The organism is Aliiroseovarius sp. ABM4_368 (genome assembly GCF_056161205.1).
Window position 1 is genome coordinate 113,226 of the sequence record NZ_JBSWYR010000004.1, and the last position, 352,115, is coordinate 465,340.

The following is a 352,115-nucleotide window of genomic DNA, read 5'->3' on the forward strand; positions in this document are numbered from 1 at the left end:
ATGATCAGGGTGGCGGGGATGGCCAGAAGCTCGGACAGCCATTTTTGGCGTGCGCCTTTGGCCGTCGGGGCGAAACCTGCAAAGCAGAATCGGTCGGATGGCAGGCCCGATAGGCTGAGCGCGGTGATCGCGGCGGTAGCGCCCGGAAGCGCGGTGACAAAGCCGCCCTCTTGCGCCACATCCCGCGCCAAAGCAAAGCCGGGATCAGCCACCAACGGGCTGCCCGCTTCGCTGGCATAGGCCACGGATTTCCCCTGCCCGATCAGTTTCATGATCCCATCGCGTCCAGCCTGACCCGAGTGGTCGTGATAAGCAATGAGCTTTCGATCGCCCAACGCGATCCCATGGATTTCAAGCAGCTTACGGGTGGTCCGCGTGTCTTCGGCGGCGATCACATCGGCTGAAGCCAGCACGTCCAAGGCACGAAGGGTAATGTCGCGCGCGTTTCCGATGGGGGTCGCGACCAGATAAAGTCCGGGTTCAAGGGGAGTAATCAGGGGTTTCACACTGGACCTGTCTGTTCTGAGGGTTATTATGGCGCGGTCTGTCGGGGTGCGTTCTGCCTCGCCCGGGAAAGGATATTGTATGTTTGCCGTTTTCGCACGCACCCGCAAGGCGCTGGGTGCACTGACCGCCATTGTGTCGCTGTCCGCCCTTGCCGCCTGTAACGTCGCAGCCCCGCAAGTTGGCCAGAATATCAACACCTCGAAACCCGTGCCTGTTGCGCTTTTGGTGCCGTCAGGGTCGGGATCGGCCAATGACGCGAATCTGGCACAATCGCTGGAAAACGCGGCCCGTCTGGCGATGTCTGAACTGTCGGGTGTCCAGATCGACCTGCGTGTCTACAGCACCGCAGGCAACGCGAATCAGGCAGCGTCCATGGCCACGAAAGCTGTGAACGATGGTGCGAAGATCATTCTTGGGCCGGTCTTTGCCCAAAGCGCCAATGCGGCCGGTGTGGCTGTATCCCGTCGAAACGTGAACGTACTAAGCTTCTCGAACAATCCCAGCATCGCAGGCGGCAACGTTTTCATTCTGGGCAACACCTTCCAGAACACCGCCAACCGCCTGACCCGCTATGCCGCACGTCAGGGCAAAGGCCGTATCATGGTTCTGAACGGCAATGATCAGGCCGAAGCACAGGGACGCGCAGCCATTCAAGCCGCGATCCAAAACTCGGGCGCGACGCTGGCGGGTTCAGCCTCGTTCGAGCTGTCGCAAAACGGCATTGTCAACGCCCTGCCCGGCATCAGCGCGCAGGTGCGCAGCTCGGGTGCGCAGTCGGTCTTCCTGACCTCGGGCACCTCGGGTGCGCTGCCCTTCCTGGCGGGCCTGCTGCCTGAAAATGGCGTCGATCCCGCAAGTGTCCAATATATCGGCCTGCAGCGTTGGGATATCCCTTCGAACGCGCTGGCACTGCCCGGCCTGCAAGGCGGCTGGTTCGCCATCCCGGACCCAGCGCTGAGCAACCGTTTCGCAGGGCGCTACCAGGCCAAATACGGTGCGGCCCCGCACCCGATTGCAGGCCTTGCCTATGATGGCGTCGCTGCCATTGGCGCGCTGGTGAAAGCGGGCAAGGCCAATGCCTTGACCACCACCGCGCTGACCCAACCGCAAGGCTTCGTTGGCGTGAACGGCATATTCCGTCTGCGTGGCAACGGCACCAATGACCGCGGCTTGGCTGTCGCCCAGATCCAGAACGGTCAGGTCGTGATAATCGACCCCGCACCCAGAAGCTTCTCCGGTGCCGGTTTCTAAAGCAGACCGGACGGATCCGGACCAAATGGCGGGGCGGTTAATCTGCCCTGCCGAAGAGATTCTTGACGAAAATGCCCTGTGGCAACGGCTTGAACACGCGTTCGAGGACGCCAAGGGTGCGTCAGAAATTCGCAAGCTGACCGTCGAAGCCCTGCGCGCCAGCATGAAGGACGGTCGCGCCGCGATTGCCGAGGCGCTGTCAAAGACACCCTTGGATGCCTATGGCGCCACAGCGGCCTATAGCCACCTGACCGATTGCGTTGTGCGCTGCGTTCATCGTGTCGCGACCCAACGCCTGCATCCTCTGCCTCTGCCCACCACGTCAGAACGCATCGCGGTTATTGCCGTAGGCGGCTTTGGACGTGGAGAGATGGCGCCACAATCGGACGTGGATCTGCTGTTCCTGACGCCCTACAAAATCACCCCTTGGGCTGAGAGTGTCATTGAAAGCATGCTTTACATGCTGTGGGATCTGCGGCTGAAAGTCGGCCATGCCTCGCGTACGATCGATGATTGCCTGCGTTTGGGTCGCGAGGATTACACCATCCGCACGGCACTGCTGGAGCAACGCCCAATCTGTGGCGACGCCGAGCTCGCGCAGGATCTGGACGATCGTCTGTGGAAGGATCTGTTCAACGGCACCTTGGCCGAGTTCATCGAAGCCAAGCTGGCAGAACGCGACACGCGCCACGTCAAACAGGGGCAGCGGTATGTGGTCGAACCCAATGTGAAAGAGGGCAAGGGCGGGCTGCGCGACCTGCAAACGCTGTTTTGGGTCGCCAAATATCAGCACCGCGTGGCCCACCCGTCCGAACTGGTGTCAAAAGGCGTCTTCACCGAAGACGAGTTCGAGACCTTCCGCGAGGCTGAAAGTTTCCTGTGGGCAGTGCGCTGCCAGCTACACCTTCTGACCAATCGCCCCTCAGATCAGCTGACCTTTGACCTACAGGTCGAAGTGGCTGATCGCTTGGGCTTTAAGGACACCGGAGGCCGTCGCGCGGTCGAACACTTCATGCAGGTCTATTTCCGCCATGCCACACAGGTGGGCGACCTGACACGGATCGTGCTGACAGCTTTAGAGGCACAGCACCTTAAGAAAGAGCCGCGATTGATGCGGTTACTAAAACGGCGTCGCAAGTTGAAAGACGGCTTCGTTGAACGACAGGGGCGTCTGGATGTCGCGGACGACGACGCGTTCCTGTCCGACAAGGTAAACCTTCTGCGGATTTTCGAAGAAGGCTTGCGCACGGGGATGTTGATCCACCCGCACGCGATGCGGCTGGTCTCGCATAATCTGCATCTGATTGATGACGAGGTGCGGGGCAACAAAGAAGCCATCCGCATTTTCCTTGATCTGCTGTTGAAACATGGCAACCCCGAACGCGCGCTGCGCCGGATGAACGAGCTGGGTGTACTAGCCGCCTTCATCCCAGAATTCGAGCCCATCGTGGCGATGATGCAGTTCAACATGTATCACTCATATACGGTGGACGAGCACACGATTCAGGTGATTTCGAACTTTGCTCAGATCGAGCGGCACGAGCTGGAAGACGAACTGCCGATCAGTTCGGAAATCCTGGACAAGGGCGTCAATCGCAAGACCCTGATGGTGGCGATGCTGCTGCATGACATCGGCAAAGGTCGGCCGCAGGATCACTCGGTTCTGGGGGCCAAGATTGCACGCAAGGTAGCGCCCCGGCTGGGGTTAACGCCGAAGGAATGCGAAACCGTCGAATGGCTGGTGCGCTATCACCTGTTGATGTCCGATATGGCGCAGAAACGCGACATTGCCGACCCGCGCACGGTGCAGGATTTCGCCAAGGCGGTGCGGTCGGTCCGGCGGTTGGATCTGCTGACCGTGCTGACCGTTTGTGACATTCGCGGCGTCGGGCCGGACACGTGGAACAACTGGAAAGCTACGTTGATTCGCACGCTTTACAACCAAACGCGCCGGGTGTTGGAAGACGGGACCGAGGCTCTGAACCGCGAAAGCCGCGGGAACGAAAGCAAACGCGCGCTGCGCAAGGTTTTGGTCGATTGGAAGCCAAAGGATCTGAAAACCGAAACCGCGCGGCATTACCCAGCCTATTGGCAGGGGCTGCATGTGTCAGCGCACACGGTCTTTGCGCGTCTTCTGCGTGATATCCAAGACAACGAGGTTCGGATCGAGCTTGAGCCCGATCAGGATCGCGACGTCACCCGCGCCTATTTCGTGCTGGCCGATCACCCCGGCATCTTCTCGCGGCTTGCAGGGGCGTTGACGCTGGTCGGTGCCAATATCGTGGACGCGCGCACCTATACGTCAAAGGACGGCTATGCCACCGCGTGTTTCTGGGTGCAGGATGCCGATGGCAACCCGTTTGACACGGGCAAGTTGGGCCGGCTAACCCAGATGACGAACAAGATCCTGAAAGGCAAAGTTGTCGCCCGCGACGCCATCGCTGGCCGCGACAAAATCAAGAAACGCGAGCGCGCCTTCAAAGTGCCCACCACGATCACCTTCGACAATGATGGGTCCGAGATCTATACCATTATCGAAGTCGACACCCGCGACCGCCCCGGCTTGCTGTATGACCTGACCCGCACGCTTGCCGACGCGAATGTCTATATCGCCTCGGCAGTGATTGCGACCTATGGCGAACAGGTGGTGGACAGCTTCTATGTCAAAGACATGTTCGGCCTGAAATTCTATGCCGAACACAAACAGGACTTGCTGGCAGGCAAACTGCGCACGGCCATCGAAAAAGGCGTGGAAAGGGCGACCGCGTAATGGCGTCGCGTCTGACCAGAGGCTTTATGACCGTTGGAGGCTGGACCATGGCCAGCCGCATCTTGGGCTTTGTGCGCGATATCATGATCGGTGCGTTTCTAGGATCATCAGCGGTGGCCGAGGCCTTTCTGATTGCCTTTTCCCTGCCCAACATGTTCCGCCGCTTCTTTGCGGAAGGCACGCTGAACGTGGCCTTCGTGCCAATGTTCGCCAAAAAGCACGAGGGGGGAGAGGCGGAACACAAAGCCGCGCTTGAATTCGCCCGCGACGCATTTTCCGGGCTGGCTTTCATCTTGGTGATCTTCTCTGTCGTGGCGCAGATTTTCATGCCCGCGCTGGTCTATGCCATGGCGTCGGGCTTCACGGTCGACGACCGCTTTGATCTGGCCGTCACCTATGGGCGCATCGCCTTCCCCTATATCCTGTTCATCTCACTGGCGGCCCTTCTGTCTGGCGTTCTGAACGCCACCGGACGTTTCGTGGCTGCGGCTGCCGCGCCCGTGCTTCTGAACGTGATCTTCATCGCTGCCATGCTGGGCGCAGACCTTTTGGGGATAGACATTGGCACGGCGCTGGCGTGGACTGTGCCTTTTGCAGGCGTTGCCCAAGTCGTGCTTGTGTGGGTGGCTGCCAGCCGCGCCGGTTACCGCCTGATCCCACGCATGCCGCACATGACACCCGAGCTGAAACGGCTGGCGATCATTGCCGCCCCTGCGGCCCTCGCGGGCGGTGTCACTCAGATCAACCTGCTGATGGGCCGTCAGGTCGCCAGCTTTTTCGAAGGCGCGGTGGCGTGGCTTTACTATGCCGACCGCTTGTATCAATTGCCATTGGGCGTGGTGGGCATCGCCATCGGCATCGTGTTGCTGCCGGAACTGTCGCGCAACCTGCGTGCGGGCGACATGGCCGCCAGTCGCGAGGCCCTCAGCCGGGCCGGAGAAATGTCTTTGGCCCTGACCATCCCCGCCGCTGTGGCGCTGATCGTGGTCCCCACTCAACTGATCGAAGTGCTGTTTCAACGCGGAGCCTTCACGGCAGACGACACCGCCCGCACCGCGGTGGCCACTGCGGTCTATGGTATCGGCTTGCCCGCCTTCGTGCTGCAAAAGGTGCTTGCCTCGGTTTACTTCGCGCGCGAGAACACCCGCACACCCTTCCATTTCGCGCTAGTTGGCATGGTGGTCAACGCGGTACTGGCAATTGGACTAAGCTATTGGCTGGGCTTCATCGCGGCAGCGATCGCAACCACAATGGCGGCTTGGACCATCACCGGCCTGACCTGGATCGGTGCTGCCCGGATTGGCGAAGAAACCCGCTTTGACACGCGTTTCTGGTCCCGCTTCTGGCGCATTGTCACTGCCAGCTGGGCCATGGGCGCGGTTCTGTGGGTGATGCTGATGGTGATGGGGCCGATGTTCGGCACGCCGGGGCTGAAAGTCGTCGCGCTGACCATCCTCGTCTTCGGTGGCATCGCAGTCTACGGCCTCTTCGGCCACCTGCTTGGCGCGTTTCGCCTGTCTGAAATCAAGGCTGCTTTCCGCAGAGGTTAATTCAACTATGACAAAGAAACCTATTGGACTGTGATCAAGAATTGAAACCAATTATTGATGCAGAATTTGTGCTGCGTGAAACAGATCGCATTATCTCACTGTGCGAAAGCACAGGGAAATTTGATCCTAGCAAGTTTGGAAGCAGACGGTTTTTAGATGCAGGAGAAGCCCAACTCGCATTCAATGGAATCTACCGGTTTGTGGAAGGCAACCCTAAATTTCGAACAACAATGCCCAAGTCTTGCTCGCTGCTTTACGAGCTATACAAAGATGAAGAATACGGCCCGAGTCGCGTCAAAATTCACTACTGGAGCCATGACGACTGAGCAGACCAGTAAACTCGGCGCTCTCAATCCCGTCCCGAAAACCTTTGCTTACAATCATCGCTGACGCAACCGCTGCACCACACGCGACCAGCCGCCGGGGCTAACCAGAAAGCTCAGCCCAAAGCCCGCGACAAAGCCCGCAATTTCACTGACCCAATTCAGTCCAGCTCCAAACAGCAAACCGAAAACCAGTTGAATGCCCAGCAGGAAGGCGATCAGACGGAAGGCCGAGACCTGATTGGCCCCGCGCGCGCCTAGTTCAGCCCACAGGATGAACGTATAGGCTCCGATCAACCCATAAACCGACGGGTAGCCTCCGAACAACACCACACCCGTGTCCCACACCAGCCAATAGACCAGTGCGCCGACGATTGCTGAACCGAAGAACACCACCAGAAAAGCGAAGGTCGAAAAGACTTCGCCGACCATTTTGCCAAGGGCCAGAAGGAAGACGAGCACAAACAGAAGATGGGCAAAGCTAATATGAAGGAAGGGATAGGTGAAGAACCGTGCCATGTCCTTCAGGGGAAAGCGGCCATTCTCGACCATCCAAGAAAACAACGGCTCGCGAAATCCCCAGTTCTCAATCGCTGCTATGCGCCACCCTGCGGCTTCCGGCCCGCCGACCAGACCTTTGCTTCCGACCCAGAAGACCAGCTCGATCCCAACCAGAAAAACCGACAGGGCAATCACTACCGGCGGCAGGGGGTTAACAGGGCTTACATCATGTGGATGGGTCACGGGCTGCTCCTTCGCCCGCGTTTATCCGGGCTTTCCTTGACGGTCTCTGCCCAGCTAGGTAATCGACATGGGCATAGAATTCCAGACGGAGCAAACACATGACCAATCACACGCCACGCGTATTTTCGGGGATCAAACCCTCGGGCGGGCTGACGCTGGGCAACTATCTTGGCGCCATCAAGCGGTTCGTGGACATGCAGGCACAGGATATCGAGACCCTTTACTGTGTCGTCGACCTGCATGCCATCACCGTTTGGCAAGACCCTAACGAATTGACCGATGCAACCCGCGAAGTTGCTGCGGGCTTTTTGGCTTCGGGCATTGATCCCAGCCAGTCGATTCTGTTCAACCAAAGCCAAGTTCCTGCCCATACCCAGTTGGCATGGCTGTTCAACTGCGTCGCCCGTGTGGGATGGATGAACCGCATGACTCAGTTCAAGGAAAAGGCTGGAAAGAACGCAGAAAACGTATCACTTGGGCTTTATGCTTATCCGTCGCTGATGGCGGCAGATATCCTGATCTATCATGCAACCCACGTTCCGGTTGGCGAGGATCAGAAGCAGCATGTGGAACTGACGCGCGATATTGCGGCGAAGTTCAACCACGACTTCAAGGCCGAAGGCTTTTTCCCGCAGCCCGAGCCGATCATCGAAGGTCCGGCCACCCGCGTGATGAACCTGCGCGATGGCACCAAAAAGATGTCGAAGTCGGGCGAAAGCGATATGGAACGCATCAACATGACCGATGATGCAGATACGATTGCCAAGAAGTTCAAAAAGGCGAAGACCGATCCCGAGCCTCTGCCCGAGACGCTGGACGGCTTGAAAGAGCGCCCCGAGGCGAAAAACCTCGTAAGCATCTATGCGGGCTTGTCAGGGCTGACGAACGAGCAAGTAATCACAGAATACGCAGGCGCTGGCTGGGGCAAGTTCAAGCCTGCGCTGGCGGATCTGGCGGTTGAGAAACTGGCGCCAATCTCGGAAGAGATGTCGCGCCTGATGAACGACAAAGCCGAGATTGACCGCATTCTGGGTGAAGGCGCCGAAAAGGCCGAGGCGATTGCTCAGCCCATTCTGGACCGTGCCTATGACATCACGGGGTTCGTGCGCTCGCGCAAACGCTAGGCGGGTTTTGTGGCTCACTTCGTGAGCCTTAGGGGTTTTGCCTCTCGCCCCATCGGGGCTCACCCCAGGATGTTTATTACAAGAAAAAGCAAAGGCGTCCGGCGACGGGCGCCTTTTTTTCGTGATTTTGCGATTTTGGCGGGCTGAGCTAGGCTGAGGGAAGCGAGCCGAGGAGCCAGCCATGACACGTAAAGAGTATACAGGACAGGACATCACTGTCACCTTTGACCTTAAACGCTGCATTCACGCGCGGAATTGTTTTCTTCAATTGCCCGAGGTGTTTGACCCTGCCAATCGCCCATGGGTGCAGCCCGACAATGCCAGCGCCGAGGAAGTGGCGGCGATGATCCGCACCTGTCCGTCGGGGGCATTGGCATTTTACCGGAACGAGGGCATTGACGAGCGTGCGCCCAAGATCAATCGGCTGGCGGTGTTGGAAAACGGACCGTTGGTTCTGGCGGGTGATGCCTGCATCGAGGGTGGCGATCGCGAAACTCGCGTGGCGCTCTGCCGTTGTGGATTGTCCAAAAACAAACCCTATTGCGACTACAGTCATGTGGAAGGCGGGTTCGAAGCAACTGGCGAACCAAGCCCTGAAACCCCACCCGAGACCGACAAGGCAGGCGGGCCTGCCGATGTCTCACGCCGGCCGGACGGCCCTTTGGTGGTCGACGGAAATATCGAGTTGTGTTCAGGCACAGGCCGACGGATTGGCGCCGTTGGTAAGGCGTTTCTGTGTCGCTGCGGTGCCTCGAAAAACAAGCCCTTTTGTGATGGCAGCCACAAGGCTGCTGGGTTCAAAGACCCGGCAGAGGTTGCATCATGACTTGGTTCAGCGACGAGACCTTGTCGTTTCTAAGTGACCTGTCCCAAAACAACAGTCGTGATTGGTTTCAAACCAACAAGCCGCGCTATGAGGCCCATGTGAAAGACGCCGCCGCGCAGTTTTCGGATGCCCTGAACCAAAAGCTGGCGACCACCTATGAAGCCGTCGTGACCACGCGCATTTTTCGGATGCAGCGTGATCTTCGGTTCTCCAAAGATAAGACGCCCTATAACACGCATATCCATATCGGCTTTTCAGACAGCGCGACGGGGGCCAGTTGGATGGTGGGGTTGCAGACCGATCACCTTGTGGTCGGGTACGGTGTGTTTACCTTCGAACACGAAGCGTTGGACCACTGGCGCGAGACTGTGGCGGGGCCTCAGGGCGAAATCTTGATGGAACGGAACGCCAAAGCGGTCACTGCCGGGCTGCGCATCGCGGAACCCGAGTTGAAGCGCATCCCTTTGGCATGGGACGCTGACCACCCGCAAGGGGAGCTGTTGCGGCGCAAGGGGATCGTTTGGTGGAACGATCACGTCCCGCAATCCGAGATCATGGGACCCGATGCCCCTGACGCCATTGCAAGCGAGTTCAAGGCGATGGACCCGCTGCACGACTGGATGAAACTGGCGCTTGGGCCGACAGCTTAAAGCGTTTCGTCTTCCCCTGTGTCAGGTTAAAACCGAAACGCTTTAGTCTTTCAAACCCATCTTGCCGGTCAGGGCGGCAAGCGTTGCGCGCGTTTCCTCGTTCCAGTCCGCATTGCGCGACTTGAACAGGGTGGCTTGCGACTTGTGCACGGGTTTTCCGGCCAGAATTTTCAGGTGGTTCGCGCGCAAGGTTTCACCGGTCGAGGTGATGTCGGCCACGGCCTCGGCAGTTTCGTTCTTGACTGTGCCTTCGGTCGCGCCTTGGCTGTCGACCAGCTGATAGTCAGCAACCCCGTGATCGCGCAGGTGATCGCGGATCAGGCGGTGGAACTTGGTGGCAATCCGCAGGCGGAACCCGTGCCGCGCGCGGAAAGCGGCGGCGGCGGCGTCCAGATCATCCAGAGTGTTCACATCGACCCAGCATTTCGGGACCGCGATGATCAGGTCCGCGTGGCCAAAACCCATCAGGGCAAGCTCGGACACTTTATCTTGCCAGCTTCCCAGTTTTTCACGCACCAGATCCGATCCGGTGACGCCCAGGTGAATGCGCCCTGCGGCCAGTTCGCGGGGGATTTCACCTGCAGACAGCAAAACCAATTCGATCCCGTCAATGCCGTTGACCGAGGCCGCATATTCCCGGTCCGACCCGGTGCGGGTCAGTTCGACACCACGTGCGCCGAACCAGTCAAAGGTCTTTTCCATCAAGCGGCCCTTCGAAGGCACTCCAAGCTTCAGGGTCATGCTACGCCCCCTGCGGTCAGTTCCAAAACGATCTCGGGGCGGATGACTCCGCCGACGGCGGGGATTTCGTGACCCTTTGCGCGGCCCAGCACGCGGGTCAAAGCGTCATAGCGTCCGCCAGTGGCCACCGGGGGTAAATCGGGGCGCGTTTCGGCGTAGAAGCCAAAAACAAACCCGTCATAGTACTCCATCGAGGTGCGGCCATAGCTGCCTTCGAAATCCAACTTGGTGACGTCGACGCCACGCTTGTAAAGCGCTTCGGCCCGCGCTTCCAACCGGTCCACGGCGTCCGCGATCGCAGGCATATCAACCGCAATGTCGCGCAGATGTTCCAGAACATTCACAGTGGTTTCGCCCAGGGCCAGAAGATCGTCCAGAAGCTCGACCTCTTGCGCGGAAATCGGTGCGGCGGCGGCGTCCTCGCGCAAACCTGCGATGCGGTCAGCGATTTCAGCGGCCGAGCGCAACCCGATTTGAGGCCCGGCATCCTGCATAGGGTCATCTTTCGCCAACAGCGCCTCGCGGCCTTCCGGCAGCGGCGCTCGTCCGGCGAACCGATCCAAGAGCGCGCGGAAACGGCGGGGACGCCAGATATGGCGCAGAAGCGCTGCCTTGCGACGGTCGGTGGTTTTCAGCCCCCGCACAGCGGCCAGAAGCAAGCCCATATCGCCGGTGGCGGCACGCAGGGACAGGGGGGCAAGCGCGTCGCGGATCAGCGCGAAGACTTCGGCGTCAGCCTCGATGGGCGCGTCGCGGTCAAAGACCTCGTACCCGACCTGAAAGTTCTCGGCAGCGCGGTGGGCGGCTTCTTCTTGAGCACGGAAAACTTCGCCCATATAGGTGTAACGGGCAGGTTCGGCACCGTTTTCCATATGCATTTGAACGACAGGAACCGTGAAGTCGGGACGCAACATCGCTTCGCCCCGGTTCGGGTCTTGGGTCATGAAGGCGCGGCCGCGGATGTCTTCGCCATAGAGATCCAGAAGCGTTCCAGCGGGTTGCAAGATATCGGCCTCGACGGCAGTCGCGCCCTTGACTTCGAAGAACTCCATCAGACGGGCGGCTTCGGCCCGGATCTGTGCCTTATCAATCATCGGAACCCTCAATGATCTCGCGCACGCGGGCGACCATATCGGCGCGATCGCATTCGAACTGGCTGGGGCGTTCTTTCCATTCCTCAAGCGTAGCGCTTTCGGCGATTTTCGCGCCCAGCACCAGATCCTTGATTTGGACCTTGTCCGCGTCGAATTCGTCCGAGCCTGCAATTACGGCGACGGGCGAATTGCGCCTGTCGGCGTATTTCAACTGGTTGCCGAAATTCTTGGGGTTGCCCAAAAAGACCTCGGCCCGGATGCCTGCGTTGCGCAGGTCGGACACCATTGACTGGTAATCCGCCAGCCGCGACTTATCCATGACGGTGACGACGACGGGACCAACGGCCTTGCCACCCATCCGGCCCTTTGCACGCAGCGCTGCCAGCAAGCGGTCAACGCCGATGGAAACACCGGTGGCCGGAACAGCCTGCCCGGTGAAACGTTTAACCAGATCGTCATAGCGACCACCGCCAGCAACAGACCCGAATTGGCGTGGACGGCCCTTTTCGTCTTGGATTTCAAAGGTCAGCTCGGCCTCGAACACAGGGCCGGTGTAGTAGCCAAGGCCGCGCACGACCGAGGGGTCAACTACAATCTGCTCGGAAGTATACCCCTGCGCCTCAAGGAGACTGACAATCTCCTCTAGCTCATCAACACCTTCCATACCTGTCTCGGAGTAATCTATAATGCTCCGAAGGTTTGCGATTGTTTCCTTGTTTGAATTCCCACGCGAAAGCATGAACTCAACGATTCTACTTGCATCACGTTCAGAAAGCCCGACACCGTCAATGTATGCTCCTGACTGATCTAAACGCCCTCGGGTCAGTAGCTCCATCACACCGCTCGCGCCGACTTTGTCAAACTTATCAATTGTTCTTAGAACAGCATCCCGACTGACAAATTCCCATTTGTTCATTTCGGTTTTCATTGCTTCCTTAAAGTTCCGGGGCAATGCTTCGGTGTCATCGTTGTGGACGAGTACACCTTCAAGAATGCCATCCAAAACCTTGCGGTTATTGACCCGCACCAGATAGTCGCCGCGCGGAATGCCAACGGTTTCCAGCGTGTCAGCCAGCATGGCGCAAATCTCGGCATCTGCGGCCATGGACGCTGTGCCTACGGTGTCCGCATCGCATTGATAAAACTGGCGAAAACGTCCCGGGCCGGGTTTTTCATTGCGCCAGACCGGACCCATCGCATAGCGGCGATAGGGGGTCGGCAGATCGTTGCGATGCTGCGCATAGACACGAGCCAAAGGCGCGGTCAGGTCATAGCGGAGCGCCATCCAGTCGCCGCCGTTTTCCTTCGTGGCCTTCTCGTCAAACTCTTGCCACGCGAAGACACCTTCGTTGGGGCGATCCACGTCGGGCAGGAACTTGCCCAGCGCCTCGACCGTCTCAACAGCCGAGCTTTCCAGCGCATCAAAGCCATAGCGATGATACACCGCCGCAATTTGGTCGAGCATATGTTTACGCTCGTCCACTTCCGCTCCGAAATAGTCGCGAAATCCCTTGGGCGTGATTGCCTTGGGGCGGGGCTGTTTTTTCTGCTTGGCCATGTCTGGTCCCGGTTCACATTGGTGTCGCGGGCGGTCTAGCGGATGGGGGCGGTGGGGGCAAGGAAAGCCTGTGTTTCTTCACGATTTACCGCTGGGTGCAAAAACCGCTGGGCGATTGGTCCACGGCGCGGTATCACGCGGCCATGACCCAAGATCGCATCACCCAATTGGAAGAAACCGTCGCGCACCTGTCGCTGACAGTCGACGAGTTGAACGAGGTTGTTACAAAGCAAGACGCAGAGCTGGCGCGCCTGTCGCATCTTGTGCGCATCCTGACCGAGCGGGAAGCCGAGCGGGAACAGGGGAATTCCGGCGGGGTAATTTTGGGGGACGAGCGGCCGCCGCATTACTGATGCTCCCGCCCGCATCCCGCGTTTGGCGATGCGGGTTTCGGTTGAAGTTGGCCTCGCTTCGCTCGGCAGATTTGAGGCCTCCGGCGGCGGTATTTTCGACAAGAAAATGAGCAAACTTCTTATTTTCTTGTGCCAAATACCTTGGGGTGAGAGCCGCAGGCTCGAGGGGCAAAGCCCCTAAACCTCTTCCACATCAATCACGTCATTCAACGATTTCAGCGCGCCTTTGACCTGCGGGTTCAACGGGAAAGACTGCCCCAATGTCATTTCGACTTCACCGGGCAGGCTGGGATCCATCAGGCAGACCGAGACTTCGCCCGGACGGGCGTTGCGGGCTTTTTCAGCTGCATTTTGAAGGACGGACGCGACCTGCGGCAAAGCTGTGGCGCTTTCCAGATAAAGCTTCAGCGCCATGCCGCCCACATCCGACACCACATTGTCGATGGGCGAGATTGACCGGGCGAGGAGTTTTAGCTGGTCGGCCTCCATCGTCGCCTCGACCGTAACGACCACATTAGAGCCGGTGTCCAGATAATCGCGACATTTTTCCAGAACGTCCGAGAAAATCGTGACCTCGTACTGCCCGGTCGGGTCGGTCAACTGGGCGAAGGCAAACCGGTTGCCGCGGGCGGATTTGCGTTCTTGCCGCCCAGCGACAGTGCCGGCGATCTTGGCAACGGACGCCCCGCGCTCGGCTTTCTTTTCAAGCTCGGCCAGCGACATAACCTGCTTGCGTTTCAGCGCAGCCATGTAATCGTCCAGCGGGTGGCCGGACAGGTAGAAACCAATGGCCTTCTGCTCTTCCGCCAGCCGTTCGCTGGGCAGCCAGTCACCAACAGGGGATAGACGTGGTTCAGGCAGGTCGTCGCCTGCTTCGCCGAACAAAGACACTTGGTTCGAGGCGCGTTGCTCAAAGATTGCCGCAGAATAACTGACCAGACCGTCGAGGCTGTCGAAAATACGGCGGCGGTTTTTATCCAGTTGATCAAAGGCACCGGCGCGGGCCAGCATCTCCATCGGGCGCTTGCCAACGCGTTTCAGATCCACGCGGCGGGCGAAGTCAAAGAGCGTGGCAAAGGGCTTGTCGACCCCATCCACTTTGCGGCCCTCGACCACCAGCTTCATCGCTTCAATCCCGACGTTTTTCAGCGCGCCCAGACCGTAGACAACTTTGCCATCCTTCACGCTGAAAGTCTCAAGCGAGCGATTCACGCAAGGCGGTACGATCTCGATATCCATGCCGCGACGCACTTCGTTCGCATAAACAGACAACTTATCGGTCAGGTGGATATCGCAGTTCATCACGCCGGCCATGAACTCGACCGGGTGGTTCGCTTTCAGCCATGCGGTTTGATAGCTGACGACCGCATAGGCAGCGGCGTGGGATTTGTTGAAACCGTAGTTGGCGAACTTCTCAAGCAGGTCGAAAACTTCAGACGCTTTCTTGGCAGGTACACCGTTTTCGGCAGCACCTTTTTCGAACTTCGGACGCTCGGCGTCCATCGCTTCTTTGATCTTCTTACCCATCGCGCGGCGCAACAGGTCGGCGCCGCCAAGCGAATAGCCCGCCATGACCTGCGCGATCTGCATAACCTGCTCCTGATAAACGATAATGCCTTGAGTTTCCTCAAGAATATGGTCGATCAGCGGGTGAACAGATTCGATTTCTTTAAGGCCGTTTTTGACCTCGCAATAGGTGGGAATGTTCTCCATCGGGCCGGGACGGTACAGCGCTACCAGCGCCACGATATCCTCGATACAGGTGGGTTTCATACGCCGCAGCGCATCCATCATACCGGTACTTTCCACCTGGAACACGGCGACCGTTTTCGCGGCGGCGTAGAGTTTATACGTCGGCTCGTCATCCAGTGGGATGGCGTTGATTTCATTCACAGCGCCTTCGGGTGGGTCATAGAGTTGATCACCATTCGGCGCTGTATGGATGTCACGCCCCTGCCCCCGGATCAGATCCACGGCGTTCTGAATAACCGTCAGGGTTTTCAGCCCCAAGAAGTCGAACTTCACCAGCCCGGCTTGTTCGACCCATTTCATGTTGAACTGGGTCGCCGGCATGTCCGATCGCGGATCCTGATAGAGCGGCACCAGCGCGTCCAGCGGGCGATCCCCGATCACAACCCCCGCGGCGTGGGTCGAGGCATTCCGCAACAGGCCTTCGATCTGCTGGCCATAAGTCAAAAGGCGGTCGACAACCTCTTCCGCGCGGGCCTCTTCCCGCAGACGAGGTTCGTCTTTCAGGGCTTTCTCGATCGAGACGGGCTTTACGCCCTCGACCGGGATCATCTTGGACAGGCGATCCACCTGCCCGTAGGGCATTTGCAACACGCGCCCCACGTCACGCACGGCGGCTTTCGACAGAAGCGCACCGAAGGTGATGATCTGCCCGACTTTGTCGCGGCCGTATTTTTCCTGAACGTAGCGAATGACTTCCTCGCGCCGGTCCATGCAGAAGTCGATGTCGAAGTCCGGCATCGAGACACGTTCAGGGTTCAAGAAGCGTTCGAACAGCAGCGAATAGCGCAGGGGGTCAAGGTCGGTGATGGTCAGCGCATAGGCCACCAGACTGCCCGCCCCCGAGCCCCGACCCGGCCCTACAGGAATGCCCTGATCCTTGCCCCACTTGATAAAGTCAGCAACGATCAGAAAATAGCCGGGAAAGCCCATGCCTTCGATGATGTCGAGTTCGAAATCGAGGCGTTTTTGATATTCCTCGACGCTGACCGCATGTGGGATCACGGCCAGCCGGGCCTGAAGGCCCTCGTTCGCCTGACGGCGTAGCTCGACCACCTCGTCATCGGCAAATTTCGGCAAAATTGGATCGCGGCGATAGGCCATGAAGGCGCAGCGCTTGGAAATTTCCACCGTGTTTTCAATCGCCTCTGGCAGATCCGCGAACAGCGCGATCATTTCCTCGGGCGTTTTGAAATAATGCTGCGGGGTCAGACGGCGGCGGCCATCCTGCTGGTCCACATAGGCGCCTTCCTTGATGCAGATCAGCGCATCATGGGCCTCGTAAAGTTTTTGGGCCGGGAAATAGACGTCATTGGTCGCAACCAGCGGAATGCCCATCGCATAGGCTATTTCGACAAAGCCGTGCTCGGTCAGTCTTTCTGGTTCGGTGGGCTGTCCGCCCTCGCCCGGATGGCGTTGCAATTCGACATACAGGCGGTCCTTGAAAGCCGTCTGTAAACGGCGCATCAGGGCCTCGGCCTTGTCGTGCTGGCCGTTTTGCAAAAACTTGCCCACCGGTCCTTCCGCGCCGCCAGTCAGGCAAATCACACCCTCGGCATTGGCCTCCAGATCCTCGAGTGTGACCTGCGGCAACGCTCCGTGCTTATCCACGTACAGACAGGTGTTAAGGCGCATCAGACCCTCGTAGCCTTCCTCGGTCTGAGCCAACAAAACAACAGCAGCGGGAGCTTTCGGGGCCTCGCCCGGCGCGGAGGGATCAAAGCAGACGTCGACCTGACAACCGATAATCGGCTGCACCCCTTCGTCAGCCGCAGTCACGGAAAACTCCAACGCTGCGAACATGTTGTTGCTGTCCGTCACGGCGACAGCTGGCATGTCATGGGCTGCGCACAAACCGGGCAATTTCTTGACCGGAACCGCGCCTTCCAAAAGCGAATACTGCGTATGGGTGCGGAGGTGAATGAATCGGGGTTGGCTGCTCATTTCGGCAGGTTAGACCAGCGACCGATCAGACGGAAGAGAGCCGCGCTAAATCTGCGTCAGAAATTCGATCCGATTGCCGAACGGGTCGTCCGTATAGAACCTTTTGAACCCGGGCAAGGCATCGTCCCAGCGAACAGGATGGCCCGCGTCCTGAAGCCTTCGAGCAAGCTGGTCGATCTTAGGGCAGGTCAGCGCGGGATGAGCTTTGCGCGCCGGCTGAAATGGGGATTCGACACCTAGGTGGATTCTGATGTCGCCTTGCCTGAACCAAATGCCGCCCCGACTGGCCAAGGGCTCGGGTTTGGGGTCTTCTGCCAGCTCAAGAAGCCCACCATAGAAGGCGCGGGCCTTCTGCTCTTGCCCTTTGGGAATTGAAATCTGAACGTGGTGGAGAGATGTCAGCATATTGAATCCTCACAACTAATTCCGATACTATAGCATTGTATACATTTGAATACAAATCCATGGCATATTGCGCTCAACAACCCAAGACTTGACCCGCCCCCCATTTCCCGGCTTTGCTGTAAGACACAAAAACATACCCCCGCACGTTTTCTACGCCGCATCGAGGACGCGAAATTCGGGGCCACCAACAGGGTAAGGCGGCAGGACGATCCAATGAATATCACCTTTCTTCTGAACGGAGAGAGCGTGGCCCTGCGCGATGTTGATCCCACGCAATCCACGCTGAACTGGCTGCGCGATACACGCGGGCTGACGGGCACGAAAGAAGGCTGCAATGAAGGAGATTGCGGGGCGTGTACGGTCATGCTGCGTGATGCGGATGGGGCGCGGGCAGTGAACGCTTGCATCCTGTTTTTGGGGCAGTTGGACGGGAAATCTGTCACCACGGTCGAGGCATTGTCGGATGGCAACACTCTGCATCCGGTGCAAGAAGCACTGGTCGCGGAACACGGTTCACAATGCGGGTTTTGTACGCCCGGGATTGCTGTGTCTTTGGCCACGGCACAACTGAACGGAGACCAAGCGCATGACGACGTGCTGGCTGGGAACCTGTGCCGGTGCACGGGTTACGCGCCGATTGTGCGGGCGGCGGAACGCGCCTTTGTCGAACCGGTGCCCAAGGCGATTGCAGCCGCTCCCGATCTTCCGAAAACCGATGGGGACGTGATGCGCCCGCGCGTTGCCGACGGATTGGCGCAAGCGCTGATGGAGCATCCCCATGCAACACTGGTGGCCGGGGCGACGGATGTGGGGCTGTGGTCGACGAAATCCTTGCGCGACATCCGCCCGGCGATTTTTCTGAACGGCGTCGAGGATCTGAAACAAGTCCAAAATAGAGGCTCGCATCTCCATATCGGCGCGGGCGTCAGCATTGAGGCGCTGCGCCTTCTAATGTTGGACCACTACCCGCATTTCGCCGAGATGCTACGCCGGTTCGCCTCGCTTCAGGTGCGTAATGTGGCAACGATAGGCGGGAACATCGCCAACGGATCGCCCATTGGGGACGGGCCGCCGCCGCTGATCGCGCTGGACGCTGTGCTGCATTTGAGGCGGGGCGATGTGCGGCGGCAGATCACGCTCGAAGACTTCTTCATCGACTATGGCAAGCAGGACCGGCAGCCGGGCGAGTTTGTCGAGGCAATATCCATCCCGCGCTGGGCAGGCAATCTGCGAGTCTATAAACTGTCGAAACGGTTTGATCAGGATATTTCAGCCGTGCTGGGTGCGTTCAATATCGCGGTCGAGGACGACAAAGTTTTGACGGCTCGCATCGCATTTGGCGGCATGGCTGGCACGCCCAAACGGGCCAAACATGTTGAGGCGGCTTTGATTGGGCAAGCATGGAGCCTGCCGACCATCAAAGCCGCCCTACCCGCTTTCGCGAAAGACTTCACCCCCATGACGGATATGCGCGCCTCGGCGGCGTATCGGTTGAGAACGGCGCAAAACATGTTACTGCGATTCTGGCATGAGGATCAGGGCGCTGCGACATCCGTGCTCGAGGTGTCATCATGAGTGCTGGTCCCCCCCTTCCCCATGACGCCGCCCATCTGCACGTGACTGGGGCCGCGCGATACGTAGATGACATTCCAATGCCCGCGAATTGTCTGCATCTGGCGTTTGGGCTTAGCGACGTGGCGCGAGGTGTGATCACACAAGCGGATCTGTCGAAAGTGCGCGAAGCGGATGGTGTTGTTGCCGTTTTGACCGCCGCCGATTTACCGTTTGAAAACGATGTATCCCCGTCGATCCACGACGAACCTTTACTTGCACAGGGCGAGGTCTTCTATCACGGCCAACCGATCTTTCTGGTTGTCGCCACCAGCCATCTGGCCGCGCGCAAAGCCGCACGTCTTGGCCAGATCACCATCGACCCGCGCCCGGCGATCCTGACGATTGATGACGCTTTGGCCGCAAACAGCCGATTCGAGGACGGCCCCGTTGTGTGGTCGCGCGGCGACGCGAGTGCAGCGATGGACGACGCCCCCCACATTGTCGAAGGCCACTTCGAAATGGGCGGGCAAGAGCATTTCTATCTGGAAGGCCAAGCCGCGCTGGCCGTGCCGCAGGAAAATGGCGACATGCTGATCAACAGCTCGACCCAGCACCCGACGGAAATCCAGCACAAGGTGGCCCACGCGATTGGCGTGCCGATGCACGCTGTGCGGGTTGAAACACGCCGGATGGGCGGTGGCTTTGGCGGTAAGGAAAGCCAAGGCAATGCGCTGGCGGTGGCTTGCGCGATTGCCGCGCGCCAGACCGGACGGCCTTGCAAGATGCGATATGACCGCGATGACGATATGGTCATCACCGGAAAGCGGCACGACTTCCGTATCAGCTATCGCGCGGGTGTGGACGACGAGGGGCGGTTGATCGCGCTGGACGTCACGCAGCTGACGCGTTGTGGTTGGGCGCAGGATCTGTCGCTGCCCGTGGCGGATCGAGCGATGCTGCACGCGGACAACGCCTATTTCCTGCCGGATGTGCGGATCGAAAGCCACCGGCTGAAAACCCACACAGCCTCGGCCACCGCGTTTCGCGGGTTTGGCGGGCCGCAAGGCGTGTTCGGGATCGAGCGGATCATAGATCATATCGCACGGGAGCGCGGGCTGGATCCGATGGATTTGCGACGCGTCAATTACTATCGCGACGGGCAGACGACCCACTATGGGCAGGAAATCCGCGGGTTCCATATTCCAGCCATGACCGAGGCGTTGTTGGATAGCGCCGAGTACGCTCGGCGTCGCGACGAAGTGGTAGCGTTCAACGCAGAAAACCCGTTGCTGAAGAAGGGCCTGGCATTCTCTCCGGTAAAGTTCGGGATCAGCTTCACGCTGACCCATCTGAACCAAGCAGGCGCGCTGGTACATGTGTATCAGGACGGCTCGATCCAGATGAACCACGGCGGAACCGAGATGGGGCAAGGTCTGTTCCAGAAGGTCGCGCAAGTGGCCGCGCGCAGTTTTGGCGTGCCGCTGGATGCCGTGAAGATCACCGCGACCGATACCGGGAAAGTGCCCAACACATCGGCCACGGCGGCGTCGTCGGGATCTGATCTGAACGGGATGGCAGTGCAGTCCGCCTGCCTGACCATACGTGAGCGAATGGCCAAACATATGGCCCAGATTTGGCAATGTACCCCCGCCGAAATCGCCTTTGCCGATGGGCAGGTGCATGGCCCGGCGCAAAGTGCCTCGTTCCAAGAGGCCGCGAAATCCGCATACGAGGCGCGGGTCAGCCTGTCGGCAACGGGCTTCTATAAGACACCCGAAATCACGTGGGATCGGGTGCGCGGGCGCGGGCGACCCTTCTTTTACTTCGCCCATGGCGTTGCGCTAACCGAAGTGGTGATCGACACGCTGACCGGGGAAAACCGTGTGCTGCGGGCTGACATTTTGCATGATGCGGGGACCAGCCTGAACCCGGCGCTGGACATTGGGCAGGTCGAAGGCGGCTATGTACAGGGCGTCGGCTGGCTAACGACAGAAGAGCTAGTTTGGGACGACAAAGGCGTTCTGCGTACTCATGCGCCATCGACCTATAAAATCCCGGCCTGCTCAGACCGGCCGCGCGTGTTTAATGTCGACCTGTGGGATCAACCGAACGAGGAAGGGACGATTTTCCGATCCAAGGCAGTGGGCGAGCCGCCCTTTATGCTGGGGATTTCGGCATGGCTGGCGCTGGCAGATGCTGTGGCGGCCTGTGGCGATGGCTTCCACGACATGAACGCACCCGCAACAGCGGAAGAAGTTCTGACTGCCGTGGAAAGGGTGCGCGATGGCGATTAATCTGCGCGAACTGACCCGCGAGATCGCCGCACACGGCCCGGTGGCCCGCGTCGTCGTGGCCGAGACCGCGGGTTCGACCCCGCGCGAGGTCGGCACAGCGATGCTGGTCTGGGCGGACGGACAATCCGGCACAATAGGCGGCGGGGAACTGGAATTCCGTGCCGCGCGAGAAGCACGCGCGCAGCTTGAACGTGGGCTACCCGTCACAACCGTTCGCCTGCCGCTTGGGCCTGCGCTCGGCCAATGCTGCGGCGGGGCTGTAACGCTTGTGACGGAAATCTACGCGGCCGATGATGTCGAGCGTCTGGCGGTTAGCCCGATCCATGCCCGAAGCCTAACGGATGATACCGACCAGCCGCTCGCAGTAAGTCGCGCGCTGGCTTCCGCGCGCAACCAAGGCGTTCTCCCCGAGCCTGCTTTGATGCAAGGCTGGATGATCGAGCCCATCACACGCTCCCAAAACCCGGTTTGGATCTATGGCGCGGGCCATGTCGGGCGTGCGTTGGTGCGGACGCTGGCCCCTCTGCCTGATCTGGAGATTACATGGATCGACGTAGACCTGACACGCTTCCCGGACGACTTGCCCGAGGGCGTCACATGCCTGCCCGCCCCGGACCCGTCCAAGGCCGTCGCGCTGGCCCCCACCAATGCCCACCACCTTGTGCTGACCTATAGCCACGTGATGGATCTTGAGCTTTGCCATGCGATTCTATCTCACGACTTTGCCAGCGCAGGAGTGATCGGCTCTGCCACCAAATGGGCTCGTTTCGCAAAGCGACTGACCGCTTTGGGGCATAGCCGCACGGAAATTGATCAAATCAACTGCCCAATTGGTGATCCGACCTTGGGAAAACACCCGCAGGCCATTGCTCTGGGGGTTGCGACCGCGCTAGTTAAGAGCGTCGCACATAACAATAAACTCGACAGGGGAGTGTTCAGTGACAGGGGACATGCGCCAAGGTGATGCGCTGATGACGCTGGAGGGGCTGACCAAGGTCTATCCGGGTGTCGTCGCCAATGATCATGTTTCATTTTCGCTGTTGCCCGGCGAGGTGCACGCGCTGCTTGGTGAAAACGGCGCGGGGAAATCCACGCTTGTCAAAATGATCTATGGGTTGGTCAAACCGGATGCGGGTCAGATGACCTTAAACGGCGAGACCTTTACTCCGCTGAACCCCGCTGCCGCGCGCGCTGCCGGCGTTGCAATGGTCTTCCAGCATTTTAGTCTGTTTGACGCACTGTCGGTGGCCGAAAACATCGCCCTTGGCATGGACAACCCGCCGCGCCCGCGCGAGCTGGCCAGCCGTATCCGCGAGGTCAGCCACGCCTATGGACTGCCCTTGGACCCCGATCGTACCGTCGGCGATCTGTCCGCAGGTGAACGTCAACGGGTCGAGATTATTCGCTGCCTGCTTCAGAACCCCAAGCTGTTGATCATGGATGAACCGACCAGCGTTCTGACTCCGCAAGAAGTTGAAATCCTTTTTGAAACGCTGCGGAAACTGACGTCCGAGGGGACCTCGATCCTGTACATCTCGCACAAGCTGGAAGAAATCCGCGCTCTGTGTGAGCACGCGACGATCCTGCGTCACGGCGTGGTGGTCGACACCTGCGATCCGCGCGAAAAATCGGCGCGCGAGCTGGCCGAGCTGATGGTCGGCGACACGCTGCACGTGCCCACACGCGATCCAGCAGAGCCGGGCGCGGTGGCCTTGTCACTGTCCGGTGTCTCGATGTCATCACCCAGCGAATTTGGCACCGCATTGCGTAATATCTCGCTTGAGGTGCGCAAGGGCGAAGTGTTGGGTATTGGCGGTGTGGCTGGCAACGGACAAGACGAATTGTTGGCGGTACTTTCCGGCGAGGCACGGGCCGGTGAGGGCACGATCAACTTAGCCGGGGACGAGATCAGCACCCTCTCGCCCGGCGCACGGCGCGCGCGTGGTTTGCTGACCGCGCCCGAGGAACGTCTGGGCCATTCCGCAGCTCCCGAGATGAGCCTGACCGAGAACGCGCTTCTGACCGGATCCGTGCGCGAAAAGCTGGTGGATCGCGGGTTTCTACGCTGGAACAAGACCGAGAAATTCGCCCGCCGTATCATCGAGGCTTTCGACGTGCGCACCCCCGGTCCGGAAAACGCGGCGGGGTCTCTGTCAGGCGGTAATTTGCAGAAATTTGTTATTGGCCGCGAGGTGTTGCAAGACCCCGACGTGCTGGTGGTGAACCAGCCCACTTGGGGCGTGGACGCGGCGGCTGCGGCCTCGATCCGGCAGTCTTTGCTGGATCTGGCGCAGAAGGGCGCGGCGGTGATCGTGATCTCTCAGGATCTGGACGAGTTGATGGAGATCTCGGACCGGTTCACCGCGTTGAACGAAGGCCGCTTAGCCCGTCCGGTACCCATGCAAGGGCTGAGCGTCGAGGAAATCGGCCTGATGATGGGTGGCGCAGAAGGTGACGAGGTGGCCGCATGATCCGTTTGGAAAAACGTCCGCAGCCATCCCAGTTCTGGGCCGCTGTCACGCCGATTTTAGCGGTAATCGCCACGATGATCGCAGGCGGCATTCTGTTCTGGATGCTGGGCAAAGCGCCGCTTGAGGCCATTCGCACGATTTTTTGGGACCCGCTGTTTCACGAGACATTCGGGCCGTATTCGCGCCCGCAATTATTGGTGAAGGCCGGCCCCCTGATCCTGATCGCCATCGGCCTTTCACTGGGTTTTCGCGCGGGCATCTGGAACATCGGGGCCGAGGGTCAGTATATCATGGGCGCCATCTGTGGCGCGGCAGTGGGCCTTGCCTTCTACCCCTCTGAAAACGTACTGATTTTCCCGGCTATGGTTCTGGCAGGCGCGATTGGCGGCTGGGCGTGGGCGATGATCCCCGGCGTGTTAAAGGTAAAGTTCGGCACCAACGAAATTCTGGTTAGCCTGATGCTGGTCTACGTGGCGGAAAACATCCTTGCCTCGGTCAGTCAGGGGCTTTTGAAGAACCCCGACGGGATGGGCTTTCCCGGTTCGCGCAACTTCCGTGATTTCCCGGCGGCCTATAACTCCGATCTGATCGAGGGCACAGGCATGCATTGGGGTGTGGCGGCGGCCTTCATCGCAGTCATCTTCGCCTATATCCTGCTGACCCGTCATATGCTGGGCTTTCAGGTCCGCCTGACAGGAGAAGCCCCACGCGCGGCACGTTTCGCGGGCGTGAACCCGACGCGGCTGATCCTGTTCTGCCTTGGCACCTCGGGTGCGTTGGCAGGGCTTGCCGGGCTGTTCGAGGTCTCGGGCCCATCCGGCCAGATCTCGATCGACTTCAACGCGGGCTATGGCTTCACCGCGATCATCGTGGCCTTCCTTGGGCGTTTGCACCCCATCGGCATTCTGCTGGCTGGGCTGTTGATGGCGCTGACCTATATTGGCGGAGAACTGGCGCAGCTGATGCTGGGCTTGCCCGGTGCCGCGATCCAGATGTTCCAAGGGATGCTGATGTTCTTCTTATTGGCGATGGATGTGCTGTCACATTACCGCATTCGTTGGAAATCACCGGTGGCTGGGTAAGAAAGGGCGATAAGATGGACTTAGGACAGATCAACCCGCTTCTTCTTTTGGCCTCGCTCATGGTGGCTGCGACCCCAATCCTGCTGGCCGCAATCGGCGAAGCTGTGGTCGAAAAATCCGGCGTGCTGAACTTGGGCGTCGAAGGGATGATGATCACCGGCGCGGTCGTTGGCTTCGCCATTGGAGTGAACACCGGAACTCCTGCGATTGGCTTCGTTGCGGCGGCCTGCGCGGGCGCAGCACTTTCGATGCTTTTCGGCGTTTTGGTCCTGTATTTGAAGTCGAACCAAGTGGCGACGGGTCTGGGTTTGACGCTTTTTGGCTTGGGTCTGTCTGCCCTGATCGGCAAGCCTTACGAGGGCATCAAAGCGCCCACCATGGCAAAGTGGGAGATCCCGCTGCTGTCCGACATTCCCGTGTTGGGGCCAATCCTGTTTCGACACGACCCGATGGTCTATGTCAGCCTGATCATCGTGGCGCTGACTTGGTATGTACTGGCGCGCACCCGTGCAGGCCTGATCCTGCGCGGCGTCGGTGAAAACCACAACGCCGCCCACGCACTGGGGTACAAAGTTATCCGCGTGCGCCTGGTGGCGATTGCCTTCGGGGGAGCCTGCGCCGGGCTGGGCGGGGCCTATATCAGCCTTGTCCGCGTCCCCCAATGGGTCGAAGGCATGACGGCTGGCGCGGGCTGGATCGCGTTGGCCATCGTGGTCTTCGCCAGCTGGCGTCCGTGGCGTGTTCTGCTGGGCGCTTATCTTTTCGGCGGGATCTCGGTTTTGCAACTGAACCTTCAGGCTGCAGGCGTTGCCATCCCGGTCGAAATTCTGGCGATGAGTCCCTATCTGATCACCATTCTGGTGCTTGTCGTCATCTCGCCTCGTGGCAATCACGGAGCACCCGGATCGCTGGGGCGCGAATTCCATGCAACCCATTAAGGCAGCCAGATGACCAAAGCTGACATTCAGGACATTCTTGACGGGCACAAGCCGCATGGCGGTGTGAATGTTGCGCGTGTCATGGATGGGATGATCCTGATGTCGGCGATTACCATCGCGCTGGAAACCATGCCCGAACTGCCGGAAACCCTGCGCAGTCATTTATTCAAATTCGAGGTCCTATTGCTGGTGGTCTTCGCGGCCGAGTATGTGCTGCGACTTGTGACCTCGCCGCGCCCAATGCGCTATGCATTCAGTTTCTGGGGGCTTGTCGACCTCCTATCCGTCGCGCCCGCAATCGCATTGTTGACGCCACAATGGCAGGTCGTGCGCACCTTCCGCCTGCTGCGGCTTGTCCGACTGCTGAAATTGTTCCGGGGCAGCCACGCGATGGAGCGTCTGGTCATCGCCTTCCGCCAAGTGCGCGGAGAACTGGCAATCTTTGGCATTATCGCCGCCCTTATGCTGTATGTTTCCGCGGTCGGAATTTATATTTTCGAACATGAAGCACAGCCCGAGGTCTTTTCCTCTATCCCCAAAAGCCTGTGGTGGGCCGTCGCCAGTTTCACAACGGTTGGATATGGCGATATGTTCCCGATCACACCCGGGGGGCGGATTTTTACCACCGTGGTTCTGTTCATTGGGCTGGGCGTCATCGCCGTGCCCTCTGCCGTCATAACCACCGCGCTTTTGGAAAGCGAAACCAACATCCAGCGACGTCTGCGCAAAGCCCGCGAAGAAGCCGCTGATGCAACCGATAACTCTGCTCAAAACACCAAGGGAGACTAACATGCGTGTATTGAAATCACTTCTGGCAACGGCCGCTTTGGCAACCGGTCTGGCTGGGGCCGCTGTGGCCGAAGACCCAACCAAGGTTGGCTTTATCTATGTGGGCCCTGTCGGTGACGGCGGCTGGACTTATGAACATGATCAAGGCCGCAAAGCCGTGGAAGAAGCCTTCGGAGATAAGGTTGAAACCGTATATGTGGAAAGCGTATCGGAAGCGAACGCAGAAGGCCCGATCACTCAGATGGCCCTGTCCGGTGTTGACCTGATCTTCACCACCTCTTTCGGCTTCATGGACGCCACCGTTGCCGTGGCCGAGAAGTTCCCGGATGTGAAGTTCGAGCATGCCACAGGGTACAAACAAGCGGACAACGTGTCGGTGTATTCGGCCCGTTTCTATGAAGGCCGCGCCGTTCAGGGGCACATCGCAGGCAAGATGACCAAGTCGAACATCATTGGCTATATCGCGTCCTTCCCGATCCCCGAAGTTATCCGCGGCATCAACTCGGCCTATATCCACGCCAAGAAAGTGAACCCAGACATTCAATTCAAAATCATCTGGGCCTACACGTGGTTTGATCCGGCCAAAGAAGCTGATGCAGCCAAAGCTCTGATCGAGCAAGGCGCAGACGTGATCCTGCAGCACACCGATTCGACCGCTCCGCAAGCAGCCGCCAAAGAAGCTGGAAACGTTGTTACCTTTGGCCAAGCTTCGGACATGAGCGAATATGGACCCTTCCCGCGCGTCTCGTCGATCATCGACAACTGGGCACCTTACTATGTGGCCCGCACACAGGCCGTAATGGATGGCACTTGGGAAAGCGTATCGACCTGGGACGGCATTGGCGCTGGCATGGTCGGCATTGGCGACATCACCGACGCGGTTCCTGCTGACGTGAAAGCCGAAGCAGAAGCGCTGCGTGACGCACTTGCATCGGGTGAATACCACGCCTTCACTGGCCCGCTGAACAAGCAAGACGGCTCGGTCTGGCTGGCCGAGGGCGAAACCGCTGCCGACTATGGCGACAACGGCCTTGCCAGCATGAACTTCTATGTTGAAGGCATCGACAGCGAGATCCCGTCGAACTGATCGGCCCTAATCTGGATCTTTCGGACCTCGCCTTCGGGCGGGGTCTTTTTCTTTTCAAATAGGCGTGGCAGTGTCGCCCCATGTCCGATTTGATTTCCCTTGATGGCACCCCCGCCCTCCGCTTTGCCTTTGGCACCATGCAGTTTGGCGGCACGGCGGATGAAGCCGCGTCACGCGCCCTGTTTGACGCCTGTATTGATGCGGGCATCACGCATTTCGATACGGCGCACCTGTATACCGGAGGTGCGTCAGAAAAGATCTTGGGGCGGCTGATCGCGCCCCACCGCGCGCGACTGATCATTGCAACCAAAATCGGGTATGATGCGCCGGATTCTGTCGCGGCGCTGAGGTCGCAGTTCGAAACCTCTCGGCGTCGGCTGGGATTGGATGCGGTTGATATTCTCTATCTGCATCGCTTCAACCCGAACCTCGCGATGGAAGCGCAGATCGCGTTGCTGGCCGAGCTTCAGGCCGCCGGGCAGGCACGATATTTGGCGCTGTCCAACTTCGCCGCGTGGCAGGTGATGAAGGCGCTGGCGATTGCGCAGGGGCTGGGCACGCGGATTGACGTGATCCAGCCGATGTACAGCCTTGTGAAACGTCAAGCCGAGGTCGAACTGCTGCCCATGTGCGCGTCTGAAGACATTTTGGCCGCGACCTATTCCCCCTTGGGCGGCGGGCTTTTGACCGGGAAATATGCGGACGGAGGCACCGGGCGGTTGTCGGAAGACGACCGTTATGCCGCGCGCTATGGGTTGGATTGGATGCATGACGCGGCCAAAGCATTGCCTCAGATTGCGGGCGAATTGGGCGTCCATCCGGCCACTTTGGCGGTGGCTTGGGCAGGTAGCCACCCAGCCCGGCCTGCGCCCATTCTGTCGGCACGCGCGCTGGAACAATTGCGGCCGTCTTTGGATGCATTGTCTTTCCAGATGACTACCGAATTGCGCGCACGCATATCCGCGCTGACCCCTACCCCCGCCCCTGCAACAGACCGGATTGAAGAACATGGATGACTTTCTGATCATTGGCGGCGGCGTCGCCGGTACCTCGGCAGGCGCATGTCTGTCCAAGCTGGGCCGGGTGCGGCTTTTGGAGGCTGAAGATGCGCTGGCCTATCACGCTTCCGGCCGGTCGGCAGCACTGTTCGAGGAAAGCTATGGCACAGATGCGGTGGTCGCGTTGAATCACGCCTCGCGCAGCTATCACGAAGCGGAGGGGTACCTGTCGCCACGCGGGTTGATGGTGGTCGGGGCCAAGGGGCAAGACACGCAACTGGCCAGTGATCTGACCAAGATGAAGCTGGACGAGATCAGCGTGGACGAAGCGCACGCGCTTATGCCCATCCTGAACTCTGATGCGCTCTGTGGTGCGGGCTATCACGCAGATGCGTGGGACATCGACACGGATCGGCTGGTGCAGGGATACGCGCGCGAACTGCGTAAGAACGGAGAAGTCGTTACAGGCGCGAAGGTTACAGCCATCACACGACTGAGCAATGGCTGGCAGGTGGAAACGCCAAAAGGGGTGTTCACGGGGCGCAAACTGGTGAACGCCGCGGGCGCTTGGGTGGACGAGGTCGCCGCGATGGCGGGTGTGGCCCCCATAGGCATCCGTCCTCTACGACGATCCATGGCGCGCATCCCAGCGCCGGGTGGGCTGGATGTTTCCAGCTGGCCAATGGTCTTGAACGCGGGCGAAACGTGGTACTGCAAACCCGACGCGGGCGCGTTAATCGTGTCGCCAGCGGATGCGGAACTGACCACGCCCCAAGACGCGTGGGCCGATGACATGGTGCTGGCCGAGGGGTTGGCGCGGTATGAAGAAATGGTCACCGAATCTGTAACCCGCATGATCTCGAACTGGGCGGGGCTGCGCAGTTTTACGCCGGATGGAAACCTTGCGATTGGGCCAGCAGCGGATGAACCAAGCTTCGTCTGGTTTGCCGGGCAAGGTGGCTATGGAATGCAATCCAGCCCGGCGGCATCGCGATTGCTGGCAGATATTGTGGGGGGCATGGCGTCAGAACTGGATGCCAAGACCGTGACCAGCTTAATCGCCACCCGCTTTGCTTAGCCGTTCACCTCGCCAATCTACCGCATTTTCTTACCAGAAATGTCCTGGGGTGAGAGCCGTAGGCTCGAGGGGCAAAGCCCCTTATCCCAACAACACGTCTAAGTGCTTCACCACCGAGCGCGCCAGCACGTCGGGTTCATAGCCACCTTCCAGCATCGACACAATACGCCCCTCGGCAAACTCATCCGCCACAGATTTCAGCTCACGCGTGACCCACTCGTAATCCGCATCCGTCAGCTGCACGCTGGACATGTCGTCCGCCACATGGGCGTCGAAGCCGGCCGAAATAAAGACGAATTCCGGTTTGAAATCACGCAGGTGAGGGATCCAGTGGCCCGACACGGCCTCGCGAAACTCGGTGCTACCTGCCCCTGCCGACAGCGGAATATCAACCAGATTGTCGGTCTCTTTCTCGTGGCCAGTGAATGGATAGAACGGGTGCTGGAAGCTGGAGCAGAACAGCACGCGAGGCTCCCTTTTGAAGATCTCTTCCGTGCCATTGCCGTGGTGGACATCGAAGTCAATGATCGCCACCCGTTCCAAACCATGCGCCTCGAGCGCATGCGCTGCCGCGACGGCGATATTGTTAAACAGGCAAAACCCCATCGCCTTGTCGCTTTCGGCGTGGTGGCCGGGCGGGCGGACCATACAGAAAACCGGGTTGGCTTCTTTGGACATAACCAGATCGACACCCATGCAGCCCGACCCAGCCGAGCGTTCGGCAGCTTTTAAGGTTCCGGGGCTCATCACCGTGTCGCCGTCCACCTCGACGCTCTCCATTCCCTGCCCGGGCGCCAACGCATAGACGCGATCCAAATAATCGCTGTCATGCACGCGCTCGAGCTGCTCGCGACTGACAAGCGGGGCATCGTGATGACGCACTACATAATCCATGCCCGACATGATCAATTGGTTGTTGATCGCATCCAGCCGAGCCTTGCTTTCCGGGTGCAACGGGCCTGCGTCGTGTTCGCGGCATTCGTTGTGCGAAATGATGGATAGCATTTGGTCTCCTCCCCAAATTCCATGTCAAAGCCAGCGTTCGACAATGACCACGTCGCGGTCATCAGGGGCTGGTCTCTGGGTAAAGCCCAGCTCGTTCATCAGGCGCAGCATCGGTTCGTTCTTCTTCAGAACGGTCCCTTCAATCACGTCCAACCCATGATCTTGTGCCGCACTGAACAGCCCCTTCATCAGGCGCGTCCCAAGCCCCTGATGCTGGATCTGGTCCGACACGACGATGGCAAATTCACAGCTTGTCTGGTCCGGGTTGATCACGTATCGCGCGACGCCCACAAGTACGTCTTCCCCGTCGATCTGGGCCACCGCGCCAAGAGCCATTTCGCGGCGATAGTCTATGGTCGAGAACTGGGCCAGCATCTCGGGACTGAGTTCATTCACCGAGCCCATGAAGCGCATCTGCTTGGCCTTGGGCGATAGGTCGCGCGTGAAGGATTGCAGGTATTCGGCATCTTCTGGGCGGATTGGGCGGATCACTAGGGGCGTTCCGTCTGACAGGAACGTCTCGCGTGCAAGATGACGGGGGTAAGGATGGATGGCCATGTGGTCATAGAGGCCGTCCTTCGCCGGTGCCCGCTGGATCGAAATCCGCGCATCCACCGCCAGCGCCCCATCCGGACTGACGAAAAGAGGGTTGATGTCGAGCTCGGAGATCTCGGGCAGTTCGCTGACAATGATCGACACGCGTTTCAGCACATCCACCAATGCGTCGCGATCCACCGGGGCGGCATCACGAAATCCATCCAGCGCCTTGGACACACGGGTCTTGTTGATCAACCGCTCGGACAAAACCGCGTTCAGGGGTGGAAGCGCGACGGCGCTGTCTTTCAAGACCTCAACCATTGTGCCGCCCGCGCCGAACAGGACAGTGGGGCCGAAGACCGGGTCGCGGCTGGCGCCAATCACCAACTCGCGCGGGTCTTTCAAATCAGCCATCCGTTCGATGGTGACACCCGAAATCTGCGCATCAGGGCGCGCCGCTTTGGCAGATTTGACCAGCTCGTGAAACACCCGCGAAACCGAGGTCGCATGCGCCACGTTCACCCGCACGCCGCCCACGTTGGTCTTATGCGTGATGTCGGGCGAAGAAATCTTCATTGCCACCGGATAGCCAACGGTTTCCGCAGCAACCAAGGCTTGCGAGGGAGTCGTCGCCTCGATCGTCATGTTAACTGGTATGTTGAAAGCTCTCAGCAGTGCTTTGCTTTCCGTGTCAGACAGCATTTTGCGCCCTTCGGATAGGGCCGTGGCGATGATCAGCCGTGCCCCGTCCAGATCTAAGCCAATTTCAAACGCGCGAGCACGCGGGACTTCCAGCGCAAGTTTGCGGTTGCGGCGGTGTTGGACCAGATAGCTGAAGCCCTCGACCGCGCGTTCCGGGGTTTCGAAATCGGGTACACCTGCTTTGGACAGGATCGCACGACCTTCTTCAACGGACGGTTCGCCCAGCCAGCAGGCCAGCACAGGCTTCTTGCGCCGACGAGGTAGCGCACCCACCACGGCCTGCGCTGTCGCCACAGCATCAGTCATCGCTTGTGGCGTCAGCATCACCAGAACGCCGTCATTCTCGGTGTCCGAAATGGCCGCTTTCACCGCCGCGCCATAGGTCGCGGGGTCCGCATCACCCAGAATGTCGACGGGGTTTGCGTGGCTCCAATAGGCAGGCAGCACCTTGTCCAGCGCGGCTTTGGTCGTGTCGGACAGAGGGGGAAGTGAAATGCCAAGATCGCCCGCGCGGTCGGCGGCCAACACTCCAGCGCCGCCGCCATTGGTGATGATGCACAAACGGTCGCCATACACCTTGCGGGCGTTGGCCAGGACCTCGGCTGCTGCAAACAACTGACCCAGAGTTCCCACTCGCACGGCCCCTGCGCGTTCAAGCGCGGCGTCGAACACATCGTCTGACCCGATCAGCGCGCCCGTATGCGTATGTGCAGCTTGCGAGCTGGTCGCATGGCGACCCGATTTCAACACGATTACCGGTTTCAATCGCGAAGCCCGGCGCAGAGCCGACATGAAGTTCTGCGCGTCCTTGATCCCCTCGATATACAGCAATATGGCATCCGTTCGCGGATCCGTCGCCAGAAAATCCAGCACGTCTCCGAAGTCGATATTCGTCGAATTGCCTAGGCTGACCATGGCTGAAAAGCCCGAGTGATGCGGCCCGGCCCAATCTGCGATCGCTGACATCAATGCGCCGGATTGCGAGACAAACGCCAAACGGCCCTTTGGCGGGTTCGTGCGCAAGAAATTGGCATCTAGCCCAAGCCACGGGCGCACTAGACCAACACAGTTCGGCCCCATGAAACGAATGCTGCCTTTGCGCGCAGCGGCCACGACCTTAGCTTCCAAGTCTTTACCACGCCCGTCGCCCTCTCCGAATCCCGCCGACAGGATGATGGCGGACTTCACCCCAGCCTCGGCGCAGTCGCGCATGATGCCCGGCACGGTGCGGGCGGGGGTGGCAATCACGGCCAGGTCGATTTCGTCCGGCAGGTCAGTGATGCGGCGATAACAGGTCGCGTCACCGATTTTCTGGTGTTTGGGGTTGATCGGGGTAAGGGTGCCTTCAAACCCACCCGCCAGCAGGTTGCGCCACGCCATCGCGCCGACCGAATCCCCTGAAGGGCTTGCGCCGAACACAGCCACCGAAGCCGGATCGAAGAGCGGGGTCAGAGGGCTTTTATCCATCGATGACATCCTTGATGCGCGGCACAGAGAATCCAGCCGGGACTTTCGTTTAAGTAAACGCCAGAAGAGCGCTGCTGACTTTGACCTGCCTCAATCCTTTTGGGGCGATGTGGCCTCGATCCCCTTCAGGATTGGACAATCAGGCCGATTATCACCAGAACAGGCTTTCACAAGATGGGACAGCGTGTCGCGCATGGCAATCAGATCCGCGATTTTCGCTTCGATTTCGTCCAAATGAGTGCGGGCGATGCGTTTCACGTCAGCACTGGCGCGAGATTGATCTTCGTAAAGCGCCAATAGGGCGCGGCAATCTTCGATCGAGAAGCCCAGCGCGCGGGAGCGGGCAAGGAAGGTCAGTTTGTGAAGTTCGGTCTGCCCAAAAACGCGATAGCCGTTGGTGTCGCGATGGGGCGTAATCAGCCCGATATCTTCGTAATAGCGGATGGTTTTGGCAGGCAGGCCAGTGTGGACGGCGGCGTCTGAAATGTTCATGCGGGGTCCTCCAACGCGGGTTTGATGAACCGCAGCCGCAGGGCGTTGGTCAGTACCAGAACCGAGGACGCGGCCATCGCCCCTGCCCCCAACATCGGCGACAGAAGCACGCCCCATGCCGGATAGAGTATGCCCGCCGCGACAGGCACCAGCGCCACGTTATAGCCAAACGCCCAGAAAAGGTTCTGGCGGATGTTGGTCATGGTACGGCGGCTGATCTGGAACGCGTTCACCACGCCTGATAACGCGCCGGAAGATAAGACCACATCCGCGGCCTCGATCGCGACATCCGTACCGGTCCCGATGGCGATGCCGACATCTGCTTGGGCAAGAGCAGGCGCGTCGTTGATGCCGTCGCCGACGAAAGCGACTTTGCGGCCTTGGGCTTGCAGATCGGCAATGGTCTGAAGCTTTTCACCGGGGATGACGCCTGCAACCACGCGGTCGAGGTCTAGTTGGTCAGCAATGGCAGCTGCAGTCGCGGGGTCGTCGCCTGTGATCATCACAAGCTCTTTGCCAGAGACACGCAAGGCCTCGAGCGCTTTGGTCGTGTCAGGTTTCACCGGGTCGGCCACACCGATCAGCGCCGCAAGCTGTCCGTCATATGCCGCGAAAAATACGGTTTGGCCTGCGGCGCGCATAGGATCGGCGCGATCTACAAGATCGGTCAAAGGCACCCCTTCGCGTGCCATGTATTGCTGCGAGCCGATCAAAAGTCGCGTACCATCCACTTCGGCTGACAAGCCAAAGCCCGTTTCGGTTTGGACATTGCTAACCTTAGCGGGCGAAACGCCACGCGCCGCGGCTCCTGACAAGATGGCTTGCACCAAGGGGTGTTGGCTTTGCGCCTCGGCCCCGGCGATCATAGCAAGCAGCGCATCGGCATTTTGCCCCTCGGCCACCTCAAGCGCGACCATCTCGGGCCGTCCTTCCGTCAACGTACCGGTCTTGTCGAACGCCACCACATCTACCGATTGCAGCGCCTGAAGCGCGTCCCCACGGCGAAACAGCACACCCAGTTGCGCCGCACGTCCCGTCCCCACCATGATCGAGGTCGGCGTGGCCAAGCCCATGGCGCAAGGGCAGGCGATGATCAGGACCGAGACACCCGCGACCAGAGCCAAACCCAAGGCAGGGTCAGGGCCAATCAAAAGCCAGACCACGATGGTCAGCGCAGCGATACACATTACAACCGGCACGAAAACGGCAGTAATCCTGTCGACCAGCGCCTGAATGGGCAGCCGCGCGCCTTGGGCGTCTTCGACCATGCGCACGATTTGCGACAACATCGTGTCGGGACCGACGGCGGTCACACGCGCCTTTAGGGCGCCGGTGCCGTTGACCGTGCCTCCGGTCACCGTGCTGCCCGGCGATTTCGCGACGGGCACAGGTTCACCCGTGATCATGCTTTCATCGACAAGGCTTTCGCCTTCGGTCACTTCGGCGTCCAGCGGCACGCGTTCTCCGGGGCGGATCACAATGACCTCGTCGGTGATCACTTGCGTGACGGGGCGCGTGATCTGGCGTCCTTCGACCTCGACGGTTGCTTCATCAGGGGCCAGTTCGACCAGCGCGCGGATGGCTTCTCCGGTGTGCCCTTTGGCGCGGGCCTCCATCCAGCGACCGACAAGGATCAGGGTGACGATGACGGCGGCGGCTTCGAAATACACGTTGGCGGTACCTTGCGGCAGAACACCGGGGGCCAACACTGATACAATCGAATAGAGATACGCAGCCGAGGCCCCCAACGCGACCAGCGCGTTCATCTCGGGCGCGCCGCGCAGAAGGGCTGGGATGCCTTTGGCAAAGAACAGACGCCCCGGGCCGAACAGGACAATCGTGGTCAGGACCAGTTGGAGCCAATGCGACACCCCCTGCCCTATGTTGTGCATGACCCAGTGGTGGAACGGCGGGTACAAATGCCCTCCCATCTCGATTACGAAGACCGGCAAGGTCAGCGCAGCGGCGAGCAAGGCTTTGTGTTTCAACACCCGCGCCTCGTCAGACTTGTCGCGTGGGCCGGTGGTGGTGCTGTCAGCGCGTGGCGTGGTCGGGAAACCCGCCTTTGTGATCTTCGTTGACAGTACCTCAGGCGTAACCGCCCCTGTCAGGAAGGTGACAAAGGCATTTTCTGAGGCAAGGTTTACACGCGCATCCAACACGCCTGGCGCGGTTTTTAGCATCCGTTCAACACGCCCCACGCAAGCAGCGCAGGACATCGACTGGACGTCCAGAACCACCGTATCGCGCCGCGCTGGATAGCCTGCGCGGTCAAGCGCGGTGGCGAGGCTTTCGGTATTGGCAGGTGCGGCATAGGATACCCGTGCCGTTTCTGTGGCAAGGTTCACTGGGGCTGCTTCCACGCCCTTTACCGCGTCCAAGGCACGCTCGGCCCGCCCGACGCAAGACGCGCAGGACAGGTTTTCCAGCTCGATTGTAAGTGTTTTCAGGGCAGCCATCAGAATCTCCGCTATGACGGAGTATAGTTGGGGGTTCCAGTTACTGGAAGGTCAAGGGTTGCGCTGAGAGTTTGCCATATTGACCCGTGCCGGGGTCGCTGTATTCAGAAATCTGAGCATGACAGGAGCCACTATGACCACTTTCTACGTCCCCGATATGAGCTGCGGCCACTGCAAAGCCTCGATCACCGAAGCGCTGGAAGGGCTGGGTGACGTGACTTTGAGCTTCGACATGGATGTGCGTGAAATAAAGGTGGATGGACTGGAGCCCACCACCGTGATCGACGCATTGGGCGAGATAGGCGCTCCCGCCAACGCAAAATAAAAACCCCGGCATATAGCCGGGGTTCCCATCAGCGTTTGTGACAGGCCACTTGTTGACCATTCCCGCGATCCGTCAGTGGCGGCTTGGTTTCCGCGCATTCCGGCCCAGCAATCGGGCAACGGGTGCGGAACACGCAGCCCGACGGTGGATCCAAGGGCGAGGGTAGATCGGCGTCCAGGATCATTACCTCTTTCGAGGCTTCCGCATTCGGGTCCGGGATCGGCACAGCGGAAATCAGCGCTTCTGTGTACGGATGACCGGGTGAACGATAAAGCTGCTCGGCCTCGCTGATTTCGACAACATTACCCAGATAGAGCACCATCACACGGGTCGAGATGTGTTTCACAACGGATAGGTCATGCGCGATGAAGATCAGGCTCAGGCCCATCTCTTCCTGAATTTCCATCAGCAGGTTAATCACCTGCGCCTGGATGGACACGTCCAGCGCGGACACCGGCTCGTCACAGATGATAAGCTGAGGTTTCACGATCAGCGCGCGCGCAATCCCGATCCGCTGACACTGCCCGCCGGAAAACTCGTGCGGGTAGCGGTTGATCATGTTGGGCAGGATGCCAACGCGATCAAGCACTTCGCGCACCCGGTCCTTGACCTCTGAGGGCGACAGCCCCGGATGGTGCGTCTTCAGCGGCTCGGCCACGATCTGGCCGATGGTCATGCGCGGGTTCAGGGATGCCAGCGGATCCTGAAAAATCATCTGCATCTCTTTGCGATGCTCACGCATGTCGCGCTTGTTCAGTTGAAGCAGATCATCGCCCAGCCACAACACGGTGCCAGCCTCGGCGGGCACCATACGCATGATGGCGCGGGCCAGCGTGGACTTGCCACATCCGCTTTCGCCCACAATGCCCAGCGTTTCACCCGGCATCAGGTCAAAATCAATCCCATCGACGGCTTTCAACTTGTCGGCAGTTGTCCACGGCATCGCACCATGTGGTTTGATGTCGAACCAGACCTTCAGATCGCGCACGGAAAGTAGGGGGGATTGCACGTTCATGACAGCTCCTCCACGGTTTTCAGACAGGCCCGGCGGCGTACCTCGCGGCCCGGTACGCCCTGAAGCACGGGGCGTTCCACGGCGCAGCGTTCATCCGCAAAGTCACAGCGGGGCGAGAATGGACAGCCCTTGGGCATGTTCATCATGTTTGGTGGGCTACCGGGAATGGTGGCCAGCATATCGCTTTCGATGTCCAGACGCGGCACAGCTTTCAAAAGGCCCATCGTATAGGGATGGGTTGGCATTTCGAACAGGCCCTTGGTGGTGCCGTATTCCATCTGCTGCCCGCCATACATGACCAATGTCTCAAGGCACGATCCGGCGACAACGCCGAGGTCGTGCGTGATCAGGATGATCGACATGTTGAAGTCCTTTTGCAGGTCTTCAAGCAGGGTCATGATCTGCGCCTGAACAGTCACGTCCAAAGCGGTCGTGGGTTCATCCGCCACCAGAATGTCAGGCTTGCACAGAAGCGACATGGCGATCATCACGCGCTGACGCATCCCGCCAGAAAACTCGTGCGGGTACATGGTGACGCGCTTTTTCGCCTCGGGAATGCGGACAGCATCAAGCATCTGAACCGCTTGCTTCACCGCCTCGCGTTTCGAGATGCCTTTGTGATGAGTCAGCACCTCGGCCATCTGATCGGACACACGCAAGAAAGGGTTCAAGCAGGTCATCGGATCCTGAAAGATCATCGCAATACGCTCGGCACGGATTTTGTTCAGCTGTGCCAACGGCATGTTCAGGATCTCTTGCCCTTCCAGCTTCACCGATCCCGACGCCTTCCCGTTCTGGGCCAACAGCCCCATGATGGCAAAGACAGTCTGGCTTTTGCCGGATCCGCTTTCGCCCACCACGCCAAGGGTTTCCCCGGCTTCCAGATCAAAGCTGATCTTATCCACGGCGGTTACGGTGCCGTCAGGCGTGTCGAATTTGACGCTCAGATCACGGACTTCAAGTAGTGCCATAACTCACGCCCCCCTTAACGGTCTTTCGGGTCAAGCGCATCGCGCAGACCGTCACCGATGAAAAAGAAACAAAAGATGGTGACCACAAAAAAGAACAGCGGGAAGGCAAGATGCCAAAGCGTTCCGTAATTCATGGACTTGGTGCCTTCCGACAGAAGCGCACCCCAACTGGTGAAAGGTTCCTGAACGCCAAGGCCAAGGAACGAGATAAAGCTTTCCGTCAGGATCATCTGCGGCACCAGAAGTGTGGCATAGACCACTACAACGCCCAGAAGATTGGGCACGATGTGTCGGATGATGATGCGCCAAGTGGGCACGCCGATGGCGATGGCCGCTTCCACGAATTCGCGGTTCTTGATTGACAGGGTTTGGCCCCGCACAATGCGGCTCATGTCCAGCCATGCGGTTAGGCCGATGCCAACGAAGATCATAGTGATCGAACGTCCTGCGACGACCAGCAGCAGGATCAGCACGAACATATACGGTATCGACATGAAGATATCGACCAGACGCATCATGACGCTGTCCACGCGGCCTCCGATAAAGCCCGCCGTCGCGCCATAGATCGTACCGACGACCACCGCGACCAGCGCTCCGATCACGCCCACGGCCAGTGAAATCCGCGAGCCTTGGATGACGCGATTATAAAGGTCGCGCCCGTTTTCATCGAAACCGAAATAGTGGCCGTTCTCGATCGAGGGTTTCCCCGCAGTTGCCACATTCCCCAGCACGTCCCAGTCAATGGTCTCGATATCATAATCGCTGATCAACTGCCCAAAGAGCGAAAAGAGCACCACCAGCGTCAGGATCACCACCGACACCATAGCGGCGCGGTTGGCGACGAAACGGCGGCGCGCATCCGCCCACAGGGACCGACCCTTGACGTCTTCGGCCAAACGCTCAGCCATTTCGGCGGTTTTTGGTTGCTGGATGGGTTGTACAATTCTGTCTGTCATTGTCCTGCCCTCACAACCGGATCTTCGGGTCGATCCACGCATAGAGGATATCAACCACCATATTGAACAGGATCGTCATTGACCCCAGCAGGATTGTCAGCCCCATCATCACCGCATAGTCGCGGTTGAACGCGGCATTCACATAGAAATAGCCAATGCCCCCGGTGCCGAAAATCGCGTCGATGATAAAAGACCCCGTGACCATCCCCACAAACGCCGGCCCCAAATAGGATATGACGGGCAGCAGCGACGGCTTCAGCGCGTGTCGCCAAATGATGACGTTGTCCGGCAGACCCTTTGCGCGGGCGGTGCGGATGAAGTTCGACCGCAGCACTTCCAGCATCGAGGACCGCGTCAGGCGGGCAATCGACGCCATATAGCTGGTCGAAAGCGCGATGACCGGCATGATGATGTGCTGCCATTGGCCGCCATTCCAGCCGCCGCCGGGCAGCCAGCCCAGCCAAAGCGTAAAGACAAGGATCAGGATCGGGGCCATGACGAAGTTCGGCAGCACCTGCGCGCCGATGGTCACGCCAACCGCGAAGTAATCCAGCCAGCTGTTCTGACGGATCGCAGCCGAGATGCCCAACGCGCCGCCCACGATGATCGCCACAAGGAACGAGATGATCCCATAGGTCAGCGTCACCGGAAAGCCCTGCGCGATGATGTCATTCACCGAACGGTCTTTGTATTTATAGCTCGGGCCAAAGTCGAATTGGGTCACGATGCCCACAACATAGTCCCAAAGCTGTTTGTAGATAGGCTGATCCAGCCCGTATTTCGCCTCGATATTGGCGAGGACCTGCGCGGGCAAAGGACGTTCAGATGTGAACGGCCCACCGGGCGCGGTCTGCATCAGCCAAAACGATGCGACCAGAAGAATGATAAGCGTTGGGATCGCCACGGCGACCCTTCGTATGATGAAGTTAAGCATCTTTACCCCTGAAGATCTGGCGAATGCTGGATCCGGTGCGATATCGTTTCGATGTCCGGATGGCGTCGGATACGCGCCAAGCGCGGATTTAACAAGATACGCTTTTGGAGTGGATCAGTAACGCAGATGCGGCTGGGGCAACGCACACGCGATGCGATGCCCCTTGATTAAGATCCGAGTTACTTCGCGACCTTGTACAGGTCTTTCGAGTACCAGTTCTGCTCGACGTTCTCGATCGGCCAGCTGCCGATGATCGAAGGCTTCATCATATAGCTGCCCGCATAGTGATAGATCGGGATAAGCGGCAGGTCAGAGGCGATGATTTCCTCGATTTTGGTATAGTTCGGCTGAGGGTTATCCATCGTTTTGGCATCTGCCAACAGCTGGTCAACCTCTGGATTGTTATACTTGGAATCGTTGTATCCCGAGCCCGAGTGGACCAAGTCCAAGAAGGTCGATGCTTCGTTGTAATCACCACACCATGCGCCGCGTGCGATCTCGTAGTTTTGCTCGCTGCGGGTGTTCAGGAAGGTTTTCCATTCTTGATTTTCCAAGGTGACCTTCACACCCAAGGTTTGCTTCCACATCTGTGCCATCGCGATGGCGACTTTCTTGTGTGCTTCCGAGGTGTTGTAGATCATCGTAACTTCAAGCGGGTTCGACTTGTCGTAACCAGCTTCGGCCATCAGCTCGACTGCTTTGGCGTTACGCTCGTCCTGCGACCATGCCGCATAGTCAATGGAAGGAACTTCGAACTGAGCAGTTGCGCCCGGCGTGAAGTTATACGCCGCAGTTTGGCCGCCCTGAAGAACTTTCTCGACGATGATATCGCGATCAACCGCATAGGACAAAGCCGTGCGCACGCGTTCGTCTTTCAGGTACTCCGGGCCACCTTCGGACAGATTGAACATGTAGTAGTATGAACACAGACGCGGAAATGCGGTCGCTTCATCCGGGTTCGTTTCTTTCAACGATGGATACTGGCCTGCTGGGATCTCGGTACGGTCAAGTTCGCCAGCCTTGTAGCGGGTCAAAGCCACGTTTTCATCATTGATCACCAGCGCAACGGTCTTGTCGATGATGGTGTTTTCATTGTCCCAATACATCGGGTTGCGCTCGCGCACCAAACGTTCGTTGGCGACGTGCTCGGTCAAAGTATACGCGCCGTTCACAACAATGTTCTCGGGCTTGATCCAATCTGCCCCGTGGGCTTCGATTGCCCAGGCAGGGGTTGGGAAAGTCGAGGTGTGGGTGGTCGTCAGCGCAAAATAAGGTAGCGAGCTTTCCAAAGTTACTTCCAGCGTGTGATCATCAAGAGCCTTCACGCCCAGATCTTCAAGCGGAGCATCGCCCTTCATCACGCTTGATGCATTCTTAAGGTTCATCACTTCTACGTACCATTGGTACACCGAAGACGTTGCGGGATCGGCCAGACGACGCCAAGCATAAACGAAGTCGCCTGCGGTTACGGGCTTGCCGTCCGACCATTTGGCGTCATCGCGCAGTTTGAACGTATAGACGGTTTTATCTTCATTGGTGGTGTGGCTTACGGCAACACCGGGCACCAGCTCACCAGCGCGGTTCTGGTTATACAGACCCTCAAACAGGTCGCGCACAATTTCCGAGCCAGACACGTCTTCCACGATCTGCGGGTCGACCGAGGTGTGTTCGTCCAGAACGCGATAGGTGAAGGTTTGATCCTCGGCCAGCTTCTCGCCGGTTTTCGGGTGCATCTTGTCTGCAAGGGCCGGGCCAGCAAGCGCAATGGCCGAGCCCAGCAGGGCAGCTTTGATCGAGATATTCATGAATGTTCTCCCTAGTCAGTTTATAGGTGGGACAGGTGGGTTTTGATTGATTGCGGACCGAGAAAGACTCAGCCCCTGTTCTCCTGTCGATGGAGCATCCTAAGCGCAACGAGTTCCGGGAAACAACCATTTACGGTGCGACAAGACATCCACCCACGACCCCCGCCCATTCGACGCTTTTTGTGGTTTGTTTCGTCATTGCGACGGATACCTTCGTCACAATGACAGCTGTTTGCGTCATCACCCCTGACGTCACGGTGATTATTGCCATTCTCGGTTTTGCGTGCGACCCTTGGCAAAACCGTGAACACATCAATGCCCCAGGGGGTGAATTCCGTGAAAAGCGAACCGCAGACAACCTCGGACGAGGGGCTGAAAGCGTCGTCAGACCAACTGCCACAGCTGGCCGTGACACGCAATCCGGGGATGGACCTGGATATGAATTGGGTGCGGGCTGTGCAGGCCAACACATCCGCGATCGAACGCCGTGCCGCGACATTGGCCACGCGTCGCAGCGTGAAGAAAACCCATCAGGCCGCATGGCTGTTGAAGGCGATCACGATGATCGATCTGACCACCCTGTCCGGCGATGACACCGAAGGGCGCGTGCGTCGCCTGTGCGCCAAAGCCGCCCAGCCCGTCCGACCCGAGATCATGGCCGCCCTTGGGATGGATCCCATCACCACCGGGGCCGTCTGTGTCTATCACGATATGATCGAGACCGCTGTATCGTCATTGAAGTCGCTTGGCGTGACTATGCCGGTAGCTGCCGTATCGACGGGCTTCCCTGCGGGTCTTAGCCCCTATCACCTGCGGGTCGAGGAAATCCGCGAAAGCGTGCGCGCCGGGGCCGAGGAAATCGACATCGTGATCTCGCGCCGTCATGTGCTGACCGGCAATTGGCAGGCGCTTTATGACGAAATGCGCGACTTCCGCGAAGCCTGCGGCGAAGCACATGTCAAAGCCATTTTGGCGACCGGAGAGCTGGGCAGCCTGCGCAATGTCGCGCGCGCCTCGCTGGTGTGCATGATGGCGGGCGCTGACTTTATTAAAACCTCGACTGGCAAGGAAAGCGTGAACGCCACCCTGCCCGTCAGCCTTGTGATGATCCGTGCCATTCGCGATTACTATGAGGCGACCGGGTACAAGGTCGGCTACAAACCAGCTGGCGGGATCTCTAAAGCCAAAGACGCGATCACCTATCTGTCACTGATCAAGGAAGAGCTGGGCGATGACTGGCTGAACTCGCACCTGTTCCGCTTCGGCGCAAGCTCGCTTCTGGGCGACATTGAGCGCCAGTTGGAGCACCACGTGACAGACCATTACTCGGCCACCTACCGCCATCCGATGGGATAAGGACACAGACATGACCGTGAAAGAACAATTCGACAGCATGGATTATGGCCTTGCCCCCGAAAGCGCGGGCGAGGTGTTGGAATGGATCAGCGCACGGGACGGTGCGTTTGGGCTTTACATCAACGGGACCATGACCGCGTCGGGTGACCTGTTTGAAAGCCGCAACCCCGCAACCGGCGAGGTGTTGGCACAGGTGACGCAAGCCAGCGCTGATGACGTGGACGCAGCCGTATCGGCCGCCCGTAAGGCGCAGAAAAGTTGGGCGGCTCTGCCCGGTCACGGACGTGCAAAGTACCTTTATGCGCTGGCGCGTCTGGTGCAGAAACACGCGCGTCTTTTCGCCGTGCTGGAAAGCATGGATAACGGCAAACCGATCCGCGAGAGCCGCGACATAGACATCCCTCTGGTCGCGCGCCACTTCTATTACCACGCGGGCATGGCGCAGCTTCAAGACGCCGAACTGCCGGATCGAGAGGCCTTGGGAGTTTGCGGTCAAATCATCCCGTGGAACTTCCCGCTTCTGATGCTCGCTTGGAAAATCGCGCCTGCGATTGCGATGGGCAATACAGTGGTGCTGAAGCCTGCCGAGTACACCTCGCTGACCGCTCTTTTGTTCGCACAAATCTGTGACGAGGCTGGCCTGCCCAAAGGCGTTGTGAATATCGTGACTGGTGACGGTCAGGTGGGCGAGGCGATTGTAACGCATGAAGACGTCGACAAGATTGCCTTCACAGGCTCGACCAAGGTGGGCCGCCATATCCGCCGCGCGACCGCCGGGTCGGGCAAGTCGCTGACATTGGAGCTTGGCGGTAAGTCGCCTTACATCGTCTTTGACGACGCCGATCTTGATTCAGCTGTGGAAGGGCTGGTCGACGCGATTTGGTTCAATCAGGGGCAAGTGTGCTGTGCAGGCTCGCGCCTGATCGTGCAAGAAGGCATCGCGGATCGGTTTTATGCCAAGCTGAAGGCCCGCATGGGCAAGCTGCGCATCGGCGACCCCTTAGATAAATCCATCGACATCGGGGCCGTGGTCGACCCGATCCAGCACCAGCGGATCTCCGATATGGTGAACGCAGGCGCTGGCGAAGGCGAACTTTATCAAGCCCCCTGCCCGCTTCCCGATCATGGCTGCTTCTATCCGCCGACACTGATCACTGGGCTGTCCTCGGCATCGACCCTGATGCAGGAAGAAATCTTCGGCCCCGTGCTGGCGGCCACCACCTTCCGAACACCAGTTGAGGCGGTCGAGATTGCGAACAACACTCGATACGGTTTGGCGGCCTCGGTCTGGTCCGAGAATGTGAACCTGTCGCTGGACATCGCGCCGAAACTGGCCGCTGGGGTCGTTTGGGTAAACGGCACCAACATGTTCGATGCCGCCGCTGGGTTCGGCGGCGTGCGTGAAAGCGGCTTTGGGCGCGAAGGCGGCTGGGAAGGGCTGCAGGCCTATACCAAACCGCTCGTCAAAGCGACTGCATTGAAGCCCACAGCCCCTGTGGCCGCCCCGAAAGACGCCAAGGTGGATGCGCTTGACCGCACCGCCAAGTTCTATATTGCCGGGAAACAGGCACGCCCGGACGGAGGCTATAGCCAAGCCATCTGGTCGAAATCCGGCGCTCTGTTGGGCCATGTGGGCATCGCCAACCGCAAGGACATCCGCAACGCGGTCGAGGCAGCGACGGCGGCCAAAGGTTGGGCGAAAACCACCGGCCATGCCCGCGCGCAGATCCTGTACTACATCGGCGAAAACCTCTCGGCCCGTGCGGACGAATTCGCGGACCGGATCAACGCCATGACCGGCGGGCGCTCGGGCGCGAAAGAGGTCGATGCCGCCATCTCGCGCCTGTTCACCTATGCGGCTTGGGCAGACAAATATGACGGGGCGGCCAAGCCCGTCCCGATGCGCGGCGTAGCGCTGGCGATGAACGAACCGGTCGGCGTGATCGGCGGGTTCTGCCCGGACGAAGCGCCTCTGCTGGGGCTGGTATCTTTGATGGCCCCCGCCATCGCCATGGGGAACCGCGTGGTGCTTGCAGCCTCGCAACCCTTCCCGCTGGCGGCAACGGATTTCTATCAGGTGCTGGAAACCTCGGACGTGCCGAGCGGTGTGGTGAACATCGTTACCGGCGATCACGCCGAGCTTGCCGCCCCCTTGGCAGGCCATCTGGGCGTGGATGCGGTGTGGTCGCATTCGGGCGCAGACATCTCGACCATTGTCGAGCTGGAAAGCGCGGGCAACCTAAAGCGCAGCTGGGTGAACAACGCGCGCACGCGTGACTGGTTCGGAACCGAAGGCGAAGGACGCACGTTCCTGTCGAACGCAACTGAAGTTAAAACAGTCTGGGTACCATACGGCGAGTAGGCAAAACCCAATCTCCGCACATGTAGACTAATCACCGGAATGCAGACGCTTTCCGGTCAATACGCCTATAAATTCGATAAAATTGGTGTAGCCGCCCCTTTAATTTTTGGGGATTCCTTAATACTTTCTATATTAGACCATAAACGTGGCAAGATTAGTTGCCACTGAAGTTGTTACAGACAGTTTAACGAGTACGACGATGCCAACCACATTTAATGTCATTTCTCTGGGAAACTTCGCGTCTATCGACCCAACCGAGGGTAATACGCAGGCCGAGAATGCCAGCTCGCTTGTGGGATTGACCTTTGGCGGCGTAGGCGATGCACTGGCTGACGACTTTGCAAGTCTCAGCGCCGCTGGCTCGGGTTTCACCGGCGGCGTCGCAAGCGCCTATGACCAGAACAACAGCCTTTCAAATGACCAGTTTTCAATTGATGGCGGCCCAACCCAAACTTTCGACGCCGTCGCAGTCTATAACGCGACCATCACTTATATTGATGGAACAACCGCAACGGTCACTGCAGTGGTATTTCAGGACACGGCAGGGAATACATATCTAGCGCCCGAGTTCTCGCCAAACACCGACCAAGCCTCGTTTGAAGCTGCCGCCATCCGATCTGTTACGCTCAACAGTCTTGCCGGAAACAATTATTCAGGCCTGACAGGCACGCGCGAAACGTGGAATTTCATCACCTGTTTCGCAACAGGAACCGGCATTTTAACCCCGAATGGCGAGGTTACTGTTGAACAGCTTTCACCCGGTGACAAGGTTTGCACCTTGAACAACGGGGTCCAGACCGTTCGTTGGGTGGGGAAACGTCAGGTGCCTGCAGTGGGAAAACTGGCCCCTATTCGGATCAAAGCAGGCGCCTTGGGACAGGATCTGCCTGAACGGGATCTTTTGGTGTCACGGCAGCATCGCATGTTGTGTAAATCGCGGGTGGCTGCCCGGATGTTTGGCATGCCAGAAGTGCTGATCGCAGCCAATAAACTGACCCTCCTGTCGGGCGTGCACCAAGACGACGGCTTTGAGCACATCACCTATTGCCACCTCCTGTGTGAAAATCACGAAGTGGTTTTCGCGAATGGTGCACCTTCCGAAACGCTGTATCTCGGCGAACAGGCCAAATACAGCTTGTCGCCCGAGGCGCTTGAGGAAATCCGTATGATTTTCCCGGAACTGGTGGACGGATCTGGCCAACCCAAACCCGCCCATCACATGCCGGACAACGCCTCGCAGCGTGATCTGATCCACCGGATGAGAAAGAACCGACGCGCCTTTGTCGAAACGTTCTGAGTTACTTCCCGCGCCAGCTTCCCAACCAACGTGAGAACCGACCCTTTGCCTGATCCGCATGGGCGTCGACGGCGTCCCAAGCCTCGCTCGCGTCTTGCAAAGCCGGGTCGATCGAGCGCTCGCGGAACTGGCGCCATAGCGCACGCACAAAGCCGACAGCCGCGGCAAGGAATAGGAAGAAAGCGATATTGAACCACGGGATTACGGTCACGTCAGGCCCGGCCACGGGGCGAATACCCACGGCGTTGGGGAAAGTCGAAACCAGCTCATTCCGCCAACCGTAATGCGTGATAACCGCCCATTTGGGCTCTTCCGCGGTAGAGCGTAGATCGTCGACCTCGGTTTGTAAGCTAGCGGTATCGAACTTGAAATAGGGTGGCCATGACCAGCCGGTATCTTCGTTGCGGTAGACCATCACTTCGTCAGCATCCGTGCGGATGAAGCCCAGCAGATAGGTCTTCTTCTTCACCGTCTGAATAAATTGCACATCGCGGTTGATCAAACCCGCGGATTGGTCATCTGGCTTGGACCAGAAAATTCTGGTCCAGTCGTCCAGATCCTGCCTTTCCTGATAGGTGTTCACAACACGGACAACGTCATGTTGCGGCAACGTGTAATGCAGCACAGCAAACAGAATAAGCGCGATCAGGCTTCGAATAATGATACGGAAACGGCGCATATTGAACCTCAGTTAATAAGTATAATCGACAGCAGAACCAGCAAAGCAGGTACCACATAGACCAGTAAGACCAGTTTGGGGCGGAAGCTTTTCTGATACGCCTCCATCCCCTCGCGCAACCATACCTCACGGTCGCTTTCATTGCCGTTGGGATGCTCTTCGGCCCATTGCTCTTCCAGTTTCTCCATACGGACCGAGCGGGAATACAGGCTGACCAGCACATAGATGATGCTGAGCCCGATAAAGCCAAAAACGATCAGTCGAAGAAACCCCATCCCTATCTTCCTTTCACCGCGCCCCATGGGCCAACCATTTCAATCACTTGCTCACGAGTGCGCTTGCGCGTCGTGTTGGGCACTTTCAGCGCGTCCTTGCGTCCTCCGAACAGCTTATCACGCGCGCCGGCCTTATTTGCCATATAATCACGATGCAGGAATTCTGCCACAAACTCGCGCTTTTCGTCCGGCCATGTGGCGTAGGAAGCATAGAAAAGCTCTTTGTGGCAGATAAACAGCTGGCGGAAATCCATCGGGGCAAGCTCGGACAGAAGCCGGTTGATCAAGTCACGATCCGGGTGATCAGGCCGCGCGCGTAGGGTATAGAAATAGGCTGGATGACGGCTGTCGATCCGGGGCCACTGCCCACCCGCCTCGGCCCAGCGCACAAGTGCTGCCAGCCCGTGGAAAGCCTGCGGCAGATTGCGCCCCATCCGCTGCGCCACGTGACGCAAGGTGCGCGAGGACATGTCGCCAATATCCATCCCGGCCGAGGTCGCGGCGTCCACCAAAATGAACTCCATCTTCTGACGCAGAATGCGCGCGCCAGCCGCGCCCCGCGAGGACACCAAAGGCTCGACCAGATCGTTTTTGCGCAGGAAGCTGGCAATGCGATTGGGTTCGGTCGTGTCGATGAAGGGCAGAACCGGGAACCGCTCCATCCGGTCCTTGTCGCCCGAGACGACGACACAGGGATCCTCGACATCTCGGAAGATGTAAAGCCCGCCGAAATGCGCGGTCCAGAAATTGCCCTGTTCGTATTCCTGCACGCCCAGATCGACCGGAACCTTGGTCACGTCCCCGGTTTCGCGGGCCAGATCAATCATTTCGGCGATCAGATCATCGTCATACCACGCGTTTGGCGCGGTCTGGAAGTGGTCGATCTTTTCGGCCAGCTCGCGGGCGTTTTTCACGTGGCTTTGGGTCGTGTCGGCCTCGATCACGATCTTGCGGATGTCAAAGAGACGCGCGGGGTCCGAGATGTCATAGACCGAGTTCATCAACTCGCCCGCCACCGCGTCATGGGCGGTCAGTGCGAAAAGCTTCGACTCGTTATCCGCAATGAACCGCCGCAATATCCCGCGTGACGTCGAGAACATGGCATCGAGCAGCGGTGCCTTCTTCTGGTCCACCGTCAGAATGATGAACTGCCGGTTGCAACCATTGGGGTTGAGGTAGAGCGGATCGTTCAGTTCCTCGCCCACCTCGGGCGAGAAGCCGGAAATGTCGATGTGAAACTCGCTCAGCCCCGTGCGCTTGCCCGCAAGAGAGTGCAGCGCGCGGTTATACCGCTCGATCAGCGCCGGGCTGTCGACCCGGATCAAATTGCCAAACATGAGGCCGCGTTGGATGAGGCGTTTCATTGGTTGCCCCCGTTTCTTTCACAAAATGAGCGATGCGCCCGGCCCGAGGGTGGGTGCGGAACGCGCCCGCCCTGTGGGGCGGGTCGGGCGCGTCGCGGCGCTGCCGCGATATCGATTGAGGCCCAATTGGTCACTGCACAGTCCACCGTTTTCGAACCGCTACATGCGTAACCAAGTATAGCGGGAGCCAAAGCAAAGCAGAAAACGCCGTCATGATCGCGGTCCCTTTAAAGGTCGGCCCATTACCAGTTCCTTCTGGTGGATCCGGGTTGAGTTGCCACATCAGCGTGAACACTATGAAAGTGCACAACATGATCCCCAAGGAAGTTCCAAACGTTTCTGTAAACTGCGTAGACATTCTGGGCCGTAGATACTGATGGAAGAAAAATCCCGAAAGGATGCCTCCAACAATCGCGACAACGATCATAGCAGCGATTGCGAAGACGAAGCCCATATCCACTCACTTCCCCTCCAAATACCGCTTCTTCGCCTCTTCCTGACGGCCGAAGTCGCGCACCATCGCCTCGATGGCGACCTCATCGGATTTGTCGGCATAACGGAATTCGGAATCGGCATAGCGGTTGACCTCTTGGATCACCATGTCGGTGGTGATGGGCACGCGCAGTTCGGCGATCATGTCTTTCTTGGTGTCATAGTCTTTGACCAGGAACAGCTCGGGGTTTTCCATCCACTCATCAGGCAGTTCGAAGTCCATCGCGCGGACTTTCACCGCGTCGGTGATGTTCTTGATCGAGCGGCCCGTGAAGCGTTCGTCCGCCTCCTGAATACCTTTCAAATAGGTGCCGATCTTGGCGATATCGTCCAGTTCTCCGATCTGGTCATAGACCTTGTCGAACACGTTCATCAGCCCGGTTTCTTGCGGCTTGTTATGCGCCTCGAAGCTGCGGGCGACGGCGGATTTGATTTCCTGCGCGCCGTAAAGGTCATGCTGGCCCAGCGGGATGTCGTGGTTCTTACCCATCAGCAGATGCAGAATGTCGATATAATCCTCGCGCGTTTGGGGGCCGTCCACCAAGAAGCGCGCACCGGCGCGTTGGCGCAGGGCGTCGTCCACGTTCTCGGGATAGTTCGAGAACATGCCGAAGGTGCAATTCCCGCGCACCACGGTGTTGGCACCCGCAAAGCTTTCCATCAGGACGGCTGTGACCTCTTGCTGGCCCGCGCTGGACTGGCGATCCCCGCGTTTGCCCGCAATCTGGTCGATGTCATCCACGGTGCCGAAGCCAATCACATTCGGGTCGAGCACGTTGTTGATGAACGCCTTGGCGTTCTGCCCCGATTTACCCTGGTAGCTGTCGATATTGTCGATGCCGAAGTTCTGATAGCGGAACGGATAGCCCGCCACCGCGCAATAGTCGTTGATCAACCCGGCCATCATCTGGATCAGCGTGGTTTTTCCCGTACCCGGCTTGCCATCGCCCATGAAGGTGAAGATGAAACCGCCCAGCTCCGCAAACGGGTTCAGCTTGCGATCAAAATCATAGGCCATCAGCATTTTGCTGAGCTTCATAGCTTGGTATTTGGCGATGTGGTTGCCCACGACCTCGTTCGGCTTTTTGAAGGTCATCGTGATCTTCGACCCGCGATGCGCCCGCGACGGCGTGAAGCCGGAAATGGTCAGGTCATCCGCCTCGACGCGATAGTTGGCCGAGGTGAACGGGCCAAGGTGACTGGCGGTCTGGGCGCGCAGGGCGACCTTCTCCATCAGTTGTTCGACATAGGCCAAAACGGTCGGGACCAGCTTGTCTTCGGACGTCACGAAAGTCGCAAGCTCCTGATCCAGCTCCCACAGGGCGCCGTTCAGGGCCAAGGGGGCGTTGTCGGTCAGGATTTCCTCGACCGCGCCGACCTCGATCGGGGTTTCGCTGGCGTGGTCGGCCAGCAGGTACGACGTCGCGTTGCCGAAGACATAAAGGACGATCAGAGCCTCGGCGGTCAGGAGTTCGGAAAACGCGGCGGATTTGTCCGCACCCAGACGGCCTTCAAGGTTCGCGCGGCGCAGGGCAGCGAGTTCGGTCTGTTCAGCAAACCCCTCGCCCACGGCCAAAGCAATCGCGATGGCGCGGCGCAGCGTGTGCAGAACGGTCGCCTGAAGCGGAGACACCAGCGGATCGTCCCCGTCCGAGCCTTCGATCCGTTCGACCAAATGCACCCCTTCGGGCCGCGCGGTCGAGCGTGTCACCAGACCCGGCGTCGTGGACCGGAACCGCCGCGCGCGCCCAATGCCGGGGCTGCGTTCTGCTTTGGGCGCTTCCTTCGGCTTGGCAATCCGGGGCGTATGATCGAACCCATCCAGATGCCCCGCAGCAGCAGCGTAATGCGCGCGGATTTCTTCTTCGCGAAGCTCCATCAGATCAGCGGGTAAAGACATCAAATACTCCTAAATCAACGGTAAGACAGCACCCGGCCACCCGGGCTGACCACAAATTTTCGTACGTCGTGGAACCCGGCAGGGTTCTTTTCAGCCAGCACCTGAAACGGGCGCTCGGGCATGATGATGGCGCGTTCCATGCTGGTCGCGCCGATGTTCGGACCCGCACCCGCAAAAGGGTCGAGCGCAAAGACCTGACGTTCGACCCGGCCAAACCAGCCGGACTTCTCTTCCTTCACGGACGCGCTTTTAAGCTCTTCCACGGTCCAAGCCAGCGCCCAGTCTTCGCCGGGCGGGCTTTTCGCCTGCTCCAACACCTCGCGCAGGGGGCCGGTCTGGCGCGTGAAGGTGTGGCTGTACATCGGACCCACGTGGAAGCGGCGCAGACGTTTCGGATGCAGGTCGTCGAAATCCTTGTCGAACCCGGTGGCGATGGTCACCAGTTGCAGCCCAGCCATCGACTGCGCCATCAGATGCGACTGGACCTGAGGCCAGCGGCGTTCGTCCTTGGGCAGCGCGGTGCGTCCAGTGTCTTCCAGTTCCATCAGATAGATGGTGGGCAGGTTCACTTCGCTGTCATAGACCGCCCAATGGGCCAGATAGACGCGACGGGTGTCGCGCCCCTCGCCCTTGTTCATGCGCCAGATCACATCGGGATGCATCTGCGGCCAGAACAGATCACCGCGCTGAAGCTCTTCATAATAAAGCCGTTGTGACAGCGCATATTGCAGCTTTTTCGGCACGCTCAGATCGCCGACGATCTGGCTGACCATCTGGCTTTTCAGGTCTTCCGTCGACGCCATACCCTTCAAATGCGTGTCCGCTTGCGCGGCGTCTGAGGCCATCTGCAAAAGCTCCGCATGGATCGGAAACCCGCTGTCGCGCCGATCAAAGGTCAGGGTCTTGCCCCCCAGCCCATAGGCCGTTTCGGACATGTGATACTTGTTCGCCAGCGCCTTGAAGCTAAGGCCCAGCTTGATCAGATACCGGGCCAGCACGTCCACCTCGTCCCGAGCCAAGTTGCCCTCGACCTCCATCTGCCCGGCCACACGGGCCAGATGCGCGGTGATCTTCTCGAACTTCGAGAAATACCGCCGCGTGATCCGCGTATCCGTCAGCTCAGCATGATCCGGGCGGGCGAAGCCGGCGGACGCGCGCTCGGAGGTTTTGATGTCAGGCATTCGATTCTTCCTCGAAGTCACCGCAAATAAGTCGTTCGACAGCATTGGCTAAGAAACCATCGTTAGCAAAAAACCAGATCCGTTCACTTCGCAGGAAACGTCTGCTGGTAGCATCCTCTGCTAATCTCAGAACATCCAGAGACTTCCAAGCACCCAGTAACAACAGAGGCACGAGGTATCGAAAGCACAGCCTGAACACCAACAACAGAACGAACGGAATTACAGCGAAAATCGCGAACAAACGCGCAGCTCCCAGAATGTCTGGGGATCCGCTGTTTACCAAATGCGACCCAGAGTAACCAGCAGCCCCGACAAACCCACAAAAAAGGAATAAGGACAATACAACTTGCATTATCCAACTGCGTGCGTGCTTCCGGCGTTCACGAAACGAAGGGCTACGACTAAAGTACCACCGGCCTTCCCAAACTCTTCGATCAATTGCCGCAGCTTTTTCTCGTACTTCTGTTTCCCGGAGAGCTTCTTCCGAAACTGTCACCAGTCGATAGGCATAAACGGACTGGAAGCCCAAAAGCACCACCGTGCAGGCACCAGCTAATCCAACGCTGACGACACCAAGCATTAGTGGTCCTGCAATTAGTAGGCTGCCAAGCGCGAGATCAATCCACCAGTCACGCCAGATGGTTGGTGGCCTGTTCAATGGCAAGCGCACTTAGCTCACCCCCCATACAGGTTCTTGTCGTGCTTCTCGACAATCTCTTGGAACCGGCGGGCGAAGCGTTCGTCGGCTTTGGCCTTCTGCTCCAGCACGTCGCGGGCAAAGACCATCTGGTCTTCGTGGGCTTCCATCATGTCGGCCATGCGCTGGTTCGTCGCCGTGCCAATCGCGGCCATGGCGGCTTGGGCTTCCTTGTCGGTCTCAACGCCGATTTCGTTGATCCGGTGGGCAACGTCCTGCTGCTGCGCGGTTTTCAACGACTTGGTCAGCGCGTCATACAGCACCACGCGTTGCTTGGTGTCTGTCTGCAGCTTGTTGATCAGCACCATCTGCGTCGCGGCTTGGTTTTGCAGTGAATCGACCCAGGTTTTGCCCTTCTCGATATAACGCTCAAGCGTCTGGGACTGGGCAAGCTTCACTTGTTCTTCCTGCACCATCTCGTTGTATTTGCTGTTCAGATCGGCCAGCTCGGTTTCCAGCTGGGTCCGCGCGGCGGCGTCCTGTTCGTTGGCGATCTTGCCCTCAAGCTCGATGATCTTGGGGTCCATGCCAAGGATCTCGGCGCGCAGGCTTTCCAGCTCGCCCACGGTGACTTCGCGGTCATCCAGTGTGGTGGCAAGATTTTCGCCAACTTTCTCTTTCTGCTCGTTCAGCATGGCCAGCTGACCTTCCAGCAGGTTCACAATCGAATCTGACTGCGCAATCAGCTCTTGCAGTTTGTCGTCGATGGACGCTGTGCGCATCCGTTCCTGACGCAGGCTTTCGGATTTCGCTTTCGAGAAGATGCCAACAAAGCTTTCCCACCCGGTTTTCGACCGCATCTGGTCAAAGTCGGTTGAGAATCCCGAGGTCACATCATCCAGCCCCATGATCAGCTCGGCGATATTGGCGTTCATCGCTTCGGTATGGGAATGCACATCGTCCAGCGTCGCGTTTTCAATGTCGATCGAGATATCTTCGCCCGCTTCCGCCTTGGCGCGTGCGGTTTCAATCCGCGAGGTCAGTTCGGAAATCTTAGCCTGTGCTTCCTGCACCTGTGTTTGGCTTTCACGAATCTGCTTATCAAAACTGGACATATGTCCTCCTTCTATCCACCAAAGCCCCGTCAAATCTTGCCGCTTGCGCGGGGAAAGTTAATCACTGTTCTTTTCGATCTGCCCAGCGGCTTTAAAACCAAGGGGCTTCTAGATCAGATGAATTACACCATTACACCCTGGTGCAACCCCGTTTCACCGTTTTTTTCACTCCAGCCTTGGTGCAAAAGGCTCAAGAATTGTTTCCACTTGTGGAATGCCACATCACGGAGAGATAGTCAGACAAGAGTACCTTATTTTCCTACCATTTGTGGGACATTCCCATTGGTGATTGTTTTGTAAAGTTAATCACTGTTACATTGTCATCTAGGTTGAGTTTAGCGCGATTTAAAGACCCGTGACAGCGTTTTCGCTCTCGTTTCCCGTGAAATTCGCCGCGTATGAATTCCACCATTGAGATACGAACGCTTGCCGCCTAGGTTTTCATCATGACCGAGTTTACAGACCCGCTATTAGCCGAAATCTCGCGCCGTCAGGACGATTTGATTGCCCTGACCCAAGACCTGATCCGCATCCCGACGCTGAACCCTCCGGGGCGGGATTATCGGGTGATCTGCACCTATATCGCTGAACGCATGGGCGCGCAGGGGTGGGTTGTGGAATTGATCCGGGCCGAAGGCACGCCGGGTGACAGCGCGGACTACCCCCGCTGGAACGTGATTTGCCGCCACGAGGGCACGCAGCCCGGGGAATGTGTGCATTTCAACAGCCACCACGATGTGGTCGAGGTCGGACATGGCTGGTCCAAGGATCCGTTTGGGGGCGAGCTGGAGGACGGCAAGATATTCGGTCGCGGAGCATGCGACATGAAAGGTGGTCTGGCGGCGTCCATCATTGCGGCCGAGGCGTTCGTGGCGCTTTACCCCGACCATGCAGGTGCCGTGGAAATCAGCGCGACAGCAGATGAGGAGTCGGGGGGATATGGCGGCGTCGCCTATCTGGCCGAGAAAGGCTATTTCGATCCGGACCGCGTGCAGCATGTGATCATTCCAGAGCCGCTGAACAAAGACCGCATTTGTCTGGGTCATCGCGGTGTCTGGTGGGCTGAGATCAAGACGAAAGGGCGGATTGCCCATGGGTCCATGCCCTTCCTAGGCGACAGTGCCATTCGCCATATGGGCGCGGTGCTGGAAGAGATGGAGCGCCACCTGTTCCCACTTCTGGCCACCAAGCACACCGATATGCCCGTGGTGCCCGAAGGTGCGAAACAGTCGACGCTAAACATCAATTCCATCCACGGAGGCGAGCCAGAGCAGGAATCAGACTTCACCGGCCTGCCCGCCCCATGCGTGGCCGACCGGTGCCGCATCGTAATCGACCGGCGTTTTCTGATGGAAGAAGACATCGCCGAGGTGAAGGCCGAAGTCAGCCGGATGTTGGAAGCCATCCGTGCCGAGCGCCCCAATTTTGAGTACGAGATCCGCGACATGCACGAGGTCATTCCAACGATGACCGACAAGGACGCGCCGGTTGTGACCTCGACCGCTGCGGCGATCGAAAAGGTTCTGGGCGCGCAGCCATCCTATGTTGTCAGTCCCGGCACCTATGACCAGAAGCATATCGACCGGATTGGTAAGTTAAAGAACTGCATCGCCTACGGGCCGGGCATTTTAGACCTCGCGCACCAGCCGGACGAATGGGTAGGGGTTCAGGATATGATCGATAGTGCGGGCGTCATGGCGCTGGTGCTGAAGGAATTACTTGGCTAGGGCAATGGGGGCGCTGCCCCCGCCTGATCGGACAAGGTCCGCTCAGTCTCCCCCGAGGTATTTATGACAAGAAAATGAGTGGGTTACTCGCGGGCACGCAGCACCCGTGCCGGTTTCGAGGACAAGGGGCGGTAGGCGAAGAAGAGGCCCGCCAGAACGGTGGCGAAGACGCCTCCGGTCACGATGGCAAGGGCGTTTGGAAGGTCAAAGGCGAAGCTTTCTTCCATGATGTAGTGGGTCACTGCCCAACCAGCGACACCTCCTGCGAGCACGGCCACCACGCCTGCTGCGGCGCCCAGAACAGCCGAGCGGATGGCGAAATTCAATATGATACCCGCGCGGGTCGCACCAAGGGTTTTCAGGATCGCGGCCTCGTAGGTGCGGGCGCGTTCGCCTGCAGCAGCTGCCCCCATCTGGACCACGAAGCCCGTGACCAAGGTAGCCAGCGCCCCATAGGTGATCGCAGCGGCCACCTGCCCCATCAGACCTGTGATCTGAGTGATCGCGTCACGCACGGAAATCAGGGTGATATTCGGGTAAGCATTGCCAAGGCCGCGCAAGATTGCGGCCTCACCTTCCTGTTCGGAATAGATCGTGGCGATATAGCTGTGCGGCGCACCAGCCAGCGCCGAGGGGTTCATCGTCAAGATAAAGCCCATGCCGGCTTGGCTAAAGTCAACTTCGCGCAGGGATGTGATTTCACCGGTGATGTCGCGGCCAAGGATGTTGACGGTCAGGTGGTCGCCTATGCCGATGCCCATTTCGCGCGCTTCCTCGGCAGAAAAGCTGATCTGGGGTGGGCCTTGATAGTCTTCGTGCCACCATTCGCCCTCGACCACAGTCGTGCGGGTCGGGGTGGCGGAATAGGTCAGGCCGCGATCGCCACGAATGACCCAATGGCCGCCTGCCACTTCGCGCGACGGACGGTCGTTAATCTTTGTGATGATGCCGCGCAGCATGGGGGCAGTGTCGATGCGACTGACAAAAGGATCGCGGTCCAGACGGGTTTTCACCGCGTCGATCTGATCGGGTTGGATGTCCACGACGAAGAAGCTGGGGGCCACATCCGGCAGGTCGCGCGAAATTGCGCCGCGCAGGTTATTATCGATCTGCCCGACGGCGGCCAGTACGGCCAGCCCAAGGCCGAGGGACAGCACAACTGCGCCTGCCTCGCCCCCCGGACCTCCGACAGCGGTGAAGGCCATGCGCAGGGTCGGGACGCGACGCAGGATCTGGCGGTGACCCATCCAACGGGCCGCGTGTTTGACCGCGATGCCGGTTAGCACCAAGGTTGCAAAGGCGCCGCCAAGACCAAGGAAGCTCCACATGGCCAGCGCGGGCATCCCCGAGAACCGCGCGGCCACCCAGATCAGAAGCGCCAGAATGGCGATGCACAGCCCGATGAAAAACGGGCGCGGCAGGCGGTTCGACCCAAGGGCAGCGTCGCGAAACTGGTCGGCGGCTTTGACCTCTTCCGTGCGGGCAAGAGGCCAGAGGGTGAAAAGGAGCGCGGCGAGCGCGCCGTAAAGAGCAGCCTCGGCAAGTGGGCGAGGATAAAGCGTCAGCTCGGCTGAGATCGGCAGCGATTGTGCGATGACGGGAACCATCAGTGCGGGGATCAACGCGCCAAGCGCCACGCCCAGTGCGAGACCCAGCAAGGTCAGAATGCCGATTTGCAGGAAATATGTCAGAAAGATCACCTGACGGTCCGCTCCAAGGGCGCGCAAAATCGCAATTGTCCCGGTTTTTTCGTCTAAGTACGACCGGATCGCGGCCGAGATGCCGACACCTCCGACCGCAAGGCCTGCCAGCCCGACCAGCACCAGAAACGCGCCCAAACGGTCGATCAGACGCCGAATTCCAGGCGCGCCGTCGCGGGCGTCCTGCCAGCGCGCGCCATTGGGTTCGAGGTCGGGCATTAGCGCGGCATAGGCCGGACCAATGCCGCCTTCGGACAGGCGCATCCGATAGTGGCTGTCAAACAGCGTGCCTTCGGACAGAAGGCTAGAGCCCTCAAGCGCCGTACGACGCAGGATCGAGCGCGGGCCAAGGCTAAACCCGCCGGAGGCGTTGTCGGGTTCGCTGACCAGCTCGGCCATCAGGACGAACGGGATTTCACCGAGTGTCAGATTGTCTCCGATCTGAAGTCCTAGCCGCTCGATCAGCAGGTCATCCATAACGATGCCGGGCTGTCCGTTCACCCCGTCCAGCGCGGTCGCCATCGGTATGGGCGGGTCAAGTTTCACCTCGCCATAAATCGGATAGACGTCATCGACAGCCTTCACCTGCGTCAGGGCACGCTCGTCGCCAACCACAATCATAGACCGGAAATCGGCGATCACTGTCAGATCCTCGGCGACTTCAGAGATCACAGCCAGTTCGGCGTCATCGGCAAAGCGATAGGTGAAGGAAATCGAGGCATCGCCGCCCAGAAGCACCGCGCCTTGGCTGGCAAGCCCTGCGCGCAAGGCTTCACGCACAGACCCAACGGCCGCGATGGCGGCGACGCCCAGGATCAGGCAAGCAAGGAAAATGCGAAAGCCTTTGATCCCGCCGCGCAGCTCGCGACGGGTCAGACGCCAAGCCATCGCGAAATTCTGGGCAATATTCTGGATCATGCAAGCTGCCCGTCTTGGATCTGGACGACACGGTCGCAGCGCCCAGCCAATTCTGGGGCGTGGGTGACAAGGATCAGGGTCGATCCGTGCCGGTCGCGCAGGTCAAAAAGCAGGTCCATGATGGCCGCGCCTGTGGTGCCATCCAGATTGCCCGTTGGCTCATCCGCCAGCAGGATCTCAGGCCGGGGAGCTGCGGCACGGGCTAAGGCGACGCGCTGTTGCTCACCACCAGACATTTGGCTGGGATAATGGTGCAAACGATGGGACAGGCCAACCGCCTCAAGCTCGGCGGTGGCGCGGTCGAACGCGTCCGGAACACCGGCAAGCTCCAACGGGGTCGCCACGTTTTCCAGCGCGGTCATGGTCGGGATCAGATGGAACGATTGGAACACCACCCCCATATGATCACGCCTAAACCGCGCCAAACGATCTTCGTTCATCGCGCCAAGGTCTTGACCCAGCGCCTGAACGGCCCCACCTGTGGCTTGATCCAGCCCGCCCATCAGCATCAGAAGCGAGGATTTGCCCGATCCAGATGGCCCAGTCAGACCCAACGTCTCGCCGGCCATCACATTCAAATCAATGCCCTTGAGGATCTCGGTCCGGCCTGCATTATTGCCAAGTGTCAGGCGCACGTCGCGCAGGGAAAGAACCGGGGGCGTCATGGGGCGAACCTTCTTTAGGAGAATGGCATGATATCAGCTGCATATGGGGTTTTGACCCGTGGTCTCAAGGGGCTTTCCATGACAGTTTTCATGGCCTGCGCCGCGCAGGCGGAAACCACCACGATTTTGGCGTTGGGCGACAGTTTGACGGCCGGATATGGGCTACCTCAGGAACAGGGGTTCGTGCCGCAACTTGAGGCTGCCTTGATCGCTGAAGGGCTGGACGTGCGCGTGGTCAATGCCGGCGTGTCTGGCGATACCTCGGCGGGTGGAGCCGCGCGCCTTGGTTGGATCCTGACGGACGAGATCGACTTTGCGCTGGTCGCCCTTGGGGGCAATGACATGTTGCGCGGTATCTCGCCTGAGGAAACGCGGCGCAATCTGTCGGCCATCTTGACCGAGCTTGACAGCAAAGGCATTCCCGCGCTGTTAATCGGCGTGCTGGCGCCTTCGAATTTCGGCGACGGCTATCGCACGGAATTTGAAGCGGTTTTCACCGATCTTGCGCAGGAATTCGACGTCAATCTGTTCCCCAACTTTCTGGAAGGTATCGCTGCAGCGGGATCCTTCGCGGACGCGCAACGCCTGTATCTTCAGGCCGACGGGCTGCACCCCAACCCCGACGGCGTGGCCCTGATTGTGGACAAAATCACCCCTTTTGTGGTATCCTTAATGCGATAAAACCCAAGTTTCGCGCCCAAAAGGCGGGTGCCAAGCTGCGAGTTTACTGACGGGTGGCCCGCATAAAACCTATCCCTTGAGACACCTATGCGGGTTTTCATGGCTATGCCATTTTAGCCACCCGTTGTAGCAGGCCGGGCCAGAGCGTCCGATGCCAAGGTGCGGAGCGCCAGTTTGAAGATATTGATCGCCTCTGACGATCCTGCGCTACGGCGTAAGGCTCTTACCGCTGCAGACACTTGTGGCCTGCCGGGGCCTATTGGGTTCAACACGACGAAACAGGCGCTTGAGGCCCTTACAAATGGCACCGGTTTTGATTGCGCCCTGATCGACTATCGCCTGCCAGATCTCGGCGGCCTGAAAACCATCGAGAAACTGTGTCGTCGAAACAAGCAGTTAACGGTCGTGTTGCTGTTACCCGAGAAAGAGGTCGAAGCCGCGCGCCAAGCGCTGCGTACCGGCGCCAGTGTGGGCGCCCCGGTCGAGATTACGGACACGGCGCTGGCCAGCATTCTAACCCTGATCAGCGAAGATCTGGGATTGATGGTCTATCCCAGCACCCAGAAACCCAGCTTCAAGCGCGACAAAACAGGTCTGTCACGCCGCGAAATGCAGATTCTCGAGGGGCTGTGCGAAGGGCAGCAGAACAAGGAAATTGCGCATTTGTTCGGCATTCAGGAAGTGACCGTCAAAATGCATATGCGGTCGATCATCAACAAGCTGGGGGCAAAGAATCGAACCCATGCAGCCATGATTGCACTTAGGAACGGAATCGTCTGACCTGATCACTCTTCTGGCGGCCTGTCGTCCCAACGATCGCTTAGAATGCGGTGGCCATCCCCTTCGGGATCATCATATTGCTCGGACTTTAATGTCCAGAAGAACGCAGCCAGACCCAGCCCGCCCAACAGCAGCGAAATGGGGATCAGATAGACAAGGACGTTCATCGCATCAGCCTTTCTTCAAACGCAGCGCGTTCAGCGACACTGTCACCGACGAGGTCGACATGGCAAGGGCTGCGGCAAGTGGCGTGGCGAAACCCATCAGCGCGATTGGGATGGCGATGGCGTTATAGCCCGCGGCAATCGCAAAGTTTTCCTTGATCCGACGGGTCGCTGATTTCGAAAGGTCGATCGCGCCTGCCAGAGGCTCCATCGACTTGCCCAGAAGCACGATATCAGACACGACGCGTGCGGCTTCCAACGCGGATGCCGGCGAGATCGAGACATGCGCCGCTGCCAACGCCGCCGTGTCGTTCAGACCATCCCCAACCATCAGCACCTTACGGCCAGACTTGCCCAGACGGGCCACGAACTCGGCCTTGTCTTCGGGCAGCGTATCGGCTTGCCAATCCTCGATTCCCACGCGACCCGCAATGTCGGCCACGGCGGCAGGAACATCGCCCGAGATAAGTGTAATCCCCATGCCTTTGGCTTTTAAGGCGGTGATCGCCTCTTCCACGCCGGGGCGCAGTGCGTCAGTAAAGGTAAAGGCCAAGGGCTTCGCACCCGAGATCGCCAGATAGGTCGCGGTCTGTCCAACAGCATTGGCGCCCAGCCATTCTGCGCGGCCAAGGCGAACAGTTTTGCCGTTCCACTGCCCTTCGATGCCTTTGCCCGGCACCTCGGTGACTTGAGCGACCTCGGCGGGTTGGACACCGGCGGCGCGAACAGCTTGGGTCAGGGATTGCGCAAGCGGATGGCTTGATCCTTCGGCCAGCGCAAGGGCCACTTGCAAGTCGCGCTCCTTGTGTTGAGACAGCGCATCCAACGCGGGTTTGCCTTCGGTCAGGGTGCCGGTCTTATCGAACACGACGTGATCAACCTCGGCCAGACGCTCCATTGCGGTGGCTGATTTGAGCAACATCCCTTGCTTAAACAGACGACCCGATGCAGCGGTTGTCACCGCCGGCACAGCTAGGCCCAGCGCACAAGGGCAGGTGATGATCAGCGTGGCCACAGCGATGTTCATCGCCATGCGCCAGTCGCCGGAATACCAGAACCAGAAGATGAAGGCCGCGAAGGACAACAGGTGCACAACGGGCGCATAGACCGCCGCAGCCTTGTCCGCCAGCGACGTATAGCGGTTGCGCGCGGTTTCGGCGATAGCAACCAAATCCGCCATTCGGTGCAGCGAGCTGTCACGCCCAGCGGCGGTCACACGCACTGTAAGGGGACCGGTCAGGTTCACCTCACCTGCTGAAACAATGCTGTCTGGCGATGCGGCGACAGGAAGGCTTTCCCCCGTCAGAAGCGAGCGATCCAGCTCGCTTTCGCCGCCGGTGACGATGCCGTCCACTGGCAAGCGGGATCCCGGCACGACGCGGACGATCTGCCCGGGCAACAGCTCGGACACGGGCACCTGTTCATCGGCTTCCCCGTCAACGACAAGAAGCGCGCGGGGGACTTCCAACGCGGCCAATTCCTCGGCCGCCGAACGCGCGACAGCACGGGTGCGGTAATCAAGATAACGGCCTGCCAACAAAAAGAAGGTCAACGACAGGGCGGCGTCGAAGTAAGCGTGCTCGCCCGAGTGCATCGTCTCGTAGATCGACATGCCCAGCGCCAAAAGGATCGCCAGCGAGATCGGCACATCCATATTCAGGCGGCGCACTTTCAGGGCTGACCAAGCGGACCGGAAGAACACCTGGCTTGAGAACCCAACGGTTGGGATGGCTATGCCCGCACTGATCCAGTGGAACAGATCGCGCGTGGCGTCTGTGGCACCTGACCAGACTGCAACGCTCAGCAGCATCACATTCATCATGGCAAATCCCGACACGCCCAAGCGCATCAGAAGGTCTTTGCCCTGTTTGTCTGTTGCCGTGGCTTTCAACTGTCCCGGATCAAGTTCGTAGGCTTCAAACCCGATTCCGGTCAGGTAATCGGCCAGTGTCTGTGCCTCGACGTCCTGATCCACATCCACAACCGCGCGTTTCAGCGTCAGGTTTACACGCGCCGCACGCACGCCATCCTGCTTGGCCAGCCCACGTTCAACGCCCGAGATACAGGCCGCGCAATAGATCTGGGGAAGCGACAGCATGACCCGCTTCGCTTCCATCCCATTGCCGCGATAGCCCTTGCCCGCTTGCTCTTCCGCAAGAGGGGCGGCGTCACAGGCCGGACAGGCAGAGATCGGAGCAGCCATGGTATCTTCCTTGTTCGCGCGTCAGATGAAGACCTAGTTGGCCTTCAGATAGATCGGGATACGTTGTTGGAATGTGGTGCCGTCTTCCGCCACCGCGTTCATCCGCAGGTTCCAGTTGCCTTCGCCCAACTTGCCAACCTGCGCAATATACGCTCCAGTCGAACTTTGGTTGAAAGCCGGTTCCTGATCCTCATTCACATGGGTCGCCCGGCCCAGAAGACCGTATAGCGAAGTAACGGTCACGGGGTCGCCGTTCACGTCCTTGATATCCAGATACAGCGTCTCGCCCTCGATCCGCGCAGCGACGTCCCAGCCCAGCCCTTCCTGAGCTTCACGCTGGGCGTCAAACTTCTGGCTGGCAACGTACGAGTTCTTGGTTTCAAGGCCGGGGAATGTTCCCACAGCCGAGTAGGCCATGAAAAGATTTACACCGATGATGATCGAGAACGCAGTGACCACGATGACCAGCACGTGTTTGCCAGTCAGTTCGAATTCTTTCTTTTCGGACTTCTCAGCCATGGCTTAGCGCCCTCTTCCGTTAAAGATAGTATCAAGGTGAGCCCGGTCCCCGTTCACGCCATCCACGACCCAAATGCGAAGGTCAGTACGGTCCAGCTTGGCAGCTTCCGAACCCGGAGGTGCAACAACATAGACACGCTGTTTCGCCTCGGTATCAGGAGGAGCTACTAGCACAAGTTTGTCCGTTCCTTCCAGCTCGACCGTCAGGTTGCTGCCATCGACCAGGGTAAAGTAATAGGGCCATTCTTCGCCGTGGCGGTTGCGCACACCCACGTCATAGGTGTTACGGATCGAGCCATCCGACAGCGTCACATAGGTCGGGTTGCGCACCGGGCGAATGGTGACATCGACATTGGGCCGGGCAAAAACGGCCACGGTCAGCGCAACCCCAACGAGCGCCCAAAGCGAGGTGTAAAGGATGGTGCGCGGACGCAGCAGGTGCTTCATCACCGGGATTTTCACATTCCCGGCACGTTCGTGCTGTTCATCCTTCAGGGCCAGATAGTCGATCAACCCGCGTTCCTTGCCGACCTTCACCATCATCTCGTCACAGGCGTCGATGCACAGGCCGCAGGTGATACATTCCAACTGCTGGCCGTCACGAATGTCGATGCCCATCGGGCAAACCGCAACACAAGCGTTACAGTCAATGCAGTCGCCCAGATCGTCCCGTTTCTTGCCACGACCGCGCGGCTCGCCGCGCCAGTCACGATAGGCGATGGTGATGGTGTCTTCGTCCATCATCGCGGCCTGAATACGCGGCCAGGGACAGGCGTAAATACAGATCTGTTCCCGCGCGATGCCGCCGAAGAAGAAAGTCGTAAGCGTCAGCACCAGAATGGTGGAGTACGCCAAAGGGTGCGCTTGACCAGTCAGCAAATCCATCAAAAGCGTTGGCGCATCCGCAAAATAGAACACCCAAGCACCACCGGTCGCGACTGCGATCAGGATCCATGCCACGAACTTGAAGATACGCTTGCGGACCTTCTCGGCATCCCATTTCTGGCGGTGCAGACGGATCCGCGCGTTACGGTCGCCTTCGATCCAGCGTTCGACAAGGATCATCAGGTCGGTCCAGACGGTCTGCGGGCAGGCATAGCCACACCACACCCGCCCGGCAGCCGAGGTAAACAGGAACAGCCCAAGCCCCGCCATGATCAGCAAACCCGCGATGAAATAAAATTCATGCGGCCAGATCTCGATCCAGAAGAAGAAGAAACGGCGATTGGCCATGTCCACAAGGATCGCCTGATCGGGCAGGTTCGGCCCGCGATCCCATCGGATCCACGGGGCAAGATAGTAAACGCCAAGGGTAAGACCCATAATCCACCACTTGAGGCTTCGGAAGGTGCCCTTTACCCGTTTGGGGAAGACTGGCTCGCGCGGGGCGTATAGCTGTTCTGGGGCGTCAGACATGACTGGTTCTCGGATCCTGTGTTTCGCTTGGTATTCCAAGTAAGAATAATTCCAGATCATAGCCTTGATGTGGATCAAGGCATAATTCAGCTGATCTGCACGGCCTGCCTATATAACCCATTGAGAAAGGACGAGTTTGCACAGTGACGCAGTGCGAAAAGGTCGCAGGGGGAAGGTGCAGATTTCGTGTGGCATCTGCATATTGATTCCCGCTCACTCAGCAAAAAACCCGAGCGCCGAAGCACCCGGGTTTGAATTTGTCGGCACCGACCTCGGAGAAACGCGCGAACAGGATCAGAGGTCGGTGCCTTTGACCGGGGAGTGAGGCCCCGGATCTTGGTCCGTCCCAGCGCGGACGCTTGGACGAATGTCTTTGGCCAAGGCCGGTGGCTTACTCGCCGCCGCCCAACTGGTGGACGTAAGCCGACACAGCATTGATCTGGCTGTCGGTCAGCTTGCCGCTCCAGGCGGGCATAACGCCATAAGGGCCTTCCGAAACGATCGTGGTGATCGCCTCTTTATCCTCGCCGTAAAGCCAGATGGCGTCGGTTAGATTCGGGGCACCCTGGCTGCGGTCGCCCGTGCCGTCTTCCATGTGGCACGAAGAACAGTTATCCTCGAAAACCACGGCACCGTCCGCAACCAACGACATATCAACGGCGTCCTTGGTCACCGGCGACAGCGACATGGCATAGGCCACGACCTGCGCGATTTCCTCGTCGCTGAGATAGTCATCACCGAAGGCCGGCATCTCGGAATAGCGTGTATCTTCATTGTCTTCCGACCGGATGCCGTGACGTAGTGTGTATTGGATGTCTTCCAACGTGCCGCCCCACAGCCAGTCATTGTCCAGAAGGTTCGGGTAGCCAACGTTGCCAGCCGCACCCGAGCCGTGACACTGCGAACAGAAGGTCGCAAATGTCGCGCGGCCCGATTGGATCGCATAGTTGTGAAGGTCCGAACCGACGTCCAGCGCATTCAGATCCGCAGAGGCAAGCTTAGCCTCCAATTCGCTGTTCATGCCCTTGAAACGGTCAATCTCTTCGGCGACTTCAGCACGGGTCGAGAACCCAAGATAGCCAGCCGTAGCGCCTTTGATCATCGGCCATGCGGGATAGGCGATGGTGTACCAAATCCCCCAAACGATGGTGGCGTAGAACACCCAGACCCACCAACGTGGCAGCGGATTGTTAAACTCCTGAATGCCGTCCCATTCGTGGCCCGTTGTTTCGGGATCTTTCTTTTCAACAGGTTTTTTACTCATTGCCGCAACTCCTTTTGAGCTGAGCGCCCGGGATCTTAGTCCCGGTCACCGGCAGGTTTGTCTTCATGGCGGAAGGGGATGTTCGCGATGTCCTTGTGGACTTTGTTCGACCCTGGGCGGAACGTAAACAACGCTGCTCCGACGAAAAAGGCGAACATCACAATCAGAAACCAACTGTCAGCGAAGGCTCGCATAATTCCATAGGTATCCATCATCCCAGCTCCTTACCGGCTTGCGTCAGGTGTGAAGGTCGAGAAGTCGACCAATGTACCCAACATCTGCATATAGGCGATCAGAGCGTCCATTTCGGACACACCCGGCTTGCCATCGAAGTTGCGCGCTTGCGCTTTCGGATAACGTGCCAGCAGCGCGTCGACGTCCGAATTGTCGCCATCTGGATCAGCTTGGCTCAGCCAGTCTGCTTCCGCATTTGCGATCTGTTCGTCGGTGTAAGGCACACCTACGATCCGGTTCGTCTCCATTACATCCCGAATGTATTTCGGCTCGATCAGCTTATCCAAAAGGAAAGCGTATTTCGGCATCACCGATTCAGGCACAACCGACTGCGGATCCGCCAAGTGGTCCACATGCCATTCGTCCGAATAGCGGCCGCCGACGCGGGCAAGGTCAGGCCCTGTCCGCTTCGACCCCCACTGGAACGGGTGGTCGTACTGGCTTTCAGCCGCAAGGCTATAGTGGCCGTAACGCTCTACTTCGTCGCGCATTGGGCGGATCATCTGCGAGTGACAGACATAGCAGCCCTCGCGCACATAGATGTTCCGACCCTCAAGCTCGAGCGGCGAATAGGGCCGCACGCCTTCCACATCCTCGATTGTGTTTTCGAGGTAGAAAAGCGGTGCGATCTCTACGATACCCCCCACGGCGACAACCAGAAGGCTACCGACCAGAAGAAGCGTTGCGTTCTTTTCAATAACGCCGTGTTTGTCGAGAATTCCCATCAGTCATTCCCTCCTTATTCTGCCGGTGCCGCAGCAGCGTTGCCTGCTGCTTCAGCAGCCGGAGCGCGTTTCACGGTCATCCAAAGGTTGTAGCACATGATGACGGCACCACCGAGGAACAGAACCCCGCCAAGGCCGCGAACCACATACATCGGGAACTTCGCAGCAACGGTGTCAGCGAACGAGTTCACCAAGAAGCCCTGCGCATCAACTTCACGCCACATCAGGCCTTCCATGATACCGGTCACCCACATCGAGGCCGCGTAAAGCACGATGCCAATAGTCGCGAGCCAGAAGTGCCAGCTGACCAGTTTCAGGCTGTAAAGACCTGCGCGGTTCCAAAGTTTGGGGACCAGGAAGTACAGCATCCCGAAGGTGATCATGCCGTTCCAGCCAAGCGCGCCCGAGTGTACGTGACCGATGGTCCAGTCAGTATAGTGCGACAGCGAGTTCACGGCGCGGATCGACATCATCGGACCTTCAAAGGTCGACATGCCGTAGAAGCCGATGGACACAACCATCATACGGATCACCGGGTCGGTGCGCAGTTTGTCCCATGCGCCGGACAAGGTCATCAGACCGTTGATCATGCCGCCCCAGCTGGGCATCCACAATACGATCGAGAACACCATGCCAAGCGTCGAAGCCCAATCCGGCAGAGCGGTATAGTGCAGGTGGTGCGGACCAGCCCAGATGTACAGGAAGATCAGCGCCCAGAAGTGGATGATCGACAGTTTGTACGAAAAGACGGGGCGCTCGGCCTGTTTTGGCACAAAATAGTACATCATGCCCAGGAAGCCTGCGGTCAGGAAGAAGCCCACAGCGTTGTGGCCATACCACCACTGCGTCATCGCATCCTGAACACCAGCAAAGACTTGAACCGATTTCGAACCGAAAATCGAAACGGGCACCGACAAGTTGTTCACAACGTGCAGCATGGCGATGGTGACAATGAACGCCAGATAGAACCAGTTGGCCACATAAATGTGCGGTTCTTTCCGCTTTATCAGTGTTCCCATGAAGACCAGCAGGTAAGCAACCCAAACGATGGTCAGCCACAGGTCGGTGTACCATTCGGGTTCAGCATATTCTTTCGATTGGGTCGCGCCCAACAGATAACCGGTTGCGGCCAGAAGGATTACGATCTGATATCCCCAGAAAACGAACCAACCCAAGTTGCCGCCCCAAAGACGAGCCCCCGAGGTCCGCTGCACCACATAGAACGAGCTGGTGATCAAAGCCGTACCACCAAACGCAAAAATAACCGCTGATGTATGCAGCGGGCGCAGGCGACCAAAGTTCAGATAACCCTCGGCCCAAGCAAAGTTCAGGTTCGGGAAAGCCAGCTGGAACGCGATGAACGTCCCGACCAAGAAGCCCACAACGCCCCAAAAGGCAGTCAAAGCAACGCCTATGCGAATAGGCCCATCCATATATCCGGTTTCAACGACCTTTTCGTTCCCCACACCCCGAAGCGTGTAAACGAACAGGCCAGCCGCGATCAGAACCACCAGCAGCGCATGTACTTGGTAGGCTACGTCGCGGGCATAGCTTGCGGCGATTGCGGCCAATACTGTGATCAGCGCGAAAATCACCAATTTGAGGTAGTCCCACATTTTGCGTCCCTTCGTCATTGTCATATGCTCACGCGACCAAAAACAGTCTCGGAGCACCTTTCGACTTTCATGGGTTTGGACTTAACCCCCGCCCCTCGCCTTGATCCATGTCAAAACTTGACGCACCCGGGCAGTTTTCCGGTGCTTGACCCATGTCAAAGCGTCGCAGCCAAAGGTTTGGCACCATTTTGGCAACAGTCGCTGGAGGCCTAACATGGACTACAAAACGATCTCGACCATTATCACAGACAACGCGGTTTCCCGACCGGTTCTGGATACAGCACGCTGCCTTTCCGAACGTTTCGACGCGCATTTGGACGCCTTGTGCTTGGGTATAGACCCTTCACAGCAAGGGTTTTACTATGCCGGAGCTTCGGCGATGATGGTGCAGGACAATCTGGATCAGGTCCGCGCCGATACTGATACCTTGGAAAAGGAAGTCAGACAGATTCTGGCGGCAAACGTGCTGCCATGGTCGACCACGGCGGTGGCCACCCAGTCCGTCACACTGAACCACGTGGTGGCGCATCGCTGTCGATTCGCTGATCTGGTCATCCTGCCCCGCCCCTATGGCGAAGGCCGCGGCCACAATGCCGAAGCCATTATCGAGAGCGCCATGTTTGAGGGGGGTGTGCCCGTTCTGGTAATGCCGGATGAGGTATCGATGACGCAAGCCCCCACCAATGTGGTGATTGCCTGGAACGAAAGCCCCGAGTCGCTGCGCGCAATTCGCGCTGCCATGCCGTTCCTGAAAACAGCCAAATCAGTCTCGATCGCCGTGATTGATCCGCCGCAGCACGGCCCGGAACGATCGGATCCGGGCGGCGCACTCAGCCAAATGCTGGCACGCCATGGTGTGCGGTCCGAGGTCTCGGTCCTGGCGAAAACCATGCCGCGCGTGGCGGACATTCTGAACCGTCATGCCAGCGATAAGGACGCCGATCTGATCGTGATGGGGGCCTATGGCCACTCGCGCTTCCGCGAGAGCATTCTGGGCGGTGCCACCCGGCACATGCTTGAAATCGCTGCAGTTCCAGTGCTGATGGCACACTGATAGAAGAACAGTGGTGGCCTAGAAAATATGGCCGCCATCCACATCATCCCCGGTCTCGGACACCAGTCTTTGAAGGTCGGGGATATGCACTTGGCGCTTGCCTTGCAGTTCAATCACGCCCGCCTTTTTCAAGGCCGAGATCTGGCGGCTGACCGTTTCTAGCGTCAGGCCCAGATAGTCTGCCATCGCCTCGCGGGTTAGCGGCAGATCAAACTCCATCCCATCCTTGGGCAGACGCTTGTGCAGCGCTGCATCCCGGCGTGCGATGATCATCAGGAGACTGGCAATCTTCTCGCGCGCGGTTTTGCGGCCCAAAACCAGCATCCACTCCCGCGCGCTGTCCAATTCATCCAACGTCATTTGCAACAGCCGACCTTCAATAGCCGGGGTTGCGCCCATCAAATTCTCGAACGGCTTCTTTCGGAAGCAACACAGGGTCAAATCGGTAACTGCCACCACATCAAACGGTGCCTGTTCGCGCCCCGGTCGGCCAATAAAGTCCGACGGCAGCAGCAGGCCGACCATCTGGGTCCGCCCATCTTCCATCGTTTGGCTTAGGGTCGCGATGCCGGTGACCACGCTGGCCACAAACTCCATCGGATCGCCGGCCCAGATCACAGGCTGGCCAGCTTCATAGGTGCGATAGTATTTGATGTCGTCGAGATGCTCCAGCTCGTCCGGCTCGCACCGTGAACACACGGCGCGGTGACGAATCGGGCACGTCCCGCAATCCCTAGGGTTGAAACTGGTGTCATTCATGGCTTTGTGAACAAGAGAAGTATCTTGCTTTGATCCTGATCAAAGTATGCGGCGCATTTGGTGTTACAGCGTATTGGAATGCAGACACTTACGCAACTGAAACGCCTTGGTCTTTTTGACGCGCGCGTTCCCCGATACACCAGCTATCCAACCGCGCCGCATTTCAAGGCAGGTTTTGGACACGAAACTCTTGCCGGCTGGATCAGCGCGATCCCCGCGGGCCGCAAGGTTTCGCTTTACGTTCATATTCCGTTTTGTCGACGCCTGTGCTGGTTCTGTGCTTGTCGGACCCAAGGCACATCAACCGCCGAACCTGTGGCCGCCTATGTGGACAGTCTGAAATCCGAGCTTGCAACGATCAAGTCGCTGCTGGCCCCGGGGATCGAGATCGAGCACTTGCATTGGGGTGGTGGCACACCCACCCTGCTTGAGCCTGCAATGATTACCGATCTGACCGACGCCATCCTGAACACGATGCCGCTTGCCGAAGGCGCACAGTTCTCGGTTGAAATTGATCCGTCTGAAGTCGATGACGCTCGTCTGGACGCACTGGCCGCGGCCGGTATGAACCGCGCGTCGATTGGTGTGCAGGACTTCGACCCAATGATCCAAGAGGTGATCGGACGCCCACAAAGTTATGAAGTCACCAAAGATGTCGTGGATCGTCTGCGCGCACGTGGGATCGACAGCCTGAACATGGATATCCTCTATGGCCTGCCACACCAGAACATCGCGCGGGTGACGGATTCGGTTGAGAAGCTGATCAGCCTTGACCCCGACCGCGTGGCATTATTTGGCTATGCCCACGTGCCGTGGATGGCGCGTCGCCAAACACTGATCCCGACCGAAGCCCTGCCTTCGGCCGAGGAACGGCTTGATCTGTTCAACACAGCTCGCGACCAGTTCGTTGCAAACGGTTATGACGAAATCGGCATCGACCACTTTGCTCTGCCCTCGGATGGTTTGGCAAAAGCACACAAAGCGGGCACGATGAAGCGCAACTTCCAAGGCTACACGGAAGACGCCTCGGACGTGCTGATGGGCGTGGGCGCAAGCTCGATCGCGCGCTATCCGCAGGGCTATGTGCAGAACCAGCCCGCCACTGCCAAATATCAGGCCGCCGCGCGGGACGGGCAACTGACCGCCGCCAAGGGGCATGCGTACACCGGGGACGACATCGCTCGTGGCCGCGTGATTGAAGAACTTCTGTGCTATTTCCGCGCTGATCTGGCAGCGCTTGCGGACGAGCAATCCTTGCCGCTGGAAACCATACTTGGCTGGATCGACGGGCTTGAAGGTGCAATGCCGGGCACCACCGATCTGGTGGACAACGTCCTAAGCATCCGTGATGAATTCCGTCCGCTGGCACGTATCATTGCCCGTCACTTCGACGCCTACGAGATGAATGAAAGCGGGCATAGCCAGGCGGTTTAACCGCCGCCTGATCGCCTTTTCCAGTAGCGTCTAGCGATAGCCCGCTTCAACAGCGATGCGCTCCAGAACATCTGCCAGCGTCAACCCGTGCTCGAACACCCCGGTGCGCAGAAAGCTATCGACCTGCGCGATCACCAGCGGGTTCACCATCATGAAGGTGTGAGTCACGGGAAGGGTGATGTGATCCCCCATCCCCTCGATCCGGGTACTTTCGACCGAGACTTTGCCGTCATCCTCGCCGTCAATCACTGCCGAATAGATCGGGTTCAAGGACCGGTTCCCAGCGATCACGCCCAGCTCAAATTTGGGGCGACCCGTTTGATTGGGAACCGAGTCATCGCCTGTACCCAACTGAAGTCCGGCAGGGCCATTAATCCACTCAAACGGCTCAAGTTCGGCAAACTCATCCACCAGTTCGGAACCCTTGTTCGGGGGGGCCAGCATAACGACACGGCCAAGATTGGCGGGGCGATTATCCTCGAGCCAAACGCGCACAAGAATGCCACCCATCGAATGCGTAACGAAGTTCAGACGGTCATCACCGCATTCGGCTACGGCGGGTGGAATGGCCTCATTGGCCAGCTCTGGGATCGTGGCTTCGGTCGACGGATAGCCAAGGTTAATGACCTTATACCCCTCGGCCTCGAGCGCTTCTTCCATCACCCACATGGATGAAGCTGACCGCGCAAGCCCATGTAGCAAAACCACGCATTCCCCGCGCCCAGCGCCGTCCCCGCCCGTATCGCTGGCGGGGATGGAACAACTGGCGGTCAAAAGCGCGACAAGAAGCAGAAGTGGTCTCATGAGCTCAGGATACTCGTATCTACCGTCGGTTACGAACCGATTGCCACGAGGGCTTCAAATTGCGCGTGGTTCAGCGCAGTTCCGTATAGAAACCCGGCGCAAACCAACGGATGATCAGCGCCCCTGCCCCTGCAATGGCCACCGCCATTACGCCAATCCAGCCGATTACGGGGATCAATGCCAGCAGCGTCACAACGACAGCGCCAACCAGCCCTGCGATGGCGCGTTCAGACAGGGTTTCCGGCAACGGACGGTTCAGCGCGCCCATCACGCCGACACCCAGAATATAGGTGCCGATCACATAGCCCGCGACACCCAGCAACACAGCCAACACGATCGAGGCCGGGACCAGCAGGATGCCATAGCCGGTTAGGGTAAATAGAAACAAAGATCCAGCCAAAGCCGAGATCGACAAGAAGCCCATCCAGAATGCGCGAATGGGGGTTTCCAACGTGCGTTCGCGCAGGTTCATCAGGAAAGCAGGGGCCAACGCGGCAACAAGCGTCGCCATTGCGGTCAGGATCAAAATGGCGGTCACTTTGTTGCCCAACCACGACATCCAACCGCCACTGCTGGGTTCAACGGTCGCGCCGCCTTCAGGATCCGCGCCGGGGTCGAACGCGTCTGCGTCGTGGCGTTCAATCCGGTCAGCAGGCACCACATGGGCCGGAATCTCGATGGTATCGGGCTCGTCTGCATAGAGATACAGCGTGCCTTCGATCCGGGCATTTTCGCCAAAACTGATGGATTTGGTGGACAGGCTGGCATCACCCGCGATTACGTCTGTTAGAAGAATATGCTCGGCCGCGACCAGCGCGTCATCCCCCACGGACGCGGTTATTTCCGCACGCTGCGCCCCAAGGCGCAGATCGCCCCCGATGGGCGCGGCGACCAAAACGGTATCACCGAACAATTGTGCATCCCCCCCAATCGGGGCCGAGACATTGACGTTCATCCCCGCCGCATAAAGACTTTGCCCCACAGGCGCCGAGATCGAAACCGACCGCCCCCCTGCATGGGCAGAGCCCTCGACAGGTGCTGATATCACAACCGTATTGCCCGCAACGAAGGCATCATCCACGGCATCGCCTGACAGGGTAACATTGTCCCCGGCGATATAGGCGTCATCACCGAAGCGATAGACCTCGTCCGCAAATGTGGGAGTCGCGATCAGCGTGGCGCAGAGAAGAAAGAATGAACGAAACATGGCTGTCCCTTGCCAAATAGATTGATGTTATCCACCTTAACATAGGGGGTGTCGTCAGATTTGTAAGAGAGGATTGCAAGAAATCCAATCGCTTTCCTTGCGCCCCTATCCGCGCCAAGCCTGTTGCGGCAGGGACATCAGCCGATCACGCAACCAACTGCCAGCTGCGCCCAGCCCCCGTCGCTCGGTCCAAACAAGATCAACACCCGCAAGGTCATCGCTTTGCTGAAAGCTGATCGCCAGCTTGACCAAACCACCTTGCGCAGTGTGGTCCCGAACGACGGTGTAAGGAAGCTCGGCCCAGCCCAAGCCCGCCAATGCCAATTCAACAATCAAATTCGGGCTCTCCGCCTCCCACAACTGGGGGCTTTTCACCTCGCGATATGTGCCAGCCTTCCCTTTGGAACGGCTGTGCAACACAATCTGCCGGTGTTCGCGCAACGCACCCAGTCCAACGGGCTGCACCTGCACAAGGGGATGACCGGGCGCGCAGACGATCACATGAGCTGTGTGGCCAACGCCGCGAAACTGGAACCCCAAGGGATAGCTTTCCTGTTCGGTCATCAGTCCCAAATCAGTACGGCCCGAAATCAAAAGTTCGGGCGTATCGTTCATTCCCGGCGACAGCCGCTCAAGCTCGACCATCGGGAATTTCTGGGAAAATTCTTCAAGTGCTTCCAGCACCGGTGGTAAGCTGAGCCCCTGCTCGATGGCGACGCTTAGACGGTGCTCGATCCCATCAGACATAGAGCCAGCTTTGGCCATAAGATCTTTCTGACCCAGGGAAATTGCCTGCGCATAGGGCAGAAGCGCCCTTCCCTCGTCCGTCAGCACAGGCAAGCGTCCGGACCGGTCGAACAAAAGAACCCCAGTGTCGATTTCAAGATTCGCAATGGCAGTCGAAACCGCCGATTGCACTTTTCCCATTCGACGTGCGGCCGCCGAAAACGATCCGAGTTCTGCAGCCAGAAGGAAGGCTGTCAGCCCATCTTGTGACACCATGACCTATCTCATTATTAGATACATTCGAACTTTATTACCACGGTATAGCTGATAGATGAACGGGGAAAAGGAAAGGACACCAGATGGACGCCCCTATGCGCAATGGTCGTGATCGGCTTCGCTATGTGATCAGCTTCGAACTGCTTTTGCTGGCCATTATTGTGCCGGTTGGGGCGCTCTATTTTGACAAACCGCTGCATGATATCGGAGGTCTTGGGGCGATCCTGGCAGCAAAAGCGATGATCGTGAACTATCTGTACAACCTTGGCTTTGACCATCTGGACGCGCGCGCGGGGCGTATATCGTCCAACCGGTCGAAGTTTGGACGGGTGTTTCATGCGCTCGGACTTGAGATCACGCTGCTGATCACATCGCTGCCGCTTTACATGTGGTGGCTGGAACTTGGGCTGTTTCACGCGCTGGCGACAGACGTGACCGTCACAAGTTTCGTGGTCTTCTACACCTTTTTGTTCACACTGGGATATGACCGGTTGTTTCCGGTGCGCGTGGCCGCCTAGCCACCTTGAACGCAACAAAGGCGCCCCAAGGGACGCCTTTGCTTTTGGTCTTTAGGCTGTTTGGCTCTCGGTGATTTCTCTGACGAGAAATCACCTGTCGCAACTGAATTCCTGACGGAATTCAGTTTACATCATGCCGCCCATGCCGCCCATGCCGCCCATGTCGGGCATGCCGCCAGCAGCTGCGCCTTCTTTCGCAGGCTTATCAGCAACCATGGCTTCGGTGGTGATCAAGAGGCCAGCAACCGATGCCGCATCTTCCAGAGCGGTACGGGTTACTTTCGCCGGGTCGATCACGCCGAACGAGAACATGTCGCCATATTCTTCGGTCTGAGCGTTGAAGCCGAATGCGGTGTCGTCCGACTCGCGCACTTTGCCAGCAACTACAGCGCCGTCGACGCCTGCGTTTTCAGCAATCTGGCGCAGCGGAGCTTCGATGGCTTTGCGTACGATGACGATACCAGCGTTCTGATCCGAGTTCGCACCTTCCAGACCTTCCAGAGCCTTGCCAGCCTGAACCAGAGCAACACCACCACCAACGATGACGCCTTCCTGAACAGCAGCGCGGGTCGCGTTCAGAGCATCGTCCACACGGTCCTTACGCTCTTTCACTTCGACTTCGGTCATGCCACCAACGCGGATTACAGCAACACCACCTGCCAGTTTGGCAACGCGTTCTTGCAGCTTCTCACGGTCATAGTCCGAAGTGGTTTCTTCGGCCTGCGCACGGATCTGAGCAACGCGTGCTTCGATCTCAGCTTTCTCGCCAGCACCGTCGACGATGGTTGTTTCGTCTTTGGTGATTTCGATTTTCTTGGCCGAACCCAGCATGTCCATGGTGACCGATTCAAGCTTCATGCCCAGATCTTCCGAGATCACTTGACCACCGGTCAGGATCGCGATGTCTTGCAGCATGGCTTTACGACGATCGCCGAAGCCCGGAGCCTTAACAGCAGCAATTTTCAGACCGCCACGCAGTTTGTTAACAACCAGAGTTGCCAGCGCTTCGCCTTCAACGTCTTCAGCGATGATCAGCAGCGGTTTCTGCGACTGGATAACTTGCTCGAGTAGCGGAACCATCGGCTGCAGCGACGAGAGCTTCTTCTCGTGCAGCAGAACCAGACAGTCGTCCAGATCAGCGATCATTTTGTCGGGGTTGGTCACGAAGTAAGGCGACAGGTAACCGCGGTCGAACTGCATGCCTTCAACAACAGTGGTCTCGGTTTCCAGACCCTTGTTTTCTTCAACGGTGATAACGCCTTCGTTGCCAACCTTTTGCATCGCGTCAGCGATCTGCTGGCCGATTTCAGCTTCGCCGTTGGCCGAGATGGTGCCAACCTGCGCAACTTCGTCGCTGTCTGCAACGTCACGAGCCGAGGCTTTGATGCCTTCAACAACCTTGGCAGTTGCCAGGTCGATACCGCGCTTCAGGTCCATCGGGTTCAGGCCAGCTGCAACCTGCTTCAGACCTTCGCGAACAATCGCCTGGGCCAGAACAGTTGCAGTGGTGGTGCCATCGCCAGCTTCGTCATTGGTGCGCGAAGCCACTTCTTTGACCATCTGCGCGCCCATGTTTTCGAACTTGTCTTCCAGCTCGATCTCTTTGGCGACCGACACACCGTCTTTGGTGATGCGAGGTGCGCCGAACGACTTGTCCAGAACCACGTTACGGCCTTTCGGGCCCAGGGTCACTTTGACAGCGTCAGCAAGGATATTGACGCCACGCAGCATTGCATTGCGGGCATCGGTGTCGAACTTTACGTCCTTAGCAGCCATTTAGCTTACTCCAGTAAATTCGTGTAAATTAGATAGTTCAGTCAGCAGAGATCAGGACAGAATGCCCATGATGTCGCTTTCCTTCATGATCAGCAGCTCTTCACCGTCGATGGTGATTTCGGTGCCGGACCACTTGCCGAACAGGATCTTGTCGCCTTCTTTGACGTCCATGGAGATGCGGTCACCATCGTCGTCTTTGGCGCCAGCGCCCACGGCAACAACCAGACCTTCGGCTGGTTTTTCCTTAGCGCTTTCCGGAATGATCAGACCGCCAGCGGTTTTCTCGTCGCTCTCAACGCGGCGAACAAGCACGCGGTCATGCAGCGGGGTAAAAGCCATATTCTAAGCTCCCTAAGCTCAGTTAACGTTCCATTAGCACTCACCCGTTGCGAGTGCTAACGGCGCATAGTTAGGGGCGAGAAATGGGGGAGTCAACAAAGTCGCGGCAACTTTCGTCGCCGCACCGCAGCAAGTACACTAATCTTCCAGCAAATGCTCATAACGCTGGTCGGTCAGCGTTTTCATGAACGCAACTAAGGCATCGATCCGGCGGTCATCCAAGGCAGGCCCTTCGGTCAGCTCTTCAACAGACAGGTTTTGCGGGACTTCCGGCATCGCCCAAGGCTTGCCGGTTTCTGGGTTTATCTGTCGTTTCGGATTGGTCGTGTTGTATTTGTTATAGAACAAAACCACGGTGCGCAGATCTTCGAATAAGCCGTTGTGCATATAGGGGCCGGTCACTGCCACATTGCGCAGCGTGGGCACTTTAAAGCGACCCTCAGCGGCACTGGCGTCCACATCGGGGTTGGCAAGCAGCCCAGCATCCGGCCCGGTCTCGCCGCTTACCGCACGGGCCTTTGCATTCACCGGCACGCCGATATTGTGATATTCATAATTCGTGAACGTCTCGTCCGGCGCGATGGGCGAGGTTCGAAGCTGATGGCACAGGTTGCAGTTCGTGAATTGCTGCGAGGTAAACAGCACCCGACCGAGTTCTTCTTCGGGCGTCAATTCGACCTCGCCGCGCAGGAAACGATCATATTTGCTGTCGAACGGCGCGAAAAGCGGCGTGTTTTCAAACGCGGCAATGGCTTGCGTCATCGCATCATAGGCAGCATCATCGGACGCCCAGATGTCGTCGCCAAACAGCGCCTTGAAAGCCGCGACATAACCCGTATCCTCTTGCAAACGCACCACCACGGACGCCTTGTCCGGCATTCCCATTTCAATCGGGTTCAGGGGCGGTCCACCCGCCTGTCCTGCCAGCCCAGCAGCGCGGCCATCCCAGAACATGCCCCCGCGCCATGCGGCATCATCCAGTTGCTCAAAATCCGGCGTGAACATGGCATAGCCAGCCGTCAGTGCGCTTCGATCCCCAAGGCTTTCGCCATCATCACCCAGCGACACAGCCCGCCCAGCATCCGTTTCACGCGGATCCACAAAGGCAAACTCGGGATCATGGCAGGTCGCGCAAGATTGCGTGCGATTCTTGGACAGGTTCACATCAAAAAACAGCGCCTCGCCCAGCTCTTCCAACGTATCGAGCGCGAACGCCGGTGTAGCCAAGATGGCCAGAAGACTTGGTATCAGAAAAAGGCGCATGACATTGTCCTTAAGTTACCCTGCCCTTCTAACGCAGCAATCGGAAGGCGCAACTTGATCCTGATCAAAACCATCAGATTATGCTGCAATCCGCAGATCTCAACGACCTACCCTGAGCTCCGCGCCGCTGGCGTTAGGCCATAGACCCCACGTTCGACCCGCTCAAACCAACCATAATGATTGATCGCCATCATGTTGGTAGCCTTATCCACCCCAGTCGCCTTGGCCACCTCGACCCCACGGCTGGGGCCATGTTCAGCCAGATAGGCACGCAGTTTTTCGGCATCTTGACGATATGCCGTGACCAGTTTGCCATTGGTGCCGCCGGTGTTGGGATCCCCCTCACGTCGTGCGAATTCGGACAGCATACGTTGCTTTCTAACCTTGGACTTGCGCGGCTGAAACGGGCCGGGGTCAGCATGCACTTGCACAAATCCATCTTTCAGCCGGACCGAGACAACGCCCAACCCCAACCGCTTGCACAATCCGACATTTCCCTTGAACGCCCGCCAACCCGGTTTGCCTGTCCAACGCGGCACGGCCACATAGACCAGATCACTGATTGCTTGCCGTGCAACGGCCTGCTGCAACAGCGTCAGCGAGAATCCCGCCTTCAGCTCGACGATCACAGGTACGCCATCGCCCGCGCGCAGAGCGACGACATCCGCAGCGCCGACCTCGGCTTTAACCTCGTAACCAAGGGTTTCAAGCCAAGTTTTGACAGGCGCATACAGGTCGGTTTCTGCAGGTTTGCTCACAGGGGCACGCTTTCGAACAAGGGTTCCAACAGTTTCACCATGCGGCATAAGAACCGCAAGGGGGTTGCGTCATGCACATGACAGGTTTTCTGCAACCGCACAGATGTTGGCCCTATCAGGGATGACAAGGCGCATTCCCCTTTCTATAAGGCACGCAAACACGATCACACATAGACGGATGATGCATATGACTACCCTCGTTTTTGGCCACAAATCCCCCGACACCGACTCGACCGGCTCGCCCCTGATTTGGGCTTGGTACCTGAACGAAGTGAAAGGCGTTGACGCCAAGCCGGTTCTGCTGGGCCAGCCCAATACCGAAGCGGCCTTCATGCTGAAGCGCTGGGGCTTTGACATGCTGGACATCATCGAGGACGTGGCTGACGATCAGCCTTGCGTTATCGTCGACACCAACAACCCCGCCGAGTTGCCCGCCAACATCAATGGCGCAGACGTTCAGGCGATCATCGACCACCACAAGCTGGTTGGCGGTCTGGAAACCAAAGGCCCGATCGACATCACCATCCGTCCGCTGGCCTGCACCGCGACCATCATGTACGACCTGATGGGTGACGACGCCGCGAAGATGCCGGAAGCTATCAAAGGCGCGGCCCTGACCTGCATCCTGTCGGATACGCTGGAGTTCCGTTCGCCCACCACCACTGACCGCGACCGCGAAGTTGTGGCTGCTCTGGCCGCTGATCTGGGCGTGAACGTCACCGAATACGCGGCCGAGATGTTCGCCGCCAAGTCGGACGTGTCCGAGTTCTCGGACGCCGAACTGATCCGCATGGATTCAAAAGAATACGAAGTGTCGGGCACCAAGTTCCGCGTGTCGGTTCTGGAAACCACCGCGCCGGAAATCCCGCTGGGCCGCAAAGAAAGCCTGATCGAGACTTTCAAAACCGTCGCCGCCGAAGATGGCGTGGACGAGGTTCTGCTGTTCGTCGTGGACATCCTAAAAGAAGAAGCCACCCTGCTGATCCCGAACGACGTGGTCAAAGGCGTGGCCGAAAAGAGCTTTGGTGCTACAGTCGAAGGCGACGCCGTTGTCCTGCCCGGCATCATGAGCCGCAAAAAGCAGATCATTCCGAACCTGGCTGTTTAAGACAGTTTGGATACCTGAGATTAGAAAGCCCGCGCACTTGCGCGGGCTTTTTGTTTGCTCCAACACAGGACAACGCCTGACCGCGGGTGAGCGTGAAGCACCCGCTCAGTGGGGGCGGTCGGGCGCGGCCCGGCGATGCCGGGCAAACTGCCTATTCCTCGAGAGCAGACCTTTAACCCGACTCTCGTTCTCGCAACACGGAATTGAGGTTTTGAAGCGCTCCATTGCTTTCTTCAGATTGGGCGATCAAACAGGGATCCCATTCATTGTAGTAAATGAGTTCCCCACCCCCAAACTCCCAAAGCTCGCAAAGAACATGCTTTCGCATAACTGGCGTTCCGTATAGCGCCGTAATCGCCTCCACAACGATTGGGAGGTCGCTTTGATCGAACTCCAAGCTAACACTGCCATTCATCAACGTGATGAGCTTAAATGCCATGCAACTTACTCCTAGCTGCCCCCCCATTGAATGGAATCATCGCAAGCGCAGCATGATCCGGATGCGCATTCGGCACAACTCCCCCTAGCCACCCCTTCCCCTCTCTGCCATATCTCCCGTAACAAGGAGACCGCGCCATGACCCGTATCATCACCAGCCTGTCCGAGATTTCTGCGAACTACGACGCGCTGTTCGTCGACCTCTGGGGCTGTGTGCACAATGGCATCACCGCGTTTGACGAAGCTGTGGCCGCCCTTCAAGCCTACCGCGCGAATGGGGGTTATGTGGTTCTGGTCACGAACTCGCCCAAACCCCGCGCCGGTGTGATGGAGCAGTTGCCGGAGTTTGGCGTGCCCTCGGACTGCTATGACACCATCGCCACGTCGGGCGACAGCGCACGCGCCGCAATGTTCACGGGCGCAGTGGGCAACAAAGTCTATTTCATGGGCGAATGGGAACGAGACGAGGGCTTTTTCGAGCCGATGGAAGTGATCGACACTCCGGTCGAAATCACCCGTGTGCCTGTCGATCAGGCCGAGGGCATTGTCTGCTGTGGTCCCTTCGATCCGATGGCCGATTTGGAGGAGCTGCGGCCTGCCCTGATGATGGCCAAGCAGATGGGGCAGAAGCTGCTCTGCGCGAACCCCGACATCATTGTCGATCGGGGCGAAGCGCGCGAATGGTGTGCGGGCGCAGTGGCGCAGATGTATACGGAAATGGGTGGCGAAAGCCTCTATTTCGGCAAGCCGCATCCGCCGATCTATGACCTTGCAAGGCGTCGTATGACAGCGGACGGGCGGGCGACCCCGGACAACCGCATTCTGGCCATTGGCGACGGGATTGCGACCGACATCAAAGGCGCCTTGGGCGAGGATATCGATTCTCTCTTCATCACCGGTGGTCTTGCGCGGGAGGAAACAAAAACCCGCACGCAGCCCGATCCAGACGCGTTGGAACAGTATATCCAGTCACAAATGATCACCCCCACATATGCAATCGGCTATCTGCGCTGATATAAGCATCTGATTTATGGTCTTTATTTCGGCATCCCTTACCCGAAATCAATACGCTTACGCCTACGTGACGTAGGCGCCAAGTGGCTTTTCCACACAGATTACCCCTTGATTTTTTCTGCAACTGCAAAGTAATGTTATTGCCGATAGAGGCGAGAATTCGTCCATTTATTGCCCGGAGGACAAAATGTTGGACAACTTCCCACGCGGAACGATCTGCATTGAAGAGCTTGAAATCGGCATGTCGCGTCACATCGTGAAAGAGGTGACGGACCGCGACATCGAACTGTTTGCCGAGGTCTCGACCGACCGCAATCCGGTGCATCTGGATGACGACTTTGCGAAAGACACGATCTTTCAAGGGCGTATCGCCCACGGGATGCTCAGCGCCGGGCTGATCTCGGCCGTCATTGGTGAACAGCTGCCCGGACATGGCACCATCTATATGGGTCAGCAACTGACCTTCTTGGCCCCTGTTCGACCCGGTGACGTTGTGCGCGCCGAGGTAACGGTGATGGACATCGATCACGCCAAGCGCCGCGTCACGCTGAAGACCGAGTGTCTGGTTGATGGAAAGCCTGTCCTCAAGGGCGAAGCCAAGGTTCTGGCACCGTCCGCCAAGCTGGACTGACGGTTCAGGGGCTTTGCCCTCGAGCCTGCGGCTCTCACCCCAGGATATTTACAACAAGAAAAGAGCGCAAATTTTTCTTGTTACAAATATCCCCGCCGGAGGCCTTAAATCCACCGAGTAGTGCTCGGCTAAAGCGATGGTTCAGCAGTTTCACGAATCCCACTCGCATGTCGCCTTGGACTTGCACAGGCCTCGCTGGACCGCTAAGGCCAGCATATGCGGATCATTCGTGACTATCAGTATGTCGATTCATCTGACCCGGGCGCCACGGCCGTCATCGGCAACTTTGATGGCGTTCATCTGGGTCATCAATATGTGATCGACATTGCCCGCCAAAAGGCGGCCGAACTGGGCGCACCTTTGGGCGTGATGACGTTCGAGCCGCATCCGCGTGAATACTTCGCCCCGAAAGCCCCTCCGTTTCGCCTGATGAATGCCGACACACGCGCGCACCGGCTGGAAAAGCTGGGGATTGAAGCGCTGTTTGAGCTTAGCTTCAACGACACGCTTTCGGCCCTTACGCCAGAAGAATTCGCCCGTGACGTGATCGTCGAAGGGCTGGGTCTCACGCATGTTTTCGTCGGTGCGGATTTCCACTTTGGCAAGGACCGGGCCGGCACGCCCAAGGTGCTGGAAGCACTGGGCAAGGACCTTGGATTTGGCGTCACCGTCGCCCCCTTAATGTCGGATGACATGGGCGAGGTCAGCTCGACCGCAATCCGCAACGCCCTGTCCGAAGGCCGCCCACGCGACGCCGCCCGCATGCTGGGCCACTGGCACCGCATCGATGGCGAAGTGATCCGCGGCGACCAGCGTGGCCGCGATCTGGGCTATCCCACTGCCAATATGTCCATCGCGGGCCTGCACCCGCCGAAATTCGGCGTCTACGCCGTCGAGGTCGAAATCCTGACCGGCCCGCATCAAGGCGTCTATGGGGGTGCGGCCTCGATGGGTACGCGCCCAATGTTTGGGGAAAATCTGCCCAACATCGAAAGCTTCATTTTTGACTTCAAGGGCGACATCTATGGCGAACAGCTGTCCGTCGCCCTGATCGACTATCTGCGCCCGGAAGAGGTGTTCGATGGGCTTGAAGCCCTAATCGCCCAGATGGACGCCGACTGCGCCCGCGCGCGCGACATTCTTTCCAAACTTCCGAGCCGCCCATGATCCGACACATCGTTTTCTTCACCGCCAAACGCCCCGAGGACCGCGACCGCGTGCGCGAAGGGTTGGAGCTTTTGAAGGGCATTCCCGACTGCATCCGTCTTGAGATCGCGGAGAACCGCTTCGAGGATCCAATCCCCGGCCCCTCGCCCGACGTTGTCGTCTATGGCGAGTTCGAGGACGAAGCCCAGCTGGCCGCCTATAAAGCGCATCCGATCTATCAAGAATCGATTGCCCGCGTCCGCCCCCTGCGCGAGATGCGGATTGCCGCCGATTTTCTGGCTGACTGATGGGGGCGTCCCAGCGTAAGAAATTCTGGCAACGCCCGTTGGATCAGCTGACGCCTGCGGAATGGGAAGCCCTGTGCGATGGCTGCGGCAAGTGCTGCCTAAACAAATTGGAAGATGAGGACACCGGTGAGGTCGTCTTTACCCGCGTTGCTTGCCGCCTGCTGGATGGCGACACCTGCCAGTGCTCGCAATATGATATCCGCTTGCAATTCGTCCCCGAATGCATCCACCTGACGCCCGAAAACATCGGCGAAACCGCCTATTTCATGCCCGCATCTTGCGCTTATCGTCTGCGCCACGAAGGCAAGCCGCTTTATGACTGGCACCATTTGGTGTCAGGTGATCCCGACAGCGTGCACAAGGCTGGGCGCAGCGTGAAGGGCTGGACCGTGCCGGAATTTGAAGTCCCTGAAGACGAATGGGAAGACCACCTGATCGAGGAGCCGCATTAATGTTCTTTGCTTCTGACAATACGGGCCCCGCGCATCCCAAAGTGATGGATGCCGTTATGCGCGCCAATGACGGCTATCAGATGCCGTATGGCAACGATACGATCATGGCCGAGGTGCAGGACCGCATCCGCGACATCTTTGAGGCGCCCGAGGCGGCGGTGTATCTGGTGGCCACTGGAACGGCGGCGAATTCGATCGGCTTGGCAACGCTGGGGCAGCCGTGGCAAACCGTGTTCTGCACGCCCGAGGCGCATATCCATCAGGACGAATGCAATGCGCCCGAGTTCTTTTCCGGCGGCGCAAAGCTGACCTTGGTGCCTGCCGAAGATGCTAAGATGTCGCCTGACGCGCTGCGCGTCAGCATTGCGGGTGAAGAAAGCCGCGGTGTGCACGGCCCGCAGCGCGGCCCGGTGTCGATCACCAACGTGACCGAACGCGGCACGGTTTATTCCGTGGCCGAGATTAAAGCCCTGTGTGACGTGGCCAAATCCTTCGGCCTTCCCGTACATCTGGACGGCGCGCGCTTTGCCAACGCTCTGGTTTCGCTGGATTGCACACCCGCCGAGATGAGCTGGAAATCCGGCGTGGATGTGGTCAGCTTTGGCGGCACAAAGAACGGCTGTCTGGGAGTCGAGGCCGTTATCTTCTTCGACCCCAAGCACGCATGGGAATTCGAGCTGCGTCGTAAACGCGGGGCGCACCTGTTTTCGAAGCACCGCTATCTGTCGGCACAGATGTTGGCCTATCTGTCAGATGACCTTTGGCTCGACCTTGCCCGTCGGTCAAACGCGGCCAATGCGCGGCTTGCACGAGGCTTGAAGCAGATCGTAGGCGTCAGTTTCCTGCATGAACCGCAGGCCAATATCAGTTTTGCAGGCTGGTCCCGTGCGGGCCATCAGCGGCTGCACGATGCGGGTGCTGCTTATTATGTCTGGGACGACAATCTTGAAGGCGACGACCCGGACGAGGTCCTGACCGCCCGTATGGTCGCCGATTGGTCTATGTCGGACGATAATGTGGATCGCTTCGTCGAGCTTGTGCGCGGTTAGGCACAGGCCACTTACACGTTTGCGGTAGTGAACACGTGATCGCGGATACAAGTGGCGACCTCGGTCGGGTGACTGATCGGCCCCATATGCCCCGCCCCGGCGATCACCTTACGACTGACGGTCGGAAAGCGTGCCTGCATCCGATCATGCACCGCCCGTACCAGATCAGGCGAGCGATCACCTTCCATCAGAAGAACTGGGACCGACACGTTTTCGAGCGCACCGTCAGCCACCTGACCGTGCACATCTTCATGCGTCACGCTGCGCCCGGCAGGGATCAGGTGAATACGGTCCGCCAAGTCGTGTTTCAAACGTTCTGGCAGCGTTTCCCACCCAGCATCACTGCCCCACTGGCAGTTAAACAGACGCGCGGCCTCCATCCTGTCACCAGCACGCATCGCATCCGCAAATACACCATTCATATATTGGTAGTTCTCGGCATAGGCTGGATCTTCCTTGGCCGTGGTGAACAGTACCGGTTCATACATTGTCAAACTACGCACCCGATCTGGTGCAATCTGCGCCACCCGCAGTGCAATCGTACCGCCAAAGCTGTGACCGATCAGGTCAATCGCGGCCGGCGCATGGCGGGCCAGAAGCTCCAGCGCGATTTGGGTCGCTCTCTCCTGATAGTCGCCTTGCCCGTCCCAATCCGCACTGCGCCCATGGCCCGGAAGGTCATAAGCCAAAGACGTCAGGTCATCGCCCAATGCCACCCGCACCCCACGCCAAGCGCCGGAATGTGCCAGCGAGCAGTGTATAAACAGCGCCCGTCGCGAGCCGGAGCCCTGCTGATCCCAATAGGTCGGGCACCCGGCCAGTTCCTCGATCATGCTTAGCCCTGTTCGCTCAGATAGGCGTCCAGCAGGTCAAGGCGGTCTTGGCCCCAGAATTTCTCGCCATCGTCGCAAACATAGAAGGGCGATCCGAACACGCCCGCATTCACTGCATCGTCGGTGTTTTTGGCATAGGTCTCGGCCCCGGTCAGAAGGCCGCTATCGGCAAGCGCCGGATCAAACCCGGCCTCGGTCAGGCAGGCCTTTATCACCGCGTCCTCGGCAATGTCTTTTTCGTCCATCCAGATCGAACGCATCAGGGCATCAACCAACACGGCAACATCCCCTGTACCAGCATTCTGCGCGGCAATAATCGCATAGGACGCAGGCGCGCCATTGGTCGGCCAGTGCGCTGGGTTCAGATTGATCGGCATGTCCAGAGCTTTGGACCAGCGCTTCAGCTCTTGCATGCGGTACTCCATCCGCGACGGATGGCGGTCCTTTGGCAACTGACCACCTGTACGGGTGAAAATCTGCCCAATATCCATTGGCTTGAACGCGACCGACACGCCGTGTTTTTCCGCGATCTGCGCGAACCGTTTGCCGCCAAAAAATGCCCATGGCGAAAGCACTGTGAAATAATAGTCGATATGGTTCATTTTTCGGTCCCCTGTTGCGCCTATGCTGTTTCCCGAAATCTATCCCGGTGTTATTGGAAGTCAACGTCACGATTCTGTCATACAGAGCATATCTGGGGTCTGCTGCCATGCCTTCCATCACCGAACCGAAACTCATCTCGGGCAATGCAAACCGGCCGTTGGCCGAAGCTGTTGCCAAGCGTATGTCCATGCATCGCGGCGCCGCCGTCGGGCTGGTAGACGCACGCGTCGAACGCTTTAACGACCAAGAGGTGTTCGTCGAGATTTACGAGAACGTCCGCGGCGAGGATATGTTCATCATTCAGTCGACCTCGAACCCGGCGAATGACAACCTGATGGAACTTCTGATCATGGCTGACACGCTGCGCCGGTCCTCGGCCCGGTCTGCCACCGCTGTGATCCCGTATTTCGGCTATGCCCGTCAGGATCGCCGCACCAAGGCCCGCACGCCGATCTCGGCCAAGTTGGTCGCCAATCTAATAGCACAGTCGGGCATCGAGCGGGTTCTGACCATGGACCTGCACGCAGCCCAGATCCAAGGCTTCTTCGATATCCCGGTGGACAACCTTTATGCCAGCCCGATTTTTGCGCTGGACGTGAAGCATCACTTCAAGGATTGCCTGGACGAGGTAATGGTGATCTCGCCCGACGTCGGCGGCGTGGCCCGCGCCCGTGAACTGGCAAAGCGCATCGGCGCGCCGCTGGCCATTGTCGACAAACGCCGCGAGAAAGCTGGCGAAGTGGCCGAGATGACCGTGATCGGTAACGTCGAAGGCAAGCGCTGCATTATCGTGGACGACATTTGTGACACCGCTGGCACCCTGTGTAAGGCCGCCGAGGTTCTGATGGAAAACGGCGCGCAAGAAGTACACTCGTACATCACCCACGGCGTCATGTCCGGCCCGGCAGTCGAACGGGTCCAGAACTCGGTCATGAAATCGCTGGTGATCACGGACTCGATCGAGCCGACAAAGCCGGTATTGGACGCCGAGAACATCCGCGTGGTGCCGACCGCCCCCATGTTCGCGCAAGCCATTTTGAACATCTGGGGCGGCACTTCGGTCTCGTCGCTGTTCGATCACGACACGCTCGAACCGCTTTATGAGGGCATGTATTCCTGATCCCAGATCATGAAAACGCGAAAGGGCCCAGCAGGGCCTTTTTTTGTTGGTAGCGTGGGAATTTAGACGTCCCAGATCTCGTCATCTGAGACTTCACCAATCGCCAGCCAATCTGTCCGCACCCGCGCAACCCGCGTGTCGCCCCAAGTGCGAAACAAGATGTCAAAGCCTTCGGTCGTCACATTCTCGGCCAGAATATCGGCCCTTTGGTTGCTTTCGCCGGCGATATCCCACATGGACATCGAAACCGTCACCGTTGGTGGCGTCAGAAAAGGTTCCGAAAACTGTATCGGGCAACGCAACTTGCGCGGACCGCTTCCTGTCCACATCTCGCCATCATGTTCGAAGTCCGAAAACAGCACCTTGCTGCCACGGTCTACGCCCAACATATGCGGTCGAATTCGCTTCATACTTTAACACAATCTGTAAAACTCTGGCTTTTCATGCAAAAAAACTGTGACCAAAACAAGTTAAGGTTGCGGTTTCAAACGCAAAAAATAGGGTAACAGGAGCATGACGATCAATCCAGACAGCAAAAAAGGTGCGCCGGGCAAATAGATTGCGCCCTTGGCATCTGCGAAATACTGGAAAACTCCGGTCACGACCATTGGCGCGATCACGGCGGCAATGGACCCAAGGCTGGCGATAACGCCTTGAAGCAATCCCTGTCGATCCTCGGACACCATATTGGCCATCATAGCGGTCATTGTGGGCGGGGCCATATCGGCCAGCGCGGCGACGATGATGAAGGTGAACATCACCCAGACATTGCCTGTCAAACCGAACACGATGAAGGCCGCGATAGCGCAGATGATCGAAAAAACCAGAGTCTGATACTCGCCAATTCTGGGCAACAAAAAGCGCATTACGACGCCTTGGGTGAACGCGATGGCGATCCCATAGGCGGCCAGCGAGATGCCGATCAAAGCCGTGCCCCAGCCGAATACCTCACGCGACCAGAAAGCCCAGAGCGTCGGGTAAACCATGTTTGCGAACTCGAAGGCAAAGATCAGGATCAAGGGCAACATCAGGCCGGGAAGTCGGAACGCGTCTAGGATGGATCCGAAGGGATTCAAGTCGCGCTTGGTGAAGGCGCGGCGTTTCTCGGGCGCAAGGCTTTCAGGCAATAGGAACAGCCCAAACGCCACATTTGCAGCCGCCAAGACGGCTGCAAGCCAGAAAGGCGCGGTGATGTGATAGCTCGCCACAAGCCCGCCAATGGCAGGCCCCATGACAAAGCCGATCCCGAATGTAGCGCCGATGAGACCGAAATTCGCAGCCCGTTCCTCGGGCTTCGAGATGTCAGCAAGATAGGCTGTCGCGGTGATATAGGTTGCACCCGCTAACCCGGCCAGAACGCGCCCAATCAACAGCCACCAAAATGTGGTGGCCAAAGCCATGATCACATAGTCCACCGCCAATGTTACAAGTGCCAGAAGCAATACCGGCCGCCGCCCCAGACTGTCCGAGATTCCGCCGATTACCGGCGCGAACAGAAACTGCATCGCCGCATAGGACGCCATCAGAATACCGCCCCAGAATGCACCATCTGCGGTGTTGGCCGCACCGACACGCTCCATCAGATCGGGCATGATGGGAAACACGATGCCAATGCCCACCGCATCCAGAAGGATGGTGGCCAGAATGAACCAGATAGCTCCGCGCTTTTGCATCATATTCTCCTTAGGCCACATCTGTGACGCGAAGCTCGGAAAAGCGCAAATGCAAAAAGCCCCGCCGTTTCAGGCGGGGCTTTCAAGATAGTGATGTTCCCTGGGCTTAGCCCTTAACGGACAGACCCAGTTCACCTGCCATTGCAGCGATATCCACCGTGCGTTTGGCCAGTTCGTCCAAGTTCTCGGCGGTTGCGTTTGCCGAAGCGGCAGCCGCATCCGAAACGAACCCGTCCAAAACGTCCTGTGTCACTTCCGAAACAGGCAAGGCGCGTTCAGCCAGAACCGAGGTGCCGTTTGCGGTCACTTCAGCGAAACCGCCTGTGACTGCGAACTCGGCATTGCCTTCGGGGGACTCAACGCGAACGATACCCGGACGCAGCGTCGTGATCGTCGGTGCGTGGTTCGGCATCGCCGTCAGGTCACCGTCGGCACCCGGCAGCTGGACCGCAGTCGCCTGAAGCGAAGCAAGGCTCCGTTCGGGCGACACCAGGTCGAATTGCATCGTATCAGCCATCTCAGGCCCTCCTTCAGCGGTTCAGCTTAAGCAGCGTCTGCCGCCATTTTCTCGGCTTTGGCCAGCACTTCGTCGATGCCGCCAACCATATAGAAGGCGCCTTCGGGCAGGTGGTCGTATTCGCCAGCCACAACAGCCTTGAACGACTTGATGGTGTCTTCCAGCGGAACCTGAACGCCATCCGAGCCGGTGAACACTTTTGCCACGTCGAAGGGCTGCGACAGGAAGCGTTCGATCTTACGAGCGCGCGCAACAGTCAGCTTATCTTCTTCCGACAGTTCGTCCATGCCAAGGATGGCGATGATGTCCTGCAGCGACTTGTAGCGCTGAAGGATTTCCTGAACGTCGGTCGCAACTTTATAGTGCTCTTCACCGATGACCAGCGGGTCCAGCAGACGCGAGGTCGAACCAAGCGGGTCAACCGCCGGATAGATGCCTTTTTCCGAGATCGAACGATCCAGAACGGTGGTCGCATCAAGGTGAGCAAACGAGGTTGCAGGTGCGGGGTCGGTAAGGTCATCCGCGGGAACATACACGGCCTGAACCGAAGTAATCGAACCCGATTTGGTCGACGAAATACGTTCCTGCATGGCACCCATATCGGTGGCCAGCGTCGGCTGATAACCAACCGCCGAAGGAATACGACCCAAGAGAGCCGAAACTTCCGAACCAGCTTGGGTAAAGCGGAAGATGTTGTCGACGAAGAACAGAACGTCCGAACCGGTGTCGTCGCGGAACTGTTCCGCCAGGGTCAGACCCGACAGAGCAACACGCATACGTGCTCCGGGAGGCTCGTTCATCTGGCCGTAGACCAGCGCAATTTTCGATTCTTCCAGATTATCGGGAACGATAACGCCGGATTCGATCATCTCGTGGTAAAGGTCGTTTCCTTCACGGGTACGCTCACCAACACCAGCGAACACGGACACACCCGAGTGCACTTTTGCGATGTTGTTGATCAGTTCCATGATCAGAACGGTTTTACCAACGCCGGCGCCGCCGAACAGACCAATTTTACCACCCTTGGTGTAGGGGGCCAGCAGGTCGATAACCTTAATGCCGGTCGTCAGAATTTCGGTTTCGGTCGACTGGTCTTCGAATGCAGGTGCCTCACCGTGGATCGGGCGGCTGGCTTTCGATTTGACCGGGCCCTTTTCATCAACGGGCTCGCCGATGACGTTCAGGATGCGGCCCAGAGTTGCGTTGCCGATCGGCACCGAGATCGGTGCGCCCGTGTCGGTCACTTCTTGACCGCGGACCAGACCTTCGGATGCGTCCATAGCGATACAGCGGACGGTGTTTTCACCAAGGTGCTGTGCAACTTCCAAAACAAGTTTGTTGCCATTGTTGTCGGTGTTGAGCGCGTTCAGAATTTCGGGAAGGGCATCCTCGAATTGAACGTCCACAACGGCGCCAATCACCTGAGTGATCTTACCTTTAGCGTTAGCCATTGTTGTTTCTCCGGTTCCTTAGAGCGCCTCGGCGCCCGAAATGATTTCGATAAGTTCGTTGGTAATCACGGCCTGACGCGAACGGTTGAACTGAATGGTCAGTTTGTCGATCATGTCGCCTGCGTTGCGGGTTGCGTTGTCCATTGCGGACATCCGCGCGCCCTGCTCCGAGGCACCGTTTTCCAACAGCGCGGTGAAGACCTGCGTTGCCACGCCCGAAGGCAGCAGCGTTGCAAGGATGCCTTCTTCCGACGGCTCATAGTCATAAACGGTCGACACTTCTTCCGCACCCTCTGCAGGGGCATCGAAGCTGGCCGGGATGACCTGTTGTGCAGTCGGGATCTGGCTGATCACGCTTTCGAACTTGTTGTAGAAGATCGTCGCAACGTCGAACTCACCCTCGTTGAAACGATGGATAAGGTCGTTGGCGATTGCCTGAGCATTGTCATAGCCAACATTGCGCACACCCGACAGATCCACATGGTCGACCATGGTATCTTCGAAGTCGCGCTTCAGTTGCTCACGACCCTTCTTGCCAACAGTCAGCATCTTGACCGTTTTGCCCGAAGCGATCAGCTCTTCAGCTTTCGCACGCGCCATCTTGGCGATCGACGAGTTGAAGCCACCGCAAAGGCCGCGTTCGGCGGTCATGACCACAAGCATGTGGACCTGATCCGAACCCGTACCCGAAAGCAGTTTCGGAGCGCTGTCGCCCCCCGACGAAGCTGCCAGCCCACCCAGAACGGCGTTGAACCGTTCTGCATAGGGTCGACCTGCTTCGGCCGCTTCCTGTGCCCGCCGCAGTTTTGCGGCGGCCACCATCTGCATGGCCTTCGTGATCTTCCGCGTCGATTTGACGCTTTCGATCCGATTTTTGAGGTCCTTAAGGTTGGGCATCTGTCTGAGCCCCCTTAAGCGAAGTCAGCGGCGAACGCGTCCAGCGCTGCTTTGACCTTGTCCTCAAGCTCACCTTTAACCTTGCGGTCGTTGTCGGTGATGTCGGCAAGAAGATCGGCGTGTTTCTGACGCAGGTGGTTCAGAAGGCCAGCTTCGAAGCGGCCAACTTCCGATACGTCGATCTTGTCGAGGTAGCCGTTGGTACCAGCGTAGATCACGCAAACGATTTCTGCGTTGGTCAGCGGCGAGTACTGAGCCTGTTTCATCAGTTCTGTCAGGCGTGCACCACGGTTCAGCAGCTGCTGTGTCGAGGCGTCGAGATCAGAACCGAACTGAGCGAACGCAGCCATCTCGCGATACTGGGCCAGCGACAGTTTAACCGGGCCGGCAACCGACGACATTGCTTTCGTCTGAGCCGACGAACCAACACGCGAAACCGACAGACCGGTGTTCACAGCGGGGCGGATACCCTGATAGAACAGCTCGGTTTCCAGGAAGATCTGGCCGTCGGTGATCGAGATCACGTTGGTCGGAATAAAGGCCGACACGTCGCCACCCTGGGTTTCAATAACCGGCAGAGCGGTCAGCGAACCTGCGCCGTAATCTTCGTTCAGCTTGGCCGAACGCTCCAACAGGCGCGAGTGAAGATAGAAAACGTCACCCGGATAGGCTTCACGTCCGGGCGGGCGGCGCAGAAGCAGCGACATCTGACGATAGGACACAGCCTGTTTCGACAGGTCATCATAGATGATCAGGGCGTGGCGGCCATTGTCACGGAAGTGCTCGGCCATGGCGGTTGCAGCGTAAGGTGCCAGGAACTGCATCGGAGCGGGGTCCGAAGCGGTTGCAGCAACAACGATCGAGTATTCAATCGCGCCGGTTTCTTCCAGCTTCTTCACCAGCTGTGCAACGGTCGAACGCTTCTGACCAACGGCCACGTACACACAGTACAGCTTTTTCGTTTCATCGTCGCCAGCGGCGTCGTTATACGATTTTTGGTTCAGGATTGCGTCCAGAGCAACGGCAGTTTTACCGGTCTGACGGTCACCAATGATCAGCTCGCGCTGACCACGGCCAATTGGGATCATCGCGTCAACCGATTTCAGGCCGGTTGCCATCGGCTCGTGAACCGATTTACGCGGGATGATGCCCGGTGCTTTAACGTCAGCAACGTTGCGCTTTTTGGTTTTGATCGGACCTTTGCCGTCGATCGGGTTACCCAAACCATCAACAACACGACCCAGAAGCTCGTCACCGGCAGGCACGTCCACGATAGAGTTCGTGCGCTTTACAGTGTCACCTTCTTTAATGTCGCGGTCGGAACCGAAGATAACAACACCAACGTTGTCAGCTTCAAGGTTCAGAGCCATCCCGCGGATACCACCGGGGAATTCGACCATTTCACCAGCCTGAACATTGTCCAGACCGTATACACGAGCAATACCGTCACCGACCGACAGAACGCGGCCAACTTCGGCCACTTCGGCTTCCTGGCCGAAATTCTTGATCTGGTCCTTCAGGATCGCAGAAATTTCTGCTGCTTGGATACCCATTATCCGACCTCTTTCATGGAATTCTGAAGTGCATCGAGCTTGGCTTTGACCGACGTGTCGATCATTTGCGAGCCCACTTTCACGACCAGGCCACCGATGAGAGTTTCATCGACAGCCAGGTTGATGTTCACATCCTTGCCGATTGTGGCTTTCAAAGCCTTGGCAAGTTTGTCTTGTTGCGCCTTGGTCATGGCTTTGGCGGCGGTCACCTCTGCGGTAACCTCGCCTTTGTCCTCGGCGATCAGGGCGCGCATGGCGTCCAGAAGCTGAGGCAACACGAACAAACGACGTTTCTGAGCCATCAAGCCCAATGCGTTTGCGACCATTGGCGAAAGTTTCATTTTCTTGGCGACAGCTGCGATAACGCCAGCCTGTTCTTCGCGGGTGTGAACCGGCGAATTGATCAGGTCGACAAGATCAGAGCTATCGGCGAGAGCAGCGTCAAGAGCGGCAACATCCGCCTCAACTGCTTTCAGTTTCTTACCCTCTTTGGCCAACTCAAAGATGGCCGTGGCATAACGTTGGGCAATGCCAGTTGAGATCGAGACTGGTTCGGACACGTCCACCCTTCCGATGTACTAAGCCCCATTATGGTCTGCTGGACAAACCGGGGCGGCCTACAGAAGCCGCACTTTCGCACGCGCTATCTAAATCGTCGACGCATGTAACAGGGAAAACCCTACCTCGCAACAGGCTTGCGTGGGTTTATCGCCAACATTTCAGGCTTAGGTTTCGTTAGATTTCACCCCCAATCCGCGCATACCCCTTAACCCAAGGGACAAATTGCGAGTTCCGGGCCAAAACTTGGCCCCCTCAAACGGAATACATTTGCATACCAAAAGTCAATTTATCTGAGAATCGCTCGGCTCCCCGATGCTTCTCGGGCTCAATCTGCATTCTGAATGCAACTGATTCTGTGCCTAAACCTTGCCCTGCCGCGAGGTACTGGGCTCGGGTACGCCAAGCCCTTCCAGCACTTTCAGGGGGCGACGCACCGCCTGCGCCAAGCCCGGGCGCTTAGGAGCCGGCACTTGCTTGGTGACTTCGACCATCAAAACGCCGCCAGCAAGAATGACTGGAAGCTTGTGCCCCGCGCGCTCCCAAAATCTTCCGGTCTTGCGCCAGAACCGCTTGCCCGACGGCGGCTGATACAGGGAAGACAGGTGCCGTTCGACCTTGAAGCCATGTTCGCGCAGTTGGCCTTCCAATTGCCCCAAGGAATACGGCCGTCCGTACCCAAACGGCGTGGCATCCGACCGCGCCCACAACCCAGCCCGGTTCGGCGCAATGAACAAGGCCCGCCCGCCGGGGCCAAGCACGCGATAGCACTCTTCCAACAACTGGCTGGGGGTGTCTGAGGTCTCTAACCCGTGCATTACAACCAGCCGGTCCACAACACCCGTGTCCAAGGGCCACAACGTATCCTCGACCAAAACCGAGACATTGGGCATCCCCGCGGGCCATGGCATCACCCCTTGCGGCGCGGGCATCAGCCCGACCACGCGTCGGGCAGTCAAAAGGTAAGGGCGCAGCAGCGGCACCGCAAAGCCGTAGCCGGCGACGGTCTGCCCTTTGACCTGCGCTTCAGGCCACATGTTGACCACTTCATCGCGGATCGCCTTTTGCGCCGCGCGCCCCAGCATGCTGCGGTAATAGAAATTCCTAAGATCCTGCACATCAAGATGCATGAAACGTCAATCCGCCTTGGTCTGCCTCATGCGAAGACTAACCGATCACTTTGAAAATGGAATGCCCGATCTTCACGTCCCCACGCGGCGCAAGACAAGCGCCAGATTGTTGGCGGGCATCTCGATCAAATCAGCCTGACGTAGACCAGCGTCGGTGGACCATGCCTCGATTTTCTCAAGGTCTTTGTATCCGATCTGCGGGTCATGGGCTGTCAGGGACGCGTGGAATGCCTGATCGCCTTCGCTGCGAAATGCGCCACCTGTGCGGAAAGGACCATAAAGGAACCAACAAGCGCCCGGTGCCAAATTCCGCGCGACGCCCGCAATCACGGCCTGCGCGGTCGGCGTATCAATCAGATGCATCAGATTGACGGTCATAATCATCGACATCGGCCCGGTGCGCCACGACGGAGCGCTGGCGTCCAGAAATTGCGCCATGCGCATATTTCGAATGCCGCGCTCGGCCCGCCATGCATCAATGCTGTTCAGACGGTCCGGATCTATGTCCGTGGGTTGCCAAATGACATTCGGGAAGTTGCGCGCATATTCGACGATATGTTCACCCGTGCCCGAGGCAAGCTCAAGCGCCACCCCCTGCGCGGGGACATATTGCGCCATGGCATCAAGAATGGGCGGCAAGTTGCGTGCCGCAGATGGCGCAGACATACGACCATCTTCGCGCTCATGCGCAATTGAATGAGGCGTTTCTCCCACCATTTTTACCCCCTGGGCGCATTACCAGTATTGAGGCTCGGGATTGTTTGAGCAAGACTGTTTACCCAACACGGAGGACCATTATGCTCGAACTCGTCACAATTCCCTGCCTTTCGGATAATTATGCATTTTTACTGCATGACGCCAAGTCAGGGAAAACAGCGCTGATCGACGCCCCTGAAGCACTCCCTATCGAAACCGAGCTTGAGGCGCGCGGTTGGTCCTTGTCCGAGATCTGGCTAACCCATCATCACTGGGATCACATCGACGGCGTTGCAGATTTGGTTGCCGCCACCGGCGCCCGCGTAATCGGGGCCGAAGCCGACGCGCACCGCCTGCCGCAGCTGGATCAGGCGGTTGCTCCGGGTAAAAGTTTCACCTTTGCGGATAACGAGGTTCAGGTGCTTGACGTTCCGGGCCACACAGTTGGACATATCGCGTTTTATGTCGCAGCCGCCAATACCGCATTCACTGGCGATAGTTTGATGGCGATGGGCTGCGGCCGTCTGTTCGAAGGGCGCCCCGAACAGATGTGGGACAGTCTTCAGCGCCTTTCGCAACTGCCCAAGGACACGCTGATCTGCTCGGGCCATGAATATACGGCGAGCAATATCTCGTTCGCGATGACGATCGAGCCGCAAAACGATGCCCTGCGCGCGCGTCGGGAACGAGTCGAAACCGCCCGTGCCGACCGCCTTCCGACCGTCCCGTCCCTGCTGTCAGACGAGCTGGAAACCAATCCTTTTCTGCGCGCGCACTTGTCGTCGGTCAAAGCAGCCCTACATATGGAGACCGCCACCGACGCCGAGGTCTTTGCCGAGATCCGCGCCCGGAAAGATGATTTTTAAGTCAAAATCCGCGAAATTACGCTTGTGCGAGCAGAAATTGACCAGAAAGGTCTTGATAGCGACGCAAGGACAACCGAACCTTAACTATATGAGGCAACGGTAAATAGGCGAAGTAATCGCCAGCGATGTCCACCGCTGAACTTACGAGGAGTGCGCAACATGCCATCTTTTTCAAAACCCCTCGAAGAAGCCATCCATCAGGCATTGGCTTTGGCAAATGATCGCAAGCACGAGCTTGCAACGCTAGAGCATTTGCTGCTGGCACTTCTGGACGAACCAGATGCCGCTCGGGTTATGCAGGCCTGTTCCGTCGAATTAGACGTCCTGCGCAAGGTGCTGGTCGAATTTATTGATGAAGAGCTTGCGACCTTGATCACCGACATCGAAGGCAACGAAGCTGTGCCCACCGCGGCCTTCCAGCGCGTAATCCAACGCGCCGCGATCCATGTCCAAAGCTCAGGCCGGACCGAGGTGACAGGCGCAAACGTGCTGGTTGCCATCTTTGCCGAACGCGAATCGAATGCGGCGTTCTTCCTGCAAGAACAGGACATGACCCGCTATGACGCGGTGAACTATATCGCCCACGGCGTCGCGAAAGAGGCTGGATTTGGCGAAGCGCGTCCGATCTCGGGTTCGCCGGATTTCGATGACGAGGATGTGCAAGACGCCCAACCCGCCGAAGAAAGTGACAGCGCGCTTGGGAAGTATTGCGTCGATCTGAACGCCAAAGCGCGTGAGGGCGATATCGACCCGCTGATCGGCCGCGCGCATGAGGTTGAGCGCTGCATTCAGGTGCTCTGCCGTCGCCGCAAGAACAACCCGCTTCTGGTGGGTGATCCCGGCGTGGGCAAAACGGCCATCGCGGAAGGCTTGGCTACCAAGATCGTCGCAGGCGAAACTCCGGATATCCTGTCTGAAACCACGATCTACTCGCTCGACATGGGCGCGTTGTTGGCAGGCACCCGATATCGCGGTGATTTCGAAGAACGCCTGAAAGCGGTGATGAAAGAGCTTGAGGAACATCCCGATGCGGTGCTGTTCATCGACGAAATCCACACGGTGATTGGTGCCGGTGCGACGTCTGGCGGGGCTATGGATGCCTCGAACCTGCTGAAGCCTGCGCTTCAAGGCGGTAAGCTGCGTTGCATGGGCTCGACCACCTATAAGGAATTCCGCCAGCATTTCGAAAAGGATCGCGCCCTGTCGCGCCGTTTCCAGAAAATCGACGTGAACGAGCCGACTGTCGATGACGCGGTGAAGATCCTGCAAGGTCTGAAACCGTATTTCGAAGAGCATCACAGCGTGAAATACACCGCCGACGCGATCAAGTCCGCTGTTGAACTGTCGGACCGCTATGTCAACGATCGCAAGCTGCCGGACAAGGCCATCGACGTGATCGACGAAGCAGGCGCTGCGCAGCATCTGCTGATCGCCTCGAAGCGACGCAAGACCATTGGGACTAAGGAAATCGAAGCCGTAGTGGCCAAGATCGCCCGCATCCCACCGAAAAGCGTATCGAAAGATGACGCAGAAACCCTTCGTGATCTTGAGAAATCACTGAAGCGCGTTGTGTTCGGTCAGGACAATGCGATCGAGGCGCTGTCCTCGGCCATCAAACTGGCCCGCGCCGGCCTGCGCGAACCTGAAAAGCCCATCGGCAACTATCTGTTCGCCGGGCCGACTGGCGTGGGTAAGACTGAGGTTGCCAAGCAACTAGCCGACAATCTGGGCGTCGAGCTGCTGCGATTTGACATGTCCGAGTACATGGAGAAGCACGCGGTCAGCCGTCTGATTGGCGCACCTCCGGGTTACGTTGGATTTGATCAGGGCGGCCTTTTGACCGATGGCGTTGACCAGCACCCTCATTGCGTGCTGCTACTGGACGAGATCGAGAAAGCACACCCGGATGTCTACAACATCCTGCTTCAGGTGATGGACAATGGCGAGCTGACCGACCACAACGGGCGCACCGTCAGCTTCCGCAACGTGGTGTTGATCATGACCTCGAACGCTGGCGCAACGGAACAAGCCAAGGCTGCAATCGGTTTTGGGCGCGATCGTCGCGAAGGTGAAGACACCGCCGCAATCGAGCGCACCTTCACGCCGGAATTCCGCAACCGTCTGGATGCGGTGATCAGCTTCGCGCCGTTGGGCAAAGAGGTGATCCTGCAAGTGGTCGAGAAATTCGTGCTGCAGCTTGAAGCCCAGCTTATGGACCGCGGTGTGCATATCGAACTAACCCGCGCCGCCGCCGAATGGATTGCCGACAAGGGATATGACGACCGCATGGGCGCACGCCCCTTGGGCCGCGTGATCCAAGAGCACATCAAGAAACCGCTCGCCGAAGAACTTCTGTTCGGTAAGCTGGCGAAAGGTGGGCTTGTGCAGGTCGGCGTGAAAGCCGGCAAGCTGGATTTGCGGTTTGAAGAACCCAAGACCCCGCGCATTGGTCGCCGCAAGAAGCCTCCGCTTCTGCCCGCAGACTAATGCGCGCCCTCAGGGCTGCATTTCTGATCATCTGCGCTGCAACCCCGGTTGCAGCGCGTGATCCGGTCCTGAGTTTCCCCGTCGATTGTACGCTGGGCACAGACTGTTTCATCCAGAACTATGTAGATACAGATCCCAGCAAGGGCGCCACGGATTTCACCTGTGGCGCGCTGTCTTATGACACCCATACCGGAACGGACATCGCTCTGGCATCAGACGCAGCTGCGCAAGCTGGCATCACGGTCAGACCCGTCGCGCCTGGCATTGTCCGACGGCTTCGCGATGGGGTCGAGGACCACTTTTTCTCAGACAAAACAGTCTATCCCGAAGGACAGGACTGCGGCAATGGGGTGCTGATCGACCACGGTGGGGGCTGGGAAAGCCAATATTGCCATCTGCGCGAAGGCAGTATCACCGTTAAAGCGGGACAGCGCGTGGGACTGCAAACCCCACTTGGTCAGATCGGCATGTCCGGTCGGACCGAATTTCCACATCTGCACGTTGAACTTCGCAAAGACGGTCGTGCAATAGATCCGTTCAACGCCGACCCGTTGACCTATTGTGGCGATAACGACGCCCGCCCGCTTTGGGCTGACCAGATCGCCTATCGGCCCAGTGGCTTTGTGAATGCGGGTTTCAGCTTTGATGTGCCCGAATTTGATACGGTGAGATGGGGGCTCGCACATCACGGCCAGATAGACGCGGCAGCTGGAGCGCTGGTTTTCTGGGCGCAGATATTTGGCGCACAGACGGGCGACACGTTGCGACTTACCGTTCGCGGGCCGACTGGCATCTTCCATCAGCATGACGAGGTGCTGACAACCACTCAAGCCCGCGCCATGCGGGCGACGGGCCGGCGGCTTCACGACAAGAACACCCAGCCGGGAGAGTACCAAGGTGTTGCCACACTGATCCGTGATGGGCGCGAAGTTGACCGCATCACAAGCAGCGCGACGCTGAGCGCGCCTTAGCGTTCGGTCAGTTTCAACTCGATCCGGCGGTTCTGTGCGCGGGCTTCTGCTGTGTTGGCTGGGTTTACCGGTCGAAATTCGCCAAACCCTGTCGCGGCCAGCCGTTCGGGCGGAAAGCCCAATTCGTCGATCATATATTCGACCACCGACAAAGCCCGCGCCTGGCTGAGTTCCCAGTTGTTGCGGAACGCGCCCGAGCCGGACAAAGGCACGTTGTCGGTATGCCCGTCCACGCGAATCACCCAATCGACCTCGTCAGGGATTTCACTGGCCACGTCTGACAGCAAAGATGCCACGCGCGCAACTTGGGCCCGCCCCTCGGGTTGAAGCTCGGCCCGAGCGCTGGCAAACAGCACCTCGGACGAGAACACAAAGCGGTCGCCGACGATCTGCACGCCTTCGCGATTGCCTAGAACCTCGCGCAGTTTGCCGAAAAATTCGGACCGATAGGCAGATAGTTCTTTGGCTTCCGCTTCCAGCCGCTTGCGTTCGGCCTCTTCCAACTCGGCACGGCGGCGTTCTTCGGCTGCGACGCGCGCCAAAGCAGCATTCAACTCGGACCCGAGTTTCTGGATCTGGACCTGCGCCGCCTGATCACGGGCGGATCCTTCATCCAGAATGGCTTGAAGACTGCCCAGTTGCGTCCGAAGCGCAGCGACTTGTTCGTTCAGAAGCGCAATCTTGCGTTGGCTTTCGGCGCTTTCAGCTTCCTCCTCAGCCAGTGCCAGATTAGCCGCCGCCAGCAGGCGCGCGCGTTCTTCGGATTGGCTTAGTGTTTCCTCGGCTGCGCGCTCGGCTTCCAGACGCGCGGCCAGTTCGGCTTCAAGCCGATCACGCAGCGCCGCCGAATCCGATCCGTCTGCAGCCTGTTCTTCCAACTGCAACAAAGCCGCTGCCAGACGTTTATCCAAATCTACGCCCGCCGCCTTGGCAGCCGCCAGCAAGGTTAGCGTTTCTTCCGCGCGCTTGCGTTCCTCTTCCAGCGCCAAGGTCATTGCCGTCAGTTCTGTGTCTGCGTTTTGCAACCGTTCGCGCAGGGCTTCGGCGGCGGCAGCTTCCGCCAGCTTGCCTGCTTCTTCTTCACTGAGAGCCTCCTGCCCTTCAGCAACTTTCACCTCTAGATCAGCGACCAAAGCCTCGAGTGCTTCACGCTTAGCAGCAGCCAGACGCGCAGCTTCGGTGCCCGCGTCGATCTCATCCCGCGCTTTGGCCAAAGCCAGGTTCAAAGCCTCTTGGTCCGAAATCAACTTCGCGCGGGCAGATTCAAGCTCTTCGACCGTTGCCGACAATGCTTCGCCCTCGGCCAAAGCCCGATCCCGTTCGGATAAGAGCGTCGCGACCTGCGCTTCGAAACTGGTTATCTTCGCCGCCTGTGCAGCCAGTTCGGCAGCCTGATCTTCAGTCTGGGTAGTCAGTTGAGCAATCAAAGCAGCCTGCGCGTCGGAAATCGAGCGCGCCTCGCTAAGTGTGGCGCTCAACGTGCCAATCTCGCCTTGCAATGCCTCAGACCGATTGCGTTCCAACCCAAGCGCGTCGGCCAGTTCGGACACTTGCGCAGACAGCTCATCCAATTCATGCGCCTGCCCCGAGATCGTTTCGCGCAGGATGAATTGCACGATCATAAAGATCGTCAACACGAACATAAGAACCAACAAAAGCGCAGTCATGGCATCGACGAAGCCGGGCCAGATCGACCCGTTCACGCGATTGACTGATCGGCGGGTCAGCGCCATGGCTTATTCCTGTTCCTGACCCGAAGCGACACGAATCGCGTGGGTCAGAGTTGCCAGATCGCCACGCAGATCGGACAGGCTTTCCTGCCGCCCGGCCTGCATTTCTTCCAGAATGCGCAGAAGCTGCACATCGATCGAGCGCAACCGCATCCGGCTTTCGGCATCGACCTGCGTTTCTTCGTCGACAATGGCGTTGCTTTCAAGGATCTGGCGCACGGCTTCTTGGCTCTCGGCGATCTGCATCAAGGCCTGTGTCTGTCCATTATCCTGCGACAGTTGCGTGGTTAGTGCCTCGACATTGGTGGCAAGCGAGCGCAGGCGTTCATCCATCATCGCGCGCTGCGCATCGGTTTGGACAAACATGGTCTGCATGGTTTCGATCTGCTCGGCCAGAATGCCCAAATAGGCGCCGGCCTCGGACGCGTCTTCGCCGTCACCCGACGCATAGCTAAGCTTGGTGATGGTCGACAGCCATTCTTCAAGCTCGCGGTAAAAACGGTTCTGACCATGGCCAGCGAACAGCTCCATCAGCCCGACGACAAGCGATCCGGCAAGGCCTAAAAGCGAAGATGAAAACGCCGTGCCCATGCCGCCGAGCTGTTCTTCCAGCCCGGTCATCAGGCGATTGAATACCTCGACGCCACCCTCGCCTTCGCCGGGTGCAAGCGAGCGGATGGTCTCGACCACAGCAGGGACAGTGGTGGCAAGCCCGAAGAACGTGCCAAGAAGTCCCAAGAAAATCAGCAAGTTGACGATGTAACGCGTGATGTCACGTGCCTCGTCAATGCGGGTGGCAATACTGTCCAGGATCGAGCGGGATGACGACGCCCCGATTTGAAGCTGCGTCCCCCGGTTCGAGCGCATCAGCACCGCCAACGACGCAAGAAGGCGCGGGGCGCTGTCGGGGTCGTGGCTGTCGCGGTTCTGAACGAAACCCTCGATCCAGCCCACAGATGCGAAGACCTGCCAAACCTGCCAGAAACAGGCCAGCAGCCCGATGATGAAAACAAACAAGATGAACCCATTCAGATACAGGTTCGCCATGAACACCGGCAGCACATGCGGCAATGCAACAAACGTGCCAAAGCCCACAAGGCCCAAGGCTATCAGCATCAGAACGATCTGACGCACCGGGTGGGTGAAAGACGGCTCGATGCCTTTTCTTTTGGGCGCAGTCAGCGTCCCGCGATCCGGGTGATCCATGCGGGGTAAGTCCTTGTCGCCATTGTTATTGGCCTCAAGATAGGCAGGTTTTTATTTTCTGCCAAGCTTTCTATCTGCAGTTTTCAACCAGCCGTCAATGTGCGGACTTTGCGCGACAACCACGACAGATCCTCATCCTCGATGCCAAGATCGGTCAGGTGACTCGCAGTGTTATAGAGGTATTCGGTGTTTGGGCCCCTACCCCCGACAGCAGTCGAGATAATCTGCGCCTGCTCGGCCAGTTCGATCTGGCAATACTGCACGTGATCCGGGTCGATCACATAGGTCACAGCCTCGACCCGGCGGCCGTCGCGCAAATCGATCTTCAGCCGCTTTTCCAGATAGGCCGAGGACACAAGCTCGCGTTCGCGCAGGTCTGCCATGGTCTGGTCATAGGTGCCCGGGCGCGCACGGAACGCCAGCCCCTGACAATGTGCACCAGCCATTTCATCCAGCGCCAGCACCAGCCCCGGATGATCCTCGGTTCCGCGGTGGTGGATCGAACGCATACAGAAGCTGCGGTGATAGTCGGGCAGCGTGGCAACCAGCGCTTCGTCATGGTCAAAGCCCGGGTTCCACATCAGCGACCCATACCCAAACACCCACAAATCGCCGTTGCTCATTTCACTCGCCCTTCCGTCATTAGCACAGTAAACACGCCTATAGCATGTGTCGCGCAAAAGGGAATTGAAGATGCGTAAGCTGGTTGTGATTGCAGTGGTTCTGGCGGGGCTTTGGGCTGGGTATTGGTTCGTCGGAGCCAAAGGCGCTGAAAGCGCGTTCAAAACCTGGATCGAAGATCGGCGCAATGATGGCTGGGTGTCGCAGGCTGAAGATATCTCGACCCGGGGCTTCCCCAGTCGATTCGACACGATTTTTACTGGGCTAGAACTGGCCGACCCGGACACGGGGCTTGCGTGGCGCGCGGATGAGTTTCAGATCCTTGCCTTGTCCTATCAGCCCAATCACGTGATTGCGGTCTGGCCGGGGGAACAAGTGGTCTCGTCGCCGCTGCAAAACATCTCGTTCAAAGCAGATACGTTCAAAGGATCTCTTGTCTTTGATGCAAACTCAGCCTTGCCCTTGGATCGAAGCTCGATCGTGATCGAGAACCTAACGATGAGTTCAAATGCAGGTTGGACAGCCGGGCTTGAAGCTGGGCAGCTCGCGACCCGCAAATCCTCGGCCGCGGCCAACCGCCATGACATCCATTTCGAAGCAACCAACCTACTGCCCGCCTCGTCGTTCGTTCAAAGTTTTGCGGGCGGTGATCTGCTTCCGCCGGTTTTCGAAAGCGCGCTTCTTGAGGCCAGCGTCGATTTCACCGGCCCGTGGGACCGCCACGCGGTCGAGGACGCCCGCCCGCAAATCACCCGGATTGAGCTGAGCGAGTTGGATGCAACATGGGGCGAGTTGGGATTGAAAGCCGTCGGCACGGTCGACGTAGACCCCCGCGGCATCCCAACCGGAGAGGTCGCCATCAAAGCCAAGAACTGGCGCAAGATGATCGAGATCGCCGAGGCCACGGGCGCCATCGCGCCGGAATTGGTCAGTGCCGTGACCGGCGCGCTTCAATTTGTGGCGGGGTTGTCGGGCAATACGGAAACCTTGGATGTCACGCTGCGCATGTCGGGCGGGGCAGTGTTCCTTGGGCCAATTCCCATTGGTTCGGCCCCGATCATCAAGATACGTTAAAGGCTCAGCGGCAATAAGATCCGCTGCGATAGCGGGCGGTGTCAAAATGGAAATGATCCTGATGATACCGGTTCGCGTTTGGGCCAAGCACAGTACCAAATGGGCCACAAGCAGCTTTGTGCATCTTTTTCAAAGCCTTACCCTGCACGGGGTCGCGCCAGCCGCGCAACACGGACAGCTCGGTCCCGTTGTTCAACCGGATTCCGGCAATATCGATCGCGCGGCCCTTACCATGTTCGCTGATTTTCGCTCCGCGTTGGTTGTTACGGGTCCGGCAGGCGTAATGCGCGACGACACGCAGCGATGACGGACCGCCGCCCATGCGCCCTACCGACGGGAACAACCCATCGCGCACCCAGTTATTCAACGCCTTGGCAGTGGTACAATCCATCACTGCTGCCTGGCTAAGCTTGACGCCCGACACTTCTGTCACACGCACCGGAGACGATACCCCGCAGCCGTTTATCTTTCCAGCGATGGGAGCGATGGCCTGCCCTTTGATCTCGTTCACGCCACAAATACGACCACGACGGCCCGAGGTTGCAGGTTTGGGTGTCGAAGATGCGATCTTGCGGGCGAACCCTTTTGGGCGGGCCATGGGACGAAGCGATTTCACGACTGCCAGCTTGGTGGGACCCGAAGCGGCAACTGGTTTTGCCACAGTGCGAGATTCTGGGCGCGGTTCAGGACGCGTATTGGCTTCAACCGGGCTCGCACTCCATAGCGCTGCCAGAACAAACGCTCCGACCCGCCCGATTATTTTGCCCCAAACAACGCGCATACTCGTACCCTTGTAACGTTTCAGTCGTGCTTTGCCGAACGCCCAAAATCTGGCGCATCGGTATCTTGTCCGGCTTCAATAATACCACGACGGATCGCACGGGTACGAGTGAAATAGTCATGCAGGTGATCGCCATCACCCGTTCGGATCGCACGTTGCAGGGCAAACAGCTCTTCCGTGAAGCGACCAAGGATCTCTAACGTCGCGTCTTTATTGGTCAAAAACACGTCGCGCCACATCGTCGGGTCTGACGCAGCAATGCGCGTAAAGTCGCGGAAACCCGCCGCTGAATAGTTGATGACCTCGGTATCGGTCACGCGCCCTAGGTCATCGGCGACGCCAACCATCGTATAGGCGATCAAGTGCGGGGCGTGGCTGGTGACAGCCAAAACCAGATCGTGGTGGTCGGGGTCCATCATTTCAACATTTGCGCCCATGCCGTGCCACAGGTCGCTTAGGCGCTGGGTCGCGGCTTCGTCTGCGCCGTTGGGAACCAATATGCACCAGCGGTTGTCGTAAAGCTCGGCAAAGCCTGAGCGCGGACCGCTGTGTTCGGTCCCGGCAAGCGGGTGGCCGGGGATGAAATGCACCCCTTCAGGCAGATGAGGCGACACGGCTTCGATCACCGCGCCCTTGACCGATCCGACGTCGGTAACAGTCGCGCCGTCCTTCAGAACCGAACCAATTTCCTGCGCCACGGCACCCATCGCGCCGACCGGCACGGCCAGCACCACAAGGTCCGCGCCTTCAGCGGCTTCGGCAGCGGTGTCCACGACGCGATCGCAGAAACCCAGCTCTTTCGCCGTTTCGCGGGTCTCGGCTGAACGTGCGGTTCCGACAATCTCGCCCGCCAGTCCACCGCGGCGCATCGCATGCGCCATGGACGAGGCGATCAGACCTAGACCGATCAGGGCGACGCGTTGGTATATCACACTCATGATGCGCCCCGTTCCGACTTCCCGTCTTCCGACGCTGGGGTCACACCTTTGAACCGTCCGATCATATGCGCGACGCGGCGGCAGGATGCTTCGTCGCCGATAGTAATGCGCAAACAGTTGGGCAACGCATAGCCCGCCACACGACGCACGATGATCCCTTCACTTTGCAGAAAATCATCGCAGGCATTTGCTTCGTCAGCGTCGGCAAAACGCGCGAGGATGAAGTTCGCACACGAGGTATCCGAGGGCACACCCAGTTCGGCCAACCCCTCGGCCAGCCATGCACGTAGACGGGTGTTTTCGCACAGGCACCGCTCGACGTGTTCGCGGTCACGCAGCGCGGCTTCAGCAGCATCAAGCTGCGGCATGGACAGATTGAAAGGCCCGCGCACACGGTTCAGAACGCTGATCACCTCGGACGAGGCATAGCCCCATCCGATACGCAGCCCACCCAGCCCGTACATTTTCGAAAACGTGCGCGTCATGACCACATTCGGAAACTTCTCGACCAGCGATGCGCCACCGTCGAACCCTTCGACATATTCGGCATATGCACCATCGATGACCATCAGCACATCGTCAGGAAGCGCCGTTGCAAGACGCGACAGATCGGCACGACTGACCATCGTACCCGTCGGATTCCCGGGATTGGTCACAAACACAAGCGACGTTCTGGGCGTTACCGCCTTCAGGATCTCGTCAACATCCACCATGCGTTCACGTTCTGGCACCATCACCGGTACCGCCCCGGCAGCCAGCGCCGATATTTTGTACATAGAGAACCCGTGCTCGGTGTAAATCACCTCGGTCTCGGGGCCGCTATAGCATTGACACAGAAAGGTAATGATCTCGTCCGAGCCAACGCCACAGATGATCCGCTCGGGATCCAGCCCATGCAGATCTCCAATGGCCGCACGCAGACTGGCGTGGTCTGTGTTCGGATAGCGATGCAGCGCATGACCTGCCTTTTGAAATGCCTCGACAGCAAGCGGGCTTGGCCCGAACGGATTTTCGTTCGAGCTGAGCTTGATCACATTCGACATCCCATCGATGCCCGAGGCACCACCCACATAGGGCTTGATCTGCATGATCCCCGGCTGGGGTACAGGTTTGGTCATGACTTTGCCTTTCCTTCTCAAGCGGGTTTTAGACCCAGTCCAAATTCAAGACCAGTGATGTTTGGGACAAGGGGACATTTTAAAGCAGGATTGCAAAATGGACGCATATTGGCGTCCAAACGAAAAAAGGGCCGCGACTGGCGCGGCCCTTTCGAATTCTTCTGGTGCGGCGAAGATTAGTTCTTCGCGTAGAATTCAACCACGAGGTTGGGTTCCATCATCACCGGATACGGCACGTCCGACAGACCGGGAGTGCGGGTGAAGGTGGCGGTCATCTTCGAATGGTCGGCTTCGATATAGTCCGGCACATCACGTTCAGCCAGCGCAACGGCTTCCAGAACAAGGGCCATCTGCTTGGACTTGTCACGCACTTCGATTACGTCGCCTTCTTTGACGCGGTACGAAGGAATGTTAACCTTCTGGCCGTTCACTTTCACGTGGCCGTGGTTCACGAACTGACGTGCAGCGAAAACGGTCGGAACGAACTTGGCGCGGTACACAACAGCGTCCAGACGACGCTCCAGCAGACCGATCAGGTTTTCACCGGTATCGCCTTTAACACGCTCGGCTTCACCATAGATGCGGCGGAACTGTTTCTCGGTCAGGTCGCCATAGTAGCCTTTCAGCTTCTGCTTGGCGCGCAGCTGCAGACCGAAGTCCGACAGTTTACCCTTGCGGCGCTGGCCGTGCTGGCCGGGGCCGTATTCGCGGCGGTTTACCGGCGACTTCGGACGTCCCCAGATGTTCTCGCCCATACGGCGGTCAATTTTGTACTTGGCAGCGGTGCGTTTGGTCACGGCTGATCTCCTTCATAAAGTTTCGAAGGGCGTTGTCCTCTGGCTTGCGCCTGACAGGGATCCCCTTGCGGGGGCCACCAACACCAATGAAAACCGGCCCCTCGCGGGACCGGATTTGGGGCTTATAGCGCCCGGGGCGTCAGAGTCAACGCCTAGGCGACGCCAATATGTGCGGAATTTTCGCGGATCACTCTGCGGCCATAGGCTGCGCGCGTTGCCATGTCATCAAGCTGCGGGAACAGGCTTTGCAGACGTGCGCGATGCTCGGCTTTCGTGTTGTCCAGATCGGAAAAGACAGGATGCTGGCTTTCGACAGGAAGGCCGTTGGCCCAGACCACCTCGTGCCGGCCCAGAAGAACCTGATAGAACGACATCTCGGACGCCATCCGGTCAGTCGAAATCAGGCTTCCATCCACCAGATCTGCGGCGCTGGCCAATACCTCGTTCTGGCCAATCAGTTTCTTTGCCCGCGCACCGGACACAAGGATCTGTTGGTGCGGAGAGACCAGCAAATCCGCGTCCGGCTGACCCGAGCGAATGGCCCCGGCCCGCAGGCGGACCGGCTTGGTGCTGGGGTCTGCCATCATGCGTGCAGCCGACAGTTGCCTTTGACCGACCCAAAGAACGGGCTGGCCGCCGTGTTCGCGGGTCAAAACGATGCTGCCTTCACGCAGCTCTTCGACCGCACATTCGCCTGACGGTGTACGCACGCGCGCCCCTTCGGCCAAGTTAACGACACCCGAGGGCTGTTCCGTCAATGGATCCTCTTCGGTGGCAATCATATTGGCCCGGACGACGCGCAACGGCGTTTCCGCGCGCGGCATCGATCCTGCGAACACCAACAGCGGACAGCCGCCATTGGGGGAAACCACCAAGGACACGCGGTGGCTTTCATAGCCATCGGTGACTTCGAACCCGACATTCAATCGGCTGTCATTCTCGTTCAGCATATCAAGGCCAGCGGCGCCAACAGTGGCCGCCCCTGCCAGATGGTGAACAAAGATCGCGGCGCGACGGCGTTTGTCCGTCTGGTCGCCTACATTTTGCAACAGTTCCAGCTCGCGCGAGCTGTCGACGCGCACTGCCTCGCCGCTCCACTGCCAGTCTGATCCTGTAGTAAGTGCTGCCAAAGGCGCATTGACGGTCAAATCGACCGTTGTTTGCGCCCATGAAATTACGAAAGTTCCTTCGTAGCCCGTATTCATGGTTATACCTGCCATTATATTTGTTTTTTGCAAGCGTAGCACGGGCGAATCACCCTGATAAGAGTCTTTGTCGCCTGCCGAATGACTTGTCGCAGATCGGTAACAGATCGGTGGGTGACGACGCTGAAAAGACGGCAGAAACCAGCAGTTGCGCACAACCATCATAATTGGTAATAAAATCTTACCAATTTTTCCGAACGCGCCCAGGAGCACCCCATGCCCGTCATCACCGAGATCGAAGATCTGCGCCGTATCTATAAGCGTCGCGTGCCGAAGATGTTCTATGATTATGCCGAAAGCGGCAGCTGGACAGAACAGACCTTTCGCGAGAACACCTCGGATTTCGACAAGATCTATTTCCGCCAGCGCGTCGCGGTGGACATGGACAACCGCTCGACCCGCACCACCATGCTGGGGCAAGACGTGGCGATGCCGGTCGCCTTGGCCCCTGTTGGGCTGACCGGGATGCAACACGCCGATGGCGAGATCAAAGCCGCCAAGGCAGCCGAGGATTTCGGAGTGCCGTTCACTCTGTCCACGATGTCGATCTGCTCGATCGAAGATGTGGCCGAGAACACCAATGCGCCCTTCTGGTTTCAGGTTTACACTCTGAAAGACGATAATTTCATGCGCCGCTTGTTCGACCGCGCGCGGGCCGCGAACTGCCCTGCGATTGTTGTGACCGTGGATCTGCAGGTGCTGGGGCAACGTCACAAAGATCTGAAGAACGGCCTGTCCGCACCGCCCAAGCTGACCGTAAAATCCGTTGCTGATATGATGACCAAGATGCAGTGGGGTCTGGGTATGCTGGGCACCAAGCGCCGGTTCTTTGGCAATATTGTCGGTCACGCCGAAGGGGTCGAGGATCCGTCATCCCTGCACACTTGGACCTCACAAGCCTTTGATCCTTCGCTGGATTGGGAGCGCATCAAGCAGTTCAAAAAGATGTGGGACGGCCCGATGATCGTCAAAGGGATCATGGAACCTGAAGATGCCATCGCTGCTGTGAATGCCGGGGCAGATGCGATCATCGTATCCAACCACGGAGGGCGGCAGTTGGACGGCGCACTCAGCTCGATCCGGGCGCTGCCCGCCATTCTGGACGCGGTGGGCGACAAGGTTGAAGTGCATCTGGACAGCGGCATCCGCACGGGTCAGGACGTATTGAAGGCCATCGCGATGGGCGCAAAGGGCACCTATATCGGCCGTGCCTTCACCTATGGACTAGGAGCAATGGGGCAAGAGGGCGTAACCCGCGCGCTGGAAGTTCTGCACAAGGAAATGGATATCTCGATGGCCTTTTGCGGCCATACGGACATCACCAAAGTAGACCGGAACATCTTGCGCATCCCCAAAGGGTTCTCGGGCGATTGGGAAGAGTGATCCCAGTTTAAAGTTTTCAGGCTGGCCGACTTGGATGTCGGCCAGCCGCTAGAAATAGCTGCGCACCAGAGCCCCCGAGATCAACGTCCAGCCGTCGGCGACGACAAAAAACGCCAATTTAAAGGGCAGCGAAACGATTGCCGGTGGCACCATCATCATCCCCATCGACATTAGGATGGCGGCGACCACCAAGTCGATGATCAGAAACGGCAAAAAGACTAGAAAGCCGATCTGAAAGGCGCGTTCGACCTCGGACAGCAGGAAGGACGGCACCAAAAGGGACAAAGGCGAGCCATCGCCCAGATCTACATTCGCCGTTTCCTCGCGCAGGGTGGCCAGATGGGTGAAGTTGTCGGGGTCTATGCGGTTGGCCATGAAGATGCGGAAGGGCTCGATCGCAGCGGTGAAGGCTGGCTCCAACTCCATTGCTCCTTCGGAAAAGGGCTGCGCGCCGCTGACCCATGCTTCCATAAACACCGGTTCCATGATGAAATAGGTTAGAAACAGCGCAAGGCTGATAATCAGCATGTTAGGCGGAGATTGTTGTAATCCGATGGCCTGCCTTAGGATCGACAGCACCGTCACGATGAACGGAAAACAAGTGATCATGATCGCCAGTCCGGGCACAAGGCTCAGCACCGTGACCAGCACGAAAATCTGAATCGTACGCGTCGCCAGAAACCCGTCATCCCCAAGCGAGATCGAGATATCCTGCGCCATTCCCGCCGATCCGGACGCAATCCAGATCGCCATGGGCAGAAGCCAGCACAGCCCTGTCGTCCTTCTGCACATGTGACTTACAGCCCCGACTTCAAATCGACCAGTTTGGTCAAACGTACGGCGATTTGTCCATTTGGGTCGCCCTCGACCTCTTCCAGTTCACCTTGGGCAATCAGGCGGTCGCCCACATACAGATCCACCGGATCCTCGAAACGTTTGTCCAACGCCAGAATGTCATCCTGCTTCAGGTGCAGCAGCTCTTTCACCGTCGGACGGGCCACGCCGACCGAGATTGTGACTTCAATCGGGACGCGCGCAAAGGGGCTTGCGTCGGTTCCCAGCTCAGAGTTAGGGGTGAGGTCAGCCATGATCGAATGCCTTTTCTTTCACGTGATACAATGCGTTTATTGCTTGGGTGATGCGCTCGACGGCGCTCGTAAGGTCCACACTGCATTCGCTTTCGTGCGAACGCAGATAGATCTGCCCATCCGGCAACGTATCTTTTTCAACAATTTCAAAGGGGACAGCGCCAGCGCCTGCTAGAAACGCCTCTAACGCCGGACGGCTTCCCGGAGATACAAGAACGTCGATCGGCGTATCCGCCATTTCGGCAGCCAGGGGCATCATGGTTTCGGATACGATTGGGCCAATCGCTTCGTCCAACGCCTTGGGCAAAACAGTCTGAAGCACCTGCGTCAGAAGCGGTTCAAGGGACGACAGGACGTGGCTGCGCGCTTCCTGATAGGTGAACCCCAGATCTTCGAGATTGCGGGCGAACTCGGATTTTACACGCGCGTTATCTTCGTCCATGGACTTGGCGGCGTCATTCCAACCGGACTGATACCCAGCCTCGTATCCTTCAAGCTTTCGCGCTTCGAGCTGCACCTCAAGATCTGCGCGGCTGAGCGTGATCTGGGCATCTGCTTGTGCCTGTCCAACCAAGCTCAGCGTGTCGCCAAAATCTTCCAAGGCGTACCGAATGCTCATCCTGCAACCTCCTCGTCCTCTTCCATCCAACCGCGTAAAATTTCGACCGTTTCAGATTGCCTTTCGGAAATTAGATCGCGCAAACGCTGGACGGGATCAGCTTCTGGTTCGATCAATGCAGGGACGTCGGGCGAAACGACGGCAGGCATAGGCTCTGCCCCCTCTGCGGGACGTTGTGCATCAGCCAACGCATTCGCGGCACCTGCCCCCTTAGCCGGTGCCATGCTGGCTTCGGGCGCCCCAATTGCAGGAACGTCATTTGGCGCTTCAACCGCCGGTGCCACCGCTTGCGCTGTCAGCATGGGGCGAAGGACAAACAGGCCCAATCCAAGTGTAACAATCGCAAGAATTACCAACTTAATCAGAGACATGACATCGATGGCCAAATCGCTCAACAAACCCGAGGCAGGATCGCTGCCAGCGGCTGCAATCGGCTCGAACTCCATGGTTTTCAGGGTGATGACGTCCCCGCGCGTTTCGTCAAATCCGACCGCGCCAGCGACCAACTCGCGAAGGCTCTCCAACTCGGCTTCGGGGCGCGGGGTCCATTCGATGCTTCCATCTTCCGACGTGGTTCGAATACCGTCGACCAGCACCGCCACCGTCAGACGTTTAACCGCGCCCGGGGATTTTAAAATTTCGCGCGTGGTCTCGGACACTTCATAGTTAACACGCTCGCGCGTTTCCGAATTGTTCGATGACGACGAACCGGCGCCAGCGGCCCCGTCTCCATCGGGCAGGTTCGACGCGACGCTCACGCCTCCTGCGTCACTGTCATTGGCCGCGTTCGAGCTTTCGGATGTGTCGGTCGACACAGCCACACGCCCTTCGGGATCAAACCTACGCTCTCGGATTTGTTCCTGATCGGTCGCCGTTTCCAAATTCAACTCGACGACTGCGTTGCCAAAGCCGACTCTCGCTTCCAGAAGGCGTTCGACGTTCTGTTTCAAGCGTTCCGCGCGGTCCTGTGCTGCTACAGCCCCCCCCGTCGCGAGATCTTCTGCACCCATAAGCCCTGCACGACTGTCGATCACCGAAACCTTGTCCGGCGACAATCCTGGTACAGCTGATGCAACAAGAAACTTAAACGCCTTGATCTGCTGCGTTGGCAGCGTGCCGTTGGCTGTCGTCAGTGTGACTGAAGCTGTCGGATCATTCCGCTGGCGAAACTGTTTGGACGATGCATTCGCAATATGAACACGCGCATTGCGAACCATGGGACTGGCCACGATCGTGCGCGCAAGCTTGCCCTCTTTCGCGCGCCAATAGGCCGCGTCAAACATCTGCGACGTCGTCCCAAACCCGCTAAGCCCGTCCAACAGCTCATAGCCTTTACCCGAATTTGCAGGCAAGCCTTCGCTGGCCAATGTCATACGAAGCGCATCACGGCGCGTTGTATCGACGAAAATCGAGTTGCCGCGAATTTCGTACGCGACATTACGGCCCTCAAGTGCCTGCACGACTTCGCCCGCGGCACTGCTTTCAAGACCCGCGTAAAGCAATGACATCTGAGTGCTCGTGGCCATACGAGACAGGCCGATGATGGCCAGAAACATAGCCAATGTCGCGGTGATTACGATGATCCGTTTCCTAAGATCCATCGCCCCCCAAACCGATATCAACTGCTGCAAGACGTAACTCCTTTTCCGAGCGGGCTTCTACCCCCGTCATGTCAATCGTTTTCCCCGATCGGCCTTAATAATTGGTTAGTGCCCATCGGTTTATATCGATGCAGTGAAATTGGATTCGAGGAACACATGTCGGGCACTGACATCGCTGCAGAAGTCGAAGAAGACGAGGCTTCATCCAAAAAAGGTCTGGTATTCGGGCTTATCGGCGCGTTGCTGCTGGGCGGCGGTGGATTCTATGCGACCTATGCCGGATTGATCGGTGGAAAATCGGAAGCAGAGGCCGTTAAGGAACCCGCTGTCGAGGTCCAGGACCTGCCCCATGTTGGTTTTGTCGAGCTTGATCCACTCGTGGTTTCGCTCGGGCCAAATGCGCACAGCCGCCACTTGCGCTTCCGCGCGTCGCTTGAGGTCGAGCCCGCTTATGAAGAGGACGTGGTTAAGCTGAAGCCACGCATTGTGGACGTCCTTAATTCTTACTTACGCGCAGTGGATACGGCGATGCTTGAAGACCCTCATTTACTGGTAAAACTGCGCGCTCAGATGCTGCGCCGGATCCAACTTGTCTCGGGCGAAGGGCGCGTGCGCAATCTTTTGATCCTCGAATTCGTACTTAACTAAGGAGTAAGGATATGGACCTGATCGCAGACATCATCCTTGGACTGGGGGCCTTTGGCGCCGCCCTTTATTGCTTGGTCCTGTCACGCCGCTTGAAGCGGTTCAACAATCTTCGGGACGGTATGGGCGGGGCAGTTGCGGTGCTAAGCGCGCAGGTCGATGACATGACGAGAACGCTCGATCAGGCACAATCCGCCGCCAGTCAAAGCGCAACTGCTTTGACCGAGTTGACCGAACGGGCCGAGGCGTCTGCACGCAAGCTGGAGCTGATGATGGCCAGTCTTCATGACCTGCCCGAACCCTTGCCACAAGCACCTGTTGCCCCTCCTCAGACTGAAGCCCAGCGCGACGGTTTCACTTCAACGCGGCACGCTGATGCGGGAGACAATCCCGAACTACCGGTTTTCTTGCGACATGGGTTCTTGGAGGCCGCGGAATGAGCCAATCACAAACGAAAAAGCCCAAGATGCGAGCTCGGCTGCGCGCCCGCGGAATCCTTTTGGTTTTCGCCATGATCCTGGCAGCTTCCGGCGTTTTGCGCCTTGGCCCAGCGACGCCAGCCTTCGCAGAAGACATCTCCGAGCTTTTGTCTGGCACTTCGGCCGATCACAAGCCCGAGGTATCGGCGCCTAAGCCGCAAGATATCGCGGTTGTATTGGCGGCGCTGCAAGAACGCGAAGCCATACTGGAGGATCGCGAGACGAAGCTCGCCCAGCGCTTTGCGGCACTCAACTTGGCCGAAGAGCGTGTTTCCTTGAAGTTGGATGAACTGAAAAAAGCGGAAGAAACACTTGCAGCGACTATGGCGATCGCCAAAACGGCGGCAGCGGATGACCTGTCCAGACTGACGACACTTTATGAAAACATGAAGCCGAAGCAGGCGATCCCGCTGTTTGAAGCCATGGATCCAGACTTCGCTGCCGGCTTCATCGCCCAAATGAAACCAGCAACAGCCGCCCAGATCATGGCCGGTCTCGATCCGCAGATCTCCTATGCGATCAGCGTGGTGCTTGCAGGACGGAATTCGGCGGCCCCGACCCAATAGGCCAATAATCAGAAATTAACCCGCCCGTGCGATGACGTGTACGTACAGATTAAACAAGTAAAGGTGCATCATGATTGGCTTCGTTGGCATCGCCCTGATCTTTGTCATGGTATTCGGCGGCTATCTTGCTGCTGGCGGCAAGATGGGGATCATTCTGAAATCGCTCCCGTTCGAACTCACCATGATCGGCGGGGCGGCCGCAGGCGCATTTGTGATCTCGAATGACATGGCCTCAATCAAGCATACCATCAAGGATGTGAAGAAGGTCTTCAAGGGACCGAAATGGAAGCCGGATGACTACCGCGATCTGCTGTGTTTGTTGTTCGAGTTGATCCGGCAGGCGCGCCAGAATGCTGTTGCGCTGGAAGAGCATATCGAGGCCCCGGAAGACAGCCCCATCTTCCAAAAGTATCCCAATATCCTTGCTGACAAAGAGGCAATCGAACTGATCTGCGACACCTTGCGATCCGCGTCAATGAACTATGACGATCCACATCAGGTGGAAGAAGTGCTGGAAAAGCGGATGGAGGCAAATTTGCATCACGCACTCCATTCCAGCCACGCCTTGCAATCCATGGCAGACGGCCTGCCAGCGCTTGGCATTGTTGCAGCGGTTCTGGGCGTGATTAAAACGATGGGATCTATCGACCAGCCGCCTGAAATTTTGGGAAAAATGATTGGTGGAGCGTTGGTCGGAACGTTTCTTGGCGTTTTTCTGGCCTATGGTCTGGTTGGTCCGTTTTCGGCCAAAGTCAAATCCGTGACCGAGGAAGAAGCTCACTTCTATCAGCTCATTCGCGAGGTACTGGTCGCCAATCTCTACAACCACTCCGTCAACATCTGCATTGAGGTAGGGCGCCAGAACACGCCCGGCACCCACCGGCCCAGCTTCACGGATCTTGAAGAAGCATTGAAAGACGTCAAGAAAGCCGCGGCATGAGAAAGTGGGCCGTCCTTCTTGCAATGATCTTCCTGATGGCTGCCCCAGCGGCAGCCCGTGATATTGTTGTACGCTCGGGGGATCACAACGGCTTCACACGCCTGGTGTTTTATACCAAGCCCAACGATGGCTATGATGTCACAAGAACAGCCACGGGATACCTTCTGTCTCTAATCTCGGACATTGACGGTTATGATCTGTCACGTGCGTTCGAACTGATCGCACGGACACGAGTTAAAACGCTAGAACCTTCGGGCACCGGTCAGCTTGCCATTGTTCAAAACTGCGACTGCCATATCAAAGAGTTTCGGCTTCCCTCTGGTGAGTTGGTGATTGATATCATCGACGGTCAAGATCCGAATACCCCCCCGGTCGCAGGTCCAAGCGCGCTTTATCCAACAGATAACGTCAACATCACGACGCAACGGGCAAGCTTACCATTGCTCAGCACCAACACGGATCATACAACGAGAGTTTCTGATCAGGGCGTTCAGGCTGAGGACTCAGTCCAGCAGATCTTACAACCGACACCCGCACCACAGACGTTCGACAAACTGGAACTCTTAGCCGAACTTTCCCAAGCTGCATCTGAGGGGCTGATTGATGCGAATGTAACACCGCCAGATCTGTCTGCCATTACCGCTTCCCCGGAACCGGACGAACCAGCCCCCGTTCCTCTGCCACACTCGGCGTCACCACAAAAACAAGTACGCCTGCAAACCGCCATCGACCAAGCGCGCATCGATCGCCAAGGCGACCGCCTGACCATAGATACCGATCAGGCCTGCTTGCCGGACGAGCAGTTCGAGATCGCCAGTTGGGGAAAATATGCGCCCGGCAGTAACGCGCCAATCTTTGATGCTGCAAATTACTTGGGTGAATTTGATCACCCAGATAACGACCTTCTGGCGGCGCATATCCGTCAGACGATCTACCTGACCTTCGGTTTAGAAGCACAGCAATTGATAAAAAACTACGGCACGCATTTGGCAGATGGAGAAATCTTGCGTATGATGGCTGAGGTTATGGAGCGTGGAGAGGCGGCGTCGCACCAGTTGTGGGTTCCGCAACTCACCTGTAACACCCGTAGTGCAATGTGGGCCGCTTTGGCGCAACCAAGTCTGCCCGAACGTATCAATGCCAAAGCAATCCTCCGAAGCTTTTCAGAGATGCCGCCCCACTTACGCAAACATCTTGCCCCCATACTGGCACGGAAATTCTTGAATGCTGGTCGCATCGAGACCGCCGTTGAGGTTCGCAATACGGTGGTTCGTTCGGCATCGGCAACACCGCTAGATACCGCGCTGCTTGAAGTAGAAATCAAACTGGCAACAGGAAACACTGACGACGCCACAACGATTCTGTCGGAAACGATCCGAACAGATATGTCGAAGACGCTGCCTGCCATCATAACCCTTGTCGAAGGTAAGTTGGATCAGGACCGGGGCATCTCGGACAGCGAGCTATCTCTGCTGGCAACAGTTGTTTTCGAACACAAGACTGGCAAACGTGGTCCGGAACTAGAAAGACTGTACATTCGCGCGTTGCTGCACATGGGGCGATTTCCCACAGCATTTCTGCACATTGACAGCCTACTGCAATCAAGCCCTGAACAGGAGAATTCGCAAATTCTCGATGATGCCGGCCGCGCACTTCTTGCGCTCGCATCAGACGCCGAGTTCTTGGCCTTCAGCCTAACACGGTCTGATTGGAGGCAAATCGATCCGCACACCAAACTTTTGATGGCCAAACGACTTGAAAGCCTGGGCTTCTTGGAACAATCCCGCAATTTTGTCTTGGCAGGAGGCAACATTCCTGATCGAAACACGCGCGAGTTCTTAGCCGAGATTGCTGTGAAACAAGGCAAACCAGAGGTCGCGCTCGGGTATCTCGCAGGCCTTGACAGCAACGCAGCAAAAGCACTTCGCAGGGAGGCGCTGCACGCTAAGTCTATCAAATCCGCAGGCTCGAAAGACAGCGGTCACGGCGAGTTAAGAGCCGACCCTACAGCTTTGATCGCCTCGATTCCCGAAGACCTACGGGATGCCCTCGAACCACATGAGGCATCACCTGGGACGAATGCCCGAACCGATTTACAAGCTTATCAGACCATCCTTGACAGCAGCAGTGAAACGCGTGCCGCACTAGCCGAACTGCTGCATCACTTCCCCGCCGTCACAAGCGGCCAGTAACCGATCATTAAGTGTAATCTTCTAGGCTGACCGGGAAACCCTATGCAGCAAGAAATGCGCGATAATGACAGCACGTTTAACAACCAAATTCCTCGTAGCCTCGGCGATTACTGTTCGGCTCCATCACAACGGACATCGCGGGGGGCAGCAACGTCATGAAAGCTCGCGTTGTTCTTGGTCTGCGGCTCGATAAAAGACATGCGAAGCGCAAAAAACATTTTCCGCCCCACCATCCTGTTGGCACTGGCTCTGATGGCCATCCTCGTGATGATGATCTTGCCTATGCCCGCATGGGTGCTAGATCTTGGCCTTGCGGCGTCCTTTGCGTTGGCTATTCTGATGTTCACAGTCACACTGTTCATCGAGCGTCCACTTGATTTCTCGGCCTTCCCGACGGTGTTGCTTGCCTCGTTGATGCTCAGGCTTTCACTGAACGTATCTTCCACCAAACTGATCATTGGAAACGGGCACACTGGCACCTCGGCGGCTGGAAGCGTGATCGAAGGGTTTGCCAGTTTCGTCATGGGTGGCAGCATCCTTTTGGGGTTGGTCGTCTTCTGTGTGCTTTTGATTGTCAACTTTATCGTCATCACCAAAGGTGCCACTCGCATGGCAGAAGTTGGCGCACGGTTCGCGCTTGACGGTATGCCAGGCAAACAGCTCGCTATTGACAGCGACATGTCTGCGGGGGCGATCGATCATGCCGAAGCAAAAGCGCGACGCGAACAGGAACAGGCTGAAACCACCTTTTTCGGCTCACTCGATGGTGCATCAAAATTCGTGAAAGGTGATGCTGTTGCAGGGCTTCTGATCACCTTTCTGAACCTCGTCATGGGGCTGATCATCGGCGTCGTCATTCACGGAATGGACCTGTCATCCGCCTTTCAAACCTACGCGATTTTGACCGTAGGTGACGGGTTGGTCACGCAGATCCCAGCCGTCATCATTTCGATCGCTTCGGCACTTCTGTTGGCACGGGGCGGCACTTCGGGCTCAACCGATCTGGCCCTGTTTTCGCAGTTCGGAAAGCACCCTTCTGCACTTGCGACGGTCGCTTTCTTGATGGCGCTTTTCGGGTTGGTACCCGGCCTGCCCTTCATCCCATTCATTCTGGGTGCTGCAGTTCTTGGGTCGGCGGCATGGTGGGCTGCAAAGCAGCAGGAAACCGTAGCGCAAGCCGAAGCGCTGGACATACCAGATGGCGTGACTGAAACTCCCGAAGAAAGCATTGGTGACATTCTGGATTTGGATGATATCCACGTCGAATTTGCCGCCGATCTTGTCGCAATGGTTCTGGATCCTGCGACTGGTCTGGACGCCCGCATTTCCAGTATTCGGAACCACACCGCAAGCGCCTTCGGCCTGATCCTGCCAGAGATCCGACTGACTGATAATGGATCACTTCCAGCCGGGACCTACACGATCAAGATCCAGGGGGTCGAACAAGCGCGTAACCGCTTGGTCCCCGACAAAGCGCTGATCATCCTCAGCGGTGAAGACGCCCTGCTGCCCGAGGGCGAAGACGTACTAGAACCCGTTTACCAAGCCCCCGCGCGTTGGATTGCGGAAAGCGATCAGGAAGAGGCCGCACTGGCCGGCTGCGCCGTTGTGTCATCAACCGAAGTGCTGGCCACACACCTTCTGGAGGTGATGAAGCAGAACTTCCCACGGCTTTTGGGTTTGAAAGCACTGCGGCGTTTGCTGGATGAGTTTGTAAATCTGTCTGACCCTGCCCGAGCCGAGGCCAACCGCCGACTTCTGGACGAACTTGTCCCGGACAAGGTCCCACTTGATTTGCTGCATTCTGTCCTGCGCCTGCTGCTGGAGGAACGGGTCTCTATCCGCAACCTTCCTGTCATTCTGGAAAGCGTGGCCGAGGCCCGGCCCGTATTCGGCACGCCCGAGGCCATCTGCGATCATGTCCGACAACGGTTGAATTTCCAGCTTTTGGCCGAATTAAAGCGCGACGATGGTACCATCCCTCTGGTGCAACTGGCCCCGGAATGGGAGGCGTGTTTTCAATCTCACCAGCTAGACCCAGAACGGGGCGAGGTTGCCCTCCCCCCGGAGGAGTTCAACCGGTTGGCCAACGCGGTGGCGGACAAGATCGCGCGGGCGGGCGAAACCGGGATCTATCCTGCCGTCGTAACCTCGTCCCGGCGTCGTCGTTTCCTGCGCACCGTCCTGTCAGCTAAGGGCATCGCCAACCCGGTCCTATCTTTCGAAGAAATCGGGACCGAGGCGCGACCATCGTTGGTCGGGTTGGTGCCTGCATGAACGAACAACTTGCACAGATCATGGCGCAATCGCAGACATTTTTCATGCTGGGATTTGTCGTGTTTCTGCGTGTCGGCGCGGCGATGGCATTGCTGCCCGCATTCGGGGAATCCATGGTTCCCGCGCGCATCCGCTTGTTCCTTGGATTGGCCTTCACAGTCATCGTGGCACCAGCAGTGGCCGCAAACGTGAACGCATCGCTCGACGCTCTGCCCTCGCCAATCTATTTGATGAGCGAACCGATCATCGGGCTGGGCTTCGGGATCGCCCTGCGCTTGGCCATCATGGCCCTGCAAATCGCAGGAAGTATTGCCGCGCAGTCCACATCTCTGGCGCAGCTGATGGGGGGCAATAACTCGGACCCGCAACCTGCCATCGGACATGTTTTGACGATTTCGGGGCTGGCTTTGGCCGTGATGCTGGGGCTGCACGTCAAGATAACCGAGGGGTTTATTCTGTCCTATCAAGCCTTTCCCATCGGCAACCTGCCCGATCCCCAGGGCTTTTCGGATTGGGGCATCGCGCATATCGCCCGCAGCTTCGGCTTTGCGTTCACGCTGGCCGCACCGTTTATCATTGTGTCTCTGCTTTACAATGTGGCCCTTGGCGTCATCAACCGCGCCATGCCGCAGTTGATGGTGGCATTCGTTGGCGCGCCCGCCATCACAGCAGGCGGATTGATCCTGCTGGCACTGACCACTCCTGTGTTGTTACCCATCTGGCAACGCGCCTTGGAAGCCTTGTTGCTTGATCCGTTCAGGGGGTGGTGATGGCCGGCGAAGACGACGATAGCAAGCAACACGAGCCAACCCAGAAGAAACTGGATGATGCCAGAAAACGGGGCGAGGTCGCCCGATCCTCGGACCTAAACACGGCCATGTCCTATATGGTTCTGTTGTTGCTCGCGACGGCAATCGGTGCGTCCACTTTGACCGGGCTTGGAAGCGTTCTTGCCTCGCTAATCGAACGCTCGGATCAGCTTGCTGAAAACGCCTTTCAAGGTCGCGGAGCGCCGGTTCTGGCGAATGCTGTCACCTCGATTACGTGGCACCTAACCCCTTGGCTTGTGATGCCCATGGTGGCGGTGCTTGGGCTTACCGTGGTGACGCGCAGCTTCGTGGTTTCGCCTGAAAAGCTGATGCCAAAACTCAACCGAATTTCGCCGCTATCGAATACGAAGAACAAATTCGGCCGTTCGGGCCTGTTCGAGTTCTTCAAAAGCTTCGTAAAGCTGTCGATCTATGGCGTCATTCTGGGCTTTTTCATCTGGATCAACCTGCCTGAAATGCTGGCCGCACTAGCTTTGAATCCCGGCATGGTCTCGGTCCTGTTGTTGGATCTATCGGTCGAGTTCTTTGCCATCGTTCTTTTGGTCGCCATGGTCATCGGCGGGGTTGATTACATGTGGCAGCACCAAGAGCATCTGCGCAAAAATCGTATGTCGCACAAAGAGCTGATGGACGAGATCAAGCAAAACGAAGGTGATCCCCATATGAAGGAGCAACGGCGGCAGCGGGCCTATGACATTGCCACGAACCAGATGTTGCAAGATGTGCCCGATGCCGACGTGATTGTCGTGAACCCAACCCATTATGCGGTGGCTCTGAAGTGGTCGCGTCTGCTAGGCGAAGCCCCCATATGCGTCGCCAAAGGCGTGGACGAAATCGCTGCGCGCATTCGCGAGGTCGCCTCGGAACATGGTGTGCCGATCCATCGCGACCCTCCAACGGCACGCGCCTTGCACGCCACGGTCGAGATTGGCAACGAAGTCCCGCCCGATCAGTATCAAGCCGTGGCAGCTGCTATCCGTTTTGCCGAAGACATGCGCAAACGCGCCAAGACATCAGTAAGGAGCCAGAATGGCTGACCCGCTTTCCCAACTTGCCGACCTGACCGCGTTGGCACTTGACCGCGCCATGGCTGAGCTTTCGATCACCTCGGCCAATATTGCCGAGCTGGAAGAGCAGATCGCAGATCTTCGAATGCGGCTGACCCAACTGCCCGGGCTGGACGCGGACACCGGCCAAAATCCCGCGCTGTCCAGCGGGCATTTCGATCAATGGCAAAAGCAGGCTCAGACCCGTTTGCGACAGCTAAATATCATGCTGGCACAAGCCCGATCCGAGCACGAAGAGCGTATGGTCGACACGCGGCTTGCCTTCGGCCGGAACACGGCCATCAAGACTATGCGGGCGAAACGGGCGCAATTGGATAAAGACATGCGGCGCAGACGCGCGGAACACCAATAAAACCACGCACATCCGGCGATTCCCCCCTTTTCAACTGCCCCAATCCGGTCTATAGGCACGGCTTCACAGCGGGGCTTACACCCTTGGAGGATCCCCGCACCTATTAGATATGGAGAAAACCAATGGCACGTGAGATTCCGAATCTTGAAGCCACGGTACGCACGGGGACAGGCAAGGGGGCCGCTCGTCAAGCTCGCCGCGAAGGCCAGGTACCGGGTATCGTATATGGTGGTGGCGCTGACCCGCTGGCCATCAACATCCCCTTCAACGAGCTGTTCAAAAAGCTGAAGGCCGGTCGTTTCTTGTCGACCCTGTGGAACCTGAAGATCGACGGTCAGGAAGACGTCCGCGTGATCTGCCGCAACGTACAACGTGACGTTGTCAAAGATCTGCCGACCCACCTGGACCTAATGCGCCTGCGCCGCACCAGCCGGATCAGCCTGTTCATCCACGTTGAGTTCGAGAACGAAGAAGAAGCCCCCGGTCTGAAGCGCGGTGGCGTTCTGACCATCGTCCGTCCGGAAGTCGAACTGAACGTTCTGGCTGGCGAAATCCCCGAAAAGATCGTCGTTGATCTGACCGGTAAGGACGTCGGCGACGTGATCCACATCTCGGACGTTGCTCTGCCGGAAGGCGCCAAGACCACTGTTGACCGTGACTTCGTCATTGCCAACATCTCGGCCCCCAGCTCGTTGCGTTCGTCGGATGATGAAGGTGATGACGCCGAAGAAGCTGTGGAAGAAGAAGCCGCAGCAGCCGAAGAATAAGCATAGCCTGAAAAGGTGTTGCGAAACGGGATCCTTCGGGGTCCCGTTTTTTTGTGTCAGCTTAGCTGGGCGGCGCGTCCAGACGTTCAAACACCATGACGCTACCGCGCGTACCCCAAGGCATCGGACCAAAACCGTTGGCGAACATATCCATCACCAGCTGTCGCAATGCACGCAGGCCATAGCTGTTGGGGTGGACCTCCATAATCACGATACGCACCTCGGGTCGCCATGCACCACGTGCAAGGGCAAGCTCGGCGCCCTCGATGTCCATCGTAACAACGGTCGGCAAAGCCGCATCTTGCAAGTCAGAGAATTTCAGCGCGGGCACGGTCATAAGCTTGGACGCTTTCTTTTTCTGCTCGCCATCAACCGACACGAACGAGGCCCAGAACCCCGGCAGCATTTCGAATGTAATGGTATCCTCGGGGTGATCATCCGACACCACGGCCCCATGCAAAACGCGCAGCGTTTCACACCCGTTCATTTCCGCGTTGTCGCCGATTGCTTTGAACATGGCGGGGCTGGCTTCGACCGTTGTCACGTTGGCGGCACCCGCCAGCCGGGCGGCTTGTAGTGCGACATAGCCAGCGCCCCCGCCCAGGTCCAAAACACGGTCCTTTGATGTGACGTGCTTCCTTACGGCGGTTGTCTCGTTTGCTTCGTACTGACCTTGCTGGATGACGTTTCGAATCCCATCGGTCATGCATTTCTGCGGAATCTTCAGCTTCAGGCCATCCAGTTTGAATTGCGGCATCGTGCTCTCCTTGGATGGCCGATCACATGGCAGTAATTGCAACGCGGGATCAAGCCAAGTAGATTACTGGGAATGATAATTTCGGGTTCCGATCCCGATGTCCAGAAGGAAAAACGGCATATGAAACTGTTCGTTGGGCTTGGCAATCCGGGTGCGAAATACGCAGGGAACCGGCATAATATCGGCTTCATGGCGGTCGAACGCATTGCCGAGGATCATGGCTTCGCACCGTGGCGCGGCAAGTTTCAAGGCAGTGTCAGCGAAGGCAAACTAGGGTCCGAGAAAGTGATCCTGCTGCGCCCCGAGACCTTCATGAACCTGTCCGGTCAATCGGTGGGCGAGGCGATGCGCTTTTACAAACTAACACCGGACGACGTGATTGTGTTCCACGACGAGCTGGATTTGGCCCCTGGAAAATGCCGGGTTAAGATGGGCGGCGGACACGCGGGCCATAACGGGCTGCGCTCGATCCATGCTCATATCGGGGCCGAGTATCAGCGCGTGCGCATGGGGATCGGCCATCCGGGAAACAAGGCAGCGGTGGCATCTTTCGTGCTGCGCGATTTCGCCAAGGCGGATCAGGAATGGTTGGACGATGTGCTACGCGGGTGCTCGGACGGGGCGGCCGATCTGGCGGCTGGCGACAGCGGCAAGTTTATGAATGCGGTCGGGCGGCGCGTTAACCCTCCCCGCTCGTCGGGCGGGTCCGCGCCAGAGGCAACGCCACAGTCCAAGAAAAAAGCCCCCCCTCAGCCTCGCCCTAAAGCGACACCTGCGGCGGAATCCGAGGACAATCGCAGCCCGATTCAAAAGCTCATGGATAAGTTTTCATGAACCTGAGAAATGCGTTTTCTTATCAGGCGGAGAGCAACCGACAGCTCGAGTCACCCTTCACCGCGCGAATTTTGGATTTGCTTGCAGAGCATCTGCAACCGGGAACGCCGTTGACGGACCGCATGTTTGGCTGGGACGGCAATCTTGGACCTAGCGGCCAATCCCTGCCTCTTCGCTTTCTGGCGGGACTTCACGCGTTGGTGCTGACCGGTGAATGCCAACAGCTTGCAGCCATCTATCCGCCCAATCCTGCGCCAAGCGACGCTCAGATCAAGGCCGCGATTGATGTCGCGCTTGCTAATCATGCAGAAACTCTGGACCGCTGGCTTGATCTCCCTCCGCAAACGAACGAGGTCCGTCGCGCCGCGGTGATGATCGCCGCAGGGCATTGGCTGGCGGCGCGATACGATATGCCCATTGAGGTCTATGAAATGGGGGCCAGCGCGGGGCTGAACCTGATGTGGGATCAGTTTGCGTTGCAGGCTGGCATAGTTCGGCTGGGGCCCGCAGATGCCTTGGTTCAATTGACACCCGATTGGCGCGGGGATCTGCCCACTGGCACAACGCCGACTGTGGTATCTCGGCGTGGTGTCGACCTGATGCCCATGGATATTACGAAGGCAGATGACCTGCTGCGCATGTCATCCTATCTGTGGGCAGATCAACCCGAGCGGCTGGAACGCAGCCGGGCGGCGGCCTCGATCTTTGAGGCGCACGTGGATCAGGGCGATGCCGCTGCTTGGCTGGAAGATCAGCTTCAGAACATCACCCCAGATCACCTGACCCTTATATATCACACCATCGCGTGGCAGTATTTTCCTGAAGACACCCAAACCCGCTGCTTGGCAGCCATCGAAACCGCCGCACAGCGCGGGCCCATCGCTCATCTGTCGATGGAGGCGGATGATACGGACGCACCGGGGGCGGCCATCACCCTGACGCTCTGGCCCGAGGGCCAAAAGTTGACGCTTGGTCGCGTAGATTTTCATGGACGTTGGATGGATTGGACGGCACCCTAAACTCCGAACATCGGAGATTTCATGCGTACCGTTTTTAGATACCTTTTTCGCACTGCTTGTGTCTTTATCGTGCTTCTGGTCCTTGTCGGGCTTTGGCAACGCGAGCGGATTACCCGTCTTCTGGCCGTGAACTCCCTGTTTTCGGAAGGCAAGATCGTCGAGAACTTCTCAAACATGGAGAGTGCCTTTCTGACGCAGACCATGTCGCGCGGGAACGGCCCGGTTTCCCCGCTGCCCCAAGGTGTAAACTGGTCGCCGGATGAAGCGGTCGATGATTGGATCAAGACCCGTGCCGTCACCGGGCTGGTGGTTTTGAAAGACGGTCAGTTGCGCCATGAAAGCTATTACCTTGGCACCGGCTTGACGGATCAGCGGATCAGTTGGTCGATGGCGAAAAGCTATCTTTCAGCGCTTGTTGGGATCGTGATCGAGCAAGGGACCATTACATCACTAGACGATCCTGTCGTGCAATACGCGCCGGAACTGCGGGGCAGCGCCTATGACGGGGCAAGCATTCGCAACGTGCTGAACATGGCCTCGGGCGTCGTGTTTAACGAGGATTATTTGGACTTCCATTCCGACATCAACCGCATGGGCCGCGTTTTGGCGTTGGGGCAGTCGATGGACCAATTCGCGGCGGGGCTTCAGGACCGCTTCGCGCCTGCAGGCGAGACTTGGCAATATGTGTCCATCGATACGCATGTTATTGGCATGGTGGTGCGCGGCGCGACCGGACGCAACATTCCTGACCTGCTTCAAGAACACATCATCACGCCGATGGGTCTTGAGGCCGATCCTTATTACCTGACAGACGGGTACGGCGTGGCGTTCGTTTTGGGTGGGCTGAACCTGACCACGCGCGACTATGCACGCTTTGGCGAGATGTACCGGCAAGATGGCCGCTGGAATGGGCAGCAGATCGTGCCCGCCAACTGGGTTGCCGCGTCAACGCGTCCTTCGGCGCCGACCGCAGCAGGCAACGAGCAATATGGATATCAATGGTGGATGGCCCCCGACGCAACCGACGGCGAGTATTACGCCCGCGGCATTTATGGCCAGTACATCTATATCGACACGGCGCGCGGCGTGGTGATCGCGCTGAACAGCGCGGATCGCGGGTTCCGAGGTGAAGGTGTGAACGATGGGAACATCAGCATGTTCCGCCGCATCGCGGCAGCGATGGACGCCTCATAGCCCTTGACCTTCCCGCTTGGAATTCGCTTTATGCCGACGCCAGCTTGGGCTTCTTCGTCCCTTCGCCAGCATGAATAACACTCTGCTGAAAGGACCAGCCATGAGCTTTATCGCCATGAACCGTTTCCGCGTGCATCCCGGCCGCGAAGAGGAATTTCTAGAGATCTGGCGCACCCGCGAAAGCCGCCTGAAAGAGCTGAAGGGATTCAAGGAATTCCGTATGCTTCAAGGACCAACCACAGATGAGCACACCCTGTTTTCCAGCCATGTGATCTGGGACAGCCGCGAAGACTTTGAAGCCTGGACCAAGTCGGAACAATTCCGAGCGTCGCATTCGGGGGAAAGCAAGCGCAAGAAAACGGGCACCAGCCCCATCATGGGTCACCCGAACTTTGAAGGGTTCGACGTGGTCATGTACGAGAGCTAATCGACGTCACACCATGAAAACGCCCGAGCAATTGCCCGGGCGTTTCCGTCTTTTTCAGGCAAGGCGATCAGTCGCGCAAACGCACAAGATCCCCCATCAAGCCTTCGGTCCCGTTGTGAACCGTCAGGCGCTCGACCTTTCCGGCGATGCTTTCAACGGCCTCAAGCTCTTTCAAGCGCATCATCACCGGGTTTTCCGCCATCACCTTGGCCGTGTTGAGCAGCGAGCGGGTCGCGTTGGTCTCTTCACGGCGCCGGATCACGTTGGCCTCGGCCTCTTTCTGGGCTTCGACCACGCGGTTCAGGATCTCGCGCATTTCGCCGGGCAGGACGACGTCTTTCAACGCAATCTCGCGCAGCTCGATGCCGATAGCCGCCATTTCCTTGCGCACCGTGTCCGCAGGACCTGCCCCGATCACCTCGCGATCGACAAGCAAAGCGTCCAGCGTCACCGCCCCAAGCGCTTTGCGGAACGCAAGCGCCAGCGACAAACGAAGGGTTTCTTCGAAGTCGCGCACACGGGTCGTGGCCAGTTCGGGATCCACTACGCGCATTTCTGCGGCAATGTTCACGCGAATGGTCACACGGTCACGGGTCAGAACCTCGTGCCCGGTCACCTCGAACCCGCGCCAACGGGTATCGATTTGCTTGACCGCAATCACGTGGCCTGCGCGCCAGAAGCGGTGATGCCCCGGCTTAAGCAACCCATGGCGGGTGCCGTTCACAGTCAACACGCCCACATGGCCTTCGGCCACAGGCAGCGTGTTCACGAGACCCGCAAACTGGGTGCGCTCCAGACGCGCAGCCAATGCTGCGTCGATCCAAGGCTCATCGGCCAATTCATGGCGCGAGACTTCGAACGGGCCGAGATCTTTCCAGAACACGGCACGCGCACCGGGCGACAGGACATGCACGATCGCACCTTTGCGGGTTACGACGACCATCTCAGCCTCGCCGGCTTCGACCTCAAGCAAATGCGGCTCGGCCAGCGCAGGGGCTGCACGGAACAGTGCGTCGTCCTGCAAGCTGTTAAACAGATCCGAGTTCAGCACATGGCGTTCCAGTTGCGTATCCCGACGGATGATCCAGTGCTCACCCGCGCCCAGAATCGCGGTAAATTTACCCTTACGCGTCACAAGCATCCGCTCGTTTTCGCCCAGAACCACACGGGTGTGGCCGGTCAGGGTTTTCAAAATGTTCTCAAACAACGCCATGATATTTACTCCTATGTTTAACGTCGTCGTCGCAAATGCGATCTCCTTTTTGATGGGAAGGTTGGGGCGGGATTGCCCACAGTTGTGATCCCCAAAACGGGGGGAAGGGTAAGGACCGCGCCGGGCCAAAGCCCAAGGCGGGACATCGGACGAGAGGGCCGCAGGCCAAGCAGGCATGCGCCCGAACGGGCGTCATGGCTGCGAGTACAGCAAAACCATCATCAGACCTCCGGCCAAGCGCCAGAGCAGAGGGGAACCTAAGGCGCAAGCGCCCGTCAGCACGCCCCCTGCAGGAACGCCCCTGACCCCTGTTAAATAGACCTCGTGTGAGGGCTGGCGTGATAGGCCAGTGCCGATTTAACGACTTTAGATGAGGCGGGAGTCGAACCCGCGTCCGATCGATTCGGAACCGATTGCTCTACCAGACTGAGCTACTCAACGATTTTGGCAGGGATCGAACCTGCAATGACAGAACCTAAATCTGTTGCCGTACCATTTTGGCTACAAAATCCCCGATCGTTTCAGGCACTCTTGGCATACGGGCTGGCAGGGCCGCCCGCACCAGGGGAGTGATCACCTCCGCCCGTTAAGATGTGCACCGTCTGGACCGGACGCCCCTTATAGGAACCGGCGATTTTGCTTTCAAAAGTTTTCGGAAGGCGCATTCTTGATCGTGGCGTGCGCGCAACAATATTTCACACTTGGGTAATTTTTGGAAAGCCTGAACGCGAAATGCAAAGCCGCCGCGCCCGACGAAGGCGCAGCGGCTTTGCAAAAGTTTCAATTTTTAGCAGAGCTTAATCTACGTCGCGGCCTTCGGTGTCCGACATGTCAAAACCCAGATACTTGGCGACGGTGAAGATGTCCTTGTCGCCGCGTCCACACATGTTCATGCAAATGATGTGATCCTTCGGCAGCTTCGGCGCGATCTTGGTCACATGGGCCAATGCGTGACAGGGCTCCAACGCAGGGATAATCCCCTCGGTCGAGCAACACAGCTGAAACGCATCTAGCGCTTCCTTGTCGGTGATCGCTACATACTCGGCGCGGCCAATTTCGTGCAGCCAGCTGTGCTCTGGCCCGATGCCCGGATAGTCCAGACCAGCTGAGATCGAGTAGCCGTCCAAAATTTGTCCATCATCATCCTGCAACAGGAAGGTGCGGTTGCCATGCAGAACACCGGGGCGACCACCAGTTAACGACGCACAATGCTCCATATCGTCATTTACGCCTTTGCCACCAGCTTCGACGCCGATGATGTTTACGTTTTTGTCGTCAAGGAAAGGGTAGAACAGGCCGATCGCGTTCGACCCGCCGCCAATCGCTGCGATGATCGTATCGGGCAAGCGCCCTTCGGCCTTCTGCATCTGCTCTTTGGTTTCCTTGCCGATGATTGACTGGAAGTCACGGACCATCGCGGGATAGGGATGCGGACCCGCTGCCGTGCCGATGCAATAGAACGTGTCCGCTACGTTCGTCACCCAGTCGCGCAGCGCGTCGTTCATCGCGTCTTTCAGAGTGCCACGACCGCTTTCAACGGCAATCACCTCGGCCCCCAACAGACGCATGCGGAACACGTTCGGGGCCTGACGCTGGACGTCATGCGCCCCCATATAGACGATGCATTTCAGGCCGAACTTGGCGCAGACAGTGGCTGTTGCCACGCCGTGTTGGCCAGCTCCGGTTTCCGCAATGATACGGGTCTTGCCCATGCGACGTGCCAGCAGGATCTGCCCAAGCACGTTGTTAATCTTGTGCGCACCGGTGTGATTCAACTCATCCCGCTTCATATAGACCTTAGCACCGCCAAGATGCTTGGTCAGGCCCTCAGCGAAATAGAGCGGGCTGGGGCGGCCGACATAGTGGGTCCACAGATCGTTCATCTCGGCCCAGAAACTGTCGTCGGTCTTGGCTTTCTCGTATTCGGCCTCAAGATCGAGGATCAACGGCATCAATGTCTCGGACACGAAGCGCCCGCCGAAATCGCCAAAACGGCCCTTTTCATCAGGACCGTTCATGAAGCTGTTAAAAAGATCGTTGGCCATGGTGCCCCCCGCCTTTGCGTATTTCACACCTGCATAGATTGGGGGGGCCGGGTTTTCCAGCGGTTTTTGGGCTGCGAGAGCTTCCTTTGCGTCGCGCGCGTAGGGCTAGTCCTTGGCAGCCTGCGCGTTGGAAATAAACGCCCGAACCATGTCCGGGTCTTTCACACCCGGCGCGCTTTCCACGCCCGAAGACACGTCCACCTGCTTGGCACCCGTAAGACGGATTGCTTCGGCGACGTTGTCCGGGGTCAGACCGCCAGCCAGCATCCACGGGCACGGCCAGTATTTGCGCTGCACAAGCGTCCAGTCGAAGGGCACGCCATTGCCGCCGGGCAGATCCGCGCCTTTGGGGGCTTTGGCGTCGATCAAAAGCTGATCGGCAGCTCCGGCATAGCGCTCGATTTGCGCTGTATCTTCGGGTCCGGCGATGCCGATGGCCTTGATTACAGGCAGGCCAAAGCGCGCCTTAACTTCAGCCACACGTTCTGGGCTTTCCGAGCCATGCAACTGGATCATGTCGGCGGTTGTTCCGTTCACGATCTCTTCGATCCCAGCATCGTCCATATTCACCACAAGCGCGACCTTGGCCACGCCTATAGGAACGTCCAGCATCAAAGCAGCCGCCTGCTCGACAGTCACGGACCGCGGGCTTTTGGGGAAAAAGTTGAACCCGATATAGCGCGCGCCAGCCTCGATGGCAGCCGTAAGCTGGGCGGGGTCTTTCAGCCCGCAGATCTTAACTGCAATGCTCATCTTTTTCAGCCGGTCTTGTCCAGAAGCGCTAGAACGTCATCGCCGGTACGCGCTTTGGGTTCACGCAGGGTTTTCACCTCGCGTGCCAGCTGGTCACGTTCCCGACGATTACGCGCACCTTCAGCACGCAGTTTGTGTTCACGCAGCCATTCCCAAACAAAGCCGATCAGTATCCCAGCCACAACGCCGCCAAAAATGACGACGAACAGGGGCAGCGTGATGGACCAGCTCCATCCAAGGAAACCCGACAATTCGCTGGGCAGAATATTCAATGTCACGCTGCCGCGATTGGCCAGCGCAACCGTAATCAACACAACACCAAGTGCCGCCAGAAAGGCGTAACGGATGTACCGCATTTGAACCTCTTATTTGCCGTTCAGTCGATCCCGCAACAGCTTGCCGGTCTTGAAAAACGGAACATGTTTTTCTTCGACTTGGACCGACTCGCCCGTGCGCGGGTTGCGCCCGATACGAGCATCTCTTTTCTTCACCGAAAATGCGCCAAAGCCGCGCAGTTCGACCCGATCGCCACGGGCCATGGCTTCAATAATCTCTTCAAAAATGGCGTTCACAATGCGTTCAACGTCACGCTGATAGAGGTGCGGATTTTCGTCCGCGATCTTCTGGATCAGTTCAGACCGGATCATTCTGGTCCCCCCAAATTGGTCTATCTAATGGATTTTGCATCCTTATTCTGTCGAAGTATAGGAGCAAACCAAAGCCGTGCATACAAGTCTTAGGTAATTTCTTGGGGGAAATTAGACGGATTTCAGCCGTTTTCAGCGCGAAATTTCGATTGCTGCAAACGCACAGCGTTTCCGATCTGGAAACTGTCGCAACGCCGAAAAGCGTGATTCGGCCCGGCCAAAAACAGAACGGCCCCACGCATCGCGCAGGGCCGTTCCGGAATTTATAGCGTTTGGACTTAGTCCTGCTTCAGAGCAGCACCCAGGATATCACCCAGCGATGCACCCGAATCCGACGAACCATACTGTTCTACGGCTTCTTTCTCTTCCGCGATTTCGCGCGCTTTGATCGACAGACCCAGACGACGCGATTTCGAATCCACGTTGGTCACGCGAACGTCGACTTTGTCGCCGACGCCGAAACGCTCAGGGCGCTGCTCGGCACGGTCACGCGACAGGTCCGAACGACGGATGAACGACTTCATGCCTTCGTACTCGACCTCAACGCCGCCATCTTCGATTGCAGTCACTTCAACAGTGATGATCGAGCCACGCTTCACGCCGCCAACGGCTTCTGCGAAGGGGTCACCGTCCAGAGCTTTGATCGACAGCGAGATACGCTCTTTGTCGGTGTCAACTTCCGAAACGACAGCTTTGACAATGTCGCCCTTCTTGAAGTTCTGGATGGCTTCTTCGCCACGCTCGTCCCACGAGATGTCCGACAGGTGAACCATGCCGTCGATTTCGCCGTCGAGGCCAATGAACAGACCGAATTCGGTGATGTTCTTGACTTCGCCTTCGACTTCGGTGCCCTCGGGGTGCGTTTCTGCAAACACTTCCCACGGGTTGCGCATGGTCTGCTTCAGACCCAGAGATACGCGACGCTTGGCGCCGTCGATTTCCAGCACCATGACTTCGACTTCTTGGCTTGTCGAAACGATCTTGCCGGGGTGTACGTTCTTCTTGGTCCACGACATTTCGGAAACGTGTACCAGACCTTCAACACCAGGCTCCAGCTCGACGAATGCACCGTAGTCGGTGATGTTGGTCACGCGGCCAGTGTGCACCGATTCCAGCGGGTACTTGGCAGCAACCAGATCCCACGGATCGTCTTGCAACTGCTTCATGCCCAGGCTGATGCGGTGGGTTTCTTTGTTGATCTTGATGACCTGAACCTTGATGGTTTCGCCGATCGTCAGGATCTCGGACGGGTGGTTAACACGGCGCCATGCCATGTCGGTGACGTGCAGCAGACCGTCAACGCCGCCCAAATCAACGAACGCACCGTATTCGGTGATGTTCTTGACCACGCCGTCAACTGCATCGCCTTCTGCCAGCTTGCCGATAACTTCAGCACGCTGTTCGGCACGTGACTCTTCCAAGATGGCGCGACGCGACACAACGATGTTGCCACGGCGACGGTCCATTTTCAGGATCTGGAAGGGCTGCTTCAGACCCATCAGCGGGCCAGCGTCACGTACGGGGCGCACGTCAACCTGCGAGCCGGGCAGGAACGCAACAGCGCCGCCCAGATCGACGGTGAAGCCGCCTTTGACGCGACCGAAGATCGCGCCTTCGACGCGTGCATCGTCGGCGTATGCTTTCTCCAGGCGGTCCCATGCTTCTTCACGGCGGGCCATCTCGCGCGAGATGACGGCTTCGCCGCGGGCGTTTTCAGCCGCGCGCAGGTAGACTTCCACTTCGTCGCCAACGGCGATTTCAGGGGCTTCACCCGGGTTTGCGAATTCTTTCAGATCAACGCGGCCTTCCATTTTATAGCCGACGTCGATGATGGCTTGGCCAGCTTCAACAGCGATGACTTTACCTTTGACAACCGAACCCTCGTCCGGGGTGTCCATTTCGAAGCTTTCATTAAGGAGGGCTTCGAATTCCTCCATGGTTGCGTTAGCCATGTGGCGTTTCATTCCTTTACAGTCATTTTCACGGGCCGAGCGGTTGTCTCCGCCGGTCTTGGATTTCCCAATTTGGTCAACAGGTTAGACGCAAAACAAAGAGGGCCGATGCATCGGCCCTGCTCGTTCTTTCCTGTGTCGCGGCAATTGCACCTTGTCGACAGGGCGGGATTTACGGGGATTCTACCAGTAAATCAAGGGGGATTGCGCAAATCCCCCTTGGCGCAAAATGCCCGTCCAGCAGCGCGATCAGTCGATCCGGCGTAGTAATTTTTCGTCAGGCTTGCGAACCTTCTTCATCGGAAGCAGCCAATCTCCGCTTTCGTCGCGGTATCCCAGCGGCAGTAAAACAACCGAGCGCAAACCTTGCTCACGCAACCCAAGGATTTCGTCCACTTTCGCTGGATCAAATCCTTCCATCGGTGTGCTGTCCACTTCTACTTCAGCGGCCGCTGCAAGGGCAAAACCTAGAGCGATGTAAGCCTGACGCGCCGCATGTTCAAAATTCACCTGCGCGTCGCGCGGCAGATAAGTGGCTTTCAGATTGTCATAATACTGGGTGAGCATCGGGTTCTCACCGCCACGTTCTTCGGCCATTTGGGTTGTCACGGCGTCAATGCGATCGGCGGTATAGTTATCCCACGCAGCAAACACCAACAGGTGTGACCCTTCGGTGATTTGCGCTTGGTCCCATGCAACAGGGCGAATTTTCTGACGGATTTCGTCGTTTGTAATAACCAGAACCTCGAAAGGCTGGGTGCCCGATGATGTTGGCGCAAGGCGGATGGCATCCAGAATTTGGTTCAGCTTTTCTTCCGGAACCTTTTTCGAGGGGTCCATCTTCTTGGTGGCATAGCGCCAGTTCAGTTTATCAAGCATATCTTACCTTTAAGTCGTTAGCCGGAACCATCCCGGTGAACAGATCAGATATGAATGCTTGACGCGCGCGGCAACCTGATCGGGCGCATGACAGCTATGAATTATCGGCATGCCTCGATTGCGATCACGGCATTTGTGACTGCAGCTTCAATCGATAATTCTGACGTGTCGATGATCACTGCATCTGTGGCGGGTTTCAAGGGCGCCTCTTCCCGTTCGCTGTCGCGTTTGTCGCGGACGATCACGTCGGCCAGCACTTGCGCGCGGGTCACGTCGTGGTCTTTGGCGGAAAGCTCCAAGAAGCGGCGTTCGGCACGTACTTCTGCGCTGGCGGTGACGAACAGCTTCACATCCGCGTCAGGGCAAATCACCGTGCCAATATCGCGCCCGTCCAGCACCGCGCCACCGTCACGGGCGGCGAAGTTGCGCTGGAAGTCGATCAGGGCTGCGCGGACTTCGGCGATCACAGCAACCTTTGACGCTGCCTGCGCCACTTCGGGCGTGCGCAGGTCACCTTGCATGTCGGAAGATGTCAAAGATTGTGCGGCCAGAATCGGGTCGGCCCCTGTCAGCGTCTTCGCGCCAACGGCACGATACAACAGCCCCGTATCCAGATGCGCAAAGCCGAAATGCGCGGCCACGGCCTTCGAGATCGTGCCTTTTCCAGCCGCGGCCGGGCCATCGATGGCAACGGTAAAGCTGCTCATGAATTGCTGCGTACGATTTGCGCGCCAAGTCCTGACATCAGCGGCTCGAACACTGGGAAGCTGGTGGCTATGGGGCCGCCGTCGTCCAAGTTAACCGGCTTTTGAGCGGCGAAGCCGAGGCAGGCAAAACTCATCGCGATACGGTGGTCCAGAACCGTGGCGACGGTGCAACCGCCGGGCACTCCATCGGGGCCAAGGCCCTCGACGCTCCACCAATCCTCGCCTTCGTCCACGGTGACACCCGCGGCACGCAGACCTTTGGCCATCGCATCGATCCGGTCGCTTTCCTTCACGCGCAGTTCGTGCACGCCGGGCATCTCGGTCTTGCCGGTGGCGAAGGATGCCACGACGGACAAAATGGGGTATTCGTCAATCATGCTGGCGGCACGCTCGGGCGGCACCACAATGCCCTTCATGTTAGGCGAATACTTCGCACGCAGATCGGCAACTGGCTCGCCGCCTTCTGTGCGCTCGTTTTCAAAAGTTAGATCCGCGCCCATGTCTTGCAGGGTGTAGAACAGCCCTGCGCGGGTCGGGTTCAGGCCGATATTTGGCACCAGCACGTCAGACCCCGGGACGATCAGCGCCGCACAAACTGGGAAGGCCGCCGAGCTGGGGTCACGCGGGACAACGATGGTTTGCGGTTTCAACTCGGGCTGGCCGGTCAGGGTGATCTTGTGGCCCTCGTCGGTGTCCTCGACGGTGATTTCGGCCCCGAACCCTGCCAGCATCCGTTCGGTATGGTCGCGGGTGGCTTCTTTCTCGATCACCACGGTTGTGCCGGGGACGTTCAGGCCAGCCAGAAGTACCGCAGATTTCACCTGCGCCGAGGCCATTGGCGTGGTGTAGGTCACCGCAACCGGTTCACGCGCGCCGACGATGGTCATCGGGATGCGGCCACCGTCACGGCCATAGCTTTGTGCGCCAAAAAGCGCGATGGGATCCGTTACGCGGCCCATCGGACGCGAGCGCAGCGAGGCGTCGCCGGTAAACGTTGCGGTGATCGGAGAGGTCGCCATCGCCCCCATGATCAGCCGCACTCCGGTACCCGCGTTGCCACAGTCGATCACGTCCTCGGGTTCAGCAAAGCCACCGACGCCAACGCCATTCACGCGCCATTCGCCGTCGCCGAGACGTTCAACATCTGCCCCAAAAGCGCGCATGGCGTCGGCCGTACCCAGCACGTCTTCGCCTTCCAGAAGGCCGGTGATGTGGGTCTCGCCGACCGCCATCGCGCCCAAGATCAGCGAGCGGTGACTGATCGATTTATCGCCGGGCACATTGGCCTCGCCCTTCAACGGGCCAGATTTGCGGGCGGTCATGGGGATGGCGGGGCCGTGGCCGGACATGGGCGTTCTCCTGTAATCTTAAAACGCTGATAGCGCAGACATTCCAACGAAGCCAGAGCGAATGGGCAAGGCGATCAACCTAGCAAGATCAGATCCGGCGGAAAGTCAGATAGTGCGGAGTTCGGCCTTCGCGCAGCGCTTTTTGCTCATAGCGCGTCGAGATCCAGTCATCCCACGGCGTGCGCCAATCGTCGGCGCGCTCGCCCAGCCATTCAAAGCCCGCACGCGGGACTTCTTCCAGCGTTTGGCGGACATAATCCGGGATGTCGGTGGCGACGCGGAACTCAGCGCCGGGTTTCAGAACCTTGTAGAAGGGCTCGAGATACTCGGGGGTCACAAAGCGGCGACGGTGATGTCGTTTCTTAGGCCACGGATCAGGATAGAGCAGGAAGGCCTTGTCGATACTTTCCGGCGGCAGTACGTCAAACAGGTCGCGCACATCGCCCGGATGCACCGCGACGTTCTCGCATCCCGCATCGCGGATCTTTCCCAAAAGCATGGCGACGCCGTTGATGTAAGGCTCACAGCCGATTATGCCGATCTCGGGATAGGTCGCTGCCTGATGAACCATATGCTCGCCACCGCCAAAGCCGGTTTCCAGCCAGACGGGTTTATCGCCAAAGAGCGCCTTCAGATCCAGCGGTGTGCGGTCGGGATTTTCTTCCCAGCCGACAGCGCCGGGGCTGAGCGCGGCCAAGTCCTCGTCCAGATAGGTCTGTTGGCTGTCGCGCAGCCCTTTGCCTTTCAGACGGCCATAGAAATTGCGCCACGGCGCGCCCGAGCGGTGTTTGTTTTGCGATGCATCATCTTGGGTCATGGCCGGGCCTATGCAATGCAAAGGGCGGGCGCGTCAAGTGACGGCCCGCCCTTTTGTGTCAAAGCGATCAGGATCAGACAGCCTTCTTCAGCGCGTCGACCAGATCGGTTTTTTCCCAGCTAAAGCCGCCATCCGCTTCCGGGGCGCGGCCAAAGTGACCGTAAGCGGCAGTGCGCTGGAAGATCGGTTTGTTCAGGCCCAGATGATCGCGGATGCCGCGTGGGGTCAGGTCCATGACCTGAGCAACGGCGCGTTCGATGCCGGCCTCGTCCACTTCGCCCGTGCCGTGGGTGTCGACATAGATCGACAGAGGTTTGGCTACGCCAATGGCATAGGACAGCTGCAAGGTGCAGCGTTCGGCCATACCGGCCGCTACGATGTTCTTCGCCAGATAACGCGCAGCATAGGCAGCCGAGCGGTCCACTTTCGTTGGATCCTTACCCGAGAACGCACCGCCGCCATGCGGGGCAGCGCCGCCATAGGTGTCCACGATGATCTTGCGGCCGGTCAGGCCCGCGTCACCATCCGGTCCGCCAATGACGAACTTGCCGGTTGGGTTCACGTGCCATTCGGTGCCGCCGTTGATCCAGTCGGTCGGAACGACCTCGCGGATGTAAGGCTCGACCACGGCACGCACATCGTCGCTGGTCATGGTTTCGTCAAGGTGCTGGGTCGACAGCACGATCGAGGTGACCTCGACCGGTTTGCCATCTTCATAGCGCAGCGACAGCTGCGACTTCGCGTCCGGGCCCAGCGTCGGCTCGGTTCCGTTTTTGCGCACTTCGGCCAGTCGTTTCAGGATCGCTTGTGAATACTGGATCGGGGCGGGCATTAGCTCGGGCGTTTCGTTCACCGCATAACCGAACATAATCCCTTGGTCACCCGCGCCATCGCGGTCTACGCCTTGGGCGATATGAGCGGATTGCTCATGCAAGAAGTTCATGACACGGCAGGTGTTCCAATGGAACTGTTCCTGCTCGTACCCGATGTCGCGGATACAATCGCGGGCGATCTGACTGATCGAGCCCATCATTACTTTCAAGCGCTCGGAATCGGACAGGCCGACCTCGCCTCCGATAACGACCATGCCGCTGGTGGCAAAGGTCTCGCACGCGACGCGGGCTTGGGGCTCTTCGGCAAGGAAGGCATCTAGCACCGCATCTGAAATCCGGTCGCAAACTTTATCGGGGTGGCCTTCGGATACACTTTCCGAAGTGAAGGTATAATTCTGTCGTGACATGAAACATGCTCCATTTAAATCTGCCCGCCACGCCAGGAAGCCGTTGTGACGGTGGACTTGATTGGTATCTGGACTAATTGCGCAAAGGTCAACGTTAAAAGCGTCTGCGCCGCAAAATGGTCACGAGAGCGACACAGATCAACAAAAATCCAAGCGGCCAGTCCCCCAAACGGGCGTAAACCGTCGCGGATCTAGCCTCGGGAAGGCGTACATCCAGATACCCCGCCTGCCCAAGTGGAAGAGACCTGACCACACGTCCATGCGCATCAATCTCTGCACTGATTCCGGTATTGGCGACGCGGATCACAGGCAGACCGAATTCAATTGCGCGAAAGCGGGCTTGCACCAAGTGTTGTTGCGGTCCGGAAAAGTCACCGAACCAAGCGTCATTCGTCACTTGCAAAATCCAGTCGGGGCGCGTGGGCGCGTTGCGAATGTCACGCGGGAACACGGCCTCGTAGCAGATCAGGGGCAGCACCTTGCCCAGCGCGCCCATATCCAACACTTGCGGCCCCGCCCCCGCCGAATAACCCTGCCCGTATTGCGAGGCAAAGGCACGGATGCCGATGCGGGCCATGGCATTGCCAAGCGGCACGTATTCGCCAAAGGGCACAAGGTGGTGCTTGTCATAGACCGGCTGTGCGACGCCATCTGCATTCACCTGCACCAGACTGTTGAAATATCGCGGCCCCTCGCCACGTTGAATGCCCAGAAGCACGGGCGGGCCGTTAGCGGCTTCGGCCACCAGCGGGAACAGAAGTTGGGCGTGGTCGAGCAGATAGGGCACCGAGGTTTCGGGCCAGATGATCAGGTTCGGACGCGCGCCTTCGGACGGAGTTTCGGTCAGTTCTAACTGACGACGGACGAAGCCCTCGGCATAATCGGGATCCCATTTCTGGTGCTGCGGCGCATTGGGTTGGATCAGGCGGAGTGTGTGGGGAGTGTCCTCGAGCTGGGGCGCGCGCGCCAGAAAAGCCACCAAACCAACTGCCAGCGACAGAGCTGCAACCGCGGGAAAGCCTTTGCCGGTGCGGCCAATAAAAGCGCCTGCTATCACGGCGACCCAAAGCGCAGACAGGAACGTCAGGCCCGTCACGCCAACCAAACTTGCCAACTGCGCCAATGGCGTGTCTATCCAAGCCAATCCCGGCCCGCCCCATGGAAAGCCCGTGAAGAGCGACCCACGCAGCAGTTCCGCAGCGCTGATGCCAGAGGGCCAAGCGATCCAACCCAGCCGAGCATCTGCCCCCGAGGCCCAGCGTGCCAGTCCCCAGCCCAGCGCCCAGAGAAGCGCCAGTCCCCCGGCCATGCCCAGAAGCGCAAAAGGGGCCATCCATGCGTGACGTTCAGGTTCGACAAGGAACGGGTTGACCAGCCAGCTCATGGTGACGGTGAAATAGCCTAGACCAAACAACCAGCCCTGAAGCGCGGCAGCGCGTGGGGTTGGGCTGTGCCGCCAAAGCAGAAATGCAGCCAGCAGCCCTGCAAGCGTCGCCAGCCAAATTAGAAACGGTGCCTGCCCAAGTGCGGCAATAGCACCCGCCACAAGCAGAAGAATGCTCCGCGCCCGAGAGCGCCAAGCCAACCGTGCCACATAGGCGTCTATGTCAGGCATTCTTCGCAGCCGCACCATCCGCGCTGGCTTCGGCAACTGTGTGGGCGGCAGGCATCGGGCCCGGTACACGCAGGCGCAGGCGCTTGATGCGGCGGGGATCAGCGTCAACGACCTCGATCTCGACCCCACCGGGATGGGCAATCACTTCGCCGCGCGCGGGTACTTGGCCACACAGGACGAAAACCAACCCGCCGAGGGTTTCGATCTCGTCATCATCGGCCTCTTCGTGCTGAAGACGCACGCCGGTTGCGGCCTCAAACTCGTCCAAGGGGGTCTTGGCCTCGACCAGATAGCAGCCGGGTTTTTCCTCGACCCACAGCGCACCTTCTTCAAGGTCGTGTTCATCCTCGATCTCGCCAATAACTTGCTCGATCAGGTCTTCGATGGTCACAAGCCCATCCACGCCGCCATATTCATCAATGACCAACGCCATGTGAATCCGTTCGGTCTGCATCTTTTGCAATAGCACCCCAATCGGCATCGAGGGCGGCACAAACAGCAGTGGTCGGATCAGCTTGCGCAACACAAAGCGGGCGGATTTAGTGCCGGATTTCCCATTGAACCCATGGTTCAAAGCCAAGTCTTTCAGGTGAACCATGCCGATCGGGCTGTCCAACGTGCCGTCAAACACTGGCAGTCGAGACAAACCGCTTTCACGGAACTGATCAACCAACTCGTCTTTCAGGATATCGACTGGCGCGGATACGATCTCGGATTTCGGGATCATCACGTCTTCGACACGCATCCGGCGCAGGTTGACCATGCCCGGGGTGGCGACAGGTGCGGTCCCGGTACCAACGAGCACTTCGCCATTTGGCGCGACCTTATCCCGTACGCTGGCACTGCGCGCACCAAAAATGCGGCTGAAAAACCCCGGCCTGTGATGTTGTGTTTCATCCTGCAGCGCGCTTTGCGCCGCCTTAGAAGATCCGTCTGCGGTGTCGCCCATTGGTCCTTTTCCAAATTCGCGCGAAATGCGCCTTACTCTTCATATGGGTTGGAAATGTTCATCTTGCCAAGGATTTCAACCTCTAACCCTTCCATAAGTGCTGCATCTTTGTCGTCAATGTGATCATAACCCAACAGATGCAGCACGCCATGCACCAAAAGATGGCTAACATGGGTGGAAAATTCCTTAGCCTGTTCATCCGCTTCGCGGGCGCAGGTTTCAAAGGCAATGGCAATGTCGCCCAATTCGGGATCTTCTGGCGGCACAGGATCGCCACCCGCAATGTCGCCCGCCCTTTCTTCCGAGGGCCAGGACAACACGTTGGTCGGCGTGGGCTTGTCGCGGAAGTCGCGGTTCAAGTCAGCAATACGGGCATCATCGCACGCCAGCACACTGATTTCGAACCCGTCGCCCAGCGGGGGCTCTAGCTCAAGGTGGTTGATGACCGCCTTCGCCGCAGCATCCGCCAAACCCGACAGACCCGCGGTTTCCCACCGAGGATCCTCGTAAACAACATCTACCAGCATTTATTTGTCGCGCGCCTGCTTCACTGCGCGCGCCATCGCCTTTTGCGAGGCCTCGTCATACGCTTCGATGATCTTCGCGACCAGCGGGTGACGCACCACGTCTTTCGAGGTGAAATAGTTAAAGCTGATCTGGTCAATTCCCTTGAGCAGACCTTCGGCATCGCGCAGACCGCTGTCCACACCACGCGGCAAGTCGACCTGAGACCGGTCACCCGTGATCACCATCCGCGAGCCTTCGCCCAGACGGGTCAGGAACATCTTCATCTGCATCGTGGTGGCGTTCTGCGCTTCATCCAGCACGACAAACGCATTCGCCAACGTCCGTCCACGCATAAAGGCCAGCGGCGCAATCTCGATCTTTTTCTCTTCGATCAGCTTGGTGACCTGCTTCGAGGGCAGGAAATCATTCAGTGCGTCGTAAAGCGGCTGCATATACGGATCGACCTTGTCCTTCATGTCACCGGGCAAATAACCCAGCTTTTCCCCTGCCTCGACAGCAGGACGCGACAGGATCATGCGGTCCACATGACCGCCAAGGAACATGTTCACTCCGACAGCAACCGCCAAATAGGTCTTGCCGGTGCCCGCAGGGCCAATCCCGAAGGCCAGTTCGTTATTGAACAAGCTCTGAACATAGGCTTTCTGGGCTTCCGTGCGCGGTTCAATGGTCTTTTTGCGGGTCTTGATCTCGACATCGCTGCCCTTGAACATCTCCATCTGATCGCCGTCGCGGGTGCCGGTGCCTTCCTGCGTTCCGCCCATGCGAATCTCGGCATCAATGTCACCGGGTTCGACCGCTTTGCCTGTTTCAAGCCGCTCGTAAAGCGCTTGCAGCACCTCGCCGGCTTTTTCGCGTGCCGAGCTTTCGCCCATCACGACAAGCTGATTGCCGCGCCGGATGATCTGCACGCCCAGATGGCTTTCGATGTGAGTCAGGTTGCGATCAAACTCGCCGCACAGATCAATAAGCAGGCGGTTGTCTGGAAATTCCAGCAGCACTTCGGGGTTCACTGGGGTCTCGGGCGCTGCGGTCAGGTCTGCTATTCCCAAATGGGGTCTCCTGTCAGGTCTATACCCTGATGGTGCCAAGAGCGGACGGCGCGCGCAAGCCCCATCCGCAAATTGTCATGCGATTGTCATGTGAGCGCTTGCGCATGCGGCACTCTGCTTAATCCACAAGCGTCCCGGCAAGCGAGTTCGGACCGCTGTCTGTGATACGTACGCGGCGCAGATCGCCGACGGCTGCGTCACATTCCACATGCACCGCATGCAGGTGATCTGATTTGCCCACCATCTGCCCCTTAAGACGGCCTTTCTTTTCAAACAGAACACCAACTTCCTTGCCGACCATGCTGTTCTGAATGGCGCGTTGCTGTTCGGTGATCAGCGCTTGCAGGCGATGAAGACGGTCAGTGGCAACCGCATCATCCACCAAAGCACGTTCAGCAGCTGGGGTGCCGGGACGGGTCGAGTATTTGAAGCTGAAGGCTTGCCCATAGTTCACTTCGCGGATCAAGCTCATCGTGTCTTCGAAATCCTGATCGTCTTCCTCGGGGAAGCCCACGATGAAGTCACCCGAGATCAGAATGTCAGGACGCGCTTCGCGAATCCGTTCGATCAGGCGCAGATAGCTTTCTGCCGTGTGGCTACGGTTCATCCGCTTCAGGATCTTGTCCGAGCCAGACTGAACCGGCAAGTGCAGATAGGGCATAAGCTTAGCGCAGGTGCCATGTGCCTCGATCAGATCATCGCTCATGTCATTGGGGTGCGAGGTGGTGAATCGGATACGCTCCAACCCATCAATTTCATCGAGCGCCCAAATCAGCTTGGCCAGCGACCAGTCGCCATTCGGCCCAGCGCCGTGATAGGCGTTGACGTTCTGACCCAGCAGAGTGATCTCGCGCACGCCACGTTCCACCAGCTCGCGTGCTTCGCGCAGGATGCGCTCGACCGGGCGGCTAACTTCAGCGCCGCGGGTATAAGGCACGACACAGAAGGCACAGAACTTGTCGCAGCCTTCTTGAACCGTCAGAAATGCCGCCGGAGCGCGCTTGGCCTTAGTGCCGCGCAGCTTGGGCAGGTGTTCGAACTTGTCTTCTTCGGGGAAATCAGTGTCCAGCGCCTTTTCGCCCTTGGCGACCTGCTCCATCATCGCGGGCAGGCGGTGATAGGTTTGCGGCCCGACTACAAGGTCCACCAGCGGCTGGCGGCGCATAATCTCTTCGCCTTCGGCCTGCGCGACACAGCCAGCCACGCCGATCTTCAGATCAGGCTTCTCGGCTTTCAGGCCTTTGAAACGCCCCAGCTCGGAATAGACCTTTTCAGCCGCCTTTTCACGGATGTGACAGGTGTTCAGCAGGATCATGTCCGCATCATCGGGCGTCTCGGTCTGCACATACCCATCCGCGCCAAGCGCTTCGGCCATGCGTTCACTGTCATAGACATTCATCTGACAACCGTAGGTGCGGATGAAGAGTTTTTTCTTGTCGGACATGGCGCGTTTCCCAAGGTTTTTGCAGCACAAGCTCAAGTTCCCGCCTGTTACAGCAAAGGGATCAGGCCCGCAACGCTTGCAAATCGGGTTGGTTTCATGAAATTTCTGTGAGCAATCGGCTGCTCGCCACCAAACATCGGACCCCACCATGCGCCACGACAGCCTGTCCCAGTTCCTTAACTCTTCGGCCAAACTGTTGGCAAAGGGCCCCGTCGCGATGATCTTCGTTGAAGATCTGGTCGAAGTCGAAAGCACCATCCGCCATCATCAGAACGCCGGATTTCGAGCGCTTTTGGTCTTTGCCCCGGACGCATTGACCCTGCCGGACGAGTTGGAAGGCTCGCTGCATCGTATTACGTTCAACAGCTTGGCCCCTAATGCGGTCGTGGACGCGGTCAATCAGGTGATCGAAGCCGCCCCTGGTACGTGGCTCTATTACTGTTTCAACGCCGAATACCTGTTCCACCCGTTTTGCGAATCTCGCACCGTGGGCGAACTGTTGACTTTCCAGACCGAGGAGCGCCGCGACGCGGTGCTGAGCTATGTGGTGGATCTGTACGCCGACGATCTGGGCCAGTTTCCGAATGCAGTGTCGCTGGATCACGCCTGTCTGGACAAGTCGGGGTACTACGCGCACGGCCGCAAAGGCCCGGACGGAGATCCTCTGGATCGGCAACTGGACTTCTTTGGCGGGCTACGCTGGCGATTCGAAGAACATGTTCCCGCGAATCGCCACAAGATCGACCGTGTGTCGTTGTTCAAAGCCAAGCCAGGTCTGAAACTGCGTGAGAACCACACCTTCAACGACGAGGAATACAATACCTATTCCTGTCCATGGCACCACAATATCACCGTCGCCATCGCCAGCTTCCGCACCGCCAAGGCGCTGAAAACAAACGCGGGATCGCGACATGACATTCACAGCCTGAATTGGCACAACACAACGAAATTTCAGTGGAACTCCCAACAATTGCTGGATCTGGGACTGATGGAGCCGGGGCAGTGGTTCTAACACCCGTTCCATTCGCGCCCTGCGTCCTGTAAACACCTGTCACGCAAACGAGCACCCGCCGCGTTGTCGCTTCGGCCTCGTCCATTCATTTCCTGACATAGCGAGGCTCTCATGACCGAAGTCACCCAAGGCGCGAAGGTGCGCATTCACTATACCGGCACTCTGGAAGACGGCAGCGTTTTTGACAGCTCGGAAGGCCGCGATCCGCTAGAGTTCGAAGTGGGATCGGGCATGATCATTCCCGGCCTTGATAAAGCACTGCCCGGCATGAAGGTTGGCGACAAGAAAAAGGTCAGCATTGCCCCGGAAGAGGCCTATGGCCCCAGCCATGATGAAGCCATTCTGGAAGTCCCGCGCGGCGACATTCCCGCCGAGATTCCGCTGGAAGTTGGCATTCAGCTGCAGATGAGCGGCCCTCAGGGGCAGCCTGTCCCGGTCACCGTCACCAACCTGACCGACGACACCGTCACGCTGGACGCCAACCACGCGCTGGCTGGCAAGACCCTGATCTTTGATTTCGAAGTTGTCAGCATCGGCTAAAACTGTCGCAAAACAAAAGGGCCGCGCTTTGATGCGCGGCCTTTTTAGGGGCTTTACCCCTCGCGCCAAAGGCGCTCACCCTAGGACATTCTCAGTTAGAAAATATGAGCGTGTTTTCTTCGCTCGGATCAACTGCGGCGCAAACGGATCACCACATCGACTTTGGAAATTTCGGCCCCTGCGGGCGCTTCCGGCAGCTGCGCGATCTTCAGATCTTTGTCCGGCGCGTCCATCAGTTCTTCGGTGTCTTCCCAGAAGAAATGCGGGTGATTGCTGACGTTGGTGTCAAAATAGCTGCGCGCGCCGTTCACAGTGATCTCGCGCAGAAGGCCCGCCTCCGAAAACACACGCAGCGTGTTATAGACCGTCGCAAGCGACACTTTATCCGCGCCATCGCGGGTCGCCTCGTAAAGACTTTCGGCAGTGACATGGCGGTGTTGCCCGTCGCCGATCAGAAGATGCGCCAACGCCAGACGTTGCCGCGTCGGGCGCAGTCCAGCACTGGACAACCAATCGGCTTCGATCTGTCGAGTTTCCTGCATGATGATCCGGCTCTTCTGAAGTCCTATGGGCGTTTCTAGATGAATATAGAGGTTCTGGGCCGCAAGTACCAATAAAAACTAGCCTTTGCGCCGCAGATTACCTTGCAGCCCGTCACCCGCCCTTGCGTCGGGCTTTCCCCGGGTGCTAGAGGGTGATGGACTGAAAGACACAAGATATGGGGCGAAGATGGCGGACTATCCGACGAGCTTTGGCAAGGAAGACCTTTTGAAATGCGCAGCGGGCGAGCTTTTTGGCCCCGGCAATGCGCAACTTCCGGCCCCGCCGATGCTGATGATGGACCGTATCACAGAAATCTCGGGCGATGGTGGTGCCCACGGAAAAGGCCACGTGCTGGCCGAGTTCGACATCACCCCCGACCTGTGGTTCTTCGACTGCCACTTCCCTGGCAACCCGATCATGCCCGGCTGTCTCGGCCTTGATGGTCTGTGGCAATTGACTGGCTTTAACCTTGGCTGGCGCGGCTGGTTGGGGCGTGGCTATGCGCTGGGCGTGGGCGAAGTAAAGCTGACCGGCATGGTCCGCCCGGATCGCAAGATGCTGACCTATAAGATCGACTTCACCAAAGCGATCCAAACCCGCCGCCTGACCATGGGTGTGGCTGACGGGATCGTCGAGGCGGACGGCGAGGTGATCTATCAGGTGAAAGACATGAAGGTCGCGCTGAGCGAGAGTTAAGCTCTCTCCATGTCTTTGTTGACCGCCCTTCTGATACTGGCAGCCCTTGGCTTTGGGCTGCTGGTCTGGTTTCGCACCAAGCGGAACGTCATACGGCAGGCCAATGTGACGACCGCGCTGCTTGAAGGCGTGTTCAAAGGCTGCTTCGCTGACTTCGCGCATGCACTTCAACTGCCCCATCATAAGAATACCTCTGAAGATGACATCATCTCGGGCGCTGAACGCTCCGACGCTGATATGCATCAGGCAGGCAGGCTCATCATGGGGTACCTTGCTCACAACCCGGAAGAAGCAGCGCGTTTCCTGAAGTCTTTCAAGGACAATGGGTTTGGCCTCGAAGATGGAGTGGATGCTCTAGTTGACATTCTCAATATGGAACGGTTTGACGGAAATCCAAACTATGGGCCGCTCCGGCTGGTATGCTTTCGGGCTGTCGAAGCGCTGATGACCAACAACACCCTGCCCTGCTTCAAAAGTGTCGACCTTGCGCGCCTGTCTGAAATGGTCGCCGAGATGACGCGAATGCGGAACGAAACCGGATAAGCCCTCGACGGCCAAGCTTTCAAGTCCCTGCCACCTTGCGTTTTACCTGCCCAATGCCCTAGTAAGAATTGAACGTTTTCAAGGGGAGGCCACGCATGCGTCGTGTCGTCGTTACCGGTCTGGGGATTGTCTCGGCCATCGGGAACAACAAGGACGAGGTTCTGGCCTCGCTCAAGGCTGGCAAGTCCGGCATCACCGCCAATGAAGATATGGCCGAACACGGCTTCCGCAGCCAGATTGCCGGAAAACCGGATATCGACATTGCGGCCCACGTGGACAAACGCACGCTCCGCTTCATGGGACCGGGTGCGGCCTATGCGCATATCGCCATGCAGCAGGCGATCGAAGACGCCGGCCTGACCGAAGACGACGTGGTGAACCCGCGCACCGGCCTTGTTGCCGGATCGGGTGGTCCGTCGACCAGCGCAATGCTGGCGGCACATCAGACAGTTCTGAAGACCGGCGCAACCAAGCGCATCGGACCGTTTGCGGTACCGAAGACCATGTGCTCGACCGTGTCCGCCAACCTGTCGACCGCCTTCAAGATCAAGGGCATCAACTATTCCATCACCTCAGCTTGCTCGACGTCGCTGCACTGTATCGGCAACGCGGCCGAGCAGATTATGATGGGCAAGCAGGATGTGATGTTCGCCGGTGGCGGCGAGGAACTTGATTGGACGCTGTCCTGCCTCTTTGACGCGATGGGGGCCATGTCGTCCAAATATAACGACACACCCGAGAAAGCCTCGCGCGCGTTTGACGCGGACCGCGATGGGTTCGTGATCGGCGGCGGTGGCGGCATGGTGGTGCTCGAAGACCTTGAACACGCGAAAGCACGCGGTGCCAAAATTTACGCCGAGGTCACCGGATACGGTGCCACATCGGATGGCGCAGACATGGTGGCGCCGTCTGGCGAAGGCGGTGAGCGTGCGATGCGTTTGGCCCTTTCGACCTTGGCTGAAGATCGCAAAGTTGGCTATATTAACGCCCACGGCACGTCGACCCCGGTTGGCGATGTAGGCGAAGTGGAAGCCGTGCGCCGCGTATTCGGCGAAGGCTCGACACCCCTGATCAGCTCGACCAAGTCGATGACCGGCCATAGCCAAGGTGCAACTGGCGCGCAGGAAGCGATCTATTGCTTGCTCATGCTGGAAAACGATTTCATCGCCCCGTCGATCAACGTCGAGAACCTGGACCCGGGCATCAACGAAGGCGAGATCGCAACCACCTTGGTCGAAAACGCCGGACTGGACAGCGTGATGACCAATAGCTTCGGCTTTGGCGGCACCAATGGCTCGATGATCCTGAGCAAATACCAAGAGTGAGGAACTGACATGGCAGGGCTTATGCAAGGCAAACGCGGCCTCATCATGGGGGTTGCAAACCAACGATCTATCGCATGGGGCATCGCGCAGGCGATGGCGAATGAGGGCGCAGAACTGGCGTTTTCCTATCAGGGCGAGGCCTTCGGTGGGCGTGTGGCCCCGCTGGCAGAATCGGTTGGTTCCGACATTCTGGTCGACATGGACGTGACGGACGATGCAGCTCTGGATAAAGGGTTTGATGACCTTTGGTCCAAGTGGGATTCGATCGACTTTCTTGTCCACGCGATTGCCTATTCCGACAAGAACGAGCTGACCGGCCGTTTCGTCGAGACCTCGCGCGCGAACTTCAAACACTCGATGGATATCAGCTGCTATTCCCTGATCGAGGTTGCCCGCCGTGTCGCCCCGAAAATGACCGATGGCGGCACGATTCTGACGCTGACTTATGGCGGCTCGAACCGTGTGACGCCGTTTTATAACGTGATGGGCGTTGCCAAGGCGGCGCTCGAGGCATCCGTTCGCTATCTTGCCAACGACCTCGGCCCCGACGGCATCCGCGTGAACGCAATCTCGCCCGGCCCAATGAAAACGCTGGCCGGCGCAGCCATCGGCGGCGCGCGCAAAACCTTCCGCCACACGGAACAAAATGCACCGCTTCGCCAGAACGCCACGCTAGAGGCCGTGGGCGGCACCGCCGTCTATCTGGCCTCGGACTATGGCAACTGCACCACGGGCGAGATCATCACCGTGGACAGCGGTTTCCATGTTTTGGGAATGCCCCAACCGGATAATCTGTGATCTGGCAGACACCTAATTCCTGAAAGGCTCCCAAAACGGGGGCCTTTTTTTCTGCGCGCGCTCCCTTCTTTTTCTTGTCAAAAATACCTCGGGGTGAGTGGCAACGCCGCGAGGGGCAGCGCCCCTTCCTCTGGACCCTCGTGACGATCTGGTGCTTACTGCATCCAACATCGCCTAGGGGACACGACCATGCAGACATTCACCGCCAATGACGGGTTGGAAATTGCTTATCGGGAAGAAGGCGAAGGCCTGCCAGTTCTGGCCCTGTCTGGCCTGACCCGCAACTCCGACGACTTCAATTTCGTCGCTCCTCACCTAAAGGGCATCCGACTGATCCGCATGGATTATCGCGGACGCGGGCAATCGGATTGGGGCGATCACAAAACCTATACCGTGCCCCAAGAAGGGCTGGATGCGCTGTTTCTGATGAACCATCTGGGGATCGACAAAGCCGCCATCCTTGGCACATCGCGCGGGGGATTGATCGCGATGGGCTTGGCCGCCACGGTGAAGGACAAGCTTCTGGGCGTTTGCATGAACGATATCGGCCCGGTGCTGGCGTCCGACGGATTGGGCTACATCATGGGCTATCTGGGGCGTAAACCCGCCGCCAAAACCATCGAGCAAGCCGCCGAAGCCCGCGCGAAAGCGATGGCACAGGTCGGCTTTGAGGGCGTCCCAATGGAACGCTGGGTTGAAGAATGCCATCACCTGTTTGAACAAGACAACAAAGGGCTGACCAACCGCTATGATCCTGCCCTGCGCGAGGCGGTCGAGGCTGCGGGCGCGCAACCTGCCCCGGATCTTTGGCCTTTCTTTGATGCGATGGAGGGGCTGCCATTGGCGCTGATCCACGGGGAAAACTCGGACCTTCTGTCCGGCGATACGGTGGCCGAGATGCAAAAACGCCGCCCAGATATGGGCTATGCAAAAGTGCCCGGACGCGGTCACGTGCCGTTTCTTGATGAACCCGAGGCACTGACCACCATCAATGCTTGGTTGGAGAAAATGCGTTGAACATCAACGAGATTCGCAACGCCGCCCGCCGCAACGCCGGCCACGTACGGCGCACTCCCCTGCTGAGTTCGCCCTTTCTGGACGAGATCGCGGGGCGGCAGGTCTTTGTGAAACCGGAATGCCTGCAACATACGGGCAGCTTCAAATATCGTGGGGCGCATAATGCGATTGCCCAGCTGTCCGCCGACCAGCGCGAGTTGGGCGTGATCGCCTTTTCATCCGGCAACCATGCGCAGGGCATTGCGCTGGCCGCGCGCCAGAACCAAACGCCGTCTACGATTGTGATGCCCTCGGACGCGCCTCAGCTGAAGATCGACAACACCCGTGCGCTGGGGGCGAAGGTGGTTTTGTATGATCGCGCGACCGAAAACCGCGACGAGATCGGCGCGCGTTTGGCACAGGAAAACGACCTGACCCTGATCAAACCATTTGACAACGAAGCAGTGATTGCGGGCCAAGGCACCGTCGGGCTTGAGATCGCCAACCAAGCTCGTGAAGAGGGCATTCGCAATGCGCAAGTTCTTGTTCCTTGTGGCGGCGGCGGCTTGACGGCTGGTGTCGCCTTGGCGCTAGAACACGAGGCACCAGATATGACAGTCCGCCCCGTTGAACCCAAGGGGTTTGACGACGTCGCGCGATCACTGGAAATAGGAGCGATCCGCCGCAACGCGCAGCTTTCCGGGTCAATCTGCGACGCAATCCTCACCCCTGCGCCGGGCAATCTGACTTTCCCGATTCTGAACCGCCTGTGCGGTGCTGGACTGACCGTCAACGACGAAGACTGCCTGCGCGCGATGGCGCTGGCCTTCACCCGCCTGAAGCTGGTGATCGAACCGGGCGGCGCGATTGCACTGGCCGCAGCCTTGTTTCAACCGCTGGAAATCAAAGGCGACGCAGTTATTGTGGTGGCGTCGGGGGGCAATGTGGACGCGCCCCTTTTCGCCGACGCTCTAAACCGCTTCGCCTGACCCCGCCACCTGACCGGAGACCCAAATGACCGATTTCACGATGGCCTCGTTCAACGTCAAAAACCTGATTGGCGCGGACCAGGAATATTACCAGTTTCAACGCTATACGCCCGAAGAATACGCGTGGAAGCGTGATTGGATGGCGGATCAAATGATGTCGCTGGATGCCGATATCATCGGCTTTCAAGAGATCTTTGAAGAAGACGCCCTTCTGGATGTGATCGGCGAAGCGAACACCCGTGCCCACGATCTGAACGCGGCGACAATTCCAGACGAAACCAAACGCTATCACCGCAAGGCGATTTTTCGCAAGCTTGCGGTCAAACCGTGGCCCAAAGACGGTTTAGCCTTCGCGCCGAACTCGGCCGACGGAGATCCCGGCCACCGGCGTCCGGGCGTAGCTGTGCTGTCTCGGTTTGGCTTTGTGGGCGACCCCGAGGTTATTCAGGATCTGCCTGAACCACTGACCATCCCCTTCCCGGCTCTGCGGGGCGATGACGGGGATGCCGGGCACTATACCCTAACCCGCCTGTCCCGCCCGATCCTGAAGGTTCGTGTTCCGGTCGGCGATCAGGTGATAACCATCTTCAACTGCCACCTGAAATCCAAACTGGGCGAGTTCATCCGTCCCGAGGGCGCCGCCTTCGCCCCCGAGGTGGATCTAACCGCCTATGATCCTGTGGGTCGCGCCCTCGGCTCTGCCCGTTCCGCCATGCGCCGGATGGCCGAAGCCTGGGTGCTGCGGACGCTTGTCGTCAAAGAACTGAACGCTGGCCACCCCGTCGCCGTCATGGGCGATTTCAACGACGGCGAACACGCCGTCAGTTCCGAGATCATCGCGGGCGAAGTGCCGTTCAAGAATTACGCTTGGATGCTGCGCCATGACGCAAAGACCGACCGTGACCGGTATTCACGCGAAGAAAGTGCACAGATCACCCGCGACATCGAAGCTGTGCGCCTGCATTCCGCTGAAAAGCTGTTCGTACGGAAATCCCTGCGCGACATGGTCTATACCTCGGCGTTCGGGGGCGTATTTGAGAGCATCGACCAGATTTTCCTCAGCCGCCATTTCCACCCGGACAATGCGGATCGGATCGCCGACATGACCTATTTCAGCGTCTTGAACGACCACATCACCGATGGTTCGCACCCAGAAGCGCCTTATAACAAGCTCGCCTCGGATCACGGGCAAATCATGGCGCATTTGACCTTGCTGGATGACTAAATGTTCATAATCCCCGATGCGAATGGCATCACACTTCACTCCGTTGAAACCGGCCCCAAAGATGGCCCGCCCGTGGTCTTTGCCCATGCGCTTGGGTCCGACCTGACCATGTGGGACGCGGTGATCGACGCCCTGCCCAATCACTTGCGCCTGATCCGAATGGATATGCGCGGCCATGGTCAAAGCCCCTGCCCAGATGGCCCCTATCCGATGGGCGATCTGGTCGGCGATGCGGGCGCGACCTTGGACAGTCTGCGCGTGAAAGCCTGCGTCTTTGTCGGGTTGTCTATCGGCGGCATCATCGCGCAGGGGTTGGCGGCCGAGCGGTTGGATCTGGTGCGTGGGCTGGTGATCTCGAACAGCGCGGCGAAGATCGGCACACCTTGGCAATGGGCCGACCGCATCAAAGCGGTGCGCGAAGGCGGCATCGACGCCGTTACGGAAGCCAACATAGAGCGCTGGTTTTCCCGCGCGACCCGCCGGGATCATCCAGAGCTTTGCGATCAAGCCCGTGCACGAATGCGCGCCACGCCGCTTCAGGGCTATCTGGGCTGTATGGAGGCCATCGCCGACACCGACCTTTACGAAAGCACGGCGGCTTTGCGTCTGCCTACGCTGGCGATTGCGGGCAGCGAAGACGGCTCGACCCCCGCTGACATGGTGCGCGAAACCGCCGGGCTGATCCCCGGATCGCGGTTCGAGCTGATCCGCGGCACCGGCCATATGCCCCCGATCGAAAGGCCTGATGAATATGCCGCGCTTCTGACGGACTTTCTGCGCTCAATCGGGCATTATTAAGAAACGCCACGTCGCTTTCCGCTCTTCCTGTCGCAGACTTGTTGGCAATCCCTGGTTTTCCGCGCAAGCTTTCTGGAAAACAGATACCGACAGGAGCCGCCATGGACCGGATCAAAGCCGCCGTTTGCCACGAGTTTGGGAAACCTCTGGTTATCGAAGACATCGCCATCCGCCCGCCAGAAGGCAGCGAGGTCGAGGTTACACTGGATGCCGTCGCCATTTGCCACAGCGACATATCCTATCTGGACGGCGCTTGGGGTGGATCGTTGCCCGCCGTTTACGGGCACGAAGCTGCCGGTCGCATTACCAAAATGGGCGATCATGTAAAGGGGCTGTCGGTGGGTGACCCTGTTGTGGTGACATTGATCCGCGCGTGTCAAACCTGTCCAAGCTGCGCGTCGGGGTCTCCTGTCACTTGTGAAACCTCGTATGACGGTGATCACGGGCCGATCAAGACCTCGGATGGTGGTAAGCTGCATCAGGCGATGGCAACCGGAGGGTTCGCCGAACGCGTTGTCGTTGAACAAAGCCAAGTTGTGAAACTGCCCGAAGATATGGCGATGGACGTCGCATCCCTGTTGGCCTGTGGCGTAATCACCGGGGTCGGCGCAGCGGTCAATGCGGGCAAAGTGCGCGCGGGGGACGTAGTGGTTGTGATCGGTGCGGGCGGCGTCGGCCTGAACGCCATCCAAGGCGCGCGCATCGCCGGGGCCTCGCGCATCATCGCGGTAGACATGACCGAGGAAAAACTGGCAGCAGCGATGGAGTTCGGGGCGACCGACGGTGTCCTCGCCTCCGACCCCAAGCCGTGGAAAGCCACCATTCAGGCCGCTGGGCGCGGGGCGGATGCGGTGCTGGTCACAGTCGGCGCAATCCCCGCCTATGACACCGCCCCGCGATACCTTGCGCCAGGTGGCAAGGTGGTGATGGTCGGAATGCCCCATTCCGGCGACATGTCCAGCTATGAACCTGTGATACTAGCGGCTCTTGGGCAGGGCATGGTCGGGTCCAAGATGGGCGACGTGGTGATCCAGCGCGACATTCCATGGATGATCGACCTCTACCAGCAGGGGCGGTTGAAACTGGACGAATTGATTTCGGGCCGCTGGTCGCTGGATCAGATAAACGAGGCGATTGCCGACACCAAAACAGGCGCGGCGCGGCGCAACGTCATCTTGTTTGATAAGGCCTGAGTGCATGAAGCTTAAAGATCTCGACATCATCGTTACCGCACCACCTGCCCCCGGCTGGGGTGGTCGCTATTGGATCTTCGTGAAGGTGACGACCGATGACGGGATCACTGGCTGGGGCGAGGTTTATGCCAGCGCCGTTGGCCCCGACGCCATGCGTGCTGTGATCGAGGACGTATTCGCCCGCCACATGCAGGGTGAAAATCCCGAAAACATCGAATTGATGTTACGCCGCGCCTATTCGGCTGGGTTCACACAACGCCCTGATCCCACGGTGATGGGTGCGTTTTCGGGGCTGGAAATTGCCTGCTGGGACATCCTTGGAAAAGCGCGGGGTCGTCCGGTGTGGGCGTTATTAGGCGGCAAGGTGAATGAACGCTTGCGCTCCTACACTTACCTTTACCCAAACCCAGACCACCCCCTACCCGCCTTCTGGACTTCACCCGAGATGGCCGCCGAGGCTGCTCTTACCCGCGTCGAACAGGGTTTTACCGCGCTTAAATTTGACCCCGCTGGGCCATACACGATCCGGTCCGGGCATATGCCCTCGATGAAGGACATTTCCCGGTCCGAGGCCTTCTGCAAAGCCATCCGCGAGGCAGTAGGCGACCGTGCCGACCTACTGTTCGGCACCCACGGTCAGTTCACCACCAGCGGCGCGATCCGCATGGCAGAAGCTATCGCCCCCTATCAACCGCTTTGGTTCGAAGAACCCATCCCGCCAGACAACATCACAGAAATGGCTAAGGTCGCCCGCGCCAGCTCTGTCCCCGTTGCGACTGGAGAACGCCTGTCCACCAAGGCCGAGTTTGCGGAAGTGCTGCGCCAAGGGGCAGCATCAATCCTGCAACCCGCGCTTGGCCGCGCAGGCGGCATTTGGGAGGCCAAGAAGATCGCCGCCATCGCTGAGGTCCACAATGCACTGATCGCCCCGCATCTTTACGCAGGTCCGATTGAATGGGCCGCGAACCTGCATCTGGGCGCTTCGATCCCGAACCTTTTGATGGTCGAGACTATTGAACAGGGTGGCGACTTTCACCTTGCCTTAATCGGTCACACGATCCGTTGGGAAGATGGCTTTGTGATCCCGCCCGACGCGCCGGGGTTGGGTATCGAACCCGATGAAGCCCTGATGCGTTCGCATCCCTATACGGGCGACGGATTGCATCTGGAAATGCAGGAAGCCCCGTGCAGCTATACCGAGGAAAACTGCTTTGAAGGCGGTGCGCCCGCCCCCGTCGACAACGGCTGATCAGTCACTCGACAAAAGCGGCTTTTGGTTCTTCAGATGCCGCGCCACCAGCTGTTTCTGGCGTTTACCAGTGGTGAGAACGCGGCGAATAGTCCCTTTCCGCCAGTTCCGGGAACAGCGTCAAAACCTCGTCCCGTGCCTCATCACTGATGGCCTTCAACGCCTCAGGACCGGTATAAAGGCTTTCGCTTGGGGCGCCTTCTGCGAACACGATCTGATGGTCGTCAAACAGCATGTGGTAATACGTTACGTCCGTCATTGACTGGTCAACAAAGATCCCCGGAAGCTGCGTCAGCTTGATCGCATGGACCAACACGTCCGTGGTCCCGAACATCCGCTGTGCAATCGGAGAGCGGACCAGCATCCGATGCTGACGCGACACCAGCAGATCACGCTTGGGCAATCCATCGCCCAGCGCGCCGGCGACAATACGGATTGGGAACAGCTTGGGATTGTGCAGCAACTTATCCAGTTCGACAGGGCTTTTGCCGATCCATCGAACCGCTTTCAGACCCTCTGCTGTAAGAACTCTGTCGCCTACTTGAACGTTCTCAATTGGAACGGGTCCAAGCTCGGTTTCAATCAAAGCGCCTGACGTAAAACAGGTCACATCCGCCCACGCAAACCCCGTCGTGTATTCCTGCCAACCTCCCAATGACGTGACAGTCGAACCGTTGTCGAATGCCGATCCGGGGGCAGGCACAAAGATATAGTTGCTACCCGTGCTCCAAAGATAGAAGTCTTCGGTGTGAGTTGTGCCGCCAGAATCTGTGAATGTCAGCTCATATGTCCCACCTTGTGGGTTGGTGTATGTCGTCCCACCAATTGTGATTTCCTCAGAGGGATCACTGGTGAAATAGGGTGACATGTTGGGATCATCGTCTTCGATGACCACCGGTAGCAGCGTGATGGGAGTTCCCGTACCGGACCAAATCCAGCCTTGGACGTTATAGGTGGGAATAGCTCAACTCCCTCCTAATGAGCGGACAATAAAGCGCCGCACAATACAATGGGCATGCCGACCAAAATGTCGCCAATTTCCATCTAAAGTCATATGGGTCGTAAGTCTTGGTCGTAGCTCTCTCCATCTTGGCATCACCCCATTTCGGGCGGTGATGTTGGATATGGTAAAGCAAACACGCCACTCCCTCAAAGAGGGAAATTTACTACAGCACTCACCTTAAGATGTATTGCTCCGACAGTGGGGCAATATCCCTTACTTCAGCGCCCAGATTCTCGGCGTCGGACAAATTTCTGGATTTTGGATACATTTTGCGCATAGATGATGGAAACGCCATCCAAGCAACCAGACTGCAAAGGAAACCTTATGCCCAAGACCGTATTCTCTGGCACGATGCCCGCCCTGATGACTCCTTGCAAAGATGACCGCACTCCGGATTACGATGCGCTGGTACGCAAAGGTCAGGAAATGATCGCAGCTGGCATGTCTGCTGTCGTCTATTGCGGATCCATGGGCGATTGGCCGCTTCTGACGGATGAAGAGCGAATGACCGGAGTTGAGCGTCTGGTTCAGGCTGGCATTCCAGTCGTGGTGGGTACCGGTGCGATTAATTCGAAATCGGCAGTGGCCCATGCCGCCCACGCGCAAAAGGTTGGCGCCGTTGGTCTGATGGTGATCCCGCGCGTATTGTCGCGCGGGTCATCGATGGCAGCGCAGAAAAACCACTTCAAAGCCATTCTGTCAGCCGCCCCGGACGTGCCTGCCATCATCTATAACAGTCCAGTTTATGGTTTCGCCACCAAAGCGGATCTGTTCTTTGCCCTGCGCGCCGAACACCCCAACTTGATCGGGTTCAAGGAATTCGGCGGAAAAGATGATCTGCGCTATGCTGCGGAACATATCACCAGCCAAGACGACAGCGTGACACTGATGGTCGGCGTCGATACCGAGGTTTATCATGGTTTCGTCAATTGCGGCGCAACCGGATCCATCACCGGGATCGGCACCGCCCTTCCGAAAGAAGCCCTGCTGCTGGCCGCTCTGTCCCAGAAAGCCGCCGAAGGCCATGCCGAAGCCCGCAAGCGCGCGCAGGAACTAGAAGACGCCTTTGGCGTACTGGCCAGCTTTGATGAAGGCACGGATCTGGTGCTGTATTACAAGCATCTTCTGGTGTTGAACGGCGAGGATGAATACCGCCTGCATTTCAACGAAACCGACGCGCTGTCGGACGCGCAGCGCAACTATTGCGAACAGCAATATAAGCTGTTCCAGACATGGTTTGCCGATTGGTCGAAACAAGGTAGTGTCATCACCGAGTGCATGTAAGTTGGCGAGGGACGAAGGGACCAGATGCGCAGCAGCAAAATCATCCATGTGGTCTCTGCCAATGCAGGGGGCGAAATCGGAGACGCCATCGCCGCCCCGCCCCCTTGCGCATCCCGTTCTTGCATTCCAAAATGCCCGCTAAACACGAACCGGGACGCCCTATGACTGCCAAACGCAAGATCGCTCGACAAAGCCTGCCGGATGTCATCGCAAATGACCTGCGCGAGCGGATACTCAACGGAGAATTGCCCGAAGGCACGGTGATCCGGCAGGAAGCTTTGGCCGATGAATATGACGTATCACGGATGCCGATCCGCGAAGCGCTGAAGCGGTTGGATTCCGAGGGCCTAGTACATCTGACAAACAATCGCGGCGCGTCGGTGGTTAAACACTCGATCGCCGAAATTGCCGAGATGTTTGATCTGCGCATCCTGATCGAAGTCGATCTGTTCAAGCGTGCCATCCCCTTGATGACGCAGGCTGATTTCGATCGATGCGAGGCGGTCCTTGAGGCAATGGAGACCTCGTATGATGCAGATGACGTAGCCCATTGGGGCGCGCTGAACTTTGACTATCACTCGGCGCTATATGCCGCTGCTGGGCGGGGTTTGACCAACGAACTGCTGCACCGTGTAGACTTGCAATCCGACCGTTATGTGCGCCTGCATCTCAGCGTCGCCGGACAACGCGAGGCCGCCAAGGGCGAGCATCGCAGTCTTCTAAACTTCGCCAAGGCCCGTGACGTTGACGCCGCTGCAGCGCTGCTGACCCACCACATCAGCAACACCAAGGACGAACTGGTTCAGATGATTGCCGAACTGCGCGAAGCCGAAGCCAACTGAGGCCCAGCGCCATCCCGCGCTTTAGAACAACACTAGATCATCAGCCAGATCGTTGATGTTGGTCACCCCCTCGAACACGATCCGTTCGCCTGCGATATCCAGCGCCGCATGGCCGTTCACCGTAGTCCCATAGGTGTTGATCACATCCGTGGCAGATAGGCTGGGGTTCAGGCCAAATTCGCTGGCCTTGATGCGAACAGTGTCCACGTCATCCTCGAAATCCTTCACGGTCCGGGTCGCACTGGCACCGGCGTTGCCCTTGAAAATGAACAGGTCTGCACCCGCCCCGCCGCTCAGTTCGTCCGTATAACCAAAGGCCGAGATCAGATTATCATCCCCCGCGCCGCCGAACATTTGAACGTCTATACCATTACCCATCAGCTTATCGTCGCCGCCGCGCCCGCGCAGGACATCACCGGACTGAATCCCGATCAGAAAATCGGTAATCAACAGCGATCCGCCCGCCACAAGGATGTTGTCGCCGCCATCCCCTTTCAGCGTGTCTGCTCCGTAATATGATCCGATCAAGTTCTCGACATTCGTCACCGTCCCTTGCGGGCCATTGCCAAAGGTAAACGTGCCAGCAGCCAAATCCGCGACCAGTGCTCCGGTTCCATTGAGAACGAAGTTCACGCCGAAGATCAAAGTGTCATTGCCACCCTTTCCGTTGATGACATCCGCACCGCCGTTGGGTGAAAAGATGTTGGCACCGTTGTCGCCGAACAAGCGGTCCGCATTCGCAGTCCCGTTCAGGTTCTCGACCCCGCGAATAACCTCGGTGTTGCCAGCCCCGTCGTCGATAACCTTTTCCTGGATAAGATTGACCTTGATACCGGAGTTCTGATTGGCTGCGACCGTCGCCCAATCATTGCCGCTGCCCCCAATATAGGTGTCTTTCCCGCGCCCGCCTTCCAGCACATCATCGCCGCTCTTGCCGTTCAGCAAATCCTTCTTGTTGCCGCCGATCAACACATTGGTACCAGCCTTGCCGATCAGATCATTCGCGCGGTTCGTGGCTCCGGTCACATGCTCGACACTGGTAACGGTTTCGGTCTTGCCAAAGCTGTCGTTCCAAATCTTGTTCTGCGATAGATTAATAATGAATTTCTGCGACCCTGTGTTCGCCTCGACCACAAACGTGTCTTGGCCATTGCCGCCGCGATAGATGTCCTGCCCACCACCATTCACCAGAATGTCGTGACCGCCCTGTCCGCGCACGTCATCCATCCCGTTGCCACCAGCCAAAACATCAGACCCTGCCCCGCCCAAAAGCGTGTCATGGCCCGCCCCGCCGTTCAACTGGTCGGGCGTTTGGATCAACCCGCCGACGGGGAAATACGTCCGTTCAACCGCGTGATAGCCAAGGAAAGCGCTGTAATCAAAGGTGTACGGCCCATAGAAGCTGTAGCTGCTCCCTCCGATCAGCGTGTCATCCCCGCCCAGCCCGTTAACGATATAGTCTGAACCCGTTGCGGTCAGGGTGTCATTTCCAGTCGTTCCATTCTGAGGCATTTCGGCTCCAAGTATCTGAAAGAGTTACAACAAATTCCCGCGATGGAACCGCAGACCCGACGTTGCGTCAAGTCAGGAAAACCAAACCTTTTGGATAGGATGCTAGGCGTGGCCAACCTGCTTGTATGCAACCAAGCATGCATGGCGACTGCGGTGCCAATTCCGCGCAATCCACGGCAACAAAACGGACAAGTAAACTGGCGATCCCTGAAGGACTCGAACCCTCAACCTGCTGATTAGAAGTCAGCTGCTCTATCCAGTTGAGCTAAGGGACCGCACGCAAGAGCATTACCCCCGCGCGCGGTGCAGTTTCAACCTGAAAACTCAGGCTCAGGCGTCGATCTGCTTTGCAATAAACCACGAGACCGGAAGACCGACGGCAAATCCGGCGGCTGCGGCCCAGATAATCGGCTGTGCGGTGTCCATTCCCATCGTCAAAGCGGCGACCATGAAGATACCTGCAAGGGATGTGCCGATGATGGCATATAGGATCAAAGCTAAGCGGAGCATCGTGAATTCCCCATATAAGATGCGATGTACCGTTTAGCCTTACGCACTTAACAAGAATGGCCGCATTGATCCGGATCAATCGCCCGACATCGCACGCGCGACATAGTAGCTCACCGGCAGGGCAATCACGAAACCCACCGCTGCCGCGCCCAGAAGCGGCCACAGACCCGACACGCCGTTCACCAACGCAATCACCACCAGCATCGACGCGATGGTCGAACCGATAATGCCGTAAAACGTGGCGACGATTTTCCAAAGTGGGGCGCGCATGACGGGTCTCCTTTCCGGGCGGCATAGCCCACGGGACCCGCGCTGGCTATTTCTTCTTCACGAACTGCGTCAGAATGACAATGCGCTGCCCTTCCACGCGGCCCTCGATATGCTCGGGATTGTCGGCGACAAGGCTGATCCCCCGAACCGCCGTTCCGCGCTTCGCCGTGAAGCCAGCACCCTTCACCGGCAGATCTTTGATCAACACCACGTTATCCCCGGCATTCAAGGTGACCCCGTTGCTGTCCTTGTGGTTCGAGGCCGCGGCCACATTATCAACCCACGCCTGCGTATCCTCGTACAGATAGACCTGATCCAGCAAGTCCCGCGCCCACGCGGCATCCAACCGCTTCAACATACGCACCGACAACACCTGAACCGCCGCATCCTCGGACCACATCGAGGACGCCAGCCCGCGCCAATGGCTTTCATCCGGCGTGCCGTCGATCTGAGCGGCACAGGTGGCGCAAATCACCGCCGAGGCGTCAGCGGGTCCGCCGGGAACGGGGAAAGAGGAAAGAGGCGCGTCTGCGGCGCAGAGGGGGCAAGGCATGGGGCAAGTTCCTAAGTTGCGATACTATGGTTACGACTGCTAATAACCGATATGGTTAGCAAGCCAATACGCCGTAATTCTGCTTGTGCACTTGCGTTTGGTTAATTGATTGAGCGTTAAATCGGGTTCGGCTGGGTATGGACGAAAAAACTAGACCAATCGTTGAAGACGAACTGCCGAGCCAATTTATCTACGATTTGGGACTGTATCTCCAGACTTGCGCGCACATCGAAACAAGCGTTTGTTCGCTAATTTGCACTATTGAAGGTCTTGTGGATGGCGATGAAGAGCATAGCCTTCGGTTTCACCAATTGCGAAAAATGGGCGTTAACGACCTAATTAAACAACTTAGGAAAAGCAGTAGAACGCTGGACCCAGAAAACAGTGAACTGCTTTTCACCTTGGCAAACTGGTTGGGGACTTATCAGACGAATCGACACATCGCGGCTCACGGTGCATTCTTCGTTGAACAAGGCAGTAACATTCTTAGAGTAATCTACTCTCATAAGAAAAAGTCGCATGGCAAGATCATATACGAATCCGAGAAAACGGTTGTTGATCGAGATTTGGCTCTTCAACTAATTGAGGACGCGGACCGAATACTAAGATCGGTTGTAGGCTTAGATACCGCAATTCAGAACGGAAAAGTTTTGTTGCGAAAAGGTCTGGATATGTAAGTGCAACAGCACTCTAAGCAATAACATTTAGGATGCTGATTGATTCTTCGAAGTAGGACATCGCCTGACCCTGGGTGGGCGGAACGCCCTCCCGTGGGGAGGGTCGGGCGTTGTCCGGTCTGTCGACCGGACGGGAAGGTGTTGGGATGAGGCGACGGGTTAGCGTTCCCTCTTGGAGCGCTAAGGGGAGTCTGGAAACGGATTCGACGGAGTTGCGAGGGGGTGCGCACGCGATTTGCTGCGCAATTCGCTTTCGCCCACTGTCTTTCATTAATGCTAAATGGACGACTGTTTAGTCGTCCATTTTCAACGCATTAATGAAAGCTTCTTGCGGGATATCCACCTTGCCGAACTGGCGCATCTTCTTCTTACCCGCCTTCTGCTTCTCCAGCAGTTTCTTCTTCCGGGTCGCGTCGCCGCCGTAACACTTGGCGGTCACGTCCTTACGCATGGCCGACAGCGTCTCGCGGGCGATGACTTTGCCGCCGATGGCCGCTTGGATCGGGATCTTGAACATGTGGCGCGGGATCAGGTCTTTCAGCTTCTCGCACATGGCGCGACCACGTTGTTGCGCGCGGTCGCGGTGCACCATGGTTGACAGGGCGTCCACCGGCTCGTCATTCACAAGGACGGACATTTTCACAAGGAAGTCCTCGCGATAGCCGATCATCTGGTAATCGAAGCTCGCGTAACCTTTTGTTACCGATTTCAGGCGATCATAGAAGTCGAACACTACTTCATTCAGCGGCAGGTCATAAACGACCATCGCACGTGAACCCGCATAGGTCAGGTCCATCTGGATACCGCGACGGTCCTGACACAGTTTCAGCACGTCGCCCAGATACTCGTCAGGCACAAGGATCGTCGCCTTGATGCGCGGCTCTTCCAAGTGGTCGACGACGGACAGGTCGGGCATGTCGGCGGGGTTGTGCAGCTCGATCATCGAGCCGTCTTTCAGATAGACGTGATAGATGACCGAGGGGGCGGTGGTAATCAGCTCGATGTTATATTCACGCTCGATCCGGTCGCGGATGACTTCGAGGTGCAGAAGGCCCAGGAAGCCACAGCGGAAGCCAAAGCCCAGCGCGGCCGAGGTCTCCATTTCGTAACTAAACGACGCGTCGTTCAGGGCCAGCTTTTCGATGGAATCGCGCAGGTCTTCGAACTCGGCTGAATCAACGGGGAACAGGCCACAGAACACAACGGGCTGTGCAGGCTTAAAGCCCGGCAGCGCGTCTTCCGTGCCTTTCTTCTCATGCGTGATCGTGTCGCCCACACGCGTGTCCCGCACCTGCTTGATCGAGGCCGTCAGGAAGCCGATTTCGCCGGGGCCAAGCACGTCGATGGGCTGCATTTCCGGCGTGAACACGCCCACGCGGTCCACCGGGTAAACAGCATCGGTCGAGAGCATGCGGATCCGCTCGCCCTTTTTCAGCTTGCCGTCGATCACGCGGATCAGAACGATCACGCCCAGATAAGCGTCGTACCAGCTGTCCACCAGCATGGCCTTCAGCGGCGCATCAGGGTCGCCGGTCGGGGCGGGCAATTCGTTGACGATGGCTTCCAGCGTCTCGCGGATGCCCTGCCCGGTTTTCGCAGACACCTGGATGGCGCCCGAGGCATCAATACCGATCACATCCTCGATCTGCTCGGCCACGCGGTCACAATCGCTGGCGGGCAAGTCGATCTTGTTCAGAACCGGCACAATCTCGTGGTCCGCATCGATGGCCTGATAGACATTGGCCAGCGTCTGCGCTTCCACACCTTGGGTCGAGTCCACAACCAAGAGCGAGCCTTCGACGGCTTTCATCGACCGGCTGACCTCATACGCGAAGTCTACGTGGCCGGGGGTGTCGATCAGGTTCAGGACATAGTCCTGCCCGTCATCGGCGGAATACTCGATCCGCACAGTGTTGGCCTTAATGGTAATCCCGCGCTCGCGCTCGATATCCATACTGTCGAGCATCTGCTCTTTCATGTCCCGGTCGGCAACGGTGTTCGTCTCTTGAATAAGACGATCAGCCAACGTGGATTTGCCGTGGTCAATATGCGCCACGATCGAGAAATTGCGGATGTGTTTCAGGTCGGTCATGGGCCGGATATGATGTGGTTTTAAAGGGCCGTCAAGGACTTCGATACATCCCCTACTCTACGGGCAGCACATTCCGCGTCACCATCGTCCGCAAGGTGAAGCTTGACCGCATCCGCGCGATGCCGTCGACGCGCATCAGTTTATCTTCCATGAAGCGGTCGAAAGCGGTCAGGTCGGCGACGACGACGCGCAGAAGGATGTCTCGGTTACCGCTCATCAAGTGGCACTCCATCACTTCGTCCATACGCGAAACGGCGCGTTCGAATTTGGTGACGGCCTCGCCCATTTGGCTTTCCAGTTCGACCGAGATGAAGACCGTCACGGGCAGGCCAAGCTTGGCTTGATCAACACGGGCGCCGTAGCCTGTGATGACGCCAGCCTCTTCCAGAGCGGTGATGCGGCGGGCGCAAGGGGTGGGGGACAGACCGACAGCGCTGGCAAGGTCACCGAGCTTCTGGCGGCCGTTTTCCTGCAGAGCGGCGATGATGCGGCGGTCGATGGCATCCATTAGATTTCTCTCGTCTCGGTGTCTTTCACATAAGATAATCTCTAACATTACCTGAGTCGACGCCTGAATTTGGTGAGTTTCCTCTGGGTCACGTCGTTAACCTGTTCGCAACAGGGAGGACATCATGAACATCACCGAAGTTGCATCACACACGCATGAAGGCGTTTACCGCGTTGAGGCATCCGAGTTTGGGCTGGTTGCTTTCATCGCCATCCACTCGACCACGCTTGGTCCGGCGGCGGGCGGTTTGCGCATGAAGCCCTATGGCTCGGAAGATGAGGCTCTGACAGACGCGCTGCGGTTATCCGAGGGGATGACGTATAAAAACGCAGCGGCGGGGCTGCCGTTAGGCGGCGGAAAATCGGTCATCATGGGTGACCCGAAAGTGCTGAAAACACCCGAACTGCTGCAAGCATTCGGTAAAGCTGTCGAGGCCTGCGAGGGGCGGTATTGGACGGCTGAAGACATGGGAATGACCCCGGCGGACATGGCTGAAGTCGCGAAGGAAACGCGGTTCGTGGCAGGACTGGCGGATGGGAAGTTTGCCTCGGGCGATCCGTCGCCGATCACCGCGCGCGGGATTTTCAATGCGATCCGTCAGGTGTCAGAGCACGCGCTTGGAGATGCCTCACTGAAGGGTCGTGTCGTTTCGGTTCAAGGTTTGGGGCATGTGGGGTGGCATCTGTGCCATCGCTTGAAGGCGGCTGGGGCCGAGTTGATCGTCACCGATATTGACCCGACCCGTGTGAAAACAGCGGTTACCACCTTGGGGGCAAAGCCAGTGTCGCTGGACGAGATATATGGGGTAGAGGCCGACATATTCGCCCCTTGTGCCATCGGCGGCATTTTGAATGCAGACACTATTCCGATGCTAAAGGTGAAGGCCGTGGCGGGCGGGGCCAACAACCAATTGGCCACGCCTCAAGATGCCGAGTTACTGCACGGACGAGGCATTCTGTATGCACCGGATTATGTCGCCAACGGAGGTGGCATCATCAACGCCGCGACCGAGATCCTTGCGATCGAAAATCAAATCGATTGGGTGGATGAAAAACTGCGCGCGCTGGACGAAACCATGGGGGACATTCTGAACAGTGCGAAGGCGGCTGGGGTTAGCCCTGCGATAGTTGCACAGGATGTGGTCCGCCGTTCAATGACATCACGCGCGGCGTGACGCGACAGGGGCGTTGAGGCGCTCCGGCACTCAACCCGGTCTCGGGCTGAAACGGCCCGAGACACATGACACCCCAACAGTCTGACATACTGACCATTACGCTGGGCACCGCACTGGGCATGTCGGCCAGCCTCGATGAGGTTCGGGCCGTAGCGCCCGTCGCAATGGATGGCTTTCGCGGTCTCGGACAGTGCCAATTGGCCGATATTCAGCATCTGCGCCCCGAGCTCGTAGTCGCCAAGATCTAAATGCCGCCATTGTGAAGCCAAGGAAATTGAAACCCTTTGTTAAGCACGATATGCTTCACTCACAATCGGGCATCAGACCCGAACAGGCGGATCTAAGGTGATGGAATGAAACGAGTGGTTCTTGCGGCGACCCTAACGGCAGCGATGTTGCCAGGGCAGTCGGCATTGGCGGGCGGCACGATCGAGCGTGCATGCCTGAAAGCGGATCGACCGAATGCGACGCGCAGCCTGTGTGGGTGCATTCAAAAAGTGGCCAATGCAACGTTGTCCGGTGGCGAGCGCACGAAGGTGGCCAAGTTCTTTAAAGACCCCCACCAAAGCCAGTCGACCCGCCAGTCCGACCGCAGATCGGACGAGGCGTTTTGGCAGAAATACAAGAAGTTCGGCACACTGGTGACAAAGCACTGCCGTTAAGACAGGTGCTTGATCAGCCCCAGTGAGGCCGCTTGGACCAGATCAAGCGTCTGGTCGAAATCGCGCGTGTAATAAGGGTCGGGCACGTGATCCATTCCGGTTTCCGGCGCGAAATCCGTAAAAATCTGGACCCGTGTTTGTGAGCCCTTGGGGCGCAGTCGTTCGATATTGTCCAGATTGCTGTCATCCATACCTATGATCAGGTCGAAATCCGCGAAATCCCGGACGGCGAACTGACGCGCGCGTAGATCGGACAGGTCAAACCCGCGCGCTTTGGCTGCGGTCTGCATGGGCGCATAGGGAGGGCCGCCCACGTGCCAATCCGAGGTGCCTGCACTGTCGGTCTGGACGTCCAACCCGGCTTGGGCTGCAAGGTCGCGAAACACGCCTTCGGCGCTAGGGGAGCGGCAGATATTGCCAAGACAGACGAAAAGTACGCGTGTGGTCATGAAGTGGTTGTAGCGGTGCGGGGATGGGCTGTCACCTACTCGCCCTTGCGCCAGAGCATTTTCATGTAAAGCCGTCCGCCCTTAAGCTCCTCGCACATCTGGTCGATACGTTTCTGTCGTGTCGCAGGCCGTTTGGCCCGGGCAATCCAGCCAAGATAATCGTTGCGTTGATAGGGCGGGCGGCTGTCATAGGCTGGGCGCAGACCCTCCGCATCTAGACGGGATGCGATGTCTACGGGCATCGGTTGGGGGCGGCGTTTCAGGGTCATGCGTCCATGCTACTTGGTATTGTCATGCCGGGACAACACGGGCGCGCGGGCGCTGTTTTGCTTACACCAACATTCTGCCCTTGCAGCCCTTACGACGCTGCGCCAAAAGGCGCGCATGTCGCGTGCTAAGCCATATTCCCTGAACTGTCCGATATCCCTTTCTCTTGACCTTCTGGGCAACCGCTGGGCGCTGCATGTTCTGCGCGAACTACATGCGGGCCCATCCGGTTTTGGCAAACTGCGCGACGGATTACCGGGGATCGCAACCAACATGCTGTCATCGCGTCTGGCCGAGTTGGTCGAGGAAGGTCTGGTGTCGAAAACCGGGCGCGTCTATGCGCTGACCGAACGCGGGCAGGCAACGCGCGGGATCCTATTCGAGCTGGCCCGATTTGGCCGCTACATTCCGGCTGGCGAAGACGCTGCGCCGACCGAGGCGCCGTCGTCGCGGGTCGCGGTTCTGGCTGGCGCGATCGAGCGCGCCGCGGGGCCTCTGGATGAATTACGTGCCGAGATCTGGCTGGACGAGGCACCGTTTTCGCTGACCGTCTCGCAAGGGCGCGCCGCGATGGTTGCGGGTGCGATGCCCTTGGCACCAGTACGATTGGGGTTTGCGTGGCAAGACCTCGAGGCCGTGGCTGCGGGCGATCAGCGTGTCGCAAACTTCGCCGCCCAAGGCGAGATCGCCGCACAAGACCCCTTGCAAGTGGCCGCGCTGCTTGATCTGTTGCAAAAGGCAATGGACATCTATGGCGGCTTCAAATGACACATATCCTGATCCTGACCGGCGCAGGCATTTCGGCTGAAAGCGGGTTGGGAACGTTTCGCGACGTGGACGGGCTGTGGACGAAATACGATCTTGAGGACGTGGCTACACCCGAGGGTTTTGCGCGCGATCCAGCGTTGGTGCATGCGTTTTACAACGCGCGGCGCGCCAACTGTCTGGACGCGGCACCCAATGCCGCACATCACGCCTTGGGCCGTTTGCAGTTGGAACACGCGGGCGGAGTAACGCTGGTGACGCAGAATGTCGATGATCTGCATGAACGCGGTGGCGCGACGAACGTGATCCACATGCATGGAGAACTGGCAGGCGCGCTTTGTGCCCAGTGCAATCATCGCTGGCCAGCCCCGCGCGAAATGTCACCGTCCCTACCCTGCCCCAGTTGCGGCGCACCTCGCACCCGACCGGATATCGTTTGGTTCGGTGAAATGCCTTATCAGATGGACGCGATTTATGCGGCCTTGGGAGAGGCAGATCTGTTCGTCGCCATCGGCACCTCGGGCACTGTTTATCCTGCCGCCGGGTTCGTGGGCGAGGCACGGGCGATGGGCATCCCGACGTTAGAGTTGAACTTAGAGCCGTCCGAAACCGCGGGCATTTTCGATGATGCGCGTTTTGGTCCGGCGAGTGAAATCGTACCTGTTTGGGTCGATGAAGTCTTGAGCTAACTGACTTCGGTGGCTCGCTTGGTGTGATTTGATGCCTGAATATCATACAGGTGCTGCATTCGCGTTCGAACATAAGAGAGAGGCCGCGAATGCTGTGCAATGCATCAATTCACACAAGCTTGAAGGGGCTTTGCCCCTCGCCCCCTTTAGGGGGGCTCACCCCAAGGTGTTTATGGCAAGAGGAAACAATAAAGGCCGCAGCGATACGCTACGGCCCTCTGGGGTTGACGAGACCCCTTTGTGGGGCACGGGGCTGGGGACGCATAATCGCCCCGCGCGCCCAGATCTAAAGGACAGATCTTAGTTCGCTTAGTGATCGTCATGGTCATGACTGTGGTCATGACTGTGATCGTGGTCGTGGCTCATGCCAGCCATCGCGGGCTTGCGCTTCAGATCGACGGGGATCTCGACGGTCATTTCGCCAGCTTTTTCAAAGACCAGCGTGACGGTCACGGTTTCACCATCAACAAAGGGGGCGTTCAGGCCCATGAACATCACGTGGTCTCCGCCGCGTTTCAGGTCATGGGTGCCGCCTGCAGCGATCGGGAAGCCTTCTTCGACTTCCATCATCTTCATAACGCCATCGCCCATTTCCTTGTGGGTGTGCAGCTCGACCCGCTTAGACGCATCAGAGGTTGCAGCGATCAGGCGGTCATCTTCGGCACCGTGGTTCATGATCTGGAAGAAAGCAGCGCCGGCCTTGGCGTTCATGCCCGAGGCACGCGCATAGGCGTCTTTGATCATGATATCACCGGCGAACGCGGGCATGGCGATAAGGGCGGCTGCACCGGCAGCCAGAACAGTTTTCATACGGAACATAGTCTTTTCCTTTGGTCTTTGGATTGGTCGTGAAAGAAAGGATCAGACCAGCGCCGGGGGACCACGGGCAGACGGGGACAGTTCATCGCGCCCGTTTGGCGGGCTGACCTGCGAAGGGACAATATGGGCCACAAGCCGTGAAACTGGCGTATCCATCGAAGGAAGCAAGAACGAGGCCGCAAAGATTGATGTGCCATCGGGGCAAAGGTGCACCGATTCGATGGGCTCTCCATCCGGGCCGAGTGTAATGGTCGTCATACCGGTGCCGGTACACAGCACCATATCAAACGCACCGTTCAAATCAGGGCTTTCACCACGGGCATCCGCCAGCGCAAAGCTGGTGATGGTCAGCGCAAAGGCCAGAACATATGCAAATACCACTCGGATCATGCCACCTAGCTATGCCTCTTTTTCAGAGGCGGCAAGTGACAAAATGTAACGGGAAAAACACACGCGAAAACCGCCCGCAGCCAAGGGCCGGGGCGGTTCATAATCTGGTCGATCCAGAAAGACGCAGGGCTTAGGCGGCTGCCAGAGCTTTCGCGATTTCTTTCTTGATCTTCAGGGCGTTGGCCGACAGCTCGTCGTTCTTGGCTTTTGCCAGGAACGCGTCCAGACCACCACGGTGGTCAACCGAACGCAGGGCAGCAGCCGAGATGCGCAGTTTGAACGCGCGACCCAGTGCTTCCGACTGAAGCGTCACGTCGTTCAGGTTCGGCAGAAACCGGCGGCGGGTTCTGTTTTTGGCGTGGCTGACATTGTTGCCAGTCATCGGGCCTTTTCCGGTCAGTTCGCAAACACGCGACATGGCTCTTATCCTTGCTCTCTCGGGCCAGATTGGTGAGAAGTTCAGCGCGCCCTCGCGCCGCTCACGTCCAGCCGGTCAATACAAACGGGCACTGCCACAGCAGCGCCCCGAATTCCGTCCGCGGTCAATAGACGCCTAATCGGGGGACGTCAAGTGAGTCGCGGCGCAGCGGGGCAGGAATTTTCCGCCCCGCTGCAATTGTTTACTCGTCGGCCAGAAAACCGCCGGATTGGCGATCCCAAAGCCCGGCATAGGTGCCCTTGGCGGCCAGAAGTTCGTCATGGCTGCCGTCTTCGATCACCCGGCCCTGATCCAGCACGACAATGCGGTCCATCTGGGCGATGGTCGACAGGCGGTGCGCGATGGCGATGACGGTTTTACCTTCCATCATACCATAGAGTGTTTTCTGGATCGCGGCCTCGACTTCACTGTCGAGCGCCGATGTCGCCTCGTCCAGCACCAGAATGGGCGCATTCTTCAGCATCACACGAGCGATGGCGATACGTTGGCGCTGACCCCCAGACAGTTTCACGCCGCGCTCGCCCACATGGGCATCATAGCCGGTGCGCCCTTTTGGGTCTTCCAGCGACTGGATGAAGGCGTGCGCCTCGGCGCGTTCGGCGGCGGCGATCATCTCGGCTTCAGTGGCCGAGGGACGGCCATAAAGAAGGTTGGCCCGTACGGATCGATGCAGCAGAGAACTGTCTTGCGTCACCATACCGATCTGAGCGCGCAGGCTGTCTTGGGTGACCCCTGCCACGTCCTGACCGTCAATCAGGATGCGCCCGCCCTCGGGATCGCGGAAACGCAGCAGCAGGTTCACAAGGCTCGACTTTCCAGCGCCGGAACGCCCAACCAGCCCGACCTTTTCGCCCGGATGCACCGACAGGGTAACATTGTCCAACCCGCCCGAGCCTTTGCCATAGTGATGGGTTAGCCCGTCAAACAGGATCTCGCCCTTGGTCAGGGACAGTGCGGGCGCGTTCGGGGCATCCGTCACCTCGTGCTCGACCGAAATCGAGCGCAGCCCTTCACGGATCACGCCCGCATGTTCAAACAGGCGCACTGTGACCCACATGATCCAGCCGGACATGCCGTTGAGGCGGATGGTCAGGGCCGAGGCCGCAGCAACCTCGCCCACCGTTACGACTCCACGGGTCCAGAACCAGATCGAGGTGCCGAGAACCCCGGTGATCAGCAACCCGTTCAGCACATTCAGGCCGAAGCTGAGTTCCGTCATCAGGCGCAGGAAACGCTGGAAGCGCAGGCGGTGGCGTTTGAGGGCCGACAGCACATAGCGTTCCTCGCTTTCGCCCTGACTGAACAGTTTAACGCTTTCGATATTGGCATAGGCATCCACGATCCGCCCCGATAGAAGCGACCGCGCATCGGACCATTTTTCCGATGCGGACGCCACTCGCAGCGCGACCCAGCGGGTGTAAATCACGTAAAGCACCAGCCAAATCAGCAGCGGTGCCGCCAGTCGCGGATCAATTTGGCTGAGGATTAGGGCCGCTGCGATCACATAGGTCAGCGCGTACCAGATGCCTTCAAAGGCCATATACGTACCATCCTCGACCGCGCCGCCCAGCTGCATAACGCGATTGGACAACCGCCCGGCAAAGTCGTTCTGGAAAAAGCCCATGCTTTGTCCCAGCAGGTGTTTGTGGGCACGCCAGCGGACCTGATCATGCAGGTTGCCGACGAGGGTTTGTTCCAGCAGCAGGTGGTTCAGGCCGATGGCCGCAGGGCGCAGGAACAAGATGAAAAGGGCGGCGAGCAGCAGCTCTATCCCGTGGGAGGCGAAAAAGCTTCCAGTGTCGCTGCCATCCATCAGGTCGATCACCCGGCCGGAATAGAAGATCAGACTGGTTTCGATCAAAGCGACGATTACGCCCGACACGGCCATAAACGACATAAGCTTTCCGAAACCGTCATACTGCGTTTTCAGATAGGCCCACAGCGTAGCAGGCGGCGTTTCATCCGGCGAGGGACGGAAAGGGTCGATAAGATTTTCGAACAACCGAAACATGATGCGCTCCATGCGCCAAAGGGAAATACAAAGGATAGTCGGGGCTGACGACAGCCCAACAGGACCAGCGTCTAGAGTCGCGGTGGGGTCCTGAACTGCTTCATCCTGCATTCTCCTGCATGTTTCGAGGTTACGCTAACCCAGCCGTTAGCGCCAATCAACCCCCGATGGCAGAGCAGTAGAATTCAGCTGTCAGATGCCAGTTTTAGAAAGGCCAGCATCTCGTCTGCAGCACGCGAGGCTGACAGTTCACCTGCCGCCACCTGCCCGCCCAGCGTGTCAATCCGCGCGCGCGCGTTGCCCGTTTCCAGTGCTGACAAAAGACCGATACGCAGGTCTTCTTCGAACCAGTGACGGGCCTGCGCGGCACGGCGCTTTTCCCAGTGCCCATGCTCGCGCCGCCATGCGACCAGCTCCTCCATCGTCTCCCACGCCTCGGGCAAACCGTCTTGAGTGACGGCGGACACCATTAGCGCCTTGGGGAACCCTTTGGGATCATAGACACGCTTGCGCAACAGCCGCAGCGCACCCGCATAATCCGCACAGGTGCGCATGGCGGTCTCTTTCAGCGGGCCGTCTGCTTTGTTCACAAGGATCAGGTCGGCGATCTCCATGATGCCGCGCTTCACGCCCTGCAACTCATCGCCACCGGCAGGGGCCAACAGCAGAAGGAACAGGTCGGACATTTCGGCGACCATGGTTTCGGACTGGCCGACGCCTACGGTTTCGATCAGTACGATGTCAAATCCAGCCGCTTCGCACAGCGCCACAGCCTCGCGGGTACGGCGGGCCACGCCGCCCATTTGTGCCTGCGAGGGCGAGGGGCGGATAAACGCATTTTTCTGACGGCTTAGGCTTTCCATGCGGGTCTTGTCGCCAAGGATGGACCCGCCGGAACGGGCCGAGCTGGGGTCGACGGCCAGTACCGCCACTTTCAGCCCCTTTTCGATCAGGAACATGCCGAAAGCTTCGATAAAGGTCGACTTGCCCACGCCGGGAGTGCCAGACAGCCCGATGCGCAGGGCTTGGCGTTTTTCAGGCGCGGTCGCTTCCAGAAGCTCAAGCGCCTGCGCGCGATGATCGGCGCGGCCGCTTTCGACCAGCGTAATGGCGCGCGCCAAGGCACGGCGTTCGCCGGCAATCACTCGTTTAGCCAGGTTCTGAATGTCCATGGTGCCTCCGTTATTCGGGTTAGTTCATGCCGCGCCGCTGCGCCCCTGTCCAGAGGTCAGCCGCATGTTAGCGCCCGCGCATGCGGTGATCCGGGCTGGACCCGGCGCGCGGGGCGTCGGATAAGGGCGGGATGACGGACCTGCTGCCCATCCATGACGCGATCCCCGATCTGCTGGCCGCTTTGCGCGAAGCGGGTCGCGCGGTGCTGATGGCGCCTCCGGGTGCAGGTAAGACCACGGTGGTGCCTCTGGAAATGCTCAAGGCCAGCGCGTTTGACGGGCGGCTGATCATGTTAGAGCCGCGCAGGCTGGCCGCACGCGGAGCCGCCGAACGCATGGCGCAGACTTTGGGCGAACGAGCGGGCGAAACAGTGGGCTATCGCATTCGCGGCGAGGCGAAAGTGTCGAAATCCACCCGGATCGAGGTCGTGACCGAGGGCATCCTGACGCGGATGCTGCAATCGGACCCCTCGCTTGAGGGTGTAGGCGCGGTGATTTTTGACGAATTTCACGAGCGATCTTTGAACGCGGACCTTGGGTTGGCCCTGACATGGGAAGCGATGGGCGCGCTGCGCGATGACTTGAAGTTGGTCGTCATGTCGGCGACGTTGGACGCGGATCCAGTCGCGCGTCTGTTGGACAATGCGCCTATTGTGCGGTCCGAGGGGCGGGCCTTTCCGGTTGAAACACGGCATCTTGACCGCCCCTTGGCGAAAGGCACGCGGCTGCCAGAAGCGACTGCCGATCTGGTGCTAACCGCGCTGGGTGAAACCGAGGGCGGCGTGCTGGTCTTCCTGCCCGGCGAGGGCGAAATCCGGCGTTGCGAGGGCGCACTGAAGGGTCGACTGCCCAGCGGCTGCCACCTGCACACGCTTTTCGGCGCGATGGATTTCGCCGCCCAGCGCGCGGCGATTCAGCCCGCGAAGGTTGGCCGCAAGATCGTGCTGGCGACCGCGATTGCCGAGACCTCGCTGACCATTCAGGACATCCGCGTGGTGGTGGATGCGGGACAGGCGCGGCGCGCTCGGTTCGATCCGGGGTCAGGCATGTCCCGATTGGTGACCGAACGCGTGTCTAAGGCCGAAGCCGAGCAGCGGCGGGGTCGTGCAGGGCGCGTCGCCCCCGGCACTTGTTACCGGCTGTGGACCAAAGGCGAAGACGGTGGAATGCCGCCCTTCGCGCCCGCCGAAATTGAAACCGCAGACCTTGCCCCCTTGGCGTTGGAGTTGGCCGGATGGGGCAGTCCGGATGGGGATGGGCTGGCTTTTCTAACGCCGCCTAATGCGGGTGTGCTGGCCGAAGCGCAGGCTCTGCTGCGTGGGCTTGGGGCGTTGGATGATGCCGGGCGGATCACAGAGCACGGGGCGAAACTAGCACGCCTGCCGTTGCATCCCCGTCTGGGTCACATGCTGCTGGCCTCGGGACCTGACGCTGCCGATCTGGCGGCGCTGTGGAGCGATCGGGATCCCCTGCCCCGTGGCACTGCGATGGATCTGACCTTGCGGCTTGAGGCAATCCGCGACCCAAAGGGCTTTGTCGCCAAACGGCGCATTCAGGCGAACCGAGGTGGCGTTGAACGTATCCGTACCGAGGCCAAACGTCTGCGCCGGATGGCGGGGAATGCGCGCCCGGATCTCAGCCCCGCGCAGATGGCGGCTTTGGCCTATCCCGACCGGGTGGCGCTTCGGCGTCCCGGTGACATCCCTCGCTTCGTGATGTCCGGCGGCAAAGGGGCAGTCATGGACGAGGGCGATGTGTTGGCCGGATCGCGTTTGCTGGTGATCACCGACACAGATGGGAACCCGCGCGAGGCGCGTGTGCGGCAGGCAATCCAAATCAGCGAAGGCGAGTTGCGCGAACTGTTTGAAGATCAGATCCGCTGGGTTGACAGTTGTGCGTGGTCCAAACGCGACGGGCGCGTGGTGGCGAGGCGGCAGGAATGTCTGGGCGCAGTGGTACTGGATGACCGGATCTGGAAAGATGCGCCTGCCGATGCGGTGGCAGCAGCCATGCTGGACGGGGTGCGCGACTTGGGGCTGCGACCCTCAGACGCGGCCAAGCGGTTCATCGCGCGGGTCGAGCTGGTGCGGGCGGGAGGGGACAGCTTGCCCGATATGACCGAGCCCTCCTTGATTGACACGCTAGACGACTGGCTGTTGCCGCATCTAACAGGCATCAAAACCACCGCAGACTGGAAAAAGTTTGATATCCTCGAAGCCTTGCTCGCCATGCTGAACTGGAACCAGATTTCGCGTCTGGATACCGAAGCACCTGCACATTTCATCACGCCACTTGGTCACAAGACCCCCATCGACTATTCCGGCGACACGCCCGAAATCAGCTTGCGCCTGCAAGAGATGTTCGGCGTCACCCGCCATCCGATGGTGGGAAAGACGCCCTTGCGCGTGACGCTTCTTTCGCCTGCCCGCCGTCCTGTGCAGACCACAACGGACATTCCGAACTTCTGGGCCACCAGCTACTCCGATGTGCGCAAGGATATGCGCGGGCGCTATCCCAAGCATCCGTGGCCCGAAGATCCGACCGTCGCGGACCCGACACTTCGCGCAAAACCACGTGGTAAATAGTAGCCAAAAAGGCGCGAAATCGACGTTTCACGACCCGTTTACTTGCATTCCAGGAAAATTTAATTATTTAACACTGTAATAAAAATGAGTTGAGCAAAACCGCACAGGCACATTATGTCATCGCTTTTGAAACAGGCTTGGAACGAAGTCCTATCCCCTATGCTGAAACGCCCCAGCCGTCCGCAGGTTGCGGCGCTGTGTTATCGTGGTCAGGGTGAAGACAAGGAAGTTCTGCTTGTGACATCGCGTGGGACGGGCCGTTGGATCCTGCCCAAGGGATGGCCAATGGAAGGCAAAAATGACGCCGAAGCCGCCGCACAGGAAGCGTGGGAAGAAGCCGGCGTCAAGAAGGGCCAGCTGGATCGCGCGCCGATTGGTGAATACAGCTATCCGAAAGAGTTAGACGGCGGTGGGTTGGCCCTCTGTTCTGCCTCGGTTTTTCCATTGAAGGTCGAAACGCTGAAAAGCGACTTCCCCGAAGCCGATCAACGCACCCGCAAATGGGTCTCGCCCGAGGAAGCTGCCGGGATGGTCGACGAAAAGGGCCTGCGTAAACTCTTGCGGGATTTCTAAACCCGTTCTCAACCTGTTCATCTGAAACACCCATCCGAAACACGCTGTCAGTGTGCTCGAATCTGTTGCAATCAAGGCTTAGACGCGATAGCGCGAGCGCTGATTTGTAACGGTTCGGTAAAAGCCGTGTAAAATGCAGCCTGCGAGGATAGGACATGAGCGGCGAGAACAGCGGCAACCAGTGGAAGACGCTGGATAAAGACCTGAACAAGATCACCCAAGTGGAATACGCCACGCAACTGGTGGCTCGTCCTCTGGTAGGGCTGGGTGTGGCATTGGCCTTCATCGTCATAGCAGCCTTAGGTGCGGCGGTGTTCTTCGGCCAAACTTCTACGTCTTTGGTTGTTGTGATTGCGGCTGCGTTTGGCGCGTATATGGCGCTGAACATCGGCGCAAATGACGTGGCCAACAACATGGGGCCTGCGGTGGGTGCGAACGCACTGACCATGGGGGGTGCCATCGTGATTGCCGCCTTGTTTGAAAGCGCGGGCGCTTTGCTGGCGGGGGGCGACGTGGTGTCGACCATCTCTAAGGGCATTATTGACCCATCGGGTTTTGAACACTCGCGCACGTTTGTCTGGGCAATGATGGCGGCGCTTATCTCATCCGCTTTGTGGGTGAACCTTGCGACATGGGTCGGCGCTCCGGTCTCGACCACGCACTCGGTCGTGGGGGGCGTCATGGGCGCGGGGATTGCGGCAGCTGGTTTCGCGGCTGTCAGCTGGCCCACAATGGGAAAAATCGCGGCCAGCTGGGTCATTTCGCCGGTTCTGGGCGGTGTGATTGCGGCCTGCTTCCTTGCCCTGATCAAATACAAAATCATCTATCAGGAAGATAAGATCGCTGCCGCCAAACGCTGGGTGCCGATCCTGATCGGGATCATGGCCGCCGCGTTCGGCGCCTACCTTTCGATCAAGGGCCTGAAGCGGATTGTGAAGATTGATCTGGGCACCGCGCTGTTGATCGGCGCTGGCGTAGGTGCTGTGGCCTATGTGGTTACGGCACCGCTGATTGCGCGTCAGGCAGAAGGGCTTGAGAATCGCACCAAATCTTTGAAAACGCTTTTTGCTTTGCCGCTGATCTTTTCAGCCGCTTTACTGTCTTTCGCACACGGAGCCAACGACGTAGCCAACGCTGTCGGTCCGCTGGCCGCCATCGTGCATGTGGAAAGCGTCGGAGACTTCGCGGCCAAAGTAACTATTCCCACATGGGTCATGGTGATCGGTGCGTTCGGCATCAGCTTTGGCCTGATGCTGTTCGGCCCAAAACTGATCCGTATGGTGGGCAGCCAGATCACCAAACTGAACCCGATGCGCGCCTATTGTGTGGCGCTGTCGGCAGCCATCACCGTGATCGTCGCCAGCTGGCTGGGCCTGCCCGTCAGCTCGACCCACATCGCCGTCGGTGGCGTCTTCGGCGTGGGCTTTTATCGCGAGTTCCACATGGAACGCCGCCTGCGCAAATCGCGCGCTGCCCGCCCCGAGGCCAAGCGCATCGCGCCCGAGGAACGCCGCCGCCGCAAACTGGTACGCCGCTCGCATTTCATGACCATCGTGGCCGCATGGGTAATCACCGTGCCCGCCGCCGCAATTATGTCGGCTGTGATCTTCTATCTGCTAAACGCGATTGTGGCGTAGTCAGGCGCACATAGAAACGAAAAAGGGCGCCCGTTGAGGCGCCCTTTTCTATTGCGTAGGATTGCTGCTTATTTCCCCAAGCACCAGCGCATCACGGCTTTCTGTGCATGAAGGCGGTTCTCGGCCTCGTCAAAGATCACTGATTGCGGACCATCCATAACCGAGTTCGTGACTTCCTCTTCCCGGTGGGCAGGCAGGCAATGCATGAACAACGCGTCGGGCTTGGCGTGCGCCATCAGTTCATCATTGATCTGATAGGGGCGCAGCAGGTTGTGGCGACGTTCGCGGGCAGACGGCGCATCATGCATTGAAACCCAAGTGTCGGCCACCAGAAGATCTGCGCCTTCGACGGCTTTCACCGGATCGCGCACGATCTCGACCTTCGAGCCCTTGGCGCGGGCCTCTTCAACGAATCCCATTTCCGGGTCCAGCGGCTCGGGACCGGTAAACGTCAGGTCAAAGCCGAACTGGCCAGCGGCATGCAGGAACGACGCGCAGACATTGTTGCCGTCGCCAGCCCAAACCACTTTCTTGCCTTCGATGGATCCGCGATGTTCCTCGTAGGTCAGGATGTCGGCCATGATTTGGCAAGGGTGCGAACGATTGGTCAGCCCGTTGATCACCGGCACGTCCGCGTATTCTGCCATCTCCATAAGCGTCGCCTCTTCGAATGTCCGGATCATGATCATGTCGACATAGCGCGACAGAACTTTGGCGGTATCCGCAACAGTTTCACCATGCCCAAGCTGCATTTCGGAGCCTGACAGAACCATCGTTTGCCCACCCATTTGGCGCACACCCACGTCGAAGCTGACGCGCGTCCGGGTCGAGGGCTTTTCAAAGATCAGCGCGACCATATGGCCGTCCAAGGGACGTTCGACGTCCAGCGCGCCCTTGGTCTTCCCGGCACGCGCGGTCTTGATCCGGTGTGCTTCCGAGATGATGGATTTTAGATCGCCGGTTTCAGTGGCGTTGATGTCAAGAAAATGTGTCATGCGCTTTGGCCCTCTACAGCTTTGGCGGCGGTTTCAAGGCGAGTGATCGCCTCGGTAATATCTTCGTCTTCGATGGTTAGTGCGGGCAGGATGCGCAGCACGTTGTCGCCAGCGGGAACGCAAAGAACGCCCGCGTCATAGCATTTCGCCAATACGTCCATGTTGGTTGCTTTACACTTCAGACCCAGCATCAGGCCGGATCCGCGCACGCTTTCAAAAACATCGGGATGTTCGGCAACAAGGCCTTCCAGCTTCTGACGGAACAGGCCCGCCTTGCGGCTGACCTCGGCCAGAAACTCGGGATCTGCAACAATCTCGGTCACTTTCGAGCCAACGGCACAGGCCAGCGGGTTGCCGCCATAGGTGGACCCGTGGGTGCCTGCGACCATACCGCTTGCCGCCGTTTCAGTTGCCAGCACAGCGCCCAGCGGGAAGCCCCCACCGATGCCTTTGGCAACCATCATAATGTCAGGCGTGACGCCCGAGAACTCGTGCGCGAACAGTTTCCCAGTCCGACCCATGCCGCATTGCACCTCGTCGAAGATCAGAAGCGCACCGGCGTCATCACAAGCGGCGCGGATGGCTTTCAACTCGTCATCCGGGACGGGGCGAATACCGCCCTCGCCTTGTACGGGTTCGATGATCACGGCGGCGACGTCACCTTCGGCAAGCTCGCTGGTTAGACCGTCAAGGTCGCCAAATGGCAGATGGGTGAAGCCGGGCAGAAGCGGGCCGAAACCTGCGGTCAGTTTCTCGCCCCCTGCGGCGGCGATGCCTGCGGACGAGCGCCCGTGGAACGAGCCGTCAAAGCCAATGATCTGCGCGCGGTCCTCGCCTTTGTCCGACCAGTATTTCCGCGCCATTTTCACCGCAAGCTCGCACGCCTCGGTGCCCGAGTTCGTGAAAAACACAGTGTCGGCGAAGGTCAGATCGACCAGTTGGTCGGCCAGTGTCTGCTGCTCGGGGATCGTATAGAGGTTCGACACATGCCACAGCTTGGCACCTTGTTCTGCCAACACCTCGACCAGCGCAGGATGGGCGTGGCCCAACGCGTTCACCGCGATGCCTGCGCCCAGATCCAAATATCGCTCGCCCCCATCCGTGACGAGCCAGCTGCCCTGGCCGCGCTCGAAAGCAAGGTCTACACGGTTATAGGTGGGAAGAAGCGACGGGATCATGTCGGTATCCTTTGTAAAAGAAGCCTTTGGGTGCCGTATGGGCGACGCCAAGTCAACAATTTCAGGTGTTTTTGAAGGGGTGTTGCGCCGATAGCGCAGGATCAAACGAACGGGACGTCAGGCGCGAGTGCGTCGGCGTCGGGTTTCAGCGATATGCAGGCGTTTGATCATGAGGGCGGGATAGGGGATCGCGCCCGTGCTGTCCAGCCTTTTAAATTGGGGGCGGCACGCGTAGAGGGAAGGGATGGAAACGCGCAACTCTCCCTTATCTGCTGTCGGTTTTATGCTGCTGGCCACTGTGTTCATCGCAGGCACAACCTTGATGGCGAAGCTGGCAGGGAAGGATCTGCTGGGCGACCCATTGCATCCTTTTCAGATCACCCACGGGCGATTCACCTTTGCGTTCCTAGCCATCGGAAGCTTTGCCCTAATCCAACAGCTGCGTATTAAGCGCCCCAATCTGAAGCTGCACGTCGCCCGTTCAGCAGCCGGTTTTGTCGGCGTCACCTTAATGTTTGCCGCCGCCACGCTGATACCTCTGGCGGATGCCACTGCGATCTCGTTCCTGAATCCAGTGTTCGCGATGCTGCTGGCGATCCCGCTGCTGGGCGAACGTGTTGGCCCATGGCGCTGGCTTTCAGTCGCGATGGCATTGACGGGTGCATTGATATTGATCCGCCCCGGGGCTTCAAGCTTTGATCCCGCCGCCCTGCTGGCGCTCGGCGCTGCGGCTCTTTTGGGTCTTGAGACGATTTTCATCAAACGCCTAACGGGGCGCGAGGCTCCGTTACAGATCCTTGTCATTAACAACGGCATCGGCTTGACTATCGCCTCTTGCGCGGTGCTGTTCGTGTGGCAAGCCCCCACGCCGGCGCAATGGGCGGTCCTGGCGGCGCTTGGCTTTATGATGGCGTCGGCGCAGGCATGTTACATCCAGGCCCTTCGGCGCGCGGATGCAAGCTTTATTGTTCCATTTTCCTATGCCACGCTGATCTTCGCAGCACTTTACGATTTCAGCCTGTTCGGCGTGGTTCCGGGCTGGATTAGCGCGGTTGGAGCAAGCGTCATCGTGGCAGGAGGCGCCATTCTGGCTTGGCGCGAAGGACGACAAGCCAAGTAAAGCGGCTTCTTGGCTTGTATCCGCCGCGCGGGTGATTAGTATAGGGGCTTGTGAATTCAAAGGGGGCTTGACCGGAACCGGTCACCCCCCAGCAGACGGGAAAAAAGCATGTCCTGGACCGACGAGCGCGTAGAAATCCTGAAAAAGATGTGGGGCGAGGGTCAATCGGCCTCGGTCATCGCGAAGGAACTGGGTGGTGTGACCCGCAATGCGGTCATCGGCAAGGTGCATCGTCTAGGCCTTTCCAACCGCTCGGCTGGTGGCAGCAAAGCCCCTGCAGCTGAAAAAGCCAAGGCAGCCGCCAAACCGAAGGCAGCGGCCAAACCGAAGGCAGCCCCGAAGAAAGCGGCAGAGCCTGCTACCAAACCCGCTGCAGCTCCCGCGGCCGAAGCCAAGCCTGCGACGCCTGCGCGCAAGGCGATCATTCCGGCAGGCCAACCCCTGCCCCCGCAGCCTTCGGCAAATGAAATCAGCCCCGAGGCTTTGGCCAAGGTCAGCGAAGTGGAAAAAGGCGCCAAGCGTCTGAACCTGATGGAACTGACCGAAAAGACCTGCAAATGGCCCGTGGGCGACCCGGCCACCGACGATTTCTGGTTCTGCGGTCTGCCCGTGCAGCAAGGCAAACCCTATTGCGAGGCCCATGTCGGCGTGGCGTTCCAGCCTATGTCCTCGCGTCGCGACCGCAAGCGGTAAACCCGCATTACATAGTTTGTCGAAAGCGCGTCCCACCGGGCGCGCTTTTTGCATTCCTGCCCCCTGCTCTTTCCATAGCCCACAGCTTTAGCTATACGGCCCGCCATGACCAATTCAGCCAATCCGCCAGATCTGCGTCCCGACCTTGCCCCAAAGGCCCGCTTTCAAGACCCCGTCCGCGACGGTCAGCCCACTGTGGGCATGGTCAGCCTTGGCTGCCCCAAGGCGCTGGTCGACAGCGAGCGCATTTTGACGCGCCTACGGGCCGAAGGCTATGCGATCAGCCCCGACTACTCCGGCGCAGATGCGGTGATCGTGAACACCTGCGGGTTTCTGGACAGCGCCAAGGCCGAAAGCCTTGAAGCCATCGGAGAGGCTCTGAACGAAAACGGCAAAGTGATCGTCACCGGCTGTCTGGGCGCGGAAGAGGACTATATCCGTGGCACTCATCCCAGCGTCCTGGCCGTGACCGGCCCGCATCAATACGAACAGGTTCTGGACGCCGTTCACGGTGCTGTGCCGCCCAGCCCCGATCCCTTTGTAGACCTGCTACCCGCCACCGGCGTCAGCTTGACCCCGCGCCATTACAGCTATCTGAAAATTTCGGAAGGCTGTAACCACAAATGCAAATTCTGCATCATCCCAGACATGCGCGGGAAACTGGCCAGCCGCCCAGCCCATGCGGTCATCCGCGAGGCTGGAAAGCTGGTGGACGCGGGCGTGAAAGAACTGTTGGTGATTTCACAGGACACCTCGGCCTATGGCATCGACATCAAACACGCGGAAGAGCGCGGGCATCGTGCCCATATCACCGATCTGGCGCGCGATCTTGGCGCGCTGGGTGCAGGCAAAGACCTGTGGGTCCGTTTGCACTATGTCTATCCCTATCCGCATGTGCGCAATCTGATCCCTCTGATGGCCGAAGGGCTGATCCTGCCCTATCTGGACATTCCGTTCCAGCATGCCCACCCCGATGTTCTGAAGCGCATGGCCCGTCCGGCAGCCGCATCCAAGACGCTGGACGAAATCGCCGCATGGCGCGCGACCTGCCCCGACATCACCCTGCGCTCGACCTTCATCGTTGGCTATCCCGGCGAGACCGAGGCAGAATTCCAGACCCTTCTGGACTGGATGGACGAGGCACAACTGGATCGCGTCGGCTGCTTCCAATACGAAAACGTCGATGGCGCACGGTCCAACGATCTGCCCGACCACGTTCCCGCCGAGATCAAACAGGACCGTTGGGATCGCTTCATGGAAAAGGCGCAGGCAATTTCCGAAGCCAAACTGGCCGCGAAAGTCGGACAAGTGATGGACGTTATCGTCGACGATATCGACGAAGACGGCATCGCCACCTGCCGCACGAAGGCCGACGCGCCCGAAATCGACGGCAACCTATTCATCGACGAAGGCACTGACGGGCTTTCGGTCGGGGATATCGTATCGGTCGAAGTGGACGAGGCGGGTGAATATGACCTGTGGGGGCAGCTCAAGCCGTGATCCTAGGACTTGAGATACTAAGACGCTTGGCTAAATTGGAGCCGGACAAACTCGGAGCAGTTCCCTAATGAAGTTACTTACCGGACTGGCACTTGCCCTGACCGTGGCGACGGTCGCTGGATGCAAATCGAACAACGACCTACAAAAGCAGTTTGTTTTGCGCACATCCTCGGCGGCAGGATGTGGTCCCGCAGCAGCGGCGCGGGTCGAGGTCGAGCTGGCAGCCGTGGAAACACTGCGCCGCGGCCATGAGCGGTTTGTCATTCGTGGTGCGTCGAAGGCCAATAGCACCAAGGCGACGGTTTTGAACCGCGCGGACGCGGACGCCTATGAGGCTGCCGACGTCTATGGCAACTCGGTCAACGGCAGCACCCTTGCCTATTTCGGAAATCAAAGGGTGCTTCTGTCAGGCGCACACGAGTCGCATATGTATGTCCATATGCTGACGCCGCGCGACCCCGGATACGACACCGCAATCCGTGCCAAAGAAGTGCTGGGCGAAAACTGGGAAGAGATTACCCGGACGGGTATCCGGTCCTGCAACTGACGCCTCTGGCGGTGACGGCTGGTTCGTAAACTGATCCGAAACGCATCCCATTCCGTAATCATCTTCATAAAGGAGGTGGTTCTATGAGGTTTCCCGCATCTTTTCTGCTGGGCTTGGCGCTGATGCTAACCCCTGCCGGCGCGCAGGATCAAAGCATCGAGGATGTGATCGCGTCCCAGATCGACGCGTTCGAGGCGCAAGATACAAGTCGCGCGTTCTCTTATGCTTCGCCCAACATTCAACAGCTTTTTGGCTCGCCCGAGGCGTTCGGCGCCATGGTGCAGAACGGCTATCCCATGGTGCAAAACCCGGCCGAGGTCGAATATGTCGATCAGATCATGAATGACGGCTACACGCTTCAGCGTCTGCGCATACAGGATCAGTCCGGACAAGATCATTGGTTCGCATACGAAATGATCGCGATTGATGGAGATTGGCGGATAAACGGCGTGTATCGGATCGAACCAATCGGGCTGAGCGCCTGAGCTTTGGTGCACACTCGCCAAACGAGAGTTCACAACATTCTCCAGAATTCTCTTGCTATGCTGCCCCAATGGTCTATCCGAGTTGCCTGACACCACGTAAGCAGGCCCATGACAGAGCATTCAAGTATTCCACTTCCGAACGATCAAGACCTTACAGCCCGCAATTGGGTCAGAACACTGGCCAAGTATCGCGAACCCAGCACTGGACGCAGCACGTTCGAACTGGTCGTCAGCGCGGTGCCGTTCCTGCTTCTTTGGGCGCTTGCGTGGTATTGTCTGTCGATCAACCCGTGGATTAGCCTTGCCATTGCGCTGTTCAACGCGGCCTTCCTGTTGCGCTTGTTCGCGATCCAGCATGATTGCGGCCATGGCTCGGTTTTTAAAAGCCGGACTGTCAGCGACTGGGTGGGCCGGGTTATCGGGGTTGTCACGCTGACGCCATATGACGTTTGGAAACGCACCCATTCGATCCACCATAACTCGGCCGGCAATCTGGGCAAGCGTGGGATCGGGGACATCATGACCCTGACTGTGACGGAATACAACGCGCTGTCACCGCTGCGAAAATTCCAGTACCGGATCTATCGCAACCCGATCACGTTATTTGGCTTTGCCCCCGGATATCTGTTCCTGCTGCAAAACCGCCTGCCCTTCGGGTTGATGAACGCTGCAAAGTACTGGGTCAGCGCCATGGGAACAAACGTGGTCATCATCGCCGCGCTTGTGTTGATCTGGTATTTTGGAGGGCTGATGCCCGTATTGCTGATCTTCCTACCGACCACCTTGCTGGCGGCCACGGCTGGTATGTGGTTGTTCTATATCCAGCACCAGTTCGAAGAGACACACTGGAATGTCGAGGAAGACTGGCAGCTGCATGATTCAGCACTGCATGGCAGCTCGCATTATGTGATGCCTGCCATCCTGCAATGGTTCAGTGCCAATATCGGGATCCACCACGTACATCACCTGCACAGCCGGATCCCGTTCTATCGCCTGACCGAAGTGCTGAAAGATCACGAGTATCTGTCGACCGTCAACCGGATGACGATCCGTGAAAGTCTAGCCAGCGTGCGGCTGCACCTGTGGGACGAGGAAAGCAGGAAGCTGCTGTCCTTCGCGCAAGCGCAGCGGCTTTACGGATAAAGCGCTTAAATCCCGCTTGGGACGCTGAACAGAACCCATCCGTCGATGCGCGCGACCTCGACGCCGCCGGTGTCGGCTTGGAACACACCCAGACCTTCATAGTCTTCCGGGCAGCCGACAAGATCAGCGGTGTGATCCAGATAATTCACTGTCAGCTCGTTCTCGCCCAGCTTCTCGCATTCATCCGCGGGATTGCGATAGCCACCCATCAGCGGCAGGTCGGTGACATTGGTCGTGGGTGTGGTGGTCGGGTTCGTCACCTCGCACCCAGCCAGAAGGCCAACCAAAGCGACAGGTACGATCATGGGGGCAAAGGGTTTCATCACTGCTCTCCTCCTATTTTTGGGAATTATAGCACAAGTGGCATGGATCGGGTGAGGTTTTCACCAGAACACGAAAAAAGGGCGCGGAAATGCCGCGCCCTTATCGATTTGTTTGCCAGCGTTTAGGCGTCTTGCAGTGGCTTCACCGTGATCTCGCGTTCGCCGCGGATTTTCATTGCGCGGGCAGCAGCGTGGCTGCCTGCCAGCGTGGTGAAATATGGGATCTTGTCCATCAGGGCGACATTTCGCATTTCGCGGCTGTCATTGACGGACTGCGTGCCCTCGGTCGTGTTCATGACCAGATGCACCTCGCCGTCTTTCATGATGTCGATGATCATACGGCCCGGTTCATAGGCCTTGGCAACCACATCAGCCTCGACCCCGTTTTCAGCCAAGAACTTGGCGGTGCCCGAGGTGGCGATGATACGGAAACCTTGTTCAGCCAGAAGCTGTGCAGTTTCGATCAACTGGTTGGTCTTGTCGCCATCCTTGATCGACAGGAACACGGTGCCTTCGGTGGGCAGCATAGTGCCAGCGCCCAGCTGTGCCTTCAGGAAGGCCATGGCAAAGTCCTTGTCAGCGCCCATAACCTCGCCGGTCGAACGCATTTCCGGGCCAAGGATTGTGTCCACACCCGGGAAACGGGCGAAGGGCAGAACAGCCTCTTTCACCGCGTAGGTGTCGATTTCCGGGTTGACCAGATCGAAGGCGTCCAGCTTCTCGCCCGCCATGACGCGCGCCGCAATGGATGCGATGGGTGATAGAACGGCCTTGGCCACGAAAGGTACCGTGCGCGAGGCGCGGGGGTTCACTTCGATCAGATAGATCTCACCGTCTTTTACGGCGAACTGGACGTTCATCAACCCGACCACGTTCAGGGCCAATGCCAACGCGTGCGATTGGCGGCGCAGCTCGGCGATGATCTCGTCCGACAGGCTGTAAGGCGGCAAGGAACAGCCCGAATCGCCCGAGTGAACGCCAGCTTCCTCAATGTGCTGCATGATGCCTGCAACGTGGACGGTTTCGCCGTCACACAGCGCGTCCACGTCAACCTCGATCGCGCCCGCCAGATAGCTGTCCAGCAGAACCGGGCTATCGCCCGAAACGACAACAGCTTCAGCGATATAGCGCTTCAACTGGCCCATATCGCGTACGATCTCCATCGCGCGGCCACCCAGAACGTAAGACGGGCGGATCACCAGCGGGAAACCGATCTCTTCTGCAATTTCAAGCGCTTGTTCGTCGGTCGAGGCGATGCCGTTTTTCGGCTGTTTCAGGCCCAGCTTGTTGACCAGATCCTGGAACCGCTCGCGGTCTTCGGCAAGGTCGATGGCGTCGGGCGTGGTGCCCAGGATCGGAATGCCCTCGGCCTCCAGCGCATTGGCCAGCTTCAGAGGCGTCTGCCCACCGAACTGAACGATAACGCCGTGCAGCGTGCCGTTTTCCAGCTCTTTCGACAGGATTTCCATCACGTGCTCGAAGGTCAGCGGCTCGAAATACAGACGGTCCGAGGTGTCATAGTCAGTCGACACAGTTTCGGGGTTACAGTTGACCATGATGGTCTCGTAACCCGCGTCCGTCAGCGCGAAACAGGCGTGGCAGCAGCAGTAATCAAACTCGATCCCCTGCCCGATCCGGTTCGGACCACCGCCCAGAATGACGACCTTTTTGCGATCCGAAGGACGCGCTTCGCATTCAACCTCGCCCATCATCGGGGCTTCATAGGTCGAATACATATAAGGCGTTTGCGCCTCGAACTCGGCGGCGCAGGTGTCGATCCGTTTGAACACGGCGTTCACGCCTGCATTCCGGCGCACGGCGCGCACGTCTTTTTCGGTGCGGCCCGACAGAGTCGCCAGACGGGCATCGGTAAAGCCCAGCATCTTCAGCTTGCGCAAACCGGCTTCGTCTTGCGGCAGACCGTTTTCACGAACCACGGCTTCGGCGTCCACGATCTCGCGGATGCGATCAAGGAACCACGGATCAAACGAGGTCACGCGCTGGATGTCCGCATTCGACATGCCAAAGCGCATGGCTTGCGCGATTTTCAGGATGCGGTCGGGGCGCTGTTCCGAGATGGCTTTGACGATGGCGGCCTCTTCCGGGGCGCCTTCGATCTCGATCTCGTCAAAACCGGTCAGGCCAGTTTCCATCGACGCCAAGGCCTTTTGCAGGCTTTCATGGATGGTGCGGCCGATCGACATGACCTCGCCCACCGATTTCATCGCGGTGGTCAGCTCGGGCTTGGCGCCGGGGAACTTTTCGAAGGCAAAGCGTGGGATCTTAGTGACGACATAGTCGATGGTCGGCTCGAAGCTGGCGGGCGTGACCTTGGTGATGTCGTTATCCAATTCGTCCAGCGTATAACCAACGGCCAGTTTCGCGGCGATCTTGGCGATCGGGAAACCGGTGGCTTTCGACGCCAGCGCGGACGAGCGCGACACGCGCGGGTTCATTTCGATGACCACCATCCGGCCATCTTCCGGATTCACGGCCCACTGTACGTTCGAGCCACCAGTTTCCACACCGATCTCACGCAGGACGTTGATCGAGTGCGTGCGCATCAGCTGGTATTCTTTGTCGGTCAGCGTCAGCGCGGGTGCGACGGTGATCGAGTCGCCCGTGTGCACGCCCATCGGGTCCACGTTTTCGATGGAGCAAACGATGATGGCATTGTCGGCAGTGTCGCGCACCACCTCCATCTCGTATTCCTTCCAGCCAAGCAGGCTTTCATCCACAAGGATCTGGTTCACCGGCGAGGCATCCATACCGGTGCGGCAGTAGTGTTCGTATTCCTCGCGGTTATACGCCACACCACCACCGGTGCCGCCCAAGGTAAAGGCAGGGCGGATAATCGCGGGCAAACCGATTTCATCCAGTGTTTCCAGCGCCATCTTTACACCAGCATCCAGATCAGCGTGACCCTTTTCGTTGGTCGGGGCTGTCACGATGGTCGCGCGGGGGTTTTCGATGCCCAGACGGTCCATCGCTTCGCGGAACAGTTTGCGGTCTTCAGCCATTTCAATGGCGTCGCGCTTGGCGCCGATCAGCTCGACGTTGAACTTATCCAGAACCCCCAGATCATCCAGTTCCAGTGCTGTGTTCAGACCGGTCTGACCGCCCATGGTGGGCAGAAGCGCATCGGGGCGCTCTTTTTCGATGATCTTGGCAACAACGTCGGCAGTGATCGGTTCGATATAGGTCGCATCGGCCAGACCCGGATCGGTCATGATCGTCGCCGGGTTCGAGTTCACCAGAATAACGCGGTAACCTTCTTCGCGCAGCGCCTTACAAGCTTGTGCACCGGAATAGTCAAATTCACAGGCCTGCCCAATGATAATGGGCCCCGCGCCGATGATCATGATCGAGTTGATATCGGTTCTTTTCGGCATGGTAACCCCCATCGGCAGACTGGACACGCGCGAGAATCCCAACCGCACGCAAATTGTCGTGGGTTATAGACACCAGAGGGGTTTCTGCAAGCCCTCATTGCGCGGAACCTGACTTTGTCGCGGGTTCAGGCTGGATTCTCTTGTATCACGCGTCGATGGCCGAGAAAACTGCACGTTGTAGGGGCTCTTTTGCGCCATTGGTGTTGCTGCGCCTTGACTTTGTCCGCCAAGGCAGGTGTATCGGCCCGAGATTATAGAACCGCTCGTGGGAGCCTGACATGCACGCCTATCGCAGCCACACTTGTGCTGAACTGAACAAATCCAATGTCGGTGAGACCGTCCGCCTTTCGGGCTGGGTCCATCGGGTCCGCGATCATGGCGGCATCCTGTTCATCGACCTGCGCGACCATTATGGCGTGACGCAGGTTCTGTGTGATCCCGACAGCCCGGTCTTTGCCGAGATGGAGAAGGTCCGCTCGGAATGGTGTATCCGCATCGACGGCAACGTCAAAGCGCGTGATGCCGAACTGGTGAACGACAAGATCCCGACCGGCGAGGTCGAGGTTTTCGTCCGCGATCTGGAAATTCTGGGCGACGCCGGCGAGCTGCCGCTGATCGTTTTCGGCGATCAGGAATACCCAGAAGAGACCCGCCTGAAGTACCGCTTCTTGGATCTGCGCCGTGAGGTGATGCAGGAAAACATGAAGCTGCGCTCGGACGTTGTGGCGTCGATGCGCAAGCGGATGTGGGACGCGGATTTCCGCGAATACCAAACACCGATCATCACAGCCTCGTCGCCTGAAGGTGCCCGTGACTTCCTGGTGCCGTCGCGTCTGCATCCGGGCAAGTTTTATGCTCTGCCTCAAGCCCCTCAGCAGTTCAAACAGCTGATGATGGTTGCTGGCTTCGACAAGTACTTCCAGATCGCACCGTGCTTCCGCGACGAAGATCCGCGCGCTGACCGCTCGCCCACTGATTTCTATCAGCTGGACATGGAGATGTCCTTTGTCGAGCAGCAAGACGTGTTCGACACGATCGAGCCGGTTTTGAAAGGTGTGTTCGAAGAATTTGGCGGTGGCCGCAAAGTTGATCAGGACTGGCCGCAGATTTCCTATAAAGACGCAGCGCTGTGGTACGGCACCGACAAGCCGGACCTGCGCAACCCGATCAAAATGCAGATCGTTTCGGATCACTTCCGCGGCTCGGGCTTTGCAATCTTTGCGAAACTGCTGGAAAACGAAGGCACCGAGATCCGTGCGATCCCGGCCCCGAAAGGCGGCTCGCGCAAGTTCTGTGACCGGATGAACAAATTCGCCCAGCAAGAAGGGCTGCCCGGCATGGGTTACATCTTCTGGCGCGAAAAGACCGCCGATGGTGTGGCGCAAGAGTTGGGCATCACCGTCAAAGAAGCCCAAGCCAAACTGAAATCCGGCGAGGTCGAAGGCGGTATGGAAGCCGCCGGTCCGCTAGCCAAGAACATTGGTCCCGAACGCACCGAAGCCATCCGCCAGCAACTGGGTCTGGGCGTGGGTGACGCCGCCTTCTTCCTAGGCGGCAAACCGAAAGCGTTCGAGGCCGTCGCAGGCCGTGCCCGCGCCGTCATCGGTGACGAACTAGGCCTGACCGACAAAGACCGCTTTGCGTTCGCTTGGATCGTGGATTTCCCGATCTATGAAGCCGACGAAGAAACCGGCAAGATCGACTTTGAACACAACCCGTTCTCGATGCCGCAAGGCGGGATGGAGGCGCTGTCGGGCGATCCTTTGGACGTTCTGGGCTATCAGTACGACTTGGCCTGTAACGGCTATGAACTGGTGTCGGGTGCGATCCGGAACCACAAGCCGGAAATCATGTTCAAGGCGTTTGAACTGGCGGGTTACGGCAAGGATGAGGTCGAGAAACGTTTCGGTGCCTTGGTCAACGCTTTCCAATATGGCGCACCGCCCCACGGTGGTTGTGCCGCTGGTGTCGACCGCATCGTGATGCTGCTGGCCGATCAGGAAAACATCCGCGAAGTGATGATGTTCCCGATGAACCAGCGCGCCGAAGACCTGATGATGAACGCGCCAAGCGAGCCAATGAACGAACAGCTGCGCGAACTGCACCTGCGGGTCATTCCGCAAGAGTGATTTGACCACTGTCATCGCATAACAATAATTCCCCTGGCATAAACTGACTTGCCCGCACATCTTTGACGGGCAAGTCTGGTGCCAGGAGAAATTTATGTCATTTGACTCAATCGTTGCACAAAACCGATTTGGCTTCGGGCCGCGGCCAGGTCTGCCTGCGCCGACATCCGTCGCGGAAATGCTGGGCAAGCTGCGCGGCCCGGATGTGCAAGCGGATCGCTTCCCCATAGCAAGCTTTCTGGACGTCTATGGCGACGTGCAAGAAATCCAACAGATGACCAAGGACGTGGTTAGAACGCGTCGAAAGGGTGGGCCAGAGTTCGACGTTGCGAAAGCCGCCCGCAAGGATAAATACCAGTATATGAACCGGCAACGCGATCGGTGGTTTCTGGCCGCAGTGAACCGCTGTGCCACTGCTGAAGACGCGTTTCGTGAACGGCTAGTGCGGTTCTGGACCGACCATTTCACCGTTGTCGGCAAAGGACCCAGCTTCAAAAGCCTCGCCTCGACCTTCCCCGAGGATGTCGTGCGCCCGCATGTAAACGGTCGCTTTGCCGATATGCTGCGCGCCAGCAGCACCCATCCGGTGATGCTGCACTATTTGGATCAGTTTGCCTCGGCCGGGGAAGGCAGCAAGCAAGCGATGCAGGGCAAACGCAGCCTGAACGAAAACCTCGCACGCGAGATCCTTGAACTGCACACATTAGGTGTAGACGGCGCTTACACTCAGGACGATGTGCGCGCCTTTGCAAACCTTTTGGCAGGTTTCTCGCTTGGGAAAGATGGTCGATATAATTTCCGCCCTGGGAAAGGCAATCCCGGGCCCGAAACGGTTTTGGGCAAACCCTATGGCCGACAAAAACCACGCGTCGAAGATATATTTGAAGCGCTGGACGACATCGCGCGCCACCCGGACACAGCGCGCTATATCGCAACGAAATTGGCCTCGCATTTTGTGTCGGACGCGCCTGACCCGGACTTGGTCGACGCGCTGGCGGTTAGCTTTACGGAAAGCGATGGCGATCTGATGGCCTTGTACGAGACCTTGCTGAACCATCCCGCCGCTTGGGTATCCGCACAGATGAAGGTGAAGCAACCGTTTGACTTCGTGGTCTCTGCGGTACGCGCGATGGGCATTCCAGCGGACACGCTAAGCGCCATGAAACGGAAAGAGCGTAATCTGCTGTTCTACGCGCCCCTGAAACTGATGGGCCAACCTTGGGAAAGCCCGGGCGGGCCAGATGGCTGGCCGGAAGACGCCGCGCATTGGATCACGCCGCAGGGCTTGGCGGCGCGCATTCAGTGGGCGGTCTCGGCCCCGTCATCCCTTGATGCCCCGCTGCCCGATCCTCGCGATCTGGTGCAAACGGCCTTGGACGGTCGCGCTACCGAGACAACCCAGTTTGCCGCCCGCGCGGCTGAAACGCGATGGGAAGGGGTCGGAATCATCCTGTCCTCGCCCGAGTTTCAACGTCGCTGAGAAGGAGAGACACCATGACAAAACACACATCCCTTTCCCGGCGCGGTTTTCTGAAGAACGCAGGCATTCTGGGCTGTTCGCTGGCTGCAAGCCCATTGGTTACACCGGTCAGCTTGGCCGCCACTCCTGGCGATCACCGGCTGGTGGTGATCGTGTTGCGCGGCGGCATGGACGGGCTGGACCTTGTGCGCCCGGTGGGTGATCCGCTGTTCGCAAGCCTTCGACCGGACCTGTCCACAGCCGAACCAAAGCTTCCGCTGAACGATTTTTACGCGCTGCACCCGGCGGCAGACAAGCTGCATGGTTTGTGGCGCGCCGGAGAGCTGGCCTTTGGGCAGGCCGTTTCCACCCCCTATCGCGACAAGCGCAGCCATTTTGACGGGCAGGATATCCTGGAAGCGGGCGTTGATATGGGCGGGGCCATCCGCGATGGCTGGCTGAACCGCTTGGTGCATACCATGCCTGATGCACAGTTGCGAACCGCCTTTGCGGTGGGACGCGAAGATCTTCTGATTCTCAGCGGGCGCGCAGAAACGTCGGGCTGGTCGCCAGATGTGACACTATCCTTGTCCGAGGCTACGCGCGTTCTGATGTCAAAGGTGCATGAGGGCGATCCGTTGTTCTCGTCCGCGTTGGACGAGGCGATTGATCTGGCTGATGTGCTGCGTCCGGACCTTCTGTTAGAGGCGGATGACACCGCAGGCGATCCCGCCAAGATGATGTCCGAGGCGATGGAAATGGCGAAAGAACACGGCAGCACGACCGGTATCGCATCCTTCACCGCCGATATGCTGAAACAGGACACGCGAATCGCGTCGTTTTCAATCGGCGGTTGGGATACGCATGTGGGGCAAGCGCGGAACTTCAAACAGGCGCTCATGAAGCTGCAAGACGCGATCATGACCTTGAAGACCGAGCTGGGGCCAGTCTGGGGCAAAACCACTGTGCTGGCCATGACCGAATTCGGGCGTACCGTGCGTCAGAACGGCAGCAAAGGCACCGATCACGGCACCGGCGGCACGGTCGTGATGGCCGGTGGCGCAGTGCGCGGCGGTGCGATCTATGGCGACTGGCCGGGTCTGGCGGAAGAGAATTTGTACAAACGCCGCGACCTGATGCCCACGGCCGACATCCGCCTTTATGCAGCTGCGGCAATGCAGGGCCTGTTCAGCGCTGCCCCGACCGATATTGAAAGTACTATCTTCCCAGGGTTGGACCTGTCACCGGGGATGCCGGGCATCATCGCCTGACAAAGGAATAGGGCGCGCTTTGAAAAGCGCGCCCGATACTCATAACAACAGAACGATACAATAGAGTTAGGGTTAACCTGCCAAGGGCTGCATTTCGATGACTGCACCCGCTGCATCGCTCACCGGTGCATTGGGTTCGACCACCGCAAGAACAACTGCTGTTACCATCATAACTGCGCCCGAAATTAGTACGGTCCAGTCAATCACGGCATTTCCCAGTTCTTCATCTGCAAACTTCTTGATCAGATCTTTCACGATATCAACCTCGCAAATTGATTGTTCTACCCTTCCTCAGTTTCCAATCTGCACCCGAAAGAAGGCGGAAATGAGGAACGCCAAAGTCCATTTCGTGCCGTGTGCTTTTAGAATAAGGCGCTAAAGGGGGCGGCGTTCCCTCAACCGGTCTTCAACCAAATGGGTGACATGGGCCATTTCGGTCCCCGTCGCGCGGCCTGCATCCCGCGATGCGGCAAGGCGTTTGGCGGCAGCTGCAAGGGGACCGTCATGCGCGGCCATCGCAAGCCCGCCAAGAAACTGAGCCACATAATCCTGCGTTGCCCCATCATCGCCATCGCGCATGATCTGCGCCAGATGGGACAGGTCATCCTGCAACGCCAATGCATCAGGTGCGACCATCTCATTCGGGAAAGGACGCGGGCTGACCGGCCCCTCTTGTGGTGGCAGGATCGTCAGAATGGTCTGCTGAAATTCGGCAAGGCTTTCGACGGGCTTTGCAAGGAATCCGTCTGCCCCGGCTTCCAGCGCGGCATCACGCGTTCCGGAATCGCCACTCATCCCCAGAATGACAGGCACACGGATGGCATCGCCCGACACCTCTTTAATCAGCTCTGCCCCAGATCCATCAGGCAGTCCCATGTCAATGATCAAAACCGTTGGCCGACACACCCGCAAATGCCGATGCGCCGCGGCAAGATTATCCGCCCGCCGTATCCGCGCGCCCGAGCGTAGGCACAAAAGGCGGATCGCCTCGGACGCGAAGCGGCTGTCTTCTACCACCAAAACGGTCATCCCGTTCAAGGGGCGATCGGGGGTTGGGGGCTGGGCTATCATGAAGTTTTCCAGATCATCGCTCATCTTCATGCTCCTTTCGCCTCCCACCTTTGCGCAAATCTGACTAACAACTGGTTAAGCGATGAAACGCAGCGGCAGTCCCGGCCTGTGGCACAGTGCCGCTTGCCCTGAAGGGAGCGCTTATGCATAAGCAGCACAGCATTTGAATTGGGAGAGACAAGATGATTGGACGCCTGAACCACGTAGCCATCGCCGTACCAGACCTGGAAGCCGCTGCCGCGCAGTACCGTGACACGCTGGGCGCAAAGGTTAACGCGCCGCAGGACGAGCCCGAACACGGTGTAACTGTCGTGTTCATCGAACTTCCCAACACCAAGATCGAGCTGCTTTACCCACTGGGTGATAACTCGCCCATTGCTGGGTTTCTGGAAAAGAACCCGTCGGGCGGCATTCACCACATTTGCTATGAAGTCGACGACATCCTTGCCGCGCGTGACCAGTTGCAGGCCTCAGGTGCACGCGTTCTGGGCACGGGCGAACCGAAGATCGGCGCGCACGGCAAGCCGGTTCTGTTTCTGCACCCGAAAGACTTCACCGGCACTCTGGTCGAGCTGGAACAAGTCTGATGTCCATCACAGCGGCAATCGTTCTTTATGTGGTGATCTGGTTCTTGACCATGTTCGTGGTCCTGCCAATCCGTTTGCGTACCCAAGGCGACGAGGGCGAGATCGTGCCCGGCACCCATGCGGGCGCGCCCGCTAACTTCAAACTGGGACGCACGCTGTTGATTGTGACCATCGCGGGCACGGTCGTCTGGGCGATCATCGCAGGGATCATCATCTCGGGCTGGATTGGAATCGAGGATATCGACTGGTTCAACAGGTATGACGATGTAAGTGGATAGGCCATAACCGCCTATCCCATAACCGTGATCGGACAAGATCGTCTTATGGTCAACGCGCGCGGTGTGGGTTCGCAACGCGTTGCAGCATTTTGCGCCGCTCGCTTTGGATCGACCAGCGGAATAAGCCAAACGACTTTCGCCGACTGTTGACAAACAGTCGATCCCAAGCCCCGTCGACCAAGTAAAGACGCTTTTGCCCGGATGCGTCATTGCCAACCACTAGATTATCAAGATGCAAATCATTGACCACAAAGTGGAAGGCCTCGACTTCGTCAAAGAACACGTGGATCATCCGCTTAAGTGCGTCGTTCAGGCCATTTTCCAACGCATAAGTTCGTAATGTGGGGGCAAGATCTTCCGTATCAGTGCGGATCTTTTCGGCCACAAAACCAAGCCCTTTGTTGCTACGCACCCAGCCATAAAACATGGGAAGAAATCCCGGATGCCCCTGATCGCGGCTCAGCGCAATAAAGGCGGCCTCGTATTCCAAGAACGTCTCGTACATGGGCCCATAACGGCGTTTATTTGGACGTAACCAGGCCAAGGCTTCTTTGATTGACGACCTTTCAGGCGAGGGCTTGACGATCTTCACCAGAAGGTTGTCAAAATCTGGATGCGCATAGACAAGACGAGACCTTCCCTCGGCAAGCAAATCCTCATCGGAGATGATCACATCAGCAGGATAGAGCATCGACTTTCCTTTCAGTGCCTCTTGACGATCAGCATTACCATAGAACACTTAGCAGTACAGTGACCTCCCACTACCGCCCCGCCAGCCTATGGAACATGTGCGTAAAGCTCGCAGCGCCCAAAATCGGGATCAAAAGGTTCACCAGCGGGATCGAAAGCGGCACCGCCATCAAGCATCCAGCAAACCAGATCTGTGCGTTATGCCGACGACGCAGTGCGTGGGCATCGGCGCGCGGCAATCGACGCATGGCGGCCAATGTGAAGTATTCGCGCCCCAGAAGATATCCGTTCACCGCATAGAACAGGATTGGGGCCAACGGGCCGACGAAGAAAAACAGGATCAGGGCGATTAGGTTCACGCCGACAATCACACCAAAAAAGCCAAGGCTTTCACGGATGTCCGTCAGAATCGAGGTTTCAGCGTTGGGCGGCAGGTGGGGATAGTGCTTTGCCTCGACCGCGTCGGCGACCTCGTCCAGAAACAGGCCGGTAAACGCGCCCGCGACGGGCACCATCAGGATGACCGACAGCACCAGCATCAACAGAACCGACGCCCAAAGCGCCAACCCGTTGACCCACGAGATCTCGCCCACGAATGGCAGCGACAGGGTGTCGGGGACCAGAAAGCCCACCAGCCACGTCATCGCGATGGTGATCGCTGCCAGAAGGCCGACGGTCAGGCCCAAGCCCTTCAAAAGGACGTTGCGAAAGCGCGGGTCGCTAAGTTGCGAAAGCGCGCGGAAGAAGTCGTCAAAGATCATTCGGAAATCCAAGTTGTGATGGCGTCCAGATCCGGACGCGGGCGTTCGGGCGGGGCAGTGGTTTCGGTTCCGATATGGATGATGCCCGCAACGCTTTCGTGACTGTCCACGCCGAAGGCTTCGCGGGTGAAGTCCGCGTCAAAGCTGGCCCAACCCGACAACCAGTTCGCTCCCCAGCCCGAGGCTAAGGCGGCATTCAGCAGCGCCAGACATGCCGCCCCGGCAGAGTAAGTTTGCTCGATCGCAGGTACCTTTTCGCTGTCAACAGGGCTTTCCAAGACGACAACGGCCAAGGGGCTGCGGCCATAGGCCAGCTGCTCTTTCTCGATCTTCGTGGGATCAAGACCCAGTGCCAAACCACGTTCCGCAACCAGCGCATGGGCGCGCGTCAGGGCAGGTTTTTCCAGCACGACAAAGCGCCAAGGCTCTAGCTTGCCGTGATCTGGCGTGCGGGCAGCAGCGGTCAGAATGGTGCTCAGTGTGTCGCGATCCGGTCCGGGGCTGGTCAGGGTTTTCGCCGGACGAGATCGGCGCGTCAAAAGGAAATCAAGGGCCGCTTGGTTACGTTCAGGCATGTGTTGTCCTTGGTAGAAGCAATGTCTTGCTTGGCCGCAAACCGCGGCTGGCTTGAAGGGTATGTCGGGGCTGATTGCCCGAAGGTCAAGATGTTAAGCTACTTTACATCAAAGAAAGCTGCCAGATCGGACAGTTGATCCGAAAAGAACGCCTGCGCTCGGGTGTTAGGCTGACGGATCGCAAACGCCTCGGCCAACGGATCGGGCGCGTGAATGTCGGTTCCCGACATCTCTTCCAGCACGGCGTGGCCGCAAAAGGGAACGTAGACCTCGGAATATCCGCCTTCATGCGCCATCATCACGCGCCCGTCGCAGATATCGTCGGCCAGCTCCATAACCATGCGGGTCATCTGGCGGAACGTGTCGGCAGTGGCGAGCATACAGGACAGCGGGTCGATCACAGCGGCATCATAGCCATTGGCCACCACGATCACCTCAGGTTCATGGGCGCGGATGGCGGGCAGGATGATACGTTCCATCGCTTCAATATAGGTCGCGTGCCCCGCACCGGGTGGCAGAGGCAGGTTCATATTGGCCCCAACCCCTTTGCCTTCCCCGCATACATCAGCGTCGCCCGTATCCAGCGGATAATTGCGTTCCTGATGGATCGAGATAGTCAGAACATCAGGATCCTCGATGAACACGGCCTCGGTCCCGTTGCCGTGATGCACGTCCCAATCCAGCACTACAAAGCGCTTGGCCAAGCCCTTGGCCTGCGCGTTCCTGATCGCGATGGCAAGGTTTGCCAACAAGCAGAACCCGTTCGGAAAGTCCGGCAGGCAGTGATGGCCAGGCGGACGGGACAGGGCATATGCGTTATCGAGCTCTCCGCGCAGGACCGCCTCCAACGCGGCAACGGACAGGCCCGTCGACAGGGCCGCAATCTCGTACCCGCCTTGACCGAAGGGGGTGCGCAGGCCCAGCTCTCCTCCGCCTGCGTCCGAAGCTTGCTTGAACTCGGATAAGAAGGATGCAGGGTGAACACGGGCAAGGGTTTCGACATCGGCTGCAGGTGCCGTGCGCAGATCAAGCGCGCCAGACAGGCCGGTCACATCCATCAGGTTCTTCAGCCGCCGTTTCGTCTCGGGGCTTTCCGGCAGGCCACCCGCGGCCAAGGGCTGTACCAGCCCGCCCACGGGCAAGGTGCCCGCATAGTTGCCACCCGAATGCCAAAAGCACTTCTCGTCCCAGAAAAACCCTGTCTTGCGCATGCCGCTCTCCTTATTTGCCAGCACAGTGACCCAGAGCCCTTGCGTCGTCCAGCCCTGCGCTGGGTTGAACCGTTGGAACCACCAAAAGAAATCGCACCTTGAACTAGTCCAAGGCGCGACATCAAAAAAATAAGGTGTTTCAGATCAACGAGTGATCAGTTGCCCGCGCGCGGGATCGACGAGGTGGCATAATCGCCATCATCGCCGTCATAGGGTGTATTGCCCAACGGGTCGTGCCCAAAACGGTTAGAACCGTCTGTTCCTTTCGATGCCCACCAAACGATCAGCACAATGATACCGATCAGCGGGACCAATATCAGCAGATACCACCAGCCACTGCGATCACAGTCATGCAGACGACGCACTGCCACAGCCAAGGCCGGCAAAAGTGTCGCCAGTGAGAACAAGCTGCTGAGAGGGGACAAGGTTTGAGACCCAAACAACATGACGTCAACGATCGTTAACCCAATCGAGGCGATGAGTAAAAAGAGGGAAAACCACCAAAACTCAGACCGCGAAGCGCGGCCAGAAAAGGTTACGTATTTCTGAAAGCAGGTTCTAACTGATGTTTGAAAATCCATCTGGACTATTCCTTGTTACGTTCGGGTTACTTGCGCCCAATTCGCGGCTCTTCGCCCGCTTTGATACGCGCGATGTTTGCGCGGTGACGGTGGAAAATCAAGGCTCCTAATGCAACCGAGATAAGAACAAGGCTGTTCCATCCGAAGGCAAGCGCAACAAACGGCGACAGTGCGGCCGCAACCAGAGCAGCAAGCGAGGACATACGGAAGACCAGCGCGGTAACCAGCCATGTCGCGCAAGCGGCCAGCCCCAGCGGGAAGGCCAGCGCCAGCATAGTCCCCAACCAAGTGGCAACACCTTTACCACCCTTGAAGCCCAGAAACACCGGGAAGCAATGGCCAAGGAATGCCATGAAGCCCGCCAGTTGTGCGGCGTCTTCAGCGAACAATGCACGGGCCAGTAAAACGGCGGCCCCGCCTTTGCCAGCGTCTCCGATCAAGGTCAGGAACGCGGCGACTTTGTTGCCGGTCCTCAAAACGTTGGTCGCCCCGATATTGCCCGAGCCGATCTGGCGCAAATCGCCCAGCCCAAACAGCCGCGCCATCACGATGCCAAAGGGGATCGAACCCAGCAAATAGCCTGCAACAGCTACAAGGATCAAAAGCGGGAATGAGGTCACCAAATCAGGCATCATCGCCTCCATACACGCGCTCGCCTGCAACCCATGTTCCCAGCACTTTGCCCTCCATCCGTGCGCCATCAAACGGCGTGTTTTTGGATTTCGAGTTCAGCTTGAAACGGTCCAACACGAAGGGTGCGTCCGGATCGAACAGGACCAGATCTGCAGGGGCCCCGACCGACAGCTCTCCGCCCGGCAGATTAAACCGGCGGGCGGGGTTTAGCGACAAAGCGCGCCAGAGCGTCGGCAGGTCGATTAGATCCGCATGAACCAAGCGCATGGCCGCGGGCAGCAGAGTTTCCAGAGCCACAGCGCCCGAGGCTGCCTCTTCAAATGGCAAGCGTTTGCTTTCCTCGTCCTGCGGCGTGTGCATCGAGGATATGATGTCGATCACGCCACGGGCCACCGCATCCACCATCGCCAGCCGATCGTCTTCACTGCGCAATGGCGGCTTCACCTTGAAGAAGGTGCGATAATCTCCAACGTCCAGTTCGTTCAGGGTCAGGTGGTGAATGTTCACCCCCGCGCTAACGTCTACGCCCGCGGCTTTGGCGCGTTCCAAGACCGGCAGAGATTTCGCGGTCGACAGGCTGTCGGCGTGATAGGCCACACCCGTCATCTCGGCCAATGCCAGATCGCGTTCCAGCCCCATCCGCTCGGCCTGTGGGCTGACGGCGGGCAAGCCACGCAAGGACGCAAACTTGCCCGAGGTCACAGCCGCGCCTTTCGACAGCTGCGGATCTTGCGGGTGGCCGATGATCAGCGCACGCAGCGAGCGAGCATAGGTCATGGCCCGGGAATAAACCTTGTTGTCGGTCACCACATGGTCGCAATCGGTGAAGGCCACGGCGCCCGCGTCCAGCATAAAGCCCATCTCGACCATCTCGCGGCCTTCGCGACCTTTGGTCAAAGCCCCCATCGAGTGAATGTTCACCGGAGCCACCTGCCCCGCGCGGCGGGTGACGAAAGCCAGAGTTTCGGGCGTGTCCACGGCAGGGGTTGTGTCGGGGCGGATGACCATGGTGGTGACCCCTCCTGCCGCCGCTGCACGCCCAGCAGTCTTGAAACTTTCCTTGTGACGCTCGCCCGGTTCACCAATCTTTACGCCGATATCGACGATACCGGGGGCAAGACATTTTCCGCCGCAATCGACGATCTCGCCAACCTCGCCAGCATTCACGCCAGTGATCAACCCACCCTCGATGGTCAGACTTCCAAGCGTATCCGTCTTGCTTTCCGGGTCGATCAGGCGGGCATTGGTGAAGGTTGTCATGGGTTCTCTCCTACCTGATTGCTGGTCTGGATATCGCGGATCATTCCGTACACGCGCGCGCCGTCTTCGATAAACAGAAAGCCATCTTGGTTCTGCATTCTTACATCCGTCGCAGATTGCCGCCGCCGATCCGTATCAAAATAGACCGAAGGTGCGGCTTCAAGTCCAAGTGTAAACGCCGTTGTGTTGTCAATCGGATAGCTTGCAAGCTTTCGCCGTTCAAACGGCATATTGGTCGCGACGAAAGCGCGCTGATTGGTCAACGTATAGTGCGTTCTGTATCTGCGGAGGGTTGGCCCCAAAAGGTTTTGATAGATCAGCTTCAAACCAAGCCCCGTGAAAATCAAACCAAACATCCAAATCAAACCACCAGATCTCGCTGCCACACTCATCCAACCCACCGAAAAAGCGACAAACGCAAATCCGAAAAGAACGGCAGAAAGCTTAACATCGGCCAAAACAAACTCGCGCCGAGGATGACCCTGCCAAATTATACGCTCACCTTCGATCAGGATGTCATCCCATGCCGAGGGGCCGCCATGCACTGTCATGCTCCACCCCGCGCCTGATTTATCGAGGCCTGCGTGGCTTTGGCGTCGGCCTGATATTTCAACATGTACTTATCGCCAGACAATGTGACCAACTGAGCAGCCGTGAAGATCACGTTTACCTTGTCGATCGAGGTCAACAGAATCGTGCGCCCATCTGGCCCAATCAAGCGGCGATTGGTCAGGTGCCATGTGAAGCCCAGCTGTTCCTTAGCGACATAAAGCCCGCGCACCCCGATGGCGGCGACCGATCCGACCACGCCAGTCCATGCATGCGGGTTGCCCATCGCAATCAGTGCGCCCGAGATCACGACCGCGCCCAGCGCGGCCAACATCAGATGCTCTTTCACATAAGTCGAAGAGTTGCCCGAGAAGCTCTCGATCAGCACCTCATTCGGCTCTAGATCAAGCGCTTGTTCAGACATACACGCCCTCGGTTCGGTTCTCGCGCTCCGCTTTCAGATTGCGGGCCAGAAGGTGCATTGCGGCCATGCGCACGGCAACGCCCATTTCGACCTGTTCCTGAATGACGGATCGGTTGATGTCGTCGGCAATGGTTCCGTCGATCTCGACCCCGCGGTTCATCGGGCCGGGGTGCATGACGATGGCGTCGTCTTTGGCATGGGCCAGTTTTTCAGCGTCCAAGCCATATCGGTGGTAATACTCGCGTTCGGACGGGATGAAGCCGCCATCCATACGTTCACGCTGAAGGCGCAGCATCATGACAACATCGGCGTCTTTCAGCCCTTCTTCCATGTCGTCAAAGACCTCGACCCCGAACTGGTCGATCTGGCTGGGCATCAGGGTCGGCGGTCCAACCAAGCGCACACGGTTCTCCATCTTGCCCAGAAGGATCAAGTTCGAGCGAGCCACACGACTATGCGCGATGTCGCCGCAGATCGCGATGGTCAGCCGGTGCAGGCGACCCTTTTCACGCCGGATGGTCAGCGCGTCCAAAAGCGCTTGCGTGGGGTGTTCGTGCTTGCCATCGCCCGCGTTCAAAACAGCGCAATTCACCTTTTCGGCCAGCAGGTTCACCGCGCCGGAATGCGGGTGACGCACGACCAGAAGATCCGGGTGCATCGCATTTAGCGTCAGCGCCGTATCAATCAGCGTTTCGCCTTTTTTGATCGACGACGCCTGCATCGCCATGTTCATCACATCCGCACCCAAACGCTTGCCGGCGATCTCGAAAGACGCCTGCGTGCGGGTGGAGTTCTCGAAGAACATGTTGATCTGGGTCAGCCCCGACAAAGCGTCGGAATGCTTAACAGACGAGCGGTTCATCTCGGCATAGCTGTCGGCAAGATCGAGAACGATTTTGATCTCTTCCGGGTGAAGCTGTTCGATCCCAAGAAGATGTCGTTGGCGGAATGTCATGCGGGCCTCCGTCCTGTGTTCCACGCGCTTATAGGGTTGAGGCGCGGTTTCGTCTATCCCTTGTGTTCGGACAAGGTCCAATCGTGAGGCGTTTACCTTCCCCTCGGCTGCACTTAGGCTGCGCACATGGAATCGGCACAAGACTGGCACAGCGCAAAGGCGCTTTTGGAATGGCAGATCGAGCTGGGCGCGGTGGATGCAATTTCCGACGCCCCGGTGGATCGCTATGCCTTGGCACCGTCCGAACCGAAACCCGCGCCCGAAGCCCGAAAATCCACGCCAGTCGAACTGCCGAAACGGACCGCTCCAACACCGCCGCCTGCTGAACCCAAGATCGACTATGTCGCGCTGGCCAAACAAGCCGCCGCAGGGGCGCAGGATCTGGACGGGCTAAAGGCCGCGATGAAAGCCTTTGATGGTTGCGAGCTGAAGAAAGGCGCGCGCAATACCGTGATCTCTGACGGGAACCCCGCCGCGCGTGTGATGATCATCGGCGAAGCGCCGGGCCGGGACGAGGATATCGAGGGGCGCCCCTTCGTAGGCCGCGCCGGGCAGCTTCTGGACAAAATGTTTGCAGCCATCGGCATGGGACGCGACGTGCCCCTGTCGAAAGACGCCGTTTACATCACCAACGTCATGCCGTGGCGACCGCCGCAAAACCGCGACCCAAGCCCCGAGGAAATGGCCATGATGGTCCCCTTCCTTGAGCGTCACGTGCAACTTGTCGCGCCCGAGCTGATCGTCTTGATGGGCAACACACCGTGTCAGGCCGTCCTTGGAAAGCGCGGCATCGCCCGGATGCGAGGCACATGGGGCAGTCAGTGGGGTAAGCCGATCATGCCCATGTTCCACCCCGAATATTTGCTGCGCAACCCCGCTGCAAAACGCGAGGCATGGGCGGACCTTCTGGAAATCCAAGCGAAACTGAACGAGGGCGCATAGCCCATTAAAACAGGCCCCACCATGTCCAAAGTCCCCGCAGACAACCAACGCGAATTTATCCCCGTCCGCATCGCGGTTCTGACCGTGTCAGACAGCCGATCAATGGATCAGGACCGCTCGGGCGATACACTGGTGAAACGACTGGAAGCGACAGGGCATCTGCTGGCTGACCGCAAGATCATCCGCGACGAACGCGGCGAGATTGCGGATCAACTGCGGGCGTGGTCCTTGGATCCCGAAATCGACGTCGTCATCTCGACGGGCGGCACGGGCCTGACAGGTCGCGATGTTACGGTTGAGGCGCATCGTGATGTCTATGAAAAGGAAATCGAGGCCTTTGCGACGGTCTTCACCATCGTCTCGATGAAGAAGATCGGCACCTCGGCGGTGCAAAGCCGCGCCACGGGCGGTGTCGCCAACGGCACCTATTTCTTTGCCCTGCCCGGCAGCCCCGGCGCGTGCAAGGACGCGTGGGATGAAATTCTGGTGCATCAACTGGATTATCGCCACCATCCTTGCAACTTTGTCGAAATTTTCCCGCGCTTGGACGAACATAAGCGACGGAAGTAACCGACTAACAGTTTTGATCCGTAAGGATCACTTGGGCCGCACCCTTCGAAACTGTGACCACACGCCGCTTGCCCCGGCTTGTGACGCGCGTCAGGATGGTAGCGGATGACACGGAGAGTTTTATGCGATTTCTGGGACGCAGCCTGATCGGGCTTTTCCTTCTGGCCGCCACAATCGGCCTGTTGGCGATGGCTGGATTGATGGTGCAATCGGCCTTTAAGGCGCGTGCGGAACGTGACAACGCCGCCCCATCCGGGCGCGAGCGGGTGTTTTCCGCCAATGTGGTCACGCTAAAGCCCGCGACGATCACCCCTGTCCTGTCATCCTTCGGGGAACTCGCCACGCGTCGTGGCTTGGACATCCGCGCCCGCGCTTCAGGCACAGTGGTCGAAATGTCAGACGCCTTCGTAAACGGCGGACAGGTCACGGAAGGTGCGCTTTTGTTGCGGATCGACCCGACCGATTACAAAGCCACGCTGGATTTAGCGGATACCGATTTGACCCAATCTGAAGCCGAGTTGCGCGACGCCAAAGCTGCACTGGATTTGGCGCGTGACGATCTAGAGAACGCTCGCCGGCAGGCGACCTTGCGTGACGCGGCTCTAGCCCGACAAAACGACCTTGTTGCCCGTGGTGTCGGCACCGAAGCCGCAGTCGAGAACGCCGCGCTGGCCGCATCCACAGCCGCACAAGCAGTGCTGGGTAAACGGCAATCCGTCATCACCGCCGAAGCCCGTGTCGCCACCGCCGAGGCCAGCCTGTCACGCAGCCGCATCGCCCGCGACGAAGCCCAACGCCGCTTGAACGAGACCGAGATTCGCGCCGAGTTTTCAGGAACTTTGACCGATGTGACCATCCTGCGTGGGGGCCTTGTTACCGCGAACGAGAAACTGGGGCGGCTCGTCGACCCAAACAAGCTCGAAGTCGGGTTTCGTGTTTCGACCGCGCAATATGCCCGACTACTGGCAGATAACGGTGCGCTGGCGGACTTGCCGGTCAATATTCGGCTGGAAGCTACAGGTGTCGATCTAACGGCAACGGGTCGGGTGGCCCGCGAAAGCGCGGATGTGGGTGAAGGTCAAACAGGCCGGATGCTGTTTGCCAATCTGGACGCGACGCCGGGCCTGCGTCCGGGGGATTTCGTAACCGTCGAATTGTCCGAGCCTCCGCTTGAGCAGGTGGTGCGACTGCCTGCAACCGCATTGGATGCCAGTGGCAACATCCTGCTTTTGAACGATGAGGACCGGTTGGAAAGTGCGCAGGTGACACTTTTGCGCCGGCAAGGGGACGACGTGCTGGTCCGCGCTTCAGGGCTTAACGGGCGCGAGGCAATAACCAAACGCAGCCCGGTTCTGGGCGAAGGCATTCGCGTGCGCCCAGTGCGTGACGGCAAGCTGGCCCCAGAGGCAAAACCTGAAATGGTTGCGTTGGACCCCGACCGCATCGCCCTTTTGAAGAACTTCGTGGAAAGCAACAATCGGATGCCAGAATCCGCCCGCGACCGCATTCTGCGCCAGTTGGAAGAAGGCCAACTGCCCGCTGACACGCTGTCGCGGCTTGAACAACGGATGGGGAACTGATCCATGACCCCTGCCAACGGTATCCTGTCCTATTTCACCCGCCACGCGACAGTCGCCAACCTGCTGTTGGTGATCTTGATGGCGCTTGGCATCGCCAGCTATCCGCAGATGCGGGCTCAGTTTTTTCCGGATGTGGTGGTCGAGACCGTATCCGTAAACACCACATGGCAGGGCGCAGGTGCCGAGGACGTGGACACAGCCATCGTGCAGGTGTTGGAGCCTTCGCTTCTGGCAGTGGATGGAGTGTCCAGCGTCAGTTCGCGTGCCTTCGAGGGGCGCGCCAGAATCACGATGGAGTTTGAACCCGGTTGGGATGTAAACCAAGCCGCCGATGACATTCAGGTCGCAGTAGATGAAGTTACGGACCTGCCCGAGGACGCCGACACCCCGACCGTTCGGCGCGGCGCGTGGCGTGACAGCGTGACGGATGTCGTGATCTCGGGACCTGTCGCCATCGAACAGCTGGGCCGTTTCGCTGATGAAATGGTGATCCGCCTGTTTGAACGCGGCGTGACACGCACCACGATCCGCGGTTTTGCAGCCCCGCAAACCGTGGTCGAAGTGACATCCCTTTCGTTGATCGAAAACGACGTAACCATGGCCCAGATATCCGAGGTCATCGCAGGTGCCGTCAGCACGAACCCGGCGGGCAATGTATCCTCGGGCGCTGCGCGAGTGCGCACCGGTGACCCCAAGCGAACGCCTGATGACATCGCCGCACTGGTCCTGCGCGCCAATCCGGACGGGTCGAACCTGACCATCGGGGATGTCGCGTTGGTCCGCGTCGAAGGGGTGGACCGCAACAGATCTTATTTCGTGGGTGACGATCCAGCGATGGCGCTGAACGTCTCGCGATCAGCCCAAGGGGACGCGATTGAGCTGCAAGAAATCGTGGAAGAGATCCGCGACGAGATGCTGAAAACCCTGCCTGAAGGGGTCGAGATCGAGCTGATGCGCACCCGATCTGCCGCGATCTCGGCACGCTTGAAAATCCTAATGGAAAACGGGTTACAGGGTCTTGGGCTAGTGCTGCTGCTCTTGTTTTTGTTCCTGAACGCTCGGACAGCGTTCTGGGTGGCGGCAGGGATCCCCGTGGCCATGACCACCGCTATCTTCCTAATGTATATGTCCGGGATCACGATCAACATGATCTCGCTTTTTGCACTGATCATCACCCTAGGGATTGTCGTGGACGACGCCATCGTGGTGGGCGAGCACGCGGATTTCCGGGCGCGGCGGTTGGGGGAAGGACCCTTTACCGCCTCAGAAAACGCAGCGCGGCGGATGTTCCCACCAGTCTTTTCTGCCACCTTAACCACGATCATCGCGTTCTTCGGACTGACCTCGATCGGCGGACGGTTCGGAGACCTGATCACTGACATTCCCTTCACCGTGATCGTTGTTTTGGCAGCATCGCTGATCGAGTGTTTCCTTATATTGCCACACCACATGGCGCACGCGCTGACACACACAGCGAAAGAGCACTGGTATGACTGGCCCTCGCGGCAGGTAAACAAGGGCTTTCGCTGGGTCCGCGACAAAGGGTTCCGTCCCTTCATGGTCTTGGTGATCAAGGCCCGCTATCCAGTGATTGCAGCAACCATCCTGATCTTGGCCAGCCAAGCATCGATCTTTATTCGCGGCGACCTGACCTTCCGCTTTTTTAACGCACCCGAGCGGTCCACGATCACCGCGAATTTTGCCATGGCCGAAGGCGCAACCCGCGCAGACACACGCGCCATGTTGGGCAACGTACAGCGCGCGGTGGAAAAGACTGCAGCACAGTTTGAAGATGAACATGGCACAAACCCCGTGGCGCATGCACTGGCGCAAATTGGCGGCAATGCTGGGCGTGGATTGTCTGGCGTGGACAATAAGGATGGCGATTTGCTTGGCTCAATCGTGGTCGAGATGATCGACGCCGACCTGCGCCCCTATACCACCTTCGAGGTCGTGTCCGCACTGCAAGACGAGATCGTGAACCACCCTCTGCTGGAAGTCCTGTCCTTCCGCGGAGGCCGGTTCGGACCCGGCGGAGACAGCTTGGACGTGGATCTGTTCGGCGCCACGTCTGAAACCCTGAAGGCCGCCGCCGAGGACTTCAAAACGCAGCTGATCCAGTATCCCGAGGTTTCGGCGCTGGAAGACAGCCTGAGCTATGACAAAGAAGAACTGGTTCTGGACCTGACCGCACAGGGCAAGGCTCTGGGATTTACCATTGACGGCCTCAGCCGCGTTTTGCGCAACCGACTGAACGGGATCGAGGCCGCGACCTATCCCGAAGGTACGCGGTCCGCTGAAATAAGGGTGGAGCTGCCAGACAGAGAACGCTCTGCAGATTTCCTTGAACGGTTACAAATGCGCACGCCCGCCGGCGCCTATGTCAGCTTGGCGGATCTGGTGTCTGTGCAAACGCGCACCGGCTTTGCCACGGTCCAGCGTGAAAATGGCATTCGGATGGTCAATGTCTCGGGCGAGGTGGCCGAAGACAACCCGGCCCGCGCCGAAGAAATCCAGCGCACCATCGAAACCGAGATCTTGCCCGCGCTGGCCGAGACCCACTCGATCGAATACCGGATTGGCGGCTTGGCCGAACAGCAAAAGGACTTCCTGTCGGATGCCCGCACGGGTCTGGTTCTGGTGCTTTTGGGGATTTTCCTGACACTGGCGTGGATTTTCTCAAGCTGGACGCGGCCCTTGGTGGTGATGTCGATCATTCCTTTCGGACTGGTGGGTGCGATCTATGGGCATGTTCAATGGGATGTGCCCCTATCCATGTTCTCGGTCGTGGGGCTGATCGGGATGACGGGGATTATCATCAACGATTCCATTGTGTTGGTGACGACCATCGACGAATACGCAAAGGAACGTGGTATCATACCGGCCATTATCGAAGGTGCCGCTGATCGCTTGCGCGCAGTTATGCTGACAACGATGACCACCGTACTGGGGCTGATGCCGCTGTTGTATGAGCAATCCCGTCAGGCGCAGTTCCTGAAGCCCACGGTGATCACGCTGGTCTATGGGCTTGGGTTCGGGATGTTTCTGGTGCTGCTGATCGTGCCGTCGTTGATCGCCATTCAGACGGATATCGGGAAGATGCTGGCAACGCTGCGACGCCTTTGGAAAGGACGCGGGCGTTCTGCTGCCAAACCTGCGGTCCGCGTAACCGGACTGGCTGCGGGCGCGATGCTGTTGGCATTCTTTGGATCGGTGGCCCTGTGGGGCGCCACAAACGGGGCGATCCTGCGGGCAGTGTTGCTTTGTGGTGTGATTGCGGTGATCAGCATGGCTGTGGCCTATGCCGGGCAGAGGCGCGCTGGGTGATTTTTCTGGGTAGGGGCTTTGCCCCTCTGCGCTGCGCGCATTCACCCCAGGATACTTGAGACAAGAAAAAGAGAGGGGGCTAGCCTCTCTCAAGCATACGCTTTTCCTTGTACGACCATCGGCGGCCCCACCTGTACCGCATCCTTAGAATCGCACGATTTAGTTAGGGAAGCGTTTCGCACTTTTTCTTGTCAAAAATATCCCCGCCGGAGGCACAAATCCTGCCGAGCGCAGCGAGGCTACCTCCAAAGGTGGGAGGGCTAGTCGAATGTCCCCGTCACTCGGCCCAACAGCATGAACGCGCGCGCAGAACGGGTGTCAGCCAACGCCGCCAGATCCGCATCCGAGGCATTCTTTTCGAACTGTGCGAAAGTCTGGTCGAAACGGCGCAAGAAGTGGTGCACGGTGTCGCGGAAGATCGGATCCTTACGCATCCGTCCAGCGGTCAACGCCAACGACGAGCGATCCCGTACACCACCCAATGCGGCGATTCCTTTGCCACGCTCACCGGCAGCAAATTTGCGCCATACCTCGGGGCGGGCGCGGTCGGGGCGCAGGTCATCCATGTAGATACCGTCCTGCGACATCAGCGTCAGGATGTCCTGAGCGGCTTGAATCAGCCCGGCAACTTGACGGTCTTCCAGCGCGCGACGAAGGGCGCGGAAACCCTCGGCGTCTTCGGCGTGCTCGGGGAAGTGCATCGCGCGGATGAAATCCTCGATCGACAGGGGTGGGATCATATCCTCGGCGGGCGTGCCAAGTTCCAGCTTCGTTTGATCTTCCGGTTCCTTCGGCGCATCCTCGGCTCCCATCGCAGGGGCAATCGGTGCCGGGTGCGGATTGGTCAGGCTGGGCATGCCGGGGCGGATCGACACGAAGGTCGCCAGTGCCGTTTCCGTACGGCGCGAGACCTTGGCGATTTCTTCCAGTTTCTGTTCAACTTTGGACGCTTGCGCACTGTTGCCGCCCACGCCTTGCTGCTGTTGCAAATACGCCGTGCGCATTCCGTCAATCGCAGCTTTCAAGCGTGTGCTTTCTTCACGCATGATCCGGGCCGAGCGCATTGCCGCCACGGCCACCCAGATCATTGCAACAGGCATGGAAATCGCCACAACGACCATGATGAACCGCAAGGGGTCAAAGCCACTGTCGGATGATCCCGTCCCCATCACGATGAAAAACATCGCGCAGGCCGCCAACCACACGAAAGACAGCACAAGGCCAATCATTTCGGCCGCGCTAAGCGATGGCACTTCAGACAACAGGCCAAGTGGCGCGGTCCCTCTGGGGATCGGTTTTGGTGTGTCAGTCTTCTGAGGCTTGTCTGCCACGATCAGATCCAGTCGATACTCAGAATTTCATAGGCCTTTTCGCCACCTGGTGTGCGGACCTCGACGCTGTCGCCTTCTTCCTTGCCGATCAGGGCACGGGCGAGCGGTGACTTGATATTCAGCTTGCCGCTTTCGATATCCGCCTCGGGTTCGCCGACGATCTGATAGGTTTTCTCTTCATCCGTATCTTCGTCAACGATTGTGACGGTGGCCGAGAACTTGACCGTCCCCGACATATTGGCTGGGTCGATCACCTCGGCCAGCGACAGGATACCTTCTAGTTCCTTGATGCGGCCCTCGATAAAGCCCTGTTTTTCGCGGGCCGAGTGGTATTCGGCGTTTTCTTTCAGGTCGCCAAGCTCGCGTGCGGTGGCAATCGCCTCGATGATCGCGGGGCGTTCCACAGTCTTCAGCTGTTTCAACTCGTCATTCAGCGCGGTGTGACCCGCGCGGGTCAAAGGTATCTTTTCCATCAAACCTGTTCATTTCTGGTCGCCCGGCAGGGATGCCTGACAGCGTGTTCTCGTTACGGCTCGGTCGGGACGAAAATCTAGCAATCCGACGCGATTTGCAACGCCCTTGTTTGCCTGCATGTTTGGATCCGGAATGGATGATTCCAAACCGAAGCTGCCAGAGTCAGCGCAAACAAAGCCGTGGTTAGGCAATTTTGTCGGAAACTCACCCTTGTAACGTCGTGTCCTGATTGACCCGCCTTGTGCGTCAAGCTAACGATCTTGCGAAACGGATCGACCGGGGAAAAGATTATGAGCGACATCGAACGCGAAAGCATGGAATACGACGTGGTTATCGTGGGCGCAGGCCCCGCTGGCCTGTCCGCCGCCATTCGTCTGAAACAGCAAGACCCAGACCTTGAGGTCGTGGTGCTTGAGAAGGGCTCGGAAGTGGGCGCGCACATCCTGTCGGGTGCGGTGCTGGACACTTGCGGCTTGGACAAGCTGATCCCGGACTGGAAGGAAAAAGGCGCACCGATCAAGACGGAAGTGAAGAAAGACAACTTCCTAGTGCTTGGACCGGCAGGGCACATTCGCGTTCCGAACTGGCCGATGCCGCCCCTGATGAACAACCACGGCAAGTATATCGTGTCGATGGCGAATGTTTGCCGATGGATGGCCGAGCAGGCTGAAGAGCTGGGCGTAGAAATCTTCCCCGGCATGGCCGCATCAGAACTGGTCTATGGCGACAATGGCGAAGTAAAGGGCGTCGTTGCAGGCGTCTTTGGTCTGGAAGCCGACGGTTCCTATGGCCCAAACACCGAGCCGGGAATGGAGCTGCACGGCAAATACGTCTTCATCTCGGAAGGCGTTCGTGGATCGCTGGCGAAAGAAATCATCGCGAAATACGACCTGCAAGCAGGCCGTGACGTGCAGAAATTCGGCGTCGGCATGAAAGAGATCTGGGAGATCGACCCCGCCAAGCACCGCGAAGGCACCGTCACCCACACGATGGGCTGGCCGCTGGGCAAGAACGCGGGTGGTGGCTCGTTCATCTATCACCTTGAAAACAATCAGGTGTTTGTCGGCTTCGTGGTTCACCTGAACTATAAAAACCCGCATCTGTATCCTTACATGGAATTCCAGCGCTTCAAGCATCATCCCGAGATTGCCAAGCTCTTGGAAGGCGGCAAACGCGTGGCTTACGGCGCGCGTGCGATTTCGGAAGGTGGCTATCAGTCAATGCCGAAGGCCTCGTTCCCCGGTGGCGCACTACTGGGCTGCTCGGTTGGTTTGGTGAACGTGCCGCGCATCAAGGGCAACCACAACGCCATGTTGTCAGGCATCGCAGCGGCTGATGCAGCTGTGAAGGCCCTGAAAGAAGGCCGCTCCAGCGACGAGTTGAACGATTACGAAGAAGAACTGCGCACCGGCGAGGTCGCGAAAGACCTGAAGAAGGTCCGCAACGTCAAGCCACTGTGGTCGAAATACGGCCTGACCGCATCCTTGATGCTGGGCGGTCTGGACATGTGGGTTCAGTCAATCTCCAAATTCTCGCCCTTCGGCACGGTCAAGCACGGCAAATCGGATGCGGAAGCCACCGGAAAGGCTAAGGATTACCCGGAAATCGAATATCCGAAGCCCGATGGCAAGATCAGCTTTGATCGCCTGACCAACGTGTCCTTCGCGGCAACAAACCACGAAGAAAGCCAGCCCTGCCACCTGAAACTGGCCAACCCGGATCTGCCGATCTCGGTCAACCTGCCCGAGTTTGCAGAGCCTGCGCAGCGATATTGCCCGGCAGGCGTCTATGAAGTGGTCGAGGAAGACGGAAAAGACCCGCGCTTTGTGGTGAACTTCCAAAACTGCGTGCACTGCAAAACCTGCGACATCAAGGATCCAAGCCAGAACATCACCTGGACGGTTCCACAGGGCGGCGACGGACCGAACTATCCCAACATGTGATCGCAGGTGATCAAAAAAGCGATAAAGAGGGGCGGCCATGTGCTGCCCCTCATTGTTTTCAACTTGCAGGCACATTAGGTTTCACTGCAACTGAATCTGCTGCGACTTAAGGAATATGCCTTTGTTCCGCCTGACATCTTCGGCTCTGCGCCGTCTTGCTTTCCCTGCCCTTCTGGCCGCGCATTGCGCCGTGGGAACACCCACATTGGCCGACAACGCGTCGGGTGCTTACCTTGCCGCGCGCCACGCCGATCTGACGCGCAGCTTCCCGGAAATGGTCGAATACGGCACCCGTGCCGTTGCCCAGGATCCAGACAATCTGGACGTGCTGGAAGGCCTGGTCGTCGCCCAGATCGCACTGGGGAAACTGGACGATGCGCTGCCCTATGCGCGCCGGTTGGCCTCGGTCACCGAAGATAACCAAATCGCGGCACTGGTTCTGTTAGGTGAAGCGCTGAAAAATAACGATTGGGACTCCGCAACCGGGCTGGTGGGGGCTAAGGTTTCCATTGCTCCTGTGGTCGATCAAATGATTCAAGCGTGGATCCGCATCGGGCAAGGGAAGATGTCGGACGCGCTGACCATCTTTGACACGCTAAGCAAAGACGCCGCCAGTCTTGGTTTTACGCTGTACCATAAGGCCCTGGCATTGGCCTATGTCGGCGATTTCGAAGGCGCGGCCAGCATTCTGGGCGGCGAAAACGGCGCGCTGCAACTTAACCGCTCGGGCCTGTTTGCCCATGTGCAGACACTTAGCCAAAGCGACCGTCAGGAAGATGCGCTTGAGCTGCTGAAAGCGGCCCAATCGGGCCTGACCGATCCCGAGGTCGATCAGATCATCGCAGACCTTGAGGCCGGTAAAACGTTGGAGTTCGACGTCATCCAGTCCCCGCAGGATGGCATTGCCGAGCTTCTGTTTGCCGTCGCCGAAACCGTAGGTCCCGAAGGTGATCAGACCGGCATTCTGCTTTACAATCGACTGGCCGAGCATCTGGCCCCGACCCATGCAGGCGTTCTGGTGCTGTCGGCTCAGTTGCTTGAAGAAATGGGTCACCACGATTTGGCGATTGAAACATATGGCCGCGTTCCGCAAGACAGTTTCGCCTATCAGCACGCCGCCCTTGGCCGCACGGATGTGCTGCGCCGCGCGGATCGGCTGGACGAAGCGACAGGAGAGCTGCGCACATTGGCCGACGCTTTCCCCGGCACAGTCCGTTTCCGCGTGGCGCTTGGGGACACGCTGATGCAGCAAGACCGCTTTGCCGAGGCCCGAGAGGCCTATGATCTGGCCATCGAGCGGTTCGAGGTCGACCTGCCCGCCCAATGGCCTACCTATTTCCAGCGCGCCATTTCCGCCCACAAGCTGGACGACTGGACCGCCGCCGAGGCCGATTTCCGCAAGGCGCTGGAGCTCAGCCCTGAGCAACCCACTGTCTTGAACTATCTGGGCTATTCTCTGGTCGAACGACGCGAAAAGCTGGACGAAGCCTTGGGCATGATCGAACGCGCGGTCGCTGCCCGACCGGATCGCGGCTATATCGTCGACAGTCTGGGCTGGGTATTCTATCGCTTGGGCCGCTATGACGAGGCCGTCGAACAGATGGAACGCGCGGTCGAACTGGAGCCGGTAGAACCCATCTTGAACGACCATCTGGGTGACACCTATTGGGCCGTGGGCCGCAAGCGTGAGGCCGAGTTCCAATGGAGCCGCGCCCTGAGCTTCATCACCGATGACACCGACTTGACCGAGTTGGACCCCGACCGCATTCGCCGAAAGCTCGAGGTCGGGCTGGATGTGGTGCTGGAAGAAGAAGGGGCTGATCCCCTGCACACTTCCGAATGACCATCACCAAGGTTTTTGCACCTGCCAAGGTGAACCTGACCCTGCATGTCACAGGGCAAAGGCGTGACGGTTATCACCTGCTGGATAGCCTTGTGGTCTTTGCCGATGTGGGAGACCGGATCACCGTGATGCCTGCCGAAGCGAACCGCCTTGAAGTGATCGGCCCGAAAGCGACTGGCGTCCCAACGGATGGCACAAACCTTGTCGCCCGCGCGGCAGATTTGTTTGGCGTGCCTGTCCACATCGTCTTGTCGAAACATTTGCCAGTCGCCGCTGGAATTGGCGGCGGAAGCGCGGATGCAGCGGCGACCATTCTGGCGCTGTCGGACCTGTTGGGCGACACCCGCCTGCCGGAAGGCGTGGCCGAGCTGGGCGCGGATGTGCGTGTCTGCCTGATGCGGCAGGCAGCCCGGATGAGTGGAATTGGCGATGACGTCGCCCCCTGCCCCGGCCTGCCGCCTTTGTTTGCAGTCTTGGCGAATCCCGATGTGGATGTGCCGACCCCAGAAGTCTTCAAAGCTTTGGAAAACAAACAAAACCCGCCGATGCCCAAACGGATCCCGCAGGGTCTGAACACAGGGGCATTCATCGACTGGTTGGCCACGCAGCGCAATGATCTGGAGGCCCCGGCGATTGCACGGTCTGGGGTCATTCAGGACGTGTTGGACGCGCTGAGGGATCTGCCCGGCGCACGGCTGTCGAGGATGTCTGGTTCTGGGGCAACATGTTTTGCGTTGTTTGAAACAGAGGACGCCGCGCAAGCGGGTGCTGCGGCGCTGGCAAAGGCGCAGTCTGACTGGTGGGTGGAAGCGGCGAAACTGTCCTAGGGCTTTCGGTGGCTCACTTCGTGAGCCTTGGGGGCTTTGCCCCCGCGCTGCGCGCTCCCCCAAGGTATTTAAAGCAAGCGGAAGAGTTTAGTTTAGGCGCGCAACCACATAGTCCGCGATGTCGTGCAACATGTGGCGGATCGGGGCGTCGGGCAGCGCGGTCAGGGCAGCTTTGGCTTTATCGGCCCAAGCGATGGCCTCGGCCCGTGTATCTTCCAATGCGCCGTGTTTATTCAAAAGCTCGAGGGCATGCTCAAGATCGCCCTCTTCCTGACGGCCTTTTTCGATTGTACGGGTCCAGAAGGCGCGTTCCTCGTCATTCGACTTGGCGACAGACTTGATCAGCGGCAGGGTCAATTTGCGTTCACGGAAATCGTCACCGATGTTTTTGCCCGTCGCATCGCCACCCCAGTAATCCAGCAGGTCGTCGACGATCTGAAAGGAAACCCCCAGCGCGTCGCCATAGTCGAAGAGCGCCTTAACCTGATCCGCTGGCGCGTCAGCAATTACGCCACCAACCTCGGTCGCGGCCGCGAAAAGCGCGGCGGTTTTGCCTCGGACAACCTGAAGATAGATATCTTCATCAGTCGACAGATCTTGGGCGGCGGTCAATTGCAGCACCTCGCCTTCGGCAATCGTAGCCGAGGCGTTGGACAAAATGCGCAAGACGTCAATCGACCCGGTATCGGTCATCAGTTGGAACGAGCGCGAGAACAGATAGTCGCCCACCAACACGCTGGATTTGTTGTCCCACAGCAAATTCGCCGTTGGACGGCCACGGCGTTGGGCGCTTTCATCCACCACATCATCATGCAGAAGGGTCGCAGTGTGAATGAACTCGACCGTGGCGGCCAGATGGATGTGATAGGGGCCGTCATAACCACACAGACGCGCGGCGGCCAAAGTCAGCATCGGGCGCAGGCGCTTACCACCCGCATCCACCAAATGCGCGGTCACTTCGGGGATACGCGGCGCGTGCTTCGATGCCATCCGCTCGCGAATCAGCGTATTCACGGCGTCCATATCGGCGGCCAAATGCTGGCCCAGACGCTCATGCGGTTTATGTGCAGCTTCGATCAGCATCTTCACCTTCCCGTCAACCGGCTCGACAATTGGGCGGGGATGCCCTTATGTCCAAAAGCATGAAAGAGCTTCTCAGAACCACGGATCCAACTATGATCCCCTTCGTCACCGCCCTTCTTACAGGCGAGGATATAGCCTGCTTTCCCATGGACGTCCATATGAGCGCACTTGAAGGAAGCATTGGCATTTTGCCGCGCCGGTTGATGGTGCGCGACGAAGATTTATTCATGGCGCAGGCGATTTTGCGCGATCACGACATCGCCTTTGAAAGCTGACGGCGCGCGATGACCCATGACGACCTGACACGCGATGATTTTCTTGGGGGGCAGTTGGTGCTGACCCAACCCAAGTCGGGCTATCGCGCTGGGGTCGATCCGGTGTTTCTGGCAAGCGCTGTACCCGCAACGGCGGGTCAGTCGGTGCTTGAACTGGGCTGTGGTGTTGGGGCCGCGTCGTTGTGCCTGGGACGGCGGGTATCTGGTCTGGAGTTGCACGGTATCGAGCGGCAAACAGATCACGCGGATTTGGCGCGCAAGAATGCGAAAGGTAACGGAATTTCCCTGACGGTGCATCAAGGCGATCTGGCGCGGATGCCAGAAGTGTTGCGCGCTCAAAACTTCGATCACGTGATTATGAACCCACCCTATTTCGACCGGGCACGGGGCAGCATGTCACCAGATGCGGCGCGCGAACAGGCGATGGGGGAAGAGACCCCATTGGGCGTCTGGATGGATCAAGCCACGCGGCGGCTGAAGCCTAAGGGGCTGCTGACGATGATCAACGCGGCCGAGCGGTTGCCGGACATCCTGTCAGCGCTAGATGATCGGTTGGGCTCGGTTGTCGTACAACCCCTATCCCCCCGAACAGGGCGCGCCGCAAAACTGCTGTTGTTGCAAGCGCGCAAGGGCGGACGCGCCGCGTTCCGGCTGGCGGCTCCGATTGTGCTGCACGAGGGCGACGCGCACACCACGGACCGCGAACACTATACCCCCACCATTCAGGCCATCCTGCGCGATGGGGCCGCACTAAGCTGGGGCTAAGCTACTTTCGGCGCAGATGCGTGGCCACTGCGACAATTATCAGCGAAAGATTTGCAACGATTCCGTGACAAGCTGGACATTTTGTGCTGCACTCGGTCCGTTCATAAACCAACAGGAGGATCGCCATGAGCATGAGTTCGCATCTTGAAGAGCTGCGCAGGAAACACGAGGTCCTCTCGGAAAAAGTCGAAGATCTCCAGCGCGCGCCCGGCAGTACAGATGCCGAGATATCCGAACTGAAAAAGCAAAAGCTCCAGCTCAAGGAAGAAATTGAACGACTGACGACGGCTACGGCCTGACGACTTTTGGCTCGGGTCAGGTCTGTTTTGTCGAACTGGCACTGGCCCGTGCCGCCATCAAGGCACCCACAGTGATCAACACCCCCGCGATCAGCAAAGATGGGTGTGGCTGGGCAACCCCTGCCAAAATCAAGACCAGCGTAGACAGCAAAGGCGCGCCATAGCTTGCGACGCCCAGAAGCTGAATGTCGCCGCGTTTGACCCCCACATCCCACACATAGAAAGCCAGCCCAACCGGCCCAAGACCAAGTCCCGCGACCGAGGCCCAGCCAAGCGCGCCGTTGGGCCAAATCGTGTCTTCAAACAGCAAATGTGCAGTGGTGGACAAGACTGCGGTGGCAAGGCAGAACACAACGACAGACGCGGTGGGCGTGTTTCCAAGACGTCGCGATAGGACCGAGTATCCCGACCACGTCAGCGCGCACAGGAAAGCCAGTACAAAGCCCGGAAGCGCAGTGGTGTCGAACCCGGTGGCACCACCCAGCACGATCAGCGCCGCGCCAGCAAAGGACACCAATGCCCCGATCACGTGCATGGGGCGCAGGCTTTCACCCGGCAGCAGGCCCGAGAACAGCACGATGAACAGAGGCCAGAGATAGGCGATCAGCCCGGCCTCGGCCGCGGGGGCCATGCGCAGGGCCGAGAAATACAGCGCGTGATATCCGAACAGGCCCAACGTGCCGAAGACGTAGACGCGCCAACTGATGGTGCGCAGAATTCCCAGACCTTCGGTCACACCAATCCAGATCACGCCCAGCGTTCCGCCGACCAAAAAGGTCATCGCGGCCAATTGGAAGGGCGGCACTGGGGCGGTGCCCACGGTGAAAAGCGCCAGAAGTGACCAGAGCAAAACAGCGATGAACCCAATGAAAGTGGCAGTTTTTCGTGTCACGATTAATCCTCGACCGCTACGATCTTCAAACCTTCTGTCACATGCGTGTTTTTTGCGATCTCTGCAATCACCCAATCGCGGAAGGCCACAATCGCTGGACGGTTCTCTTGCCCTTGGCGGCATAAAAAGCGAAACCGCGCTTTGGTAGACAATGCCAAGCCATAGGGTGCAACCAGACGCCCTTCGGCCAGATATTTCACCACAAAGGCGCGTCGCCCCAGAACCACACCCACGCCCGCCATTGCCGCATCCAACGCGTGATCAGGCTGCGAGAAGACCGATGCGATACGAGGCGTGCCTTCAACCCCAGCTGCGCGCAGCCACGCAGGCCAATCACATGGCGGGTTCAGAAAATCATCGGCTGTGTTGTGGATCAACGGAGCATCCAGAAGGTCTTTTGGCTCGGGATACTTCTCGGCCAGCGAGGGCAACATCACCGGGGTCAGCCACTCACTTGCAAGCGGATAAGAATAAAGACCATCATCCGGGCCATAACCAAATCGGATCGCGACATCGACCTCGTCCCGGTTTAGATCCACAAATTTCAGACCCGCCGCAAAGCGCAGCTCAATCTCGGGGTGGTCATGGGCGAAGGCGTAAAGCCGGGGAGCAAGCCATTTCGATGTAAAGGCCGGACCTGCTGTAACGGTCAAAGTGTTGCTGTCCAAACTGCGTCGTGCATTGCGCCAAGCGGCGGTCAACATCTCGAACCCATCCGCAGCACCGGGGGCCAAAAGACGGCCTGCTTCGGTCAGTTCGACGGCGCGATTCAGGCGGTGAAACAGGGGGGCGCCGAAATGCTCTTCAAGCGATTTGATCTGAAAGGACAAGGCCGCGGGGGTCACGTTCAGTTCAGCCGCAGCTTTCTGAAATGACATGTGACGGGCGGCAGCATCAAAAGCGCGCAGGGCGGTTAGGGGGGGCAGGCGATCACTCATTTCAGTTAAGTATCACTTATCCGAAAGCTTGGAAAGTCTCGTTTGTCGACAGAAATTCAAAGCCCCATATTGATTTCAAGCGAAGACGAGTTAAGAGGATTAATACCATGTTGGAAACTGCGACACCCCAGACCGAGTTTCAAGCCGCCTATCAGCGCGCGCATGAAGAACGTGTGCAGGCCTTTCATGCCGCTGGCCGTCTGATCCGTGCAGCCTTTGCCGTGACGCCCGCCCTTAAATCAAAAAGGGCCGGCCAAAGCGGCCAGCCCCTGAATTGTGATTGTCCTGCGTGATTAAAGTGTTTCCATTTATTGTTGGCTCACAACAAAAACCGGAAACACCCGCGAGCCACAAAACTGGACTTACGTTCCCGCATCATGCTTTTCAGCATAATGCAAAAACGTTTTAGACGAAGAACTGCGCACCATTGGCCGAGATGGTCGAGCCGTTGATGAAGCCCGCATCGTCAGAGGCCAAGAAGGCCACGCAGCGTGCAATCTCTTCCGGTTCACCCAGACGGCCTGCCGGGATTCCCGCAACAATCGAGTCGCGCACTTTTTCCGGGATCGCCATAACCATTTCGGTTGCGATATAGCCGGGGCAGATGGCGTTTGCAGTGATGCCCGCACGTGCGCCCTCTTGTGCCAGAGACTTCACGATGCCCAGATCACCTGCTTTGGTAGCTGCATAGTTCACCTGAGCAAACTGACCCTTCTGACCGTTGATCGAGCTGATTACGATGATACGGCCGAATTTACGTTCGCGCATGCCGGGCCATACCGGATGGACAGTGTTGAACACACCGGTCAGGTTGGTGTCGATGACTTCCTGCCACTGTTCCGGGGTCATCTTGTGGAACGGCGCGTCGCGGGTGATGCCTGCGTTGGCAACAACCACGTCGATCGGGCCAAGGTCAGCTTCGACCTGAGCGATACCGGCTTGGCTTTCCTCATAGCTGCCGACATTCCACTTGTAGGTCTTGATGCCAGTTTCTGCGGTGAAGGCTGCGGCTTTTTCTTCGTTGCCGGCGAAGGTCGCTGCGACCTCATAACCTTCTGCCTTCAACGCTTTTGAAATTGATGCGCCAATCCCGCGCGAACCTCCGGTGACAAGTGCAACTCGGGCCATGTATTCCTCCATCTCGAATCTTGGGTCTGAAACTCTGTTACATTTTCAATTTAACTTGCGCAATATTATTGCGCAAACATTTTGCCGCAATGCAGAGTTTATTTTGCATTTGCGACAAGAGCACAACAAAACACCTAACAAAAAAGGCGCCCGAAGGCGCCTTTTCCATCGTCTTAATTGACCTTACGGACGCTCAAGGCACATGGCAACGCCCATGCCGCCGCCGATGCAGAGCGTCGCCAGACCCTTCTTGGCGTCGCGGCGCTTCATTTCGAACAGAAGCGTGTTCAGGATACGGCAGCCCGAGGCGCCAATCGGGTGACCAATGGCGATGGCGCCTCCGTTCACGTTCACCACGTCCGGGTTCCAATCCATGTCCTTGTTCACGGCACAAGCCTGTGCGGCGAAAGCTTCGTTGGCTTCGACCAGATCCAGATCCTGAGCTTTCCAGCCAGCTTTATCCAGCGCTTTACCCGACGCATAGATCGGGCCAACGCCCATGATCGATGGGTCCAGACCGGCGGTCGCGTAAGAGGCAATGCGCGCCAAAGGCTCCAACCCACGCTTCTCGGCTTCATCAGCCGACATCAACAGCACAGCGGCCGCGCCGTCATTGATGCCCGAAGCATTGGCCGCGGTGACCGAGCCGTCTTTAGTGAAGGCCGGGCGCAGTTTCTGCATGGCTTCCATGGTTGCGCCGTGACGGATGTATTCATCCTGATCTACCACGATGTCGCCTTTGCGGGTCTTCACGGTGAAGGGCACGATCTCGTCCGCGAACTTGCCAGCCTTTTGGGCTGCTTCCGCTTTGTTTTGCGAGGCAACGGCGAATTCGTCCTGCATGTCGCGGGTGATCTGCCACTGCTCGGCCACATTTTCGGCGGTCTGGCCCATGTGATAGCCATTGAACGCATCCCACAGACCATCTTTGATCATGCAGTCGATGAATTTCATATCACCCATTTTGTGCCCGGCACGCAGGTGTGCGACATGGGGGCTGAGGGTCATGTTCTCTTGCCCGCCTGCAGCCACGATGGCAGCGTCACCCAGTTGCACGTGCTGTGCGCCCAGCGCAACTGTGCGCAGACCCGAGCCACAAACCTGGTTGATGCCCCAAGCGGAAGCCTCTTTCGCAAAGCCCGCGTTGATGTGCGCCTGACGCGCAGGGTTCTGACCCTGACCGGCCTGAAGCACTTGACCCAAAATGGTCTCGCTCACCTCGGACGGATCGATACCGGCACGGCTGACGATCTCGGCCAGAACTGCGGCGCCCAAATCATGGGCAGGGGTATTTGCAAACGAACCCGAGAAACTGCCGACGGCGGTACGCGCGGCCGATACGATTACGACATTGGTCATGATGCTTCCTTTTCCTCCAAACTTACGATCGGCGACCCGCCGCGTGTTTCAGAAATTTCCAAAACACACGCCATTCCGCACGATCATTGCTGGTCGCATCCTGTGCTGCATTGCAGAGAAAATCAAGCGGCGAGAGCGCTAGCATTTCCAACTCGCGTATCTAGGCCGCTTTACGCCAGTAAGGATCCAAGGTTGGCACCCCGAAGTAATAGCCCTGCATACAGTCGACTCCAATCTGGGTCAGAAAGGCCGCGTCTTCGGCCGTTTCGACGCTTTCGGCGACGGTGAACATATCGAAATGCCGCGCGACCGAAATCAACGCCTGCGTAAGGATCTGATTGTCGGGGTCGCTGTGGATCCCACGAATGTATTCGCCATCAATCTTGATGATGTCGAAAAAGAAATCCTTAAGGTATTTGAACGAGGTATAGCCCGCTCCAAAATCATCCAATGCGAAGCTGATGCCGTGATCCTGCATCTCGGCCATAAAGACCTGCACCAGTTCTGGCATGGTGATTGCGGTGCGTTCCGTAATCTCGAGGATAAGGCGTTCACCCAAATGCGGATCATCTTCCAACCCGCGCTTCAACACCTTCTTCCATCCCGGATACCCGATCGAGCGGGCAGACATATTAATGGACAACCGCAGGTTGGGTTCAGCCTGCAACGCCTCTAACCCCTTTTCCAAGGCCAGCGCATCCAGCTTGCGTCCCATTTCCTGATCCTCGACCGAGTCGATGAAATCCTTTGCGGGAATCACCCGTCCATTGCGATCCAACACGCGGATCAATCCCTCGAAGAACGCACGACGGTCCGGCTTGCTGGTTTGCACGACGGGCTGGAAGGCCAAACTGACCCGTTTTTTGCGCAGTGCCTCGCGCACCAAACTGATGGCGTCTTTGTCCCGCATCTCGATCGCTGTGCTAAGAGGATCCCCAACTGGTTCATCCATTGGGTCTTGCATCTGAGTGTATGGGGATGTCTTGTTTCGGAAGTTGAACATAGTGTCGCCTCTGCTGCCTTACCACCATGAGTGGCAATTCTATGCTAATGAGAGGTAAACCAGACAAGTTGTCTAAAATTTTAGCGGAACTGCCGTCATGACCGATCTTCTATCTCCAACCTCTGAACTTATCCGCTGTTCTTGGTGCGGATCCGAGCCCATTTATCAAGAATATCATGATCTTGAGTGGGGTGTGCCGGAATGGGATGGCCGCGCGCTTTGGGAAAAGCTGATCCTTGACGGTTTCCAAGCCGGTCTCAGCTGGATCACGATCCTTAAAAAGCGAGATAATTTTCGTGCTGCGTTTCGGGGATTCGATCCCGAACACATCGCAACTTGGGGAGAGGCCGAGGTTGACCGCCTACTGCAAGACAAAGGCATCATCCGCCACCGGGGTAAAATCGAAGCAACGATCACCAATGCTCAGGCCTATTTGGACTTGGGCGGGGCGGATGCGTTTCGCGATATGATGTGGGGCTATGTGGACGGCGCGCCTTTGAACGGGCGATATGAAACACTCGGCGATGTGCCGACCTCGTCACCGCTATCCACACAGATCTCGAAAGACCTGAAGAAAGCCGGGTTCAAGTTTTGCGGCCCGACGATTGTCTATGCGTGGATGGAGGCCTGCGGGCTTTTCAACAACCATTTGGTCAGCTGCCACCGCCACGATCAGGTCTAGCCCAGGCTGGCCAAAAGCTTGGCACTAGGGACACCTGTAACAGGCATCCCACGAGATTTCTGGTAGGCGCGAATGGCGGCGCGGCCTTTCTCGCCGATCACGCCATCGGGGCGGCCTGCATTGAAACCCAACCTGTTCAGACCTTCTTGAAGTGCTTGGCGTTCATTGGTGGTCATGCCCCAAGGTTTCTTGGGATAGCTGGCTTGGATCGCCCGACCTCCGGCAAGGCGGTCAGACAGGTGGCCCACACCGATCACATAACTGTCGGCATAGTTATAGGTCTTAAGCACGTGGAAATTCTGGAAGATCATGAAGATCGGGCCCGTGGGACCGGCAGGCAAAATCAGGGCGCCGCTGTCGTTTCCGGACAAGGCGCGCCCGTTGACATCAGTGACCCCCATTTTGCCCCAGTCACGCAAACGATGCGGATAGATACGACCGGTTAGGCCCAGATCGAAACCTTTGGGCAGGCGGACCTCGATCGCCCAAGGCTGGCCTTTCGTCCAACCCTTGGCACGCAGATAGGCCGCGGTGGACGCCAAAGCATCCGTCGGATCGTCTGACCAAATGTCACGCACGCCGTCACGGTTGAAGTCCTCGGCATGGGCCAGATACGAGCTGGGCATGAACTGCGTATGCCCCATCGCCCCAGCATACGATCCCTTCATGCGGGATGGCGATACGTCGCCCGAAGACAGGATTTGCAAGGCTGCCAGCAATTCGGCCTCGAACAAATCACGGCGACGGCCCTCATAAGCCAGGGTGGCAAGCGTCGACAGGACCGAGGCTGATCCACGCACAGCGCCAAAGCTGCTTTCCATGCCCCAGATCGCGACGATAACCTCTTTCGGGACGCCATACTTCTTCTCGATCTTTTTCAGAAGAGTTGGGTATTTGGCCAGCGCCCGCTGCCCGCCTTTGATCCGCTGAGCTGACACGGCTGACGCGATATAATCCTGCAGGCTGCGCGCGGTCTCGGCCGGGCGGCGGTCGGATTTGATGACCGATGGCAGGTACTCAGCGCGTTTCAGGGCCGACAGCGCCGTATTCCCGACACCTGCGGACCGGGCTTTCGACGAAAACCCGGACAGCCAGCCAGCAAATCCGCTATCTGCCAGAACGCGCCCCGGCATAATGGTCGCAGCGGTCAGGGTCGCTATCGCCAAACGGCGGTTCATCAGCGGGGTGGATGGGGGCATTGAAGATCCTGTTGGCAGCAGTTGTCCAACCACCTTAAGCGCAGTGCCTTGTGGCTCAAAGTCAATCCGGGCGGATCGGCAAAACCGTGCCGTGATCAATGGAGGTCACAGCAATTGCACACGCCCGCCTTGCCGCGTATAGCAGTGGCCAGCAGAAATATGTCCTGAAAGGCAGATCATGAGCGACGACACGAAATCCGCGAATGAAATGTGGGGCGGCCGGTTCTCGGCGGGGCCCGACGCGATCATGGAGGCGATCAACGCCTCGATCGGCTATGACCAGCGTATGGCACGACAGGACATCGAAGGCTCGCGCGCGCATGCCGCTATGTTGGCCGCAACCGGTGTGATCACCGACGACGACGCGAAAGTCATCCGCGAGGGTCTGTTGACCGTGTTGGCCGAGATCGAAGCAGGCAACTTCGCCTTCTCGACCGCGCTGGAAGACATCCACATGAATGTGGAAGCGCGACTGAAAGAAATCGTCGGCGAACCTGCTGGCCGTTTACACACGGCGCGTTCGCGCAACGACCAAGTTGCCACCGATTTCAAGCTCTGGGTTCGCGACCAAATGGACGCCGCTATTAATGGGCTAGAAGCCTTGATCCGCGCGCTGCTGGGTCAGGCCGACGCGGGCGCCGATTGGGTCATGCCCGGCTTCACCCACCTGCAAACCGCACAGCCCGTAACGTGGGGCCACCACATGATGGCCTATGTCGAGATGTTTGGCCGCGATATGTCCCGCTTCCGCGACGCCCGCGCCCGGATGAACGAAAGCCCACTTGGTTCGGCCGCGCTTGCCGGCACCTCGTTCCCCATCGACCGGCACATGACCGCCGAGGCACTGGGTTTTGACCGCCCAGCCGCAAACTCATTGGACGCTGTGGCGGATCGTGATTTCGCGCTGGAATTCCTGTCATCTGCAACCATCTGCGCCATGCACCTGTCGCGCTTTGCCGAAGAGCTGGTGATTTGGTCCTCGGCCCAATTCCGCTTTGTGCGCATGTCGGACAAATGGTCGACGGGCTCGTCAATCATGCCGCAAAAACGCAACCCGGATGCGGCCGAGCTGATCCGCGCCAAAATTGGTCGCATCATGGGCGCCAATATCGGGCTGATGACCGTGATGAAGGGACTGCCGCTGACCTATTCCAAGGACATGCAGGAAGACAAAGAGCAGGTGTTTGACGCCGCTGACAACTTGATGCTGGCGTTGGCGGCGATGACCGGGATGGTGTCGGACATGACCGCGAACACCGAAAGCCTCGAAGCCGCGGCGTCCTCGGGTTTCTCGACTGCGACCGATCTGGCCGACTGGTGCGTGCGCGCTCTGAATATGCCGTTCCGCGACGCCCACCACGTGACCGGATCGCTGGTCGCAATGGCCGAGGATCGCGGCTGCGACCTGCCCGACCTGTCGCTGGAAGACATGCAATCGGTCCACGCGGAAATCAACGACGAAGTGTTCGGCGTGTTGGGCGTCCACAACTCGGTCGCGTCGCGCACCAGCTATGGCGGCACTGCCCCCAGCGAAGTGCGTAAGCAGATTGCCCGTTGGAAAGAGCTTTTGGCATGATCCGCGCACTTCTGATCACCGCTCTTTTGGGGCTGGCGGCCTGTGGTGCAGATGGCGAACCCATTCGCCCGGGATCACCCGAGGACACACAAGCAAAGTAACATCAAACGCCGGCCCGATAGCCGGCGTTTTTACATTGTCATCAAGGCCGAGGGTTGAGCGCGCGGCGCTGTTCCGCTAGGGCAGTCATGAAGCGCAGACAGACGAGGGCCAAGATGGACCATTTTCTTTACAGCGATGGCGTATTGCACGCCGAAGACGTGCCGATTGCAGAAATCGCTGCTGAAGTTGGCACGCCCTTCTATGTCTATTCCGCGGCCACGCTGAAACGTCACATTGGACTGTTCAACGAGGCGCTGGAATGGGCCGATCATCTGGTCTGTTTCGCGGTGAAATCAAACTCGAACCTCGCCGTTTTGAAGCTGCTGGGTGAAATGGGCGCGGGAATGGATGTGGTGTCCGGCGGCGAATATCGCCGTGCGATTGCGGCTGGCGTACCGGGCGAGCGGATCGTCTTTTCCGGCGTTGGTAAAACCCGTGACGAAATGCGTCTGGCGCTGACCAATGGCATCCGCCAGTTCAACCTGGAAAGCGAACCCGAGATGCGTGTCCTGTCCGATGTCGCATCGGAACTGGGTGTCATCGCCCCCGTCACCGTGCGCGTGAACCCGGATGTCGATGCGAAAACCCACGCCAAAATCTCGACCGGAAAATCTGAGAACAAGTTCGGCATTCCGATTGCGCGTGCACGCGAGGTCTATGCCGAAATCGCGTCTCTGCCCGGTCTAAAGGCCGTGGGAATCGACGTTCATATTGGCTCGCAGCTGACCGAGTTACAGCCCTTCCGCGAAGCCTATGAGAAGGTGGCCGAGCTGACCGAAGACTTGCGCGCAGATGGGCACGACATCACGCGACTGGATCTCGGCGGCGGTCTGGGCATTCCTTACGAACGCTCGAACGACGCGCCACCATTGCCGATCGAATACGGGCAGATGGTGAAGGAAACCGTCGGGCATCTGGGTTGCGAGATCGAGATCGAGCCGGGTCGTTTGGTCTCGGGCAATGCCGGGATCATGGTGACGTCCGTGATCTATGTGAAAGAGGGCGAAGGTCAGGATTTCCTGATCGTAGACGCTGCGATGAACGACCTTGTGCGCCCCGCCATGTACGAGGCGCATCACGACATCATCCCCGTGATCGAAGCCACCCCGGGCGAGGAAAAGGCGCGCTATGACATCGTTGGACCGATTTGCGAAACCGGCGACACTTTCGCCAAAGGCCGCGATCTGGACAACCTGAAGCCGGAAGACCTGATCGCCTTCCGCTCGGCAGGCGCCTATGGCGCGGTGATGGCGTCCGAGTACAACTCGCGCCCCCTGATCCCGGAAGTGCTGGTGATGGGCGATCAATATGCCGTCATCCGCGCACGTCCTACCTATGAAGAAATGCTGGGACGCGATACCATTCCAGAATGGCTGTGATACTCCCACAGGTCCGGTGACCCGGCCCGACCTATCCCAAAAGGTGCAAAAGCGCCTTCGTTGGCCCTTGGCTTTGACAAGGGGCGGGATGGTTTTGGAAAGGCTTTGGCAGGTTGGCTGGCCGCTGGCGACAGCGGTTCTGGCCGCGATTGCTTTGGCGGGATTCGGTGGATTGCAGGGTTGGGTGATGCCCACACTACTGGGACTTTCTGCGCTGGCCTGCCTTGCTCTGGCCGCGCGCCGCTTTGTCTGGCCAACATCCGGGAATGCCCTAAGGCGGTTGGATGGCAGCCTGACCGGCCACCCGATTGCAACGCTTCAAGATGATCAGGCGACGGGCGCGGATGATGCGGCCTCGGCCCAGCTGTGGCAGGCCCATCAGGACCGGATGCTTACGCGTCTGGACGATGTGCAGGCCGTTGCACCTGACCTGCGGGTGGCGCGAAAAGATCCCTATGCTTTGCGCCTGATTGCAGCGACCGGCGCGGCGCTGGCCATCGGGTTTGGCCCGTGGAATACGGCTCCGCTTACTGGTAGAGACGGTGCTGCAGCGCAAGTTGCCGCCAGTTGGGAAGGTTGGATTGAGCCGCCATCCCATACCGGGCAGCCCAGCCTCTACCTTGATGACCAACCCGACGGTGCCCTGACCATCCCCAAGGACAGCCGTCTGACCCTGCGCCGATACGGAGACCCAGCGGCGCTGACCATCGCGGGCACGGTTCTGGATACCGATGCTGGACCAAGCCCCAGCATAACTCAGCGGATCACCCGCAGCGGCACCCTGACCATCGACGGCCCGAACACACGCGCCTGGACTCTGACCGCGCTTGAGGATGCACCACCCACCATTCGACCCAATGGCCCCCTGACGCGGCAGTTAAACGGAGAGTTCACCTTGGGCTTCGTCGCCACGGATGACTACGGCGTAACAGGCGGTGAAGTCATCCTGAACTTGGCCCTTGATCATGTGACGCGCCTGTACGGTCTGGCCACAGATCCAGAGCCCCGGCCCGAGGTCACGGTGGACCTGCCCCTGCCCTATCGCGGCGCACGGACCCTGATCGAAGCTGCCTTGCAAGAAAGCCTGATCGAGCATCCCTTCGCGGGCCTTCCGGTGACGCTGACCTTCATCGCCCGTGACGGCGCAGGACAGATCGGCGAAAGCGAGCCCTATCCGATGATCCTGCCTGCACGCCGCTTTCTGAACCCCTTCGCCAAGGCCTTGGTCGAACAGCGCCGCGATCTGTTGTGGAACCGCGCGAATGCCCGCCGAGTGTCTCAAGTGCTGCGCGCCACGCTGGTCTATCCCGAGGATCTGCATCTGCCCGAAGGCATCTATCTGCAACTGCGCGGCGCAATAAGGCGGCTCGAGGCCGGGTTGGCCTTTGCCAATGTCGCAGACGGCCTGCCAACTGAACTGCGCGACGAGATTGCGCAGGTCCTGTGGGACATCGCGGTCGAACTGGAAGACGGACAGCTGGACGATGCTCGCGCCCGCATGGAAGAGGCCCAACGCCGTTTGGAACAAGCCATGCGCGACGGGGCGACGCCCGAAGAACTGGCAGAACTGCTCGACGAGTTTCGGGATGCGATGCGAGACTATCTGAACCAGTTGGCACAGCAGGCGCCCGAGGCCGACCCGAACGCGCCGCAATCTGGCGACGCGATCGAACTCACGCAGGAAGACATGGACGCGATGATGGACCGGATCGAAGAGCTGATGCGCGAAGGCAAGACGGCAGAGGCGATGGAGATGCTCGACCAGATGCGTCGGATGATGGAAAACATGCAGGCCCAGCGTGGTGGCGAAGGCCAGCGCCCCGGCGAAAACGCCCGTGAAGGCCTGCGCGAAACCATGCGCCAGCAACAGGGTCTGTCAGACCGCGCATTCCGTGATCTTCAGGAACAGGGTCAGGGACAGGGATCGCAAGCCGGGGAAAGCGAAGACAACGAAGGGCGCGACGGTGGTCAGGGACGCGGGCAAAGCCATGATGGATCTGGCGGCGAACAGGGTCAGAACGGCGAAGGCGGGGGGCAGGAAGGCCCCGAAAGCCAAGGCGGCGGGAGCGACGACCCCGGCACCAACCTTGCCGACCGACAGCGCGCCTTGCAAGATCAGCTGGACGCCCAACGTCGCGACCTGCCGGGGGCAGGTGATCCCGCAGGCCAAGCCGCCCGCGACGCGCTGGACGAGGCCGGGCGCGCTATGGGGCAGGCCGCTGATGCGCTCGAACAGGGCGACATTCCCGAAGCGCTGAACCAACAGGCCGACGCGATGGAAGCCATGCGCGAGGGGTTGCGGCAGTTCGACGAAGCAATGGCAAACCAGCAGCAGCAGGAAGGTCAGCAGGGTGGAAATCCAGGCGATACCGACAGTGCCTCGACCCAAGATCCTTTGGGCCGTAGCCAAAACGGGCGGGGTGGGGCCAATCAGACCGATAACCCGTTGGGCGAAACGGACGAGACATATCGCCGTGCAGAAGAGTTGATGCAGGAATTGCGCAAGCGATCAGGCGAACCGGACCGTCCCGAGCTGGAGCGCGACTATCTTGAACGGCTGTTAGATCAGTTCTGATCCATGCCTTACATCCGTTTGCGCGCGGACAACGCAGCCGAGATTGTGCCCTCGTCCAGATAGTCCAGCTCACCCCCGATGGGGACGCCTTGAGCAAGGGATGACACCAGACAGCGGCCTTCCAATTCATCAGCAATGTAATGCGCGGTGGTCTGTCCATCGACCGTGGCATTCAGGGCGAGGATAACCTCGCTGATATTGTCATCCACGACTCGCTGAACCAAACGCGGGATGCCCAGATCTTCGGGCCCGACCGCATCCAATGCAGACAGCGTTCCGCCCAACACGTGATAACGTCCCTTGAACAGACCCGCGCGCTCCATCGCCCACAGGTCGGCCACGTCTTCGACCACGCAGATCTCGCCTGTGGCACGTTTTTCCGACAAGCAGATGTCACAGCGATCCGAGGTCGAGACATTACCGCAGGTCACGCATTCCCGCGCAGTCTCGGCTACCTCCTGCATCGCATCCGCCAAAGGCGTCAACACCAACGCACGTTTGCGGATCAGATACAGCACCGCCCGACGAGCCGAACGCGGACCCAGCCCCGGCAACTTCGCCATCAACTCGATCAGGTTTTCGATATCGCGCGGTGCTTCGGACATTTAGAACGGCAGGTTCATGTCTTTGGGCAGTCCCAATTCTTCGGTCAGACGCGACATTTCGCTTTCCGAGCGGGCCTGTGCTTTGGATTGCGCATCCTTGATCGCGGCAAGGATCAGATCCTCGACCACTTCCTTTTCATCCGGATTGAAAATAGTCGGATCGATATCAAGGCTCGTCAGCACACCCTTGGCCGTTGCAGTTGCCTTTACCAGCCCAGCGCCGCTTTCGCCAACCACGGTCATGGTCTCGAGGCTTTCTTGCATCTCGGCCATCTTGGTCTGCATTTCCTGCGCTTTTTTCATCATCCCGGCCATATCGCCGAGACCACCCAAACCCTTGAACATCTGATGCTCCTACTGTTTCCACTTAGAAATTAGATACGGGCGGCACGCGCCGGTTACAAGGCGGCGGTCAGTCTTCCTCGAATGGATCCCATTCGTCTTCGACCTCGGCCAGACCTTCTTCGGCGGCTTCCTGCACCATGTCCTCGGCGGAACGGATTTCGGTGATGCGCGCCTTGGGGAACGATGCGATCACGGCTTGCACCAAGGGATGTGCGCTTGCCTCTTCCTCCAGTGCCAGTTTTTCGCCATCGCGCGTTTCGGTGATCGTCGGCGCTTCGCACCCGTTCACAAGCGTGACGCCCCAGCGCACCCCAGTCCAACCATGCAAACGCTGCGCCAATCGCGCGGCCAAATCTTGCGGGGCGTCGGCAGATGGTGTGAACTCGATCCGTCCCGGCTGGTACGAGGCCAGCCGCACCCCACCCTCGACTTCGACCAGCAGCTTTACATCGCGGTTGGTTCGGATCAACTCGACCACATCTTCGAACCGCGCATAGCGCGCAAGCGAGGTTTCGGCATCCGCCGCCACAGCCAATGCGGTCGCCCCACCCCCTGACCCCGAGGGCATAGATTGCGTAGACATGGCTGGCGCGCCAATCGGCGCGCCACCACCAGCGGGCATTCCGCCACCGCCCCCCGGCCCTGCGGGCGGCGTGGGCGTATCTTTCAACTTGCGCACCAGTTCTTCCGGAGATGGCAGATCAGCCACATGTGTCAGTCGAATGACCGCCATTTCCGCCGCCATCATCGCGTTGGGCGCGCGGCCTACTTCTTCGATCGAAGTCAGAAGCATTTGCCACATACGGGCAAGAACGCGCATCGGCAAAGCCTGTGCCATCTGTTGCCCACGGCTTCGTTCGTCGGGCGATACAGTTGGATCCTCGACCGCTTCCGGTGTGATCTTGATGACGCTCACCCAGTGCGAGACCTCGGCCAGATCGCGCAGCACCGCCATCGGGTCGGCCCCGTCGGCATATTGCGCACCCAGCTCGGTCAACGCACCCGCTGCGTCGCCCTTCAGAATCATATCGAACAGATCGAGCACCCGGCCACGGTCAGCAAGCCCCAGCATGGCGCGCACCTGGTCTGCAGTAGTTTCACCAGCTCCGTGCGAAATAGCCTGATCCAAAAGCGACTGCGCATCACGAGCAGACCCTTCGGCGGCCCGCGTGATCAACGCCAATGCATCATCCGCAATCTCGGCCTTTTCCGCATCGGCAATCCGGCGCAACATCGACAGCATATCTTCGGGTTCAATCCGGCGCAGGTCAAAACGCTGACAGCGCGAAAGGACCGTCACCGGAACCTTGCGAATCTCAGTCGTCGCAAAGATGAATTTGACATGCGCTGGGGGTTCTTCCAGCGTTTTCAGCAGTGCGTTGAACGCACTGGTCGACAGCATGTGAACCTCATCGATGATGTAGATCTTATAGCGGGCCGAGGCTGCCCGGTAATGCACGCTTTCAATGATCTCGCGAATATCGCCAACCCCGGTGCGGGATGCAGCGTCCATTTCCATCACATCCACATGCCGCCCCTCGGCGATGGCAACGCAGTGCTCACATTCGCCACACGGTTCGACCGTCGGGCCACCCTGCCCGTCCGGGCCAATGCAGTTCATGCCCTTGGCGATGATCCGCGCCGTAGTGGTTTTTCCAACTCCGCGAATGCCCGTCATCACGAACGCTTGCGCAATCCGGTCCGCCTCGAACGCGTTTTTCAGCGTGCGGACCATTGCCTCTTGCCCGACCAGATCGGCAAAGGTTTCAGGGCGGTATTTACGCGCCAGAACCTGATAGGGTTGAGAGGCTTGCGAAGGTTCAGGAGTGATATCGCTCATCATCGGCCTTTGTTGGGATTCGTAGTGTCAGCAAAGCCTAAAGCGAGGATGGGCGGGGGTCCACTAAAGAAGCGCAGAAGATCACAGCGCCCACAAAATACCCCCGACCGCGATGGTGGCGACAGTCATTAATGTTGCAAGGCGTGTAAACGATTTTGTCGGCATGGCTTCTGCGTCATTGTCAGAAAGCCGCGTTAGTGTTGCGCAAGCCTGTCGCTGTGCAGCCCAATAGATCACAATCGCCGCTGCCAAGAAAAGTGTAGCAACCAGTTTTGCCGCCCATGTCGGATCGAATGATCCGAACACAGCCTTTAGACCAATCGCAACACCAACCGCGCCAAGACCCGTTCCCATCCAAGCCGAAAACGTACGCTCATTGGCCATTATTGTACGATCCTCAGCCCAGCGCGTGCGCGTTTCAGCATTTTCTTCAGCGTTTTTGTCTTTGTGATCAGCCATAGTCTGATCCTACATCGTTCGTTCAGACCGCGCGACCTTTTAACAAGCCGTGACGTTGTTTCCGGTTCGAATGGTCATTGGTTCAAAGAATGCGCCATGCTACGCCAATCCCATGGAGCCACTTTTTCCCATCACCAACCTTCCCGCCGGAAACGGCACCCTAGGCATCTGCCCCCTACCCGGCCGAAGCGGAGATTACCGCGAGGATCTAGAGACCTTGCTCAAATGGTCGCCCGACATGGTCCTTACCATGACCACCGAGCGCGAGATGGACAGCTTTGGCGCCACAGACCTGGGTCAGAACCTGACGCAAGCAGGCATCATCTGGCATCATCTGCCGATCAACGATTTTGGCGCGCCTTCGGATAAGATCATCGCAAGCTGGGACAGGGTCTCACCCCACGCCCACCAGATCCTTGCTCAAGGCGGCAAAGTACTGGCCCACTGCAAAGGCGGCTGCGGGCGGTCCGGCATGATGCTTCTGCGCATCCTGTGCGAAACCGGGGAAGAACCCTCCACAGCCCTTACCCGCCTACGCGCCGCCCGACCCTGTGCCGTCGAAACCGACGCGCAGAAAGACTGGGCCAGCAGCCGCTAATCCGCATTTCCTTGTTCAAAATATCCTGGGGGAATGTGAAATCCCGCGGGGATTTCACAGGGGGCAACGCCTCAATTGCGCGCGAAGCGCTCTACCGCCCTTTGCGGTGCTTCGCGCCCTTCACGACACCTTTCACCATCTTCGAGAACTTCTTTTCCCGCGACCGCGATTGCGCCACAGTTTCCGAGTTCTTCTTCTCACCCTTGCGCAGTTTCAGCCAACGATCCAGACGCTCCAGATCTAGCTCCCCCGCCGCGATGGCTGCCTGCACGGCACACCCCGGTTCGGTCTCGTGGGCGCAATCTGAAAAGCGACATTGCGCTTCCAGCTCGGCGAGATCGTCGAACACATTATCGATACCATCGCGCGTGTCGATCAGACGCAGCGCGCGCATGCCCGGCATGTCGATGATCCATCCACCCTGCAACATCGGCCGCATTGACCGCGCCGTCGTCACGTGCCGACCCTTCGCATCATCCTCGCGAATCCCGCCGGTGGCAGCGTCGCCGCCCGTCAGCGCGTTGGTCAGCGTGGTCTTCCCTACGCCGGATGAACCAATAAAGGCGGCGGTCTGCGGTGCTTTGCACCAAGCAGCGACTGCAGCCGCACCTTCAGGATCGCGCGCGTTAACGGTCAGAATGGTTAGCATTGGGTCCAAGACTTGCGCTTCACGTTCGTACTCGCGCGGATCATCGCACAGGTCCGCCTTGGTCAGCACCAGAACCGGATAGCACCCGGCCTCGTGCGCAAGCGCCAGAAAGCGCTCCAGCCGCGCGATGTTAAAGTCGTCGTTGCACGAGGTGACGATGAACAGCGTATCCACGTTAGCTGCGATCAGTTGCACATGCGCATCAGTGCCTGCGCCACGCCGTTGAAGCAGCGAACGTCGATCAAGAATATGCTGAATTCGCATTTCCGGGTCCGCCAGAACCCAATCGCCCACAGCAAGCTCTCCTGCCGAAAACTTCGGCGTGGTTAAAGTTGCAGAACCGCCTTCACCCAGCGCAGCCATTTGCGCACGGTGGATTTCGGTCAGTCGGTAAGGGGTCAGCGCGTCTGTATGTTCGGCACGCGCCTGTTCGAAGGATGTGGACCATCCAAGGTCCATAAGTGTCAATGTCATTGGTCTGCCTGATTTAGCACAAAGGATCACCCGTCGCGCAGGCGCGGCGTTGGGTGCATGGGTTCAGGCAGGGCCGGATCACTCCGACGGGCGACAACCTGCCTGAAAGGCGGTGACGACACTCATAAAATCCCTCCGTTCGTATGCGTGGCCGATTGTTGGAAGGCCGCGCGGGCTTGGGTCCGACTGCTAGAAACTGAGTTTCGTGGGTCGGGTAATTGTCCCTCTCGGCGAAACAAGTTTCGCCTGTCGGGGCATCAAATCCTGCGGATTTGATGCTTGGTGAGAGGCTGAACACGACCCAGACGGGGCTCGTTGTGGCTGCTTCCTTCCGGACCTGACCAGATTGGCGAGGCGCCTACCCGCGCCAACCTCTCGCCCTTCATATATGAGGCTGCGCTAAGGGATGCAAGCCTCAGAGCGCAAGCTCGTAACAGGTAAATCCACGTTCGTCACACGGCTCTAGAACGTCGAACCGAAGCCATGGGTAATCCCGCACCGACGTCAGCCCTTCGGACGAGGACCGAAACCAGACCGACGCATCCCGCACTGGATGGAACTGCCAGATCGGGGCCGCATCGATGTCTATCCGTCCACGATTGGCCACATAGTCCGCAAGCAGGTGGCGAATCTCAATCGGAGCAACCGGCAGCACGTCCGCAGAATCTGGCAGAGGGTAATTTCCCCCGCCCAACACGCGGTAGTCGGTGGTGGCCAGAAGGAATTCATCATCATCCCGCACAGGGCGTCCATCATGGCGCAGCGCCCGAACGCGACGCGCATCGGGATCGGCCAGTTCTCCGGCAGGTGTGAACCGCGCCGGTTGCGCAAGATCGACCTGATAGGTCAGCCCCAACACGCTTTCATGGATATAGCCCGGCACCCCGTCATCCTTCAGCTGGACGGCCTTCTGCCCCGGCAAAACCTGATTGAAGATGCTGCAAGACCGCTCAAGCCAGTTGCGCAAAAACGCCCCGGTCACCTTCACCAAGGCAAAGCTGTTGGGAAACATGTAAAGATCCGCCAAGGATCTCTGTGTCAGCGGCCCAGAAGGAAGCGCCGTGTAATAATCCGGCCCCCCAAATCCACCCGACTTGAAGGCTGCACTGGCTGCAAGAACCGGAAGGTCGGGCAAGTCCAACGCGTCTTTGCACAAATGCGAGTGGTCCAACATCGCCTCCTGAACAAGCCGCGTCGCGCTGTCTGCCCCGACAAGCGTCAGATAGTTGTTCAGGGGGGAAATCGTTTCCCCAACCCGCGCACGCATCGCCGAGCAGGTGTTGTTGTGAAGGTCCGTAAACAAGGCTTCGAACGCGCCATTTGCAAGGCCATTGCCCGTGACCTCGTCCGGGACCGCCTTCAGGCGCGCCGAACCATGGCAAACCGTCCAGTTCCCATCCCGCCGGTCGATGGCAAGGTCGATCACCCCCAGATGCGACCCCCAGAAGCCCGGCATCACGGTCGGCACCCCGTTTAGAAAGCCGTCCACCTCGGCGCCGATGGCGGGAAAGACCTGGTGGGTGTGCCCCCCGATCAAAGCATCAATGCCGGGCACAAGGGACAGGGGATGCAGCACGTTCTCCATATCCGGGCTGTGGCTTTCCGCGCCCATTCCGCTGTGCGCCAAAGCCACGATCACATCCGCACCCAACGCCTTCATTTGCGGAACATAGTGGCACGCTGTAGCGAGAATATCCGTGGTCTTGATCTTGGCTTGGTTAAGAGACTTCGGAGGCAGAAAGCCAATCACACCAATGGTAATATCATGCAGTCCACCAAGACTGTCTTCGACCGTCCTGCGCAAAAGAACATAGGGCTGGATGTGCGACTGGTCCGTTTCTTCCGGCAAATCTGCATTCGCAGTCAGCACCGGAAACCCGGCCCCTCGAATCGAGCGAAACATCGCCTCATGCCCTTGGTCGAAATCGTGATTGCCAAGGTTCATCGCATCATAGTTCAGGTGATTCATCGCCCGGATCATCGGATGCAATTCGTCGCGCGTTTCCAAAGATTGCCCTTCGCCCAGCGCCGAGCCAAACAGGCAGTCGCCATTGTCCAACAGGATCGAGTTCGCCACCTCGCCTCGCGCGGCGTCGATCAGCTTGGCGGTGTGTGACATCCCCCATCCCCCGACCGTTCTGTCAGCATGGTAATCATAGGGTAGGATGTTCATGTGCAAATCTGTGGTTGCTAAAATGCGCAGATTCACTCGAACGCCCTGATCCGTAATTGGATCTTGAACGAAATGCCTCATCCCCTTGTCACTTTCTTTTTATCGCCTCTCGAACCCATCCAAAACACCCACCGCCTTTAGGGCGTGTGTTTGCGCTTTAACTCAATCTCGCGTTGTATGATGTCAATTTAATGGCCCGATCGCGGCAAGATTCCAATCTGGACAGTGAGGACTGCTCTGCTAGCGTGCGGCGCAACGCATAAACACAGGACAGCACCCGCATGAAAATCGCCGAACAGGTCACCTTTGCCGCTGGCAATTTGAACAGGGATGCCGAGGCCCGCGCAGATCCGGAAAGGCTGAAGGTGCTCGCCCAGCGGGCCAAGCTGTTGCCTTTGTGGCGCGGGAAGATCCTGTTGCGCCCCGAGGCCGAGGGCTGGGATCTGGTATATCTGCCCCAAGACGCCCTGCCGGCGGATTTCGCTGACGCGCCGCGTGTTTATTTGGGTTTACAGAACGAAACACCCTTGTTTGCACTGGATGTTTCGCGATGGGAACCACAGGGCGATTTACCAGACCCGACAATGTTCGTAGATCAAAGCATTCAACGCCATCCCGACCTGCCCGAGGATTTTGGATTTGCCGAGCTGCGTGCCACTATGGCGGGTCTGACCCCCGACGAGGCCGAAGTCGCTGCCACTGCGCGGTCCATTCTGGAATGGCACCGCATTCACGGGTTCTGCGCCAATTGCGGCGCGAAAACCCATGTCACCATGGCTGGCTGGCAACGCAATTGTGATGCCTGTGGTCGCTCGCATTTCCCGCGCACGGATCCAGTGGTGATCATGCTGATCACTCATGGAAATTCGGTTTTGGTGGGGCGCGGTGTGGGTTGGCCCGAAGACATGTATTCCCTTCTGGCGGGATTCGTGGAACCCGGCGAAACGATCGAGGCCGCGACGCGACGCGAGGTGTTCGAAGAAGCTGGTGTAAAGGTCGGGCCGGTTGGCTATCTGGCCTCGCAGCCTTGGCCCTATCCCTCTTCCCTGATGGTCGGCACGTGGGGGCACGCCTCCACGACCGAGATCAAGCTGGACCCCGCCGAGCTGGCCGACGCAATCTGGGTCACGCGCGAGGATATGTTGGACATTTTCGCTGGGCGCAATCCCGCGGTCAAACCCGCCAGAAAGGGTGCAATAGCACATTTTTTAATGCAGAACTGGCTTGCGGATCGGCTGGACTAGCCCCATTTTGCTGCAATGTAAGCGGTAGGAGCGGTTGATGAAAATCAAGACCCACGAAGACATCGAAGCGACAATCGAACAAGTGTTCGATGCCGTCACCGATTTCGAAGGTTTCGAGCTGGCCGCTCTGCGTCGCGGTGCCGAAGTGCGTCGCACCGACACGATGCCCCACCCCGGTCAAGGGATGAGCTGGGAAGCTAAGTTCTCGTATCGTGGTCGCCAGCGGGTTGCAGACATCAAGGTCGAGCAGTTTGATCGCCCCAACCACTTGCGCATCTGGTCGAAGATCGCGGGCCTGAATGCGGATGTGGACATCGAGCTGATGGCCCTGTCCCGTACCCGAACCCGCATGTCGCTGAGCGTAGACATGCGCCCCAAGACCATCCCGGCACGGCTGTTGATCCAATCCCTGAAACTGGCACGCACCACGATGCTGCGCCGTTTCCGCAAACGCGTTTCGGAATATGCCGCCTCGATCGAGGCACGCTATCGGGCTTGATCAGACCCGATAGTTCCCGTTAGTCGCGGGCCGGATCGCGGGGATAGACCCCAAGAATATCCAGCGTTGAGGTGAAATAGGCCAGTTCTTCCAGCGCAAGCTGAACGCCCCGATCTTCTGGATGGCCGTCAATATCTGCGTAAAACCGTGTTGCAGTGAACGATCCATCGACCATATAGCTTTCCAGCTTGGTCATGTTCACACCATTGGTCGCAAACCCGCCCATCGCCTTGTAAAGCGCGGCTGGGATGTTGCGGACTTCAAAAACGAACGTGGTGATCATACCGTGTTCGCCACGCCGCTCCAGATTGGGCTCACGCCCCATGATGACAAAGCGGGTCGTATTGTGGCCGTGATCCTCGACATCTTCGGCAAGCAGATCCAAGCCATAGATCTCAGCTGCCAGGGCAGATGCCAAAATGCCTTCACCCGGCGTTTTTGTCTTGGCCAAATGCGCTGCAGCGCCCGCGCTGTCGGCAGCCCCAACACCGCGCATTCCATGCAGCTTCAGAAAGTTCGACGATTGCGGCAGCAGAACCGGATGGGCGCGCACCAGTTTGATGTCGTCAATCTTTGCCCCCGGAAGTCCCATCAGACTGATCCGGACACGCACGAAAGCCTCGTCCAGAATGTGCAGCCCGCTTTCCGGCAGCAGCCGGTGAATATCCGCAACCCGGCCATAGGTTGTGTTTTCGATCGGCAACATGGCCTGATCTGCCTTACCCGAACGCACTGCGGCGATGACATCATCAAAAGATTCGCAGGGCATGGCTTCCATATACGGTCTGGCGGCCTGACATGCCTCGTGGGAATAGGCGCCTGGCTCTCCTTGAAAGGCGATTCGGCTGGTCATTTTGAGGACCCTCCCTGCGGGTTAGCGTTAAAGGACGATTAGTCGCGCGTCATATCGCTTGAAAACATACATGGGAAGCGGCTAGAAGGCTTCTGACTTTGGATGAGACGGAACGCGACATGTTCGACACAATGACACTTACAAAAGCGAGCGGTGCGGTTATTGGCACGCTCTTGGTATTCCTGCTGGGCAACTGGGCGGGAAGCGCCCTGTACAACACCAGCGGCGGCGCACATGGCGCTGACCATGGCGACGAGGCACACGCAGCCGCCACTGGCTATGTCATCGCAACAGCAGATGAAGGCCACGCAGAAGAAGAAGCCGAAGAAGCCGTTCCTTTCGCGGATCTGGTAGCAGCAGCCGACGTCGCCAAAGGCGAGAAAGTCTGGGGCAAGTGCAAAGCCTGCCACAAGCTGGAAGACGGCGCGAACGGCACCGGCCCGCACCTTTATGGCTTGATCGACCGCCCGATCGCCAGCGTCAGCGGCTTCGGCTACTCGGATGTTCTGGCCGGCATGAGCGCCGATGCTTGGACCATCGACGCCTTGAACGAATGGCTGGCCAGCCCGAAAGCCTTCGCGCCGGGCAACAAGATGACGTTCTCGGGCCTGAAGAAAGACAATGATCGCGCCAATCTGGTTGCGTATCTGGCCACCATCGGCGGCTAAGCGTCCCTTCGGTGAAACATTCCAAGGCCGTCCGGTTCCGGGCGGCCTTTTTCGTTGCGCGTTTTCAGGCGGCGCACGGCCGATTAACGCCCAGTTCACCAATTCGCGCCTTGAATGTTACCGGGCAGCCCTTTTTACTCGCATCAATGAAATCCGCTGATCATCGGAGGTGACGCCATGCGCGACGCACAAACAAAGACCCTTGCCCGACCTGACAATCGCGCCCTGACGCTGGGGCTTGGTATGGCTACCGGGCTTGTGCTGGCGCTGGCACCATTCGCGGCGAAAGCAGAAACAACCGTCAGTCATGGCTACTCTAACTTTGGCGAGCTGAAATACGGGCCAGACTTCAAACATCTGGACTATGTGAACCCGGACGCGCCGAAGGGGGGCGAGATCTCGTTGTGGTCACAAGGCAGCTTTGACAGCTTCAATCTGTACGCCCGCAAAGGACGGCCCGCAGCCAACACCACGTTGGGTCACGAAAGTGTTCTGGTCGCCACCGCCGACGACCCCTATGGGATGTACTGCCTTCTTTGTGAGACGCTTGAATACCCGGACGACTTGGCTTGGGTGATATTCAACTTGCGCGACGATGTTCGATTTCAGGATGGAACACCGCTGACGGCCGAAGACATCGAGTTTACCTTCAACCTATTTTTGGAAAAGGGAATCGCAGAGTACCGCGAGCGTGTGAAGGTCTATATTGACCACGTCGAGGTTCTGTCGCCCAGCAAAATCAAGTTTGTGTTCGCCGACGCCGCGCCACGCGCCGAGCGTGTCAGCTTTGCAGGCGGAACTCCCGCGTTCTCGAAAAAATGGTTCGAGGAAACCGGTGCGCAGCTTGACGATCGTTCAGACGCCCCGTTCATGTCGACCGGCCCATATGTATTGGGTGACTTCGACTATGGTCGCGAAGTGAATTATGTCCGCTCTGATAACTATTGGGGCGCAGATCATCCGCTTCAGATCGGGCAGAACAATTTCGACACGGTCAAAACCGTCTATTTCGCAGATGCCACTGCCGCGATGGAAGGTTTCACAGCCGGGGCCTATACCTTCCGAACCGAGAATTCGTCGAACCTTTGGGCGACTGCCTATGACTTTCCAAATCTGAAAGACGGCCATGTCGTTAAAGCCGAACTTCCAGATGGAACCGTGGGGTCGTCGCAAAACTTTGTGTTCAACCTGTCTCGCGAGAACTGGCAAGACCCACGCGTTCGCGAAGCCTTTGGGTATATGTTCAACTTCGAATGGTCCAACGAAGCACTGTTTTACGGGCTCTATACGCGGGTAAACAGCTTCTGGCCCGGAACAGATATGGCGGCTACCGGTGCGCCCAGCCCCGAAGAGGTCGCCCTGCTTCAGCCCTTCGTTGACCAAGGTCTTCTGGACGCCAGCATCCTGACGGACGAGGTCGTCGCACCTCCGGTCCATGATGCGGCTAGCAATCAACCGTCGCGTCGCCAATACCGTGCAGCAAGCGCCTTGCTGGATGATGCTGGTTGGGAAAGTGGTGATGATGGGCTACGCCGGCGCAATGGCGAAGTGCTAAGCGTGACATTTCTGACCTACAGCCCGCTCTTCGATCGGATTATCAATCCTGTTGTCGAAAACATGAAACGTCTTGGTGTGGATGCCAAGCTCGAACGGGTCGACATTCCACAATATGTCGAGCGTCTGCGGGCGGGCGATTTTGACATGACGACGGACACGATTCAGATGTCGTTTGAACCGGGCGCGGATCTTGAACAATGGTTCCATTCACGCACCGCAGACGACAGCTCGCGCAATGTTATGCGTCTGGCGGATCCTGCCATCGACGCAATACTGCCGCTGGTGACGCAGGCAACAACGCTGGATGAACTGAAGCTTGCCGCGCGGGTGATAGACCGTGTCTTGCTGTCCAAGCGCCTGACCATTCCGCAATGGTACAAAGACGCGCACACAGTCGCTTACTACGATATGTACGAACACCCCGACCCAATTCCGCCCTTGGCCCTTGGCACGCTAAGTTTCTGGTGGCAAAACGCAGAAAAGGCCGAGGCACTTAAATCGGCGGGCGTGTTGAAGTAGGCAACCCCGGCAAAAACGAGCACAAATCCAAGGACCGCATATGGGCGCCTATATTCTGCGAAGACTGCTTTTGATCATCCCGACCCTGTTCGGGATCATGGTGATCAATTTCACGCTGACGCAATTCGTACCCGGAGGCCCAATCGAGCAGATCATCGCCCAGATGGAAGGCGGCGGGGATGTGTTCGAAACGATCTCGGGCGGGGGCGATGCTGGGATCGAGGCTGCCGGTGGTGGCGACGAAAGCTATCTTGGCGCACGTGGCCTGCCCGAGGAATTCATTGCCGAGCTTGAGAAAGAATTCGGCTTCGACAAGCCTCCGCTTGAGCGCTTCTTCACGATGATTTGGAACTATATGCGACTGGATTTCGGCGAAAGTTACTTCCGGTCGATTGGAGTTTTCGAACTGGTGGCCGAAAAGATGCCCGTGTCGATCACGCTGGGGCTATGGTCAACGGTCATCGCCTATGTGATCTCGATCCCGCTGGGCATTCAGAAAGCCGTGCGGGACGGCTCGAAGTTTGACACTTGGACCTCAGGCATGATCATCGTGGCCTATGCCATTCCGGGCTTCCTGTTCGCAATCCTCCTGCTGGTCTTGTTTGCGGGCGGATCATATCTGCAATGGTTCCCTTTGCGCGGCCTGACATCCGACAATTGGGAGGATCTGTCGCTGTGGGGCAAGGTCGTGGATTACTTCTGGCACATCACTCTGCCGGTTCTGGCCTCCACGATTGCCAGCTTCGCAACCCTGACCCTGCTGACCAAGAACAGCTTTCTGGATGAGATCAAGAAACAGTATGTCGTGACCGCCCGCGCCAAAGGTCTGGCCGAGAACCGCGTGCTTTACGGCCATGTTTTTCGTAACGCGATGCTCATCGTGATTGCAGGCTTCCCATCGGTCTTTCTGGGTGTCTTTTTCGGCGGCTCGGTGATTATCGAAACGCTCTTCTCGCTCGATGGATTGGGACGTCTGGGATACGAGGCTGCTTTGGCCCGCGACTATCCGGTGATCTTTGGCACGCTCTTCGTCTTTGGTCTTTTGGGCCTTCTGGTCGGCATCCTGTCGGACCTCATGTATGTCTTCGTCGATCCCCGCATCGACTTTGAAGGGCGCGAGGTCTGATCATGGCGCTTTCCCCCCTCAACCAACGCCGCTGGCGCAATTTCCGCCGCAATGGCCGCGCCTTTTGGTCGCTGATCCTGTTTGCGATCCTGTTTGGCCTGTCCCTCTGCGCCGAGCTTTTGGCCAACGACAAACCCATCTTGGTGAAATATGACGGTGGCTTCTATACTCCCGTCTTCAAATTTTATCCGGAAACCGCGTTCGGAGGCGATTTCAAGACCGAAGCAGTCTATGGCGATATCGAAGTGCAGTGCCTGATCATCGCCCAAGGCTCCGAGGCCTGCTGGGACGACCCAGAAGGCGTGATCACCGAGGCCGAGACAGGTACGGTCGAGGGTGAACCGATCAACACAGGTTGGCTTCTATGGCCGCCGATTCCATACAGCTATACGACGATCAATGACGTTGACGGCGCCGCCCCAAGCGCCCCGGATGCAAAACACGTCCTGGGAACGGATGACACGGCACGCGACGTATTGGCCCGGGTGATCTATGGCTTCCGTCTATCGGTCTTCTTTACGATTGTTGTGACGGTTCTGACCTCGATCATCGGGATTACGGCGGGGGCCATTCAGGGCTATTTCGGCGGCTGGATCGACCTGATCTTCCAAAGGATCCTCGAGATCTGGGCTTCGACACCATCGCTCTACGTGATCATCATCCTCTTCGCGATCCTAGGGCGAAGTTTCTGGCTGTTGGTCTTCGTAACCGTCCTGTTCGGCTGGCCCGCACTGGTCGGCGTGGTCCGGGCCGAGTTCCTGCGCGCCCGCAATTTCGAATACGTCCGCGCCGCCCGTGCGCTTGGCGTGTCAAACCGCGTGATCATGTTCCGCCACGTGCTGCCCAACGCGATGGTCGCCACGCTGACCATGCTGCCTTTCATCATCACCGGCACGATCTCGACACTGGCAACGCTGGACTTTCTTGGCTTTGGCCTTCCGTCCTCTGCCCCATCGCTCGGCGAACTCACACGGCAGGCGAAACAGAACCTGCAAGCCCCGTGGCTGGCTTTTACCGCATTCATGACCTTCTCGATCCTTCTGTCGCTGCTCGTCTTCATCTTCGAAGGCGTGCGGGACGCGTTTGACCCAAGAAAGACCTTCCAATGAGCCTTCTGACCGTCAACAACCTGAGCGTCAGCTTCCGACAGGACGGACAAAGCCACCCCGCTGTGCGCGGGATCAGCTTCAACGTCGAGAAAGGTGAAACCGTAGCCTTGGTCGGCGAAAGCGGGTCGGGGAAATCCGTGTCCGCCCTGTCCACCGTGTCACTTCTGCCGGACAGCGCCGAGGTTACAGGGTCGATCACCTATGAAGGGCGCGAAATGATCGGCGCGTCCAAGTCCGATCTGCGCGATGTGCGCGGCAACGACATCAGCTTCATTTTCCAAGAGCCGATGACATCCCTGAACCCGCTCCACACGATCGAAAAGCAGATGGCGGAATCTATCCAGCTCCATCAGGGCCTGACCGGCGACGCCGTGCGCGCCCGCATTCTGGAGCTGCTCGACAAAGTCGGTATTCGCGACGCCGAGACACGCCTGCAGAACTATCCGCACCAGCTTTCCGGTGGGCAACGTCAGCGTGTGATGATCGCCATGGCGCTGGCCAATGGGCCCGAGCTTTTGATCGCAGACGAACCCACCACGGCGCTGGATGTGACCATTCAGGCGCAGATCCTCGACCTGCTGGCGGACCTCAAGGAAAGCGAGGGGATGAGCCTTCTGTTCATCACCCACGACCTTGGCATCGTGCGCAAGATCGCAGATCGCGTCTGCGTCATGAAAGACGGCGAGATTGTCGAGACCGGCCCAACAGCCGAGGTGTTCGAGAACCCGCAGCATGACTATACGAAAATGCTTCTAGGGGCCGAGGCACATGGCCGTCCAGATCCTGTCCCCGCTGACGCCCCTGAAATCGCGAGCGCTGAAAACCTGCGCATCTGGTTCCCCATTCAGCGCGGATTAATGCGCCGCACCGTCGGACACATCAAGGCGGTGAACGCCGCGACCTTCAACGTCCGCGCGGGCGAGACCATTGGCATCGTGGGCGAAAGCGGATCCGGCAAGACTACGCTGGCGCTGGCCGTGATGCGGTTGATCAGCTCGGACGGGCCGATTGTCTTCATGGGCGACGGCATTCAGGGGCTGAAGTCACGCCAACTGCAACCGCTACGCCGCGACATGCAAATCGTGTTCCAAGACCCTTATGGCTCGCTGTCCCCGCGCATGACCGCCGAGGAAATCATCGCCGAAGGTCTGTCCGTCCACGGGCTAGAGCCCGGCCGAAACCGGCGTGAAATGGTGGCGGAAATCATGGAAGAGGTCGGGCTAGACCCCAAAACCATGCACCGCTATCCGCACGAGTTCTCAGGCGGGCAACGTCAACGGATCGCGATTGCCCGCGCCATGATCCTGCGCCCGAAGCTAGTGGTTTTGGACGAACCGACCTCGGCGCTGGATATGACCGTGCAAGTGCAGATCGTCGAACTTCTGCGCAACCTGCAACGGAAGCACGGGCTGGCTTATCTGTTCATCTCGCACGACTTGCGCGTGGTCCGCGCGCTCAGCCACAAGGTGCTGGTGATGCGGGCAGGCGATGTTGTCGAAAGCGGCGACGCGGACCAGATCTTTGACGCGCCCGCGACGGACTATACCCGCGCGCTGATGGCCGCGGCCTTCGATATGAAGGCCAGCGACGCGGTGTCTCAGTAAATCAGGTCAGGCCACCTATTAGGAAGGTCCAAGCACCTTACAGCTCGTGTTGCGCGCGTTCAGGCGACGGCAGGCCAGATCAGCTTGATCTTCGGTCAGGCTGACAAAGTTAGCGTGCCAGCCGTCCGAGCGTTTGACGACCTTGCGCAGGGCTTCGTCCAGCGTATCAATCTCGCGCAGGGCGGTTTTCAGTAGGCGGCGTTCCGCATGATAGCGTGTGCCCAGAACCCCAACGTTAATTGCATAATGGCGCCCGCCCGAAGTGGACATGCGGGTCACGATTTCAGGCGCGACCTCGGCGGGTTTCGGTGCAGGTTCAAGCGAGGTCAGTATGATCGTCGCCGGGCGTGGCGGGGGCGAGGCCATGGCAGCCGTTTTCACGGTGGTCTCTCCGCCAAAGGGCTGCACGGCCTCGGGCACTGGTGTGGTTTCGATCGCCGGCACCAAAGCAACGGCTTCAGCTTCGGGCACCTTGGGTGCCTCTTCGGTAACGACCGCTGCAACGGCATCTTTGATGCTGTCTGTCAGGCTGGCCAATTGCGTGTCGGCGATAGGTTCTTGCGCCGCAACGGGACGAGGCGCAGGTCGCGGGCTGCGTTTGACGGCGGTGACAAGACGAATGGTCTTGCCAGCCCCTCCGGGTTCGTCAATCTCCATCGTGCCAGAGCCGCCCACATTCCCAGCATAGGCAGGCAAAGCAGGCTTGCGCACGGTGGCCCGACTTGGCGCGCGACGGAAACCAAGATCCATCAGCTCGGCCACTTTGGCGTTGCGCGAGGCGGTCGAGCGACCACCGAATACTGTGGTGATAATCCGTTCCTGTCCACGCTCGGCCGAGGCCACAAGGTTGAACCCGGCAGCGTTCGTAAACCCGGTTTTGATACCATCAGCACCTTTATAGCTATTCAGAAAACGGCGGTTGGTGTTGTTGACAGACTTCATGCCCGCATGGGTCGAGCGACGCGAGAACAGGTTATAGTATTCCGGGTGATCATAGAACAGGTGACGGCCGAGTGTCGTCATATCTCGTGCCGTGGACAAATGACCACTTTCGGTCAAACCATGCGCGTTCTTGAAATGCGTCCGCGTCATGCCCAGCGCCTTGGCGGTGCGGTTCATGCGGCGCGCAAACGCAGCCTCGGACCCCGAAATGGCAATGCCAATCGCAGTCGCTGCATCGTTCGCAGACTTCACCGCAGCAGCGCGTATCAGGTAACGCAGCTTGATCTTCTGACCCGTGCGCAGCCCCAGCTTCGACGGCGGCTCGGCCGAGGCTTTGCTGGTGATGGTCACGACAGTGTCCGCCGAAATCTCACCATGCTTGATGGCCTCAAACGCGACGTAGAGCGTCATCATTTTGGTCAAGGATGCCGGGTGCAGGCGGGTGTCCGCGTTTCGGGAATGCAAAACTTTGCCCGTTCGTGCGTCAATCACCATTGCCGCATAGGGCGCGGCATTTGCGCGCGCGGGCACAATCACTGTCAAACAGCCAATAACTGCGAGAAATAGCCCAAGCTGGGCTAACTGCTTCAAACGCGTCATCACGACGGTTACCTTTTCTGCCTCAATCGCCGGATCTTTTTTCGCCCAGCTGATTTGTTTTTTTCACGCTAGCACGCGGGATGGGTTTCGGAAACACCTTATTTTCAAAGACTTGAGGCGTGTCTTGTGGGTCACGCAGAGCGCCCACCCCCAATATATAGATCTTCGTGGACGCTGAATTACTAGATCTGCGCATCAGGCGGGGGGCTAAGACCGTCGCATGGCCGGCGGTTTTTTTGCCTGTTCACTAACAGCAAAAACCAAATGTTGAGAACTTCGCCCTCATTTTGTATGAGCGGTCCCGGATGCACAGCGCCCTGCCCCTTTTCACGGCACGGACAAGCCCTATATTGTGTGTTCCGGATGCCTTTGATTGCAACCCACGGAGCGATGTCGACATGACAACATCCCCCCTTCTGTCCTCGGGCGGTCCCGATGATGACGGTGACGCTGGTCTTGCGGTAGCAACCAAACCCAAAACCAAGCGCCCGCCGATGTATAAGGTGTTGCTGCTGAACGACGATTTCACGCCGATGGAATTCGTTGTCATGGTGCTGGAACGCTTCTTTGGCCTGAATCACTCGCAAGCGTTCGAGCTGATGCTGACCGTACATAAGAAAGGTCTGGCCGTGGCGGGCGTGTTCTCGTACGAGATCGCCGAAACCAAGGTCACTCAGGTGATGCAGCTGGCACGTGAACACCAGCACCCGCTGCAATGCACCATGGAAAAGGAATGACAGCCGCGCGCGGGGCCTGAGATGCTGCAAACTCGTTTGACCATTGCCCTTGATGAAGGGCTTATTGCACTGCCCGATGATGGCAGCATTCTGGTGATCGGCCCAACGCCAGATCACGATATCTTTGCGCTGCCGAAGGATCGCGTGACGATCTACAGCCACTTCTATCCCGATGTGCAGTTTTGGACTGCCCGCGGATACGAGGTTGTCAGCGACCTGCCCAACGCAGGTTTCACCGCTGCGCTGATCTGTGCGCCTCGGTCAAAGGCGCTGGCGCAGGCATGGCTTCATGCTGCGGATCGCGCGACGGGTGGCGGGTTGGTCATTTTGGATGGACAAAAGACCGACGGGATGGACAGCCATCTGAAGGCACTTAAGAAGTGTGCGAACTTGCTGGGCAACCTGTCGAAGGCGCATGGTAAGATCGTTTGGTTCCAAGGGCTCGACGCGCCCGAGTGGGAAGCCCAAGACATCACCCTAGAATACGGATTCATCACCCGCCCGGGCGTTTTCTCGGCCGAGAAGATCGACAAGGGATCCGAGGTTTTGGCCGCTGTCATGCCCGACGCAATCAACGGCCGCGTGGCCGATCTGGGCGCGGGCTGGGGATTCTTGTCGCGCCACATCCTATCGCGTGAAGGTGTCGAGGCATTAGACCTGATCGAGGCTGACAAGGTCGCACTGGATTGCGCCCGTCGCAAAATCGAAGACCCCCGCGCGCGGTTCCTATGGGACGACGCGACCTCCTTTACCCCGGATCAACCCTATGACGTGGTGATCTCGAACCCGCCCTTTCACACCAGCCGCGCCGGCCGACCCGAGCTGGGGCAAGCCTTCATCCAGTCGGCGGCGCGCATCCTGAAACCCTCAGGACGCTTCGTCATGGTCGCCAATCGCCACCTGCCCTACGAAGACACGCTGGCTAAATATTTCCGCGTGGTCGAGGATTTGGGTGGCACGCCAGGCTTCAAGCTTTTGGCGGGTCTGAAACCTCATCGCGCGGCGCAATAACATCCGCTAGTCTGGCGCGGGGAATCGCCCAGAGACAGGAGAGCTCATGTCTTTCAACATCGCAGGCAAAACCGCCATCATCACCGGCGCCGCCAACGGCATTGGCCTGTCCATCGCTCGGCATTTCGCCGATCACGGGGCCAATGTGGTCTGCGCGGACATGGACGAGGCCGGACTTTTGGACGAATGGGGGCCAAACCCCGACGAAGACAGCGAAGACGCCGGAAACACACGCATTTTCGCAGGTGATCTGCGGGAAAAGCTGACCATTGCGAACCTGCTATCAGCCACGATTGATGCGTTTGAACGCGTCGACATCTTGGTAAATGCGTCGCGTCAGGTGGCACTGGCCGATCCATTGGACACGGATGACCAATCGGTGGCGACCCTTCTGGATCAGAACCTGATGACCGGCCTACGGCTAAGCCAATTGGTGGCCAAACGCATGATCCTGCAGGGCAATGATTTGAACGAAGACGATACCGAAACGCCATTGGGCGCGATCGTCAATCTGTCTTCGCTCGCCGCAACCCGCACTCAGCCGGGTCTGATGGGGTACTCCATTGCCTCGGCAGCAGTGGATCAGATGACCCGATCGCTGGCCGTGGCACTGGCCCCGAACCGAATTCGCGTAAACGCAGTATCCTTCGCGTCGCTGATGAGCGCCAGCTTGCGCAACACGATCCGTGAAGCACCCGAAACACGCGATGACATCATCGAGGGCACACCGTTGGGAAGAATCGCTTCGGCCTCGGAAATTGTGGATGCGGTGCAGTTCCTGGCATCGGAAGGATCCAGCTTTATGACAGGCCATATTTTGCAGGTGGACGGCGGACGAAGCCTGTTGGACGCGGTGGGCAACCCTGCACACTGACAGCAAGCACCTGCGCGACATCCTGCCTTTTGCCAAACCCGCCCAGCTTTGGTAGCTGGTCAGGACAGCTGTTCGAATAGACCCCGGAGCCCCGATGACCAACCAGATGACCGATCAAAAAGCCCGCGCCAGCCAATGGTTCCACGAGCTTCGCGACCAGATCGTGGCCGCGTTTGAGGCGCTGGAAGAAAGCCAGACAGAAGGTCCAATGGCGGACCAACCTGCCGGCCGCTTCGAGGTCACCAAAACAACCCGTCAGTCGGATGATGGCTCGGACGCAGGCGGCGGAATGATGAGCGTCATGCGCGGTGGCCGCGTGTTCGAAAAGGTAGGCGTCAACATCTCGACCGTGTACGGCACGCTTGGAAAGCCCGCGCAGCAAGCGATGGCCGCACGTGGCGTTCCGGGGATCGAGGATGATCCGCGCTTCTGGGCCTCGGGAATTTCGCTTGTCGCGCATATGCAAAACCCGCATTGCCCAGCGGTGCACATGAACACCCGCATGTTTTGGACCCCCGGCGCGTGGTGGTTTGGCGGCGGCTCGGACCTGAACCCTTGCATCGAATATGACGAGGACACCGCGCATTTCCACAATGTGCAGAAAGATCACCTGGAGCCCCATGACCCCACGCTTTATGGCAAGCTGAAGGAATGGGCCGACGAGTATTTCTATATCCCCCATCGTGGCCGTGCCCGTGGGGTTGGCGGGATTTTTATGGATGACCGCAATACCGGAGATTGGGAAACGGATTTTGCCCTGACCCAAGACATTGGCCGCGCCTTCCTGCCTGCTTTCGTTCCGGTGACCGAAAAGCGCCGCAATACGCCGTGGGACGAAGCCGACAAGGACACACAGCTTGTGCATCGCGGGCTCTATGCCGAATATAATCTTGTCTATGACCGTGGCACCAAATTTGGCTTGGCAACAGGGCATGACGCCAATGCTGTCCTGATGAGCCTGCCGCCCATGGCAAAGTGGGTGTAAGACTTGCAAGTTGGCGATGAAATCCACGTCAATGACCGGATGCAATCGGGCTATACCTACCGGCTGGATGCACCTACGGGCGAGGATTTCGACCCGGGCTTTACCCCGCACCACTCCCCGGCCGAGATGCTATCCATGGGCGTCTTCGAGGGCAAATACCTGAACGATTGTCGGAACGAGTTTCCCGCCAGTTGGTTTGAAGGTGCCAAGCTGTCCAAGCACCCCGATGCAGGGGTCAATTACTTCGGTGTGAAAAGCCGTCAGCCAATTTCCGTCTGGCGCGAAAAAGGCTGGATCATCGGCCCCGACCCGCGCGGTTGGTTCCAATGGTACTGCCGCTATTACATGGGCCGTCGCCTGCCCGAGATTGACGCGGCCCAGATCAAACGCTGGCGCGCCTTCGCACGTCACGCCGGGCAAATTCGTGCAAATTGCTATCCCGGTGACATTTTTTGCCGCCCACGCCAGCGCCAGGCGCTTTTGCAATGGGCCTATGATCCATTGATTTGATCCGCTTGCCATGTGGGCGCACTCAGGGCAAGTTGTTGGGAAAGAAACGAAAGGCCTATGCGTGACGACCTTCAAACTTGACGATTTCCTGCCGTATCAGCTTGCTGTTTTGTCCAGCCGCGTCAGCGCGGAATTTTCCAAACACTATCGCGAAGCATATGGAATCTCGGTTTCCGAATGGCGTGTCGTGGCGCATCTAAGCCAAGCCGACAGTGTCAGCGTGCGCGAGATCCACAAGCGTGTGGACATGGACAAGCCCAAAGTCAGCCGCGCTGCGACGCGGCTTGAGGCGGCGGGCTATATCACCAAGACCGTCAACCCCAGCGACCGGCGCTTGGTCGAGCTGAGCCTGACCGACAAAGGACGCGCGATGATCGAGGCGCTGGCGCCGATTGCTGATAGCTATGAAGCGCGGTTGACCCAGCTATTGGGCGCGCAAGACGCTGGTTTTCGCGAAGCTGTGCTTACGATGCTAAACGGGCTCGAGCCGGGCAATTCAGCTGAAAGCTGATCTTCGCCACGTCTGACGGAGCGTTATTGCAGACAGCCCCCCGGCTTTGCGGCACTGTGACGCCAACACAAAACGGGAGACCTAAACATGTCTGATATCGTTATTCTTGATGGTGTGCGCACTGCCATTGGTGGCTTTGCCGGCAGCCTTGCCCAGACCCCGCCCAGCGCACTTGGCGCAACTGTCACCCGCGAAGCAATGTCCCGCGCAGGTGTCTCGCCTGAACAGATCGGGCATGTGGTCTTTGGTCACGTAATCAACACCGAACCGCGCGACATGTACCTGTCGCGCGTCGCGATGATCGAGGCCGGCATCCCCGACACAACCCCCGCCATGAACGTGAATCGCCTGTGCGGGTCCGGGCTTCAGGCCATTGTGTCCGCCACCCAAAACCTAATGCTGGGCGACGCTGATTTCGCCGTGGCAGGCGGGGCCGAGAACATGAGCCGTTCACCCTATATCCTGCCGCAGGCCCGCTGGGGCCAAAAGATGGGCGATACTGGCGCACAGGATATGATGCTGGGGGCACTGAACTGCCCGTTCGGCACCGGTCACATGGGCATCACGGCGGAAAACGTCGCGTCCGAGCATGGCGTGACCCGCGAAGATCAGGATGCGTTTGCTCTGGAAAGCCAACGCCGCGCCGCTGCTGCGATCGAGGCCGGGCATTTCGACAGCCAGATCGTACCCGTTGAGGTGAAGAAACGCCGCGAGGTGGTAGCTTTCGCCCGCGATGAGCATCCCAAGCCGACGACTGCCGAAGCTCTGGCAGGGTTGCGCCCCGCATTCCAAAAAGATGGCAGCGTGACGGCGGGCAACGCATCCGGCATTAATGACGGTGCGGCGGCGCTGGTTCTGGCCCGCGCGGACGCAGCCCACGCCGCAGGCCTGAAACCCAAGGCACGCATTATCGGCTATGGCCATGCAGGCGTGCGCCCCGAGGTCATGGGCATCGGACCTGTTCCTGCGGTCGAAAATCTTCTGGCGAAAACTGGCATGTCTGTTGGTGATTTCGACGTGATCGAATCGAACGAGGCCTTCGCGTCCCAAGCCATCGCCGTGAACAACGGGCTGGGTCTGGATACGGCCAAAGTGAACCCGAATGGCGGCGCGATTGCATTGGGCCACCCGGTCGGCGCGACGGGCGCGATCATTACCGTGAAAGCGCTGTACGAGCTGGAACGCATCGGCGGTTCGAAAGCACTAATCACCATGTGCATTGGCGGCGGGCAAGGCATCGCACTGGCCATCGAGCGCCTGTAAGCACCCTGAAAATGGAAAGGCCCGGTCGCGATGCCGGGCCTTTTCTTATTTCCAATCGAAGAAGTCGTCGCCAACGCGGGACAGAAGATCTGCGGCGAGCTTTCGTCCCAACACTGCCCCTTCGGCAATCGGACCCGAGATCTGATCGGCCAAGCTTTCCGATCCATCTGTCCGCAGGATTTCGCCCTTCAGGGTCAGAGTGTCGCCTTCCAGCGTGGCAAGCCCGGCAATCGGAGTCTCACACGACCCGTCCAGCGCGCCAAGGAAGGCACGCTCGGCGGCCAGACGCTGTCCGGTTTCCAGATCGTGGATCGCATCCAGCATGTCTTTGGCACGCGCATCATCAGCGCGACGTTCGATCCCGATGGCCCCTTGGGCGACGGCGTTCAACATATCTGCCGTTTCGATCGCCGTGGCGGGAACGTCGTCCATGCCAAGACGGTTCAAGCCTGCCATCGCAAGGAAGGTCGCCTCGGCCACGTTGTCGCCCAGTTTTTTCAGGCGAGTCTGAACGTTACCACGGAACTCGACCACATTCAGGTCCGGGCGGCGGTTCAGAAGCTGCGATTTGCGGCGTAGGGACGAGGTGCCGACGACGGCGCCTTCCGGCAGTTCCGCAATCGACTTGTACTTGATCGATACGAACGCATCGCGCGTGTCTTCGCGCGGCAAATAGCAGTCCAGCACCAACCCCTCGGGCTGTTCAACCGGCATATCCTTCATCGAATGCACCGCAATGTCGATCCGCCCGTCCAGCATCGCTTCTTCGATTTCTTTGGTAAAAAGACCCTTGTTGCCGATCTCTTTCAGCGGGCGGTCCGCGTCAATCATCGAGCGGTTGTCACCGGTGGTATGGATCACGACAATTTCGAACGCCACTTCCGGCAAATCAAACGCAGCCATCAAGCGGCGGCGCGTTTCATAGGCCTGTGCCAGCGCCAAGGGGCTGCCGCGTGTGCCAATATTCAAGGGGGCGTCGGGGGTCGGAAGCGTGTATGTCATGGCGGTTGGTTTACGCGCCAAGCCCCCCTCTGTCCATGCCTGCGACACCCCCGGCGCTTGACATCTTGCCGCTGCTTTGGGACGAGGCTTGGGACCAGACAGGAAAGGCCACCCAATGACCCAGCAAAAGACCATTCTGCGCGCGCTTGCGGGCGAGACCCTTCCGACCCCTCCAATCTGGATGATGCGTCAGGCTGGGCGCTATCTGCCCGAGTATCGTGCCACACGTGCCCAAGCCGGGGACTTTCTGAAGCTTTGCTATAATCCCGAGCTTGCGGCAGAGGTCACGTTGCAGCCCATCCGCCGCTATGGATTTGATGCGGCGATCCTGTTTGCCGACATCCTGCTGCTTCCGCAGGCGCTGGGGGCCGATCTGTGGTTCGTGACCGGTGAAGGTCCGCGTCTGTCGACGATCACCGAACAGGCTGACTTCGACAAGCTGTCTGGTAAGGATGACATTCACGAGACGCTAAATCCGATTTACGAAACCGTCCGCATTCTACGTCGCGAACTGCCGGAAGAGACCACTCTGATCGGTTTCGCTGGCATGCCGTGGACGGTGGCGACTTATATGATAGCAGGTCAAGGCACCAAGGATCAGGGCCCGGCACACGCGTTGAAGGCCGAAAACCGTCCGCTGTTTGAAGCCGTGATGGATCGTCTAACCGAAGGCACCATTGAATATCTCTCTAAGCAGATCGAAGCGGGCGCCGAAGTCGTGAAGCTGTTCGACAGCTGGGCCGGATCGCTGAAGGGCGAAGATTTCCAGAAATACGCAGTCGAACCTGCGCGAGTAATCACGTCTGAACTTAAGAAACGTCACCCCGGCATACCCGTCATCGGTTTCCCGCGCGAAGCAGGTGAGGGTTATGTTGGCTTTGCCAAAGCAACTGGTGTGGATTGCGTCGCGCTGGACAACTCGGTCAGCCCGGAATGGGCTGCGGCCAATGTTCAGGTCGATGGCTGCGTTCAGGGCAACCTTAAATCCAGCCACATGGTCACCGGCGGTCAAGCCTTGGTCGATGAGGCCCGCTCAATCGTAGAGGCGTTCAAAAACGGCCCGCATATTTTCAACCTTGGCCACGGCATCACACCAGACGCAGATCCCGAGAACGTGCAGCTGATGATCGACACCGTGCGCGGCGGCTGATCACGTAGAACTACGACCCCGCTTGCCAAATCCCATCAGCCCGTGTCTTCTGCGCGGGTTGAGATTGGGAGGTCTACATGCGGGCAGGCATTATCACGCTGATTGCGGCTTATGTTCTAAGCCAGTTCTACCGTGCGTTTCTGGCGGTGATGACACCCGCGCTGAAGCTGGACCTTGGTGCAACGCCCGAGGATCTGGCCCGCGCTTCCGGTGCATGGTTTCTGGTCTTCGCTATGATGCAAATTCCGGTCGGCTGGGCTTTGGACAACATCGGCCCTCGTAAAGTCGCAGCAGGCTTGTTGGCGGTCGGAGGCGCTGGCGGGGCTGCTGTGTTCGCTATGGCGTCAAGCCCGGACCATATCCTATACGCGATGATCCTGATCGGGATTGGCTGTTCCCCTGTTTTGATGGCCAGCTATTTCATCTTCGCCCGCATGTATTCACCAAAGGTGTTTGGCACTTTGGCTGGCATGGTGATTGGCATTGGGTCGCTGGGCAATATCGCGGGCGCTTTGCCGATGGCGCTGGCGGTCGAGCAATTCGGCTGGCGCGCATGTTTATGGGCCTTGGCCGTGGTAACGTTGATTGTTGCCGCATTGATCATGATCGTCGTGGATAACCCACCCAAGATCACTGCCGAGGAAGGGGCGCAGAAGGGCTCGGTTCTGGATCTTCTGAAAATGCCAGCGCTTTGGGCGATCTTTCCGATCATGTTCGTGAACTATACCGCCGCCGCTGGCCTTCGGGGCAGCTGGGCGGGGCCCTATTTGCGTGACGTCTATGGGTTGGACACAACCGGCATCGGCTGGGCCACGATGGCAATCGCGTTGGCGATGGTGATTGGCAGCTTCGCCTATGGCCCATTGGATCGCGTCTTTGGGACACGGAAATGGGTGATCTTCTTTGGGAACCTGATCGCTGTTGGGCTGGTCTTCTTACTTTGGGCAGCACCTGACGCGGGCGTGTGGCGCGTGTCTTTGACCATGGCCGCCATTGGCCTGTTCGCCGCGAGTTTCCCATTGATCATGGCGCATGGGCGCAGTTTTTATCCGCCCCACCTTGTCGGGCGGGGCGTGACATTGATGAACATGTTCGGGATCGGTGGTGTGGGCATATTCCAATATGCCTCGGCCAGTGTTTTCAAATCCGCACAAGGCCCGGGCGTGGCGGTCACGGCCCCTTATCAGGCCGTGTTCCTGTTCTTTGCTGTGCCGGGTCTGATCGGCGTCCTACTGTATCTGTTCAGTCAAGACCGCACAGATTAAGCCGATTTTTTAGGACGACGGCGACGACGTTTTCCTGCGCCCGGATTGCCCGAAGGCTTCGGCCCCTGCCCTGAAGCACCACGCGGCTTGCGGCCTCCGCCAGCTCCGCCTCCTCCACCACGGCGACCTCCGCCGCCTTGGCCACGTTGGGGGCGTTTTTCCTCGGCCGGACGTTTACCACCCAACACAGGGATCTCGATCTTCATGACTTTTTCGATGTCACGAAGCAGACCCAACTCAACCCCCGACACGAAGGAAATCGCGTCACCGTCGGCACCTGCACGCGCGGTGCGGCCAATTCGGTGAACATAGTTATCGGCGACCTCGGGCAGGTCGAAATTGTAGACATGGCTGACGCCGGGAATGTCGATCCCACGGGCGGCCACATCGGTGGCGACCAGAATACGCGCCTCGCCCGCGCGGAACGCAGCAAGAGCACGGTCACGTTGGCCTTGGCTTTTGTTGCCGTGAATAGACACCGCAGCGAAGCCCTCATGCACCAGATGCTTCATAAGCTTCTCGGCCCCATGTTTGGTACGCGAGAAGACGAGCGAGAGCGCCTGTTCATCATGGCCTAGAAGATCAATCAGCCTGTTGATCTTCGCATTGCGGTCAGGGCAGTAATACAGCCCCTGCGTGACCTTGTCGGCTGCCTTACCCGGAGGCGACACCTGCACACGGGCAGGGTTCGTCAGATAGGCCTTCGACAGCTCTGCCATAAGCTTGGGCATGGTGGCTGAGAACAACATCGTCTGGCGTGGTTCACCCAGTTCAGGGGCGATTTTGCGCAGCGCATGAATGAACCCCATGTCTAGCATCTGGTCGGCCTCGTCCAACACAAGAAACGTCGCCGTGTCCAAACGGATCGAACCGCGATCCATCAGGTCAATGAGACGCCCCGGCGTGGCGACCAGAATGTCGATACCATTCGCCAACATACTGATCTGTTTGTTGATCGATACGCCACCCACAACGGTGCGCACTTTCAGGTGGGTGCCCTGCACGTATAGGCGCAGGTTGTCGGCGATCTGGTTCACCAGCTCGCGGGTGGGGGCAAGCACAAGCGCCTTCACCGACTTCGGCTGGCGCTTTTCGTGGCTATTCAAAAGCTGGTGAATTAGCGGAAGGCCAAAGGCGGCGGTTTTACCGGTGCCGGTCTGGGCCAGCCCCATCACGTCACGGCCTTCCAAGACCAGAGGGATGGCTTGAACCTGAATAGGGGTCGGATTTTCGTAACCAGCTTCAGTCACGGCGGATACCAGCTTGGGGTTCAACCCCAGCTCTGCAAATTTTGTCATCATCGTCTTTCTGGCGCACGCAAGGGTGCACCGCTGTCACGCGGGTGGGGCATGATCGCCCATCGCTTAGGTTTGCGGTGGATGCTCGCACGAAGGCCGAATGCCCAAGCGCCGATCTGACCGCTAGAACCCCGCGTGATTTGGGAACTTGTAGGAAGGACTGTCTGCCTCACAACTGGGGCGGGTCGCTCACGCGTCGACCGGACAGTTAAGGCGCGTATCACAGCGAAAAGCACACAAGTCAACGACAAAAGCGGGCCATCGGCAGGGAAAGGCCTTTCCTGCAAGGCGGAATTGATCTAAGGAGCCTCCGTCTTTGGGTGGTTCAAAGACGAACTGAAAATAGGAGGCCGTAATGGGCTATAAAGTCGCCGTCGTAGGCGCCACGGGCAACGTGGGCCGCGAAATGCTGAACATCCTGGCTGAACGCCAGTTTCCCGTTGATGAACTTGCAGCGCTTGCATCGCGCCGTTCGCTCGGTACTGAAGTCAGCTTTGGTGACAAGACCCTGACCACCCAGGATCTGGACACCTTCGACTTCACCGGCTGGGACATGGCGTTGTTTGCTGTTGGTTCAGAAGCAACCAAAGAATATGCGCCGAAGGCGGCTGCAGCTGGTTGTGTGGTGATCGATAACTCGTCGCTCTACCGTTACGACCCCGACATCCCGCTGATTGTGCCCGAGGTAAACCCGGACGCCATCCACGGCTATAAGAACAAGAACATCATCGCGAACCCCAACTGCTCGACCGCGCAGATGGTTGTGGCGCTGAAGCCCCTGCATGACCGCGCCAAGATCAAGCGCGTTGTTGTGTCGACCTATCAGTCGGTATCGGGCTCGGGCAAAGACGCGATTGACGAGCTGTGGAACCAGACCAAGGGCATGTATGTGCCGGGTCAGGAAGTTGAGCCGAAGGTTTACCCCAAGCAGATCGCCTTCAACGTGATCCCGCATATCGACGTCTTCATGGACTCGGGCGACACGAAAGAAGAATGGAAGATGATCGCCGAGACGAAGAAAATCGTCGACCCGTCGATCAAAGTCACCGCAACCTGCGTGCGCGTGCCGGTCTTCGTTGGCCACTCGGAATCGATCAACATCGAAACCGAAGAGTTCCTGGACGAGGACGAAGCCCGCGACATCCTGCGCACTGCCCCCGGCATTCTGGTCGTGGATAAGCGCGAGAACGGCGGCTATGTCACCCCGGTTGAATGCGTCGGTGACTTCGCCACCTTCATCAGCCGCATCCGCCAGGACGTGACGATCGAGAACGGCCTGAACATGTGGTGCGTCTCGGACAACCTGCGTAAGGGTGCTGCCCTGAACGCCGTCCAGATCGCCGAACTTCTGGGGCGTGAGGTTCTGAAGAAGGGCTGATTTGTCTGCCTAAGATTTCGGGAAAAGCCCTGCCAATTGGTGGGGCTTTTTTTGTGGGGCAATGTTCGCTTTGAACTCAAAGTGTCTGCTTTTTTACGACGCAGCTAAGGTCTCTTTTGATACGTTTTTCGCCAACTATCATGACGACATGTAGTCTCGCCTTGATCGATCTCGCGGCTGGTAAACTCTATGCCGGCCCAGTCGAATTCCGTTTCCCCCTGGATGAAATTCAAGGCAAAAGGCAGTTTGCATGGCATTGGCGAAGCGGTGCGGCTTCGCCAATGCCGCGGATCAAACTATACCGCCATTTGCGCGCAAAGTTTGACCATTAACCCAAGCGGCATCTGATTTGGCAAGAAACGCAACGACATTAGCTATATCTTGCGGCGTTCCCAATCTCTCCAGAGGTGCCATTTTTGACATGCGATCAACAACCTCCTGCGGTTTACCATCAAGGAAGAGCTGCGTTGCTGTTGGGCCGGGGGCGACTGCATTCACGGTAATCGACCGCCCGCGAAGCTCCTTGGCCAGAATACCTGTCATCGTTTCAACGGCTGCTTTCGTCGCAGCATAAACGCCGTAGGTCTCAAGCTTTAATCCGACGACGGATGTTGACAGGTTGACGATTGCCCCGCCATCGCGCAGACGATTTGCCGCCTCTCGCAACAGGTTAAACGTACCTTTGAAATTGATTGCGACGTGGCTATCAAAGAGACCGTCATCGCTTTCCGCAATGGGTGCCAGCTTCATAATGCCCGCATTATTGACCAAGATATCGATGCCACCGAAGGCTGTTTCAGCGGAGTTGAACATGCGTTTGACAGCCATCGCATCCGCCACGTCAGCCCGCGCAGCGATGGCTTTGCCGCCAATGCCTTCTATATTCTCGACCACTTGATACGCGGCGGCTTCGCTTCCCGCATAGTTAACGATGATATTGAACCCGTCAGCAGCAAGTCTTTCGGCAATTGATGCGCCAATCCCGCGCGAAGCACCGGTCACCAATGCTGTTCTGTTTTCGTGAGTAGCCATATTTTGTCCTTTCGCTGATCGGCCCTATGCCGATCCCGTAAGAACAATAGGCGTTCCCATAAGCCGGACAATCACCTACAATTCGATCTCACTATTCTTCTAGATCGGATAATAAATGGACCGTCTTGATGCCATGAATCTCTTCGTGCGGATTGTGGAAATGCGCAGCTTTACCAAAGTCGCAGATGATCTGGGGCTGCCAAGATCAACGGTCAGCGATGCGATAAAGTCCCTTGAGGCCAGATTGGGCACGAGCTTGCTCCACCGCACCACACGGGTCGTGCGGCCAACGCTTGATGGTGAAGCCTTCTACAAGCGCTGCTTGTCCATTCTGTCAGAGATTGAAGATGCCGAGGGCGCATTTGCAGGCGCCACTCCTAAGGGCCCGCTTCGTATTGAAATCCATGGCATCCTGGCACGGCATTTTCTGCTGCCTTCGTTACCGGGTTTTATGAAGCGGTTTCCGGACATTGAAATTCATATCGGGGAAGGGGATAGGCTAGTTGATCTGGTCCGCGAGGGAGTAGACTGTGCGATCCGGGTGGGTGATCCGGTCGACAGCGATATGATCGGGCGAAAATTGACTGACCTTGAAGAGGTTACATGCGCGTCACCGGCCTACCTTGACCAATTCGGCACGCCACAAAACATTGAAGAGCTCGAAGGTCACCAGATGGTTGGATTTCGTTCAACCGCGACAGGGGCTGTTATGCCGCTCGAATTTGTGCAAAATGGGAGTACGCGCACTGTACAACTCCCGACATCAATCACAGTCAATGGCGCCGATACTTTGGCGCATTGCGCCCGCCTTGGCCTCGGCATTATCCAAAAGCCACGCTACTCTGCTGCCGAAGACCTTACATCGGGCCGATTGATCGAACTCCTCAGCGAAACACCACCGGCAGCGTCGTCAGTTTCGATCTTTTACCCACGCGACCGTTATATGTCGCCGCGCATGCGTGTATTCATAGATTGGGCAGTGCAAGCTTTTGCTGACCAGCGCCTGAAAACCGGTCGGTGCATTAGCCACTAGCAATACGTTGAAAGCAGACATTGATTTTATACTATGAATGGCAGCTTCGTCCCGCTTAACCGACTTTAACCCTAAGAAGGTCCGAACACCGCAAGTTTCGCAGTGAGGGGCCATTCGCGATCTGAGCATTGTCACGTTGCAACGCGGGAAAAGCTGGTGAAACTAACTTGCACGAACTCTCAGGACAGTAGCTGAACAGGCACCAATAAGCTTTAGTTGTCACTACGCGCTTTCAGTGCCGCGACCATGCCGCGCCCTCGGCGGAGGGCGGTGCCGCCTGTGCCAAGTGTGATAACCCACAGGGCCAGTGTCAGCGTCGGAGCACCCGCAATCACCGGCAGGACTATTGCTAGCACAGCCGCCACGGTCGCCAACGCCATCCGGTGCTGCTTGGCCATCGGGCCTCCGAAGTCCGGCTCCAGCCCTTGGGCGGCCCCAGCCTCGCGCGTGTAAGCCGTCAGCACGGCCATCGTCGCCGCGGCCCAGCCCAGCGCTGGTTGTCCAGCGCCCAACCCCATGCCTACAAGGATCAGAATGTCTGCGTAACGGTCAGGCGCTTCGTTCCAGAAGGGGCCGTCGGCCTCGGCCTTGCCACCTTCCACGGCGACCATCCCGTCAAAGAGGTTGCACAAAAGTCGCCCCTGAACGCCCAGCGCGGCGAGGATCAGCCAGACCGGTTGACTGCCGCCCGACAGCCAAAACGCCGCCCCCGCGATCAGAGCGAATAGCACCGAGGCTTTGCTGATCTGGTTCGGGGTCACATTCTTTGTGACCATCCAACTTGCGGCGCGTTTGGCCCAGTTGCGGTCTCGGCTGGCGATGGGGCGACGTTGCATGGGAACCTCTTAGGCGACGGACCAAAAATAGCGGGTCAGGTGGAAGAAAATCGGGGCCGAGAAGACGACACTGTCCAGCCGGTCGATGAAGCCACCGTGCCCCGCGATCAGATGCCCCCAATCCTTGACGCCCTTGTCGCGCTTGATGGCAGACATGACGAGGCCCCCGAAAAAGCCCATGAGCGTGATAACCAGCGCCATGCCCGCAGCTTCAAGCGGCGTGAACGGCGTCAGCCACCACAGCCCTGCACCAACCAAACAGGCCGAGGCGACACCACCCACAAAGCCCTCCCACGTTTTGGACGGCGACAGTTTGGGGGCAATCTTGTGCTTGCCTATCAGCTTGCCCCAAACATATTGCAGCACATCGGATAGCTGCACTACGACGACAAGGAAGGCGACCAGAAGGACGTTCTTGCCCTCGTATCCCGGGATGTTCAGCGAAAGCAGAGCAGGCACATGGCTGGCAGCAAACACGCAGATCATCAGCCCCCATTGGGTTTCGGCAACACGGGAAAGATAGCCGTCGGTATCCCCGCGCAAAGCAGCCACAATAGGCAAAAGCAGGAAGGCGTAGACTGGGATAAAGATCGAATACATCCCGTACCAATCATCCCAGATCAGCAGGTATTGCACCGGCAGGATGACGAAAAAGCTGATCACCAGCGCCCAGTGATCGGCGCGGCGTTTCGCTGTCAAGGTCAGAAATTCACGCAGCCCCGCGAAGCTGAGAAGTGCAAACAGGATCACCACGCCCGCTTTACCGCCCAGCATCGCCAGCGCCAGCAGCGCGACCATCCCCCACCACGCATTGATCCGCGCGATCAGGTTCTCGATCACGTCATTATCCGCGCCCATCTTGCGCTTCAGCATCTGCGCAATGACGGTGGCGACGATTAGGATGCCCAGAACACCCAGCATCAGGGTCGAAAACTCGGTCGGTGTGCTCATGCTGCGGCCTCCTCTGCAAGCGCGGCCAAAGCGCCCTGCGCGCGGGTCAGAAACTCGGCTTTGTCTTCACCGTCATTGATGGTCAAAGGCGCTCCGAACGTGACCGAGCACAAAAGCGGCACGGGGATCACCTCGCCTTTTGGCATAACCGATGTCAGGTTATCGATCCATGTGGGGACCAGCTCGACCTCGGGCCGCGCTTCGGCAAGATGGAACAGGCCCGGCTTGAACGGTAACAGCAGGTCGTCGGTCATGTTGCGTGTACCCTCGGGGAACAAGATCAGGCTGGCACCGCTGTCCAACGCCTCGACCATCTGAGCGATGGGATCCTCGGTCCGTGTATCACGGTTTCGGTCAATCAGGACCGCGTTGAATACGTCGCGACCGATGAAGGTTTTCAGTTTCGACGTCAGCCAATAATCCGATCCAGCGACTGGGCGCGTCTTTGCGCGCAACACGGGCGGCAAAACCGTCCAGATCAAAACGAAATCCCCATTCGATCCGTGATTGGCATAATAGACCCGCTGGCGGCTCACCGGCTCGGCCCCCGACCAGATCCCACGAACCGCTGTGACCAGACGTGCAAACAGCACGATGGCTGCTCCGGTCATTTGCGCCAGCGCCTGTTGCAGCGGGCCTGAAATGGTCATGTGCTTGTCCCTGTAATTCGCGAAAACAATAGGTCGAACTATCGAGAAATTATAGGCAATTTCAATGCATCCATATACGAAATCTTGAGGTCCTTGGGCCATCCTGCCCCCGAGGGATTGATACAACTGGGGTGCTGCTATGGCCGAAATCGCAAATTTAACCCATGTCGAAGACATACAACTGGATCGGGACCAGCTTCATGCGCTTTACGTGCAGTTCGGGCCGGTGCAGGCGGATCGCAATCTGAACCAGTCACTTGAAGATCTGGCGCTTTGGCTTGCACGTTTGCAACAGGCACAGAAATCTGGGCGATATGCGGACATTCAGCAGGGGGCAATTGATTTAAAACGTCTTGCGCAGCGGCTTGGCATGACAACATTGGCACGCGTGGCACGCGATGTTGCGGAACAAAGCACCACGCAAGATGCGGTGTCACTCAGCGCAATTCTGGCGCGCCTGACCCGTGTGGGCGAGCGCAGTTTGATCGCCGTTTGGGATCTTCAGGACATGTCGATTTGAAGCGTTCTCGGGGTATCCGTACCATAGGATAATTCGGGTTAAAGGTCGGATGCGATTGGCTGGCGCAGATCAGGGATTGCCCCTGCGCTTGGGGGCGTTACTCTACAGGTCAAACCGGCATAGACATGGACCGAGGCCCAGATGACTCTGACTTTTGCAGCAAATACCGATACGGCCACGCCGCTTTATCTGATCGAAAAGGATGAGAAGGCGCTGGCCGCGCTGCCCCAATCCGCGCAGGATTGGGCCGGTGTGAATGGATTCACCGGTGGGCTGGGCCAATGCCTTGTGGTTCCCAGCGCTTCGGGCGGAATCGAGATGGCACTGGTCGGGCTGGGCTCTGAGGCCGCGCGCAAACGCAAGCGGTTCGGAGCGGTCGCTGCACGGGGCAAACTGCCCGAGGGCGTGTACCGACTGGCAAGCGTGCATTCGGACGCGATCACTCAGGAATTTGCCCTTGGCTGGCTGCTGGAAGGGTATCGCTTCGACCGTTACGCCAAGCAATCCACACCGAAGGCGCAGCTTGTGGCCCCGGATGGCGTGGAGGCGGCCCGGCTGGAAGCAATCGCCGCGGGCGAGCTGACGACCCGCGACCTTATCAACACCCCGGCCGAAGATATGGGACCGGACGAGCTGGAACTGGCCGCTCGCAAACTGGCCAAGGCGCATGGGGCCGAGGTGTCGACCATCTTAGGCAAGGCGCTGCTCGATCAGAACTTCCCGATGGTTCATACGGTTGGTCGTGCCGCCCCGCGCGCGCCACGACTGATTGACATTCGTTGGGGCGACGCAGGTCCATCGCTGACCCTAGTCGGCAAAGGCGTTTGCTTTGATACGGGCGGGCTGAACCTGAAACCCGGCGCCTCAATGGGCTTGATGAAAAAGGACATGGGCGGTGCGGCCACGGTGCTGGGACTGGCCCAAATGATCATGGCGCTCGGCCTGAAACTGCGCCTGCGGGTGCTGATCCCAGCGGTTGAAAACGCGGTTGCAGGGAATGCGTTCCGGCCCGGAGACATCCTGACCTCGCGCAAGGGATTGACGGTCGAGGTCAACAATACCGACGCAGAAGGCCGTCTTGTGTTGGCCGACGCTCTGGCGCTGGCGGACGAGGAAAAACCCGATCTGATCGTGTCGATGGCCACGTTGACCGGGGCTGCGCGCGTGGCCGTCGGGCCGGACCTGTCGCCTTTCTATGCGACGGACGCCAGCGATGCGGACGCGTTGCGAAAGGGCGCGACCTCCAGCGCTGATCCGGTGTGGGAACTGCCCTTCTGGGACCCCTACGAGGCGATGATCGAACCCGGCATAGCCGATCTGGACAACGCGCCGAAGGGTGGGTTTGCAGGATCCATCACCGCCGCACTGTTTCTAAAACGCTTCGTCACAGACACGCCGCGCTATATGCACTTCGATCTTTACGGCTGGAACCCAACCGCCGCGCCGGGCCGTCCGAAAGGCGGCGTCGGCATGGGCGCGCGGGCGTTGCTGGACGCGCTACCTAATATGCTGGAGCTATAATGGACCGCCGATTGACCCCCGCCAATGACCACGTCGCGCATGAAAGCCTGCGCGGGAAGGTGGATGCACCGCGTTTCACGGAAGGGACGCTAAAGCAAGTTGCAGGCGACAGTTTCCTGCTGGACGCCCCCAGCGGAAACCGAGACCGGCAGGTTCTGTCTGGCGATCAGTTCAACATTCTTGACGGCGACGATCACATGGTCTTTGGCCAGTCGTTGAAAGACGGCTATGTCGGTTATCTGGAGGCGTGGAGCCTTGGCGATCCGCAGCCCCTAACCCATCGCGTGACCCATCGCACGACGCATATGTATCGAGAGCCGAACTTTAAAACTCCACACGGTCGTGTCTTTCACATGAACAGCCGGGTGCAGGTTGTCGGGATGGAAGGCAAATGGGCCGAAGTGAATCTGCCCAAAACCCCGATGTCGGCCCCGAAGCACGGCTATATCCCGGCGTCCCATCTGTGCCTAATCGACACATTTTCCACCGACCCGGTCGCCATCGCCGAGCAGTTTTTGGACACACCTTATGTCTGGGCGGGCAATTCGGGCTTTGGCATTGACTGCTCGGGCCTTGTTCAGGCCGCGCTTCTGGCCTGCGGGATCGACTGCCCGGCTGACAGCGATCTGCAAGAGGCCGCTTTGGGCGAAGACATCCCCGATGACGCGCCGCTTCAGCGCGGCGATCTGTTGTTTTGGAAGGGCCATGTGGCGCTGGTAGTGGATGAAACGCGGATCATCCATGCCAATGCGCATGATATGTCGGTGGTCTATGAAAACACCGTTGACGCCATCGCGCGTATTCAGGCGCAGGGCGACGGCCCGGTCACATCGCGCAAGCGGCTCTAAGGTTCAGTCGACCGCGCGGATCAGCTTGCGCTCCAGCACCCTCAGCACAGTGCGCAAGTCACTGCCGCGTTTCAGAATGCGCCCGTCCATGCCAATGACCGAATACTGCCCTTGCTTGCCACGCAGCTTGGGCCTTTTCTCGATTCGATAGATCGGGTGCTCGGCAGTGCGTCGGAAGATCGAGAAGATGGCGACGTCGCTTAGAAAGCTCATCCCATAATCACGCCATTCGCCCGCGGCGACCATCTGTCCGTAAAGCCCCATGATGGCGCCGAGTTCGTGACGATTGAAGGCGACCTGCTCGGCCGGTTTACCTGCCCCTTGGAAGGGCGTCGTTGTATGCCAGTTCATAAATTCAGAGTGGACCGACATGGTAAACAAATCAATACCTGCCCAAATTTCGCCCCTAAATGACCGGCAAGTTACCCTTCAGCGACCGTTTTGATGCCCCCTGCCGCCCAAATAGTTAACGAGTAGCGAGCGAGAGCTCTTCCGGCGTCGCATGAACAGCCCCCACCCAGTATGCGGCGCCGGAGACCCCTTCCCCCCACGTTTTAACGCAACCCTGCCGCATTACGGCGCCAGGAGCGTTTGCAACTCGCAAAATCGCAAACACATTATTGACCGCCCGGTCGGTTTTGTGCATCCTGACAGAAAGTGATGTTGGGGGGAGACCACATGACGCCGCAGGAAATCGCCAAGAAAAGCGCCGACGTGATGTGGGCCGACGATCCAGCCAGCCAAGAGCTGGGCATGACGATCGAACGCATCGCGCCGGGCAAGGCCACCCTGTCGATGAAGGTCCGTCGCGACATGGTGAACGGGCACGGCACCTGCCACGGCGGCTTTTCCTTTACGCTGGCCGACAGCGCGTTTGCTTTCGCCTGCAACAGCTACAACAACCGCGTGGTTGGGCAGCATTGTCAGGTCACCTATCTTAGCCCGGGCAAACTGGGCGAACGGCTGACTGCCACCGCAACCGAGGTCAGCCGCGCAGGGCGTTCTGGCATCTATGACGTGACGATCACCGGGGAAGACGGACGCACAATAGCCCTGTTCCGCGGCCATTCGCGACAGATCAACGGCACGCATTTTGACGAACAAGACGGACAATAACGCGAGGCATTTGCCCGCGCCGGAGGAGAACCATGGAAGATCTGACACCTCGCAAGGAAGACCTTGATCCAATTGAAATCGCGTCGCGCGATGAAATTGCCGCCACCCAGCTTGAACGCATGAAATGGTCACTGAAACACGCCTATGAGAACGTGCCATTCTATCGCAAAAGCTTTGATTATGCCGGGGTGCATCCCGACGATCTGAAGACGCTCGCGGATTTGGCCAAGTTTCCGTTCACCGTCAAACAGGATCTGCGCGACAATTATCCGTTTGGCTTGTTCGCCGTTCCTCGCGAGAACATTGCGCGCATCCACTCAAGCTCGGGTACGACGGGGCAGCCGACGGTTGTCGGCTATACCAAGAACGATCTGGATATGTGGTCTGGCGTTGTGGCGCGTTGCATGCGGGCCTCAGGCCTGCGTCGCGGAGACGTGCTGCATAACGCTTACGGATACGGCTTGTTCACTGGCGGTTTGGGTGTGCATGGCGGGGCTGAGGCCGCTGGCCTGACCGTCGTTCCAGTGTCTGGAGGTATGACCCAACGACAAGTGCGCCTCATCGAAGACTTCCGCGCGGACGGCATTACGGTGACGCCTTCTTACGCGCTGTCCATTCTGGACGAATATGCCAAGCAAGGTATGGACCCGCGCAGAAGCCCGTTGAAGGTTGGGATCTTCGGGGCCGAGCCGTGGACCAACAACATGCGCCGCGAAATCGAAGACGCTTTCGACATGCATGCGGTCGATATCTACGGCCTGTCAGAAGTCATCGGACCGGGCGTTGCGAATGAATGTGTCGAGACCAAGGATGGCCTGCATATCTGGGAAGACCACTTCTATCCCGAGATCATCAACCCCGAGACCGGCGAAGTTGTTGAGGATGGTGAGCTGGGCGAGCTGGTATTCACCTCGTTGACCAAAGAAGGTTTCCCGATCATCCGCTATCGCACCCGCGACCTGACGCGGCTACTTCCGGGCACCGCGCGGTCGATGCGGCGGATGGAGAAAATCACGGGGCGCTCCGATGACATGATCATCTTGCGCGGCGTGAACGTTTTCCCGACCCAGATCGAAGAACAACTAATGGACGTGCCCGCCCTGTCGCCGCATTTCCAGATCGAACTGATCCGCCCGGGCCGCATGGACGAGATGCATGTGTATGTGGAAATGGTCGAAGGTCAGTCGCAAGACGGCGCAGAAGCTGCCGCCTACGCCCTGTCTGGCAAAATCAAATCCAATGTCGGTGTCAGCGCCAAAGTGCATGTCAAAGACGGCGGCACGGTTGCACGAAGCGAAGGTAAGGCTGTAAGGGTCGTCGATAACCGTCCGAAGGAGTAATCCATGCCCCGTGGGATCGCCCGAGATCATGAAGAAAAACGCGCTGCCATCCGCAAGGGGGCAGCAGCCTATTTCGCGGAACATGGGTTTGACCGGGCCTCGATGACGGCGGCAGCCAAGCATTGCGGGGTCTCGAAGGCGCTGATCTATCACTATTACGATAGCAAAGAGGCGCTGCTTTTCGACATTTTGGACCACCATCTATCCAAGCTGGTGGCCGAGGTCGAAGCCGCCCCGGAAACCGATGGCCTACGTGGTTTGGTGCGCGCGATCCTGATTGCCTATAAGGGCGCAGATGCCGAACATAAATTGCAGCTGGACAGCTTGTCCGTACTGGAACCTGACCAGCAAGCGCCCCTGGTGAACCTTCAGCGGCGCCTCATCGACATGATGGGCGCAGCCCTGAAAGCCGAAGCGCCTGAACGGTTCGAAAACGGCGCGAATTTGCGCGCGGTCACCATGTCTGTCTTCGGTATTCTGAACTGGTATTATATGTGGAACCGCCCCGGCAAAGGACTGAGCCGCGAGGATTATGCCGATTTGGTAACCGATCTAGTTGTTGGCGGCATCCACACCCTTTAAGCACGAACCTGCAAGACCAAACCGCCAGCAATTTCCCCCGATTTTCGCTGATCACGCTCCTGTGATTTCGAAAATAGATGCAAGAGCATAGAATTGCAGGAACGATTCATCTTCGCCTGAAAGGATTAATTATGAAATCAGCACGTATTCTCGCAACTGCTTCCCTTGTAAGCATCACCATGGCAGGTAGCCTTGCTGCACATGCAGACGCCACCAACCCCGCTGTGATCAAACGAATGGAAGCTATGAAGGCCATCGGCGGCTCGATGAAAACATTGTCAGGTATGGCCAAGGGCGAGATGGCGTTTGACGCGGCCAAAGCCAATGCCGCTGTCGCCACCATCGCCGAACAGGGGATGATGGTGCCCGCCCTGTTCGAAACCAACGAAACCGACCCCGAAACCGAAGCCCTGCCCGCGATCTGGGAAAACTGGGACGACTTCGCCAAGAAATCTGACGACATGGTCATGGCCGCCAAAGGCTTGGCCGAGATCAGCGACCAAGGTGCGATCGGCGCGGCTTTGGGCCAGATTGGCGGCACGTGCAAAGCCTGCCACGACGATTATCGCAAAAAGTAATTTCTGCATTGTAAGGGCGCGTCAGTCTCGGTGCGCCCTTGATCAGCTACACCAAATGCGCTCGATCACTTCGTTCTCATCAATACTGATGTTCAACCGGTCGGGCTGATAGTCCTCGGTATAGGCCATGCCCGGACGCAAAACGCGCCGGTTCTCGGACAGATCCAAACCGTTCAAGGCATCAGCGCTCTGCCCGATCAGATGGCTTAACTGCCCTGCACCGCACAGATCGTCAGTCAAGTCCGGCGCATCCACAACGCAGCCACTTAGCACAACCGATGCCGCGATTGTAATTAGCTGTTTCATAAGATTATTTTCCCGCCAATGTCGCCCTAAGACAAGCCAAGGTCGCTGTGTTGTTGAAAAACGGGCGGGTTTCCCCCACCCTTAGGGCAACACACGAATAGGAGGAACGCCATGCGCACCCGTGCCGCCGTTGCCGTTGAGGCCGGTAAACCACTTGAGATTATGGAAGTGAACCTTGAAGGCCCACGCGCCGGTGAAGTTCTGGTCGAAATCAAGGCCACCGGCCTGTGCCACACCGACGAATTCACCCGGTCTGGCGATGACCCCGAAGGCATCTTCCCGGCCATTCTGGGCCACGAAGGCGCAGGCGTGGTGATCGAAGTAGGCGAAGGCGTAACTTCGCTTGAGGTCGGCGACCACGTGATCCCGCTTTATACGCCCGAATGCCGCGAGTGTGACTACTGCTTGAACCCGAAAACCAATCTCTGCCAGTCGATCCGATCAACGCAGGGCGCAGGGCTTCTGCCGGATGGCTCGACCCGTTTTTCGATGCTGGATGGCACGCCGATCCACCACTATATGGGCTGCTCGACCTTCGCCAACCACACGGTTGTGCCCGAGATTGCGCTAGCAAAAGTTCGTAAGGACGCGCCGTTTGACAAGATCTGCTATATCGGTTGCGGCGTCACCACCGGTATCGGCGCCGTCATCAACACCGCCAAGGTCGAGATCGGTTCAACCGGTGTCGTGTTCGGTCTGGGCGGCATCGGTCTAAACGTGATCCAAGGCCTGCGCATGGCCGGTGCGGATCAGATCGTTGGCGTCGACTTGAACGACAGCAAAGAAGAAATGGGCCGCCACTTTGGCATGACCGATTTCGTGAACCCCTCGAAAATCGACGGCGATGTCGTGGCCCATTTGGTCGAACTGACAGGTGGCGGCGCGGATTACTCGTTCGACGCCACCGGCAATGTGAACGTGATGCGTCAGGCGCTGGAATGCGCCCACAAAGGCTGGGGGGAATCGATCATCATCGGCGTTGCCCCCGCAGGTGCCGAGATCTCGACCCGCCCGTTCCAACTTGTCACCGGCCGCGTCTGGCGCGGTACCGCCTTCGGCGGCGCGTCGGGCCGTACAGACGTGCCGAAGATCGTCGATTGGTACATGGACGGCAAGATCGAGATCGACCCGATGATCACGCACAAGCTGAGCCTTGATCAAATCAACGAAGGGTTCGACCTGATGCACAAGGGCGAAAGCATCCGCGCGGTGGTGGAGTTCTGATCCACGCGTAAAATCAAACCAATCAAGGGGGCCTCGGCCCCCTTTTCTTTTCAGGCGCGACAAAATGCAGCCTTGCCTTCCCGCCCCAGATCCATAAATTAGAACCATTCTAATTCAGGAGCTTTCCATGCTGTCCGCAAACCTCCATCGCCGTCGCTTTTCTGACCTGTCTGAACAGGAAATTCTAGCGCTGGCCATCTCGAACGAGGAAGACGACGCGCGGATTTACCGGCAATATGCCGAGCACCTGCGGGAAGAGTTCCCATCATCCGCGAAGGTGTTCGACGGCATGGCCGAGGAAGAGGACGGGCATCGCCGCTTGTTGATTGAAGCGCATCAGGCGCGGTTTGGCGACGTCATCCCCCTGATCCGACGCGAACACGTGGCTGGATTCTATGCCCGCCGCCCTGTCTGGTTGGTCGAACATCTGGGCCTTGAATCCATCCGCGCCGAAGCCCGCGAAATGGAGCGTCAGGCCGAGCAGTTCTATCGCAAAGCAGCTGATCGCACATCGGACGCCAACACCCGCAAACTTCTGGGCGATCTAGCCGCCGCAGAAGCGGACCACGGCCATACGGCAGGTGATCTTGAAGCAAAGCATCTGGACGATTCCTCGCGCGAAACCGAAGACGACGCGGCCCACCGTCAGTTCATTCTGACCTGGGTACAGCCGGGGTTGGCGGGGTTGATGGATGGATCAGTGTCCACACTTGCGCCGATCTTCGCCACGGCCTTCGCCACGCAAGACACGCACACAACGTTCCTTGTAGGTCTAGCCGCCAGTGTCGGTGCGGGCATCTCGATGGGCTTCACCGAAGCGGCGTCGGACGATGGCGAGCTATCGGGGCGCGGCAGTCCTGTGAAGCGCGGCTTTGCTTCGGGCATCATGACGATGCTGGGCGGCTTGGGCCACGCATTGCCTTATCTGATTACCGATTTCTGGACCGCCACAACCATCGCGGTCCTTGTTGTCTTCGTCGAGCTGTGGGCGATTGTCTGGATCCAAAACCGCTTCATGCAAACCCCGTTCATGCGCGCAACCCTGCAGGTCGTCGTTGGCGGCGCGCTGGTCTTCGCGGCAGGGGCGATCATCGGCGGCGGTTAAAGCAGGTTCATGACCTTCTCGTAAAACGCCTGATTGGCGGCGCGCGCATGAGGCAGAATGTCGGGCCGTTTCTCGGCGCGTGACAGCGCGCCAATCCAGTTCTGCGGGTCAGCCATCACGGGCGGGGTAACGAAGCCCTCGAATTTTTGCGAGAACGGCAGACACAGCACGCGCCGCCCCAAACACATCGCCCAATATGCGCCGTGATACGAGTTCGTCACCACAATTTCGCCCGAGGCAATGAAGGCCAGCGCCTCGTCCATGGTGCAATCGTGATTGGTCATGCCTGGGATATGTGGGGGGCGCTCGATATCGGCGGATTTCAGGGCGTGTTCAAACAGCACCACAGGCCGGGTCGCGGGAGCAGGATTGTCAAACCCCGGTGACATCGCGCTTGGGCAAGGGACACATTCCAACCCGTCCAGCCCGGGGTCGCGGACCGAGATCAGGTCAAACAATCCCTGCAACGCCTTGAAGTGCAGCGAGCCCGCCAGCTTTCGCGACATGCCTACACCCCAGATCACACGCGCCTTCGCATCTGGGCTGTGATACAACCCTGCGTCCAGACACTGCTGTGCAACCTGACCACCACCAAAGATGGCGATGCCGCAGGGTGGCGCATCCTCGCCAAATTTCTGGAAGGTGCACGCCCCGAAATCGAACCAACAGCCTGGCGAACAGAATTGGTCGCCGACATTGGGCGTACCCCGTAAGTGTTGGAAAACAACGTCTAACATGTTTCGTGCATGTCAGATTGTTGCTGGCGAGGTCAACAGACGCATGCTACGCCTTGACCATGATTGACGTGCTATTGCAAACTCTTCCGTTTTTCGCCCTGATCGGGCTGGGCTTTGGCGCCGCCGCGCGGGGATTTTTTCCACCCGAAGCAACGGCCTATCTGACCCGCTTCGTCTTCTATTTCGCGCTGTCGGCCATGCTGTTTCGTTTTTCAGCCAATCTGTCACTGTCCGAGGTGATCAACTGGCCCTTCATCTGGGCCTATTCGTTGGGCGGACTGGCGGTCTATATCCTTGCAACCGTCGTGGCCCTCGCCCGCAAACGCGGCGCACAAGTAGCTGCGGTCGAGGCGCAATGCGCCGTGATCGGCAACACAGGCTTTCTGGGCGTCCCCATGTTGGCGCTTTTGTTGGGCGAAGCTGCGGTCCCCGCCGTCATGCTGGTTCTGGCCGTTGATCTGTTCCTGTTCGGCAGCTTGATCGTCATCATCATCACAGGCACGCGCGACGGTAGGGTCAGCCCCGTGGTTTTGGGGACGGTTGGCAAAGGGTTGTTATCGAACCCGATGATCGTGTCGATGGCGCTTGGGTTTGCATGGTCCTCGACCGGATGGGATTTAGCTGATCCGGTGCAGCGCTTTCTGGACCTGCTGGCCGGGGCCTCGACCCCCGGCGCGTTGTTCGCGATCGGAGCATCTTTGGCAACCAAGTCAGCCGAGCGCCTGTCCGTCGCAGGCTGGCTGAGCTTCGCCAAACTGGTCTTGCATCCGCTGGCAGTGGGCGTGTTGGCCTTCATGGTCTTCGATGTTGATCCGTACATGGCGGGTGTGATGGTGGCTGCGGCGGGCCTGCCGGTGGCAGGCAACGTCTATATTCTGGCGCAGCACTATGGCGTCGCCCCGCAGCGGGTGTCGTCATCCATCTTGTTTTCGACACTTGTGTCGGTGCTGACCGTATCGGCCATCATTGCTTGGGTCACTTCATGACAATTCTGACAGGCGCTTACCGGCTGTTTTTCCCATCGGCAACTTTGTTCGCTGGGCTGGCGATCCCGCTCTGGCTTGTTTCCCATCTCAGCGGCGCAACACCCACCGCAGACCCGTATCTTTGGCACCAACACGAAATGCTGTGGGGGTACCTGCCCGCCGCGCTGGCGCTGCGTGCATTCCCCATTGCCATTACGCCACGCCTCTAGTTAGGTCGGAACAACATCTTTTGAAAAGGAACGCGTCATGGAAATGATCTCGGAAAACGCTTGTTTCGGCGGCACCCAAGGTGTCTACAAACACGCCTCGGATGCAACGGGCACGGATATGACCTTTGGCCTGTTCCAACCGGCCGAGGCGCAAGACGGCCCTGTTCCCGTGCTGTGGTTTCTGTCGGGCCTGACCTGCACCCACGAAAACGCCATGACCAAAGCGGGCGCACAGGCATGGGCCGCCGAGCAAGGCATCGCGTTGATCTTCCCAGACACCAGCCCACGTGGGGAAGGTGTGGCAGATGATGACGCCTATGATCTGGGGCAAGGGGCTGGGTTCTATGTGAACGCAACACAAGAGCCATGGGCGCCGCATTTCCAAATGTGGGACTATATTACCGAGGATCTGCCCGATCTGGTCTTCAACAACTTCGCGCTGGACGCAGAACGTCAGGGTATCACCGGCCATTCCATGGGCGGCCACGGTGCGCTGACCATTGCGATGACCTTGCCGGAACGCTTCCGCTCGGTCTCGGCCTTTTCGCCGATCTGCAACCCTACCGCTTCGGATTGGGGCGCGAAACAACTGGGCGCTTATCTGGGCGACGACACGACCAAGTGGACCGCGCATGACGCCAGCCTTTTGATGAAGAATGTGGGTTTCGATGGCCCGATGCTGATCGACACCGGCACCAAAGACCAGTTCATCGACCTGTTGAAGCCAGAAACACTGGCCAGTGCCATCGCCACCCACCGGCAAGAGGCCGTGTTCCGCATGCAGCCTGGTTATGACCACAGCTATTTCTTTGTTTCGACCTTCATGGAGGACCATGTGGCCTTCCATGCCGAGGCACTTTGGGCCTAACCCGGTGGCGCTTTATATCGACGCAGATGCCTGCCCGGTAAAGGCCGAGGCCGAAGCCGTCGCGACCCGCTTCAAGACGCAGATGTTTCTGGTGTCAAACGGCGGGCTGCGGCCGTCACCCAACCCTCTTGTCGAAATGATCTATGTCCCCGACGGCCCAGATGTGGCCGATATGTGGATCGCAGACCGTGCGGGTCCCAACGATGTCGTCGTAACAGGGGATATCCCGCTTGCGGCGAAATGTGTCGAAGCCGGCGCCGAGGTGATCCGCCACAATGGCGAGCGTTTTACGCAGGCAAACGTGCGCGAACAATTGGCTATGCGGGATCTGATGACAGACCTTCGCGCGGCAGACCCCTTTCGCCAAGGCGGTGGAAAAGCATTTTCCAAAGCTGATCGCGCACGCTTTCGTCAAGCGCTGGACGCAGCCCTACGCCGCTGCGGCTCGACTGATTGACCTAGACGTAAGCGTCTGTTTTTCGTGTTCTTTCCCCTTAAGTGCAGAGCACCCGCATGGTTCAGTCTGCGCAAGACAGGACAGGGGCATTGCCCCGCAGAGGGAAAAGGGCGCGACATGGAATCTCTTCTTATCAACCTTATTTCAGGCGCAGTTGGCGGCAACGTCGCTGGCGGTCTTCTGAAGAACCTAAACCAAGGCACTTTGATCAACTCGATCGCGGGCATTGTTGGCGGCGGGCTTGGCGGCTCGATCCTGTCGATGCTGGGGGCTGGTGGCGTTGCTGACGCTGCTGGTGCCGGTGGCTTGGACATCGCATCCATTCTGGGTCAAGTGGCCTCGGGTGGTGTTGGCGGCGGTGTGTTGCTTGCTGTGGTAGGCGTTGTGCGCAACATGCTGGCGAAATAAGCACCAAAGACATTTTTAATGAGTATGGGGAGGGCATCAGCCTTCCCCTTTTTTCTTGGGCAGCACAACGCAATCGCTTGCCTATCGGACCGTCCGGGACTAGGCAGTAAATAACACTGACCGGAGGGCAAGCCATGCCGCATAGCGACCCGAAAACGCTGGTCTCGACCGACTGGCTGGCAAAACATCTGAAAGATCCTGACCTGCGCATCTTGGATGCCAGCTGGTACATGCCGGATATGGATCGCGACGCGAAGGCGGAATATGACGCCGCGCATATACCTGGCGCGCGTTACTTCGACATTGATGAAATCGCCGACCTGCGCTCGGATCTGCCGCATATGATGCCGCCGGTGGAAAAATTCATGTCTCGCGTGCGTGCGATGGGTGTGGGCGACGGCCACCAGATCGTGGTCTATGACGGCGCGGGTCTGTTTTCTGCCGCCCGTGTTTGGTGGATGTTCCGCCTGATGGGTCAAAAGGATATTGCCGTTCTGGATGGCGGACTGCCGAAATGGCAGGCCGAAGGCCACCCGACCGAAGACTTGCCCCCCGTCATCCGGGACCGCCACATGACCGTCACCCGTCAGGCGGATATGATCAAAGACGTGACGCAGGTGGCCGCCGCCTCGAAACTTGGCGATTACGAGATCATTGACGCCCGTGGCGCTGAACGCTTCCGTGGCGAGGTTCCTGAGCCCCGTGAAGGTTTGCGCTCGGGCCACATTCCGAACTCGAAAAACGTGCCATTTGCCACGCTTCTGAACGCGGACGGCACGATGAAATCCCCCGACGACATGCGCGCCATTTTCAAAGCCGCGAAGGTCAATCTGGACAAACCCGCCATCCTCAGCTGCGGCTCGGGCGTGACGGCCGCGATCCTTGCGCTTGCGTTGGAGCGCATGGGCCATGACCGCCACGCGGTCTATGATGGCAGCTGGTCCGAATGGGGCATGTATTCCGACCTGAAAGTCGAAACCGGAGAGTAGACGATGTTCACCAACCTCAAAGCCCAGCCCAAAGACAAGATCATGGCGCTGATGCAGCAGTATCGCGAAGACCCACGCGACGGCAAAATTGACCTTGGCGTTGGCGTGTACAAGAACGCGACCGGCGTGACCCCCGTGATGCGCGCTGTGAAGGCCGCCGAAAAAGTTCTGTGGGATGTTGAAAGCACCAAATCCTATACCGGTCTGGCCGGCGATCCGGCCTACGGGAATGCGCTGACCAAGTTGGTTCTGGGCGATGTTGTTCCGTCTGATCGTCTGTCGATGGCTGCACAGCCCGGCGGCACCGGAGCGATACACCAAGCGGTCGAGCTGATCAAGATGGCCTCGCCCGATGCCACGATCTGGCTGTCGGCACCCACGTGGCCAAACCACCCCTCGATCATCAAGCACCTTGGCATGAACATGGCCGAGTATCGCTATTTCGACAATGAAAGCCGCGCGGTTGATTTCGACGGGATGATGGAAGACCTGAAGGGCATCAAGGCGGGCGACGCTGTGCTGCTGCACGGCTGCTGCCACAACCCGACGGGTGCGAACCTGACCTTGCCCCAGTGGAAAGAGGTCGCGGACCTGATCGTTGAAAAAGGTGCAACCCCGCTGATCGACATCGCCTATCAAGGCTTTGGCGACGGTCTGGAAGAAGACGCCGCCGGTGTGCGCCTGATCGCACAAGCCGTACCGGAAGCGATGATCGCGGCCAGCTGCTCGAAAAACTTCGGCATCTATCGCGAGCGTACCGGCCTTCTGACCTGCATCTCGGACAATGCCGAGCAGGCCGGGGTCACCCAGCAGAACCTGACCCATCTGAACCGCCAGAACTTTAGCTTCCCGCCCGATCACGGCGCCCGTCTGGTGACCATGATCCTTGAGGATGAAGGGCTTAAAGCGGACTGGATGGCCGAGCTGGAAGAAGTGCGCACCGGCATGTTGGCCCTGCGCGAGCAACTGGCTGGCGAACTGCGCACCCGCACGGGATCCGACCGCTTCGGCTTCATCGCCGACCACCGCGGCATGTTCTCGCGACTTGGTGCCACACCCGAACAGGTCGAGGCCCTGCGCGTCGATCACGGCATCTACATGGTCGGTGACAGCCGCATGAACATCGCGGGCCTGAATGAAGAGACCGTGCCGATCCTGGCCGAAGCGATTGCGAAGGTTGGGGTGTAAGCCCCGACCAATCGTCGTAAACACCTGAAAGTCCGGTTTCTTTTGAAATTCGGGCTTTCTTTATGACCCGTCCGGAAACCGTTACTTCTGGCCCCTTAAGTGCTTTCTTCCCATCAATGCGTCGAAGACGTGGCTAAAGCCACCGGAACACACCAGTTCTCACCGATCGATTAAAGCCCTTCCAGCCTAACGCCCTAGGCTATTTAGTCGCTTCGCTCAGCGGGCTTGGATTTTCAGCAGGTGCGACATCAATAATGTTAAGCATGTCGAAGCCGCCAAGGATGGCATCGACGGCAATGGTGGCCAGAATGATGCCCATCACACGAGAGATCACTGAGACGCCGGTTTCGCCGATCAAGCGATATATAAACTTAGCCATCAGCAACAAAACAAATGTGAACGCAAGAACAACAACCAAAAGAGCTGCTGTCGTTGCTTGCTCGGAATAAGTGTTCGAATTGTTTTCCGTCAGTATCACGATTGCCAGCATCGCTCCGGGGGACGCGATAGATGGCATTGCCAGTGGAAAGACGGCGCCTGACAGGTGATCACGTTCAGCCTCGGCTATTTCAGTTCTAGGTTTTGAATCACCAAAGATCATCGAAAGCGCGAAAAGAAACAGAATGACGCCACCGGCGATCTGGAACGAGCCTAGGCGCAGTCCCAGTGTCTCGAAGACAACTTGCCCACCGACAAGGAAAGCAAGCAGTACAAGGGTTGCGATTGCAACTGCGCGCAACGCAAAACGGCGATGCAAATGAACCGGAACGTTGGCAACTGCGAAGAGATAGACAGGAATCGTGCCGACAGGATCAATCACAACTAAAAGTGTGATGAACTCTCGCATCAGCGATATCCAGTCAATGGAAAACAGTGTCATTGCTAGCTTTCAACATGTTCGGTTTTGTTCGCGTTGGTGAACACAGTATCGAAAGCCAGCATTCGTCCGCAATGGCGAGTCTGCGTTTTAAAGCGCAAAGCGGGCCCTAAAATGAAGAAGTGTCTCGAAAAAGAGAAGGGAGCCCCTCGGCTCCCTTCTCCACCCTGTTGGCCTTGGTCTAATGCCGGCCTTATAAAACCGCGCCGGGTTGCCTCGGCGCGGTTGTTTCTTATTACCCGTTGGTGAATTCCGGGTAGGCTTCCATGCCCAGCTCGGCCATGTCCAACCCGTTCACTTCTTCCTCTTCGCTGACACGCAGACCCATGGTGGCCTTGATCAGGGCAAAGAAGATATAGCTTACGACGAAGACGAAGATGCCGATTGCCAGGAAGCCCATGATCTGGGTGCCAAAGCTGGCGTCAGTGTTGGTCCATGCGACGATGAACGTACCCCAGAAGCCTGCTACCAGGTGAACCGGGATGGCGCCAACCACGTCGTCGATCTTCAGCTTGTCCAGCAGAGGCACGACGAAGACTACAATCGCGCCGCCGATGCCACCGATGATCAGCGCTTGGAAAAGCGAGGGTGCCAGCGGTTCAGCAGTGATCGAAACCAGACCAGCCAGTGCACCGTTCAGGGTCATCGTAAGGTCGACCTTTTTGAACATCACCTGCGTCATGATCATCGCGACAACAGCACCCGAGGCAGCAGCCATGTTGGTGTTGGCGAAGATACGTGCCACATCCGAAACGTCCGAGATGGTGCCCATGGCCAGCTGCGAGCCGCCATTGAAGCCGAACCAACCCAGCCAAAGGATGAACGTACCCAGCGTAGCCAGCGGCAGGTTCGAACCCGGCATCGGGATCGTACGGCCATCTTTATACTTGCCGATACGCGGTCCCAGGATCAGAGCGCCAGCCAAAGCAGCGAAGCCACCCGCAGCGTGCACCAGTGTCGAACCAGCGAAGTCCGAGAAGCCAGCTTCCGACAACCAGCCGCCGCCCCACTGCCAGCTTGCTTCGATCGGATAGATGAAGCCAGTCAGCACGACTACGAAGGCCAGGAAGGGCCACAGTTTGATACGCTCAGCCAGCGTACCCGAAACGATCGAGGCCGTGGTGGCACAGAACATCAGCTGGAAGAAGAAGTCCGAAGCGCCCGAGGCATAGCCTACGTCTACGGCTTCAGCTGCAACACCAACCGGATCCAGCGAGGTCACTGCGAAGAACGGACCCAGCCAGCCTTCGATCAGCCAGTCGCCGGGATACATGATGCCGTAACCAGCCAGCCAGTACATGATGGCGGCGATGGAAAACAGCGCGATGTTTTTGGTCAACTGCATGGTCACGTTCTTGGAACGCACCAGACCAGCTTCCAGCATGGCAAAGCCTGCGGCCATCCAGAAGACCAGGAAACCGCCCACAAGGAACAGGACCGAGGTCAGAATAAAGCCGGTATGTGCGGCGGCTTCGCCTTCCGCCAGAGCCAGCCCCGGCATTGCGGCCAGAAGGGCCGTCGAAATCAACAGTTTGCGTGTCATTGTCTGTCCTTTCACGCTTATACGGCGTCAGCGCCGGTTTCGCCGGTGCGCACGCGCATTGCGTCCGACACGTCGAGGGTGAAGATCTTGCCGTCTCCGATTTTTCCGGTGTGTGCGGCCTTCGAGATGGTCTCGACGACATCCGCTGCAAGGTCGTCGTTCACGACGATCTCAAGCTTGATTTTCGGCAAAAAGTTCACGGCGTATTCCGCGCCACGATAGATTTCGGTGTGCCCCGACTGGGCCCCAAAGCCTTTGATCTCGGAAACCATCATGCCGGTAACACCCACCGAGGTCAGAGCCTCGCGTACATCTTCCAGCTTGAACGGTTTGATCGCTGCAATGATCAGTTTCACGTTCTTTCCTTTCCTTCCTCGTCACGACCTGTTGGCCATGCACTTGCAAAAACAAAAGCCGCCGCAGTGCAGAAAAGGCTAGGAATTGGGCAGGGAAGCTGACCTGAAAACCCCGTGCGCTCAGAAATTGACGTTGTTGCCTAGGGTAGTGATTAAAAAGTCGGCAGTGCAAAAAGTCGCCCGCTGCAAGGCTTGGGGCTACACTTGTTTCATACGAATCGCTAAGTCAAAACAGACAAGCCCAGAGCAGACATTAAGCAAACCCGGACGAGTATCATGAGCCAATCTGGCCAAAAACGCCCCGCACTGGTGGCAGACAAGCGTTACCCTGCGAAGAAAGCAGCGCCCAAAAAGCCTGCGCGCAAGTCAACGACCACCAAGCGCAAGGCAGCACCCAAGCGGCGACGCTCGGGTGGGGGCGGTGGCGGTGGCGGGCCGAAAAAGCCACGCTCGATCCTGATGTGGCCTTTCGTCTTCATTGGCTGGGTGCTGCGGATGATCTGGCGTTTGATGTGGAAAGGGGCTGTTGTAACCGCCCTGATCATCGGCGGAGCGGTCTTTTACTTTGCCTCCACCATGCCCGAGCTGAACGCGATGCTGGACGGGCGCGCGAAGGGGTCGGTTACCATTCTGGACCGGTACGGCGAAGTCTACGCCTGGCGCGGCGACCAGCGCGGGCGCACCATCACGACCGAGACTGTCAGCCCGCATTTGAAACACGCCGTTGTCGCGACCGAGGACAAGCGGTTCTACGGCCATTTCGGCCTCAGCCCGCGCGGGATTGCCAGCGCAGTTAAAATCAACCTAAGCGAAGGGCGCGGGCCTTTGTCCGGTCACGGCGGTTCGACCCTGACGCAACAGGTGGCCAAACTTCTGTGTCTAGGCGTGCCCTATGACCCCGATGTTTGGAAAACCGAGGCCGCTTATGAAGCGGACTGCCGCCAAGGCTCTCTGTGGCGGAAGATGAAAGAAGCCGTCTATGCGATGGCTTTGGAAACCAAGTTCACCAAAGACGAGATCCTGACGATCTATATGAACCGCGCCTATCTGGGTGCGGGATCATTTGGCTTCGATGCGGCCGCACAGCGGTACTTCGCAATCGGGGCGTCTGAACTTAACCCAGCACAGGCCGCAATGCTGTCAGGGATGCTGACGGCTCCGTCGCGCTTTGCGCCGACCAACAACCTGAAGCGTTCGCAGGATCGCGCGGCGACCGTTTTGCGTCTGATGAACGAACAGGGCTATCTGTCGGACACGGAAACTGCCCAATACCAACAAAACCCTGCCGTCCTGTCGAAAGCCGCCAAGGCGCAAGCGGGTGGGTATTTTGCAGATTGGATCATGGGCGACCTGCCCGCCTTCCTGACCCGCAAAACCACCGAAGACGTGATCATAAAGACCACACTGGATCCGCGCATTCAGAAAGCCGCAGAAAACGCGATGGCCAAGATCTTTGCAGAAAAGGTCTCGTCCGGGTCGAAAGCACAAGCCGCGATTGTGGTGATGAGCGCCGATGGCGCGGTGCGCGGGATGGTCGGTGGGCGCGAAACTCGCGTAACGGGTGCGTTTAACCGTGCCACGCAGGCAAAGCGTCAAACTGGGTCCGCCTTTAAACCATTCGTTTATGCCGCTGCGCTGGACATGGGATATCAGTGGGACGATTTCGTTGTAGACGAACCTTACTGCCTGAACATCCCGGGATCAGGTGAATGGTGCCCCAAGAACTATACAAAGAGATTCTATGGCCCGGTCAGCCTGACCGAGGCATTGGCAAAGTCACTCAACATCTCAGCTGTTAAGGTATCCGAAGAAGTCGGGCGCGAGGCTGTGCGCTCGGTCGCGTCGATGTTCGGCATCGAAAGCGATCTGGCTGCAGGCCCTGCCTTGGCGCTTGGCGCATCCGACGGCACACTGTTGGAAACCACCGGGGCCTATGCCGGCATTCTGAACGGCGGATCGTCCGTGACACCTTTTGGATTGACCGAGTTGAGCTTGGTCGGTGATCGCGATCCTTTGATGACGCAGACGGGCGGGATTGGCGAGCGCGTAATCTCGCGCGAAGCAGCAGCACAACTGACCTATATGATGAGCCGTGTGGTCGAGGAAGGTACCGGCACACGCGCGCGCATCGACGGGCTTGAAATCGCAGGTAAGACTGGAACGACCAGCTCGGCACGTGATGCTTGGTTTGTCGGCTTCACCGCAGATTATGTCATGGGAATCTGGATGGGCTATGACGACAACACGCCCCTGAAAGGCGTGACCGGCGGTGGATTGCCCGCCGAGATGTGGCGCGAGGCGATGGTGAGCATTCAGTCGCAACTGGTGCCGACACCCCTGCCGATGATCCGCCCGCGGTCCACTCCCAGGTTTGATGGACGCACGATGTCATCGGGCGACAGCCAATCGGTTGCCGTCCCACAGAACAATCAGGGCAGCAACCGCAGAGGCGGTCAATCCGTCGGGGACGCGGTCGAGGATGCGTTTATCGGTGTGCTCCGGTCGATCTTCGGTCAAGGCAACTGACCTGCTGATCCATCCATGCAAAGAAAAAGCCCCGGTCGCTACGGCAACCGGGGCTTTCTTTACTCTGTCAGGCCAGTGATCAGCCCTTTTGCAGATCCGCAATCAATTGGTTCAGATCGCCCTTGCGACGATCCAGCATCGCGCCGATTTCCTTACGCTCGGATTTCACGATCGAGATGCCTTCGACTTGCATGTCGATGAACTTGCCGTTCTTGGACGACACAATGAACACTACGTCAAAAGGCGAATGGCCTTTCAGCGTGGTCTTGGTCAGAACCTCGAACCGGCTTTTAACCTGCTTCGTGTCTACGACGTCAATGCGACCGCCCTCGAATTCACGAAAACGGCTGCCATAGCGGCGCGCGATATAGGTGCGGAAGGCTTTGACGAACGCGCTTTTTTGCGACGCACTGGCCGACCGGCCATCCGGGCCAAGCGCGGACAACGCGATAAAGTTCACGTCTGCGTATTTCGAAAACACGCCTTCAAATTTCTTGATCATCGACGCCTCGGACGCACCCGAATTAATGATCGAATTGATGTCGTTGACAACTTTTCCAATCAGGCTTTCCGCCTGCGACGCAGAAACAGCGGCCATTGCACGTCCCGGCACAGCAGCCAAAACGCCAAGCCCAGCCAGCCCGCCCACAAAGGCGCGGCGTGTCAAAGAGGTCTCGTTACCCATCATACGCATCATAAATATCCTCAAGCTCATCATCTTCTACTTCAACGCCCAGCTCGTAGCGACGCGAGTCCAGATAATAGAGCTTCATCAGGTCATAACCCTCTTCGCTCGCATAGAACTCGTCAATCGTGTCGCTGAATTGATAGCGATCACCGAACTTAGACAGCACCCAAGCGGCTTTGGGAAGTTCTTTAACTTCTGTCGGCAAAGCCAAGCTTAGCGGGTTCAATACAAAGTCCACCAAGATCCCGACCCCATCACGTTCCGTCGACGGACCGAAAATGGGCAGAACCACATAATCGCCTTCCGGCGCCCCCCAGACATGCAGGGTTTCACCGAAATCGCTGCCACGCTCTTCTAGACCAATATCGGTGGCAACATCAAAGATGCCAAGCAGGCCCAACGTAGTGTTGAACGCAAAGCGCACCGTATTGTGAACGGCGTCCTCAATGTTGCCTTGCAACAGGTTGTTCACCACAACGCCCGGCAAGGACGCGTTGTCCGAGAAATACGAGACTGAATCGCGCACCGGCTGAGGCAAAACAGTACCATAGGCGTTCGACGCAGGCGAAACCAACGCGCGGTCCAGTTTGATGTTGGCGCCGTGGGTTCGGCGGTTCTGCACCTCGTGCGGGTCGTCATAACCCGACGGCGCGGGCGCCGTTGCACAGGCACTTAGCCCCATCAGTGCCAGACCGGCCAGCGCGACCATAAATTTCGAATTTCTTGTCTTCACGTGAACTACCGCTAAATTTGGTATTTTCGCTTATTCGGGTCACACATAATAGATGCAGACCCATTGCACAGATGTTAAGGCTTCCGCAGCTATTCAATGTGACTATTTAGCGACAGTTGCAAGCAGAAACCTGCCGAACATTTGATGCGTCAGGTACTGCAGGCCAACGTCAATCGAAAACGAGCCGGCAGATATGAGACAGAACCAATTGATACAGGGGTTAGAGGAGCTTCGCACCCAGCGCCGCAAATTGCGCGGCCTGATGTGGAGCGTCGCCTTGTTCTCGGTCTTCGTAAACCTGCTGATGCTGACCGCGCCAATCTATATGTTGCAGCTTTATGATCGTGTGCTGGGAAGCCGGTCCGAGGCGACGCTGATCGCACTGACTCTGCTGATGGCATTCCTGTTTTTGATGATGGGTATTCTGGACTATGCACGTGCGCGCATTCTGGCCCGAGCCGGGGCACAATTTCAGGCCTCGCTTGATCAGCGGGTGTTTTCAGCTGTCATGCGTCAAGCAGGCGGGGACGGAGGCACGACAGCTGGCCTGAAAGACCTTGAAGCAGTACAGAAATTTCTGGCCAGCCCTGTCATCACTGCGGCCTTTGACATCCCCTGGACGCCGGTCTTCCTGTTTGCCATCAGCATTTTCCACCCCTGGCTTGGGATCTTGGCCGTCGTGGGCGGGGCTTTGTTGATCGGGATCACCGTACTGAACCAAGTGTTCACCAAAGGACCCCTGACCAAAGCCACCATCGCAACCCACCACGCGGACCAAATGGCCGAACAAATGCGTGTCGAATCCGAGATGGTGCGCGCCCTTGGCATGTCCAGCGGTGCTTACAAGCGCTGGCACCGATCGCGCGAGGAATCTCTGTTTGAAAATCTGCGCGCCTCGGATCGGCTGGGGCAGTTTTCGGCCATGTCGAAGACGTTCCGCCAATTTCTGCAATCCGCGATGCTGGGCCTTGGCGCTTATTTGGCACTGAAAGGCGAAATTTCACCGGGTGCAATGATTGCGGGCTCGATCCTGCTGGGCCGAGCACTTGCGCCGGTCGATGCCGCCGTGAACCAGTGGCAAACCGTACAGCGCGCGCGATCTGGCTGGCAGGCCCTGGCCGAGCTTTTGGCCCAAACGCCGCCCGAACAAGAGCGCACCACCCTGCCCCGCCCCGAGGCGAAACTGCATGTCGAAAAACTGACTGTCATCCCACGCGGAGCAAACCGCGCAGTCATTCGGCAGGTGAGTTTCGATATGAAACCGGGCGAGGCTTTGGGCGTGATCGGACCATCGGGTGCTGGCAAGTCGACCCTCGCCCGTGTTCTGACCGGTGTGGTGTCCCCCGATGGCGGCACCGTCCGGCTGGGCGGCGCGTCGCTGGACAATTACTCGCCCGAGGCTTTGGGCCGCTATATCGGCTATCTGCCCCAACGCGTGCAGATGTTCGAAGGCACGATTGCCGAGAACATCGCAGGCCTTGACCTGAAACCCGATTCCGCCGCCGTCGTCGCGGCTGCCCAGATGGCGGGCGCACACGAGTTGATCCTGTCACTTCCTGAAGGGTATGACACGCGGCTTGTCCCCGGCGGGGCCACCTTGTCTGGCGGACAAATGCAGCGGGTCGGATTGGCACGCGCGATCTATGGCGATCCGGTCATTCTGGTGCTGGACGAACCGAACTCGAACCTCGACAACGACGGCACGCAGGCGCTGAATACGGCGATCCGTGCGGTCAAAGCGCGCGGAGGGGCGGTCATGATCATGGCGCACCGCCCGGCCGCAATCAAAGAATGCGAGACGCTATTGATCATCGACGATGGCGTTGCCCGCGGCTTCGGCCCGCGCGATGAGGTGCTGAAAGCGCATGTGCAGAACGCGCAGCAGATCCAAAGCTCGCAAGCCAACGGAGGGGCGCAGTGATGCAAGATGCTCCGACACCGGACACACCGAATTTCTCGGCCCACCGGCCGCTTGTTCTTGGTTTCATCGCTTTGCTGATCCTTGTCGGCGGCTTCGGCACATGGTCCGTGACCAGCAAACTTGCCGGCGCCGTAATTGCCGAAGGACAGGTGCAGATCGAACAGAACCGCAAAGTCGTGCAACATCTGGATGGTGGGATCGTCACCGAAATTCTGGTTGATGAAGGTGACACGGTTAAAGCAGGCGATGTTCTGATCCGTTTGGAAGCCGGGCAGTTGGCATCGCAACTGACTATCATTGAAGGCCAGTATTTCGAACTACTTGCCCGTCAGGCACGTTTCGAAGCCGAACGCGATGGTGCCGAGGCGCTCACCTTTGATGACGAGTTAATTCAGGCCGCCGCCCAAAACCCCGAAGTCGACAGCCTGATGAAGGGTCAATTGCGCCTGTTCAGCTCGCGTATGGATGGGATGTCGACACAGCTTGAACAACTCGAGAAACGCAAGACCCAGATCTCGCGCCAGTTGGACGGGCTGGCGGCGCAAGTCACCGCGTTGCGCGAACAGCTTTCGTTGATCCGCGAAGAGCTTACAAACCAACAATCGCTTTTGGACAAAGGCTTGTCACAGGCATCACGTGTGTTGGCCTTGAAGCGGGAAGAGGCCGCCATTCTGGGCCGATTGGGCGAGCTTTCTGCCGCCAGTGCCGAAGCCGAACTGCGCATCACAGAAACCGAATTGCAAAGCATCGCCCTTCAAACGGATCTTCGTGAACGCGCGATCACTGAACTGCGCGACGCGCGCGCAACCACACGTGATTTGGCTGAACAACGGCGCAACACGCTGGAGCAGCTTTCACGATTGGAAATTCGTGCGCCTGTGTCAGGGGTGATCCATGGCTTGCAAATCTTTGCAGAACGCGCGGTAATCCAGCCGGCCCAGCCGGTGTTATATGTCGTGCCACAGGACCGCGATCTGGTGATCATGTCGCGGGTTGATCCGCTGCATATCGACCAGATTTTCGTCGGCCAGACTGTGTATTTACAGTTTCCGGCTTTTAACAGTCGCGAAACCCCAGACCTCCTGGGCCGCGTGACCCGTATGTCGGCGGATTCCTTCATGGATGATGTGACAGGCCAATCCTTCTATCTGGCCGAAGTACAACTGGATGAAGGGCAAATCGAACGTCTGCCCGAAGGCGCGGTTCTGATTCCAGGCATGCCCGTTTCAGCCTTTATCCGCACAGCAGATCGCAGTCCCATCCTGTATTTGGTCGAGCCGCTTTGGGACTATTTCAAGAAAGCCTTCCGCGAAACGTAATCCGACACGGCGGGGAAAAACGCGCAGGCGTCGGTTTCCCTCTTTCCCTAATGCCGGACGCGGGCTAGCGTCCGGGCAAAGCCTGCCCGTCAGGCCATCACATGAAAGGATCGCAAGATGAGCGCTTTTGAAACCCGCCTTGCCGAACTGGGCGTCACCCTGCCCGACGCCCCCGCCCCGGCTGCGAACTATGTGCCTTACGTTCAGGTCGGTGACCTCGTCCATGTCTCGGGTCAGATCTCGATGAAGGACGGCGCGTTCCTGACCGGCAAACTGGGCGACGACATGACAGCCGAAGAAGGGGCTAAGGCCGCGCGCAGCTGCGCCATCTCGCTTCTGGCGCAGGTCAAAGCCGCCTGCGGGGGGAATCTGGATCGCCTTCAACGTGTTGTGAAACTAGTGGGCTTCGTGAATTCGACCGCAGACTTTGGCGACCAGCCCAAGGTAATCAATGGCGCATCCGACTTCATGGTCGAAGCCTTGGGCGATGCCGGTCGCCACGCCCGTTCCGCAGTATCCGCTGCCAGCCTGCCCTTCGGTGTGGCCGTGGAAATCGAAGGCATTTTCCAGATCAAATGACCCGTAAACCTGTCCCCCTTCCGCAAAGTTTCCTTGACCGCCCCATTGCGCATCGCGCTTTGCACGACCTGTCGGCGGGCCGCCCCGAAAACTCGCGTGCGGCCATTCGAGCGGCAGTGGATGCGGACTATGGGATCGAGATCGATCTGCAAATGTCGAAGGACGGGCAGGCGATGGTCTTTCATGACTACGAGCTTTCCCGTCTGACCGGCGACAAAGGCCCCGTGCGTCAGCGTAGCGCAGTCGAGCTGGGCGGCATTGCCCTTACCGGCGGGGACGAAGGCATTCCCAGCTTTGCCGAAGTGTTGGAAATCGTCGCGGGCCGCGTGCCCCTGTTGGTCGAGCTGAAGGACCAGCATGGCGCCATGGGTCCGCATGACGGGGTGATGGAGAAAGCCACGGCGAAAGCGCTGGAAGGCTATACGGGCGACGTCGCCGTCATGTCCTTCAACCCCCATTCGGTTGCCGAATTTGGCAAGCACAACACCACCCTGCCGCTTGGCCTAACGACCGAGGCCTATAGGGAAGAAGGCACCTCGCTTCTGCCAGCCGCCACGCGCGCGCACCTGCGCGACATCCCGGATTTCGACCGGGTCGGCGCGAGTTTCATCAGCCATGACGTGCGCGATCTGGACAACTCGGCGGTCACGCGCCTGAAGGATCGCGGTGTGCCGGTTCTGTGCTGGACGGTTCGATCGCAAGAGGTCGAAGACGAGGCCCGCAAGATCGCGGACAACGTCACATTCGAAGGCTATCTGGCTTGACCAACCTGCCCCTCTGCCCCTCAATAAGACCGTGAGCGAAACCCAAGTCGACATCCGCACCCACCAGTCCCTTGCCGCCATCTGCGCCGAGGATTGGGATGCCTGCGCCTGCCCCGAACGCGCGGGTGGGGGCCGGGCACAGGACCCGTTCACGACTTACGCGTTTCTGTCCGCACTAGAGCGCTCGGGGTCTGTTGGCGAAAACACCGGATGGCATTCACAGCACTTAACGGTGCACGCGGGTGATCAGATCATCGCGGTGATGCCTCTGTATGTGAAAACTCACAGTCAGGGTGAATACGTCTTCGATCACGGCTGGGCAGACGCGTATGAGCGGGCTGGGGGAAGCTATTATCCAAAACTGCAATCGGCAGTTCCGTTCTCGCCCGTCACCGGGCGTCGGTTCCTGACCCACCCCGATCACACCCAAGTCGGACAGGCAGCGCTGGTGCAAGGCATGGTGCAAATTGCGGCGGATAACCAGATCAGCTCGGCCCATGTGACCTTTTGCACCGAAGACGAGGCTGCGGCGGGCAAGGCCATGGGGCTTTTGACCCGTGAGGGACTTCAATACCACTGGCAGAATGATGGCTATGCGGATTTCGATGCGTTTCTGGCCGCGCTGAGTTCTCGCAAGCGCAAGCAGATCCGCAAGGAACGCAGGATCGCCCAAGCTTTTGGGGGCGAGATCCTGACCCTGACAGGGGACCAGATTCAACCCCAGCATTGGGACGCCTTCTGGCAGTTCTATCAAGACACCGGCGCACGTAAATGGGGCCGCCCATATCTGACGCGCGCCTTCTTTGATCTGTTGCATGATACCATGGCGGACGACCTGCTTCTGATCTTGGCCGAACGTGACGGGCGTCTGGTCGCTGGGGCGATGAACGTCATTGGACAGGATACGTTATTCGGGCGCTATTGGGGCTGTGTCGAAGATCACCCCTATTTGCATTTCGAGCTGTGCTACTATCAGGCCATCGACTTCGCGGTCCAACACGGATTGACCCGGGTCGAGGCCGGCGCGCAGGGCGAACACAAGCTGGCGCGTGGGTACCTGCCCGTCACCACCCATTCGCTGCATTGGATCAACGACCCCGGTTTCCGCGAGGCCGTTGACCAGTTTCTTCAGTCAGAGCGCCGGGCCGTAGCGCAGGATATCGACATCCTGACCTCGTACGGCCCGTTCAAATCCGTGGACGTAGACGAGCACGACTGACACGGCATCAGCTCTGAATGGCTTCGAGCATCGCCTCGCCCGCCGAGACATCGCACACGCCCGGGTTTTCCTCGACATGCAGGACCTTAACCTCGCCATCTACGACATAGGCACCATAGCGTATCGAGCGGTCGATCAGGCCGGCGGGTGGCGCAGAGAAATCCATGCCAACGGCTTTGGTGAACTCGGACTGCGGGTCGCCAAGGAACAATAGCCCAGCTTTCGCCGCACCAGTGCTGTCTGCCCACGCGTCCATAACAAACGCATCGTTAACCGAAATGCAGATCACATCATCCACGCCCGCCTCATCAAATGAGGGCTTCGTGCGGATATAGCTGGGTACATGGGCGGTGGTGCAAGTGCCAGTATAGGCACCGGGCAAGGCAAAGATCACCACTTTGCGTCCGTCTAGCAAGGACGACAGGCTAACAGATTCTGGGCCATCCGCGCCCAGCCGCAGCAGGGTCGCATTCGGAAGTTTATCACCAACCTTCAGGGTCATTCGCGCATTCCTTGTATTGATTCGATATCTTCAAGGTCGCCCGCCCGCGCGCCCATGTCATCCCAAATTCTTGTGTAATGCCTGGATTCAAATCGTTGCCAATACAACTAAATCCAGCATATCGTCGCGGGATAGAAACGCGGAGACAAGAATGAGCCATATCGTCGTGATCGGGGCAGGCCAAGCCGGGGCGTCTTTGGTCGCCAAATTGCGCAACTCAGGGTTTGACGGTGACGTCACTTTGATCGGGGCCGAAAATGCGCCGCCCTATCAGCGTCCGCCGCTGTCAAAAGCCTATCTTCTGGGGGACATGGAGCTTGAAAGGCTCTATCTGCGGCCCGAAAACTTCTATGCCGACCAGAACATCGCCCTGCGCCTGAACACCCGCGTAAATGCAATTGATGCAGCGGCGAAAGAGGTCGTGATCGGCGACGAACGCATCGCCTATGACCAGCTGGCCATCACCACCGGATCGACGCCGCGTTACCTGCCCGCCGCGATCGGTGGCGCGCTGGACGGTGTGCATGTGGTGCGCACTTTGGCCGATGTGGACGGCATGGCGCCCGAGTTCGCCGAGGGTCGCAGTGTCTTGATCATTGGCGGCGGCTATATCGGGCTGGAAGCAGCAGCCGTTGCCTCCAAGAAGGGCTTGAAGGTCACGCTGGTCGAAATGGCGGACCGCATCCTACAACGTGTCGCAGCGCCCGAGACTTCGGATTATTTCCGCGCGCTGCATACCTCGCATGGTGTTGATATCCGCGAAGGTGTTGGACTGGATCGCCTGACTGGCGAAGGTCGCGTCAATGGCGCGGTTCTGTCGGACGGAACCGAGCTGGCTATCGACTTCGCCATTGTCGGCGTGGGCATTGCCCCCGACAGCGCGCTTGCCGAAAGCGCGGGCCTCGCGCTGGACAACGGCATCAAGACCGACGCGCAGGGTCGCACATCGGATCCGTCGATCTGGGCCGCAGGGGATTGCGCCTCCTTCCCCTATCGTAGCGAACGCATCCGACTGGAAAGTGTCCCCAACGCCATTGATCAGGCCGAGATCGTTGCCCGCAATATGCTGGGCGAAGGCGTCGAATACGTTGCCAAACCGTGGTTCTGGTCGGATCAGTATGACGTGAAGCTGCAAATCGCAGGGCTGAATACAGGCTATGACAACATCGTAACCCGCCCCGGTGACAAGGAAGGCAGCGTCAGCTTCTGGTACTATCAGGGCGACACGCTGTTGGCCGTGGACGCAATGAACGACCCGCGCGCCTATATGGTTGGCAAGCGGCTGGTCGAAGGTGACAAATCGCCCGACAAAGCTGCTGTTGCGGATCCTGCAACCGAACTGAAAGCCCTTCTGGCATGAGGATTATCGCGGGCCGTTTTCGCGGGCTGGCCTTGGCGAGTGTGGGCAAAGGGGACGCGGGCGCTCATCTGCGCCCCACCACCGACCGCGTGCGCGAAAGCCTGTTTTCCATGCTGACGGGCGGTCGCTTTGGCGACCCGATTGAAGACGCGCGCGTATTGGACCTCTTTGCAGGCACCGGCGCTTTGGGACTGGAAGCACTTTCGCGCGGCGCATCCCATGTCACCTTGGTCGATGATGGCCGCAAGGCCCTGTCCCTGATCCGCGAGAACATCCAGAAGTGTCGCTGCACAGACGAGGTAACGGTGCTGAAACGCGACGCCACTCGCCTGCCCGAAGGCACACCCCACGACCTGATCTTTCTAGACCCACCTTACGGCAAGGGGCTGGGGGAAAAGGCGCTGGCGGCGGCGCTCAAATCCGGCTGGGTCGCGGACGGCGCGCTGATCGTGTGGGAGGACAACGTGCCGGTGATCCCCCCCGCCGGGGTCGAGCAGTTGGACAGCCGTCGATATGGCGACACAGTCATCACGATTTGTGAGTATTCAAAAACGTAGAAGGCGCCGGGCATGATGTCCAGCGCCTTCGTTTGCTTATCAGTTTGATTTACTGCGCGCGTGTCACGGATACGGCCGCGCGGGCGTCCCGCACCATGGCGTCTCCGTCCAGACCCTTGGCGTTCATATCGGCGATCCACTCGGCAATCACCTCGTCGCCAAGCGCGCGGATGGTGGCGGTCTCCTCTTCCGACAGCTCGGCCAGCGCGTTGCCGCTTGCTGCCATCTTATCGCGTCCGACCACGTCACCGGTATCATGCGCGTGACCAGCCCAACCCGAGGCATTGAAGCCTGAGTTCGCGTCGATCACCGCCTTCAGATCATCGGGCAGACCGTCATAGACGTCCTTGTTCATCGCCCAGATGAAATAGAGGTTATACAGCGACTTCTCGCCCGCGACGTCAGTGTGGCTGTCCGTCAGTTCGTCCAGCTTCAGGGAGGGCGACATTTCCCACGTGATGACTCCGCCATCAACGACACCTTTCGACAGCGCTTCGGGGAAGGCAGGGACGGGCATGCCGATGGGCGTTGCGCCCAGCTTGTCCAGAAGACGGGTCGCCGTGCGCGACGGGCCGCGCAATTTCAGCCCCTTGAGATCGGCAACCGTAGCAATCGGGTCGCCTTTCTTGTGCACGATCCCGCGCCCATGCATGTGGGCGGCAATGACTTTAACGTCAGCAAAATCATCCATCAGGTATTTCTGCGTATAGACCCAAGCAGCCTTGGATGCCTCTTCAGCCGACTTTGTCACCATGAAAGGCAACTCCATCGCTTCGGCTTCGGGGAAACGACCCGGCTGATAGCCGGGGATCACCCAACCACCATCAATCGCGCCATCGCGGATCAGATCATATTGGCTGGTCGCTTTGCCACCCAGCTGCATCGCAGGATAAAGCTCGACCTTGATGCGCCCACCGGAATCCTTCTCGATCTTCTCGGCCCACGGGGCCATGAAATAGGTCGGGTTCGCGGACAAGGGCGACACGAAATGCTGAAAGCGCAGCGTGACTTCCTGCGCGGCAGCAGCGCTGGCAGCCATCGCAAGGGCAGCAGCAGCAGTCATAGATGTAAGGATGGATTTCGGGGTGAAAGTGCGGAAGCTGGTCATTTGCCCCTCCGTATTTCTTGTCATCAGCCGCGCAAGTTTGTCGCGGAAGCCCAAGCACCTTTTGCGTCTAGGCAAACAGAACGTAGGCACGAAATGCTGCATGCGCAAACGGTAGATGGCACGTTTTCTGACCTAAAGAACATCAGGCCGAAAACACCTCGGATTAAAAAGGAAATTTTGGTGACTAGGGGGAAACATAAAAAAGTTTCCCCTAAGTCAACTTGGCAATCAACCCCAGGTCGGGTGGAACTTGCCAGCAGGCGACAACGTGAAGATCTCGCACCCATCCGCAGTCACACCGACCGAGTGTTCGAACTGCGCTGACAGCGATTTATCGCGGGTGATCGCAGTCCAGTCATCTTGCAAGATCTTGGTCTCTGGACGGCCCAGATTGATCATGGGCTCGATGGTAAAGAACATGCCTTCTTCCAACACAGCACCGGTACCGGGACGGCCATAGTGCAGCACGTTGGGCGGGGCGTGGAACACGCGGCCCAGACCGTGGCCGCAGAAATCACGCACCACCGACATGCGCTGTGCTTCGGCGTATTTCTGGATGGCGTGACCGATGTCGCCAAAGGTGTTGCCCGGTTTGACGGCGGCAATGCCCTCCATAAGCGCGTCATGGGTCACTTGGATAAGGCGATCCGCGAAGGACTTCACCTTGCCGACCTTATACATGCGGCTGGTGTCGCCATACCAACCATCAACGATCACGGTGACGTCGATGTTCAGGATATCGCCTTCAACCAGCTCGTCATGTTTGCGGCCGGTTTTGTCATTCTTCATCTTCGGCGTCTTCGAGCCGGGAATGCCGTGACACACCACGTGGTTCAGCGAGATACAGGACGCGTGCTTATAGCCCTTATAGCCGATCGTGGCCGACACAGCCCCCGCTTCGTCCACCATCGCTTCGATCGCGGCGTCCAGCTCGGCGGTGGTCACACCTGGGGCAATCATCGGGGCCACGCGGTCCAAAATCTCGGCCGCCAGCTTGCCCGCCGCATGCATCCCTGCGAAATCTGCTGGGTCATAAAGGCGAATGCCTTCTTTGGTTACACGCATCTTGTCGTCCATGGTGGTTTCCTTCTTCTGCCCCCTAAATAGGGCGTTCAGACCAAAGACGCCAGAGGGGCCGCAACATCGACACCTGACGGCGAGATCGTGGTGCCCAGCACGATCACCTCGACCCCTGCTGCGCGGGCCACGTCGAAGGCCTGCCCATAGGCAGGATCAATATCGCGCGCCAAGTCAAACCGGTCGCAATCCGTGCGCTGCACCAGATAAAGCATCACGGCCCTATGCCCTTCACCGATCATCTTTGCCAGCTCTCCCAAATGCTTGGTGCCGCGCGCGGTGACGCTATCGGGAAACTCGGCCAAACCGGGTTGGCGGGACAAGGTGACGGACTTCACCTCGACATAGGTCAGGCCATCCCCTTCCAGCAGGAAATCAATGCGGCTTTTCTCGCCGTATTTCACCTCGGCCCTGACGGTGTGATAGTCGCCCAGTCCCGACACGGTCCCCGCCTCAAGCGCCGCCTTCAGCGCGCGGTTCGGCACTGAGGTATCGACCCCGGTGAAATGCCCGTTCGTGTGCTCGACCAAACGCCAGCCGAATTTCAGCTTTTTCTTGGGATCATCGTTGGGCTCCAGCCAGATCTTTGATCCCGGCTCGGCCAATCCCATCATCGATCCGGGATTGGCGCAATGGGCCGTGACTTCGCGACCATCTGTCAGCAGGCAGTCGGCAAGAAAACGTTTATAACGACGAACAAGCGTTGCGGGTACAAGAGGGCTGGGAAATTCCATATCTCGGGCCTATACCGGAAACAGGAAAGGAACAAGCGATGCCCAACCCCTCTGCCGCAATGCTGGTGATCGGAGACGAAATTCTATCGGGCCGGACGCGGGATGCGAATATGCATCACCTTGCAGGCCGCCTGACCGAACAAGGTATTGATTTGAAAGAGGTGCGCGTCGTGTCGGATGACGCCGACGCCATCGTGGCTGCCGTGAAGGCGCTTTCTGCTGGATATGACCACGTCTTTACCTCGGGCGGGATCGGCCCAACGCATGATGACATCACCGCCGATTGCATCGCCCGTGCCTTTGACGATCACATCGACATTCGCGACGACGCGCGCGAACTGTTGGCCGCACATTATGCCGCCTCAGGTCGCGAGTTTAACGCCGCTCGCCAACGCATGGCGCGCATACCTGACCGGGCCACGCTGATCGACAACCCGGTTTCGGTCGCCCCCGGTTTCACGCTGGAAAACGTGCATGTGATGGCAGGAGTCCCATCCGTCTTCACCGCCATGGTCGAAAGCGTTCTGCCCGGACTGACTGGCGGTGCTCCACTGATGTCGCGCACCGTGCGGATCAACCGGGGCGAAGGCGACATAGCAGGGCCATTGGGACAGCTTGTGCAGAATTATGCTACACTCAGCTTCGGATCCTACCCATTCATTGATAACGGCGCTTTCGGCGTCAACATCGTTATTCGCGGCACGGATATCGCCCTGTTGGAGGATGCCACAAGCGCGCTTCAAGACCTGTTCAAGGAGGCAACATGACAACGCCCCATCTTCCCACCCCCGAACAATTGATCGAGGTCTGCGAAACCACTTGGCCCCCAGCCGCCACGCACCGCGTTGGTGCTTGGCTGTTGCGCGATGGCGCGGGCGGCGGCAAGCGCGTGTCGGCCGCAACTGAAAACTGGCCGACGACAGAAGCCGACCTGCCCGCTGCTGAAGAAGCCATGCGCGACATGGGGATGGACCCTCTGTTCCAGATCCGCGCAGGCGACGCACACCTAGACGAGATGCTTGAGCAACATGGCTATGACATCATCGACCCGGTGAATATCTGGGTCATTCCCGTGACCGAGTTGACCCACGAACCGCTGCCGCCGGTATCAGCCTTCGCGATCTGGCCGTCGCTGTCCATCATGACCGAATTGTGGGAGAATGGCGGCATCCACGAACATCGCCGCGCCGTGATGGATCGTGCGGACTGCCCCAAGACCGCCCTTCTGGCACGCACCGATGACACGCCGGCAGGCGTTGGCTTTGTCGGCATTCACAACGGTATTGCTATGGCCCACGCCTTGCATGTTGATCCCAAGCTGCGCCGTATGGGTGCTGGGCAGAACCTGATCAAACAGGCCGCCAAATGGGCGCAAGAACAGGGCGCCGAGTTCCTGTCGCTGATCGTCACCCAAGGCAACCATGCCGCCAATCCGCTATATGCAAATCTTGGCATGCATTTGGTTGGCCACTACCATTATCGCGTGAAGCGTTAAGGAGGAACCATGGCACACAAAACGGACAAAGTGACCAAGCTCAATCTGCCTATGGTCGATCCTCTGCCCGAGGACATTCAGAAGTATTTCGACATCTGCGATGAGAAGCTGGGGCTCGTCCCGAATGTGCTGAAAGCCTATGCGTTCGACATGGCCAAGCTGCGCCCGTTTATGGACATGTATAACGACCTGATGCTTGGCGACAGCGGATTGTCCAAGCTAGAGCGCGAGATGATCGCGGTGGTCGTTAGCTCGATCAATCGGTGCTGGTATTGTCAGGTTGCCCATGGCGCTGCGGTGCGGCAGTTGTCCGGCGATCCCCAACTGGGCGAAGCGATGGTTATGAATTGGCGCGCAGCGGATTTGGATGCCCGCCAGACCGCAATGCTGGCGTTTTCGGAAAAGATCACGAAAGCGTCTTCCGAAACATCCGAAGCCGACCGCCAAGCATTGCGCGATGTTGGCTTCTCGGATCACGATATTTGGGACATTGCCGCGACCGTCGGCTTCTTTTCCATGTCCAACCGCATGGCCTCGGCCGTGGGGATGAAACCGAACGACGAATACCACGCCCAAAGCCGATGAACCTATCCCACCGCCTGATTGCCATTGCCTGTTTCAGCGCCATGCTGCCCCTCGGCGCGCAGGCGCTTGATCTTCCCGCAGGCGCCGAACTTCAGGCGGAAAGCTCGGACACTGGGCAGGCTGAAATCGCCACCAGCCGTTTTGACGGTGGCGTCGCCCCCGCGATCACAGCCGTGGGTCACGTAGACCGGCAGGCATGGCGCGTGCCGGGGCAATCAACGGGCAGCTATCAAATCCTGACATCCCTGCGTGAACAGTTGGCCCAAGATGGCTATGAAATCCTGTTTCAGTGTCAGGCGGTGTCTTGCGGCGGCTTTGATTTCCGCTTTCAGATCGGACATTTCCGGGCACCTGACATGTTTGTCGACCTGGGGGACTACCACTTTCTAAGCGCCCGCAAAGGGGACAGCTTCGCACAAGTTCTGGTCAGTCAAAGCGCACAGGATGCTTTTTTCGAGCTAACCTTCGTCGCGCCGTCCAAGGACGATACGCCAACGCTGACACCCACCCAAGCCTTGCCCATCACTGCGCCAACATCGTCAGGGCCGTTGGACGTTCAGCTGACCTCGGTTGGGCATGTCGTTTTGTCGGGCCTGACCTTTGCCACAGGATCGTCCGAATTGGCCGACGGTGACGTTGCTGCGCTGTCCGAGCTCGCCAGCTTTCTGACCGCAGACCCCAGCCGCCGGATCGTACTGGTCGGCCATACTGACGCCGAGGGCAGTCTGGACGGCAACGTCGCCCTGTCCCGTAAACGCGCAACGTCAGTGATGAAACGGCTGATTGACAGCTATGGTGTGGATGCGGGACAACTATCTGCCGATGGTGTTGGCTATCTGTCGCCGCTGGCCGGAAACGCGAGCGCCGAAGGGCGGGATCTAAACCGGCGCGTGGAAGCGGTGCTGCTGAACACTGAATAGTGCCCCACAAAAAAAGGCGGCGGGATGATCCCGCCGCAAGTTCTCTTCTCTTCGTACTGCTCTTCCTCTACCAGGCGTCTGGCCCTTTGTTTGCAAAGGCTTGCACCAGGAAGTCTATGAATGCCCGCACTTTTGGCTGGGTAAAGCGACCGGGAGGATAGACCGCATAAATCCCCTGCAAATCTGCGGGCAGATCGGGGATTGCATCCTCGACCAGACCTTGTTCAAGCGCATCGGCGTAAAGAAAACTGGGCAGATACGCGATGCCCAGGCCGGAAATTGCCGCGTTCAAAAGCGACTGACCGTCATTAACGCTGAGCCACCCAGCCGAACGGACCTGCCGAAGCTCTCCTGAAGGGGCTGGGATCTTCCACACATTGCCCGAGCTTTGGCTGGAGTAATGCAGAAGCTTGTGTTCGTTCAGATCGTCGATCCGTTTGGGGCGCCCATAGCGTTCAAAATATGCAGGGCTTCCGACCATCCGACGCGTGGTTTCTGAGATCTTACGCGCACGAAGAGAGCTGTCTTCCAGCTCGCCCACGCGGATCGCCATATCAAACCCTTCCGAAATCAGTTCGACATATCGGTTTGCCAGCTCCATGGTCACGTTGACCTCGGGATAGTCTTTCAGGAATTCACCCAGAACAGGGCTAAGGTGGTTAACTCCGAAATCTGTCGCAACGGATATCCGCAGCATCCCTGCGGGGGCCGACTGCATGGATGTGACCAGCGCATCAGCCTCGCCTGCATCGTTCAACACGCGACGCGCGCGGTCGTAATAGGCCAAGCCGATCTCGGTCGGGCTGACCCGACGGGTTGTTCGGTTTAGAAGACGCGCGCCCAAACGGGCTTCTAGGCTTGAAACATGCTTCGAGACCGCGGATTTCGAGATCCCCATCTTCTTCGCAGCGTCCGTGAACCCCCCTTGGTCCACAACGGTCGCAAATGCTTCCATTTCGGTCAATCGATCCATCTTCAACTCTCTAAACGTCTTCGCAACCTCTTTGGTATCGCGGCAAATTGGGGCAAGACTGTGAAGACCCGCCGACATTAAGGGGGTAATTCGGCTTATGTTCACAATTTGGAAACGCTGAAAACTTGTGCGAATTGGACCGTTCGCAACCGTAAGACGAACAGCCCGGCCGCTTTTTGAAGGGTGGGAGCGTCAGATTTTGTTCTGATTCTGGCCCCTAGCGCAGCGCAAACACAACCTCGGCGATGGTAACCCATAGAGGCAAGGTTAGCGCTGAAAGCAGCGTTGTTTGTGCAATCAATGTGGCAACAAGTCTGCGATCCGCCCCAAACGCAGACGCCAGAACATGCGCGGCCGAGGCCGTGGGCAGGGCAGCGAACACCACAAGGACCGAGGCGATTCCAGGCGCCAGCCCCAGAACAACGCCACAAGCCAGCGCGAAACCCGGCAGGGCGACCAGTTTGATAGAGGCAATCGCGGCGCTGAAACGGTCCAATCGCGCCAGGGCTTTCCAGTCCATCGTTGCCCCGATGGACAAAAGGGCAATCGGAATAGCGGCCTTTGCCAGCAAATCAAGCGGGGCCATGATCGGTTGCGGGATCTGGAGTTTCAGAAGCCCAACGCACAAGCCCGACAGGCTGGCCAGCAGGAATGGATTCAAGGCGATTTTCACTAGGGTCTGTTTCAGCCCCATTGCTCCACCGCGCGACAAGGCACTGACGGCGAACAGGTTGGCGACGGGGACACCCATGCCGACCGCCACAGCCATTTCCCCCAACCCACCGTTCTGCAACAGCGGCACCGCGACCAGACCCAGCGCCGTGTTAAAGCGCCAAGTGACTTGCCACGCACCAGCAAAATCCAGAAAGCGCTCGGGCCCAAAGCGGCGCGTCAGCCAACCCAGCGCCAAACCAACGCCCAAAATCGCCCAGACCACAGGGGCCATTGTGATGACCTGCGAAATTTCGATCGGACGGCTAGCAGCGGCCACGAAAAGAAGTGCGGGGAACAGGATCTCGAAATTCAGACGATCCAGTCCCTGCCACGCGTTATCCGACAGACGCCCACGGACCAGCCCACCCAGCCCTATCAGAAGGAAGCTGGGCAGAAGCCCCAGAAAGATCGATATAAAAAGCATAGGGCCCTCAACAAGGCCCCTGCCAGATTACAACGAGGCCGCCAGTCGCGATCCTTGGTCGATGGCGCGCTTGGCGTCAAGCTCGGCTGCGACATCTGCGCCACCAATCAGGTGCGCGGTGATGCCTTTCTCGGCCAATTGGTCGAAAACCGAACGCTCCGGCACCTGACCGGCGCAGAGGATAATGTTGTCCGCTGCGATCACGCGCGGGTTTTCGCGCGCCTCGCCCGAACTGACCATCAGCCCTTCGTCCGAGATGCTCTCGTAATTCACGCCGCCCTGCATCTCGACGCCTTTCATTTTCAGCGTCGCGCGGTGGATCCAACCGGTGGTCTTGCCCAGACCTTTGCCCAGCGCCTGCGCCTTGCGTTGCAACAGCACGACCTGACGCGCAGGTGCTTCTGGTTTCGGCCCGTCAGGCGACAGACCGCCCCGTGCCTTACCGGGATCGGTAACGCCCCATTCGGCCAACCATTCCTCAAGGTTCTCGGTCGGGCTTTCCCCGGCCTGTGTCAAATATTCAGCCACATCAAAGCCAATGCCGCCCGCGCCAATGATGGCCACGTTTTGACCCACTGGCACCTCATGGCGCAGCACATCAATATAGGACAGCACGTTCGCGCCCTCCTGCCCGACAATCTGCGGATCACGTGGCGTGACGCCTGTGGCGATCACTACCTCGTCAAAGCCGGTCAGATCGTCGGCAGACACCTCGCGCCCCAATTGCAGGTCAATGTCCGAGGCACGAACCATGCGGTCATACCAATCGACCAGACCAATGAATTCTTCCTTGCCGGGGATCTTCTTGGCCATGTTCAGCTGCCCACCCACCTGATCGGCGCGGTCAAACAGCGTCACTTTGTGGCCGCGTTCGTCCGCGACCAATGCAGTCGCCAGCCCAGCTGGCCCAGCGCCGACGATCGCGATGGATTTCGGTGTGTCGGTCAAGTCATAGCTCAGCTCGGTCTCGTAGCACGCACGCGGGTTCACCAGACAGGTCGAGATCTTGCCGCCAAACGTATGGTCCAAACAGGCTTGGTTACAGGCGATGCATGGCGCGATGTCGCCCGCGCGACCTTCGGCAGCTTTCACTACAAAATCCGGGTCAGCAAGGAAGGGCCGCGCCATCGACACCATGTCGGCTGCTCCGCCTGCCAGCACGTCTTCGCCCACATCTGGCGTGTTGATCCGGTTCGACGTGATGATAGGGATCGACACCTGCCCCATCAGCTTTTTCGTCACCCAAGTGAACGCTGCGCGCGGGACCGACGTGGCTATGGTCGGGATCCGCGCCTCGTGCCAGCCAATGCCGGTGTTGATAATCGTCGCGCCCGCTGCTTCGATTTCCTTGGCCAGTTGCACAACCTCGTCAAAGGTGGATCCGTTCGGGACAAGATCGATCATCGACAGGCGATAGATGATGATGAAGTCAGGCCCAACAGCGGCACGTACAGCTTTCACAACTTCAATCGGCAGGCGCATCCGGTTTTCATAGGCCCCACCCCAGCGATCTTCCCGTTTGTTGGTGTGCGTCACAAGGAACTGGTTCAGGAAATAGCCTTCGGACCCCATGACCTCGACCCCGTCATAACCTGCTTGCTTCGCGCGAGCGGCAGCGGTGGCGAAATCTGCGATCTGTTTCTGGATGCCGTCTTCGTCCAGCTCTTTCGGTGGGAAGGGCGAGATTGGGGACTTCACGGGGCTGGCCGACACGCAGTTCGGCCCATAGGCATAACGCCCCGCGTGCAGGATCTGCATCGCAATCTTACCGCCTTCTGCGTGCACCCGATCCGTGACCGTCTTGTGATTGGCGATATCTTCTTCCGAGAACAAGCCAGCTGCGCCCGGAAACACTCCGCCTTCTTCATTCGGAGACATGCCACCCGTCACGATCAAGGCGGCCCCACCGCGCGCGCGGGTCGCATAGAACTCGGCCACGCGGTTCCAATCGCCGCGCTCTTCCAATCCGGTGTGCATGGAGCCCATCAGGACACGGTTCTTCAGCGTAGTAAAACCAAGGTCGAGCGGGGCAAGAAGATGTGGGTAGCGGGTCATAGCGGTCCTCGGGCTGCCTGTTTCCCAAAATATTGACGTGCACGTAAAGCAGAGTCACCTGAAACGCTGCGTAAATTAGGAAGAAGTATCCTCAAGCTCAGCCGCCAATTCTTCGATCCGCTCGGGGGAAAACACTTGTACCCCGGCCTGCGTCAGCGCCGCTGTCACAACGCCCATTCCGGCACGTCGAACCCCGTCGTGATGACCGCTATAGATCACACGCGACCCGCAAGACGGGCTTGCTTCGGTCAGCAGAGCGTATTTGCATCCGTGTTTTTGGGCTTCAGCCACCGCAATCTCGGCCCCTTGTAAAAACGGGGCCGTTACATCCGCTCCATGTAGATCCAGAATTCGGCCGTGCCCGGACAAAACTGATGTCCCATCATGGCCCGGTTCAATCTCGGCCGGAAGGCGGGGCACAGGCAGACCACCCAGAAGTTCGGGACAGATCGGATGCAACCAGCCATTCCGTGCCCATTGGTTTAACCGCTCGTCCGCCAGCGTTTTCGCCGCCCCGTCATAGCGTACTTTCTGCCCCAGCAGACATGCACTGACGAGGATTGCGGTCATGCCTCGTCGCCATCCCGCAGATGCCGACGGAAGGCCCGTTTCAGCATCTCCAACTCGGATCGTAACAGGTCCATTTCGGCGCGAATGTCCGCCTGAAGCGGTTCGCCCGTGATGATCACGAAACTCTCCAGCGTATTTCCGGTGGCCTTGTCCTGAATAACAAAGGTCTGAACACCATCGCTCAGAAGCTCGGCCGGGATGGGAACACGAACGCCGAACTGACCAGACTTGCCTTCCAGCGCGGCCACCTCAACCCCCGAGATCACTTGCCCCAGATGCGTCACCTCAAGCACCGGCGCGTCATCGACCTGCACAGTCAGGACGCCTTCCCAGATGCCTGCATGAATGCGGGCTTTCTCGAGTGTAATATCAGCCATGACAGCTCCTTCTCGGTGTAAGCCTTAGATCTCGGCCCGGGGATAGCGGCACAGCGTCAGATCGCGCAATGCCACCCGATTCAATTCAGGATGCCCAAACACCAGATCCACCCACATTTTCTGAACACGCTTTTCGTTCATGCTGGAATAGGCCAGATCAAAGTCAAACTCGGTCACGCCGTTTCCAAGAGTTTGCCTGTTGGGCAATTGTTCATGGTTCGGGCCGTATTGAATGTTCAAACGTGCAAAGACGTCGATGGGTTGCTCGACTTCCGACGACACAGAAAGGCGGACGATGTTGTTTCGGTGCAACCCGTCTGTGGCGTTGTCTGGAAGCTCGATCGCCATCGACAGGAACGACCCCTCGAAGCCAAATACTTCGAGCGTAATGCCAAACGGCGCCAAATCGGATTCGCGCGTGTTGCGCACTTGCCGAACAGCCATCTCGGACAAGGGACAATCGTGGAACAGTTTCACTTCATTCCCGAAAGTCATCCCATTTCGGATCGAGGCCGCACCCGCCCGCTCCAACGGGCCGCGCCACGCCTGCGGCCGATGGGACCAATCCGAATGAAGCGGCTTTTTGATGGTATTAGATCCCAGCAGTGGCAGCGCCAAGCGACTGTCGGCGGTGAACAGCACCTGATCCAACTTCTGTCGCAATTCACGCGCCCGCACCCGCAATTGCCGCAATGTAGGGGTATCTACCCCGCTCGCATCCCGCGCAACACGAGACCAACGCCGCAAGGCTCTGCGGTCCATCAGACGATCCGAAAGCGTGGTGAACCAGTTTTGCATTTCAGTTGTACTGCCCGTTCTGGTGGTGATCAGGTGTCAGGTTTGCTGCACTTAATCAGAATTTCCTTGATTTCGCAATTTGCGAAAACCCACTGTACGTCAACGCCTTACCGATTGGCGCCTTGAATCGCGGAGACGAAATTATCCAATTTTATCAAGCCATTGCGCTTGCTGATCGGATTGTCTTCGAAACCGGTCACACTCGCGACGATCAGCTTGTCGCCAATCGGCACAAAAGCGCGCCATGTGGTGTCGGACAGGCTTTCCGGTCGACTATCGGAACTGTCACGCGTCAAAACTTTCACCATGCCCGACGCGGTTTTCAGATCCAGAACCGTCACCGTTTCCGCGTTCCCCGACCGGCTAAGTGCCGCCCGCCCCGCCCTGCTTTCCAGAAAAGTACGCGCTTGGGACATCAAAGCCTCGGGATCCGCGTCCGATGCCGCAACCCCCGAAGGCATCTCCGAAACACTGGCGGCAAGAAACGCTGGTTTTGTTGGACTGGGATCTGCCGGGTTTCGGGTCAGCGCGGCGCAGGCTCCAAACGGCACAAATGCGCCTGATGCCTGTTCCCGAAGCGAGCTGACATCGACGCAGTACCCTTCGGGTGCGACAACCGTCACTGCCTCGGACATGACCGAACGGCTCTTTACCAAATGGCTAGACGCGGCAGGTGCCTCTTTCGAGAACATGGGACTGTTGCGCACGTCCTCGGACTTGACCCCGCCAAAGCAGGCCGCAAGCGATATACACAGCGCCGCCGCAGCCGCCCAACGCGCGGATCGCTTAAAAAACTCGGTTTCGTTTACACTTGGCACCAACACACCCAACCCTTTACCTGCTAGATCGCTGCCCGGCTTTCCGCACTGTCTTGATCGGATAGCAAGTCACCAGCCCCCAAGGCAAGTCATGGAAAACCGGATTGTCCTTTACGGTGATCCACGACAAAGTGATGGGAGTAACACGATACGAGTTCAGGAGCCTTCACGTTGACGCCCGATCCTCAGCCTTCCTTCTGGTCGCCCGCGCTGCCTTATTGCCAATTCTGGCGGTCGGTTCTTGGCTTCATCCTGATTCATTCGGCCTTTTTTGCGGCCACCTTCGGTATCTTCATGGCAGGGGGTTGGTTGGTCGGGCAGCATCCCGCCGCAATTCTGGACGGCAGCACTCCGACCTATGCCGGCATCTTTTTTCTGACTTTCTTGGGCTATCATCTAGGCCTTTGGCTGGTCGTACGGTTTCTGCACAAACGCAGCTTCCTGACCCTGCTCGGCCCACAAAACCGGGTGTTGTGGCGGCAGTTCCGCATCGGCATTCTGATCGCGCTGGCAATCAGCCTTGCCGCGGTCCTTCTGCAAATGCTCGAACCGCTTTTCGTGGCCCCGCAAGATCAAACCCAGCTTGAACGCAACCTGCCAATGGACGAGTGGCTGCTGATCCTTGCACCCGCGCTGATCCTGATCTTCATCCAGATTTTTGCCGAGGAGCTGGTCTTTCGCGGCTATATGCTGCAACAGCTCCGTGCCCGGTTTCAGTCGGCGTGGGTCTGGGCGATCCTGCCCTCGGTCGCATTCGGGCTTTTGCACGCCGACCCCACCACATGGGGTGTGAACGCCATCTTCTATGTCATCCACACCAGCGTTGTTGGCATCGTGCTTAGCTTCGTGACAATCCGCACCGGAAATATCGGCGCAGCTGCTGGGCTGCATTTCGGCAACAACATGTCGATGGTCCTAGTGGGGAACGCGGGAAGTCTGGATGGGTTTTCCCTTTTCGTGGCCGAGGCCGACTTGACCGGAGCAACCACGACCGTCTCGATGGTGCTGCAAACCACGTTGGTTCTGGTGGCCTTCGCGATCTGGTGGCGCGTGTCCCAACGTCAGGCGCCAATTGCAAATGCCGTCAAGGCAGACTAGGTAATGCCCAAACGCAACAAGGAAGTCTGGCGATGAACTGGATCTCGAACTACGTCCGCCCCCGCATCAACTCGCTTTTCTCGCGCCGTGAGGTGCCCGAGAATCTGTGGACCAAATGCAGCGAGTGCGGCACCATGCTGTTCCACCGTGAATTCACCGAAAACTATAACGTCTGCACCAACTGCGACCACCATATGGCCATCACGCCGCGTGATCGCTTTTCCCTGTTGTTTGATGGCGGCATCTTCGCCGAAGTCGATGTCCCCGCCCCGATTGATGATCCGCTTCACTTCAAGGATCAAAAGAAATACCCCGAACGCATGAAATCCGCCCGCAAAGGCACGGGCGAACGCGAAGCGATGCTTGTGGCAGAAGGCGAAATCGGCCGCACGCCCATCGTCGCTGCCGCGCAGGACTTCAGCTTCATGGGTGGTTCTATGGGTATGTATGTTGGCAACGCCATCATTGCAGCCGCGGAACGTGCTGTTGCTCTGAAACGCCCGCTGGTTCTGTTTTCGGCTGCTGGCGGCGCGCGTATGCAAGAAGGCATTCTAAGCTTGATGCAAATGCCGCGCACAACCGTCGCCGTGCAAATGCTGAAAGAGGCGAACCTGCCCTATATCGTTGTGCTGACCCACCCAACCACGGGTGGTGTCACCGCGTCTTACGCGATGCTGGGCGACGTGCATATCGCCGAACCAAACGCTTTAATCTGCTTTGCAGGTCCGCGCGTGATTGAGCAGACCATCCGCGAAAAACTGCCCGAAGGCTTCCAGCGCGCTGAATACCTTCTGGATCACGGGATGCTGGACCGGGTCACGCACCGCAAGGACATGAAGGATGAACTTGTGACGATCCTGCGCATGCTGACGGGTCAACCGCCAGCGGTCAAAGGTGACCTGCCCAAACCAGAGCCGGAAGCTGAAGCAGAACCAGAAGCCGCACCGACCGAAGAAGCGTCCGCTGACGCCAGTACGGTCGACAAAAAGTGAGCGCCCAAGGCTCGGACGTCATCCTTGATCGGATGATGTCACTGCATCCGAAGATCATTGATCTGACACTCGATCGCGTCTGGCGCTTGCTGGAAGCCGTGGACAACCCGCAAGACAAGCTGCCGGCGGTCATTCACCTTGCCGGGACCAATGGCAAAGGATCGACCCAAGCGATGATCCGCGCGGGGCTTGAGGGTGCTGGTAAGGCGGTGCATGCTTATACCTCGCCCCACTTGGCGCGCTTCCACGAACGGATCCGTCTGGCAGGCGAACTGATCACCGAAGACGCTCTGACCGCGGTGCTGGACCGATGCTACGTCGCCAATGGCGGTGAGAATATCACCTATTTCGAGATCACCACCGTCGCAGGCCTGATGGCCTTCGCCGAGACACCCGCCGATTTCACCTTGCTGGAAACCGGTCTGGGCGGTCGGCTGGACGCCACCAACGTGGTCGACAAACCCGCGCTGACCGTGATCACCCCTATCTCGATCGACCACACGCAGTTTTTGGGTGAAACCCTGCCTGAAATCGCAGGCGAGAAAGCAGGCATTCTGAAGCGCGGCGTGCCTTGCGTGGTTGGCCCTCAGAAGGACGAAGCGCTTGACGTGATCGAAGCGCGCGCGACCAAGCTGGGCTGCCCCTTATTCGTGCATGGCCAGCACTGGCATTTCTGGGAAGAGCGCGGGCGTCTGATCTTCCAAGATGAAAACGGACTGCTGGACTTACCTCTTCCCGCGCTGATCGGTCCGCACCAGATCGAAAACGCTGGTGCCGCTATCGCCGCCCTGCGCGTGCTGGCTTTCGATGAGGCCGCCTGCGAAGCAGCCATGCGCGACGTCACATGGCCCGCGCGGATGCAACGCCTTCGCACAGGCCCGCTGATTGATGCCGCCAGAGATGCCGAGCTGTGGCTTGATGGCGGCCACAACCCGGCAGCCGGTGAGATGCTGGCCGCCGTTCTGGCCGACCTGTCAAAGCGCCCGACCCATCTGATCTGCGGAATGCTGAACACCAAAGACATCGAGGGCTATCTGCGCCCCTTGGCGGGCGTGGCGGACAGCCTGATTGCCGTGTCAATCCCGGACGAGCCGAACACCCTGCCTGCCGAAACCACTGCAGAAGAAGCAACGAACGTCGGATTGACCGCGTCCACTGCCGCTTCGGTCGAGGCCGCGATCACCACCATCACACAAGCCGAACCGCAGGCACGTATCCTGATTTGCGGGTCCTTGTATCTGGCGGGTGCAATTCTGCGCGAAAACGGCTGAAACAGCGCTTTGCACAAATGTGATCACAAAATTAATTTTCTGCGGACACGCCAATCCGCATCAAGAACACGAGTCAAACCCCGGAAAAGAATCACTTTTTTGCCCGATTCGCGAATCGCCAATGATTCCATGTAAAATGTTGACGGTTTAAGGGGTTAGCGCCTATAAATAGGATATTCTATAGGCAAAGTCCGCACCAAGTGGACGGCTTATCGAGCAGTACATTACGCCGGGGCGGCAAAGTGATTCGCACGGGGCAAGAATTATCCATGCCCCTGTGATCACAAAAACAAAATCGTGACTCTTTGCCTAACCCAGCGGCGCTTCGGGGTATTCCGACCCCTATCCGAGTTAGGCAGGCAGGTGCAAACCTGAGGGGTCGCAGACGCGCGGCCCCTCGTCAACTTCCCGTCACTCTGGATCTTGTCCCCAGTCCTTGTCCTGCATCTCGCGCAGGCGGCTTGCCGTCCGCTCGAACTCGAACGAACCTTCGCCTTCGACATAGAGCATTTCTGGTATCGCCGCTGCCGAAGCAATAAGACGCACCTTGGCTTCGTACAGCGCGTCGACAAGCGTAACGAACCGCTTAGCTTCGTTAAAGTTTTGCCGGCTAAGACGCGGAATGTCTTCCAACACCAGCAGCTTCACCGCATTGGCCACCGCCAGATAGTCCCCCGGCCCCAACATCACCCCGCACAGATCATGGAACCGCGCCCGCGCTGCACCATTGCGATAGGCAGGCAACACGACCTCGCGCCCCTTTACAGTCAGCGCCAAAGGCTCGGCCTGTCCACCAGTCATATCTTTCCATAGTGCATCAATCGCCTGACGCGCCTCGGCATCTGCGGGACTGAAAAAGACCTGTTCGCCCGCCAATCGATCTTGGCGATAATCGTTCGGGCTGACCAGCTCATGCACCACCATCTGATCTTTCAAAAGCGCAATGAAGGGCAGGAAAAGCTGGCGATTCAACCCGTCTTTATAAAGCTCATCTGGGTGGCGGTTCGACGTGGTGACAACAACCACACCGGCCTCGAACAGCTTTTCAAACAGACGCCCGACAATCATCGCGTCAGTGATATCGGTGATCTGCATTTCATCAAAAGCGAACAGCTTAACGTCTGACGCAATCCTCGCGGCCACAGGTGCCAGTGGATCATCCACGCCAGATTTGCGCGCCTCGGCCATGCCCTCGTGCACCTCTTGCATGAAGGCATGAAAATGCACACGACGGGCCGCAGTATTCTCCAGACTGTCGACAAACAGGTCCATCAACATCGACTTGCCGCGCCCGACGCCGCCCCACAGGTACAACCCCTGCGGCACTTCTTCTGGTTTGGAATGAAACAATCCGCCCAGAAGACCGCGCTTGCGCTTGGGCGTGGCATCCAAATGCGCGCGAATGTCTTCCAGCCCGGGCAGGCAGGCCTCTTGCGCGGGGTCTCGGGTAATCTCGCCGGATTGGGCAAGGGCATCATAGGTTTGGATCAAGTTCGCCATGACCGACAGATAAAACGCCGCGTTACATAAAGAAAGGTTAAGTGGCACATCAAAAAGCAAGAATTGACGCAATGCAGCGATTGTCTGACATTGCACGCATGACAGAGACGCGCGCACCCCTTATCACCCCGGTCCTTGTGGCTGGCTGCCTTATCATCCTGATCAGCTTCGCGATCCGGGCCAGCTTTGGCGTGTTCCAGATCCCGATTGCCACCGAATTCAACTGGCCGCGTGCAGAATTTTCGCTGGCAATTGCGATCCAGAACCTTGCTTGGGGCATCGGGCAGCCCATTTTTGGCGCGATTGCCGAGAAGATGGGCGATCGAAAAGCGATCATCTTGGGCGCGCTGATCTATGCCGTTGGTCTGGTCGCAAGCTCGATGGCGGTCACGCCGGAAGCACATCAGATGCTAGAGGTGTTGGTGGGCTTCGGCATCGCAGGCACTGGGTTTGGTGTCATCCTGGCGGTTGTCGGACGTGCCTCGAGCGACGAGAATCGCTCGATGTCGCTGGCCATCGCCACCGCAGCCGGGTCCGCTGGTCAGGTCTTCGGTGCGCCGCTGGCCGAGTACTTGCTAAGCTTCATGATATGGCAGAACGTTTTCGTGGTCTTTGCCGCCGCCATTCTGACGACGCTCGCTCTGCTTCCGCTTATGAAGACCGAGACCACCGCCAGCAAGACCGAGCTGGAAGAGAGCATGGGCCAGATCCTGATCAAGGCATTCAAGGACCCCAGCTATACCCTGATCTTCCTGGGCTTCTTTTCTTGCGGCTATCAGCTGGCGTTCATCACTGCTCACTTCCCGGCCTTCGTGACCGAGATGTGCGGGGCAATTGATCCCTCTGGCACATTGGCCGCAGTGGGCGTATCGACGACTTCGGCTCTGGGGGCGATTTCGATTTCGCTGATTGGTTTGGCGAATATCGCGGGCACGTTGTTTGCGGGCTATCTGGGCAAGACCTATTCGAAGAAGTACCTGCTGGCCGCGATCTATACCGGGCGCACGATTGTTGCCGCCTTGTTCATCCTGATGCCAATCACGCCGACTTCGGTCATCATTTTCTCGATTGCGATGGGGTCGCTCTGGCTGGCGACGGTGCCGCTGACCTCGGGCCTTGTCGCGCATATCTATGGTCTGCGCTATATGGGGACGCTTTACGGGATCGTCTTCTTTTCGCACCAGCTGGGCAGCTTCTTGGGCGTTTGGCTGGGCGGCCGGATGTACGATGCCTTTGGCGACTACACACTTGTCTGGTGGATCGGTGTGGGGATCGGAGCGTTCTCGGCCATCGTGCACCTGCCGGTGAAAGAACAGCCTTTGTCAGCACGCGCGGCATAAGCCTCGGTGGCTCACCTTGTGAGCCTGAGGGGCGCTGCCCCTCGCCCCTTTGGGGCTCACCCCGAGGTACTTATGACAAGAAAATAAGTGGTTCCGCGTGCGGACGCGGAAATATGTCAGACTGGCAGAGCGGTGGTTTTGAACACCGTACGCAGGGCGAAGCTGGACTGCATCCCCTGCACCCCCGGCAAGCGTGCCAAATATTGACGGTGGATGCGCGCGAAATCTTCGGTGTCTTGAGCGACGACTTTCAACAGATAATCCGCCGTACCCGCCATGAGGTGGCATTCCAAAACATCTGGCACGCGTGCGACCTCGCGCTCGAACGCTTCCAGCACCTCGTCTGCTTGCCCTGATAGCGTGATCTCGACAAAAACAGTGGTAGGGCATTTCAGTTTACGGGCGTCCAGAAGGGCAACGTAGTTCTTGATGAAACCCTCGGCCTCGAGCCGCTGCACACGCCGATGGCAGGCCGACGGGGACAGGTTTACCTTCTCGGACAGTTCAGCGTTCGAGATGCGACCTGTGCGCTGCAACGCCCGCAAGATGCGGCGATCTACACTATCAAGTTCCAATTTTGATCACATTCCTTGCGCTATTTGCGCCAAAGGCGCGATTTTCTTCGAAGAACTATATCCATTGCGCCACATCTTTTCAAAGCAATTGCGTAAAGCCCCCCCCAAGATCAATGGATAACAGCTTAAACAATCCGCGCCAGGGAGAAGGAGGATACTCATGCTGATCGGATGCCCGAAAGAGATCAAGCCACAGGAATTTCGTGTGGGATTGACACCCGCTGCCGCGGGCGAGGCCATCGGACGTGGCCATTCCGTCATCGTCGAGACCAATGCCGGAATGGGCGCTGGGTTCCCGGATGACGATTACCGCGCAGTTGGTGCGACCGTACTGGACACCGCAGAAGAAATCTTCGCCAAGGCAGACATGATCGTGAAGGTGAAGGAACCTCAAGCCGGAGAGCGCAAGATGCTGCGCGAAGGTCAGTTGTTGTTCACCTATCTGCATCTGGCCCCCGATCCCGACCAGACCCATGATCTGTTGGCGTCTGGCTGTACCGCGATTGCGTATGAGACCGTGACCGACAACAATGGCGGCCTGCCCCTGCTCGCCCCGATGTCCGAGGTTGCCGGGCGTCTAGCGCCTCAGGTCGGGTCGTGGACCCTGCAAAAAGCCAATGGAGGTCGTGGTGTGCTGATGGGCGGTGTACCCGGTGTGGGCCCGGCCAAAGTTGTCGTGATCGGCGGCGGTGTCGTGGGCACCCATGCGGCCAAGATCGCCGCTGGGATGGGTGCGGATGTGACCGTTCTGGACCGTTCGCTGCCGCGTCTGCGTTACTTGGATGACGTCTTTGGCGGCACCTTCAAGAACCAGTACTCGACCGCTGCCGCCACTGCCGAGCTGGTCCAGCAAGCTGACATGGTGATCGGCGCGGTTCTGATCCCGGGTGCTGCTGCCCCGAAACTGGTCAGCAAAGCCCAGCTTTCGACAATGAAGCCCGGTGCCGTGTTGGTGGACGTCGCAATCGACCAAGGTGGGTGCTTCGAAACTTCGAAAGCGACCACCCATGCTGACCCGATTTACGAGGTCGACAACGTGATGCATTACTGCGTGGCCAATATGCCGGGCGCCGTTGCGCGCACCTCGACCATCGCGCTGGGGAACGCCACCCTGCCCTTCATGCTGGCGTTGGCCGACAAAGGCTGGAAGCAAGCATGTGAGGATGATCCGCATCTGCTGAACGGCCTGAATGTGCACGCGGGCAAGCTGACCTGTTACGCCGTTGGCGAAGCCCTTGGCCTTGATGTCCTTTCGCCTGCATTGGCGTTGAAGACCTGATCCTTCCTTCCGCAGGTTTTCAGAAAGCCCCGCCATCGTGCGGGGCTTTTTCTTTGACAGGGCACGGATTGAAAAGGCACCGTTAGAGTATGGACAAGACGACCCCCGATATCACCGACCCTTCCGTTCTAGCTGCCTATAGGGCGTTTGATCCGGCGGCGCGGCGCGGGCTTCTAATCCTGCGCAGTTTGATATTCGAGGTCGCAAGAGACGATGCCGCCATTGGTCCTTTGGAAGAGACCCTGAAATGGGGGCAACCTGCCTATTTGACCAGTATGACCAAATCAGGGACGACTGTGCGTCTGGGTGCCCCCAAGTCGGGCGGCTTTGCGATCTATACCCATTGTCAGACCAGCGTGATGTCAGAATTCCGCGTGCTCGGCACCAACGGTTTAGCTTTCGACGGAAACCGCGCGGTGATCTTCGAGGATCCGAACAGCATACCACATGACGCCATCACGTTGCTGATCCGAAGCGCGCTGACCTATCATCTTTCCAACGACTGAAACGAAAGAAGCCCCACCAAGCGGCAGGGCTTTCTTCACGACAGAGATGGTAGCGTGGGGCGGACTTGAACCGCCGACCCCAGCATTATGAGTGCTGTGCTCTAACCAGCTGAGCTACCACGCCATCTCATATCGGAGGTCCGAATATTCCGGCGCGTCCCCAGTGTCAAACGAAAAACGCGGAAAATCAGGAAACCAGCCAAGAAAATCTCAGCAAAAAGGGCGCCGCAAATCGCAGCGCCCTTTCGTGGTCCAGATCGGACAGGATTACTTCTTCAGGGCATCCCGAATCTCGGTCAGAAGATCCAGCTCGCTCGGGCCGGCGGGTGCCTCCTCTGCGGCTTCTTCTTTTTCAGCAGCCTCTTTGGCCTTGTTAACCGATTTCACCAACATGAACACGACCCATGCGATGATCAGGAAGTTGATGATCGCCATGATGAACGAGCCATAGGCAAAGATCGATCCGCCGGCCTCGCGTGCAGCTTCCAAAGACGCACCTTCAGGCACTTCGCCGCCCAGAACGGCATACATGTTGGTAAAGTCGATGCCGCCCATGAACAGACCGATGATCGGGTTGATCAGGTCAGCCACAAGCGAGCTGACAATCGCTGTGAACGCCGCACCGATGATGATACCGACGGCCATGTCCATGACGTTGCCCTTGGCGATGAAATCCTTGAATTCTTTAAGCATACTGTCCTCGTATGTTTGTTGGTCACGCGTAATGCGCGATCCTGTTCGCATTAACCACAAATATACACAGAAATCGCAAGTTTTGTCGGGGAAATTTCTGATTGTCGTCACCGCAAGCTGACGCGCGCGTCAGCTGGGCAAGGTTCCACTAAGGACATAGTGCAGAATCTCGACCACTTGCGCGGGTTCGCGTGCGACAGCCAATGCGGCGGCGTCGACCTCTTTCAAAGCGTGGTCGTGTTCGGGCATTTGCAGGACGATCAACGACTTACCCTTGGCAGCGGCATAGCCCGCATCAAAAGCCGCGTTCCACTGGCGGTACTTTTCTCCAAAACGCACAACAACGACATCAGCGTCTTCAATCCCCTTACGGGTCCTAATGGCGTTGATCATCGCGCCCTTGTGGTCATGCCAGTACTTGTTGGGCTCTTCGCCCAAAATGGCCACACCACAATCGTCCGAAGCATCGTGACCCGTCACAGGAGCCGAAAAGGTAACGTCCAGCCCCTTCGCACCTTCGATGATTTGCTCGCGCCAATCGGTGTGGATTTCACCGGAAAGATAAACAGAAAGTGTCATGGCTGTTCTCCTTATGAAAACGCGGCCCCGAGGGACCGCGCTTTGTTTTATCCGCGCAAGCTGCCGCCTGTCGCCTTCTCGACCTTCTGGACGATCTTGGCACTTACGGCTTCGATGTCCTTGTCGGTCAGAGTCACGTCACGCGGTTGCAGGCGCACGGTGATAGCAAGGGATTTCTTGCCCTCGCCTAGCGATCCGCCGATGAATTCATCAAAGACGTTCACATCAGTGATCAGCGCCTTGTCGGCACCTGCGGCTGCGTTCACCAGATTGATGGCTTCCACATCCGCGTCCACCACGAAGGCGAAGTCACGCTCGACCGGTTGCAGGTCTGATGCGCCCAACGCCGCACGGCCGGTGCCTTTGGCTTTCGGGAATGGCACTTTCGCCAGATGTACAGCGAAGGCCACAACGGGGCCCTTCACGTCCATCTCGGCGATGGTTTTCGGGTGCAGCTCGCCAAATGCGCCAAGGATGTTTTTCGGACCCAGACCCAGCTTGGCCGAACGTCCCGGATGCCACCATGCATTCATGTCGCGCACGAAGGTCAGCTTGGCGGGCGCGCCGATGGCGGCCAGAACAGCCTCGGCATCCGCCTTGGCGTCATAGGTGTCGACCGGGCGACGTGCGCCGAAACGGTCGCGCGGGCCGGTGTGCCCAACCAGAATACCTGTGACCATTTGCTCGTACTCATCAGGCTCGCCGCCGTGGAAGACGGGGCCGACCTCGAACAGGGCCAGATCCATGAAGCCACGTGCCTGATTGCGGGCAGCGGCCTGCAAAAGACCGGGCAGCAGCGAGGGGCGCATGTGGCTCATTTCCGACGAAATCGGGTTCGCCAGCGCAACATTGTCACCACCAGTGCCGAACCGCGCGGCACTTGCCTGATCAATGAAGCTGTAGGTCACACATTCGTTGTAGCCCAGCGCGGCCACGGTACGCCGCGCAATGCCTTCGCGCTTCTGCATCGGGGTCAGAATGGCTTTCGGTACTCCCACATGGGTGCGCGGCAGGGGCTTGCCGACAAGCTTGGTCAGGGACGCCACACGGGCCACTTCCTCGACCAGATCAGCCTCGCCCAGCACGTCAGGGCGCCACGACGGCACATGGGCCATGTCGCCTTCCAGCGTGAAACCCAGCGCGGTCAGGGTCGCACGCTGTTCGTCCGCCGGGATGTCCATGCCGACCAGCGACTGCACGCGGTCGGTGTCCAGCTTATAGGCGCGGCTCACGTCCGGCACTTCGCCAGCCATCACAACGTCCGATGCCTCGCCACCGCAGAGATCAAGGATCATCTGGGTCGCAGCTTCGATCGCTTGGGCATTGTAAGCCGGGTCAATGCCACGCTCGTTGCGATACCGCGCGTCCGAGTTGATCTTCAGCGCGCGGCCGGTTTTCGCGATCTGGATCGTGTCCCAGAATGCGGCCTCAAGGAAGACATTGGTGGTTTCCTCGGTACAACCCGTGGGCAGACCACCCATGATGCCGCCAATGCTTTCAACGCCTTCTGCGTCCGAGATCACTACCATGCCAGCGTCGAAGGTATATTCCTTCTCGTCCAGACCCACCAAGGTCTCGCCACCCGCAGCACGATGCACACGCAGGTCGCCTTTGACCTTGTCCGCGTCAAACACGTGCAGCGGACGGTTCATGTCGTAGGTGAAGAAGTTGGTGATATCGACAAGGGCCGAGATCGGGCGCAGCCCAACCGCCTTCAGACGGGCTTGCAGCCACGCGGGGCTGGGTCCGTTCTTCACACCCTTGATCAGACGCCCCATGAACAAGGGGTTCGCGTCCAGCGTGTCCTCGTCAATGGTCACGTTGATCGGGCTGGGGCCGTTGCCTTCAACTTTGTGCTCTTTCAGAGGCTTCAGCGTGCCCAAACCACGGGCGGCCAAGTCACGCGCAATGCCGCGCACGCCCAGCGCGTCGGGGCGGTTGGGCGTGATGGCGATCTCGATCACCGGGTCCACCTTGGTCGGGTCATTGGCGGCCAGCCAGTCGACGAACTTTTCGCCCACCTCGCCCGAAGGCAGCTCGATGATGCCGTCATGCTCGTCTGACAGCTCCAGCTCTCGCTCGGACGCCATCATGCCGTGGCTTTCCACGCCGCGAATTTTGCCGACGCTCAGCGTCACGTCGATACCGGGCACATAGTCGCCGGGCTTGGCGAGCACCACAGTGATGCCTTCTCGCGCATTCGGCGCACCGCAAACGATCTGCTTTTCGCCTTCGTTGGTTTCAACGGTGCAGACACGCAGACGGTCGGCGTCGGGGTGTTTTTCCGCCGATGTAACCTTGGCGATGGTAAAGGCGCCCAGACGGTCCATGGGGTTGAAGATGTCCTCAACCTCGAGCCCCAGATCGGTGCAGGCCTCGGCGATTTCGTCGACGGAGGCCGTGGTGTCGAGGTGGTCTTTCAGCCAGGAGATGGTGAATTTCATTTCGATTTCTCTTTCTGCCCAAGCAAAATGAGCTTCTTCATTCTGAGCGAGGTTTCTAGCTGATCCGCTTTCTCTTCCGCAGCTCGTTTATTTTTCTTCGAGGCGTGATGGAATCCAGGCAAAATAAATATCCAGCCTACCGGGTATAATGCGAACGCCCACACTCCCAACAAAGCGGGTAGAAAGGTCAGTATTAAACCTATTGCAAGCAAGGCATATTCCCAGCGCTTTGGATTGACCGAAACCTTGCGATCCCACCAATCCCAATACGCCGCGATATAAACCTGAAGAGCGTACACTTACCTACTCAGCCCCCCACGCATGGTCGGCACGTCCAGCGCGCTGAAGCCATAGTGGCGCAGCCAGCGCAGGTCGCTGTCAAAGAAGGCGCGCAGGTCGGGGATGCCGTATTTCAGCATGGCCAGACGGTCGATGCCCAGACCGAAGGCAAAGCCCTGCCATTCGTCGGGGTTCACGCCTGCCGACTTCAGCACGTGCGGGTGCACCATGCCGGAACCGAGGATTTCCATCCAGTCGTCGCCCTCGCCCAGCTTCAAGGTGCCGCCTTCCCACGAGCAGCGAATGTCGACTTCTGCCGACGGCTCGGTGAAGGGGAAGTGCGAGGCGCGGAAGCGCAGTTCGATGCCGTCGATTTCAAAGAAGGCGCGGCAGAATTCTTCCAGCGTCCATTTCAGGTTCGCCATCGAGATGTCTTTGTCGATCGCCAGCCCCTCGACCTGATGGAACATCGGGGTGTGGGTCTGGTCGTAGTCCGAGCGGTAGACGCGACCCGGTGCGATGACGCGGATCGGCGCGCCGGTCTTCTCCATCGCGCGGATCTGTACCGGCGAGGTGTGGGTGCGCAGCACGTGCGGCGGGCGGTTGTCGCCTTCGTCGCGGTGCATATAGAACGTGTCGAACTCCTGCCGTGCGGGGTGGTGCGGCGGGATGTTCAGGGCGTCGAAGTTGTACCAATCGCTTTCGATCTGCGGACCTTCGGCAACCGAGAAACCCATGTCGCCGAAGATCGCGCTGATCTCCTCGGTCACTTGGCTGATCGGGTGAATGGAGCCTTGGCGCTGGGGGCGGCCCGGCAGGGTGACGTCCAGCCATTCGGTGCGCAGACGCTCATCCAGTGCGGCATCAGCCAGCGCGGATTTCTTTGCGGAAATGGCTGAGTTGATCTCGTCCTTCAGCGCGTTCAGCTTGGGGCCAGCTACCTGCCGTTCCTCGGGCGTCATCTTGCCCAGCTCGCGCATTTTCAGGGCCACTTCGCCCTTTTTGCCGACCGCCTGCACGCGGATATCTTCCAGCGCTGCCTCGTCAGCAGCCCCACCGATTGCGTCCAGGTATTTTGTTCTAAGCTCGTCCATCTCGGTCCCTTTGCTTCGCACCGTTTCCAGCTAGCGAATGCAGGGCAAAATGGCAAGCGGGGGAAGGGGTTCAAGGCGCGTTCAATGCGTGAAGGCGGCTTTCAAGGAACGCAACTTGGGCGGGGGCATCGGACAGGGCGATGGCGGCGCGATAGCTTTGGGCGGCGTCGTGGTCGCGGCCAAGGCGGGCAAGAAGGTCGGCGCGGCAGGCGTGGAAAGGTTGGTAGCGGGCGAATTTGTCCTCCGCTTCGACCGATCTCAGCAGGGACAGACCCGCCTGTGGGCTGTCAGCATAGGACAACGCCACAGCCTGATTGATCCGCAGAACCGGGTTGGGCTGGCGGGAATAAAGCACATCATACAGTGCCACGATCTGCGCCCAGTCGGTCGAAGCAAAATCGGCGGCCTGCGCATGCACCGCGCTGATTGCGGCCTGAAGCGCATAGGGCCCCGCGCGTCCCATCGAGAGGGTGGATTCAACCAACGCCAGCCCTTCGGTGATTTTGACGCGGTCCCAACGGGCGCGGTTTTGGTGTTCCAGCGGGATAAACGCCCCGCCCTGCCCTTGCCGCGCTAGCCTGCGGCTTTCGCCAAGCAGCATCAGGGCCAGAAGGCCGTGCGCCTCGGCGTGATCGGGCAAGAGACCAGTCAGGATACGGCCAAGCCGGATCGCCTCGGCCACCAGATCGCCGCGGGTTAGCTGGCCGTCGGACGCCTGATAGCCTTCGTTAAAGATCAGATAAACGACTCGCAACACGGCGTCGGTGCGGTCGTGCAGGTCTTCAGGCTCGGGCAGTTTGAAGGGAATGCCTGCATCGCGCAGCTTCTTCTTGGCGCGGGTCAGGCGGGCGGCCATCGCGTCGGCTTTGTCCAGAAACGCCTTGGCAATTTCGGCCGTGGTCAAGCCGCCCAGCGCGCGCAGGGTCAGGGCCACGCGGGATTTTTCCTCGAGAGCGGGGTGGCAGCAGGTATAGATCAGTTCTAGTCGGTGATCGGTGATCAGCATCGGCGTGTCCTCGGGATCGCTTTGATGCTGCTCGAGCCAAAGGGTCAGTTCTGCCTCTTTACGCGTGGCTGTTGCGTTGCGGCGCAGTCGATCCAACGCCTTGCGCCGCGCGACCGAGATCATCCACGCATCCGGATGACGCGGCGCACCCTTCTTCGGCCACACCTCAAGCGCTGAAATCACAGCATCCTGCAAACTATCCTCGGCCAGCGCATAGTCGCCAATGGTCGACACAAGCGATGACAGTATCCGCCCCCAGTCTTCGCGGATTAGCCGCGCAATTAACGCTTGTGCTTCAACCGGGGGCAGCATGTGGGATCAATCGAAAATCATCACCGGGCGCACCTCGACCCGGCCATAATGCGCATCCGGGATCTTGGCGGCATATTTCAACGCTTCGTCAAGATCCTTGCAATCGAGGATATAATAGCCGCCAAGCTGTTCCTTGGTTTCGGCGAATGGACCGTCGACAACTTCGGTTTTGCCTTCACGCACAAACACTGTGGTAGAGGTTGAGACAGGGTGCAATGCCTCGCCCCCGACCATCACACCAGCGTCCTGCACTTCCTGCGTATAATCCACGTAGGACTGCATATAGGGGCCAAATTCATCGGTGCCGGGCTGCGGGCCGTTATCCTCGGCGTTATAAATCAAACAGATAAATTGCATCGTTTTTCCTTTCGTCGGTTGGGAAAGGTCTGGGCCTTTCTGTGTATCAGACGTTTGGGAATGGGCAAAATCGACAAGTGAGGCAAAAAAAATTTGTACACCCTATGCCAACCCTAAATGACTGACGTCGTGTGCACCATAAAAGTCCGTTACAAACTCGACGGAAAGTCCGACAATGTACGTTGAACCCTTACACGGTCGCAACTTGGCATCGCCCGAAGGCAATCTACGGAGAAAACATGTCACCAACTAAATCGCTACCAATTGCATTGAGCGTTTTGGCTTTCTCAAGCCCCGCTCTTGCTGAGAACGTCGAAATCTATGTGGTCGACATGCTCGACAACATTCAGAACGGTTATTGTATCGACATCGCCAAAGGGCGTGGCGAGGCTGCCAATCCCGAAGACGGGCTTCAAGCGCACACCTGCTACAGCCCCTCTGGCGAAGTGCTTGTGGATCAAGCTTTTGACCCCGAACAATTCGCGGACGGCGTGCTTTACATGCCTGAATTTGATGTCTGTATGCAGGCTCTTTCAACCGAAGCGGGCGCTTCCGCAGAGCTGGCTGCTTGTGATGGCTCTGCTGCTCAAAGCTGGTTGTTTAGTGGCGAAGGCACCATCGCACCGTCGTTAGCGCCGGAAATGTGCCTGACCCTGACAGGAGAGACGCGCACAGGCCGAAGCGATCAAAACCAGATGATTGCGATGACAATGCAAGCGTGCTCCAGCGAACAGGCGGCCTATCAGACGTGGTCCTATCGCACTGCAGAGTAAGTTTACCTCGCGTGCGCGATGGCCATCATTGGAGTGCGCGCCTTGCCACACACTGCTGTCGTCCGTCACACACTCGCAACAAAAAAGCCGCCGGGTTTCCCCAGCGGCTTTCTTAAATTTAACAACTGTTCTGCTTAGGCAGCCAGAGCAGCCTGTGCTTTTTCAACGATAGCACCGAATGCTTCAGGCTCGTGAACGGCCAGATCGGCCAGAACCTTACGGTCCACTTCAACACCAGCCAGGTTCAGGCCGTTGATGAAGCGCGAGTATGTCAGGTTTTCGTCATGCGAACGGACAGCAGCGTTGATACGCTGGATCCACAGCGCACGGAACTGACGCTTGCGGTTCTTACGGTCACGGGTTGCATATTGGTTCGCCTTGTCGACGGCCTGACGGGCAACTTTGAAGTTGCTCTTACGACGGCCGTAATAGCCTTTGGCGGCCTTGACGACTTTACGGTGACGGGCGTGGGTTGTGGTTCCACCTTTAACGCGGGACATATCAGTATCTCCTCTTAGCGGTCGTAGGGCATGTAGCCCTTGACGATCTTAGCGTCGGGGGCGGACAGGGTGGTGTTGCCGCGTGCGTTACGCAGGAACTTGTTGGTACGTTTGATCATGCCGTGGCGTTTGCCGGCCTGACCTGCGCGGACCTTGCCGGTCGCGCTTACCTTAAAGCGCTTCTTGGCGCTCGATTTGGTCTTCATCTTGGGCATTTTCGTCTCCAATCAAAGGTTACGTTGATGCACGGTGGGCATGCCACATTAGCCCACGCGCACATGAAGTTGGCCGTATAGGACCAGAACGCGCGACTCGCAAGCGTTTTTTCAAGGTCTAGGCTTGGATGTTTCAGGCCTGAAAATAAGTCATCAGGCGGGTCAGGACGGTATCGATCACCTGTGGGATCGTACTGATCGTATAGGCATCCGGCTTGGCCCCCATTGCCAAGGCAACCAAGCCGCCTCCGATCAGAAACATGATCGCTGGTACGCGCGGGGGGTCCCCACGGCGTAGGGATCTTGCGATTGCGGGCAGTGCCAACACCAGAATGAACAGTCCAACGACAAAATACGTATCATATGTCACGCAGAACCTCCCTCAAATCTGGTCGACTTGGTACTTAATGCACCAAGTATAGCCCAATTCGATCAGGTTGCGTAGATCAGACTTTCGTCACAAGGCGCCACGCGCAGAATGTTCGTCGTGCCCGGCACGTTGAAGGGCACACCTGCTGTCACAACAATCTGATCAGTCTCTTCCGCAATGCCCGAGCTTCTGGCCGCCCGCGCCGCCGAGACAACAGCGCCTTTGAAGCGTTCGACCACGGCAGCCGTGACAAAACAGTTGGTGCCCCACGACAGGCACAGGCGACGTGCCGTGCCGCGCAGCGGGGTCAAAGCGATGATCGGCACACGCGGACGTTCGCGTGCAGTCAACAGCGCAGTCGTCCCCGATTGAGTAAAGCAGCAAATTGCCTTGATATCGGTGGTTTCTGCAATCTCGCGGGCGGCGGCCACGATGGCGTCATTCACGCCGCTGCGGCTGGCCACGCGCGAAGCCTCGACCTGCTCGCGATAGGTGTCGTCGTGCTCGACCTCGATCGCAACGGCGTTCATGGTCGACACAGCCTCGATGGGGTATTGCCCGGCGGCACTTTCGGCCGACAGCATGACCGCATCGGTGCCGTCATAGATGGCATTTGCCACGTCCGAGACTTCCGCCCGCGTAGGCATAGGGCTTTCGATCATGCTTTCCAGCATCTGTGTCGCGACGATCACCGGCTTGCCCGCGCGACGGCAGGAATGGATCAGGCGCTTCTGGATCGGTGGCACCGCATGCACTGGCAGCTCGACACCCAAATCACCCCGCGCAACCATGATCCCGTCCGAGGCTTTCAGAATCTCATCAAACGCATTTACGGCGGCCGGTTTCTCGATCTTCGACAGAACGGCAGCGCGGCCATGCGCCAGTTCGCGTGCCTCTTCCACGTCTTGAGCACGTTGAACAAAGCTTAGTGCCAGCCAGTCCACGCCCAGCTGACAAGCAAATTCCAAATCCGCACGGTCTTTTTCTGACAGCGCGGCCAACGGCAGCACCACGTCCGGCACGTTCACACCCTTGCGGTCCGAGATCGTGCCCCCGACCTCGACAACGCAATTGGCATAGTCCGGCCCGCATTCCTTGACCTTCAACCGCAACTTCCCGTCATTCACCAACAAAGTGGACCCGGGCTTAAGTGCCTCGAAAATCTCGGGGTGGGGCAGACAAACACGATGGCCCTCACCGGGTGTTTCGTCCAGATCAAAGCGGAAGTCTTGTCCCTCTTCGATGTCTGCCGCACCCGCTGCAAAAACACCGCAACGCAGTTTCGGACCCTGAAGGTCTGCCAAGATCGCAATCGGGCGGTCCAAGTCCTTTTCAACCTGCCGCACCATAGCGTGGCGCGCACGTTGTTCATCATGGGTGCCGTGGGACATATTCATGCGAAACACATCGGCGCCCGCTTCAAAAAGGGCGCGGATCGTGTCGTAGTCATTCGACGCAGGACCAAGGGTGGCGACGATTTTCACATTGCGATGGCGTCTCACGATGCACCTCTCTTTCGGTTTTTACGCGGGGTCAGTGGACATATGCCGCAAAATGTTAGCGCTGACAACTGGCGCTTGACTTCAAGCTCGCTTAAATGAGGTTTGAAACAGAAAAACAACGCCATCATGACATATTCTCCATTTCACGTACATGGGCCAGACCGGCCATCCCGCTGGCTGATCACATGCGATCACGCGGCAAATACCGTGCCCACCTGTGTCGGCGACGGCGATCTGGGCATCGCACCCGAAGATATGAACCGCCATATCGCCTTTGACATTGGTGCCGCCGGTGTCAGCACCCATTTGGCCGAGCTTCTGGACGCCCCCGCGATCCTGTCGAACTTCTCGCGTCTTGTGATTGACCCCAATCGGGGCGAAGATGATCCGACGCTTTTGATGAAGCTATATGATGGCACGGTGATCCCCGCCAACCGCCACGCGGACGCAGACGAAAAGACGCGCCGCCTGAACGCATTCCACCGCCCCTATCACAACGCGCTTGCGGACTTGGCCGCGCGTCAAGACAACACGGTGATTGTCGCGATGCACTCGTACACGCCACGCTTAAACGGACGTGCCCCGCGCCCTTGGCACGTTGCTGTCCTGCACGAAAAAGACAGCCGAATTGCCACCCCCTTGATCAAACGGCTCAAGCAAGAACCCGACCTGTGTGTAGGCGAAAACGAACCCTATGGCGGGCATTTGGATGGCGACAGCATCGACCGCCACGCCGTACTGCAAAAGCGCCCCAACGTGTTGATCGAAATCCGCAACGATCTGATCGAGACTGAGGATCAACAGCGCGCATGGGCTGAACGTCTGGCCCCCATCCTGACCGAGGTTCTGGCCGAGAGCGGGCTGTAGGGGCGTTGCCCCTCGGCCTGCGACCTCACCCCAGGATATTGGTGACAAGAAAAAGGCGCGTGGGTCGAAAATGGGATGGGGTTTCTTGCCGGAAACGACTCGAAACCCCATATATATAGCAGGTTTCAAGGAAAGGAGACCTGCCATGACCCTTGATCAACTGACGACGTTTTTCGGCTGGATGTCCATTCTGAACATCGCCTTTCTGTTGGTGGCGACCATCGGACTGTCCCTTTTGCGCCCGGTGGCCATTCGGCTGCATTCGTCCTTTTTCACGCTGGACGAAGATGCGCTGAACCGCGCCTATTTCAACTATCTCGCCAACCTGAAGATCCTGACGCTGGTCTTCTGTGTGGCCCCGTGGATTGCACTGAAACTGATGTAATCCCCGCCGCACCCGGTTGACCTTACCGGTCGCAGGCCTTCCAATGCCACAAACTGCCAACCAACCGGAGCCCATCATGGACGACCAAACCCGTATCGAGATCGAAGCAGCCGCCTTTCGCCGCCTTCAAAAGCACCTGATGGAAGACCGTACCGACGCACAGAACATCGATCTGATGAATTTGGCTGGCTTCTGCCGCAACTGCCTTGCCCGTTGGTATCAGGAAGCCGCCAACGAACGCGGCATCGAGATGACGAAGGACGAAGGCCGCGAGGCATTCTATGGCATGACCATGGCCGAGTGGAAGGCGAACTATCAGACCGATGCGAGCCCAGAAAAGCAAGCTGAGTTTGAAGTGGCGTTCAAAGAAAACGTAACGGATAAGCAGTAACGCCCAGCGTCCTGTGCAAATTCGCAGATTGCGTGTTCGTTCGCTTGGGTTACGTCATCCCCGCATGGGTCTTATCTGAGTTCCAACGAAAGGAACCGATATGACCCGTATGCCCACATACTTTATCTCGCATGGTGGCGGCCCGTGGCCGTGGCTGCCCGAGATGCGCCGCAGCTTTGCTGAACTCGAACGTTCGCTGGCGGCTATGCCTTCAGAATTACCCGACCCCCCGAAAGCCGTATTGATGATTTCCGGCCACTGGGAGCAGGACACGTTCGCTGTCATGTCCTCGAACGCGCCGCCAATGGTCTATGACTATTCTGGCTTTCCCGCCCACACCTATGAAGTCACCTATCCAGCCCCCGGCGCGCCCGCGCTGGCCCAGCGCACGGCGGATCTGATCGCAGATGCCGGGCTGCCAACGCGGCTGGACGATCAACAAGGCTATGACCATGGCGTGTTTGCCCCGATGGCGGTGATTTTTCCCGAAGCCGATGTGCCGACCTATCAAGTCTCGCTTCAGCACGGCTATGACCCTGCCGCGCATTTCGCCCTTGGTCGCGCGCTGGCCCCGCTGCGGGATGAAGGCGTTCTGATCGTCGGGTCTGGCCTGAGCTATCACAATCTGCGCAATTTCGGCCCGGCAGCCCGCATGCCTTCGACCGAATTTGACACGTGGTTAAACAACGTCATGCGATTGGACCCAGAAGCCCGAACTGAAGCACTGTTGAACTGGGAAACCGCCCCGTCAGCCCGAATTGCGCATAAGGAAGAAGACCACCTTGCGCCGATCTTTGTGGCACTTGGGGCGGCGGAACAAGATCCCTCGACCGTGACGTATCACGAAGAGGGCATTTTCGGCGGCGTAACGGCGACAAGTTTCCGTCTGGGGTAACGGAAAAACGCGACATTATAGTCCTATCGCCATTCGCCCCCTCAAGTGGTATGCTGCACTGCAGAAACGGCATTTGGAGGCTTAACCAATGGGCAGTCGGATCATCTGTGTGGCGCAGCAAAAGGGTGGCGCGGGCAAGACGACGCTCGTTTCTAACTTGGCAATCGCATTCTTGACTGAAGGCAAAAGCGTGGCCCTTCTGGACACGGACCCCCAAGGCAGCCTTGGTAAGTGGTTGGATATCCGCGAAGAATCGCTGGGCGAGGATGATAACCTTCGGTTCGCGACAGCCACCGCCTATGGCATTTCGCGCGCTATCCGCGGGCTTGCAGGCGAAACCGACGTCATCTTGATCGACACGCCGCCCAAAGCCGACAGTGACGTGCGTTGGGTTTTAACTGAGTCGGATCTAGTGCTGGTTCCCGTCTCGGCCAGTCAGGCGGATGTCTGGGCAACCCAAGACGTTCTGGACTTGGCCGATCGGGCCGGAAAGCAAGCCCGCGTCGTCATGAACCGCACCCGCCATAGAACGCGGGTCGGCGAACAAGTCACAGAATCCGTGTCGGAACTTGGCGCGAAGCCACTGCAATCGGTGCTGGCAAACCGCGTGATCTATGCCGAAGCATTGGGCCGCGGTTTAGGTGTAATCGAAGCAAAGCGCACCGGACCTGCCGCAGACGAAGTCCGCGCCCTTGCTGCCGAAGTGACGGCTGCTTTAAACGTTTAGATAAGCGTTTCCGATCAGGTTTACACGTCCCCGCTGGGGCAAGCGTTTCTGCGCGCGCCCCAAACCTACACATTGAAAGACCACGCCGCATATCTGCGACGTGGTCCATTTCTCAGACTTTTTATCTGACGGTACTTAACCGAATTCTTTACCGTCTTCGCGCCAGACCTGAATGACGGACGAGCGCGGATTGCCCTCGCCATCGGGCCAGCTACCACCCGGGTGCTGAATACCAACGAAGGCCACCGTCTTGTCCAACGACCACGTCAGGCCGGTCACTTCGGCACCATAGGGAACGGTCATGAAACGAGCGATCTCTCCGGTTTCCGGGTCACCAACCAGCATCTGGTTGTTGCCCATGCCTTCGAAGTCTTCTTCGTTCTTATAGTCGCCATCCGTCTGGATCCACAGCATCCCATCCGACGAGAACTGCATCCCGTCGGGCGAGTTGAACATGTTGCCTTCATTGATGTTATCCGACCCGGCATATTCGTTGTCATAAACAGTCGGGTTGCCCGCCATCACATAGAGATCCCAAGTGAAGCCGTCTGCCGCGTGGTTTTCGCCTTCGGGCGTCCAGCGCACAATCTGACCATAGTTGTTTGTCTCACGCGGGTTGGCCGCATTAACCGAGGTGTCGTCGCCACCCGCATTGGGTTTCACGCCGCGGTTCTTGTTGTTGGTCAACGCGCAATAGGCTTCGACCTTCAGCGGGTTGGCCGCCACCCATTCCGGGCGGTCCATCGTGGTGCCACCGGCAGCCGATGCAGCCATGCGAGTGAAGCACAGGATTTCGGCCGTCGACATGCCGGTTGCTTCCGGTGTCAATGCCAACCATTCGCCGCTCAGATCGTCGTTGAATTTGGCGACATAAAGCTGACCGTCATCCAGCAGCCCCTCGGTCGACGCACCTTCGTCCCATGTGCCGTTCGAAACATAGCGATACAGATATTCGCCGCGCTCATCATCACCCATATAGACAACGATGCGCCCATCTGATGCGCGAACCATCTCGGCGTTTTCGTGCTTGAAACGGCCCAGCGCGGTGCGCTTGATCGGGGTCGAGTTCGGATCAGCGGGATCAATCTCAGTGATGAAACCATGGCGGTGGGGTTCGTTCGGCTCGGTCGAAAGGTCATAGCGCGGATCGAATTTTTCATAGCCATAGCGCCCTTCGCCGCCGATGCCATAGCGCACGTAACCCTCACCTGCGGGTTCTTCACCTGTAGCGCCGAAGTAGCCGTTGAAGTTTTCTTCGCAGGTCAGATAGGTGCCCCACAAAGTGCGGCCCGAGCCACAGTTGTTCATGGTGCCCTTGACGGTTTTACCTGCCGGGTCAGCTTTGGTTTTGACCAGATCATGACCTGCCAAAGGACCAGCCAGCATCATCTCGGTCTCGTGGGTGATGCGACGGTTGAAAGGGCTGTCTTTAACGACAGAATAGCCATCAGCCGACTTTGCCAGCTCGACCACGGTCACACCTTGCAGGTTCTTCAGAAGTGTCACCTCGTCTGCCGTTTGCGGCATCCCTTCGGACGCGGCAGGCAGGTTGATCTTGGGGTTCACATATTCCGAGTTGATGGCAATGACTTCTTTACCGTCAACGTCGAACAGCTCCATCCCATCGGTGTTCTCGCCAAAAACCTTGTCCGACATCTCGACCGGCAGTGGCGCGTCGGGGCGATAGGCGCCCTCGGCCTCGGACCACAGGGGGTCACCCAAACGGACCAGTACTTTCGACTGGAAGCCCTTAGGCACATGCACCTCGAAATCGGTGGCGGTGCTGATCGGCTCGAACGCGAAATGCGCGTGGCCGGCGGCTTGCGCCTGATTGCCTGCGAACAGACCTGTGCCAAACACAGCGGCACCCGAACCAAATGCCAGCGCGCCACCCAAAAAGCCACGGCGCGAGATTGCGGCATCGACCACTTGGTCGAATTCGTTGTGGTTGGGGCGGGGATCACGATGTTCGTCGAAATCATCCCATGAAAGGTCAATCGTGGACTTATCAGACATTATTCATTCCTTGCTTCATCTGCTGGGGAAGCACGCATAAGCGCGTCAGCGGGAAAGTGAGGTCAGTCTGTGACAGCCGCGTGACATTAATTTGAAGCTTTTGAAACGAATGTCCGACCCAAACCACTCTTAGAAAAGTGGGCCAAAAGAAAAGGGCCGCAAAAGCGGCCCCTTTAAGATCGGTATCAAGTGGGATCAGACAGCCTTCTTCAGGCTCTCATCCAGATAGATTTCGCGCAGGCGCAAGGCCACACTGCCCGGCGCGCCATCGCCCAGCGCTTTGCCGTCGATTTCCACCACTGGCATCACGAAAGCGGAGGCCGAGGTGAAGAACGCCTCATCCGCGTTCTGCGCTTCTTCAATGGTGAAGTTACGTTCTTCGATCTCCATCTGGGCTTCTTCGGCGAAGCGCAGGACAGCCGCACGCGTGATGCCGTGCAGGATATCGTTGGACAGGCCGCGCGTGATGATCTTGCCGTCTTTCACGATATAGACGTTGTTCGAGGTCCCTTCGGTCACGTAACCGTCTTCGATCAGCCACGCATCGTCCGCACCAGCCGCCTTGGCCATCATTTTACCCATCGACGGATACAGCAGCTGCACGGTCTTGATGTCGCGACGCCCCCAGCGGATATCGTCGATCGAGATCACTTTCATCGGCTTCACGGTCTCGGCCAGACCCGGCTTGTTCTGCGTGAACATAACCACGGTCGGCTTCACCTTTTCAGGATCAGGGAAGACAAAATCGCGGTCGCTGTCGGCCCCGCGCGAGATTTGCAGATAGACCAGGCCTTCGTCGATCTCGTTCACGCGTACCAATTCGCGGTGAACCTCCAGCAGATCCTCTTTCGAGATCGGGTTCTCCATCCCAAGTTCGTTCAGCGACCGCGCCAGACGCACGGCGTGCCCTTCGAAATCAATCAGCTTGCCGTTCAGCACGCTCGTCACTTCGTACACCGCGTCCGCAAACAGGAAACCACGGTCAAAGATCGAGACCTTGGCTTCGGTCTCGGGCAGATACTCTCCGTTTACGTAAACGGTGCGGGTCATGTCAGGTCTCCTTCATGTGACGCAGCGGGCCATTTGACCCGTGCGGCATTTCCTGTTTGGGGTGTTGATACAAATACCGACGCCAGAGTCAAAGGAAACCCCATGCCCAGCGCAACGCAATCCGCCGCCATCATGTTGACCGCCGGGATTGGCATTCCGGTTCTGGCCGCGCTGAACGCCGCGCTTGGACAACGCATGGGGTCGCCGATTGCTGCGGGGCTGATCCTGTTCGTGGTGGCTTTTCTGACCACTGGTGTCGTATTCTTGATGTCCGGTGCATCGCTGAAAGGCGCGGTGGGATCGCCCCCGCACCTGTTCTTTGCAGGCTGCCTTGTGGCGTTTTATGTGCTGACGATCACATGGGTTGCACCCAGCTTCGGCGTCGGCAATGCAGTTTTCTTCGTGCTGATTGGCCAGTTGATCGCCGCCGCGACCATCGACCACTTTGGCCTCTTCGGCGCAAATGTTACGCCTCTGAGCTTCTGGCGCATTGCCGGGATCGCCGTTATGGGCGTGGGCGTCTTTCTGACCCAAATTGCAGGACGTGGCTGACATCAGCCCCAAAGCGCAGCGCTTGGCGGGTGCACGCCCGCGTCGTCAAACAAAAGTGGCGTCTCGCGATCTTCTGCCAACAGCAGCGGGCCGTCCAGATCGGTGACCATCGCGCCCTGCGCAACTAGCGTCGCAGGCGCCATAGCAAGGGACGAGCCGACCATACAGCCGACCATGATCCGATAACCCTCGGCCAGTGCGGCCTTTCGCAGGGCCAAAGCCTCGGTCAAACCACCGGTCTTGTCGATCTTTATGTTGATCACATCATACTTACCCTTAAGCGCGGGCAGGCTAGAGGTGTCATGGCAGCTTTCATCCGCACAGACAGGCACCGGACGCTCCATCCCGATTAGTGCGTCATCGTCACCCGCAGGCAACGGCTGTTCAACCAGATCCACACCCAAACGCACCAAATGCGGGGCCAGATCGGCATAGACCTCGGCCGACCAACCTTCGTTGGCATCCACAATGATACGGGACTTGGGCGCACCCGCGCGCACGGCCTCAAGCCGCGGCATGTCGTCAGGGGTGCCCAGTTTGATCTTCAGCAGAGGGCGGAATGCGTTTTTCGCAGCCTGCGCCTGCATTTCGGCAGGCTCAGCAAGCGACAGGGTATATGCAGTGATCTCTGGCCCCGGCGCGGTCAATCCAGCCAGCTCCCACGCGCGCTTGCCTGCACGCTTGGATTCCAGATCCCAAAGGGCGCAATCAACTGCATTACGGGCCGCCCCGGCAGGCAACAGATCATAAAGCGCCGTCCGCGTGATATCACTGGGCAGACGCATGATTTCGTCCGTCACGCTGTCCAGCGTTTCATCATAGCGCGCATAGGGAACACATTCGCCCCAGCCCACATGATCACCATCCTGAACCCGAACGGTTAGAACCTTCGCCTCGGTCCGCGACCCGCGCGAGATGGTGAACACCTGTGCCAGTTTGAACACGTCCGGAGTGACTGAAATTTCCACGCGCTTGCCCTCTTTTTCTTGTCATAAATATCCCGGGGGTCGCCTTTGTTCGCGCCATTGGTCCGAGCGGACAATGGCGACGGGCTGGCCCCCGATCCACCCTGTCAGTTTAGATCGCTTCCAGCGCATCCACCAGCTTGCCCGCACCATAACGGAACGGGTCGGTGGCAGGCAGGCCCATGTCTTCTTCGACCTTCGCCAGATAGGCTTTGGCGTCGTCATCCGACATGTGTTGCGTGTTGACCGAAATACCGATCACCTGACAGTCTGGGTTCGCAACTTTCGCCAGGTTCAAGGCCGTATCGCGCAGTGCTTCCAGCGAAGGTTGCTGATATTCGGGCAGACCACGCATATGCTCGCGGGTCGGTTCATGCGCCAGAACCAGCGCATCCGGCTGGCCGCCGTGGATCAGCGCCATAGTCACGCCCGAGTACGATACGTGGAACAGCGATCCCTGACCCTCGATGTGATCCCAGTGATCTTCGTCATTGTCCGGGGTCAGATACTCGACAGAACCGGCCATGAAGTCGGCAATCACAGCGTCCAGTGGAACACCGTCGCCAGTGATCAGAATGCCGGTCTGACCAGTGGCGCGGAAGGTCGATTTCATACCACGCTTGCGCATTTCGGCGTCCATGCACAGAGCGGTGTACATTTTGCCAACCGAACAATCGGTACCCACGGCCAGACAACGCTTACCGGTGCGTTTCTTACCGTTTGCAATCGGGTACTCGACCTCGGGGATGCGCACATCATGCAGCTCTTGCCCGGTGGCTTCGGCTACGGCTACCAGATCGGGTTCATCGCGCAGCAGGTTGTGCAGGCCCGAGGCCAGATCGAACCCTTCCTCAAGCGCCGTCACCAGCACCTTTTTCCACTCTTTGGAAATCACGCCGCCACGGTTGGCCACGCCAACAACCAGCGTTTTAGCTCCGGCGGCTTTCGCTTCCGCCAGCGTCATGTCGGTCAGACCCAGATCTGCACCGCAGCCTTCCATGCGGAATTGGCCCACAGCATTGTCCGGGCGCCAGTCACGGATCCCGATGGCCACTTTGGCTGCCAGTTGGTCGGGCGCGTCGCCCAGGAACAGAAGATACGGTGTCTTGATCATGGCCGTGGCCCTTTCGATGAGTGGTGGAAACATCCTTCGCGTCATTTTGATGATTAATCAGCGGATTTTCTTGCGAACTCCCTTCGAAACACGACAAATGCACAAGAATTTCCGACAACTTGTCGTTTTCCCGCAATTTTCTTCGACGCATTGTCGGTTTCCCCAAGAATCCACCCACTAATGCTGCGGGTGCAGAATAACCTTGCGGGCGTTGCGGCAATTTAATAACGATTGCACCCAAGAAATCGCAACATCATTACCCAGAGGTCCGCTATGTCCTTCCGACTGCAACCCGCCGCCCCGTCACGCCCCAACCGTTGCCAATTGTTTGGCCCGGGCTCGAATACCAAACTGTTCCCGAAGATGGCGGCCTCGGCTGCTGACGTGATCAACCTCGACCTCGAGGATTCGGTGGCACCTTCGGACAAAGACGTGGCCCGCGCCAACATCATCGAAGCTCTGAACACCGTCGATTGGGGCAATAAATACATGTCGGTACGCATCAACAGCCTCGATACACCTTATTGGTATCGCGATGTTGTGGACCTGCTGGAGCAAGCTGGCGACCGCATCGACCAGATCATGATCCCGAAGGTGGGATGCGCTGAAGACGTCTATGCCGTGGACGCTCTGGTCACTGCCATCGAGCAAGCAAAGGGGCGCACCAAACCCGTCAGCTTTGAAGTCATCATCGAATCAGCTGCTGGTATTGCGCATGTGGAAGCGATCGCGGCCTCCAGCCCTCGCTTGCAGGCCATGTCTTTGGGCGCAGCTGACTTCGCAGCCTCGATGGGCATGCAGACCACCGGCATCGGCGGCACGCAAGAGAACTACTACATGCTGTGCGAGGGCGAGAAGCATTGGTCCGATCCGTGGCACTGGGCGCAAGCCGCCATCGTCGCCGCCTGCCGCACCCACGGCATCCTGCCGGTCGATGGCCCATTCGGCGATTTCTCGGACGACGAAGGGTACATCGCACAGGCCAAACGCTCGGCCACGCTGGGCATGGTTGGTAAATGGGCCATCCACCCGAAACAGATCGCCTTGGCGAACGAGGTATTCACCCCGTCGGAAGAAGCCGTTGCTGAAGCGCGCGAGATTCTTGCGGCCATGGAGCAAGCAAAAGCCAACGGTGAAGGCGCAACTGTCTACAAGGGCCGTCTGGTCGACATCGCGTCGATTAAGCAGGCCGAGGTGATCGTGGCACAGGCCGAGCTGATTGCCGGAAGCTAATTCCAGCCAAACCTACCGATTGGCCCTGCAGTTGCGCGGGGCCTTTCTGCGTTATCGCCTACCTCAAAGACCGGGCAGAGTGTGGGACGTGGCAACCGCTGCAAAGCAAAGCGACATCAGCAAAACCAAATAGCTGGCCGTTAAGGCGCGAAAGGCGGTTCTTCGGGCGAAAATAGGTTGTGTCATGGCTTTGCTTCCTTCGCGTTTGGCGCGCAGCATCTGCGGCTTTATTCCAACCGACCCTATCGGTCATCTGACCAACTAACGCGCGAGCCGCTACATTCCGTCGCTGGAAATGGCATTTCAGGCGGCCTTGATCCTTGCGCCCCGTTGCAAAGCGGCTTCCCAAGGGTCATATAGTCATGAACATTGTGTAATCAGGCAGGCCCATGACCAACTATCTTGAGTTCGAAAAACCGCTGGCTGAAATCGAAGGCAAAGCAGAAGAGCTGCGCGCGCTTGCCCGCAACAGTGAAGAGATGGACATCGAAGGCGAAGCGCAAGCGCTGGATGCCAAGGCCGACAAGCTGCTGAAAGAACTGTACGAGGGTCTGACCCCCTGGCGCAAATGCCAGGTGGCGCGTCACCCCGACCGCCCGCATTGCCGGGATTACATCAACGCTCTGTTTACCGAATACACCCCTCTGGCTGGCGACCGGAACTTTGCCGATGACCACGCGGTCATGGGCGGTCTAGGCCGCATCGGCGACATTCCGGTCGTCGTGATGGGTCAGGAAAAGGGCCACGACACCAAGACCCGCATCGAACGCAATTTCGGCATGGCCCGCCCCGAAGGCTATCGCAAAGCGATCCGCCTGATGGATTTGGCCGACCGCTTTGGCTTGCCCATCGTGACCCTCGTGGACACGCCCGGCGCCTATCCCGGCAAAGGGGCCGAAGAGCGCGGCCAATCCGAAGCGATTGCACGCTCGACAGAACGCTGTCTGAACCTGAAATCCCCGATCATCTCGGTCATCATTGGCGAAGGTGGTTCTGGCGGTGCGGTAGCACTTGCCACGGCAAACTCGGTCATGATGCTGGAACACTCCATCTATTCTGTGATCACGCCCGAGGGCTGCGCCTCGATCCTGTGGAAAAATGCAGAAAAGATGCGTGAAGCCGCCGAAGCACTGCGCCTGACCGCGCAAGACCTGAAGCAACTGGGTGTGATCGACAAGATCATCTCGGAACCTATGGGCGGTGCCCAACGTGGCCGCGATGAAACCATCGCGGCAGTTGGCAAGGCCATTGAGGCCGAGTTGAAGAAGCTGATCAAACGTCAGGACGGCGACAAGCTGCTAAAGGAACGTCGCGAAAAATTCCTGAAAATGGGCTCGAAAGGTCTGGCGGCTTAATCTTCCGGATCACGCTTTCGTGGGGCGGGTTGGAAGCCCGGCCCGCGTCCTCAATATTCATGGGACCACATTTCAGGAGGGACTCCCGTGGATTGGAAAGAATTTCTTGCAGAAACCGAAGGCAATATTGGACATCTGGCCAAGGACGTTCCGGCCACGATGAAAGGTTTCGGTCAGATGGGTACGGCGGCGAAGACCGAAGGCGCGCTCAGCGAAAAAACCAAAGAACTTATTGCCCTAGGTATTGCCATTTCAACCCGTTGCGACAGCTGCATTGGCTTTCACGTTCGGTCTCTGGTCCGTCTGGGCACCACGCTCGATGAGTTGAACGAGGCCCTAGCCATGGCCACCTATATGGGTGGCGGCCCGTCGTTGGCATACAGCGCCAAAGCGCGTGAGGCGTATGAGCAGTTCAGCGCCTGACGCCTACCACATCGTCGTTTTCGCGCGTTTAGGCCATTCTGTATCATAGGTGGCCCCGTCGAATTCGCCCGAGGTCATTTCTTTCAGCATGTCACCCACGCTGGGCAAGTTGGCGCTTTCGTCGCCCGCCGTCCAAAGCCCTGAGCGCATGATGGCGCGGGCGCATTGGGAATAGACCTCGTGGATGCGGATCACAGCCACGGTCCGGGGCTGTTTGCCTGATTTCTCGAACCGGGCGCGCAGATCAGAATCGGCGGTTAGCTTGGCTTTGCCATTCACGCGAACGACGTTACTTGATCCCGGCACCATGAACATCAGCGACACGCGTGGATCACGCACCATATTGCGCAGGCTGTCGATGCGTTCGTTGCCGCGCCAATCCGGCAAAGCGAGGTGGTGTTCATCCAGCTCAAGCACCACGGGGCCATCGTCGCCGCGCGGGCTGCCATCGGTTCCCTCGGGCCCCACGGTTGTCAGAATGCAGAACCGCGAGGACGTGATCCATTTGCGATAGGTTGGGGTCAGGCGATCCGCAACCTTAACCAAGGACGCCTCGCCGGGCGTGCCATAGAGAGCTTCCAGATCTTCGGTTGTTTCGATGAAGTCCATCAGTCCCCCTGTTTCAACCCCGCCTCAGCCATCAACGCGTCAGACCCGGTTTCCACCGCGTCCTCGACCTGCTCCATAAAGGCATCCAGTTGAAGCCCGGGCTCGATCTGGTCGTGGAATTCTAGAACTGCAAGACCAGGATAGCGCATGATCCCGTGGCGCTTCCAAAACACACCGACATTGGTCGATGCGGGCACAACGGGTTGATCGGTTTCCTTGTACAGAACACCAATCCCAACTTTATAAGGCTTCTTGGCCCCCGCCGCGACACGCGTGCCTTGTGGGAAAATCACCATCTGTCCGGGCTTACTGCGCCCTTCCTTCACGGCGGCGACCATTTGCTTCATGGCCGCCCCCTTCTTGCCGCGGTTCACCGGGACCGAGTTGGTATAGATGGCGTAAATGTTGATAATTGGCGCCCATTTCAGCTGGCTTTTATAGATGAACTTCAAGCGCGGCAGGACCGAGGCCAGCAAAAGGATATCGAAGAACGACTGGTGTTTCGCGGCGATCAAAACCTCGCCCGTCGGCACCTCGCCGCGGATTTCGCTTTTCAGACCGACCATCCACGAAGCTGTCCAGCGCACCCAATTGCAATAGAAATGGATCACCTTGAAGGCGTTGTCGCGCTTGATCCAGACAAGCGGCACGCCGACAAAGCCCACAATCGGCAACATGATGTACATCTGCGTGATGAACAACAGGGACCGCAGCCATTGGATTGCGTTACGCATCAGCGTTTCTCCTGCAGGACGGTCTGGGCGGTGCGCCGGGTCGCAAGGAAGGCCACAAGTGCGGCAAAGGGCGGGATCAGAACGGGCCACAGCCACTGCCAGCCCTGCAAGCCCAGCCCAGTCAAGAAACCACCCTCAGCGCCGGCCGAGGGCAGCAAGACCAGCGTCAGCGCGCCCAAAACGGTGCCGGCGGCGGACCCGCCAAGCGCGCGCAAGGTAAAGCGGCGCACAAAGGCGTGGGCGATGTAGCTGTCGCGCGCGCCAATCAGGCGCAGCACGCGGATCACTTGCTCATTGGCCGACAGAGCAGCCGAGGCCGCCAGCGTAATCACCACACCCGCAAGTGCTGCGATCAAGACAATCGCCAGCCAACCCAAAGACCGCAGACGCTTGGCGGCTTTCACCAAAGGTTCACGCCAACGGGCGTGGTCGTCCAGAATAGCGCCGGGGGCCTCGCCCGCCAAGCGGGCGCGCAAACCGTCTGCATCAAAGCCGTCGTCATCCTCGATCACCTCGACCAAGCGCGGGATCGGCAGGCGATCCAACGGCAGGTCCGGGCCGAACCAAGGCTCTAATAATGCGCGCTGTTCGTCTTCTCCCAAGGGGCGGGCCTCTTTCACGCCGGGGGTGGTCGCCAAGATCTCGGTCACGGCTAGCAATTGCGCATCCATCTGATCAGCTGGGGCAGAAATACGGATGGTCGCGCTTTTGGCCAGCGCGTCGCCCCAGCGGTCAGCCAGTCGTCCAGTCGCCAATGACAGCGCCAAGGCGAACACGGCCAAAAACGCCATCGCAGCGGACGCAAACACCGTCAAGCGTGCGGTAAATCCGGTCGGGGGAACCACGCGATCGGCCTGAGCATCACCGGACAGAAAACGAAGCAGGTTAGGCAGAAATGTCTTCACAGCGCTGCCCCCGCCGCTGTCACCTGATGGTTCGAGATCCGCAGCACTCGCGCCTGAACTTGCGACTTGGCCGACCGGATCAGGTTCATATCATGGGTGGCAATCATCACGGTCTTCCCCATGCGGTTCAGCTCTACCAGCAACTGAAGCAAACGGATGGACATGTCCCAATCCACGTTCCCTGTGGGTTCATCCGCCAAGATCACATCCGGCGACATGATCACCGCCCGCGCCAAAGCCGCACGTTGCCGTTCACCACCTGACAACTCGGGTGGTTTCGCATTCGCTTGCTGTTCCAACCCGACCCAAGCCAAAAGGTCTTGCAGTTCGGACGGATCATGAAGTGACCGGCCCGACACGGTCAGCGGCAGCATGATGTTTTCCGCCAAGCTCAGATGATCCAGAAACTGACAATCCTGATGCACGACACCGATACGGCGGCGCATTTCTGCCACGTCATCACGCTGCATCATGCGCACGTTTTGACCAAACAGCGCGACGGCGCCCTGCTCGGCGACCAGTTCACCATAGCATAGCTTCATCAAGGTGGTCTTACCGGCCCCAGATGGCCCTGTCAGAAAGTGAAACGATCCTTGCGCCAGTGACATGTTCACACCGGACAACAACGTCCCGGTGCCATAGCCATAGGCGACCTGTTCCAGCTCGATCAATTTGATGCCCTCGTGCTTAGTTGTCGCCAGTTGTGCCTCAGCTAGACGATTGTTTCAATGTGCGACACAGGAGTGTTTGATTTTCACAAGATATTTGCTCATATTACTCTTGATTAAGGCGAGTAGTATCCAGGCTGTTTCAGGGGAATAATAAAAAATGCGTTTGGTTTGCCCAAATTGCGGCGCACAATACGAAGTCGATGATCGCGTAATGCCCGAGATGGGGCGCGATGTTCAGTGTTCGAATTGTGGTCATGCGTGGTTTTTCACACCTCCTCTGCCGTCCTCGGCTGCGCCTGAAGATACACCCGAACCGAAGATCGAGATCCCTGCACCCGCTCCGACCCCGGTCCGCGAAGAGTCTGAACAGGCTGCCGACGCCAATCCGGCCCCCGAGGAAACGCAAGAACCCGATCAAGAGACAACCTTGGACAGCGCCCCGGATACTACCCCTGACGAGGTAGAAAATGCTAACGCATCGACGCCGGACGAGCCGGTTTCCGACGATGAACCAAGCAACGACGCACCTGAAGAAACCTCTGACACTTCGTCCAATGCCGAGGCGCAGGAAGAAACCAACGTCGAGCCGCCGGTAGATCAAGAGCGCGTCGAAGACGAAAATGATGTAGCAGAGCTAACCGCCATTCCTGCCGCCGTCGCTGCGGCGGCCCTTCCGCGCAAAGAGGTCAGCGAAGAGGTCAAACAGATCCTTCAAGAGGAAGCCGAACACGAGCTGCGCGCCCGCGAGACCGAGAGCCAAAGCTTGGAAACCCAGCCTGATCTGGGGCTGGATGCGGCACAGGACGACAGCGACGAAGCGCTTGCCGAACGTGTTCGGCGCATGAAAGAAGACGAAGAAATTGTCGAGGAAGAGATCCAGGAAAAGGATCTGAAAAGCCGCGACATGCTGCCGGACATTGAAGAGATCAACTCGACCCTCGACGCCCCGGACGATGCAGGCGAGGCGACGATCGACCTTGGTACAGCCGCAACGACTGCGACTGACAGCGGTAACGGCTTCCGCCGTGGCTTCAGTCTGTCAATTTTGTTGGCGGTGATTCTGGTCTGCCTCTATGTCCTCGCACCAAATATCGCCGAGCGGTTCCCACAAACGCAGGGTATGCTTGAACAGTACACCGCCATGGGCGACAGCGCCCGCCTTTGGCTGGAAAGTGCGATGCAAGCCGCCATCGAAAAAATGCGCGGGTTGATGGCTTCTTCACCCGAAGGATGACGTAACAAAAAAACCCTTCCTTTTCAGGAAGGGTTTTTGACCGGAAACCGGATTTTGGTTGCGGGAGCAGGATTTGAACCTGCGACCTTCAGGTTATGAGCCTGACGAGCTACCGGGCTGCTCCATCCCGCGCCAGTAGTGTGGTGTGTATAGTCCCCGTTTTCGGGAAGCTCAAGCGCAATCAGCAAAAAAAACTGTTACAAAATGCGTCTTGCAAACTGGGTGGGTGACTCCGCCCGCAAGGTTCGCTAAGTCTTTGGCAACAAATGAGGGTTTCATGGACGGCACACTCGCCATTTTGTTTCTGCTGACAGGATTGATCGACATGTGGGTCAATCACTGTGATCGCGGCTGCGTCAAACCAGCCGTCGAAATTGCGCGCCACACCGTGGCGGCAGGCAACCTCATCTTCGAAGCAGATTCGATTGGGGGCGAGGTTTACTATCGCCACGATCTTCCCGTCAGTTTCGGCCCCTTCCGCCCAGTTGTCGGCGTATCCGTCGATAGCCTTGGAGACGTCTGGATCGGTGCTGGTGCGGTGAACGAGTTTCGGATGCCTAGCGGGCCTGGCTATGCTGAATTCAGCTTTATCCCCGGCTGGTGGATGCGTTCCAACGATGGACCGCGTCTTGGCTATCCTGTCGAGTTCAGATCAGGGATCGAAGCGGGCGCATATCGTTCATCCGGGGAACGCATCGGCGTATCATTGGATCACCGTTCGAACGGCGGACTGGGACATCCAAATCCCAACCCCGGTCTGGAAACGCTGCTTTTGCGCTATGGTCAATAGGATCACACCGCTTCGGCAGAACTGCTAACGTGGTCAATGTCCGGCGAACCCGCCTTCGCCACCTTATGCGCCAGATCAAGCGAGATCATCGCATCCAACGCCAGCCGAAACCGCGTGTCTCGTGCAGCACGTCTGCGAAGCCCCTTCACATCCCAGCACAAAAGCTCGCCATCGTCTGCCATCAATGTGGTGGCGGATGCGTCTTCTTCGGTCAGGAAGGCCACCTCTCCCACGAAATTCCCGCTTTGCATATAGAACACACTGCCGCACTTGCGGATCTCGACACGCCCCGAAATGACATAGTACAGGGTCGAGACACCAGCACCGGCATTGGTCAGAACATCACCTCGAGTGCGTTTTTCGCGGTTGGCCATCAACATCAACTGACGAAAGTCACCCGGAGGCAGTGCGCCAAATGCGGGGTACAGATCCTTATCACGTTTGGGGATCGACCATTTGGACTTTCGAATAAGAAGGCTGGTCAGGCCGATAACATTCGCGGTGCCCGTTGCAGCACTGGCCCATATCGCTGCCCAAAGCGGCGTGTCCGCAACAACAGCATAGTACCAGACATACAGCCCCGTCCCAATCAGCAACATCACCCGCAAAGCGATCTGATTGATGATCAGATAGCCCAATACAAAGGTGGCTGCTGCGGCCAGAACCAAAATGTCTGAATACACAAGATGGCTCGTCTAGTTGATATGAACGACGCGCGGCGCAACTTCGGATGATCAATGAACTGAATACCTACCCGGCCAGATCACCCAAAAGAACGGCTTTTCGCCAGAGATGTGTGGGCACTCACTCACTGAGTGTAGAGATCCTAAGGCTTAGACAAAAGCGCTCGCATCTTTGCCCTAATGCGTGAACACATTCTCTAGCTTATGCTTGAATTGCCAGACTGGGTTGAATGGTCAACTGGTCGGTGATAATCGCGTATTGGCCTTAGATTGAATGGCGATTGTAAAAATGAACCCCTATGAGAGCAAGCCCAAGAAGGCGTTCTAGAAGCACGGCATAACTCGAAATCACGGCGATCATTTTCCTGAAATTTATTCTCCGCGTTTCCAGATTGACAAAGATTGGAAGATTGCGGCCGCGGGAAGTTGTTTTGCGCAACACATTGGGCGTCAGTTCAAAGAACGCGGCTATAACTTTCTAGATTTCGAACCTGCACCGCCCCAATTGGCTGCCGAAGATCACCCTAAGCTTGGGTATTCGATGTACTCAGCTTGTTATGGCAACGTTTACTCGATGAACCAGATGTTGCAGTTGTTGCTTCGCGCGAAAGGGCGCTTCAAGCCCCGTGAAGAGTTCTGGGAACAAGGTGGGCGCTGGTATGATCCGTTTCGCCCAAACATTCAGGCTGGGGGATTCAAAAGCTTGTAGGAAGCCCGCAAGGATCGCGCCTTTCATCTGAATGCAGTAAAGCGACTTGCCACCGAAGCGATCTGTTCGTGTTTACCTTTGGATTAACCGAAGCTTGGATCTGCAAAAAGGACCGGGCCGTTTTGCCGACATGTCCGGGTACCGTCGCAGGTGAGTTTGATCCCAAGAAATACGAGTTCCGGAATTTCGGGTTTGCCGAGGTCTTAGAGGCATCGGAGAAATTCATTAAACTTGCTCGGCGCATGAACAAAGATCTCAAGTTCCTGTTCACTGTGTCGCCCGTGCCTCTGACGGCAACAGCAACGGATCAACACGTGCTTCCAGCCTCTGTCTATTCCAAGTCTGTTCTGCGCGCGGTTTGTGGTGAGCTCTATCAAACATACGATTTCGTGGACTATTTCCCGAGCTATGAGTTGGTGGCATCACATCCCATGAAAGGCGCGGCCTTTGCCCCCAATCTACGGCAAGTAACACCTGATGGTGTCGAGCACGTTATGAACCATTTCTTCGGTTTCGAAGAGAAAGAACAACCCTGTTCTGAAGTTGCGGAAAGTTCTGAAGCTCAGGATCAGGACGATGTGGTCTGCGAAGAAATGATGCTAGAGGCGTTCTCAAAATGAAGACTTGGATCACCGGCAACTCACACGTCATGGCCTTAGCGGATGCGCTTAACTCCAATCCTGAATTGTTGCCCAATTCCGAAGCATTTCCCCTGGGGTCCGGACAATACACCCAATCGAGTTTCAGTGCGATAAACAACAATGAGGTCGTCCCAACTGTTGAGCAGTATCAACAGATTTTGATGAAGGTAACCGACCTTCCGCATTTCGATGCCAACGCACGTTGGGGCTTTGTGTTGGGGAGCAACACAACGCGCATAATCAAGCACATGTTCTGGAGTGAGAACGAACCCAGCGCGGTGTGTCATAAAGGTAAGCGGCCAATCTCGACCGCTACGATCGAAGCCATCATCGACAGAGACCAACAACCGGTTCTCGAGTTGCTGGATCACTTCAAGACACGCGGTATAGATGTTTTCGTCATTTCTTGTCCACCATTCAGATCGGATCATTGGTCGCTAAATAGGGCAAAGGGTAAGATCTCGACCTCGGAAGATACCGCCTTGTATTTGGACCAAATGGCACGCGCTCGTTTCGCTTCGAAGCTAGAAAAGATGAACGTTCGCTTCGTCACACCTCCTAAAGACACCATGACTGAGAAAGGTTTTCTGAGGCCGGAATACCGTCGCTTCGACGCGAAATCAGGAAAGCAAGATCGGCATCATGCAAACGCGGAATATGGTGCGAAGATGCTTAAAAGAACTAGAAGGGATCTGGAGACATAGAATTTAACGAAAATGATGCTGAGAACTAACTAATATCGACCAATTATTTAAATTGTCAGAGCACCATGAGCAACACGATCTAGCGTGTCTCTATTCATCGTTCTCTCCACGAGCTGCCCCCCCAACACACGAACGCCGGCGGCTTATTCAGCTACCGGCGTTTTGTGTTTTGTTCATCATTTTGAGAGGATACTTTCTGGTTCTTTATTAGGTTTGGCGGTGACCTACTCTCCC

Annotated in this window: 350 protein-coding genes, 4 tRNA genes, 1 other RNA gene and 1 riboswitch (1 of these 356 only partly in view); of the genes, 172 read left to right on the forward strand and 183 right to left on the reverse strand. The window is 58.4% G+C overall.

Annotated features, from left to right (window positions below; all coding sequences use genetic code 11):
* Positions 1–506 carry the 5' portion of a 16S rRNA (cytidine(1402)-2'-O)-methyltransferase gene (gene rsmI, locus ACXAH3_RS12565; protein WP_474862437.1) on the reverse strand. It extends 352 nt beyond the left edge of the window, so the window shows 506 of its 858 coding nt (coding positions 1–506); its start codon is at positions 504–506; the stop codon falls past the left edge of the window.
* 79 nt (positions 507–585) lie between these two features.
* Here rsmI and ACXAH3_RS12570 point away from each other — a divergent pair, with 79 nt between their 5' ends.
* From ACXAH3_RS12570 to ACXAH3_RS12585, 4 genes are read left to right on the forward strand one after another with little or no spacing between them, the layout of a single operon-like run.
* Positions 586–1,758, forward strand: a complete 1,173-nt coding sequence (locus tag ACXAH3_RS12570; protein WP_474862438.1) for a penicillin-binding protein activator — start codon at positions 586–588, stop codon at positions 1,756–1,758.
* A 25-nt stretch (positions 1,759–1,783) separates the two neighbouring features.
* Positions 1,784–4,528: a [protein-PII] uridylyltransferase gene (locus ACXAH3_RS12575; RefSeq protein ID WP_474862773.1), complete on the forward strand. Its 2,745-nt coding sequence runs from the start codon at positions 1,784–1,786 to the stop codon at positions 4,526–4,528.
* The gene (gene murJ, locus ACXAH3_RS12580; protein WP_474862439.1) at positions 4,528–6,078 is read left to right on the forward strand and encodes a murein biosynthesis integral membrane protein MurJ; all 1,551 of its coding nucleotides are present in this window, start codon (positions 4,528–4,530) and stop codon (positions 6,076–6,078) included. The genes ACXAH3_RS12575 and murJ overlap by 1 nt, the downstream gene beginning before the upstream one ends.
* Positions 6,079–6,101: 23 nt before the next feature.
* Positions 6,102–6,404 carry a hypothetical protein gene (locus ACXAH3_RS12585; RefSeq protein WP_474862440.1) on the forward strand — a complete coding sequence of 101 codons (303 nt, stop codon included), beginning with the start codon at positions 6,102–6,104 and terminating at the stop codon, positions 6,402–6,404.
* 54 nt (positions 6,405–6,458) lie between these two features.
* Here ACXAH3_RS12585 and ACXAH3_RS12590 read toward each other — a convergent pair whose 3' ends face one another.
* Positions 6,459–7,145 carry a rhomboid family intramembrane serine protease gene (locus tag ACXAH3_RS12590; RefSeq protein ID WP_474862441.1) on the reverse strand — a complete coding sequence of 229 codons (687 nt, stop codon included), beginning with the start codon at positions 7,143–7,145 and terminating at the stop codon, positions 6,459–6,461.
* A 98-nt stretch (positions 7,146–7,243) separates the two neighbouring features.
* On the opposite strand from ACXAH3_RS12590, the gene trpS reads away from it, so the two are divergent.
* The 3 genes from trpS (at position 7,244) to ACXAH3_RS12605 (ending at position 9,745) form a co-directional block, all read left to right on the forward strand.
* Complete coding sequence (trpS, locus tag ACXAH3_RS12595) at positions 7,244–8,269, forward strand: tryptophan--tRNA ligase (protein ID WP_474862442.1); 1,026 nt, start codon at positions 7,244–7,246, stop codon at positions 8,267–8,269.
* A 181-nt stretch (positions 8,270–8,450) separates the two neighbouring features.
* Positions 8,451–9,095 carry a CDGSH iron-sulfur domain-containing protein gene (locus tag ACXAH3_RS12600; protein WP_474862443.1) on the forward strand — a complete coding sequence of 215 codons (645 nt, stop codon included), beginning with the start codon at positions 8,451–8,453 and terminating at the stop codon, positions 9,093–9,095.
* Entirely contained in the window at positions 9,092–9,745 is a 654-nt protein-coding gene (locus ACXAH3_RS12605; protein WP_474862444.1) for a TIGR02453 family protein, read from the forward strand. Before ACXAH3_RS12600 ends, ACXAH3_RS12605 begins: the two co-directional genes overlap by 4 nt.
* A gap of 42 nt (positions 9,746–9,787) precedes the next feature.
* Here ACXAH3_RS12605 and hisG read toward each other — a convergent pair whose 3' ends face one another.
* From hisG to hisS, 3 genes are read right to left on the reverse strand one after another with little or no spacing between them, the layout of a single operon-like run.
* Entirely contained in the window at positions 9,788–10,486 is a 699-nt protein-coding gene (gene hisG, locus ACXAH3_RS12610; RefSeq protein ID WP_474862445.1) for an ATP phosphoribosyltransferase, read from the reverse strand.
* Positions 10,483–11,580, reverse strand: coding sequence for an ATP phosphoribosyltransferase regulatory subunit (locus tag ACXAH3_RS12615; RefSeq protein WP_474862446.1), 1,098 nt, complete (start codon positions 11,578–11,580; stop codon positions 10,483–10,485). The genes hisG and ACXAH3_RS12615 overlap by 4 nt, the downstream gene beginning before the upstream one ends.
* Positions 11,573–13,138: a histidine--tRNA ligase gene (hisS, locus tag ACXAH3_RS12620; protein WP_474862447.1), complete on the reverse strand. Its 1,566-nt coding sequence runs from the start codon at positions 13,136–13,138 to the stop codon at positions 11,573–11,575. Before hisS ends, ACXAH3_RS12615 begins: the two co-directional genes overlap by 8 nt.
* 143 nt (positions 13,139–13,281) lie before the next feature.
* Between hisS and ACXAH3_RS12625 the strand changes: the two genes are divergently transcribed.
* Positions 13,282–13,491 (forward strand): SlyX family protein, encoded by a 210-nt coding sequence (locus ACXAH3_RS12625; RefSeq protein WP_474862774.1) that lies wholly within the window; start codon positions 13,282–13,284, stop codon positions 13,489–13,491.
* Positions 13,492–13,668: 177 nt separating this feature from the next.
* Here ACXAH3_RS12625 and dnaE read toward each other — a convergent pair whose 3' ends face one another.
* Both dnaE and ACXAH3_RS12635 read right to left on the reverse strand, forming a co-directional pair.
* On the reverse strand, positions 13,669–17,184 hold the full coding sequence (gene dnaE, locus ACXAH3_RS12630) for a DNA polymerase III subunit alpha (protein ID WP_474862448.1): 3,516 nt from the start codon (positions 17,182–17,184) through the stop codon (positions 13,669–13,671).
* Between the two features lie 45 nt (positions 17,185–17,229).
* The gene (locus tag ACXAH3_RS12635; protein ID WP_474862449.1) at positions 17,230–17,589 is read right to left on the reverse strand and encodes a VOC family protein; all 360 of its coding nucleotides are present in this window, start codon (positions 17,587–17,589) and stop codon (positions 17,230–17,232) included.
* A 213-nt stretch (positions 17,590–17,802) separates the two neighbouring features.
* Between ACXAH3_RS12635 and xdhA the strand changes: the two genes are divergently transcribed.
* From xdhA to ACXAH3_RS12685, 10 genes are all read left to right on the forward strand, one after another.
* A complete protein-coding gene (xdhA, locus tag ACXAH3_RS12640) occupies positions 17,803–19,164 on the forward strand; it encodes a xanthine dehydrogenase small subunit (RefSeq protein ID WP_474862450.1) in 1,362 nt (453 codons plus the stop codon).
* A complete protein-coding gene (gene xdhB / locus ACXAH3_RS12645; protein WP_474862451.1) occupies positions 19,161–21,437 on the forward strand; it encodes a xanthine dehydrogenase molybdopterin binding subunit in 2,277 nt (758 codons plus the stop codon). Before xdhA ends, xdhB begins: the two co-directional genes overlap by 4 nt.
* A complete protein-coding gene (xdhC, locus tag ACXAH3_RS12650) occupies positions 21,427–22,401 on the forward strand; it encodes a xanthine dehydrogenase accessory protein XdhC (RefSeq protein ID WP_474862452.1) in 975 nt (324 codons plus the stop codon). The genes xdhB and xdhC overlap by 11 nt, the downstream gene beginning before the upstream one ends.
* The gene (locus ACXAH3_RS12655; protein WP_474862775.1) at positions 22,388–23,908 is read left to right on the forward strand and encodes an ABC transporter ATP-binding protein; all 1,521 of its coding nucleotides are present in this window, start codon (positions 22,388–22,390) and stop codon (positions 23,906–23,908) included. The genes xdhC and ACXAH3_RS12655 overlap by 14 nt, the downstream gene beginning before the upstream one ends.
* Complete coding sequence (locus tag ACXAH3_RS12660) at positions 23,905–24,990, forward strand: ABC transporter permease (protein WP_474862453.1); 1,086 nt, start codon at positions 23,905–23,907, stop codon at positions 24,988–24,990. Before ACXAH3_RS12655 ends, ACXAH3_RS12660 begins: the two co-directional genes overlap by 4 nt.
* A 14-nt stretch (positions 24,991–25,004) precedes the next feature.
* The gene (locus tag ACXAH3_RS12665; protein WP_474862454.1) at positions 25,005–25,928 is read left to right on the forward strand and encodes an ABC transporter permease; all 924 of its coding nucleotides are present in this window, start codon (positions 25,005–25,007) and stop codon (positions 25,926–25,928) included.
* Between the two features lie 9 nt (positions 25,929–25,937).
* Entirely contained in the window at positions 25,938–26,717 is a 780-nt protein-coding gene (locus ACXAH3_RS12670; protein ID WP_474862455.1) for an ion transporter, read from the forward strand.
* 1 nt (position 26,718) lies between these two features.
* Complete coding sequence (locus ACXAH3_RS12675; RefSeq protein ID WP_474862456.1) at positions 26,719–27,804, forward strand: BMP family ABC transporter substrate-binding protein; 1,086 nt, start codon at positions 26,719–26,721, stop codon at positions 27,802–27,804.
* Positions 27,805–27,884: 80 nt separating this feature from the next.
* Positions 27,885–28,820, forward strand: a complete 936-nt coding sequence (locus ACXAH3_RS12680; RefSeq protein ID WP_474862457.1) for an aldo/keto reductase — start codon at positions 27,885–27,887, stop codon at positions 28,818–28,820.
* Positions 28,813–29,880 carry an NAD(P)/FAD-dependent oxidoreductase gene (locus tag ACXAH3_RS12685; RefSeq protein ID WP_474862458.1) on the forward strand — a complete coding sequence of 356 codons (1,068 nt, stop codon included), beginning with the start codon at positions 28,813–28,815 and terminating at the stop codon, positions 29,878–29,880. The genes ACXAH3_RS12680 and ACXAH3_RS12685 overlap by 8 nt, the downstream gene beginning before the upstream one ends.
* An 81-nt stretch (positions 29,881–29,961) precedes the next feature.
* Here ACXAH3_RS12685 and ACXAH3_RS12690 read toward each other — a convergent pair whose 3' ends face one another.
* From ACXAH3_RS12690 to ACXAH3_RS12705, 4 genes are all read right to left on the reverse strand, one after another.
* Positions 29,962–30,885, reverse strand: coding sequence for a histone deacetylase family protein (locus tag ACXAH3_RS12690; protein ID WP_474862459.1), 924 nt, complete (start codon positions 30,883–30,885; stop codon positions 29,962–29,964).
* 24 nt (positions 30,886–30,909) lie between these two features.
* On the reverse strand, positions 30,910–33,591 hold the full coding sequence (locus ACXAH3_RS12695) for a bifunctional acetate--CoA ligase family protein/GNAT family N-acetyltransferase (RefSeq protein WP_474862460.1): 2,682 nt from the start codon (positions 33,589–33,591) through the stop codon (positions 30,910–30,912).
* A 90-nt stretch (positions 33,592–33,681) separates the two neighbouring features.
* Entirely contained in the window at positions 33,682–34,083 is a 402-nt protein-coding gene (gene cueR, locus ACXAH3_RS12700; protein WP_474862461.1) for a Cu(I)-responsive transcriptional regulator, read from the reverse strand.
* Positions 34,080–36,542, reverse strand: coding sequence for a heavy metal translocating P-type ATPase (locus ACXAH3_RS12705; protein ID WP_474862462.1), 2,463 nt, complete (start codon positions 36,540–36,542; stop codon positions 34,080–34,082). The genes cueR and ACXAH3_RS12705 overlap by 4 nt, the downstream gene beginning before the upstream one ends.
* Before the next feature lie 133 nt (positions 36,543–36,675).
* Here ACXAH3_RS12705 and ACXAH3_RS12710 point away from each other — a divergent pair, with 133 nt between their 5' ends.
* Entirely contained in the window at positions 36,676–36,867 is a 192-nt protein-coding gene (locus ACXAH3_RS12710) for a heavy-metal-associated domain-containing protein (RefSeq protein ID WP_474862463.1), read from the forward strand.
* A 28-nt stretch (positions 36,868–36,895) separates the two neighbouring features.
* Here ACXAH3_RS12710 and oppF read toward each other — a convergent pair whose 3' ends face one another.
* The 5 genes from oppF to ACXAH3_RS12735 all read right to left on the reverse strand — a co-directional run bounded on the left by oppF (position 36,896) and on the right by ACXAH3_RS12735 (position 42,548).
* Positions 36,896–37,882 carry a murein tripeptide/oligopeptide ABC transporter ATP binding protein OppF gene (gene oppF / locus ACXAH3_RS12715; protein ID WP_474862464.1) on the reverse strand — a complete coding sequence of 329 codons (987 nt, stop codon included), beginning with the start codon at positions 37,880–37,882 and terminating at the stop codon, positions 36,896–36,898.
* Positions 37,879–38,853: an oligopeptide/dipeptide ABC transporter ATP-binding protein gene (locus ACXAH3_RS12720; RefSeq protein WP_474862465.1), complete on the reverse strand. Its 975-nt coding sequence runs from the start codon at positions 38,851–38,853 to the stop codon at positions 37,879–37,881. The genes oppF and ACXAH3_RS12720 overlap by 4 nt, the downstream gene beginning before the upstream one ends.
* Positions 38,854–38,867: 14 nt before the next feature.
* Positions 38,868–39,809 (reverse strand): ABC transporter permease subunit, encoded by a 942-nt coding sequence (locus tag ACXAH3_RS12725; protein WP_474862466.1) that lies wholly within the window; start codon positions 39,807–39,809, stop codon positions 38,868–38,870.
* 10 nt (positions 39,810–39,819) lie between these two features.
* Entirely contained in the window at positions 39,820–40,743 is a 924-nt protein-coding gene (gene oppB, locus ACXAH3_RS12730) for an oligopeptide ABC transporter permease OppB (protein WP_474862467.1), read from the reverse strand.
* 179 nt (positions 40,744–40,922) lie between these two features.
* The gene (locus ACXAH3_RS12735) at positions 40,923–42,548 is read right to left on the reverse strand and encodes a peptide ABC transporter substrate-binding protein (RefSeq protein WP_474862468.1); all 1,626 of its coding nucleotides are present in this window, start codon (positions 42,546–42,548) and stop codon (positions 40,923–40,925) included.
* Between the two features lie 372 nt (positions 42,549–42,920).
* Between ACXAH3_RS12735 and deoC the strand changes: the two genes are divergently transcribed.
* The 3 genes from deoC to ACXAH3_RS12750 all read left to right on the forward strand — a co-directional run bounded on the left by deoC (position 42,921) and on the right by ACXAH3_RS12750 (position 47,563).
* On the forward strand, positions 42,921–43,904 hold the full coding sequence (deoC, locus tag ACXAH3_RS12740) for a deoxyribose-phosphate aldolase (protein WP_474862776.1): 984 nt from the start codon (positions 42,921–42,923) through the stop codon (positions 43,902–43,904).
* A 10-nt stretch (positions 43,905–43,914) separates the two neighbouring features.
* Positions 43,915–46,266, forward strand: coding sequence for an aldehyde dehydrogenase family protein (locus tag ACXAH3_RS12745; protein ID WP_474862469.1), 2,352 nt, complete (start codon positions 43,915–43,917; stop codon positions 46,264–46,266).
* Positions 46,267–46,465: 199 nt separating this feature from the next.
* Entirely contained in the window at positions 46,466–47,563 is a 1,098-nt protein-coding gene (locus ACXAH3_RS12750) for a Hint domain-containing protein (protein WP_474862470.1), read from the forward strand.
* A 1-nt stretch (position 47,564) separates the two neighbouring features.
* Here the strand turns inward: ACXAH3_RS12750 and ACXAH3_RS12755 are convergent, their stop codons facing one another.
* From ACXAH3_RS12755 to ACXAH3_RS12785, 7 genes are all read right to left on the reverse strand, one after another.
* Positions 47,565–48,242: a DUF1523 family protein gene (locus ACXAH3_RS12755; protein ID WP_474862471.1), complete on the reverse strand. Its 678-nt coding sequence runs from the start codon at positions 48,240–48,242 to the stop codon at positions 47,565–47,567.
* Positions 48,243–48,250: 8 nt separating this feature from the next.
* The gene (locus ACXAH3_RS12760; RefSeq protein WP_474862472.1) at positions 48,251–48,517 is read right to left on the reverse strand and encodes a hypothetical protein; all 267 of its coding nucleotides are present in this window, start codon (positions 48,515–48,517) and stop codon (positions 48,251–48,253) included.
* A gap of 2 nt (positions 48,518–48,519) precedes the next feature.
* A complete protein-coding gene (locus ACXAH3_RS12765) occupies positions 48,520–49,881 on the reverse strand; it encodes a DUF6638 family protein (RefSeq protein WP_474862473.1) in 1,362 nt (453 codons plus the stop codon).
* A gap of 460 nt (positions 49,882–50,341) precedes the next feature.
* Positions 50,342–52,273: an ATP-binding protein gene (locus ACXAH3_RS12770; protein ID WP_474862474.1), complete on the reverse strand. Its 1,932-nt coding sequence runs from the start codon at positions 52,271–52,273 to the stop codon at positions 50,342–50,344.
* Positions 52,274–52,287: 14 nt separating this feature from the next.
* The gene (locus ACXAH3_RS12775) at positions 52,288–53,454 is read right to left on the reverse strand and encodes a hypothetical protein (protein WP_474862475.1); all 1,167 of its coding nucleotides are present in this window, start codon (positions 53,452–53,454) and stop codon (positions 52,288–52,290) included.
* Entirely contained in the window at positions 53,447–54,034 is a 588-nt protein-coding gene (locus ACXAH3_RS12780) for a hypothetical protein (protein ID WP_474862476.1), read from the reverse strand. Before ACXAH3_RS12780 ends, ACXAH3_RS12775 begins: the two co-directional genes overlap by 8 nt.
* A 95-nt stretch (positions 54,035–54,129) precedes the next feature.
* Entirely contained in the window at positions 54,130–55,206 is a 1,077-nt protein-coding gene (locus ACXAH3_RS12785) for a hypothetical protein (protein ID WP_474862477.1), read from the reverse strand.
* 446 nt (positions 55,207–55,652) lie between these two features.
* Between ACXAH3_RS12785 and ACXAH3_RS12790 the strand changes: the two genes are divergently transcribed.
* Positions 55,653–56,933, forward strand: coding sequence for an acetylornithine deacetylase/succinyl-diaminopimelate desuccinylase family protein (locus ACXAH3_RS12790; protein WP_474862478.1), 1,281 nt, complete (start codon positions 55,653–55,655; stop codon positions 56,931–56,933).
* An 83-nt stretch (positions 56,934–57,016) separates the two neighbouring features.
* Here the strand turns inward: ACXAH3_RS12790 and ACXAH3_RS12795 are convergent, their stop codons facing one another.
* Together ACXAH3_RS12795 and ACXAH3_RS12800 are read right to left on the reverse strand one after the other, a co-directional pair.
* A complete protein-coding gene (locus ACXAH3_RS12795; RefSeq protein WP_474862479.1) occupies positions 57,017–59,551 on the reverse strand; it encodes an ABC transporter permease in 2,535 nt (844 codons plus the stop codon).
* Positions 59,548–60,216 carry an ABC transporter ATP-binding protein gene (locus ACXAH3_RS12800; protein ID WP_474862480.1) on the reverse strand — a complete coding sequence of 223 codons (669 nt, stop codon included), beginning with the start codon at positions 60,214–60,216 and terminating at the stop codon, positions 59,548–59,550. The genes ACXAH3_RS12795 and ACXAH3_RS12800 overlap by 4 nt, the downstream gene beginning before the upstream one ends.
* Positions 60,217–60,243: 27 nt before the next feature.
* Here ACXAH3_RS12800 and ACXAH3_RS12805 point away from each other — a divergent pair, with 27 nt between their 5' ends.
* Together ACXAH3_RS12805 and ACXAH3_RS12810 are read left to right on the forward strand one after the other, a co-directional pair.
* Entirely contained in the window at positions 60,244–60,897 is a 654-nt protein-coding gene (locus ACXAH3_RS12805; RefSeq protein WP_474862481.1) for an arylesterase, read from the forward strand.
* A gap of 174 nt (positions 60,898–61,071) precedes the next feature.
* Entirely contained in the window at positions 61,072–61,677 is a 606-nt protein-coding gene (locus ACXAH3_RS12810; protein ID WP_474862482.1) for a LuxR C-terminal-related transcriptional regulator, read from the forward strand.
* A gap of 5 nt (positions 61,678–61,682) precedes the next feature.
* Here ACXAH3_RS12810 and ccoS read toward each other — a convergent pair whose 3' ends face one another.
* The 8 genes from ccoS to ccoN form a co-directional block, all read right to left on the reverse strand.
* A complete protein-coding gene (gene ccoS, locus ACXAH3_RS12815; protein WP_474862483.1) occupies positions 61,683–61,844 on the reverse strand; it encodes a cbb3-type cytochrome oxidase assembly protein CcoS in 162 nt (53 codons plus the stop codon).
* Between the two features lie 4 nt (positions 61,845–61,848).
* The gene (locus tag ACXAH3_RS12820; protein ID WP_474862484.1) at positions 61,849–64,044 is read right to left on the reverse strand and encodes a heavy metal translocating P-type ATPase; all 2,196 of its coding nucleotides are present in this window, start codon (positions 64,042–64,044) and stop codon (positions 61,849–61,851) included.
* Between the two features lie 33 nt (positions 64,045–64,077).
* Positions 64,078–64,563 (reverse strand): FixH family protein, encoded by a 486-nt coding sequence (locus ACXAH3_RS12825; protein WP_474862485.1) that lies wholly within the window; start codon positions 64,561–64,563, stop codon positions 64,078–64,080.
* Positions 64,564–64,566: 3 nt separating this feature from the next.
* Positions 64,567–65,979, reverse strand: a complete 1,413-nt coding sequence (gene ccoG, locus ACXAH3_RS12830) for a cytochrome c oxidase accessory protein CcoG (protein WP_474862486.1) — start codon at positions 65,977–65,979, stop codon at positions 64,567–64,569.
* 391 nt (positions 65,980–66,370) lie between these two features.
* Complete coding sequence (gene ccoP / locus ACXAH3_RS12835; protein ID WP_474862487.1) at positions 66,371–67,243, reverse strand: cytochrome-c oxidase, cbb3-type subunit III; 873 nt, start codon at positions 67,241–67,243, stop codon at positions 66,371–66,373.
* A gap of 35 nt (positions 67,244–67,278) precedes the next feature.
* A complete protein-coding gene (locus ACXAH3_RS12840; RefSeq protein ID WP_474862488.1) occupies positions 67,279–67,458 on the reverse strand; it encodes a cbb3-type cytochrome c oxidase subunit 3 in 180 nt (59 codons plus the stop codon).
* 9 nt (positions 67,459–67,467) lie between these two features.
* A complete protein-coding gene (gene ccoO, locus ACXAH3_RS12845; RefSeq protein WP_474862489.1) occupies positions 67,468–68,202 on the reverse strand; it encodes a cytochrome-c oxidase, cbb3-type subunit II in 735 nt (244 codons plus the stop codon).
* 14 nt (positions 68,203–68,216) lie between these two features.
* Entirely contained in the window at positions 68,217–69,818 is a 1,602-nt protein-coding gene (gene ccoN / locus ACXAH3_RS12850; protein WP_474862490.1) for a cytochrome-c oxidase, cbb3-type subunit I, read from the reverse strand.
* 214 nt (positions 69,819–70,032) lie between these two features.
* On the opposite strand from ccoN, the gene ACXAH3_RS12855 reads away from it, so the two are divergent.
* A complete protein-coding gene (locus ACXAH3_RS12855; protein ID WP_474862491.1) occupies positions 70,033–70,872 on the forward strand; it encodes a universal stress protein in 840 nt (279 codons plus the stop codon).
* An 18-nt stretch (positions 70,873–70,890) separates the two neighbouring features.
* Here ACXAH3_RS12855 and fnrL read toward each other — a convergent pair whose 3' ends face one another.
* Positions 70,891–71,631: a transcriptional regulator FnrL gene (fnrL, locus tag ACXAH3_RS12860; RefSeq protein ID WP_474862492.1), complete on the reverse strand. Its 741-nt coding sequence runs from the start codon at positions 71,629–71,631 to the stop codon at positions 70,891–70,893.
* A gap of 78 nt (positions 71,632–71,709) precedes the next feature.
* Here fnrL and hemN point away from each other — a divergent pair, with 78 nt between their 5' ends.
* Entirely contained in the window at positions 71,710–73,065 is a 1,356-nt protein-coding gene (gene hemN, locus ACXAH3_RS12865; RefSeq protein WP_474862493.1) for an oxygen-independent coproporphyrinogen III oxidase, read from the forward strand.
* Positions 73,066–73,095: 30 nt separating this feature from the next.
* On the opposite strand, the gene ACXAH3_RS12870 is transcribed toward hemN, so the two are convergent.
* The 3 genes from ACXAH3_RS12870 to ACXAH3_RS12880 form a co-directional block, all read right to left on the reverse strand.
* Positions 73,096–73,869, reverse strand: coding sequence for an esterase/lipase family protein (locus tag ACXAH3_RS12870; protein WP_474862494.1), 774 nt, complete (start codon positions 73,867–73,869; stop codon positions 73,096–73,098).
* A 70-nt stretch (positions 73,870–73,939) separates the two neighbouring features.
* Positions 73,940–75,076: a DUF8173 domain-containing protein gene (locus ACXAH3_RS12875; protein WP_474862495.1), complete on the reverse strand. Its 1,137-nt coding sequence runs from the start codon at positions 75,074–75,076 to the stop codon at positions 73,940–73,942.
* A gap of 105 nt (positions 75,077–75,181) precedes the next feature.
* Complete coding sequence (locus tag ACXAH3_RS12880) at positions 75,182–76,078, reverse strand: LysR family transcriptional regulator (protein ID WP_474862496.1); 897 nt, start codon at positions 76,076–76,078, stop codon at positions 75,182–75,184.
* An 83-nt stretch (positions 76,079–76,161) separates the two neighbouring features.
* Between ACXAH3_RS12880 and ACXAH3_RS12885 the strand changes: the two genes are divergently transcribed.
* Positions 76,162–76,596: a PACE efflux transporter gene (locus ACXAH3_RS12885; RefSeq protein WP_474862497.1), complete on the forward strand. Its 435-nt coding sequence runs from the start codon at positions 76,162–76,164 to the stop codon at positions 76,594–76,596.
* Positions 76,597–76,722: 126 nt separating this feature from the next.
* Here the strand turns inward: ACXAH3_RS12885 and groL are convergent, their stop codons facing one another.
* The 4 genes from groL to ACXAH3_RS12905 all read right to left on the reverse strand — a co-directional run bounded on the left by groL (position 76,723) and on the right by ACXAH3_RS12905 (position 80,732).
* Positions 76,723–78,372 (reverse strand): chaperonin GroEL, encoded by a 1,650-nt coding sequence (groL, locus tag ACXAH3_RS12890; RefSeq protein ID WP_474862498.1) that lies wholly within the window; start codon positions 78,370–78,372, stop codon positions 76,723–76,725.
* Positions 78,373–78,423: 51 nt separating this feature from the next.
* Positions 78,424–78,711 (reverse strand): co-chaperone GroES, encoded by a 288-nt coding sequence (locus ACXAH3_RS12895; RefSeq protein ID WP_474862499.1) that lies wholly within the window; start codon positions 78,709–78,711, stop codon positions 78,424–78,426.
* A gap of 138 nt (positions 78,712–78,849) precedes the next feature.
* Positions 78,850–79,974 carry a cytochrome-c peroxidase gene (locus ACXAH3_RS12900; protein WP_474862500.1) on the reverse strand — a complete coding sequence of 375 codons (1,125 nt, stop codon included), beginning with the start codon at positions 79,972–79,974 and terminating at the stop codon, positions 78,850–78,852.
* A gap of 107 nt (positions 79,975–80,081) precedes the next feature.
* Entirely contained in the window at positions 80,082–80,732 is a 651-nt protein-coding gene (locus ACXAH3_RS12905) for a DUF2161 domain-containing phosphodiesterase (protein WP_474862501.1), read from the reverse strand.
* A 187-nt stretch (positions 80,733–80,919) separates the two neighbouring features.
* Here ACXAH3_RS12905 and ACXAH3_RS12910 point away from each other — a divergent pair, with 187 nt between their 5' ends.
* Entirely contained in the window at positions 80,920–81,840 is a 921-nt protein-coding gene (locus ACXAH3_RS12910) for a manganese-dependent inorganic pyrophosphatase (RefSeq protein WP_474862502.1), read from the forward strand.
* A 172-nt stretch (positions 81,841–82,012) separates the two neighbouring features.
* On the opposite strand, the gene ACXAH3_RS12915 is transcribed toward ACXAH3_RS12910, so the two are convergent.
* Positions 82,013–82,279: a hypothetical protein gene (locus ACXAH3_RS12915; RefSeq protein ID WP_474862503.1), complete on the reverse strand. Its 267-nt coding sequence runs from the start codon at positions 82,277–82,279 to the stop codon at positions 82,013–82,015.
* Between the two features lie 137 nt (positions 82,280–82,416).
* Here ACXAH3_RS12915 and ACXAH3_RS12920 point away from each other — a divergent pair, with 137 nt between their 5' ends.
* The 6 genes from ACXAH3_RS12920 (at position 82,417) to ACXAH3_RS12945 (ending at position 86,878) form a co-directional block, all read left to right on the forward strand.
* The gene (locus ACXAH3_RS12920; protein ID WP_474862504.1) at positions 82,417–83,292 is read left to right on the forward strand and encodes a TIGR01459 family HAD-type hydrolase; all 876 of its coding nucleotides are present in this window, start codon (positions 82,417–82,419) and stop codon (positions 83,290–83,292) included.
* Between the two features lie 187 nt (positions 83,293–83,479).
* The gene (locus ACXAH3_RS12925) at positions 83,480–83,923 is read left to right on the forward strand and encodes a MaoC family dehydratase (RefSeq protein ID WP_133485644.1); all 444 of its coding nucleotides are present in this window, start codon (positions 83,480–83,482) and stop codon (positions 83,921–83,923) included.
* A gap of 216 nt (positions 83,924–84,139) precedes the next feature.
* On the forward strand, positions 84,140–85,090 hold the full coding sequence (locus ACXAH3_RS12930) for a bifunctional riboflavin kinase/FAD synthetase (RefSeq protein ID WP_474862505.1): 951 nt from the start codon (positions 84,140–84,142) through the stop codon (positions 85,088–85,090).
* Positions 85,087–85,377, forward strand: coding sequence for a Dabb family protein (locus ACXAH3_RS12935; protein WP_108855420.1), 291 nt, complete (start codon positions 85,087–85,089; stop codon positions 85,375–85,377). Before ACXAH3_RS12930 ends, ACXAH3_RS12935 begins: the two co-directional genes overlap by 4 nt.
* Complete coding sequence (locus tag ACXAH3_RS12940; RefSeq protein WP_474862506.1) at positions 85,377–85,829, forward strand: YcgN family cysteine cluster protein; 453 nt, start codon at positions 85,377–85,379, stop codon at positions 85,827–85,829. The genes ACXAH3_RS12935 and ACXAH3_RS12940 overlap by 1 nt, the downstream gene beginning before the upstream one ends.
* Entirely contained in the window at positions 85,829–86,878 is a 1,050-nt protein-coding gene (locus ACXAH3_RS12945) for a threonine aldolase family protein (RefSeq protein WP_474862507.1), read from the forward strand. Before ACXAH3_RS12940 ends, ACXAH3_RS12945 begins: the two co-directional genes overlap by 1 nt.
* A gap of 11 nt (positions 86,879–86,889) precedes the next feature.
* Here ACXAH3_RS12945 and ACXAH3_RS12950 read toward each other — a convergent pair whose 3' ends face one another.
* Both ACXAH3_RS12950 and ACXAH3_RS12955 read right to left on the reverse strand, forming a co-directional pair.
* A complete protein-coding gene (locus ACXAH3_RS12950; RefSeq protein ID WP_474862508.1) occupies positions 86,890–87,711 on the reverse strand; it encodes an alpha/beta fold hydrolase in 822 nt (273 codons plus the stop codon).
* Between the two features lie 2 nt (positions 87,712–87,713).
* A complete protein-coding gene (locus tag ACXAH3_RS12955) occupies positions 87,714–88,313 on the reverse strand; it encodes a DsbA family protein (RefSeq protein WP_474862509.1) in 600 nt (199 codons plus the stop codon).
* 107 nt (positions 88,314–88,420) lie between these two features.
* Here ACXAH3_RS12955 and ACXAH3_RS12960 point away from each other — a divergent pair, with 107 nt between their 5' ends.
* Positions 88,421–89,434 carry a ribose-phosphate pyrophosphokinase gene (locus ACXAH3_RS12960; protein WP_474862510.1) on the forward strand — a complete coding sequence of 338 codons (1,014 nt, stop codon included), beginning with the start codon at positions 88,421–88,423 and terminating at the stop codon, positions 89,432–89,434.
* A gap of 62 nt (positions 89,435–89,496) precedes the next feature.
* Here ACXAH3_RS12960 and ACXAH3_RS12965 read toward each other — a convergent pair whose 3' ends face one another.
* The 9 genes from ACXAH3_RS12965 to ACXAH3_RS13005 all read right to left on the reverse strand — a co-directional run bounded on the left by ACXAH3_RS12965 (position 89,497) and on the right by ACXAH3_RS13005 (position 97,879).
* Complete coding sequence (locus tag ACXAH3_RS12965; RefSeq protein ID WP_474862511.1) at positions 89,497–89,844, reverse strand: H-type lectin domain-containing protein; 348 nt, start codon at positions 89,842–89,844, stop codon at positions 89,497–89,499.
* A 60-nt stretch (positions 89,845–89,904) separates the two neighbouring features.
* The gene (locus tag ACXAH3_RS12970; RefSeq protein WP_474862512.1) at positions 89,905–91,107 is read right to left on the reverse strand and encodes an MFS transporter; all 1,203 of its coding nucleotides are present in this window, start codon (positions 91,105–91,107) and stop codon (positions 89,905–89,907) included.
* Positions 91,108–91,213: 106 nt separating this feature from the next.
* Positions 91,214–91,624, reverse strand: a complete 411-nt coding sequence (locus ACXAH3_RS12975; protein WP_474862513.1) for a F0F1 ATP synthase subunit epsilon — start codon at positions 91,622–91,624, stop codon at positions 91,214–91,216.
* Between the two features lie 26 nt (positions 91,625–91,650).
* A complete protein-coding gene (gene atpD / locus ACXAH3_RS12980; RefSeq protein ID WP_474862514.1) occupies positions 91,651–93,075 on the reverse strand; it encodes a F0F1 ATP synthase subunit beta in 1,425 nt (474 codons plus the stop codon).
* Between the two features lie 18 nt (positions 93,076–93,093).
* Positions 93,094–93,972, reverse strand: coding sequence for a F0F1 ATP synthase subunit gamma (locus tag ACXAH3_RS12985; RefSeq protein WP_474862515.1), 879 nt, complete (start codon positions 93,970–93,972; stop codon positions 93,094–93,096).
* A gap of 14 nt (positions 93,973–93,986) precedes the next feature.
* On the reverse strand, positions 93,987–95,525 hold the full coding sequence (gene atpA / locus ACXAH3_RS12990) for a F0F1 ATP synthase subunit alpha (RefSeq protein ID WP_474862516.1): 1,539 nt from the start codon (positions 95,523–95,525) through the stop codon (positions 93,987–93,989).
* On the reverse strand, positions 95,525–96,085 hold the full coding sequence (locus ACXAH3_RS12995) for a F0F1 ATP synthase subunit delta (RefSeq protein ID WP_474862517.1): 561 nt from the start codon (positions 96,083–96,085) through the stop codon (positions 95,525–95,527). Before ACXAH3_RS12995 ends, atpA begins: the two co-directional genes overlap by 1 nt.
* A 360-nt stretch (positions 96,086–96,445) precedes the next feature.
* Positions 96,446–97,213, reverse strand: coding sequence for a class I SAM-dependent methyltransferase (locus tag ACXAH3_RS13000; protein ID WP_474862518.1), 768 nt, complete (start codon positions 97,211–97,213; stop codon positions 96,446–96,448).
* Between the two features lie 72 nt (positions 97,214–97,285).
* Positions 97,286–97,879: a DUF938 domain-containing protein gene (locus tag ACXAH3_RS13005; RefSeq protein ID WP_474862519.1), complete on the reverse strand. Its 594-nt coding sequence runs from the start codon at positions 97,877–97,879 to the stop codon at positions 97,286–97,288.
* A 128-nt stretch (positions 97,880–98,007) separates the two neighbouring features.
* Here ACXAH3_RS13005 and gloB point away from each other — a divergent pair, with 128 nt between their 5' ends.
* The 3 genes from gloB (at position 98,008) to ACXAH3_RS13020 (ending at position 102,233) form a co-directional block, all read left to right on the forward strand.
* Complete coding sequence (gene gloB, locus ACXAH3_RS13010) at positions 98,008–98,775, forward strand: hydroxyacylglutathione hydrolase (RefSeq protein ID WP_474862777.1); 768 nt, start codon at positions 98,008–98,010, stop codon at positions 98,773–98,775.
* A gap of 159 nt (positions 98,776–98,934) precedes the next feature.
* Entirely contained in the window at positions 98,935–101,262 is a 2,328-nt protein-coding gene (clpA, locus tag ACXAH3_RS13015) for an ATP-dependent Clp protease ATP-binding subunit ClpA (RefSeq protein WP_474862520.1), read from the forward strand.
* A complete protein-coding gene (locus ACXAH3_RS13020; protein ID WP_474862521.1) occupies positions 101,262–102,233 on the forward strand; it encodes a M23 family metallopeptidase in 972 nt (323 codons plus the stop codon). Before clpA ends, ACXAH3_RS13020 begins: the two co-directional genes overlap by 1 nt.
* Here the strand turns inward: ACXAH3_RS13020 and ACXAH3_RS13025 are convergent.
* The 3 genes from ACXAH3_RS13025 to ACXAH3_RS13035 form a co-directional block, all read right to left on the reverse strand.
* Entirely contained in the window at positions 102,230–103,966 is a 1,737-nt protein-coding gene (locus ACXAH3_RS13025) for a peptidoglycan -binding protein (RefSeq protein ID WP_474862522.1), read from the reverse strand. The genes ACXAH3_RS13020 and ACXAH3_RS13025 overlap by 4 nt on opposite strands.
* Before the next feature lie 3 nt (positions 103,967–103,969).
* Complete coding sequence (locus ACXAH3_RS13030; RefSeq protein ID WP_474862523.1) at positions 103,970–105,169, reverse strand: biopolymer transporter ExbB; 1,200 nt, start codon at positions 105,167–105,169, stop codon at positions 103,970–103,972.
* Positions 105,170–105,252: 83 nt separating this feature from the next.
* Entirely contained in the window at positions 105,253–105,792 is a 540-nt protein-coding gene (locus ACXAH3_RS13035) for a gamma-glutamylcyclotransferase (RefSeq protein ID WP_474862524.1), read from the reverse strand.
* Positions 105,793–105,862: 70 nt separating this feature from the next.
* Between ACXAH3_RS13035 and ACXAH3_RS13040 the strand changes: the two genes are divergently transcribed.
* Positions 105,863–106,864 carry a DUF2125 domain-containing protein gene (locus ACXAH3_RS13040; RefSeq protein ID WP_474862525.1) on the forward strand — a complete coding sequence of 334 codons (1,002 nt, stop codon included), beginning with the start codon at positions 105,863–105,865 and terminating at the stop codon, positions 106,862–106,864.
* A 4-nt stretch (positions 106,865–106,868) separates the two neighbouring features.
* On the opposite strand, the gene ACXAH3_RS13045 is transcribed toward ACXAH3_RS13040, so the two are convergent.
* The 5 genes from ACXAH3_RS13045 to ACXAH3_RS13065 all read right to left on the reverse strand — a co-directional run bounded on the left by ACXAH3_RS13045 (position 106,869) and on the right by ACXAH3_RS13065 (position 111,703).
* Positions 106,869–107,525, reverse strand: a complete 657-nt coding sequence (locus ACXAH3_RS13045; RefSeq protein WP_474862526.1) for an extensin-like domain-containing protein — start codon at positions 107,523–107,525, stop codon at positions 106,869–106,871.
* A gap of 140 nt (positions 107,526–107,665) precedes the next feature.
* On the reverse strand, positions 107,666–108,583 hold the full coding sequence (locus tag ACXAH3_RS13050) for a prephenate/arogenate dehydrogenase family protein (RefSeq protein ID WP_474862527.1): 918 nt from the start codon (positions 108,581–108,583) through the stop codon (positions 107,666–107,668).
* Positions 108,580–109,701, reverse strand: coding sequence for a histidinol-phosphate transaminase (gene hisC / locus ACXAH3_RS13055; RefSeq protein ID WP_474862528.1), 1,122 nt, complete (start codon positions 109,699–109,701; stop codon positions 108,580–108,582). Before hisC ends, ACXAH3_RS13050 begins: the two co-directional genes overlap by 4 nt.
* Before the next feature lie 176 nt (positions 109,702–109,877).
* Positions 109,878–110,498, reverse strand: coding sequence for a 30S ribosomal protein S4 (gene rpsD / locus ACXAH3_RS13060; RefSeq protein ID WP_474862529.1), 621 nt, complete (start codon positions 110,496–110,498; stop codon positions 109,878–109,880).
* Positions 110,499–110,650: 152 nt separating this feature from the next.
* Positions 110,651–111,703, reverse strand: a complete 1,053-nt coding sequence (locus ACXAH3_RS13065) for a Hint domain-containing protein (RefSeq protein ID WP_474862530.1) — start codon at positions 111,701–111,703, stop codon at positions 110,651–110,653.
* 216 nt (positions 111,704–111,919) lie between these two features.
* Here ACXAH3_RS13065 and ACXAH3_RS13070 point away from each other — a divergent pair, with 216 nt between their 5' ends.
* Positions 111,920–113,086 carry an alpha-hydroxy acid oxidase gene (locus ACXAH3_RS13070; protein ID WP_474862531.1) on the forward strand — a complete coding sequence of 389 codons (1,167 nt, stop codon included), beginning with the start codon at positions 111,920–111,922 and terminating at the stop codon, positions 113,084–113,086.
* Between the two features lie 48 nt (positions 113,087–113,134).
* Here ACXAH3_RS13070 and fliP read toward each other — a convergent pair whose 3' ends face one another.
* From fliP to fliF, 4 genes are read right to left on the reverse strand one after another with little or no spacing between them, the layout of a single operon-like run.
* Positions 113,135–113,839, reverse strand: a complete 705-nt coding sequence (gene fliP / locus ACXAH3_RS13075; RefSeq protein WP_474862532.1) for a flagellar type III secretion system pore protein FliP — start codon at positions 113,837–113,839, stop codon at positions 113,135–113,137.
* Between the two features lie 44 nt (positions 113,840–113,883).
* Positions 113,884–114,174, reverse strand: a complete 291-nt coding sequence (locus tag ACXAH3_RS13080) for a FliM/FliN family flagellar motor switch protein (protein ID WP_474862533.1) — start codon at positions 114,172–114,174, stop codon at positions 113,884–113,886.
* The gene (locus ACXAH3_RS13085) at positions 114,167–114,793 is read right to left on the reverse strand and encodes a FliH/SctL family protein (protein ID WP_474862534.1); all 627 of its coding nucleotides are present in this window, start codon (positions 114,791–114,793) and stop codon (positions 114,167–114,169) included. Before ACXAH3_RS13085 ends, ACXAH3_RS13080 begins: the two co-directional genes overlap by 8 nt.
* Complete coding sequence (fliF, locus tag ACXAH3_RS13090; protein WP_474862535.1) at positions 114,790–116,424, reverse strand: flagellar basal-body MS-ring/collar protein FliF; 1,635 nt, start codon at positions 116,422–116,424, stop codon at positions 114,790–114,792. Before fliF ends, ACXAH3_RS13085 begins: the two co-directional genes overlap by 4 nt.
* A 126-nt stretch (positions 116,425–116,550) precedes the next feature.
* On the opposite strand from fliF, the gene ACXAH3_RS13095 reads away from it, so the two are divergent.
* From ACXAH3_RS13095 to ACXAH3_RS13140, 10 genes are all read left to right on the forward strand, one after another.
* The gene (locus ACXAH3_RS13095) at positions 116,551–117,042 is read left to right on the forward strand and encodes a flagellar basal body-associated FliL family protein (protein WP_474862536.1); all 492 of its coding nucleotides are present in this window, start codon (positions 116,551–116,553) and stop codon (positions 117,040–117,042) included.
* Between the two features lie 11 nt (positions 117,043–117,053).
* Positions 117,054–117,479 carry a hypothetical protein gene (locus ACXAH3_RS13100; RefSeq protein WP_474862537.1) on the forward strand — a complete coding sequence of 142 codons (426 nt, stop codon included), beginning with the start codon at positions 117,054–117,056 and terminating at the stop codon, positions 117,477–117,479.
* Positions 117,476–118,084 (forward strand): MotE family protein, encoded by a 609-nt coding sequence (locus ACXAH3_RS13105; RefSeq protein WP_474862538.1) that lies wholly within the window; start codon positions 117,476–117,478, stop codon positions 118,082–118,084. The genes ACXAH3_RS13100 and ACXAH3_RS13105 overlap by 4 nt, the downstream gene beginning before the upstream one ends.
* Before the next feature lie 70 nt (positions 118,085–118,154).
* Positions 118,155–119,024, forward strand: coding sequence for a flagellar motor stator protein MotA (gene motA / locus ACXAH3_RS13110; RefSeq protein ID WP_474862539.1), 870 nt, complete (start codon positions 118,155–118,157; stop codon positions 119,022–119,024).
* The gene (locus ACXAH3_RS13115) at positions 119,021–121,216 is read left to right on the forward strand and encodes a hypothetical protein (protein WP_474862540.1); all 2,196 of its coding nucleotides are present in this window, start codon (positions 119,021–119,023) and stop codon (positions 121,214–121,216) included. Before motA ends, ACXAH3_RS13115 begins: the two co-directional genes overlap by 4 nt.
* Positions 121,217–121,414: 198 nt before the next feature.
* A complete protein-coding gene (gene flhA, locus ACXAH3_RS13120; protein WP_474862541.1) occupies positions 121,415–123,493 on the forward strand; it encodes a flagellar biosynthesis protein FlhA in 2,079 nt (692 codons plus the stop codon).
* Complete coding sequence (locus ACXAH3_RS13125; RefSeq protein WP_474862542.1) at positions 123,490–124,263, forward strand: flagellar biosynthetic protein FliR; 774 nt, start codon at positions 123,490–123,492, stop codon at positions 124,261–124,263. The genes flhA and ACXAH3_RS13125 overlap by 4 nt, the downstream gene beginning before the upstream one ends.
* Entirely contained in the window at positions 124,263–125,360 is a 1,098-nt protein-coding gene (locus tag ACXAH3_RS13130; RefSeq protein WP_474862543.1) for an EscU/YscU/HrcU family type III secretion system export apparatus switch protein, read from the forward strand. Before ACXAH3_RS13125 ends, ACXAH3_RS13130 begins: the two co-directional genes overlap by 1 nt.
* Positions 125,353–125,742 (forward strand): hypothetical protein, encoded by a 390-nt coding sequence (locus ACXAH3_RS13135; RefSeq protein ID WP_474862544.1) that lies wholly within the window; start codon positions 125,353–125,355, stop codon positions 125,740–125,742. Before ACXAH3_RS13130 ends, ACXAH3_RS13135 begins: the two co-directional genes overlap by 8 nt.
* A 122-nt stretch (positions 125,743–125,864) precedes the next feature.
* The gene (locus ACXAH3_RS13140; RefSeq protein ID WP_474862545.1) at positions 125,865–126,509 is read left to right on the forward strand and encodes a 50S ribosomal protein L25/general stress protein Ctc; all 645 of its coding nucleotides are present in this window, start codon (positions 125,865–125,867) and stop codon (positions 126,507–126,509) included.
* Positions 126,510–126,570: 61 nt separating this feature from the next.
* Here ACXAH3_RS13140 and ACXAH3_RS13145 read toward each other — a convergent pair whose 3' ends face one another.
* A complete protein-coding gene (locus ACXAH3_RS13145; RefSeq protein ID WP_474862546.1) occupies positions 126,571–127,266 on the reverse strand; it encodes an FkbM family methyltransferase in 696 nt (231 codons plus the stop codon).
* A 120-nt stretch (positions 127,267–127,386) separates the two neighbouring features.
* Between ACXAH3_RS13145 and pth the strand changes: the two genes are divergently transcribed.
* The 4 genes from pth to hmuQ all read left to right on the forward strand — a co-directional run bounded on the left by pth (position 127,387) and on the right by hmuQ (position 130,740).
* Positions 127,387–128,100 (forward strand): aminoacyl-tRNA hydrolase, encoded by a 714-nt coding sequence (pth, locus tag ACXAH3_RS13150; protein ID WP_474862547.1) that lies wholly within the window; start codon positions 127,387–127,389, stop codon positions 128,098–128,100.
* Positions 128,097–129,119: a DUF2332 domain-containing protein gene (locus tag ACXAH3_RS13155; protein ID WP_474862548.1), complete on the forward strand. Its 1,023-nt coding sequence runs from the start codon at positions 128,097–128,099 to the stop codon at positions 129,117–129,119. The genes pth and ACXAH3_RS13155 overlap by 4 nt, the downstream gene beginning before the upstream one ends.
* Before the next feature lie 21 nt (positions 129,120–129,140).
* A complete protein-coding gene (locus tag ACXAH3_RS13160; protein ID WP_474862549.1) occupies positions 129,141–130,313 on the forward strand; it encodes a serine hydrolase domain-containing protein in 1,173 nt (390 codons plus the stop codon).
* A 100-nt stretch (positions 130,314–130,413) separates the two neighbouring features.
* Positions 130,414–130,740, forward strand: a complete 327-nt coding sequence (gene hmuQ / locus ACXAH3_RS13165) for a heme-degrading protein HmuQ (protein WP_474862550.1) — start codon at positions 130,414–130,416, stop codon at positions 130,738–130,740.
* 67 nt (positions 130,741–130,807) lie between these two features.
* Here the strand turns inward: hmuQ and ACXAH3_RS13170 are convergent, their stop codons facing one another.
* From ACXAH3_RS13170 to miaB, 17 genes are all read right to left on the reverse strand, one after another.
* Positions 130,808–131,953, reverse strand: coding sequence for a slipin family protein (locus ACXAH3_RS13170; protein ID WP_474862551.1), 1,146 nt, complete (start codon positions 131,951–131,953; stop codon positions 130,808–130,810).
* A 439-nt stretch (positions 131,954–132,392) separates the two neighbouring features.
* Positions 132,393–132,464, reverse strand: a tRNA-Leu gene (locus ACXAH3_RS13175).
* 286 nt (positions 132,465–132,750) lie between these two features.
* Entirely contained in the window at positions 132,751–133,998 is a 1,248-nt protein-coding gene (gene trpB, locus ACXAH3_RS13180; protein ID WP_474862552.1) for a tryptophan synthase subunit beta, read from the reverse strand.
* A 105-nt stretch (positions 133,999–134,103) separates the two neighbouring features.
* A complete protein-coding gene (locus tag ACXAH3_RS13185; RefSeq protein WP_474862553.1) occupies positions 134,104–134,751 on the reverse strand; it encodes a phosphoribosylanthranilate isomerase in 648 nt (215 codons plus the stop codon).
* A gap of 5 nt (positions 134,752–134,756) precedes the next feature.
* Complete coding sequence (locus ACXAH3_RS13190; protein WP_474862554.1) at positions 134,757–135,107, reverse strand: LapA family protein; 351 nt, start codon at positions 135,105–135,107, stop codon at positions 134,757–134,759.
* A 9-nt stretch (positions 135,108–135,116) separates the two neighbouring features.
* On the reverse strand, positions 135,117–135,398 hold the full coding sequence (gene ihfB, locus ACXAH3_RS13195; protein ID WP_474862555.1) for an integration host factor subunit beta: 282 nt from the start codon (positions 135,396–135,398) through the stop codon (positions 135,117–135,119).
* A 278-nt stretch (positions 135,399–135,676) separates the two neighbouring features.
* Positions 135,677–137,362, reverse strand: a complete 1,686-nt coding sequence (gene rpsA, locus ACXAH3_RS13200) for a 30S ribosomal protein S1 (RefSeq protein ID WP_474862556.1) — start codon at positions 137,360–137,362, stop codon at positions 135,677–135,679.
* Between the two features lie 237 nt (positions 137,363–137,599).
* A complete protein-coding gene (locus ACXAH3_RS13205; protein WP_474862557.1) occupies positions 137,600–138,229 on the reverse strand; it encodes an NAD(P)H-dependent oxidoreductase in 630 nt (209 codons plus the stop codon).
* A 101-nt stretch (positions 138,230–138,330) separates the two neighbouring features.
* Entirely contained in the window at positions 138,331–138,936 is a 606-nt protein-coding gene (locus ACXAH3_RS13210; RefSeq protein WP_474862558.1) for a (d)CMP kinase, read from the reverse strand.
* The gene (aroA, locus tag ACXAH3_RS13215) at positions 138,933–140,285 is read right to left on the reverse strand and encodes a 3-phosphoshikimate 1-carboxyvinyltransferase (protein WP_474862559.1); all 1,353 of its coding nucleotides are present in this window, start codon (positions 140,283–140,285) and stop codon (positions 138,933–138,935) included. Before aroA ends, ACXAH3_RS13210 begins: the two co-directional genes overlap by 4 nt.
* Before the next feature lie 88 nt (positions 140,286–140,373).
* Positions 140,374–141,102 carry a tRNA (guanine(46)-N(7))-methyltransferase TrmB gene (gene trmB / locus ACXAH3_RS13220; protein ID WP_474862560.1) on the reverse strand — a complete coding sequence of 243 codons (729 nt, stop codon included), beginning with the start codon at positions 141,100–141,102 and terminating at the stop codon, positions 140,374–140,376.
* 73 nt (positions 141,103–141,175) lie between these two features.
* Positions 141,176–142,342 carry a methionine adenosyltransferase gene (gene metK, locus ACXAH3_RS13225; protein ID WP_474862561.1) on the reverse strand — a complete coding sequence of 389 codons (1,167 nt, stop codon included), beginning with the start codon at positions 142,340–142,342 and terminating at the stop codon, positions 141,176–141,178.
* Between the two features lie 6 nt (positions 142,343–142,348).
* Positions 142,349–142,397, reverse strand: a riboswitch (SAM-SAH riboswitch).
* A 39-nt stretch (positions 142,398–142,436) separates the two neighbouring features.
* The gene (gene lnt / locus ACXAH3_RS13230; RefSeq protein WP_474862562.1) at positions 142,437–143,957 is read right to left on the reverse strand and encodes an apolipoprotein N-acyltransferase; all 1,521 of its coding nucleotides are present in this window, start codon (positions 143,955–143,957) and stop codon (positions 142,437–142,439) included.
* The gene (locus tag ACXAH3_RS13235) at positions 143,950–144,906 is read right to left on the reverse strand and encodes a hemolysin family protein (protein ID WP_474862563.1); all 957 of its coding nucleotides are present in this window, start codon (positions 144,904–144,906) and stop codon (positions 143,950–143,952) included. The genes lnt and ACXAH3_RS13235 overlap by 8 nt, the downstream gene beginning before the upstream one ends.
* 32 nt (positions 144,907–144,938) lie before the next feature.
* On the reverse strand, positions 144,939–145,433 hold the full coding sequence (gene ybeY, locus ACXAH3_RS13240) for an rRNA maturation RNase YbeY (RefSeq protein ID WP_474862564.1): 495 nt from the start codon (positions 145,431–145,433) through the stop codon (positions 144,939–144,941).
* Positions 145,434–146,483 (reverse strand): PhoH family protein, encoded by a 1,050-nt coding sequence (locus ACXAH3_RS13245; protein ID WP_474862565.1) that lies wholly within the window; start codon positions 146,481–146,483, stop codon positions 145,434–145,436.
* 118 nt (positions 146,484–146,601) lie between these two features.
* On the reverse strand, positions 146,602–147,927 hold the full coding sequence (miaB, locus tag ACXAH3_RS13250; RefSeq protein ID WP_474862566.1) for a tRNA (N6-isopentenyl adenosine(37)-C2)-methylthiotransferase MiaB: 1,326 nt from the start codon (positions 147,925–147,927) through the stop codon (positions 146,602–146,604).
* 148 nt (positions 147,928–148,075) lie between these two features.
* Between miaB and ACXAH3_RS13255 the strand changes: the two genes are divergently transcribed.
* Both ACXAH3_RS13255 and ACXAH3_RS13260 read left to right on the forward strand, forming a co-directional pair.
* The gene (locus tag ACXAH3_RS13255) at positions 148,076–148,939 is read left to right on the forward strand and encodes a hypothetical protein (RefSeq protein WP_474862567.1); all 864 of its coding nucleotides are present in this window, start codon (positions 148,076–148,078) and stop codon (positions 148,937–148,939) included.
* 111 nt (positions 148,940–149,050) lie between these two features.
* Positions 149,051–149,479 (forward strand): FKBP-type peptidyl-prolyl cis-trans isomerase, encoded by a 429-nt coding sequence (locus ACXAH3_RS13260; RefSeq protein WP_474862568.1) that lies wholly within the window; start codon positions 149,051–149,053, stop codon positions 149,477–149,479.
* A 128-nt stretch (positions 149,480–149,607) separates the two neighbouring features.
* Here ACXAH3_RS13260 and irrA read toward each other — a convergent pair whose 3' ends face one another.
* Entirely contained in the window at positions 149,608–150,021 is a 414-nt protein-coding gene (gene irrA, locus ACXAH3_RS13265; RefSeq protein ID WP_474862569.1) for an iron response transcriptional regulator IrrA, read from the reverse strand.
* Positions 150,022–150,208: 187 nt separating this feature from the next.
* Here irrA and fabA point away from each other — a divergent pair, with 187 nt between their 5' ends.
* The 10 genes from fabA (at position 150,209) to ACXAH3_RS13315 (ending at position 159,834) form a co-directional block, all read left to right on the forward strand.
* Complete coding sequence (fabA, locus tag ACXAH3_RS13270; RefSeq protein WP_142851970.1) at positions 150,209–150,718, forward strand: bifunctional 3-hydroxydecanoyl-ACP dehydratase/trans-2-decenoyl-ACP isomerase; 510 nt, start codon at positions 150,209–150,211, stop codon at positions 150,716–150,718.
* A gap of 9 nt (positions 150,719–150,727) precedes the next feature.
* Complete coding sequence (locus tag ACXAH3_RS13275; RefSeq protein ID WP_474862570.1) at positions 150,728–151,261, forward strand: hypothetical protein; 534 nt, start codon at positions 150,728–150,730, stop codon at positions 151,259–151,261.
* A gap of 95 nt (positions 151,262–151,356) precedes the next feature.
* Entirely contained in the window at positions 151,357–152,586 is a 1,230-nt protein-coding gene (fabB, locus tag ACXAH3_RS13280) for a beta-ketoacyl-ACP synthase I (protein ID WP_474862571.1), read from the forward strand.
* A 9-nt stretch (positions 152,587–152,595) separates the two neighbouring features.
* Positions 152,596–153,384, forward strand: a complete 789-nt coding sequence (locus ACXAH3_RS13285) for an enoyl-ACP reductase FabI (protein WP_474862572.1) — start codon at positions 152,596–152,598, stop codon at positions 153,382–153,384.
* Positions 153,385–153,573: 189 nt separating this feature from the next.
* Positions 153,574–154,401 carry an alpha/beta fold hydrolase gene (locus ACXAH3_RS13290; RefSeq protein WP_474862573.1) on the forward strand — a complete coding sequence of 276 codons (828 nt, stop codon included), beginning with the start codon at positions 153,574–153,576 and terminating at the stop codon, positions 154,399–154,401.
* Positions 154,398–155,369, forward strand: a complete 972-nt coding sequence (locus ACXAH3_RS13295; protein WP_474862574.1) for a threonine ammonia-lyase — start codon at positions 154,398–154,400, stop codon at positions 155,367–155,369. The genes ACXAH3_RS13290 and ACXAH3_RS13295 overlap by 4 nt, the downstream gene beginning before the upstream one ends.
* A gap of 25 nt (positions 155,370–155,394) precedes the next feature.
* Complete coding sequence (locus ACXAH3_RS13300; RefSeq protein WP_474862575.1) at positions 155,395–156,594, forward strand: endonuclease/exonuclease/phosphatase family protein; 1,200 nt, start codon at positions 155,395–155,397, stop codon at positions 156,592–156,594.
* Positions 156,595–157,392, forward strand: a complete 798-nt coding sequence (pcaD, locus tag ACXAH3_RS13305; RefSeq protein WP_474862576.1) for a 3-oxoadipate enol-lactonase — start codon at positions 156,595–156,597, stop codon at positions 157,390–157,392.
* Between the two features lie 101 nt (positions 157,393–157,493).
* On the forward strand, positions 157,494–158,585 hold the full coding sequence (locus ACXAH3_RS13310) for a zinc-binding dehydrogenase (protein ID WP_474862577.1): 1,092 nt from the start codon (positions 157,494–157,496) through the stop codon (positions 158,583–158,585).
* A 4-nt stretch (positions 158,586–158,589) separates the two neighbouring features.
* Positions 158,590–159,834, forward strand: a complete 1,245-nt coding sequence (locus ACXAH3_RS13315; RefSeq protein ID WP_474862578.1) for a mandelate racemase/muconate lactonizing enzyme family protein — start codon at positions 158,590–158,592, stop codon at positions 159,832–159,834.
* Positions 159,835–159,898: 64 nt separating this feature from the next.
* On the opposite strand, the gene ACXAH3_RS13320 is transcribed toward ACXAH3_RS13315, so the two are convergent.
* Positions 159,899–160,702, reverse strand: a complete 804-nt coding sequence (locus tag ACXAH3_RS13320; protein WP_474862579.1) for a Hint domain-containing protein — start codon at positions 160,700–160,702, stop codon at positions 159,899–159,901.
* Positions 160,703–161,161: 459 nt separating this feature from the next.
* Between ACXAH3_RS13320 and ACXAH3_RS13325 the strand changes: the two genes are divergently transcribed.
* Positions 161,162–162,121 (forward strand): dihydrodipicolinate synthase family protein, encoded by a 960-nt coding sequence (locus ACXAH3_RS13325; protein WP_474862580.1) that lies wholly within the window; start codon positions 161,162–161,164, stop codon positions 162,119–162,121.
* A 161-nt stretch (positions 162,122–162,282) separates the two neighbouring features.
* Positions 162,283–162,963, forward strand: a complete 681-nt coding sequence (locus ACXAH3_RS13330) for a GntR family transcriptional regulator (protein ID WP_474862581.1) — start codon at positions 162,283–162,285, stop codon at positions 162,961–162,963.
* A gap of 21 nt (positions 162,964–162,984) precedes the next feature.
* On the opposite strand, the gene ACXAH3_RS13335 is transcribed toward ACXAH3_RS13330, so the two are convergent.
* The 5 genes from ACXAH3_RS13335 to ACXAH3_RS13355 form a co-directional block, all read right to left on the reverse strand.
* Positions 162,985–164,475 (reverse strand): calcium-binding protein, encoded by a 1,491-nt coding sequence (locus ACXAH3_RS13335; protein ID WP_474862582.1) that lies wholly within the window; start codon positions 164,473–164,475, stop codon positions 162,985–162,987.
* A gap of 198 nt (positions 164,476–164,673) precedes the next feature.
* Positions 164,674–164,750: transfer RNA gene (locus ACXAH3_RS13340), tRNA-Arg, on the reverse strand.
* A 55-nt stretch (positions 164,751–164,805) separates the two neighbouring features.
* Complete coding sequence (locus ACXAH3_RS13345; protein ID WP_474862583.1) at positions 164,806–164,985, reverse strand: CTP synthetase; 180 nt, start codon at positions 164,983–164,985, stop codon at positions 164,806–164,808.
* A gap of 75 nt (positions 164,986–165,060) precedes the next feature.
* A complete protein-coding gene (locus ACXAH3_RS13350) occupies positions 165,061–165,255 on the reverse strand; it encodes a CTP synthetase (RefSeq protein WP_474862584.1) in 195 nt (64 codons plus the stop codon).
* Positions 165,256–165,301: 46 nt separating this feature from the next.
* Positions 165,302–165,808, reverse strand: a complete 507-nt coding sequence (locus ACXAH3_RS13355) for a PhnA domain-containing protein (RefSeq protein ID WP_474862585.1) — start codon at positions 165,806–165,808, stop codon at positions 165,302–165,304.
* Positions 165,809–165,945: 137 nt separating this feature from the next.
* Between ACXAH3_RS13355 and ACXAH3_RS13360 the strand changes: the two genes are divergently transcribed.
* On the forward strand, positions 165,946–166,485 hold the full coding sequence (locus ACXAH3_RS13360; protein WP_474862586.1) for a hypothetical protein: 540 nt from the start codon (positions 165,946–165,948) through the stop codon (positions 166,483–166,485).
* 292 nt (positions 166,486–166,777) lie between these two features.
* Here the strand turns inward: ACXAH3_RS13360 and lepA are convergent, their stop codons facing one another.
* Positions 166,778–168,577: a translation elongation factor 4 gene (gene lepA / locus ACXAH3_RS13365; RefSeq protein ID WP_474862587.1), complete on the reverse strand. Its 1,800-nt coding sequence runs from the start codon at positions 168,575–168,577 to the stop codon at positions 166,778–166,780.
* A 52-nt stretch (positions 168,578–168,629) separates the two neighbouring features.
* On the reverse strand, positions 168,630–169,085 hold the full coding sequence (locus tag ACXAH3_RS13370; protein WP_474862588.1) for an Lrp/AsnC family transcriptional regulator: 456 nt from the start codon (positions 169,083–169,085) through the stop codon (positions 168,630–168,632).
* 124 nt (positions 169,086–169,209) lie between these two features.
* Here ACXAH3_RS13370 and ACXAH3_RS13375 point away from each other — a divergent pair, with 124 nt between their 5' ends.
* The 3 genes from ACXAH3_RS13375 (at position 169,210) to ACXAH3_RS13385 (ending at position 170,921) form a co-directional block, all read left to right on the forward strand.
* Positions 169,210–170,259: a Glu/Leu/Phe/Val family dehydrogenase gene (locus tag ACXAH3_RS13375; protein WP_474862589.1), complete on the forward strand. Its 1,050-nt coding sequence runs from the start codon at positions 169,210–169,212 to the stop codon at positions 170,257–170,259.
* 65 nt (positions 170,260–170,324) lie between these two features.
* Positions 170,325–170,507 carry a hypothetical protein gene (locus ACXAH3_RS13380; RefSeq protein ID WP_474862590.1) on the forward strand — a complete coding sequence of 61 codons (183 nt, stop codon included), beginning with the start codon at positions 170,325–170,327 and terminating at the stop codon, positions 170,505–170,507.
* Between the two features lie 105 nt (positions 170,508–170,612).
* Positions 170,613–170,921 (forward strand): hypothetical protein, encoded by a 309-nt coding sequence (locus ACXAH3_RS13385; protein WP_474862591.1) that lies wholly within the window; start codon positions 170,613–170,615, stop codon positions 170,919–170,921.
* Here ACXAH3_RS13385 and ACXAH3_RS13390 read toward each other — a convergent pair.
* The gene (locus ACXAH3_RS13390) at positions 170,918–171,370 is read right to left on the reverse strand and encodes a low molecular weight protein-tyrosine-phosphatase (protein ID WP_474862592.1); all 453 of its coding nucleotides are present in this window, start codon (positions 171,368–171,370) and stop codon (positions 170,918–170,920) included. The two genes, ACXAH3_RS13385 and ACXAH3_RS13390, sit on opposite strands and share 4 nt — an antisense overlap.
* A gap of 35 nt (positions 171,371–171,405) precedes the next feature.
* Complete coding sequence (locus ACXAH3_RS13395; RefSeq protein WP_474862593.1) at positions 171,406–171,639, reverse strand: YdeI/OmpD-associated family protein; 234 nt, start codon at positions 171,637–171,639, stop codon at positions 171,406–171,408.
* Positions 171,640–171,754: 115 nt separating this feature from the next.
* Between ACXAH3_RS13395 and ACXAH3_RS13400 the strand changes: the two genes are divergently transcribed.
* Together ACXAH3_RS13400 and ACXAH3_RS13405 are read left to right on the forward strand one after the other, a co-directional pair.
* Positions 171,755–172,405 carry a winged helix-turn-helix transcriptional regulator gene (locus ACXAH3_RS13400; protein WP_474862594.1) on the forward strand — a complete coding sequence of 217 codons (651 nt, stop codon included), beginning with the start codon at positions 171,755–171,757 and terminating at the stop codon, positions 172,403–172,405.
* Positions 172,402–173,091 (forward strand): NAD-dependent deacylase, encoded by a 690-nt coding sequence (locus ACXAH3_RS13405; protein WP_474862595.1) that lies wholly within the window; start codon positions 172,402–172,404, stop codon positions 173,089–173,091. The genes ACXAH3_RS13400 and ACXAH3_RS13405 overlap by 4 nt, the downstream gene beginning before the upstream one ends.
* 309 nt (positions 173,092–173,400) lie before the next feature.
* Here the strand turns inward: ACXAH3_RS13405 and ACXAH3_RS13410 are convergent, their stop codons facing one another.
* The 5 genes from ACXAH3_RS13410 to meaB form a co-directional block, all read right to left on the reverse strand.
* On the reverse strand, positions 173,401–173,901 hold the full coding sequence (locus ACXAH3_RS13410; protein ID WP_474862778.1) for a copper chaperone PCu(A)C: 501 nt from the start codon (positions 173,899–173,901) through the stop codon (positions 173,401–173,403).
* Between the two features lie 51 nt (positions 173,902–173,952).
* Entirely contained in the window at positions 173,953–174,300 is a 348-nt protein-coding gene (locus ACXAH3_RS13415) for a hypothetical protein (RefSeq protein WP_474862596.1), read from the reverse strand.
* A gap of 130 nt (positions 174,301–174,430) precedes the next feature.
* Positions 174,431–174,718, reverse strand: coding sequence for a 50S ribosomal protein L28 (gene rpmB / locus ACXAH3_RS13420; RefSeq protein WP_474862597.1), 288 nt, complete (start codon positions 174,716–174,718; stop codon positions 174,431–174,433).
* Between the two features lie 202 nt (positions 174,719–174,920).
* Complete coding sequence (locus tag ACXAH3_RS13425) at positions 174,921–176,750, reverse strand: ABC transporter ATP-binding protein (RefSeq protein ID WP_474862598.1); 1,830 nt, start codon at positions 176,748–176,750, stop codon at positions 174,921–174,923.
* Positions 176,751–176,935: 185 nt separating this feature from the next.
* Positions 176,936–177,922, reverse strand: a complete 987-nt coding sequence (gene meaB / locus ACXAH3_RS13430) for a methylmalonyl Co-A mutase-associated GTPase MeaB (RefSeq protein WP_474862599.1) — start codon at positions 177,920–177,922, stop codon at positions 176,936–176,938.
* 131 nt (positions 177,923–178,053) lie between these two features.
* Here meaB and hrpB point away from each other — a divergent pair, with 131 nt between their 5' ends.
* From hrpB to ACXAH3_RS13445, 3 genes are all read left to right on the forward strand, one after another.
* Positions 178,054–180,507, forward strand: a complete 2,454-nt coding sequence (gene hrpB / locus ACXAH3_RS13435) for an ATP-dependent helicase HrpB (protein WP_474862600.1) — start codon at positions 178,054–178,056, stop codon at positions 180,505–180,507.
* 114 nt (positions 180,508–180,621) lie between these two features.
* Positions 180,622–181,080 carry an NUDIX hydrolase gene (locus tag ACXAH3_RS13440; protein WP_474862601.1) on the forward strand — a complete coding sequence of 153 codons (459 nt, stop codon included), beginning with the start codon at positions 180,622–180,624 and terminating at the stop codon, positions 181,078–181,080.
* A gap of 155 nt (positions 181,081–181,235) precedes the next feature.
* On the forward strand, positions 181,236–182,717 hold the full coding sequence (locus ACXAH3_RS13445) for an inorganic phosphate transporter (protein WP_474862602.1): 1,482 nt from the start codon (positions 181,236–181,238) through the stop codon (positions 182,715–182,717).
* 68 nt (positions 182,718–182,785) lie between these two features.
* Here the strand turns inward: ACXAH3_RS13445 and argF are convergent, their stop codons facing one another.
* Together argF and ACXAH3_RS13455 are read right to left on the reverse strand one after the other, a co-directional pair.
* Positions 182,786–183,712, reverse strand: coding sequence for an ornithine carbamoyltransferase (gene argF / locus ACXAH3_RS13450; protein ID WP_474862603.1), 927 nt, complete (start codon positions 183,710–183,712; stop codon positions 182,786–182,788).
* Positions 183,709–184,890: an acetylornithine transaminase gene (locus ACXAH3_RS13455; RefSeq protein WP_474862604.1), complete on the reverse strand. Its 1,182-nt coding sequence runs from the start codon at positions 184,888–184,890 to the stop codon at positions 183,709–183,711. Before ACXAH3_RS13455 ends, argF begins: the two co-directional genes overlap by 4 nt.
* 244 nt (positions 184,891–185,134) lie before the next feature.
* Here ACXAH3_RS13455 and ACXAH3_RS13460 point away from each other — a divergent pair, with 244 nt between their 5' ends.
* The 6 genes from ACXAH3_RS13460 (at position 185,135) to ACXAH3_RS13485 (ending at position 190,378) form a co-directional block, all read left to right on the forward strand.
* The gene (locus ACXAH3_RS13460) at positions 185,135–186,010 is read left to right on the forward strand and encodes a DMT family transporter (RefSeq protein WP_474862605.1); all 876 of its coding nucleotides are present in this window, start codon (positions 185,135–185,137) and stop codon (positions 186,008–186,010) included.
* A gap of 108 nt (positions 186,011–186,118) precedes the next feature.
* On the forward strand, positions 186,119–186,703 hold the full coding sequence (locus ACXAH3_RS13465; protein ID WP_474862606.1) for a GcrA family cell cycle regulator: 585 nt from the start codon (positions 186,119–186,121) through the stop codon (positions 186,701–186,703).
* Positions 186,704–186,808: 105 nt separating this feature from the next.
* Positions 186,809–188,203, forward strand: a complete 1,395-nt coding sequence (gene rimO, locus ACXAH3_RS13470) for a 30S ribosomal protein S12 methylthiotransferase RimO (RefSeq protein ID WP_474862607.1) — start codon at positions 186,809–186,811, stop codon at positions 188,201–188,203.
* Positions 188,204–188,270: 67 nt separating this feature from the next.
* Positions 188,271–188,750 (forward strand): hypothetical protein, encoded by a 480-nt coding sequence (locus ACXAH3_RS13475; RefSeq protein ID WP_474862608.1) that lies wholly within the window; start codon positions 188,271–188,273, stop codon positions 188,748–188,750.
* A gap of 83 nt (positions 188,751–188,833) precedes the next feature.
* Entirely contained in the window at positions 188,834–189,235 is a 402-nt protein-coding gene (locus ACXAH3_RS13480) for a DUF4864 domain-containing protein (RefSeq protein ID WP_474862609.1), read from the forward strand.
* 108 nt (positions 189,236–189,343) lie between these two features.
* Positions 189,344–190,378 (forward strand): fatty acid desaturase, encoded by a 1,035-nt coding sequence (locus ACXAH3_RS13485; RefSeq protein WP_474862610.1) that lies wholly within the window; start codon positions 189,344–189,346, stop codon positions 190,376–190,378.
* 5 nt (positions 190,379–190,383) lie between these two features.
* Here ACXAH3_RS13485 and ACXAH3_RS13490 read toward each other — a convergent pair whose 3' ends face one another.
* On the reverse strand, positions 190,384–190,701 hold the full coding sequence (locus tag ACXAH3_RS13490; protein ID WP_474862611.1) for a hypothetical protein: 318 nt from the start codon (positions 190,699–190,701) through the stop codon (positions 190,384–190,386).
* Positions 190,702–190,823: 122 nt separating this feature from the next.
* Positions 190,824–194,093, reverse strand: a complete 3,270-nt coding sequence (gene carB / locus ACXAH3_RS13495; protein ID WP_474862612.1) for a carbamoyl-phosphate synthase large subunit — start codon at positions 194,091–194,093, stop codon at positions 190,824–190,826.
* 278 nt (positions 194,094–194,371) lie between these two features.
* Between carB and aspS the strand changes: the two genes are divergently transcribed.
* The 3 genes from aspS to ACXAH3_RS13510 all read left to right on the forward strand — a co-directional run bounded on the left by aspS (position 194,372) and on the right by ACXAH3_RS13510 (position 198,952).
* Complete coding sequence (gene aspS, locus ACXAH3_RS13500) at positions 194,372–196,222, forward strand: aspartate--tRNA ligase (protein ID WP_474862613.1); 1,851 nt, start codon at positions 194,372–194,374, stop codon at positions 196,220–196,222.
* 94 nt (positions 196,223–196,316) lie between these two features.
* Complete coding sequence (locus ACXAH3_RS13505) at positions 196,317–197,702, forward strand: DUF1800 domain-containing protein (protein ID WP_474862614.1); 1,386 nt, start codon at positions 196,317–196,319, stop codon at positions 197,700–197,702.
* A gap of 14 nt (positions 197,703–197,716) precedes the next feature.
* Positions 197,717–198,952, forward strand: coding sequence for a DUF1501 domain-containing protein (locus tag ACXAH3_RS13510; RefSeq protein ID WP_474862615.1), 1,236 nt, complete (start codon positions 197,717–197,719; stop codon positions 198,950–198,952).
* Between the two features lie 72 nt (positions 198,953–199,024).
* Here ACXAH3_RS13510 and ACXAH3_RS13515 read toward each other — a convergent pair whose 3' ends face one another.
* Positions 199,025–199,207 (reverse strand): hypothetical protein, encoded by a 183-nt coding sequence (locus ACXAH3_RS13515; protein ID WP_474862616.1) that lies wholly within the window; start codon positions 199,205–199,207, stop codon positions 199,025–199,027.
* 120 nt (positions 199,208–199,327) lie between these two features.
* A complete protein-coding gene (locus ACXAH3_RS13520; RefSeq protein WP_474862617.1) occupies positions 199,328–200,047 on the reverse strand; it encodes a response regulator in 720 nt (239 codons plus the stop codon).
* 158 nt (positions 200,048–200,205) lie between these two features.
* Between ACXAH3_RS13520 and mce the strand changes: the two genes are divergently transcribed.
* Both mce and ACXAH3_RS13530 read left to right on the forward strand, forming a co-directional pair.
* Positions 200,206–200,610, forward strand: a complete 405-nt coding sequence (gene mce, locus ACXAH3_RS13525; protein ID WP_474862618.1) for a methylmalonyl-CoA epimerase — start codon at positions 200,206–200,208, stop codon at positions 200,608–200,610.
* A complete protein-coding gene (locus ACXAH3_RS13530; protein ID WP_474862619.1) occupies positions 200,610–200,888 on the forward strand; it encodes a DUF1467 family protein in 279 nt (92 codons plus the stop codon). The genes mce and ACXAH3_RS13530 overlap by 1 nt, the downstream gene beginning before the upstream one ends.
* A gap of 49 nt (positions 200,889–200,937) precedes the next feature.
* On the opposite strand, the gene ACXAH3_RS13535 is transcribed toward ACXAH3_RS13530, so the two are convergent.
* The 10 genes from ACXAH3_RS13535 to ACXAH3_RS13580 form a co-directional block, all read right to left on the reverse strand.
* The gene (locus ACXAH3_RS13535; protein WP_474862620.1) at positions 200,938–201,579 is read right to left on the reverse strand and encodes a YrbL family protein; all 642 of its coding nucleotides are present in this window, start codon (positions 201,577–201,579) and stop codon (positions 200,938–200,940) included.
* A gap of 70 nt (positions 201,580–201,649) precedes the next feature.
* Positions 201,650–202,339, reverse strand: coding sequence for an EI24 domain-containing protein (locus ACXAH3_RS13540; RefSeq protein WP_474862621.1), 690 nt, complete (start codon positions 202,337–202,339; stop codon positions 201,650–201,652).
* Positions 202,336–202,914 (reverse strand): nitroreductase family protein, encoded by a 579-nt coding sequence (locus ACXAH3_RS13545; protein WP_474862622.1) that lies wholly within the window; start codon positions 202,912–202,914, stop codon positions 202,336–202,338. The genes ACXAH3_RS13540 and ACXAH3_RS13545 overlap by 4 nt, the downstream gene beginning before the upstream one ends.
* Before the next feature lie 98 nt (positions 202,915–203,012).
* A complete protein-coding gene (locus ACXAH3_RS13550) occupies positions 203,013–204,125 on the reverse strand; it encodes a class II histone deacetylase (RefSeq protein WP_474862623.1) in 1,113 nt (370 codons plus the stop codon).
* A 155-nt stretch (positions 204,126–204,280) separates the two neighbouring features.
* Entirely contained in the window at positions 204,281–204,706 is a 426-nt protein-coding gene (locus ACXAH3_RS13555; RefSeq protein ID WP_474862624.1) for a DUF805 domain-containing protein, read from the reverse strand.
* A gap of 26 nt (positions 204,707–204,732) precedes the next feature.
* Positions 204,733–205,341 (reverse strand): glycerol-3-phosphate 1-O-acyltransferase PlsY, encoded by a 609-nt coding sequence (gene plsY / locus ACXAH3_RS13560; RefSeq protein WP_474862779.1) that lies wholly within the window; start codon positions 205,339–205,341, stop codon positions 204,733–204,735.
* Positions 205,331–206,599, reverse strand: a complete 1,269-nt coding sequence (pyrC, locus tag ACXAH3_RS13565; protein WP_474862625.1) for a dihydroorotase — start codon at positions 206,597–206,599, stop codon at positions 205,331–205,333. The genes plsY and pyrC overlap by 11 nt, the downstream gene beginning before the upstream one ends.
* Complete coding sequence (locus ACXAH3_RS13570; protein ID WP_474862626.1) at positions 206,596–207,150, reverse strand: hypothetical protein; 555 nt, start codon at positions 207,148–207,150, stop codon at positions 206,596–206,598. The genes pyrC and ACXAH3_RS13570 overlap by 4 nt, the downstream gene beginning before the upstream one ends.
* Positions 207,147–207,572 (reverse strand): hypothetical protein, encoded by a 426-nt coding sequence (locus ACXAH3_RS13575; protein ID WP_474862627.1) that lies wholly within the window; start codon positions 207,570–207,572, stop codon positions 207,147–207,149. Before ACXAH3_RS13575 ends, ACXAH3_RS13570 begins: the two co-directional genes overlap by 4 nt.
* A complete protein-coding gene (locus tag ACXAH3_RS13580; RefSeq protein WP_474862628.1) occupies positions 207,565–208,527 on the reverse strand; it encodes an aspartate carbamoyltransferase catalytic subunit in 963 nt (320 codons plus the stop codon). The genes ACXAH3_RS13575 and ACXAH3_RS13580 overlap by 8 nt, the downstream gene beginning before the upstream one ends.
* A gap of 126 nt (positions 208,528–208,653) precedes the next feature.
* Between ACXAH3_RS13580 and ACXAH3_RS13585 the strand changes: the two genes are divergently transcribed.
* From ACXAH3_RS13585 to ACXAH3_RS13600, 4 genes are all read left to right on the forward strand, one after another.
* Positions 208,654–209,469 carry a uracil-DNA glycosylase gene (locus tag ACXAH3_RS13585; RefSeq protein WP_474862629.1) on the forward strand — a complete coding sequence of 272 codons (816 nt, stop codon included), beginning with the start codon at positions 208,654–208,656 and terminating at the stop codon, positions 209,467–209,469.
* 21 nt (positions 209,470–209,490) lie between these two features.
* Entirely contained in the window at positions 209,491–210,039 is a 549-nt protein-coding gene (gene moaB, locus ACXAH3_RS13590) for a molybdenum cofactor biosynthesis protein B (RefSeq protein WP_474862630.1), read from the forward strand.
* A 122-nt stretch (positions 210,040–210,161) separates the two neighbouring features.
* Positions 210,162–211,619: an efflux RND transporter periplasmic adaptor subunit gene (locus ACXAH3_RS13595; RefSeq protein ID WP_474862631.1), complete on the forward strand. Its 1,458-nt coding sequence runs from the start codon at positions 210,162–210,164 to the stop codon at positions 211,617–211,619.
* Positions 211,620–211,622: 3 nt separating this feature from the next.
* Complete coding sequence (locus ACXAH3_RS13600; protein ID WP_474862632.1) at positions 211,623–214,946, forward strand: efflux RND transporter permease subunit; 3,324 nt, start codon at positions 211,623–211,625, stop codon at positions 214,944–214,946.
* A 260-nt stretch (positions 214,947–215,206) separates the two neighbouring features.
* On the opposite strand, the gene ACXAH3_RS13605 is transcribed toward ACXAH3_RS13600, so the two are convergent.
* Together ACXAH3_RS13605 and greA are read right to left on the reverse strand one after the other, a co-directional pair.
* Entirely contained in the window at positions 215,207–216,277 is a 1,071-nt protein-coding gene (locus tag ACXAH3_RS13605) for a hypothetical protein (protein ID WP_474862633.1), read from the reverse strand.
* A gap of 2 nt (positions 216,278–216,279) precedes the next feature.
* Entirely contained in the window at positions 216,280–216,750 is a 471-nt protein-coding gene (greA, locus tag ACXAH3_RS13610) for a transcription elongation factor GreA (RefSeq protein WP_298561517.1), read from the reverse strand.
* Positions 216,751–217,041: 291 nt separating this feature from the next.
* On the opposite strand from greA, the gene ACXAH3_RS13615 reads away from it, so the two are divergent.
* The 3 genes from ACXAH3_RS13615 (at position 217,042) to ACXAH3_RS13625 (ending at position 221,364) form a co-directional block, all read left to right on the forward strand.
* Positions 217,042–218,694: an electron transfer flavoprotein-ubiquinone oxidoreductase gene (locus ACXAH3_RS13615; RefSeq protein WP_474862634.1), complete on the forward strand. Its 1,653-nt coding sequence runs from the start codon at positions 217,042–217,044 to the stop codon at positions 218,692–218,694.
* Positions 218,695–218,815: 121 nt separating this feature from the next.
* Positions 218,816–220,537, forward strand: coding sequence for a tetratricopeptide repeat protein (locus ACXAH3_RS13620; protein ID WP_474862635.1), 1,722 nt, complete (start codon positions 218,816–218,818; stop codon positions 220,535–220,537).
* Positions 220,534–221,364 (forward strand): 4-(cytidine 5'-diphospho)-2-C-methyl-D-erythritol kinase, encoded by an 831-nt coding sequence (locus ACXAH3_RS13625; protein WP_474862636.1) that lies wholly within the window; start codon positions 220,534–220,536, stop codon positions 221,362–221,364. The genes ACXAH3_RS13620 and ACXAH3_RS13625 overlap by 4 nt, the downstream gene beginning before the upstream one ends.
* Positions 221,365–221,451: 87 nt before the next feature.
* Here ACXAH3_RS13625 and ACXAH3_RS13630 read toward each other — a convergent pair whose 3' ends face one another.
* Positions 221,452–222,447, reverse strand: coding sequence for a polyprenyl synthetase family protein (locus ACXAH3_RS13630; protein ID WP_474862637.1), 996 nt, complete (start codon positions 222,445–222,447; stop codon positions 221,452–221,454).
* A gap of 59 nt (positions 222,448–222,506) precedes the next feature.
* Here ACXAH3_RS13630 and ACXAH3_RS13635 point away from each other — a divergent pair, with 59 nt between their 5' ends.
* The 3 genes from ACXAH3_RS13635 (at position 222,507) to ACXAH3_RS13645 (ending at position 223,786) form a co-directional block, all read left to right on the forward strand.
* Positions 222,507–222,722 (forward strand): putative signal transducing protein, encoded by a 216-nt coding sequence (locus ACXAH3_RS13635; protein WP_474862780.1) that lies wholly within the window; start codon positions 222,507–222,509, stop codon positions 222,720–222,722.
* Positions 222,723–222,731: 9 nt separating this feature from the next.
* Positions 222,732–223,487, forward strand: a complete 756-nt coding sequence (locus ACXAH3_RS13640) for a tRNA1(Val) (adenine(37)-N6)-methyltransferase (RefSeq protein WP_474862638.1) — start codon at positions 222,732–222,734, stop codon at positions 223,485–223,487.
* A 125-nt stretch (positions 223,488–223,612) separates the two neighbouring features.
* Positions 223,613–223,786 (forward strand): YdcH family protein, encoded by a 174-nt coding sequence (locus ACXAH3_RS13645; protein ID WP_474862639.1) that lies wholly within the window; start codon positions 223,613–223,615, stop codon positions 223,784–223,786.
* Between the two features lie 16 nt (positions 223,787–223,802).
* Here the strand turns inward: ACXAH3_RS13645 and yddG are convergent, their stop codons facing one another.
* Entirely contained in the window at positions 223,803–224,678 is an 876-nt protein-coding gene (yddG, locus tag ACXAH3_RS13650; RefSeq protein ID WP_474862640.1) for an aromatic amino acid exporter YddG, read from the reverse strand.
* Positions 224,679–224,680: 2 nt separating this feature from the next.
* Entirely contained in the window at positions 224,681–225,616 is a 936-nt protein-coding gene (locus tag ACXAH3_RS13655) for a transcriptional regulator GcvA (RefSeq protein ID WP_474862641.1), read from the reverse strand.
* Between the two features lie 107 nt (positions 225,617–225,723).
* Between ACXAH3_RS13655 and ACXAH3_RS13660 the strand changes: the two genes are divergently transcribed.
* Positions 225,724–225,909, forward strand: coding sequence for a hypothetical protein (locus tag ACXAH3_RS13660; protein ID WP_474862642.1), 186 nt, complete (start codon positions 225,724–225,726; stop codon positions 225,907–225,909).
* 112 nt (positions 225,910–226,021) lie between these two features.
* Here the strand turns inward: ACXAH3_RS13660 and phbB are convergent, their stop codons facing one another.
* From phbB to ACXAH3_RS13675, 3 genes are all read right to left on the reverse strand, one after another.
* Positions 226,022–226,744, reverse strand: coding sequence for an acetoacetyl-CoA reductase (gene phbB / locus ACXAH3_RS13665; RefSeq protein WP_474862643.1), 723 nt, complete (start codon positions 226,742–226,744; stop codon positions 226,022–226,024).
* A gap of 183 nt (positions 226,745–226,927) precedes the next feature.
* Entirely contained in the window at positions 226,928–228,103 is a 1,176-nt protein-coding gene (locus ACXAH3_RS13670; protein ID WP_474862644.1) for an acetyl-CoA C-acetyltransferase, read from the reverse strand.
* A gap of 160 nt (positions 228,104–228,263) precedes the next feature.
* A complete protein-coding gene (locus ACXAH3_RS13675; protein WP_474862645.1) occupies positions 228,264–229,106 on the reverse strand; it encodes an EAL domain-containing protein in 843 nt (280 codons plus the stop codon).
* 97 nt (positions 229,107–229,203) lie between these two features.
* Here ACXAH3_RS13675 and ACXAH3_RS13680 point away from each other — a divergent pair, with 97 nt between their 5' ends.
* Positions 229,204–229,788: a DNA-3-methyladenine glycosylase I gene (locus ACXAH3_RS13680; RefSeq protein ID WP_474862646.1), complete on the forward strand. Its 585-nt coding sequence runs from the start codon at positions 229,204–229,206 to the stop codon at positions 229,786–229,788.
* Here ACXAH3_RS13680 and ACXAH3_RS13685 read toward each other — a convergent pair.
* Positions 229,785–230,987, reverse strand: coding sequence for a lytic murein transglycosylase (locus ACXAH3_RS13685; protein WP_474862648.1), 1,203 nt, complete (start codon positions 230,985–230,987; stop codon positions 229,785–229,787). The genes ACXAH3_RS13680 and ACXAH3_RS13685 overlap by 4 nt on opposite strands.
* Before the next feature lie 178 nt (positions 230,988–231,165).
* On the opposite strand from ACXAH3_RS13685, the gene argH reads away from it, so the two are divergent.
* From argH to ACXAH3_RS13700, 3 genes are all read left to right on the forward strand, one after another.
* Positions 231,166–232,563: an argininosuccinate lyase gene (argH, locus tag ACXAH3_RS13690; RefSeq protein WP_474862649.1), complete on the forward strand. Its 1,398-nt coding sequence runs from the start codon at positions 231,166–231,168 to the stop codon at positions 232,561–232,563.
* A 215-nt stretch (positions 232,564–232,778) separates the two neighbouring features.
* Positions 232,779–234,044 carry a diaminopimelate decarboxylase gene (lysA, locus tag ACXAH3_RS13695; RefSeq protein WP_474862650.1) on the forward strand — a complete coding sequence of 422 codons (1,266 nt, stop codon included), beginning with the start codon at positions 232,779–232,781 and terminating at the stop codon, positions 234,042–234,044.
* A gap of 43 nt (positions 234,045–234,087) precedes the next feature.
* On the forward strand, positions 234,088–236,619 hold the full coding sequence (locus ACXAH3_RS13700; protein WP_474862781.1) for a DUF4175 domain-containing protein: 2,532 nt from the start codon (positions 234,088–234,090) through the stop codon (positions 236,617–236,619).
* Between the two features lie 8 nt (positions 236,620–236,627).
* Here ACXAH3_RS13700 and recR read toward each other — a convergent pair whose 3' ends face one another.
* The 4 genes from recR to ACXAH3_RS13720 form a co-directional block, all read right to left on the reverse strand.
* Positions 236,628–237,224: a recombination mediator RecR gene (gene recR, locus ACXAH3_RS13705; protein ID WP_474862651.1), complete on the reverse strand. Its 597-nt coding sequence runs from the start codon at positions 237,222–237,224 to the stop codon at positions 236,628–236,630.
* A complete protein-coding gene (locus ACXAH3_RS13710; RefSeq protein ID WP_246928790.1) occupies positions 237,225–237,569 on the reverse strand; it encodes a YbaB/EbfC family nucleoid-associated protein in 345 nt (114 codons plus the stop codon).
* Between the two features lie 67 nt (positions 237,570–237,636).
* Positions 237,637–239,409 carry a DNA polymerase III subunit gamma/tau gene (locus ACXAH3_RS13715; RefSeq protein WP_474862652.1) on the reverse strand — a complete coding sequence of 591 codons (1,773 nt, stop codon included), beginning with the start codon at positions 239,407–239,409 and terminating at the stop codon, positions 237,637–237,639.
* Between the two features lie 81 nt (positions 239,410–239,490).
* Positions 239,491–239,868 carry a YidH family protein gene (locus ACXAH3_RS13720; RefSeq protein ID WP_474862653.1) on the reverse strand — a complete coding sequence of 126 codons (378 nt, stop codon included), beginning with the start codon at positions 239,866–239,868 and terminating at the stop codon, positions 239,491–239,493.
* A 112-nt stretch (positions 239,869–239,980) separates the two neighbouring features.
* On the opposite strand from ACXAH3_RS13720, the gene ACXAH3_RS13725 reads away from it, so the two are divergent.
* On the forward strand, positions 239,981–240,466 hold the full coding sequence (locus tag ACXAH3_RS13725; protein WP_474862654.1) for a phosphatase domain-containing putative toxin: 486 nt from the start codon (positions 239,981–239,983) through the stop codon (positions 240,464–240,466).
* A gap of 91 nt (positions 240,467–240,557) precedes the next feature.
* Here the strand turns inward: ACXAH3_RS13725 and rsgA are convergent, their stop codons facing one another.
* The 3 genes from rsgA to ACXAH3_RS13740 form a co-directional block, all read right to left on the reverse strand.
* On the reverse strand, positions 240,558–241,589 hold the full coding sequence (rsgA, locus tag ACXAH3_RS13730) for a ribosome small subunit-dependent GTPase A (protein ID WP_474862655.1): 1,032 nt from the start codon (positions 241,587–241,589) through the stop codon (positions 240,558–240,560).
* A 280-nt stretch (positions 241,590–241,869) separates the two neighbouring features.
* An RNA gene (gene ffs, locus ACXAH3_RS13735) (signal recognition particle sRNA small type) lies at positions 241,870–241,967 on the reverse strand.
* 37 nt (positions 241,968–242,004) lie between these two features.
* Positions 242,005–243,843: a bifunctional 2',3'-cyclic-nucleotide 2'-phosphodiesterase/3'-nucleotidase gene (locus ACXAH3_RS13740; RefSeq protein WP_474862656.1), complete on the reverse strand. Its 1,839-nt coding sequence runs from the start codon at positions 243,841–243,843 to the stop codon at positions 242,005–242,007.
* A 200-nt stretch (positions 243,844–244,043) separates the two neighbouring features.
* Here ACXAH3_RS13740 and nudC point away from each other — a divergent pair, with 200 nt between their 5' ends.
* Together nudC and ACXAH3_RS13750 are read left to right on the forward strand one after the other, a co-directional pair.
* The gene (nudC, locus tag ACXAH3_RS13745) at positions 244,044–245,006 is read left to right on the forward strand and encodes an NAD(+) diphosphatase (protein WP_474862657.1); all 963 of its coding nucleotides are present in this window, start codon (positions 244,044–244,046) and stop codon (positions 245,004–245,006) included.
* Positions 245,007–245,043: 37 nt separating this feature from the next.
* Complete coding sequence (locus tag ACXAH3_RS13750; RefSeq protein WP_474862658.1) at positions 245,044–245,505, forward strand: SRPBCC family protein; 462 nt, start codon at positions 245,044–245,046, stop codon at positions 245,503–245,505.
* Between the two features lie 19 nt (positions 245,506–245,524).
* Here the strand turns inward: ACXAH3_RS13750 and ACXAH3_RS13755 are convergent, their stop codons facing one another.
* Positions 245,525–246,358 carry a prephenate dehydratase gene (locus ACXAH3_RS13755; RefSeq protein WP_474862659.1) on the reverse strand — a complete coding sequence of 278 codons (834 nt, stop codon included), beginning with the start codon at positions 246,356–246,358 and terminating at the stop codon, positions 245,525–245,527.
* Positions 246,359–246,477: 119 nt separating this feature from the next.
* On the opposite strand from ACXAH3_RS13755, the gene ACXAH3_RS13760 reads away from it, so the two are divergent.
* The 5 genes from ACXAH3_RS13760 (at position 246,478) to ACXAH3_RS13780 (ending at position 252,941) form a co-directional block, all read left to right on the forward strand.
* The gene (locus ACXAH3_RS13760) at positions 246,478–247,026 is read left to right on the forward strand and encodes a c-type cytochrome (protein WP_474862660.1); all 549 of its coding nucleotides are present in this window, start codon (positions 246,478–246,480) and stop codon (positions 247,024–247,026) included.
* 177 nt (positions 247,027–247,203) lie between these two features.
* Complete coding sequence (locus ACXAH3_RS13765) at positions 247,204–249,102, forward strand: extracellular solute-binding protein (RefSeq protein WP_474862661.1); 1,899 nt, start codon at positions 247,204–247,206, stop codon at positions 249,100–249,102.
* Between the two features lie 40 nt (positions 249,103–249,142).
* Positions 249,143–250,228, forward strand: a complete 1,086-nt coding sequence (locus ACXAH3_RS13770; protein ID WP_474862662.1) for a microcin C ABC transporter permease YejB — start codon at positions 249,143–249,145, stop codon at positions 250,226–250,228.
* 2 nt (positions 250,229–250,230) lie between these two features.
* Positions 250,231–251,337, forward strand: coding sequence for an ABC transporter permease (locus ACXAH3_RS13775; RefSeq protein ID WP_474862663.1), 1,107 nt, complete (start codon positions 250,231–250,233; stop codon positions 251,335–251,337).
* The gene (locus ACXAH3_RS13780) at positions 251,334–252,941 is read left to right on the forward strand and encodes an ABC transporter ATP-binding protein (protein ID WP_474862665.1); all 1,608 of its coding nucleotides are present in this window, start codon (positions 251,334–251,336) and stop codon (positions 252,939–252,941) included. Before ACXAH3_RS13775 ends, ACXAH3_RS13780 begins: the two co-directional genes overlap by 4 nt.
* An 18-nt stretch (positions 252,942–252,959) precedes the next feature.
* On the opposite strand, the gene ACXAH3_RS13785 is transcribed toward ACXAH3_RS13780, so the two are convergent.
* Entirely contained in the window at positions 252,960–254,483 is a 1,524-nt protein-coding gene (locus ACXAH3_RS13785; protein WP_474862666.1) for a D-alanyl-D-alanine carboxypeptidase family protein, read from the reverse strand.
* A 398-nt stretch (positions 254,484–254,881) separates the two neighbouring features.
* Between ACXAH3_RS13785 and clpS the strand changes: the two genes are divergently transcribed.
* The 7 genes from clpS to ACXAH3_RS13820 all read left to right on the forward strand — a co-directional run bounded on the left by clpS (position 254,882) and on the right by ACXAH3_RS13820 (position 260,374).
* A complete protein-coding gene (gene clpS / locus ACXAH3_RS13790; RefSeq protein ID WP_474862667.1) occupies positions 254,882–255,220 on the forward strand; it encodes an ATP-dependent Clp protease adapter ClpS in 339 nt (112 codons plus the stop codon).
* Positions 255,221–255,241: 21 nt separating this feature from the next.
* Positions 255,242–256,231 carry a class I SAM-dependent methyltransferase gene (locus ACXAH3_RS13795; protein ID WP_474862668.1) on the forward strand — a complete coding sequence of 330 codons (990 nt, stop codon included), beginning with the start codon at positions 255,242–255,244 and terminating at the stop codon, positions 256,229–256,231.
* Positions 256,232–256,277: 46 nt separating this feature from the next.
* The gene (locus ACXAH3_RS13800) at positions 256,278–257,105 is read left to right on the forward strand and encodes an SDR family NAD(P)-dependent oxidoreductase (RefSeq protein ID WP_474862669.1); all 828 of its coding nucleotides are present in this window, start codon (positions 256,278–256,280) and stop codon (positions 257,103–257,105) included.
* Positions 257,106–257,199: 94 nt separating this feature from the next.
* The gene (gene hemF / locus ACXAH3_RS13805) at positions 257,200–258,090 is read left to right on the forward strand and encodes an oxygen-dependent coproporphyrinogen oxidase (protein WP_474862670.1); all 891 of its coding nucleotides are present in this window, start codon (positions 257,200–257,202) and stop codon (positions 258,088–258,090) included.
* Between the two features lie 3 nt (positions 258,091–258,093).
* Positions 258,094–258,600, forward strand: a complete 507-nt coding sequence (locus tag ACXAH3_RS13810) for a hypothetical protein (protein ID WP_474862671.1) — start codon at positions 258,094–258,096, stop codon at positions 258,598–258,600.
* A gap of 61 nt (positions 258,601–258,661) precedes the next feature.
* Positions 258,662–259,111 carry a MarR family winged helix-turn-helix transcriptional regulator gene (locus tag ACXAH3_RS13815; RefSeq protein WP_474862672.1) on the forward strand — a complete coding sequence of 150 codons (450 nt, stop codon included), beginning with the start codon at positions 258,662–258,664 and terminating at the stop codon, positions 259,109–259,111.
* An 87-nt stretch (positions 259,112–259,198) separates the two neighbouring features.
* On the forward strand, positions 259,199–260,374 hold the full coding sequence (locus ACXAH3_RS13820; protein WP_474862673.1) for an acetyl-CoA C-acyltransferase family protein: 1,176 nt from the start codon (positions 259,199–259,201) through the stop codon (positions 260,372–260,374).
* Between the two features lie 45 nt (positions 260,375–260,419).
* On the opposite strand, the gene hemC is transcribed toward ACXAH3_RS13820, so the two are convergent.
* Positions 260,420–261,376 (reverse strand): hydroxymethylbilane synthase, encoded by a 957-nt coding sequence (hemC, locus tag ACXAH3_RS13825; RefSeq protein WP_474862782.1) that lies wholly within the window; start codon positions 261,374–261,376, stop codon positions 260,420–260,422.
* A 115-nt stretch (positions 261,377–261,491) separates the two neighbouring features.
* Between hemC and hemE the strand changes: the two genes are divergently transcribed.
* Positions 261,492–262,526 carry a uroporphyrinogen decarboxylase gene (hemE, locus tag ACXAH3_RS13830; RefSeq protein WP_474862674.1) on the forward strand — a complete coding sequence of 345 codons (1,035 nt, stop codon included), beginning with the start codon at positions 261,492–261,494 and terminating at the stop codon, positions 262,524–262,526.
* Between the two features lie 77 nt (positions 262,527–262,603).
* Entirely contained in the window at positions 262,604–263,791 is a 1,188-nt protein-coding gene (locus tag ACXAH3_RS13835) for an MFS transporter (protein ID WP_474862675.1), read from the forward strand.
* Here ACXAH3_RS13835 and ACXAH3_RS13840 read toward each other — a convergent pair.
* Positions 263,788–265,089, reverse strand: coding sequence for a DEAD/DEAH box helicase (locus ACXAH3_RS13840; RefSeq protein ID WP_474862676.1), 1,302 nt, complete (start codon positions 265,087–265,089; stop codon positions 263,788–263,790). The genes ACXAH3_RS13835 and ACXAH3_RS13840 overlap by 4 nt on opposite strands.
* A 355-nt stretch (positions 265,090–265,444) precedes the next feature.
* Between ACXAH3_RS13840 and ACXAH3_RS13845 the strand changes: the two genes are divergently transcribed.
* Complete coding sequence (locus tag ACXAH3_RS13845) at positions 265,445–266,467, forward strand: aspartate-semialdehyde dehydrogenase (RefSeq protein ID WP_474862677.1); 1,023 nt, start codon at positions 265,445–265,447, stop codon at positions 266,465–266,467.
* A 291-nt stretch (positions 266,468–266,758) separates the two neighbouring features.
* Here ACXAH3_RS13845 and ACXAH3_RS13850 read toward each other — a convergent pair whose 3' ends face one another.
* Entirely contained in the window at positions 266,759–267,499 is a 741-nt protein-coding gene (locus tag ACXAH3_RS13850) for an SDR family oxidoreductase (protein WP_474862678.1), read from the reverse strand.
* 115 nt (positions 267,500–267,614) lie between these two features.
* Between ACXAH3_RS13850 and ACXAH3_RS13855 the strand changes: the two genes are divergently transcribed.
* Positions 267,615–268,532, forward strand: coding sequence for a LysR family transcriptional regulator (locus ACXAH3_RS13855; protein WP_474862679.1), 918 nt, complete (start codon positions 267,615–267,617; stop codon positions 268,530–268,532).
* A 212-nt stretch (positions 268,533–268,744) separates the two neighbouring features.
* Here ACXAH3_RS13855 and ACXAH3_RS13860 read toward each other — a convergent pair whose 3' ends face one another.
* From ACXAH3_RS13860 to ACXAH3_RS13870, 3 genes are read right to left on the reverse strand one after another with little or no spacing between them, the layout of a single operon-like run.
* The gene (locus ACXAH3_RS13860) at positions 268,745–269,368 is read right to left on the reverse strand and encodes a CDP-alcohol phosphatidyltransferase family protein (protein ID WP_474862680.1); all 624 of its coding nucleotides are present in this window, start codon (positions 269,366–269,368) and stop codon (positions 268,745–268,747) included.
* A gap of 9 nt (positions 269,369–269,377) precedes the next feature.
* Positions 269,378–270,319: a phosphatidate cytidylyltransferase gene (locus ACXAH3_RS13865; protein WP_474862681.1), complete on the reverse strand. Its 942-nt coding sequence runs from the start codon at positions 270,317–270,319 to the stop codon at positions 269,378–269,380.
* Entirely contained in the window at positions 270,316–270,969 is a 654-nt protein-coding gene (locus ACXAH3_RS13870; RefSeq protein WP_474862682.1) for a lysophospholipid acyltransferase family protein, read from the reverse strand. Before ACXAH3_RS13870 ends, ACXAH3_RS13865 begins: the two co-directional genes overlap by 4 nt.
* A gap of 139 nt (positions 270,970–271,108) precedes the next feature.
* Between ACXAH3_RS13870 and ACXAH3_RS13875 the strand changes: the two genes are divergently transcribed.
* The 3 genes from ACXAH3_RS13875 to ACXAH3_RS13885 all read left to right on the forward strand — a co-directional run bounded on the left by ACXAH3_RS13875 (position 271,109) and on the right by ACXAH3_RS13885 (position 273,858).
* Positions 271,109–271,489, forward strand: coding sequence for a hypothetical protein (locus tag ACXAH3_RS13875; protein WP_474862683.1), 381 nt, complete (start codon positions 271,109–271,111; stop codon positions 271,487–271,489).
* A gap of 141 nt (positions 271,490–271,630) precedes the next feature.
* On the forward strand, positions 271,631–273,010 hold the full coding sequence (locus tag ACXAH3_RS13880) for a leucyl aminopeptidase family protein (RefSeq protein ID WP_474862684.1): 1,380 nt from the start codon (positions 271,631–271,633) through the stop codon (positions 273,008–273,010).
* A complete protein-coding gene (locus ACXAH3_RS13885; RefSeq protein ID WP_474862685.1) occupies positions 273,010–273,858 on the forward strand; it encodes a C40 family peptidase in 849 nt (282 codons plus the stop codon). The genes ACXAH3_RS13880 and ACXAH3_RS13885 overlap by 1 nt, the downstream gene beginning before the upstream one ends.
* Positions 273,859–273,861: 3 nt before the next feature.
* Here the strand turns inward: ACXAH3_RS13885 and ACXAH3_RS13890 are convergent, their stop codons facing one another.
* Positions 273,862–274,209 (reverse strand): DUF2794 domain-containing protein, encoded by a 348-nt coding sequence (locus tag ACXAH3_RS13890; protein ID WP_474862686.1) that lies wholly within the window; start codon positions 274,207–274,209, stop codon positions 273,862–273,864.
* A gap of 327 nt (positions 274,210–274,536) precedes the next feature.
* Here ACXAH3_RS13890 and paaI point away from each other — a divergent pair, with 327 nt between their 5' ends.
* The 4 genes from paaI (at position 274,537) to ACXAH3_RS13910 (ending at position 277,474) form a co-directional block, all read left to right on the forward strand.
* Positions 274,537–274,974 carry a hydroxyphenylacetyl-CoA thioesterase PaaI gene (paaI, locus tag ACXAH3_RS13895; protein WP_474862687.1) on the forward strand — a complete coding sequence of 146 codons (438 nt, stop codon included), beginning with the start codon at positions 274,537–274,539 and terminating at the stop codon, positions 274,972–274,974.
* Between the two features lie 32 nt (positions 274,975–275,006).
* Positions 275,007–276,314, forward strand: coding sequence for a phenylacetate--CoA ligase PaaK (gene paaK / locus ACXAH3_RS13900; RefSeq protein ID WP_474862688.1), 1,308 nt, complete (start codon positions 275,007–275,009; stop codon positions 276,312–276,314).
* 3 nt (positions 276,315–276,317) lie between these two features.
* Complete coding sequence (locus ACXAH3_RS13905; RefSeq protein WP_474862689.1) at positions 276,318–276,896, forward strand: TetR/AcrR family transcriptional regulator; 579 nt, start codon at positions 276,318–276,320, stop codon at positions 276,894–276,896.
* Between the two features lie 131 nt (positions 276,897–277,027).
* The gene (locus ACXAH3_RS13910) at positions 277,028–277,474 is read left to right on the forward strand and encodes a c-type cytochrome (RefSeq protein ID WP_474862690.1); all 447 of its coding nucleotides are present in this window, start codon (positions 277,028–277,030) and stop codon (positions 277,472–277,474) included.
* Positions 277,475–277,516: 42 nt separating this feature from the next.
* Here ACXAH3_RS13910 and ACXAH3_RS13915 read toward each other — a convergent pair whose 3' ends face one another.
* Positions 277,517–277,780 (reverse strand): I78 family peptidase inhibitor, encoded by a 264-nt coding sequence (locus ACXAH3_RS13915; RefSeq protein ID WP_474862691.1) that lies wholly within the window; start codon positions 277,778–277,780, stop codon positions 277,517–277,519.
* 111 nt (positions 277,781–277,891) lie between these two features.
* On the opposite strand from ACXAH3_RS13915, the gene ACXAH3_RS13920 reads away from it, so the two are divergent.
* Together ACXAH3_RS13920 and mbfA are read left to right on the forward strand one after the other, a co-directional pair.
* The gene (locus ACXAH3_RS13920) at positions 277,892–279,004 is read left to right on the forward strand and encodes an S-(hydroxymethyl)glutathione dehydrogenase/class III alcohol dehydrogenase (RefSeq protein ID WP_474862692.1); all 1,113 of its coding nucleotides are present in this window, start codon (positions 277,892–277,894) and stop codon (positions 279,002–279,004) included.
* A gap of 127 nt (positions 279,005–279,131) precedes the next feature.
* A complete protein-coding gene (gene mbfA, locus ACXAH3_RS13925; protein ID WP_474862693.1) occupies positions 279,132–280,109 on the forward strand; it encodes an iron exporter MbfA in 978 nt (325 codons plus the stop codon).
* On the opposite strand, the gene ACXAH3_RS13930 is transcribed toward mbfA, so the two are convergent.
* Positions 280,106–280,846 (reverse strand): glycosyltransferase family protein, encoded by a 741-nt coding sequence (locus tag ACXAH3_RS13930; protein ID WP_474862694.1) that lies wholly within the window; start codon positions 280,844–280,846, stop codon positions 280,106–280,108. The two genes, mbfA and ACXAH3_RS13930, sit on opposite strands and share 4 nt — an antisense overlap.
* Before the next feature lie 59 nt (positions 280,847–280,905).
* Between ACXAH3_RS13930 and ACXAH3_RS13935 the strand changes: the two genes are divergently transcribed.
* From ACXAH3_RS13935 to ACXAH3_RS13965, 7 genes are all read left to right on the forward strand, one after another.
* Positions 280,906–281,832 (forward strand): AEC family transporter, encoded by a 927-nt coding sequence (locus ACXAH3_RS13935; protein ID WP_474862695.1) that lies wholly within the window; start codon positions 280,906–280,908, stop codon positions 281,830–281,832.
* Positions 281,829–282,041 carry an NnrS family protein gene (locus ACXAH3_RS13940; RefSeq protein ID WP_474862696.1) on the forward strand — a complete coding sequence of 71 codons (213 nt, stop codon included), beginning with the start codon at positions 281,829–281,831 and terminating at the stop codon, positions 282,039–282,041. The genes ACXAH3_RS13935 and ACXAH3_RS13940 overlap by 4 nt, the downstream gene beginning before the upstream one ends.
* Positions 282,042–282,078: 37 nt before the next feature.
* Positions 282,079–282,909, forward strand: coding sequence for an S-formylglutathione hydrolase (fghA, locus tag ACXAH3_RS13945; protein ID WP_474862697.1), 831 nt, complete (start codon positions 282,079–282,081; stop codon positions 282,907–282,909).
* The gene (locus tag ACXAH3_RS13950; protein WP_474862698.1) at positions 282,887–283,366 is read left to right on the forward strand and encodes a YaiI/YqxD family protein; all 480 of its coding nucleotides are present in this window, start codon (positions 282,887–282,889) and stop codon (positions 283,364–283,366) included. The genes fghA and ACXAH3_RS13950 overlap by 23 nt, the downstream gene beginning before the upstream one ends.
* Positions 283,367–283,483: 117 nt before the next feature.
* Positions 283,484–283,774 carry a hypothetical protein gene (locus ACXAH3_RS13955; RefSeq protein WP_474862699.1) on the forward strand — a complete coding sequence of 97 codons (291 nt, stop codon included), beginning with the start codon at positions 283,484–283,486 and terminating at the stop codon, positions 283,772–283,774.
* Positions 283,775–283,908: 134 nt separating this feature from the next.
* Entirely contained in the window at positions 283,909–284,763 is an 855-nt protein-coding gene (gene sseA, locus ACXAH3_RS13960; RefSeq protein ID WP_474862700.1) for a 3-mercaptopyruvate sulfurtransferase, read from the forward strand.
* 3 nt (positions 284,764–284,766) lie between these two features.
* Positions 284,767–285,951 carry an amino acid aminotransferase gene (locus ACXAH3_RS13965; protein WP_474862701.1) on the forward strand — a complete coding sequence of 395 codons (1,185 nt, stop codon included), beginning with the start codon at positions 284,767–284,769 and terminating at the stop codon, positions 285,949–285,951.
* 199 nt (positions 285,952–286,150) lie between these two features.
* Here ACXAH3_RS13965 and ACXAH3_RS13970 read toward each other — a convergent pair whose 3' ends face one another.
* From ACXAH3_RS13970 to ACXAH3_RS13980, 3 genes are all read right to left on the reverse strand, one after another.
* Positions 286,151–286,831, reverse strand: a complete 681-nt coding sequence (locus ACXAH3_RS13970) for a MarC family protein (RefSeq protein ID WP_474862702.1) — start codon at positions 286,829–286,831, stop codon at positions 286,151–286,153.
* A gap of 232 nt (positions 286,832–287,063) precedes the next feature.
* Complete coding sequence (locus ACXAH3_RS13975) at positions 287,064–288,371, reverse strand: ammonium transporter (RefSeq protein ID WP_474862703.1); 1,308 nt, start codon at positions 288,369–288,371, stop codon at positions 287,064–287,066.
* Between the two features lie 17 nt (positions 288,372–288,388).
* Complete coding sequence (locus tag ACXAH3_RS13980) at positions 288,389–288,727, reverse strand: P-II family nitrogen regulator (protein ID WP_474862704.1); 339 nt, start codon at positions 288,725–288,727, stop codon at positions 288,389–288,391.
* A 276-nt stretch (positions 288,728–289,003) separates the two neighbouring features.
* Between ACXAH3_RS13980 and ACXAH3_RS13985 the strand changes: the two genes are divergently transcribed.
* Positions 289,004–291,253: a transglycosylase domain-containing protein gene (locus tag ACXAH3_RS13985; RefSeq protein WP_474862705.1), complete on the forward strand. Its 2,250-nt coding sequence runs from the start codon at positions 289,004–289,006 to the stop codon at positions 291,251–291,253.
* A gap of 79 nt (positions 291,254–291,332) precedes the next feature.
* Here ACXAH3_RS13985 and ACXAH3_RS13990 read toward each other — a convergent pair whose 3' ends face one another.
* Both ACXAH3_RS13990 and ACXAH3_RS13995 read right to left on the reverse strand, forming a co-directional pair.
* Complete coding sequence (locus ACXAH3_RS13990) at positions 291,333–291,947, reverse strand: MlaC/ttg2D family ABC transporter substrate-binding protein (protein WP_474862706.1); 615 nt, start codon at positions 291,945–291,947, stop codon at positions 291,333–291,335.
* Complete coding sequence (locus ACXAH3_RS13995) at positions 291,931–292,674, reverse strand: MlaA family lipoprotein (RefSeq protein ID WP_474862707.1); 744 nt, start codon at positions 292,672–292,674, stop codon at positions 291,931–291,933. Before ACXAH3_RS13995 ends, ACXAH3_RS13990 begins: the two co-directional genes overlap by 17 nt.
* A gap of 193 nt (positions 292,675–292,867) precedes the next feature.
* Here ACXAH3_RS13995 and ACXAH3_RS14000 point away from each other — a divergent pair, with 193 nt between their 5' ends.
* From ACXAH3_RS14000 to ACXAH3_RS14020, 5 genes are all read left to right on the forward strand, one after another.
* Positions 292,868–294,595, forward strand: a complete 1,728-nt coding sequence (locus tag ACXAH3_RS14000) for a type I secretion system permease/ATPase (protein WP_474862708.1) — start codon at positions 292,868–292,870, stop codon at positions 294,593–294,595.
* A complete protein-coding gene (locus ACXAH3_RS14005; protein ID WP_474862709.1) occupies positions 294,595–295,914 on the forward strand; it encodes an HlyD family type I secretion periplasmic adaptor subunit in 1,320 nt (439 codons plus the stop codon). Before ACXAH3_RS14000 ends, ACXAH3_RS14005 begins: the two co-directional genes overlap by 1 nt.
* A gap of 117 nt (positions 295,915–296,031) precedes the next feature.
* Positions 296,032–296,493 (forward strand): RidA family protein, encoded by a 462-nt coding sequence (locus ACXAH3_RS14010; protein WP_474862710.1) that lies wholly within the window; start codon positions 296,032–296,034, stop codon positions 296,491–296,493.
* A complete protein-coding gene (locus tag ACXAH3_RS14015; RefSeq protein ID WP_474862711.1) occupies positions 296,490–297,257 on the forward strand; it encodes a glycerophosphodiester phosphodiesterase family protein in 768 nt (255 codons plus the stop codon). Before ACXAH3_RS14010 ends, ACXAH3_RS14015 begins: the two co-directional genes overlap by 4 nt.
* Before the next feature lie 31 nt (positions 297,258–297,288).
* Positions 297,289–298,476: a GNAT family N-acetyltransferase gene (locus ACXAH3_RS14020; RefSeq protein WP_474862712.1), complete on the forward strand. Its 1,188-nt coding sequence runs from the start codon at positions 297,289–297,291 to the stop codon at positions 298,474–298,476.
* 7 nt (positions 298,477–298,483) lie between these two features.
* On the opposite strand, the gene ACXAH3_RS14025 is transcribed toward ACXAH3_RS14020, so the two are convergent.
* Positions 298,484–298,978, reverse strand: coding sequence for a redoxin family protein (locus tag ACXAH3_RS14025; protein WP_474862713.1), 495 nt, complete (start codon positions 298,976–298,978; stop codon positions 298,484–298,486).
* Positions 298,979–299,129: 151 nt separating this feature from the next.
* On the opposite strand from ACXAH3_RS14025, the gene ACXAH3_RS14030 reads away from it, so the two are divergent.
* Positions 299,130–300,338 carry an NAD(P)/FAD-dependent oxidoreductase gene (locus ACXAH3_RS14030; protein ID WP_474862714.1) on the forward strand — a complete coding sequence of 403 codons (1,209 nt, stop codon included), beginning with the start codon at positions 299,130–299,132 and terminating at the stop codon, positions 300,336–300,338.
* A complete protein-coding gene (rsmD, locus tag ACXAH3_RS14035; RefSeq protein ID WP_474862715.1) occupies positions 300,335–300,895 on the forward strand; it encodes a 16S rRNA (guanine(966)-N(2))-methyltransferase RsmD in 561 nt (186 codons plus the stop codon). The genes ACXAH3_RS14030 and rsmD overlap by 4 nt, the downstream gene beginning before the upstream one ends.
* A 49-nt stretch (positions 300,896–300,944) precedes the next feature.
* On the opposite strand, the gene ACXAH3_RS14040 is transcribed toward rsmD, so the two are convergent.
* The 3 genes from ACXAH3_RS14040 to sfsA all read right to left on the reverse strand — a co-directional run bounded on the left by ACXAH3_RS14040 (position 300,945) and on the right by sfsA (position 303,814).
* A complete protein-coding gene (locus ACXAH3_RS14040) occupies positions 300,945–302,003 on the reverse strand; it encodes a TRAP transporter substrate-binding protein (RefSeq protein ID WP_474862716.1) in 1,059 nt (352 codons plus the stop codon).
* 228 nt (positions 302,004–302,231) lie between these two features.
* On the reverse strand, positions 302,232–303,080 hold the full coding sequence (gene map / locus ACXAH3_RS14045; RefSeq protein ID WP_474862717.1) for a type I methionyl aminopeptidase: 849 nt from the start codon (positions 303,078–303,080) through the stop codon (positions 302,232–302,234).
* A gap of 35 nt (positions 303,081–303,115) precedes the next feature.
* On the reverse strand, positions 303,116–303,814 hold the full coding sequence (gene sfsA / locus ACXAH3_RS14050) for a DNA/RNA nuclease SfsA (protein ID WP_474862718.1): 699 nt from the start codon (positions 303,812–303,814) through the stop codon (positions 303,116–303,118).
* A 38-nt stretch (positions 303,815–303,852) separates the two neighbouring features.
* Between sfsA and ACXAH3_RS14055 the strand changes: the two genes are divergently transcribed.
* Genes ACXAH3_RS14055 through ACXAH3_RS14070 form a run of 4 tightly spaced genes read left to right on the forward strand, consistent with a single transcriptional unit; the run spans position 303,853 to position 306,814 of the window.
* A complete protein-coding gene (locus tag ACXAH3_RS14055) occupies positions 303,853–304,581 on the forward strand; it encodes a competence/damage-inducible protein A (RefSeq protein ID WP_474862719.1) in 729 nt (242 codons plus the stop codon).
* Entirely contained in the window at positions 304,578–305,309 is a 732-nt protein-coding gene (locus ACXAH3_RS14060; protein WP_474862720.1) for a GNAT family N-acetyltransferase, read from the forward strand. The genes ACXAH3_RS14055 and ACXAH3_RS14060 overlap by 4 nt, the downstream gene beginning before the upstream one ends.
* A 9-nt stretch (positions 305,310–305,318) precedes the next feature.
* The gene (locus ACXAH3_RS14065) at positions 305,319–305,894 is read left to right on the forward strand and encodes a peroxidase-related enzyme (RefSeq protein ID WP_474862721.1); all 576 of its coding nucleotides are present in this window, start codon (positions 305,319–305,321) and stop codon (positions 305,892–305,894) included.
* Entirely contained in the window at positions 305,891–306,814 is a 924-nt protein-coding gene (locus tag ACXAH3_RS14070) for an OmpA family protein (protein ID WP_474862722.1), read from the forward strand. Before ACXAH3_RS14065 ends, ACXAH3_RS14070 begins: the two co-directional genes overlap by 4 nt.
* 67 nt (positions 306,815–306,881) lie before the next feature.
* Here ACXAH3_RS14070 and ACXAH3_RS14075 read toward each other — a convergent pair whose 3' ends face one another.
* The 7 genes from ACXAH3_RS14075 to ACXAH3_RS14105 form a co-directional block, all read right to left on the reverse strand.
* The gene (locus tag ACXAH3_RS14075; RefSeq protein ID WP_474862723.1) at positions 306,882–307,787 is read right to left on the reverse strand and encodes a LysR family transcriptional regulator; all 906 of its coding nucleotides are present in this window, start codon (positions 307,785–307,787) and stop codon (positions 306,882–306,884) included.
* 217 nt (positions 307,788–308,004) lie between these two features.
* Entirely contained in the window at positions 308,005–308,925 is a 921-nt protein-coding gene (locus tag ACXAH3_RS14080) for an AEC family transporter (RefSeq protein WP_474862724.1), read from the reverse strand.
* Positions 308,926–308,952: 27 nt separating this feature from the next.
* Complete coding sequence (locus tag ACXAH3_RS14085; protein WP_474862725.1) at positions 308,953–310,980, reverse strand: 2,4-dienoyl-CoA reductase FMN-binding domain-containing protein; 2,028 nt, start codon at positions 310,978–310,980, stop codon at positions 308,953–308,955.
* Between the two features lie 75 nt (positions 310,981–311,055).
* Positions 311,056–311,550, reverse strand: coding sequence for a 2-thiouracil desulfurase family protein (locus ACXAH3_RS14090; protein WP_474862726.1), 495 nt, complete (start codon positions 311,548–311,550; stop codon positions 311,056–311,058).
* On the reverse strand, positions 311,547–311,927 hold the full coding sequence (locus tag ACXAH3_RS14095; protein WP_474862727.1) for a hypothetical protein: 381 nt from the start codon (positions 311,925–311,927) through the stop codon (positions 311,547–311,549). The genes ACXAH3_RS14090 and ACXAH3_RS14095 overlap by 4 nt, the downstream gene beginning before the upstream one ends.
* A 24-nt stretch (positions 311,928–311,951) precedes the next feature.
* The gene (locus ACXAH3_RS14100) at positions 311,952–312,725 is read right to left on the reverse strand and encodes a DUF6478 family protein (RefSeq protein WP_474862728.1); all 774 of its coding nucleotides are present in this window, start codon (positions 312,723–312,725) and stop codon (positions 311,952–311,954) included.
* 107 nt (positions 312,726–312,832) lie between these two features.
* Entirely contained in the window at positions 312,833–313,543 is a 711-nt protein-coding gene (locus tag ACXAH3_RS14105) for a hypothetical protein (RefSeq protein WP_474862729.1), read from the reverse strand.
* Positions 313,544–313,714: 171 nt separating this feature from the next.
* Between ACXAH3_RS14105 and ACXAH3_RS14110 the strand changes: the two genes are divergently transcribed.
* The 3 genes from ACXAH3_RS14110 to ACXAH3_RS14120 are packed head-to-tail and all read left to right on the forward strand — an operon-like array spanning position 313,715 to position 316,904.
* Positions 313,715–314,641: a lysostaphin resistance A-like protein gene (locus tag ACXAH3_RS14110; RefSeq protein ID WP_474862730.1), complete on the forward strand. Its 927-nt coding sequence runs from the start codon at positions 313,715–313,717 to the stop codon at positions 314,639–314,641.
* Between the two features lie 32 nt (positions 314,642–314,673).
* Positions 314,674–315,633: an acetyl-CoA carboxylase, carboxyltransferase subunit beta gene (gene accD / locus ACXAH3_RS14115; RefSeq protein WP_474862731.1), complete on the forward strand. Its 960-nt coding sequence runs from the start codon at positions 314,674–314,676 to the stop codon at positions 315,631–315,633.
* The gene (locus tag ACXAH3_RS14120; protein WP_474862732.1) at positions 315,630–316,904 is read left to right on the forward strand and encodes a bifunctional folylpolyglutamate synthase/dihydrofolate synthase; all 1,275 of its coding nucleotides are present in this window, start codon (positions 315,630–315,632) and stop codon (positions 316,902–316,904) included. Before accD ends, ACXAH3_RS14120 begins: the two co-directional genes overlap by 4 nt.
* 411 nt (positions 316,905–317,315) lie before the next feature.
* On the opposite strand, the gene zapE is transcribed toward ACXAH3_RS14120, so the two are convergent.
* The gene (gene zapE, locus ACXAH3_RS14125) at positions 317,316–318,404 is read right to left on the reverse strand and encodes a cell division protein ZapE (RefSeq protein ID WP_474862733.1); all 1,089 of its coding nucleotides are present in this window, start codon (positions 318,402–318,404) and stop codon (positions 317,316–317,318) included.
* Between the two features lie 98 nt (positions 318,405–318,502).
* Here zapE and ACXAH3_RS14130 point away from each other — a divergent pair, with 98 nt between their 5' ends.
* Positions 318,503–319,744 carry an MFS transporter gene (locus ACXAH3_RS14130; RefSeq protein WP_474862783.1) on the forward strand — a complete coding sequence of 414 codons (1,242 nt, stop codon included), beginning with the start codon at positions 318,503–318,505 and terminating at the stop codon, positions 319,742–319,744.
* A gap of 116 nt (positions 319,745–319,860) precedes the next feature.
* Here ACXAH3_RS14130 and ACXAH3_RS14135 read toward each other — a convergent pair whose 3' ends face one another.
* Positions 319,861–320,319, reverse strand: a complete 459-nt coding sequence (locus ACXAH3_RS14135; RefSeq protein WP_474862734.1) for an Lrp/AsnC family transcriptional regulator — start codon at positions 320,317–320,319, stop codon at positions 319,861–319,863.
* 160 nt (positions 320,320–320,479) lie between these two features.
* Here ACXAH3_RS14135 and ald point away from each other — a divergent pair, with 160 nt between their 5' ends.
* Positions 320,480–321,598, forward strand: coding sequence for an alanine dehydrogenase (gene ald, locus ACXAH3_RS14140; protein ID WP_474862735.1), 1,119 nt, complete (start codon positions 320,480–320,482; stop codon positions 321,596–321,598).
* Between the two features lie 89 nt (positions 321,599–321,687).
* A complete protein-coding gene (locus ACXAH3_RS14145) occupies positions 321,688–322,104 on the forward strand; it encodes a DUF1801 domain-containing protein (RefSeq protein WP_474862736.1) in 417 nt (138 codons plus the stop codon).
* A 47-nt stretch (positions 322,105–322,151) separates the two neighbouring features.
* Here the strand turns inward: ACXAH3_RS14145 and ACXAH3_RS14150 are convergent.
* The 8 genes from ACXAH3_RS14150 to ACXAH3_RS14185 all read right to left on the reverse strand — a co-directional run bounded on the left by ACXAH3_RS14150 (position 322,152) and on the right by ACXAH3_RS14185 (position 328,868).
* Positions 322,152–322,228, reverse strand: a tRNA-Met gene (locus ACXAH3_RS14150).
* Positions 322,229–322,371: 143 nt separating this feature from the next.
* On the reverse strand, positions 322,372–322,797 hold the full coding sequence (mscL, locus tag ACXAH3_RS14155; protein ID WP_474862737.1) for a large conductance mechanosensitive channel protein MscL: 426 nt from the start codon (positions 322,795–322,797) through the stop codon (positions 322,372–322,374).
* A gap of 129 nt (positions 322,798–322,926) precedes the next feature.
* A complete protein-coding gene (locus tag ACXAH3_RS14160; RefSeq protein WP_474862738.1) occupies positions 322,927–323,376 on the reverse strand; it encodes a YtoQ family protein in 450 nt (149 codons plus the stop codon).
* A 47-nt stretch (positions 323,377–323,423) separates the two neighbouring features.
* The gene (pheT, locus tag ACXAH3_RS14165; RefSeq protein ID WP_474862739.1) at positions 323,424–325,820 is read right to left on the reverse strand and encodes a phenylalanine--tRNA ligase subunit beta; all 2,397 of its coding nucleotides are present in this window, start codon (positions 325,818–325,820) and stop codon (positions 323,424–323,426) included.
* Positions 325,817–326,119: a hypothetical protein gene (locus tag ACXAH3_RS14170; protein ID WP_474862740.1), complete on the reverse strand. Its 303-nt coding sequence runs from the start codon at positions 326,117–326,119 to the stop codon at positions 325,817–325,819. The genes pheT and ACXAH3_RS14170 overlap by 4 nt, the downstream gene beginning before the upstream one ends.
* Entirely contained in the window at positions 326,120–327,193 is a 1,074-nt protein-coding gene (pheS, locus tag ACXAH3_RS14175) for a phenylalanine--tRNA ligase subunit alpha (RefSeq protein WP_474862741.1), read from the reverse strand.
* Between the two features lie 70 nt (positions 327,194–327,263).
* The gene (locus tag ACXAH3_RS14180) at positions 327,264–328,511 is read right to left on the reverse strand and encodes an RNA polymerase sigma factor (RefSeq protein ID WP_474862742.1); all 1,248 of its coding nucleotides are present in this window, start codon (positions 328,509–328,511) and stop codon (positions 327,264–327,266) included.
* 6 nt (positions 328,512–328,517) lie between these two features.
* Positions 328,518–328,868, reverse strand: coding sequence for a YciI family protein (locus ACXAH3_RS14185; RefSeq protein ID WP_474862743.1), 351 nt, complete (start codon positions 328,866–328,868; stop codon positions 328,518–328,520).
* A gap of 239 nt (positions 328,869–329,107) precedes the next feature.
* On the opposite strand from ACXAH3_RS14185, the gene ACXAH3_RS14190 reads away from it, so the two are divergent.
* On the forward strand, positions 329,108–329,641 hold the full coding sequence (locus ACXAH3_RS14190) for a ricin-type beta-trefoil lectin domain protein (RefSeq protein ID WP_474862744.1): 534 nt from the start codon (positions 329,108–329,110) through the stop codon (positions 329,639–329,641).
* Between the two features lie 134 nt (positions 329,642–329,775).
* On the opposite strand, the gene rplT is transcribed toward ACXAH3_RS14190, so the two are convergent.
* The 4 genes from rplT to pyk all read right to left on the reverse strand — a co-directional run bounded on the left by rplT (position 329,776) and on the right by pyk (position 332,228).
* Entirely contained in the window at positions 329,776–330,141 is a 366-nt protein-coding gene (rplT, locus tag ACXAH3_RS14195) for a 50S ribosomal protein L20 (protein ID WP_474862745.1), read from the reverse strand.
* A 14-nt stretch (positions 330,142–330,155) separates the two neighbouring features.
* A complete protein-coding gene (gene rpmI, locus ACXAH3_RS14200; protein WP_133488947.1) occupies positions 330,156–330,356 on the reverse strand; it encodes a 50S ribosomal protein L35 in 201 nt (66 codons plus the stop codon).
* A gap of 133 nt (positions 330,357–330,489) precedes the next feature.
* Positions 330,490–330,726 (reverse strand): hypothetical protein, encoded by a 237-nt coding sequence (locus tag ACXAH3_RS14205; protein ID WP_474862746.1) that lies wholly within the window; start codon positions 330,724–330,726, stop codon positions 330,490–330,492.
* A gap of 62 nt (positions 330,727–330,788) precedes the next feature.
* Complete coding sequence (gene pyk / locus ACXAH3_RS14210) at positions 330,789–332,228, reverse strand: pyruvate kinase (RefSeq protein ID WP_474862747.1); 1,440 nt, start codon at positions 332,226–332,228, stop codon at positions 330,789–330,791.
* Positions 332,229–332,354: 126 nt separating this feature from the next.
* Here pyk and ACXAH3_RS14215 point away from each other — a divergent pair, with 126 nt between their 5' ends.
* The 5 genes from ACXAH3_RS14215 (at position 332,355) to parA (ending at position 335,493) form a co-directional block, all read left to right on the forward strand.
* On the forward strand, positions 332,355–333,095 hold the full coding sequence (locus tag ACXAH3_RS14215) for an N-formylglutamate amidohydrolase (protein ID WP_474862748.1): 741 nt from the start codon (positions 332,355–332,357) through the stop codon (positions 333,093–333,095).
* A 145-nt stretch (positions 333,096–333,240) separates the two neighbouring features.
* A complete protein-coding gene (locus tag ACXAH3_RS14220) occupies positions 333,241–333,480 on the forward strand; it encodes a DUF6868 family protein (protein WP_474862749.1) in 240 nt (79 codons plus the stop codon).
* A 76-nt stretch (positions 333,481–333,556) separates the two neighbouring features.
* Entirely contained in the window at positions 333,557–333,871 is a 315-nt protein-coding gene (locus ACXAH3_RS14225; protein ID WP_474862750.1) for a DUF1244 domain-containing protein, read from the forward strand.
* Between the two features lie 100 nt (positions 333,872–333,971).
* Complete coding sequence (locus tag ACXAH3_RS14230; RefSeq protein ID WP_474862751.1) at positions 333,972–334,766, forward strand: DODA-type extradiol aromatic ring-opening family dioxygenase; 795 nt, start codon at positions 333,972–333,974, stop codon at positions 334,764–334,766.
* Between the two features lie 88 nt (positions 334,767–334,854).
* Complete coding sequence (gene parA / locus ACXAH3_RS14235) at positions 334,855–335,493, forward strand: ParA family partition ATPase (RefSeq protein ID WP_474862752.1); 639 nt, start codon at positions 334,855–334,857, stop codon at positions 335,491–335,493.
* A gap of 135 nt (positions 335,494–335,628) precedes the next feature.
* Here the strand turns inward: parA and ACXAH3_RS14240 are convergent, their stop codons facing one another.
* Together ACXAH3_RS14240 and ACXAH3_RS14245 are read right to left on the reverse strand one after the other, a co-directional pair.
* Complete coding sequence (locus tag ACXAH3_RS14240) at positions 335,629–337,509, reverse strand: PhoX family protein (protein ID WP_474862753.1); 1,881 nt, start codon at positions 337,507–337,509, stop codon at positions 335,629–335,631.
* A 195-nt stretch (positions 337,510–337,704) separates the two neighbouring features.
* Entirely contained in the window at positions 337,705–338,559 is an 855-nt protein-coding gene (locus ACXAH3_RS14245) for a D-amino-acid transaminase (protein ID WP_474862754.1), read from the reverse strand.
* A 102-nt stretch (positions 338,560–338,661) separates the two neighbouring features.
* Between ACXAH3_RS14245 and ACXAH3_RS14250 the strand changes: the two genes are divergently transcribed.
* On the forward strand, positions 338,662–339,111 hold the full coding sequence (locus ACXAH3_RS14250; protein ID WP_474862755.1) for a DMT family transporter: 450 nt from the start codon (positions 338,662–338,664) through the stop codon (positions 339,109–339,111).
* Between the two features lie 2 nt (positions 339,112–339,113).
* Here ACXAH3_RS14250 and dgcA read toward each other — a convergent pair whose 3' ends face one another.
* Together dgcA and dgcN are read right to left on the reverse strand one after the other, a co-directional pair.
* Positions 339,114–340,079, reverse strand: coding sequence for an N-acetyl-D-Glu racemase DgcA (gene dgcA, locus ACXAH3_RS14255; RefSeq protein ID WP_474862756.1), 966 nt, complete (start codon positions 340,077–340,079; stop codon positions 339,114–339,116).
* 109 nt (positions 340,080–340,188) lie between these two features.
* Positions 340,189–341,190: an N-acetyltransferase DgcN gene (gene dgcN, locus ACXAH3_RS14260; RefSeq protein WP_474862757.1), complete on the reverse strand. Its 1,002-nt coding sequence runs from the start codon at positions 341,188–341,190 to the stop codon at positions 340,189–340,191.
* Between the two features lie 273 nt (positions 341,191–341,463).
* Between dgcN and ACXAH3_RS14265 the strand changes: the two genes are divergently transcribed.
* On the forward strand, positions 341,464–342,423 hold the full coding sequence (locus ACXAH3_RS14265; protein ID WP_474862758.1) for an L-malyl-CoA/beta-methylmalyl-CoA lyase: 960 nt from the start codon (positions 341,464–341,466) through the stop codon (positions 342,421–342,423).
* 63 nt (positions 342,424–342,486) lie between these two features.
* Here the strand turns inward: ACXAH3_RS14265 and ACXAH3_RS14270 are convergent, their stop codons facing one another.
* Positions 342,487–342,609, reverse strand: coding sequence for a hypothetical protein (locus tag ACXAH3_RS14270; RefSeq protein WP_474862759.1), 123 nt, complete (start codon positions 342,607–342,609; stop codon positions 342,487–342,489).
* Between the two features lie 203 nt (positions 342,610–342,812).
* Between ACXAH3_RS14270 and ACXAH3_RS14275 the strand changes: the two genes are divergently transcribed.
* A complete protein-coding gene (locus tag ACXAH3_RS14275) occupies positions 342,813–343,778 on the forward strand; it encodes an acetyl-CoA carboxylase carboxyltransferase subunit alpha (protein ID WP_474862760.1) in 966 nt (321 codons plus the stop codon).
* An 87-nt stretch (positions 343,779–343,865) separates the two neighbouring features.
* Positions 343,866–344,201, forward strand: coding sequence for a carboxymuconolactone decarboxylase family protein (locus tag ACXAH3_RS14280; protein WP_474862761.1), 336 nt, complete (start codon positions 343,866–343,868; stop codon positions 344,199–344,201).
* A gap of 3 nt (positions 344,202–344,204) precedes the next feature.
* Here ACXAH3_RS14280 and ACXAH3_RS14285 read toward each other — a convergent pair whose 3' ends face one another.
* From ACXAH3_RS14285 to ACXAH3_RS14300, 4 genes are read right to left on the reverse strand one after another with little or no spacing between them, the layout of a single operon-like run.
* Entirely contained in the window at positions 344,205–344,810 is a 606-nt protein-coding gene (locus tag ACXAH3_RS14285) for a pyridoxamine 5'-phosphate oxidase family protein (protein ID WP_474862762.1), read from the reverse strand.
* Positions 344,810–345,544, reverse strand: coding sequence for a lysophospholipid acyltransferase family protein (locus ACXAH3_RS14290; RefSeq protein WP_474862763.1), 735 nt, complete (start codon positions 345,542–345,544; stop codon positions 344,810–344,812). The genes ACXAH3_RS14285 and ACXAH3_RS14290 overlap by 1 nt, the downstream gene beginning before the upstream one ends.
* On the reverse strand, positions 345,544–346,449 hold the full coding sequence (locus ACXAH3_RS14295; RefSeq protein WP_474862764.1) for a cell division protein FtsX: 906 nt from the start codon (positions 346,447–346,449) through the stop codon (positions 345,544–345,546). Before ACXAH3_RS14295 ends, ACXAH3_RS14290 begins: the two co-directional genes overlap by 1 nt.
* Entirely contained in the window at positions 346,446–347,120 is a 675-nt protein-coding gene (locus tag ACXAH3_RS14300; protein WP_474862765.1) for a cell division ATP-binding protein FtsE, read from the reverse strand. Before ACXAH3_RS14300 ends, ACXAH3_RS14295 begins: the two co-directional genes overlap by 4 nt.
* Positions 347,121–347,277: 157 nt before the next feature.
* Here ACXAH3_RS14300 and ACXAH3_RS14305 point away from each other — a divergent pair, with 157 nt between their 5' ends.
* Positions 347,278–348,354, forward strand: coding sequence for a zinc-ribbon domain-containing protein (locus ACXAH3_RS14305; protein WP_474862766.1), 1,077 nt, complete (start codon positions 347,278–347,280; stop codon positions 348,352–348,354).
* Between the two features lie 55 nt (positions 348,355–348,409).
* Here ACXAH3_RS14305 and ACXAH3_RS14310 read toward each other — a convergent pair.
* Positions 348,410–348,486 (reverse strand) — tRNA-Met (locus tag ACXAH3_RS14310).
* 145 nt (positions 348,487–348,631) lie between these two features.
* Here ACXAH3_RS14310 and ACXAH3_RS14315 point away from each other — a divergent pair.
* Positions 348,632–349,144 (forward strand): acyloxyacyl hydrolase, encoded by a 513-nt coding sequence (locus ACXAH3_RS14315; protein WP_474862767.1) that lies wholly within the window; start codon positions 348,632–348,634, stop codon positions 349,142–349,144.
* Between the two features lie 2 nt (positions 349,145–349,146).
* On the opposite strand, the gene ACXAH3_RS14320 is transcribed toward ACXAH3_RS14315, so the two are convergent.
* A complete protein-coding gene (locus ACXAH3_RS14320; protein WP_474862768.1) occupies positions 349,147–349,827 on the reverse strand; it encodes a cyclic nucleotide-binding domain-containing protein in 681 nt (226 codons plus the stop codon).
* A 442-nt stretch (positions 349,828–350,269) separates the two neighbouring features.
* Between ACXAH3_RS14320 and ACXAH3_RS14325 the strand changes: the two genes are divergently transcribed.
* The 3 genes from ACXAH3_RS14325 (at position 350,270) to ACXAH3_RS14335 (ending at position 351,881) form a co-directional block, all read left to right on the forward strand.
* On the forward strand, positions 350,270–350,536 hold the full coding sequence (locus ACXAH3_RS14325) for a hypothetical protein (RefSeq protein ID WP_474862784.1): 267 nt from the start codon (positions 350,270–350,272) through the stop codon (positions 350,534–350,536).
* A gap of 68 nt (positions 350,537–350,604) precedes the next feature.
* Entirely contained in the window at positions 350,605–351,156 is a 552-nt protein-coding gene (locus ACXAH3_RS14330; protein WP_474862769.1) for a GSCFA domain-containing protein, read from the forward strand.
* Complete coding sequence (locus ACXAH3_RS14335; protein ID WP_474862770.1) at positions 351,153–351,881, forward strand: hypothetical protein; 729 nt, start codon at positions 351,153–351,155, stop codon at positions 351,879–351,881. Before ACXAH3_RS14330 ends, ACXAH3_RS14335 begins: the two co-directional genes overlap by 4 nt.
* Positions 351,882–352,115 lie beyond the last annotated feature (234 nt).

Excerpts from the sequence above, each read along its gene's own strand:
- cueR (WP_474862461.1), bottom strand. The coding sequence starts at position 34,083 with ATGAACATTTCAGACGCCGCCGTCCACACTGGCCTGCCTGCCAAAACC.
- ACXAH3_RS13785 (WP_474862666.1), bottom strand. The coding sequence starts at position 254,483 with ATGACGCGTTTGAAGCAGTTAGCCCAGCTTGGGCTATTTCTCGCAGTT.
- ACXAH3_RS12600 (WP_474862443.1), top strand. The coding sequence starts at position 8,451 with ATGACACGTAAAGAGTATACAGGACAGGACATCACTGTCACCTTTGAC.
- aspS (WP_474862613.1), top strand. The coding sequence starts at position 194,372 with ATGCACGCCTATCGCAGCCACACTTGTGCTGAACTGAACAAATCCAAT.
- ACXAH3_RS12690 (WP_474862459.1), bottom strand. The coding sequence starts at position 30,885 with ATGCTATCCATCATTTCGCACAACGAATGCCGCGAACACGACGCAGGC.
- pyrC (WP_474862625.1), bottom strand. The coding sequence starts at position 206,599 with ATGACAACCTTCACCAATGCCCGCCTGATCGACCCGGAAAGCAAGACG.
- ACXAH3_RS13870 (WP_474862682.1), bottom strand. The coding sequence starts at position 270,969 with ATGACCATTTCAGGCCCGCTGCAACAGGCGCTGGCGCAAATGACCGGA.
- ACXAH3_RS13460 (WP_474862605.1), top strand. The coding sequence starts at position 185,135 with ATGGAAACGCGCAACTCTCCCTTATCTGCTGTCGGTTTTATGCTGCTG.
- ACXAH3_RS14315 (WP_474862767.1), top strand. The coding sequence starts at position 348,632 with ATGGACGGCACACTCGCCATTTTGTTTCTGCTGACAGGATTGATCGAC.
- ACXAH3_RS13935 (WP_474862695.1), top strand. The coding sequence starts at position 280,906 with ATGATTGACGTGCTATTGCAAACTCTTCCGTTTTTCGCCCTGATCGGG.
- ald (WP_474862735.1), top strand. The coding sequence starts at position 320,480 with ATGCTGATCGGATGCCCGAAAGAGATCAAGCCACAGGAATTTCGTGTG.
- ACXAH3_RS13290 (WP_474862573.1), top strand. The coding sequence starts at position 153,574 with ATGCAGACATTCACCGCCAATGACGGGTTGGAAATTGCTTATCGGGAA.
- ACXAH3_RS13975 (WP_474862703.1), bottom strand. The coding sequence starts at position 288,371 with ATGACACGCAAACTGTTGATTTCGACGGCCCTTCTGGCCGCAATGCCG.
- ACXAH3_RS13025 (WP_474862522.1), bottom strand. The coding sequence starts at position 103,966 with ATGGCGCTGACCCGCCGATCAGTCAATCGCGTGAACGGGTCGATCTGG.
- ACXAH3_RS13920 (WP_474862692.1), top strand. The coding sequence starts at position 277,892 with ATGCGCACCCGTGCCGCCGTTGCCGTTGAGGCCGGTAAACCACTTGAG.
- ACXAH3_RS12970 (WP_474862512.1), bottom strand. The coding sequence starts at position 91,107 with ATGCAAAAGCGCGGAGCTATCTGGTTCATTCTGGCCACCATCCTTCTG.
- ACXAH3_RS14130 (WP_474862783.1), top strand. The coding sequence starts at position 318,503 with ATGACAGAGACGCGCGCACCCCTTATCACCCCGGTCCTTGTGGCTGGC.
- ACXAH3_RS13885 (WP_474862685.1), top strand. The coding sequence starts at position 273,010 with ATGGACCGCCGATTGACCCCCGCCAATGACCACGTCGCGCATGAAAGC.
- pth (WP_474862547.1), top strand. The coding sequence starts at position 127,387 with ATGAAACTGTTCGTTGGGCTTGGCAATCCGGGTGCGAAATACGCAGGG.
- ACXAH3_RS13855 (WP_474862679.1), top strand. The coding sequence starts at position 267,615 with ATGGACCGTCTTGATGCCATGAATCTCTTCGTGCGGATTGTGGAAATG.
- ACXAH3_RS13540 (WP_474862621.1), bottom strand. The coding sequence starts at position 202,339 with ATGATCTTTGACGACTTCTTCCGCGCGCTTTCGCAACTTAGCGACCCG.
- ACXAH3_RS14240 (WP_474862753.1), bottom strand. The coding sequence starts at position 337,509 with ATGTCTGATAAGTCCACGATTGACCTTTCATGGGATGATTTCGACGAA.
- fliP (WP_474862532.1), bottom strand. The coding sequence starts at position 113,839 with ATGGCGATCTGGATTGCGTCCGGATCGGCGGGAATGGCGCAGGATATC.
- ACXAH3_RS13685 (WP_474862648.1), bottom strand. The coding sequence starts at position 230,987 with ATGCCCCCATCCACCCCGCTGATGAACCGCCGTTTGGCGATAGCGACC.
- ACXAH3_RS13625 (WP_474862636.1), top strand. The coding sequence starts at position 220,534 with ATGACCATCACCAAGGTTTTTGCACCTGCCAAGGTGAACCTGACCCTG.
- ACXAH3_RS13970 (WP_474862702.1), bottom strand. The coding sequence starts at position 286,831 with ATGACACTGTTTTCCATTGACTGGATATCGCTGATGCGAGAGTTCATC.
- ACXAH3_RS13030 (WP_474862523.1), bottom strand. The coding sequence starts at position 105,169 with ATGGATCACCCGGATCGCGGGACGCTGACTGCGCCCAAAAGAAAAGGC.
- ACXAH3_RS13050 (WP_474862527.1), bottom strand. The coding sequence starts at position 108,583 with ATGAGTGTGATATACCAACGCGTCGCCCTGATCGGTCTAGGTCTGATC.
- ACXAH3_RS13795 (WP_474862668.1), top strand. The coding sequence starts at position 255,242 with ATGCTGCAAACTCGTTTGACCATTGCCCTTGATGAAGGGCTTATTGCA.
- ACXAH3_RS13410 (WP_474862778.1), bottom strand. The coding sequence starts at position 173,901 with ATGAAAACTGTTCTGGCTGCCGGTGCAGCCGCCCTTATCGCCATGCCC.
- ACXAH3_RS14185 (WP_474862743.1), bottom strand. The coding sequence starts at position 328,868 with ATGCAATTTATCTGTTTGATTTATAACGCCGAGGATAACGGCCCGCAG.
- fabB (WP_474862571.1), top strand. The coding sequence starts at position 151,357 with ATGCGTCGTGTCGTCGTTACCGGTCTGGGGATTGTCTCGGCCATCGGG.
- ACXAH3_RS13505 (WP_474862614.1), top strand. The coding sequence starts at position 196,317 with ATGTCATTTGACTCAATCGTTGCACAAAACCGATTTGGCTTCGGGCCG.
- ACXAH3_RS13905 (WP_474862689.1), top strand. The coding sequence starts at position 276,318 with ATGCCCCGTGGGATCGCCCGAGATCATGAAGAAAAACGCGCTGCCATC.
- trmB (WP_474862560.1), bottom strand. The coding sequence starts at position 141,102 with ATGACCCAAGATGATGCATCGCAAAACAAACACCGCTCGGGCGCGCCG.
- ACXAH3_RS13385 (WP_474862591.1), top strand. The coding sequence starts at position 170,613 with ATGAAACGAGTGGTTCTTGCGGCGACCCTAACGGCAGCGATGTTGCCA.
- ACXAH3_RS14180 (WP_474862742.1), bottom strand. The coding sequence starts at position 328,511 with ATGCTGCCCCCGGTTGAAGCACAAGCGTTAATTGCGCGGCTAATCCGC.
- xdhB (WP_474862451.1), top strand. The coding sequence starts at position 19,161 with ATGAGTGCTGGTCCCCCCCTTCCCCATGACGCCGCCCATCTGCACGTG.
- ACXAH3_RS14265 (WP_474862758.1), top strand. The coding sequence starts at position 341,464 with ATGTCCTTCCGACTGCAACCCGCCGCCCCGTCACGCCCCAACCGTTGC.
- ACXAH3_RS13760 (WP_474862660.1), top strand. The coding sequence starts at position 246,478 with ATGTTCGACACAATGACACTTACAAAAGCGAGCGGTGCGGTTATTGGC.
- ACXAH3_RS13750 (WP_474862658.1), top strand. The coding sequence starts at position 245,044 with ATGAAAATCAAGACCCACGAAGACATCGAAGCGACAATCGAACAAGTG.
- ACXAH3_RS14085 (WP_474862725.1), bottom strand. The coding sequence starts at position 310,980 with ATGACCCGCTACCCACATCTTCTTGCCCCGCTCGACCTTGGTTTTACT.
- clpS (WP_474862667.1), top strand. The coding sequence starts at position 254,882 with ATGACAACATCCCCCCTTCTGTCCTCGGGCGGTCCCGATGATGACGGT.
- ACXAH3_RS13865 (WP_474862681.1), bottom strand. The coding sequence starts at position 270,319 with ATGAGCACACCGACCGAGTTTTCGACCCTGATGCTGGGTGTTCTGGGC.
- ACXAH3_RS13765 (WP_474862661.1), top strand. The coding sequence starts at position 247,204 with ATGCGCGACGCACAAACAAAGACCCTTGCCCGACCTGACAATCGCGCC.
- ACXAH3_RS12855 (WP_474862491.1), top strand. The coding sequence starts at position 70,033 with ATGGACTACAAAACGATCTCGACCATTATCACAGACAACGCGGTTTCC.
- parA (WP_474862752.1), top strand. The coding sequence starts at position 334,855 with ATGGGCAGTCGGATCATCTGTGTGGCGCAGCAAAAGGGTGGCGCGGGC.
- ACXAH3_RS13930 (WP_474862694.1), bottom strand. The coding sequence starts at position 280,846 with ATGTTAGACGTTGTTTTCCAACACTTACGGGGTACGCCCAATGTCGGC.
- ACXAH3_RS12755 (WP_474862471.1), bottom strand. The coding sequence starts at position 48,242 with ATGCGCCGTTTCCGTATCATTATTCGAAGCCTGATCGCGCTTATTCTG.
- ACXAH3_RS13115 (WP_474862540.1), top strand. The coding sequence starts at position 119,021 with ATGAGAAAGTGGGCCGTCCTTCTTGCAATGATCTTCCTGATGGCTGCC.
- miaB (WP_474862566.1), bottom strand. The coding sequence starts at position 147,927 with ATGTCCGACAAGAAAAAACTCTTCATCCGCACCTACGGTTGTCAGATG.
- ACXAH3_RS12885 (WP_474862497.1), top strand. The coding sequence starts at position 76,162 with ATGGACGCCCCTATGCGCAATGGTCGTGATCGGCTTCGCTATGTGATC.
- ACXAH3_RS13910 (WP_474862690.1), top strand. The coding sequence starts at position 277,028 with ATGAAATCAGCACGTATTCTCGCAACTGCTTCCCTTGTAAGCATCACC.
- ACXAH3_RS13840 (WP_474862676.1), bottom strand. The coding sequence starts at position 265,089 with ATGACAAAATTTGCAGAGCTGGGGTTGAACCCCAAGCTGGTATCCGCC.
- ACXAH3_RS13950 (WP_474862698.1), top strand. The coding sequence starts at position 282,887 with ATGCCGAGGCACTTTGGGCCTAACCCGGTGGCGCTTTATATCGACGCA.
- ACXAH3_RS12820 (WP_474862484.1), bottom strand. The coding sequence starts at position 64,044 with ATGGCTGCTCCGATCTCTGCCTGTCCGGCCTGTGACGCCGCCCCTCTT.
- mbfA (WP_474862693.1), top strand. The coding sequence starts at position 279,132 with ATGCTGTCCGCAAACCTCCATCGCCGTCGCTTTTCTGACCTGTCTGAA.
- ACXAH3_RS12955 (WP_474862509.1), bottom strand. The coding sequence starts at position 88,313 with ATGAACCATATCGACTATTATTTCACAGTGCTTTCGCCATGGGCATTT.
- ACXAH3_RS14055 (WP_474862719.1), top strand. The coding sequence starts at position 303,853 with ATGCCCAACCCCTCTGCCGCAATGCTGGTGATCGGAGACGAAATTCTA.
- ACXAH3_RS14250 (WP_474862755.1), top strand. The coding sequence starts at position 338,662 with ATGCCCAGCGCAACGCAATCCGCCGCCATCATGTTGACCGCCGGGATT.
- ACXAH3_RS14215 (WP_474862748.1), top strand. The coding sequence starts at position 332,355 with ATGACATATTCTCCATTTCACGTACATGGGCCAGACCGGCCATCCCGC.
- ACXAH3_RS13300 (WP_474862575.1), top strand. The coding sequence starts at position 155,395 with ATGACCGATTTCACGATGGCCTCGTTCAACGTCAAAAACCTGATTGGC.
- sfsA (WP_474862718.1), bottom strand. The coding sequence starts at position 303,814 with ATGGAATTTCCCAGCCCTCTTGTACCCGCAACGCTTGTTCGTCGTTAT.
- pcaD (WP_474862576.1), top strand. The coding sequence starts at position 156,595 with ATGTTCATAATCCCCGATGCGAATGGCATCACACTTCACTCCGTTGAA.
- ACXAH3_RS13275 (WP_474862570.1), top strand. The coding sequence starts at position 150,728 with ATGTCTTTGTTGACCGCCCTTCTGATACTGGCAGCCCTTGGCTTTGGG.
- ACXAH3_RS12910 (WP_474862502.1), top strand. The coding sequence starts at position 80,920 with ATGACTACCCTCGTTTTTGGCCACAAATCCCCCGACACCGACTCGACC.
- ACXAH3_RS13370 (WP_474862588.1), bottom strand. The coding sequence starts at position 169,085 with ATGGATGCCATCGACCGCCGCATCATCGCCGCTCTGCAGGAAAACGGC.
- ACXAH3_RS12770 (WP_474862474.1), bottom strand. The coding sequence starts at position 52,273 with ATGTCTTTACCCGCTGATCTGATGGAGCTTCGCGAAGAAGAAATCCGC.
- ACXAH3_RS13940 (WP_474862696.1), top strand. The coding sequence starts at position 281,829 with ATGACAATTCTGACAGGCGCTTACCGGCTGTTTTTCCCATCGGCAACT.
- ACXAH3_RS13835 (WP_474862675.1), top strand. The coding sequence starts at position 262,604 with ATGCGGGCAGGCATTATCACGCTGATTGCGGCTTATGTTCTAAGCCAG.
- ACXAH3_RS13125 (WP_474862542.1), top strand. The coding sequence starts at position 123,490 with ATGAACGAACAACTTGCACAGATCATGGCGCAATCGCAGACATTTTTC.
- fghA (WP_474862697.1), top strand. The coding sequence starts at position 282,079 with ATGGAAATGATCTCGGAAAACGCTTGTTTCGGCGGCACCCAAGGTGTC.
- ACXAH3_RS12900 (WP_474862500.1), bottom strand. The coding sequence starts at position 79,974 with ATGCGCCTTTTTCTGATACCAAGTCTTCTGGCCATCTTGGCTACACCG.
- ACXAH3_RS12720 (WP_474862465.1), bottom strand. The coding sequence starts at position 38,853 with ATGGCACTACTTGAAGTCCGTGATCTGAGCGTCAAATTCGACACGCCT.
- hemE (WP_474862674.1), top strand. The coding sequence starts at position 261,492 with ATGACCCAGCAAAAGACCATTCTGCGCGCGCTTGCGGGCGAGACCCTT.
- ACXAH3_RS13585 (WP_474862629.1), top strand. The coding sequence starts at position 208,654 with ATGGAATCGGCACAAGACTGGCACAGCGCAAAGGCGCTTTTGGAATGG.
- ACXAH3_RS13070 (WP_474862531.1), top strand. The coding sequence starts at position 111,920 with ATGCCCGTCATCACCGAGATCGAAGATCTGCGCCGTATCTATAAGCGT.
- ACXAH3_RS13985 (WP_474862705.1), top strand. The coding sequence starts at position 289,004 with ATGAGCCAATCTGGCCAAAAACGCCCCGCACTGGTGGCAGACAAGCGT.
- ACXAH3_RS13355 (WP_474862585.1), bottom strand. The coding sequence starts at position 165,808 with ATGCCTTGCCCCCTCTGCGCCGCAGACGCGCCTCTTTCCTCTTTCCCC.
- ACXAH3_RS13680 (WP_474862646.1), top strand. The coding sequence starts at position 229,204 with ATGACCGATCTTCTATCTCCAACCTCTGAACTTATCCGCTGTTCTTGG.
- pheT (WP_474862739.1), bottom strand. The coding sequence starts at position 325,820 with ATGAAATTCACCATCTCCTGGCTGAAAGACCACCTCGACACCACGGCC.
- dgcN (WP_474862757.1), bottom strand. The coding sequence starts at position 341,190 with ATGATCAAGACACCGTATCTTCTGTTCCTGGGCGACGCGCCCGACCAA.
- ACXAH3_RS12615 (WP_474862446.1), bottom strand. The coding sequence starts at position 11,580 with ATGATTGATAAGGCACAGATCCGGGCCGAAGCCGCCCGTCTGATGGAG.
- ACXAH3_RS13260 (WP_474862568.1), top strand. The coding sequence starts at position 149,051 with ATGACCGAAGTCACCCAAGGCGCGAAGGTGCGCATTCACTATACCGGC.
- hisS (WP_474862447.1), bottom strand. The coding sequence starts at position 13,138 with ATGGCCAAGCAGAAAAAACAGCCCCGCCCCAAGGCAATCACGCCCAAG.
- ACXAH3_RS13890 (WP_474862686.1), bottom strand. The coding sequence starts at position 274,209 with ATGAACTGGCATACAACGACGCCCTTCCAAGGGGCAGGTAAACCGGCC.
- ACXAH3_RS13615 (WP_474862634.1), top strand. The coding sequence starts at position 217,042 with ATGAGCGACATCGAACGCGAAAGCATGGAATACGACGTGGTTATCGTG.
- ACXAH3_RS13710 (WP_246928790.1), bottom strand. The coding sequence starts at position 237,569 with ATGTTCAAGGGTTTGGGTGGTCTCGGCGATATGGCCGGGATGATGAAA.
- ACXAH3_RS14100 (WP_474862728.1), bottom strand. The coding sequence starts at position 312,725 with ATGCAAAACTGGTTCACCACGCTTTCGGATCGTCTGATGGACCGCAGA.
- ACXAH3_RS12760 (WP_474862472.1), bottom strand. The coding sequence starts at position 48,517 with ATGGGGTTTCTTCGACTGATCGTTTTTGGCTTTATCGGGCTCAGCATC.
- ACXAH3_RS13315 (WP_474862578.1), top strand. The coding sequence starts at position 158,590 with ATGAAGCTTAAAGATCTCGACATCATCGTTACCGCACCACCTGCCCCC.
- mscL (WP_474862737.1), bottom strand. The coding sequence starts at position 322,797 with ATGCTTAAAGAATTCAAGGATTTCATCGCCAAGGGCAACGTCATGGAC.
- ACXAH3_RS14190 (WP_474862744.1), top strand. The coding sequence starts at position 329,108 with ATGTCACCAACTAAATCGCTACCAATTGCATTGAGCGTTTTGGCTTTC.
- ACXAH3_RS14060 (WP_474862720.1), top strand. The coding sequence starts at position 304,578 with ATGACAACGCCCCATCTTCCCACCCCCGAACAATTGATCGAGGTCTGC.
- argF (WP_474862603.1), bottom strand. The coding sequence starts at position 183,712 with ATGACACATTTTCTTGACATCAACGCCACTGAAACCGGCGATCTAAAA.
- flhA (WP_474862541.1), top strand. The coding sequence starts at position 121,415 with ATGCGAAGCGCAAAAAACATTTTCCGCCCCACCATCCTGTTGGCACTG.
- ACXAH3_RS13330 (WP_474862581.1), top strand. The coding sequence starts at position 162,283 with ATGACTGCCAAACGCAAGATCGCTCGACAAAGCCTGCCGGATGTCATC.
- ACXAH3_RS12800 (WP_474862480.1), bottom strand. The coding sequence starts at position 60,216 with ATGACGCCCCCGGTTCTTTCCCTGCGCGACGTGCGCCTGACACTTGGC.
- ACXAH3_RS13155 (WP_474862548.1), top strand. The coding sequence starts at position 128,097 with ATGAACCTGAGAAATGCGTTTTCTTATCAGGCGGAGAGCAACCGACAG.
- phbB (WP_474862643.1), bottom strand. The coding sequence starts at position 226,744 with ATGGCCCGAGTTGCACTTGTCACCGGAGGTTCGCGCGGGATTGGCGCA.
- greA (WP_298561517.1), bottom strand. The coding sequence starts at position 216,750 with ATGGAAAAGATACCTTTGACCCGCGCGGGTCACACCGCGCTGAATGAC.
- ACXAH3_RS12675 (WP_474862456.1), top strand. The coding sequence starts at position 26,719 with ATGCGTGTATTGAAATCACTTCTGGCAACGGCCGCTTTGGCAACCGGT.
- ACXAH3_RS12665 (WP_474862454.1), top strand. The coding sequence starts at position 25,005 with ATGGACTTAGGACAGATCAACCCGCTTCTTCTTTTGGCCTCGCTCATG.
- ACXAH3_RS12825 (WP_474862485.1), bottom strand. The coding sequence starts at position 64,563 with ATGGCTGAGAAGTCCGAAAAGAAAGAATTCGAACTGACTGGCAAACAC.
- ACXAH3_RS13990 (WP_474862706.1), bottom strand. The coding sequence starts at position 291,947 with ATGCGTATGATGGGTAACGAGACCTCTTTGACACGCCGCGCCTTTGTG.
- paaK (WP_474862688.1), top strand. The coding sequence starts at position 275,007 with ATGGAAGATCTGACACCTCGCAAGGAAGACCTTGATCCAATTGAAATC.
- ACXAH3_RS12960 (WP_474862510.1), top strand. The coding sequence starts at position 88,421 with ATGCCTTCCATCACCGAACCGAAACTCATCTCGGGCAATGCAAACCGG.
- map (WP_474862717.1), bottom strand. The coding sequence starts at position 303,080 with ATGGACGACAAGATGCGTGTAACCAAAGAAGGCATTCGCCTTTATGAC.
- ACXAH3_RS13535 (WP_474862620.1), bottom strand. The coding sequence starts at position 201,579 with ATGCTCTATCCTGCTGATGTGATCATCTCCGATGAGGATTTGCTTGCC.
- ACXAH3_RS13485 (WP_474862610.1), top strand. The coding sequence starts at position 189,344 with ATGACAGAGCATTCAAGTATTCCACTTCCGAACGATCAAGACCTTACA.
- hemN (WP_474862493.1), top strand. The coding sequence starts at position 71,710 with ATGCAGACACTTACGCAACTGAAACGCCTTGGTCTTTTTGACGCGCGC.
- ACXAH3_RS13545 (WP_474862622.1), bottom strand. The coding sequence starts at position 202,914 with ATGCCTGAACGTAACCAAGCGGCCCTTGATTTCCTTTTGACGCGCCGA.
- ACXAH3_RS14225 (WP_474862750.1), top strand. The coding sequence starts at position 333,557 with ATGGACGACCAAACCCGTATCGAGATCGAAGCAGCCGCCTTTCGCCGC.
- ACXAH3_RS13580 (WP_474862628.1), bottom strand. The coding sequence starts at position 208,527 with ATGACATTCCGCCAACGACATCTTCTTGGGATCGAACAGCTTCACCCG.
- ACXAH3_RS13455 (WP_474862604.1), bottom strand. The coding sequence starts at position 184,890 with ATGATCCCGTCGCTTCTTCCCACCTATAACCGTGTAGACCTTGCTTTC.
- pheS (WP_474862741.1), bottom strand. The coding sequence starts at position 327,193 with ATGGACGAGCTTAGAACAAAATACCTGGACGCAATCGGTGGGGCTGCT.
- plsY (WP_474862779.1), bottom strand. The coding sequence starts at position 205,341 with ATGATGCCTGATTTGGTGACCTCATTCCCGCTTTTGATCCTTGTAGCT.
- groL (WP_474862498.1), bottom strand. The coding sequence starts at position 78,372 with ATGGCTGCTAAGGACGTAAAGTTCGACACCGATGCCCGCAATGCAATG.
- ACXAH3_RS13325 (WP_474862580.1), top strand. The coding sequence starts at position 161,162 with ATGCCCAAGACCGTATTCTCTGGCACGATGCCCGCCCTGATGACTCCT.
- ACXAH3_RS12870 (WP_474862494.1), bottom strand. The coding sequence starts at position 73,869 with ATGAGACCACTTCTGCTTCTTGTCGCGCTTTTGACCGCCAGTTGTTCC.
- ACXAH3_RS13140 (WP_474862545.1), top strand. The coding sequence starts at position 125,865 with ATGGCACGTGAGATTCCGAATCTTGAAGCCACGGTACGCACGGGGACA.
- lnt (WP_474862562.1), bottom strand. The coding sequence starts at position 143,957 with ATGCCTGACATAGACGCCTATGTGGCACGGTTGGCTTGGCGCTCTCGG.
- fnrL (WP_474862492.1), bottom strand. The coding sequence starts at position 71,631 with ATGAATGACACCAGTTTCAACCCTAGGGATTGCGGGACGTGCCCGATT.
- ACXAH3_RS13020 (WP_474862521.1), top strand. The coding sequence starts at position 101,262 with ATGCGCGCCCTCAGGGCTGCATTTCTGATCATCTGCGCTGCAACCCCG.
- ACXAH3_RS12695 (WP_474862460.1), bottom strand. The coding sequence starts at position 33,591 with ATGGATAAAAGCCCTCTGACCCCGCTCTTCGATCCGGCTTCGGTGGCT.
- ACXAH3_RS13720 (WP_474862653.1), bottom strand. The coding sequence starts at position 239,868 with ATGGCTGATCACAAAGACAAAAACGCTGAAGAAAATGCTGAAACGCGC.
- ACXAH3_RS13715 (WP_474862652.1), bottom strand. The coding sequence starts at position 239,409 with ATGAGCGATATCACTCCTGAACCTTCGCAAGCCTCTCAACCCTATCAG.
- ACXAH3_RS13415 (WP_474862596.1), bottom strand. The coding sequence starts at position 174,300 with ATGATCCGAGTGGTATTTGCATATGTTCTGGCCTTTGCGCTGACCATC.
- hemF (WP_474862670.1), top strand. The coding sequence starts at position 257,200 with ATGACCAACCAGATGACCGATCAAAAAGCCCGCGCCAGCCAATGGTTC.
- ACXAH3_RS14030 (WP_474862714.1), top strand. The coding sequence starts at position 299,130 with ATGAGCCATATCGTCGTGATCGGGGCAGGCCAAGCCGGGGCGTCTTTG.
- carB (WP_474862612.1), bottom strand. The coding sequence starts at position 194,093 with ATGCCGAAAAGAACCGATATCAACTCGATCATGATCATCGGCGCGGGG.
- ACXAH3_RS13645 (WP_474862639.1), top strand. The coding sequence starts at position 223,613 with ATGAGCATGAGTTCGCATCTTGAAGAGCTGCGCAGGAAACACGAGGTC.
- ACXAH3_RS13660 (WP_474862642.1), top strand. The coding sequence starts at position 225,724 with ATGTTGGAAACTGCGACACCCCAGACCGAGTTTCAAGCCGCCTATCAG.
- murJ (WP_474862439.1), top strand. The coding sequence starts at position 4,528 with ATGGCGTCGCGTCTGACCAGAGGCTTTATGACCGTTGGAGGCTGGACC.
- aroA (WP_474862559.1), bottom strand. The coding sequence starts at position 140,285 with ATGTCCGGCCACGGCCCCGCCATCCCCATGACCGCCCGCAAATCTGGC.
- trpB (WP_474862552.1), bottom strand. The coding sequence starts at position 133,998 with ATGGCCAACGATCTTTTTAACAGCTTCATGAACGGTCCTGATGAAAAG.
- ACXAH3_RS12935 (WP_108855420.1), top strand. The coding sequence starts at position 85,087 with ATGATCCGACACATCGTTTTCTTCACCGCCAAACGCCCCGAGGACCGC.
- ACXAH3_RS12670 (WP_474862455.1), top strand. The coding sequence starts at position 25,938 with ATGACCAAAGCTGACATTCAGGACATTCTTGACGGGCACAAGCCGCAT.
- ACXAH3_RS14075 (WP_474862723.1), bottom strand. The coding sequence starts at position 307,787 with ATGGATCGATTGACCGAAATGGAAGCATTTGCGACCGTTGTGGACCAA.
- ACXAH3_RS12575 (WP_474862773.1), top strand. The coding sequence starts at position 1,784 with ATGGCGGGGCGGTTAATCTGCCCTGCCGAAGAGATTCTTGACGAAAAT.
- ACXAH3_RS13490 (WP_474862611.1), bottom strand. The coding sequence starts at position 190,701 with ATGAAACCCTTTGCCCCCATGATCGTACCTGTCGCTTTGGTTGGCCTT.
- ACXAH3_RS13405 (WP_474862595.1), top strand. The coding sequence starts at position 172,402 with ATGACACATATCCTGATCCTGACCGGCGCAGGCATTTCGGCTGAAAGC.
- ACXAH3_RS13310 (WP_474862577.1), top strand. The coding sequence starts at position 157,494 with ATGGACCGGATCAAAGCCGCCGTTTGCCACGAGTTTGGGAAACCTCTG.
- rpsA (WP_474862556.1), bottom strand. The coding sequence starts at position 137,362 with ATGAAACGCCACATGGCTAACGCAACCATGGAGGAATTCGAAGCCCTC.
- metK (WP_474862561.1), bottom strand. The coding sequence starts at position 142,342 with ATGTCACGACAGAATTATACCTTCACTTCGGAAAGTGTATCCGAAGGC.
- ACXAH3_RS13095 (WP_474862536.1), top strand. The coding sequence starts at position 116,551 with ATGTCGGGCACTGACATCGCTGCAGAAGTCGAAGAAGACGAGGCTTCA.
- ACXAH3_RS13600 (WP_474862632.1), top strand. The coding sequence starts at position 211,623 with ATGACCCCTGCCAACGGTATCCTGTCCTATTTCACCCGCCACGCGACA.
- ACXAH3_RS12685 (WP_474862458.1), top strand. The coding sequence starts at position 28,813 with ATGGATGACTTTCTGATCATTGGCGGCGGCGTCGCCGGTACCTCGGCA.
- xdhA (WP_474862450.1), top strand. The coding sequence starts at position 17,803 with ATGAATATCACCTTTCTTCTGAACGGAGAGAGCGTGGCCCTGCGCGAT.
- accD (WP_474862731.1), top strand. The coding sequence starts at position 314,674 with ATGAACTGGATCTCGAACTACGTCCGCCCCCGCATCAACTCGCTTTTC.
- rpmB (WP_474862597.1), bottom strand. The coding sequence starts at position 174,718 with ATGTCGCGTGTTTGCGAACTGACCGGAAAAGGCCCGATGACTGGCAAC.
- ACXAH3_RS12780 (WP_474862476.1), bottom strand. The coding sequence starts at position 54,034 with ATGCTTGGTGTCGTCAGCGTTGGATTAGCTGGTGCCTGCACGGTGGTG.
- ACXAH3_RS12880 (WP_474862496.1), bottom strand. The coding sequence starts at position 76,078 with ATGGTGTCACAAGATGGGCTGACAGCCTTCCTTCTGGCTGCAGAACTC.
- ACXAH3_RS12725 (WP_474862466.1), bottom strand. The coding sequence starts at position 39,809 with ATGACAGACAGAATTGTACAACCCATCCAGCAACCAAAAACCGCCGAA.
- ccoS (WP_474862483.1), bottom strand. The coding sequence starts at position 61,844 with ATGAACGTCCTTGTCTATCTGATCCCCATTTCGCTGCTGTTGGGCGGG.
- ACXAH3_RS12635 (WP_474862449.1), bottom strand. The coding sequence starts at position 17,589 with ATGCTGACATCTCTCCACCACGTTCAGATTTCAATTCCCAAAGGGCAA.
- ACXAH3_RS13235 (WP_474862563.1), bottom strand. The coding sequence starts at position 144,906 with ATGGGCGACACCGCAGACGGATCTTCTAAGGCGGCGCAAAGCGCGCTG.
- hrpB (WP_474862600.1), top strand. The coding sequence starts at position 178,054 with ATGACGGACCTGCTGCCCATCCATGACGCGATCCCCGATCTGCTGGCC.
- rsmD (WP_474862715.1), top strand. The coding sequence starts at position 300,335 with ATGAGGATTATCGCGGGCCGTTTTCGCGGGCTGGCCTTGGCGAGTGTG.
- sseA (WP_474862700.1), top strand. The coding sequence starts at position 283,909 with ATGCCGCATAGCGACCCGAAAACGCTGGTCTCGACCGACTGGCTGGCA.
- ACXAH3_RS13320 (WP_474862579.1), bottom strand. The coding sequence starts at position 160,702 with ATGTCACCCTATTTCACCAGTGATCCCTCTGAGGAAATCACAATTGGT.
- ACXAH3_RS12785 (WP_474862477.1), bottom strand. The coding sequence starts at position 55,206 with ATGTCCAGTTTTGATAAGCAGATTCGTGAAAGCCAAACACAGGTGCAG.
- ACXAH3_RS12840 (WP_474862488.1), bottom strand. The coding sequence starts at position 67,458 with ATGATGGATACCTATGGAATTATGCGAGCCTTCGCTGACAGTTGGTTT.
- ACXAH3_RS14335 (WP_474862770.1), top strand. The coding sequence starts at position 351,153 with ATGAAGACTTGGATCACCGGCAACTCACACGTCATGGCCTTAGCGGAT.
- xdhC (WP_474862452.1), top strand. The coding sequence starts at position 21,427 with ATGGCGATTAATCTGCGCGAACTGACCCGCGAGATCGCCGCACACGGC.
- ACXAH3_RS12985 (WP_474862515.1), bottom strand. The coding sequence starts at position 93,972 with ATGCCCAACCTTAAGGACCTCAAAAATCGGATCGAAAGCGTCAAATCG.
- ACXAH3_RS14285 (WP_474862762.1), bottom strand. The coding sequence starts at position 344,810 with ATGGACTTCATCGAAACAACCGAAGATCTGGAAGCTCTCTATGGCACG.
- ACXAH3_RS13000 (WP_474862518.1), bottom strand. The coding sequence starts at position 97,213 with ATGCATCTTGATGTGCAGGATCTTAGGAATTTCTATTACCGCAGCATG.
- ACXAH3_RS13185 (WP_474862553.1), bottom strand. The coding sequence starts at position 134,751 with ATGAGCATTGCAGTTAAGATCTGCGGGCTGAAAGACCCCGCCCAGCTT.
- ACXAH3_RS13845 (WP_474862677.1), top strand. The coding sequence starts at position 265,445 with ATGGGCTATAAAGTCGCCGTCGTAGGCGCCACGGGCAACGTGGGCCGC.
- lysA (WP_474862650.1), top strand. The coding sequence starts at position 232,779 with ATGGACCATTTTCTTTACAGCGATGGCGTATTGCACGCCGAAGACGTG.
- ACXAH3_RS13005 (WP_474862519.1), bottom strand. The coding sequence starts at position 97,879 with ATGTCTGCGCCATCTGCGGCACGCAACTTGCCGCCCATTCTTGATGCC.
- ACXAH3_RS14145 (WP_474862736.1), top strand. The coding sequence starts at position 321,688 with ATGGACAAGACGACCCCCGATATCACCGACCCTTCCGTTCTAGCTGCC.
- ACXAH3_RS13400 (WP_474862594.1), top strand. The coding sequence starts at position 171,755 with ATGTCGCGTGCTAAGCCATATTCCCTGAACTGTCCGATATCCCTTTCT.
- ACXAH3_RS13775 (WP_474862663.1), top strand. The coding sequence starts at position 250,231 with ATGGCGCTTTCCCCCCTCAACCAACGCCGCTGGCGCAATTTCCGCCGC.
- ACXAH3_RS13875 (WP_474862683.1), top strand. The coding sequence starts at position 271,109 with ATGGCCGAAATCGCAAATTTAACCCATGTCGAAGACATACAACTGGAT.
- ACXAH3_RS13170 (WP_474862551.1), bottom strand. The coding sequence starts at position 131,953 with ATGGCGTTGTTTGAGAACATTTTGAAAACCCTGACCGGCCACACCCGT.
- ihfB (WP_474862555.1), bottom strand. The coding sequence starts at position 135,398 with ATGATCCGGTCTGAACTGATCCAGAAGATCGCGGACGAAAATCCGCAC.
- ACXAH3_RS12965 (WP_474862511.1), bottom strand. The coding sequence starts at position 89,844 with ATGAAGCGAATTCGACCGCATATGTTGGGCGTAGACCGTGGCAGCAAG.
- clpA (WP_474862520.1), top strand. The coding sequence starts at position 98,935 with ATGCCATCTTTTTCAAAACCCCTCGAAGAAGCCATCCATCAGGCATTG.
- mce (WP_474862618.1), top strand. The coding sequence starts at position 200,206 with ATGATTGGACGCCTGAACCACGTAGCCATCGCCGTACCAGACCTGGAA.
- hmuQ (WP_474862550.1), top strand. The coding sequence starts at position 130,414 with ATGAGCTTTATCGCCATGAACCGTTTCCGCGTGCATCCCGGCCGCGAA.
- ACXAH3_RS12570 (WP_474862438.1), top strand. The coding sequence starts at position 586 with ATGTTTGCCGTTTTCGCACGCACCCGCAAGGCGCTGGGTGCACTGACC.
- ACXAH3_RS13255 (WP_474862567.1), top strand. The coding sequence starts at position 148,076 with ATGCGCCACGACAGCCTGTCCCAGTTCCTTAACTCTTCGGCCAAACTG.
- ACXAH3_RS13670 (WP_474862644.1), bottom strand. The coding sequence starts at position 228,103 with ATGACCAATGTCGTAATCGTATCGGCCGCGCGTACCGCCGTCGGCAGT.
- ACXAH3_RS12925 (WP_133485644.1), top strand. The coding sequence starts at position 83,480 with ATGTTGGACAACTTCCCACGCGGAACGATCTGCATTGAAGAGCTTGAA.
- ACXAH3_RS12705 (WP_474862462.1), bottom strand. The coding sequence starts at position 36,542 with ATGGCTGCCCTGAAAACACTTACAATCGAGCTGGAAAACCTGTCCTGC.
- ACXAH3_RS12750 (WP_474862470.1), top strand. The coding sequence starts at position 46,466 with ATGCCAACCACATTTAATGTCATTTCTCTGGGAAACTTCGCGTCTATC.
- ACXAH3_RS13345 (WP_474862583.1), bottom strand. The coding sequence starts at position 164,985 with ATGCTCCGCTTAGCTTTGATCCTATATGCCATCATCGGCACATCCCTT.
- ACXAH3_RS13530 (WP_474862619.1), top strand. The coding sequence starts at position 200,610 with ATGTCCATCACAGCGGCAATCGTTCTTTATGTGGTGATCTGGTTCTTG.
- ACXAH3_RS13755 (WP_474862659.1), bottom strand. The coding sequence starts at position 246,358 with ATGACCAGCCGAATCGCCTTTCAAGGAGAGCCAGGCGCCTATTCCCAC.
- ACXAH3_RS14025 (WP_474862713.1), bottom strand. The coding sequence starts at position 298,978 with ATGACCCTGAAGGTTGGTGATAAACTTCCGAATGCGACCCTGCTGCGG.
- atpA (WP_474862516.1), bottom strand. The coding sequence starts at position 95,525 with ATGGGTATCCAAGCAGCAGAAATTTCTGCGATCCTGAAGGACCAGATC.
- ACXAH3_RS13520 (WP_474862617.1), bottom strand. The coding sequence starts at position 200,047 with ATGAGCGATGATCTGGAAAACTTCATGATAGCCCAGCCCCCAACCCCC.
- ACXAH3_RS13820 (WP_474862673.1), top strand. The coding sequence starts at position 259,199 with ATGTCTGATATCGTTATTCTTGATGGTGTGCGCACTGCCATTGGTGGC.
- moaB (WP_474862630.1), top strand. The coding sequence starts at position 209,491 with ATGTCCAAAGTCCCCGCAGACAACCAACGCGAATTTATCCCCGTCCGC.
- ACXAH3_RS12625 (WP_474862774.1), top strand. The coding sequence starts at position 13,282 with ATGACCCAAGATCGCATCACCCAATTGGAAGAAACCGTCGCGCACCTG.
- ACXAH3_RS13555 (WP_474862624.1), bottom strand. The coding sequence starts at position 204,706 with ATGGATTTTCAAACATCAGTTAGAACCTGCTTTCAGAAATACGTAACC.
- ACXAH3_RS13205 (WP_474862557.1), bottom strand. The coding sequence starts at position 138,229 with ATGCTTGATAAACTGAACTGGCGCTATGCCACCAAGAAGATGGACCCC.
- ACXAH3_RS13465 (WP_474862606.1), top strand. The coding sequence starts at position 186,119 with ATGTCCTGGACCGACGAGCGCGTAGAAATCCTGAAAAAGATGTGGGGC.
- ACXAH3_RS14010 (WP_474862710.1), top strand. The coding sequence starts at position 296,032 with ATGAGCGCTTTTGAAACCCGCCTTGCCGAACTGGGCGTCACCCTGCCC.
- ACXAH3_RS14005 (WP_474862709.1), top strand. The coding sequence starts at position 294,595 with ATGCAAGATGCTCCGACACCGGACACACCGAATTTCTCGGCCCACCGG.
- recR (WP_474862651.1), bottom strand. The coding sequence starts at position 237,224 with ATGTCCGAAGCACCGCGCGATATCGAAAACCTGATCGAGTTGATGGCG.
- ACXAH3_RS13570 (WP_474862626.1), bottom strand. The coding sequence starts at position 207,150 with ATGACAGTGCATGGCGGCCCCTCGGCATGGGATGACATCCTGATCGAA.
- rimO (WP_474862607.1), top strand. The coding sequence starts at position 186,809 with ATGACCAATTCAGCCAATCCGCCAGATCTGCGTCCCGACCTTGCCCCA.
- ACXAH3_RS14270 (WP_474862759.1), bottom strand. The coding sequence starts at position 342,609 with ATGACACAACCTATTTTCGCCCGAAGAACCGCCTTTCGCGCCTTAACG.
- ACXAH3_RS14065 (WP_474862721.1), top strand. The coding sequence starts at position 305,319 with ATGGCACACAAAACGGACAAAGTGACCAAGCTCAATCTGCCTATGGTC.
- ACXAH3_RS12775 (WP_474862475.1), bottom strand. The coding sequence starts at position 53,454 with ATGCCTGACATCAAAACCTCCGAGCGCGCGTCCGCCGGCTTCGCCCGC.
- ACXAH3_RS12805 (WP_474862481.1), top strand. The coding sequence starts at position 60,244 with ATGATATCAGCTGCATATGGGGTTTTGACCCGTGGTCTCAAGGGGCTT.
- ACXAH3_RS13350 (WP_474862584.1), bottom strand. The coding sequence starts at position 165,255 with ATGCGCGCCCCACTTTGGAAAATCGTCGCCACGTTTTACGGCATTATC.
- ACXAH3_RS13100 (WP_474862537.1), top strand. The coding sequence starts at position 117,054 with ATGGACCTGATCGCAGACATCATCCTTGGACTGGGGGCCTTTGGCGCC.
- atpD (WP_474862514.1), bottom strand. The coding sequence starts at position 93,075 with ATGGCTAACGCTAAAGGTAAGATCACTCAGGTGATTGGCGCCGTTGTG.
- ACXAH3_RS12940 (WP_474862506.1), top strand. The coding sequence starts at position 85,377 with ATGGGGGCGTCCCAGCGTAAGAAATTCTGGCAACGCCCGTTGGATCAG.
- ACXAH3_RS13770 (WP_474862662.1), top strand. The coding sequence starts at position 249,143 with ATGGGCGCCTATATTCTGCGAAGACTGCTTTTGATCATCCCGACCCTG.
- zapE (WP_474862733.1), bottom strand. The coding sequence starts at position 318,404 with ATGGCGAACTTGATCCAAACCTATGATGCCCTTGCCCAATCCGGCGAG.
- ACXAH3_RS13040 (WP_474862525.1), top strand. The coding sequence starts at position 105,863 with ATGCGTAAGCTGGTTGTGATTGCAGTGGTTCTGGCGGGGCTTTGGGCT.
- ACXAH3_RS12945 (WP_474862507.1), top strand. The coding sequence starts at position 85,829 with ATGTTCTTTGCTTCTGACAATACGGGCCCCGCGCATCCCAAAGTGATG.
- ACXAH3_RS13440 (WP_474862601.1), top strand. The coding sequence starts at position 180,622 with ATGTCATCGCTTTTGAAACAGGCTTGGAACGAAGTCCTATCCCCTATG.
- trpS (WP_474862442.1), top strand. The coding sequence starts at position 7,244 with ATGACCAATCACACGCCACGCGTATTTTCGGGGATCAAACCCTCGGGC.
- ACXAH3_RS14220 (WP_474862749.1), top strand. The coding sequence starts at position 333,241 with ATGACCCTTGATCAACTGACGACGTTTTTCGGCTGGATGTCCATTCTG.
- ACXAH3_RS13860 (WP_474862680.1), bottom strand. The coding sequence starts at position 269,368 with ATGCAACGTCGCCCCATCGCCAGCCGAGACCGCAACTGGGCCAAACGC.
- paaI (WP_474862687.1), top strand. The coding sequence starts at position 274,537 with ATGACGCCGCAGGAAATCGCCAAGAAAAGCGCCGACGTGATGTGGGCC.
- ACXAH3_RS13800 (WP_474862669.1), top strand. The coding sequence starts at position 256,278 with ATGTCTTTCAACATCGCAGGCAAAACCGCCATCATCACCGGCGCCGCC.
- ACXAH3_RS13380 (WP_474862590.1), top strand. The coding sequence starts at position 170,325 with ATGACACCCCAACAGTCTGACATACTGACCATTACGCTGGGCACCGCA.
- rsgA (WP_474862655.1), bottom strand. The coding sequence starts at position 241,589 with ATGACATTGACACTTATGGACCTTGGATGGTCCACATCCTTCGAACAG.
- ACXAH3_RS13550 (WP_474862623.1), bottom strand. The coding sequence starts at position 204,125 with ATGCGCAAGACAGGGTTTTTCTGGGACGAGAAGTGCTTTTGGCATTCG.
- ACXAH3_RS13510 (WP_474862615.1), top strand. The coding sequence starts at position 197,717 with ATGACAAAACACACATCCCTTTCCCGGCGCGGTTTTCTGAAGAACGCA.
- ACXAH3_RS12895 (WP_474862499.1), bottom strand. The coding sequence starts at position 78,711 with ATGGCTTTTACCCCGCTGCATGACCGCGTGCTTGTTCGCCGCGTTGAG.
- fabA (WP_142851970.1), top strand. The coding sequence starts at position 150,209 with ATGGCGGACTATCCGACGAGCTTTGGCAAGGAAGACCTTTTGAAATGC.
- ACXAH3_RS13445 (WP_474862602.1), top strand. The coding sequence starts at position 181,236 with ATGAGCGGCGAGAACAGCGGCAACCAGTGGAAGACGCTGGATAAAGAC.
- dnaE (WP_474862448.1), bottom strand. The coding sequence starts at position 17,184 with ATGAGCAGCCAACCCCGATTCATTCACCTCCGCACCCATACGCAGTAT.
- ACXAH3_RS12655 (WP_474862775.1), top strand. The coding sequence starts at position 22,388 with ATGCGCCAAGGTGATGCGCTGATGACGCTGGAGGGGCTGACCAAGGTC.
- ACXAH3_RS14000 (WP_474862708.1), top strand. The coding sequence starts at position 292,868 with ATGAGACAGAACCAATTGATACAGGGGTTAGAGGAGCTTCGCACCCAG.
- ACXAH3_RS13850 (WP_474862678.1), bottom strand. The coding sequence starts at position 267,499 with ATGGCTACTCACGAAAACAGAACAGCATTGGTGACCGGTGCTTCGCGC.
- ACXAH3_RS13425 (WP_474862598.1), bottom strand. The coding sequence starts at position 176,750 with ATGTTTCGGTTGTTCGAAAATCTTATCGACCCTTTCCGTCCCTCGCCG.
- ACXAH3_RS13130 (WP_474862543.1), top strand. The coding sequence starts at position 124,263 with ATGGCCGGCGAAGACGACGATAGCAAGCAACACGAGCCAACCCAGAAG.
- rpmI (WP_133488947.1), bottom strand. The coding sequence starts at position 330,356 with ATGCCCAAGATGAAGACCAAATCGAGCGCCAAGAAGCGCTTTAAGGTA.
- ACXAH3_RS12735 (WP_474862468.1), bottom strand. The coding sequence starts at position 42,548 with ATGAATATCTCGATCAAAGCTGCCCTGCTGGGCTCGGCCATTGCGCTT.
- argH (WP_474862649.1), top strand. The coding sequence starts at position 231,166 with ATGAGCGACGACACGAAATCCGCGAATGAAATGTGGGGCGGCCGGTTC.
- ACXAH3_RS12680 (WP_474862457.1), top strand. The coding sequence starts at position 27,885 with ATGTCCGATTTGATTTCCCTTGATGGCACCCCCGCCCTCCGCTTTGCC.
- motA (WP_474862539.1), top strand. The coding sequence starts at position 118,155 with ATGATTGGCTTCGTTGGCATCGCCCTGATCTTTGTCATGGTATTCGGC.
- lepA (WP_474862587.1), bottom strand. The coding sequence starts at position 168,577 with ATGACCGACCTGAAACACATCCGCAATTTCTCGATCGTGGCGCATATT.
- ACXAH3_RS13915 (WP_474862691.1), bottom strand. The coding sequence starts at position 277,780 with ATGAAACAGCTAATTACAATCGCGGCATCGGTTGTGCTAAGTGGCTGC.
- ACXAH3_RS13160 (WP_474862549.1), top strand. The coding sequence starts at position 129,141 with ATGCGTACCGTTTTTAGATACCTTTTTCGCACTGCTTGTGTCTTTATC.
- ACXAH3_RS13360 (WP_474862586.1), top strand. The coding sequence starts at position 165,946 with ATGGACGAAAAAACTAGACCAATCGTTGAAGACGAACTGCCGAGCCAA.
- ACXAH3_RS13595 (WP_474862631.1), top strand. The coding sequence starts at position 210,162 with ATGCGATTTCTGGGACGCAGCCTGATCGGGCTTTTCCTTCTGGCCGCC.
- ACXAH3_RS13780 (WP_474862665.1), top strand. The coding sequence starts at position 251,334 with ATGAGCCTTCTGACCGTCAACAACCTGAGCGTCAGCTTCCGACAGGAC.
- ACXAH3_RS14275 (WP_474862760.1), top strand. The coding sequence starts at position 342,813 with ATGACCAACTATCTTGAGTTCGAAAAACCGCTGGCTGAAATCGAAGGC.
- ccoP (WP_474862487.1), bottom strand. The coding sequence starts at position 67,243 with ATGAGTAAAAAACCTGTTGAAAAGAAAGATCCCGAAACAACGGGCCAC.
- meaB (WP_474862599.1), bottom strand. The coding sequence starts at position 177,922 with ATGGACATTCAGAACCTGGCTAAACGAGTGATTGCCGGCGAACGCCGT.
- ACXAH3_RS13475 (WP_474862608.1), top strand. The coding sequence starts at position 188,271 with ATGAAGTTACTTACCGGACTGGCACTTGCCCTGACCGTGGCGACGGTC.
- ACXAH3_RS13375 (WP_474862589.1), top strand. The coding sequence starts at position 169,210 with ATGAACATCACCGAAGTTGCATCACACACGCATGAAGGCGTTTACCGC.
- ACXAH3_RS12660 (WP_474862453.1), top strand. The coding sequence starts at position 23,905 with ATGATCCGTTTGGAAAAACGTCCGCAGCCATCCCAGTTCTGGGCCGCT.
- ACXAH3_RS12950 (WP_474862508.1), bottom strand. The coding sequence starts at position 87,711 with ATGATCGAGGAACTGGCCGGGTGCCCGACCTATTGGGATCAGCAGGGC.
- ACXAH3_RS12790 (WP_474862478.1), top strand. The coding sequence starts at position 55,653 with ATGACCGAGTTTACAGACCCGCTATTAGCCGAAATCTCGCGCCGTCAG.
- ACXAH3_RS13675 (WP_474862645.1), bottom strand. The coding sequence starts at position 229,106 with ATGTTCAACTTCCGAAACAAGACATCCCCATACACTCAGATGCAAGAC.
- ACXAH3_RS13035 (WP_474862524.1), bottom strand. The coding sequence starts at position 105,792 with ATGAGCAACGGCGATTTGTGGGTGTTTGGGTATGGGTCGCTGATGTGG.
- ACXAH3_RS12795 (WP_474862479.1), bottom strand. The coding sequence starts at position 59,551 with ATGATCCAGAATATTGCCCAGAATTTCGCGATGGCTTGGCGTCTGACC.
- ACXAH3_RS13085 (WP_474862534.1), bottom strand. The coding sequence starts at position 114,793 with ATGAGCATTCGGTACGCCTTGGAAGATTTTGGCGACACGCTGAGCTTG.
- ACXAH3_RS12930 (WP_474862505.1), top strand. The coding sequence starts at position 84,140 with ATGCGGATCATTCGTGACTATCAGTATGTCGATTCATCTGACCCGGGC.
- ACXAH3_RS13390 (WP_474862592.1), bottom strand. The coding sequence starts at position 171,370 with ATGACCACACGCGTACTTTTCGTCTGTCTTGGCAATATCTGCCGCTCC.
- ccoN (WP_474862490.1), bottom strand. The coding sequence starts at position 69,818 with ATGTGGGACTACCTCAAATTGGTGATTTTCGCGCTGATCACAGTATTG.
- ACXAH3_RS13065 (WP_474862530.1), bottom strand. The coding sequence starts at position 111,703 with ATGAATACGGGCTACGAAGGAACTTTCGTAATTTCATGGGCGCAAACA.
- ACXAH3_RS13480 (WP_474862609.1), top strand. The coding sequence starts at position 188,834 with ATGAGGTTTCCCGCATCTTTTCTGCTGGGCTTGGCGCTGATGCTAACC.
- ACXAH3_RS12745 (WP_474862469.1), top strand. The coding sequence starts at position 43,915 with ATGACCGTGAAAGAACAATTCGACAGCATGGATTATGGCCTTGCCCCC.
- ACXAH3_RS13880 (WP_474862684.1), top strand. The coding sequence starts at position 271,631 with ATGACTCTGACTTTTGCAGCAAATACCGATACGGCCACGCCGCTTTAT.
- ACXAH3_RS13210 (WP_474862558.1), bottom strand. The coding sequence starts at position 138,936 with ATGAGCAGCTTTACCGTTGCCATCGATGGCCCGGCCGCGGCTGGAAAA.
- ACXAH3_RS14095 (WP_474862727.1), bottom strand. The coding sequence starts at position 311,927 with ATGGCTGATATTACACTCGAGAAAGCCCGCATTCATGCAGGCATCTGG.
- ACXAH3_RS14230 (WP_474862751.1), top strand. The coding sequence starts at position 333,972 with ATGACCCGTATGCCCACATACTTTATCTCGCATGGTGGCGGCCCGTGG.
- hisG (WP_474862445.1), bottom strand. The coding sequence starts at position 10,486 with ATGACCCTGAAGCTTGGAGTGCCTTCGAAGGGCCGCTTGATGGAAAAG.
- ACXAH3_RS13285 (WP_474862572.1), top strand. The coding sequence starts at position 152,596 with ATGGCAGGGCTTATGCAAGGCAAACGCGGCCTCATCATGGGGGTTGCA.
- ACXAH3_RS13635 (WP_474862780.1), top strand. The coding sequence starts at position 222,507 with ATGAAAGAGCTTCTCAGAACCACGGATCCAACTATGATCCCCTTCGTC.
- ACXAH3_RS13725 (WP_474862654.1), top strand. The coding sequence starts at position 239,981 with ATGGAGCCACTTTTTCCCATCACCAACCTTCCCGCCGGAAACGGCACC.
- ACXAH3_RS14245 (WP_474862754.1), bottom strand. The coding sequence starts at position 338,559 with ATGACCCGCACCGTTTACGTAAACGGAGAGTATCTGCCCGAGACCGAA.
- irrA (WP_474862569.1), bottom strand. The coding sequence starts at position 150,021 with ATGCAGGAAACTCGACAGATCGAAGCCGATTGGTTGTCCAGTGCTGGA.
- ACXAH3_RS13955 (WP_474862699.1), top strand. The coding sequence starts at position 283,484 with ATGGAATCTCTTCTTATCAACCTTATTTCAGGCGCAGTTGGCGGCAAC.
- ACXAH3_RS13135 (WP_474862544.1), top strand. The coding sequence starts at position 125,353 with ATGGCTGACCCGCTTTCCCAACTTGCCGACCTGACCGCGTTGGCACTT.
- rplT (WP_474862745.1), bottom strand. The coding sequence starts at position 330,141 with ATGTCCCGCGTTAAAGGTGGAACCACAACCCACGCCCGTCACCGTAAA.
- ACXAH3_RS13575 (WP_474862627.1), bottom strand. The coding sequence starts at position 207,572 with ATGTCTGAACAAGCGCTTGATCTAGAGCCGAATGAGGTGCTGATCGAG.
- ACXAH3_RS12920 (WP_474862504.1), top strand. The coding sequence starts at position 82,417 with ATGACCCGTATCATCACCAGCCTGTCCGAGATTTCTGCGAACTACGAC.
- ACXAH3_RS13965 (WP_474862701.1), top strand. The coding sequence starts at position 284,767 with ATGTTCACCAACCTCAAAGCCCAGCCCAAAGACAAGATCATGGCGCTG.
- ACXAH3_RS13630 (WP_474862637.1), bottom strand. The coding sequence starts at position 222,447 with ATGCTGATCGAAGCTGCACATAAACCGCATGAGCGTCTGGGCCAGCAT.
- nudC (WP_474862657.1), top strand. The coding sequence starts at position 244,044 with ATGAAAATCGCCGAACAGGTCACCTTTGCCGCTGGCAATTTGAACAGG.
- oppF (WP_474862464.1), bottom strand. The coding sequence starts at position 37,882 with ATGAACGTGCAATCCCCCCTACTTTCCGTGCGCGATCTGAAGGTCTGG.
- ACXAH3_RS12915 (WP_474862503.1), bottom strand. The coding sequence starts at position 82,279 with ATGGCATTTAAGCTCATCACGTTGATGAATGGCAGTGTTAGCTTGGAG.
- ACXAH3_RS13655 (WP_474862641.1), bottom strand. The coding sequence starts at position 225,616 with ATGAGTGATCGCCTGCCCCCCCTAACCGCCCTGCGCGCTTTTGATGCT.
- ACXAH3_RS12710 (WP_474862463.1), top strand. The coding sequence starts at position 36,676 with ATGACCACTTTCTACGTCCCCGATATGAGCTGCGGCCACTGCAAAGCC.
- hisC (WP_474862528.1), bottom strand. The coding sequence starts at position 109,701 with ATGACCAAACCTGTACCCCAGCCGGGGATCATGCAGATCAAGCCCTAT.
- ACXAH3_RS14160 (WP_474862738.1), bottom strand. The coding sequence starts at position 323,376 with ATGACACTTTCTGTTTATCTTTCCGGTGAAATCCACACCGATTGGCGC.
- ybeY (WP_474862564.1), bottom strand. The coding sequence starts at position 145,433 with ATGCTGGTAGATGTTGTTTACGAGGATCCTCGGTGGGAAACCGCGGGT.
- ccoG (WP_474862486.1), bottom strand. The coding sequence starts at position 65,979 with ATGTCTGACGCCCCAGAACAGCTATACGCCCCGCGCGAGCCAGTCTTC.
- ACXAH3_RS13640 (WP_474862638.1), top strand. The coding sequence starts at position 222,732 with ATGACCCATGACGACCTGACACGCGATGATTTTCTTGGGGGGCAGTTG.
- ACXAH3_RS14305 (WP_474862766.1), top strand. The coding sequence starts at position 347,278 with ATGCGTTTGGTTTGCCCAAATTGCGGCGCACAATACGAAGTCGATGAT.
- ACXAH3_RS13190 (WP_474862554.1), bottom strand. The coding sequence starts at position 135,107 with ATGCGGTACATCCGTTACGCCTTTCTGGCGGCACTTGGTGTTGTGTTG.
- ACXAH3_RS13395 (WP_474862593.1), bottom strand. The coding sequence starts at position 171,639 with ATGACCCTGAAACGCCGCCCCCAACCGATGCCCGTAGACATCGCATCC.
- oppB (WP_474862467.1), bottom strand. The coding sequence starts at position 40,743 with ATGCTTAACTTCATCATACGAAGGGTCGCCGTGGCGATCCCAACGCTT.
- ACXAH3_RS14070 (WP_474862722.1), top strand. The coding sequence starts at position 305,891 with ATGAACCTATCCCACCGCCTGATTGCCATTGCCTGTTTCAGCGCCATG.
- ACXAH3_RS12975 (WP_474862513.1), bottom strand. The coding sequence starts at position 91,624 with ATGGCTGATACGATGCAATTCGACCTGGTGTCGCCCGAACGGAGCCTT.
- ACXAH3_RS14040 (WP_474862716.1), bottom strand. The coding sequence starts at position 302,003 with ATGACCAGCTTCCGCACTTTCACCCCGAAATCCATCCTTACATCTATG.
- ACXAH3_RS13105 (WP_474862538.1), top strand. The coding sequence starts at position 117,476 with ATGAGCCAATCACAAACGAAAAAGCCCAAGATGCGAGCTCGGCTGCGC.
- ACXAH3_RS13145 (WP_474862546.1), bottom strand. The coding sequence starts at position 127,266 with ATGCCGCAATTCAAACTGGATGGCCTGAAGCTGAAGATTCCGCAGAAA.
- ACXAH3_RS12875 (WP_474862495.1), bottom strand. The coding sequence starts at position 75,076 with ATGTTTCGTTCATTCTTTCTTCTCTGCGCCACGCTGATCGCGACTCCC.
- ccoO (WP_474862489.1), bottom strand. The coding sequence starts at position 68,202 with ATGGGAATTCTCGACAAACACGGCGTTATTGAAAAGAACGCAACGCTT.
- ACXAH3_RS13740 (WP_474862656.1), bottom strand. The coding sequence starts at position 243,843 with ATGAGGCATTTCGTTCAAGATCCAATTACGGATCAGGGCGTTCGAGTG.
- ACXAH3_RS14015 (WP_474862711.1), top strand. The coding sequence starts at position 296,490 with ATGACCCGTAAACCTGTCCCCCTTCCGCAAAGTTTCCTTGACCGCCCC.
- ACXAH3_RS12605 (WP_474862444.1), top strand. The coding sequence starts at position 9,092 with ATGACTTGGTTCAGCGACGAGACCTTGTCGTTTCTAAGTGACCTGTCC.
- ACXAH3_RS13080 (WP_474862533.1), bottom strand. The coding sequence starts at position 114,174 with ATGGCTGACCTCACCCCTAACTCTGAGCTGGGAACCGACGCAAGCCCC.
- hemC (WP_474862782.1), bottom strand. The coding sequence starts at position 261,376 with ATGACATACACGCTTCCGACCCCCGACGCCCCCTTGAATATTGGCACA.
- ACXAH3_RS14290 (WP_474862763.1), bottom strand. The coding sequence starts at position 345,544 with ATGCGTAACGCAATCCAATGGCTGCGGTCCCTGTTGTTCATCACGCAG.
- ACXAH3_RS14080 (WP_474862724.1), bottom strand. The coding sequence starts at position 308,925 with ATGCTTTTTATATCGATCTTTCTGGGGCTTCTGCCCAGCTTCCTTCTG.
- ACXAH3_RS13335 (WP_474862582.1), bottom strand. The coding sequence starts at position 164,475 with ATGCCTCAGAATGGAACGACTGGAAATGACACCCTGACCGCAACGGGT.
- ACXAH3_RS12765 (WP_474862473.1), bottom strand. The coding sequence starts at position 49,881 with ATGAAACGCCTCATCCAACGCGGCCTCATGTTTGGCAATTTGATCCGG.
- ACXAH3_RS14090 (WP_474862726.1), bottom strand. The coding sequence starts at position 311,550 with ATGACCGCAATCCTCGTCAGTGCATGTCTGCTGGGGCAGAAAGTACGC.